At 71.3% G+C, this 394,661-nt stretch carries 359 protein-coding genes, 10 pseudogenes, 3 CRISPR repeat arrays and 1 other annotated feature (1 of these 373 running past the window's edge); of the genes and pseudogenes, 187 read left to right on the forward strand and 182 right to left on the reverse strand.

The features are described from left to right. The 4 genes in view from ulaA to QP089_RS01550 are tightly spaced (at most 25 nt apart) and all read left to right on the forward strand, a layout consistent with a single transcriptional unit that may run on beyond the window. Positions 1-265, forward strand: the end of a protein-coding gene (gene ulaA / locus QP089_RS01535) for a PTS ascorbate transporter subunit IIC (protein WP_285909305.1). Its footprint begins 1,169 nt before the window's first position; only the last 265 of its 1,434 coding nucleotides appear in the window; the start codon falls outside the window, past its left edge; the stop codon is at positions 263-265. 25 nt (positions 266-290) lie between these two features. Continuing rightward, complete coding sequence (locus QP089_RS01540) at positions 291-593, forward strand: PTS sugar transporter subunit IIB (protein WP_285909306.1); 303 nt, start codon at positions 291-293, stop codon at positions 591-593. Further along, a complete protein-coding gene (locus QP089_RS01545; protein WP_285909307.1) occupies positions 590-1,027 on the forward strand; it encodes a PTS sugar transporter subunit IIA in 438 nt (145 codons plus the stop codon). Before QP089_RS01540 ends, QP089_RS01545 begins: the two co-directional genes overlap by 4 nt. After that, positions 1,020-1,763: a sugar isomerase domain-containing protein gene (locus QP089_RS01550; RefSeq protein ID WP_285909308.1), complete on the forward strand. Its 744-nt coding sequence runs from the start codon at positions 1,020-1,022 to the stop codon at positions 1,761-1,763. Before QP089_RS01545 ends, QP089_RS01550 begins: the two co-directional genes overlap by 8 nt. Before the next feature lie 18 nt (positions 1,764-1,781). On the opposite strand, the gene QP089_RS01555 is transcribed toward QP089_RS01550, so the two are convergent. Then, a complete protein-coding gene (locus tag QP089_RS01555) occupies positions 1,782-2,318 on the reverse strand; it encodes a hypothetical protein (protein WP_285909309.1) in 537 nt (178 codons plus the stop codon). Between the two features lie 103 nt (positions 2,319-2,421). Here QP089_RS01555 and QP089_RS01560 point away from each other — a divergent pair, with 103 nt between their 5' ends. Further along, positions 2,422-2,652, forward strand: a complete 231-nt coding sequence (locus QP089_RS01560) for an EF-hand domain-containing protein (RefSeq protein ID WP_285909310.1) — start codon at positions 2,422-2,424, stop codon at positions 2,650-2,652. 60 nt (positions 2,653-2,712) lie between these two features. On the opposite strand, the gene pgi is transcribed toward QP089_RS01560, so the two are convergent. Next, entirely contained in the window at positions 2,713-4,344 is a 1,632-nt protein-coding gene (pgi, locus tag QP089_RS01565; protein WP_285909311.1) for a glucose-6-phosphate isomerase, read from the reverse strand. Between the two features lie 243 nt (positions 4,345-4,587). Here pgi and QP089_RS01570 point away from each other — a divergent pair, with 243 nt between their 5' ends. Together QP089_RS01570 and QP089_RS01575 are read left to right on the forward strand one after the other, a co-directional pair. Beyond that, positions 4,588-5,391, forward strand: a complete 804-nt coding sequence (locus QP089_RS01570) for an acyl-CoA thioesterase (RefSeq protein WP_285909312.1) — start codon at positions 4,588-4,590, stop codon at positions 5,389-5,391. A 57-nt stretch (positions 5,392-5,448) separates the two neighbouring features. Beyond that, complete coding sequence (locus QP089_RS01575) at positions 5,449-6,438, forward strand: hypothetical protein (RefSeq protein ID WP_285909313.1); 990 nt, start codon at positions 5,449-5,451, stop codon at positions 6,436-6,438. 22 nt (positions 6,439-6,460) lie between these two features. Here the strand turns inward: QP089_RS01575 and QP089_RS01580 are convergent, their stop codons facing one another. Next, entirely contained in the window at positions 6,461-7,729 is a 1,269-nt protein-coding gene (locus QP089_RS01580; protein ID WP_285909314.1) for an MFS transporter, read from the reverse strand. A gap of 250 nt (positions 7,730-7,979) precedes the next feature. Here QP089_RS01580 and QP089_RS01585 point away from each other — a divergent pair, with 250 nt between their 5' ends. After that, positions 7,980-9,356 (forward strand): NADP-dependent succinic semialdehyde dehydrogenase, encoded by a 1,377-nt coding sequence (locus tag QP089_RS01585; RefSeq protein ID WP_285909315.1) that lies wholly within the window; start codon positions 7,980-7,982, stop codon positions 9,354-9,356. A 9-nt stretch (positions 9,357-9,365) separates the two neighbouring features. Here QP089_RS01585 and trxA read toward each other — a convergent pair whose 3' ends face one another. From trxA to QP089_RS01635, 10 genes are all read right to left on the reverse strand, one after another. Next, positions 9,366-9,731: a thioredoxin gene (gene trxA, locus QP089_RS01590; protein ID WP_285909316.1), complete on the reverse strand. Its 366-nt coding sequence runs from the start codon at positions 9,729-9,731 to the stop codon at positions 9,366-9,368. Positions 9,732-9,911: 180 nt separating this feature from the next. Next, positions 9,912-11,312 carry an aldehyde dehydrogenase (NADP(+)) gene (locus tag QP089_RS01595; RefSeq protein WP_285909317.1) on the reverse strand — a complete coding sequence of 467 codons (1,401 nt, stop codon included), beginning with the start codon at positions 11,310-11,312 and terminating at the stop codon, positions 9,912-9,914. Next, positions 11,309-12,808, reverse strand: a complete 1,500-nt coding sequence (locus QP089_RS01600; protein WP_285909318.1) for an amino acid permease — start codon at positions 12,806-12,808, stop codon at positions 11,309-11,311. The genes QP089_RS01595 and QP089_RS01600 overlap by 4 nt, the downstream gene beginning before the upstream one ends. Before the next feature lie 132 nt (positions 12,809-12,940). Continuing rightward, on the reverse strand, positions 12,941-13,942 hold the full coding sequence (locus QP089_RS01605) for a proline racemase family protein (RefSeq protein WP_285909319.1): 1,002 nt from the start codon (positions 13,940-13,942) through the stop codon (positions 12,941-12,943). Next, on the reverse strand, positions 13,942-14,871 hold the full coding sequence (locus QP089_RS01610) for a dihydrodipicolinate synthase family protein (protein WP_285909320.1): 930 nt from the start codon (positions 14,869-14,871) through the stop codon (positions 13,942-13,944). The genes QP089_RS01605 and QP089_RS01610 overlap by 1 nt, the downstream gene beginning before the upstream one ends. After that, positions 14,868-16,337, reverse strand: a complete 1,470-nt coding sequence (locus tag QP089_RS01615; RefSeq protein WP_285909321.1) for an FAD/NAD(P)-dependent oxidoreductase — start codon at positions 16,335-16,337, stop codon at positions 14,868-14,870. The genes QP089_RS01610 and QP089_RS01615 overlap by 4 nt, the downstream gene beginning before the upstream one ends. Continuing rightward, positions 16,334-16,648 (reverse strand): (2Fe-2S)-binding protein, encoded by a 315-nt coding sequence (locus QP089_RS01620; protein ID WP_285909322.1) that lies wholly within the window; start codon positions 16,646-16,648, stop codon positions 16,334-16,336. The genes QP089_RS01615 and QP089_RS01620 overlap by 4 nt, the downstream gene beginning before the upstream one ends. After that, positions 16,645-17,805: an NAD(P)/FAD-dependent oxidoreductase gene (locus QP089_RS01625; protein WP_285909323.1), complete on the reverse strand. Its 1,161-nt coding sequence runs from the start codon at positions 17,803-17,805 to the stop codon at positions 16,645-16,647. The genes QP089_RS01620 and QP089_RS01625 overlap by 4 nt, the downstream gene beginning before the upstream one ends. Before the next feature lie 103 nt (positions 17,806-17,908). Then, positions 17,909-18,520, reverse strand: a complete 612-nt coding sequence (locus QP089_RS01630) for a helix-turn-helix domain-containing protein (protein ID WP_285909324.1) — start codon at positions 18,518-18,520, stop codon at positions 17,909-17,911. Between the two features lie 106 nt (positions 18,521-18,626). After that, positions 18,627-19,604 (reverse strand): ornithine cyclodeaminase family protein, encoded by a 978-nt coding sequence (locus QP089_RS01635; RefSeq protein ID WP_285909325.1) that lies wholly within the window; start codon positions 19,602-19,604, stop codon positions 18,627-18,629. Between the two features lie 157 nt (positions 19,605-19,761). Between QP089_RS01635 and QP089_RS01640 the strand changes: the two genes are divergently transcribed. From QP089_RS01640 to QP089_RS01655, 4 genes are read left to right on the forward strand one after another with little or no spacing between them, the layout of a single operon-like run. Beyond that, the gene (locus tag QP089_RS01640) at positions 19,762-20,961 is read left to right on the forward strand and encodes a branched-chain amino acid ABC transporter substrate-binding protein (protein WP_285909326.1); all 1,200 of its coding nucleotides are present in this window, start codon (positions 19,762-19,764) and stop codon (positions 20,959-20,961) included. Positions 20,962-20,971: 10 nt separating this feature from the next. After that, positions 20,972-21,871, forward strand: coding sequence for a branched-chain amino acid ABC transporter permease (locus QP089_RS01645; protein ID WP_285909327.1), 900 nt, complete (start codon positions 20,972-20,974; stop codon positions 21,869-21,871). Then, positions 21,868-23,628 (forward strand): branched-chain amino acid ABC transporter ATP-binding protein/permease, encoded by a 1,761-nt coding sequence (locus QP089_RS01650; protein WP_285909328.1) that lies wholly within the window; start codon positions 21,868-21,870, stop codon positions 23,626-23,628. The genes QP089_RS01645 and QP089_RS01650 overlap by 4 nt, the downstream gene beginning before the upstream one ends. Continuing rightward, positions 23,625-24,359 carry an ABC transporter ATP-binding protein gene (locus QP089_RS01655; protein ID WP_285909329.1) on the forward strand — a complete coding sequence of 245 codons (735 nt, stop codon included), beginning with the start codon at positions 23,625-23,627 and terminating at the stop codon, positions 24,357-24,359. Before QP089_RS01650 ends, QP089_RS01655 begins: the two co-directional genes overlap by 4 nt. Here QP089_RS01655 and QP089_RS01660 read toward each other — a convergent pair. Next, complete coding sequence (locus QP089_RS01660) at positions 24,343-26,472, reverse strand: dehydrogenase E1 component subunit alpha/beta (RefSeq protein ID WP_285909330.1); 2,130 nt, start codon at positions 26,470-26,472, stop codon at positions 24,343-24,345. The genes QP089_RS01655 and QP089_RS01660 overlap by 17 nt on opposite strands. A gap of 227 nt (positions 26,473-26,699) precedes the next feature. Between QP089_RS01660 and QP089_RS01665 the strand changes: the two genes are divergently transcribed. Further along, positions 26,700-28,238: an aldehyde dehydrogenase family protein gene (locus QP089_RS01665; protein ID WP_285909331.1), complete on the forward strand. Its 1,539-nt coding sequence runs from the start codon at positions 26,700-26,702 to the stop codon at positions 28,236-28,238. A 5-nt stretch (positions 28,239-28,243) separates the two neighbouring features. Further along, positions 28,244-29,386, forward strand: coding sequence for an NAD(P)/FAD-dependent oxidoreductase (locus QP089_RS01670; RefSeq protein ID WP_285909332.1), 1,143 nt, complete (start codon positions 28,244-28,246; stop codon positions 29,384-29,386). A 14-nt stretch (positions 29,387-29,400) separates the two neighbouring features. Here QP089_RS01670 and QP089_RS01675 read toward each other — a convergent pair whose 3' ends face one another. Both QP089_RS01675 and paaZ read right to left on the reverse strand, forming a co-directional pair. Then, positions 29,401-30,327 carry a LysR family transcriptional regulator gene (locus QP089_RS01675; RefSeq protein WP_285909333.1) on the reverse strand — a complete coding sequence of 309 codons (927 nt, stop codon included), beginning with the start codon at positions 30,325-30,327 and terminating at the stop codon, positions 29,401-29,403. A 62-nt stretch (positions 30,328-30,389) separates the two neighbouring features. Next, positions 30,390-32,429, reverse strand: coding sequence for a phenylacetic acid degradation bifunctional protein PaaZ (gene paaZ / locus QP089_RS01680; protein ID WP_285909334.1), 2,040 nt, complete (start codon positions 32,427-32,429; stop codon positions 30,390-30,392). A 183-nt stretch (positions 32,430-32,612) separates the two neighbouring features. Between paaZ and QP089_RS01685 the strand changes: the two genes are divergently transcribed. Genes QP089_RS01685 through QP089_RS01700 form a run of 4 tightly spaced genes read left to right on the forward strand, consistent with a single transcriptional unit; the run spans position 32,613 to position 36,008 of the window. Beyond that, positions 32,613-34,172, forward strand: a complete 1,560-nt coding sequence (locus QP089_RS01685) for an AMP-binding protein (RefSeq protein ID WP_285909335.1) — start codon at positions 32,613-32,615, stop codon at positions 34,170-34,172. Positions 34,173-34,197: 25 nt separating this feature from the next. Further along, positions 34,198-35,223, forward strand: coding sequence for an L-glyceraldehyde 3-phosphate reductase (mgrA, locus tag QP089_RS01690; RefSeq protein ID WP_285909336.1), 1,026 nt, complete (start codon positions 34,198-34,200; stop codon positions 35,221-35,223). 45 nt (positions 35,224-35,268) lie between these two features. Then, complete coding sequence (locus tag QP089_RS01695; protein ID WP_285909337.1) at positions 35,269-35,721, forward strand: YbhB/YbcL family Raf kinase inhibitor-like protein; 453 nt, start codon at positions 35,269-35,271, stop codon at positions 35,719-35,721. Then, a complete protein-coding gene (locus QP089_RS01700) occupies positions 35,718-36,008 on the forward strand; it encodes a DUF6343 family protein (RefSeq protein WP_285909338.1) in 291 nt (96 codons plus the stop codon). The genes QP089_RS01695 and QP089_RS01700 overlap by 4 nt, the downstream gene beginning before the upstream one ends. Positions 36,009-36,024: 16 nt before the next feature. On the opposite strand, the gene QP089_RS01705 is transcribed toward QP089_RS01700, so the two are convergent. Further along, positions 36,025-36,900: a helix-turn-helix transcriptional regulator gene (locus QP089_RS01705; protein WP_285909702.1), complete on the reverse strand. Its 876-nt coding sequence runs from the start codon at positions 36,898-36,900 to the stop codon at positions 36,025-36,027. A 108-nt stretch (positions 36,901-37,008) separates the two neighbouring features. On the opposite strand from QP089_RS01705, the gene QP089_RS01710 reads away from it, so the two are divergent. Beyond that, a complete protein-coding gene (locus tag QP089_RS01710; protein ID WP_285909339.1) occupies positions 37,009-38,436 on the forward strand; it encodes an MFS transporter in 1,428 nt (475 codons plus the stop codon). Positions 38,437-38,494: 58 nt separating this feature from the next. On the opposite strand, the gene QP089_RS01715 is transcribed toward QP089_RS01710, so the two are convergent. The 3 genes from QP089_RS01715 to QP089_RS01725 form a co-directional block, all read right to left on the reverse strand. Beyond that, complete coding sequence (locus tag QP089_RS01715) at positions 38,495-39,100, reverse strand: flavodoxin family protein (RefSeq protein ID WP_285909341.1); 606 nt, start codon at positions 39,098-39,100, stop codon at positions 38,495-38,497. A gap of 68 nt (positions 39,101-39,168) precedes the next feature. Next, positions 39,169-39,996 (reverse strand): glycosyltransferase family 2 protein, encoded by an 828-nt coding sequence (locus QP089_RS01720; RefSeq protein ID WP_285909342.1) that lies wholly within the window; start codon positions 39,994-39,996, stop codon positions 39,169-39,171. 16 nt (positions 39,997-40,012) lie between these two features. Then, positions 40,013-40,900, reverse strand: a complete 888-nt coding sequence (locus tag QP089_RS01725; protein WP_285909343.1) for a glycosyltransferase family 2 protein — start codon at positions 40,898-40,900, stop codon at positions 40,013-40,015. Between the two features lie 240 nt (positions 40,901-41,140). On the opposite strand from QP089_RS01725, the gene QP089_RS01730 reads away from it, so the two are divergent. Genes QP089_RS01730 through QP089_RS01775 form a run of 10 tightly spaced genes read left to right on the forward strand, consistent with a single transcriptional unit; the run spans position 41,141 to position 52,106 of the window. Continuing rightward, positions 41,141-42,781 carry a carbamoyltransferase family protein gene (locus QP089_RS01730; RefSeq protein WP_285909344.1) on the forward strand — a complete coding sequence of 547 codons (1,641 nt, stop codon included), beginning with the start codon at positions 41,141-41,143 and terminating at the stop codon, positions 42,779-42,781. After that, complete coding sequence (locus QP089_RS01735; RefSeq protein ID WP_285909345.1) at positions 42,778-44,298, forward strand: HAD-IIIA family hydrolase; 1,521 nt, start codon at positions 42,778-42,780, stop codon at positions 44,296-44,298. Before QP089_RS01730 ends, QP089_RS01735 begins: the two co-directional genes overlap by 4 nt. Further along, the gene (locus tag QP089_RS01740) at positions 44,295-45,323 is read left to right on the forward strand and encodes a glycosyltransferase family 9 protein (RefSeq protein ID WP_285909346.1); all 1,029 of its coding nucleotides are present in this window, start codon (positions 44,295-44,297) and stop codon (positions 45,321-45,323) included. Before QP089_RS01735 ends, QP089_RS01740 begins: the two co-directional genes overlap by 4 nt. Beyond that, on the forward strand, positions 45,320-46,315 hold the full coding sequence (locus tag QP089_RS01745; RefSeq protein ID WP_285909347.1) for a glycosyltransferase family 4 protein: 996 nt from the start codon (positions 45,320-45,322) through the stop codon (positions 46,313-46,315). Before QP089_RS01740 ends, QP089_RS01745 begins: the two co-directional genes overlap by 4 nt. Positions 46,316-46,323: 8 nt before the next feature. Continuing rightward, entirely contained in the window at positions 46,324-47,529 is a 1,206-nt protein-coding gene (locus tag QP089_RS01750) for a glycosyltransferase (RefSeq protein ID WP_285909348.1), read from the forward strand. Beyond that, positions 47,529-48,137 carry a D-sedoheptulose-7-phosphate isomerase gene (locus tag QP089_RS01755; protein WP_285909349.1) on the forward strand — a complete coding sequence of 203 codons (609 nt, stop codon included), beginning with the start codon at positions 47,529-47,531 and terminating at the stop codon, positions 48,135-48,137. Before QP089_RS01750 ends, QP089_RS01755 begins: the two co-directional genes overlap by 1 nt. Beyond that, the gene (locus QP089_RS01760; protein ID WP_285909350.1) at positions 48,134-49,531 is read left to right on the forward strand and encodes a PfkB family carbohydrate kinase; all 1,398 of its coding nucleotides are present in this window, start codon (positions 48,134-48,136) and stop codon (positions 49,529-49,531) included. Before QP089_RS01755 ends, QP089_RS01760 begins: the two co-directional genes overlap by 4 nt. Continuing rightward, the gene (locus tag QP089_RS01765; RefSeq protein WP_285909351.1) at positions 49,528-50,205 is read left to right on the forward strand and encodes an SDR family oxidoreductase; all 678 of its coding nucleotides are present in this window, start codon (positions 49,528-49,530) and stop codon (positions 50,203-50,205) included. The genes QP089_RS01760 and QP089_RS01765 overlap by 4 nt, the downstream gene beginning before the upstream one ends. Beyond that, positions 50,196-51,140, forward strand: a complete 945-nt coding sequence (locus QP089_RS01770) for a glycosyltransferase family 9 protein (protein WP_285909352.1) — start codon at positions 50,196-50,198, stop codon at positions 51,138-51,140. Before QP089_RS01765 ends, QP089_RS01770 begins: the two co-directional genes overlap by 10 nt. A 9-nt stretch (positions 51,141-51,149) precedes the next feature. After that, entirely contained in the window at positions 51,150-52,106 is a 957-nt protein-coding gene (locus tag QP089_RS01775) for an NAD-dependent epimerase/dehydratase family protein (RefSeq protein ID WP_285909353.1), read from the forward strand. On the opposite strand, the gene QP089_RS01780 is transcribed toward QP089_RS01775, so the two are convergent. The 6 genes from QP089_RS01780 to QP089_RS01805 form a co-directional block, all read right to left on the reverse strand. Then, positions 52,103-52,990: a polysaccharide pyruvyl transferase family protein gene (locus QP089_RS01780; RefSeq protein WP_285909354.1), complete on the reverse strand. Its 888-nt coding sequence runs from the start codon at positions 52,988-52,990 to the stop codon at positions 52,103-52,105. The genes QP089_RS01775 and QP089_RS01780 overlap by 4 nt on opposite strands. 296 nt (positions 52,991-53,286) lie before the next feature. After that, on the reverse strand, positions 53,287-53,649 hold the full coding sequence (locus tag QP089_RS01785) for a fluoride efflux transporter FluC (RefSeq protein ID WP_285909356.1): 363 nt from the start codon (positions 53,647-53,649) through the stop codon (positions 53,287-53,289). After that, positions 53,646-53,996, reverse strand: a complete 351-nt coding sequence (locus tag QP089_RS01790) for a DUF190 domain-containing protein (RefSeq protein ID WP_285909357.1) — start codon at positions 53,994-53,996, stop codon at positions 53,646-53,648. Before QP089_RS01790 ends, QP089_RS01785 begins: the two co-directional genes overlap by 4 nt. Further along, positions 53,993-54,478 (reverse strand): fluoride efflux transporter FluC, encoded by a 486-nt coding sequence (locus QP089_RS01795; RefSeq protein WP_285909358.1) that lies wholly within the window; start codon positions 54,476-54,478, stop codon positions 53,993-53,995. The genes QP089_RS01790 and QP089_RS01795 overlap by 4 nt, the downstream gene beginning before the upstream one ends. Positions 54,479-54,663: 185 nt before the next feature. Further along, positions 54,664-55,125, reverse strand: coding sequence for an SRPBCC family protein (locus QP089_RS01800; RefSeq protein WP_285909359.1), 462 nt, complete (start codon positions 55,123-55,125; stop codon positions 54,664-54,666). A 67-nt stretch (positions 55,126-55,192) separates the two neighbouring features. Beyond that, positions 55,193-55,633, reverse strand: a complete 441-nt coding sequence (locus QP089_RS01805; RefSeq protein WP_285909360.1) for a DUF6098 family protein — start codon at positions 55,631-55,633, stop codon at positions 55,193-55,195. A gap of 159 nt (positions 55,634-55,792) precedes the next feature. Here QP089_RS01805 and QP089_RS01810 point away from each other — a divergent pair, with 159 nt between their 5' ends. Then, positions 55,793-56,608 carry a SigB/SigF/SigG family RNA polymerase sigma factor gene (locus QP089_RS01810; RefSeq protein WP_285909361.1) on the forward strand — a complete coding sequence of 272 codons (816 nt, stop codon included), beginning with the start codon at positions 55,793-55,795 and terminating at the stop codon, positions 56,606-56,608. A gap of 43 nt (positions 56,609-56,651) precedes the next feature. Here the strand turns inward: QP089_RS01810 and QP089_RS01815 are convergent, their stop codons facing one another. Further along, positions 56,652-57,497, reverse strand: coding sequence for a S1 family peptidase (locus tag QP089_RS01815; protein ID WP_285909363.1), 846 nt, complete (start codon positions 57,495-57,497; stop codon positions 56,652-56,654). A 118-nt stretch (positions 57,498-57,615) separates the two neighbouring features. Between QP089_RS01815 and QP089_RS01820 the strand changes: the two genes are divergently transcribed. Beyond that, positions 57,616-58,605 carry a Gfo/Idh/MocA family protein gene (locus QP089_RS01820; protein ID WP_285909364.1) on the forward strand — a complete coding sequence of 330 codons (990 nt, stop codon included), beginning with the start codon at positions 57,616-57,618 and terminating at the stop codon, positions 58,603-58,605. On the opposite strand, the gene glpK is transcribed toward QP089_RS01820, so the two are convergent. The 5 genes from glpK to QP089_RS01845 form a co-directional block, all read right to left on the reverse strand. Then, positions 58,581-60,098: a glycerol kinase GlpK gene (glpK, locus tag QP089_RS01825; protein WP_285909365.1), complete on the reverse strand. Its 1,518-nt coding sequence runs from the start codon at positions 60,096-60,098 to the stop codon at positions 58,581-58,583. The two genes, QP089_RS01820 and glpK, sit on opposite strands and share 25 nt — an antisense overlap. Before the next feature lie 39 nt (positions 60,099-60,137). Next, entirely contained in the window at positions 60,138-60,986 is an 849-nt protein-coding gene (locus tag QP089_RS01830) for an MIP/aquaporin family protein (protein ID WP_285909366.1), read from the reverse strand. A gap of 156 nt (positions 60,987-61,142) precedes the next feature. Then, on the reverse strand, positions 61,143-61,646 hold the full coding sequence (locus tag QP089_RS01835; protein WP_285909367.1) for a MarR family winged helix-turn-helix transcriptional regulator: 504 nt from the start codon (positions 61,644-61,646) through the stop codon (positions 61,143-61,145). A gap of 52 nt (positions 61,647-61,698) precedes the next feature. Then, positions 61,699-63,372: an FUSC family protein gene (locus QP089_RS01840; protein ID WP_285909368.1), complete on the reverse strand. Its 1,674-nt coding sequence runs from the start codon at positions 63,370-63,372 to the stop codon at positions 61,699-61,701. Between the two features lie 77 nt (positions 63,373-63,449). Continuing rightward, positions 63,450-63,890, reverse strand: coding sequence for a nuclear transport factor 2 family protein (locus tag QP089_RS01845; protein WP_285909369.1), 441 nt, complete (start codon positions 63,888-63,890; stop codon positions 63,450-63,452). Positions 63,891-64,085: 195 nt separating this feature from the next. On the opposite strand from QP089_RS01845, the gene QP089_RS01850 reads away from it, so the two are divergent. Beyond that, a complete protein-coding gene (locus QP089_RS01850) occupies positions 64,086-64,931 on the forward strand; it encodes a siderophore-interacting protein (RefSeq protein WP_285909370.1) in 846 nt (281 codons plus the stop codon). A 108-nt stretch (positions 64,932-65,039) separates the two neighbouring features. Here the strand turns inward: QP089_RS01850 and QP089_RS01855 are convergent, their stop codons facing one another. Both QP089_RS01855 and QP089_RS01860 read right to left on the reverse strand, forming a co-directional pair. After that, positions 65,040-66,398, reverse strand: coding sequence for an ABC1 kinase family protein (locus tag QP089_RS01855; protein ID WP_285909372.1), 1,359 nt, complete (start codon positions 66,396-66,398; stop codon positions 65,040-65,042). A gap of 100 nt (positions 66,399-66,498) precedes the next feature. Continuing rightward, positions 66,499-67,173: a QsdR family transcriptional regulator gene (locus QP089_RS01860; protein ID WP_285909374.1), complete on the reverse strand. Its 675-nt coding sequence runs from the start codon at positions 67,171-67,173 to the stop codon at positions 66,499-66,501. 123 nt (positions 67,174-67,296) lie between these two features. Here QP089_RS01860 and QP089_RS01865 point away from each other — a divergent pair, with 123 nt between their 5' ends. Both QP089_RS01865 and cphA read left to right on the forward strand, forming a co-directional pair. After that, on the forward strand, positions 67,297-68,130 hold the full coding sequence (locus QP089_RS01865; RefSeq protein WP_285909375.1) for a cyanophycinase: 834 nt from the start codon (positions 67,297-67,299) through the stop codon (positions 68,128-68,130). A gap of 2 nt (positions 68,131-68,132) precedes the next feature. Then, positions 68,133-70,790, forward strand: a complete 2,658-nt coding sequence (gene cphA / locus QP089_RS01870; protein WP_285909376.1) for a cyanophycin synthetase — start codon at positions 68,133-68,135, stop codon at positions 70,788-70,790. On the opposite strand, the gene QP089_RS01875 is transcribed toward cphA, so the two are convergent. The 11 genes from QP089_RS01875 to QP089_RS01920 all read right to left on the reverse strand — a co-directional run bounded on the left by QP089_RS01875 (position 70,791) and on the right by QP089_RS01920 (position 81,632). Continuing rightward, entirely contained in the window at positions 70,791-71,618 is an 828-nt protein-coding gene (locus QP089_RS01875; protein WP_285909377.1) for a phosphatase PAP2 family protein, read from the reverse strand. 106 nt (positions 71,619-71,724) lie between these two features. Beyond that, positions 71,725-73,962: an MMPL family transporter gene (locus QP089_RS01880; protein ID WP_285909378.1), complete on the reverse strand. Its 2,238-nt coding sequence runs from the start codon at positions 73,960-73,962 to the stop codon at positions 71,725-71,727. Positions 73,963-74,118: 156 nt separating this feature from the next. Next, positions 74,119-74,712 (reverse strand): acyl-CoA-like ligand-binding transcription factor, encoded by a 594-nt coding sequence (locus tag QP089_RS01885; protein ID WP_285909380.1) that lies wholly within the window; start codon positions 74,710-74,712, stop codon positions 74,119-74,121. A 141-nt stretch (positions 74,713-74,853) separates the two neighbouring features. Beyond that, on the reverse strand, positions 74,854-76,014 hold the full coding sequence (locus QP089_RS01890) for a 4-hydroxybenzoate 3-monooxygenase (RefSeq protein ID WP_285909381.1): 1,161 nt from the start codon (positions 76,012-76,014) through the stop codon (positions 74,854-74,856). A 63-nt stretch (positions 76,015-76,077) separates the two neighbouring features. Further along, entirely contained in the window at positions 76,078-76,878 is an 801-nt protein-coding gene (locus tag QP089_RS01895) for an IclR family transcriptional regulator (protein WP_285909382.1), read from the reverse strand. 14 nt (positions 76,879-76,892) lie between these two features. Beyond that, positions 76,893-77,282, reverse strand: a complete 390-nt coding sequence (gene pcaC, locus QP089_RS48680; protein WP_353070407.1) for a 4-carboxymuconolactone decarboxylase — start codon at positions 77,280-77,282, stop codon at positions 76,893-76,895. Next, positions 77,279-78,058 carry a 3-oxoadipate enol-lactonase gene (gene pcaD, locus QP089_RS01900; RefSeq protein ID WP_353070409.1) on the reverse strand — a complete coding sequence of 260 codons (780 nt, stop codon included), beginning with the start codon at positions 78,056-78,058 and terminating at the stop codon, positions 77,279-77,281. Before pcaD ends, pcaC begins: the two co-directional genes overlap by 4 nt. Beyond that, positions 78,055-79,251, reverse strand: a complete 1,197-nt coding sequence (gene pcaB / locus QP089_RS01905; protein WP_285909384.1) for a 3-carboxy-cis,cis-muconate cycloisomerase — start codon at positions 79,249-79,251, stop codon at positions 78,055-78,057. Before pcaB ends, pcaD begins: the two co-directional genes overlap by 4 nt. Then, the gene (gene pcaG / locus QP089_RS01910) at positions 79,241-79,822 is read right to left on the reverse strand and encodes a protocatechuate 3,4-dioxygenase subunit alpha (RefSeq protein ID WP_285909385.1); all 582 of its coding nucleotides are present in this window, start codon (positions 79,820-79,822) and stop codon (positions 79,241-79,243) included. Before pcaG ends, pcaB begins: the two co-directional genes overlap by 11 nt. Continuing rightward, on the reverse strand, positions 79,822-80,487 hold the full coding sequence (gene pcaH / locus QP089_RS01915) for a protocatechuate 3,4-dioxygenase subunit beta (RefSeq protein WP_285909386.1): 666 nt from the start codon (positions 80,485-80,487) through the stop codon (positions 79,822-79,824). Before pcaH ends, pcaG begins: the two co-directional genes overlap by 1 nt. Positions 80,488-80,645: 158 nt before the next feature. After that, the gene (locus QP089_RS01920; protein ID WP_285909387.1) at positions 80,646-81,632 is read right to left on the reverse strand and encodes a sigma-70 family RNA polymerase sigma factor; all 987 of its coding nucleotides are present in this window, start codon (positions 81,630-81,632) and stop codon (positions 80,646-80,648) included. A 230-nt stretch (positions 81,633-81,862) separates the two neighbouring features. Between QP089_RS01920 and QP089_RS01925 the strand changes: the two genes are divergently transcribed. The 4 genes from QP089_RS01925 to QP089_RS01940 all read left to right on the forward strand — a co-directional run bounded on the left by QP089_RS01925 (position 81,863) and on the right by QP089_RS01940 (position 85,471). Continuing rightward, positions 81,863-83,296, forward strand: a complete 1,434-nt coding sequence (locus QP089_RS01925) for a B12-binding domain-containing radical SAM protein (protein WP_285909388.1) — start codon at positions 81,863-81,865, stop codon at positions 83,294-83,296. A gap of 77 nt (positions 83,297-83,373) precedes the next feature. Then, entirely contained in the window at positions 83,374-83,928 is a 555-nt protein-coding gene (locus QP089_RS01930; RefSeq protein WP_285909389.1) for a universal stress protein, read from the forward strand. Positions 83,929-83,975: 47 nt separating this feature from the next. After that, a complete protein-coding gene (locus tag QP089_RS01935; protein WP_285909390.1) occupies positions 83,976-84,620 on the forward strand; it encodes an adenylate kinase family protein in 645 nt (214 codons plus the stop codon). Then, on the forward strand, positions 84,617-85,471 hold the full coding sequence (locus tag QP089_RS01940; RefSeq protein WP_285909391.1) for a 1-aminocyclopropane-1-carboxylate deaminase/D-cysteine desulfhydrase: 855 nt from the start codon (positions 84,617-84,619) through the stop codon (positions 85,469-85,471). Before QP089_RS01935 ends, QP089_RS01940 begins: the two co-directional genes overlap by 4 nt. A gap of 48 nt (positions 85,472-85,519) precedes the next feature. On the opposite strand, the gene QP089_RS01945 is transcribed toward QP089_RS01940, so the two are convergent. From QP089_RS01945 to QP089_RS01960, 4 genes are all read right to left on the reverse strand, one after another. Next, positions 85,520-86,593 carry an acyl-CoA dehydrogenase family protein gene (locus QP089_RS01945; protein WP_285909392.1) on the reverse strand — a complete coding sequence of 358 codons (1,074 nt, stop codon included), beginning with the start codon at positions 86,591-86,593 and terminating at the stop codon, positions 85,520-85,522. Next, positions 86,590-87,783 carry an acyl-CoA dehydrogenase family protein gene (locus QP089_RS01950; protein ID WP_285909393.1) on the reverse strand — a complete coding sequence of 398 codons (1,194 nt, stop codon included), beginning with the start codon at positions 87,781-87,783 and terminating at the stop codon, positions 86,590-86,592. Before QP089_RS01950 ends, QP089_RS01945 begins: the two co-directional genes overlap by 4 nt. A 125-nt stretch (positions 87,784-87,908) precedes the next feature. Beyond that, positions 87,909-88,328 (reverse strand): nuclear transport factor 2 family protein, encoded by a 420-nt coding sequence (locus QP089_RS01955; protein WP_285909394.1) that lies wholly within the window; start codon positions 88,326-88,328, stop codon positions 87,909-87,911. Further along, complete coding sequence (locus QP089_RS01960) at positions 88,325-88,723, reverse strand: nuclear transport factor 2 family protein (RefSeq protein WP_285909395.1); 399 nt, start codon at positions 88,721-88,723, stop codon at positions 88,325-88,327. The genes QP089_RS01955 and QP089_RS01960 overlap by 4 nt, the downstream gene beginning before the upstream one ends. Before the next feature lie 83 nt (positions 88,724-88,806). Here QP089_RS01960 and QP089_RS01965 point away from each other — a divergent pair, with 83 nt between their 5' ends. Then, positions 88,807-89,400 (forward strand): TetR/AcrR family transcriptional regulator, encoded by a 594-nt coding sequence (locus tag QP089_RS01965; protein ID WP_285909396.1) that lies wholly within the window; start codon positions 88,807-88,809, stop codon positions 89,398-89,400. On the opposite strand, the gene QP089_RS01970 is transcribed toward QP089_RS01965, so the two are convergent. The 4 genes and pseudogenes from QP089_RS01970 to QP089_RS01985 form a co-directional block, all read right to left on the reverse strand. Next, entirely contained in the window at positions 89,379-90,281 is a 903-nt protein-coding gene (locus tag QP089_RS01970) for a DNA-3-methyladenine glycosylase family protein (protein WP_285909397.1), read from the reverse strand. The genes QP089_RS01965 and QP089_RS01970 overlap by 22 nt on opposite strands. Next, a complete protein-coding gene (locus tag QP089_RS01975) occupies positions 90,278-90,709 on the reverse strand; it encodes a MarR family winged helix-turn-helix transcriptional regulator (RefSeq protein ID WP_285909398.1) in 432 nt (143 codons plus the stop codon). Before QP089_RS01975 ends, QP089_RS01970 begins: the two co-directional genes overlap by 4 nt. Positions 90,710-90,797: 88 nt before the next feature. Then, positions 90,798-92,800 (reverse strand): annotated as a pseudogene (locus QP089_RS01980) (HelD family protein). A gap of 62 nt (positions 92,801-92,862) precedes the next feature. Further along, on the reverse strand, positions 92,863-93,897 hold the full coding sequence (locus QP089_RS01985; protein ID WP_285909399.1) for a LacI family DNA-binding transcriptional regulator: 1,035 nt from the start codon (positions 93,895-93,897) through the stop codon (positions 92,863-92,865). Between the two features lie 154 nt (positions 93,898-94,051). Here QP089_RS01985 and QP089_RS01990 point away from each other — a divergent pair, with 154 nt between their 5' ends. The 3 genes from QP089_RS01990 to QP089_RS02000 all read left to right on the forward strand — a co-directional run bounded on the left by QP089_RS01990 (position 94,052) and on the right by QP089_RS02000 (position 97,026). Further along, positions 94,052-95,332, forward strand: a complete 1,281-nt coding sequence (locus QP089_RS01990) for an MFS transporter (RefSeq protein ID WP_285909400.1) — start codon at positions 94,052-94,054, stop codon at positions 95,330-95,332. A gap of 25 nt (positions 95,333-95,357) precedes the next feature. Beyond that, on the forward strand, positions 95,358-96,053 hold the full coding sequence (locus QP089_RS01995) for an alpha/beta fold hydrolase (protein WP_285909401.1): 696 nt from the start codon (positions 95,358-95,360) through the stop codon (positions 96,051-96,053). Between the two features lie 163 nt (positions 96,054-96,216). After that, entirely contained in the window at positions 96,217-97,026 is an 810-nt protein-coding gene (locus QP089_RS02000; protein WP_285909402.1) for an SDR family NAD(P)-dependent oxidoreductase, read from the forward strand. Positions 97,027-97,032: 6 nt separating this feature from the next. On the opposite strand, the gene QP089_RS02005 is transcribed toward QP089_RS02000, so the two are convergent. Then, positions 97,033-98,391: an NAD(P)/FAD-dependent oxidoreductase gene (locus QP089_RS02005; protein ID WP_285909403.1), complete on the reverse strand. Its 1,359-nt coding sequence runs from the start codon at positions 98,389-98,391 to the stop codon at positions 97,033-97,035. Between the two features lie 123 nt (positions 98,392-98,514). Between QP089_RS02005 and QP089_RS02010 the strand changes: the two genes are divergently transcribed. Then, a complete protein-coding gene (locus QP089_RS02010) occupies positions 98,515-99,363 on the forward strand; it encodes an ABC transporter ATP-binding protein (protein WP_285909404.1) in 849 nt (282 codons plus the stop codon). Here QP089_RS02010 and QP089_RS02015 read toward each other — a convergent pair. From QP089_RS02015 to QP089_RS02035, 5 genes are all read right to left on the reverse strand, one after another. Further along, the gene (locus QP089_RS02015) at positions 99,296-102,508 is read right to left on the reverse strand and encodes an acetyl-CoA carboxylase family protein (RefSeq protein WP_285909405.1); all 3,213 of its coding nucleotides are present in this window, start codon (positions 102,506-102,508) and stop codon (positions 99,296-99,298) included. The two genes, QP089_RS02010 and QP089_RS02015, sit on opposite strands and share 68 nt — an antisense overlap. Positions 102,509-102,626: 118 nt before the next feature. Beyond that, a complete protein-coding gene (locus tag QP089_RS02020) occupies positions 102,627-104,000 on the reverse strand; it encodes a GH1 family beta-glucosidase (RefSeq protein ID WP_353070413.1) in 1,374 nt (457 codons plus the stop codon). A 40-nt stretch (positions 104,001-104,040) separates the two neighbouring features. Then, positions 104,041-104,925, reverse strand: a complete 885-nt coding sequence (locus tag QP089_RS02025) for a carbohydrate ABC transporter permease (RefSeq protein ID WP_285909406.1) — start codon at positions 104,923-104,925, stop codon at positions 104,041-104,043. Next, the gene (locus tag QP089_RS02030) at positions 104,918-105,955 is read right to left on the reverse strand and encodes a carbohydrate ABC transporter permease (protein ID WP_285909407.1); all 1,038 of its coding nucleotides are present in this window, start codon (positions 105,953-105,955) and stop codon (positions 104,918-104,920) included. The genes QP089_RS02025 and QP089_RS02030 overlap by 8 nt, the downstream gene beginning before the upstream one ends. Positions 105,956-105,962: 7 nt before the next feature. Next, positions 105,963-107,375, reverse strand: a complete 1,413-nt coding sequence (locus tag QP089_RS02035) for an ABC transporter substrate-binding protein (protein WP_285909408.1) — start codon at positions 107,373-107,375, stop codon at positions 105,963-105,965. 156 nt (positions 107,376-107,531) lie between these two features. On the opposite strand from QP089_RS02035, the gene QP089_RS02040 reads away from it, so the two are divergent. Further along, positions 107,532-108,845 carry an ROK family transcriptional regulator gene (locus QP089_RS02040; protein WP_285909409.1) on the forward strand — a complete coding sequence of 438 codons (1,314 nt, stop codon included), beginning with the start codon at positions 107,532-107,534 and terminating at the stop codon, positions 108,843-108,845. Here QP089_RS02040 and QP089_RS02045 read toward each other — a convergent pair. Beyond that, positions 108,770-109,579 (reverse strand): class I SAM-dependent methyltransferase, encoded by an 810-nt coding sequence (locus tag QP089_RS02045; protein ID WP_353070416.1) that lies wholly within the window; start codon positions 109,577-109,579, stop codon positions 108,770-108,772. The genes QP089_RS02040 and QP089_RS02045 overlap by 76 nt on opposite strands. A 51-nt stretch (positions 109,580-109,630) precedes the next feature. Between QP089_RS02045 and QP089_RS02050 the strand changes: the two genes are divergently transcribed. Together QP089_RS02050 and QP089_RS02055 are read left to right on the forward strand one after the other, a co-directional pair. Then, the gene (locus QP089_RS02050) at positions 109,631-110,239 is read left to right on the forward strand and encodes a TetR/AcrR family transcriptional regulator (RefSeq protein ID WP_285909410.1); all 609 of its coding nucleotides are present in this window, start codon (positions 109,631-109,633) and stop codon (positions 110,237-110,239) included. Between the two features lie 137 nt (positions 110,240-110,376). After that, the gene (locus QP089_RS02055) at positions 110,377-111,885 is read left to right on the forward strand and encodes an RtcB family protein (protein ID WP_285909411.1); all 1,509 of its coding nucleotides are present in this window, start codon (positions 110,377-110,379) and stop codon (positions 111,883-111,885) included. 4 nt (positions 111,886-111,889) lie between these two features. On the opposite strand, the gene QP089_RS02060 is transcribed toward QP089_RS02055, so the two are convergent. Continuing rightward, positions 111,890-113,323 (reverse strand): aldehyde dehydrogenase family protein, encoded by a 1,434-nt coding sequence (locus QP089_RS02060; protein ID WP_285909412.1) that lies wholly within the window; start codon positions 113,321-113,323, stop codon positions 111,890-111,892. Between the two features lie 143 nt (positions 113,324-113,466). On the opposite strand from QP089_RS02060, the gene QP089_RS02065 reads away from it, so the two are divergent. Further along, positions 113,467-114,648, forward strand: a complete 1,182-nt coding sequence (locus tag QP089_RS02065) for an acyl-CoA dehydrogenase family protein (protein WP_285909413.1) — start codon at positions 113,467-113,469, stop codon at positions 114,646-114,648. A 70-nt stretch (positions 114,649-114,718) separates the two neighbouring features. Here the strand turns inward: QP089_RS02065 and QP089_RS02070 are convergent, their stop codons facing one another. After that, entirely contained in the window at positions 114,719-116,185 is a 1,467-nt protein-coding gene (locus tag QP089_RS02070; protein ID WP_285909414.1) for a class I adenylate-forming enzyme family protein, read from the reverse strand. A gap of 121 nt (positions 116,186-116,306) precedes the next feature. Here QP089_RS02070 and QP089_RS02075 point away from each other — a divergent pair, with 121 nt between their 5' ends. Beyond that, positions 116,307-116,741 (forward strand): SRPBCC family protein, encoded by a 435-nt coding sequence (locus QP089_RS02075; protein WP_285909415.1) that lies wholly within the window; start codon positions 116,307-116,309, stop codon positions 116,739-116,741. Between the two features lie 19 nt (positions 116,742-116,760). Here QP089_RS02075 and QP089_RS02080 read toward each other — a convergent pair whose 3' ends face one another. The 3 genes from QP089_RS02080 to QP089_RS02090 all read right to left on the reverse strand — a co-directional run bounded on the left by QP089_RS02080 (position 116,761) and on the right by QP089_RS02090 (position 119,361). After that, positions 116,761-117,564, reverse strand: a complete 804-nt coding sequence (locus QP089_RS02080; protein ID WP_285909416.1) for an enoyl-CoA hydratase/isomerase family protein — start codon at positions 117,562-117,564, stop codon at positions 116,761-116,763. Next, positions 117,561-118,514 carry an alpha/beta hydrolase gene (locus tag QP089_RS02085; protein ID WP_285909418.1) on the reverse strand — a complete coding sequence of 318 codons (954 nt, stop codon included), beginning with the start codon at positions 118,512-118,514 and terminating at the stop codon, positions 117,561-117,563. Before QP089_RS02085 ends, QP089_RS02080 begins: the two co-directional genes overlap by 4 nt. A gap of 97 nt (positions 118,515-118,611) precedes the next feature. Then, the gene (locus tag QP089_RS02090; RefSeq protein ID WP_285909419.1) at positions 118,612-119,361 is read right to left on the reverse strand and encodes a gamma-glutamyl-gamma-aminobutyrate hydrolase family protein; all 750 of its coding nucleotides are present in this window, start codon (positions 119,359-119,361) and stop codon (positions 118,612-118,614) included. Between the two features lie 663 nt (positions 119,362-120,024). On the opposite strand from QP089_RS02090, the gene QP089_RS02095 reads away from it, so the two are divergent. Next, positions 120,025-121,128 (forward strand): globin domain-containing protein, encoded by a 1,104-nt coding sequence (locus QP089_RS02095; protein ID WP_285909420.1) that lies wholly within the window; start codon positions 120,025-120,027, stop codon positions 121,126-121,128. A gap of 7 nt (positions 121,129-121,135) precedes the next feature. Here the strand turns inward: QP089_RS02095 and QP089_RS02100 are convergent, their stop codons facing one another. The 5 genes from QP089_RS02100 to QP089_RS02120 form a co-directional block, all read right to left on the reverse strand. Continuing rightward, complete coding sequence (locus QP089_RS02100; RefSeq protein ID WP_285909707.1) at positions 121,136-121,939, reverse strand: helix-turn-helix domain-containing protein; 804 nt, start codon at positions 121,937-121,939, stop codon at positions 121,136-121,138. 118 nt (positions 121,940-122,057) lie between these two features. After that, a complete protein-coding gene (locus QP089_RS02105) occupies positions 122,058-123,209 on the reverse strand; it encodes a site-specific integrase (protein WP_285909421.1) in 1,152 nt (383 codons plus the stop codon). Positions 123,210-123,514: 305 nt separating this feature from the next. Beyond that, on the reverse strand, positions 123,515-123,685 hold the full coding sequence (locus QP089_RS02110; protein WP_285909422.1) for a helix-turn-helix domain-containing protein: 171 nt from the start codon (positions 123,683-123,685) through the stop codon (positions 123,515-123,517). 94 nt (positions 123,686-123,779) lie between these two features. Then, on the reverse strand, positions 123,780-124,766 hold the full coding sequence (locus tag QP089_RS02115) for a C40 family peptidase (RefSeq protein WP_285909425.1): 987 nt from the start codon (positions 124,764-124,766) through the stop codon (positions 123,780-123,782). Between the two features lie 27 nt (positions 124,767-124,793). After that, positions 124,794-125,108, reverse strand: coding sequence for a helix-turn-helix domain-containing protein (locus QP089_RS02120; protein WP_285909426.1), 315 nt, complete (start codon positions 125,106-125,108; stop codon positions 124,794-124,796). A 280-nt stretch (positions 125,109-125,388) separates the two neighbouring features. Between QP089_RS02120 and QP089_RS02125 the strand changes: the two genes are divergently transcribed. The 11 genes from QP089_RS02125 to QP089_RS02175 all read left to right on the forward strand — a co-directional run bounded on the left by QP089_RS02125 (position 125,389) and on the right by QP089_RS02175 (position 136,202). Further along, positions 125,389-125,865: a hypothetical protein gene (locus QP089_RS02125; protein WP_285909427.1), complete on the forward strand. Its 477-nt coding sequence runs from the start codon at positions 125,389-125,391 to the stop codon at positions 125,863-125,865. Further along, on the forward strand, positions 125,856-126,200 hold the full coding sequence (locus tag QP089_RS02130) for a hypothetical protein (RefSeq protein ID WP_285909429.1): 345 nt from the start codon (positions 125,856-125,858) through the stop codon (positions 126,198-126,200). Before QP089_RS02125 ends, QP089_RS02130 begins: the two co-directional genes overlap by 10 nt. Continuing rightward, positions 126,197-126,967 carry a DUF8175 domain-containg protein gene (locus QP089_RS02135; protein ID WP_285909430.1) on the forward strand — a complete coding sequence of 257 codons (771 nt, stop codon included), beginning with the start codon at positions 126,197-126,199 and terminating at the stop codon, positions 126,965-126,967. Before QP089_RS02130 ends, QP089_RS02135 begins: the two co-directional genes overlap by 4 nt. Next, positions 126,964-128,391 (forward strand): hypothetical protein, encoded by a 1,428-nt coding sequence (locus QP089_RS02140; protein ID WP_285909431.1) that lies wholly within the window; start codon positions 126,964-126,966, stop codon positions 128,389-128,391. The genes QP089_RS02135 and QP089_RS02140 overlap by 4 nt, the downstream gene beginning before the upstream one ends. Then, positions 128,381-129,856 (forward strand): SCO6880 family protein, encoded by a 1,476-nt coding sequence (locus tag QP089_RS02145; RefSeq protein ID WP_285909432.1) that lies wholly within the window; start codon positions 128,381-128,383, stop codon positions 129,854-129,856. The genes QP089_RS02140 and QP089_RS02145 overlap by 11 nt, the downstream gene beginning before the upstream one ends. Before the next feature lie 40 nt (positions 129,857-129,896). Then, entirely contained in the window at positions 129,897-131,318 is a 1,422-nt protein-coding gene (locus tag QP089_RS02150; protein ID WP_285909433.1) for a putative type IV secretion/conjugal transfer ATPase, read from the forward strand. After that, positions 131,315-133,129: a type IV secretory system conjugative DNA transfer family protein gene (locus QP089_RS02155; protein WP_285909436.1), complete on the forward strand. Its 1,815-nt coding sequence runs from the start codon at positions 131,315-131,317 to the stop codon at positions 133,127-133,129. Before QP089_RS02150 ends, QP089_RS02155 begins: the two co-directional genes overlap by 4 nt. A gap of 78 nt (positions 133,130-133,207) precedes the next feature. After that, positions 133,208-133,612 (forward strand): DUF4913 domain-containing protein, encoded by a 405-nt coding sequence (locus QP089_RS02160; protein WP_285909437.1) that lies wholly within the window; start codon positions 133,208-133,210, stop codon positions 133,610-133,612. Positions 133,613-133,656: 44 nt separating this feature from the next. After that, positions 133,657-134,445: a hypothetical protein gene (locus tag QP089_RS02165; RefSeq protein ID WP_285909439.1), complete on the forward strand. Its 789-nt coding sequence runs from the start codon at positions 133,657-133,659 to the stop codon at positions 134,443-134,445. A gap of 33 nt (positions 134,446-134,478) precedes the next feature. After that, on the forward strand, positions 134,479-135,306 hold the full coding sequence (locus QP089_RS02170) for a hypothetical protein (RefSeq protein ID WP_285909441.1): 828 nt from the start codon (positions 134,479-134,481) through the stop codon (positions 135,304-135,306). Between the two features lie 47 nt (positions 135,307-135,353). Next, the gene (locus tag QP089_RS02175) at positions 135,354-136,202 is read left to right on the forward strand and encodes a hypothetical protein (protein ID WP_285909443.1); all 849 of its coding nucleotides are present in this window, start codon (positions 135,354-135,356) and stop codon (positions 136,200-136,202) included. On the opposite strand, the gene QP089_RS02180 is transcribed toward QP089_RS02175, so the two are convergent. Next, positions 136,192-136,638: a hypothetical protein gene (locus QP089_RS02180; protein WP_285909444.1), complete on the reverse strand. Its 447-nt coding sequence runs from the start codon at positions 136,636-136,638 to the stop codon at positions 136,192-136,194. The two genes, QP089_RS02175 and QP089_RS02180, sit on opposite strands and share 11 nt — an antisense overlap. 21 nt (positions 136,639-136,659) lie before the next feature. On the opposite strand from QP089_RS02180, the gene QP089_RS02185 reads away from it, so the two are divergent. From QP089_RS02185 to QP089_RS02195, 3 genes are all read left to right on the forward strand, one after another. Beyond that, positions 136,660-137,442 (forward strand): hypothetical protein, encoded by a 783-nt coding sequence (locus tag QP089_RS02185; RefSeq protein WP_285909445.1) that lies wholly within the window; start codon positions 136,660-136,662, stop codon positions 137,440-137,442. Positions 137,443-137,565: 123 nt separating this feature from the next. After that, entirely contained in the window at positions 137,566-137,949 is a 384-nt protein-coding gene (locus QP089_RS02190) for a hypothetical protein (RefSeq protein ID WP_285909446.1), read from the forward strand. Between the two features lie 24 nt (positions 137,950-137,973). Then, on the forward strand, positions 137,974-139,455 hold the full coding sequence (locus QP089_RS02195; RefSeq protein ID WP_285909447.1) for a hypothetical protein: 1,482 nt from the start codon (positions 137,974-137,976) through the stop codon (positions 139,453-139,455). Between the two features lie 700 nt (positions 139,456-140,155). Further along, positions 140,156-140,550: direct repeats of the CRISPR family, unit length 29 nt; unit sequence GTGCTCCCCGCGCACGCGGGGATGGTCCC. A 633-nt stretch (positions 140,551-141,183) separates the two neighbouring features. On the opposite strand, the gene QP089_RS02200 is transcribed toward QP089_RS02195, so the two are convergent. From QP089_RS02200 to QP089_RS02235, 8 genes are read right to left on the reverse strand one after another with little or no spacing between them, the layout of a single operon-like run. Continuing rightward, positions 141,184-141,648, reverse strand: coding sequence for an NUDIX hydrolase (locus tag QP089_RS02200; RefSeq protein ID WP_285909448.1), 465 nt, complete (start codon positions 141,646-141,648; stop codon positions 141,184-141,186). Between the two features lie 49 nt (positions 141,649-141,697). Next, entirely contained in the window at positions 141,698-143,323 is a 1,626-nt protein-coding gene (locus QP089_RS02205) for a carbamoyltransferase family protein (RefSeq protein WP_285909449.1), read from the reverse strand. Then, complete coding sequence (locus QP089_RS02210) at positions 143,320-144,222, reverse strand: AAA family ATPase (RefSeq protein WP_285909450.1); 903 nt, start codon at positions 144,220-144,222, stop codon at positions 143,320-143,322. The genes QP089_RS02205 and QP089_RS02210 overlap by 4 nt, the downstream gene beginning before the upstream one ends. Beyond that, positions 144,219-145,247, reverse strand: a complete 1,029-nt coding sequence (locus QP089_RS02215) for a Gfo/Idh/MocA family protein (RefSeq protein ID WP_285909451.1) — start codon at positions 145,245-145,247, stop codon at positions 144,219-144,221. Before QP089_RS02215 ends, QP089_RS02210 begins: the two co-directional genes overlap by 4 nt. Then, positions 145,244-146,359 carry a Gfo/Idh/MocA family protein gene (locus tag QP089_RS02220; RefSeq protein ID WP_285909452.1) on the reverse strand — a complete coding sequence of 372 codons (1,116 nt, stop codon included), beginning with the start codon at positions 146,357-146,359 and terminating at the stop codon, positions 145,244-145,246. The genes QP089_RS02215 and QP089_RS02220 overlap by 4 nt, the downstream gene beginning before the upstream one ends. Further along, a complete protein-coding gene (locus QP089_RS02225) occupies positions 146,356-147,261 on the reverse strand; it encodes a sugar phosphate isomerase/epimerase family protein (protein ID WP_285909453.1) in 906 nt (301 codons plus the stop codon). Before QP089_RS02225 ends, QP089_RS02220 begins: the two co-directional genes overlap by 4 nt. 16 nt (positions 147,262-147,277) lie before the next feature. Beyond that, positions 147,278-148,513 (reverse strand): methionine adenosyltransferase, encoded by a 1,236-nt coding sequence (locus tag QP089_RS02230; RefSeq protein ID WP_285909454.1) that lies wholly within the window; start codon positions 148,511-148,513, stop codon positions 147,278-147,280. Beyond that, positions 148,510-149,520: a glycosyltransferase family 2 protein gene (locus QP089_RS02235; protein ID WP_285909708.1), complete on the reverse strand. Its 1,011-nt coding sequence runs from the start codon at positions 149,518-149,520 to the stop codon at positions 148,510-148,512. The genes QP089_RS02230 and QP089_RS02235 overlap by 4 nt, the downstream gene beginning before the upstream one ends. Positions 149,521-149,649: 129 nt before the next feature. Here QP089_RS02235 and QP089_RS02240 point away from each other — a divergent pair, with 129 nt between their 5' ends. Both QP089_RS02240 and QP089_RS02245 read left to right on the forward strand, forming a co-directional pair. After that, on the forward strand, positions 149,650-150,876 hold the full coding sequence (locus QP089_RS02240) for a helix-turn-helix domain-containing protein (RefSeq protein WP_285909456.1): 1,227 nt from the start codon (positions 149,650-149,652) through the stop codon (positions 150,874-150,876). A gap of 23 nt (positions 150,877-150,899) precedes the next feature. Next, positions 150,900-151,379 carry an NUDIX domain-containing protein gene (locus QP089_RS02245; protein ID WP_285909457.1) on the forward strand — a complete coding sequence of 160 codons (480 nt, stop codon included), beginning with the start codon at positions 150,900-150,902 and terminating at the stop codon, positions 151,377-151,379. 116 nt (positions 151,380-151,495) lie between these two features. Here QP089_RS02245 and QP089_RS02250 read toward each other — a convergent pair whose 3' ends face one another. Together QP089_RS02250 and QP089_RS02255 are read right to left on the reverse strand one after the other, a co-directional pair. Further along, positions 151,496-152,116: an SUKH-4 family immunity protein gene (locus QP089_RS02250; RefSeq protein ID WP_285909458.1), complete on the reverse strand. Its 621-nt coding sequence runs from the start codon at positions 152,114-152,116 to the stop codon at positions 151,496-151,498. A 119-nt stretch (positions 152,117-152,235) separates the two neighbouring features. Further along, positions 152,236-152,958, reverse strand: coding sequence for an ATP-binding protein (locus QP089_RS02255; RefSeq protein WP_285909459.1), 723 nt, complete (start codon positions 152,956-152,958; stop codon positions 152,236-152,238). Positions 152,959-153,675: 717 nt separating this feature from the next. On the opposite strand from QP089_RS02255, the gene QP089_RS02260 reads away from it, so the two are divergent. The 6 genes from QP089_RS02260 to cas7e all read left to right on the forward strand — a co-directional run bounded on the left by QP089_RS02260 (position 153,676) and on the right by cas7e (position 162,805). Next, positions 153,676-154,575, forward strand: coding sequence for a helix-turn-helix domain-containing protein (locus tag QP089_RS02260; RefSeq protein ID WP_285909460.1), 900 nt, complete (start codon positions 153,676-153,678; stop codon positions 154,573-154,575). Then, positions 154,559-154,768: a DUF397 domain-containing protein gene (locus QP089_RS02265; RefSeq protein ID WP_285909461.1), complete on the forward strand. Its 210-nt coding sequence runs from the start codon at positions 154,559-154,561 to the stop codon at positions 154,766-154,768. Before QP089_RS02260 ends, QP089_RS02265 begins: the two co-directional genes overlap by 17 nt. Before the next feature lie 356 nt (positions 154,769-155,124). Continuing rightward, positions 155,125-156,006: a CRISPR direct-repeat array (repeat unit 29 nt; unit sequence GGGACCATCCCCGCATGCGCGGGGAGCAG). A gap of 335 nt (positions 156,007-156,341) precedes the next feature. Continuing rightward, complete coding sequence (gene cas3, locus QP089_RS02270) at positions 156,342-159,230, forward strand: CRISPR-associated helicase Cas3' (protein ID WP_446474000.1); 2,889 nt, start codon at positions 156,342-156,344, stop codon at positions 159,228-159,230. A 10-nt stretch (positions 159,231-159,240) separates the two neighbouring features. After that, positions 159,241-160,935 carry a type I-E CRISPR-associated protein Cse1/CasA gene (casA, locus tag QP089_RS02275; protein WP_285909463.1) on the forward strand — a complete coding sequence of 565 codons (1,695 nt, stop codon included), beginning with the start codon at positions 159,241-159,243 and terminating at the stop codon, positions 160,933-160,935. Then, positions 160,932-161,618, forward strand: a complete 687-nt coding sequence (casB, locus tag QP089_RS02280; RefSeq protein ID WP_285909464.1) for a type I-E CRISPR-associated protein Cse2/CasB — start codon at positions 160,932-160,934, stop codon at positions 161,616-161,618. Before casA ends, casB begins: the two co-directional genes overlap by 4 nt. Further along, positions 161,615-162,805 carry a type I-E CRISPR-associated protein Cas7/Cse4/CasC gene (cas7e, locus tag QP089_RS02285; RefSeq protein WP_285909465.1) on the forward strand — a complete coding sequence of 397 codons (1,191 nt, stop codon included), beginning with the start codon at positions 161,615-161,617 and terminating at the stop codon, positions 162,803-162,805. Before casB ends, cas7e begins: the two co-directional genes overlap by 4 nt. Here the strand turns inward: cas7e and QP089_RS02290 are convergent. Next, positions 162,788-163,147, reverse strand: a complete 360-nt coding sequence (locus QP089_RS02290; protein ID WP_285909467.1) for an ExeA family protein — start codon at positions 163,145-163,147, stop codon at positions 162,788-162,790. The two genes, cas7e and QP089_RS02290, sit on opposite strands and share 18 nt — an antisense overlap. A 473-nt stretch (positions 163,148-163,620) precedes the next feature. Between QP089_RS02290 and QP089_RS02295 the strand changes: the two genes are divergently transcribed. Genes QP089_RS02295 through QP089_RS02305 form a run of 3 tightly spaced genes read left to right on the forward strand, consistent with a single transcriptional unit; the run spans position 163,621 to position 166,495 of the window. Continuing rightward, on the forward strand, positions 163,621-164,583 hold the full coding sequence (locus tag QP089_RS02295) for a tyrosine-type recombinase/integrase (RefSeq protein WP_285909468.1): 963 nt from the start codon (positions 163,621-163,623) through the stop codon (positions 164,581-164,583). Beyond that, positions 164,562-165,509, forward strand: coding sequence for a tyrosine-type recombinase/integrase (locus QP089_RS02300; protein ID WP_285909469.1), 948 nt, complete (start codon positions 164,562-164,564; stop codon positions 165,507-165,509). Before QP089_RS02295 ends, QP089_RS02300 begins: the two co-directional genes overlap by 22 nt. After that, positions 165,506-166,495 (forward strand): tyrosine-type recombinase/integrase, encoded by a 990-nt coding sequence (locus tag QP089_RS02305; protein ID WP_285909471.1) that lies wholly within the window; start codon positions 165,506-165,508, stop codon positions 166,493-166,495. Before QP089_RS02300 ends, QP089_RS02305 begins: the two co-directional genes overlap by 4 nt. A gap of 9 nt (positions 166,496-166,504) precedes the next feature. On the opposite strand, the gene QP089_RS02310 is transcribed toward QP089_RS02305, so the two are convergent. Genes QP089_RS02310 through QP089_RS02320 form a run of 3 tightly spaced genes read right to left on the reverse strand, consistent with a single transcriptional unit; the run spans position 166,505 to position 169,488 of the window. After that, on the reverse strand, positions 166,505-167,299 hold the full coding sequence (locus QP089_RS02310; protein WP_285909472.1) for an AAA family ATPase: 795 nt from the start codon (positions 167,297-167,299) through the stop codon (positions 166,505-166,507). Then, positions 167,296-168,738: a DDE-type integrase/transposase/recombinase gene (locus QP089_RS02315; RefSeq protein ID WP_285909474.1), complete on the reverse strand. Its 1,443-nt coding sequence runs from the start codon at positions 168,736-168,738 to the stop codon at positions 167,296-167,298. The genes QP089_RS02310 and QP089_RS02315 overlap by 4 nt, the downstream gene beginning before the upstream one ends. Positions 168,739-168,792: 54 nt before the next feature. Then, positions 168,793-169,488 (reverse strand): DUF6431 domain-containing protein, encoded by a 696-nt coding sequence (locus QP089_RS02320; protein ID WP_353070430.1) that lies wholly within the window; start codon positions 169,486-169,488, stop codon positions 168,793-168,795. A 136-nt stretch (positions 169,489-169,624) separates the two neighbouring features. Between QP089_RS02320 and QP089_RS02325 the strand changes: the two genes are divergently transcribed. After that, positions 169,625-169,753 carry a hypothetical protein gene (locus QP089_RS02325; RefSeq protein WP_285909476.1) on the forward strand — a complete coding sequence of 43 codons (129 nt, stop codon included), beginning with the start codon at positions 169,625-169,627 and terminating at the stop codon, positions 169,751-169,753. Between the two features lie 13 nt (positions 169,754-169,766). Next, a complete protein-coding gene (locus QP089_RS02330; protein WP_285909477.1) occupies positions 169,767-170,015 on the forward strand; it encodes a hypothetical protein in 249 nt (82 codons plus the stop codon). Between the two features lie 541 nt (positions 170,016-170,556). Here QP089_RS02330 and QP089_RS02335 read toward each other — a convergent pair. The 5 genes from QP089_RS02335 to QP089_RS02355 form a co-directional block, all read right to left on the reverse strand. Then, positions 170,557-171,582 (reverse strand): hypothetical protein, encoded by a 1,026-nt coding sequence (locus QP089_RS02335; RefSeq protein WP_285909478.1) that lies wholly within the window; start codon positions 171,580-171,582, stop codon positions 170,557-170,559. Positions 171,583-171,631: 49 nt separating this feature from the next. Next, positions 171,632-172,108, reverse strand: coding sequence for a hypothetical protein (locus QP089_RS02340; RefSeq protein ID WP_285909481.1), 477 nt, complete (start codon positions 172,106-172,108; stop codon positions 171,632-171,634). Between the two features lie 355 nt (positions 172,109-172,463). Next, complete coding sequence (locus QP089_RS02345) at positions 172,464-172,838, reverse strand: hypothetical protein (RefSeq protein ID WP_285909483.1); 375 nt, start codon at positions 172,836-172,838, stop codon at positions 172,464-172,466. Between the two features lie 140 nt (positions 172,839-172,978). Beyond that, entirely contained in the window at positions 172,979-173,488 is a 510-nt protein-coding gene (locus tag QP089_RS02350) for a hypothetical protein (RefSeq protein ID WP_285909484.1), read from the reverse strand. Positions 173,489-173,539: 51 nt separating this feature from the next. Then, positions 173,540-174,163 carry a recombinase family protein gene (locus tag QP089_RS02355; protein WP_285909485.1) on the reverse strand — a complete coding sequence of 208 codons (624 nt, stop codon included), beginning with the start codon at positions 174,161-174,163 and terminating at the stop codon, positions 173,540-173,542. Between the two features lie 391 nt (positions 174,164-174,554). On the opposite strand from QP089_RS02355, the gene QP089_RS02360 reads away from it, so the two are divergent. Then, on the forward strand, positions 174,555-175,040 hold the full coding sequence (locus tag QP089_RS02360) for a hypothetical protein (protein WP_285909486.1): 486 nt from the start codon (positions 174,555-174,557) through the stop codon (positions 175,038-175,040). Between the two features lie 17 nt (positions 175,041-175,057). On the opposite strand, the gene QP089_RS02365 is transcribed toward QP089_RS02360, so the two are convergent. Further along, on the reverse strand, positions 175,058-175,297 hold the full coding sequence (locus tag QP089_RS02365) for a hypothetical protein (RefSeq protein ID WP_285909487.1): 240 nt from the start codon (positions 175,295-175,297) through the stop codon (positions 175,058-175,060). A 234-nt stretch (positions 175,298-175,531) separates the two neighbouring features. Between QP089_RS02365 and QP089_RS02370 the strand changes: the two genes are divergently transcribed. Continuing rightward, positions 175,532-176,749, forward strand: coding sequence for a sensor histidine kinase (locus QP089_RS02370; RefSeq protein ID WP_285909488.1), 1,218 nt, complete (start codon positions 175,532-175,534; stop codon positions 176,747-176,749). A 647-nt stretch (positions 176,750-177,396) separates the two neighbouring features. Here QP089_RS02370 and QP089_RS02375 read toward each other — a convergent pair. The 3 genes from QP089_RS02375 to QP089_RS02385 form a co-directional block, all read right to left on the reverse strand. Continuing rightward, a complete protein-coding gene (locus tag QP089_RS02375; protein ID WP_285909489.1) occupies positions 177,397-177,756 on the reverse strand; it encodes an STAS domain-containing protein in 360 nt (119 codons plus the stop codon). A gap of 4 nt (positions 177,757-177,760) precedes the next feature. After that, a complete protein-coding gene (locus QP089_RS02380) occupies positions 177,761-178,123 on the reverse strand; it encodes a MerR family transcriptional regulator (RefSeq protein WP_285909490.1) in 363 nt (120 codons plus the stop codon). Between the two features lie 299 nt (positions 178,124-178,422). Next, complete coding sequence (locus tag QP089_RS02385) at positions 178,423-178,857, reverse strand: Hsp20/alpha crystallin family protein (protein WP_285909492.1); 435 nt, start codon at positions 178,855-178,857, stop codon at positions 178,423-178,425. 1,080 nt (positions 178,858-179,937) lie between these two features. Between QP089_RS02385 and QP089_RS02390 the strand changes: the two genes are divergently transcribed. Both QP089_RS02390 and QP089_RS02395 read left to right on the forward strand, forming a co-directional pair. After that, positions 179,938-180,357 (forward strand): hypothetical protein, encoded by a 420-nt coding sequence (locus QP089_RS02390; protein WP_285909494.1) that lies wholly within the window; start codon positions 179,938-179,940, stop codon positions 180,355-180,357. Between the two features lie 806 nt (positions 180,358-181,163). Beyond that, positions 181,164-181,424: a MerR family transcriptional regulator gene (locus QP089_RS02395; RefSeq protein WP_285909711.1), complete on the forward strand. Its 261-nt coding sequence runs from the start codon at positions 181,164-181,166 to the stop codon at positions 181,422-181,424. A gap of 162 nt (positions 181,425-181,586) precedes the next feature. Here QP089_RS02395 and QP089_RS02400 read toward each other — a convergent pair whose 3' ends face one another. The 4 genes from QP089_RS02400 to QP089_RS02415 all read right to left on the reverse strand — a co-directional run bounded on the left by QP089_RS02400 (position 181,587) and on the right by QP089_RS02415 (position 184,337). Further along, on the reverse strand, positions 181,587-182,117 hold the full coding sequence (locus QP089_RS02400; protein ID WP_285909495.1) for a general stress protein: 531 nt from the start codon (positions 182,115-182,117) through the stop codon (positions 181,587-181,589). A 94-nt stretch (positions 182,118-182,211) separates the two neighbouring features. Beyond that, positions 182,212-182,622, reverse strand: coding sequence for a hypothetical protein (locus tag QP089_RS02405; protein ID WP_285909496.1), 411 nt, complete (start codon positions 182,620-182,622; stop codon positions 182,212-182,214). 63 nt (positions 182,623-182,685) lie between these two features. After that, positions 182,686-183,534, reverse strand: a complete 849-nt coding sequence (locus QP089_RS48685; protein WP_353070432.1) for a proteasome activator — start codon at positions 183,532-183,534, stop codon at positions 182,686-182,688. Positions 183,535-183,884: 350 nt separating this feature from the next. After that, the gene (locus QP089_RS02415; protein WP_285909712.1) at positions 183,885-184,337 is read right to left on the reverse strand and encodes an Hsp20/alpha crystallin family protein; all 453 of its coding nucleotides are present in this window, start codon (positions 184,335-184,337) and stop codon (positions 183,885-183,887) included. A 284-nt stretch (positions 184,338-184,621) separates the two neighbouring features. Here QP089_RS02415 and QP089_RS02420 point away from each other — a divergent pair, with 284 nt between their 5' ends. Next, on the forward strand, positions 184,622-184,930 hold the full coding sequence (locus tag QP089_RS02420; RefSeq protein ID WP_285909498.1) for a hypothetical protein: 309 nt from the start codon (positions 184,622-184,624) through the stop codon (positions 184,928-184,930). A gap of 39 nt (positions 184,931-184,969) precedes the next feature. Here QP089_RS02420 and QP089_RS02425 read toward each other — a convergent pair whose 3' ends face one another. The 3 genes from QP089_RS02425 to QP089_RS02435 all read right to left on the reverse strand — a co-directional run bounded on the left by QP089_RS02425 (position 184,970) and on the right by QP089_RS02435 (position 186,271). Next, positions 184,970-185,293, reverse strand: a complete 324-nt coding sequence (locus QP089_RS02425) for an IS110 family transposase (RefSeq protein ID WP_285909499.1) — start codon at positions 185,291-185,293, stop codon at positions 184,970-184,972. 202 nt (positions 185,294-185,495) lie between these two features. Continuing rightward, a complete protein-coding gene (locus QP089_RS02430; protein ID WP_285909500.1) occupies positions 185,496-185,705 on the reverse strand; it encodes a hypothetical protein in 210 nt (69 codons plus the stop codon). Then, positions 185,702-186,271, reverse strand: coding sequence for a hypothetical protein (locus QP089_RS02435; protein WP_285909501.1), 570 nt, complete (start codon positions 186,269-186,271; stop codon positions 185,702-185,704). Before QP089_RS02435 ends, QP089_RS02430 begins: the two co-directional genes overlap by 4 nt. 340 nt (positions 186,272-186,611) lie before the next feature. Between QP089_RS02435 and QP089_RS02440 the strand changes: the two genes are divergently transcribed. The 4 genes from QP089_RS02440 (at position 186,612) to QP089_RS02455 (ending at position 189,743) form a co-directional block, all read left to right on the forward strand. After that, entirely contained in the window at positions 186,612-186,971 is a 360-nt protein-coding gene (locus QP089_RS02440; RefSeq protein WP_285909502.1) for a hypothetical protein, read from the forward strand. A gap of 380 nt (positions 186,972-187,351) precedes the next feature. Continuing rightward, entirely contained in the window at positions 187,352-188,863 is a 1,512-nt protein-coding gene (locus QP089_RS02445; protein ID WP_285909504.1) for a hypothetical protein, read from the forward strand. A gap of 168 nt (positions 188,864-189,031) precedes the next feature. Next, positions 189,032-189,256 carry a hypothetical protein gene (locus tag QP089_RS02450; RefSeq protein ID WP_285909506.1) on the forward strand — a complete coding sequence of 75 codons (225 nt, stop codon included), beginning with the start codon at positions 189,032-189,034 and terminating at the stop codon, positions 189,254-189,256. 160 nt (positions 189,257-189,416) lie between these two features. After that, positions 189,417-189,743, forward strand: a complete 327-nt coding sequence (locus QP089_RS02455) for a hypothetical protein (RefSeq protein WP_285909508.1) — start codon at positions 189,417-189,419, stop codon at positions 189,741-189,743. A gap of 127 nt (positions 189,744-189,870) precedes the next feature. On the opposite strand, the pseudogene QP089_RS48690 reads toward QP089_RS02455, so the two are convergent. Then, positions 189,871-190,014, reverse strand: a pseudogene (locus QP089_RS48690) (DUF397 domain-containing protein); the annotation flags it as partial. A gap of 42 nt (positions 190,015-190,056) precedes the next feature. Beyond that, positions 190,057-190,443, reverse strand: a complete 387-nt coding sequence (locus tag QP089_RS02460) for a hypothetical protein (RefSeq protein WP_285909509.1) — start codon at positions 190,441-190,443, stop codon at positions 190,057-190,059. Here QP089_RS02460 and QP089_RS02465 point away from each other — a divergent pair. The 7 genes from QP089_RS02465 to QP089_RS02500 all read left to right on the forward strand — a co-directional run bounded on the left by QP089_RS02465 (position 190,442) and on the right by QP089_RS02500 (position 194,932). Further along, a complete protein-coding gene (locus tag QP089_RS02465; protein ID WP_285909511.1) occupies positions 190,442-190,792 on the forward strand; it encodes an MFS transporter in 351 nt (116 codons plus the stop codon). The genes QP089_RS02460 and QP089_RS02465 overlap by 2 nt on opposite strands. A 99-nt stretch (positions 190,793-190,891) precedes the next feature. Beyond that, positions 190,892-191,092, forward strand: coding sequence for a hypothetical protein (locus tag QP089_RS02470; protein ID WP_285909512.1), 201 nt, complete (start codon positions 190,892-190,894; stop codon positions 191,090-191,092). Positions 191,093-191,237: 145 nt separating this feature from the next. Beyond that, positions 191,238-191,597: a hypothetical protein gene (locus QP089_RS02475; protein WP_285909514.1), complete on the forward strand. Its 360-nt coding sequence runs from the start codon at positions 191,238-191,240 to the stop codon at positions 191,595-191,597. Next, positions 191,587-192,126 (forward strand): hypothetical protein, encoded by a 540-nt coding sequence (locus tag QP089_RS02480; protein ID WP_285909721.1) that lies wholly within the window; start codon positions 191,587-191,589, stop codon positions 192,124-192,126. Before QP089_RS02475 ends, QP089_RS02480 begins: the two co-directional genes overlap by 11 nt. 955 nt (positions 192,127-193,081) lie before the next feature. Further along, positions 193,082-193,885: an AcrVA2 family anti-CRISPR protein gene (locus QP089_RS02490; RefSeq protein WP_285909515.1), complete on the forward strand. Its 804-nt coding sequence runs from the start codon at positions 193,082-193,084 to the stop codon at positions 193,883-193,885. Positions 193,886-193,945: 60 nt separating this feature from the next. Beyond that, positions 193,946-194,134 carry a hypothetical protein gene (locus QP089_RS02495; RefSeq protein ID WP_285909516.1) on the forward strand — a complete coding sequence of 63 codons (189 nt, stop codon included), beginning with the start codon at positions 193,946-193,948 and terminating at the stop codon, positions 194,132-194,134. 150 nt (positions 194,135-194,284) lie between these two features. Further along, the gene (locus QP089_RS02500; RefSeq protein WP_285909518.1) at positions 194,285-194,932 is read left to right on the forward strand and encodes a hypothetical protein; all 648 of its coding nucleotides are present in this window, start codon (positions 194,285-194,287) and stop codon (positions 194,930-194,932) included. A 697-nt stretch (positions 194,933-195,629) separates the two neighbouring features. On the opposite strand, the gene QP089_RS02505 is transcribed toward QP089_RS02500, so the two are convergent. The 3 genes from QP089_RS02505 to QP089_RS02515 form a co-directional block, all read right to left on the reverse strand. Continuing rightward, the gene (locus QP089_RS02505) at positions 195,630-196,019 is read right to left on the reverse strand and encodes a PIN domain-containing protein (RefSeq protein WP_285909519.1); all 390 of its coding nucleotides are present in this window, start codon (positions 196,017-196,019) and stop codon (positions 195,630-195,632) included. Further along, entirely contained in the window at positions 196,016-196,309 is a 294-nt protein-coding gene (locus tag QP089_RS02510; RefSeq protein WP_285909520.1) for a hypothetical protein, read from the reverse strand. Before QP089_RS02510 ends, QP089_RS02505 begins: the two co-directional genes overlap by 4 nt. Positions 196,310-196,599: 290 nt before the next feature. Beyond that, positions 196,600-197,055, reverse strand: a complete 456-nt coding sequence (locus QP089_RS02515; RefSeq protein WP_285909521.1) for a helix-turn-helix domain-containing protein — start codon at positions 197,053-197,055, stop codon at positions 196,600-196,602. A gap of 736 nt (positions 197,056-197,791) precedes the next feature. On the opposite strand from QP089_RS02515, the gene QP089_RS02520 reads away from it, so the two are divergent. Next, positions 197,792-199,171, forward strand: coding sequence for a pentapeptide repeat-containing protein (locus tag QP089_RS02520; RefSeq protein ID WP_285909523.1), 1,380 nt, complete (start codon positions 197,792-197,794; stop codon positions 199,169-199,171). 182 nt (positions 199,172-199,353) lie between these two features. Further along, positions 199,354-199,755, forward strand: coding sequence for a hypothetical protein (locus tag QP089_RS02525; protein ID WP_285909524.1), 402 nt, complete (start codon positions 199,354-199,356; stop codon positions 199,753-199,755). Positions 199,756-199,844: 89 nt separating this feature from the next. Here the strand turns inward: QP089_RS02525 and QP089_RS02530 are convergent, their stop codons facing one another. Then, positions 199,845-201,248 carry a hypothetical protein gene (locus tag QP089_RS02530; RefSeq protein WP_285909525.1) on the reverse strand — a complete coding sequence of 468 codons (1,404 nt, stop codon included), beginning with the start codon at positions 201,246-201,248 and terminating at the stop codon, positions 199,845-199,847. A gap of 342 nt (positions 201,249-201,590) precedes the next feature. Between QP089_RS02530 and QP089_RS02535 the strand changes: the two genes are divergently transcribed. Next, positions 201,591-201,950, forward strand: a complete 360-nt coding sequence (locus QP089_RS02535; protein WP_285909526.1) for an STAS domain-containing protein — start codon at positions 201,591-201,593, stop codon at positions 201,948-201,950. 558 nt (positions 201,951-202,508) lie between these two features. Here QP089_RS02535 and QP089_RS02540 read toward each other — a convergent pair. Then, on the reverse strand, positions 202,509-203,408 hold the full coding sequence (locus QP089_RS02540; RefSeq protein WP_285909527.1) for a hypothetical protein: 900 nt from the start codon (positions 203,406-203,408) through the stop codon (positions 202,509-202,511). Between the two features lie 178 nt (positions 203,409-203,586). On the opposite strand from QP089_RS02540, the gene QP089_RS02545 reads away from it, so the two are divergent. Then, entirely contained in the window at positions 203,587-204,594 is a 1,008-nt protein-coding gene (locus QP089_RS02545) for a hypothetical protein (protein WP_285909528.1), read from the forward strand. Between the two features lie 561 nt (positions 204,595-205,155). Further along, entirely contained in the window at positions 205,156-205,470 is a 315-nt protein-coding gene (locus QP089_RS02550; protein WP_285909529.1) for a hypothetical protein, read from the forward strand. A 186-nt stretch (positions 205,471-205,656) separates the two neighbouring features. Here the strand turns inward: QP089_RS02550 and QP089_RS02555 are convergent, their stop codons facing one another. The 3 genes from QP089_RS02555 to QP089_RS02565 all read right to left on the reverse strand — a co-directional run bounded on the left by QP089_RS02555 (position 205,657) and on the right by QP089_RS02565 (position 210,050). Next, complete coding sequence (locus QP089_RS02555; RefSeq protein WP_285909530.1) at positions 205,657-207,150, reverse strand: DnaB-like helicase C-terminal domain-containing protein; 1,494 nt, start codon at positions 207,148-207,150, stop codon at positions 205,657-205,659. Positions 207,151-207,516: 366 nt separating this feature from the next. After that, on the reverse strand, positions 207,517-209,544 hold the full coding sequence (locus tag QP089_RS02560; RefSeq protein WP_285909531.1) for a hypothetical protein: 2,028 nt from the start codon (positions 209,542-209,544) through the stop codon (positions 207,517-207,519). Between the two features lie 125 nt (positions 209,545-209,669). Then, the gene (locus tag QP089_RS02565; protein ID WP_285909532.1) at positions 209,670-210,050 is read right to left on the reverse strand and encodes a hypothetical protein; all 381 of its coding nucleotides are present in this window, start codon (positions 210,048-210,050) and stop codon (positions 209,670-209,672) included. Between the two features lie 454 nt (positions 210,051-210,504). Between QP089_RS02565 and QP089_RS49100 the strand changes: the two genes are divergently transcribed. The 5 genes and pseudogenes from QP089_RS49100 (at position 210,505) to QP089_RS02590 (ending at position 214,537) form a co-directional block, all read left to right on the forward strand. Then, entirely contained in the window at positions 210,505-211,611 is a 1,107-nt protein-coding gene (locus tag QP089_RS49100; RefSeq protein WP_512699672.1) for a TniQ family protein, read from the forward strand. Between the two features lie 316 nt (positions 211,612-211,927). Further along, positions 211,928-212,215 (forward strand): transposase, encoded by a 288-nt coding sequence (locus tag QP089_RS02575; RefSeq protein WP_285909534.1) that lies wholly within the window; start codon positions 211,928-211,930, stop codon positions 212,213-212,215. Positions 212,216-212,223: 8 nt separating this feature from the next. Further along, positions 212,224-212,790: pseudogene (locus QP089_RS02580) on the forward strand (IS3 family transposase); the annotation flags it as partial. 79 nt (positions 212,791-212,869) lie between these two features. Further along, positions 212,870-214,242, forward strand: a pseudogene (locus QP089_RS02585) (IS30 family transposase). 64 nt (positions 214,243-214,306) lie between these two features. Beyond that, positions 214,307-214,537, forward strand: coding sequence for an integrase core domain-containing protein (locus QP089_RS02590; RefSeq protein WP_285909535.1), 231 nt, complete (start codon positions 214,307-214,309; stop codon positions 214,535-214,537). Positions 214,538-215,126: 589 nt separating this feature from the next. On the opposite strand, the gene QP089_RS02595 is transcribed toward QP089_RS02590, so the two are convergent. The 4 genes and pseudogenes from QP089_RS02595 to QP089_RS02610 all read right to left on the reverse strand — a co-directional run. Continuing rightward, on the reverse strand, positions 215,127-222,059 hold the full coding sequence (locus QP089_RS02595) for an RHS repeat-associated core domain-containing protein (protein ID WP_285909713.1): 6,933 nt from the start codon (positions 222,057-222,059) through the stop codon (positions 215,127-215,129). A 210-nt stretch (positions 222,060-222,269) separates the two neighbouring features. Next, a complete protein-coding gene (locus QP089_RS02600) occupies positions 222,270-225,299 on the reverse strand; it encodes a LamG domain-containing protein (RefSeq protein ID WP_285909536.1) in 3,030 nt (1,009 codons plus the stop codon). Next, positions 225,218-226,459, reverse strand: a complete 1,242-nt coding sequence (locus QP089_RS02605) for a hypothetical protein (RefSeq protein WP_285909537.1) — start codon at positions 226,457-226,459, stop codon at positions 225,218-225,220. Before QP089_RS02605 ends, QP089_RS02600 begins: the two co-directional genes overlap by 82 nt. A gap of 517 nt (positions 226,460-226,976) precedes the next feature. Beyond that, a pseudogene (locus QP089_RS02610) lies at positions 226,977-227,543 on the reverse strand (transposase family protein); the annotation flags it as partial. Positions 227,544-228,035: 492 nt separating this feature from the next. Between QP089_RS02610 and QP089_RS02615 the strand changes: the two are divergent. From QP089_RS02615 to QP089_RS02665, 11 genes are all read left to right on the forward strand, one after another. Continuing rightward, positions 228,036-229,352 carry a TniQ family protein gene (locus QP089_RS02615; RefSeq protein WP_285909538.1) on the forward strand — a complete coding sequence of 439 codons (1,317 nt, stop codon included), beginning with the start codon at positions 228,036-228,038 and terminating at the stop codon, positions 229,350-229,352. Positions 229,353-229,355: 3 nt separating this feature from the next. Further along, the gene (locus QP089_RS02620; protein ID WP_285909539.1) at positions 229,356-230,213 is read left to right on the forward strand and encodes a TnsA-like heteromeric transposase endonuclease subunit; all 858 of its coding nucleotides are present in this window, start codon (positions 229,356-229,358) and stop codon (positions 230,211-230,213) included. 67 nt (positions 230,214-230,280) lie between these two features. Further along, positions 230,281-232,443, forward strand: coding sequence for a TnsB C-terminal domain-containing protein (locus QP089_RS02625; RefSeq protein WP_285909540.1), 2,163 nt, complete (start codon positions 230,281-230,283; stop codon positions 232,441-232,443). Positions 232,444-232,678: 235 nt separating this feature from the next. Next, complete coding sequence (locus tag QP089_RS02630) at positions 232,679-233,569, forward strand: TniB family NTP-binding protein (RefSeq protein ID WP_285909714.1); 891 nt, start codon at positions 232,679-232,681, stop codon at positions 233,567-233,569. A 387-nt stretch (positions 233,570-233,956) separates the two neighbouring features. Then, complete coding sequence (locus tag QP089_RS02635) at positions 233,957-234,445, forward strand: hypothetical protein (protein WP_285909541.1); 489 nt, start codon at positions 233,957-233,959, stop codon at positions 234,443-234,445. 76 nt (positions 234,446-234,521) lie between these two features. Further along, the gene (locus QP089_RS02640) at positions 234,522-235,310 is read left to right on the forward strand and encodes a hypothetical protein (RefSeq protein ID WP_285909543.1); all 789 of its coding nucleotides are present in this window, start codon (positions 234,522-234,524) and stop codon (positions 235,308-235,310) included. Positions 235,311-235,387: 77 nt separating this feature from the next. After that, positions 235,388-235,888 carry a hypothetical protein gene (locus QP089_RS02645; protein ID WP_285909544.1) on the forward strand — a complete coding sequence of 167 codons (501 nt, stop codon included), beginning with the start codon at positions 235,388-235,390 and terminating at the stop codon, positions 235,886-235,888. 76 nt (positions 235,889-235,964) lie between these two features. Then, positions 235,965-237,233, forward strand: a complete 1,269-nt coding sequence (locus QP089_RS02650) for a tyrosine-type recombinase/integrase (RefSeq protein ID WP_285909545.1) — start codon at positions 235,965-235,967, stop codon at positions 237,231-237,233. 264 nt (positions 237,234-237,497) lie between these two features. Further along, positions 237,498-238,454, forward strand: coding sequence for an L-threonylcarbamoyladenylate synthase (locus QP089_RS02655; RefSeq protein WP_285909715.1), 957 nt, complete (start codon positions 237,498-237,500; stop codon positions 238,452-238,454). A gap of 92 nt (positions 238,455-238,546) precedes the next feature. Further along, positions 238,547-239,059 (forward strand): hypothetical protein, encoded by a 513-nt coding sequence (locus tag QP089_RS02660; RefSeq protein ID WP_285909546.1) that lies wholly within the window; start codon positions 238,547-238,549, stop codon positions 239,057-239,059. A gap of 83 nt (positions 239,060-239,142) precedes the next feature. Beyond that, positions 239,143-239,463, forward strand: a complete 321-nt coding sequence (locus QP089_RS02665) for a hypothetical protein (protein ID WP_285909547.1) — start codon at positions 239,143-239,145, stop codon at positions 239,461-239,463. A gap of 100 nt (positions 239,464-239,563) precedes the next feature. Here QP089_RS02665 and QP089_RS02670 read toward each other — a convergent pair whose 3' ends face one another. The 5 genes from QP089_RS02670 to QP089_RS02690 all read right to left on the reverse strand — a co-directional run bounded on the left by QP089_RS02670 (position 239,564) and on the right by QP089_RS02690 (position 243,567). Then, positions 239,564-239,797 (reverse strand): carbonic anhydrase, encoded by a 234-nt coding sequence (locus QP089_RS02670; protein ID WP_285909548.1) that lies wholly within the window; start codon positions 239,795-239,797, stop codon positions 239,564-239,566. A gap of 211 nt (positions 239,798-240,008) precedes the next feature. Continuing rightward, positions 240,009-240,572 (reverse strand): hypothetical protein, encoded by a 564-nt coding sequence (locus QP089_RS02675; protein ID WP_285909549.1) that lies wholly within the window; start codon positions 240,570-240,572, stop codon positions 240,009-240,011. 150 nt (positions 240,573-240,722) lie between these two features. Further along, the gene (locus tag QP089_RS02680) at positions 240,723-241,703 is read right to left on the reverse strand and encodes an ArsR/SmtB family transcription factor (protein WP_285909550.1); all 981 of its coding nucleotides are present in this window, start codon (positions 241,701-241,703) and stop codon (positions 240,723-240,725) included. Between the two features lie 353 nt (positions 241,704-242,056). Further along, the gene (locus QP089_RS02685) at positions 242,057-242,608 is read right to left on the reverse strand and encodes a hypothetical protein (RefSeq protein ID WP_285909551.1); all 552 of its coding nucleotides are present in this window, start codon (positions 242,606-242,608) and stop codon (positions 242,057-242,059) included. Next, entirely contained in the window at positions 242,605-243,567 is a 963-nt protein-coding gene (locus tag QP089_RS02690) for a hypothetical protein (protein ID WP_285909552.1), read from the reverse strand. The genes QP089_RS02685 and QP089_RS02690 overlap by 4 nt, the downstream gene beginning before the upstream one ends. A 299-nt stretch (positions 243,568-243,866) precedes the next feature. On the opposite strand from QP089_RS02690, the gene QP089_RS02695 reads away from it, so the two are divergent. Next, a complete protein-coding gene (locus QP089_RS02695; RefSeq protein WP_285909553.1) occupies positions 243,867-244,469 on the forward strand; it encodes a hypothetical protein in 603 nt (200 codons plus the stop codon). 268 nt (positions 244,470-244,737) lie between these two features. On the opposite strand, the gene QP089_RS02700 is transcribed toward QP089_RS02695, so the two are convergent. From QP089_RS02700 to QP089_RS02715, 4 genes are all read right to left on the reverse strand, one after another. Beyond that, positions 244,738-245,361 (reverse strand): hypothetical protein, encoded by a 624-nt coding sequence (locus tag QP089_RS02700; RefSeq protein ID WP_285909554.1) that lies wholly within the window; start codon positions 245,359-245,361, stop codon positions 244,738-244,740. A gap of 54 nt (positions 245,362-245,415) precedes the next feature. Next, positions 245,416-245,898, reverse strand: a complete 483-nt coding sequence (locus tag QP089_RS02705) for a hypothetical protein (RefSeq protein ID WP_285909555.1) — start codon at positions 245,896-245,898, stop codon at positions 245,416-245,418. 348 nt (positions 245,899-246,246) lie between these two features. Further along, the gene (locus QP089_RS02710) at positions 246,247-246,393 is read right to left on the reverse strand and encodes a hypothetical protein (protein WP_285909556.1); all 147 of its coding nucleotides are present in this window, start codon (positions 246,391-246,393) and stop codon (positions 246,247-246,249) included. After that, the gene (locus tag QP089_RS02715; RefSeq protein WP_285909557.1) at positions 246,390-246,989 is read right to left on the reverse strand and encodes a patatin-like phospholipase domain-containing protein; all 600 of its coding nucleotides are present in this window, start codon (positions 246,987-246,989) and stop codon (positions 246,390-246,392) included. Before QP089_RS02715 ends, QP089_RS02710 begins: the two co-directional genes overlap by 4 nt. 205 nt (positions 246,990-247,194) lie before the next feature. Between QP089_RS02715 and QP089_RS02720 the strand changes: the two genes are divergently transcribed. Then, on the forward strand, positions 247,195-250,389 hold the full coding sequence (locus QP089_RS02720; RefSeq protein WP_285909558.1) for a Tn3 family transposase: 3,195 nt from the start codon (positions 247,195-247,197) through the stop codon (positions 250,387-250,389). Between the two features lie 282 nt (positions 250,390-250,671). Here QP089_RS02720 and QP089_RS48700 read toward each other — a convergent pair whose 3' ends face one another. The 4 genes from QP089_RS48700 to QP089_RS02735 all read right to left on the reverse strand — a co-directional run bounded on the left by QP089_RS48700 (position 250,672) and on the right by QP089_RS02735 (position 253,768). After that, complete coding sequence (locus QP089_RS48700; RefSeq protein WP_353070433.1) at positions 250,672-250,944, reverse strand: PASTA domain-containing protein; 273 nt, start codon at positions 250,942-250,944, stop codon at positions 250,672-250,674. A gap of 61 nt (positions 250,945-251,005) precedes the next feature. Continuing rightward, a complete protein-coding gene (locus QP089_RS02725) occupies positions 251,006-251,659 on the reverse strand; it encodes a hypothetical protein (RefSeq protein WP_285909559.1) in 654 nt (217 codons plus the stop codon). A gap of 18 nt (positions 251,660-251,677) precedes the next feature. Then, complete coding sequence (locus tag QP089_RS02730; RefSeq protein WP_285909560.1) at positions 251,678-252,118, reverse strand: peptidoglycan-binding domain-containing protein; 441 nt, start codon at positions 252,116-252,118, stop codon at positions 251,678-251,680. Between the two features lie 711 nt (positions 252,119-252,829). Then, positions 252,830-253,768: a tyrosine-type recombinase/integrase gene (locus tag QP089_RS02735; protein WP_285909561.1), complete on the reverse strand. Its 939-nt coding sequence runs from the start codon at positions 253,766-253,768 to the stop codon at positions 252,830-252,832. A 231-nt stretch (positions 253,769-253,999) separates the two neighbouring features. Here QP089_RS02735 and QP089_RS02740 point away from each other — a divergent pair, with 231 nt between their 5' ends. Then, a complete protein-coding gene (locus QP089_RS02740) occupies positions 254,000-254,452 on the forward strand; it encodes a hypothetical protein (protein ID WP_285909562.1) in 453 nt (150 codons plus the stop codon). A 107-nt stretch (positions 254,453-254,559) separates the two neighbouring features. Here the strand turns inward: QP089_RS02740 and QP089_RS02745 are convergent, their stop codons facing one another. Further along, positions 254,560-254,694, reverse strand: coding sequence for a hypothetical protein (locus QP089_RS02745; protein ID WP_285909563.1), 135 nt, complete (start codon positions 254,692-254,694; stop codon positions 254,560-254,562). Positions 254,695-254,804: 110 nt separating this feature from the next. After that, on the reverse strand, positions 254,805-254,963 hold the full coding sequence (locus QP089_RS02750) for a hypothetical protein (protein ID WP_285909564.1): 159 nt from the start codon (positions 254,961-254,963) through the stop codon (positions 254,805-254,807). 254 nt (positions 254,964-255,217) lie between these two features. On the opposite strand from QP089_RS02750, the gene QP089_RS02755 reads away from it, so the two are divergent. From QP089_RS02755 to QP089_RS02775, 5 genes are read left to right on the forward strand one after another with little or no spacing between them, the layout of a single operon-like run. After that, positions 255,218-256,069 carry a hypothetical protein gene (locus QP089_RS02755; RefSeq protein WP_285909565.1) on the forward strand — a complete coding sequence of 284 codons (852 nt, stop codon included), beginning with the start codon at positions 255,218-255,220 and terminating at the stop codon, positions 256,067-256,069. Beyond that, the gene (locus tag QP089_RS02760) at positions 256,066-256,656 is read left to right on the forward strand and encodes a bifunctional DNA primase/polymerase (RefSeq protein ID WP_285909566.1); all 591 of its coding nucleotides are present in this window, start codon (positions 256,066-256,068) and stop codon (positions 256,654-256,656) included. The genes QP089_RS02755 and QP089_RS02760 overlap by 4 nt, the downstream gene beginning before the upstream one ends. Beyond that, on the forward strand, positions 256,653-257,252 hold the full coding sequence (locus QP089_RS02765) for a hypothetical protein (RefSeq protein ID WP_285909567.1): 600 nt from the start codon (positions 256,653-256,655) through the stop codon (positions 257,250-257,252). The genes QP089_RS02760 and QP089_RS02765 overlap by 4 nt, the downstream gene beginning before the upstream one ends. Positions 257,253-257,267: 15 nt before the next feature. Then, positions 257,268-257,771: a hypothetical protein gene (locus QP089_RS02770; protein ID WP_285909568.1), complete on the forward strand. Its 504-nt coding sequence runs from the start codon at positions 257,268-257,270 to the stop codon at positions 257,769-257,771. 44 nt (positions 257,772-257,815) lie between these two features. Then, positions 257,816-258,214, forward strand: a complete 399-nt coding sequence (locus tag QP089_RS02775) for a hypothetical protein (RefSeq protein ID WP_285909569.1) — start codon at positions 257,816-257,818, stop codon at positions 258,212-258,214. Here the strand turns inward: QP089_RS02775 and QP089_RS02780 are convergent. Then, entirely contained in the window at positions 258,199-258,516 is a 318-nt protein-coding gene (locus QP089_RS02780) for a hypothetical protein (protein ID WP_285909570.1), read from the reverse strand. The genes QP089_RS02775 and QP089_RS02780 overlap by 16 nt on opposite strands. Before the next feature lie 140 nt (positions 258,517-258,656). On the opposite strand from QP089_RS02780, the gene QP089_RS02785 reads away from it, so the two are divergent. The 5 genes from QP089_RS02785 (at position 258,657) to QP089_RS02805 (ending at position 265,951) form a co-directional block, all read left to right on the forward strand. Beyond that, complete coding sequence (locus tag QP089_RS02785) at positions 258,657-259,475, forward strand: TnsA-like heteromeric transposase endonuclease subunit (protein ID WP_285909571.1); 819 nt, start codon at positions 258,657-258,659, stop codon at positions 259,473-259,475. Then, the gene (locus QP089_RS02790) at positions 259,472-261,895 is read left to right on the forward strand and encodes a transposase (protein WP_285909572.1); all 2,424 of its coding nucleotides are present in this window, start codon (positions 259,472-259,474) and stop codon (positions 261,893-261,895) included. The genes QP089_RS02785 and QP089_RS02790 overlap by 4 nt, the downstream gene beginning before the upstream one ends. Continuing rightward, positions 261,892-263,181, forward strand: a complete 1,290-nt coding sequence (locus QP089_RS02795) for an AAA family ATPase (RefSeq protein ID WP_285909573.1) — start codon at positions 261,892-261,894, stop codon at positions 263,179-263,181. The genes QP089_RS02790 and QP089_RS02795 overlap by 4 nt, the downstream gene beginning before the upstream one ends. Further along, a complete protein-coding gene (locus QP089_RS02800; RefSeq protein ID WP_285909575.1) occupies positions 263,178-265,202 on the forward strand; it encodes a TniQ family protein in 2,025 nt (674 codons plus the stop codon). Before QP089_RS02795 ends, QP089_RS02800 begins: the two co-directional genes overlap by 4 nt. Before the next feature lie 416 nt (positions 265,203-265,618). Further along, positions 265,619-265,951, forward strand: coding sequence for a hypothetical protein (locus tag QP089_RS02805; RefSeq protein WP_285909576.1), 333 nt, complete (start codon positions 265,619-265,621; stop codon positions 265,949-265,951). A 43-nt stretch (positions 265,952-265,994) separates the two neighbouring features. Here the strand turns inward: QP089_RS02805 and QP089_RS02810 are convergent, their stop codons facing one another. The 3 genes from QP089_RS02810 to QP089_RS02820 all read right to left on the reverse strand — a co-directional run bounded on the left by QP089_RS02810 (position 265,995) and on the right by QP089_RS02820 (position 277,165). Beyond that, positions 265,995-271,883, reverse strand: a complete 5,889-nt coding sequence (locus QP089_RS02810) for an RHS repeat domain-containing protein (protein WP_285909577.1) — start codon at positions 271,881-271,883, stop codon at positions 265,995-265,997. 536 nt (positions 271,884-272,419) lie between these two features. Beyond that, entirely contained in the window at positions 272,420-275,878 is a 3,459-nt protein-coding gene (locus QP089_RS02815; RefSeq protein ID WP_285909578.1) for a LamG domain-containing protein, read from the reverse strand. Positions 275,879-276,523: 645 nt separating this feature from the next. Next, positions 276,524-277,165: a TIGR03085 family metal-binding protein gene (locus tag QP089_RS02820; RefSeq protein ID WP_285909579.1), complete on the reverse strand. Its 642-nt coding sequence runs from the start codon at positions 277,163-277,165 to the stop codon at positions 276,524-276,526. 131 nt (positions 277,166-277,296) lie between these two features. On the opposite strand from QP089_RS02820, the gene QP089_RS02825 reads away from it, so the two are divergent. The 4 genes and pseudogenes from QP089_RS02825 to cas2e all read left to right on the forward strand — a co-directional run bounded on the left by QP089_RS02825 (position 277,297) and on the right by cas2e (position 281,031). Next, positions 277,297-278,571: a cation:proton antiporter gene (locus QP089_RS02825; RefSeq protein ID WP_285909580.1), complete on the forward strand. Its 1,275-nt coding sequence runs from the start codon at positions 277,297-277,299 to the stop codon at positions 278,569-278,571. Between the two features lie 70 nt (positions 278,572-278,641). Then, the gene (locus QP089_RS02830) at positions 278,642-279,922 is read left to right on the forward strand and encodes an ArsB/NhaD family transporter (RefSeq protein ID WP_285909581.1); all 1,281 of its coding nucleotides are present in this window, start codon (positions 278,642-278,644) and stop codon (positions 279,920-279,922) included. A 129-nt stretch (positions 279,923-280,051) separates the two neighbouring features. After that, a pseudogene (locus QP089_RS02835) lies at positions 280,052-280,684 on the forward strand (CRISPR-associated endonuclease Cas1); the annotation flags it as partial. Continuing rightward, positions 280,681-281,031: a type I-E CRISPR-associated endoribonuclease Cas2e gene (cas2e, locus tag QP089_RS02840; protein WP_285909582.1), complete on the forward strand. Its 351-nt coding sequence runs from the start codon at positions 280,681-280,683 to the stop codon at positions 281,029-281,031. The pseudogene QP089_RS02835 and the gene cas2e, both read left to right, overlap by 4 nt. Positions 281,032-281,110: 79 nt before the next feature. Beyond that, positions 281,111-281,627: a CRISPR direct-repeat array (repeat unit 30 nt; unit sequence GTGCTCCCCGCGCACGCGGGGGTGGTCCCG). A 1,632-nt stretch (positions 281,628-283,259) separates the two neighbouring features. Here cas2e and QP089_RS02845 read toward each other — a convergent pair. The 13 genes from QP089_RS02845 to QP089_RS02905 all read right to left on the reverse strand — a co-directional run bounded on the left by QP089_RS02845 (position 283,260) and on the right by QP089_RS02905 (position 296,919). Next, on the reverse strand, positions 283,260-283,559 hold the full coding sequence (locus QP089_RS02845; protein ID WP_285909583.1) for a superinfection immunity protein: 300 nt from the start codon (positions 283,557-283,559) through the stop codon (positions 283,260-283,262). A gap of 19 nt (positions 283,560-283,578) precedes the next feature. After that, positions 283,579-284,445 carry a hypothetical protein gene (locus tag QP089_RS02850; protein ID WP_285909584.1) on the reverse strand — a complete coding sequence of 289 codons (867 nt, stop codon included), beginning with the start codon at positions 284,443-284,445 and terminating at the stop codon, positions 283,579-283,581. Positions 284,446-284,472: 27 nt separating this feature from the next. After that, the gene (locus QP089_RS02855) at positions 284,473-286,500 is read right to left on the reverse strand and encodes a toprim domain-containing protein (RefSeq protein ID WP_285909586.1); all 2,028 of its coding nucleotides are present in this window, start codon (positions 286,498-286,500) and stop codon (positions 284,473-284,475) included. Further along, on the reverse strand, positions 286,497-287,462 hold the full coding sequence (locus QP089_RS02860; RefSeq protein WP_285909587.1) for a DUF2637 domain-containing protein: 966 nt from the start codon (positions 287,460-287,462) through the stop codon (positions 286,497-286,499). Before QP089_RS02860 ends, QP089_RS02855 begins: the two co-directional genes overlap by 4 nt. Then, complete coding sequence (locus QP089_RS02865; protein WP_285909588.1) at positions 287,459-287,584, reverse strand: hypothetical protein; 126 nt, start codon at positions 287,582-287,584, stop codon at positions 287,459-287,461. Before QP089_RS02865 ends, QP089_RS02860 begins: the two co-directional genes overlap by 4 nt. A gap of 398 nt (positions 287,585-287,982) precedes the next feature. Further along, the gene (locus QP089_RS02870) at positions 287,983-289,800 is read right to left on the reverse strand and encodes a relaxase/mobilization nuclease domain-containing protein (protein WP_285909589.1); all 1,818 of its coding nucleotides are present in this window, start codon (positions 289,798-289,800) and stop codon (positions 287,983-287,985) included. Positions 289,801-289,828: 28 nt separating this feature from the next. Continuing rightward, positions 289,829-290,149, reverse strand: a complete 321-nt coding sequence (locus tag QP089_RS02875) for a hypothetical protein (RefSeq protein WP_285909590.1) — start codon at positions 290,147-290,149, stop codon at positions 289,829-289,831. A 589-nt stretch (positions 290,150-290,738) separates the two neighbouring features. Then, positions 290,739-291,317 carry a hypothetical protein gene (locus QP089_RS02880; RefSeq protein WP_285909591.1) on the reverse strand — a complete coding sequence of 193 codons (579 nt, stop codon included), beginning with the start codon at positions 291,315-291,317 and terminating at the stop codon, positions 290,739-290,741. 258 nt (positions 291,318-291,575) lie between these two features. Further along, a complete protein-coding gene (locus tag QP089_RS02885) occupies positions 291,576-292,571 on the reverse strand; it encodes a helix-turn-helix domain-containing protein (protein WP_285909592.1) in 996 nt (331 codons plus the stop codon). A 602-nt stretch (positions 292,572-293,173) separates the two neighbouring features. Then, positions 293,174-294,388 carry a cytochrome P450 family protein gene (locus QP089_RS02890; protein WP_285909593.1) on the reverse strand — a complete coding sequence of 405 codons (1,215 nt, stop codon included), beginning with the start codon at positions 294,386-294,388 and terminating at the stop codon, positions 293,174-293,176. A gap of 36 nt (positions 294,389-294,424) precedes the next feature. After that, the gene (locus tag QP089_RS02895; RefSeq protein ID WP_285909594.1) at positions 294,425-295,699 is read right to left on the reverse strand and encodes an MAB_1171c family putative transporter; all 1,275 of its coding nucleotides are present in this window, start codon (positions 295,697-295,699) and stop codon (positions 294,425-294,427) included. 46 nt (positions 295,700-295,745) lie between these two features. Then, on the reverse strand, positions 295,746-296,306 hold the full coding sequence (locus tag QP089_RS02900; RefSeq protein ID WP_285909595.1) for a hypothetical protein: 561 nt from the start codon (positions 296,304-296,306) through the stop codon (positions 295,746-295,748). A gap of 88 nt (positions 296,307-296,394) precedes the next feature. After that, positions 296,395-296,919, reverse strand: a complete 525-nt coding sequence (locus tag QP089_RS02905) for a helix-turn-helix domain-containing protein (RefSeq protein ID WP_285909596.1) — start codon at positions 296,917-296,919, stop codon at positions 296,395-296,397. Positions 296,920-297,340: 421 nt separating this feature from the next. On the opposite strand from QP089_RS02905, the gene QP089_RS02910 reads away from it, so the two are divergent. From QP089_RS02910 to QP089_RS49105, 3 genes and pseudogenes are all read left to right on the forward strand, one after another. Beyond that, on the forward strand, positions 297,341-298,045 hold the full coding sequence (locus tag QP089_RS02910) for a hypothetical protein (RefSeq protein WP_285909598.1): 705 nt from the start codon (positions 297,341-297,343) through the stop codon (positions 298,043-298,045). A gap of 512 nt (positions 298,046-298,557) precedes the next feature. After that, positions 298,558-299,268 carry a PhzF family protein gene (locus QP089_RS02915; protein ID WP_285909599.1) on the forward strand — a complete coding sequence of 237 codons (711 nt, stop codon included), beginning with the start codon at positions 298,558-298,560 and terminating at the stop codon, positions 299,266-299,268. A 513-nt stretch (positions 299,269-299,781) separates the two neighbouring features. Next, positions 299,782-300,717, forward strand: a pseudogene (locus tag QP089_RS49105) (L-threonylcarbamoyladenylate synthase). Positions 300,718-300,932: 215 nt separating this feature from the next. On the opposite strand, the gene QP089_RS02930 reads toward QP089_RS49105, so the two are convergent. The 3 genes from QP089_RS02930 to QP089_RS02940 form a co-directional block, all read right to left on the reverse strand. Continuing rightward, a complete protein-coding gene (locus QP089_RS02930) occupies positions 300,933-301,583 on the reverse strand; it encodes a carbonic anhydrase (protein WP_285909600.1) in 651 nt (216 codons plus the stop codon). Between the two features lie 194 nt (positions 301,584-301,777). Next, positions 301,778-302,257, reverse strand: a complete 480-nt coding sequence (locus tag QP089_RS02935; protein ID WP_285909601.1) for a hypothetical protein — start codon at positions 302,255-302,257, stop codon at positions 301,778-301,780. A gap of 57 nt (positions 302,258-302,314) precedes the next feature. Continuing rightward, on the reverse strand, positions 302,315-302,698 hold the full coding sequence (locus QP089_RS02940; protein ID WP_285909602.1) for a helix-turn-helix transcriptional regulator: 384 nt from the start codon (positions 302,696-302,698) through the stop codon (positions 302,315-302,317). A gap of 483 nt (positions 302,699-303,181) precedes the next feature. On the opposite strand from QP089_RS02940, the gene QP089_RS02945 reads away from it, so the two are divergent. The 10 genes from QP089_RS02945 (at position 303,182) to QP089_RS02990 (ending at position 312,492) form a co-directional block, all read left to right on the forward strand. Beyond that, positions 303,182-304,444 carry an NAD(P)/FAD-dependent oxidoreductase gene (locus tag QP089_RS02945; protein ID WP_285909603.1) on the forward strand — a complete coding sequence of 421 codons (1,263 nt, stop codon included), beginning with the start codon at positions 303,182-303,184 and terminating at the stop codon, positions 304,442-304,444. Beyond that, positions 304,441-305,250 (forward strand): DUF1365 domain-containing protein, encoded by an 810-nt coding sequence (locus QP089_RS02950; RefSeq protein ID WP_285909604.1) that lies wholly within the window; start codon positions 304,441-304,443, stop codon positions 305,248-305,250. The genes QP089_RS02945 and QP089_RS02950 overlap by 4 nt, the downstream gene beginning before the upstream one ends. Continuing rightward, positions 305,247-306,539: a class I SAM-dependent methyltransferase gene (locus QP089_RS02955; RefSeq protein ID WP_285909605.1), complete on the forward strand. Its 1,293-nt coding sequence runs from the start codon at positions 305,247-305,249 to the stop codon at positions 306,537-306,539. Before QP089_RS02950 ends, QP089_RS02955 begins: the two co-directional genes overlap by 4 nt. Next, complete coding sequence (locus QP089_RS02960) at positions 306,536-307,801, forward strand: class I SAM-dependent methyltransferase (RefSeq protein ID WP_353070434.1); 1,266 nt, start codon at positions 306,536-306,538, stop codon at positions 307,799-307,801. The genes QP089_RS02955 and QP089_RS02960 overlap by 4 nt, the downstream gene beginning before the upstream one ends. Beyond that, entirely contained in the window at positions 307,798-308,589 is a 792-nt protein-coding gene (locus QP089_RS02965) for a DUF1295 domain-containing protein (RefSeq protein WP_285909606.1), read from the forward strand. Before QP089_RS02960 ends, QP089_RS02965 begins: the two co-directional genes overlap by 4 nt. Before the next feature lie 266 nt (positions 308,590-308,855). Further along, a complete protein-coding gene (locus QP089_RS02970; protein WP_285909607.1) occupies positions 308,856-309,029 on the forward strand; it encodes a DUF5670 family protein in 174 nt (57 codons plus the stop codon). A gap of 400 nt (positions 309,030-309,429) precedes the next feature. Continuing rightward, positions 309,430-310,275 carry a DUF1206 domain-containing protein gene (locus tag QP089_RS02975; protein WP_285909608.1) on the forward strand — a complete coding sequence of 282 codons (846 nt, stop codon included), beginning with the start codon at positions 309,430-309,432 and terminating at the stop codon, positions 310,273-310,275. Positions 310,276-310,507: 232 nt separating this feature from the next. Next, positions 310,508-311,302 (forward strand): SRPBCC family protein, encoded by a 795-nt coding sequence (locus QP089_RS02980; RefSeq protein WP_285909609.1) that lies wholly within the window; start codon positions 310,508-310,510, stop codon positions 311,300-311,302. 52 nt (positions 311,303-311,354) lie between these two features. Then, positions 311,355-311,879 carry a hypothetical protein gene (locus QP089_RS02985; protein ID WP_285909610.1) on the forward strand — a complete coding sequence of 175 codons (525 nt, stop codon included), beginning with the start codon at positions 311,355-311,357 and terminating at the stop codon, positions 311,877-311,879. A 37-nt stretch (positions 311,880-311,916) separates the two neighbouring features. Next, a complete protein-coding gene (locus QP089_RS02990) occupies positions 311,917-312,492 on the forward strand; it encodes an SRPBCC family protein (RefSeq protein WP_285909611.1) in 576 nt (191 codons plus the stop codon). A 93-nt stretch (positions 312,493-312,585) separates the two neighbouring features. On the opposite strand, the gene QP089_RS02995 is transcribed toward QP089_RS02990, so the two are convergent. Continuing rightward, positions 312,586-313,221, reverse strand: coding sequence for a fasciclin domain-containing protein (locus tag QP089_RS02995; RefSeq protein WP_285909612.1), 636 nt, complete (start codon positions 313,219-313,221; stop codon positions 312,586-312,588). A gap of 61 nt (positions 313,222-313,282) precedes the next feature. Continuing rightward, complete coding sequence (locus QP089_RS03000; RefSeq protein ID WP_353070435.1) at positions 313,283-314,986, reverse strand: molybdopterin-dependent oxidoreductase; 1,704 nt, start codon at positions 314,984-314,986, stop codon at positions 313,283-313,285. A 99-nt stretch (positions 314,987-315,085) separates the two neighbouring features. Here QP089_RS03000 and sigK point away from each other — a divergent pair, with 99 nt between their 5' ends. Further along, a complete protein-coding gene (sigK, locus tag QP089_RS03005) occupies positions 315,086-315,667 on the forward strand; it encodes an ECF RNA polymerase sigma factor SigK (protein ID WP_285909613.1) in 582 nt (193 codons plus the stop codon). Then, entirely contained in the window at positions 315,664-316,368 is a 705-nt protein-coding gene (locus QP089_RS03010; RefSeq protein WP_285909614.1) for an anti-sigma factor, read from the forward strand. The genes sigK and QP089_RS03010 overlap by 4 nt, the downstream gene beginning before the upstream one ends. Before the next feature lie 135 nt (positions 316,369-316,503). On the opposite strand, the gene QP089_RS03015 is transcribed toward QP089_RS03010, so the two are convergent. Then, a complete protein-coding gene (locus tag QP089_RS03015) occupies positions 316,504-317,118 on the reverse strand; it encodes a TetR family transcriptional regulator (RefSeq protein WP_285909615.1) in 615 nt (204 codons plus the stop codon). A 64-nt stretch (positions 317,119-317,182) separates the two neighbouring features. Between QP089_RS03015 and QP089_RS03020 the strand changes: the two genes are divergently transcribed. Next, a complete protein-coding gene (locus tag QP089_RS03020; RefSeq protein ID WP_285909616.1) occupies positions 317,183-317,518 on the forward strand; it encodes a cupin domain-containing protein in 336 nt (111 codons plus the stop codon). A gap of 441 nt (positions 317,519-317,959) precedes the next feature. On the opposite strand, the gene QP089_RS03025 is transcribed toward QP089_RS03020, so the two are convergent. From QP089_RS03025 to QP089_RS03080, 12 genes are all read right to left on the reverse strand, one after another. Continuing rightward, the gene (locus QP089_RS03025; RefSeq protein ID WP_285909617.1) at positions 317,960-318,775 is read right to left on the reverse strand and encodes an HpcH/HpaI aldolase/citrate lyase family protein; all 816 of its coding nucleotides are present in this window, start codon (positions 318,773-318,775) and stop codon (positions 317,960-317,962) included. Further along, complete coding sequence (locus tag QP089_RS03030; RefSeq protein ID WP_285909618.1) at positions 318,772-319,926, reverse strand: acyl-CoA dehydrogenase family protein; 1,155 nt, start codon at positions 319,924-319,926, stop codon at positions 318,772-318,774. Before QP089_RS03030 ends, QP089_RS03025 begins: the two co-directional genes overlap by 4 nt. Further along, positions 319,926-320,285: a Zn-ribbon domain-containing OB-fold protein gene (locus tag QP089_RS03035; RefSeq protein WP_285909619.1), complete on the reverse strand. Its 360-nt coding sequence runs from the start codon at positions 320,283-320,285 to the stop codon at positions 319,926-319,928. The genes QP089_RS03030 and QP089_RS03035 overlap by 1 nt, the downstream gene beginning before the upstream one ends. Beyond that, positions 320,282-321,424 (reverse strand): acetyl-CoA acetyltransferase, encoded by a 1,143-nt coding sequence (locus QP089_RS03040; RefSeq protein ID WP_285909620.1) that lies wholly within the window; start codon positions 321,422-321,424, stop codon positions 320,282-320,284. Before QP089_RS03040 ends, QP089_RS03035 begins: the two co-directional genes overlap by 4 nt. Further along, positions 321,421-321,816, reverse strand: coding sequence for a MaoC/PaaZ C-terminal domain-containing protein (locus QP089_RS03045; RefSeq protein WP_285909621.1), 396 nt, complete (start codon positions 321,814-321,816; stop codon positions 321,421-321,423). The genes QP089_RS03040 and QP089_RS03045 overlap by 4 nt, the downstream gene beginning before the upstream one ends. Further along, on the reverse strand, positions 321,813-322,304 hold the full coding sequence (locus QP089_RS03050; protein WP_285909622.1) for an FAS1-like dehydratase domain-containing protein: 492 nt from the start codon (positions 322,302-322,304) through the stop codon (positions 321,813-321,815). The genes QP089_RS03045 and QP089_RS03050 overlap by 4 nt, the downstream gene beginning before the upstream one ends. Next, positions 322,301-323,242, reverse strand: coding sequence for a RidA family protein (locus tag QP089_RS03055; protein WP_285909623.1), 942 nt, complete (start codon positions 323,240-323,242; stop codon positions 322,301-322,303). The genes QP089_RS03050 and QP089_RS03055 overlap by 4 nt, the downstream gene beginning before the upstream one ends. Positions 323,243-323,367: 125 nt before the next feature. After that, positions 323,368-324,699 carry an MmgE/PrpD family protein gene (locus QP089_RS03060; protein ID WP_285909624.1) on the reverse strand — a complete coding sequence of 444 codons (1,332 nt, stop codon included), beginning with the start codon at positions 324,697-324,699 and terminating at the stop codon, positions 323,368-323,370. Beyond that, the gene (locus tag QP089_RS03065) at positions 324,696-325,901 is read right to left on the reverse strand and encodes a CaiB/BaiF CoA transferase family protein (protein ID WP_285909625.1); all 1,206 of its coding nucleotides are present in this window, start codon (positions 325,899-325,901) and stop codon (positions 324,696-324,698) included. Before QP089_RS03065 ends, QP089_RS03060 begins: the two co-directional genes overlap by 4 nt. Beyond that, positions 325,898-326,881: an LLM class flavin-dependent oxidoreductase gene (locus QP089_RS03070; protein WP_285909626.1), complete on the reverse strand. Its 984-nt coding sequence runs from the start codon at positions 326,879-326,881 to the stop codon at positions 325,898-325,900. The genes QP089_RS03065 and QP089_RS03070 overlap by 4 nt, the downstream gene beginning before the upstream one ends. Then, entirely contained in the window at positions 326,878-327,396 is a 519-nt protein-coding gene (locus QP089_RS03075) for a MaoC family dehydratase (protein WP_285909628.1), read from the reverse strand. Before QP089_RS03075 ends, QP089_RS03070 begins: the two co-directional genes overlap by 4 nt. Positions 327,397-327,501: 105 nt before the next feature. Next, positions 327,502-328,260, reverse strand: a complete 759-nt coding sequence (locus QP089_RS03080; RefSeq protein ID WP_285909629.1) for a FadR/GntR family transcriptional regulator — start codon at positions 328,258-328,260, stop codon at positions 327,502-327,504. A gap of 132 nt (positions 328,261-328,392) precedes the next feature. Between QP089_RS03080 and QP089_RS03085 the strand changes: the two genes are divergently transcribed. The 3 genes from QP089_RS03085 to QP089_RS03095 all read left to right on the forward strand — a co-directional run bounded on the left by QP089_RS03085 (position 328,393) and on the right by QP089_RS03095 (position 331,869). Beyond that, positions 328,393-329,886, forward strand: a complete 1,494-nt coding sequence (locus QP089_RS03085; RefSeq protein WP_285909630.1) for a class I adenylate-forming enzyme family protein — start codon at positions 328,393-328,395, stop codon at positions 329,884-329,886. Positions 329,887-329,921: 35 nt separating this feature from the next. After that, the gene (locus tag QP089_RS03090) at positions 329,922-331,142 is read left to right on the forward strand and encodes a DUF4437 domain-containing protein (protein WP_285909631.1); all 1,221 of its coding nucleotides are present in this window, start codon (positions 329,922-329,924) and stop codon (positions 331,140-331,142) included. A 244-nt stretch (positions 331,143-331,386) separates the two neighbouring features. Beyond that, on the forward strand, positions 331,387-331,869 hold the full coding sequence (locus QP089_RS03095) for an isochorismatase family protein (protein ID WP_285909632.1): 483 nt from the start codon (positions 331,387-331,389) through the stop codon (positions 331,867-331,869). A 306-nt stretch (positions 331,870-332,175) separates the two neighbouring features. On the opposite strand, the gene QP089_RS03100 is transcribed toward QP089_RS03095, so the two are convergent. The 7 genes from QP089_RS03100 to QP089_RS03130 are packed head-to-tail and all read right to left on the reverse strand — an operon-like array spanning position 332,176 to position 339,702. Then, the gene (locus tag QP089_RS03100) at positions 332,176-333,096 is read right to left on the reverse strand and encodes an alpha/beta hydrolase family protein (protein WP_285909633.1); all 921 of its coding nucleotides are present in this window, start codon (positions 333,094-333,096) and stop codon (positions 332,176-332,178) included. Continuing rightward, a complete protein-coding gene (locus QP089_RS03105; RefSeq protein WP_285909718.1) occupies positions 333,093-333,755 on the reverse strand; it encodes a neocarzinostatin apoprotein domain-containing protein in 663 nt (220 codons plus the stop codon). The genes QP089_RS03100 and QP089_RS03105 overlap by 4 nt, the downstream gene beginning before the upstream one ends. A 26-nt stretch (positions 333,756-333,781) precedes the next feature. After that, the gene (locus tag QP089_RS03110) at positions 333,782-334,372 is read right to left on the reverse strand and encodes a neocarzinostatin apoprotein domain-containing protein (RefSeq protein WP_285909634.1); all 591 of its coding nucleotides are present in this window, start codon (positions 334,370-334,372) and stop codon (positions 333,782-333,784) included. Then, a complete protein-coding gene (locus QP089_RS03115) occupies positions 334,369-336,195 on the reverse strand; it encodes an ATP-binding cassette domain-containing protein (protein ID WP_285909635.1) in 1,827 nt (608 codons plus the stop codon). Before QP089_RS03115 ends, QP089_RS03110 begins: the two co-directional genes overlap by 4 nt. Continuing rightward, the gene (locus tag QP089_RS03120; protein ID WP_285909636.1) at positions 336,192-337,307 is read right to left on the reverse strand and encodes a hypothetical protein; all 1,116 of its coding nucleotides are present in this window, start codon (positions 337,305-337,307) and stop codon (positions 336,192-336,194) included. The genes QP089_RS03115 and QP089_RS03120 overlap by 4 nt, the downstream gene beginning before the upstream one ends. Then, positions 337,304-338,326 (reverse strand): DUF916 domain-containing protein, encoded by a 1,023-nt coding sequence (locus tag QP089_RS03125; protein ID WP_285909637.1) that lies wholly within the window; start codon positions 338,324-338,326, stop codon positions 337,304-337,306. Before QP089_RS03125 ends, QP089_RS03120 begins: the two co-directional genes overlap by 4 nt. A gap of 56 nt (positions 338,327-338,382) precedes the next feature. Then, the gene (locus tag QP089_RS03130; RefSeq protein WP_285909638.1) at positions 338,383-339,702 is read right to left on the reverse strand and encodes a WxL domain-containing protein; all 1,320 of its coding nucleotides are present in this window, start codon (positions 339,700-339,702) and stop codon (positions 338,383-338,385) included. A gap of 187 nt (positions 339,703-339,889) precedes the next feature. On the opposite strand from QP089_RS03130, the gene QP089_RS03135 reads away from it, so the two are divergent. Then, entirely contained in the window at positions 339,890-340,552 is a 663-nt protein-coding gene (locus tag QP089_RS03135; protein WP_285909639.1) for a class E sortase, read from the forward strand. Between the two features lie 48 nt (positions 340,553-340,600). Continuing rightward, positions 340,601-341,323: a hypothetical protein gene (locus tag QP089_RS03140; RefSeq protein ID WP_285909640.1), complete on the forward strand. Its 723-nt coding sequence runs from the start codon at positions 340,601-340,603 to the stop codon at positions 341,321-341,323. A gap of 33 nt (positions 341,324-341,356) precedes the next feature. On the opposite strand, the gene QP089_RS03145 is transcribed toward QP089_RS03140, so the two are convergent. Further along, positions 341,357-342,178, reverse strand: coding sequence for an IclR family transcriptional regulator (locus QP089_RS03145; protein WP_285909641.1), 822 nt, complete (start codon positions 342,176-342,178; stop codon positions 341,357-341,359). Between the two features lie 159 nt (positions 342,179-342,337). On the opposite strand from QP089_RS03145, the gene QP089_RS03150 reads away from it, so the two are divergent. From QP089_RS03150 to QP089_RS49010, 17 genes and pseudogenes are all read left to right on the forward strand, one after another. Then, on the forward strand, positions 342,338-343,585 hold the full coding sequence (locus tag QP089_RS03150; RefSeq protein ID WP_285909642.1) for a flavin reductase: 1,248 nt from the start codon (positions 342,338-342,340) through the stop codon (positions 343,583-343,585). A gap of 23 nt (positions 343,586-343,608) precedes the next feature. Beyond that, entirely contained in the window at positions 343,609-344,892 is a 1,284-nt protein-coding gene (locus tag QP089_RS03155) for an acyl-CoA dehydrogenase family protein (protein ID WP_285909643.1), read from the forward strand. Then, on the forward strand, positions 344,889-346,337 hold the full coding sequence (locus QP089_RS03160; protein WP_285909644.1) for an aldehyde dehydrogenase family protein: 1,449 nt from the start codon (positions 344,889-344,891) through the stop codon (positions 346,335-346,337). The genes QP089_RS03155 and QP089_RS03160 overlap by 4 nt, the downstream gene beginning before the upstream one ends. After that, the gene (locus tag QP089_RS03165) at positions 346,337-347,476 is read left to right on the forward strand and encodes an FAD-dependent oxidoreductase (RefSeq protein ID WP_285909646.1); all 1,140 of its coding nucleotides are present in this window, start codon (positions 346,337-346,339) and stop codon (positions 347,474-347,476) included. The genes QP089_RS03160 and QP089_RS03165 overlap by 1 nt, the downstream gene beginning before the upstream one ends. Further along, the gene (locus tag QP089_RS03170) at positions 347,476-348,903 is read left to right on the forward strand and encodes an aldehyde dehydrogenase family protein (protein WP_285909647.1); all 1,428 of its coding nucleotides are present in this window, start codon (positions 347,476-347,478) and stop codon (positions 348,901-348,903) included. The genes QP089_RS03165 and QP089_RS03170 overlap by 1 nt, the downstream gene beginning before the upstream one ends. A gap of 147 nt (positions 348,904-349,050) precedes the next feature. After that, positions 349,051-350,031, forward strand: a complete 981-nt coding sequence (locus QP089_RS03175) for an alpha/beta fold hydrolase (protein WP_285909648.1) — start codon at positions 349,051-349,053, stop codon at positions 350,029-350,031. 130 nt (positions 350,032-350,161) lie between these two features. Beyond that, positions 350,162-351,796 carry a nitrilase-related carbon-nitrogen hydrolase gene (locus QP089_RS03180; protein WP_285909649.1) on the forward strand — a complete coding sequence of 545 codons (1,635 nt, stop codon included), beginning with the start codon at positions 350,162-350,164 and terminating at the stop codon, positions 351,794-351,796. Next, positions 351,793-352,614, forward strand: a complete 822-nt coding sequence (locus QP089_RS03185; RefSeq protein ID WP_285909650.1) for an oxidoreductase — start codon at positions 351,793-351,795, stop codon at positions 352,612-352,614. Before QP089_RS03180 ends, QP089_RS03185 begins: the two co-directional genes overlap by 4 nt. Beyond that, a complete protein-coding gene (locus tag QP089_RS03190; protein ID WP_285909651.1) occupies positions 352,611-353,558 on the forward strand; it encodes an alpha/beta hydrolase family protein in 948 nt (315 codons plus the stop codon). The genes QP089_RS03185 and QP089_RS03190 overlap by 4 nt, the downstream gene beginning before the upstream one ends. An 8-nt stretch (positions 353,559-353,566) precedes the next feature. After that, positions 353,567-354,730, forward strand: a complete 1,164-nt coding sequence (locus tag QP089_RS03195) for an aromatic ring-hydroxylating dioxygenase subunit alpha (RefSeq protein ID WP_285909652.1) — start codon at positions 353,567-353,569, stop codon at positions 354,728-354,730. Further along, complete coding sequence (locus QP089_RS03200) at positions 354,727-355,473, forward strand: hypothetical protein (protein WP_285909654.1); 747 nt, start codon at positions 354,727-354,729, stop codon at positions 355,471-355,473. Before QP089_RS03195 ends, QP089_RS03200 begins: the two co-directional genes overlap by 4 nt. Continuing rightward, entirely contained in the window at positions 355,466-356,416 is a 951-nt protein-coding gene (locus tag QP089_RS03205; RefSeq protein WP_285909655.1) for a hypothetical protein, read from the forward strand. The genes QP089_RS03200 and QP089_RS03205 overlap by 8 nt, the downstream gene beginning before the upstream one ends. After that, positions 356,413-357,192 carry an SDR family oxidoreductase gene (locus QP089_RS03210; protein ID WP_285909657.1) on the forward strand — a complete coding sequence of 260 codons (780 nt, stop codon included), beginning with the start codon at positions 356,413-356,415 and terminating at the stop codon, positions 357,190-357,192. Before QP089_RS03205 ends, QP089_RS03210 begins: the two co-directional genes overlap by 4 nt. Beyond that, positions 357,189-357,803, forward strand: a complete 615-nt coding sequence (locus tag QP089_RS03215) for a hypothetical protein (protein ID WP_285909659.1) — start codon at positions 357,189-357,191, stop codon at positions 357,801-357,803. The genes QP089_RS03210 and QP089_RS03215 overlap by 4 nt, the downstream gene beginning before the upstream one ends. Then, complete coding sequence (locus tag QP089_RS03220) at positions 357,800-358,543, forward strand: maleate cis-trans isomerase family protein (RefSeq protein WP_285909660.1); 744 nt, start codon at positions 357,800-357,802, stop codon at positions 358,541-358,543. Before QP089_RS03215 ends, QP089_RS03220 begins: the two co-directional genes overlap by 4 nt. Before the next feature lie 7 nt (positions 358,544-358,550). Beyond that, positions 358,551-359,354 carry an alpha/beta fold hydrolase gene (locus QP089_RS03225; protein WP_285909661.1) on the forward strand — a complete coding sequence of 268 codons (804 nt, stop codon included), beginning with the start codon at positions 358,551-358,553 and terminating at the stop codon, positions 359,352-359,354. Positions 359,355-359,538: 184 nt separating this feature from the next. Further along, positions 359,539-359,748 (forward strand): annotated as a pseudogene (locus QP089_RS49010) (hypothetical protein); the annotation flags it as partial. Between the two features lie 79 nt (positions 359,749-359,827). Here QP089_RS49010 and QP089_RS03230 read toward each other — a convergent pair. Beyond that, a pseudogene (locus QP089_RS03230) lies at positions 359,828-361,015 on the reverse strand (IS110 family RNA-guided transposase); the annotation flags it as partial. A gap of 126 nt (positions 361,016-361,141) precedes the next feature. Beyond that, a complete protein-coding gene (ltrA, locus tag QP089_RS03235) occupies positions 361,142-362,572 on the reverse strand; it encodes a group II intron reverse transcriptase/maturase (RefSeq protein ID WP_285909662.1) in 1,431 nt (476 codons plus the stop codon). Positions 362,573-363,465: 893 nt separating this feature from the next. Between ltrA and QP089_RS03240 the strand changes: the two are divergent. The 3 genes and pseudogenes from QP089_RS03240 to QP089_RS03250 all read left to right on the forward strand — a co-directional run bounded on the left by QP089_RS03240 (position 363,466) and on the right by QP089_RS03250 (position 366,002). After that, positions 363,466-364,711, forward strand: a pseudogene (locus tag QP089_RS03240) (IS3 family transposase). Further along, positions 363,747-363,875, forward strand: a sequence feature (AL1L pseudoknot). It overlaps the preceding pseudogene by 129 nt. Positions 364,712-364,876: 165 nt before the next feature. Then, a complete protein-coding gene (locus QP089_RS03245; RefSeq protein ID WP_285909663.1) occupies positions 364,877-365,077 on the forward strand; it encodes a hypothetical protein in 201 nt (66 codons plus the stop codon). A gap of 37 nt (positions 365,078-365,114) precedes the next feature. Continuing rightward, positions 365,115-366,002, forward strand: a complete 888-nt coding sequence (locus QP089_RS03250) for an SDR family NAD(P)-dependent oxidoreductase (protein WP_285909664.1) — start codon at positions 365,115-365,117, stop codon at positions 366,000-366,002. Positions 366,003-366,033: 31 nt separating this feature from the next. Here QP089_RS03250 and QP089_RS03255 read toward each other — a convergent pair whose 3' ends face one another. Together QP089_RS03255 and QP089_RS03260 are read right to left on the reverse strand one after the other, a co-directional pair. Beyond that, the gene (locus tag QP089_RS03255) at positions 366,034-366,462 is read right to left on the reverse strand and encodes a DoxX family protein (protein ID WP_285909665.1); all 429 of its coding nucleotides are present in this window, start codon (positions 366,460-366,462) and stop codon (positions 366,034-366,036) included. Between the two features lie 69 nt (positions 366,463-366,531). Then, positions 366,532-367,491: an amidohydrolase family protein gene (locus tag QP089_RS03260; protein WP_285909666.1), complete on the reverse strand. Its 960-nt coding sequence runs from the start codon at positions 367,489-367,491 to the stop codon at positions 366,532-366,534. Here QP089_RS03260 and QP089_RS03265 point away from each other — a divergent pair. The 3 genes from QP089_RS03265 to mhpA are packed head-to-tail and all read left to right on the forward strand — an operon-like array spanning position 367,465 to position 371,825. After that, positions 367,465-369,240 (forward strand): bifunctional 3-(3-hydroxy-phenyl)propionate/3-hydroxycinnamic acid hydroxylase, encoded by a 1,776-nt coding sequence (locus tag QP089_RS03265; protein WP_285909667.1) that lies wholly within the window; start codon positions 367,465-367,467, stop codon positions 369,238-369,240. The two genes, QP089_RS03260 and QP089_RS03265, sit on opposite strands and share 27 nt — an antisense overlap. 34 nt (positions 369,241-369,274) lie before the next feature. Beyond that, entirely contained in the window at positions 369,275-370,180 is a 906-nt protein-coding gene (locus tag QP089_RS03270) for an amidohydrolase family protein (RefSeq protein ID WP_285909669.1), read from the forward strand. Positions 370,181-370,220: 40 nt separating this feature from the next. Continuing rightward, positions 370,221-371,825 carry a bifunctional 3-(3-hydroxy-phenyl)propionate/3-hydroxycinnamic acid hydroxylase MhpA gene (gene mhpA, locus QP089_RS03275; protein ID WP_285909670.1) on the forward strand — a complete coding sequence of 535 codons (1,605 nt, stop codon included), beginning with the start codon at positions 370,221-370,223 and terminating at the stop codon, positions 371,823-371,825. A gap of 82 nt (positions 371,826-371,907) precedes the next feature. Here the strand turns inward: mhpA and QP089_RS03280 are convergent, their stop codons facing one another. Beyond that, the gene (locus QP089_RS03280; RefSeq protein WP_285909671.1) at positions 371,908-372,903 is read right to left on the reverse strand and encodes an amidohydrolase family protein; all 996 of its coding nucleotides are present in this window, start codon (positions 372,901-372,903) and stop codon (positions 371,908-371,910) included. Positions 372,904-373,250: 347 nt separating this feature from the next. Between QP089_RS03280 and QP089_RS03285 the strand changes: the two genes are divergently transcribed. The 4 genes from QP089_RS03285 to QP089_RS03300 all read left to right on the forward strand — a co-directional run bounded on the left by QP089_RS03285 (position 373,251) and on the right by QP089_RS03300 (position 378,180). Continuing rightward, positions 373,251-374,552, forward strand: a complete 1,302-nt coding sequence (locus QP089_RS03285) for an MFS transporter (RefSeq protein WP_285909672.1) — start codon at positions 373,251-373,253, stop codon at positions 374,550-374,552. A 25-nt stretch (positions 374,553-374,577) separates the two neighbouring features. Then, positions 374,578-375,402, forward strand: a complete 825-nt coding sequence (locus QP089_RS03290; protein WP_285909674.1) for an IclR family transcriptional regulator — start codon at positions 374,578-374,580, stop codon at positions 375,400-375,402. A 217-nt stretch (positions 375,403-375,619) separates the two neighbouring features. After that, positions 375,620-376,558, forward strand: a complete 939-nt coding sequence (locus QP089_RS03295) for an alpha/beta hydrolase (protein WP_285909675.1) — start codon at positions 375,620-375,622, stop codon at positions 376,556-376,558. Beyond that, entirely contained in the window at positions 376,558-378,180 is a 1,623-nt protein-coding gene (locus tag QP089_RS03300) for an FAD-dependent monooxygenase (RefSeq protein ID WP_285909676.1), read from the forward strand. The genes QP089_RS03295 and QP089_RS03300 overlap by 1 nt, the downstream gene beginning before the upstream one ends. Before the next feature lie 280 nt (positions 378,181-378,460). Here the strand turns inward: QP089_RS03300 and QP089_RS03305 are convergent, their stop codons facing one another. Continuing rightward, entirely contained in the window at positions 378,461-379,651 is a 1,191-nt protein-coding gene (locus tag QP089_RS03305) for an amidohydrolase family protein (RefSeq protein WP_285909678.1), read from the reverse strand. Positions 379,652-380,202: 551 nt separating this feature from the next. Between QP089_RS03305 and QP089_RS03310 the strand changes: the two genes are divergently transcribed. After that, positions 380,203-381,465: an MFS transporter gene (locus tag QP089_RS03310; protein WP_285909680.1), complete on the forward strand. Its 1,263-nt coding sequence runs from the start codon at positions 380,203-380,205 to the stop codon at positions 381,463-381,465. Here the strand turns inward: QP089_RS03310 and QP089_RS03315 are convergent, their stop codons facing one another. Together QP089_RS03315 and QP089_RS03320 are read right to left on the reverse strand one after the other, a co-directional pair. Further along, positions 381,466-382,389, reverse strand: coding sequence for an ROK family protein (locus QP089_RS03315; protein ID WP_285909681.1), 924 nt, complete (start codon positions 382,387-382,389; stop codon positions 381,466-381,468). A 69-nt stretch (positions 382,390-382,458) separates the two neighbouring features. After that, the gene (locus QP089_RS03320; protein ID WP_285909683.1) at positions 382,459-383,670 is read right to left on the reverse strand and encodes an ROK family transcriptional regulator; all 1,212 of its coding nucleotides are present in this window, start codon (positions 383,668-383,670) and stop codon (positions 382,459-382,461) included. 378 nt (positions 383,671-384,048) lie between these two features. On the opposite strand from QP089_RS03320, the gene mmsA reads away from it, so the two are divergent. The 4 genes from mmsA (at position 384,049) to manA (ending at position 389,358) form a co-directional block, all read left to right on the forward strand. Then, positions 384,049-385,569, forward strand: coding sequence for a multiple monosaccharide ABC transporter ATP-binding protein (gene mmsA, locus QP089_RS03325; protein ID WP_285909719.1), 1,521 nt, complete (start codon positions 384,049-384,051; stop codon positions 385,567-385,569). Continuing rightward, positions 385,566-386,867 carry a multiple monosaccharide ABC transporter permease gene (gene mmsB, locus QP089_RS03330; protein ID WP_285909686.1) on the forward strand — a complete coding sequence of 434 codons (1,302 nt, stop codon included), beginning with the start codon at positions 385,566-385,568 and terminating at the stop codon, positions 386,865-386,867. The genes mmsA and mmsB overlap by 4 nt, the downstream gene beginning before the upstream one ends. A gap of 113 nt (positions 386,868-386,980) precedes the next feature. Beyond that, positions 386,981-388,084, forward strand: a complete 1,104-nt coding sequence (locus QP089_RS03335; RefSeq protein ID WP_285909687.1) for a substrate-binding domain-containing protein — start codon at positions 386,981-386,983, stop codon at positions 388,082-388,084. A 95-nt stretch (positions 388,085-388,179) separates the two neighbouring features. Continuing rightward, a complete protein-coding gene (gene manA / locus QP089_RS03340; protein WP_285909688.1) occupies positions 388,180-389,358 on the forward strand; it encodes a mannose-6-phosphate isomerase, class I in 1,179 nt (392 codons plus the stop codon). Between the two features lie 173 nt (positions 389,359-389,531). On the opposite strand, the gene QP089_RS03345 is transcribed toward manA, so the two are convergent. Further along, complete coding sequence (locus QP089_RS03345; protein ID WP_285909689.1) at positions 389,532-390,221, reverse strand: GntR family transcriptional regulator; 690 nt, start codon at positions 390,219-390,221, stop codon at positions 389,532-389,534. A 98-nt stretch (positions 390,222-390,319) separates the two neighbouring features. On the opposite strand from QP089_RS03345, the gene QP089_RS03350 reads away from it, so the two are divergent. From QP089_RS03350 to QP089_RS03365, 4 genes are all read left to right on the forward strand, one after another. After that, positions 390,320-392,650: a thiamine pyrophosphate-binding protein gene (locus QP089_RS03350; RefSeq protein ID WP_285909690.1), complete on the forward strand. Its 2,331-nt coding sequence runs from the start codon at positions 390,320-390,322 to the stop codon at positions 392,648-392,650. A gap of 18 nt (positions 392,651-392,668) precedes the next feature. Beyond that, positions 392,669-393,127, forward strand: coding sequence for a hypothetical protein (locus tag QP089_RS03355; protein ID WP_285909692.1), 459 nt, complete (start codon positions 392,669-392,671; stop codon positions 393,125-393,127). A 131-nt stretch (positions 393,128-393,258) separates the two neighbouring features. Beyond that, positions 393,259-393,828: a VOC family protein gene (locus tag QP089_RS03360; protein ID WP_285909693.1), complete on the forward strand. Its 570-nt coding sequence runs from the start codon at positions 393,259-393,261 to the stop codon at positions 393,826-393,828. 190 nt (positions 393,829-394,018) lie between these two features. After that, positions 394,019-394,661: biotin/lipoyl-containing protein (locus QP089_RS03365; RefSeq protein ID WP_285909695.1), on the forward strand; the 643-nt coding region annotated here is incomplete at its 3' end.

The raw sequence follows: 394,661 nt of genomic DNA on the forward strand, positions 1-394,661 counted from the left end.
CGCGGTCGGCCAGGGCTTCACCTGGGGGCTCTACGAGCGGACGGCCCCGGAGCTGTCCACCCTCGCCGACCCCGACTGGTACGCGATCGGCTGGCTGCTGAAGGCCGCCGACCCGGTCATCGGCAGGGAGTCGGTCTGGCTGGTGCCGCTCGTCGCGCTCGCCGCGACCGTGGTCACCCTGGTCCTGCTCGGCCGCGCCGAGAAGCGCCGCGCCGCCGCCGAGGACGAGACCGCGCCCGCCGACGCGGCCACCGCGAAGGCCTGAACGACTCACGACGGAGGGAACCGACATGGCACTGGACAGGCGGCTGGAGGTCCTCGCGGTGTGCGGGGTCGGCATGGGCTCCAGCCTGATGCTGAAGATGACCGCCGAGGACGCGCTGAGCTCGCTCGGCGTGGACGCCCGGGTGGAGAACACCGACGTGTCGTCCGCGCGGGGCATGTCCCCGGACGTGGTGATCGGGCAGGGCATGCACACCGGCGAGGTCGCCGACCTCGCGCCCGTCGTCATCACGATCAGCGACTTCCTCGACAAGGACGGCCTGGCCGCGCAGCTGAAGGAGCGGCTGACCGAGCAGGGGTGGATGCCGTGACCGTCATCGCCGCGAACGACGACGTCGCCGCGCGGGACTGGCGCGAGGCCGTCCGGGAGGCCGCCGCCGGCCTGGTCGCCGCGGGCGCGGCCGGCGCGGGCTACCCGGCGGCGTGCGAGCGGGTCGTCGAGGAGAACGGGCCGTACATCGTGCTGACCAAGGGCCTCGCGCTCGTCCACGCCCGTCCCGAGGACGGCGGGCTGGCCGTCGGCGTCGGTGTGACCCGGCTGGCGGCGCCGGTGGAGTTCGGGCATCCCGACAACGACCCGGTCGACCTGCTGCTGGCGTTCTGCACGCCGGACCCGGACGCGCACGTCGGCACGCTCGCCGCGCTGGCCCGGTCGCTGTCGGGCGGGCTGGCCGACCGGCTGCGGGCCGCGCCCGGTCGGGAGGAGCTGGCCGGCGCCCTCAAGGAGGCCGTGCCCGATGCCTGACGCCGCCCGGCAGCGGCTCCCCGGCCGGGTGCGCTCCCTGCTCGACGACCTCGACGCCGCCTCCGGCGAGGCCATCGGCGCCGCGGCCGCGCTGCTGCTCGACGCGGTCCAGGCGGGCGGGATCGTGCACGTCGCCGGGGCGGGGCACTCGCTGGTCATGGTGTGCGAGACGTTCTACCGGGCCGGGGGCCTCGCCGCGGTGCGCCCGATCTGGGCGCCGGACGTGCTTCCGCTGGACGACGCCGTGCGCAGCACCCGCGCCGAGCGGCGCGCCGGCGTGGGCCGCGCCGTCGTCAAGGAGGCCGCGCCCGTCCCGCCGGACGTCGCGGTGGTGTTCTCCACCAGCGGCAGCAACCCGTACCCGGTGGAGATCGCCGAGGAGTGCGCGGCGCGGGACGTCCCGGTCGTCGCGGTGACCTCGGCGCGCGCCGCGAGCGGCGCCGCCGTCCGGGCCGCGACCACGCTCGCCGACCACGCCGCGATCGTGGTCGACACCCGGGTGCCGCCCGGGGACGTCCTGCATCCGCCGGAGGCGCCGCGGACCGCCGCGGTCTCCACGATCCTGGCCGCCTACGCCTGGTCGCGGATCCTCGCCGACCTGGACGACCTCGCCGCCGCGCGCGGCGTGGAACCGCCCCGGTGGACGAGCGCGAACGTGCCGGGCGGCGACGAGCGGAACACCGAGCTCATCGCCCGCTACCGGCACCGCGTCCCCGAGCTGACCGGCGGCGGCTGACCGCTCTCGGTCCTGCGGCTAACCCGCCGGGAGGCCGACCTGGTCGGGGACGGTCCGGGGCAGCTCCCGCAGCCAGGACGCCAGGTCGTCCGGCCACCAGCGGCCGGGCGACAGCCGGCCGAGCTCCGCGGCGACCCGCGACGGCGAGGAGGGCGCCGGGACGACGCGCGCGGGCGCGGCGCCGGCCAGGACGCCGAGCCACCAGTGCCGCGTCGTCTCGGGAAGCCCCTCGGGGTCGAGGACGACGTAGTAGTCGGGGAGCTGCACCCGGCCGGACCGCAGCGCCGCGACGGCCTCCTCGACGGCGACCTCCAGCGGGCCGGGCGCCGACACCCCGTCGAAGAAGGCGGTCCAGGCGTCCCGGACGGCCGCGAGCGGGTCGTCGTCGTGCACCACGTAGGTGCCGCCGGCGCGACCCACCAGCGCGGCGAACTCGGCGGGCGGGGTGTCGCCGCGGGCGAGGGCGCGGACGTTGCGCAGCCCGCCCAGCCCGGCGAGCACGTCCCCGGCCCGCTCCCCCGCCACGACGATCACCGTGGTGCTCGATCGGCGCATGCCCGAAGTCTATGATGCGAGGCATATCAGACCAGCTCAGTCCCCCGAGGGGGGACGACCCCCACACCCCCGGCCCGACTTCGTCGGGGATCAGAGGAGCGCGATGACCACCAGGCCGACCGAGGACGATCTTCTCGCCGTGTTCACGAAGGCGGACCTCGGCAAGGACGAGCGGCTCGACCTGATGGAGTTCACCCTCGTCCTGGAGCACCTCGGGCTGTCGTGGACGCGCGCGGAGACGCAGGACCGGTTCGAGAGGGCCGACGCCAACCTCGACGGGTTCATCTCCTACGGCGAGTACCGGGCGATCCTGGAGGAGCAGGGCTGGGCCTGACCACGGGCGTAACGGAACGGGCCCGCCGGCGTGACCGGCGGGCCCGTTCCGTCGCAGCGGTCAGACCCGGCGGCCGCGCAGCTCGCGGTACCTGCGGACGAGTGCGGCGGTGGACGCGTCCGGCGCGTCCGACGGCGGCTCTTCCGAGGTGAGCGCGGGCGCGAGGTCCTGCGCCATCACCTTGCCGAGCTCCACGCCCCACTGGTCGAAGGAGTCGATGCCCCAGATCGTCCCCTCGACGAACACGATGTGCTCGTAGAGGGCGACCAGCTCGCCGAGCGTCTTCGGGGTCAGCTTCGGCACCAGGATCGTGCTGGTCGGACGGTTGCCCGGCATCACCTTGTGCGGCACGACCGCGGCCGGGGCCCCCTCGGCGGCGATCTCGTCGGCGGTCTTGCCGAACGCGAGCGCGGACGTCTGCGCGAGCAGGTTCGCCGTCAGCAGGTCGTGCATCCCCGCCCGGTCCTCGAACGGCTCGGCGAACCCGATGAAGTCGGCCGGGACCAGCCGGGTGCCCTGGTGCAGCAGCTGGTAGAAGGCGTGCTGGCCGTTGGTGCCGGGCTCGCCCCAGAAGATCTCGCCGGTCTGCGCCACGACCGGCGCGCCGTCGGCCCGCACCGACTTGCCGTTGGACTCCATCGTCAGCTGCTGCAGGTAGGCGGGGAAGCGCGACAGCCGCTGGCTGTAGGGCAGCACGGCGCGGGTCTGCGCGCCGAAGAAGTCGGTGTACCAGACGCCGAGCAGGCCCATCAGCACCGGCATGTTCGCCTCGAACGGCGCGGTGCGGAAGTGCTCGTCGACCTCCCGGAAGCCGGCCAGCATCTCGCGGAACGCCTCGCCGCCGATCGCGACCATCAGCGAGAGCCCGATCGCGCCGTCGAAGGAGTAGCGGCCGCCGACCCAGTCCCAGAACCCGAACATGTTGTCGGTGTCGATGCCGAAGTCGGCGACCCGCTCGGCGTTGGTCGACACCGCGACGAAGTGCCGCGAGACGGCCTTGTCGTCGCCGAGGCCGTCGATCAGCCACTGCCGGGCGACCTTGGCGTTGGTGAGGGTCTCCAGCGTGCCGAACGTCTTGGAGCTGATGACGAACAGCGTCCGCTCGGGGTCGAGCCCGGCGAGCTTGCCGACGATGTCGGCCGGGTCGATGTTGGAGACGAACCGGCAGGAGATCTCCGGGTCGGCGTAGTCGCGCAGCGCCTCGTACGCCATCGCGGGCCCGAGGTCGGACCCGCCGATGCCGATGTTGACGACGGTGGCGATCCGCTTGCCGGTGAAGCCCGTCCACTCCCCGGACCGGACGCGCTCGGCGAAGCGCGACATCTTGTCCAGGACGGCGTGCACGTCGGCGGCGACGTCCTGGCCGTCCACCGCCAGCGCCTCGCCCGGCGGCAGCCGCAGCGCGGTGTGCAGGACCGCGCGGTCCTCGCTGACGTTGATGTGCTCCCCCGAGAACATCGCGGCGATCCGGTCGCGCAGCCCCGCCCGCTCGGCCAGCGCCACCAGCAGCCGCAGCGTCTCGCCGGTCACGCGGTGCTTGGAGTAGTCCAGGCAGAGGTCCGCGGCGGTCACGGTCATGCGCTCAACGCGTCCCGGGTCCTCGGCGAACAGCTCGCGCAGATGCCGGCCGGCCAGCTCCGCCTGGTGCTCGGCGAGCGCCGTCCATTCGGGCGCCTCGGTGATATCAGCCATTGCCTCTCTCATCTCCTCGGCGGGGCCGGCCGGGCGCCGTCGGCCCCCGGGGCGCCGCGCCGTCCCCCACGGCGATCATAGGTCGGCGGCGCGCGGCACTCGCACCGCTCTCCCCAATGCCGGAGTGTTCACACCCGGATGACCGGTTCATCCCCGTGCGCGGATAGGGTCGGCGCGGACGAGCCGTCCGCGGCCCGGCGCGGTGCCGGGAGCGGCGGCTCCCGGACCGGCTCTGGAGGGTTCATGGGCGAGGCCCCCTGGGACATGACGCGGCTGCTGGAACTGACGGCGCTCGGCGACGACGCCTTCCTCGCGGACTCCCCGTCGGTGGGGCGGCCGCGGCTGTTCGGCGGGCAGGTCGCGGGGCAGGCGCTGCGCGCGGCGTGCCGCACCGCCGGCGGCAGGCCGCCGCACTCGCTGCACGCATACTTCATCCGGCCGGGCACGCCGCAGGAGCCGCTGCGGTTCGATGTCGCGCGCACCCGCGACGGCCGCTCGTTCTCCACCCGGCACGTGACCGCCGCGCAGGGCGGCAAGCCGATCCTGGAGCTGATCGCCTCGTTCCACGAGCCGGAGGACGGCTTCGACTGGCAGCCGCCCGGCCCGCCCGCGGCGCCGGCACCCGAGTCCCTGCCGGAGCCGACGCTGCCGGCGTTCTTCAAGCACCCGACCGGGTTCGAGATCCGGGTGGTGAACCCGCCCGGCGAGGGCGAGTTCCCCATGCCGCACCCGTTCTGGATCCGGGCGGCCGGGCCGATCGGCGACGATCCGGCGCTGCACGCGTGCCTGCTGGCCTACCTGTCGGACATGGGCGTGGTGAGCAGCGCCCGCGCGCCCGGCTCCCCCAGGCGCCTCGTCACCGCCGTCACCCTGGACCACGCGATGTGGTTCCACCGGCCGCCGCGCGTGGACCAGTGGCTGCTCTATTCGGTGGAGCCGGTCACCAACCACGGCGCGCGCGGGCTCGCGCGCGGAACGCTCCACACTGCGGACGGCACGCTCGTCGCCTCCATCGCCCAGGAGGCCCTCCTCCGTCCCGCCCGCTGAGCGGGCACCGCGAAAACCGCTGGGGCGCCGCGCCGTGCGGCGGTAGCGTCGCGGCCCATGGGCGCCCGTGCGAACTTCGTCCTGATCGGCTCCGGTGGCGTGCAGTTGCACTACTCCCACTGGGGCGCGGATCTGGTGTGCTCGGCGCTGGCCGCGGGGCCGGCGCCGGCCGTCCGGTTCGTCACCGCGCAGCACCGCTGCGACGACCCGGAGCGCGACTGGCTGGACGACGCCTGGGCCGAGGGCGGCGCCGTCATCGACTCGACCTCGCGGCGGCTGGTGTTCTACGGCGACCAGCTGATGCTGGAGCTGCCGTGCAAGCGGGCCTTCCTGGCGCTGCTCGCCGAGACGTGGCCCGGCTGGACGGTGCGGTGGGCCTACGACGGCATCGGCGACCTCGCCGCAGCGGCGGGAGTCGACCGGTCGGCCGTCCGCGCTCCCGACGAGGACGAGCGGTTCCTGCCGGAGGAGACGGTCACCGACCTGGACGACGAGGTGCACCTCCTCACCGTCCGGGCCTCCGGCGCGTGCACCGTCTATCCGCTCGACTGGTACGCCCACACCGCCTGGCAGGGACCGGCCCTGCTGGACCGGCTGCCCGCCGGAGGGCTGCCGCGGCTGGACCTCCCCGAGGTCCCGGGCGGCGGCCTTCACGTGGACGTCGACGCGAGGACGGCGGGCGTCTGGATAGGCGGTTCCTGCAGGGGCCTGGTGCCCGCCTTGCACGAGCTGTGGCCGGGGTGGCGCGTGGAGTTCTGGGAGGACCGCTACGAGGAGCAGCTCGCCCGCTGCGGCGGGACGGTCACCGCTCCGGGCATCGACCTGGCCGGCGCCTTGGACGAGGTCATCGCCGAGCTCGGTTCGCGGCGCGGCGATGACCCGGTGCCGCGGATGCTGGACGCCGTCCGCCTGCACGCCGGGGACGGGCACGTCGAGCTGAACCCGTACTTCACCGCGCACCGTCCGGTGGACCCCACTCCCGGCGAATGGGAGTCCGTGCTCCGCGTCGCCGCCGGCCTGCGCGGCCGGCCGGCGGCGGGGACGTGACGGAGCCCGCCGCCGGACGGAGTCAGACCTTGGCCAGGACCAGAGCGGGGACCGCGTCGGCGGCGGCCGGGGTGGCGGGGGCCGTGCCGGTGCGGCGCAGGCGGGCCAGGGCGTAGGCCGCGGCGGACGCGGCGACCAGGCACACGGCGCCGGCGAACACGAGCGCGGCGCGGGGGCCGACGGTGTCGCAGAGCGCGCCGAGCGCGGGCCCGCCGACCGCGCCGGACGCGGCGCCGACCATGCCCTGCGCGGCGATGACGCGGCCGCGCAGGCGGCCGGGGCTGTCCAGCTGGACGCGGGTGGCGACGGTGGTGTCCAGGACGACGGCGCCGGCCGCGATCGGCAGCATCGCGGCGCCGAACAGCGCCAGGTTCGGGGCGCCGCCGCTGAGCAGCTGGCCGGCCGAGCACAGCGCCGCGGTGATCAGCAGCAGCCCGAGCGGGAGCCGGGCGCGGGAGGCGGCGTACACGCCGCCGAGCACGGTGCCGACGGCGAAGACCACCGACAGCGCGCCGTAGCCGCCGGCGCCGGCGTGCAGCGGCCCCTGGCTCATCGCCGCCATCGTCACCTGGTAGTTGCGGCCGAGGCTGCCGAGCGCGAAGGCGAGGCCGAACATGACCAGCAGCCGCGGGTTGCCGAGCACGTAGCGGAACCCGGCGGCGACGCCCCGCTCCCCCGGCTCGGCGGGCGGCAGGACGTGCAGCTCCTTCGCGCGCATCAGCCCGACGGCCAGCAGCACGCCGAGGAAGCTCGCCGCGTTGGCGGCGAACGCGCCGGGCACCCCGGCCAGCGGGATGATCACGCCGGCGAGGCTCATGCCGAGGATGCGGCCGCCGGAGCTGAGCACCGAGCCGAGCGCCAGGCCGTTGGACAGGTCGTCCGGGCCGACGACCTCGGCGCCGAACCGGCCGAGCGCGGGCGAGGTCATGGCGGTGACCATGCCGGACGCCAGCGAGATCGCGTACAGGCCGCCGGTGCCGGACGGGTCGCCGGCGGCGATCAGCGCGAGCACGGTGGACAGCGCCGCCTGCGCGGCCTGCCCCGCGGCCACCACGTACCGGGCGGGGAGCCGGTCGGCGATCACACCGCCCCACGGGCCGAGCAGCATGGTCGGCAGGGCCTGCAGGACCAGGCCCAGCCCCACGCCGGTGGCCGAGTGGGTGATGGACAGGATGAGCCAGTTCATCGCCAGGACCTGCATCCACGTCCCGGTGATCGAGACGAGGTCCGCGGTGGCCCAGAGCCGGTAGTTGTGATGGCGCAGCGAGCGCAGCATCACCGGGGTCGCCAAGGTCCCTCTCCTCTTCAAAGGCAGCGTCAAAGCGGGTTAAACGCCAGGGCCGCGCCGCAGCCTTCCGGTCCGGAGGGGTGTATGAGGCATGTCACGTTTAAGCAGGTCAGCAAGGGTTTTGTGGACAGTGGCCCGGAGGCCCCGCCCCGCCGGGGTTCTCGCGCGCCCCGGCCGCCCGCGGCGGTGTTTCCTGGGGATGCGCTCGGGCAGGTCCCGGATGACCAAGCGGACGGCTAGGGAGCATCCGGACATGACGACGATCGCCACCACCAACCCCGCGACCGGAGAGGTGGAGAAGACCTTCGACGAGCTGCCCGACGAGGAGATCGACCGGCGCATCGGGCGGGCCGCCGAGACGTTCACCGCGTACCGCGCGACCGACCTCGGGCGCCGCGCCGAGTGGATGAACGCGGCCGCGGACATCCTCGACGCCGAGGCCGAGCAGGTCGGGGCCATGCTCACCACCGAGATGGGCAAGACGCTGAAGGCCGCGATCGCGGAGGCCCAGAAGTGCGCGAAGGCGTGCCGGTACTACGCCGCGCACGCCGCGGAGTTCCTCGCCGACCGTCCCGCCGACCCCGAGGCGGTGGGCGCCCGGGACGCCTACGTCCACTACGAGCCGCTCGGGCCCGTGCTGGCGGTGATGCCGTGGAACTTCCCGCTCTGGCAGGTGATCCGCTTCGCCGCGCCGGGACTGATGGCGGGCAACGTCGGGCTGCTGAAGCACTCCTCGAACGTCCCGCAGACCGCGCTGTTCCTGGAGGACCTGTTCCGCCGGGCGGGGTTCCCCGAAGGCGCGTTCCAGACGCTGCTGATCGGCTCGGCGAAGGTGGAGCGGGTGCTGCGCGACCCGCGCGTGAAGGCCGCCACGCTGACCGGCAGCGAGCCCGCCGGGCGGTCCGTCGCCGCCATCGCGGGGGACGAGATCAAGCCGACGGTGCTGGAGCTCGGCGGCAGCGACCCGTTCGTCGTCATGCCGTCGGCCGACATCGGGGCCGCGGCGAAGACGGCGGCGACCTCGCGCTGCCTGAACAACGGGCAGAGCTGCATCTCCGCCAAGCGGTTCATCGTCGACCGCCGCTGCGCGGAGGAGTTCGAGCGGCTGTTCGTGGAGAACATGCGGGCGCTGAAGGTGGGCGACCCGATGGACGAGGACACCGACGTCGGCCCGCTGGTCAGCGAGCAGGGCCGCGCCGATGTCGAGGAGCTGGTGGCCGACGCGGTGGGCAAGGGCGCGACGGTGCTGTGCGGCGGCGAGCGCCCGGACCGCCCCGGCTGGTACTACCCGCCCACGGTGATCGGCGGCGTGACCCGCGACATGCGGATGTTCCACGAGGAGGTCTTCGGCCCGGTCGCCTCGCTGTTCCGGGTCGACGGAGCGGACGAGGCGATCGAGCTGGCCAACGCCACCGGGTTCGGCCTCGGGTCCAACGCCTGGACGCAGGACCCGGGCGAGCGGGAGCTGTTCGTCCGCGGGCTGGACGCCGGGCAGGTGTTCATCAACGGAATGACGACCTCGTATCCCGAACTGCCCTTCGGCGGCGTCAAGCGGTCCGGGTACGGGCGCGAGCTGTCCGCCCAGGGGATGCACGCGTTCTGCAACGCCAAGACGGTCTGGGCCGCCTGACCTGCACGGTCAGGCGTGGTGGGCGGCCTCCGCCTCCCGGCGCACCTCGTCCATGTCGAGGGCGCGGGCCTGCGAGATGAGGTCCTCGAGGGAGTCCTCGGGGAGCGCGCCCGGCTGGGAGTACAGCACCACCCGGTCGCGGACGACCATCAGCGTGGGGATCGAGGTGATCTGGAACGCGGCGGCGAGGTCCTGCTCGGCCTCGGTGTCGACCTTGGCGAACACGACGTCGGGGTGCCGCTCGGAGACCCGCTCGTAGACCGGCGCGAACTGGCGGCAGGGCCCGCACCAGGACGCCCAGAAGTCGACCAGGACCATGCCGTCGCCGCCGACCGTCTCGTCGAACGTCTCGCGTGTCAGGGCCTTCGTAGCCATTACCGTTCCCCTCTCCGATTGCTTACAGCTACGGCAACACCCGGCCCCGCACCGCGATTCCCCCCGCCCGCGACCGGCCGATCACGCCGCCGGGGCGCGGTTCAAGCGAGACGAACCGCCCCGGAGTGACCGGACGTCCGGGAGAGACGCCGGCCCCGCAACCGGGGCCGGCTTCTCCCATCAGTGGAGGGTCTGGGGGACCTTCCAGGGGTTGTCGTCGCGCAGCGGCGGCGGCAGCAGTTCCTGCGGCCAGCCCTGGAACGCGACGGGACGCAGGAACCGCTCGATCGCGGCCGTCCCGACCGACGTGGTGGCCGGCGCGGTCGTGGCGGGGTACGGGCCGCCGTGCTGCATCGCATAGCTGACGGAGACGCCGGTGGGCCACTGGTTCCACAGCACCCGCCCGCTGCGCCCGGCGAGCACGGCGGCGAGCCCGGCGAGGTCGCCGGCCTCCTCCTGCTCGGCGTGCAGCGACGTGGTGAGCTGGCCGGGCAGCGCGGCGACGACGTCCACGACGTCGGACAGGTCGTCGTAGGTGACGACGAGGCCGAGCGGGCCGAAGCACTCCTGCCCGGCGGCGTCGATGTCGGCGCGGAACGCCTCCAGGTCCATGGCCAGCAGCCGCGGGGCGAGGGACGTGCCGTCCTCGGGCCACACGACGCGGCGGACGCCGGGACGGCCGCCGAGCGTGTCGGAGACCGTCAGGAACCCCGACCGGATGCGGTCGTTCAGCATCGGCGCGGCGGCGATGCCGCCCAGCCGCTCCGCGATCTCGTCCACCAGCGCCGCGGGGGCGAACAACAGGCCGGGGTTCGTGCAGAACTGGCCTGCGCCGAGGGTGAGGGACGCGGCGTAGCCCTGCGCGATCTCGTCGGCGCGCGCCTCGGCGGCGCCGGGCGTGACGACGGCCGGGTTGACGCTGCCGAGCTCGCCGAAGAACGGGATCGGGACGGGCCGCTCCGCGGCGATCTTGGCGAGGGCGAGGCCGCCCCGCTCCGAGCCGGTGAACGCGGCGGCCGCGATGCCGGGGTGGCGGAGCGCCGCGACGCCCTCCGCCTCGCCCTCGATCAGGCCGAACACCCCGTCCGGCAGCCCGGCGCCGGCGATGATCTCGGCGGTGCGGCGCGACAGCCGCGGGTGGCCGGGGTGCGCCTTGAGCACGACGGGGCAGCCGGCGGCCAGGGCGGAGGCGGTGTCGCCGCCAGCGACGCTGAACGCGAACGGGAAGTTGCTCGCGGCGAACACCAGCACCGGGCCGAGCGCCGTCCGGTAGCGGCGCAGGTCGGGCCGGGGGCCGCTCGGCCATTCGGGTTCGGGCCGGTCGATGCGGGCGTCGTAGAAGGCGCCGTCCCTGACCTGGTCGGCGAACAGCCTGAGCTGGAAGGTGGTGCGGGTCAGCTCGCCGTTCAGCCGGGTCTCGCCGAGGCGGGTCTCCTCGTCGGCGATCGCGACCAGTTCGGCGCGGGCGGCCTCGAGCGCGTCCGCGATCGCGGTCAGGCCCTCGGCGCGCTCGGCCGGCGGGGCCGCGGCCCAGTCGGCCGCGGCGGACACGGCGGCGGCGACGGCCTGGTCCGGTGTCATGAGCTGCTCCCTTCGTCCCCGGCGTGGGGGGTGGTGCGGACGGTGCCCGTTCCCCGATTCTCCACCGAGTTCCGGTACCCGTAGAACGCGTAGACGATCACGCCGAGCGCCATCCACACCACGAACCGGACCCAGGTGACCCAGTCGAGGTTGGCGATCAGCCAGATCGAGAAGCCGATGCCGACCAGCGGCACCAGCGGAACCCAGGGGGTGCGGAACGAGCGCGGCAGGTCGGGGCGGGTCCGGCGCATCACCACGACCGCGACGGCGACCACGATGAACGCCATCAGGATGCCGATGTTGGTGAGGTCGGCGGCCTCCTTGATCGGCAGGAACCCGGCGATGACCGCCGAGCCGATCCCGACGAGCCGGATCACCCGGTCCGGGACCTGCCGCTTCGGGTGGTTCCTGGCGAAGTAGGCGGGCAGCAGGCCGTCCCGGCTCATCGAGAACCAGACGCGGGTGACGGCGAGCATGTTCGCCAGCGCGGAGGTGGTGATGCCGATGACGGCGCCGACCGCGACGACCGTGCCGAGGCCCGCGAGGCCGACGGAGGCGAGCGCGCTGGAGAACGGGCTCTTGACGTCGATGTGCCGGTAGTCCTGCATGCCCAGCAGGACGATGCAGACCAGCAGGTAGATGACCGCGGCGATGGCCAGCGAGATGACGATCGCCTTCGGCAGCACCTTCTTGGCCTCGGCGCTCTCCTCGGCCGCCGCGCTCATCGCGTCGTAGCCGTAGACGGCGAAGAACGTGGTGGCCGCGCCGGAGATCGCGCCGCCTATGCCGAACGGCAGGAACGGGCTGAAGCTGCCGCCGGAGATGTGGAACGCTCCGGCGACCACGACCAGGGCGACGATGGCGAGCTTGACCACGACCAGGATCGTCTCGAACCGCGCCGACTCCTTCGTCCCGCGCGACAGCACGAACGCCAGCAGCAGGCACAGCAGGGCCGCGAACAGGTCGACCTTGTGGCCGGAGCCGGTGCCGGGAGCGCCGAGCGCCCAGTGCGGGAGGTCCAGGCCGACCTGGTCGAGGATGTAGGACAGGTAGCCGGAGATGGCGATCGCGACGACCGCGACGATCGCGGTGTACTCCAGCAGCAGGTCCCAGCCGATGGCCCAGCCGATCGCCTCGCCGAGCGCGGCGTAGGAGTAGGTGTAGGCGGAGCCGGCCTTCGGGATGAGCCCGGCGAACTCGGCGTAGCAGAGCGCGGCGGCGCTGCTGGCGATGATCGCGATGAGGAACGAGATCATCACGCCGGGTCCGGCGTCGTCGTGCGCGACGACGCCCGCGAGCGAGAAGACGCCGGCGCCGACGAGCCCGCCGAGGCTGAGCGCGACGAGCTGCCACAGGCCCATGGTGCGGCGCAGGCCGCCGGCGGTCTCCTCCTCCGAGGAGTCGACCGGCTTGAGGCGGAAGATTCCGGCGCGGGTGAACAGCCCGCCCCCGGCCGGATCGGCCGACGGGGGCGTTTTTGGCATGGCTTGGGACATGACGGTCCCTCCCGGATGGGTCAGGGGATATCAGGGGTGGGGTGTTCGGCGGCCGGCGCGGACGCGGCCGGCCGCCGTGAGGAGCCCCGTAAGGGGGCGCGGCCCCGTTCTCGGCGGGACCGCCCGATCCCGCTAGAGGACGAAGCCCTCGGGGAAGGGATCGGCGGGGTCGAGCAGGTAGGTGGCGTTGCCGGTGATCCAGGCGCGGCCGGTGAACTCGGGGATCACCGCGGGCAGCCCGCCGGCCTCGGCGGTGCCGACGAGCCGGCCGGTGAAGCGGGTGCCGATGAACGACTCGTTGACGAACTCGGTGTGCAGAAGCAGCTCGCCGCGCGCGTGCAGCTGCGCCATCCGCGCGGACGTGCCGGTGCCGCACGGCGACCGGTCGAACCAGCCGGGGTGGATCGCCATGGCGTTGCGCGAGTGCTTCGCGTCCGAGCCGGGCGCAATGAACTGGACGTGCTTGCAGCCTCCGATCAGCGGGTCGCCGGGGTGCACGGGACGGTCGGTGTCGTTGATCGCCGCCATGATCGCCAGCCCGGCCTTGAGGATGTCGTTCTTGCGGGCCCGGTCGAAGGGCAGTCCGAGCCGTTCCAGCTCGGTGATGGCGTAGAAGTTACCGCCGTAGGCCATGTCGTAGCGGACCTCGCCGAGGCCCGGCACGTCGACCACGGCGTCCTGGCGCAGCGCGAACGCCGGGACGTTGCGGAGCGTGACGTTCTCGGCGACGCCATCGCGGACGGCGACGCGGGCCTCGACGAGCCCGGCCGGGGTGTCCAGGCGGACGATCGTCTCCGGCTCGGTCACCGCGACCATCCCGGTCTCGACCAGCACGGTCGCGACCCCGATGGTGCCGTGCCCGCACATCGGCAGGAACCCGCTGACCTCGATGTACACCACGCCCCAGTCGGCGTCCGGCCGGGTGGGCGGCTGGAGCAGCGCGCCGCTCATCGCGGCGTGGCCGCGCGGCTCGTCCATCAGGAACCGGCGCAGCCCGTCGAGGTGCTCGACGGCGTACCGGCGGCGCTCGGCCATCGTCGCGCCGGGGATCGCGGGGACGCCGCCGGTGACGACCCGGGTCGGCATCCCCTCGGTGTGCGAGTCGACCGCGCTGATCGACCGGACCGAGCGCATCAGGCGGCCTGCCGCTGCGCGAGGGCCTCGATGGCGCGGGCCATGTCGGCGGTGACGCCGGCGCGGTGCTCGTCGGTGAGCGGGCCGCGCGGCGGGCGGCAGGGGCCGCCGTACCGGCCGACCTGCTCCATGCCGAGCTTGATCGCCTGGACGAACTCGGTGCGCGAGTCCCAGCGGAACGCGGCGACGAGCGGCTCGTACAGGGCGCGCGCCTCCTCCAGCTTGCCGGTGGTCGCCAGCTCGTACAGCAGCGCGGACTCGGCGGGGAACACGTTCGGGAAGCCGGCGAACCAGCCGGTGGCGCCCATCAGCAGCGCTTCGAGGGTGACGTCGTCGGCGCCGGCGACGACTTCCAGGCCGGGGGCCTTCTCCTTGATCTCCAGGACGCGGCGGACGTCGCCGGAGAACTCCTTGACCGCCGCGACGCCGTCGATCTGCGCGATCTCGGCGAGCAGGTCGGGGGTGAGGTCGACCTTGGTGTCGATCGGGTTGTTGTAGACCATGACGGGCAGCCCGACGGAGGCGACGGCCTCGTAGTGGGCGATGACCTCGCCGCGGTTGGCGCGGTACATCGTCGGCGGGAGGCACAGCACGCCGTGCGCGCCGTCCTCGGCGGCGAGCTCGGCCCAGTGCTTGGCCTGGTGGGAGCCGGGGCCGTGCACGCCGACCACGACGACGCCGTCCTTGCCGACGGCCTCGACGGCGGTGCGGGCGACGCGGCGGCGCTCGTCGTCGGTCAGCGAGGAGTACTCGCCGAGGGAGCCGTTCGGGCCGACGCCGCGGCAGCCGTTGTCGACGAGCCAGCGGCAGTGCTCGGCGTACTTGTCGTAGTCGACGGCGAGCCCGGCGGGGGCGGTGGCGTCCTCGTAGTAGGGCAGCGCCGTCGCAACGATGACGCCGCCGAGGCTCAGGAGCTTGGTGTCGCTCATCGGGCGCTCTCTTTCTGGTCGGGGTTCCTGGGGTTCCTGGGCTTCTTGGTGTTCTCGGTGTTCTCGGTGGCGGGACTTGCGAGCTCGCCGAGCCGGATGGGCTGGGCGATGGGCCGGTGATGGGGGTTCGCTCCGTTCACCGTGTCGGAAAGCAGTTCGGCGACCGTGGGGCCGCAGATGCGGGCCTGGCACGGTCCAAGCCCGGCGCGGGTGCCGAGCTTGACCGCGCGGGCGGACCCGCTCGCCTGGTCGCCGGCCGCGCGGCGCAGGGAGCCGTAGGTGGTCTCCTCGCAGCGGCAGACGACGGTCTCGTCTCGCAGCCAGCCGGGCCAGGCCGCGCCGATCGGGTGGGCGGCGGCGAGGCGGGCGGCGAACGCGCGGGCCTGGTCACGGCGGCGGCGCAACGCGCCGGCCTCCCGGGCGCCGAGGTCTCCTCCACCGGCGATCCAGCCGGCCAGCAGGCCCTCGGTGCGGGCGGCAGGCGCTCCGCCGATGCCGGTGATCTCCCCGGCCGCATAGACGCCGGGCGCGGTGGTGCGCTGGTCGGCGTCCACCTCGGTGAACGCGCCGCCGGACGTGCGGGTCAGCGCGCAGCCAGCCGCGACGGGCAGTTCGAGCTGCGGGCTGAAGCCGTGGGTGACGCACAGCGCGTCGACCGGGACGGTCCGCTCGGTGCCGGGGACGACCGACCAGTCGGGACGCAGCCGCGCCGTGACCGCCTCTTCGACGCGCCCGTCGCCCCGGGCCTCGATCACGGCGCGGCCCGTCCGGTACGGGACGCGGTGCCGGGCCAGCAGCCCCGCGTACTCGGCCAGCTCACCGGCCTTGCCGCCCTGCGACGCCAGCTCCCAGGGGCGGCGGCCCCAGCCGCGCGCGACGGTCGCGGCGGGGTTGGCCTCCAGCAACTCCAGGACGGCGGCCCCCGCCTTGATCAGCGACGCGGCGACCGGGAGAAGGAACGGTCCAGAACCGGCGATCAAGACGGGGTCGCCGACGACGAGGCGCTCCCCCTTGGCGAGCGCCTGCGCGGCCCCAGCGGTGTAGACGCCGGGCAACTCCCATCCGGGGAACGGCAGGACGCGGTCGTGGGCGCCGGGCGCGAGGACCAGCGCGTCCGGCCGCAGGACGCGGCGTTCGCGATCGGCGGCGTCGGCCTCGCCGCGCAGCACGTGGACGATCGGCGTCCCCGCGTCGTGCCGTTCGATCGACCAGACGGTGCTCTCCGGCCACCAGTCGCAGCGCGCATGGGTGAGGACGTGATCGCGGAGCCGCTCGAAGCCGCGCCACCCGTGGTGCAGGCGTCCGGGGTGCGCGGCGGCGAACGCGTCGGGGAGCATCCGGTGGTACTGGCCGCCGGGCTGCTCGGACGCGTCGATCAGCGTGACGTCCGCACCGGCGCGCAGCGCGCCCGCCGCCGCACCGAGACCGGCGGGTCCGGCGCCGACGACCACGACATGGCGGCTCATCGAGCGGCCTCACCACGGGACTGGGTGGCGACGGCGTCGCCGTCGTGGGCGCGGCGGCGACAGGCCCGCACGTCGCGGACGCCGTTGACGGTGACCAGGCAGTCGAAGCAGGCGCCGATCCCGCAGAACACGCCGCGCGGAGCCCCGGACGGCCCGGACCGCCAGGTCCGTCGCCCGGAGGCGAGCAGCACGCCCGCGATCGTCTGTCCGGCGACGCCGTCGACCGGCTCGCCGTCCACGGTGATCCGCAGCGGGACGTCGGGGCGGCGCCCGGCCGCGTCCCCGCCCGCGGGCACGAGACTCGCGCTCACAGATTCTCTCCTTCGGACTGGACGGCGGGCCGGTCGGCGCGGAACGGCGCGGCGTCGATCGCGGGTGCGTGGCCGAGCATCAGGTCGCGCAGGACAGCGGCGGTCCCGGCGGACAGCCCGATCCCGGCGCCCTCGTGCCCGGTGGCGTGCCAGAGGCCGTCGAGTTCCGGATCCGCGCCGATGACCGGAAGATGGTCGGGGACGAACGGGCGGAACCCGCCGTAGGCGCGGATCACCGGCACGCCGGCCAGCATCGGGAACAGCCGGAGCGCCTTGGCGGCGATGACCGACAGCACCTCGGGGCGGATCCGGTCGTCGAACCCGACGCGGCGGCGCGAGGAGCCGAGCAGGATCGTCCCGCCGCGCGTGGCCTCGACGACGGCGGACGCCTGGAGGTCCTCGGCGGCGCTGCCGACGGCGCCCACATAGTCGGCGTCGTAGACCTTGTGGAAGACGGTCGGCGGCATCGGTGCGGTCACCAGCACCTCGCCGCGCCGGGGTCGCACGTCCAGCCGGACGCCGAGCCTCCTGGCGACCTCTCCCGACCAGGGTCCGGCGGCGTTGACGACGGCGTCGCCCTCGATCGTCCCGGCGGAGGTGCGGACGCCGGTGATGCGTCCGCCATGGCGGACGGCGCCGAGCACCTCGCAGCCGGTGCGCAGCTCGGCGCCGGCGCGGACGGCGGCGGCCAGCAGCGCGGTCGCGGCGCCTGCGGGCTGCACCTGCGCGTCCTCGGGGTAGTAGACCGCCATCGTGACGCCGCGGGTGAGGTGGGGTTCGGCGGCGGCGAGCGCGTCAGGGTCCAGCTCGTCGGTGGTGACCCCGGCCTTGCGCTGGCCCTCGGCGAACTCGGCGAGGGCGTCCGCGCCTTCGGCGGTGGTGGCGACGACGATGCCGCCCTTGGGGTCCCATTCGGCGGCGCTCGCGTTCGGGTCGCCGTCCAGGATCGCGGGCCACAGCTCGCGGGACAGCTTCGCCAGCTCCAGCTCGGGGCCGGGCCCCTTGTCGGAGACCAGGACGTTGCCCTCGCCGTGCGCGGTGGTGCCCGCGGCGGGGCCCGACCGGTCGACGACCGTGACCGCGAATCCGGCGAGGGCCAGCTCGCGGGCGCAGGCCGCACCGATCATCCCGGCGCCCAGCACCACGACCCGCGTCATCGACCCTCCCCGCCACGCCATCATCCAGGGCGTTCGTTAAACCGAACGATCCCGAGAGTATGTCGGCGCGCGGCGCGCTGTCAACGCGCGGATGAGAGCGGCGTCACGGCGTCTCGACCAGGTGCGGCGGCTCCGCGGGCGCCGAGTGAAGCCGCTGGTCAGAGCGGTACTGCAGGAGCAGCACGGACCGGACGGGCCCGTCCAGCGCGGTGTAGGCGTGCGGCAGCCGGGCGTCGAAGCCGACGTAGTCGCCGGGCCCGAGCTCGACCTCCCGGTCGTCCACCCGAACGCCCAGCCGGCCCGCCTGCACGATGGTGTGCTCGGTGCCGACGTGGCCGAGCGAGTCCTGCCGCGAGTCGGCCCTGACCTGCTGGTCGTACACCTCGAAGATCGCCCCGCCGGACTCGATCCCGCGCAGCGGCCGCAGGTCGACGCCCTCGCCGCGCAGCACCTCGACGTCGGCGCCGCGCACCACGGTCAGCCCGGACGGCTCCTGGTGGTCCAGCAGGTCGGAGATCGGCACCTCCAGGGCGCGCGACAGGCTAAACACCGTCTCGATCGTGGGGTTGCCGGCGCCCGCCTCCAGCTGCGACAGCGTCGCCTTGCCGATCTTGGACCGGCGCGACAGCTCCGACAGCGACAGGCCGAGCTCCTGACGCGCGCGGCGCAGGTTGCCCGCCAGCACGTCCCGCACCGAATCGCCCGGACCGCCCACGTGCCGCCCCCTTCGCCCGCGGGACGCCGCCCGCCCGCATCTGTTGCGTTCGCTTTAACGAACACGTAGTTTACCGGCGGCGCCGCCGCGCGGCCGGATCGGCCCGTCAAAGCCTGACGAGCCGGCCCATCCCGGCGGCGCGGGCGCGGTCGACGATCACGGCCGCCGCCGCGGCGTCCTGCACGCCCAGGCCGACGCTGTTGCAGAAGACCACGTCGCCGGGTGCGGCGCGACCCGGGGCGAGCCCGGCGACGATCGGGCCGAGCGGACGGATCCGGTCCTCGCTCAGCCGCCCGTCGCGGACGCCCGCCACGATCGGGCCGGCCTGGCGCAGGGCGGTCGCCACATCGTCGACGACCACGGTGGCCGCGCGGGCGAGCAGCGCGCCGTCGACCTCGCGGCGGTCGGGCGCGAACGACCCGACGCTCAGCACCGTGCAGCCGGGCGGGAGCCACTCGCCGAGGACGACCGGCTCCGCGCTGGTGGTGGCAGTGACGACGATGTCCGCGTCGGCGACGGCCGCACGGACGTCCCCGATGCCCTCCACCGGCACTTCGAGCTCGGCGGCCAGGTCAGCGGCGACGCTGCACGTCTCGGAATTCCGGCAGGCCACGGTCACCCGCCCGATCGGACGCACCAGCAGCATCGCCCGCACGTGCGCGCGGCCCTGCACGCCGCAGCCGACGACGACCAGCCGGGACGCGTCCGGGACCGCGAGATGGTCGGCGGCGACCGCGCTCGCCGCGGCCGTCCGCGGCGTCGTGACCGACTCGCCCTCGATGATCGCGACGGGCCGGCCGTCGACCGGGTCCTGCACGATCACCAGCGCCGCGACGGTCGGCAGGCCGCGCGCGGCGTTGCCCGGCGTGACGCTGCCGACCTTCGCGACCGCGCCGGCCCCGGGCAGCCGCGACAGGTAGCCGAACGCGACGGCGCCGTCCGGGCCGTCCAGCAGGACCCGCGGCGCGAGCCGCGCCTCTCCCCCGCCGAGCGCCGCGAACGCGGCCCGCTGCGACCCGATCGCGGCCGGCAGGTCGAACACGGCGCGCACGTCGGCGGCGGACAGCAGCAGGACGTCGGCCATGCGCCGATCCTCGCGAGCCGCCGCCCGCGCTGTCGAGACCGGAAGGGCAAGCGGTGCTTACCGATCACGACATGAGATCGCATGCTTCGTCGTCTCGACGGCCGTCCGCGGACGGATCACGCTTTTGCCAACCCGCCTGACGAGCGAGGGAGCAGCGATGACGGCCACGACACCACGGCGCCGCGGAGCGCGATCGCACGGGCTCGCGGCGGCCGGCGCCGGGCTGCTGCTGGTCCCGCTCGCCGCCGGCTGCGGGTCGGGCGGCTCCGGCGGCTCGGGCGACATCAAGATCGGCGTGCCGGCCCCGCTCAGCGGCGACTCCGCGTCCGCCGGCCAGGACATCCTCGCCGCCGCGAAGGTGGCCGCGGATGAGGTCAACAAGGCCGGCGGGGTGAAGGGCAAGAAGATCAAAATTGTCCAGGCCGACGACCAGTGCAGCGCGCAGCAGGGCGCGCAGGCCGCGCAGAAGCTGCTCAACAGCGGCGTCGTGGCGGTCGCGGGCGGCTACTGCTCGGGCGCCGCGGTGCCCGCGATCCCCATCTACGGGCGGCGGAGCGTTCCGTTCGTCATGGACGCCTCGACCAACCCCTCGCTGACCGACACCGGCAAGGGCAAGGTGTTCCGGACCTGCGGACGCGACGACAACCAGGGCCTGGTCGCCGCGAAGTTCATGACCGGGCCGCTCGGCGCGAAGCGGATCGCGCTGCTTCACGACAACACCACCTACGCGAAGGGCCTCGCGGACGCGGCGGCGGCCTCGGTGAAGCAGGCCGGCGGGCAGGTCGTCTACGAGGACGCGCTGCAACCCGGCCAGTCCGACTACAGCCCGGTCCTGACGAAGGTCGCGTCCACCAAGCCGGACGTCCTGTACTTCACCGGCTACTACGCCGAGGCGGGGCTGCTGATGAAGCAGCGCAAGCAACTCGGGCTGAAGTTCACGCTGATGGGCGGGGACGCCACCACCGACTCGACCGTCCTGAAGACGGCCGGCTCAGCGGCGGAGGGCTACATCGCCACGACCGCGCCGCTCGCCAAGGACCTGCCGGCCGCGTCGGCGTTCGTGTCGGCCTACAAGGCGAAGAACGGCGCCGACCCCGGACCGTTCTCCGTCTACGAGTACGACGCCGTGAAGATCCTCGCGAAGGTCATCGGGCAGACCGGCACGAAGGGCACCGACATCATCAAGAGCCTGCACGGCGTGAAGGACTTCCCCGGCATCACCGGCCCGATCACCTTCGACGCGAAGGGCGACCGGACCGACCCGCTTTACATCACCGTCCACGTGCAGAACGGCGCGTTCACCGCCTACAAGAAGCTCGACAAGGGCGGCGCCTGGGTGGACGCCAAGAGCTCGTGAGCGCGGCGGCATGAGCGAGTTCGTCCAGTACCTGGTGAACGGCCTGACGATCGGGGCGTTCCTGGCGCTGATCGCGCTCGGCTACTCGATGATCTACGGCGTGGTGCGGCTGATCAACTTCGCGCACGGCGACGTGTTCATGATCGGGGCGTTCGCCGGCTACGGGGTGCTGACCACGCTCGGCGCCACCGGCGGGGCGGCCTGGCCCGCCGTGCTCGCCGCCGTGGTGGCGGGCGCGCTGGCCACCGGGGTCGTCGGCACCGGGATCGCCCGCGCCGCCTACGTGCCGCTGCTGTCCTCGCCGCGCCTGGCGCTGCTGATCGCCGCGATCGGGGTGTCGCTGGCGCTGGAGGAGGGCGTGAAGGACCTGACGCACGCCCGGTTCAGGTCCTATCCGGGGGTGCTGGACGGCGGCCGGATCTTCAGCGGGACCGTCCGCGTCACCTACGGCCAACTCGCGCTGGTGCTGCTGTCGCTGGTGCTGATGGCGGCCCTGTGGCTGTTCGTCACGCGCACCGTCACGGGGACGGCGATGCGGGCGCTGGCGATGGACCGGGACGCGGCGCGGCTGCAGGGCATCAACGTCGAGCGGCTCGTCCTCGTCACGTTCTTCGTCGGGTCCGTGCTCGCGGGCGCGGCCGGGGTGATGTACGGGCTGTACTACGTGCAGATCAGCTTCGGGATGGGCTTCCTGATCGGGCTGCGCGCGTTCACCGCCGCGGTGCTCGGCGGGATCGGCAACCTGCCGGGGACGATGGTCGCGGGCGTGTGCATCGGGCTCGTCCAGTCGTTCGCGGCCGGGTACGTCTCGTCCCGCTGGACCGACGTGATCATCTTCGGGCTGCTGATCGCGGTGCTGGCGCTGCGGCCGACCGGCCTGTTCGGCGAGCGACTCGTGGAGCGCGCATGAAGGCCCGGGCCGCGCTCCTGTGGAACCGGGCGCTCCGACACGGGGGCTGGCCGCTGCTGGTCGTGCTCGCGCTGGCCGGCGGGCAGGTGATGGACGACTACCAGGTCACCGTCGCCGGGACGATCCTCATCTACGCGATCCTCGGGCTCGGCATCAACATCGTCGTGGGCTACGCGGGGCTGCTCGACCTCGGCTTCGCGGCGTTCTTCGCGATCGGCGCGTACACCTCCGGGCTGCTGATGGTGAAGTGGCACTGGAACTTCTGGCTGACGCTGCCGGCGGCGGTGCTCGCCGCGGCCGCCGCCGGGGTCGTGATCGGGTATCCGACGCTGCGGCTGCGCAGCGACTACCTCGCGATCGTCACGCTCGGCTTCGGCGAGATCATCCGCATCACGGTGGTGAACCTCGACGTCACCGGCGGCCCGAACGGGCTGACCGGCATCCCGCCGGTCCCGGTCGGCGGCCGGGAGATCGTCACGCCCACCGGCTTCTTCCATCTGGCGCTGGCGTTCTTCGTCGTGGTGCTGGTCGCGACGGGCCTGCTGGCGCGGACGCGGCTGGCGCACGCGTGGCGGGCGATCCGGTCCGACGACACCGCCGCCGAGGCGGTCGGCGTCCCGTCCCGCCGGGTGAAACTGCTCGCCTACGTGCTCGGCGCCGCCGTCGGCGCGGTCGCGGGCCCGCTGAACGCGGCGCAGCTCGGCACCATCGACCCGTCCAGCTTCACGTTCCTGACCTCGCTGATGATCCTGCTGGTGGTGATCATCGGCGGGATGGGCAGCCGGCCGGGGGTGATGGTCGGCGCGGTCGTGATCGTCGCGCTGCCCGAGGCGCTGCGGACCGTCCAGGAGTACCGGGGGCTGTTCTTCGCGCTGCTGCTGATCGTCATCGTGATCCTGCGCCCGCAGGGCGTGTGGCCCGCGCGGCCGGCCCGGTTCCGGTTGCCCGCGCGGGCCCCGGCCGAGGCGCCGCCGGGCCCGGCGGAGGAGGGCACGCTGCTGGAGGTGGACGGCCTGACCCGTGCGTTCGGCGGCGTCACGGCCGTCGAGGACCTGCGGCTGCGCGCCGGCGCCGGCCAGGTGGTGAGCGTGATCGGTCCGAACGGGGCGGGCAAGACCACCGCGTTCAACTGCATCACCGGGCTGATCCCGCCGTCGCGCGGCACGGTGACGCTCGCCGGGCGGCGGGTGCGCGGGCTGTCCCCGCACCGGGTCGCCGCCGCCGGGCTGGCCCGCACGTTCCAGAGCATCCGGCTGTTCGACGAGATGACCGTCGCCGAGAACGTGCTGGTCGGCCGGTTCGCCCGCGACCGTGCGCTGCTGCGGCCGCCGCGCCGCGCCGACCTGGACGCCGTCCGCCGCTGCCTGGACTTCGTCGGGCTGGCCGGCGCGGCGGACCGTCCCGCCGGGGGCCTCGCCTACGGCGACCGGCGGCGGCTGGAGATCGCGCGGGCGCTGGCCGCCGAGCCGCGGGTGCTGCTGCTGGACGAGCCCGCCGCGGGCGCCAACCCGACCGAGAAGCGCGCGCTGATGGAGCTGATCGCGCGGATCAGCGGGCTCGGCACGGCCGTCGTGCTGATCGAGCACGACGTCGCGCTGGTCATGTCGATCTCCGACCGGGTCACCGTGCTGGAGCACGGCCGGGCGATCGCGGAGGGCCCGCCCGCCGAGGTCCGGGCGGACCCGCGGGTGATCGCGGCCTACCTCGGCGTGCCGGACGATCCGGAGACCGACGTCGTCGCGGAGGTGCTGGGGTGACCCTGCTGCGGGTGACGGACCTGCACAGCCGCTACGGGCAGGTCGAGGCATTGGCCGGGATCTCCTTCGAGGTCGCCGAGGGCGAGATCGTCGCGCTGCTCGGCAGCAACGGCGCGGGCAAGACGACCACCCTGCGCACCGTCACCGGGCTGCACCGCGCCCGGTCGGGACGGGTCGAGTTCGACGGCCGCGACATCACCCGGCTCGACGCGCACCGGGTCGTCGCGGCCGGGCTCGGGCACGTCCCGGAGGGCCGGCGGGTGTTCCCCGCGCTGACGGTCGCGGAGAACCTGCTGCTCGGCGGCTACCTGCGGCGCCGCGACCGGGCGGCGGTCAGCGCCCGCCGCGAGGAGGTGTACGCGATGTTCCCGCGCCTCGGGGAGCGGCGCGGGCAGCTCGCGGGGCTGCTGTCGGGCGGCGAGCAGCAGATGCTGGCCATCGGCCGCGCGCTGATGCTGCGTCCCCGGCTGCTCGCCCTGGACGAGCCGACGATGGGGCTGGCGCCGCGCACGGCGCAGCAGGTGATGCGGGTGGTGCGCGAGATCCGGGACCAGGGCTCGACGATCCTGATCGTCGAGCAGAACGCCCACCAGACGCTCCGCCTCGCCGACCGCGCGTACGTGCTGGAGACGGGCCGCATCGTGCTGGACGGCCCGGCCGCCGAGCTGGCGGGCGACGACCGGGTGAAGGCCGCCTACCTCGGCGGCGATCCGGTCATCGAGACCGGTTGAGCAGCCTCGCGGCGGCACCGACTATGGCGTCCTCCGAGAGCAGCACGTGGGCCGCCGCGTCGCCGAGCGGGATGAAGCTGTCCTCGCTGGTGACGCGGGCGGCTCGGCCGTCGAACCCGGCGTCGACGAGGGCGGTCAGCACGCCCTCGGACACGCCGCCGGTCCGCCTCGTCTCGTCCGCGACAAGGACGGCGCCGGTCGCGCGGGCCTCCCGCAGCAGGTCGTCCACGGGCAGCGGGGCGAGCCAGCGCAGGTCGAGCACGCGGCACTGAACGCCCTCGGCCTCCAGGCGGCGCGCGGCCCGCAGGCTCATGCGCAGCCCGTTGGCGAACGTCACGATGGTCAGGTCACGCCCGTTCCCGTAGGTGCGGCCGCGTCCCAACGGCACCCTGCCACCGGCCGGGGCGAGCCACCCGCCGTCGCCCTCTTCGTGCAGGTCACGGGTGTGGTACAGCGCGATCGGCTCCAGGAACGCGCAGACGCGCCCGTCGTTTTCGGCGGCGTCCGTGCAGGCGCGCAGCATCCCGGCGGCGTCGTCGGGCCGGGCCGGTGACGCGACGACCAGCCCGGGGACGTCCCGCAGGGCCGCCACGGCGTTGTCGTTGTGGAAGTGCCCGCCGAAGCCCTTCTGGTAGGCGTAGCCGGCGATGCGGACGACCATCGGGTTGCGGTACCGGCCCGACGAGAAGAACGGCAGCGTGGCCGCCTCGCCCCGGATCTGGTCGGCGGCGTTGTGCAGATAGGCGAGGTACTGGATCTCCGGCACGGGCAGCATCCCCGCGAGGCCGAGCCCGAGCGCGAGGCCGAGGATCGACTGCTCGTCCAGGATCGTGTCGAACACCCGCGCGGCCCCGGCCCGCTTCAGCAGGCCGCGCGTGACGCCGTAGACGCCGCCCTTGCGCGCGACGTCCTCGCCGAACACGAGCATGCCCGGACGCTCGGCGAGCAGGTCGCCGAGCGTCCGGTTGATCGCCTGCGCGACCGTCACGGGCTCGCCCTGCCCGCGTTGCTCTGTCGTCGGCGCGGGATCGCGGTACGTGATCGGCGCCATCACCTCGGCGGCGGACGCCAGCCGCGGGGCGTCCCGCACCTGCGCCGCGCGCCGCAGGACGTCGTGCCGCTTGGCCTCGTACAGCCGGACGATCTCGTCGGCGGTCGCGATGCCCCGGTCGACGAGGAGCCGCGCGGTCCGCAGCAGCGGGTCGGCGTCGAGATCGGCGGCGATCTCGGCGGGCGTGCGGTAGGCCGACTCGACGTCCGAGCCGGCGTGGCCCATCAGCCGGACGGTCCGCAGGTGCAGGAAGGCGGGGCGGCGATGCTCACGGACCCAGTCCGCGGCGCGCCGGGACGCGGCGTAGGCGTCCTCCAGGTCGCAGCCGTCGGCCTGGAAGTAGGCGAGGCCGGGCCGCGAGCCGTAGGCGGCCTCGATCCAGCCGGGCGGGGTGCGGACGCTGATGCCGATGCCGTTGTCCTCGCAGACCAGCAGCAGCGGCATCGGCAGTCCCTGGAATCCGCAGTTGACCGCGGCGTTGATCGCGCCCGCCGCCGTCGAGTGGTTGGCGGACGCGTCGCCGAAACTGCACACCGCCACGGCGTCTTGTGACCACGGCGACGCGACGCCGAGGCGCGCCGCGCGCTCGATCGCGAACGCGACGCCGAGGGCGCGCGGCAGATGCGAGGCGATCGTGGAGGTCTGCGGGACGATGTGCAGGCGGCGGCTGCCGAACACCTTGTGCCGCCCGCCCGCGATCGGCTCCTCTGCCGCCGCGACCACGCCCAGCAGCACGTCCCGCAACGGGTCGCCCTCGCCCGCCTGCCGGGCCCGCTCCAGGAAGAACGCACCCGACCGGTAGTGCAGGAGCGCCGGGTCGTCGGGGCGCAGCGCGGCAGCCACGGCGGCGTTGCCTTCGTGGCCGGACGACCCGATCGTGTAGTAGCCGCGGTCCTGGGAGCGCAGCCGGCGCGCCGCGAGGTCGAGGTGTCGGCTGCCGAGCTGGGCGTCGAACAGCCGCAGGCACTCGGCGTCGCCGAGTGGGCCGGGCGCCTTCGGCTCGTCCGGCGGCTTCAGCGACGCGGCCTGCTCCAGGAAGTGGGCGTCGGCGGGCTCGGCCATGCGGGCTCCTGCTCCTGCGGTGCGGTGGACGGTCCGGTAACGAGCATCATGCGCGCACGCCGTCCGGGTCGACCCGTGCGAGGCCGCGAACCGGTTGCCGGTCGGCCAAGGGACGCTTAACGCGCGTGCTCGGCGGGCGAAGACCCAGCCGGGCTTGGCCTCGGGATAAGCAAGCCGTGCTCTGACCGATCTTGGCCGGGCGGCCCGGCCCGTTCAGTGTGGGAACCGTGCTCACCTCCGTCATCGGCGGCGCCCGGATCCCGGCGGGGCCGCGCTCGTACCGTTCCACCGACCCGTCCCGGACCGCCGACCTGGTCGCGGAGGTGTCCCTCGCGGACGCCGCCGGCCTCGTGCGGGCCTGCCGCGCGGCGCGCGCGGCGCAGGACGCCTGGCGCGACGTCCCGGCGCCAGTCCGCGGGCAGGTCGTCGCCTCGATCGGCCGGCTGGTCGAGGCGAACAAGCCGGCGCTGGCCCGCGTCGTGGCGCGCGAGGTCGGCAAGCCGTACGCCGAGGCGCTCGGCGAGGTCCGGGAGATCGCCGACACGTGCGCGTTCTTCCTCGGCGAGGGGCGGCGGCTGTACGGGCAGACCGTCCCGTCCGAGATGCCGGACAAGCAGCTGTTCACGTTCCGCGACCCGGTCGGCGTCGTCGCGGTCGTCACGGCGGGGAACTTCCCGGTCGCGGTGCCGTCCTGGTACATCGTCCCGGCGCTGCTGTGCGGGAACGCGGTGGTGTGGAAGCCCGCCGAGTACGCGGCGGCGTGCGCCGAGGCGTTCTACCAGCTGTTCGCGCACGCGGGCCTGCCCGACGGCGTGCTCAACCTCGTCCACGCCGACGGCCCGGAGACCTACGCCGGGCTGGAGCGGGCGCTCGGCGAGAGGCTCGTCGACAAGGTCGGGTTCACCGGGTCCACGGAGGTCGGGTCGCGGATCGGCGAGCTGTGCGGACGCCACCTCCAGACGCCGTGCCTGGAGCTGGGAGGCAAGAACCCGATGGTCGTGACCGAGGACGCCGACCTTCCGCTCGCCGTCGAGGGCGCGCTGTTCTCCGGCTTCGGGACGGCCGGGCAGCGCTGCACGTCCCTCGGGACGGTGATCGTGCACGAGTCGCTGCACGGCGCGTTCGTCCGGCGGCTGGACGAGGCGGTGCGCGCGGCGCCGGTCGGCGACCCGTTCGAGGACGTCCTGTACGGCCCGCTCATCAACGAGCGGTTCGCCGACGGCTTCGAGAAGACGCTCGGCTGGGTCGGCGGCGGCCACACGGTGCACGGCTCGTCCGGCACCGGGCGGATCACGGCGGCGAACCCGCGCGCCGGCTTCGTCGGCGAACCCGAGGCGGGGCTGTTCTACCACCCGGTGATCGTGGACGGCGTCGGCCCGGCCGACGAGCTGTTCATGAACGAGACGTTCGGCCCGATCATCGGCGTGACCCCGTACCGGACCCTGGACGAGGCGATCGCGCTGGCGAACGCGCCCGGCTACGGCCTGTCCGCGTCGATCTACACCAGGGACCCGGCGAAGGTGTTCCGGTTCCGGCGGCGGATCTCGGCAGGGATGGTCAGCGTGAACAACTCGACGTCCGGTGCGGAGGCGCACCTGCCGTTCGGCGGCAACGGGCGGTCGGGCAACGGCAGCCGCCAGTCGGGGGTCTGGGTGCTGGACCAGTTCACCCGCTGGCAGTCGATGAACTGGGACCACTCGGGGCGGTTACAGAAGGCGCAGATGGACGTCCGGGAGATCGTCCCCGACCTCGACTTCCGGCTGTAGTCGCCATGGAGACCGCAGCGGACGTCGTCGTCATCGGCGGCGGGGTGATGGGGACGAGCATCGCGTTCCACCTCGCCGAAGCCGGAGTGCGGGTGATGCTCGCCGAGCGGGACGAGCTGGGCTCCGGGTCGACGTGCAAGGCGGCGGGCGGGGTCCGGGCGCAGTTCTCCGACGAGGTGAACATCCGGCTCGGCGCCCGCAGTCTGGAGGCGTTCACGCGGTTCCGCGAGCGTCCCGGGCAGGAGATCGACCTGCACCAGGTCGGCTACCTGTTCCTGCTGTCGCGGCCCGAGGACGTCACGGCGTTCGAGGAGAGCGTCGCGTTGCAGAACGACCTCGGCGTGCCGAGCCGGATGATCTCTGTGGCGGAGGCGCGGCGGCTGTCCCCGCTCATCGAGACCGGCGGGCTGCTGGCCGCCGCGTTCTCCCCCGACGACGGGCACTGCACGCCGGAGTCGGTCGTCCTCGGCTACGCGACCGCCGCGCGGCGGCACGGCGCGACGATGCTCACGCATTGCGAGGTGCTCGGCATCGATGTGAGCGGCGGCGAGATCCGGGCCGTGGAGACCTCGCGGGGGCGGATCGCCACGTCCACGGTCGTGTGCGCCGCCGGGGCATGGTCGGCGAAGGTGGGCGCGATGGCGGGCGTCGACCTGCCGGTGGAGCCGCTGCGGCGGCAGATCGCGTTCGCCGGGCCGATGCCGGACCTGCCGCGCCCGGTGCCGATGACCATCGACTTCACCACGTCGTTCTACTTCCACGGCGAGGGCGAGGGGCTGATGCTCGGCATGTCCGATCCCGACGAGCGGCCCGGCTTCGCGCTCGACCGATCGGACGCGTGGCTGCCGCGGCTCACCGAGGCCATCGCCGCCCGCGCGCCCCGCCTCCTCGACGCCGGGCTGGCCGGCGGGTGGGCCGGGTTGTACGAGGTCACGCCCGACCACAACGCGCTGATCGGTGAAGACGCCGGGGTATCCCGGTTCCTGTACGCGACCGGGTTCTCCGGCCACGGGTTCCTGCAAGGTCCGGCGGTCGGCGAGGTCGTCCGCGACCTGTACCTGCGCCGCGAGCCGTGCGTGGACGTCGCGCCCCTGCACGCCTCGCGGTTCGCCGGCGAGCGCCTCCGTCCGGAGATCAACTGCGTCTGAAGCGTGCCCGCGCTTCAGGGGCCGGTGGCCCCGCTGATCTCCGCCTCGACGTCGCGCGCGACGTCCATCAGCCCGCGCAGCGCGTCCTTGACCAGCGGGTTGGTGTTGGTGGCGCGGCGCAGGACGGTCACGTGGCGGCGCGGGGTGCGGCGGCTGAGCCGCAGCGTCCGCAGCCCCGGATGCGGGACGCAGCCGAGCGCCGGGACGAGCGCGATCCCGAGACCGCAGCCGACGAGGCCGCAGACCACCGCGTAGTCGTTGCTGCGGAAGGCGATGTTCGGCGTGAACCCGGCGGTGCCGCACAGCCGCAGCAGCGCCTGCGCGCCGCGGCTGTCGGGACGCCCGGCGATCCACGTCTCCGACTCCAGGTCGGGCAGCCGGGCGGTGCGGCGGCCGGACAGCGGATGGCCGGCCGGCACGCACAGCACCAGGCTCTCGTCCATCACCGGCGTCTCGATGACCTGGTCGGGCCAGCAGCGCGGGAACAGGTCGTACCGGTAGACGACCTGCAGGTCGAGGTCGCCGTCGAGCAGCTCGGGCAGCAGCTCGTCCGGCTCGCCCTCCGACAGCGTGATCTCGATCCCGGGCCGGACCCGCGACAGCTCCGCCAGCACCCGCGGCAGGATGCGGGAGCTGGCGGTCGGGAAGCTGCCGAGCTGCAGCGCGCCGCGCTCGCCGCTGGCGACGGTGCGCAGCTCCCGCTCCAGCGTCGCCAGCGCCGACAGGACGTCGTTGCCCTTGCTGACCAGCAGGAACGCCGCGCTGGTCGGCCGCACGCTGCGGGCCCGGCGCTCGAACAGCACCAGCCCGCAGGCGCGCTCCAGCGCGGCGACCTGCTGGGAGACGGCGGACGCGGTGTACCCGAGGTTGCGGGCGGCGTCCGCGAACGATCCGGTGCGCACGACCTCGCGCACCGTCTGGATGTGCAGGGGACTGATCATCGGTGCTCCCCGTCGCCGGCGGCGCTTCGACGTCTCCCCCGCGGACGCCCCCTCCTGCCGTTCTAACCGCGCTCGGACCGTTTGGCCACCAGCGTCAGCACGTCGTACTTGGCGACGGACGCGCCGTCCTGGTTGGTGACGTCGGTGTCCCAGCGGACCTCGCCGTAGCCGGCGCCCTCGCGCGGCGAGACCTGCTTGGCGGTGAGCGTCACCGTCAGCTCGTCGCCGGGCTTCACCGGGGTGAGGAACCGCAGGTTCTCCAGCCCGTAGTTGGCCAGCACCGGCCCCGGGTCGGGGTCGACGAACAGGCCCGCCGCGAACGACACGACGAGGTACCCGTGCGCGACCCGCCCGCCGAACAGCGGGTTGGCCCGCGCCGCCTCCTCGTCGGTGTGGGCGTAGAAGGTGTCGCCGGTGAACTCGGCGAAGTGCTCGACGTCCTCCAGCGTGACGACGCGCGGCCCGCCGACGGCGGTGTCGCCGACCCGCAGGTCCTCCAGGTACTTGCGGAACGGGTGCTCGTCGGTGACGGTGCGGTCGGTGCCGGGCACCCAGCGGCCGGTGAGCGCGGTGAGCATCGCGGGCCCGGACTGGACGGCGGTGCGCCGCATGTGGTGCACGACCCCGCGGATCCCGCCCATCTCCTCGCCGCCGCCGGCGCGTCCGGGGCCGCCGTGGACGAGCGCGGGCAGCGGCGACCCGTGGCCGGTGGACTCCTTGGCGTCCTCGGAGTTCAGCACCAGCAGCCGCCCGTGCCAGGGCGCCAGGCCGAGGACGACCTCGCGCGCGAACTCGGGGTCGGCGGTGACCACGGACCCGGCGAGGCTGCCGCGGCCGCGCGCCGCCAGCGCGATCGCCTCCGCCGCGTCCGCGTACGGCATGAGGGTGCTGACCGGGCCGAACGCCTCGACCTCGTGCGGCTCGGCGCGCCCGGTGTCGTCGGCGCGCAGCAGCACCGGCGACATGAACGCGCCGCGCTCTGCGTCCGCGCCCTTCACCTCGACCCGCTCGGGGTCGCCGAACACGATCCGGCCGGCGTCCGTCAGCGCCTTGAGCGACCGCCGGACCTCCTCGCGCTGGTCGAGGGTGGCGAGCGCGCCCATCCGCACGTCCGGGTCGGCCGGATTCCCGACGGTCACCCTCGCCAGCCGCTCGCGGACGGCCTCGGTGACGTCGTCGACGAGCGCGGCGGGGACGAGCGCGCGGCGGATCGCGGTGCACTTCTGCCCGGCCTTGACCGTCATCTCCGCGACGAGCTGCTTGACGTACAGGTCGAACTCGGGCGTGCCGGGCGCCGCGTCCGGGCCGAGGACCGAGCAGTTCAGCGAGTCGGCCTCGGCGTTGAAGCGGACGGCGTTGCCGACGATCGCGGGATGCGTGCGCAGCAGCCTCGCGGTGGACGCCGAGCCGGTGAACGCCACGATGTCCTGCTCGGTCAGGTGGTCGAGCAGGTCGCGCGGGTCGCCGCAGACCAGCTGCACGCTGCCCTCCGGCAGCAGCCCCGACTCGACGACCAGCTCGACCAGCCGGGCGGTCAGGTACGCGGTCTGGCTCGCCGGCTTGATCAGGCTCGGCACGCCCGCGAGGAAGGCCGGCGCGAGCTTCTCCAGCGGCCCCCACACCGGGAAGTTGAACGCGTTGATCTGCACCGCGACGCCGTGCGACGGCGTGCACAGGTGCTGGCCGACGAACGTGCCGCCCTTCCCGAGCGGCTCGACGGCGCCCTCCACCAGCACCGTGTCGTTCGGCAGCTCGCGCTTGCCCTTGCTCGCGTAGCCGAACAGCACGCCGATGCCGCCGTCGACGTCGAACTTGGAGTCGCCGAGCGTCGCGCCCGTCCGCGCCGACAGCGCGTACAGCTCCTCGCGGTGCTCTCTCAGGTGCGAGGCCAGGGCCTTCAGCAGCGACGCGCGCTGGTGGAAGGTCAGCTCCCGCAGCACCGGGCCGCCGACCGTCCGCCCGTGGTGCAGGGCGGCGCCCATGTCGATCCCGGCCGAGGAGATCCGCGCGATCTCCTCACCCGTGACGGCGTCGTGCAAGGGCGCTCCCTCGTCCTCCGGAGCACGCCAAGAACCGGACACATAGCTGCGCAGCACGACCACCGGGACCTCCTCGTCCGTACACCTCTGGTTCTTCCTGCCACGATCGGCGTCCGTTCACGCCTGGCAGACATGACAGCCGCGGCGGGGTTTCTTTGTCGACATGGCGCCCCGCCGGAGCGAGGCGCCGAGCGGACAAAAGGACGAATCTTGTGATTCTGTTCCTCCGTTCACTACGCTGCGCGCATGGTCACGCTCACCCGGGTCTCCGCCGAGCTGAACGGGCTGCGGGCCGCCGTCCGCGCGGGGATGATCGGCCCGATGCCGCCGGCCGCCCTGCGGGCGACGGCGCGCGCCCTGCGCGCGTACGGGCCGCTCGGCGCCGCCACGGCGCTGCCCGCGCACCGCTTCCCCGACCGGATCGGGCTCGTGGACGAGCGGGGCCCGCTGACGTTCGCCGACCTGGAGCGGCGCTGCGACGCCCTCGCCAATGCCTGGCGGGCACGCGGCGTCGGACCCGGTTCCACGGTCGGCATCCTGTGCCGCAACCACCGCGGCCTGCTGGAGGCCATGTCCGCGGCGGCCAAGACCGGCGCGTCCGTGCTGTTCCTCAACACCGACTTCGCCGCCCCGCAACTGCGCGACGCGGTCTCCCGCGAGGGCGTGACCGTCCTGGTGCACGACGAGGAGTTCGAGGCCGTCGCCGACGGCCTCGAACTGCCCCGCCACACCGACGCCGGCCTCGAGGACCTGATCGCGGAGGGCGACCCCGCTCCCCCGCCCGCGCCGTCCAGGCACGGCTCGATGGTGATCCTGACCAGCGGCACGTCCGGACGCCCCAAGGGCGCGCCGCGCTCGCAGACGCCGTCAATGGCGCTGCCCGGCGGCATCCTGTCCAAGGTCCCCTTCCGCGGGCGCGAGGCGATGTTCGTCGCACCGCCGCTGTTCCACGGGTTCGGGCTGACCTGCGCCGTCCTCGCGCTCGGGCTCGGCTCCACCCTCGTCCTGCGCCGCCGCTTCGACGCCGCGAAGGTGCTGGACGACCTGGCCGAGCACCGCTGCACCTCGCTCATCGCCGTCCCGGTGATGCTGAACCGGCTGCTCGCCTCGCCCGCGCTGGACGCCCGCGACCTGTCCCGGCTCAAGGTGGTCATGACGGGCGGGGCGCGGCTGGACCCGGACCTCGGCCGCCGCACCGCCGAGGCGTTCGGGCCGGTCCTGTACAACTTCTATGGCTCCACCGAGGCGTCCTGCATCACCATCGCCACCCCGGACGACCTGGCCGCCGCCCCCGGCTGCATCGGCCGCCCGCCCGCCGGCACCACCGTCGCGATCCTCGGCGACGACGACCGCCCCGTCCCGCCCGGCGCCACCGGCCGCATCTTCGTCGACTCCCCCGCCCGGTTCGGCGGCTACACCGGCGGGGGCCGCAAGGAGGAGGTCCGCGGCCTGATGGCCGTCGGCGACCTCGGCCACCTGGACTCCGGCGGCCGGCTGCACGTCGACGGCCGCGCCGACGACATGATCGTCTCGGGCGGCGAGAACGTCCACCCGGGCGAGGTCGAGGACCTGCTGGCCGCGCACCCCGCCATCGCCGAGGCTGCCGTCGTCGGCGTGCCCGACGAGGAGTTCGGCCACCGCCTGCGCGCCTTCGTCGTCGCCGGGGACCTCACCGAGGACGACGTCAAGAAGCACGTCGCCGCCAACCTCGCCCGCCACAAGATCCCCCGCGAGGTCGTCTTCCTCGACGCCCTCCCCCGCAACCCGGCGGGCAAGGTCCTCAAGCACGCCCTCCCAGACCCCTAACGGGCGGGCTGAAATACTTGTGAGCATGACTTACACGGCCGACGGCGACCGATACGAACGACTTCCCTACCGGCGGTGCGGGCGCAGCGGGTTGCGGCTCCCCGCGATCTCGCTCGGGCTGTGGCACAACTTCGGCGACGACCGCCCCCTGGACGTCCAGCGGGCGATCCTGCGGCGCGCGTTCGACCTCGGCGTGACGCACTTCGACCTGGCCAACAACTACGGGCCGCCCTACGGCTCGGCGGAGATCAACTTCGGCCGGATCATGCGGGAGGACCTCGCCCCCTACCGCGACGAGCTCATCATCTCGACGAAGGCCGGGTACGACATGTGGCCCGGCCCGTACGGGGAGTGGGGGTCGCGCAAGTACCTGCTGGCCAGCCTCGACCAGTCGCTGAAGCGGATGGGGCTGGACTACGTCGACGTCTTCTACAGCCACCGGTTCGACCCGGACACGCCGCTGGAGGAGACGATGGGCGCGCTGGACCACGCCGTCCGGTCCGGCAAGGCGCTGTACGCGGGGATCTCGTCGTACTCGCCGAAGCGGACGGCGGAGGCCGCGCGGATCCTGCGGGAGATGGGGACGCCGCTGCTGATCCACCAGCCGTCCTACTCGATGCTGAACCGGTGGATCGAGGGCGGGTTGCTCGCCACCCTCGAGGAGGAGGGCGTCGGCTGCATCGCGTTCTCGCCGCTGGCGCAGGGCATGCTCACCGGCAAGTACCTCGGCGGCATCCCGGAGGGGTCGCGGGCCAGCAGGAACACCTCGTTCTCCAGCGACCTGCTCACCGAGGAGAACGTCCGGCACGTCCGCAGGCTCGACGAGATCGCGCGGGCGCGCGGCCAGTCCCTCGCGCAGATGGCCCTGGCCTGGTCGCTGCGGGACCCGCGGGTCACCTCGTCGCTGATCGGCGCGAGCAGCGTCGCGCAGCTGGAGGAGAACCTCGCCGCGCTCGACCGGCTCGACTTCGCCCCGGACGAGCTGGAGGCGATCGACCGGGACGCGGTCGAGGCCGGCATCAACATCTGGGCGGCCTCCAGCGCCGAGTGACGCGGCGGCGTGCATTGTCGCCGGCGCACCGGGCACGACGCCCGCATGGAAGAGATGACGCTGCGCAGTGCCGCATTCAACGACCACACGCTCATCCCGTCGGAGTACTCGCACGACAGCGGCGACGTCTCGCCGCCGCTGGAGTGGTCGCAGGCCCCCGAGCAGGTGGTCGAGCTGGCGCTGGCCTGCGAGGACCCGGACGCGCCGGCGGGCACGTTCGCGCACTGGCTGGTCGCCGGGATCGACCCCGTCACCACCGGGCTGGACGCCGGGGAGCGGCCCACGGGCGCCGTGCTCGGCCGCAACGACTACGGCGCCGAGGGGTACGGCGGGCCGAAGCCGCCGGCCGGGGACGACCCGCACCGGTACTTCTTCCGGCTCTACGGGCTGTCGGAGCCGTCCGGGCTGCGGGACGGCTTCACCGCCGAGGAGCTGAGGGACGCCGTCGAGGACAGGGTCGTGGCGTCCGGGACCCTCGTCGGCACGTTCGCCCGATGACCGCGGACGGCCGCGATCCGGAGGGCGACGGGCGCCCGCCGGAGGACGAGGACGAGGACTGGCCGCCGGGCGGCGAGCCCATGACCGCCCGCAGCGCGCTGGGGCTGCGCGCGGTCCTGTCCGGCATCGCGCTCGTCGCGGCGCTGGCGGCCGCGATCGTCTTCGCGATCGTGGCGAACCGCGACGGCGGCGGCACCACCTGGGGCGCCGCCGCGGTCTGCGCGGTCGTCGCCGCCATCGCGGCGGCCGACCTGGTCGTGGTGGCCCGCCGCGCCCGCCGCCGCTGATCAGTGGCGGCGTTGATCAGTGACGGTGGGCCGGGGCGGCCCGCTCGGGGTGGGCGAGCAGCCAGTCCACCCGCGCGCGGCTCTCGTCGTCGGTGGGCGTGTAGACCACCAGCCGGGCGCCCGCCGACCCGGTGATGTCCATGCTGGTGGCGCGGGTGCGGATCGCTCCCGTCGCGTGATGCCGGAACACCTTGATCCGCGGCCCCGGCATCGCGATGTCGTGGTCGGCCCACAGCCGCGCGAACTCGGGGTTGGCCGCCTGGAGCCGCTGGACGAGCTCCTTCCAGCCCGGCTCGTCCAGATGCCTGCTGTAGCGGTACCGGAACACCGCGACGTGCATCGGCATCTCCTCGGCCATGTTCTCGATCGGGTTGCAGCACGGCGGCAGCGTGAAGGTGATCAACATGGTGTTGCGGTCGCACGGGGGCGCCATCACCACGTGCGGGAAGATCGCCGCGTAGGCGGCGTTCCAGGCCAGCACGTCGGACCGGGCGTTGCACACCGACGCCGGCATCGGCAGCAGGGCGTCCAGGATCGCCTGCGTGTCCTCCGGCAGGTGCTCGGTCTCGTCCGGCGGCTCCGCCTCCGGCACCTCGGCCAGCCGGTACAGGTGCTCGCGCTCGGCGCCGTCGAGCCGGAGCGTGCGGGCCACCGCGTCCAGCACCTGCGTGCTGGCGTTGATCGGACGGCCCTGCTCCAGCCAGGTGTACCAGGTCACCCCGACCCCGGCGAGCTGCGCGACCTCCTCGCGGCGCAGGCCCGGGGTGCGGCGGCGCGGGCCCGGCGGCAGGCCGACCTCGTGCGGGCTGATCCGCTCGCGCCGGTTGCGCAGGAACGCCGCCAGCTCGGTGCGGCGCCGCGCCGCCCTCCGTCCCGCCTCCACGCCGGTCATCGTCACGGTTCCAGCCTGCCCTGCGCCGCGGCTCGCTGCCAGGTGCTGTCAGTACCAGTATCAAGGGGCTCTCGTTACCGGTACCGGAGACGCGCCACGCTCGATCCCATGACACAGACAACCGATCTGCACGAGATCGTCCCGGAACGGGACGTGCGGAGCGGTCCCGGCGGCCTGACGCTCGGCCTCCTGCTGCTGGGGCAGTTCATGGCCATCCTCGACGTGAACATCGTCAACGTGGCGCTGCCGACGATGCGGACGGACCTGCACGCCTCCGGCGCGGCGCTCCAGCTCATCGTCGCCGGCTACACCATCGCCTACGCGGTCCTGCTGATCACCGGGGCGCGGCTCGGCGACATCGCCGGGCACCGCCGGATGTACCTCACCGGCCTCGCCGCGTTCACGGTGACGTCCCTGGCCTGCGGCCTCGCGCCGTCCACCGGGCCGCTGATCGGGTTCCGGTTCCTGCAGGGCGCCGGGGCGGCGCTGATGACGCCGCAGGTCATGTCGATGATCCAGCGGAACTTCACCGGCGCGGCGCGGGGGCGCGCGCTCGGCCTGTACTCGGCGGTCATCGCGGGCGGCGTGGTCGTCGGCCAGGCCGCGGGCGGCCTGCTGGTCAGCGCGGACCTGTTCGGCACCGGCTGGCGGACGGTCTTCCTCGTCAACGTGCCGATCGGCGCGGTGCTGCTGGCGGCCGGGCCCCGGCTGCTGCCCCGCGACACCGGGCCGCGGGGAGGCGACCTCGACATCCGGGGGCTCCTGACGCTGTCGCCCGCCGTGCTGCTGTTCGTCGTCCCGCTGATCCTCGGGCACGAGCTGGGCTGGCCGCTGTGGGGCTGGTTCTCGCTGGCGGCGAGCGCCGCGTTCCTGGCCGCGTTCGTGATGGTGGAGCGGGGCGCGGCGGCGCGCGGCGGGCGCCCGCTGATCTCGCTCCGGGTGCTGCGGGTGCCGCGGCTGCTGCCGGCCTGCGGGGCGATCATGCTCGCGCCGGGCACCTGGGGGTCGTTCCTGTTCACCACGACGCTGCACCTGCAGGGCGACCTGAAGATGTCGCCGCTGGAGTCGGGGCTGGCGTTCGTCCCGTCGGTCGCCGCGTTCGCGATCGTGGGGCTGAACTGGCAGCGGCTGCCCGTCCGCTGGCACCGGCGGGTGATCCCGGCCGGGTTCGCGATCGCCGCGGCGGGCTACCTGTGCATCGGCCCGCTGGCGGGCGGCGGCGTCGGCTACGAGCTGCTCACGGCGGTGATCGGCTTCGGCCTCGGGGTCATGTCGATCATCATGACGGCGGGGCTGGAGCACGTCCCGGCGGAGGACGCGGCGGACGCCAGCGGCCTGCTGCTGACGCTGATGCAGATCAGCCAGGTGATCGGCGTGGCCACCATCGGGACGCTGTTCCTCACGGTGGCCGAGTCGAGCGGCTCCACCCGGCACGCCGAGTACGGCACCGGATGGGCGCTGGCGGGCGTCGCGCTGGTGGGCACCGTGTTCACGGTGCTGCTGGCCCGCGACCGGGCCGGCGCGCATCGCCCCTGACGGGTCAGGACGTCGGCGCGGGTCAGGGCGGGTGCGCGGGTCAGGACGTCGGCGCGGGTCAGGACGGGGGCGCGGGCATCGGGTGCTCGGCGAGCGCGGTCGCCACCGCGACCAGGTTGGACGCCATCGCCCGCCCGGTGCTCGCCGACCACTCCCGGCCCTTCTCGGCCTCCAGGTAGCTGGGCCCGGGGCCGGGGCCCTGGTTCCAGTACGTCCAGGCCTGGCCGGGGATGGTGTAGCCGAAGTCGTTGAGCGCGCCGGTGATCTCGCTGATGACGTGGTGGGCGCCGTCCTCGTTGCCGGTGACCACGACGCCCGCGACCCGGTTGAAGGCGACGGGGCGCCCGGTGTCGTCGGTCTCGGACATCATCGCGTCCATCCGCTCGATGACGCGCTGGGCGACCGACGACGGGTGCGCCGCCCACGTCGGCGAGGCGATCACGAGGATCTCCGACTCCAGCAGCGTCCGGTGGATCCCGGGCCACGGGTCGCCGGGGCCGACGTCGGTCTGCACGCCGGGCGGGATGTCGAGGTCCACGGCGCGGATGCTCTCCACCTTCACGCCCCTGGCCCGCAGCTCCTCCTCGACGACCGCGGCGAGCGCCTCGGTGTTGGACGTCTCGGGCGAGCGCTTGAGCGTGCAGTTGATCACCAGGGCGCGCATCCGCGCCTCCTCCCGTTGCGGGTTCGGGCGTACCACCGCGGCCCTACCCGGTCGCCCGGCGCCAAACGTCAGTACCCGGTGAGGCGGGCGCGGGCGGCCTCGACGGCGGGCGGGACGGGGCGCCGGGCGCGGGCCAGCGCGGGCAGCGCGCGTGCGGCGTCGGCGAGCCCGGCGCGCCCGTCCGGGCTGCCGAGGGAGGCGGCGGCCGCCCGCGCGAGCGCCGGGAGCGGGCGGCGCAGCCAGGCGGTCAGCAGCCGGTTGCGGACCTCGCGGCGCCGCCGCGCCGCCGGATCGCGCCCGGCCGCGGACGGATGGTGGTGCACGACCAGCTCCGGCGCGTAGGCCAGCCCCCATCCGGCGGCGGCCAGGTCGAGTGCGAGGAGCTCCTCCTCGCCGCCGAAGTGCAGGACGTCGGAGAAGCCCCCGGCGTCCAGGAACGCGTCGCGGCGGACGACGACCGAGCACGCGAGGAAGCCGAGGATGGCGGGGCCGGGCAGGCCGTCCGGCCGGCCGAGGGGCGAGCGCGCCATCTCCTCCGACACCGGCTCCGGCCGCTCCCGCTCGCCGACGAGGACGCGGGCGGCCAGCAGCGCCGTCCGCGGGTGGGCGTCGAGGATCCGCACGGCCCGTTCCAGCGAGCCGGGCGCCCACCAGGAGTCGTCGTCGGCGAAGGCGACGTAGCGGGTCACGGCCTCTCGGGCGCCGGCGTTGCGCGCGGCGGCGCCGAGGTTGCGGGGCAGTCGCAGCACCCGCGCGCCGGCCGCCTCGGCGACCTGCGCGGTGCCGTCGGCGGAGGCGTTGTCGGCCACGATCACCGGGGCGGTGTGCCGGGCGAGGCTGCGGCGCAGCTCGTCGGCCCGGTCGCGGGTCGCGACCACGATCGTCACGTCGCTCATGGGCTCCCTTCCGGTCTCAGCTGACGTACCGGCGCGCCTTGGAGGTCCGCTGCGCCTCCTCCAGGCTGCGCAGCCTGGCCTCGACGTCGTGCGGCAGCGTCCGGCGCTCGCGGGCGACCCAGCGCAGCCCGGCGGCGGCCTCGGCGAGCGCACCGGCGGTGACGCGGTCGCGCGGCAGGGTGCGCAGCAGCCCGGCGGTGCGGCGGACCGCGACCGGCAGCGGGCGGCGCAGCCAGGTGAACCACAGCGTGTTGCGGATGCCGTGCCGGCGCCGCAGGTGGGGCTCGCGCAGCGGCGACGGCTCGTGGTGCACGACGACGTCCTCGGCGTAGCACAGGTGCCAGCCGAGGGTCATCAGGTCGGCGCTGAGCAGCTCCTCCTCGCCGCCGAGCCACAGCCGGGAGGAGAACCCGCCGGCCTCCCGGAACGCCTCGGCCCGCAGCATGGAGGCCCCGGCCAGGAACGAGCCGAGCGCGGGGCCCGGCAGCCAGGACGGCCCCGGGACGGGCGAGTCGCGCAGCTCCGGCACGATCGGGTCCTCACGCCCGCCCGGTTCGACGAGGATGCGGCCCGTCACGACGGCGAGCCGCGGGTGCGCGTCCAGCAGGTCCGCGGCGCGCGGCAGGGCGCCCGGCTCCCACCAGGTGTCGTCGTCGCAGAACGCGACGTGGGGGGTGCGGACGTGGTCGACGGCGAGGTTGCGGGCGACGGCGCCGAGGTTGCGCTGGGACCGGATCAGCCGGAAGCCGGGGAACTCCTCGGCGACTGCGTCGGGCGACCCGTCCCGTGAGGCGTTGTCGACCACGATCACGGGGGGAGCCTCGGGCAGCGCCCGCAGCCGGCCGAGCGTCGCCAGCAGGGAGCGCCGGCGGTCACGCGTGATGACGACGACGGTGCAGCGCATGGCACGCCCAGTACCCGCCGCGCGCGCCTCCATGTGCCCTGGATGACGTGCCGTATATGCCCTTATCAGCCGTCACTTCTCCCACCAGGGACTTTTTCTCCCACGGCGTTTAGAGGCCGACTCCCCGGTAATGCACCAAATCACCTATAGGGGATTTGCTCCCACGACATCCCCTGGGCCGATGCCCACGACGGAGGCATCGCCACTCCACCGAACGCTGCGCCGAAACGGGGCCTGCACATGCGCGTGCTCGGAATCAACGCGATCTTCCACGACCCGGCCGCCGCCCTGGTGGTGGACGGGACCGTCGTGGCCGCGGCGGAGGAGGAACGCTTCAGCCGCCGCAAGCACGGGAAACGGCCGGTCGCCTTCTCCGCCTGGGAACTCCCGGAGCAGGCGGCCAGGTGGTGCCTCGCCCGGGCCGGGCTGGAGCCCGGCGACCTCGACGCCGTCGCCTACTCCTACGACCCCGCCCTGGTCGAACCCGGCCTGGGCGGCCACGACGAGCAGTGGGAGCGGCTGCGGACGCTGTACGCGCAACGCGCCCCCAACTTCCTGTCCACCGCGCTTCCGGGGCTCGACCCCGGGATCGTCCGGTACGTCCCGCACCACGTGGCGCACGCCGCGTCCGCCGCACTGGCGGCACCGGGCCCCGGGGACGGCGACGTCCTCGTGCTGGACGGACGCGGCGAATCGCACTCGCACCTCGCCGGGACCTACGACGGCGGCGAGCTGACCACATTGCACGCGCAGCGCCTGCCGCACTCGCTCGGCCTGATGTACGAGGACCTCACCCAGCACCTCGGATTCCTGCGGTCCAGCGACGAGTACAAGGTGATGGCGCTGGCCTCCTACGGCGAGCCGCGGTTCCTGGACGAGCTGCGCGAGCAGGTCCGGGCCACCGGCGACGGCGGGTTCGCGGTCGCACCGATCGACTGGGGCGCGCTCGCCAAGGCCCGCACCGCCGACGGCGAGTGGACCCGCGACCACGCCGACCTCGCCGCGAGCGTCCAGGCGCGGCTCGAAGAGGTGCTGCTGGACCTGACGGCGTGGCTGCACGACCGGACCGGCTCGCACCGGCTGATGCTCGCGGGCGGCGTCGCGCTGAACTGCGTCGCGAACTCGCGGCTCGCCGAGGACGGCCCCTACGACGACATCTGGGTGCAGCCCGCGGCGGGCGACGCGGGCACCGCGCTCGGCGCCGCGCTCCACCTCGCGCGGGGCGGCGGCGACCCGATCACCGCGATGCCCGGCGCCGACCTCGGCCGCGAATGGGACGACGCCGAGCTCGCGCGGCGCCTCGACACCGCCAAGGTGCCCTACGAGCGGCCGGCCGACCTCGCGGCGACCGTCGCCGAGGCGCTGGCGCGCAACGAGATCGTCGCCTGGTTCCAGGGCCGCTCGGAGTTCGGCCCGCGCGCGCTCGGGCACCGGTCGCTGCTCGCGCACCCCGGCCACGCCGGCAACGTCGAGCGGCTCAACGACGTGAAGGGCCGCGAGCAGTTCCGGCCCATCGCGCCGATGGTCGCGCTGGAGCACGCGCCGGAGATCTTCGAGGGCCCGGTCCCGAGCCCGTACATGCTGTTCGTGCACCGCGTCCGGCCGGAGTGGCGCGAGCGGATCCCGGCGGTCGTCCACGTGGACGGCACCGCGCGGATCCAGACCGTCGAGGCCGGGCACGAGCCGCTCGTCGCGCGGCTGCTGGAGGAGTTCCGGAGCCGCACCGGCGTGCCGGTGATCGTCAACACCAGCCTCAACACCGCCGGGCGGCCCATGGTCGACGACCCGCGCGACGCGCTGGAGTGCTTCGGCTCCGCGCCGGTGGACCTGCTGGCCATCGGGCCCTACGTCGTCCGCCGCCGGGAGGTGCACGCCCGATGAGCTGCACCGTCGTCGTCCCGACGATCGGCAGGCCGAGCCTGCGCGTCGTCCTGGACGCGCTGCTGGAGTCGATCGCCGGCGGCCCCGGGCCCGCACCGCACGAGATCATCGTGGTGGACGACCGGCCCGAGCACGGCGCGCCGCTGCCGCTGCCGGGCTCCGGCGGGACGCGCATCCGGGTGATCCGCTCCGGCGGGCGGGGCCCGGCCGCCGCGCGCAACGCCGGCTGGCGCGCCGCCGCCACCGAATGGGTCGCCTTCCTGGACGACGACGTCGTCCCCGACCCCGGCTGGACGCAGGCGCTGAACACCGACCTGTCCGGGCTGCCGCCGAAGGCGGCGGGCTCGCAGGGCCGCGTCACCGTGCCGCTGCCCGAGGACCGCCGCCCCACCGACTGGGAGCGCAACACCGCCGGGCTCGCCGTCGCCGACTGGATCACCGCCGACATGGCCTACCGGCGCGGCGTCCTCGCCGAGTTGGGCGGCTTCGACGAGCGGTTCCGCCGCGCCTACCGGGAGGACGCCGACCTGGCGCTGCGCGCCCTGGGCGCCGGGCACGACCTCGTGCGCGGCGACCGGCACGTGACGCATCCGGTGCGTCCGGCGGGGTTCTGGGCATCGGTGCGGGCGCAGGCCGGCAACGCCGACGACATCCTCATGTGGCGGGTCCACGGCGGCGGTTGGCGGGCCCGCGCGGGCGAGGGCAAGGGACTGCTGCGCCGCCACGTCATGACCACCGCGGCCGGGCTGGCCGCCCTCGCGGCGGCGCCCGCCGCACTGCGCGGGAACCGCGCCGCGACCGCCGTCGCAACGGCGGCCGGCGGCGCCTGGGCCGTCTCGACCGCGCGCTTCGCGGCCGAACGCATCCTTCCCGGGCCGCGAACGCCCGGCGAGATGCTGAAGATGGCGGTGACCAGCGCGCTCATCCCGCCTGTCGCCGTCCGGCACCGGATCAGGGGCCTGCTGGCGCACCGCGACGCCCAGCCGTGGGGCGGGCCGCGGGTGGTGCTGTTCGACCGCGACGACACCCTCATCCGGGACGTCCCCTACAACGGCGACCCGGCGTTGGTCGAGCCCATGCCGGGCGCGCGCCGGGCGCTGGACCGGCTGCGCCGGCACGGGGTGCGGATCGGCGTGGTGTCCAACCAGTCGGGTGTGGCGAAGGGGCGGATCACCGTCCGCGACGTCCGGCGCGTCAACGCGCGGGTCGAGGAGCTGCTCGGCCGCATCGACGTGTGGGAGTTCTGCCCGCACGACGGCGACGACGGCTGCGAATGCCGCAAGCCCCGCCCCGGAATGATCGAGCGCGCCGCGCGGCGGCTCGGCGCGCTGCCGTCGGACTGCGCCGTCATCGGCGACATCGGCCGCGACGTCGAGGCCGCGGCTGCGGCCGGCGCGCGCGGCATCCTCGTGCCGACCGGGCGAACCCTGCCGGCCGAGATCGCGCGGGCGCTGGAGACCGCGCCCACGCTGGAGGCCGCCGTCGACCTGGTCCTCGGCGGAAGGCGGACGCGATGAGGGTGCTGCTGGCGCGCCAGGACAACATCGGCGACGTGCTGCTCGCCGGGCCCGCGATCCGCGCGGTCGCCGCCCGCGCCGACGAGGTCGCGCTGCTGTGCGGGCCGCGTGGCCGGGCCGCCGCCGACCTGCTGCCCGGCGTCGACGAGGTCATCGAGTGGCGCGCGCCCTGGATCGACCCCGAGCCCCACCCGGTGGACCGGGCCGACATCGAAGGGGCCGTCGCCCGGCTGGCGGGCTTCGACCGGGCGCTGATCCTCACCTCCTTCCACCAGTCGCCCCTGCCGCTGGCGCTGCTGCTGCGGCTGGCCGGCACCCCGTGGATCGGCGGCATCAGCGAGGACTACCCCGGCTCGCTGCTGGACCTGCGGCACCGCCCCGAAGGCGACGTGCCCGAGCCGCTGCGGATGCTGGCGCTGGCCGAGGACGCCGGGTTCCCGGCGCCCGCCGACACCCGGCTGCGGGTGCGCGGGCCGCTCCCCGACACCGACCACCTCACCGGCGGCGCCGGCTACGTGGTGGTGCATCCCGGGACGTCCGTCCCGGCGCGGGCGTGGCCGCCGGAGCGCTGCGCCGAGGCCGTCCGGGTGCTGCGCGCCGCGGGCCACCGGGTCGTGGTGACCGGGCACGGCGAGGAGAAGGAGCTGACCGCGCTGGTCGCCGGCGAGGACGGCCTCGACCTCGGCGGCCGCACCTCGCTGCCGGAACTGGCGTCGGTGCTGCGCGGCGCCCGCGCCGCCGTCGCCGGCAACACCGGCCCCGCGCATCTGGCCGCCGCCGTCGGCACGCCGGTGGTGTCGCTGTTCGCGCCGACCGTCCCCGCCGCCCGCTGGGCGCCGTTCGGGGTGCCGATGGCGCTGCTCGGCGACCAGGGCGCGCCCTGCAAGGACAGCCGCGCCCGCCAATGCCCCGTCGACGGCCACCCCTGCCTGGCCTCGGTGACCGCCGACGAGGTCGCCGCCGCCGTGGAGGTCGTGGCGACCGACCCGGCGAGAACACGCCGAGAGGAGGTGCCCGCCCCATGAGAGTCCTGCTCTGGCACGTGCACGGCTCATGGGCGACGTCGTTCGTCCACGGCCCGCACACCACGCTGGTCCCCGCCACCCCCGACCGGGGCCCCGACGGCAGGGGAAGGCCCGACACCTTCACCTGGCCGGACCGCGCGGTCGAGGTGACCCCCGAGCGGTTGCGGGACGAGGACGTGGACGTCGTCGTGCTGCAACGCCCCCACGAGCTGGAGCTGGCCGAGCGATGGCTGGGCCGCCGGCCCGGACGCGACGTCCCGGCCGTCTACGTCGAGCACGACACACCCCGCCGGACCCCCTCGGACGCGAGCCTGCCCGAGGAGGTCGTCCCCGACAGCCGGCACTTCCTGCACGACCGCGACGACATCCCGGTCGTGCACGTCACCCACTTCAACCAGCTGTTCTGGAACTGCGGCCGCGCCCCGACCACGGTCATCGAGCACGGCGTCGTCGACCCCGGGTACCGCTGCACCGGCGACATGCCGCGCGCCGGCGTCGTCATCAACGACCCGCTGCGGCGCGGCCGCGTCGCCGGCACCGACCTGCTCGCCGAGCTGTCGCGCGCCGTCCCCCTGGACCTGTTCGGCATGAACGTCACCGGCGTCCCGGAGGCGCTCGGCATCGCGCCGGAGTCGCTGTGGACGTTCGAGGACCTGCCGCAGGCGAGGATGCACGAGGAGCTCGCCCGCCGCCGCGTCTACGTCCACCCCTACCGGTGGACCTCGCTCGGCCTCGCCCTGATCGAGGCCATGATGCTCGGCCTGCCGGTGGTGGCGCTCGCCACCACAGAGGCGGTCGAGGCGGTGCCGCCGGAGGCCGGGGTGCTGTCCACGCGCGTGGCCGCGCTGGCCGACGCCGTCCGGACCCTGGCGGCCGACCCGCCGCGCGCGCGCCAGATGGGCAAGGAGGCGCGCGCGTACGCCGTCGAACGCTACGGCCTGCCGCGGTTCCTGCGCGACTGGGAGCGAACTCTCACGGAGGTAACGCGATGAGAATAGCCATGATCTCCGAGCACGCCAGCCCGCTGGCCGCCAGGGCCGGGCTGGGCGGAGCGGACGGCGGCGGCCAGAACGTGTTCGTCGCGGAGCTGGCGTCCGAGCTCGGCCGCCAGGGCCACTGCGTGACCGTCTACACGCGGCGGGACTCGCCCGCCCTGCCGCGCCGGGTGCGGCTGGCGCCCGGCGTGACCGTCGAGCACGTCCCGGCGGGGCCCGCCGAGCACGTCGCCAAGGACGACCTGCTGCCCTGGATGCGCGACTTCGGGGACTACCTGGAGCGGCGCTGGGCCGCCGAGCCGCCGGACGTGGCGCACGCGCACTTCTGGATGAGCGGGCTCGCCGCGGCCCAGGCGGCCGCGCCGGCCTCGTCGCGGCGCGTCCCGGTCGTGCAGACCTACCACGCGCTCGGCACCGTGAAGCGGCGCCACCAGGGCGGCAAGGACACCAGCCCGGCGGCGCGGCTGCGGCTGGAGCGCGCGCTCGGCCGCGCCGCCGACGCCGTCATCGCCACCTGCTCCGACGAGGTCGCCGAACTGGCCGCGATGGACGTGCCGCGCGAGCGGATCTCGGTGGTGCCCTGCGGCGTCGACCTCGAGCTCTTCACCCCGGACGGGCACAGCTGCGACGGCCGCGAACGGCACCGCCTCGTGGTGCTGTCGCGGCTCGTCGAGCGCAAGGGCGTCGACACCGCGATCCGGGCGCTGGCGCACCTGCCGGACGCCGAACTGGCCGTCGCCGGCGGGCCGCCGCGGGCAGAGCTGGACGGCGACCCGGAGGTGCGCAGGCTGCGCGGGGTCGCCCGGGACGCGGGCGTCGCCGGGCGGGTGGAGTTCCTCGGCCGGCTCGGCCGCGAGGAGGTCCCGCCGCTGCTGCGGTCGGCGAGCCTGGTCGTGACGTTGCCCTGGTACGAGCCGTTCGGCATGGTGCCGCTGGAGGCGATGGCGTGCGGTGTCCCCGTCGTGGCCAGCGCCGTCGGCGGCCACCTGGACACCGTCGTGGACGGCGCCACCGGGGTGCTGGTCCCGCCGCGCGACCCGGAGGCGGCGGCCGCCGCGATCCGCGCGCTGCTGGACGACCCGTCCGGCCGCGCCGCGATGGGCTTCGCGGCGGGCGACCGGGCCCGCGACCGCTACTCCTGGACGCGCGTCGCCGCCGACACCGCCGGCGTCTACGAGCGCGCCGCCGCGCTGAGCGGGGTGGCCGCCTGATGACCACCACCACGCAACGGATCGCGCGGACGCGGACCGCGACCGCGCAGGACCGGCGGCTGGAGGCGCTCGCCGAGGCGGCGCTGGCGTTCCGCGCGCAGGTCCCCACCATCGAGGCCTGGGGCCGCCGGCTGGCGGGCGTGCTGCGCGCCGGCGGACGGCTGCTGGCCTGCGGGAACGGGGGCAGCGCCGCGGAGGCGCAGCACCTGACCGCCGAGCTGGTCGGCCGGTTCGAGGACGAGCGGCGGCCGCTGTCGGCGATCCCGCTGCACGGCGACACCTCCTCCCTCACGGCGATCGGCAACGACTACGGCGCGGTGAACGCGTTCGCCCGGCAGGTGCAGGCGCACGGCCGGCGCGGCGACGTGCTGGTGTGCCTGTCGACCAGCGGCCGCAGCCCCAACGTGATCGCGGCGGCGGACCGGGCGCGCCAGATCGGCATGACGGCGTGGGCGGTCACCGGGCCCGGCCCGAACCCGCTCACCGACGCCTGCGACGACGCGGTCACCGTGCGGGCGGCCACGACGTCGACCGTCCAGGAGATCCACCTCGCCGCGGTGCACCTGCTGTGCGGGGTGGTCGACGACGCGCTGGGGGTGACCAGATGAGCGCACCACTGGTCGTGGTGGGCGACGTCCTGCTCGACGTCGACATCGTCGGCACGAGCAGCCGGCTGTGCCCGGACGCGCCCGTCCCGGTCGTCGAGCAGGCGGAGGAGCGCCCGCGCCCCGGCGGCGCGGGCCTGGCCGCCCTGCTCGCGGCGGCGGGCGGGCGGGAGGTCGTGCTCGTCACGGCGCTCGCCGACGACGATCCGGGACGCAGGCTGCGCGCGATGCTGGAGCGGCACGTGGAGGTCGCCGCGTTCCACCTGCACGGCGGGACGCCCTGCAAGCTGCGCATCAGGTCGGGAGGCCAGTCGGTGGCGCGCCTGGACGCCGGGGAAGGGCAGGCCCTCGACGGGCCCGTCGGCCCGCGCGTCACCGACGCGATCGCGGGGGCGGGCGCGGTGCTCGTCTCCGACTACGGGCGGGGCGTGACGCGGCATCGCGCCGTCCGGTCGCTGCTGAGCGCGCTGCCGCGCGGCGTCCCGATCGTGTGGGACCCGCATCCGCGCGGCGAGCCGCCGGTGCCGGGCACGCGGCTGCTCACCCCGAACGAGGAGGAGGCGGCCCGGCTCGCCGCCGCGGACGGCGCCGACATCACCGGGTTCGGGCTGTCGGCGGCGGGCCGGCGCGGCCGGTACCTCGGCCGGTCCTGGGGCCTGGAGGGCGTGGCGGTGACGCTCGGGTCCGAGGGCGCGCTGCTGTGCGACGGGTCGGAGGCGCCGTTCCTGGCGCCCGCCCGGCCGGCGCGCGGCGACTCCTGCGGCGCGGGCGACAGCTTCGCGGCCGGGACGGTGGAGGCGCTCGCCGACGGCGGGACGCTCGCCGGCGCCGTCACCGAGGGGGTGCGGCGCGCGTCGGAGTTCGTCCGGTCGGGCGCCGCGGCGGCGGTCTCGACGCAGCTCGCCGAGACCGGCACGGCCCGGCTCGTCCCCGAGCGCGGGGAGGACGCCTGGGACGTGGTCGAGCGGACGCGCCGCGCGGGCGGCACGGTCGTGGCGACCGGCGGCTGCTTCGACCTGCTGCACGCCGGGCACGTCAGCATGCTGCAGCAGGCCCGGCGGCTCGGCGACTGCCTGATCGTCTGCGTCAACTCCGACGCCTCGGTGCGCCGCCGCAAGGGCCCGACCCGCCCGGTGACGCCCGCAGCGGACCGCGTCCGGGTGCTGGAGGCGCTCAGCGACGTGGACGCCGCGGTCGTGTTCGACGACGACACCCCGGCGCCGCTGCTGGAGCGGCTGCGCCCCGACGTCTGGGTGAAGGGCGCCGACTACGCCGGGACGATCCTGCCCGAGGCCGAGACGGTCCGGGCGCACAACGGCGAGGTGGTCCTGCTGCCTCTGCTGGAAGGGCGCTCCACCACGCGCCTGCTGTCCACCACGAAGGGAAACGCCTCATGAACGTCCTCATCACCGGCGGAGCCTCCGGCCTCGGCGCGGCCGTCGCGCGGAAGGTCGCCGAAGACGGAGGGCGCCCCCTGATCCTGGACCGGCACCCCCCGAAGGACGACTTCGAGCACATGCAGGCCGACCTGGCCGACCGGCGCTGCGCCGAGCGCGCCGTGCACGGTCTGGCGCGCTCGGCGGGCGGCCTGAACGCGGTCGTCACCGCCGCCGGGACCGACGCGTGCGGCACGCTGTGCGACGTGCCCGCCGAGGACTGGGAGCGGGTCGTCCAGGTGAACCTGCTCGGCACCGCCGCGGTGATCCGCGCCGCGCTCCCCTACCTGGAGAACGAGCCGAGCGGGCGGATCGTCACGGTCGCCTCGACGCTGGGGCTGCGGGCGGTCAGCGACGCCACCGCGTACTGCGCGTCGAAGTTCGGCGTCGTCGGGTTCACCCGCGCGCTGGCCGCCGAGCTGGCCGGGAAGGTCGGCGTGACGATGATCGTGCCGGGCGGGATGGACACCGCGTTCTTCGACGGCCGCACCGAGCAGTACAAGCCCGGCCCGGACGCCAAGCTGAACAAGCCCGAGGACGTGGCCGCCACGATCGCGTTCGTGCTCGCGCAGCCGGCGGGCTGCGAGGTGCGCGAGATGGTGGTGTGCCAGTCCGAGGAGCCCTCGTGGCCGTGACGGCCGCCCGCCGCGCGCTGGTGCTGCGGGCGCTCGGGCTGGGCGACCTGCTCACCGCCGTGCCCGCACTGCGGGCGCTGCGGCGCGGGATGCCCGGCGCGCGGATCACGCTCGCCGCGCCGCCCGCGCTGGCGCCGCTGGCCCTGGCCACCGGCGCGGTGGACGACGTCCTGCCGGCGGACGCGGGCCTCGGCCCGCTGCCGCCCGCCGGCCCCGTGGACGTCGCGGTCAACCTGCACGGCCGGGGCCCGCAGAGCCACCGGCTGCTGGCGGCGCTGCGGCCCGGCCGGCTGCTGGCGTTCGCGCACACCGGCGCGCTGCACACCGACGGCCCGGACTCGGACCCCGGCGAGCACGAGGTGGCGCGCTGGTGCCGGCTGCTGTGCGCCTACGGGTTCGACGCCGACCCCGGCGACCTGGACCTGGCGCCGCCGCCGGTCGCCTCGCCGGCGCCCGGCGCCGTCGTCGTCCATCCGGGCGCGGCGTTCCCGGCGCGGCGCTGGCCGGCCGAGCGGTTCGCGGCGGTCGCGGCGGCGCTGCGCGCCGGCGGCGAGCGCGTCGTCGTCACCGGCGGCCCCGCCGAGGCGCCGCTCGCGCGCGAGGTCGTGGAGCTCGCCGGGCTGGACCCGCGCGACGACCTGTCGGGCCGCACCCACCTGCCGGAGCTGGCCGCCCTCGTGGCGGGCGCCCGGCTGGTGGTGTGCGGCGACACCGGGGTCGCGCACCTCGCCACCGCCTTCCGCACCCCGTCGGTCCTGCTGTTCGGGCCGACGCCGCCCGCGCGGTGGGGTCCCCCCGACCGCGCCGAGCACCGGGTGCTGTGGGCCGGGCGGTGCGGCGACCCGCATGGCCGCGAGCCCCATCCGGGTCTGCTGGAGATCTCCGCGGACGAGGCCGTCGAGGCCGCCGGCAAGGCGCTCACGCTACACGCTTAGGAGGAACTCATGAGGCATCCCCGCGCCGTCGTGACCGGAGGGTCCGGCTTCCTCGGCTCGCACCTGTGCGAGGCGCTGCTGGCGCAGGACATCTCGGTGGTCTGCCTGGACAACCTGCTGACCGGGACGTCCCGCAACATCGCGCACCTGGCCGACCGGCGGGACTTCCGGTTCCTCAGGCGCGACCTGACCGAGCCCGTGCACGTGCCCGGCGACGTCGGCTACGTGTTCCACCTGGCCTCGTCGGCGTCCCCGGCCGACTACCTGCGCTACCCGATCCAGACGCTGGAGGTGGGCAGCCAGGGCACCCGCAACGCGCTGGAGCTCGCCGAGGAGAAGGGCGCCCGGTTCGTGCTGGCCTCCACCTCCGAGGTGTACGGGGACCCGCTGGTGCACCCGCAGCCCGAGACGTACTGGGGCAACGTGAACCCGGTCGGGCCGCGCAGCGTCTACGACGAGGCCAAGCGGTTCGGCGAGGCGCTGACGTCGGCGTTCCGGCACTCGCGCGGCCTGGACACCGCGATCGTGCGGATCTTCAACAGCTACGGGCCGCGGATGCGCCCCGACGACGGCCGGGCGATCCCGACGTTCCTGCGGCAGGCGCTGACCGGCGAGGACCTCACCGTGACCGGGGACGGCTCGCAGACCCGGTCGATCTGCCACGTGTGCGACACCGTCCGCGGCATCATCGCGCTCGCCATGTCCGAGCACCCGGGGCCGGTCAACATCGGCAGCCCCTACGAGATCTCGATGGCCGAGCTCGCCCGGGTGATCATCGAGCTGACCGGGTCGCCGTCGCGGATCCGGTTCATCGACCGGCCGCAGGACGACCCGAAGGTGCGGCGGCCCGACACCACGCTCGCCGAGGAGCTGCTCGGCTGGCGCCCGCGGTTCGGCATCGAGGAGGGGCTGCGCTCCACGATCGAGTGGTTCTCCCGCGAGCTGCTCGTCGCCCGCCCGGCCTAGCGGCGCAGGGCGGCCAGCAGGTCGGCCAGGAGGCCGTCGGACGGGGGCCCGGCCGGGACCCGTCCGGCGGCCTCCGGCGACAGGCACCACCGCCACCACCGGTCCAGCTCCGCCGGGTCCAGCAGCGGCGGCTCCTCTTCCTCGCCGGTGACGACGAGCGCCGGCCACGACCAGGCGCGGGCCTGCGCGGCGACCTTGGCGCCGCCGGCCACCGGGTCCACGGCCAGCGCGGGGACGCCGTTCTTCAACGCCAGGACCAGGCCGTGCAGCCGGGTCGTGACGGCCACGTCGAGGCGGCGCAGCGCCGACTCCAGCTCGGCGGCGGTCGAGAACAGCCGCCAGTCGCGCGGGTCGAGCCGGGTGTCGAGGGGCAGCCGCGCGCACTCGCGGGCGGCGAGCCAGTCCGTCAGCTCCTCCTGCACGCGGTCGTGGCGGCGGCGCGCGCCGTATTCGCGCTGGCCGGGAGCCAGGATGACGCCGGCGACCGGCACAGAAGCGGTCCCCGGCAGGGCCGCCAGGTCGTGCCGCGGCGCGGCCCGCTGGTCGTCCCTCGGCAGGACGGCGTCGAAGCCGGTGACGGCGGGGTCGTCCGGATCGATGACCGACACCCCCACCGCGACGCGCCGGCAGCGCGCGTACCGGTGGTGCAGTTCCTCGATCTGGGCACCGTGCAGCGGCCCGCAGGCGAACACCAGATGGGTGTACCGGGCCGGGTCCGCCCGGTCGAGGTCGAGCCCGCCCGGCCGGAAGACCGGGCTCCAGGCGAGGTCGCAGCCGATCCCCGCGCCGTCGAGCGCCCGCCGGACGGCCTCCATCGCCAGCACGTCCCCTGCGGTGGCCTCACCGTGCAGGAAGCTCGGCCATCCGGTCACCAGTGTCCGCACGCCGCGCTCAGCCGCCCCGGGCCGCGGCGGCCGCAATCGCGGTGAGCGGCGCCGCGGGCAGGTCGCTGCGGGTCATCCTTTTTCCCTCCCTCGGTCGCACGCTGATGCCTGCTACCCGGAGGGCGTCGTCCCATGTCGGTGACAGTGAGACACCTGACGGTTTACCGAATGGGCCGAGGGGGCACAGTCACTTCGCGGCCCACTCGCCGGCCAGGTTCTGCCAGGTCCTTCGGTCAGCGAGCCTGGGCCGCGCCAGGATCACGGCGCAGTGCCGTGTGAGCGCGCAGGATGGGCGGTCAGCCCGCGAACGCCTGCGCGAGGGCCATCCCGCAGTACGCCGCGCCGAGCCCGCCGGCGATGCTCGCGCCCGCGTTGAGGACCGCGTAGAAGCGGGCGCCGTCCTCGGCCAGCCGGAGCGTCTCGTAACCGAACGTGGAGTAGGTCGTCAGCGCGCCGCAGAAGCCCGTCCCGGCGAACGCCAGCGCTCCCCCGGACGCGGGCAGCGCCGCCAGGAACCCCAGCAGCGCCGACCCCGCCACGTTGACGGTGAACGTCCCCCACGGGAACACCGAGTCGTGGCGCGCCTGGACGGCCCGGTCGGTGAGGTAGCGCAGCGGCGCCCCCAGCGCCGCGCCCAGCGCGATGAGCAGGACGGTCACGCCTTCCCCTCCGCCCCGCGGCCGGTGTAGCGGATCACCTCGACCGGATCGATGATCACCAGCCCCTCCTCGACCAGCTCGTCCAGCTGCGGCAGGAAGTCGCGGATCTTCCGCTCGGCGTCCACGATCACGATCACCATCGGCAGGTCCTCCGACAGCGACAGGATGCGGGAGGTGTGGATGCGGCTGGACGCGCCGTACCCCTCGCATCCGCGCAGCACGCTGGCGCCCGCGAGCCCGGCCCGGTGGGCGCGGTGCACGATCTCGGTGTACAGCGGCCGGTGGTGCCACCGGTCGCTCTCCCCGACGAAGACGGTCAGCCGCAGCGCCGGGCCCTGGATCCTCATGAGCGCTCCTTCCGGCGCGCGCGGACGGCGAGGCGGGTCAGCCGGACGCCCGCGAACATCGCGGCGAGCGCGGCGACGAGCGTCCCCCCGAGATACGACAGTCCCACCCCGGGCGCCCCGGCCGACAGCGCCTTCTGGAAGTCGACGATGTGGGTCGAGAAGGTGGTGTAGCCGCCCAGCACCCCGACGCCGAGGAAGGGCCGGACGAGCCGGTGCACCCGCCAGACCTCGGTGATCAGCACCATCAGCGCACCGATCAGCAGGCAGCCGGACACGTTGATGCAGAACACCGGCCAGGGGAACTCCCCCGGGCGGTACGGCAGCGCCTCGGTGACCCCGTACCGGGCGAGGGCCCCGAGGATCCCGCCCGCCGCGATGGCGGCGAGCGTCGTCCAGGGCGCGCGCCGAAGCTCGAACCGCTGCCGCGGCACGCTGAGATCGATGTCGGGATCGACGGGACGACCGGTCACGGCGTCGGGCACGGCACACTCCTACCAGCGGAAACATCGGTCACCGGTAGGGACCGTTGGCGGCGTGCACCGCGGTTCTCCCCGTCGCGGGGACGGCGGGCCCCACCGCCGCAGCGCTCCTCCCCGGAGAAGCGCGGCATCCAGTCTACCGATCCACCGGAAGCGGACCTGGCCGGGCCCGAGCGCTCCGTGCCCGGTCAGGGCCCGGGACGGTCGACCTGGCCGCGCCACCCGCCCGTCTGCACGCCGCGCGCCTCGATGAACGTCTTGAACCGCTGCAGATCGGTCTTGACCCGGCGGTTGAGCGCGCCGATCCTGTCGCCGGCCTTCTCCACGAGCCCCTCGGGGGCGAACTCCATCTGCGCGGTGACGCGGGTGGTGTCGTCGTCGAGGCGGTGGAAGGTCACCACGCCGGCGTGCCTGGGTCCCTCCAGCGACGTCCACGCGACGCGCTCGTCCGGCAGCTGCTCGGTGATGCGCGCGTCGAACTCGCGGGTGACCCCGGCGATCCGGACGGTCCAGTGCAGCCGGGTGTCGTCCAGCTGGCGGACCTCCTCGACGCCCTCCATGAAGCGGGGGAACTCCTCGAACTGCGTCCACTGGTCGTAGGCGACGCGGATCGGAACGGTGACGTTGACCGACTCGGTGATCGTGCTCACGGGGCTCCCCTTCATCCGTCACCCGCCCGCTACCCGCCCGGCCTGCCTCTACACGGGCGCCGGCCGGTCAGGGGCGCTCGCGGTCCAGCGGTCCCCAGACGCCGCGCCGCTCGCGTTCGAGGACCTCGGTGGCCTCGTCGAGGACCTGCTTGCCGACGAGGGCGACCGGTGTCACGCGGGCGACCAGCGGCTCGTTGTCGGGGCCGCGGCCGACCTCCGCGCCCTCCAGCACCCACGGCCGGACGCCCGCGGCGCGGGCCCGTTCCAGGTGGGAGTAGTCGTGCAGCCGGCGGGCCACCCACAGGACCGTGGACCGGTCCCCCCACCACGGCTCGACGGCGAGCGGGTTCGCCGACAGCCCCGGCAGCTCGGCGCCCGTCAGCCCGTCGGTGCTGTTGGGGGCCGCCTGGTCGGCCTCCGGCCCGGCCGACCAGCGGACGAACAGCCCGGGACGGGCCTCCAGCAGATCGGCGAGCCGGTCCAGCGTGGTGATCTCCTCGAGCGCCATGCGCCCCCTCTTCCCCGGATCGGCGCCCTCGATTCCCCCTCTGCCTGCGCCGACGCCGGCTCCCGGTGTGAGGGGCGGATCGCCGGGTAGAGGGACGAGGCCGAAGCGATCAGCACCCCCGCCTCTCGCCGGCCTCAGCAGCGAAGGAGAACGACCCCCATGACGTCGGCGCGTCCGTCCGCTCCCGGCCGGTCCGAGGACCGGTTCCCCCGGTTCGGGGACGGCCAGGCCGAGCTCCTGCTGGCCGAGATGAACCGGCTGGCGCCCGACGATCCGCGGCGCGAGACGCTGCGGGCGCGGATCGTGGAGATGCACGCGGCGCTCGTCCGGGGCGTCGCCCGCCGGTACGCCAACCGGGGAGAGCCGCTGGACGACCTGCAGCAGGTCGCCTACCTGGGGCTCGTCAAGGCCATCAACCGGTTCGACCCCGAGGTGGGCGACCGGTTCGTCACCTACGCCTATCCGGTGGTGACGGGCGAGGTGAAGCGGCACTTCCGGGACAAGACGTGGGGCGTGCGGGTGTCGCGGCGCATCCAGGAGCTGCGCCCGGTGCTGCAGAGCACCGTCCAGGAGTTCGTCCGCGCGCACGGCCGCTCCCCCACCACGCGGGAGATCGCCGGGCTCATGGGGATCACCGAGGAGGAGACGGTGGAGGTCATCGTCGCCTGCGACGCCTACCGTCCGCTGTCGCTGGAGGCCCCGGCGGACGGCATCACCGACGGTGACGCGGCGACGGTCGGCGAGCGGCTCGGCTCCGACGACCCCGCCCTGCAGAGCCTCATCGACGGCAACGCGCTGCGGCCGCTGATCGACGAGCTGCCGGAGCGCGAGCGCACGATCCTGCTGCTGCGGTTCTTCGGCAACAAGACGCAGACGCAGATCGCCGAGCAGGTCGGCCTGTCGCAGATGCACGTGTCGCGGCTGCTGCGCGCGACCCTGGAGCGGCTGCGCGGCGGCCTGCTCGCTGAGGGCTGACGCGGGTCACGAGGGCTGACGCGGCTCGCGGGGCTGACGCGGGTCAGGGCCTCGGCAGCGCGCAGGACCCGCCCAGCACCACGTCGTTTCCCTTGCCGAGGCAGCGGGCGAGCAGGTAGGTCTGCTGGGCGTAGTGGGTCCCGTGGTGGACGGTGACGTTCCCCCTGCGGTCGACCTCGCACGGGTTGTTCAGCGTGCAGCGCTCGCCGTCGTCGTTGCCGGTGTTGTTGACGGCGACGACATGGTGCGTCCTGGCGTCGATGACCGGGGAGCCGGACGTGCCGTGGATCGTCTGGCACTGCGGCGCGTACCGGATGGAGTCCTTCCAGGTCCAGCCGGCCTCCCGGAGCCGGTACACGGTCGCGTCGATCTTGCAGCCGTAGACGGCCTTCCAGTAGCCCGACACGACCCGGATCTCGGCGCCCTCGCGGGGCCTGGCGGCCGACAGCCGCAGCGCCGGGACGCCGTACCGCTTGCGGACGGCCGCGTAGCTCTCGTCCAGCCGGTACACGGTCACGTCGGTGTCGGTCATGGTGGAGTACTCGACCCTGGTGGCCTTCAGCCTGCCGAGCGTCGCGCGGCCCGTCCGGTCGAGGAGCGTGAACGTCCGGGCGGACGGCCGGTCGACGATGACCTGCCCCGGTTTGGGCATCCCGCCCTCCAGGCAGTGGCCGTTGGTGAGGACCAGCGCCTTGTCGGAGTCCCGCGACCGCGGGCCCCGCACGAGGGAGCCCGAGCAGTTGCTGAGCGCGACGATCCCGGTGAAGTCGACCTCCGCGCGGCCTCTCGGCGCCGCGGGGCCGGAGGCGTGCGCCTCGGCGACCGGGCCGGACGCGACCGCGGCGAGTGCGATCGAGGCGGTCACCGCTCCGGTGAGTCGTCGGTTCATGGGCTTCCTCTCGGACGGATCGAGCACGGACAGTGAGTAATCAGTTACGGACCGTCTCGGCGGATGCTAGATCATCCGCCCGGCCCGGTGAAGGACCGCCACCCCGTACGATCGGCCCATGACCGACTCACCGCTGCGCTGGGGGATCCTCGGGACGGGCGGCATCGCCGCCGTGTTCACCGAGGACGTGCTGCGCCTCCCCGACCACGAGGTCGTCGCCGTGGGCTCGCGCTCGCACGGCACCGCCGCCGCGTTCGCCGAGCGGTACGGCATCCCCCGGGCGCACGGCTCCTACGCCGATCTCGCCGCGGACGGCGGCGTCGACGTCGTGTACGTCGCCACCCCGCACCCCATGCACTACGAGCCGGCGCGGCAGTGCCTGGAGGCGGGCCGGGCCGTGCTGGTGGAGAAGCCGTTCACCACCGGCGCCGCCGACGCCGAGAAGCTGGTGGCCCTCGCCCGCGAGCGCGGCGTGTTCGCCATGGAGGCCATGTGGACGCGGTTCAGCCCGCTCGTCCGCCGGCTGCGCGAGCTGGTCGCCGAAGGGGCGATCGGCGACGTCACGGCCGTGTACGCCGACTTCTCCATCACCAGCGCCTACGACCCGGCGCACCGGCTGTGGTCGCCGGAGCTCGGCGGCGGCGCGCTGCTCGACCTCGGCTGCTACCCGCTGTCGTTCGCCTGGCCGCTGCTCGGCGCGCCCGCGTCCGTGCAGGCCACCACGTCACCCGCGCCGACCGGCGTGGACGCCAACACCGGCATCCTGCTCGGGTACGCCTCGGGCGCGGTGGCGCTGCTGCACTGCGGCCTGCGGGGCGACTCGCCGCACGCCGCGACCGTGGTCGGGACGCGGGGCCGCATCGACGTCGCGTCCCCGTTCTACCGTCCCGCGTCGATGACGGTCGTGCGGACCGGCGGCGACCCGGAGGTCCTCACCGCCGACATCGAGGGGCACGGCTACACCTACCAGGCGCAGGAGGTGGCGCGCTGCCTGCGCGCCGGCCTCACCGAGTCGCCGCTGATGCCGCTGGACGAGACCGTCGCGATCCTGCGGACGATCGACGAGATCACCTCGCGGTTCGGTCAGTCGACGTCCACCCAGCCGTAGGTGCGCTCGACCGCCTTCTTCCAGCCGGCGTAGCCCTTCTCGCGCTGCTCGTCGTCCCAGGTGGGGAGCCAGCGCTTGTCCTCGTTCCAGTTCTGGCGCAGTTCGTCGGTGTTGTTCCAGAATCCGACGGCCAGGCCGGCGGCGTAGGCGGCGCCGAGTGCGGTGGTCTCGGCGACCACCGGCCGCGACACCGGGACGCCGAGGATGTCGGCCTGCATCTGCATGCACAGCTCGTTCGCCGTCACACCGCCGTCGACCTTCAGCACGTCCAGCGTGACGCCGGAGTCCTCGCGCATGGCCTCGACGACGTCCCGCGACTGGTAGCAGATGGATTCGAGGGTGGCGCGGGCCAGGTGGGCGTTGGTGTTGAAGCGGGAGAGGCCGACGATGGCGCCGCGGGCGTCCGAGCGCCAGTAGGGGGCGAACAGGCCGGAGAACGCGGGCACGAAGTAGACGCCGCCGTTGTCCTCGACTTGCCGGGCCAGGTTCTCGCTCTGGGATGCGCCGGAGATGATGCCGAGCTGGTCGCGCAGCCACTGCACCGCCGACCCCGTCACCGCGATCGAGCCCTCCAGCGCGTACACCGCCGGAGCGTCACCGAACTTGTAGCAAACGGTCGTGAGCATCCCCGCCTTGGACCGGACGAGTTCCTCACCGGTGTTGAGCAGCAGGAAGTTGCCGGTTCCGTAGGTGTTCTTGGCCTCGCCCGGCGAGAAGCACACCTGCCCGACCGTCGCGGCCTGCTGGTCGCCGAGGATGCCGGTCAGCGGCACCTCGCCGCCGAGCGGTCCGTTCGCCCGCGTCACGCCGTACGGCTCGGGCGCGGACGACGGCCTGATCTCCGGGAGCATCGAGCGCGGGATGCCGAAGAACGACAGCAGCTCGTCGTCCCAGTCGAGGGTCTCCAGGTCCATCAGCATGGTGCGGCTGGCATTGGTGACGTCGGTGACGTGCACGCCGCCGTCCGTCCCGCCCGTCAGGTTCCACAGCACCCAGGTGTCCATGTTGCCGAAGACGGCCTCGCCGTTCTCCGCGGCCTCGCGCGCCCCGTCGACGTTCTCCAGGATCCACTGGACCTTGCCGGCGGAGAAGTAGGTGGCCGGCGGCAGGCCCGCGCGGTGCCGGATCGTCTTGCCCCGGTCGTCGCGTTCGAGCGCGGAGGCGATCCGGTCGGTGCGGGTGTCCTGCCAGACGATCGCGTTGTAGTACGGCCGCCCGGTGCGGCGGTTCCACACCAGCGTGGTCTCGCGCTGGTTGGTGATGCCGAACGCGGCCAGGTCGTCGTGGTGCAGGTTCGCCTTGTTCAGGGTCGTCTGGACGACCGCGCGGGTGCGTTCCCAGATCTCGGTGGGGTTGTGCTCCACCCAGCCCGCGCGCGGCAGGATCTGCTCGTGCTCGAGCTGGTGGCGGGCGACCTCGTTGCCGCCGTGATCGAAGATCATGAACCGGGTGCTGGTGGTGCCCTGGTCGAGCGCTCCGACGAAGTCGGCCATGCGGGCTCTGCCTTTCTGCGCGGGGACGGGAAGCGCCCGTCACTCAACGTCGTACTCGGGCCTCGGCTCGACGCCGCCCGGGCCCTCCTCGGGGATGTGCCGTCCGATCAACAGGAGGTACAGTCCGGCGCCGAGCACGCCGCCGATCAGCGGCCCGGCGATCGGCACCCAGAAGTACAGGTCCCCGTACTGGTCTCGCCAGGCGCTGTCGTAGCCGGTGATGAACTGGGCGAGCCGGGGCCCGAAGTCGCGCGCCGGGTTGATCGCGTACCCCGCGTCCGACCCGAACGCCATCCCGATCGCCACCACGATCAGCCCGATGATGAACGGCGCCATGTTCGCCAGCGGCGGCGAGTTGCGCGCGTCGGTCAGCGCGAGGATCAGGAACAGCAGGATGGCCGTGCCGATGACCTGGTCGCGGAACGCGCCCCAGGTGTGGATCGGCAGCGAGCCGTTGCCGGGCATCGTGGAGAACACGAACTGCGACTTGGCGGTGTGCCCCGGATCGAACTTGTGCAGGATCTCGTTGTAGTCCCAGCGGACGATCAGCGCCGCGACGAACGCGCCGAGGACCTGGGCGAAGATGAACGGGACCACCTTGCGCCAGGAGAAGCCCTTGAAGACCGCGAGCGCCACGGTCACCGCCGGGTTCAGGTGACCGCCGCTGAGCCGCGCCGACACGTAGACGCCGAGCGTGACCGCGATGCCCCAGGCCCAGGCGATGGCGTCGTGGCCGCCGAGGCTCTGCGGCTCGCCGAGGCCGCTGCCCGCGACGGCCTGCGCGACGACGCCGATCCCGAAGAGGATGAGGATGAGCGTCCCGGCGAACTCCGCGGACATCTCGATGACGAGATCCGGGAGCCTGCGCCCTCTCGCGGGCTGGGTCATCTCTCCTCCTCCAGGGTGTGACGCACGGCACAGTTGATGATCACTGCCCGCGTTCCTTCCCCCGGCGAGCGCCCCCTACACGGCCCGATACCGGACAGCGCCCGCGACGGCCGCGGCGCCGGGCCTCCGGGTCCTCCGGATTCTCCGGCCGCCGCGCTACCCGATCAGCCCGCCGAGCCTGCCCTCCAGGACGACGAGCAGCTCGGCGAGCGCGCCCGCCAGCTCCTCGCGCCGCTCCTGCGGCAGCCCCGACAGCAGCGCGGACTCGTACCCGACCTGGTCCGGCATGATCCGGTCGATGAGCGCCCGGCCGTCCTCGGTGAGCGCCAGGTGCTGGACGCGCCGGTCCCGCTCGTCGGGGCGCCGCTCGACCAGGCCGCGCTCCTGGAGCCGGCGGAGCCGCTTGGTCACCGCGGCGCCGGAGGAGAACGTCTCGCGGGCGAGCCGGGTCGGGGTGACGCCGGGCCCGAGCCGGCGCAGCGCGGTCAGCACGTCGAACTCGGCCCGGACGAGGCCCTCGCGGCTCAGCGGGCCCTCCTCAGCCTGCTGGAGCAGCGCGGCGCAGCGGGTGATCCGCCCGATCACCGCCAGCGGGGCGGTGTCCAGCCCGGGGTGGATCGCCCGCCACTGGCGGATCACCTCGGCGACCACGTCCTCCACGGCACCCCTTGCGCTGTCACATCCGTGTCCCGTCCGGGCGATCGTACGCCCGTCACGCCGCCCGGGACGCGACGGCGCGTGCGGGAGCGAGCGCGGCGAGCGCCCGGTGCGCCTCGCGTTCGGCCCGCTCCACGCGCTCCTCGGGCAGCGCCTCCTGCCACCATTCGCCGGACGCGACGTCCACCGCGTCGCGCAGCTCCACCAGCGCGGACGTGAGGCGTTCGCGCGCCCGCGCGATCTGCGGCGGGTCCACGGTGGCGGCGTCGGTCGAGCGGGCGGCGGCCGTCGCGGCGTCCAGCCGGTCGAGCGCAGCGCCAATCCGGCCAGTGGCGCGGCGGTTGGTGACGAGCGCGCAGCTCAGCAGCCCGGCCACCACGCCCACGCAGGTGTCCAGCCAGCGCTCGGCCGCCAGCCGCCCGGCGGACTGGAGGGCGGCCAGCTCGACCATCAGCAGCGCCATCGGCGTCACGAACACGCTGCCCAGCCAGTAGTTGCGGGCCATGGTCGCCTCGGTGCAGAACTGGAGCGCCATCACGGCGGCGACCAGCGCGAGCCCACCGATGCGGGTCGTGGGGAGCAGGACGGTGAACAGCGCGAGCCCGGCCAGGTTGCCCACGGCGCGCTGCAGCCCGCGGCGCCAGCTGAGGGTGATGTTGGCCTGGAAGACGGCGGCGGCGGTCACGACCGCCCAGTAGGGGCGGCCAACGCCGAGCGCCGCCGACGCCCAGCCGGCCAGTGCGGCGCCGACGGCGACGCGCGCGGCGATGGGGAGCAGTGGCGACCCGGGCCCCAGCGCCTCCAGCACGCCCCGGATCCCGCGCGGCGCGGCGGCGGCCCGCTCGGCGGCGATCCCCGCGAGCTCGTCCTCCTCCCCCGGACGGGCGGGCGGCCGGGGCACGGGCCGGTTGCGGCGCAGGTCCGCGGCCCAGCCGGCGAGCCGGTCCGGGTCGTCCGGAGCCCCGGCGACGACGGTCCCGACGTGCGCGACGAGGCGTTCGAGCGCCCGCCGGTTCGCGGCCCGGGCCGGGGTTCGCGCGCCCACCCAAAGCAGCGTGTGCCAGGCGGCGTTGATCGCGGCGGCCGCGTCGTGGCGGACCCGTGCCGTGGCCCCCGGTTCGACGGCGGCGAGCCGGGCCGCGGCCTCCAGGGCGCGGGCCACCGCCGTCCGCTCCGGACCGTCCGGGCGGACGAGTGCGGGCGCCATGACCACCAGCCAGGCGACCGCGCCGCCGGCGAGGCCGAGGGCCAGGTGGAACGGGACGTCGGCGAGCCGCTGGTGCGGGACGAACAGGCAGCTCGCCGTGATGAAGGTGAGGATGAGGCCGCCGGGCGGACCGGTGCGGGCCGCGTCGCAGAGCGCCTTGTGCGCGGCGGCGAGCAGCGCGGCGACCCCGACGCGGATCGCGGTGGAGTCGGTCGCCGCCGCCGTGACCAGCGCGATCCCCACGCTCGCGAGCATGCCGAGCACCACCCACGCCATGAAGCGGGCGCGGGAGGCGTAGGGCTCGCCGTGCGAGTAGATCGCGCACAGCGACCCGGCGGAGGTGTAGAGCGCGAGGTCGAGCCGGCCGAGCGCCAGCAGGACCAGCGCGGGGACGCCGAACGCGATGGGCGCGCTCAGGGCCGCCTTGTGCCAGATGTCGGCGGCCCTCCCGACGGACAGGACGCCGCGCAGCGGCAGTGGCCGGATCCGGACGGCCGCCGCGCCGGTGCTCTTCTCGCTCACCACTAAAGCTTAACAAGTAATTTACTTGTGAAATATATGGCGGGCGTGTGCTCCCCACCACGTCCGCGCCCGGCGCCCTAGCCCTTCAGCCAGGGATAACGTGCCGTGTCGCCGCTCGCGTAGTCCGGGTCCAGGTAGATGAAGACCCGCTGGATCTTCCAGTCGCGGATCTCGAAGACGTCGCACCACCGGCCCGCGCCCCACTCGGGCACGCCCGCCCGCCAGGGCCCGTCCCGGTGCTCGCCGTGGCTGGTCCCCTCGACCACCAGCGTGTCCCCGCCGGAGAAGACCCAGTTGAACGTGGCGTAGTGGTGCTCGATGGACCTGATCGTCGCGCCGACGTCGCCGAACAGCCGCCCGATCGCGTCCTTGCCGGTCGCCAGCCCCCACTTGGGGAAGTAGACCTGCGCGTCGTCGGCGAACAGGTCCAGCAGCGGGGCGCCGTCCGAGGTCACGCCGCCGTTGTCGAATCCCTTGAGGTACTCCAGCGCGACCGACTTGCGCTGCTCGTCCGTCATCGTCTGCCTGCTGACCGCCAACCGCCTCACCCGTCCCGTGCGCAGAGGAAGCCGCCCAGCCGACCGTACCCCGGCAGGCCTCCCGCCGTTGGTCCTCCGGACGTCTCGGGGAATGCGCCGGGTCCGGCGGAACAATCCTGACGCGTCAGAGGTTAGGGTTACCTAATTACTACTGATCGACTCGCGGAGGTCCGCATGGCCACGGAACCGGTACGCAAGGGGCGGAAGCTCAACCGCGGGACGGTGCTGCGCACCGAGCGCCTCACCCCGCACATGATCCGCGTGGTGCTCGGCGGCGAGAGCCTGCGCGGGTTCGGCGCCGGCGCGTTCACCGACCACTACGTGAAGCTGCTGTTCCCGCGTCCGGACGTGGCGTACCCCGAGCCCTTCGACATGGAGAGGATCCGCGCCGAGATGCCGCGCGACCAGTGGCCGAGCGTGCGGACCTACACCGTCCGGGCGTGGGATCCCGAGGCCGTGGAGCTCACCATCGACTTCGTCCACCACGGCGACAAGGGCATCGCCGGCCCGTGGGCGGCGAACGCCCGTCCGGGCGAGGAGATCTTCTTCAACGGCCCCGGCGGCGCCTACGCGCCCCGCGCCGAGGCCGACTGGCACCTGCTGGTCGGCGACGAGAGCGCGCTTCCCGCGATCGGCGCCTCTCTCGAGCGGATCCCCGACGGCGCCCCCGCCCGGGTGTTCATCGAGGTGGCCGGGCCCGAGGAGGAGCAGGACCTGCGCGTTCCGGCCGGCACCGAGGTCGTCTGGCTGCACCGCAACGGCGGCCAGGTCGGCGACCTGCTGGTCGAGGCCGTCCAGAAGCTGGACTTCCCCGACGGCGAGGTGCACGCGTTCGTGCACGGCGAGGCCGGCTTCGTCAAGACGCTCCGCCGCCACCTGCGCGTCGAGCGCGGCCTGCCGCTGGAGCAGCTGTCGATCTCCGGCTACTGGCGCCGCGGCCGCGACGAGGACGGCTGGCAGTCGAGCAAGCGCGACTGGAACCGCCAGGTCGAGGAGGAAGAGGCCAAAGCCCTCTCCTGACGGCGCCCTCCGCTCGCCGGCGCTCGCTGCGTTCGCCGTGCGGGGCGGCCCGTCCCGTTTGGGCGGGCGGCCTCCGCTCGCCGCGTTCGTGGAGGCGCGGCGGGTGGGTCAGGCGGTGGCCTGGGTCTCGTCGTCCTGGTCGGGGCCGCCGTCGTCGGCGAAGCCGGGGAGCCAGCGTTCGGCCTCGGCGCGGTAGTCGCCCTCCGCCTCCAGCTGGCAGAGCACGCCGCCGCCGCCGGCGAGGGCGCGGCTGACCGCGAGGTACTGCGGCGGCAGCCGGAACTGGCGGGCGAGCGCGCCCGGCCGCATGTCGGAGGCGAGGCCGAGGCCGCGGGCGGTCTGCTCGCGCATCCACTCGCGGGTGTAGCGGAACCGGTCGACGGCGAACGGCGCGGCGTGCGGGGCGACGAGCGCGGCCACCTCGTCGGGGTCGACCTCCGCGTCCGGGGTGAGGAAGCCCTCCTCCCACAGCGCGTCGACGATCTCGTCCGGGTCGCCGAGCGTGCCGATGCGCAGCAGCCGCCCGATCGACCACTGCAGCTCGGCCGGGACGTGCGCGGCGCCGCCGAAGTCCATGACGCCGAGGCGGCCGTCGTCCAGCAGCCGGAAGTTGCCCGGGTGCGGGTCGATGTGGATCATCTCGCAGCGGGACGGGCCGGACAGCAGGAAGCGGAACAGCAGCAGGCCCGCGCGGTCGCGCTCCTCCCGGCTCCCCTCCGCGATCACCTTGGCCAGCGGGGTGCCGTCCAGCCACTCGGTGACCAGGACGTTCCCCGACTGCGCGACGACCGCCGGGACGACGAAGTCGGGGTCGCCGGCGTAGGCGTCGTGGAAGGCGGTCTGGGCGCGGGCCTCGTCGACGTAGTCGAGCTCCTTCTGCAGCCGGCGCTTGAGGTCGGCGACGACCGGCTTGACCTCGACGCCGGGGAACAGCGGCGTGATCACCCGGCTCAGCCGGGAGATCTGGTTGAAGTCGCTCATCAGCGCCTGGGCGGCGCCGGGGTACTGGACCTTCACCGCGACGGTCCGCCCGTCGTGCCAGACGGCCTTGTGGACCTGGCCGATGGAGGCGGCGGCGGCCGGCCGGTCGTCGAACTCGGCGAACAGGTCACGCCAGTCGGCGCCGAGCCCCTGGGCGAGGACCTTGTGCGTGGTCGCGGCGGGCATCGGCGGGGCGGCCTCCTGGAGGCGGGTGAGGCTCGCGCGGAACGGTCCGGCGACCTCCTCCGGCAGCCCGGCCTCGAAGATCGACAGGAGCTGGCCGACCTTCATCGCGCCGCCCTTGAGCTCGCCGAGCACCGAGAACAGCTGCTCGGCGGTCCGGCGCTGCACCTCCAGCGCGACGGCCTCGGCGGGCCGGCCGATGGTGCGCTTGCCGAAGCCGAGGGCGGTGCGCCCGGCGAAGCCGAGCGGCAGCGTGGCCAGCTTCGCGGTCCGCGTCACCGCGCGGCGGGGTATGTCACTCACGGCCCGACCGTCCCTCGTTCGACAGCGCGTCCAATGATCTCCAGCCTCTCATGGCGGACTAATGCCACGAAATAGTCATTCCCGCTAAAAGCATCAGCGCTCAGACGGGCTCGGAGATTCCCTCGCCGTCGCGCGGCCCGCGGCCCGGACCGGCGGGCGCGTCGTGCCGGCAGGGCCGCAGCAGCAGCGCCACGACCTCGAGCGCCTGCTCGATCTCCGGCCGGTTCCCGCCGAGGTAGTGCGCGTACATGAACGAGTCGGCGATGCGGACGACGGCCTGGGCGAGCGTCCGGGTCGGCAGCGGCACCGCCAGCGCGCCGCGGTCGATCTCCCGCTGCAGCTCGCGGGTCAGCAGCTCGGTCGCGCGGTCCTCGATGGTGCCCGGCATCGTGGCGAGCCGGATGAACAGCCGGGGCTCGCGCTCGGTGAACGCCTGGAGCGGCGCGGCGTCCACCACCGCCCGCATGAACCGCTCCAGCACGGCGAGGATCCGCTCGGGCCCGGTGCCGCGCACCCCGCGCGCGGCGACCCGGTAGGTGCGCTCGGTCATCTCCGCCAGCACGGTGCCGAGCAGCTGCTCGCGGCTGCCGACCCAGCGGTAGAGGGTGGCGCGGCCGACGCCCAGCTCGGCGGCGAGCGCGGACATGTCGATGGGCTCGCCTCGCAGGTAGTGCGCGGACGCCGCGGCGCGGGCGGCGGCGGGGCCGGCCGGGCGGCGCGAGGCCGCGGGCGCCGGGGCGGGGCGGCCGTTCGGGGGAACAGAGCTGCCGCTCATCCGCCCAGCATGACACAGCCGCGACGATGCTCCGGCAGGCGCGGAACCGGGCTCCGGAGGCGCGTCCGATCCACTGATCGCGTTCGCGAGACTACCCGGAGTGATCAAGGGTAGTCGGTAGGTGTGAGGGAGAAGAGCGGGGGCGCCGGACGCAAGGGCCGGCTGCTGATCATAGGCGGGGCGGAGAACCGGACCTGCGGGTCCGGCCCCCTGGAGACGTTCGTCGAGCTGGCCGGCGCCGAGGAGGCGCGGATCGTGGTGGTGACGACCGCGACCGAGGTGCCCGAGGAGGTCGCCGAGGAGTACACCGCCGTGTTCGGGCGGCTCGGCGTGGCGTCGGTGCGGGAGCTGCGGCTGCTCGGCCGCGCCGCCGCCGACGGCGCCGCGACGCTGCGCGCCCTGGAGGCCGCGACCGGCGTGCTGTTCAGCGGCGGCGACCAGTCGCGGATCCGGACCCTGGTCGGGTCGCGGACCAACGAGCTGCTCAAGCGCCGGCTGGAGCAGGAGGGCCTGGTGATCGCCGGAACGAGCGCCGGCGCGACCGCGATGGGCCACTGGATGATCCTGGGCGGCCACGGCCACGAGGTCGCCGCGTCCAGCGTGCGGGTCGGGCCGGGCCTGGCGCTGCTGGACAACGTGCTGATCGACATGCACTTCAACGAGCGGGGGCGGCTGCCGCGGCTGCTCAGCGGCATCGCGCTGGACACCCGGCTGCTCGGCGTCGGCATCGACGAGGACACCGCGATCGTGGTGGGCGACGGGCAGTTCGCGGTCGTCGGCACCGGGGTCGTCACCGTCGTGGACGCGGGCCAGTCGACGGTCGCCTACGCGGCCTCCGACGACGAGCCGATGGCGATGCTCGACGTGTCCCTGCACCTGCTGCCCGCCGGGTGCTCCTTCCAGATGTACGACCGGCTGCCGGCGATCGGCACGATGCGCGGGCCCGGGGAGGACTAGCCGTGCGGCTCGACCATGTGCGCCGCCTCGGCGGCCCGAACGTCTACCTGAACCGTCCCGTCGCCGTCGCGCGGCTCGACCTGGGGGGCCTGACCGGCCAGGAGACCACCGACCATCCCGGTTTCGCCGGGCGGCTGCTGGACGCGCTGCCGGGGCTGCGCTCGCACCACTGCTCGGCCGGGCGGCCGGGCGGGCTGCTGGACGCGATGGCCCGCGGCACCTACTTCGGCCACGTCACCGAGCACGTGGCGCTGGAGCTGTCCGGCCTGATCGGCCGGGAGGTCTACTTCGGCCGGACGGTCCGCGCGGGCGGCCCCGGCGAGTACGAGGTGATCCTGGAGTGCCCGCGGGACGAGCCGTCCGGCACGCCCGTGGTGGAGATGCTGATCGAGCTGGCGGTGCGGACGGTGACCGCGGCGCTCGCCGGGCCGGTGCCGGATCCGGCGGCCGACCTGGCCCCGATCGCCGCCGAGTACGAGGCGGGACGGCTCGGGGTGAGCACCGCGGCGCTGGCCCGCGCGGCCCGCGAGCGGGACGTGCCGGTCCGCCGCGTCGGCGGCCTGAACCTGCTGCGGCTCGGGTACGGGCGGCACCGCCGGATGGCGTGGGCCGCGATGACCGACGGCACGTCCGCGATCGGGATGGAGATCGCGGCGGACAAGCGGCTGGCGCACCGGGTGCTGGCGGACGCGGGCGTCCCGGTCCCGGAGGGCCGGGTGGCGACCTCGCCCGCCGAGGCGCTCGCGGCGCTGCGGGAGATCGGCGCGCCGGTGGTGGTCAAGCCGCTGTCGGGGCACCAGGGCGAGGGCGTGCACATCGAGCTGTCGGAGCCGCCGGAGGTGGTGGCGGCGTTCGCGTCGGCGACCGGCGGGACGACCGGGGCCGGCGACGGCGGCGTGCTCGTCGAGTCCTACATCCCGGGCCGCGACTACCGGGTGCTGGTGGTCGGCGGGCGGGTGGTGGCGGCGGCGGAGCTGACCGCGGCGCGGATCACCGGGGACGGGGCGGCCACGGTCGCGGAGCTGGTGGAGCGGGTCAACGCCGACCCGGCGCGCGGCGAGGGCCACGACCGGCCGCTGACCCGGCTGGCGCTCGGCGCGACCGAGCTGGCGCTGCTCGCGCGGCAGGGGCACGGCCCGGACTCGGTGCCCGCGGACGGCGAGACGGTGTGGCTGCGCCGCAACGCGAACCTGTCCACCGGCGGCACCAGCCGGGACGTGACCGGCGACCTGCATCCCGAGGTCGCCGCGATGTGCGTGCGCGCCGCCGGGGCCGTCGGGATGGACGTGTGCGGCATCGACCTGCGGCTGCCCGACGTCGGCTCGCCGCTGCCCGCCGAGCGCGGCGCCGCGGGGATCCTGGAGGTCAACGCCGCGCCGGGGCTGCGCATGCATCTCGCCCCGCACGAGGGCGAGGGCCGGGACGTGGCGGGCGACGTCATCGACCTGATGTACCCGCCGGGGACGCCGTCGCGGGTCCCGGTCGTGTCGGTGACCGGCACCAACGGCAAGACGACCGCCGTCCGGATGATCGCGCACATGCTGGAGCTGAGCGGCGTGCGCACCGGGATGACCAGCACCGAGGGCGTGTACGTGGGCGGCCGGCTCGTCCACCGGTCGGACGCGTCCGGGCCGCGGTCGGCGGAGATCGTGCTTGGCGACCGGACGGTCGAGGCGGCGGTGCTGGAGACCGCGCGCGGCGGGATCGTCCGGCGCGGCCTCGGCTACGACCGCGCCGACGTCGCGGTGGTCACCAACATCACCCGCGACCACCTCGGCATGGACGGCACCGAGTCGCTGGACGACCTGGTCGACATCAAGGCGCTCGTCGCCGAGCAGATCCACCGCGGCGGCCACCTGGTCCTCAACGCCGAGAACGCGCCGGCGGCCGGGCTGGCCGAGCGTCCGGCGGTGCGGCGCCGCGACCCGGTGCTGAGCTACTTCGCCCTGTCCGCGGACGCGCCGGTGCTGGTCCGGCACCTGCGCGAGGGCGGCGCGGGCTACTGCGTCGAGCAGGGCTGGCTGACCGAGGCGCGCGGCCGCCGCCGCACGCGGGTGCTGCCGGTGGAGGAGATCGCGGGCGCCTCCGGGGGCCGCGCCGGGCACGTCGTCGCGAACGCGCTGGCGGCGCTGGCCGCCGCACGGGCCGTCGGCGTGTCCGTGGACATCGCCGCCGAGGCGCTGCGCACCTTCGAGCCGCACACCCGCAACCCCGGACGCGGCTGCGTGTACCAGGTCGGCGACAACCCGGTGCTGGTCGACTACGCGCACAACCCGGCGGCGATCACCGCGATCGGCGCGTTCGTGCGGGCGCGCTGGGGCGAGGGCGGCGTCGCCGCCGCGACGCTACCGGGCGACCGGTCCGACGAACTCGTCACCGAGACCGCCCGGGCGCTGGCCGCATCGTTCGGACGCGTCGTCGTCTACGAGGACGAGGACCTGCGCGGCCGCCGCTCCGGCGAGATGACCAGGCTGATCGTCCAGGGGCTGCGGGAGGGGCGCCCGGACGTCCTGCACCATCCGGCGGGCGACCTGAAGGGCGCGCTGGCCTCGGCGCTGGACATGGCCGGGCCCGGCGAGCCGGTGCTGCTGCTGTACGAGAAGCTGCAGCCGGTCGTCGAGCTGCTCGACACGCTCGGCGCCGAGCCGGCGGCGCTCTGACTAGGGCGCGCCCGGTTCCGCGCGCGTCCCGCCGGCGACCTGCGGCGGAACGCCGGCGGTCCGGGCTGGCATGGGGGGCCGCAGCAGCAGGACGGCGACGGCCAGCAGCGCCAGCACGACGATCCCGTCCATCCAGTAGTGGTTGGCGGTGCTGACGACGACGGCGATCGTGACGATCGGGTGCAGCAGCCACAGCCACCGCCACCGCGTCCGGCACGTCAGGACGAGCCCGATCGCGATGATCGCGGCCCAGCCGATGTGCAGCGACGGCATCGCCGCGTACTGGTTGGCCATCGTGTCGTGCTGCGGCGACCCGTACACCGACGGCCCGAAGTGCGCGGCCGTGTCGACCAGGCCGGTGGTGGGCAGCATCCGCGGCGGCGCCAGCGGGACGAGCAGGTGCAGCGCGAGCGCCCCGGCCGTCAGCGCGACCAGCACCCGGCGGATCCACCGGTAGTGCGCGGGCCTGCGCAGGTAGATCCACAGCAGGAACAGCGCCATCGCCGGGAAGTGCACGTAGGCGTAGTAGCAGTTGGCCACGTGCACGAGGAACTGGCTGTGCAGCAGCTCGTGCTGGACGTGCACCTCGCTCGGCAGGTCGAGGGCCCGCTCGATGTCCCAGATCCGGTGCGCGTTGCCGAACGCCTCGCCGACCCGGTCGTTGGCCAGCAGCCGCCCGAGCTTGTAGATCGTGAACAGCACGGCGATCAGCACCAGCTCGCGGACCGCGCCCGGCCGCCCGCCCGGCCGCCCGCCGTCCGGCCGTCCCGGTCTGCGCAGCCGCGCGAACGAGGAGTCCGGCCGGGACGGCTGTTCGAGGAGGCTCATGTGCTGCGGTCCTTTGGCGGGTGGGTCCACCGCACTCGGGCGAGCCGGCGGCTGCTGGGACGGCCCGGGCCGTCCCCCCGCGCGGAGGGACGGCCCGGGCCCCGGATCAGGTCACGGCGGGGTCGAGCTCGCGCTCGCCCCCGCGCGGCGCACCGCCGGCGCCGTCGCCGCCGGGTCCGCCGTCCCGTCCGTCTCGGAGCAGATGCCGAAGCCTCTCACCTTCGACGTCCACGTTGGGCAGGACGCGCGCGAGCCAGCCCGGCAGCCACCAGGCGGCGCGGCCGAGCAGCGCCATCACGGCCGGGACGATCGTCATCCGGACGACGAAGGCGTCGAAGGCGACCCCGGCCGCGAGCGCGAAGCCCATCATCTTGATCATCGACTCGGAGGAGGACAGGAACCCGGCGAACACCGCGATCATGATCACCGCGGCGGCGGTGACGACGCGGGCGCCGTGCCGGAACCCGGTGACCACGGCCTCGCCGGGGGCGGCGCCGTGCACGTGCTCCTCGCGCATCCGGGTGACCAGGAAGACCTGGTAGTCCATCGCCAGCCCGAACACCACGCCGATCATGAAGATCGGCATCATGCTCATGATCGGGCCGGTCGTGTCGACGCCGAACAGCCCCGACAGCCAGCCCCACTGGAACACCGCGACGACGGCGCCGAAGGTGGCCGCGACGGTGAGCAGGAAGCCGAGCGTGGCCTTCAGCGGCACCAGCACCGACCGGAACACCAGCATCAGCAGGATGAACGCGAGGCCGACGACGAGCCCGAGGTAGGGCGCGAGCGCACCGCCGAGCTTCGCCGACACGTCGATCATCATGGCCGTCCGGCCGGTGACCATGGCGCCGGCGCCGGTCCGCGCCTTCAACCCGTCGCCCTTGTCGCGGATCGCCGAGACGAGGTCCTCGGTGCGCTGGGAGCTCGGGCCGCTCTTCGGCACGACGGTCAGCACCGCGGTGTCGCCCTTGGGGTTGGCCTGCGGGGGCGTCACGGCCACGACGTCCGGCAGCGACTTGATCTCGCCCGCGAAGGTCTGCGCGGCCGCCTTCGCCCGGTCGCCGTCCACGACGACCATCAGCGGGCCGTTGAAGCCGGGCCCGAAGCCCTTGTCGAGCAGGTCGTAGGCCTTGCGCTGGGTGGTGGCGGGCGAGGCGACCTCGTCGCCGGGCATGCCGAGCCGCAGGTCCAGCGCCGGCGCGGCGATCACGCCCATGCCGACGATCGCCAGCAGCAGGACGGGCAGCGGGCGGCGGATGACGAACCGGGCCCACCGCTCCCCGAACGGCGGCCGGCCGCGCCGGGAGACGCCGCCGCGCAGGAACGGGATCCAGCCGCCGAGCACCTTGCGGCCCGCGAACCCGAGCAGCGCCGGCAGCAGGCTGAGCGCGATCAGCACGGCGACGACCACGGCGAACGCGGCGGCGAGGCCCATCTCGGTGAGCATCGGGATGCCCACCACGGAAAGGCCGGCCAGCGCGATGACGACGGTCAGCCCGGCGAACACCACGGCGGACCCGGCGGTGCCGACGGCGCGTCCCGCGGCCTCCTCGCCGGTGCGGCCCTCGCGCAGTTCGTGCCGGTACCGGGAGACGATGAACAGCGCGTAGTCGATCGCGACCGCGAGCCCGAGCATCAGCGCGAGCGTCGAGGTCATCGAGCTCATCTCGAACAGCCCGGTGGCGGCGGTGATCCCGGCCATCGCGATGCCGACGCCGAGGATCGCGTTGAGCAGCGGCAGCCCGGCGGCGATCAGCGACCCGAACGTGATGATCAGCACGACCGCGGCGACGGCGACGCCGATCACCTCGGTGGCGCTCTGCTCGGGCATCGCCTCGGTCGCGTCGCCGCCCATCTCGACCTGGAGCCCGGCGTCCCGGCCGGGCTGGGCGGCGGCGGTCAGCGCGTCGCGCGCGGCGTCGGTGACGTCGATCGCGGGCACCTTGTAGGTGACCTGCGTGTAGGCGATCCGGCCGTCCTGGGAGACGGACTTCGCCTGGTAGGGGTCGACGACGGAGGCGACCTGCGGCGCCGCCTTGAGCTTGGCGACGACCTTCTCGACGCCCGCCTTGCCGGCCGGGTCGGTGACGGTCCTGCCGTCGGGCGCGGCGAACACGACGCGGGCGGTCGCGCCGTCCGCCGACGCCTGCGGCATCTTGTCCTTGAGCAGGTCGATCGCCTGCTGCGACTCGGTTCCGGGCATCGAGAAGTCGTTGGAGGTGGGCCCCTTGAGCGCGGCGGCGCCGACGCCGAACAGCACGAGCAGCCCCACCCAGAGCAGCGCGACGAGCCGGCGCCGCCGGAAGGAGAACCGGCCGAGCCGGTAGAGGAAGGTGGCCAAGAGAGCGTCCCATCGGTAACGGGGCGTGCGGACATGGCCCCACGGCGGCCGGCCGTCAGGCTGTCACTCGGTCAAGGGGGTGGGGGGTGGTGGCCGCCGTGTCGGGGCCCCGGCGCCGCCCGGCGGCGTCTCGGCGCGGGGGTCGGAAGCGCCCGGCTAGGGGCCGGGCAGCCCGGCGCGCAGCTGGGCGAACGCCGAGTCGATCAGTTCGGGGAGTTCGGCCCCCGTCCGGCCGTCGACCCACAGGTCGACGGCGGTGCGCATGGCGACGCCCGCGGCGCCGGCCAGCAGGTGCGGGTACAGGTCGCGGCCGGCGTCGGTGCCGGTGCGCGCGGCGACGACCTCGGCGATCTGCCGCTGCATCTCGCCGAGGCCGCACAGCTGCTTGCCGACCAGCGCCGGGTTCTGCTTGACCACGCGCAGCAGCGCGATGGTCTCGTCCCGGGTGTCGGTGGGCAGCAGGGCCTCCCGGACGACCTCGCGCAGCGCCTCCCAGATCGGCTCGCCCGCCGGCCGGGCGCGCAGCGCGTCGATCACCGCCTGCGCGCCGTCGGTGAGCGGCGCGACGATCGCCTCCTCCTTGCCCGGGAAGTAGTTGTGGAACGTGCGCGGGGAGACGCCGGCCGCGTCGGCGATCGCCTCGATCGTGACGCCCTCGACGCCGCGCTCGACGGCGAGGAGGGCGGCGGCGCGGCTGAGCGCCTGGCGCGTCGCGACCTTCTTGCGCTCGCGCAGGCTCGTCTCGGTCATGCCCTCACGGTAAACCGAGCTTGCGTGTTCTGCAAAATTTCAGGCACTGCCAGCTTGCGTGATGTGCATCTCATCGCCGCCGGGAACACGGACGGGCCGCGCGCCGTTCCCCGGCGCACGGCCCGCGTGGCGGAGCCGGGACTAGCCGAGCGGAAGGCCGGTGTAGTTCTCGGCCAGCGACGTCTTGGCGGCCTCGGACGAGGCGACGTAGTCCAGGTGGGAGCGCTGGAGCCGCAGGGCGAAGTCGTCGGCGGCCGGGTCCACGTGCAGCAGCGTGGTCATCCAGTAGGAGAAGTGCTCGGCGCGCCACACGCGCCGCAGGCACGTCGGAGAATACGCGTCCAGCAGGGTCTCCGAGCCCGACGCGTACCGCTCCGTCAGCGCCCTGGCCAGCACGATCACGTCCGACACCGCCAGGTTGAGGCCCTTGGCGCCCGTCGGCGGGACGATGTGGGCCGCGTCGCCGGCGAGGAACAGCCGGTCGTGCCGCATCGGCTCGGCCACGAAGCTGCGCATCGGCGTGATCGCCTTGTCGGTGATCGGGCCCTCGCGCAGCTTCCAGCCGTCGTCGGTGGCGAACCGGGCCGCGAGCTCCTCCCAGATCCGCGCGTCGGACCAGTCCGCGAGGTCCTCGTCCGGCGACACCTGCAGGTAGAGCCGGCTGACCTGCGGGGACCGCAGGCTGTGCAGCGCGAACCCGCGGTCGTGGTTGGCGTAGATCAGCTCCTCGGTGGACGGCGGGACGTCGGCGAGGATGCCGAGCCAGGCGAACGGGTACTCGCGGGAGAACGTCCGCAGCCCCGGCACCGCCGGGCGGCTGACCCCGTGGAACCCGTCGCAGCCCGCGATGAAGTCGCACTCCAGGGTGCGGGTCTCGCCGGTGGCGTCGCGGAAGGTCACGCTGGGCGCCGAGGCGTCCAGGCCGACCACCTCGGTCTCGAACCGCACGTCCCCGCCGTCCGCCAGGCGCTTGGCGACCAGGTCCTTGACGATCTCGGTCTGCGCGTAGACCGTCACCGTCCGGCCCGTGAGGTCGGTCAGCGGGACCCGGTGCCCCGCGCCGCCGAACCGCAACTCCAGGCCGTGGTGGACGAGGCCCTCGCGGTCGAGCCGCTCCCCCACGCCGCTCTCGCGGAGCACGTCCGTGGTGCCCTGCTCGAGCATCCCGGCCCGCTGCCGCCGCTCCACGTAGCCGCGGTCACGGCTCTCCAGGACCACCGAATCGATCCCCTGCAGGTGCAGCAGATGCGACAGCAGCAGCCCGGCCGGGCCACCGCCGATGATCGCGACCTGGGTACGCATCGAGCCTCCTCGTCATCCGTTCTGGGGTTCCCCCCTGCGATGCTGGCGCGCGTACCCCCAGGTTCAGGCGCCGGCCTTCCGTTCGGCGGAAAACGTGTCGGGGTGTCCGCGCCAGTGCTGGGCGACGTCCCGCGACAGCGCCCGCGCCGCCGTCGTCAGCGGCGGCAGCAGCCGCCGCAGGTCGGCGCTGCGGGTGCGGGCCACCAGCGACAGCGCCGCCACCACCTCGCCCGTCCCGTCCCGGACGGGGGCGCCGACCGACGAGGCGCCGAGCGTCATCTCGTCGCGGGTCAGCGCGTACCCCGAGCGGCGGACCTGCTCCAGGCAGCGCCGCATCTCCTCCGGATCGGTGATCGTGCGGGCGGCGTGCCGCGCCAGCCCGGCGGCCAGGACACGCTCCCGGTACTCCGGCGGGGCGAACGCGAGCAGCACCTTCCCGACGCCGGTGGTGTGCAGCGGCAGCGTCGCGCCGACCTGCGTCACGACCGGCACCGAACGCGTCCCGCGCAGCCGCTCCACGACCAGGACACGGTCCTCGCGCAGCACGGCGAGCTGCACGTTGTCGTGCGTGGCCTCGTACAGGTCCTCCATGTGCGGAAGCGCCAGCTCCCGCAGCCCGGTGACTGCCGGGGCCTGGCTGCCGATCCGCCACAGCCGGGTGCCGATGCGGTACGTCCCGTCCGGGACCCGCTCCAGGAACCCGCCGCCGACCAGCTCCCCGACGAGCCGGTGCCCGGTCGCCAGGGGCAGCCCGGAGCGGCGGCAGATCTCGCTGAGGTTGAGGCGCACGTCGTCCTGGGCGAAGGCGTTCAGGATGGCCATCACCTTGCCCGCCACGCTCACCGGGCGCGCGCGCTCCGCCATGGCCCTCCCGCCGGTCACTCCTGTTCGGCCAGTACCCGCTGGGCGACGGCGAACGCCGAGTTCGCGGCGGGCACTCCACAATAGATCGCGGTCTGCAGCAGGACCTCCTTGATCTCCTCGGGCGCCAGCCCGTTGCGCAGCGCGGCGCGGACGTGCATGGCCAGCTCGTCCAGGTGGCCGCCGGCGACCAGGGCGGTCAGCGTGATGCAGCTGCGGGTCCTGCGGTCCAGGCCGGGACGGGTCCAGATCTCACCCCAGGCGTACCGGGTGATCAGGTCCTGGAAGTCCTCGGTGAAGGCGTCCTTGCGGGCCTCGGCGCGGTCGACGTGCGCGTCCCCGAGCACCTCGCGGCGCGTCCGCATCCCCTCGGCGTGCCGTTCCTCGTCGGTGCTGCGCGGGCTCATGGACGTCCCTTCCAGGTGCGGTCGAAATGGCCGATGATCGCGTCGGTGACCGGCTCCGGCCGCTCGGCGTTGGCCAGGTGCCCGGCGCCGTCGATCACGATCAGCTCGGCGCCCGGGATGCCCTCGGCGAGCCGGTCGGCGTGGCCGTACGGCGGGGTCGGGCCGTCCTCGGCCCCGGCGATCACCAGGGTCGGTGCGGAGACGCCGCCGAGCCGCGCGGTGGCGTCGAACGCGGCAAGCGCGTCGCAGCAGGCCGCGTAGCCCTCCGGATCGGTCTCGCGGAGCATCGCGACGTACGGCTCCGCGCCGGTGAACCCGGGCGTGAACCAGCGGCCGGCGGCGGTGTCGGCGACCGGCCCGACGCCTTCGCGGCGGACGAGCGCCGCGCGGTCCCGCCACGGGCCGGGGTCGCCGAACCGGGGCGAGGTGCAGCACAGGACGAGGCTCGCGACGCGCTCCGGCGCGCGGAGCGCGAGGGCGGTGCCGACGGCGCCGCCGAGCGACACCCCGGCGTACGCGGCCTCGCCGATCTCCAGGCGGTCGAGCAGAGCGATGATCCCGTCGGCGAGGTCCTCGACGGTGAACGGGCCGTCCGGCCGCGGCGCGCCGCCGTGCCCCGGCAGGTCGTAGCGCAGAACCCGCCACGAGCGGGTCAGCGCGGGCAACTGCGGCAGCCACAGGTCCATCGAGGTGCCGAGGGACGGGCCGAGGACGACGACCGGCGCGTCCGGCGGCCCGTCCAGGCGGTACTGCGGGATGTGGGGCTGGGGGGTCACGTGCGGCTCCTCCGGTACGCGTCGAGGGCGCGGTCGGCCAGCACCGCGGCGGCACCGGTGCCGGGGTCGCCGCCGAGGACGTCCAGCAGGCCGGCGAGGTTCTCGCCCATCCGCTCCGCCGACACCTCCAGGCCGCAGACGAGTTCGGCGGCGGTCTCGGCGGCGCCGCCGGTCAGCCGCAGGCACTCGCGCAGCGGCTGCCACTCGGCGTGCCACTCCCCTGCCGGCCGCTCCAGCGGCGCGGCCTGCGCGGCCAGCACGACCTGCGCGTACGCCGGGACCTGCAGCGCCGCCGAGCGGACCAGCGCCGACAGCGCCGGGTTGCGCTTGTGCGGCATCGACGACGAGCCGCCCCGGCCGGGCCCGGCGGCCTCGGCGACCTCGTCCACCTCGCTCTGCGCGAGCAGCCACACGTCGGTGGCGATCTTGCCGAGGGCGCCGGCGGTCACCGCCAGCGCCGAGGCCAGGTCGGCGACGGGAGTGCGGCGGGTGTGCCACGGCAGGACGGGGACGTCCAGGCCGGTCTCCTCGGCGAACGCGGCGACCAGGTCGAGCGCCCGGTCGCCGTAGGCGTCCAGCGTCCCGGCGGCGCCGCCGAGCTGGACGGGCAGCGCGACCGCCGCCAGCCGCTCGCGGGCCTCCAGGCAGCCGAGCAGCCAGTTCGCCGCCTTCGCGCCGAACGTGGTGGGCAGCGCCTGCCGGCCGAGGGTGCGGCCGGCCATCGGGGTGTCGCGGTACCGCGCCGCGATCCCGGCCAGCGCGTCCAGGGTCCGGTCGAGGTGGGACAGCAGGCCCCGCCGCGTCCGGGCCGCGACGAGCATGGCGCCGGTGTCGGCGATGTCCTGGCTGGTGGCGCCCTTGTGGACGTGCTCGCCGGCCGCGCCGGCGAGGCCGCGCAGGTCGGCGACCAGCGGTACGACGGGGTTGCCGGACCCGCGGGCCCGGCGCGCCACGCCGGCCACGTCGATCCCGCTGGCGGCCGCGGCGGCGGTGATCGCCTCCGCGGCCGCGGCCGGGATGATCTCCAGGCGGGCCTGCGCGCGGGCGAGCGCCACCTCGGCGTCGAGCATCGCCGCCAGGTACGCGGCGTCGCCCGTGGCGGCCTCGGCCTCGGTCCCGGCGCGCACCGGCGACAGCAGCCCCGCGTCGGCGGACGGCCCGTCCGCGGGGAACGGCGGCGTCTCAGAAGGCAAGGAAGACCGTCTCCCCCTCGCCCTGCAGCCGCACGTCGAACCGGTAGGTCCGGTCGCCCTCCCGCTCGGCGACGAGCGTCGCGCGGCGCTCGGCCGGGACCTGCGCGAGCAGCGGGTCGGCGGCGTGCGCGGCCTCGTCCTCGGGGAAGTAGATGCGGGTGGCCACGGGCTTCAGCAGGCCGCGCGCGAACACCAGCAGCGCGATGTAGGGCGCGCCCGCCCCGACCGCGCCGGGCTTGACCGTGGTGAACCAAAACCCGCCGGCCGGGTCGGTGCCGCACCGGCCGAACCCGGAGAAGTCATGCCCGTCCCGGACCATGCCGCCGGGCCGTTGCGGGATCTCGCCGTTCCCGTCGGCCTGCCAGATCTCCAGCAGCGCGTCCGGCACCGGCTCGCCCGCGCCGTCGAGCACCCGCCCGCGGACGGTGATCGCGTCCGGCCGCCAGCCCGGCACGACCCGGGGCCCGGCCTCGTAGGGCAGCGCGTACCCGAAGAACGGGCCGACGGTCTGCGACGGCGTGGCCTTGGCGGGCACGGTCTTGGCAGGCACGGTCTTGGCCGAGGTCGTCATCAGGCCTCCATCGGGGTGTCGCCGAGCACGATGTCCCACTGGAACCCCAATGCCCACTCCGGCTTGGTGAGATCCATGTCGAACCGCGAGATCAGCTTGTCGCGGTCCTTCTGCTCGGGGATCGACTGGAAGATCGGGTCGAAGGGGAACAGCGGGTCGTCCGGGAAGTACATCTGCGTGACGAGCCGCTGGGTGAAGGCGGTGCCGAACACCGAGAAGTGGATGTGCGCGGGACGCCACGCGTTGTGGTGGTTGCCCCACGGGTACGCGCCCGGCTTGATCGTGACGAACCGGTAGCGGCCGTCGTCGTCGGTGAGGCAGCGGCCCGCGCCGGTGAAGTTCGGGTCCAGCGGCGCCGGGTGGATGTCGCCGAGGTGGTCGTAGCGGCCGGCCGAGTTCGCCTGCCAGATCTCCACCAGCGCGTTCCGCACCGGGCGGCCCGCCCCGTCCAGCACCCGGCCCGTCACGATGATCCGCTGGCCGAGCGGCTCCCCGGAGTGCTGGACGGTCAGGTCGTGGTCCAGCCGGCCGAGTTCCTGGTGGCCGAAGACCGGCGCGGACAGCTCGACGCTGTCCGGGCCGAGCTTGGGCATGATCAGGTCCTGCGACGGGGCGCGGAGCACGGTGCTCTTGTAGCCCGGGTACAGGTACGGAGGGTGGGTCATCCGCTCGTTCCTTCCTTGACGCGCTCCGCCGGCGGGGTGGGAACGGCGCCGGCGGCGGCACCCCCTCCGCGCTGACCTCGCCACTGGCCTCCACCCTCGCAGCCGCCGCGGGGAGCGGCGCACCGGGGTTTCCGTTGAGCGGAAAACCGGAGCGGCTGTCAGGCGGTGTCGGGCAGCCCGAACACCGGGAACAGCGTCGTGTCGAAGAACGCCGACACCTGCGCCACGCCGTCGCCGGTGATGCTGAGCACCTGGAGCTGGAACGGCCGGTGCACGCCGTCGGCGTCCCGCCGGTACATCCCGAACGCCGGCTGCCCGTTCGCGGCGGCGGGCAGCATCCGCAGCTCGCCGGGCTCGGGGCCGCACTGCGCCCGGATGAGCCGCACGATCGCGTCGGCGCCGACGAACCACTGCGGGTACGGCGGCATCTCCCAGACCGCGTCCTTGCGGAACAGGTCCAGCAGCGCCTCGACGTCGGCGGCGTCGAACGCCCGCGCGTACCGCTCGAGCAGCTCGCGCTGGGCCGGGTCGGTGGGCTCGACCAGCTCGTCGCGCAGCGGCGCGGCCTCCTCCAGCTGGGCGCGGGCGCGCTGGAGCGCGCTGTTGACCGCGGCGGTCGAGGTGCCGAGCAGCTCGGCGGCCTCGGAGGCCTTCCACTTCAGCACGTCCCGCAGGATCAGCACGACCCGCTGCTTGGCGGGCAGGTGCTGCAGGGCGGCGACGAAGGCCAGCCGGGTGCTCTCGCGCGCCGCGACGATGGTGGCGGGGTCGGCGGCGTCCGCGCCCAGCACCGCGTCGGGGGCCGGCTCGAGCCACGGCACCTCCGGCGAGGCGACCACGGGCCGCTCCGGCTCGTCGCTGGGCGCGCCCAGCCCGGACGGCATCGGCCGGTGGCCGCGCTGGTCGATCGCGGTCAGGCAGACGTTCGTGGCGATCCGGTAGAGCCACGTCCGCAGGGACGAGCGCCCCTCGAAGTTCCCGTAGGACCGCCAGGCCCGCAGGTAGGTCTCCTGGACGAGGTCCTCGGCGTCGTGGATCGACCCCAGCATCCGGTAGCAGTGCGCCAGCAGCTCCCGCCGGTACGGGTCGGCCAGCTCCTGGAAGTCCGCGTCTTTCGTGGTGCTGTTCGCCATGGTGGTCGTCACCTTCGCTGGGCGGCATCGCTGCGGCGCTCCCGGTCCGACCGCCGCTCAACCCCGACCGTAGGCGACCCCACCGACAGAACACGCGCGTTTCCACGATCCTACGCTCGACCTGCGCTTTCGCCCGCGCCCGGAGGGCGGTCCCGGCCGCGCCCGGCCGCTCCCGGCCGTCCTGCACGAGATCTCCACACCGGCGGCACAGGGCGCGCCCTTTCGGGCGGGAGCGTGGAGGCATGCGCGTGAAGATGATCCTGCCCGCACTGACCGAGGCGACGTCCCCGTTCTTCCGGCCGATCAAGTACTCGCTGTTCCCGCCCCTCGGGCTGGCCACGCTGGCCGGGTACCTCGATCCGGACGACGAGGTGACGCTGACCGACGAGCACGTCCAGAGGGTGGACCTGTCCGACGAGCCGGACCTGGTGGTCATCCAGGTGTACATCACCTCGGCCAGGCGGGCGTACGAGCTGGCCGACCACTACCGGGCCCGCGGCGCGCACGTGTGCCTCGGCGGGCTGCACGTGACCTCGCTGCCGGACGAGGCCGCGGCGCACGCCGACACGATCTTCTGCGGCCCCGGCGAGGACACCTGGCCGCGCTTCCTCGCCGACCTGCGCGCCGGACGCCCCGCCCCGCGCTACGACTCGTCCGAGCGGACGCTCGCCGCGCTGCCGCCGATCCGCCGGGACCTGATCGCGCGGCGGCTGTACCTCGTGCCGAACTCGATCGTCGTGTCCCGCGGCTGCCCCCATGTCTGCGACTTCTGCTACAAGGAGGCGTTCTTCGAGGGCGGCAAGTCGTTCTACACGCAGACCGTGGACGCGGCCCTCGCCGAGATCGACCGGCTGCCGGGCCGGCACCTGTACTTCCTCGACGACCACCTGTTCGGCAACGCCCGCTTCGCCGGGGCCCTGTTCGACGGGATGCGCGGCATGGGCCGGCTGTGGCAGGCGGCCGGGACGGTCCAGTCGGTGCTGCGTCCGGGGCTGCTGGAGAAGGCGGTCGAGTCGGGGTTGCGCAGCCTGTTCGTCGGGTTCGAGACCGTCAACGCCGGCAACCTCAAAGAGCAGCGCAAGTGGCAGAACATCGACCGCGACTACGGCCAGGTGATCAAGCGCCTCCACGACCACGGCGTCATGGTGAACGGCAGTTTCGTCTTCGGCATGGACCAGGACGACCCGAGCGTGTTCGAGCGGACGGTGGAGTGGGCGGTCGGCCAGGGCATCGAGACCGCGACGTTCCACATCATGACGCCGTATCCCGGCACGCGGCTGTACGACCGGATGGTGAAGGCCGGACGGATCCTGCACCGCGACTGGGACCGCTACGACACCCGTACCGTCGTCTTCAAGCCCGCCCATATGTCGCCGACCCAGCTGGAGGACGGCTACTGGCGCGCGTACCGCGACTTCTACAGCTGGAGCAACATCATGCGGGGCGCCGCGTCGAAGCCCACCCTCCGGGGCAAGGCGCGGCACGCCGCGTACGCGGGCGGCTGGAAGAAGTTCGAGCCCGCCTGGGACCTGGTGATCCGCGCGAAGCGGGCGGGGACGGCCCTTCCGCTGCTGGAGTCGGTCCTCGCCGGGTTCGGATCCCGGCCCGCCGGCGGCCGCACCGAGGGGCACGCCGGTGACCGGCGGGCGGCGATTGCGGAAACTCGATTTTCCTGAAGCGGAAACACTTCCGTCGGAACGGGTATGCCTGCACCCTAGAGTGCACATCAGTCCGTTGCCTTCAGGAGGGACCCGTGATCGCGAGACCGGAGGGCGGCCCGCGCGTCGTCGTGGGGGTCGACGACTCCGCGGGAGCACGGTGCGCGCTCTCCTGGGCGATCGGCGAGGCGCGGCTGCGCCGGCTGCCGCTGCTGGTCGCCCACTCGGCTCCGCTGCCGCCGCACGTCTCGGCGGCGGGACAGCTCGGCTGCGGCATCACCGACGCGCTGCGCGGGTCGGGCGCCGAGCTGATCGCCCGGCTGCTGGACGAGGTCTGCGGCGGGCCGCCCGAGGGCGTGGAGATGACGGCGCTGGCGCTGGTCGGAGAGCCGGGCGCGACGCTGGTCCGGCTGGCGGGTGAGGACGACATCCTCGTCGTCGGCAACGGGACCAGGAGCCCGCTGTCGCGGCTGCTGCGGCCGTCGGTGCGGCTGCACTGCGCCCGCCGGGCGCGGGCGACGCTGGTGTGCGTCCGCCCGCCGTCGTTCGGGGCCCTGCCGGACTGCATGACGGTCCGCCACGAGCCCGAGCACGTGCCCGACCGCTCCCGGTTCCGGTGGCTGGGCCGGGCGCTGCGGCTCGCGCGCTGACCGGCGGGATCGCCGCACGGACCGTCCGTTCTGCATAGGCTGCGGGCATGCGCAAGTACGTGATCCTCGGTCCCCAGGGCAGCGGGAAGGGGACGCAGTCGCTCCTGCTCGCGCGCGACCTCGACCTCGTGCACATCGGCGTCGGCGACATCTTCCGCTGGCACGTGCAGAACCACACCAAGCTCGGTGCGCAGGTCCGGCGGGCCATGGCCGCGGGCGAGCTGGTCGGCGACGACCTGGTGGAGGGCGTCGTCCGCGAGCGGCTCGACCAGCACGACTGGAACTACGGGTTCATCATCGACGGGTTCCCGCGCAGCCGCCGGCAGGCCGAGTTCTTCCTGGAGAGCTACGACATCGACGGCGTGATCCACCTCGACATGCCGGACTCGGAGGTCCGGCGGCGGGTGCTGGCGCGCCGGCTCTGCGCCAAGTGCGGGATGGACTACAACCTGATCGCGGACCGACCCACCGAGGAGGGCCGCTGCGACGTGTGCGGCGGCGAGCTGGTCGCGCGCGAGGACGACACCGAGGAGGCGGTGGCGGAACGGCTGCGGCTCTACCGCGAGAAGACCGCACCGATCCTGGAACTGTTCGGCCGCAAGGAGTACGTGGTGACGGTCGACGCCCGGCCCGGGATCGAGGCCGTCCAGCGGACACTGCGCGAGGAGCTCGGCCTGCCCGCGCCGCAATGACGCCCGAGGTCGCGCCGTCCCCAGTCGCGGAGCTGGACGACGACCGGATCACGCGGCACGATCTGCGGCTGTTCCTGAAACGGGACGATCTCGTGCATCCGGATCTCCCCGGCAACAAGTGGCGCAAGCTGCGGCACAACATCGGTCCCGCCCGCGAGCACGGGGCGCTGCTCACGTTCGGCGGCGCGTACTCCAACCACCTGCGGGCGACGGCCGCGGCCGGGGACCTCTTCGGGTTCGCGACGATCGGCGTGGTGCGCGGCGAAGAGCATCTGCCGCTCAACGAGTCCCTGGCGTACGCCGAGCGCAGGGGCATGCGGCTCACGTACATGGACCGGACGACCTACCGCCGCAAGCACGAACCGGACGTGATCGCCGCCCTGCGGGAGCGGTGGGGCGACTTCTACCTGCTGCCCGAGGGCGGCAGCAACGCCCCCGCCGTCCGGGGGTGCGCCGAACTGGGCGCCGAGGCGGCGGGGTTCGACGTGGTCTGCTGCCCGTGCGGGACGGGCGGAACGCTCGCGGGCCTGGCCGCCGGGCTGCCACCGGACGCGCGGGCGCTGGGTTTCTCCGTGCTCAAGGGCGGGTTCATGGACGCCGAGGTGGAGCGGCTCCAGCGCGAAACGTACGGGGAGCGGCGCGGGTCGTGGAGCGTCGAGCACGGCTTCCACTTCGGCGGCTACGCCCGTACGACCCCGGAGCTGGACGGCTTCATCGGCGATTTCGCCGAGCGGCACGGCCTCGTCCTGGACCGGATCTACACGGCCAAGATGATGTACGGCATTCTCGCGCTGGCCGGGCGCGGAGCGTTCCCGAAGGGCACCCGGATCCTGGCCGTCATCACCGGCTGACCGCCCCGGCGAGAAGATCGCCAGGGCGGCCCTCGGCACTGTGCGGGCTCAGGCCGAGGGGAGGTCGACCAGGGTCGCCAGCGAGGCGCGGTGGCGGTCGGCCGTGCCGAGCGCGATCGCGTCCGCCTTGGCGCGCTTGAGGAACAGGTGCGAGGAGTTCTCCCAGGTGAAGCCGATGCCGCCGTGCATCTGCACGCATTCCTCGGCGGCCTTGAGCGCGACCGTGGAGCAGTGCGCCTGCGCGACCGCGACGGCGACGGGCAGGTCCGCGTCTCCGGAGGCCGCACAGGACGCGGCGTACCGGGCCACCGCGCGGGCCTGCGTGATCGACGTCCACAGGTCGGCGAGCCGGTGCTTGAGGCCCTGATAGGAGCCGACCGGACGGCCGAACTGGTACCTGGTCTTGACGTAGGCGACGGTGTCGTCCAGGCAGCGCTGGGCGAGCCCGAGCTGCTCGGACGCCAGCATCGCCGCGCCGGTCAGCAGCCCCGCCCGGACCGCGTCGCCGCCCTCCGCGACGCGCCGCGCGGGCGCGCCGTCGAAGGCGATGTCGACCAGGCGCCGGGTCATGTCGAGCGAGGTGACGGCGGTGCGGGCGGCGTCGGCGGCGTCCACCGCGTACAGGCCGTCGGCGGTGGGGACGAGCAGGACGTCGGCCGCCAGGCCGTCGGCGACGCCGGCGACCTCGCCGGTCAGCGCGCCGTCCGCGACCTGGACGGTCGCGGCGACGTCGCCGGGCGGCGTCGCGAACGGCACCGCCAGCACGGCGATCCGCTCGCCGGAGGCCAGCGCGCCGAGCAGGTCGCGCTCCCCCGCCGCCAGCAGCGCGGCGGTCGCGACGACGGAGCTGGTCAGGAACGGGACGGGCGCGACGGCGCGGCCCAGCTCCTCCATCACCACGGCGGTCTCGCGCCAGGTGGCGCCGGCTCCGCCGAGGTCCTCGGAGACGGGCAGCCCCGCGCAGCCGAGGTCGGCGGCGACGGCCCGCCACAGCGCCGCGTCGTAGGGCTCGTCCTTCTCGGTGCCTTGGAGGATCGCGGTCCAGGGCGCCTTGTCGTCGAGCAGTTCCCGGACTCCGGCGCGCAGGTCGTTCTCGATCTCGGAGTAGAGCAGGTCACTCACTTGGGCAGGTCCTTCCACGCCACGTCCTTGTCGACGCGGATCTCACCGGGCAGGCCGAGGACGCGCTCGGCGATGATGTTGCGCAGGATCTCCGAGGTGCCGCCCTCGATGGAGTTGCCCTTGGCGCGCAGGTAGCGGTACCCGGGCGAGCGGCGGGTGAAGTCGACCTCGGTGGGGCGGCGCATCGTCCAGTCGTCGTAGCGCAGGCCCTCGTCGCCGAGCAGCTCCAGCTCCAGGCCGGAGACCTCCTGGTTGAGCTTGGCGAAGGCGAGCTTGGCGCCCGAGCCCTCGGGGCCGGGCTGCCCGGCGGTGAGCTGCTGGCGCAGCCGCTCTCCGGTGAGCCGGGCCGCCTCGGTCTCCGCCCAGGCGCGCAGCACCGCGTCGTGCAGGCCGGGGGTGCGCAGCTCGGGGCGGTCGCGCCACAGGTCCGCGACGACGCCGATCATGCCGCTCTCGCGGGGCGCGGCGGCGCCGCCGATGGCGACCCGCTCGTTCATCAGCGTGGTGGTGGAGACCTGCCAGCCCTGGCCGACCTCGCCGAGCCGGTGCTCGTCGGGGATCGCGACGTCGGTGAGGAACACCTCGTTGAACTCGGCCTCGCCGGTGATCTGCCGCAGCGGCCGGACCTCGACGCCCGGCGCGGTCATGTCGCAGACGAAGTAGGTCATGCCGCGGTGCTTGGGCACGTCCGGGTCGGTGCGGGTGACGAGGATCGCCCAGCGCGCCTCGTGCGCCATGGACGTCCAGACCTTCTGGCCGTTGACGATCCAGCGGTCGCCGTCGCGGACGGCGCGGGTGGCGAGCGCGGCGAGGTCGGAGCCGGCCCCAGGCTCGCTGAACAGCTGGCACCACAGCTCCTCGCCGGTCCACAGCGGGCGCAGGAACCGGCGCTTCTGCTCCTCGGTGCCGAACGCCAGGATCGTCGGGGCGGCCATGCCCAGCCCGATGCCGTTGCGCTCGGGGTGGTTGGTGGGCGCGCCGGCCCCGGCGAACTGCCGGTCGACGGCGGGCTGCAGGGAGCGGGGGGCGCCGAGGCCGCCCAGTCCCTCGGGATAGTGGACCCAGGCGAGGCCGGCGTCGAACCGGGCGCGCAGGAACTCCAGCGGCTCGGTGGCGGACGGGTCGTGGGCGGCGAGGAACTCGCCGACCCGCCTGCTCAGCTCGTCGGCGTCGGGCGGTGCAGTGCTCACAGGGCGGACCTCCGCGCGGGGTGCAGGGGTGGCCGGACGGGCCACCGCAACGAACATACCAACCGGTCGGTATGGCCCGTCCACCCTAAGAACCGGCGCGGGGGTCGGTCAACACCGCCCCCGCCCTACGGGGCGGTGCCCGCGGGGTTCATGGCGCGAGCGAGGCCCCGGTGGTCGTGGTAGTCGCGGGACTCGACGATCAGCCCGCCGCGGACCCGCAGCACCTGGACGTTCGCGACGCGGAACTCGTGGCCGGTCGTGGCGACCCGGCCCTCGTAGCCGAACTCGGACACGATGACCTCGGGATCGTCGGTCTCGTGGACCACGACGTCGCGGGCGCGCAACTGGAGCGGCCCGGCGGCGGCCCGGCGGAAGTGCTCGGCGATCACCGCGCGGCCCTCCAGGCGCCGCGGGGCCGGCGGGAGGGTGAACGGCTGCTCGACCACCGCGTCCTCGGCGTACAGGCCGGCCAGCTCGTGCCAGCGGCCGGCGGAGATGCCGGCGCTCAGCCGCTCGAACACCTCGCGCGGTGCGGGGGCGGTCACGCCATCGCCTCCTCGAACGCCCGGTGGTGGGCGTAGTCGCGGGACTCGACGATGTGCCCCGCGCGGATCCGCATGACGAAGACGTTCGGCACGACGAACTCGCGGCCGGTCTCGGTGTTGCGCCCGGTGTACTCGAACTCGGCCACGATCACCTCGGGGTCGGCGGTCTGGTGGACGACCACGTTGCGGGCCGTCATCTCGATCGGGAGGGTCTCCAGCTGCGCGAAGTGCGCGCGGAGCGCCTCGCGGCCCTCCAGCCGGGAGGCGGGGCGGGCGAACGGGTGGACGACCACCGCGTCCTCGGCGTACAGCTCCGGCAGCCCCTCGGGCCGCCGCGCGGTCACGCCGTCGATCAGCCGCTGGAAGACGGCGCGGGGGGTGGCGAACTCGGACATGGCTCTCTCCCGTACAATCGGAGTTCTTGCTCCGGATCTGAAAATATGGAGTCTGCACTCCACTTGTCAACGGGAAGGCCGCTATGACGACCCCGTCCGGTAAGCCGCTGCGCGCCGACGCCCTGCGCAACCGCGCCAAGGTCCTGGCCGCGGCCGAGGACGTGTTCGCCGCGCAGGGCACCTCAGCCCCGACCGAGGAGGTCGCCCGCAGGGCCGGCGTCGGGATCGGCACGGTGTTCCGGCACTTCCCGACCAAGGAGTCGCTGCTGGAGGCGGTGCTCGTCGCGCTGCTGGAGCGGGTGGCCGGCGAGGCCCGGGAGCTGGCGTCCGCCGCCGACCCCGGCGAGGCGTTCTTCGGCTTCTTCGCCCGCGTGGTCGCCCAGGCGGCGACGAAGCAGGCCGTCACCGAGGCGCTGGCCGAGGCGGGCGTCGACGCCCGCGAGGCCACCGGGCGCATGGGACCCGATGTGAAGACCGCGATCGGCACGCTGCTGGAGCGGGCCCAGGCCGCCGGGGCCGTCCGCGCCGACATCGGCCCGGCCGAGGTCACCGCGCTGCTGGCCGGGATCTCCTACGCCGCCGGACGGGCCGGCGGCAGCGACGACGTCCTCAGGATCGCCTTCGACGGCCTACGGCCGCAGAGCGGAAACGCGGATCAGGAGGCGGCGCGCAGGTAGTGCGCCCAGTAGCCCTGCCAGGGGCCGTAGTCGTCGGCGATCCGCTGCAGCTGCGCGTCGGTCAATGGCTTCCCGTAGGCGCGGGAGGCGGCGGCCCGCAGCTGCTTCTCCAGCGGCATCTCGTCCATCCGGCCGAGGCCGCGGATGAGGATGAAGTTCGCCGACCACGCGCCGACCCCGGGCAGGGACAGCAGGAAGTCCTTCACCTCGTCGTACGGACCGGTGCGCAGGAACTCCTCGTCCATCTCGTGCCAGGCGTGCAGCGCGCCGTGCAGGTAGCGGCCCTTGCGCTGGTTGCCGACCAGTTCGGCGATGCGCCCCTCGGGCAGGGTGGCGAGCTGCTCGATGTCGGGGAACGCCGTGTACTCGGCGCCGTCCACGGTGATGCGGTCGCCGAACTCGTCCCGTAGCGCGTGCTTGCCGCGCGCCGCGACGGTCAAGGGTGCGCGCTGCGCCAGGATCGCCCACACGAGGTTCTCCAATGGCGTGGGGAACTTCACCTGGTGGTAGCCGTGCAGGAGCTCGATGACGGGCGCGAAGGCGGGGTCGCGGCGTCCGATGGCGTAGAAGCCGTTGAGGTCGTCGTCCAGGCTGAGCTGGAAGGCGATCCGGTCGGCGGCGGCGCCGACGACCTCCTCGGTCAGCGGTTCGGCGGCGTACAGGGTCGCGCGCACGCCGTCGCCCGCCTGGACGACCCGCGCGGCGACCGTGCGGCCGGCCGCGCGCAGCGCCCTGGTCAACGTCCCGCCGTCGATCGACTGCTCGCCGGCGGTCGGCCGGAAGCCGCACATGAAGCGCAGCGACGCGCCCAGGTCGAACGGCGGCGCCGCGGCCAGGTCGACGGTCTCGGTGAACACGCGGGCCTCCTTCGGGACGGTCATGACCGGTCGTCCTCGACGAGGACGGTGAGCGCGGACATCAGCGCGGCGGTGTCGCGGACGGGCGCGAAGAAGGCGGCGTCGGCGCCCTCCACGGCGTCGACGGCGCGGCGCGCGAGGTCGGCGCCGCGCTCGGTGACGCGCAGCCGCCTGGCGCGGGTGTCGGCCTCGTCGACCTCGCGTTCGAGCAGGCCCTTGGCCTCCAGCTTGCGCAGCACCTGCGAGGTCATCTTCACGTCGGTGCCGGCGTGCCGGGCGAGGGCCAGCTGGTTCGGCCGCTCCCCCTGCCGGTTCAGCCACCAGGCGCTGGCCAGCAGGACGAACTGGACATGGGTGAGGTCCAGCGGCCCCAGCGCGGCGGCCACGTCGCGCTGCCAGCGCAGCGTGGCGTGCCAGAGCAGGAACCCCGGGCTCTCCTCCGGTCCGAGCATCGGCGCCCCCTCCATTCGCGACTGCGCACAGATTATCTCCGCGCAGACTAAATGTCGAACGGAGCGGACGCCGCCGCCGGGGAGCCGGTCAGGACGCCAGCTCGGCGGGCAGATCGTCCCGGTGCAGGACGGTCAGCGAGGTCACCGCGCGGGTCAGCACCACGTACAGCCGGGCCAGGCCGCGCGCCTCCGCGGCGGCGATCGCGGCGGGCTCCGCCACGATCACGTGGTCGTACTCCAGGCCCTTGGCCAGCGTCGCCGGGATGATCAGCAGCCGCGCGGTGCCGTCGGACTCCGGGCCGAGCAGCGCCGCGTCGAGCCCCGCCTCGGCCAGCGCCGCCGCGTGCGCGGCCGCCTGCGCGTCCGGGACGATCAGGCCGACCGAGCCGGGCCGGGCGAGCGCCTCGCGCGCGGCCTCGACCGCCGCTGCCGCGACGTCGGCCACGCGCCGCACGTCCAGCGCGCCGGCGCCGGCGCGCAGCGACCGCGGCCTCTCCAGTTCCGGCGCGACGTGCGGCAGGAGCCGGGCGGCGTAGTCCAGCACGGTCCCGGGGACGCGGAAGCCGAGGGTCAGCTCGGTGACCTCGCCGTCCTGGCCGAGATGGGTCAGGACCTCCTTCCACGAGCGCGCCGACCAGGCCGTGGTGCCCTGGGCGAGATCGCCGAGGACCGTCGCCGAGCCCGTCCCGCACCGGCGGCCGAGCGCGCGCAGCTGCATCGCCGACAGGTCCTGCGCCTCGTCCACGACCAGGTGGCCGAGCGAGGCGGTGCGCTCGATGAGGTCGTTCAGCTCGTCCAGCAGGGCGCGGTCGGCGGCGGTCCACTTCACCGAGCGGTGCGAGCGCGCGGGCTTGGCCCACAGCAGCGCGGCCTGCTCGTCCTCGCCGAGGACGCCCCTGGCGGCGGCGCGCAGGAAGTCCGCGTCCGACAGCAGCCGGTAGAGGACCTGTTCGGGCGTGACCTTGGGCCACACCGCGTCGAGTAGCTGCTTGACCGGCTTGCTGCGCGCCACCTGGTCCTGAACGCGGTCGTCAGGAGCCTCGCCGCGCTGCTCCATCCGGACGAGGATCTGGTGGGCGAGCCGCTGCGCGAACGCGGCGCGGCCGCTGCCGTAGCGGGTGGTGCCGCGCAGCGCGGCGGCGATCTCCCGCACCTCGTGGTCGGCGAGCCGGTAGCGGGCGACGCCGCGCGTGACGACCAGGCCCTCCTCGGGTTTGCGGACGTGCAGCCACAGTGCTTTGCGCAGCACGTCCGCCATCCGCGCCTCGCCCTTGGCGGCCGACACCGCCGCAGGCTCCTCCCCCAGCGGCTCGCCGAGCAGGTCGTCGATGGTGGCCTGCTCGATGCGGACCTCGCCGAGGGCGGGCAGCACCGCCGAGATGTAGGCGAGGAACGCGCGGTTCGGTCCGACGATCAGCACGCCCGACCGAGACAGCCGCTCGCGGTGGGTGAACAGCAGGTAGGCGGCGCGGTGCAGGCCGACCGCGGTCTTCCCGGTGCCGGGGCCCCCTGCACGCAGACGGTGCGCGGCAGGTCGGCGCGGACGATCACGTCCTGGTCCGGCTGGATGGTGGCGACGATGTCGCGCATCGGGCCGGTGCGGGGCCGCTCGATCTCCTCGGTCAGGATCCGGGAGGGGCCGATGTCGGCGCCGCCGTCCAGCGGCTCGTCCTCGAACGCGGTCAGCTCGCCGCCCTGGAAGCCGAAGCGGCGCCGCAGCCGCCAGCCCATCGGGTCGGCCGGGCCCGCCTGGTAGAACGCCCGCGACACCGGGGCGCGCCAGTCCAGCACCAGCGGGCGGCCCTCGTCGCCGTCGTGGACGTGCCGCCGCCCCACGTACATGACGGCGGGCAGGTCGGGGCCGTCCTCGCCGTCGCGGTCCATCCGCCCGAAGAACAGCGGGGTGCCGGGGTGGTCGGCGAGCGCGGCGACCCGCTGGTCGAGCAGCGACTCCAGGAACTGCTTGGACACCCAGTCCGCCGCCACGTCGGCCGACAGTGATTCCGCGTGCTCGCGCATCCGGCGCAGCGCGGCGCGGGACTCGGCCAGATGGGCGCGCTCGGCGGCGAGGATCGACGGTTCGGCGGGCATGCCTGCGGACCTCCTTGCGGAGAGGTGGTGGGTGCGGGGCGAAACCCACAACCTTACCGGCCTCAGGACGACTCGCGCGGCACCATTTCGACGCGGGTGAGCGAGACGGTGACGGCGGGATCGCGGTCCCGCTCGGCCACCATGCGGGCCAGGCGCTCGGCGAGGCCCGCCGGCGTGACGTCGCCCCGGACCCGCACGGTGCTGAGCCGGGGCCGCAGGAAGCGGGCGACGGGCAGGTCGTCGGCGCCGACGACCGCGACGTCGCGGGGGACGTCGAGACCGGCGTCCTGCAAAGCCCGCATCAGCAGCATCGCGTAGTCGTCGTTGTAGGCGAAGACGCCGTCGGGACGTCCGGTTCCGGCCACCCAGTCCGCGGCGAGCCGGGCGGCGGCGTCCTCGTCGAAGGGCAGGTCGACGCGCCGCGCCGCCGCGCCCGCCTCCTCGGCCGCCGCCCTCATGCCCGCGAGGCGGCGCTCTCCGAAGGCGTCCAGCCCCGGTTCGGCGGGCACGACCGCCGCGAGGTCGCGGCGCCCCCGGCCGAGCAGGTGGCGGGCGGCGCACGCGCCGATGGCCGCGTCGTCGATGAGCATGGTGGGGACGAGCGGCGAGGGCGCCGGCCCGTACCCGATGACCGTGGCGCAGCCACCGTCGTGCAGCCGGCGGACGGACGCGGCGGTGAGCCGGTCCCCCTCCACGATGACGGCGGCCGGCCGCCAGCGCATCCAGTCGCGGGCGGCGGCCACGCCGCGCGAGCGCGCGTCCCCGTACAGCACGAACGTCAGCCCGTGCTCGCGCAGCCGCTCCATGAGCTCGTTGAGCAGGCCCAGGAACAGCGTGCCGAGGGGGGTGACCGGCAGCGGCATCAGCACGACGTCGCTGCGGCCGGTGCGCAGCGTGCGCGCCGAGGCGTCCGGCGCGTACCCGAGCTCGTCGGCGGCGGCCCGCACCCGCGCCCGGGTCGCCTCGCTGATCGTGACGCCCGGGGCGTCGTTCAGCACGTACGACACCGTCGCCTGGGAGACGCCGGCCAGGCGGGCGACGTCCACGCTGGTGGCCGGGCGGCCAGTGGGGGCCGGGTCGCCGGCGTCGGTCGCCATGCCCGCAGTCTTCCGCATCCCGGACTTGACCAGCGCCCGGAGCGGGGTGCTATACACAATTTATACGTATAAGTGACTCGCGTCACCGATCCCCGGAGGAGTCCCCCATGAGCCCCACCGACCGCCGCACAGCGGCCGCGAACGGGACCATCCGGTGAGCGCCGGGACCGGCGCGGCCCCCGCGCCGCCGGCCGAGACGCCGGCGGGCGCCGCGCGCCCCCGGCGGGGGCTGATGCCGCTGCTGCTGACCGGCAACCTCGTGCTGTTCGCCCTCTACGCCGGCGCGGCGAGCATCCTGCTGCCCACCCAGGTGGAGCACATCGACAAGGCGCACAAGGTCGCGCTGCTCGGCGCCGTCACCGGCATCGGGGCGGCGTTCGCGACGCTGCTCAACCCGATCGGCGGCGCCCTGTCGGACCGCAGCCGCTCCCGGTTCGGCCGCCGGAACCCGTTCCTGCTCGGCGGCGCGGTGCTCGCGCTGGCGTTCGCCGTCCTGCTCGGGAACATGACCGCCATCGCGCTGCTGGCGGTCGGCTGGTGCCTGGTCCAGGGGATGGGCAACATCTACCAGGCGGCGCTCACCGCGATCGTCCCCGACCGGGTGCCGGCGGAGCGGCGCGGCACCGCATCGGCGATGGCGGGCGCCGGCACCACCCTCGGCCTGCTCGTCGGCATCGTCGTGGCGGGACGGTTCACGCACGCGATCGCGTGGGGGTACACGACGCTGGGCCTCCTGCTGGTCGGCGCGGCGGTCCTGCTGGTGACGCTGACCCACGACCCCCGCCCGCACGAACTGCCCGCGCGCGCCGCGCAGCAGGCGTCCTCGCTGCGGCGGGACCTCGCCTCGTTCCTGTCGGCGCTGCGCGTCCGCGACTTCATGTGGGTTTTCGCGGGACGCGCGCTGATGATCCTGTCCTACTTCTGCGTCACCGGTTACCTGCTGTACATGCTCGAGGACCACATCGGGCTGCCGCACGGGATGAAGGGCGCGGACGGCGTCGCCCTGCTGACCCTCATCGGCGCGGTGACCTCGGTGGTGACCACGGTCATCGGCGGGCCGCTGTCGGACCGGCTGGACCGGCGCAAGGCGTTCGTCTTCGTCGCCAGCGCCGGCATGGCGGCGGCGCTGCTGATGCCCCTGCTCTCCCCGCACTGGACGACCATGGTCGTCTTCATGGCGGTCGACGGGCTGTTCTTCGGCGTCTACATGGCCGTCGACACCGCGATGGTCACGCTCGTGCTGCCGCGCGGCGAGGACGCCGCCCGCGACATGGGCGTGCTCAACATCGCCAACGCGGGACCCCAGATCGTCGCGCCGTTCGTCGCGTCGGCGATCATCAGTACGCCCGGCGGCTACCCCGCCCTCTACATCGTCGCGGCGGTGCTCGCCGTCGCGGCGGCGCTCTCGGTCCTGCCGGTCAAGAGCGTCCGCTGAACACCCCGTCCCGAGAGGAAACCCCGTGAAACTGAAGGTCCACGAGATCGGCGGCGGCGACCGGACGGCCGTGCTGATCCACGGCATCATGGCGTCGGCCGGCACCTGGTGCCGGGTCGCGCCGCTGCTCGCCGCGCGCGGCTACCGCGTCCTCATGCCGGACCTGCGCGGCCACGGCGAGAGCCCGCACGCCGCGGAGTACTCCCCCGACCTGTTCGCCGCCGACCTGGTGGACTCGCTGCCGGCCGGCGCGGACCTCGCCATCGGCCACTCCCTCGGCGCGCTGTCGCTCTCTATCGTCGCGGCCGAGCTGCGTCCGGCCCGGGCCGTCTACAGCGACCCGGCTTGGAAGATCGGCGGTGACGCGCGCCCGGCCCAGCTCCAGGAGTTCGCGGCGTTCACCAAGGCGGCGACCGCGGAGCAGCTGCGGAAGATGTGCCCGAAGTGGGCCGACGAGGACATCGCCGCCGAACTCGACGGCTTCGCACGGTGGGACGTCCAGGCGGCGGGATGGCTCGGCGAGGCCGTGGACATGGTCCCGGAGCGCCCGGTCGTGCCGTCGCTGGTGCAGGGCGCGGGCGACCGGCGCCTGGTGCCGGACGACCTCGCCGCCGACCTGCGCGCCAAGGGGTTCGCGGCGACGCAGGTGGAGGGCACCGGCCACTGCGTCCACCGCGACGACCTCAACGGCTTCATGGCCTCGCTGGACGGCTGGATCTAGGACACCGGCCCGGCACGCCCGCGCCGCGGGCCCCTTTACGCCGCGGCGGCACGCCCCTTTTCGCCGCGGCGGCGCGCCCCTTTTCGCCGCGGCGGCGCGCCCCTTTTCGCCGCGGCGGCGGTGCGCCTTGCCGCGCGGCGCGGGCGTGTGTGACGTTGGCGGCATGGTGACTCTGACGGGAAAGTCGGCGTTGGTCACGGGTGCGTCGTCCGGCATCGGCGCGGTCGTCGCGGAGGCGCTCGCCGCCGCGGGCGCGCGCGTGGGGCTGGTGGCGCGGCGCGAGGAACTGCTGGAGAAGACGCTCGCGCGGTGCCGCGAGCACTCCCCCGAATCGGCGATGTGGGTCGCCGACCTCGCCGACCTCGACTCGATCGCCGGCCTCGCGGCGGCCGTGGAGGCGGAGTTCGGCGGCGTGGACGTCCTGGTCAACAACGCCGCGATGCCGAAGCGGCGCCGCGTCCAGGACATGGCGCCCGCCGAGAACGACGACGTGATGCGGCTGAACTACCTGTCACCGGTGCGGCTGACGCTCGCGGTGCTGCCGGGGATGATCGAGCGCGGGCACGGGCACCTGGTCGCGATCGGGTCGGTGGCGGCGCGGCTCGGCCCGCCGCACGAGGCGGCGTACGGCGCGTCCAAGGCGGCGCTGACCGCGTTCTGGGAGACCATGACCGTCGACCTGGACGGGACGGGCGTGCAGGCGCACATCGTCCAGCCGGCGCTGGTCGACACCGACCTGTTCTCGCTGCCGGGCAACGAGCCGCCGCTCAGCGACCTGTCCGACGTGCTGCCGCCGCAGGAGGTCGCCGACGCCGTGTTGGAGCTCATCGAGAACGGGCGGTTCGAGCGGTACGTACCGGACTGGTTCGCCGAGATGGCGTCCGGCAAGGCCGCCGATGTCGAGGGGTTCATCGCGGGCGTGAAGGAGTGGACGCGCGACCGGCTCCAAGCCGTCGACACCGGGGCCTCCTGAGCGAGGTCACTGCAGGAAGCGCAGGGCGAGCCCGGTCAGCGGCCCGCGATCGCCGTCGTCGGCCCGCTGCAGGACGTGCTGCGCGCCGTTCAGCACGAGCCCGCGCAGCGGACCGGGCGGCAGCGGGACGGGACGCTCGGCGGCCATCGGCAGGTCCAGCACCTCGCTGTCGCGGTCGAGCAGCAGGTCGCGGGCGATCCGCGCGGTGAGGTGGCTCGGGCCGACGCCGTGGCCGGCGTAGCCGAGCGCGTACACGACGCGGCGCCCGCGGCCGAGCCGTCCGGCGTGCGCGAAGCAGTTGACGGTGCCGGCGACCGGCCCGCACCAGCCGCGGTCGATCCGCACATCGGCCAGCTGCGGAAACGTCAGTCTGAAGGTCTCCTCCAGCCGCCGGAACACCTGCGGGGAGCGGTCCCGGCCCGGGTCGGGGCCACCGGGGGCGAACGGCGCGTCGCGCCCGCCCCACAAGATCCGGCCGTCGAGCGTCGGGCGGTGGAAGTGCGGCATGATCCGCTTGTCCTCCACGCCCGCGCCGCTCTGCCACCCGGCGCGCTTCCACTGCTCGCCGGTGAGCGGCTCGGTCACGATGATCGAGGCGACGATCGTGAACAGCCAGCGGCGCAGCGCGGGGACCGCGTGCGCGTAGGCATTGGTCGCCAGCAGCGCGCGGTCCGCGCGGACGGTGCCGCCCGGCGTGCGTGCGAGCACGTGCGTCCCGGGCAGGGCGAGGCTGTGCACGGGCGTCGATTCGAAGACGCGGACGCCGAGGCGGACGGCCGCGTCGCGCAGCCCCCGGGTGAGCGCGGCGGGGTCGAGGAGCAGCGCGTCCTCCTCGAAGTGCCCGCAGCGGACCCGGTCGGCGGCCACCAGGTCCCGGCATTCGCGGGCGCTGAGATAGCGCAGGTCGTCCAAGCCGAGCCGCCGGGACGCCACGAGGTCCTGCCGGATCCGCTCGTCCTGCTCGGGCCCGTTCGAGACCGTCAGCAGACCGGGGCGGGTCAGGTCGGCGTCGATGCCCTCCGCGCGGACGAACCCGGCGATGTCGCTCAGGGTGCCGCGCATCGCCAGGCGGGTCGCGCGCGCCCGCGCCGGGCCCACCTTGCGAACGAGGTCGTGCAGGTTCCGGCCGACCATCGTCATCGCGAACCCGCCGTTGCGGCCGGACGCGCCGTAGCCGGCGACCTGCTGCTCCAGTACGGCGACGTCCACGGACGGGTCGGCGCGCTTGAGGTGGATCGCGGCCCAGAGCCCGGTGAATCCGGCGCCCACGACGACGATGTCGACGTCCAGATCGCCGTCGAGCGGCGGCATGGGCTCGTAGGGACCGCGGGAGAGCCACAGGCTGCGTGTCCGCCAGTCCGCCATGACGCCCCTCCGCCCGATTGCCCGCGCGCGCGGGCCTCAGTAGGGTGATGATCCGCCAGTGATCCACATCACACAAGGGCGCCGGTACGGGCCGCCGGGCCCCGGACCGGCCGGGAGGCGCCGATGTCGACCGCTCAGGGACTGCGGGTCGCGGACGTCACGGTCCGGATCGGCGGCGTGACCGCCGTCCGCGCCGCCGCGCTGACGGTGCCGCCCGGCACGGTCGCCGGGCTGATCGGCCCGGACGGCGCGGGCAAGACGACGCTCTGCGACGTGATCACCGGGCTGCGCCGTCCCGCCGAGGGCACCGTCCATCTCGGCGACGCCGACCTGACGGGCAGCGCCGCGCGGGAACGCGCCCGGCACGGCATCGCCCGCACGTTCCAGGAGCCCGAGCGGTGCCGGTCGCGGACGGTCGCCGAGAGCGTGCGGGACGCGGCGCGCAGGCACGCGGCCGCGCGCGACCACGGCGGGCGCACGGTGCGCGACCGGTGGGCGCGACGGCGGGAGGCGTGCCGGGACGCGGGCGCCCGCGCCGGCGAGCTGCTGGCCCGGGTCGGCATCGCCGAGTTCGCCGACCGCCCCGCGCGCGAGGTGCCGGACGGCATCGCGCGGCTGACCGGGCTGGCGCGGGCGCTGGCGGCCGACCCCGCCGTCCTGCTGCTGGACGAGCCGTGGGAGGGCCTGCCGGACCACCGGGCGCGGGCGCTGGAGGTGCTGCTGCGCGATCTCGCCGCCGAGGGCGTCGCGGTCCTGGTCGCCGGGCACGACCTGGAGCCGGTGCTCGGGGTGTGCGACGTCCTGCACGTGCTGCACGGCGGGCGGGTGATCGCGGCCGGGCCGCCCGCCGAGGTCCGCGCCGACCCGCGCGTCCGGGCCGCCTACCTCGGCGAGCCGGGCCCGGTCACCACGTGTCGACCCAGCGCCGCGGCCGGTCCGCGATGGGCGGTGCGGACGCGAACGCCGTCGTGACGAGGCGGCGGGTGCCGGCCGGGTCGATGACGTCGTCCAACTCGAACACGGTGGCGGCGTTGAGCGCCTTGCCGTGCTCGTAGGCGGCGGCGACCATCGTCTCGAACAGCGCCTTGGGGTCCTCGGCCGCGGCCAGCTCCTTGCGGAAGCCGAGCCGGACGGCGCCTTCCAGGCCCATGCCGCCGATCTCGCCGGTCGGCCACGCGACCGTCGCGAGCGGCGCCTTGAACCCGCCGCCCGCCATCGCCTGCGCGCCGAGCCCGTAGCCCTTGCGCAGCACCACCGTGACGAGCGGGACGCGCAGGTTCGCGCCGATGACGAAGAGCCGGCTGAAGTGCCGGACGGTCGCAGTGCGCTCGGCATCGGGGCCGACCATGAAGCCGGGGGTGTCGCACAGCGAGACCACGGGCAGGTCGTGCGCGTCGCACAGCTGCAGGAACCGGGCGGCTTTGTCGGCGGCGTCGCGGTCGATGGCGCCGCCGAGGTGCGCGGGGTTGTTGGCGATGAGGCCCATCGGGCGGCCCTCGATCCGTACCAGCGCGGTGATGATGCCGACGCCGAAGGCGCGGCGCAACTCCAGCACCGACCCGGTGTCGGCCAGGTGCCCGATGACCCGGCGGACGTCGTAGGCGCGCAGCCGGTTCTCCGGGATCACGTGCCGGAGTATCCGCTGGTCGTCGCAGGTCCAGTCGTCGGCGGGGCCCTGGAAGTAGGACAGGTAGCGGCGCGCGGCGTCGACGGCCTCCGCCTCGTCCTCGACGGCGATGTCGACGACGCCGTTCGGCTCCTGGTCGGTGATCGGGCCGATCTCCTCGGGGGCGAACACGCCGAGCCCGCCGCCCTCGATCATCGCCGGGCCGCCCATCCCGATGTTGGCGTCCCGGGTGGCGATGATGACGTCGCAGCAGCCGAGCAGGGCCGCGTTCCCCGCGAAGCAGCGCCCGGACGCGATCCCGACGGACGGGACGGCGCCGCTCAGCCGCCCCATGGCGTGGAAGGTGGTGACGTCCAGGCCGGACACCATCGAGGTGTCGGTGTCGCCGGGCCGTCCGCCGCCGCCTTCGGCGAACAGGACGACCGGCAGGCGGCGCCGGTGCGCGAGGTCGAGCATCCGGTCGGTCTTGCGGTGGTTCTGGTGGCCCTGCGTCCCGGCCAGCACCATGTAGTCGTAGGACATCACGACGGCCTGGTGGCCGTTGACGTCGCCGAGGCCGCAGACCATGCCGTCGGCGGGCGTCCTCTCGATCAGGTCGTCCAGGGACCGGCGCTGCCGCTGCGCGGCGATGGCGAGCGCGCCGTACTCCACGAAAGTGCCGGCGTCGCACAGGTCGTCGATGTTCTCGCGGGCGGTGCGGTGGCCGCGCGCGTGCCGCTTGGCGACCGCGTCGGGGCGGGCCGCGTCCAGCCCGATCTCGTGGCGCCGGATGGTCTCGGCGAGGTCGGCGCGAATCTCGTCCAGGTCGGCCTCGGCCTCGTCGTCGGCGTGGTCGCCGTCGACCTCGGCGGGTTCGAGGAAGAGCAGCGGCGCGCCCTCGGTCACGGTGTCGCCGGGCGCGGCGGCGACGGCGCGGACGACGCCCGCCTCCCCCGCCCGCACGACGTGCTCCATCTTCATCGCTTCGAGGATCAGCACCGGCGCCCCCGCGCGGACGAGGTTCCCTTCGGCCGCCTCGACGCTCACCACCGTCCCCTGCATGGGCGCGGGCACGGCGACCGTGCCGGGCGGCGCGTCGGGCACGGCCTGCTCGGGCGCGGCGGCCTCCTCGGCCGAGGGGGTGTAGAAGCGGTGGTGCTCGCCGCGCAGCAGTTCGGGCAGATGGTCGGCAATGAAGGACGTCGGGACGCCCCCGGCGGTGAAGTCCGGATGCCGCAGGACGCTCTGCAGCAGCGGAATGCTCGTCGCGACGCCCGCGATCTCGAACTCGCCGAGCGCACCGTGCGCGCGGGCGGCGGCGGACGGAAGGTCCTCGGCGCGGGCGATGACCTTCGCCAGCAGCGGGTCGTAGCGGGGGCTCGTGCGGTAGCCCGCGTGCCCGTAGGTGTCGACGCGGACGCCGGGGCCGGTGGGCGGCGCGAACGCGGTGAGCGTCCCGGCCTGCGGATGCGGGGTGCCGTCCGCGCCGATCGTCTCGGTGTTGACGCGCACCTGGACGGCGCAGCCGGACGCGGGCGGCGGCGCGGCGAGGCCGACGGCCGCCAGGTCCTCCCCCAGCGCGATCCGGATCTGCGCCTTCACCAGGTCGACGCCGGTGATCTCTTCGGTGACGGTGTGCTCGACCTGGAGACGCGGGTTGGCCTCCAGGAACCAGAACTCCTCGCCGGAGACGAGGAACTCGAACGTGCCGAGGCTCGCGTAGCGGACCCGCTCGGCCATGCGGACCGCGGCGTCCAGCAGCGCGTCACGCACGTCCGCTGCCAGTGCGGGCGCCGGGGCGATCTCGATGAGCTTCTGGTGCCGCCGCTGGACGCTGCAGTCGCGTTCCCACAGGTGGGTGACGGCGCCGGAGCCGTCGCCGGCGATCTGCACCTCGATGTGGCGGGCGCGCGGCACGTGCTTCTCGGCGTAGAGGTCGCCGTTCCCGAACGACGCGAGCGCCTCGGAGCGGCACCGCTCGTACGCCTCCGCCATCTCGCCGGGGTCGGTCACGACGCGCATGCCGCGTCCGCCGCCGCCAGCGAGGGCCTTGAGCATCACCGGGCCGTGCTTGCGCGCGAACGCCTCCGCCTCGGCGAGCGTCACCGGCCCCGGCGTCCCGGGCGTCACCGGGACGCCCGTCTCGCGGGCCAGTTCGCGGGAGCGGGTCTTGTCGCCGAACAGTTCCAGCAGTTCGGGGCGCGGGCCGACGAACGTCAGTCCGGCGGCGGCGCACTGCGCGGCGAACGCGGCGTTCTCGCTCAGGAACCCGTAGCCGGGATGGACGGCGGTGGCGCCGGCGTCCTTGGCGGCGGCGATCAGCGCGTCGGCGTCGAGGTAGCCCGCGACGCCCTCGCCGGGCAGCGCCCGGACCTCGTCGGCGCGGCGGGTGTGCGGGGACGCGGCGTCGTCGCGGGTGTGCACGGCGGCCGTCCGCAGCCCCAGTTCGGCCGCCGCCCGGACGATCCGCAGCGCGATCTCGCCCCGGTTGGCCACAAGGATCCCGCCCACCCGGTCCCTCCTCACCCCGGCGCCCGCCCGTCGCGGGCCTGGTGGAGCCTCACTGTAGGCGGGCCGGGCGGCGCGCCCGGACCGGGGCCCCATGCGGCGCGGGGCCCGGCCCGGACGGTCAGCGGCCGGTCGCGACCGTCCCGGCGGACAGGCCGCGGTGCGCGCGGATGATCTCGGCGTAGCGGTGCCCGCTGTCCTTGACGGTCCGCCTCTGGCTTCCGAAGTCGACGTGGACGAGCCCGAACCGCTGCGCGTACCCGTACGCCCATTCGAAGTTGTCCAGCAGCGACCAGGCGAAGTAGCCGTCCAGCGGAACGCCCTTGCGGATCGCGGATGCGCACGCCGCCAGGTGCGCCTCCAGGTAGGCGGTCCGCTCGGGGTCGTGGACCGCGCCGTCGGCGGTCACGGTGTCGGTGTAGGCCGATCCGTTCTCGGTGACCATGACGCTGCGCGGCGCGTACTCCTCGGTGACCCGGACCAGGATCTTCTCCAGCCGGTCCGGGTGGATCTCCCAGTCCATCCCGGTGCGGGGCGTGCCGACCGGGGTGATCTGACGGGCGCGCGGCGGCGCGCCGCCGGGGTCGGCCACGTTGACGGACCGGCGGTAGTAGTTGACCCCTAGCCAGTCCAGCGGCGCGGCGATCGCCTCCAGGTCGCCGGGCTGCACCGGCGGTTCGACGCCGTACTCCTCGATCATGTCGGCGGGCAGGCCGCGCCCGTGGGTCGGGTCGAGCCACCAGCGGTTGTGGTGGCCGTCCTCGCGGCGCGCCGCCGCCACGTCCTCGTCCCGGTCGCTGCCGGGTTCGCAGTCGGTGAGCAGGTTGACGACGCCGACGCGGGCGCCGGGCGCCGCGGCGCGGATCGCCTGGACGCCGAGGCCGTGCGCGAGCATCAGGTGGTACGACGCGGGCACCGCCTGGCGGACGTCGGCGACGCCCGGCGCCATCACTCCCTGCAAATGCCCGAGCCAGGCCGCGCAGACCGGCTCGTTCAGCGTCGCCCACGACATCACCCGGTCGCCGAGCGCGCCCGCGACCACCGAGGCGTACTCGGCGAAACGCTCCGCGGTGTCCCGGGACGGCCAGCCGCCGCGGTCCTGCAACGCCTGCGGGAGGTCCCAGTGGTACAGCGTCGGATGCGGCTCGATCCCCGCCTCCAGCAGCGCGTCCACCAGGCAGTCGTAGAAGGCGAGGCCGGCCGCGTTCACGGCGCCGCCCCCGTCCGGCAGGACGCGCGGCCAGGCGATCGAGAACCGGTACGCACCGAGCCCGAGCGCCGCCATCAGCGCGACGTCCTCGCGCCAGCGGTGGTAGTGGTCGCAGGCGACGTCGCCGGTGTCGCCGCCGGCGACCGCGCCCGGCACGCGGCAGAACACGTCCCAGATGGACGCGGCGCGGCCGTCCTCGCGGGCGGCACCCTCGACCTGGTAGGCGGAGGTCGCCGCGCCCCAGGCGAAGTCGGGGCCGAACGCGGTCAGGTCGTCGATGGGCACGGGTCTCCCTCAGTGGTGAGAAACGGGGCGGGCGTGTCGGTCACTTGACGGCGCCGGCGGTCAGGCCGGTCACCAGGAAGCGCTGCAGCAGCAGGAACCCGGCGACGACGGGGACGCTCACCACGAGGGAGGCGGCCATCACCTGGTTCCAATAGACCTCGTGCTGCGTCGAGTAGCCCTGCAGGCCGATCGACAGCGTCCGGGTCTGGTCGTTGGTCATCACCGAGGCGAACAGCACCTCGCCCCACGCGGTCATGAACGCGTAGACGGTGACCGCGACGATGCCGGGCAGCGACGCCGGGACGATCACGCGCAGCAGCGCGCCGACCGGGCCGCAGCCGTCCACCCGCGCCGCCTCGTCCAGCTCGCGCGGGATCGACTCGAAGTAGCCGACCAGCATCCAGATCGAGAACGGCAGCGAGAACGTCAGGTAGGTGAGGATCAGCGCGCCGCGGCTGCCGTACAGCGCGATCCCGGTCGTGTTCCCGACGTTCACGAAGATCAGGAACAGCGGCAGCAGGAACAGGATCCCGGGGAACATCTGCGTCGACAGGACCGTCACGGTGAACACCCGGCGCCCGGCGAACCGGTACCGGCTCACCGCGTACGCGGCGCCGACCGCGATGACGACCGACGCCGCGGTGGCGCCGCCCGCGACGATGACGCTGTTGGTGAAGTACCGGGCCAGCGGCACCGTCGACCACATGTCGACATAGGGACGGAAGGTCGGCTCGGTGGGGATCCAGTGGAAGGCGCCCCGCACGTCCTTCAGCGGCTTCAGCGACGAGCTGACCATCGCATAGACCGGGACGAGCGTGAACACCGCCAGCAGCGTCAGCACGATCCGGCGCGTCCAGCGGAACGAGGCCGGCGGATCGGTGGGCGCGCGGCGCCGTCGGGCACGGGCGGGCGCGGTGTCATGCATGGGCGGTCCTCCGTCGCGACGTGGCGATCAGGTACACCGCCGTGACCAGCAGCAGGAACAGCAGGAGCAGGACCGACATCGCCGATCCGGTGCCGAAGTTCCAGGTGAGGAACGACGCCCGGTAGATGTGCAGCGAGATCAGGTCGCCGCCGGTGGGCGGCGCCTTCCCGAACAGCACGAACGGCGTGTTGAAGTCGTTGAACGTCCACAGGAACAGCACGAGGACGAGCACCTGGTTGATGGGGCGCAGCGCGGGCAGCGTGATGTGCCGGATCTGCCGCCAGATCCCGGCGCCGTCCAGCGCGGACGCCTCGTACAGGTCGCGCGGGACGTTCTGCAGCCCGGCCATCAGCACCAGGAACGCGAACGGCCATGACCGCCACACGATGACGGTGACCAGCGCCCAGAAGCTGTTGTCGCCGATGAGCCAGAACGGGCGGTCGCCGCCGGTGAGGTGCAGCTGGTCGACCAGCACGTGGTTCACCATGCCGGTGTCGCGCTGGAACAGGAATCCCCATGTCATGACGGCCGCGTAGACGGGCAGCGCGTACGGGACGAGGAAGGCGGCGCGCAGCAGCCCGCGTCCGCGGAACCGGTCCTGCATCAGGATCGCGGCGGCCGTGCCGAGCAGCCACGACAGCCCGACGGCCAGCACCGTGACGCCGACCGTGACCAGGAACGAGGTCAGCAGGTCCTTGCCGATGGCGCCGTCGAAGTCGACGGCGACCCGGTAGTTGCCGAGGCCCTTGCCGGGCGCCTTCGCCCAGTCGCGAATGTAGAAGAGGGTGAGCTCGCGGAAGCTCATCCAGACGCCGACCGCGATCGGCACCACGTGCACGATCAGCTCGGCGACCACGGCGGGGGCCAGCAGCAGGTAGGGCAGCAGGCGGGGCGGGAGCCGGAACCGGCCGCGCGGCCGGCGGATGCGGCCCGCCGGCCGCTCCCCGCCCGGGCCGCCGGGGCGCCCGTGCCGGCCCCCCACGGCACGGCCCTCGCGGGCCGTGCCGGACGAGACGTTGGCGGAGGTCATGCGCCGGTCACTTCGCCATCTGCTGCTGGGCCGCCTCGAGCTTGGCCTTGATCTTGTCGTCGGTGACGGGGCGGCCCGCGGCCGCGTCGGCGAACAGCTCCTTCATCGCGGTCCCGACGGCGGTCTCGAACTGGCTCTCGGCCGGGACCTGCGGCAGCGGCGCGGCGTGCGAGGCGAGGATGTCCTTGAACACCCGGGTGTCGGGGGTGTCGAAGGCGGGGTCGCTCTGCGCGGCGGTGACGGGCGGCAGCGACCCGTAGGCCTTGTTGAGGATCTTCTGCTCGTCGTCGCCGGTCATGAACTTCACGAACTTCAGCGCGCCGTCGCGGTTGTCGGTGTTCTTGAAGACCGCGAGGTTGATGCCGCCGACCATCGAGGTGATCGGCCGCCCGCCGGGCGGGGCCGGGGACGGCGCCGGGATCGGCACGACGCCCCATTCGCCGGGCTTCATGCCGAGGTTGGTGAAGCCGCTGGTGGTCGTCTGCCACATGAGCATCGCCGCCTTGTGGGTGGCGAAGTCGTTGATGGACTGGTTGGCCGAGTACTCGGCGTTGCCCGGCGCGGCGACCTTCTCGGTGCCGAGGAGGCCGACGTAGGACTTGATCGCGGCGACGGCCTGCGGGGTGGCGAACTGCGGCTTGCCGTCCGGGGTGAAGAAGTCGGCGCCGTACATCTGGCCGATGTTGAACGCGGCGTGCACGTTCTCGGGGATGCTGGCGCCCTCGATCGCGATGCCGTGGACGCCGCCCTTGGTGAGCTTGCGGCCGTCGTCGACCATCTCCTGCCAGGTCTTGGGCGGGTCGAGCTTGGCGTCGGCGAACATCTTCTTGTTGTAGTAGAGCCCGTAGGCGGTGGAGTAGAGCGGCACGGCGGCGGGGTCCTTGCCCTTGGCACCGGCGCTGGCGAGTGTGGCGGGCACGAACCGCTGCGCGCCGCCGACCTCGGCCATCGTCTTGGCGTCGAACGGCAGCAGTCCGCCGGTCGCCTGCAGGGACGCCGACCAGGTGTTGCCGATGTTGAGCACGTCCGGGCCCTGCCCCGAGGTGGTGGCGGCGAGGATCCGGTTGAGCAGGTCGGTCCAGGGGACGACCTCCAGCTTGACCTTGATGCCGGTCTGCTTCTCGAACTTGTCCAGCTCGGGCTTGAGGACCCGCTGGTCGGCGGCGATGTCGGCGCCCTGGTTACTGGCCCAGTAGGTCAGCGTCTTCGGCGAGCCGTTGCCGCCGCCCGAGGTGCCGCCGCCGCACGCCGCCGCGGCGGCCAGCAGCAGCCCCGCGGTCAGTCCGGCGGTGAGCCCTGTGGCGGTGCGCCCGGCGCGGCGCCGCGCCGCGCGTCCCGGACGGCGGGCCGGTGCGGCGGCGGGCGGTTCGCCGGAGGATGTCGCGCTGTGTCCGGACGCCGGTGAGGTGGGCTGGCGCATCGGCTCGGCCTTCCGCGTAGCAGGGAGGTGCGGTCGCTCGGGAGAGTTACGTCACACCTTATTTCAGGCCGTGATCTAAGCAGTGACATAATCGCCGGGTCAAGACCTGAGAACCTTCGGGGGACGCGGCCGACCGGCCGCGCGAAAGGGGGCCCGATGCCGGACCGGCGCCGCAGGACCGTGCGCGATCTGCGCCGTGCCAACCGCTCGGTGCTGCTGCGCCGGCTCTACTTCGACGGCCCGCTCAGCCGCCAGGACCTGGCCCGCGAGACCGGGCTCAGCCCCGCCTCGGTCAGCAACGTGGTCGGCGAGCTGATCGAGGCGGGCCTGGTCGCGGAGGCGGGCAGCGTGGAGTCCGACGGCGGCCGGCCGCGGGTGCTGCTGAAGACGGCGGCCGGTTTCGGCCACCTGATCGGCGTGGACGTCGGCGAGACGCGGGTGATGGTGGAGCTGTTCGACCTGGAGCTCACCCAGCTGGCCAAGGCCGACCTGCCGCTCGGCGACGGCGGCCACGACGAGCGCGCCGTGGTCCGGCACATCCTGGACGGGCTGCCCGCCGTGATCGGCGGCGCGTCGGTCGACCCGTCCACCATCATCGGCGTCGGGGTCGGCGTCCCGGGCGTCATCGAGCACCGCGCCGCCGCGGGCGGCACCGAGGCGGTCGTGCACTGCCAGACGATCGGCTGGGACGGGGTGCCGCTGGAGCGGATGCTGCGCGAGGGGACCGGCCTGCCGCTGTTCGTCGACAACGGCGCCACCGCGCTCGGCCAGGCGGAGATGTGGTTCGGCGCCGGGCGCGGGCACCGCAACGCGGTCGTCGCGCTGATCGGCTCGGGCGTCGGCGCCGCGGTGATGATCGACGGCTCGCCCTACCGGGGCGCGGCGGGCAGCGCGGGCGAGTGGGGGCACACGACGTCGCAGGTCGGCGGCGTCCCGTGCCGGTGCGGTTCGCGCGGCTGCCTGGAGGCGTACGTGGGCGCGGCGGCGCTGCTGGAGCGCTACCGGGCGGCCGGCGGCCCGGCCGGCGCCGACGAGGAGGCCGCGCTCGCCGGGCTGCTGGACGACCCGTCACCGGCCGCGGCGGACCTGCGCGCCGACGTCGCCGAGCACCTCGGCGCGGGGATCGCGGACCTGGTCAACCTGTTCAGTCCCGAGAAGATCATCATCGGCGGGTGGGCGGGGCTGCTGGCGGGCGGCCGGATGCTCGGCGCCATCGTGGACGCCACCGCCCGGTACGCCCTGCGGCAGCCGTTCGCGCAGACCTCGATCGAGCTGTGCCACCTCGGCCCGGAGGCCGTCGCGGTCGGCGCGGCGACGCTGCCGCTCGCGCACCTGCTCGACAACGGCGGCGAACCGGCCGCTCCGCCGGCCTCGACGCCCGCCGCGCCGCCGGCTCAGCCGTTGGCGGGACGGGTGGCGCGCAGCGAGTACATCAGCGGCACGCGCGGGCGCCCTTCCGGCACCCGGTAGATCGTCCCGTGCCGTTCCAGTGACCGGTAGCGCCGGAACAGCGTGTGGTCGTGCTCGTGCAGGAAGTCGATGCGCAGCCCGGCGGCGGCGAGGGCGCTGACGACCTCGCCGATTCCGTGCTGGAACTGCACGGAACGGGTGTTGCGGGTGTCCTGGCGGCCGTCAGTGTAGGTGCCGGGCTCGTCCCACACCTGCGGCGCGGCGTCGAAGTAGTCGTAGGCGACGGTGGTGCCGTCCTCGTCGTCCAGGACGTCGCCGAACGGGTGGAACTCGGCGAGGTAGAGGAACCCGCCAGGTTCCAGCAGGCCCGCGACGACCCGCGCCCAGCGGTCCACGTCCGGGAGCCACACCAGGGCGCCGAGGCCGGTGTAGACGATCTCGTAGGTCTCCCCCAGTGCGGCGGCCGCGTCGTACACGTCGGCCTGGACGAACCGGGCCGCCAGACCGCACCCGGCCGCGATCTCCCGCGCGGCCTCGACGGCCGGGCCGGAGAAGTCCAGACCGGTGACGGTCGCACCGAGCCGGTCCCACGACAGGGTGTCCAGCCCGAAGTGGCATTGCAGGTGCACCAGGCGGCGGCCGGCCACCGCGCCCATCTCGGCAATCTCGAAGTCGCGCAGCGCGGTGCCGCCGGCACGGAACCCGGCGACGTCGTAGAACTCGCTGGCGACGTGGATGGCGACGCGCTCGTCCCAGAGCGCCCGGTTGAGGGTTCGGTAGTCGTCTTCCGTCACCGGGCACAGGATAATGGCGGGGTGACCGCCGGCCGGAAGGACGACCGAAGCATGGGCAGCGCAGACCGCCCGGTACGCGAATGCCTGCTGGACGCCGCCGCCGCGCTCCTGGTCGAGCGCGGCTACCGGGCTGTGCGCATGCAGGACGTCGCCGCTGCGGCCGGGGTGAGCCGGCAGACCGTCTACAACGAGTTCGGCGACAAGTGGGGCCTGGCGCAGGCGGTCGTGGTCCGCGACAACGACCGCTACCTCGACGGGATCGACCAGGTCCTGTCCGAGCACGAGGATCTGTACTCGGCGGTGGTCGCGGCGGTGCTGTTCACGCTGGAGATGTCCGCCGACGACCAGCTGAAGAAGGCGGTGCTGACCGGCGCCGACGGCGACGACATGCTGCCGTTGCTGACGACGCGGGCCGAGCCGGTGCTGTTCACCGCCAGCGCGCGGCTCGCCAAGCACGCGCTGCGGCAGTGGCCGGAGGTGGATCGCGACGCGCTCGTGGAGATCGCCGACGCGGCGGTCCGGCTGACGATGAGCCACATCATGCTGCCGTCCGGCCCGCCGGAGCAGGTCGCGCACTTCGTCGCGCGGATGGTGACGAGCTACATCGGGGCCTACGGGAAATCCGGTGGCCCGGCCGGGGACCGCGCGGTACGGTCGTAACCGCCTCGCGGCTGCTGAACCCGAGGAACGAGCGGGCCTTCTCGCCCCGCTCCCCCGCCGTCGCGCGCGTCCGCGCGATCGGCTCCTACTCCTGTGCGCGCCGTCGCGCGCTGTCCAGCAGCCCGAAGGATCCCCCCATGTCCGCACGTCAGGACCGGCGGCTCGTCCGCACCGACGACCACTGGCTACACCTTCCCAACCCGCACGGCGTCCCCGTGGAGATCTGTGCGGGCGACGACGTCCCGCTCGAGCAGGCGGCCGTGGACGAGGCGCTCGGTCTCCTGGAGACCGCCCGCACGCTCCAGCGGCTCGCCGAGGCGACGCCCGGCTACGACGGCCCGGAGCCGCGCGTCACCCGCGTCGCGCTCACCCCCGACTTCCACAAGGGCGCCGGGATCCCGATCGGAACGGTCCTGGAGACCGAGCACACACTGCTGCCGCAGGCCGTCGGCAATGACGTCAACTGCGGGATGCGGCTGGAGGTGACGTCACTGAGCGCCGATCGCGTCCGGCCGAGGCTGGACGCGCTGGAGCGGCGGCTGCGGCACCTGTTCTTCGAGGGCGGGCGGCGGATCGCGCTGACGCCCGTCCAGCGGGAGGCGCTGCTGCGCGACGGGTTGCCCGGCCTGCTGCTGGCCGGCGGCACACCGTGGCAGGGCGTGCGGCCGGGAGACGCCGACGACGCGCTCGACCGCATGCACGCGCCCGGGTTCCCGGCCGAGACGGCCAAGGCGTTCGCCGACTGGATCGGCAGCGCGGGCGGCGCCAGCCACGACAGCGTCATCGGCGGGATCGGCGGCGGCAACCACTTCGCCGAACTGCAGTACGTGGCGCAGGTGCACGACGCGGCGGCGGCGCACGCGTGGGGGCTCGCGCCCGGGACGGTCGTGACGATGGTGCACAGCGGATCGCTGTCACTGGGCCACCAGGCGAACGCCACCGCGCTGGACGCCCTGCGCGCCGGCTGGCCCACCGGACTCCCCCGTCCCCGCAACGGGATCCTGCCGTTCCTTCTGGACGAGCGGTCCGCGCGGGCGCGGCGCCGGTACCTGGACGCGTTCGGCAACGCCGCCAACTTCGCGGCGGGCAACCGGTTCTTCCTGTCGCTGACCATGCGGGCGGGTCTGGCGGCCGAATACGGTGACGCGGATGCGCGGTTGCTGTACGACGCCCCGCACAACCTGTTCTGGCAGGACGGCGCCCGTGTGGTGCACCGCAAGGGCGCCACACCGGCGGGCGGGCACGAGGCGATGGCGGGCGGGCTCTACGCAATGTGGGGCGAGCCGGTGATCGTGCCCGGGTCGATGGGCGCGGCGAGCTTCGTGCTGCGCGGCCAAGGCGACCCGCGCACCCTGGCGAGCGCGTGCCACGGCGCGGGACGGCGGGTGCCGCGCGGGGCGTCGGCGCGCGGGAGCGACGCGGAGCTCGACGCGTTCCTGCGCGAGTTCCGCGTCGTGACGCCGCTGGACCACCGCGACCCGATGGTGGCGCGGCGGTCCGACGTGATGGCCGCGTGGCGCCGCGACCTCAAGCAGGAAGCGCCGTGGGCCTACAAGGACATCGGCCCGGTGGTGGCGAGCCTGCGCGGCGGCGGCGTCGCGACGCCGGTCGCCGAGCTGCGGCCGCTGCTGACCGTCAAGGGCTGATCCTTCAGGGGACGTCGGTCTGGAGGTGTACGACCTTCACCGCGGTCATCTCGTCCAGCAGCTCGGGGCCGTAGCCGAAGCCCTGGCCGCTGGCGCGGCGCGGGGTGGCGGCGCCTCCCGGGGCGCCGCCGAACACCGCGTTGATCTTCACGGTGCCGGCCTTGAGGGTGCGCCAGGCCTGCTGCGCGTGCGCCATGTCGCGGGTGAGGACGGTCGCGGCGAGCCCGTAGCTGGAGCGGTTCGCCGCTTCCAGGGCCTCCTCGAACGAGCCGACGGCGCGGACGGGCGCGACCGGCCCGAACGTCTCCTCCGCCATGATCGCCATGGCGTCGGTGCAGCCGTCCAGGACGGTCGCCGGGTAGAAGCAGCCGGGCCCTTCGGGGATCCGCCCGCCGGCGCGCAGGCGCGCGCCGTCCGCGACGGCCTTCTCGACCTGCTCGTGGACCTGGGTGCGGTGCCGCTCGTCCACCAGCGGGCCGAGTTCGGTGGACGGGTCGCGGCCCGGTCCGGTCCGCAGCGCCTCCGCACGCGCGGTGAGCGCGGCGACGAACTCCCTGGCGATCGCCTCGTGGACGTAGATCCGTTCGACCGAGGTGCAGATCTGGCCGGCGTTGGCGAAGCAGCCGGTGGCGGCCTGCTCGGCCGCCCGGCCGGGGTCGACGCCCGCGTCCACGATCAGCGGGTCGGCGCCGCCGTTCTCCAGCAGCGCCTTGGCGCCGGTCTCGGCGGTCAGCTCGGCGATGCGGCGGCCGGCGCGGGTGGAGCCGACGTGCGCGACCGCGTCGAGGTCAGGGTGGCCGGCGAGCGCCTCGCCGGTGGTGCCGTCGCCGCTGACCATGTTGACGACCCCGCCGGGCAGGCATCCGGCGAGCAGTTCGGTGAGCAGCGCGCCGGTGTGCGGGGTCCGCTCGGACGGCTTGTGCACGACGGTGTTGCCGGTGACGACGGCCGCGCCGATGAGGCCGCAGGCGATGGCGACGGGGTCGTTCCACGGCGTGATGACGGCGACGAGCCCGAGCGGTTCGCGGGCCATGAAGTCGGCGGCGCTCCAGCCGCCCTGGAGGCTGCGGCCCCCGTGCAGGGGACCAAGCTCGGCGCACTGGCGCAGCGTCCCGACGCCGGCCTGGACGCCGCCGAGCGCGTCGTCCGCCGGCTTGCCCATCTCGGCGGTGACCAGCGCGGCCAGCTCGTCCGCGTGCTCCTCGACGGCCCTGGCGGCGGCGTGCAGAGCGGCGCCGCGCTCGGCGGGCGCGGTCGCGGCCCAGCCGGGCGCCGCCCGGGTCGCGGCGGCCACCGCGGCCGCGACGTCCACGGCCGTGCCGACGGGCACCTCGCCCACCGGGTCGCCGGTCGCGGGATCGGCCACCGCGAACGCGCCGTCCCCGCCGCCGCGGCTCCATCGCCCGCCCGCCAGCGTCCACCTGTCGCCTGGTCGCATGCCCGTGAACCCCTGTCCCGTGAGATCTCGACCGCGGTCACCTACCCGGACGGCGGCGCTTCAATGACGGCGGGGACCTGCGTCAGTGCTCACTTACTGGATCGGCTACGGTGGATCCCCACGCGAGTTCGAGGGAGGCGCGGGTGGACTTCGATCTGCCGGAGAACGCGGCGGCGGTGCGCGAGGGCGTGCTGGCCATCGCCGGGAAGTACGACCAGGAGTACTGGAGCCGCTGCGACGCCGACAAGCGGTGGCCGGAGGAGGTCTGGCGGGAGCTGGTCCAGGGCGGCTGGCACAGCCTGGCGATCCCCGAGGAGCACGGCGGCGCGGGCCAGGGCCTGCTGGAGCTGGCGGTCGCGCTGGAGGCGCTCGCCGAGGGCGGCGCGGGCGGCGCCGCGTCGTTCATGTACCTGCTCACCCCGGCGTTCGGCGGGCTGACGATCGCCCGGCACGGCACCGAGGAGCAGAAGCGCGCGTTCCTGCCGCGGATCGCGGCGGGCGAGATCGAGACCTGCTTCGCGATCACCGAGCCGGACGCGGGCAGCAACGCGATGAACATCTCGACGCAGGCCCGCCGCGACGGCGATGCCTTCGTGGTGAACGGCCAGAAGATCTGGATCTCCGGCGTCGAGCGCGCCGACTACCTGGTGCTGGTCACCCGCACGATCCCGGCGGCCGAGGCCAAGCCCCGCACGAACGGCTTCACCGTCCTGCTGGTGGACGTCAAGCAGGCCGTCGCCGACGGCACGCTGACCTACCGGCCGATCCCCAAGCTCGGCACCAACACCGTCGCCTCGAGCATGGTGTTCCTGGACGGGGTGCGCGTCCCGGCCGACCACGTCCTCGGCGAGGTCGACCAGGGGTTCGCCGTGCTGTGGGACATCCTCAACCCCGAGCGGATCCTGGCGGCGGCGGGCGGCGTCGGGTCCGGCGGCCTCGTGCTGAAGATCGCCTGCGACTACGCCACCGACCGGGCGCCGTTCGGCAAGCCGATCGGCTCGAACCAGGGCATCGCGTTCCCGCTCGCCCGGATCAAGGCGCAGCTGGAGCTGGCCCGGCTGATGACCTACAAGGCCGCGTGGCTGTGGGACCAGGGCCGGCCATGCGGCTCCGAGGCCAACATCGCCAAACTCACCGCCGCCGACGCCGCCTGGCAGGCCGCCGACCGCGCCTTCCAGACGCACGGCGGCATGGCGTACTCGCTGGAGTACCCGGTCGCCCGGATGTTCCGCGACGCCCGCATCGCCAAGAACATCCCGGTCGCCGAGGAACTGGTGCTGGCCCACATCGCCCAGCACGAACTGGGCCTCCCCCGCTCCTACTGACCGTCGACTTGCGGCGAGTCGTCGTTATGAGGCGCCTCATAACGACGACTCGCCGCAAGTGAACGCGGTTCTAGCCGCCTTCGGGGAGGCGGACGGAGCGGGCCGGGTCGTGCGCGGCGCGCAGCTCGCGCTTGAGGATCTTGCCGGAGTGGTTGCGCGGCATCGCCTCGACCACCTCGTACCAGCGGGGGCGCTTGAACCCGCCGAGCAGGGCGCGGCAGTGCTCGTCCAGATCGGCGGGCGTCGTCCCGTCGCGGACGACCACGAGCGCCTTCACCGCCTCGCCCCACCGGCCGTCCGGGACGCCGATCACCGCGGCGTCCAGCACGCCCGGATGCCGGACGAGCACCTGCTCGACCTCGGCGGAGTACACGTTCTCGCCGCCGCTCTTGACCATGTCCTTGGCGCGGTCGACGAAGAAGAAGTAGCCGTCGGCGTCGCGGCGCATCAGGTCGCCGGTGTGCAGCCAGCCGTCGGCCATCGGATCGGGCAGCCCGGCGTAGCCGGCCATCACGCTCGCTCCGCGCAGCAGCAGTTCGCCGACCTCGCCGGGTGCGTCCGCGCCGTCCAGCGCGAGATCGAACGGCGGCAGCGGCAGGCCGACGGTGCCCGGACGCTCCAGCTCGTCGTCCAGCGTGGTGATCGTGACGAAGTTGCCCGCCTCGGTCGAGCCGTAGACGCCGCGGTACCCGATGCCGAGGTCGCGGAGCGCGGTGAGGGTCGCCGCGCGCTCGGTGGCGGCCATCCCGAACACCAGCCGCAGCGAGCCGGGCGCGGCGTCGGGGTGCCGCAGCGCCCGCCCGGTGCCCGTGGGGAAGATCGCCACCGTGACGCCGTGCTCGGCGACGAGCGGCCAGAGCGCCTCGGGCGAGGGTCCGGCGGGCAGCACCACCGTCCCGCCCGCCGCGAGATGGCCGAGCGCCGCTCCGTACCCGGCGACGTGGAACAGCGGCAGCGTGCCGAGCAGCCGGTCCGCGCCGGTGATGCCGAACGCGTGCACCGCGTTGGCGGTGGCGGCGACCCACCCGCGATTGGTGAGCAGGCAGCCCTTGGGGCGTCCGGTCGTCCCGGACGTGTAGAGCTGGATGATCGGCGCGTCCGGGGCGGGGCGCGGAAGATCGTACGGCGGCGCCTCGTCCAGGGCCCGGTCGAGGGCGGGGCCGATCGTCCAGTGGGTCAGGTCGAGCAGGCCCGACGCGCGGGCGAGGTCCTCCAGCGCCGGATGGACGATCGCGTGCCGCGCGGCCGCGTCCTCGGCCTGGAACCGGATCTCCGCCGGCGCCAGCCGGACGTTCAGCGGCACCACGACCGCGCCGATCAGCGACGCGCCGAAGGCGGCCTCGATCGCCTCGGGCACGTTCACGGTCAGCAGCGCGATCCGGTCGCCGGCCCGCGCGCCCCCGGCGGCCAGCAGCCCGGCCCACCGCTCCACGCGGGCGTGCAGCTCGCGGTAGGTGCGGGTCCGGCCGTCCCAGGCGAACGCCGTCCGGTCCGGCCAGAGGGCAGCGCCGCGATGGGCGAGGTCACCGAGCAGCATGCCCCGATCCTTCCGAACCGCGTTCGGATCGGTCAACATCCGGATCCATCCGGCCGTTGCCTAGATCACATCCCCGGCGCCAGCATGGGGGCAGCATCCGCCGCAGCGCCGAGGAGAACCGATGCCGAGGTCGTACGCCAGCGCCGTCCTCAACGCCACCGCCGACGAGGTGTGGGCCTACCTGCGCGACTTCGGGAACCTCGCCGACTGGATGCCCGGCCTGCAGACCAGCGTGATCGAGGACGGCGGCTCCGGCGACCGCGTCGGATGCGTCCGCCGGGCCTGGGGCCTCGGCGACTCGGTGTTCCGCGAGCGGCTCGCCGGGCTGGACGACGCCGGGCGCAGCTACTGGTACCAGGTGCTGGAGGCGCCGCTGCCGATCCGCGACGCCAGTGCCCACCTGCGCGTCGCGCCGGTGACCGGCACCGGGCAGGCGTTCGTCGAGTGGTCGGGCGAGTTCTCCGCCGACCCCGGCGACGAGGAGGCCATGGACAAGACGCTGTCCCGCGGCATCTACGCCACCGGTTTGGACGCCCTCGCCCGGCGCTTCGCCTGACGTCTGGGGCGCGCGGCGTTCAGCGGAAACGCGGCGGGCGCTTCTCCCGGATCGCGGCCACGCCCTCCTGAACGTCCGGGCCGGTGAACCCGAAGAACTCCATCGCCAGCGACGCGTCGAACGTCGGCCCGGCCAGCCGCAGCCAGTTGTTCAGCGCGTGCTTGGTGAACGAGATCGCCTCCGCCGGTCCGGCGGCGAGCCGCCCGGCGATCTCTAGCGCCCGCTCGTGCACCTCCTCGTCGTCCACGCACAGCGAGACCAGGCCGATCCGCTCGGCCTCCTCGCCGGTGAGCACGTCGTTCAGCAGCAGGTAGTACTTCGCCTTGGCCATCCCGCACAGCAGCGGCCAGATGATCGCCGAGTGGTCGCCCGCCGCGACGCCGAGCCGGACGTGCCCGTCGATGATCTTCGCGGAGCGTCCCGCGACGGAGATGTCCGACAGCATGGCCACCGCCAGCCCGGCGCCGACGGCCGGGCCCTGGATCGCGCTGACCACCGGCTTGGCGCAGTTCAGCACGTTCATCACGATGTCGCGGGCCTCGCGCATGATCCTGCGCCGCGCCGCGTGGTCGCCCATCATCTCCTCGATCATGGACATGTCGCCGCCCGCGGAGAACGCCGTCCCCTCCCCGCGCACCAGCACCGCGCGGACCGCGTCGTCGTTGTCGGCGTCCCGCCAGATCTCCGCCAGCTCCCGGTGCCCGACGGTGTCGAGCGCGTTGAGCTTGCCGGGCGTGCTCATCGTGACGCGCAGCACCCCGTCCGCCGCCCGGTCGAGCTTCAGCCGCTCGTACCTGCCGTACACGCCGTCCACGTCGCTCATGCCGCGCTGCCCTCCCGCGCTTGATCGCCGAATGCCGCGCGCAATCGTCGCACAGCGAACTCCATCGCCTCGGCGCCGGCATCGAAGATCTCCGGGAGCAGGAAGAACGAGTGCACGACCCCGTCGTAACGGCGCGCCACCACCGGCACGCCCGCCTCGGCGAGCCGCCGCGCGTAGGCCTCGCCCTCGTCGCGCAGGATGTCGCACTCGGCGGTGATCACGGTGGCGGGGGCGACGCCGGCGAGGTCGGGGGCGCGCAGCGGTGCCAGCCGCGGATCCGAGGGGTCGGCGCCGCCCCGGTACAGGTCCATGAACCGGGCGAGCGTCGCGGCGTCCAATCCGTAGCCGGTGCCGTACTCGCGCCAGCTCGGGGTGTCCATCGCCGTGTCCGTCACCGGGTAGACCAGCAGCTGGTGGGCCAGGGGCAGGCCGCGGTCGCGGGCCAGCAGCGCGGCGGCGGCGGCCAGGTTGCCGCCCGCGCTGTCGCCGGCCACGGCGAGCGCGCCCGGCGCGGCGCCGTAGCGGTCCGGTTCGCGGGCCACGGACGAAAGGACCGCCCAGGCGTCGTCCACCGCCGCGGGGAACGGGTTCTCCGGTGCGAGCCGGTAGCCCACGTTCAGCACGGCGCATCCGGCGCCGGCCGCCAGGTCGCGGCACGCGGCGTCCACGTTGTCGACGCCGCCGAGCACCCAGCCGCCGCCGTGCAGGTAGACCAGTGCGGGCAGCGGGCCGCGCTCGAGCGGTTCGGGACGGTAGAGGCGCACCGGCACGGGACCGCCCGGCCCCCGTACGGCCAGGTCAGCGACGTGCGGCAGCTCGCGGCGGTCGACGGGGAAGACCTCGCCGATCCTGCGCCGCATCTCCTCGATCGCGGGCTGGGGGTCCGCCTCGACCGGCGGGGCGTCCGGGGGCAGCGCGGTCCAGGCGGACAGCAGCTCCAAGAAGCTCACGGTCTGCGGATGCAAGGGCATGCGGCGGCCTCCGGGGGGCGGTGTGCGCGGAATCTACCGCTTTCGCCTTCCCCGGTACGCGGGGATCAATCCCCGGTCAGCGGCCGGCGGCCTCGGCCACCAGCGCCTCGAACAGCCGCTTGTCGTCGCCGTCCTCGGGGTGCCACTGCACCGCCAGGCCGAACCGGTGGCCCTGCAGCTCCACGGCCTCGACGACCTGGTCGTCCGCCCAGGCCACGGCCGACAGGCCCTTGCCGAGGCGGCTCACCGCCTGGTGGTGGTAGGTGGGAACGTCGGCGGAGTCGCCGAGGATCTTGCCGATGGCGCTCGTCGCGCTGATCTGCACCCGGTGCGTGCCGATCTTCCCGACCTCGGGCGCGTGCGCCTTGTGCCCGACGGCCTCCGGCAGGTGCTGGACGAGCGCGCCGCCGCGCGCCACGTTGAGCACCTGCATGCCCCGGCAGATCGCCAGGAACGGCAAGTCCGCGTCCACCGCCGCGCGCGCGAGCGCCAACTCGAACCGGTCGCGCTGCGGCTGCGGCGGCCCGGTCTCGGCGTGCCGCTCGGCGCCGTACAGGTCGGGGTCGAGGTCGCCGCCGCCCGCGAGGACGAGCCCGTCCAGCCGGGACACCAGGGCGGCGAGGCCGCGCAGGCTCCCGGTCGGCGGCACCATGACCGGGACGCCGCCGGCGCGCTCGACCGAGCGCACGTACGAGGCCGGCAGCAGCGCGGCCTCGCGCACCCAGACGCTCCAGCGGGCCGGCTCCTCGTACGTGGTGATGCCGATGAGCGGCGGCGCCCCTCCCCCTGCGGCGGGGCCCGGAGCCCCTCGGATCGCCTCTGACATGCGTGGATTCCCCTCTGCTGAGCACTGGCCACGGGTCGGCTACCGATATGTGGTAATTCACCACCGTTGCGTGCACATCATGGCGCATCGCCCGCCCCCACGGACCGTCCCGCCCCCGGTCTTCCACCGGCAAGCTTGCCGCACGGTCCGGATCTCCGCAGGCCGAAGCCCCGACCCCGGTCCGGGCCCCCGACCTGGACGATCATGGTCCGTGGCGCCGGCCGGGCGGCGGGCGCGCGCGGCGTCCGGAGCGCGGGGAACATCCCCTACCGAACGAGCAGATCTTCTACTCGGGCGAAGATATGTGCACTGATCCCGTTCGGTTCCGTTCCGTGTCCCGCCGTCCGGGAGCGAGGCCGCCCGTCCATGAACATCAGCCCCTCCGGAAATTCCGGCAATCATTGACGATCATCCGGGGACGTGGGAGTACCGATCAGTATTCACCCCATTTGTCGCATCGATTTCGATCACAGAGAATTAACATCTGATTACTTGTCGTGACATTGGCGGCCGCCGGACCCCCGGAACCTTGAGGACGTGGGATTTCCGGTGCGAGAATCTCACCGAGCCGGGCATCCGGTGGGCGCGCGAGGCGCCGAGTGGTCACCGGTGCCGGCCGCCATCCGCCGAGGGGGCGTGCCTGCCATGACAACGGAACCCCGAATGCTCAAGGAGAGCTTCACTCTCCTGGAAACCCGCTCCGACAAGGCCGTGAGCTATTTCTACGGCCGCCTTTTCGCCGCGAACCCGCGGCTGCGCGCGCTGTTCCCGGTCGCGCTCGAAGGGCAGCGCGCCCGCTTCTTCCACGCGCTCACCCGCATCGTCTGGAGCCAGGACAACCCCGAGGAGCTCGCCGCCTACCTGGCCGGCCTCGGCCGCGACCACCGCAAGTACGGGGTGGCGGCCGAGCACTACCGGGCCGTCGAGGACGCGCTCATCGCCACCCTGCGGGTCTACGCGTCCGAGGTCTGGAGCCCGCGGGCCGAGGAGGCCTGGACCGAGGCCTACCGGTCCGCCTCCGCCACGATGATCGAGGCGGCGGAACGGGACGCGGGCGCCGCCCCGCCGTGGTGGACGGCGGAGGTCGTCGAGCACGACCGCCGCGCCGACGACCTCGCCGTGCTCACGCTGAGCCCGGAACGCCCGCTGCCGTTCGCGCCCGGCCAGTACGTGACCGTGCAGACGTTCCGCTGGCCGCGCGTCTGGCGGCCCTACTCGATCGCCAACGCGCCCCGCTCGGACGGCAGGCTCCGGCTGCACGTGCGGGCGCGGCCGGGAGGCTGGGTGAGCGGCGCGCTCGTGCGCGGGACCGCGCCCGGCGACACCGTCCTGCTCGGGCCCGCCACGGGCTCGATGACCCTCGACCCGGACTCCGGCCGCGACCTCCTGCTGGTCGCCGGCGGCACCGGCCTCGCCCCGATCAAGGCCCTCGCCGAACAGGCGGTCACGTCCGGCCGCGAGCGGCGGGTGCGCCTGGTGGTCGGCGCCCGCACCGAAGCGGACCTGTACGACCTGTCCGACCTGCGCCTGCTGGAGACGGCGTACCCGTGGGTGCGGGTCCTCCCCGTCCTGTCCGGCGAACCGGAGTCCGACCGGCCGTGCGGCACGCCCGCCGACGTCCTCGGCGACCTGGACGGCGCCTGGGACGATCTCGACGCCTACATCGCCGGCCCCGTCCCCATGGTGCGCACGACGGTCGCCGCGCTCCAGCGGCTCGGGACGCCCCTGGAGCGCATCCACCACGACCTGCTGAAAGCCGAGGAGTAAGAGGGGCTCACCAGCCGGCGCGCTCCCGCAGGAAGGCGGAGGTCGCCTCGTCCGCCGGGTAGAACGACTCGATCGCCAGCTCGGCGACGGTGATGTCCACCGGCGTCCCGAACGTCGCGATCGTGCTGAAGAAGGAGAGCTCACGGCCGTCGACCCGCATCCGCAGCGGGACGAAGACGTCGTGGTCCGCCGGCGGCGCCATCGCCTCCCCCACGTCCCCGGGGAAGCTGCGCAGCTCCTGGTACAGCTGCGTCAGCGCCGAGTCGGCGGTCAGCGCGACATGGCGGCGCACCCGGTCGATCATGTGGGCCCGCCACTCGGCCAGGTTGAGGATGTTCTTGGCCATCCCGTCGGGATGCATGCTGAGCCGCAGCACGTTCAGCGGCGGCTCCAGCAGTTCCGGCGGCGCGCCCTCCATGAACAGCTGCGCGGCGCCGTTGGCGTCGATCAGGTTCCAGAACCGGTCCACCACCACCGCCGGGTACGGCTCGTGGCCGTCCAGCACCTGCCGCAGCGCCGCGCGGACGGAGTCCATCCGCGGCTCCTCGATCGGCGTCTCGTCGAACACCGGCGCGTAACCGGCCGCGACCAGCAGCAGGTTCCGGTCGCGCAGCGGCACGTCCAGGTGCTCGGCGAGCCGCAGCACCATCTCCCGGCTCGGCGCGGACCGCCCCGTCTCCACGAAGCTCAGGTGCCGCGTCGACACGTCCGCCTCCGACGCCAGCTCCAGCTGGCTCAGCCTGCGCCGCTGCCGCCACGCCCGCAGCTGCTCTCCGATAGGTCGCACGTCACTCAACGCCGTCGTCGTCATCGTCGTCACACCCCGACGCTACCGACCCCGCATCATGCCCACGATTACCTGGGAGGTAATCCATCCACCCACGTCAGCCGACTATGACGACGGGAAGGGAGCCAACCGGGGAGCCAACTCAGGCAGACTTGCCACCTGGTGTCTCGAACCCGGTGTTGAAGATCGCGTCCATGATCTCGGCCCCACCCTTGATCACAGGCTTGAGCCGGTGCCGGTAGACGGTCTCGGTCGTCCGCGTGTCGGAGTGGCCGACGAGGTCCGCGATCCTCTCCACAGGGACGTCGTGATCGCTCAGCAGCGACACGAACGTGTGCCGCAGTTCGCGGGGTACCCAATGATCCCCGAGGCCGGCCGCCTTCGTGATCTTCTGGAACTCGCTTCGAACCTGGTTGGCATCCAGTGCCGACCCGTCCCGATGGCAGAACAGGAGATCATTCTCGCGCCAGGCCTGCCCCATGGCGAGTCGCTCGCTCGCCTGCCGCGCCTTGTGGGCCGCGAGAGCCGCTATGGCTACCTGAGCGATGCTCAGGCCTCGGCGCGACTTCCTCGTCTTCGTGCCGCCCCGATGTCGGTCTGCACGAAGGACGTAGACCGTTCCCTTGTCGAGATCGACGTCGGCCCACCGGAGCGTCCGCGCCTCTTCTGTCCTGATACCCGACATGAGACTCAGGATGACGTAGGCGCCGAGCCGCCATTTCGGATCTTGGGCAGTGACGACCAGTTTGGCGGCCTGCTCGAGAGAAAGGCTCTTGCTCTGGCGGCCGACGCACCCTTCGGGAGGATCCACGAGGGCGGCCACATTTCTCCCTACCCTGTCCCGCCGCTCCGCCATTCGGATCGAGCGAGTGAGCAGATTATGCGTTCGCCGGACAGTCTCGGTCGACTTCGTTTCGGCAATCACCCGAAGCATTTCCTCCACATGATCGGCATTGAGCTCCTTGAGCTTGATCCGGCCGATCTTGGGAATGACGTGATTCTTTGCGATCGAGTTATATACTTTGAGCGTATTCTCCGACCTGCCCTTGAGCCCATGAGCAAGGAAGTCGTTGACACACTGGGCTACTGTGTACTTTCCCTCAGTCTTGACCCCCTTGTCTAGATCCGCTACGGCTTCGATGAGCTTTCTTTTTACCTCTCCCTTGTTTCTAGCCTTCCTTTTTACGCGTTTGCGAACCCCGTCCGGACCGAACCCCAGCGAGATCGCACCCGTAAAGCCGTCTCCCTCCCGGTAGATCGTCCCCTCATATCTTCCGATGAGGATCTTCGCCATGCAACCCCTTCCCATGCCGGTCGAGGTAGGCGCCAATCGCCTTTCTGACGACCCATGACACGTCACGCTCCTGCGACTCGGCGTACGCGACGAGGCGCCTCTTGAACGCACCGTCCACGCGCACAGGAGGCAGAGTCGTCCTATCCTCGGACATATGAGCATTTTCCTCTCGTTCGTTTCGGAACTCTGCCACCTTGAGAGTCCGCTCGACTTGACGCAGCCGTCACCAAGCGGTACCTGGGGCCAAGGCTCCTGCACTCGACCCCAAGGTCCGCTCGGATGAATGTAGCACGCCGTTCTACACGTCAGCCTCCTTCTTCGAGAGAGGCGATGAAGTCAGCAAGATGCCGATCCGTGATCCGGCGAAGCTTGCCGATCTTGATGCTTCCGAGTTGCCCTGTCCTTATCAGAAAGTAGACTTTGTCCCGCCCGACATTGAGGATTTCGGCCACTTGTTCGACCGTATATGCCTGCATAATCACCTCCTCCCTTTTTGTGATTACATGCAGCTATAACCGAGTCTTATGCCCCACAGGGTTACTTGTGCTCCAAGCAGGCGTGCGGACCCGGTCAGGTTGAGCCATGGGTGGCACTGGGGCGGGTGGCGCCGATGTACTGGCGCTCGCGGTAGGGGTTGCCGGTGAATTGGGAGATGCGGACGACGTCGCCGGTTTGTGGGGCGTGGATCATCTGGCCGCGGCCGTAGTAGAGGCCGACGTGGTGGATGGTCGCCGGGTTGCGGGTGTTGGTGGCGAAGAAGAGCAGGTCGCCGGGGCGTAGTTGGGTGCGTGGGATGTGCGGGCCGGTGGTGTATTGGGCGGCGGCGATGCGGGGTAGTTGGATGCCGGCCTTGGCCCAGGCGTATTGGGTGAGGCCGGAGCAGTCGAACCCTTTGATCGCGGTGCCTTGGGCGATGCCGTAGCTGGGGCCTGTCGGGCCGCCGCCGCCCCAGGAGTAGGGGGTGCCGAGCCAGTGCAGCGCCGCGCGCACCGCGGTGGCGCCGCGTCCGCTGGCGGCGGCTGCGGGCGTGGGGGTGGCGTAGGCGGCGGCTTGATCAAGGACTTTGTGGACGTACCAGTCGGCGTGGTTGTACTGCCAGATCGCCTTGTAGAGGTGCCGGCCGCCGTGGCCGGCGTGGTTGGCGCACAGGTAGTGGGCGGCGCCGTGGATGGCGTCGGCGGGGTTGTAGCGGTCGGTGTGTCCGTCGTGGTCGCCGTCGACGCCGTAGGTGGCCCAGGTGCCGGCGAGGAACTGCATGGGGCCGGCGGCGCCGGCGCTGTTCTGTCCGGTGTGGACGCCGGGTGCGGTGGAGCGGCCGTGGTCGGACTCGATCTTGCCGATCGCGGCCAGGACGTTCCAGCCCAAGCCGGGGCAGGTGTGCGCGGCGTCGAGGTACCAGCGCAGGTACGCGGGCGGGATGTCGGCGCGGGCGAGCCGGGTCGGCGTCCCTGCCGCTGATCCGGCGCCGATGGCCGGGTCCTGGTGTCCGGCCAGGAGCAGGACGAGGCCGAGCGGGAGTGCCAGGACGGCGGCGCAGATGGTGGCGGCGGCCCTCACCGCGGGGGCCGCCGCGGGGGTGGGACGTTAGTCGGTGTCGGTGGTGGGGTGTTGGGCGCCGGTGCGGGCGCGGCGTTGGGCGCGGTATCCGGCGCCCTTCTTGGGCTGGTCGCTCGGGTTGGGCGGGTTTGGGTCATCGGCGGGGCCCCCGGGTTGGTGGTGGGGCTGCCGCAGCACTTCGCGGACTGCTTCCCAGGAGTAGCGGAAGTCCTTGCCGGTTTTGAGGGCGGGGATCTGCCCGGCGTTGGCCATCCGGCGGACGGTCTGGGGCGACAGGCCGAGTTTGGTCGCGAGTTCGGCGGTGGTGAGTACGTCGGGGTCGCGGCCGGGTGTGTCGGTCATCGCTGGGGCTCCTGGGGTTGCGGTCATGGTGCGGGTGGTCCTCTCGAGTGTGGCGGATTGGGTGCTGCGGTAGCGCGTTGTGGTGCAGTTGGCTTTGTGAAGAAGTTGTTTGGTGATGCTTGCGCTCCACCAGTCTGCCACTTACTGTAATCACTCATCAACCCAGAGCAACGATTCGAGGGTATGGGTGAGTCTTCGCCAAACCAGAACGATCCGCCCGGAACCGCTCCCAGGACCGGGCGCAAGGGCAGGCCTGGCACCAGAGGCGCTGGATGTGGTGGTGGCCGGTGCGCACGGCGGCGCCGGAACGTCCACGCTGGCGGCGCTGCTGCCGACCGCGTGGGACATGGGCTCGATCGAGTCGCTGCTGGAGCTGGACTGCGCACCACTGGACGCCAAAGGACGGCCGATCGTGCTGGCGGTCCGCAACACCGCGACGGCGGCCAAGCGCGCGACCACGGCGATCGGAGTCCTGCGCGAGTGGGACGAGCGGGTGGCGGCGCTGGCGATCGTCAGCGATGGCGGCCCGGAGTCGCGCGACGCCACCGCCCGGTTCGCGCTGCTCCAGGCTCGCGTCGGCGGCATCGTACGCATCCCGCACATCCGCCAGCTGCGCCTGGCCGAGGACCCGACCGAGGTCGTCCTGCCCGGTAAGGCCCGACACGCCATCGACCAGCTCCGACGCCTGGTCGACAGCCCAGGTGACGGCGCTGCGGCGCATCGTGGGCAGCGCCGCGGGGAGGTGGGATGTCGCTGACTTTCCTCGTTCTCCGCGCGGCTCAGGTCGGTCGGCTGCTGGAGGAGCCGTGGCGGCTGCGGCCGCAGGACGGTCTGGGAGTGCCGGTGCCCAATCCGCCGCCGGCGCCGCCGCCGGGGCTGGACGCCAAGATGAACACGCTGCTGTCGTGGGGCAAGTGGGGCGTGCTGATCTGCGGCGTCGCCGGACTGTTCATCTGCGCCGGGCAGATGGCCATCGGCCGCAAGAACCGCTCCACCTTCGCCGCCGACGGCGCCACCGGCATCCCCTGGGTACTGGGCGGCCTCAGCCTGGCCGCCACCGCGGCCCCCATCGTCGAGGTGTTCTTCAAATGACCCGACTCCCTCGCATCACACGGCCGCGCAAGACGGACGCAGCCGGCTCATCGGCGCGGCGCACCGGCGGATTGGTCCTCGCCGCGATCGTTGGCGGCGGCCTCGTGGGCGTCGCCACGCACCTGACGCTCCCCGCACCCGATCCGACCCCGCACATCCCCCAGACATCCACCCCTCCCCCTCCCTCGGACAGGCGGGTGGTGGCCGCTCCGCCCGTGTCGTTCGCCGGGATGACCTGGCGCGACTACCACGGCGTCACCCTCCCCTACTCCGCTGCGGAAGGGCCGCGCGACACCAGTGGTGATCTGGCGGCCAGGTTCGCTCGGACACCGTCGGGGGCGCTGCTGGCCGCGGTGCATGTCGCGGTTCGCGCCAACGCCCAGTGGGGTCCAAAAGTATTCGAGCCGACCATCACCAAGCAGGTCATCGGCCCGGACGCCTCCACTCTGCTGGCCGCAACACAGCAGCTGTACGACAAGCGCCGAGGGAAGCTGCGGGACGGTGTGGCGCTGGGGCGCGCATACGTGGTGCTGGAAGGTTTCCGCTGGCAGGGCTACTCTGCCGACACCGCCAGCCTCGACGTCGTGTCCGCAGGCCCCGGCGACAGCGACATGACCGTGCGGGCCGTCACCCGCATCCAGCTGCAATGGCAGAACAACGACTGGCGCGTCATCGCCCCGCCCGGCGGGACATGGGGTGGCGCAGCAGCCTCCATCACCTCCGCCGACGGCTACGTCCGCTTTCCGAACGGAGGCGCCGGCTCATGATGATGCTCGTTTCAGTCCCCTGGGATCCGTGCTCGTCGGTGCTGGATCCGGGCTGCGTGCAGACGGTCGACAACGACGACCACCCTTGGGGCCCACCGATGCCCGACATCCCCGGCGAGATCGGCAGCAACGCCCTGGACGATGCGGCCAAGGCGTTCCAGTCCGCCGTCGGGTGGCTGATCTCCCACACCGCGTCCTGGTGGGTGAAGACGCCCTCACCGAACCTGGAGACCGAGCCGGCCATCGGATACCTGCAGCAACTGGTGCAGCCGTTGACGATCGCGGTCGCGGTGCTGGCGCTGCTGGTGGTCGCCGGGAAGATGGCACTGACCCGCAAGGCCAACCCTGCCCTGGACGCCGGCCGGGGGCTGGTGGTGCTGGCGGTGGTCACCGCGATCGGGACGGTGCTGCCGAACCTACTGCTGCAGTGGGGCGACCAGTGGTGCGGCTGGGTGCTGGACGCCTCGTCCCACGGCGGCTTCGCCAAGCGGATGGCCGAGATCGTCCTCATCCCGACCGGTACGCCCGCGGCGCTGGTGCTGGTGCTGTGCCTGGTGGCGCTGTTCATCGGGATCATCCAGGCGCTGTTGCTTTTGTTCCGCGGTGCCGCCCTGGTCATCCTGGCCGGGCTGCTGCCGCTGGCCGCCGCCGGAGGCATAACCGCCGCGACAAAGTCGTGGCTGACCCGCGTCGGGGGCTGGACGCTCGCGCTCATCTTCTACAAGCCCGCCGCCGCAGCGGTGTACGCGACCGCGTTCACCCTCATCGGAAGAGGCAAGAGCCTGCACTCGGTGCTGATGGGGTTCGCGATGATGCTGATCAGCCTGATCGCGTTCCCAGTGCTGCTGAAGTTCTTCACCTGGACCACCGGCGGCACCGAGTCAAGCAGCGGCGGCGGCATCCTCGGCGCGCTCATGGGCGGCGCCACCGCGCTCGGCGCCCTGCGCGGATACGGCGCGGCCAGCGGCTCTGCCGGTAGAGGGCGCGGCGCGGCCGGCGAGCACGCCGACTACCTCAGCCAGCAACTCGGCGACCACCACACCACCCCGCCCGGCGACGAGCCGCCCGCGCAGCCATCGCCCGACCAGCAGCAGACACCCTCTGGCGGCGCGGCACACCCCGGCTCTCCCGATTCCTCGGTACCCGATTCGAGCGCGCCGTCGGGTAGCGCTCAGCCAGGCGCGGAGCACTCCGCGATGGCAGGACAGACAACATCAGGCGCGAACCGCGGTAGCTGGGCGGGCCCGGACGGCGGCCACGGCGAACCCGTGGGGCCGACGACGGTGAAGACGGCCGATCGCGAACGGCACCGCGGGGAGGACACGCTGCGCTGGATGGGCAACCCCACCGGCTCCACGGACATAGGAGGCTCCGGCGGCCCGTCGGGCGCGGCCGGTAAAGGGGGTGGTGCAGGTGGGGCATGACATCCGCACCTACGGTGGCTGGCGGCGCCGGCACGGCATCGGGTTGCTCGGGCTGGACACCACCGCGACCTTCCTCGCCCTGGGTGCAGCGATGCTGCTGGTCCTGGTCGCCGCGACCGTCCCTACCGCGCTCATCTACCTGCTTCCGCCCACCGCGTTGGTCGGCGGGCTGGGTCTGATCCGGGTCGGTGGCGTGCCGGTCGGGCGGCTGATGGTGGCGCGATGCCGGTGGCGCTGGGCGGTACTGCGCGGCCATAACCGCTACCGCGCCGGCGTTGTCATCGACCATCCGCGGGCCTTCCAGCTGCCCGGTGTGCTCGCGCCGTTGACGCTGTTGAGTGCCGAGGACGGGTACGGCGGCCGGTACGGGATCGTGTGGGACCGCCGTACCGGCCTGCTCACCGCCACGCTGCGGGTGGTGCCGGCCTCGACCTGGCTGGCCGACCGCACCGACGCCGACACCTGGGTCGCGGCCTGGGGCGGCTGGCTCGCCGCCCTCGGCCACATGCCCGCCATCCGCTGGGTGACGGTCACCATCGACACCGCGCCGGAGCCCGGCTCGACTCTCGCCGACGCCGTCGACCAAGCCGTCATCGCGACGGCACCGAAAGCGGCTCGGAACATCATGAACGAACTCGTCCGGACGGCCCCGGCCGCGGCGGCGGATGTCGACACTCGCGTCTCGGTCACTTTCGATCCCAAGGCCTCGGCTGCGTCCCCCAAGGATCTGTTCGAGGCGGTCGCCGAGCTCGGCCGTGCGCTGGACGGACTGGCGTCCCGGCTCGGCGGCTGCGGCGTCTCCGTCCAAGGACGCGCCACCGCAGCGGAGATCGCCGGCACGGTCCGGACCGCGTTCGACCCGAACGCCCGCGGCGACGTCAACCGACTACTGACCAGCACCCGAGCCGACGAGGCTTTGACCTGGTGTGATGCGGGCCCCATCGCCGCGACCGAGTACACCGGCCACTACGAGCACGACGGCGGGCAGTCGGTGAGCTGGGCCTGGCATGAACCGCCCCGCCAAAACGTCCGCTCCGACGTCCTGGCCCGCCTGGTCGCGCCCGGCCCGTTCCCCAAACGCGTCACCCTGCAATACCGGGCGCTGCCCGCTGCGGCTGCGAGCCGTGTCCTGCAGCAGGAGGTGAACGCGGCGGCGTTCCGCGCCCAGTTCCGGCGCCGCACCGGACGGGACGAGACCGCCCGCGACAGCTGGGACTCGGCGCGCGCCCGCCAAGCCGCCGCCGAGGAGGCAATGGGCGCCGGGGTGTGCCTGGTGTCGATGTACGCCACCGTCACCACCACCGACCCCGCGCAGCTCCGCCGCGCCGTCGCGCACGTCGAGGCCTCCGCCGACGCCGCCAAGATCCGGCTGCGGCGGCTGTGGGGCAGCCAGGCCGCCGGGTTCGCCACCACCCTGCCGTGCGGCATCTGCCCACCCGAACTCTCCCACCGCCTCCTCCACTGAACCGGAGATCACTCTGTTGTCCAACGTCGAAGCACAAGCCATGTCCGAACCGCTCGCCCCGCCATGGGGCTGGCGCGGCGCGGGCACCGGACGCGCCGCCCACATCGAACCCGCACCCGAATACCAGGCCACCACCAGCCAGGTCTGCGGCCTCTACCCCTTCACCGCCGGCTCCGGCACGCCCACCGTCGGGACTCCAGTCGGTCGGCACCAACTCTGGGGCGAGGTGGTCTGCCTCGACCCGCTGGCGTGGCTGCGCGAGGGACTGGTGACCAACCCCGGCATGTTCGTCCTCGGGCAACCCGGCACCGGGAAATCCACGCTGGTGAAGCGGCTGGTCACCGGGGCCGTCGCCACCGGCACCACCCCGATCATCCTGGGCGACACCAAGCCCGACTACAGCCGGCTGGTCGACTACCTCGGCGGACAGGTCATCCGGGTCGGCCGCGGTGTCGACCGCATCAACCCTCTCGACGCCGGCCCGCTGGACGAAGCACGACGACGTCTCACTGGGGCCGACGCCGAGACACTGCGGTGGGAAGTCCGCTCACGCCGGCTGTCGTTACTGCTGGCGCTGGCGACTCTCGTCCGCGAGGCCCGCATCACCAACGCCGAAGAAGTCGTCCTCGGCCGCGCCATCGACCTGCTGGACGACCGCCTGGACCACGAACCCACCATCCCCGACGTCCTGCACATCCTGGAACAAGGCCCCCACGAGCTGCGGGCGGCGACCCGCACCGACACCGGCGACTCCTACCGCGCCCAGACCCGCGACCTGGTCTTCACCCTCGACCTGCTCATCTCCGGCTCCCTTGCCGGCGTCTTCGACGCCGCCACCACCCGGCAGCTCAACCTGGACGCAGCCGCGATCAGCGTCGACATCTCCCGCGTCCGCGCCGCCGGCGACAAGCTGCTCACCGCGGCGATGCTGTGCACCTGGGCCTATGCCTTCGGCATGGTCGACGCCGCCACCGCCCTGGCCGACCTGGGTGCCGCACCGCGGCGCTCCTACCTGGGCGTCATGGACGAACTCTGGCGCGCACTACGCGGCGCACCCGGCCTGGTGGAGCACGCCGACGCCCTCACCCGTCTCAACCGCGCCAAGGGCATGGCCTCCATCATGATCACCCACTCGCTCGCCGACCTGGACGCCCTGGCCACCGAGGAAGACCGCGCCAAAGCCAAGGGCTTCGCCGACCGCTCCGCCATCACCGTCCTGGCCGGCCTGCCACCCCGCGAGCTGGCTCGCGTCCATGAGATCACCCCGCTCACCGGTCCCGAGCAGCAGCTCGTCACCTCCTGGTCGGCGCCCGACTCCTGGCAGCCCGGCGCGCGGCATCCGGGTCGCGGCAAGTACCTGATCAAGACCGGCGAACGCCTCGGCATCCCCGTGGAGCTGTCGCTCGTGGGCCCCGAGGCTTACCTCTACGACACCGACCAGGCCATCCGGGCGACCGCATGACCCGAGCCCTCGGGCCCCGCGCCTCGATCCTCGACACCAACGCCGGCGCGGCCTGGCTCGTCCTGGCCGGTTGCTGGTCGCCGGTCGGCGCGCTGGCGCTGGTGTGGGCGTCGGCGAAGCTGGCCGCGACCGCTGCCGGCGGCGGCGTCGCACCGTTCGGCACTGACTTCGCCCTCGCCCTTGCCCGGCGCCAGTTCCAGCGTGCCTGGCCAGGAACTCCAACGCCGCTCGTCCTGCTCGTCCTCATGCTGTTGCTCGCCGCCCTCGGCAGCGCCATATGGATGGCCTGGCGGCGCATCGCAGAACGTCTCCCGCAGCCCGGCGACGCCGTCGCCGCGCTCGCCGACAACCCTGGCCTCACCGAACTTCAACCGTCCGCGACCGCGAAACAGGCCGTCGCCTTGCGCCGCTCCCTCACCGCCCCACCAGGGCAGCTCGACTACGAGGACATCGGTCTGGTCCTTGGAGATGTTCTGCTGCCCGGGGAGCGAGGCGGGCCGACTCTGTTCGCCTCGTTCGAGGACACAGTGGTCGCCTTCATGGCGCCCCGCTCGGGCAAGACGACCACCCAGTCGATCCCGCATGTGCTGTCGGCGCCGGGGCCGGTCATCGCCACCAGCAACAAAGCCGACCTGTGGGCCGCCATCTCCACCGTCCGCGCCGACCGCGCCAACGGGCGGACCTGGTTGTTCGACCCGCAGCACATCACCTACCAACCGCAGACCTGGTGGTGGAACCCGCTCGCCGGCCTGTCCACCGTCGAGGACGCCCACCGTCTGGCCGGGCATTTCGTCCTGACCGTCGACGACGGCCAGAAGAAGGACCTGTGGGGACCGGCTGCCCAGGACCTGCTGTGCGCGCTGTTCCTGGCCGCCGCCACCTCCGGCCGCTCCCTGCACCACGTCGCCCAATGGCTGGACGAACCCGCCGTGCCCACCCCCATCGAGCTTCTGCAAGAGGCCGGGTTCCAGCTGATGGCTTCGTCGTTGAAGGGCACGCAGAACGGTGCGGTCGAGACGCGTGACGGGATCTACCAGACCGCGCGCACCGCCGCCAAAGCCCTGCGCGACCAGGAGATCCTCGCCTGGGTCACCCCCGCCCGCGACCTGCCCGTCTTCGACCCGCACGCCTTCGCCGGCACCCGCGACACCCTCTACCTGCTGTCCAAATCCCTGTCGGCGGCGGCGCCGCTGATCGCCGCGCTCACCGACACCACCATGCGCGCCGCCGAACGCCGCGCCGAACAAGCAGGCGGACGCCTCGACCCGCCCCTGATCGTCGCGCTCGATGAGGCCGCCAACATCTGCCGCATCGCCGACCTCCCCCAGTTGTACTCCCACCTCGGATCACGCGGCATCATCCCCGTCACCATCCTGCAAAGCTACGAACAGGGCGTCACCGTCTGGGGCGAACCCGGCATGGCCGCACTGTGGGGAGCCGCCACCCGCAAACTCATCGGCGCCGGCATCGACTCACCCCGCCTCGTCCGCGACCTGGCCACCCTCATAGGCCAACACGACGTCCCCGTCCGCTCCATCACCTACAACGACGGACGCGCCAGCGAACAGATCTCCCTGCGCCGCCAGGACATCCTCGACGCCGCCGACATCCGCGCCCTCCCCAAAGGCACCGCACTCCTGCTGGCCACCGGCACCAAACCCGCCCTCATCCGCCTGCGCCCCTGGTACCGCGGCCCCCACGCCGCCGCCATCAACAACGCCATCCGTACCGCCGACACCGCCATCGCCGAAGCCGCACGCCGCCACCACGCCCAGCCCGAACGATCTCGACTGCCAGAAGTTGACGCCTAGCTCCGCGTCTTGCTGCCCGAGGAATCCGCCCAGAGACGTGACGTCGTCATGCCCGACTCCACAGTTCAGGAGGCCCAAGTGCCAGTCGAAGACACCTCAGCCAACCCCGAAGGAGAGAAGCTCAAGCCGCTGTACCCCAGCCTGACCAGCTGGGTGACCACCCACTTCGTCCCCATGTACCGCCGCACCCTCGGCGGCGAGTTCCGCTGGTGCGCCCAATGGTGGCACCACGGCGAAGCGATCTCCCGCCTCACCGCCCTCTGGTACGCCTGGGAAGCCATGCGCCTACAAGGCGCCACCGGCATGGCCCTGTGGTACCGCGACCACCTCGACCACCAACTCCCCGTCCTCCTCGGCCCCCGCGGCCCCTTCTACCAATGCACCGAAAACGAACACCTCACCCCACACGAAGCACGCGTCGCCCCCGTCCCCGACGGCTGGCTCGGCCCCGACCAAGACCTCTCCCTCCCAGCCGAGGCCTGACCGAAGCCCCTCACCACCGTCCCCGCCGCTGACTGGAGACCCACATGCCCGAGCGCATGGAAGCTACCGCGCTCGCACTGGACGCCTATGAACAGCACCTGTTCGGCGATCTGGCCAATGGCCACCGCAACGACCACGCCGAGGCCGAAGGCCTCCTGCACTCCCTCGTCGCCGACCTCATCCGCTACGGCGAAGGTAACCGCCTCGACGTCGTCGACCTGTTAGACGCCCTCGTCCAAGCCCGCATCGACCGTGGCGGCGCCCTTACCAACCCGCGCTTTAGCTTCCGCATCGACTCCGAGGTCCAGTTCCGTGACCGCAACGCCGACCTCCATCGCGGCTTCATCACCGAGCTGAAATCGAGAGGTCCCGGACGCGACACCAACTGTGCGATCCGCATCCCCGGTATGCCCGAGCCTCGTCACCTCGCCTCCTCGGAGCTGGAGCCGGCCACCCGGATGGCGCCGATCTCGACCCGGACCGCCGGCACCGTCTTCTCCGCCCAGGCAGCGGAGCGGACCCTCATCAGCATGCTCATCGGCCTGCGCACCGACCACGACACCCCGGGCCCCGATGAGCGGCTGCTCGCCGACTTGGCCGAGCTGGCCACGGCGCTGGCCGTCTGGTCCGGCACCAGCGCCGATCAGGTCCTCCGCCACCTGCGCCACCACGCCGACCAGCACACCGCACACGACTGGCCCTCCGCGGCGCGCTGCGCTGCGGCCGCGTTCCCCAACGACATCGCCGCTGACCTCGCCCGCGAACCGCTCCCCCGCCCCGCAGCCACCCGTCCGGCTTCAGGCAGGCCCGAGGCTCGACCACGCCTGAAGTGACCCGCACCGCCTGCTTCCCACGGAGGTACCTGGATGCCTGATCCCGGTGATGCCGTCGCCGCCGCGCTCGACGCCTACCAGCGCGAGATCCTGCCCCCCGACGCTCCCAGCCACCGCACCGACGCATCGCTGGCCGAGGCACTCGTCCAATCGTTGATCGAGCAGCTCGCTCGCTACGCCGCCCAGCACGGCCTGGAAGTCCATGACACACTCGAGGAACTGCATCAGCGCAGCATCGACCGCAGCGGAACCGGCGCCGACCCCGTCCGCGATTTCCGGCTCGGTGCCCAAGTGCAGTTCCGCCAACAGCAGACCGCTACCGGAGCCACGCCGCGGTACCCGCGTTGGCGCGGCTTCATCACTTCCCTCACCGAAGCGCCAGGCGGCGATGCCCGGTGCACGGTCCGGGTACCGGCCGTCGCCAACAGGGTGCACGCGACCGCGTCCGAGCTCGAACCGGCCGACTCGCTCCTGCCGGTCGCCACGCGAACAGCTGGGGTCGTTCATCATGCGCGCGATGCCGAGGAGACGATCATCGCCCTCGCCGCCTGGCTCGAGCGCAACGCCGACACTGGCCTGGTCACCTACCAGGAAAAGCTGGACGACGTAGCACGGCTGACGAGGGCCCTGGCGAGCTGGTCCGGCGGCAGTCCCGCAAGGATCACCCGCCACCTTCCCGCACGCCTCCCGAACACAGCCCGGCCAACAGGCTCACCACCCGCCGACAGCACGGGGCTGGCTCCGGCCGCCCGGCTGGCCGCGACGGGGTTCCCGCAAGACCCAACACCAAGCCGACCGGACGACCCGGCTCCCGTGACCAGGCTGCCGGACCGATCCAAGCGGCGCCCGCGCCGTCCCTAGGGCACCGCAGCGCCCGCCGCACAAGCCACCGACCCGATGGAGGTCGTATGACCGAAGCCGGTGCCGAAGAGTTCGCCGAGTTCGGGGCCGCAGCTCTGGATGCTTTCCAAGCCCTCTTCGAGCAGACCGAGCACCTCGACCACCGGACCAACGATGAGGACGCACGCGAGCTGATCAGCGACCTGCTGGTCGACCTGATGCACTACACCGAACGACGCGGAATCGAGTTCAACGACATCGCCGCCCAAGCACAGGCCTACTACGACACCGAACGCGACAACAGCAACGCCTTCGCCATCGGCTCGACCGTCCAACTCGAAGGTCCCGCTGCCGACGAGGCCGTCTTGTTGGGGCAGCCGACCCGGGGCAGCGTCACCGGCGTCTTCGTCTCCCACCAAGGCCAGACCGAGTACTACGTGCACTTCCTCGGACAGACCACGAACCAGCCCGTCCTCGCCGCCGACCTGGAACCCGCACCGCCCTTCCCCGCCACGACCACAACACAAGGAGCCGTCAACGACCCGCTCAAGGCCGAGCAACTCCTGGTTGAGACGGCCACGCGCATCGCCATGGCGGACATCCACGGCAGGCAACCCAGCCCAGACGACCTGCAAGACCACCGAATCCTGCTCGACAGACTCACCACCTGGAACAACATGCCCGAGCGCGACGTCACCGACCTGCTCCTCAGCAGGCTCGCAAAGAGCGTGAACGCGGCAGAGCCGAACAATCTCGAACAGGCTGCACCTCCGCAACCGGCTGAGAACCTCACGCCGGCCCAGCTCGCCGCCCAAGCATTCCCCGTGCCTCTGACCGACGGCATCACCGACGCGCGGAAGCCACCCACGCCCCGCCCAGCCAGCTCTCCGCAAACGCCGCCAGGCCTCACGCGCTGACCGGCCGCACCGACAGGCCTCGATCAATGATGACCTCACGGAGGATCCGCTGAACCACCAGTTCCACTACCTCACCCGACAGATCAAAGCCGCCGACTCCATCCCCACCCTTCTCACGTCCGCCTTCATCGGGCTGGACCTGATCGAACGGGTCACGACCGTCCTGCCCGACATCGGCACCGACCAGGCCGGTCCCGGCAACGAGACCGCGCTCGTCGAGGCCACCGACGCCTGGTGGGCACTGACGGAAGCTCCCACCCTCGGCTGGCCCACCGGCACACCCACGACCACAGACGACGCCCGGCGCCTCGCCGGGGCGATCGCCGCCTTCGTGCTGGTGGTCACCGAGGCGATGCTTAACGTCGCCTCCAAGTCCACCGACCCGAGCGACCGCGTGGCCTGCCTGCAGGCTGCACACCACGCCGGCCGCCTGCACGCGGCGCTGAGGTAGGCCCCGATGGCCGACGACCTCAACGCCACGCAACTGGCCCGCGCCACCCGCATCATGCAGACCTACGAGCAGCGCGCCTTCCCAGGTGGCAGCTCACTGCTCAACCGCGACCCGCTCTATGCCCAGGCCCTGCTCAGCGCCCTGATCAACGACCTGGAGCACTACGCCACTCAGCACAACCTCAATTTCACCGAGATCATCATCAGCGGCCGCACCATCAACCCGCAGAACCCCACTGAGACCGACGCCGCGGCTCCGCACAAGGTCGGCGACGAAGTCCGCCTCCTCCGGCACGGCGACCGGTGCGGCACCATCGTCGGCTGGACCAACAGCAGATCCGAAACCGAGACGACCTTCCTGGTCGAGGTCCCCGGCATCCCTGCCATTCTCGCCGCACCGGCCGCCCACCTGGCGCCGGCGCCGCCCTTCCCGCGGACGGCAACGGCCCTAGGCATGATCACCCACGCCGACGAAGCCGAACGCGCTTACACCACTCTCGCGAGCCGCCACGCCGCCACGGCGTCCGACCGCGCCGCCGCAAGACGCGACTGCGACAACCTGATCGAGGCGCTCAGCTCCTGGTCAGGCGTCCCCGCGCACCAACTACGCCCGGAACTCGACCCCAAACCACCACCACCGGCTCCCAGCGGCCATCCACGCGACACCGCAGCCGCCGCCCGGGACTTCCCGTACGACCTCACCCAAGGCATCCCGCCCGCATCAGAACCGAACCCGAATCCCCCCACCAAGCAGACAAAGCCCCGCCAGGGCCCCAACCGAGCCTCCTGACACCCGCCAGGAGCCCCAGATGCGCAAGCCCGCTCTCCGCCAACACGGCCACGCCCGGATCCGTCCCGGCCCAGCACGCCCGACGCCGCACCAGTCCCAACCGCTCGGACCAAGGACCAGCAGATGACTCACGACCGCGAGCACGCCCAAGTCCGCCAGACCTGGTTCACCGAACTCCTCACCACCGCCTTGGCCGATCTGGCCCACGCCGAACGCGTCATCACCGCCTTCGCCGCCCAGGAACCCGACGGCTTCATCGCCTGGGGCATGGCCGAAGGTGAAGCCATCCAAGCCCACCGCGCCCTACGCCAAGCCCCATCCCTGCATGCCGCCGCGCCCACCGACCACAACACCGCCAACGCGACCGCCGACGCCCTGTTCGAACTCGCAAGCAAGGTCTCCCAGAGCCTGGTGCGCGCCGCCGAACTGGCCAGCGACCCCGACGACAAGATGGCCTGCCTGCAAGCAGCCCTGCACGCCGCCCGGCTCCGCGAAGCCCTCCGGTAGCCGCCCGTGGTCACCTTCGGAGAGATGACCGCACTCGCCAACGAACACCTCACCGACCTCAAAAAGGCCGTCCACGAGCCCGACATCGCCCACCAAGCCACACACCCCGCCGTCCGCGCCGAACTCTCCCAACTGGCCCACGTCCTGGTCCGCTACCACGACCAGATCGCCACCGGATTCGGCGTCCCGCACACCCAAGACCACGGCGTGCGGGACGCCGCCCACCGCGCCGCCGCCCTCATTACCCACGCCGAACAACTCCTCGGCCCCCGCCCCACCACCCAAACACCCGAAACCGTCCTCGCCGAAAAAGTCCGCTGCGTTTCCCTGGCCCTCGGCTGCGGCCTCGACCTGCTCGCCTCCCACAGCCCGACCGCCCTCACCGAGACCATCTCGCCAGACGCACCCACCATCGCCGCCACCGACACCGCCCGCGCTCTACTGCACCAACTCAGCGACCACGTCGCCACCGTCGCCCACCTGGCCAGACACACCGGCGACCCATCAGACGCGGCCAGCCGACCGCTCCTGACCGCCGCCGTCCTGTCCCGAGTGTCCGGCAAGAACCAACGGCCACCGATCAACCCCATCCCGCTGCACCACATCCCTGGACGGATCCCACCCCAGGTCGGCGAAAACCTCACCGAGGCCCTCACCGGGATCAGCGCGAGCATCCAACGCCTCAACAAACCCACCACACCCGATTCGACCACCACCTGGCGCTACCTTGCGCGCGCGGCCGCCATAATCTGCGACCTCAACAGCAAAACCGTTCTCAACCTCACTCGCCGAATGGAAGAACTCAACGAGCAGCACCACATCTCCAGCCTCAAACAAGTCACCCAATCCATCAGAAAAACGAGCGGACGATGGAAAGCGATCACGCGACGCTGGGACACCTACAACGACTTCGGCCACCCCGCCACCGGCCTCGCCACCGACGCCAGCGATCTGATCATCCGCCTCGGCCGACTCATCCACACGGACCCCGTCTGGACACCCAGCCCACGCGCCTCCTACCAGGTCAAAGCACCAGCAGAACTCGCCCCCACCACCACCGACGCCGCACGCATCGCAACAGTGGCCCTCAAAGCCTTCGAGGCCTGCAACATCATTGCCGCACACCACCGAACCGCCATCAACGACCTCGCCGTCATCGGCGTCCTACAACAGCAACAACAACACCCCACCTTTACTCCGCGCGTCCCCGCATCCATCCACCGCCTCCTCGACCTCTACGAATCCACAGAGGCTCAGGGCATCGAAACGGTAACCAGCCTCGGACGCACCATCCAGGCCCTCGCCTCCCATACTCCGAACGCCATCGACGAAGCCCACCTCATCATCCGTCGAGCAATCTCGAAAGTCGAACTCGGTCCAGAGAGTATTGCTGCCACCGATTTCCCAATCCCTATCACCGGATGTCTTACCGAGGTCCGACCTAACCCCAGAAAAGCATCACAAAATCACAAGGCACCCAAACCACAAAGACCGTCAACCCCCTGACGAGCACCGAGGGCCCAGCCAGAGAAGGCCATGGCCTGACACGAACTCAACGCTCTTCAGCAAACCTATTATCCGGCGCTCACTTCTACCTCGGCGCGCACCTGGCCCGGACCAACCTCCGCCATTCTCTGGAAATCCACACCCGCGAGAAGCTCACACTTGAGGTCGCAGCTCCAACCAGTCGGGCTTGGCCAGATGAACCCTGGGCCGACGATCACCCGCCCTGCCTGACACCCCTTGCCATTTCCGCCAGTCAGCTATATCCGCCCAGTGTTTCCCAAGTACGGCTAGCTCCTGAGACCGGCCTCGCCGAGATCTTCGGCGCTGCGAAGTGGAGTGAGCGTCACTGTGTACGACCACCTGCACCATGCTAGAGAACAATCCCCGCGTGCACAGGGAGTACCGTAGTACTCACCTGACCTGCGCCTTAAGATGGGGACGATCCCCGGGTGCGCGGGGAGCACGAAGGAAACCCGACGATCACCGCCAAGCCCCCGCCACGGGCTGGAGCAAGGCCGCTAAAACGGCGCCGCGACGGCCGACGCCGACGAGCGCTGGAGTACACCACCATTTACGTGACCCGACGCGCGTCGCTGCCTGCTTCATTGAAGGACCTCGCACAAGAATGCCCGAAATATCCAACTCTCAAGAAGTGATGTATTTTGAGCCTCTGCCCGCATAGAGCCGCAGGTCGGGCAGGGTGCTCCCCGCGCACGCGGGGATGGTCCCTTCAACGAGATCTCCGGCGAGGCGATCCGGCTGTGCTCCCCGCGCACGCGGGGATGGTCCCCATTGCGCGGGCTGCCTGATGATCTCGCTTGGGTGCTCCCCGCGCACGCGGGGATGGTCCCTTCAACGAGATCTCCGGCGAGGCGATCCGGCTGTGCTCCCCGCGCACGCGGGGATGGTCCCGAGTCATCGGGTGAAGTGTTCGCGGCCGCCCCGTGCTCCCCGCGCACGCGGGGATGGTCCGACGTAGTTGACCATCGTGTAGAGGGTGTGGGTGTGCTCCCCGCGCACGCGGGGATGGTCCCACGTCCTCGCCGGCCTCGTTACTCGCGAACCAGTGCTCCCGGCGCACGCGGGGATGGTCCCTGCTGGTGGACGTCCTGCCCGGGCAGGGTGATGTGCTCCCGCGCACGCGGGGACGGTCCTCGAATGTCTCTCTCCGCCGCCGGACCTGTGCGCCCGGCTGGCCGAGCTGCACCGGCGCTTCAACATGGTGCGCGGTGCGGTCGACCTCACGTGTGACGCCGAGGGCAGGGAAGTGTTCCTGGAGAACCACCGGGGAGTGGGGCTGATCTCGGCCGAGATCGGCGTCCCCATCGCGGCCGCCATCGCCGATGAGTTGCCCGGGACCGGCGATGATCGGGACGCTGCGAGCGGCGGGACGCAGCCCGCATGTCTCCAAAACGCCGGTTTGCCATCAGCGCGGAGGCAAACCTGCCAGCTGTGATGCGGAACATCACCTAACCCATCGTCGCCGCCCCGATCGTCCTGTAGGCCCTACTTCGCGCCGGTAGGGCTCGTTCGCCCCAGGTCGAGCAGCAGTCAGGCAAAGAGGGGCCGGGGTTCTTCGGCCCGTCAAGCCGGGTCCCTCGCGCCGGTAGACCCGCAGATTCCGCAGTCCCTGGAGCGCAGAAGCCGTCGGAGGTGATGACAGAACCCGGCTCCAGTAAGGTCACCGCAGCCACCGAGCAGCAAGATCACCGCCTATAGCTGGAGTACCTACGCCGAAAGCGAGACTGGCTCGGTCGGTGTCCCCTCCTTTAGATAACGAAGGATGAGATCGGCAAGGCCGACCGGATACACGGTTTGGTCTGTGTGGGCGAGCTCGTCCAGGCCCCACCACTGCCAGGCGCGGATGTTGTCGGTCTGGGTGGCGTCGGCGGGACGAACCTGTTGTGAGCGGACGCGGGCGATGAAGTACTTCTCGACCTGTTTGACCTGCTCGCCGAAGATCGGATGGGTTGATGTGCGGGTGGCGAGTTGCGGCCCGATTGAAACTTGCTCAAGGCCGAGTTCCTCATAAATTTCCCGGACGGCCGCGGCCGCGTGGGTCTCCCCCGGCTCCAGAGCCCCTCCGGGGACGGCCCAGAAGATGTGGCCCTCGTCGTAGCGCAGAAGGAGCACGCGGTCGTCCTCGTCGAGGACGATCACGCGGGCCGCGTCGCGTGTCCGGGCTTCCGTCATAGGTTCCATGGTTGCAGAGACTCGGTGACCGGCTCCAGCTTGTGGCTGGTCAGCGCAGCTTTTCGACGAGGTAGCCGCCGATGCACAGGGCGTCCAGGTCGGTGTCTTGGAAGGTGGCCAAGGCGTCGGCCGGGGTTTCAACGATGGGTTCGCGGTCGTTGAAAGAGGTGTTCAGCACGACGGGCACCCCGGTGATCGCCGAGAAGTTGTCGATCAGGGACGCGAAGGGCGGATTGGTGTGCGGGTCGACGGTTTGGACGCGTGCGGTGCCGTCGATGTGAACGACTCCGGGGATGAGCTTGGTGTGCTGCGGTTGGACGGTCGGGGCGAGCAACATGAATGGTGATTGGGTGCCGGCGAGGTCGAACCAGTCAGGGCTGTCGGCTTCGAGGATCGCCGGGGCGAACGGGCGGAAGGGCTCGCGGTGCTTGATGCGGTGGTTGAGCGCGTCGCGGGCCTGGGTGCTGCGGGGGTCGGCGAGGATGGAGCGGTGGCCGAGCGCGCGGGGGCCGAGTTCGCTGCCGCCTTGGAACCAGCCGATGAGTTTGCCATCGGCGAGCAGCTGGGCCGCGGTGGCGGCGATGTCGTTGTCGCGCCGCCAGGTGAAGGGCGCGACGGTTCTCTCGACAAGGCCGGAGCGTGGGTCGCGTTTGAGAGCCAGTTCGATCTCGTAGTCGTCGTAGGCGCGTCCGAAGGAGTCGTCGGTTAGAGCGCGGCGTGGGAGTTCGCCGGTGAGGCGGTACAGGCCGTACAGGGCGCAGCCGAGAGCTTGGCCGCGGTCGGACGCCGGCGGCGGGATGAAGAGCCCGGTGACGGAAGGTAGGTGGCGGAGGCGGTTGTTGGCGACGCAGTTCAGGGCGACGCCGCCGGCCAGGCAGAGGTTGCCGACGCCGGTCGCGGCGATCACCTTCTCGGCCAGTTCGGTGAGGATCTGTTCGGTGTGGTGCTGAAGGTAGGCGGCGGCGTTGATGCCGCGCTGGTCGTGTCCCTTGCTGCCCGGTGGGCCGAAGTCGGAGTTCGTGCGGGCGGCCAGGTCGGCGACGCCGGTGGCGTGGGTGGAGGTGAGCTGGCCACAGACCTGGGTGCCATGGAGGTCGAACAGCGGAACCGTGTACGCGTGCGGGTCTCCGTAGGAGGCCAACGCCATTGTCTTTCCGGCTTCTTGGGGTGACCAGCCCAGGTATTCGGTGAAGGCCTCGTAGGTGGGGCCGATCCCGCCTGCCCTGGGGCGTCCGGTGTCGTTGCCACCGAGCCGGGTGATGCCGTCGGAGTCGGCGACGTAGAACGTTTCGGTGTCGGTGTTGTTGCCGCCGCCGTCGGCGACCAGGATCGTCGCGCGCTGGTAGGGGCTGAGACAGAAGGCGGTATAGGCGTGTGACAGGTGATGATCGACGGTGGTGATCCGTTCCATGGGAATGCCGAGGAGGTCGAATCCGGTGTCGGCCGGTATGGCCGGGGTGCGGCCGTAGGAGCTGGCGACGACGAGGTCGACGTCGGCCAGGGCGAGGCCGGCGGCCCGCAGGCAGTACAAAACGGCGTTCAGCCATCCGGGGCTGTAGCGGCGGCGGTTCAGCCGTTCCTCGCCGATGGCCACCATGCGGTCGGGAGTGAGGAGCGCGGCGCCGCCATCGTGGCCGAAGTTGACGCCGAGCACGCAGGGGCGGCTGCTGGTCATGAGGGCGCTCCCATGAGTCGATGGTCGAGGAGGTCTGCGGTGTCGGATTCGAGGACTTGGTAGGGGTCCCACATGCGGGTGCGGTCGTCGAAGCGGAAGAGGCTGGCGAGCTGGAAGATCTGCATCAGGCCTCCGCGGTAGGCGAAGGCAGCGGTGATCGGCTCGCCGAGGGTGGCGGTGCCGCCCAGCGCGGCGTGGTGCTCCCCGAAACGGTCGTCCACAGCCGAGTTAAGTGGGACGGCGGGCGGGGCGGCTGGAACGACAACTCCGTAAGTGCTGAGTTCGCTGGTGACGAGGGAGAGAACAGTTTCCGGAGTGAATGGATCGGTCTGGATGACTAGTGGTGGCTCCGGGCACAGAGCGGGCGCTTTGTCGGTGTAGAAGTCGGCCAGTCGCCGCAGCAGGCCGCGGTCGTACCATTGCCACCAGCGCGGGTGGCGTGGGCTGCCGCCGCGGCGCTCGAGGCTGGTGTCGACACTGACCTGGAGGATCACCGTTCGCAGGTCGGTTTCGGCATAGAGCGGGACGATGTATCGCTGGTAGTAGGCGACTGCCTCGTCATACGGGAAGCCGTCGCTTCTGCGCGCGGCCCAGGTATAGGCGAGGACCCCCAGATGATTGCGGTCGCACACCACAACCTGGGTGGTCGCGAGAGGATCGGTGCTCTGCACCGTGCCGTCGGCTCGGCGTAGAGCGAAGGCACGACGCTTTTCCTGCCGCAGGTACCAGAGCGTTTCGGATGCGCTGGTTGTGCGCGGGCAAGCGGAACGCGCGGTCTTGATGTTGGGCTCTGGGAAGAACAGGCCCCGGTCCGCCAGGGCGGGGACGAGGGCGCCGAGCAGTGTCGTCTTGCCGGCACCAGGCGGCCCTTCGATCGCGAGAATCAACGGTCTTGTCATCGTCCGCTCCCCCCATAGACAGGGGGGATCTTCTTCCAGGCGCCTTGGTCGTTCGCCGATGCGAGCGCGGCGGATGCCAAGGCGAGTGTCCGCAAGTGATCCGCCAAGTCGTGTCCAGGCGCCGTTGCGTCGTCCAACGCCTCGGTGAACGCGGTGTAGGCACCGAGGACGCCGTCGGGTACCCACTCGCCGCTAGGGGCGTGGGTGATAGAGCCGGTCGTGGTGTGCAGGGTCGCGGTGGCGTACGTGGCGGCGGCGTCGCCCTTGTCCCCGTTGACGTACCAGGAGCTCGACCAGCCATGCGGAGTACGTGTCTGGTTGTGCAGGGTGAGCGAGGCGACCAGCGGGCCGTCGAACGCGAGCATGATGCTGTAGGAGAGCGGACTCTGGGCGGTCTGGCCGGGAAGGCGGCTGGCTCGGGCGGAGACGGCGACCGGCTCGGTGCCGGCGATCTGGCGTGCGAGATCGAGGTAGTGCAGTCCGTGGTCGAGGAACAGGTAGCCGGGGTGGCGGGTGTACCAGGTGTCGATGTCCTCGTTGAAGTGGTGGACGTGCGCCAGGTGAGTCAGGTTTCCGAGTTCGCCGGCGCGGATCCAGTTGAGCAGCTGACGTTGGGCCGGCGCCCAGCGCAGGTTGTGGTTGACCGCGATTTCGACTCCTGCGTCGGCGGCCTCGCGGGCGATAGTGTTCCCTTCGTCCAGGGTGTAGGCGATTGGCTTTTGCACCAGGAGCGGTTTGCCGTAGGGCAGAAGCTCTCGGATCAGGTTCACCCGGCCGTCTGGCCGGGTGGCGATGTCGATCAGATCGACGTCCGGGTCGGCGGCCAGCTCTCGCGCGCTGCCGTGCACGCGGAGGTCGGGAAACTCGGTTCTGAACTGCTGGGCCAGGCGCGTGGCCGTGGTCCCGGTCTGGCTGCAGATCGCCGTGACAGGGACACGGCCTTGGATGTAGGCCGGTAGATGCCCGGTGCGGACGATGCGACCGGCTCCGACGATCCCCACGCGCCATGGTTTGGTGTCGTTCATGGTTGCTCCGAGTCCAGGGGCAGGGCCTCTCCGGTGCTCCAGCCGAGGTCGTTCACAGTGGTGAGGCGAGCCAGGCCGTAGGCGAGCCGTTCGACGGCTTCGGCTACAGGAGTCGTGCCCGCAGGAATCGCTCGTCGTTGGCTATGGGCGGTGAGGCGGTCGGCGATGGCCGACCACATCCGCTGCGCGGGGACGACTTCGCCTCGGGCAGACGGCGATCGTTGCTGCGCACCGTGGGCGGTCAAGGTCCCCATACCTGCTGGCCCGTACGGCGGTGGGAACTCGGCGGTGAGGGTCGTGTCCGTGCCGGTGAGCGTGACGTGATCGAGGTGTATGCCTGCAGGAGCCGAACCGACCGTCCACGCGATGGTTGCCTCGTTCGGGGCGCGGACGATGCCATGAACAGTGGCGAGGTCCTTGCTGAGGACGCAGGGGACAGGCCGGGCGTTCGGGACGGTCAGCGCCATGGTGCTCAGGAGGTGGTACCCCTGCCACAGCAAGATCTTTAAGGCGCGTCCGCCGGCTGGGCCGAGCGCTTTCGAAAACTGTGGTTGGGGGTCGGCCTCGAAGGTGTAGGGCGAGACGCCCGGCGGAAGGAAGGGCCGGCGTGCGGCCGTGTCGTGCCCGTCGGCCTTGGCCATCCAGCCACCTCGAAGTTCGTGCTCGGGTAGCTCGCGCCTCAGCTCAGCAACCGCACTGTCGAATGCCCGAACGACGCTGACTTCCAGCAGCACCCCGGCGGCGTCGGCCTGGCGGCGAAGCCGGCGCGTGCTGTCGAGGTCCAGGCTGACCGGCTTCTCGGTGAACGCATGGACGCCGTTGGCGATAGCCGCCTCGATCCAGGGCTCGTGGACACCGGTGAGCACGGCGAGCAGATCGGCGCCCTCGAGCAGATCGGCGGTGTTCGCGGCTACTCGGCCCCCGAACTGGAAGACGGCCTGTTCGGCGCGTTCGATCTCCCGGTCGTAGACGGCCGCGATCTCCACGGCCGGGTGAGCGGTTAGGACGGGCAGGTGAATGCCGTACGCGGCACCGCCGCATCCCACCACCGCGACCCGCCACGGCCGCCCCTTCACCGCGGCGTCCTGACGCTCGTCTGGCGTGAGCTTCATAGCCTGGTTCCCTGCACTTCGGTGACCGCGCTCAGAGCACGCTGAGCGATCACGTGCTGCGGCAGGCGGCGCAGGTCGGGGTTGAACAGCTCGACCGACAACGGCCCGGTATATCCGGCGCCGGTCAGTGCATGGAGGAATTGCGGCCAGGGCAGGGTGCCGTCGCCGGGGAACAGCCGCATCTCGTCGGTCCAGTATTCGGGCGTCACGGTGGCGGGCGTGTCGGCGATCTGGACGTGCGCGATTCTCGATGGCGCGAGGTCGGTCAACTGTGCGGGATCGGGACCGGCCGCCGCCCAGTGGTAGGAGTCCACGCACACTCCCAGGGCTGCCGCCGCAGTGGCGCCGCCGACGGCGTCGAGGAGCTGCACGAGCCCCTGAAGGCTGGGGATGAACGGATTGTGGCCGTCCAAGGATGCCGGGAGGCCGGCCTTGACCCCGACCGGTTCGACGGCGAGCGTCAGCCCGTGCTCCGCGCAGGCGGCACCGAGCATCTCAAGCCGTTCGGAGGCGAGGTCGTGGGCGAAAGAGCCGTCCAGGTCGGTCCGTGGGTTGAGCACGATCGTGGCGACGCGGCAGCCGATCGCGCCGAACGCTTCCAGCCGGGTCTCCAGACCGTCCACCGCGTGCAGGAAGGTAGGCGGGGCGACGAGCAGCGGATGCGGCAACACGGGCCCATCCGGTAGGAGTCCGCATGCGGCCGCGACGCGGATACCGAGTTCGTCGAGCAGGTCGGCAGCCCTGGTCGGCCCGTACGCCACGACCTGCTGGATCGATGCCTCGATCATTGCGATCCCGGTGGCGGCGGCCAGCCGAGCGACCTGCTCGAACGACAGGCCGCTCACGGTAGCCGGGTTCAGGCACGCCGCGAACGTGAGTGGTTTCACATTGTGGGTGAGCATGGTGGTCGGCCTCCGCTCAGGCCGTCGCGAGGTCGCCGGCCAGCAGCCGTCCACGCAGCGAGTCCAGGCCGGCCAGCACTTCGGCGATCACTTTGCGGACGAGTGGTTCGCTCAGCGGCTCCTCGCCGGAGGTCTGCACGACCGTTTGCCACGGGTCGTCGAGATCGCGGCCGGACTGCGACACCAGGGCCACCGCGACCGTTCGGCCGGTTTCGGCGTGCAGGCGTTCGGCGCCCTGTTGGGCGGCGAGGTTGTAGAGCTTGCCGACGTGATAGACGGGGTTCTTGCCCGACACCCCTTCGGCGGACCAGGGCCGAAGCATCGAGATCACTCCGTTGGTCCGGTTGCCGCGACCGACCACGCCCTCGTCCCCCGACTCCAGCGACGAGCCGATCGCCGTCAAGTACAGCTCCTGCCGCTCGTCGTTGTCGCGGGTGTTGACGGCAGCCTGGATCACGCAGTGCGGGGCGGTCTCCCGCGCGATCTCGGCGATCAGTTCGCGCAGCCGCGCGCGCCGTCCGACGTAGACGGAGAGGCCGGGGGTGTATTCGGCGATCTGCGGCACACACGCGGTCACATGAACCTGGTTGCCGTGCCGTACCACCATGATCTTGATGTCGGTCCCCAGCCACAGCCGGGGACCGGCCTGTTGGGATCCGCTCAGCTCCGACTCGACGGCGACCGCGACCTGCTCGGCGATCCCGGAAGGGGCGTAGCCGACGCCGGCGGAGGTGTCGTTGGCGAACAGCCGCGTCCGCTCGGCGAGGTCGTCCAGGCTCCTGGGCGCGAACCAGAACCGCCGCCCTGCCTGCTGGGCGTCGGTCTCGCCCAGCACCGCGCCCGGGCTGGACGCCTGGGTCACTCGGGGTCGCAGCACCAGATCGCGGGTTATGTCCAGACGCGGGAGCGCGTCCGCCAGGTACTCCTGGACCGCCGCCTCAATGATCGCCTCAACCGGAATGGGGACGTCGCCGAGGGCGGCGGTGAAGCGGCCGTTGACCAGGGCGGTGATCGGGGCGGTCAGTTCGCCGTGTCCGAACCTGACGTCCGCAGCGCCGCCGAGCAGCGCGGTCTTGTCGGCGTTGTGGTGCAGGATCGCACCGTACTCGTCCAGGCAGTAGCGGCTGTAGGCGCGCGAGACGGCCTCGGCCACGCCGTCGGCCAGCGTGTCGGGGTGACCGGCGCCTTTGCGTTCGACCACTTCGAGCGCATGGTCAGCGGGCGGCAGGCCAGTGCCGGTGATCACGTTCATGTGCATCCCTCCGGATCGGTGGAGCTGAGTGGGAGCAGCGTCCGGCCGACGAAGACGAGCCGGACGCGTTCGAGGTGATAGGTGAAGATCCGGGCGGCGTCGCGGAGCGCCACCACAAACTGCACGTCGTCCAGGAAGGCCCAGGCAGCCGCAAGCAGCGCCAAGACGTCGACGATGTCGGAGAACCCCGCACGGACAGCGGGCGCTGGGACGCGCACGGTCGTGCGCATGCGGGCGACACAGATCCCGTGGCAGGCGCCCTGAAGAAGGAACCAGCCGGGACGGGTCTGAGCGCGGCCGACAGGATGGTCCACGACTGCCTTCGGCTCGATCATCACGCGAAGGCCCGCCTGGCTAGCTCGGTCGGCGAACTCCAGGTCCTCGCAATCGAGCGGCAGCCGACCGCGACGCCCCAAGTCGGTACGCAAGAGCCCGAGCCGGACGAACGCGCGCCGGTCGATGAGGATGTTCGCGCCGACGATCCAGTACGGCCAGCCGTAGTCGCTCGCTCTCTCGGGCCACTCCAGCGGCCCGTGGCATTCAGCAAGCGGACGGGCCGCAACCCAGCCCATCGTGAGCGCCGTCCCGTCGGGATAGGACGTCACCGCCCGACCGCCAACGACGGCTGCGTCATGCTGACCGGCCGCCGCCACGAGCGCCTGCAGCCAGCCAGTGCGCGGACGTATGTCGGCGTCGGTCAACACCATGTAGCGGCCCCGCGCCGCCCGGATGCCACGGTTCCGCCCCCGGCTCAAGCCCGGCCGCGGTTCGTGGAACACCCGCACAGGGAACGGCCATGAGCCAGCCACTACTGCGCGGACATCGCAGCGGCGTCGCCGGCTGTTGTTCACGACCACCACTTCCAGGCCGGCAGACACCCTTCCGACGAAGCTTTGAAGCGCCAGTGCGGTCAACAGACCGTGCAGCGCATTCGCGTTCCCCCGCACCGAGACAACAACCGACACCAACGGCTTCTCGCCCCGCGCTGGCGGCCACAGGGTGGTCATCGTCACGGTGCCCACCTCCGAACTCGTTCTCTGCGCCGAACCCGTTGCGGCGCGATCGCCAAGAAGTTAGAACCGCTGGAGGGCCACCACCCGGAAAGAAAATCCGGGGTCACTCGGCGGAGATCCGTGATGAGCGATCACTGGCAAGACCTGTCACCCGGGCAGCGGGTGGCCTGGAATCGCGTCCGGCGCGGCATGCCCCAAGAGGTCCTGGCCGGCCTGATCGGACGAACCGAGGACTGGCTCAGCAAGATCGAGAACGACCGCGCACCACTGGACCGACTCTCGGTCATCCGAGCCCTCGCCGACGCCCTGCGCATCTCGGTCTTCGACATCATCGGGCCGCAGCCCAGCACACCGACCCGCGCAGAACCGTCCGCACTCGACGTCGGTCCGGTCCGCTCCGCCCTCACCGACTACCGGCAGCTATCGCCGCTGCTGGCCGCCCTCGACGCGGAGCCGGAAACGCCTCGCATCGACTTCCTCCGCCGGGACGTCGCCGAGGTAATGACCGCCTACCAGCAATCGCGCTACGCACAGATGCTGGCCCGGTTGCCGGAACTGCTCACCCAGACCAACCTCGCCACCCGAGAGGCACAGGCCCAGCACCAGCCCGAAGCGGACCTGCTCGCCGCACTGGCCAACCAATCCGCAGCGATGATCCTCACCAAACTCGGCGAGACCGACCTCGCCTGGATCGCCGCCCAACGCGGACTCACCATGGCTGAACGCACCGGCGACCCCATCGTCATCGGATCCCTGTTCCGCTCGGTCATCCACGCCCTGCAATCCCAAGGCCGCCTCGACGAAGCCACCGCCATGGCCCAGACCGCATCCGAATACCTTGAACGCCAGAACGCGCACCGCTCACCCACACTGCTGTCAATCCACGGCACCCTGCTTCTCCCCGGCGCCGTCGCCGCCGCCCGAGCCAGCAACCGCACCGTCGCCAACGACTACCTCGCGCGCGCCGAACAGATAGCCGAGGAACTCGGTGCCGACGCCAACCACCTGTGGACCGCCTTCGGCCCCACCAACGTACGCATCCACCGCGTCACCACCGCCATGGCCCTCGGCGACGTCCCCACCGCACTCGACCTCATCCCCGGCATCGACACCGCCCACCTGCCAGCCGAACGAGCCGCCCGCCACAGCCTCGAAGTCGTCAACGCCTACCGCGCCCGCAACAAGATCGACGAAGCCATCGGCGAACTCCTCACCGCCGAACGCCGCGCCGCCGAACAGGTCCACGCCCACGTCATGAGCCGCCAGCTCGTCCACCAACTCCGCGACACCACCACCGGCCGACGCAGCCGCCTCCTGGCCGATCTCGCCCGCCGCATGAACATCATCTAGCCCTATCTCCTACCCTCACTGCTGTGACCGATGACCCGGCAGCGAGCTTCACCCGCGCCCGCGCGGCGGCAGGTGTCCTGTTCTTCGACGACCACGACCGCATCATGCTGGTCGACCCCTCCTACAAGGACTACCGCGACATCCCCGGCGGCTACGTCGAACACGGCGAAACCCCTCGCCAGGCCGCAGCACGCGAGGTCGCCGAAGAACTCGGCATCCGCCCACCGATCGGCCGGCTTCTGGTCGCCGACTGGGCCCCTAACGACACCGAAGGCGACAAGATCCTCTTCCTGTTCGACGGCGGCACCCTCACACCCGACCAACTCAACGCCATCCGCCTCGACCCCGACGAACTAGTCGGCTACCAATTCCACGACATCACCCAGATCCACGACCTGACCATCCCCCGCCTGGCCCGCCGCCTCGTCCACGCCCACGCCGCCCACCACGACGCCACCGCCCGCTACCTCGAACACGGCCAAGTGCTCTCAACTGGGCATTGACATCAAACCGACTCCAGCAACGACCTGTACATCGGCATAGAAGACGAGGTCCGATACAGATCTAAGCTCACTGCACTGAGGGAGAGCTTCGATGACGTCGAATGTCGGCTCGGCAGCTAAGAGAGGTCATCGAAAGTCATGGGTTGCCCGCACTGGTAGCGGCGGTACTGCCGTTCCAGGAGCGGAAGAGCGAGCAGAGGCCAGCGGGTGACAGCACCCGTCGCCTTGTCGATGACAAGCGCGGTCGGGGTCTCGATCGTCGGAATGGTGGCGGGTTCTGGGATCGCCACCTGAATGGGGAGGGCCAGGAAGCCATCCTCGAATTCTTGAATATGGATGAAGACGGGCTCTTCGACACGGGCGGACAGGTGACGACGGGCGCGACGCCAGGCTTCCGCCGCGTCAATGGAGATTGTCTGTGCCGCTCGCGTTTCGCCGAGAACGGCTTCGAGCTGACGGATGGTGCCGCATGGATGGTTCCAGCGTTCCTCGTTCTTTCGGCGAGGGTGCGAGTCGGCAGGGTGCCGATGGACTTCCAGTACCGCGGTGAGAGCCTCGCAGAGCACGAGAACCAGGTCAGGCGCGCGGCAAAGAAATTCGAGGCTGTGGTAATCGAGCTGGTTCGCCACTTTCTTGAGGTTGCGGCCGATGCTCCGGCGGTCGGCCCTTCGGGCGGCGTTGGCCATCGTGTCGACGGCTTGTGACAAGCGAGCGTGGCGGTCGGGGGCGCTGTGCATGGGCGGCGGTCCTCATATAGGTAGGCGCGGGCCGGGGACGTGGCGCACGGGAGAGGACGCCACGTCCCCGGGGCTTGGCAGGCCGGGCATGAATGTCTGATAGCCCGGCGGCTTTCACGTCAGCGATGGCCTTCGAGGTGGCTGACGATGCACTCGGCGGTTTCTTGGAGGTCAATCAGGGGCTGACGGAGGTAGTTCGTGCCAGCCCGCCATGAGAAGGCTTTCGGCTCGACCCAGATATTCAGGTCACCGGTGGCGAGGATCGATATTCCTGCCTCATCGGTGCGACGAACGACCCCGACGCCGCGAGCGCGCAGTACCTCCGAGAGGCCGCGTGCCGCCGTCGCCGGCGGAACGATCTGGTCGGCCTTCGGCCATGGCGTTGGGAGCGCGACCGCGAACCAGACGCGCTTGCCTGTGCAGGATGATCTGAAGCGTGCCCTGGTCCAGTGGGCACCGGTGTGAGAGGCGAGCGCGGCGACGATGGCCAGGCCCTTGCCGTGGTCGTCGAGAAGGTCAGTATCGGTACTGACCGGCCACACCTCGCGGTGCGCGTCGAAGACCGAGACGACCAATTCGGGAGCCGGACGAGTGCGTGCCCATACCCACAACTCCGGAAAGGCCATGCCATTGGACCAGGGCGACGGCGCGTGGTTGAGGGCATTGGTCGCGAGCTCGGAAACCGCGAGTTTGGCATCCTCGATCAGTCCGGGCGGCAGGTGCAGCTCGCGCATCGTCGCGGCCAGCAACGAGCGGGAGCGGGAGGCGCAGGTCGGGTCAGCAGGAAGCTGGAACGCGCAGGCTCCGCCGATGGGGATGTCAGCGGGCCTACCGCTCAGCATCGTCCGCTCCCGTCCCGCGTTGGGGAGGTGGCACGGTGCCGCTTCCGCCACATCGGGCGACGTCGGACGGAGTACTGCGCGCATGCGTCCGCGCGCATCCGTGGAGCGTCCGGGCGGCTGACGGGGCGCATGCAGGCTCGCGACGCACTCCCATAGGGGTGAATCTGCGGCGTGCGGGGGCCGAGGTACTCGAGCCGCCGGCTCAGTTCTCCGGGGGTTTCCGCCTCGAGCAGGCGTTGCCGACCGTCAAGGCCACGGGCGAGAGCCCAGTACCGCCCGGTGTACTCACCGAACCATGCCACCACACCGGGGAAGCGGTGCCCAAGGTCGACAATCGCCTGGTCAGGGTCCACCTCGGAAATAGCCCACGGGTCCTGCGCCGTCGTCATGGCGGCGAGAGGCCCACTGGGACGGTCGGCTACGGCGTGCATTGTGGCGGATGACGTCGCCATGGACGGGGGCGCGTTCGTACGATCATGCATGGGTCGGACCTCCTGCGTCCGATCAAGGTCTCGGGCCGGTGGTGCCACACCGGCCCGGGACCGCCTCAACCTCTCCGGTCAGCTTGACTCCGGGAGCCGGACGGTTCTCTTGGCGCGGCGGCGATCCTCCATCGTGCACGCCGTGTGAAGCGTCCGTCACACATCATCACCCGAACGACGGCTGCTGTCTATGCACTTGTTCAGATTCCTTTGAACTGTTCGAAGGGCAAGGAACTTGATCGCATTGCGTGCAACACTGGGCGATGTGACGAACGCACAGAGTCCAACCGTCAGGCACCGACGGCTCGCTCGCCAGCTCCGCCAGACGCGCGAGAACTCAGGCCTGTCGATGGAACGCGCTGCCGCCGCGCTGAGCTGGAGCCGTCCGAAGCTTGTCCGTTTCGAAACGGCGAAGACACGCCCCAAGCCCGCTGACGTGGAGGCGATGCTCGACCTGTACGGCGGCAGCGAAGCCCAGAAGCTCGCTCTGATGCAGCTTGCGCGGGACATCCGCAGGCGGGGCTGGTGGTCGGCGTTCAACGACGTCCTCGCGGGATCCTTCGCCGAACTGGAGGACGATGCCACCTCGATCCGCAGCTGGCAGGTCCAATTCATCCCCGGCCTGCTCCAGACCAGCGATTACGCCCTTGCCCTCATCCGCATCCTCTCCCCCGACGACCCCGAGGACGTGCTGCTCCGCCGGCTCCAGGCCCGCATGGCGCGCCGCGCGATCCTTGAGCGACAGGACGCTCCGTCCTATGACGTCGTCTTGGACGAAGCAGTCCTCCGACGCCCCGTCGGCGGCGCCCATGTCATGGCACGGCAGCTGGACGCCCTGATCGAAGCTGCGAACAGGCCGAACATCAGCGTGCGCATCATGCCCGTCTCCATCGGAGAACACGCCGGGATGGACGGCCCCTTCGTCGTCCTCAGCTTCGCGGACGGTGAGGACCAGGACGTCGCCTACCTCGAAGGCATGGGTGGCGAGATCTACCTCGAAGATGTCGGCCAGGTGAACCGCTGTAATGTGAGGTTTGACCGCATTTGCGATCAGGCACTCTCCGAGGGCGACTCGGCGACGCTGATCGCCGACATCGCCAAGGAGTATCGGCAATCCGATGAGTCTCCACGCTGACCTTTCGAAGGCCCGCTGGCGCAAGGCAAGCCAGAGCAGCGCAAGCGGCAGCGACTGCATCGAGGTCGCCAGTCTCCCCGGCCTGATCGCCGTCCGCGACTCCAAGAACCCCGACGGCCCGAAGCTCCTCCTCACCCGCAGCGCCTTCCGAACCCTTGCCGCCCAGGCCTCAGCACGACCACTAGGACACTAGGCCAACGGAAAACCTGCTCAGCTTCCGAACCCACGGCCATTCCAGTTCGACGTCGCGAGAACCACGCGCGTCAGAGCTTCCGGGTACGGCCGTCGGCTATTTCGGCAGCGGTGGCTACGCCATCGCTGTGCCCGGCCGATGCCCCAAGGGGTGGGCACCCGACTGACCGCGTCTCCCCCCCACCAAGGGTCGGCGCCGCGCGCGAGCAGGCCTGGACGACAGGTTGCTCGCCGCGCCAAAGAGACCTCCCGCGTGCGAGGAGCAGCTGGCCGCCACCCCGATACTGCCCATTCCGCAAGACCATCCCCGCATGCGCGGGTGCAGCCCGCCGAGGGCATGCCGATCGGGCCTGAGCTGGGACCATCCCCGCATGCGCGGTGAGCAGACTCGCACGGCAGCCGGCCGGTGGGATTCGTGGAACCATCCCCGAGTGCGCGGGGAGCAGATCCTCCGCGCCGACACCACCGGCCCGGTGGAGGGACCATCCCCGCGTGCGCGGGGAGCAGGGAGTGGCAGTCGACCCGGAGCCCGCCGTGCAGGGACCATCCCCGCGTGGGCGAGGAGCAGGTGGCCGTGGCCGTGAACCCCGTGGAGGTGCAGGGACCATCCCCGCATGCGCGGGGAGCAGAGGGGGCGGGGTCCAGCTCCCAGACCGTCCGCAGGACCATCCCCGCATGCGCGGGGAGCAGCCCCGCCAGGTCTGGCCGCGCCATGAGCACCTGGGACCATCCCCGCATGCGCGGGGAGCAGGCCGCCGGAGCGGACGCGCGGCGGGTACAGCGGGGACCATCCCCGCATGCGCGGGGAGCAGCACGAACGCATGGCGTTGGCGGTGGCGACCATGGGACCATCCCCGCATGCGCGGGGAGCAGGAAGTGCCGTTCGCGGTCGCGCAGGGATTCGTGGGACCATCCCCGCATGCGCGGGGAGCAGGTGGGGCAGGGCCAAGCGGGCGCGGCGGCCGGGGGACCATCCCCGCATGCGCGGGGAGCAGAGCTCGACGCGGATCGCGTCCCCGGTGATCTCGGGACCATCCCCGCATGCGCGGGGAGCAGATGCCCGACACCTTCCAGTGCTCCCGCGACCGGGGACCATCCCCGCATGCGCGGGGAGCAGCCCCCGGTCGGGGCCGGGGGCTGGACGGAGCGGGGACCATCCCCGCATGCGCGGGGAGCAGGGGCCGGGCCCGGACGGTCAACGCACCCAGGAGGGACCATCCCCGCATGCGCGGGGAGCAGACTGCCCGACCTGGGGTTTTAGCTCAAGGTACGGCCGTTTCTGAGCACTTGTTGAGAATCGGACATTTGAGACTCGTCGGCATCCTAAGCGTTGGAGTGCTTCCAGGTTGCCGGGCCCGTAAGTGTTGAGCAAGGCATACATGGAGCGCGCGGACGCCCGCACTCGACGTGGCCCTTTGTGGCCGCACTGTTGGCTTGCGCAAGTTCGGGCGGCCAGTCCTGCCTGGTCATTGACGAGCTAGCGCTGATCGTCAATTGCCAGCGACCCGACCGTGGCTCGTTGTTACTTGCCGGTTTTGCCGAGTTTGTCGGCGATCTGGTGTTAGATCCTTGCTGTGCTCTTCGGAAGATCGGACGGTGCATGGCTCCGTGAGCAGGTATCAGAGGCGGCCAGGTCGATTTGGGCTAAGCATGATCGCAGAACAGACGGCTGGCTGCCCTTGTGGTGCCATCTCGCGGATAGTGGTGCCGTCGCCGGTTTGTTGTGGGATTTCTGGGCGCCTTATCAGTGCCGCATGGTAGTGGCCGATCAGCTTCCTGGCAGTGTTAAAGATGCTCGTCGGCTGGCGGTGTGGTTGGCGACGACTCATGACATTGGTAAGGCGACGCCCGCGTTCGCTTGCCAGGTGGAGTCACTGGCTGACCGGATGCGCGGGGCGGGGCTGGACATGCCCACGCTCAAGCGGCTGAACGATCGACGGGTCGCGCCGCATGGGCTGGCTGGGCAGGTGCTCCTGCAGGAGTGGTTGATCGGGCGTGGCTGGTCTCGGTCAGCGACGCTGCCGTTCACGATCGTTGCCGGTGGGCATCATGGGGTGCCGCCAACGTTTAGTGGTATTCGCGACCTGAATGTGCATCCTGATCTGTTGTGGACGCCGGGCTGTGAGTCGGTTTGGCGGAGCGTTCAGAAGGAGATTCTGGACGCTTGCGCGGAGATGTGCGGTGTCGATGACCGGCTGTCTGAGTGGCGGCAGGTGAAGCTCTCGCAGTCGGCGCAGGTGGCGTTGACCGGGTTGGTCATTGTCGCTGATTGGATCGCCAGTAACTCCGACCTGTTTCCGTACTTTTTCGACGGCGGATCTCCGAGCGACGAGGAGCGCGTCAAGGCGGCGTGGCAGGGGCTTGCCCTTCCGGCGCCATGGCGACCGGTAGAGCCGGTTATGGCTGCGGATGAGTTGTTCTCGTCGCGCTTTACTCTGCCGGCAGGGGCCAGCGTTCGTCCTGTCCAGGCGCGGAGTGTGGAACTGGCGCGGCGGATGTCCAAGCCGGGACTGATGGTGATTGAGGCCCCGATGGGTGAGGGGAAGACGGAGGCGGCGCTGGCTGTCGCCGAGGTGTTCGCGGCGCGTTCGGGGGCGGGCGGGGTGTTCGTGGCGTTGCCGACGATGGCCACGGGCAATGCGATGTTCCCTCGGTTGTTGCGGTGGCTGCGGCGGGTCCCGGACGCGGAGGGGGCGGGGCCGCGGTCGGTGACGCTGGCGCACTCGAAGGCGGCGCTGAACGACGACTTCGGTGAGTTGGTGCGGGCGGGACGGCGGGTCGTCGGGGTCGAGCTCGATGGCGAGGACGACGAGTGGCGGGCACGGGACGATCGGCTCGCGCAGTCGGCTGAGCTGGTGGCGCATCAGTGGCTGCATGGCCGCAAGAAGGCGATGCTGTCGTCGTTCGTGGTCGGGACGGTCGACCAGCTGTTGTTCATGGGGTTGAAGAGCAGGCATCTGGCGCTACGGCATCTGGCGCTGGCGGGCAAGGTCGTGATCATCGACGAGGCTCACGCGTACGACACCTACATGAACTCCTATCTGGACCGGGTGCTGTCCTGGCTGGGCGCTTACGCGGTTCCTGTGGTGGTGCTGTCGGCGACGTTGCCGGCGGGGCGGCGTTGTGCGCTGGCCGAGGCGTACGCCGGGCAGGGCGGCCACGGCATGGCGGACGTGCAGACGGCCGGGGGTTATCCGCTGCTGACCGCGATCGAACGCGGGGCCGTGCCGTTGGTCGAGACGGTGGCACCGTCGGGGCGACGTACCGATGTGCATGTGGAGCGTCTGGGCGACGATCTCTCCGAACTGGCCGACCGGTTGGAACACGACCTCGCGGACGGCGGTTGCGCGTTGGTCGTCCGCAACACGGTGGGGCGGGTGCTGGAGACCGCGCAGTTCCTGCGGAGCCGGTTCGGGGTGGACGAGGTCACTGTGGCCCACGCCCGTTTCGTCGACTTGGACCGAGCTCGGAAAGACGCCGACCTATTGAGGCGGTTCGGGCCGCCGGAGGACAGCGCAGGCGAGCGTCCGGTGAAGCACATCGTGGTGGCGAGCCAGGTCGCAGAACAATCGTTGGACATCGATTTCGATCTCCTCGTCACGGATCTGTGCCCGATCGACCTGCTGTTGCAGCGGATCGGGCGGCTGCATCGGCACGTACGCGGTGAGCGACCGGCAGGTGTGCGCGTCCCCCGGTGTCTGGTCACGGGCGCGGATTGGGATGCGGTGCCTGCCGAGCCGGTCAAGGCGTCGCAGCGTGTCTATCGGTTGCATGCGTTGCTGCGGTCTGCCGCAGTGCTGGAGCCGTACTTGGCCGGCACGGCCCCGACGGGAAACGTGGTCCGCTTGCCGGAGGACATCAGTCCGCTGGTGCAGAGCGCGTACGGGACGAGCCCGGCGGGGCCGCCTGCTTGGCAGGACGCGATGGAGCAGGCATACGAGGCGCATCTGCTGCACCAGGAGAAGCAACGTGGCAAGGCCCAGGATTTCCAGATCAACGATGTGGGCAAGCCCGGCCGCGCGTTGATCGGGTGGGTCGATGCGGGTGTGGGCGACGCCGACGACACCAGAGCGGGCCGCGCCCAGGTGCGCGACAGCCGCGAGTCGCTGGAGGTGCTGGTCGTCCAACGGTTGGCCGACGGCATCGTCCGGACGTTGCCCTGGTTGGAGGACGGGCAAGGCGGCCGGGAAGTACCGACCGAGGCGCCTCCGCCGTGGGAGGTGGCGCAGACCGTGGCGGCGTGCGGGCTGAGGCTGCCGTTCCAGTTCTCGATTCCGGAGGTCCTCGACCGCGCCATCGATGAGTTGGAGGCCGAGTGCGTGCCCGCGTGGCAGTCAAAAGAGAGCCACTGGCTGGCCGGGGAGCTGATCTTGATGCTTGACGAGAACTGTCAGACCCGGTTGGCAGGCTTCGATCTGCGCTACACCGAAGCCGACGGCCTTGAGGTGACCCGTGTCCAGTGATGTTCCGGCGATGTCCTTCGACCTGACCCGCGAGCCATGGCTGCTGGTGCTGCGAGATGACGGCACCGAGGGCGAGGTGTCGCTGCTGGATCTGTTCGCTCAGGCCGACACGGTACGGCGGCTGGTCGGTGATGTCCCCACCCAGGAGTTCGCACTGCTGCGCCTCGTGCTGGCGGTGCTGCACGACACGATCGACGGGCCTGCCGATCTCGACGCGTGGCAGCAGTTGTGGGAGGAAGGGCTCCCCGTCGACGGGCCAGGCGGGATCGCCGCCTACCTCGACCGGCATCGGGGGCGGTTCGACCTGCTGCATCCGCAGGCGCCGTTCTTCCAGACGGCCGGGCTTCGCACCGCCAAGGACGAGGTCTTCGCCCTGGATCGGCTGGTAGCCGATGTCCCTAACGGGAGCCAGTTCTTCACCATGCGTGCCCGAGGGGCACAGCGCCTGTCGTTCGCCGAAGCCGCCAGGTGGGTCGTGCACGCGCACGCCTACGACACGTCCGGCATCAAGACCGGAGCGGTGGGCGACACCAGGGCCAAGAAGGGCAAGGTGTATCCGCTCGGTGTCGGCTGGGCCGGGAATCTGGGCGGTGTCTTCGTCGAAGGCGCGAACCTGGGCGAGACGCTGCTGCTCAACCTGGTCGCCTTCGACACCGACAATCTGCGGATCGACGCCGCTGAGGACCGTCCCGCGTGGCGGCGCGAGCCGTCAGGCCCCGCAGAGACCGGCGCGCTGGAGTTGAGCAGGCGCCCGGCGGGCGTGCGGGACCTGTACACCTGGCAGTCCAGGCGGGTCCGGCTGGCGTACGACCGGGACGGCGTCCACGGTGTGGTGCTGGCCTATGGCGACCCGCTGAGCCCTCGGAATCTGCATCAGCGCGAGCCGATGACCGGCTGGCGGCGCAGCCCCGTCCAGGAGAAGAAGCTGGACCTGGCGCAGGTGTACCTGCCGCGCGAGCACGATTCGAGCAGGAGTGCGTGGCGGGGGCTCGGAGCGCTGGTCGCAGGACGTGCCCCCGGCTACGAGCAGCGCAACGAGGCTGCCTCCGTCGTGCGGCCGCGAATACTGGACTGGGTCGCCCGCCTCACGGTCGAGGGCGACTTCGAGCCGAACTACCTCGTCCGGGCGCGGCTGGTGGCGGCCGAGTACGGCACGCAGCAGTCGGTGATCGACGAGATGGTGGACGACTCGATCGCGATGCCGGTGGTCTTGCTGCACGAGCGCGACACCCGGCTCGGCCAAGCAGCCATCGACGCCGTCGCCGATGCCGACACCGGAGTCGGCGTGCTGGGCGATCTGGCCGCCGACCTCGCCCGCGCGATCGGCGCCGATCCCGAGCCGGCCCGTGCCCGCGCCACGCATCAGGGCTACGGCCTGCTGGATGGCCCCTTCCGCGAATGGCTCGCCGCGCTGGACCCGCGAAAGACACCCCAGGAGCAGCGGGCGGCCTGGCAGGACGAGGCGAGGAAGCTCCTGGCCCGTCTCGGTGATCAAGAGGTGGCCGACGCGGGCGAGGGCGCATGGGAAGGCCGCGTCATCCAGACCGGCAAGGGACAGGAGTTGTGGCTGAGCGCACCGCGCGCCGATGCGACCTTCCGCTACCGGCTCCGCAATGCGCTGCCCGGGCCGGCCCCCGCCCCTGAAGGCGAGTCCGACGAGCTGACGGGGCGGGCCCCCGTCGAATCCTTGGAGGCAAGCAGATGACCGCCACCCTTCCGGACGGACGTCTCCAGGTATCCGATCTGGTGCACCAAGTCGTCGGAGAGTTCGTCTCTGAGCTGCAGGAGGGCTACCTACGCGACACCAGCGCGGCCGTGGGCCGTCTCGCGCAACTACGGCGCGGAGCAGGCAAGCTCCCGAAGGAAGTTCCGGAGCTGTGGGGGCTGACGGGAGCCGAGCGGCTCTATCAGGAGCAGTCGCTCAGCGATGTGCAGGCGACCCGAGCCGAGGCCGCGGCCTTTCTGGCCGTGACGTTGTTCGCGCTGCACCAGCAGTCGCGCCCCAACCAGAGAATGCACGCCTCCGGTGTCGAGCTCGGCGCGGCCGTGCGTCGGCTGATGCCGCGGGGTGAGATCGACGAGCCGATCCGGCGGCGGTTCGTCCGCGTGGGAACGGCAGGGAGCCTGGAGGCGCTGGCCTACCGGCTCCGGGAGATCGTCTCGCTGCTGCGCCGGGAGTCGATCCCGCTGGACTATGCGCTGCTGGCTCGACAGCTCTACCAGGCCCATACCCCGGAGGGTCTCGAAAGGATCCGCCAGCAGTGGGGCCGCAGCTTCCACACCTACCGCCCGCCCCGCGGCAACGGCGACCAAGCTCAGCCGGCACAGGCGGACCAGTCCGGGCGGACACCGCAGGACGAGGCCACGACCGACAAGGACGTCACATGACTCGTACCATCATCGACCTGCACGTGCTGCAGAGCGTCCCGCCGAGCAACCTCAACCGGGACGACACCGGCACGCCCAAGACCGCGGTCTACGGCGGAGTTCGGCGTGCACGGGTGTCCAGCCAGGCGTGGAAACGCGCCACCCGCAAGAGCTTCCACGACCTCCTCGACCCCAGCGAGCTGGGCGTGCGCACCAAGCGCGTCGCAGAACTGCTCTCCGACCGCATCCGCGGGCTGGACGCCTCCATCGACGAGCCAACCGCGTGGAACCTCGCCGCCGAGACCGTGCAGAACGCGACCGGCTCCAAGATCGAGGTGCCCAAGCGCCGCGGCGGCGCCAAGGACGACGACGCGCCGGCCGCAGCGCCGGAGGCCAAGTACCTGATGTTCCTCAGCGCACGCCAGCTCGACGGGCTCGCCGAACTCGCCGTCGACGGACGCGACGACATCACGACCTTCTTCAAGGACAAGGACAACAAGGCGCGCGCCAAGCAGATCGCCAACGCCCGCCACTCGGTCGACATCGCCCTGTTCGGGCGGATGGTCGCCGACGGCGCCGACATCAACGTCGACGCCGCCGCTCAGGTCGCGCACGCCCTCAGCGTCCACCAGGTCGAGAACGAGTCGGACTACTACACCGCAGTCGACGACCACAAGGAACGCGAGGACGACGACCTGGGCGCGGGCATGATCGGGACCGTGGAGTTCAACTCCGCCACCCTCTACCGCTACGCCGCCCTCGACGTCGACCAGCTTCGCGGCAACCTCGGCAAGGGCCTGCGCGACGACGAGCCGGTGACCGAGCCGGTCCGCCGGGCCGTGGAGGCGTTCGTGCAGGGCTTCATCACCTCGATGCCCACCGGGAAGGTCAACACCTTCGGCAACCACACCGTCCCGGACGCGGTCGTGGTGAAGATCCGGTCGGCCCGGCCGATCAGCTTCGCGGGCGCGTTCGAGGAGCCCTGCAAGGCGGACGCGGGCAGCGGGTACCTGCAGCAGGCCGCAGCGCGGCTGGCCGACTATGTCCCGGAGATCGAGCAGGCTTACGGGTGTGCGCGGTCACTCAAGATGTTCACGAAGGTGACACGGTCGTTGAGCACGATCGGATGTGGAACGACCCCGCCGGAGCGTCCTGACGGGGTCGTGGTGTGCAGGGTGGCGCGGTGGTGTTCAGTCTGTCGCGGCTGATTCGTTGACGGCGGTGCGGGCGGCGGATTCGTCGACGATGGTCTTGCCGGCGGCGTAGGTGGCCATGAGGGCGAGGCGCCCGAGGTTGTTGACCGAGCGGGGGTAACCGCGCGCGGTCTCGTGGACCAGCGCGACCGCGTCGTCGGAGAACAGGGGATCGGAGCGGCCGGCGAGGGTCATGTGGTGGCGGATGTAGTCGGCGGTCTCTTCGGTGGTCATGCCGGTCATGTGGAAGCGGACGGAGATGCGCTGGTCCAGGGCGGCCAGGACGCCGAGCTTGATCTTGCGTTTGAGGGTCGGCTGGCCGATCAGCAGCGTGGCGAACGGGCTGGTGGAGTCCATGTCGAAGTTGGTGAGTTATCCCGGCGCCGGGATAACTCACCTTATGCCGGGCCCGCGATTATGCCGGTGACCTGCATGGACTGCCCGGTTTTGCAACCGGTTCACGGCGAACTGTATCGGCATAATTTTCGGGCGGTTCCCGTGAGTGACTTAACGAGTGCGGCGAGCGACTCTTGTGACAGCGGCGCCCGAAGGGGGCGCGCGGGAGAGGAGTCGCTGTGGTTGCTCATGGTCCTTCTCGAGTCAGGGTTTCCGGGCCGTTGGCCGCGCATGCGGACGGGTTTCAGGCGGCGCTGGCCGCCCAGGGGTACTCGCCGTGGTCCCAGATGTTCTACCTGCACCTACTCGCGGACGTCAGCAGGTGGCTTGATTCGCACGGGCTGGACGCGTCCGTCCTGACGGATGCGAACGCGTCCGCGTTTGTGAAGGACCGCAGATCCAGGGGCCGGGCACGTTTCCGCAGCATGCGAAGCATGGCTCCGCTGTTGTCCTTCCTCCACGATGCTGGGGCAGCTCCACCGCCGGCGCTGACCAGGCCGGGTGACGAGGCCGGGATCCTGGTGAGCGAGTTCGCCGATTACCTCGCTGGCGAGCGCGGCCTACGGCCGCTGACCGTGGCCCTATACGCCGCGGCCGCGCAACGGTTCCTGGACTCGCTGCCGACCGGCGACGACGGCCTCCTGACCGCCTTGACGGCCGATGCCGTCCGGTCGTTCGTGATCGCCGAGAGCAGGCGGTGCGGGACCGGATCCTTGAAGAACAAGGTGACCGCGATCCGCTCGCTGCTGCGGTTCCTGCATCTGCGCGGCCGGATCCCCGATCCGATGGACGGGGCCGCTCCCGCGGCGGCGGGCTGGCACCGGCCGCCGCTGACCCGCCGGATCCGTCCAGGCGACGTGGCCGCGATCCTGGCGTCCTGCGACCGGAGCGCGCACGCCGGCTGCCGTGACTACGCGATCCTGATGCTGTTGTCCCGGCTCGGGCTGCGGGCCGGGGAAGCCGCTGCGGCCCGGGTCGGTGATATCGACTGGCGGGCCGGGGAGATCCTGGTCCGCGGCAAAGGCGGACACGACGAGCGGTTCCCGCTGCCGCCCGACGTCGGGGCGGCGATCGCGGACTACTGCCGCCATGCCCGCCCGCAGAATGCTGCGAGCAGGATGCTGTTCCTGCACGTCCGTGCCCCATACGGGCCCCTCACGCCATCGGCGGTCGGCCATGTCGTGAGCCGGGCCTGCCTGCGGGCCGGGCTGGAGCCGGCCAGCGCGCACCAGCTGCGGCACGTCGCGGCGACGGCGATGCGGCGGGCCGGGGCGCCGCTATCGGAGATCAGCCAGTTGCTGCGCCACCAGCATGAGGCCACGACATCCCGGTACGGCACCATTGAACCCGAAGAGCTCGGCCCCGTGATGGCCCCGTGGCCGCGGGCGACGCCGTGACCGGGTTCCGCGGCCAGGTCCGCGACTATCTCGCCCTACGCCGGGAGATGGGCTTCAAGATGGAGAAGTACGGGCCGCTGCTGGACAGCCTCGCCGACCATCTGGAGGACGCCGGGCTGGCGAGCGTGACCACGCAGGCAGCCGTCGAATGGGCGATCCTGCCGCAGGCCACGCAGCCGCACCGGTGGAAAGCGCGGCTGGACGCGGCCCGCGGGTTCGCCCGCTACCTCGCCGCATCCGACCCCTTGGCCGAGGTGCCGCCGACCGGGCTGCTGGATGCCCGCCGGAACCGGCACCAGCCCTACATCTTCACCGGCCAGGAGATCAGCACGCTGCTCGACGCGGCCGGGCAGCACCGCTGGCACCTGCCCACCGTCACCTATCCCGCCCTGTTCGGCCTGATCGCCTCCACCGGCATGCGGCTCAGCGAGGCAACCGGCCTGGACGACGCCGACACCGACCTGGACGAGGCGATGATCACGATCCGGGACTCCAAGTTCGGCAAGTCCCGGCGGATCCCGGTCGATGAGACCGTCGTCGCCGCACTACGCGACTACCGGGAACGGCGCCGTGGGCTACGCCCGGCGCGGGCAGCGCCGGCAGCGCCGACGCTGTTCATCTCCGCCTATGGAACCCGGCTCCTGGGGAAACATGCCGACACCGAGTTCCGACGGATCATCGCCCTCACCGGGATCGGCGCAAGTGCCGTGCACCCTCCGAGAATCCACGACCTGAGACACACTTTCGCGGTCCGGACGCTGGCCAGCTGGTATCGCGACGGCGGTGACGTCGCGGCCAGGCTGCCGCTGCTGTCGGCTTATCTCGGGCATGTGAGCCCCGTCTCGACGTATTGGTACCTGCATGCCGTCCCCGAGTTGCTCACGCTGGCCGCGCAGCGGCTGGAGAACACGCAGGCCGCGTCATGACGGCCCTCGCCCCGACGCTGGAGGCGTTCTTCACCCAGCACATGCAGGGCCAGCGCCAAGCCAGCCCCCGCACCATCGGCTCCTACCGCGACACCTGGCGGCTGTTCCTCGGCTACACCCTGCAGAGAACAGGCACCGCTCCGGCCGCCCTCGACATCGCCGCCCTCGACGTCGGCCTGGTCAGCGGATTCCTCACGCACTTGGAACAGGAGCGAGGCAACACCGCCCGGACCCGCAACGCGAGGCTGGCCGCGATCCGGTCGTTCTTCAAATTCGCCGCTCTACGCCACCCCGAACACGCCAGCTCCATCGCCCAAGTCCTCGCGATCCCCGCCAAGAAACACAGCAAGCGCTCCGTCTCCTACCTCACCGCCGCCGAGACCGCAGCTCTGCTCGCCGCCCCCGACACATTGACCTGGCACGGCCGCCGCGACCGCGCGCTCCTCGCTCTTGCCGCCCAAACCGGGCTGCGGGTCACCGAGCTCACTGGCCTGACCCGCGGCGACGTCCACACCGGGACCGGACCGAACGTCCGCTGCCACGGCAAGGGCAGAAAGTCCCGGATCACCCCGCTCACCACCAGCGTCGCCGCCGTGATCCGCGCCTGGCTCCGCGAGCAGCCCGGCGACACCACCGACCCGCTCTTCCCGACCAGGACCGGGAGACGACTGTCCTCCGACGCTGTCCAAGATCTGGTCGAACGGCACGCTACGGCCGCAGCGGCAGCCTGCCCGTCGATCCGGGACAAGCACATCACCCCGCACACGCTCCGTCACACCGCCGCCATGGCCCTGCTGCACGCCGGGGTCGACCCCGTCACCATCGCTCTTTGGCTCGGGCACGAAAGCCCACGATCGACACAGCCGTATATCCACGCCGACCTCAAGCTCAAGGAAAAGGCCATGGCCCGAACGTCGTCGCCGACGATGAAGCCGGGCAGATACCGGCCACCCGACAAGCTCCTCGCCTTCCTCGAAGGGCTGTGATTATGCCGCTCACCGGACACGCGTGAACACGGTCGCCAGGGCACCCTGGCGACCGTCGGCATAATCGCGGGCCCGGCATAAGGTGAGCATGCGTACCGACTCCAGTTGGTCGTGGTCGAGCATGTGCGCCTCGTCGAGCACCAGGACGGGGGTGCGTCCCCGTTCGGCCTGTTCGGTGGCGAGCATGTCGCTGGCTTGGGGGATCAGGGAGGCCTTGTTGTTCTTGGGCACTCCGCCGAGCGCGGTGACGATGGCGGTGTGGATGCCGCGGACCCCGACGTCGGGGTTTCCCATGTAGATGGGGATGTGCCGGGCCGGGTCCAGGGTGGCGACCGCGGCCCTGGCGGCGGCGGTCTTCCCGACCCCCACTTCACCGGTCACGACGCCGAGCGCCCGGTCGGAGACGCACCAGGTGATCCGGGCGATCGCTTCTTGGTGGGCGGCGTGGCGGTGCAGCATGGAAGGGGCCAGGCCCCGCCCGAACGGGGTCTTGGAGAACCCGAAGTAGCCCTGCAGCTTGTCCATCATCTGGGGGATCTCGTCACTTTCTCGCCGCCGGGCAGGCGTTGCCGGCCGGGCCGGGCGGGCGCTGGTGGGCTGGGGGTTGCGAGGCGGTGCGGCGGCGGTCGCGGTCTGGGTGCTGGTGGTCGGGGCCGAGCTGGAGGCCGATGCAGAGGCCTGGGCTTGGTCGCCGACCGGTTCGCTGGCCTGTTCATCGGCCTGTTCATCGGCTTGGCTGTCCGGGGCGAGGTCCTGGCCGTCGTGTTCGCCGGGCTGTGCCGGTTCGGGGCTGGTGGCCGTCATGGAGCACCTGCCGCTGATTCGTCGTCAACACGGTGATCGCCGCCCAGGTCAGGCTGTGTCGCGGCGTTCTGGTCGTCGGAGCGCTGGGCGGCGAGGGCGGCGAAGTTGATGCCGGAGGCGACCTGCTGGTCATGGGCCTGCTCGACCAGCCGCAGGTAGTCGATGCCGGTCGGCGGGGCCGGATCGGCCGGGGTCTCGGGCTTGGCCTTGGGGTGGGCGTTGCGGGTGATCTCCTGCGGGGTCGCCATCCCGTGCGGGCGGCCGTTCCAGCGGACCTCGACCGTCTCCAGGTCGAACGGGTCGAAGACCAGCTCGACCGTCCGGCCGACCAGGTCGGCGTCGACCTCGTAGTAGTTGGAGAACAGCTGAACCGTGCGGGTCTTTCTGACCAGCCGCATCTCGCTCCACTTGAACGCCTCGGTCAGCGCCGCGGGCGAGGGGGTCGGGAACGGCGCGTCGGCCTGCCCGGCCATCCACCGCTGCATGGGAGCCTGCCCGGTCTCGGAATGAACCCGCTGGTGGTAGACCTGCTCGACCCAGGCGGTGAACAGCCGGTTCAGATCGGCCAGGTTGCGGACCTTGGTGCCCGAGGTCTCCCCGTCAGCGGCGATCTCGACCAGGAACTGCTGCCGCACTCCGCGAAAGAAGCGCTCGATCTTCCCCCGGCCCTCCGGTTGACCTGGGGCGGAATGGGCGATCTTGATGCCGAGACGGGCCGCTGCCCGCTTGGTCGCCGCGTCGACGAACGCCGATCCGTTGTCGAAGTAGAGGCAGGAGGGAACACCCCGGGAGGCCAGCGCCGGGCGAAGGGCGGCGGCCAAGCGGACCGTGTCCTCGAAGTAGCCCCACCGGTATCCGACCAGCAGCCGTGAATGGTCGTCGATGAAGGCGAACAGGAACGTCTTGCGACCTGCGACTTTCGGGCCATGCAAGGCATCCCCGGTCCACAGGTCGTTGGGGCGGGCGGCCTCGAACCGGCCGAACGACTTGGGTGCGGTCCCGCCCGGGCGGGTGTTGAGCTCCAGCCGGTCGAAATGGCGGATCAGCGTCCGCGAGGACGGTGACCAGCCCGAGGTCTGCTTCAAGATCCTCACGATCTGCGCGGCGGTCCGGTCGGGCTTCTCCCTCTTCAGCGCCGCCGCCAGGTCCAGGACCTGCTCGGGGATGCGCGGGTGAACGTTGCGCGGGGCCGGGACCAGCGCCTCGAACCCACCCGCCTTCCACTCCCGGATCCACCGGTCGATCGTTCCCCGAGACACCGTGATCGGCTCCCCGAACGGGCCCTCGTGGGTGTTATCGGCCAGCGCGCGGACCAGACGACCGCGCTGCTTGGTGCTCAACTCCTCGTCGGCGGCCTCCCGGATCAGCTGGTAACGCCACAACCCCACCTTCTGGGCGCGCTCCGCCCGCCGGCGCACCTCGTCGTCGGCCTTGGTCACCCTGGTCCCCTCCTTCAAGATCGGCAGCAAAGATCACCGGGAAGGGTCGCGCGGTCACATCACCGCCCCCAAGGGCCAACTGGTGTTGATCATCTCCGCTGCGCTGGGAGGAGCAAGGAGAAGACCATCAGTAACAGCGCAGGCCACCGACCACGCCGACACGGTGTTGACCAACACCTCGACCGCCGGCCGCCCGGCGAACCGGCCCGCCACCGCCCGCGCCGCCCCGAGCACGGCCGCGACCGCATCACCCAACAGCGACCCGGCAGGCGCGGGCAGCACCGGCGAGGAACTGCCCGCGACCGCCACGATCAGCGAGGTGAACCTCTGCCGGATCGGCCCGGCCGAGGAAGCGAACCGGCGCAGCCAGCCCCGCACCGTCGTCTCCGGCCTGCCCAACGCCACGGCGATCTGCCGATGCCCCAGTCCCCGCGCCTTGGCCTCCAGCGCGGCCCCGATCACCACCGCCTGATCGGCCCGCCTGACCAGCAGCCCGACCGGCAACAACACATGCGAACGACCACACCCCGAGCACCGGGCCCGGCGCGGCCTGACCCGCACTCGCTGCGACCCCGGCCCGCGCAGCACCCGCTCCCGCGCCCACCCCCACCGGGCCAGCACACCGCCGCACTCCGGGCAGGCCAACTCACCTGACGCCAGCCTCCGTTCGACGGAGCAGACGTCAGCTTCTACCGTGTGCAATCGGCGCCTCCGAGCGTCGACCCACACGGCCTCCCGCTCCGGCGCCACAACCAGGCGGGGGGCCGTGGCCTTTCACGACGTGCTCACCCTGCCGTCGCACACGAAAACGGACAACCCCCAAACCCCAGTTCGTTACCCATCCACATCTTGGGTGTCCCATACCCCCGCTACATCAACGTCTTGAGTGGCGCGGGACACCTACCAGTGCGCCTACAAGAACGGACGCTGGGGCTGGTTCCTGGTGATCGGCTGCAAGACGGCCGCGACCACCCAGGCGTGCGGCGCCCTGGCGTCGACCACGTGGAAGAAGTAGGAAGGGCCTGATCGTGACCGCCGTTCCCGATGGGACCCCAGACGGCATCCCCGACGATGAGCAGTTCGCGGGGCAGGAGACGGTCTGGATGCCCAAGTCCGAACTCGACGGCCACCTGCGCGGCGCCTTGGCCGGCGCTCTGCCGGACGGGGCCACCTTCGGGTTCAACTTCGAGGGTGACCGGGCCTGGGTGATCGTCAGCAAGCCCGGCGACACCCGACAGGTTCTCCAGGCCGCCCGGACTGCGCTGGGAAGGGCCTGATCCGCCCCTGTCGACAACCGGCAGTCCCGTCGTAGACAGGAGTGCGGCGAGCGCCGCCCGGCCAGTCATCACACGACCGGGCGGCGCCCGTCGCGAGGCGGCAGCGTCACGGCGGGGCCGCTTAGCCGTGAAAATCCGGCCGGATAATCCGGCGCCCGAGGTCGCGGGGCCGGTTCGTGACCGGCAGCAGCAGCTTTTAAACTGGGTATCCGTCCCCAGACCAGAACGGGGCCCCTGGACAACCAGGGGCCCCGTTGCCGTTAACGTTAGCGGTCGAAGGCGGCCCCGACGAGCTCGGCGACCTCGGCCGCGCCCGCCCGGAGGTACCGGCCCGAGGCGGCCACCGAGGCGTGCCCGAGCAGGTATTGCACTTGCGCGGAGTCGGCGCCGCCGCGGCGTAGCCGGGTGCTGGGAGCCCAGAACCCACATTGAGTGGATCTTGGTTGAGGAGCTTTGGAACCGTCAGTGGCGGTACCGGGCCGTAGACCAGCGCCGTTGCCGCCGCCGGCCGTGCCGATGCTGCCCGGTCCGAAGCGCGAGCTTATCCGCGGCTGGTCTGGATCGCCTTCGTCAGTGCCGTGGACTGTTCGGTCACCTGTGCCTTCAAGGGGGCGAGGCCGGCGGTGTGCTTGGCGATCGCTCGCTTCTGATAGCCCTTTTCGATGGCGGTCAGAGTGGAGACGTAGTTCACCTGCTGCTGGCAGGCGACGTCCGCGACGGCCGTTTCGATCTCTGCCTTGGTCGGGGGCTGGTTGAGATCGAAGGCGGCGGCGGCCTTGAGGGGACTGGCGTAGCGGCCGTAGCCCTTGCCCGTCATGCACTTCCGCCATGCCCCGTTGGCCTTGACGGCCTTGGCGTCCTGGATGCTCTTGCCGAAGGCGTCCTGGTTGAGGTTTGCAGCGAGTTGGTTCGCCTTCGCCACCTGGGGCGTCTGGGTGGTGAGCAGCAGCTTGCGATTCGTCTGGCCTGCGCATCCTCCAGCCGGGATCGCCTTGCCGTGGTAGCTGCCGGGTGAGGCCTTCTGAGCCTGCATATCGGGCATGGCCTGCACGGAACTCGATGCCGACGGTTTCCGCGCTCCGGTAAACACCTGGTACTTGTCCGGCGACATCGCCATCGGCGAGGTGTCGGACTCGCCGCCGGTGGCGGAGGACTTGGTGGCCGGCTGCGGGGGCAGGTGGTAGCCGAATCTGCTCGCCGCGACCGGGTCGCTGATCCCGTAGCGGCGGCTGTCGTTGACGGCGAACGACGCGGTGATGACCTTCGTCCGGTCGGTGTAGTTCGGAAGATAGGACAGCCCGAACGACTTCATGCAGGCGCGGTTCATGAGGTTCTGCTGGTTGCTGAGCTCCGCTTCCTGCGCCCCGGTGAGGTGATAGGCGTCCATGGGCATCGCGCTGGCGTGGACGGCGGGCGTGTAGACCGCGGTGACGGAGGGCTCCTCGGCGGGGTGCGCCGAGGCGGGGATCTCCGAGCCGGCCACCAGGAAAGCGGCTGCGACCGCGGCGGCTGCCGCGGTGCCACCTCCGGCGAACAGAACTGCACGTCGCGACATCACGTTCGTCAAAGCTCGTCCTTTGCGGCTGGGGGGAACGGGGCGGGGCATCGGCGGTCTGTCAGCACAGGTTGCCTCGGGAGGTGGATGCCTCGTTGTTGCTGAGGGCGCTGTTGAGGTTCCCCCATGAGCCTCCCCTGACCCAGTTGAAGTTTCCCGTAAAGTTCGGGGAGTACCAGACTGTCATGCCCTTGCAGTCCACGGCGGCCATCGACGCGGCGTTGTTGCGGATGTAGGTGTGGTATCCGCCGCAACTGCCATCGCCCCCTTGGGAGCAGTGGTCGAACTGCCATTGTCCGAGGTCGGGGGCTCGGTAGTTGAAGCTCCACACCGCATTGTTGCTGCCGAACCAGGCGTTGGCATGGTAGAAGAGGCAGTAGGTGCCGCCTCCCTTGCATTCTGCCCCGGATCCGGTTGTGACGTTCCATCCGGAAGCTTGCGCCGGAGTTGACAGCGATGCCAAGGCGGTGAAGCCGGCTGCGGCGGCTACCGCCACAGGCGCCAGCCGGGCCGTCTTCTTGATCCATCGGCGAAGCAAGTTGTCTGCACTCCTTTTGATCGACGGATATGCGGCTGAGCGCGTCCTGACATTTCCCCAAAAGGGGGGATTCGACAGAGAAGACCTCCGAAGCATTTTGTAGGGTGATCGTCAAGTCACCGTGTGAAACCTTTGCATCATGCTCGGATATTATTAGTAGAGCGAGACTTTTGACACAAGATCCAGACTCTCGGTCCTTGCGTGATGTAGGTCACATTTGTTGCAGTGCTACTAGATTCCGTGACTGTTCGGAAATTTCGCTCGGACATACCTGACCTGCAGTAACGCGGTTGTCAGTTACGCCCGTTGAGTTACGCGCAAAGGGGCCGACTCGCTGCCCGGGGCGGGCAGCTCGTTACCCAGGTGGCCAGAGGTCGATGCAGTCGTCGACGGCGTCCAAGATCACCGCTGCTTCGATGTCGGCGTGGGTCTCGGGGATCCGCGGAGCCGGCCACTGGCAGATCAGGGAGACCGGGCCTGCGGGAGGCAGGGGCCACGCCCAGTACCGCCAGTCGGTTCCGTGCCGGCGGCCGCTTACTCCCAGGGGCTGCAGAATCGGCTGGTCCGGGACCGCGTCGGCCACACGGGCTCCACCGCCCTGGTTGGTGGCCTTTTGCCCGTTGGAGTACTGGAAGCCGAACCGCAGGAAGTCGGCCGGCGGCCCTTGCGTCCATGGCGCCGACGGCCGGCTGGCCAGGCCGCAGACGCCGGGTCGCAGGCGCGCGCTCACCGCAAGCTCATAGCCGACGGGGTAAACAGAGATTCGGCAAGGGATCGCGGAGTGATCGTTGTCGCTGGACGGAGCGGGGATGCCACGGCGCCCGAGCGTTCGACTCGGGCGCCGCTGGCGTAGACGCGGTTGGGCGGCGGTCAGTCCTGGTCTGCGGCGTCGGCGGCTTGCGCGAGGTGCTCGGCTTGGCAGTCGGCGCACCGTCCGTGCCAGGTGTGGGTCTGCGAGGCGGCGGCTTCCACCGCCGTCATCGGCTCTCCGCACTCCAGGCAATGCCGCCCTCGCTCTCCTCGGGCCGGCGCGGTGGGGGTCTGCCCGGCCGGGGGCCGGACGGCCAGCAGTTCCTCGTCCTCGTCGTAGGGGTGCGGCTCGATGCTGTAGCCGGCCTCGGTGAGCACCTGGGCGGCGCGGGCGCGCGCGGCCGGTTGCCGGGCGGGGTCGGTGAAGTCGTCGCAGATCCCGACGGTGAGCGGGTCGTGGCTTTCCACCGAGAACCCGGCGTGGGCGGGGTACTCCGCGCAGCCCGCGGCGCGCAGTACGACGCGGACCTGTTCGGCCTGCCAGTCCAGGGCTGACCACAGCGGCCGGGCGTCCACCGCGTAGCCGAACTCCGGTCCTTCTTCCTGCTCACCGGACTGCTGATCGAACACGGCACTCTCCTTCGCTCTTCGGGGGACTCGGGGGCCGGTCGTGCGTCGGCGTCAGCTCTGCCCGGTCGGCGGCCCGTGGATGATGCGGTGGATGGTGGAGCGGCCGACGTTGTACTCGGTGGCCAGGTCGGCCAGCGACACCTCGCCTTCGGCGTAGCGGCGGCGGATGGAGCGTCGCGCGGACTCGGGGAGTTTGGGCTGCTTGCCTTTGAGTTTGCCGTGCTTCTTGGCCAGCGCCATGCCCTCGCGGGTGCGCAGGTGCCCCAGGTTGGCCTCGAATTCGGCGACCATGGCCAGGGTCTGCAGGAACAGCCGGCCGAAGGGGTCGTTCCAGTCGTAGACCGATCCGCCCAGCCCGAACAGCACCTGTCGGTCGGACAGGTCGGTGAGGATCTGGTTGGCCTCGGCCATGTTGCGCGCGAACCGGTCGAACTTGGTCACGGTGAACACGCTGGCCGGCCACACCGCCGCCAGGGCCTGGTCCAAGCCGCCGCGGTTGCGGCGGGTGGTCCCGGAGAAGCCCGGGTCGATGTAGATCCGATCGGCCGGGACGCCGAGGCCGAGGAGCTGCTCGGTCTGGACCACGACGTCCTGCTCGTCGGTGGAGCAGCGGGCGTACCCGACCCGGACGGCACCGGGGGCCGCGTCGGAGGGCGCTGAGTTCGCGGTGTTCACGTCCTCAAGTGTTCCGGACAGCCCCCCGTCACCGGGACAGTTCGCGGAACACTCTTACGGAACACCTCGACCTGGGCCGCAGTCCCGGGCTGTCGATTTCCGAAGTCGGCTGCATGGATGTCCGAAGACTCCTGCACGGCTCGGTGGGGATCATTCGTCGACGGTGAGGGCCGTCGATGGTGCCGTGCTGGGCGAGCGCACGGGTGGGCAGGGTGGCGACGCGGCCGGATCGAGGCTACTGATCGATGCGATGCTGCGGGGCGGTCTGGACGCGCCTCACAAGCAGCGCCGCACCCGCCAAGCGGATATTCGACCTGGCTGGTCGACGACCTCGGACGGCTCGCCTTACAGTCGGCGTAGACGGTGTCCCCTGGCTCTGCGGAGGAGCAGCGTGTCACGTGAGCGCAGCCTGACACTGAAGGTTTTGTCCGCGGCTGCCCCGCAACTGGCTTTGGCGGTCGTGGAACTCAACAGGCAGCAGCGACGCGCGGCACGCGTGGCGGATGCCTTCGTCGTCATCGAGCATCAGCTGCACGGGCCCCCGGAAAAGCTACGGCCCTGGCCAGGCGAGGAGGACATTCTCTACCGGTTCGATCAGCAGCACTTCGTCGGAGACGGCTGGCTCGTTGAGCCTGGCGAGACCACTCTCGGATACAGCATCGAGGTGAAGCGCTGTTCCACCATGCGCAAAGGTCTGGCGAAGCGGATGCTCGGGGGGTGGCGTCGCACCTACGTGTCGCAGCGCACGTTTGGCCGGCTTCTGGTGGTGGACGACGGCGTCCCGGCCCTGTTCTTGAACAGAAAGCGATACAGCGGCAGCAACGCGGGGTTGCGTCAGATGCTCCAGGACACCGGCTGGTCCGAACTGCAACCCTGACTGCCTCAGCTTGTTCTTCAACCTCTTCGATCTTGGTGCTCGGTCATGGTGAGCTCGCGTTTGACGGTTTCCCGACGTCGTAGCGGGGTGGGGGCCCGCGGTTCCTCGAGCCGGGTGGGCGTGCGGGGCCTCAGCCCCCACCCGTGACCGGCGGTCAGCGGCCCGATCATCTGCGCCCGCCGAACCGCCACCGCCCAGCCCTCATCCGAAGCCGTCAGCACGCCCCGCTCGATGACCTGCACCCGCTCGCCGTCCATGCCGCGACTCCACCGCCGTGCACACGAACACCAGGGCGGGCGAGATCAGCGCGCACGCCACCGGCAGCTCGTCGAACACTGCCGCCAAGTCCACCTCCACCACCCTGGCGTACCCCAAACTGAGCAAACCCGCGCGTAGGTGGCGACAAGCGCGCGCAAAGGACGCTGCCTGTGTCGATGTCCGAAGTCGTATGGACGGTTGTGCTGGGCTTTCGGGGATCTATGCAGAGGTCTGTGAAGCAGCGGAGTGTCCCTACTCCGGTGCGCTACGGTCCGCTTGTTTCCGTACTCGTCGCGGTGAACCGGGAGTACGAGCAGCTCGCGCGGCGGCCTCGGGACCAGTTGGTCGGCCGGAACGTCTTCGAGGTGCTGCCCGGTGATGCCGCCGGCGCCAACGCCCGGCATTGGCGGGCCGCGCTGGAATGGGTGGTCGCCGAGCGGCAGCCCTACGTGATGCCCTGGACGCGCTACGAGCTCCCGGCGCCCGACCGCCCGGGACACAGCGACAAACGGTTCTGGAGCACCGTGAACGCGCCGCTGCTCGGCCCGGACGGCGAGGTCTCGCTGATCATGCACCGGGTCGAGGACATCACCGCGTTCATCGAGCAACTCGGTGAGCCGCCCTCGACCACCGAGGGGCCCGCCCGGTTCCTGGAGATCGAGGGAGAGGTGTATGCCCGCTCCAGCGAGCTTCAGGAGGTCAACCGCCAGCTGCGGAACGCCCGGGCGGACAAGCACCACGCGATCCAGGCGCTGCGCGAGACGCTCGCGCGGCAGCAGCAGGAGGTCGCCGACGCCTCCCACGACCTGCGCAACCCCCTCACCGGGCTGCAGACCCGGCTGGAGGAGGCCCTGGCCGACCCCGACGTCGACTCGCACCGGGTCCTGCAGGCCGCCCTGCAAGACGCCGAACGCCTCGGCGACATCGTCTCCGACCTGCTGGAGCTGGCCCGACTGGACGCCGGCGCCCCCATCGGCACCGAACCGCTGGAGATCTGCCGGCTGATCCGCGACCTGCTCGGGCAACGCCCCTGCCGGCACACCCTGGACGTGCACTTGGACCACCCAGCCGTCGTGGACGGCTCCCGTTCTCGCCTGATCCGGCTGCTGGCCAACCTGCTGGACAACGCCGAGCGGCACGCTCGCACCCGCATCGAGGTCTCGGCCACCATCGAACAGGACCGCGACACCGGGCAGGAGCGCGACACCGGACAGGCGATCGTGCGGATCATCGACGACGGCCCCGGCATCCCCGCAGGCGAGCGCGAAACCGTCTTCCAACGCTTCTACCGCCGCCCCGACGCGCGCCGCGCCGACCCCCACGGCACCGGCCTGGGCCTGGCGATCTCACGCCAGATCGCCGAGACCCACCACGGCACCCTGGACATCGCCGACCACCCCACGGGAACCTGCATGGTCCTGCGCCTGCCCCTGAGCGCCTCGATCGACTAAGCGGGATCAACGAGCGCAGGGAAGCCGACGCCAAGGACCGCCTGCAAGCGCGACGATGGCCGCCAAGAGCCGCGCGGCGACCGCCGACCGTCCTCTGCAAAGCGCGAATTGCCTGCATAAACGACTCTTTGGCGGACTCTGCGGCCAACCGGTCAGGTGCTGCCCGCTGCCTGTCCCACCAGGCAGCGGCAGCGCCTTGCACACGGGAGGAACAGCGTGTCCGCGCGGGCCGGACTCCTTGCCCTGACGTTTGACGGCTCTTGCCGCGGGCATGGTAGGAGCCAGTCACGGTCACACCGGCTCCCCGCGCCCGGTTACCCCCCGGGGCCGGAGCGCGAGAGGCCGACCCGACCGGAGAAGGCAGAAGCCCCTCGGGGACCCAACCGGCGAGTGGTCCCCGGGGGCTTTCGCCAGTCACGACGGAGGCCTACCAAGCCCCGCCCATCCCGGTGGCGCGACTCGACGAGTATGCACAGCTCGTCACCATCGCCCGCCGCCCGAGCCCTCACCGGCGTCATTGTCATCGGCTAGGTCGTCGAACCACGCTCGGTGGGCGCTCACCGCCTCGGTCGCCAAGGAGCGCGCGCCTGCCGGTGAGATCGCCGTCAGCGATGTACACGATGTGCGGTGTCAGACGATGTGCGGCGTTAGACGATGTGCGGTGTCAGATCGCCGAGGTCGAGCACGCGCCGGATGTTGGGGCGCGGGTTGCGGATCTGCAGGGTGCCGCCATGGCGGTGCAGCTGGTTGCGGGTCCAGATCAGGATCGACAGGCCGGTGCAGTCCAGGAACTGCAGTCCGGACATCTCCACCACCAGGGTGCGGGGCCGGTCGGTGAGCGCGGTGCCGACGGCGGCGCGAAGCCGGTCGTCGGCGGCCATGTCGAGTTCCCCGGTCAGCAGCATCATGATGGTGTCGCCGCGGTGGCTGGTGGTGATGCCCAGGCAGTGCGGCGCGGCTGGAGACATGGCGTCGTCATCCCTGGGGGCGGTCAGTGACTGGGTCATGGTGTCACTCACCTCCTGGGCTGCGGCCGGGCCGGCGAGCGGGCGGGCCGGTGGGGCGCTGGTCGAGGGCGGTGAGGCGTGCGGCGAGGTCGTCGCGTTCGCGGGTGAGCTGGTCGAGTTCGTGTTGGAGCTGGAAGATCCGCCGGATGGCCGGCAGCGTCATGCCCTGGTCCATCATGGTGACGACCTGCTGGATGCGGCCGATCTCGGCGCGGCTGTAGCGGCGCTGCCCGCCGGCCGAGCGCTGCGGCGAGACGACCTGCTGGGTGTCGATGCGGCGCAGGAACGCCTGCTGCACCTGCAGCATGTCGGCGACCTGCCCGACGCTGAACAGCGCCGCGTACTCATCGTCGATCGGCAGCTTCACCCGCTGTCCTCCTTCCTCGTCCCCACGCTTCCTCCTGCTCGCGCCAGGTCGCACGCGGGTGGGGAACGGCCCCGCCGCCGCGGTGCGGTGGTGCTGGTGTGACCCTGAATACCGCACTCGCCGGGGCGGGGCCGCGTCTGGCGGGCTGTCGCCGGGTCTCCCGATCCGAAACCGGTAGCGGCTCTGCCCGGCAGGCGCCGGGTAGAGCCGCCGGTGCGGAGCCGCTAGTGCGGTGCCGTTGCGATGACAGCCCGTCCCTTGGGGCGGATCTGTGACTGGGCGGCCGTTCCGGTTCGCCGTCAGTTGCCGATCGCCTTCTGGGCCTGGACGGCGATCTTGCGGGGCTTGGCCTGCTCCAGGACCGGGATGCGGACGGCCAGGACGCCGTTGTTGTAGGCGGCCTCGATCGCTTCGGCGTCCAGGTGCTCCGACAGGTACACCCGCCGGGTGAAGGTGCCCATCGTCCGCTCGCGGACGAAGACGCGCTCACCCTCACCGAACTCCTCCTCGCGCCGGGCGCTGACGGTCAGCACGCCGCGGTCCACGGTGACCTCGATCGAGCCGGGGTCGATCCCGGGCAGGTCGAACCGCAGCACGACGTCGTCGGCGCGGCGGATCCCGTCCATCGCCATGCCCGCGCCCTCGCCGCGGCCGCTCAGGCCGGCCTGCCGGACCGCGCGGTCGAACTGCCGCTCGAACTCCTGCACGAACGGGTCGATCGACGTCAGCAGCATCGCTCGCTCACCTCCGATGAACCCCCGGGGCCTCCATGCCCGGGACTGTCTCTACCTGGCAGGAAGGAACCTGCAACTGAAATTATAGATACCATGCCGCCGTGTTCGTCAACCATCGGCTCTGCAGCGGGACGCGCCCGGCCGGTGGGCAGCGCGTCCAGCCAGGTCACCCTGTTCCTGTCGGCAGCGTGGGTGCGTTTGGAGAGCTGAGCCGACGGTGACGAACGGGCGCCCCCGGTGACGTCGCCGCGAATGCTCCCGGCGCGGTCGCGCGTGTTCCCGGTGCATCCTTGACATCTTCCTGCAGCTGTGGGTATAGAGAAGTTGTTTCGGTCGTTGACCTGGTGACGCTGGTAGAGGTTCCGGGGAGTGATCGACGTGCAGGGCATGGCCCCGACGCAGCTGCCGCGGCGGGTCGGCTGCGAGTTCGCGGAGCTGATCTGCGCCGACGATCAGTGGCTGCGCGAGGAGTTCGACGCGCTGATCGCGGCGAGTTATGGCGCGCCGCCCGCACGGTCCGGGCCGCCCGCCCCCGCGAACACTCCGCCCACCGGGCGGCCGTGGAGATATCGGGTGCCGCAGGCCTCTGGCCGCCTCTCGGGCAGGGGCCCGGCCATCGCCCCCGGCGGGCCCGGGCGCCAGCGCGCACCTCCGCTCGCCTCCGCCGCCGTGCTTCCCCCGGCCCCTTGGACCGGTGGCCGCCGCCGCGGCCTGAAGGCCCGGCTTCCCGCGACGCCCGGCCACGACGCACCCGCCGACGGCTCACCCGGCCCCAGGGGTCTGGGGATCAACTCTCACAGCACGACACCGACCCCTCAGACGCGGCGCAGCCGACCCGGAGGGGTCGGACCTCAAGCCCAGCACCAGATCGGCGACGGAGAGGAGGAACGGCAGGCAGGAAGAGTCTCGCTCAGCATCAGCGCATCGAGCCAGGCCGGCGAGTGCCTCCCTCAGTTCCGTTGCCGGCCTGGCCGCTGCCGCACCCGACTGCTGCCGCATCGGACCTTGGCCGCATCTGACCTCGGCGCGATCGCGCCACCGGATCGGCCACGCCGGTTCACATCGGGGGAGGTGACCGCCGTGCTGCCCAGCACCCAGCTCATCATGCGCAAGACCCGCACCGCCGCCGACTACGTCCACACCCACAGCCCCAACCCGCTCACCCGCCGCCGCGCCGCGGTCGTCCTGCGCCATCTGGCCACCGTGCACGCCGCCGTGCACGCCGCCGTGCACGCCGACGCCTCTGCCGGCTCGATCGGGGACATGGGGCCGCACCGCCCCGAGTCGGTCGAACCGGCGGCCCTGCGGGGCCTGCTGGCGGCGGTGGCCGAATGCGCGGGCAGTAGCTGGCTGCGCGCCAATTCCCATGACCCTGACATCGGCCGCCTGGCCGCCCTGCTGGACGCCCCCCACCTGGTGCCCGGTGACCCGGCCGAACTCGACGAGCTGCTGGCCACGGTGCTGTGGGCCAGCCACGGCCCCCAGCCGGAGCCGAGCTGAGAAGCCCGCCGCGCCCCCCCCGCCGGGGCCGCCGCCGGGCTCGCTGGAGCCGGAGCGGTCGCGGTCAGCACAGGGAAGCAGACGATGTGATCTACGAAACTCTGTAGTGATCGAGGTAGATTTTCGGTGTGGCGGCGGGTACTGTTCCTGTCATCGAACAGAGACGAGTCCGTGACAAGCGGCAGAGGACGAACTGCCGGAACAGATGGATGACACCGGCCGGGCGTACCGGGGCCAACGCAGTGCAAGGGGCTCCGGCAGCCGGCTGGCCCGGCGGCCGAGAGTCCGCCGGGAGTGACACACGGCAGCGAATCGCTGCTCGCAGGGAAACACGCAGTACCGAGAAACGCAGTACCGAGAATTCCAGTACCGGACACGCGGTACTGAAACACGCAGTACAGGTAGTGATGTCGAGGAGAGGAGGGTTCGGCGCCATCGGGATCGCCCGCAGCAGGCTCGAAGTCACGCCGCGCGGGTACCGCAGTTCCACGGATTGGACGGTGGTCTACGGTCACGCATCCGCGATCCCCGCGTCCCCGGCCCCATCTGGGCGGCCGCCGCGGAAGACCGGCTCATGGCGTCCTGTAGATGGTGTTGTACCTCTGGGCCCCCGGTGCCGCAGTCTGGCACCGGGGGCCCTGTCGTCGTTACTGCCATCCCACGGCAGTACGGAAGGTCCAGTGAAGGCAACCACTCCGGCCCGTGCCGGTGAACGACACGACCAGCAGCACCAGAGCACGACCGGGCAGGACCCCGACGGCGGGCTGCAGGACAAGCTCGGCGACGAGGACTACCCCGCCTACAGCATGGGCCGCGCCGCCGAGATGCTCGGCGTCACCCCGGCGTTCCTGCGCAGCCTCGACACCGCCCGCCTGATCGTCCCGCAACGCTCGCCCGGCGGGCACCGCCGCTACTCCCGCTACCAGCTCCGCCTGGCGCAACGCGCCCGCGACCTGGTCGACCAGGGCACCCCGCTCGAGGCGGCCTGCCGCATCATCATCCTGGAAGACCAGCTCGCCGAAGCCCAGCGCATCAACGCCCGGCTCCGGCAAGACCGCAACCCCTGACCGCACATCCTGGACAGGTCCCGGCACCGGCCGCCACCTCACCCCCCTGCCAGGCCGGTAACCGGCGAGAGCCGTCTGCCCGGCCCTGGGGGGAGTGGGCCAAGGCAGACGGCGGCCCGTGGCCCGGCCGGCACCGACCGCGCGGGAGCCGCGACACAGCGCTCAGCTCGTGCGCCAGCCGTGCTTGATCAGCAGGTTCCTGGCGTCGTCGGCGACGTCGGGTTCGGTGACGATGTCGTAGCGGGCGGCGACCAGGTCGCGGCGGGAGACGAAGTCGCGGCGGCCGCGGCTGCCGGCGTAGGCGACCAGAGCGAACACCGCGCCGAACAGCGCGCCGTAGACGGCGCCGCCCACCGCCAGCAGCACCGGATTGGCGCCGGAGCCGAACAGTCCCAGCAGCAGACTGACCAGCAGCCCGAACCAGGCGCCGCTACCGGCGCCGCCGGCGGCGGCGCGCGCCCAGGTCAGCCGCGCCACGATCGTCTCCACCGTGCGCAGGTCCGACCCGATGATCGCGGACTTGGCGACCGGGAAGTCCTGATCGGCCAGAAAGTCCATGGCCCGCTGCGCCTTGTCGTAGGTGGGATAGGAGCCCACCACCACCTGCCCATCGACAAGCGGCGGCACGGCGGGCGAGGAGCCGCAGGGCGAGGTCGCGCTGGACGGCCCGGCGACGGTCGAGGTGTGGGACATCGTGGTTCTCCTTCCAGGTTCTGTAGCCCGCAAATCAGGGGCGGGCGGCGCGTCCAGAGGCAGGGCAATCCGAAGATCAGGGCAAGCCAAAAGGTCAGGGGGATCCGGCGATCAGGGCAGGCCAGGGGGCGGGAGGGGCGGCGGCGGTGCCGGTGAGCCAGGCGACGACGCCGCCGTGCCCCGCGCGGGCCGCGGTGCGGGTGGGCCACCCCCACCGCTGCACCGTCACCGGGTGCTCACCAGGTCCGTAGCCGCCCGCCACGGTCCGGTAGATCAGCGGCGGCCGCTGGCGGGGATCGGTGACGACTCCCAGCCAGAACGTGGCCACCACGACCCGGTGCGCGCCCGCCAGCCGGACGCCCGGCACCTGGGCCGGCCAGGAACCATCGGCGGTCAGCTCGTGCAACGCCAGCTGCGCGTACTCGGGCCGGGCCCCCAGCCGCTGCCAGACGCGCCGGGTGATCGGGCGCCCGTGCCGGTCGTAGTAGCGGACCAGCATCATCATCACCTCCTCCCCGTCTTCACCGCGGTCTCGTCTTCACCCCGCGCGCGGTCCTCTGCCGCCGCCTTACAGGTACGGTCCGGCGCCATGACCGGCAGCGGGACCGGCAGCGGGACCGGCAGCGGGACCGGCAGCGGGACCGGCAGCGGGGCGGGCGGCTGCGCCGCCGGGCTGGTCCGCGGTGGGCGGGACCGCCGCCAGCGGGCTCTGCCGTCCGGCGATCAGCCCTTCCATCCAGCCGTGCAGCTGAGCGTGGGCGATCCGCAGCTCCGCCACGGTGGGTGCGCCGGGCCCCAGCGGGGCGTGCAGGACCCGCAGCTCAGCCCGCAGCTCCGCGCCCACCAGGCCGCCCAACTCCTCCACGGCACGCTGGTAGGCCACCGCGAGCTGAACCCGCACCGCCTCCCCGGTCTGCTGCGAGCTCATCTGGCGCAACTCCTGCAGCGCCATCGCCACCAACGCATCGATCCGCGTCAGCTTGGTGGGCCTCCTGGCTCGCCGACCACACCGGCAACGGCACCCTGGCGTCCTCGGCCATGACCGGTTCACCCCCCACCTCCATGCACGCCCCGGCCAGCCGCCGGGCCTGCCGCCGGGTCTGGCGGCGGGCCCGCCGGTCGAGTGCGGCTGCAGGGGCTGTTCGTCGGTCCGTCCCACCGGCGGCCTCGGTCGGCTCGGGCCGGTGCCACGGCTCGCGCCAGGGCTGCAGGGGCCGCTGCCACAGCGGGCGCAGCGGCCGGGTGTCGACCTCGCCGTCGGCGTGGCCGGGGACCGCGTGCGCCAGCCGCGTGACCGCCACCAGATGCCCCTCACGCAAGACCGCCCCCGCCGCCTGCACACCGGGCAGGAACGATCCCGGGGGAGCGCCCGGAGACGGCACCGGCGCCAACACCGCCACCACACCACCGGCCACACCAGCTGTCACGGCACCGGCCCGCTCGCCGACGGGCAGGGCGTGAGACGGCGGCGACGCCGGCTTTGCCTGCCGGGATGGGGCAGTGCTCCTCCGGGAGGCGGGCGTAAGCAAGTTGATCACCTCCGCCAAGACGCATCGATTCCGGTCCATCCCGCCGGTTCCGGCACACCCCCGAACTCCCGCACCGGCTCCCGCCGGCGAGCGGATGGAACGGGAGCGGGCCGGACCGGCACGGTCCGGCAGGTGACCGAAACGATCGGCGTCCACCCGGACCGCGCCGGGGAGCGAAACCCGGCCGACAGCCCGCGGCGCCGCCAAACAGACGGCGCCGCCCGGGCTCCGCCGGCAATCAGCCGGTGATGGCCTTGGCCTCGCCCTGCGCGACCTCGATCTTGCGGGGCTTGGCCTTGGCCAGCACCGGGATCCGGACCGCCAGCACACCGTTGTCGTAGGCGGCCTCGACGTGCTCGGTGTCCAGGTGCTCACTCAGGTACACCCGGCGGGTGAAGGTCCCCATCGGACGCTCCCGCACGAACACCCGCGTGTCCTGGCCGTAGTCCTCGGTGCGGCTGGCCGACACCGACAGCACGCCCCGGTCGACGGTGATCTCGATGGAGTCGGGGTCGATGCCCGGCACGTCGAACCGCAGCAGCACGTCGCCCTCGCGCCGGATGCCGTCCATGGGCACCCCAGCCCCGGCCAGGCCGGTGGCGGTGCGCAGCCGGTCGAACTGCCGCTCGACCTCATCGAACAGGTTGTCCAGCGGGGTCAGCATGGTCACCACCTCCTCGTCAGATCCCACTTCCAACGATCACCATCTTACCTCCCCACAGACAGAGAACTTCAAACTCAAGTTGAGAGTTTGTTGCTGCGGAAGGTACAGCGAGGAGGCGGCAGGCGAAACGTCCTTGGCCCGGCGGCCCTCCGCCGCGGACATGAGGTCTGGACCAGTAGGGGCGATCACCGCACACGAACAGCCACACCACCGGCCCGCTCGCCGGCGACCCGACCTCCGAGACGGTTTGCGCGGGCGACTCCACGATTATCGCTCTTAGTAGTTAATCGACTCTTGGGGGTGATGAAGTGATGCGTCGTGCCACCGTCCTGATCGCCGCCGCGCTCGCCACAACCGCGACCCCAGCCGCCGTCTCTGCCGCCCAGGCCGCCCAGGTCCGCCCCGGGCAGGCCCGCGTCGAGACGGTCACCTGCGAGCACCTGTACCCCGCCGAGCACCACACGCTGCGCGGCACCCACTGCTCGGGCCGGCCGAGCAGACCCGGGAGCGCTCCTTCCGGGCCGCCTCCCCCAAAGACGTGGCGCACCTGGATCTGCGCGAACGGCAAGATTCTCCATCACCGGCTCCTCGCCCACGCCTGCCACCGGGAGGGCCACTGACCTCGCGGGCCAGAGGGCCCGGGAAGACCGGCTGGGCGGTCAAACCCCAGCATCCCCGGCGCTCCGGGGCCGTTCGTCACCGCCCCCGTCGGACACGTGGCCTTGCCGCACGTAGCCGGAGGCGATCAGGGCCTGCACCCACGAGCCGCGGTCGGTCTCGATCCCGACCACGACCTCGGCGGCGTCAAGGTTTCCGCCGCCGTGCCTGGCGACGAGCTCGTGCAGCTTGGCGATCCCCTCCACACCCTCGGACACCCTCGCGGCGGCCAGTTTCCGGCCGGCCTCGTCCTGGACCTCGACATCATGGTGGTCTTCGGCCCAGTCATCGCCGGTCAGCAGCAACTCGTCCTCCTGGTCAGGCACTTCGCTCCTTGCAGCCTGCGAAAGGCACGGCACGCGGCCTTCACACCTCGATCGGCGGGCACGCCCCCCCCATCAACGGTCTGGCCTCCCGGCCGGCAAGCAGGGGCACGGTCTGACCACAGAAGTCGGACGCTTCCGGCGGCGAGAGTGCTCACCTGCTGGCGGCTACGGCTACCCAGTCTCTACGACCCGGCAGCTCCCATTAGGCGGCGTGGTCGCGGGCCCGGTAGCGCGCTTCCAGCTCTGCCCCAGGGGCTGCGTCTGCGGCCGGATCATCAGGGACGTTCAGGTCGACGGCGATCGCCTTGAGGTCGCCATAGCGGGGGTCGTCCGGGGTGATCCGCTCGGCGCCGTGCCCAGCGGCGTGAGGCATCAGCACGTCGACGCCGTTGCGGTCGATGACCGGGATCACTTGGGGCCCACCTCCAGACCGAGCTGGTACCTATAGTACGCCCACACCATCTCCATGGCCTCGCTGTTCCCTCCGAGCAGGCGGGTCAGGCGGCGCAGTTCTCCGGTGGCCAGATGTGCGTAGGCCTCTGCCCAAAGCTCAGCTGGATCTCGGTAGCGGGGATGCAGGACCAGCGGGCTGCATCGCCACATGATCGTCTGCCAATCCGGCCGGGCGGACATCTCGTCCATCGCGTCGAACACGTGTCCCAGCTCATGCTGGTCGACGAGGCTGACGCTCAAGTGGTCGCCGGTGCCTACCACCATGGTGCGGCCGACGACCGCGGCCGGCTCGTGATCCCACAGAATCGACGAGCCTTCCTGCACGAACTGCCCCCGCAAGAACCACAGGCTGTCCAGATCCGGCACCGCTCCTTCGCCCAGCCAGAGGCCGTCCAGCCAGGTCGCCAGGCGTGAGGCGAGGTGTACCGGCAGACCCGCGATCCGGTCGATCGCGTGGATCAGGCTCGCCGGCGGCAGCCCTTGCTCAGGGTCCCACTGGCGGCGGAGGACGGTCTTCTCGACCACGCCGCAGTTTCGGCGTCCGTCACTCGGAACGGGATGCGCGTCGGGGGCGTGGGGCGGAGTCCACTGAGGAGGGGAAGGCATTAGGGCTCATCTTCCCAGACCATGGCCGCGCTCTCAGCCACCAGCGGTCTTCGCCACCAGCTCGTCGGGAAGTTCCTTGTTGCGGTCAAGAGTGCTGGCCTGCCGGCCGTGGAGACGATGCCGGCTGCTGTCGCTCAGAGGTCCTTCTTGCAGGTCCGAGCACGAAACGACGCGAGCTGTGGGAGTGGCACCTGGCCTCCGACCTGCCCGGTGGCGTCCCGCCCTGGAAATTTACCTCGGCGGCGCTGAGGGCCGGCCGGTGACTCCGGCCGACCCCAGCCCCGTCGTGCTGGCCGCACCCGCCCCCGACAGCGCCCGCGTCTGCGACCCGCGGTGCCTGCTGCGCGCCGAGGAGGTGTCGGTGCTGCTCACCGAGACCTGGTGGGTGAGCGATCCCTCCGCGGACCAGCAGGAGGAGGGCGTCCCGCTCTGCCGCGGCCGCCCGCACCAGGTGCACTGCCCGACATGCGACGCCCGCCGCGGCGTCGTCTTGCGGCTGCTGCCGGGCGCGCAGGAGGTCACCGCCCGCTGCCCGGCCGGCCACAGCTACCAGACCGACGTGCCCGTCACCGCGTTCCTGCGGATGGCCCCCTCCCCCGAACCCCTCGACCCCTGCTAGGTAGGCCCGCGCCCAGACCTGGGGAGCATCCGTCCGCGCAGGCAGACGCTGACGACGCCGGAGCCGGCGCCGGGCGCGGGCGGGCGCCCCATCTCACCAAGGAATCCGCCCTCGCCAAGGAGTCACGTCCTCGCGGCCCCGAGCACGCCTCCGCCGGCGCGCAGGTCCGGTCGGCGGCCCGGTGCCGGTGGGCTGCTTGCCCCGCCCGGCCCGGGGCGGCAGGCTGAAGGGGGAGCGCGGATCGAGCGCGGATCGAGCGCGGTGCGGGTGATGCGGTGATGAGCGGTGAGCGCGTGTTTCGGCTGCAGTGCGGCAGATGCGGTATGGAGGTCCTGGGGGCTCCGGCGGCCGTGACCTGCGATGCCCGCGCTCGAGGCTGGATGGTCACGGCCACCGCCTACCGCGACGGGCGCCCCGACGGCCACCAGGGTCTGTGCCCGGCCGACGCCGCCGACGGCTACGCCGCGTGGGCGGCGGAGCTGGGCGGCCCCGCGCAGGCATGGGCCGCGGCACGCCGCCGCGCCGCCGAGTTGCTGGCCCTGGACCGGCAGGAGGCCGTGCGGCGGCGCCGGCGCCCTGGCCGGCAGGCGCCGCCCGAGCATCTGGCGCAGGTCGCGGCCCTGACCGCGCTCGCGGTCCATCACGCCGCATGGCTGACCGGTGTTCCGCCGCGGGCCGTCGGCCCCATCGACCCCCTCGCCGAGATCAGCCCGACCGACGCCAGCCCGACCGACCCGTTCGGGGGGATCAGCAGCCCCGTGTGGCGGCTGGCGGATCTGTCGCTGGGCACCCTCCCCGCCGCCCTGGCCGATGTCCTCGGCACCGAGCACCGGCATCTGCGGCAGGTGCTGCTGGACGAGCAGGATCCCCATCCCGTGGGGGCGTTGTGGGGCTGGTGGCGGGTGGTGGTGCACCGGGTCCTGAACGGCCTGGAGCGGGTGCAGGACCCGGTCGTGGTCACCGAGCCGCCGCCCGGCACGATCGAGCATGAGGCGTGGTCGCGGGCGTTCGCGCTCGCCGACGCCTACCCCCTCGGCGACCAGACGGACCCGAACCGGATCGACACCTTCGCCGGCGCGCAAGTAGTGGCGCTGCTGCTGGCCGTGCAAGCACACGAGCAGCAGCGCCGGCCTGGCGATGTGCCGTTGGACGGCATCGCGTTCCTCCTGGACCTGCCCGCCTCGGCCAGGCTGGAGCACTATCTGGAGATCATGGGCGCCTCCCGGTACCTGCCGGCGCTGCACGCGATACGTTCCCGGCGCCCGGCCCAGTGCCGCGCCGAGCACGACCTCCCCTACGGCCAGGTCGCCGCCCGCCGCAACGCCCGCAGCGACGCTCTGGACATCGTGTCCGCGGGGATCCTCGCCCAGCGCGGCGGTGTCCAGCTCGGCGACCACGTCACGGTCCTGGACCAGCAGTTCCAAGACGTCCACGGGCCCGCGGGGAGCTGGGAGGGCACCGTCACCGGCGCGCAGATCCAGTTCCCCGGCCGGAGCCAGGACACCACCACGGACGCCAGGTTCCTGCTGTACGTCCGCCCCGACCACAGCGGCCCGGAGACGATCGCCTCGGAGATCGACGTGGTCGTCCACCCGACCCAGGATCCGCGGCGCGCGGCGACCAGCCTGCACCGCACCGCCCACGTCCGCCTCGAAACGGTCAAACACAGCTCGCATTACCTCACCGCCGGGATGCCGCGCTACCTGCAGCGGCTGCAAACCCTCCGCCACGAACACGCCGACGCGATCATCGAACTTCTCACCCGCCTGCTGCCCGGCCCCGCAGCCACCCCAGCCCACCACAACGACGCCGGCGACGACGAAGCCGACGCCGTCGCCCCCGAGCAGATCACCGAGATCCAGCTGGCCCTGGACCAGCTCCTCGACCAGTGACCCAAGGGGGCGGCCGCGGGGACGGGCCGCCGCCGGCTCGCGCATCCTGATCGTGACGGGGTGATGTAGCAGGCGAACGGAAAGTCCGCTGGGAAGCGTCGAGCGGGCTGGTCTGGCGGGACTGGTCGTTCCAGAGCTACCGGGCTGTGATTCCGGGACGATGTGGGCATGTCTGCGGAGACTCTGATCTTTGGTGCGCTGAAGTCGGTGGGGGTGGTGCAGCGGGAGGGCTTCACCATGCCGACCTTCGATCCGGAGACCGGTCGGCCGACCGGGTCGGTCGGTGTCGGTGAGGTCGCGGCCGAGCTGATCCAGTGGCTGGATCTATGTCGCGTGCACGCCGCGACCGGCTGCGCCGAGTGCACCCCGAAGGACGCCGCGGACCGATCATGAGCGAGAGTGATCGCCGTGCAGCGCGGCAGCTGGCCGGACGGGCCCACGAGGTGGGTCGGGTGTCGGGGCGTGAGCCGCTGAGGGAGGCCCTTGAACGGCTCACCGGTGGCCGGCTCGGGCGCCGCGGCGGACGGCCGACGGTGCCGCAGTTGGACACCCCGTGGCAGGACACCGTCTCGCCCGAGCGCGCCCGGTGGCGGAGCGGGCCGCGAATCTGGACGGTGAAGAGGTCTTCGCGGTCGACTACCGGGTGTGCCCGCCCTGTGGACTGGGGTGGGTAGAGCAGCCCTACACCGAACCGCGGTTTCAGCGGTGCGGGCTGGCGGCGGCCGGGCTCGCGGCGCTGAGGGCGGAGCATCCCGGGCTGTCGTGGCACACCCTGGGCGGGCACTTGCGCGACTCGATGGCGTTCTGGGCAGCGGTCGGCGCCGATGTCCCCGGCGGATACCAGCAGCGCCCTGTCTGCCCGCACGTCGACGCAGGGTGACCGCTGCTGTCGATGGGCGGGGTGATACCGATGGACGCGGGCCGGCCCCGTCTGGCGTGCGGCGTGGGTTGGTGGCGTGGGGCAGCGGCGTGGATAAGAGGTCGCCTCGCCCGGTCTTGGCCTGGTGGAGCAGGCTGCTCATCTGCTGGGCGGTGAGCACCAGGGCGGCGCCGCCGGGGTTCTTGGAGTCGCGCACAGCCGCTTGGTCGCCGAGGTCGGCGACCGCGACCTGCGGGTGCACTCCCGCGAGCCAGAGCCGCATGAGCTGCATCGCCTGTACGCCGCGGCGGACGTGGCGAAACCAGGGCGATCGTCAGCCGCGGCCGACAGCGAACCGGGCGGGCTGGCTACGGTGATCGCCATGGGCTTCTACACCCCCGCGGGCCAGGAACTGTCCACGGCCGTCTGGGCGGCGCTGGACGTGGCCGGGCTCAAGGGCCTGGAGACCGGGAAGGAGCCGCGGCACCCGGAGGGCTTCGGGGACGGCGGCTTCCGGCTGCGCGGCCACGGCGACAAGGTCGAGGTCTTCTACGCGGTGGACGAGTTCCTCGACGAGGAACCGGGGCGCCACCCGATCGCGGCGGTGATGATCGGCGTGATCGCCGCGGTCCTCACCGCGAACGGCTTCGCTCACCATCCACCGCGCCGGGTGGACCAGATGCCTGGGCGCCGCGGCGCTCGCGCTCGGGCCGGCGGCCATGGGTGCGGGCCTGCCGCTGCCGGGCGTGATCGGTGGGGTGCTGCTGGGCGCGTTCATGGCCGGTCCCGCCGCCAACACCCAGCAGAGCATCATCCAGATCAAGATCCCCCGCCATCTCCTGGGACGCGTCCAAGCCAACGCGTTGCTGGTTGAGAGCGTCCCCGTCCCCCTGGCCTATCTCCTGGTGGGCACCGCCGCCGACCACGTCGGCGCCCAGCACGTCATCGGCGTCTGCGCGCTCGTCATGGCCGTCGCGGCACTCGCGCCGCTGGCGCTGCGGCAGGTACGGGGCCTGGACCTGGATCCAGAGGCGCCAACCGTCCCTGAAGTCGCCGCCATCGCCACATGAACACGGATCGACCGGCCTTCGCGCACCAGTGCAATTCGGCAACGCCCTCCCGGGTGCTGCCGCAGACCAGGAGACTTCACTTGCTACTGGAAGTACCGGATGCGGGTCGGGTTCCGCGACGCCGACGACCGGCTCGTGGGCCCGGTGTACAAGGACGGCGCCATCGAGGGCGTCACGTTCGAGCGGCGGACCAAGTTCATCCGGCCCTTGACCGTCCGGGAGGACCTGCCGCCCAAGCCCGGAACGACGGTGTACCGGGTCCCTCGAAACGTTCAACGGCAGAGAAGCTCCAGCCGGTGAGCAGCGGAAACGACCCCCTCAACTAGACGAGTCCCGCCGGAGAAGAACTATCCATATGGATAGTTCTTCTCCGGCGGGAGATACGGAGGAGAGCGTGACCTACAAGTGCTTGGTGTGCGACCGGCCGCTGGACCCTCTTCACCGCGTGAGGTACACGGTGAAGAGCATCGGGCCCGACCACAGCTTCGAGTTCTGCTCGAGAGCGTGCCTGGATCCGTGGATGGCCCGCGACCAAGACCAGATGCAGGCGCGGCGCGTGTCGGCGTGCGCGCAGGGATACCACCGCCCTCCCGGGTGGCCCGGCCACGCCCGGTGGAGCAGGGATCCCGACGATCACTACGGCGACGCGCGCCTGTGGGAGTGCACCAAGGGCTGCGGCCATCAGCATCGGTCGGCCGGCTACGGCATCGGCAAGGCGATCTACGACCACCTCGGGCCCACCGAGCACGCGCGGTGGCTCGCCGGACAGCGACACGAGTCCAAGGAGAAGACCGATGGCAGTTGAGGTGCACGGCGGCGATGAGAACGACCACGCCGACCGCACAGAGACCTTCACCCGGGCGGCGGCGGTCACCGCGGCGCTCTGGCAGATGGGGATCGCGCTGGGGCAGTCCGCCTCCGCTGCCGTCCTGGTGCAGGGCATCGCTTCCAGCACCGCCGCCGGATCCGACAACCCCGCGCTGCTCGCCGAGGTCGCCGGCCGGTCAGGGCGTACCGGGGCGGTCCCGGGCACGCGCGCGAACCTTCCGTACGCGGGGCTCACCGCCACCGAGATCGCCGACCGGCTCGAACACCTCGGCCCCGGCGCCCACATGGTCGCCGCGGCCGCGATGCTGGAGAACGCAGCCGCGACGTTCGACTCCCCCGAGCTGGCGTTCCCCCTGCAGGAGTTCCTCATAGCGCGGGGCGCGCTGGAGGATGCCGAGCGCAGGGGCCACGACACCACGATGAGCTGGGAGACCCTCCGCATCGCCGCCGCGCGGCTGGCAGCCGTGGTCCGCACGCACGGCGACGCCCCGGTCAGCTACTCCTAACCGGCAATCCCGCAACAGCGCACGAGTTGCCGTCCGCCCGCTGCCCAGCATGGATAACGTCGCCGACCACGCGATGCCCCGCGTCGCGCTCCCCGCGTCCGCCCGGTTACGCCCAGCCCGTCCGGTGCGCGACCCACGCGATGGCTGCGCGCGCGGCCCGCGCCTGGTGGGCTCGCAGGTGCGGCACGCCGGGCGGGTCCGGCAGCCGCGACGTCCGCGCCCAGTAGCCGGCGAAGCCGCGGCGTACCCGGTCACCATCTCCGGCCCCGCGCCCGCCTCCTGCAGCGCCGCGGCGAGCGCGCCGGTGACGGCGTCCTCGGCCGCCGCCGGAGTGTGCCCGGCCAGGATCAGGTGCGGGATGAGGTCAGCGACGTCGATCCACGCCGCGCCCCGCACGGGCTGCCCCCAGTCGACCAGCACCACCCCGCCGGCTTCTCCGGCGCCGGTGATGAGGAGGTTGCTGCGGTTGATGTCGCCGTGCAGGAGGGTGGCGGCTCCCTCCATCCGTCTACGATGCCGGGATCGATGCCGATCGCCGGGCCGTGCCCGCCAAATACGCCACCAGCGCGGCGACACAATCGCCAGCGCCCACTGCCAGCGCCCACTGCCAGCGCCCACTGCTCGCTCCCTCCCGGCTCCCCTTCGGCGCCAAGACACACCGGTTCGCGCGTGATTAGGATGCGCCCCATGCCCCCTACGAAGGGACCCTCGCCGCTCCCCGTGGATGTAACGCCACCCGCCGAGGAAGTCACCGCGCACCTGAAGATCGCGATCATTTCCGTCGGCCAACGCTGCGGCGACTCGGCGTGCGACCCTAACGGCACGAGCCCGCGGGCCGGCGGCGGCGTCCATGGGGTGGACGCCGCCGCAGCCGTCCGCGCCGCTCACGCGGCGCGTCCCGGCCAGGGCGCCCGCACTGACCTATGTCCAGGGATCTTCTTTCAAGGAATCTTCGATGGCACTGACGCCTGAGCACGAACGCATCGCCCGCGAAGCGTTCGCCCACGCCGACGCCCTCACCGGGGAGGTCGAGCGCGCCTTCCCCCGGGCGTGGGAGCTGATGGACCACATGCGCACCAACCCGCCGATGCAGTGGCCCGACTGGTGCCTGCTGCCCATGGGCGCCGCCGATGTCGTCACCGGCCGGAACCCGGCCGGTGCGAAATCGCACACCATCGCCCAAGTGAGCGCCTTGTACAACTGGCGGTTCGCGCGCTCGGTCTGGATCTTCGAGCCCGCCCTGATGTCCAGGTTCCTCACCCAGGTCCCCGACACCATCACGCTCGACGACCTCACCACGCTTCCCGAGTGGTGCGTCTTCATCGCCGGCAGCCACCCCGAGTACCCCGGCAGTGGCCTGTGGGCGCACCTTGAGTACGACACCAACACCGGTCGCCCCGAGCTACGCCTCCTCCTCGACCTCGGGGAGACGCCGCTGCCGATCCCGGTCTATCTCGACCGCGGCTCGGTCACCGAAGCGCTCGCCGACTACCGTGCCACCGTGCAGGCGTCCATCGGCCGCACCGGGGCAAATGTGCACGGTGGCTCCCTCGACGCCAGTGTCGCGCGGCTGGCCAAGGGAATCGACGCCTATCTCGGGATCCTGGCCTACCTCGCGCGTCCAGAAGCCGACATCGTCCACGCCTCCAGGGGCGGCGCACGACCGGTCAAGCCGCGTCGCCCCAAACGCGACCGTGATATCTGGCTGGTCGGCTACACCGGTACGGCCACCAACGCCTACTGTGCAACTAGCGCGTGACCACGGACGTTCACCGCGCTGGCCGAGCCGGCGCCGCCCGACAACGACGCCGCCCAACTCGTGCGGCTGTTCACCGAGACCAGCGAGACCGAGACGGCCGAACTCTTCCAGCTCGCGGGGTACGACTGCTCCTACGCGCCGGCCTTGGCCTTCGGGCGGCGGAGCCTGGCGCCACCCGGAGGCGCTGATCTGGTTCGCCGTCTCCTCGACGATAACGGCATCACCAACGATGATCCCGAGGACGAGTAGCCGCCCACAGGCCCGCTGGTCAGTCCTGCTCCGCGGCGTCGGCGGGGCGCCGACCTCGTCCCGCACCTGATCCTGGCCGGGCGCACACCCGCCGCCGCGGAGCAGGCCTTCGCCGGGGCGCTCGCGGCGACTGGCGTCTCCCCCGAGGCCATGACGAGCTACGCGGTGGCGTTCGCCGGCGCCGACGTTAGACTCCTGGCCGTGGCCGGAACCGAAAGTCCGCTGTGGACAGAGGACGTCCTCGTCGTCACGCGCAACATCGCTATTTATGGGTACGAGAACAAGAGCGGCGAGAAAATCGGCACGCTCCGGCGGGCCGCCGGCAGTTCGCGATACGAGCTCAGCGACAAGGCCGGCACCCTTTGTACAGTCGGCCTCCGCGCCGACGGCAGGACCGTGGAACTGACGGTCGAACACGGTGACCGGCGGATCGGGTCCATTACGGCCGAGAGCCGCCGGTTCGGCCGCAACCGTGGGGCGTTGACCGTCGAGGGGCAGGTCATCGGACGGTTCAGCGCGCAGACGCAGATCTACCCGATCACCGCCGATGACGGAGAAGACATCGGCCTGGTCACTAGGTCTGCAGGTGGCGACTTGATCGGCGACATCCATGAAGCCGCCGAACGGGTGCGCGAAGCACGCCGGACCGGACACCTTTCCGGTCCCAGCACAACGGTCGGGATCAACTCCTCCCGGCCATCTTTGCGCCTGACGCGAATGCCTGTGTCTGAGTCGTTGACGGCGCTGATGGTGCTGGTGCCGATCGCCATCGATCAAGCGTTTCATGAATTGGACTGAGTGATCTGCTGCGCCGTCGAGGCGATCCCCGCCGCCAAGCACCAAGTCACCGTCGTACAGAACCACCTGTCGGCGTACGGCTACACCCCTCTGTCAGACCGCTAACCTGATGACCTGGACCGGGGTCTCCTCGGGGAGCTCGCAGACTCTGGGCCCTCCCCTCGGGTCCACGCGACCAGATGAAAGGTAGCTGTGAGTAGTCAGCGTAGCTGACTGCTGTGAAGTGCAGGGGCTCAGGAGGCGGGGCCGAGTGCGGCGGATACCTCGGCCGTGGTGGCGGCCGATGGTTTGAAGTAGCGGCGGGCGTGCTGTTCCGTTTATTTCTTTCGGGTGATCTCCCGCAGAGGCGGCGGACACCCCCTCATCCTGATCGTGTACGCCGGTGTCAACGGCCCAGTCAGTAGCTTGTCCCCGCTGACGGCCAGATAGTTGGAACTCTCGTGGCCGGTTGGCATTCCATGGCCGCCGTCACGCCGGGATGGGCGCCCCGCGGCGGTGCCAAGGGGGACTCGCCCGAGGCCTCCGGTTGCCTGAAAACGAGCATCGGTGGCCTTCGCCGACCTCGGTCCCGCTTCCAGAGCCTTCGAGTACCCGCACAGATTGGTGCCGTGTCGCCCGGATCGAAACCAGACAGTGCTTCGGCCCTTTGGCGGCGCGCACCCCCGGGCGAACGCGAAGGGCGCGTGCGGGGCGTGGATCACCGGTCGGGTCGGGTTATCGGAAGCAGGGGGACTCCGAAGCCCCGGTAGTCCTCTGGCTGTGCGGTGGCGATCTCCCAGCCGGTCAGCAGCGCCACCGTCACCGCGTGCAGAACGGGCCACCCCTCGGCGGGCCAGAGCCGGGCGGCCATCCGGCCGGTCTCGTCGGCGGCGACCCGGTCCAGTGCCGGGACCTCGACGGCGGCGAGCTGGGCCAGATGAACCGACATCTCGGGGCGCTGCCTCACCGCTGTCGCCAGGCACACCGCCGGCACCGACACCACGAAGTAGGGGTCGGTGTGCGCGGCGTGTACCAATCCCGACAGCGCCCGGTGGCCCCGCCCCAATGCCAGGACGGCATGGTGATCGAAAACGATGCCATCGTTCACGCGGCCGACGCCGCCCGGCGAGCCGCGGCCCGCGCCTTGACCCCGGCGAGCATCTCCTGACCTTCGGCGAGCTCGGCGTCGGTGAGCTCCTGGCCGCCCAGCAGGTGCTCGGCCAGATAGGCGCGAGCATGCTCGGCATCGCGCTCACGCGCGACTCGCGCCGCCAGCGTCTCGGAGATCAGAGCCGACAGCGACGGCGCCTTGCCCGCCGCGACCAGGTCACGCGCGGCCGCCAGAACGTCGGCGGGAACGGTCGCTGAGATTGCCTCGGTCCGCGATGCCTCACCCATGACCGATCATGCTATCGGATGCTATGGCATCGCGCACCGCCGTACGCCGGCCTGCGGCCTTCGTACCGACGCCCCCTTTGACTGCCGACTGTCTTCGGCGAGACCACGGACAGCGGCTCCAGCCCCTGCGGCGTTCTTGTAGTAGAGGCCCCTCATCAGCGCGGCGGGCGGCACCGAGTCGGCACCGAGTCGGCGCTGGACGACTTCATCGCCGGTTTCGATGCGCCGTCCGGCGAAGGAGAACAGGTCGTCAACGGCTGAGCGCGGCCACGCCACCGGCCCGTTTGATATCAGCGGGGCTCTCTGGCCGTTGACACTCTGGTTTTGAAGACGCTGTTCAGAAAGTCCTCGACTGGCGGCGGTTCGGGGCCGGCCCACCGTCGGTGGACGAGCACGAGCAGCCGATGCCGCACCGTCCAAAGATGCCGCAGGAGATGCTGTTCTTCCGCCAGGAGCAGGTCCACCTCGTCAGCGGCACGCCCGGTGACGGGCCGGTCCGCCGGCAGTGTCGGCCAGAGCGGGACCCCGGTGCTGTGTTCGAGAAGCGCCAGCGTCCGAAGATCGGGCCACTTGTCGCCTTTCAGTAAGTTGGCGATCGTCTGCCGGTTGACACCGGACTCCTTACCGAGCCGCTTCAGGCTGCATCCGTTCTCGGTCATCCAGAAGACCAGCCGCCGTGCGACCTCCTGAGCGACCGCGGCCGGGTGGTCCCCGGCCGCTGCACCATCGGGCCAGTCGCCGGTCACCAACTCCCGCGGAGCCAGCGAACGCGAGTTTCCAGGCGCCATGAGTTCAGGGTCTCCGATCTCCGAGGAGTCCACTTGACCGGGCGGACCTCCGAACGGCGCCTTGGACGACTCATGAAGGCGCCATGGTTCGCTGTCGTACGGAGCCGTCGTCCTGGGGCCGCACCGAGAATCGTGGGCCAGCGGTGGCGGAGTCCACCCGACACGCCAGGCAGAGCGATCCCGGTCCGACCATCGCAGCCGCTCCAGGCCAGATCCTTCTGTCAACGGGCGGGCCCGCCGCCTGGGGTCCTTCGTCGTCACCGGAGACGATCCGCAGCGCGTCGACGAGCGCGCGGACGCGCTGGCGCGCGGCATCCACGCCGCCGTCACCGTCGGCGTCGCCGACACCGCAGCGGGCAGGGCAGGGCGGGGCGGGTCAGGTCAGCGCGGACACCACCGCGACCATCTCCTGATAGGAGCGGGTCACCGCGTCGGGGTGGCCGAGCCGGAACCGTTCCAGACGCAGCGCCCCGACATGCCGGGCTTCATAGATCCTGCGAGCGCAGCACCGCGCCCGGGCAGGTGCGGTCCAGTGGCCCGTACCCGTCCCAGAACCCGCGCCGCTCGTCGGCTTTGGGTGGTTCGGAGGTGCGCGCGCCCGGTCCGGGCGGTGCCCCGCGTTCTGGCCGTAGCGTTCAACTAACGATCGCGTGGGTGGACCCGGGCGTTGAGGCGGGTGAATCCGTGGGCGAGCATGGGGCGTCTGAGCGGCATGGGAGAAATAGCGCCGGGTGGCGTGGTAGACCCGGACCGTCCCGATGGGGACAACGACCCGCGGCAGGAACGCGAAGAGGCGGCGGGGTTGTGGCCGATCCGGCGGGCGTTGACGGTCGCGAGCGTTACAGCGATGGCCGGTCTGGTGGTGGCGTTGACGGCCGTGCTGGCGGTGCTGGGGTTTCCGCACCTACAGCAGGTCAGAGCCCTCCCACTCGCTCAGTTGCTGGACGTGCTCAAACTCGTCCTCGGCACTGTTGCTGGTGTCGGCGCGCTGTTCGCCCTGGTGATGGCCTATCGGCGTCAGCGGCTGGCCGAGGTCGCCGACAACCGCGACCACCAACGCGCCCTGCTGGACCACCAACACGCCCTGCTGGAGCAAGAGCGCGCTCTGCTGGACCGGCAGCGCACTCACGACGACCGGACGCGGGTGTTCAACGAACGCTTCAGCGCCGCCGCCGAACAACTCGGTCACCTCGAGCCCGCCATCCGGCTGGCCGGGGTGTACGCCATGGCCGGCCTTGCCGACGACTGGGAAGACGCACGACAGACCTGCATCGAGGTCCTATGCGCCTACCTGCGTCTTCCTCACGACCCCGACCCGGGTGATCAGCCAGCCGAGGGCCAAGACCGCGTTGAGCATGCCCGTATGCGTAAGACGTTCCAGGCGACCCGCGAAGTCCGCCACACCGTGATCCGCATCATCGGCGATCACCTGCGCGACGGTGCCGCCATCTCCTGGCGGGGCCACCACTTGGACTTCACCGGGGTCTGTTTCGACGGAGGTGACTTCAGCGGTGCCACCTTCACCGGCGTCGTCAGCTTCACCGGCGCCGTCTTCACCACAGCGTGCACCGATTTCATGGGCGCGCGGTTCAAGAGCGGTACGGCCGACTTCAGGAACACCCGGTTCGAGAGCGGCACGGTCGACTTCACGCACGCTTGGTTCGAGGGCGGTGTGGTCAGCTTCCGGGCCGCCTGCTTCGAAGGCGGCGCAGTCGACTTCAGGGACGCTCGGTTGGAAAGCGGAAGAGTCGACTTCACGCATGCGCGGTTCGAGGCCGGGATTGTCGACTTTGCGCACACCGAGTACATGGGCGGCAGGATCGCGTTCGAGGGCGCCTGCTTCCAAGGCGGCACCATCAACTTCACGTACGCGCAGTTCATGGGCAGCAACGTCGACTTCACACAAGCGCGGTTCAAGGGCGGCATGGTCGACTTCAATCACGCGCGGTTCGCGCGCGGCGACGTCGACTTCCAGCAGGCTCGGTTTGAAGGTGGGACGCTGGCCTTCGACAGGGCGCTAGGACATCGGCCGTTTGGCCTCCCGGAGGATGTAGTGGCTCCGCGACTGTCTTAAGCCACCGCCCGGCCGTGCGTGTTCGTCGCGGCGGCCCGGCTACCGAGAGCTCTTCAGAAACCCCGGCGGTCGTGTTGAGAAACGACCATCGTTTTCCGACGCGCCTGCCTCGGCCAGCAGCGGCCGGTCTCCGGCAAGGCGGAACCGCAGCGCCCGCCCGGTCCGGTGCCTACCGTGGTGGCATGGCCTATCCACGGTGCTCCGCGCAGATGACCCTCACCGCCGATGAGATCGCCCATCTGGAGGCGCTTCCGGAGGCTGCGCACGAAGTCGAGGCAGAGGTCTTGTGCGAACTGGAGGCCGGGCACCCTGGACCGCATCTGGCACTGGGGCAGGGCTTCCAGCCCGATGGCGAGATCTGGATCCGCTGGACATCCGCCGCCGGCCTTCGTGAACTGACCGCCACCCTGGGCCAGTGCGACGCCGAGCGCCCCGCCGAAGAAGAACTCTGCGAACTTCCCGCCCACCATCCCGGCCGTCACAGCTTCGACCTAGAGGAGGGGCGAGGCCGGACGCCGACCGCACAGTGGCAGGCCCAGATCGAGGCTGCCCTCGCGCGGATCGAGAATGACCAGCCGAGGTGACCAAACGGCGAAGAGGCGGCCTCGGGCCCGGTAGGCCGCGCCCGCTTCCCGGGCCTGCCGGGCCCGAGGCCGCCTTCAGCGGTTCATCGTCAGTCGCGGTTGGCTTCGGGGGCCAGGACGCGGTCGAGGAACTCGCGGCGGGCTTCGGGGTCCAGGGAGCCGTCGGTGAGGGCCATGGTGATGGTGCGTTCGGCGACGCGGCGGGGGATGCCGAGTTCCCGGTCGGCCTCGCCGATGATCCCCTCGATGGTGTGCCCGGCGGCGGCGGGGTCGTGGCGGACCAGCCAGTCGAGCATCCTGGCGACGGGCAGGGCGATACCGAAGTACTGGTAGTTCTCATCGCCGGGAGCGCTGGTGGCGTGGTGCAGGTGCTTGCCGATGGCGAACTCGCGGAGCATCGCCTGCCGGACGGTGGTGGCCAGGTCGGACATCGGGACGATCGCGCGCAGGTCGCCGGCGACGTCCCAGCCGAGGGTCTTGGCCAGCTCGCGGACGGCGGCCGCGGTCCGCCACCGCAGCGCCCACCGCTTGCGGACGACGGGACGCTCCCACAGTTCGGAGAAGAACGTCTCGGTGAACCGCTTCCACAGCTCGGCCGTGCCGGGTGCGAGCGCGACGTCGTCGTAGTCGGCGGCGACCGCTCCGGTCAGGCCCTCGCGGGAGCGGCGTCGCTGTTCGGCCCATTCCTCGGCGACCGGCCGCGCCCAGGCGCTGCGGCCGTTCAGCGTCGCTTGCGGCAGCGGGACGTCGTTCTCCTCCCGGGCGATGTAGGCGCGCAGGGTCGAGGCGGCGATCCCGGCGATCTCGGCCATCTCGGTGATGCCGACCAGTTGGTCGCCGTTGAGCTCGGGGGCGGCGAGGGTGACCACGGCGGCCGCCTGCTCCTGCGGACTGCGCTCGGCCGCCCAGCGGGCGAGCTGGTCGATCCACCGTCCTTGCGCCGGCGGCGGTGTCTCGGCGTCCAGGTCGCCGATCTCCAGCACCCGGGCCTTGTCGGCGTCTCCGCCTTGCTGCAGCAGGTCGGCGGCGGTGACGGTGACGGCCGCGGGGACGGGGCGCCGGTAGTACTCCTCGGCGGCGCCGTCGAAGATCTGGGACGGCCGGTGCCAGGTGGCGCCGTCCCACCAGTAGCCGCCCGCGCGGAACAGCAGCGCGGCGGGTTCCTCGTGCACGTGGATCATGTGCACGCCGGAGGCGTCGGTGTCGCGGTAGAGCACCACCGTGCGGCCGTGCTCGGTGTGCCGGCGCACCACCCAGGCCAGGTCGTGGTTGTGCGGGTCGGTGGTGAAGGCCAGCCAGCCGCCCGGGTCGCACTCGTCCTGGCGGCCCCACATGTCCCCGCCTTCATGGCGGCCGATCGCCTCGATCGCGGCCGGGTCGTCGAGCGGGATGTGCGCGTCGTCGACGAACGGGAGGTCGGGGATGGGGTGGTCGGTGCGCAGTCCGTTCGCGACCGGCCGATAGGTGTACAGCGGCATGAGGGGAACCTCCATCGGAGACGCTGTGACTATCTACAGCGTACCCGCCTTCTTGCTACAGCACACCGAATCCGATCGTGCGGTCTCGGCCAGCACAGACCGCGAGCAGATCGAGGATGACCAGCCGGATCGTGGGTCTCGGTGCGCTGGCCGCTATCCAGCGGCCCGGTGAAGTGGGAGCCTGAGTGGGAACCCCTCGACCCCGGGCCGTCGCCGTGTGCGATGGACCGCATGCCGCGGGTAGGGACTGGCTGGGGAGCCCCAGGAGTCTGTCTTCCAGCGGAGGGTGGCGGGATGACCGTGACGCCGGATGGGGCGTCGGCGGCATCGTCGGCGGCGTCAGAGTCGGAGTCGTCTGTGTCCAAGCTGGGCGCGGGTGTGCAGCGGATCGGGTCGTGGCTGGTGGTCGAGGTGACCGGGGAGTTGGACCTGGCCACCGCCCCGGGGCTGCTCGACCAGGTCGGCCGACTGATCGCGTTGACGACCTCACCGTGCATCGCGCTGGAGATGTCCGGGGTCACCTTCTGCGACTCGTCGGGAATCAACGCGGTGGTCCGGCTGTGGAAGCGCACCAAGGCCGTCGACGGGCAGATCATGGTGCTGTGCCCGCGTCCCCGGCTGGCCGAGCTGCTGACCAGGACCGGCGTGGACACCTGGGTGCCGGTGGCCGACTCGCTTCCTCCGGACGCCGAAGCCGGCCCCGCCGGGCTGAAGTGATCTGACGGGGTCGCTGGGGGCGGTGCTGGCTAGGGCGGGTTGCTCTGGGGCGCGGGATTGGTGAGCAGGTCCAGCAGGCCGCTGACGGGGCCCGGCAGGTCGTCCAGCGGCTGGGTGGGGTGGAGGGTGTAGTGGGTGCGGCGGCCGGTGCGCGTTCGGGTGAGGTAGGCGCCGGTTTCCAGGTCGGTCAGGATACGCTGGACGGCGCGTTCGGTGATGCCGATTCGGTCGGCGATGTCTCGGATGCGGCTGTGACGGCCCCGACGAGCTCGGCGACCTCGCTTTGACCGGCCCGCTCTGGCGGCGTCCCAGATGTCGCCAGCGAGGCGTGCCCGAGCAGGTACTGCACCTGGACGGGGTCGGCGCCGCGCCGTTATCCGACCCTGCAGGGCGCGCCGTGCCGGAGTTATCCCGTCGCGCCCGGACCGAAAGCCGTTCGTCCGCCGGGCGCCGTGTACGTGGCGTGACCTGCGCGAACGCCTCCGCCTTTGGGGCTCAGGACAGCTTCGGGCAGGTGGCTCCGGGGCCTTGGCGGCTGGGTTGATCTCTGGTCGATCTCTATTGGTGTCCTCGCCGTCGTTGCTCAAGCGCCACGAGATCACCGAACAGGCGGTTGTATGCCTCCCCCTCCTCCACCGGGTTCAGCTCGCTGAGCCGGGCTTTGAGGGCGGCGATCCGGTCATCGAGCCGCTCCTGCTCGCCTTCCGGATCATGACCAGGCCGTGCGCCGTCGGTGTGCCCCTCCCGCTGATCGTCGGCGAGGGCGGTGCGCAGGGCGTCTTGACCGATCGCGGCCGTCAGCCACGCACGGAGCACGTCGTCGTCGATACCGGCGCCACGTCCTTGCCCGGCGGCGGCGCGCAGCTCGTCCGCAGCACTGCGATACGCCTGGGCGGCAGCGATCATCCGCCGCCACGCGGCAACCTGATCCAGGCGGACACCGTCGGCGTTCCGCAACGGTGTCAGACCCGCATCGGGCGGGTCGGCGACCGGCGCAAGGCTGGGCGTGCGGCCGTGATTGAGGCGGTCGAGGGCCTGCTCAGCGATCTGGCGGATCTGCTCACGGTGTGGCTGAGCAAGGTTGCGCAAGGCGTCGGCCGCTTCGGTGTCGGCGGGGCCGCTGTCGTGTCGGCCAAGGTCATCCAAACCGGGAAGCTCCCACGCAGGAGCCTGTTCCGCGGGGGGCCTGCAGAGCATCAACCGCGGTCCAGCGCCATCGTCATCGCAGTGCACGGCCAAGACGATGCCGTGCTCGGCGACCAAATCCGCGTTCACCCGCTCGACCAACGCCCGCTCCGATCCGCAACAAGGATCCGACGCCCAGCCCGGTGGCAGCAGACCGTCCAAGATCGTGCACGGATACCACTTGTCCAGCTCCAACAGCAAAAGCCGTTCCTTGAGCCGCAACGCCAGTCCGGCGTCATCGTCGTCGGCGAACGCCAGCGCGGTCCTGACCACAACCGAACCTCCTTGTCCTGCCCCTGCGAGCTGCGTGAACCTTCGCCCACGGTAAACGACGCTCTCCCGGCCGGCCCGCAGCTCGGGCACAGCGCCACCACCCCAACTACGGCCACGTCCAAGACGGCGACGTCTGCGGCGGGCAAGAACTGTCACTCCCGTTACTACGGTCGGCGACATGAGCCTCACTCAGGGTTTGGTGTCGCCGCGCACCCCGCTGCGGCGGTTCCTGGATCGAGAGCTGTCGGCCGGGGTCCGCCGTGTGCGCGCCACCTACCGATCCCGACTGCCCACCCGTCCGCTGATCCTGCCCGGCCCCGGCGTCGGCTACGAGGCCGGTACCATCGGCACGGCTATCGACCAGCGGCTGCGGCTGGCGTTCACCTGCAGCGCGCCCGTCGACGCGGCCACCCTGCTCGGCGTGGACGGATGCGTCCTCGCCGCGGAGCGAAGCGGAGACCCGGCGGTGCGCGCCATCGCCGACACCGGCCGGCACCTGATGGCGGAGCTGGCCGCCGCGGTGCAGTCGATGCGCCTGGACGACCGCCGCGAGCTGATGCTGCGCGCCGACCAGGACGAGGAGCACCTGGCCCGCCTGCTGCTGGCCGCCGCCTGGTACGCGGTCAATCTGCGCAACCCGTTCGCGTTCGGCGACACCCCGCTGTGCAAGGCCGCCCACGCCCGCCCCGAAACCTTCGATCTGGCGGCGCTGCTGGCCGTCCCGCACCGCGACCTGGTCGCAGACCTGCTCGCCCAACTCCACCGCGCCCAGAACGGGCCGCTGGACCAGCTGCGCGCCGCCACCACGCCCGGCCGGTGCCGGCCCGGCCCGACCTTCGACGGCAGAGCCCACGTCTCCGCCGACGCCGACCTGATCGCCGACGGGCTGCTGCTGGACTTCAAGAGCACCCGCCGCGTCCACCACTTCCCGCTGCCGGCGATCCTGCAGCTGCTCGGCTACGTCCTGCTCGACCTCACCGACTCCCACGCCATTGACACCGTCGGCCTCTACATGACCCGTGCTGGCGCCCTGATCACCTGGCCGCTGGAGGACTACCTGGACCTGCTGGGCGCCCGCCGCCGCGAGCTGGCCGAGCTGCGCGCAGCCTTCGCCCGCCTGCTGACCTACCCCGGCTGCCGCGCCGACGACGACCCGCTCCCCGAGCAGCTCGCCGGGGTCGAGTAGCTGCTGGCCGACCTCGCCCCGGTTATCGCCGACGGCTGCTGCCGCGTCTGCGCCCGACCGCTCGTCCGCCCCATGGTCAGCCCCGGACGGCCGCGGCTGTACTGCTCGCCGTTTTGCACCGACCGCGCCAAGACGCTGCGCCACCACGGATGGCTGTAGGCGACCTGCCGAGCGCGCCCGCAGCAGGCGTCGCCAAGCCCGCGCGTTCGGGTTCACCATCGGCACCCGCAGCCGGCATTGAGATGAGCGCTCCGGCGGGGCGCCCCGCTCTGCGCACCAGCACCTCGCCTGCCTTGCCGGGCAGGTCCACCGTCCAGACCCGCCCTAACCAGGCCCCATGGTCTTGGGACTGGTTCGTGGTTCTGGGGCGGGCGGCCGCGGGTGATCGTTCGGGCTACTGGCGGCGGCGCCATTGGATGATTTGATCATGTGAGCCAACTCGCTGATGATGACGTGAACCGGGCGCGAGGTGCCCAGGCCGGTCGGGGCGAGAGGTCGGATGGGGCCGCTGCGTCGCGCCCGGGCGTGTTCGAGGCTCCACCGCACCGGGGGCTCGCCTGCTTGGAGGCGCTGGAGGTTGAAGGCGTCGCCCCGAAGGCGGGCGAGTGCGATCTCACGCCTGATCTCGGCGTCGGTTGTGGGTGCTGGTTCGGCCTGGCGTCGTGGAGTTGGTGGCCGGGCTGGGCCAACGGGCTGGAAGCCGCGGCGTGGATCCGGGGTGTGCTGCAAATTCTTGGTCGGCGGGAGGGTGGCGATGACCGCCTTTCGATGGCGGATCTCGGCGATTACAGGGTCGACGTCGGCAGATGTTCGGCGACACAACGGGCAAGAACGCGCGTAGTGGCCGTGGCGGCAGTCGGGGCGGCCGTGGAGTGAATCGGCAAGTGCGGCGCGGTTCTCCAGGCACTCAGTGGTTGCCGGGAGAAGATCATCATTCTCCATGTACACGCGGTTAATCGTGCAGAGATACCGGTGATCGACGGGAGCGATTTGCGCCGCGATTACCGCCGGAACGGTAGAACTTGGGTTCTCTATCGACCTCCGCCGACCTTCGCGTACCGGTTAGTCTTCTTCTTCGGTTTCTTCCTCCTTTTCATCTGCTGGTACTGCTGGACTCGGCCACGCCATGTCGACGAAGCGGCTGTAGTGCCCTTGGAAGGCCACGGTGATGGTCGCGGTCGGACCCTGGCGATGTTTGGCCAGGAGCAGGTCGGCTTCCCCCGCACGAGGGGAATCACGGAAGTAGGCGTCTTCCCGGTGCAGCAGGATCACCAGGTCGGCCGCGTGCGCGATGGCGTCGGATTCACGTAGATCAGCGAGTATGGGGATCTTGTCTGTGCGCTGCTCGGGGCCGCGGTTGAGCTGGGCGGTGACCACAATCGGCACATTGAGCGTACGGGCCAGCGCCTTGATGCGGCGGATGATCTCGTTGACCTCGCTCTCGCGGGTCTCGCCCGGGAAGTCGGGCTCGATCAACTGGAGATAGTCGACGGCGATCAGCCGCGCGTCGTAGTCGTGCGCCAAACGCGTCGCTTCGTCGCACAACGCCCCGATGCTCAAAGCTCCGGTGTCGTTGATCATCAGCGGTGACTCGGCGACTTGCTGCATCTTTCCCGCAAGGCGAGTCCAGTCGCTGTCGTTCATCGTCCCGCTTCGCATCGCGTGCAGGGCGACTCGAGCCTCGGCGGACAAGATCCGCATCTCCAACTCGACGGTCGGCATCTCCAGACTGAATAGCGCCGCGGGGATCTTGTGCTTGATGGCAGCGAACCGCAGCAGGTCGAGTAGCAGCGTCGACTTCCCGAGAGCGGGACGTGCTCCGATCACGGTGAGGGTCCCAGGGCGAAGACCGCCGGTCAGAGCATCCAAGTCAGCGAACCCGGTCGGGACACCGATGCCGACGCCACCGCACGAGCCGATGGCTTCAATGGTCTCCAGACAATCGAGCATGGAATCGCTCACGAACCAGGTCGGGTCGGCGGGACCTGGCCGCCGTGCTCGGCCGATTGACGAACGACGAGACTGTCGGACGAAGGAGGCGACCACCTCCGGGGTGACCAGAAGACCATGCGGGTGTTCCGCCCAGGCAAGCACACCATCCAGAACCCGTTGCAGGGTGTCCTTGTCGTCGATATCGGAATCAAGGACAAGTCCGGCCTCGTGATTGCGGTCCCAGCCGCCGCGGGTCAGGTTGGCCGACCCGATGTAGGCGGCTGCACGGCCGTTCCGATCACGCGAATAGTAGGTTTTGGCGTTCTGCCAGCCGACGGAAGGTGTGGCCAGATGGATGGTCGCGGTCTCCCCGAAGTCGGCTGTGACAGCGGACAGTAGCCGCAGGGCGCCGGGATCGGTCTGTTCAGGATTACCGCCCAGTACGGCGTGGAACCGGCCGCCGCGTTCCAGCAGGGCGGCTACCGGCCCACTGAGCGATTCCACCCCCGGCAGGGTGAGGAAACTGGTGCGCAGCGCCGCCAGTTCGGCGGTGTCGAGGCGGGGCACCAGCCAGTCGGCGAGGTCCGCCGACGAGCCATCCAGGACGGTGTCGAGATAGCGCATGGCCCGGGAACCTACGCTGTCCTCCCCCAGGCCGGTGGTGACATGAGCGGATACTGGTGCGGGTTTGGCTCGGCCGTTCCAGCCGGGCGCCGTCCCCGTGCCCGGGTGCAGGTTGGCTCATCGCGATATGATTTGACCTTGGTCGGTGACGTCAGCCATATCTACATCACGGCACTAACCGCCGTTCCCGTTCCGCCAGGACCGCACGAAATCGGCCAGAGTGCGTCGTGGACATGGCGGTGCGGTTGACCGGCGGCCCGGTTGATTGCCCATGACCACGTTGGTGCCCGCGGCCAGGGAGCGGAAATGCTTCTGGTCCTCGCAGGGCCGCCGCCGCGGCGGCCCTGCGACTCCCACGCCGGGGAGTCACCGGGCGCTCTGGGGCAAAGTGGTGTCGCCGCCAGCGTTGTCGACGCTCTCGTCGTCCGAGGCCGGGCCGGCGAGTGGAACCAGGTCGACACGGCCATCGTCCAGCGCGGTGAACCGGTGCTGCGGGTTCTGCAGGTCGGCGGTGTGGTCGGTGACCGGCCAGGCCACGCCGAAGGCGTGTGCGTGCGGGCACCACAGCACCAGGCGGCCGAACGGGTCGTAGCCGTGCCGGGTTCCGGCGTCGAGTTCGTGCCGGTAGAACAGCGCGGCCAGCAGGCCGGCGTGCTCGCCGTCGTCGGCCGACGGCCCCCACCAGGACACGGTCGCCAAATAGGCCGCAGCGTCCGGAGCCGCGTCCGGGGCTGCCTCGATACCCGCGTCGGCGGAGGCATCGGGGGCGGGGAGCGGTAGCGGCGCGGGGCCGGGCGCGTCGACCCGGGCCGGGATCCACTGCTGCAGTTGCGCGTGGCCCCCGATCTGCTGCCGGTGGTGCAGGGCGATGCGGTCGGCGGCGTGCGCGAGCGCGGCCGTCAACGCGGGAGACTGGCCGGTCTCGGCGGCATGGTCGTGGGCGGCGCGCACGGCGAGCAGGTCGCGCACCGCCATCGGGTACAGGTACGGCTCCTCGTGCGCCACGAGCCGGGTGACCAGGGCGCGGTCGGCGTCGGTGGGTACGGGCATGACGCGGATCACCGCGTCCCGCTCGCTCGTACCGACTGGGTCCAGGTAGCCGCCGGTCAGGAGGTGGTGGGCGTGGGCGGCGACCCAATCGCGCGCCACCCGCAGAGCCGCCCCAGGAAGAGCCGCCTTCCGCGCAGCGGTCTCCCCCGCAGCCTCCGCTCGCGCGGGCGGCTGCTCGCCGGCGGCCGCGTCCTGGACCGCGGCGTCCTGGACCGCGGCGTGCAGCACCGGCAGGTGCTCCAGGTCGGCGGCCAGCTGCTCGGGGTCCCAGGGCACCTGGACCGGACGCTCGTGCGCGGTGAACCGCGCGACCGTGTCGGCGGTGTAGCTGCTGCGGGGATAGATCTCCAGGCGGCGGCCGATCAGCGCGTCGATGTCCTCCAAGTCGGCGCGTTCGACGCGCGGGTCGCTGAGCGGGCCGCCGGACGGCCGGTCGGCGCGGCGGTCCAGCGCGGCGGTCAGCCGGTGCCGCTGGCGGACCAGGGCAGGCGCGTCGGCGAGCGCGTCGGCGTCGGTGATCGCGAAGCCGAGGTAGTACGCCTTCGGCAGCACGATCAGGCGGTTGTCCTCGTTCAGGGACGGGCGTGTGGTGGACAGGAGCGCGAACCAGAACGCGCGGCGCGCCTGCTCGGTGCTGAGCCGCCCGGTCGCCATCAGGTGCGCGGCGATCTCCTCGGCCCAGACGGTGGGGGGCAGGGTGGCGCCGTCGGGCATCGCCAGCACCACCACGGTGCGATGGGCCTGCACCGCCCCGCCCGGGTCCCTGGGGATGCGCGCAATGCCCGGCGTGTGCGTCTTCCTCGCACCGCCCCTGCCGTCGGGGTGGGTGAACGCGTCCGTCTGGTCCGCGGGCAACGGCCCGTCGAAGATGCGGACGTGCAGGTCGCTCGGGGTGTAGCCGGGCCGGTCTAGGCGCACCAGCTCATCGGTGGCCCGCGGTAGCAGCGCGGGCAGCGGCGGCAGGTCCACCCACATCGGCACCGGCAGCCGGTACTCCTCCGACAGCGCGCCGCCGGCGCGCACCGCGCGGCCGGTGATGGCCGCCCACAGCGCGATGGTCTCGGGCCGCCACAGCGGCCGGACCTTGGGGATCGTCCACCAGTCCCGGACGTGCCGGTCGCCGTGCACGGAGAAGAACCCCGCGGTGCCCTCGCCCTCGGCCAGCAGGAAGGCCGGGACCGGCAGCGCGTCGGCGGCCGCGGCCGCGGCCGGGTCGGCGGCGCGCCGGCGGGTGGCCTGCCACCAGGTCCGCGCCTTCTCCTTGCCGACCCCGGTGTAGGCGCGGACCTGCGCCAGCCCCCACAGCGCGCCCGGCCCGAGCGGCGCGTCCGACTCGTTCTCCATGCGGTTTCCACTGCTGTTCGAGGCACTGTTTGAGGCACTGTTCGGGGTGCTGTTCAGGCTGTTGTCGCCGGTACCGTTGCCGGTGCTGTTCTCGCTGTCGCCGGGGACCGCGGGGCCGCGCAGGGTCATCGGGCGCTCCCGTCGGTGGTGCTGGTCGGCGCGCCGGGCCGGGGCCCGTAGCCCTCCTCGGTGCCGGTGGCCGCGCAGCAGCCCGGGCAGCGCGGCAGGTCGGCGTGGTGGTAGGCGCCGCGCCGGAACCGGCCGTCGTGGCCGCACTCCGCGGCGGCGTCCACGGTCGGCCAGGTGACCGCCTCGAAGCCGCGCGGATGCGCGGAACCGGGGTCGTCGGCCGCCGTCAGCGCGTGGAACTGCGGCCCCGCCCCCAGGTTGATCAGCCACACCCACGGCGCCGGGCGCTCTCCGCCGCCGGGACGCGCGGCCCCGGCTGCGGTACCGACCGGCGTACCGACCGCGGGCCCCGGGTCCCGCACCCGCTCAGCGGTCATCCGACTGCTCCCTCCGTGCCACCGTCCCCGGCTGCGACCTCAGTGGCCGGAGCCGCGTCGATCATCTCATGCCTCGCGGTCATCCGACCGCTAATGCGCGCCATTGCCCTGGAATCTCGGTCAGGTGGCCCGATAGGGCTGGCGGCGGCCCGGCGTATCGGGTCACTTGGCCGCGATCCTGGGCATCGCATTGCGGGCTGCGGTCGGCTCACCGCACGCCGAGAGATGGCAGAGTTGGTTGACCGAGCTCTCGAAGAGAGTGCGGTCAGGTGCCTGGAAATGGGTTCGGGAAGGGAAGCTTCCCGGACCTTACTTCGGGTAACACGGGTTCGGCCGGACCGTCGAGCCGTGTGTGTCAGTTGCCACTGAAGGTTTCAGTCCGCCACCCAAGATTTCAGCGATCCTTCAGCGGGAGGCCGTTCGACCACCGAAGATTTCAGTGGAGGTGGTTTGCATGCGGCGGCTGGGGGCGCGCAGGCTCGCGTACGTGCCGGCGCCGCTGGAGAACGAGTCGCTGTTGAGCTGGCTCGACCAGGTCACGGCGGAGTTCGGCGTCAGCCGCCCTGGAGCGGCCGAGATGGTCGGGTTGTGGAGCAGGGGCCGCAGCCCGTTCCACGTGCTGGGCTCGCAACTTCCGGGAGAGGTCCTTGAGCGGGTCACCGCGACCACGGGGCTGACGGCAATCCGGCTTGAGCAGATGACCTTGTGGAGGTACCGGCGCTCAGCCTTCCTGTTGCGGACGTCCGGTCAACGGCAGATCCTCACTACCCCGGGCGAGTGGGTTCATGCTCAGACCTCGCTGGTGTGCCCGGAATGTTTGGCGGGCACCGGTGGCCGCTGGTTGTTGCCGTGGAAGCTGGGGTTCTCCTTCGCGTGCGTCGCGCATGGTTGCTACTTGTTGGCGGGCTGCAGGTGCGCAAAGGGTCGTGCATCTCGGGCGCCATGGCCCAGGTTTCACAGCACTGGTTCGGTGCGGCGGGGGGCCTCGAGTTGTCCTGATTGTGGTCGATGGCTTGGGGATCTGGAGGCGCCGCGAGTGCGCAGTGACGAGGTTCTTCGAGGTCAGAGGGGCATCGACTGTCTGTTGGATGCCCCTGCTGATGGGGATGAACTCAGGCAGGTCTTCCGTGACCTCAGGTGGCTGGCCACCGTGGCTCTGGCCTACGCCGATGGCGCCGTGGGACTACTCGCCGGAACGGATCAGCAGTTGATTGATCGGTTGGCGCGGCACGCCGACTTGCCGAGTGAGGAACGTGGTCTGGTCGCGGCGGACACCGACGTGCTGTTGAGAGCGGCCGGGTTGGTCGCTGCTGCCCGTGTCGTCTTCGCCGATAGCTTGTTGACCGGTGGCGTCTGGTTCTTCGAGGAAGCTGGCGCATGGAATGAGTTGGTGTTCCCCCTGGATGAGCGAACAGGGGCGGGGAAGTGGGCTCGCGATCTTAGTCTGATCGTGGGCAGGGCGGGGGGCCGCGAAGATCTCATCAACCTCACCGAGCGGCATCAAGTGCCGCCGTCCAGGTGGCTTCGCCCGTCGGCGGGCCGGGGGTCGGAGACGGTGTGAGCGAGGGCGCGGCGTTGGTCAGTCGGACACGTCGTCTGGCCTAAGCTTCGACGCCTCTGAGCCAGTGTCTCCCGCACCTTCTTCTACTCCAACCCGCAAGCCCGAGCAGCTATCGCGGACGCCATCACCGGCACCAATCTGCAGCAGAAGACGCGGATCTGACCGCTCAAGACGCCGAACAAGAAGCCTCCTGGCGGGAACGCGCACTCAACGCCGAGGACGCGCTGAAGGCCGTTCACACCGAGATTGAGCTTCCCCCCGTTCCACGGACACCCGATCTGAGTTGACCTTGATTAACTTGGGAAGGAAGTGTCTCGTGCCACCACCTCATCCGCCCGAGTTCCGGCGCCGCGCCGTGGAGCTGGCCCGGACCGGCGACAAGTCGGTTACCGCGCTGGCCAAGAGTCTGGGTATCAGCCAGTCGTGCCTGAGCAACTGGGTCCGTCAGGCCGACATCGAGGAGGGCGACCTCGACGGTCTGAGCGCCGGCGAGCACAAAGAGCTGGTCGAGCTGCGCCGAAAGGCCCGGCAACTGGAATTGGAGAACGAGATCCTCAAGCGGGCGGCCGCCTACTTCGCTCGCGAGAACGTGTTCCCAAAATAAGGTACTCGCTGGTCCGTGAGCTCGCCGAGAACGACATCCCCGTCGCGGTGGCCTGCCGAGTGCTGGGAGTCTCCCGGTCCGGTTACATCGACTGGCGCGGCAGGCCCGCCTTCATCCGCGAGCAGCGCAATACTGAGCTGGTGAAAATCATTAAAGAGATCCACGAAGAGTCCCGCCGGAGCTACGGCTCGCCGCGTGTGCATGCCGAGTTGACGCTCGGACGGGACGAGCAGGTGAACCGCAAACGAGTGGAACGACTCATGCGGGAAGCCGGGATCCAGGGGATCCACCGGCGCAGGGGGCGCCGCAACCCGGTCAACGAGGCGACCGAGGAGGACCTGGTCAAGCGGGCCTTCGACGTCCGGGCACCCGACGTGCTGTGGGTCACCGACATCACCGAGTACCCGACCGTCGAGGGAAAACTGTACTGCGCCGCCGTGCTGGACTGCTTCTCCCGCCGCATCATCGGCCATTCCATCGACATCCGCCAGACCACAAAGCTCGTGGTCGATGCGATGGCCGCCGCAGTCGCCCGCCGCAAACCCACAAAGGACACCACGATTCTGCACTCAGATCGCGGAACACAGGGCGGATTCAACCGGTCGTCGCAACACCTCGATCTCGGAGGTGTTGATGGGTCGGCCAGCTGGGTGGATGCAGGCTTTGACGGGGCGGTCACCGATGAAGTCGCCGGGTGCGCCGGCGCATCGGCGGGAGATCGAGCGGGTGTTCTGGCGGGAGATCGCGAAGGGGCTTCTTGCGGAGGAGGCGGCGGCTGCGGTCGGGGTGTCGCAGGCTGTGGGTGGCCGGTGGTTCCGGCATGGTGGCGGCATGCCACCGATGGATCTTGCCCCGCTCTCCGGCCGGTACCTGTCCTTCCACGAGCGGGAGGAGATCGCGATCTGGAAGGCGCAGGATGTTGGGGTTCGGGAGATCGCCCGGCGGCTTGGCCGCCATCCGTCGACGATCTCTCGGGAGCTTCGGCGCAACGCCGCGACCCGCGGCGGCCGGCTGACTACCGCGCGTCGGTCGCGCAGTGGAAGGCCGATCTGGTGGCCCAGCGCCCGAAGGCAGCCAAGCTGGCCACTAACGATCGATTGCGCCAGTACGTGCAGGAACGGCTGTCGGGTCAGATCCACGGGCCGCAAGGAGCGGTGCTTGGGCCCGAGGTCGGGCCGTGGAAGGGCGAAACAAGCCACACCGAGGAGACCGCCGGTGGGCGACCGCCTGGAGCCCGGAGCAGATAGCGGGCCGGCTCAGGGTCGACTTCCCCGATGATGAGTCCATGAGGATCAGCCACGAGGCGATCTACCAGGCCCTATACGTCGAGGCCCGTGGCGCGCTCAAGCGCGAACTTGTCGCCTGCCTGCGCACTGGTCGTGCGCTGCGGGCTCCCCGAGCCCGCTCCAAGCGCAAGGCGTGGGCTCACGTCACACCCGAGGTGTTGATCAGCGAGCGCCCTGCCGAGGCCGATGACCGCGCCGTCCCCGGGCACTGGGAGGGCGACCTGGTGATCGGGTTGGAGCGGTCGGCGATCGGCACGTTGGTTGAGCGCACGACCCGTTTCACAATGCTGGTCCACCTGCCTCGCCAGAAGGGATTCGGCGTCATCCCGCGGACCAAGAACGGGCCGCCGCTGGCCGGCTACGGCGCCGAGACGATGAAGAACGCCCTCGCCGCCACCGTCAGTGCCCTACCTGAGCAGCTGCGCCGGTCACTGACCTGGGACCGGGGCAAGGAGCTGTCAGCACATGCCCAGTTCACGATCGAGACGGGCATCCCGGTCTTCTTCGCCGACCCGCACAGCCCGTGGCAGCGCGGCACGAACGAAAAGCATCAACGACCTACTCCGCCAGTACTTCCCGAAGGGCACAGACCTGTCCCGCTGGAGCGCCGACGACATCGCGGCAGTCGCGGCCGCTCTCAACGCCCGCCCCCGTAAGACCCTCGGCTGGAAAACACCTGCCGAAGCCCTCAACGATCACCTACTATCACTCCAACAAGCCGGTGTTGCGACGACCGGTTGAATCCGCCCAGTTCACTTCCTGGACGTTCGGGAAGCGGCTCCGGGACGCCGGGCTCCTCGGCTCGATGGGCACCGTCGGCGATTGCTACGACAATGCCATGATGGGGTCGTTCTGGGGCTCGATGCAACTCGAACTCCTCGACACCAGGACATGGCAAACAAGAGCCGAACTCGCTGCTGCCGTGTTTGAATGGATCGAGTGCTGGTACAACCCATTCAGAAGGCATTCCAGCCTCGGAATGCTGAGCCCGGTGGACTACGAGGAACGGCACCGAACCTCGATCACGACCGCCTGACCCATCTCACCCCGGCTGTCCGTGCTACGGGGGGAACCTCATTATGATATGCAATGAACGTCCTGAAGTAGGCCCCACGCAAATCTGAGAAAAGTCGACTTACTGGAATCTGCTGTCCGGGCCTCGTAGGTTGAATAATGTCCCCAGGAATCAATCCTGTCATATCGACAGAATCTATCCTTTATCTCATTTTCGAGAAAGTTCCATGGCATTACATCACTCATCTCGCAGGAGTTAGTTCGCTCATCAAAACCGGCCTTATACAAAAATCTTCCCCCATCCGCAAACGACGCGCGGAAGATGAAGCCAGGCCACAGTGGCAGTCTGCAAGTGAGCGTGCCATGGTCGGACTTACCTACCGGGCCGGTAGCAACATCGCTTAACATTGAGACAAGAGTTTCTGCATGCCCCGAAACGGGCTGAATTGCATGCGAAACCCTTTCATAGCTAAGGATCATCTCTTCCATCGACCGGCCGAGCGTGCACAAAGCGCGCGTTAGCAGAAATTCGGGTGGATCCATCGTCTTCAGCAAGTACAACTGAAAATCACCCACACCAGGGTCAACTGGTCTCATGGGAGCCACCTAACTCATCGCTCTGGATAACGAAGGTCCCTTAGATTGAGGTCAGCGGATTTATCTAGTCCAATCTCACCCTTCATCCCCACGACTTTTCCTGAAGCAGTGACTTCGAACCACGCTCCAACTTGAATCTGCGATGGCAGGACGACTAGATTGCCGTTCGGCGCTTTCAGAATACCTCCAGTCTCTCCGAACGCTCGCTTGGCAGCAGCCTCAGTCGCCAGAGCAGCATCCTCCTGATTGAGGCCATGACCCGACACCTGCTCTGCAATGTGTCTCAGCTGGCCGCCACCCCGAGGAACCTGCCGCGCACTTTCTCCAATCGTCTCACCCAGTGTTTCGGGATTGCATCCATTATGGACCAAGAAAGACGCAGTTCCTGCACCTACATAGTAGGTGTGGAGGTTGGCGATGGTGAGGTTGTGGGTGCGTTGCTGGTGGGTCCAGTGTTTGGTGGCGGTGATCTGGATGTAGGTGCCGGCGCTGGTGCGGAGCCACATGCCGGGTTTGAGGTCGCCTGCGTTGATCCACTTGTTGAGGCCGCCGGCGATCCAGAAGGGGTGGTGGTCGGTGGCGATGACGATGCCGTGGTTTTGTCCGCTGTGGGCGCGGATCAGCGAGCCGCTGTTCTTGGGCTGGTCTTTGGTGGTCCAGGAGCGGGGTGGGGTAGCAGTGTCGACGGTGATCTGGACGAAGTTCTTGTCGCCGTCGGTGGTGATGGTGGCCAGGACTGGTTCGGCGGCGGTTTCGCCTGTTTCCGGGTCGGTGGCGAGGACCTTGTCTCCGACCTTGATGTTTTCGATCGGCTTGGTCGCCCCGCCTGCCAGCAGGACCCGCGTGCCGGCGACGAAGCTGTTGGGTGCCCTGCAGCCTGCGAGGAGTCGTTTAAGGAGGAATTGCCATCCTCCCTTTTCTGCTTTGGTTCCGAGTTTTGCGGCTGCTCCTTCGCCGCCTCCGAAGAGGCTGATCAACAGCCACGTGTAGCCGCCGGCCTTCCAGGATCCAGAGCCGTCATCGGCGCCGATGAGGTCAGCGAACTTTCCTTCGGCTCCGGGGATCATGAACAAGGGCCCGAGGGGGGTTGTCTCCGAGAAACCTACGAAGAGGCCTCCTGTGAAATTGGATACTCCGTGGGCCAAGTTCTGCCAGTGGTCGTCGTTGTGGAACTTCGGTCGAGTTGGGCGGACCCCGACCCCAGGCGCCATGGTGGAGATCAGGTCCGCTGGGCTCCAGACATGCCTTACCGGTGGATCGTAGTGCGGTATAAGGAGATCTTGCCAGTTGGAGAGATTGCCGTCGTGGTCCATGTAGCAGCCGGCATCGGGGCACCCGGCCGGGCCGGTCGGGGACCCCCACATTGTTCCGTCTGGGTCGCTCCAGGTGACGGGGTTGTTGTTGGCGTAGGTGTAGCCGTTCATCTGTTGGGGGTCGGCCTGGTCCATGAGGGGGTCGACGGAGATGAAGCGGCCGGTTTGTGGGTCGTATTCGCGGGCGCCGAGGGTGGTGAGGCCGGTGGGTTCTTGGGTGCCTCCAACAAAGCCCTTGTCGCTTGGCCAGGTGGCGTCGTCGTCGAGGCCGCGGGTGTTGCCGAAGGGGTCGGTGCGGCGGACGGTGGTCTGCTGGGTAGTGGCGTTGATGGCGACTTGGGCGGTGCCTTGAGTGTCGGCCGTGAGGTAGGTGACGGTGCCGTCGGAGGTCCGCATTGCGACGGTCTGGCCGGCGAAGCTGTAGTAGCGGGTGCCGGTGGCGGTGGCCGCGCCGGTCAGGGCGCGGAGTTCTGTGCCGTCGGGCATGTACAGGGTCGAGCCGGTGGCGTCCTTGCGGAGGAGGCGGTTGCCGTCGGCGTCGTAGACGTAGCTGGTGGTGGCACCGTTCTCGGTGACCTTGGTCAGTTCGCCCTCGGTGTCCCAGTCGAGGGTTTGGCCGGTGTTGGTGGGGCTGCTGCCGATGGCGCGGGTGGTGGTGTTGCCGGTGTCGTCGTAGCCGTAGGTGTCGGTGCGGTCGCCTTGGCCGCCGGTCTGCACCATCTTGTTGAGGCGGTTGCCGTGGCCGGGGTCGGCGTAGGTGTAGGTGCGGGCGGTGTCGGTTTGGCTGCCGATGCCGTGCAGAGTTTGGGTTTTGCGGTTGCCGGCGGTGTCGTAGGTGAAGGTCTGCCAGTACGGTGCCGGGCCGCCGATCACCGATGCGGCCGGTTGACTGGCGCAGGCGTCGCTGCTGCCCTGCGTCCAGGCGTCGGTGAGGCGTTGCAGGTGGTCGTAGGTGAAGCATTGGTTGTCGACGCCGTCGTGGGAGGTGTCGGTGATGGAGGTGATGGTTCCGGCGTCGGCGTAGTGGTAGGTGGCGTAGCGGTCGTTGCCGTCGATGCCTTCCCGGAAGGTCTTGGCTGTTTCCAGCCGCTGGGTACCCCAGGTGTAGGAGAAGGTCTGCCACGCGCGGGTGCTGCCGGTGCCGTGCTCGAGCATGTTGAGCTGGTTGGTCTTGGTGTAGCCGGTGGCGCCAATGTAGGTGGCCAGGTTGCTGGTCAGCTTGGTGGGGCGCTGCAGGTCGTCGTAGCTGAAGACGGTGTTCTCGGCGGGCAGTCCCCCGGCGGCGGGGAAACCCTGTCCCTGGATGGTGCCGTCCAGGTTGTAGGTGGTGCCGAAGAGGTAGGTGCCGGCTAGGGGTCCTTGGGATGCCGGCACGATCAGCGAGGTGGCGTCGGCGCGGCCGAGCTGGTCGTAGTGCCGGACCTTGCTGGTGTAGTCGCCGTCGGGGGTATGGCGGGTGGTCGAGGCGAGCTTGCCCTTGCCGAACGCCGCGGTGTCGTAGGTGTAGGAGGCCAGGAGGGGGCCGTCTGCTGAGCCGTCGTGGGTGGCGGTCTTGCGGCCCTGCCCGTCGTAGTCGGTGAAGATCTTCTTGCCGCGGGCGTCGGTGGTGGAGGTGACCTGGTCCAGGTCGTTGTAGGTGTAGGTGGTGGTGCCCTTGTCGGGGTCGGTCGTCTTGATCTTTCGGCCGCGCAGGTCGTAGGTGGTGGTGAAGGTGTTTCCGGACGGGTCGGTCACCGAGGCGATCTCACCGGTGGGGGTGTAGGTGTACTTGGTGGCATCGTAGTCGCCGGTCGCGGTCGCGGCCTTGTACTGGCGGCGTTCGACGACCTGGCCGCGAGCGTCGGTGATCTGCGCGGTGGGGGTGCCGCCGTCCGGTGGCGTCGCTGAGACGCGGTTGCCGCCGCCGTAGGAGTAGGTGGTCCGCCACAACTCCATCTCGGGTTGGGAGCCGTTGCCGGTCCTGGTGCTCTCGACGGTCTTGCGGCCGAGCCCGTCGTAGGAGGTGCGGACCTGGGTTTCGACGTCACCGGGGGTGCCGATGCCGAACAGTTCGGTGTCGGGGGCGCCATCGGCGGGGTAGGGGGCGTAGGTCTTGATGACCTGGCCGCGTTCGTCGTAGAAGGTGTCGGAGACCAGTCGGCCGGTAGAGCCGGGGACCTGGGTCTGCCGGGGGCGCAACCACCCGTCCAGCAGCTGGATCTGTGACAGTCGCTGTCCGCCGGTCGCGGTCAGGGTCTTGGTGGTGACCGCGGCGATCTTCTGGTCGGTGACCCGGTAGGTGTACTCGTAGTCGGGACTGTCGCCGCTGGCCTTGGACTCGTCGGGCAGCCAGACCTTGATCAGCCGGCCGAGCGGGTCGTAGACCAGATCGGTGCGCAGGTTGTAGTTCGACTTGTCGATCTTTGTGACAGGCGAACCCCACGCCGGGTCGATTTGCTGCACCGTCGTCAAGGCCGTCGAGGCGTTGCCCGCTGTGGCGGGCGGCCCCGTGGTGGTGACTTGCGTGGTCAACCCGTTAGGGTCGGTGTAGCTGCTGGTGGCGACGTGCCCGGCGGCGTCGGTGGCCTGTGTGGCACGGCCATAGGCGTCGTAGCGTGTCTGGACCTGCGTGACGTAGGTCGGATTCGTGCCATCGTGGGAGGCGATCTTTTCGATCTTGGTGGCGTTGCCGGCTGCCGGAGCAGCACCGAGCCCACCGTCGTCGTAGTAGGTGCGGACGTCGGAGACGACCTGCTTGGACCGGTCGGGTGTGGTCGAGCAGCTGACGGCGACCGTTTCGACGCGGGAGGGGTAGTTCACCATCCAGGCGCCGGTGTTGTCGGCGTAACTGGTGCGGGTGCACTTGTCGTCGTCGGCGGTAGTGACATCCCCGAGATCGTCGACCACGGTGACCCGGCCGACACCGGGACCTGAGGTCTTGTAGGTGTTGGCGGTCTTGGTCTGGGTCCAGCCGCCACCGTCCTTGACCGTCCAGGTCTGGGTGGAACCGGTGGCGGTGACGTTGGCGGTGGTGGTTCCCCACGACCGGGTCCGGGACGCGGTCTGCGTCTTCCATGGGGTGTTGACGGTCTTGGAGTAGACCGTGCCGCCGGGCTTGTCGTAGGTGACGGTCTTCAAAGCGAAGCCGGAGAATGCGTCATCGTCGGTGTGGGAGCCGCCCTCACCGTCGGAGACGGTGACCGTCTTTTCTCCGCCGTCTTTGTTCTTACGGTCGCCGTTCATCCCTCGCAGGTAGAACGTGTCGGTCTGTGCGGACGGGTCGTCGAAGGAGCCGGTGAGGGTGCGGACCTGGCCGTACCCGCGCCACTGCGACCAGGTCTTGTTCTTCTCCTTGGTGAGCCCGTCATCGTCGTCGAAATGCCAGGCCGCGTCACCGATGTACTGGTATTTGGTGGCCATGTCGGGGGCCAGGCCGGTGCGGTCGGTCTGGATGACGCTGGTCACCACGTACTTGTGGAACCAGTCGGTCATCGGGTCCTCGCGTCCGGGCGGGGTCCAGATGACCGGCATGCAGCGGGTGGTGTTGGTCTCGGGTGTCGGCAGGTCCGACAGCGAGCAGTCGGGGTCGGAGTAGGCGATGTCGATCTGCCCGCCGGACTCGTCGTAGATGGCTCCGAGTCGGTAGCGGATGTAGGGCAGGATGTCGTCGCCGGTCTTGTCCAGCCGGTTCGGCAGTTGGACGTGGTTGAAGGTGACCTTCGGCAACGTCGCTGTGGAGCCGTCGGCGGCGTGACCGGTGTGCTGGATCTCTTTCAATAGCAGGTCGCGCTCGACATCGGCCAAGCCCCAGGAATGGTCCAGGGCCCAGGAGTCCACTGGCCGGTACCCGGAGGCGTCGGGTTTGAGGATCTGGGTGGTGACCTTGGTCAGCCGCTTGCGGGACCAGAACGTCGGCGCGAGCGTGCCGTGGGTGTCCTTGCATTCCTGGCCGGAGTCGCAGTGCAGGTCCCAGGGGACGTCCCACCAGTAGTCCGGCTTGTCGCCGATCTTGGCGGGGTCGCAGTTGAAGTCCGCGTCGGGGATGCAGCGCTCGGAGGTGTCGAAGCTGACCTGCGCGGGAGCCTTGGCGAACAAACTGCCCTGGCGCAACCCATAGGAGATCGTCTTCAGGTACCCACCGCGGGTGTAGGGGGTCTCGTCGGCGGCTTTGAGGTTGCGGCCGTAGTAGTTGGTCTCCTTGCCGTAGGAGTAGATGATGGCGTTGCCGGACGGGTCGACGACGTAGTCCAGGTTCCACCGGTAGGCCTGCTGGCACCAGGAGTCGCCGAACGACGACTTGTGGCAGGGGTCGTCCGCGTCGTCGCCGTAGACCGGGACGGTCCAGGCGGAGTCGGTCTCGGGCTTGCCGGACGTCCAGTCGGGGACGCGGTTGAGGCCGAAGAAGTACTGGGTGCCGTCGCTGGTGGTGACCTTCCAGTACTCCCCGTCGTTGTCGCCGTTCCCTGTGGACGAACTGGTCAGCTTCTCGAACTTGGTGCCGTCGTCGCCCTTCATCCGCCACGTGCCGTCGGAGGCTTTGATCAGCTCTCCGCCCTTGCCGTTCCAGGTGACGGTCGCGTTGTCATACCCCCAGCACTGGTCGGCGGGAGAGTTGCCCCACTCGTCCTTGGGGGCGCCGTCGTCCTCACACGGCTTGTAATGGCGCTCGATATAACCGGGCCACAGGTCGAACCCTTCACCGACCCAGGACGGCTGCCCGTTGGTGTTGGCGGTCTTGCCGTCCACGCTGCCCGAGGAGTAGCTGATCGCCACGTTCGGGGTGAGGCCGCCGGGGACCGGCGGCACCCTCATCGGATACGACCAGGTGAAGTCACCGGTACTGCCGCCGCCGTGCCAGGTCGCCGACGCCTCCAGCGAGGTGGCCTTGTAGTCGCCTTGAGAACCGGAGGAGTCTGCGGCCGCGACCAGCAGCGTGCCCGCCGATGCCGTCCTCACCGATGCCGTGGGGGTAGCGGCCGTGGCACCGGTGCCGGCTTGAGTCGTGGTGGCGGGGGCGGCGGTCACCTGGGCGGTGAGGGTGCGGGTGTCGGCGTTGTTGACGGTCTCAAGAGGTGCAACCAGGCGGCATTGGGCCTTGTCAGGGCTGCTGAGCGCGCAGGCGGGCATCTGGAACAGCCGCAACCGGGACCCGTACGCGCCGCCGAACGCCCGCGCGAACTGCGAGTAGTCCAGTTGCACACCGACTTGCCCCGCGTCGGTCTTGTCGGTGCGGGCCACGGTGAACGCCACTCCGGTCAGGCCGGTCTTGGCGGCGAGCGCCTGGTCGAGTATCGACACCCGGACCTTGCCCGCCGGCTCCACGGCGCCACGGGCCGCGCTCTGGGTGGCGGCCGGCAGTACCTTGACCGGCAGGGTGCCGGCCCGCGCCGCTGGACCGGCCGTCGCAGCCCGCGCCGATGCGGTAGTGGACGCGGTGGCCTTGGGGACGGTCACTTCCGCGGTGCCGGCCTTGGGCCAGGCCGTCTGGGCCGCTGGCCCCGGTTTGGCGGCCGGGTCGGCCTTGCGCGGCTTGACCTTGAGGTTCTTGCCGTCGACGGTTCGATGCTCGTCAGCGACCGTGGGACGGTGGGAGTGCGGCGGATCGGCCAGTGCAGGTGGCGCCGACACCAGCCCGGCCGGCATCGCCACCGCCATCACGACTACCACCGCTCTGGCCAGGCGGCGACGCGGTTCCAGCACCAGCCTGCGGCGGCCCAACCTCGCCCTGCCTGCCTTCGCCCTACCGGATCTCACGGCATCCTCCACACGCACGCCCCGCACCCAGCGGGCATGCTCAAGCACGAATCACGGTCACGAACGTCGAGGGTCGGCCCGTCCCGTGGCGGGCGGGCTCGGCGGGTCAGGTCACGGGCCGTTTTCGGTGGTGAGTTCGGCGTCGCCGGCGAGCTGGCCGATCTGTTCTTGGGTGAGGGCTCCCTGGTAGGCCCACACATCGTCGATGGCGTCCGGCCAGAATTCGGTGCCGTCGGTGGCGCCGAGTTTGTTGCGGCCCACCTGCAGCCCACCGTTCTTCGCCTCGAAGCCCAGGACCTGGTCTTCTTGGGAGACGTTGTCGGAGGTTTCGTTGAGTTGGCCGTTGACGTACAAGCTGACGCGGTCGTGGAGCGCGTCGTACACCACCGCGAGGTGCACCCAGTCGTATTCAATGAACTTCGGGTGGGTGGCGGTGAGCGGTGCGGCGTCGGCCTTGTCGGCGTTGTGCATGACGATCTGCCAGCTGCCCTGAGCGTCTGCATCCTCGCTCGGGACATACCGCAGATCGAACGCGTCGGTGTTGGCTCCGGCTTGGGAGAACACCGTGGCCGGTTGCTGCGGGCGCCCCATGTTGCGGACCCATCCGGCGACGGTGAAGCTCTGGCTGGTGTCCACCACGGGCGCTGAGGTTTCAGCGAACGCCTTGCCCGCGGCATCCAACTGCAGGCCGGCCGCCGAGCTTCCCCACCTGAACCCGGCGTTCGGGTCGATCGTCGCGGTGTTGTGGAGCCCCAGCGCCAGTCCGCCATCGGGGTCGCCAGAACCGTCCTGGTTCAAGATCCATCGGGCCTTCAGCGTCGGGTGCTGAGTAACCAGTTCCTCCGCCTCGTCGGCGCCGAGAACGCGGTCGTAGACGCGAACATCGTCGATCAGGCCCTTCCAGGAATCGACCTGGTTCCCGGCCCATTTGCCGCGGCCGATCTGCAGCCCGCCCTCGGCTTTCCACGCCGACGGCAGCACCGCGCTGTCGTTGCCGGCCACGCCGTTGACGTAGATCCGCAGCTTGCGGGTGTTCTGGTCGTACACCCCGACCAGATGCGTCCAGGTGTCGGTCTGCGCCGGTGCCTTCGAGGTCGCCGCGTACCAGCCGGGGTCATCAGAATCCTGCGCCGGTCGCGCGAACGCCCACTTGCCGGTGCTCCTGACGTACTTGAGGTAGAAGGCGCTCTTGTTGTCTCCTGCTGCGGACAACGCGGTGAAGTCGTTGCCCGCAGCCGAACCGTCGAACTTGACCCACGCCGACACGGCGAAGCTGCGCTGGGTGTTGATCAACGGATGGTCGGTGGCGGCGTAGCCGTTGGCGGTGCCGTCCAGGCGCAGCGCCTTCCCCGACTGCCCGGCCGACCCCAGGGTGGCGCCTGAGCCCGGGGTTGCTTTGATCGGTTCGGTGGGGCTGTAGGCGCGTGGGGCGCCCTGTGGTTCGTCCATCTTCCAGTGCGCGGTCGCGCCGTCAGGCTCGGTGCCGGCGGCCAGCTGCTGGGCCTGTGTGCCGGTCAGTGCCTGGGAGAAGGTCGTGACGTCGTCGATCGAGCCCGGCCAGTAGTCCAGGAACCCCTGGTTGTAGAAGCTGCGGCCGATCTGGAAGGCGCCCTTCGATTCCAGCGGCGCCGCGTTGCTCACCGTCCCCGCCAGCTGGCCGTTGACGTACAGCTGCATCTGCGCGGCGCTCTGGTCGTACACCCCGATCAGGTGGGCCCACTGCCCGAGGGCCAGTGGCGAGCCGGCGGCCGCGACATGCCAGGTGCCGCCGCCGTCGTTGGTGTCGGTGGACGCGCTTTTGAACACCGGTTTCCCGTCCGCCTGCATCCCCAGGATGAACCCGCTCTGAGACGCCGCCATCTGTGCCAGCACGTCGCCGGCTTTGGTCTGGGTGGGCTTGACCCACGCCGACACGGTGAAACTCTTGGTCGAATCGACCTGTGGCAGGCCCGCCTCGGCGAACCCGTACACCCCGTCCAAGCTCAGCGCGGTGCCGTTCTTGCCTTCGCCGCCCAGCACGGCGTTGCCGCGCAGCCACGCCGCCGTGCCCGGACTGGTCGCGGTGACCGCGGAGGAGCCGGCGTCCTCGTCCATCCCGAACCGTGCCGCCGGGTCCGCGCCCGTGTTCGCACGGAACTCATAGGAGACGGTGGCGCCGTTCTGGCCGGACGGCGCGAACGCCTGCACCGTCAGGATGTTGGGGCCCGAGCGGGTCGGGGCGAGCACCGCGTTGCGCTGCGCGCCGCCGCTGGTGGCGATGGTTTGGGTCGGCCCGCCGTTCAAGCTGACCTCGTACCGGTCTGCGACACCCGCCGAGTCGGAGACGTGGAACTGCCCAGGCTCCCCGACGGCGCCGTGCCAGGCGTCATCATTGGGATAGTCGGTGGAGGTAATCGTGGGTTTGGCCGGCACTGAGGTGTCGTAGTAGAAGTAGCAGCCGGTCTGCGCGCCGTCGTAGGACCAGGGGCCCCACTGTTCACCGTCCCAGGCCCGCACACCCCAGCCGATCTTGGTCTTCTGCGGGATCGTCGACGGCAGCTTGACCGAGAACCGGGTGTTGGAGGTCTTGGCCGGCGTCAGCGCCGACGTCCACTTCGGCCCCCAGTCCGACCCGTCGGCCTTGTTCGCCCAATGCAGGGTGAACTGGCCTTGGACCTTGTTCTTGTCCTCGGTGTCGGGGTCCTTCAAGTAGGCGTACACCGTCGGCAGGTCGTTGACCGTCTTGGCATCGGGGGCGTTGACGCACTTGGTGCCCGGGTCGGCGAACATGGTGTCGGTGTCGGGCTGCAGCGGCGGGTTGTTGTACTGGATCTTCAGGTAGGCGTCGTCGGAGAACCGCTTCCACCAGTCCATCGACGATTCGCTGTAGGCCTTCAACCCGAAGGTGATGTCGCCGTACCCCTTGTCCACCGCCGACTGCACGTGATCGCGCAGCAGCGACCCGCCGAACTCCACCGGTGCGCTGGAGCAGTACGACACCTCACGCGAGGTCAGATGCTCACCCCACGCACCCCCGTCGTTCCACGACCCGACCGTGTTGTTCCAGGTGGCATACGACTTCAACTGCAGAGTCCGCCACAGCTGGATCGAGGTGTCGTTGTTGCAGTCATAAGCGCCGGTCTCGTACGCCGTGAACTCCACCGACTCGACGTAGCGGCCCGGCCCTTGATCGACGGCAACGCCACCTTGTAGAACAGCCGCTTGGTCTGGTTGATGACGCAGTTGCCGTCCTTGGCCACCTCACAACGCCCCACGCCCTCGGTCGACTTGCCGTTGAACTTGTAATAGCTCTGGCTCGGGTAGCCCGAGGACACCATTCCCCATGCTGAGGCCTTCGTGGTCCCCCACACCGGGTCGATGTACACCGGGAACGTGGTGTCCGGTGCGGTCAACAGGTTCTGGTCGGGGGTCAGGGTGAGCTTGCCGCCCACGACCGCGATCTTGACCGGCGCGGTCTTGGCACCCTCCGCCGGGCCTTCGCCGGTGTCCATCGCCCGCGTCTGCGGGGTGGTCGCAGTCGCCGACCCCTGGGTTTGCGACGGGGCCTTGCTGGAGTCCCACATCATCGGCGACGGCGCCTCGAACACCCCCGAACCCGAGGCCGTCTTGGCAGTCAGCACCCCGCCCGCCGGCTCCTGGGCCACCGACAGCCCCGGCGCCGACAGCGCCAACGCCAGCTGCGCCAGCTTGGGGTCCTTGGCGGCCTCGGCGGTCTTCACCACCAGCGTGTGCGCGAACCCGTCCGCCTGCGCCCGCAACTGCAGATCGACACCGTCGCCCAGCACGCCCTTGTAGGTGGCGGTGTCACCGTCGATGGTCGGCTCGGGCAGCGCCTGCGGCCAGGTCAACGCCAGCTTGCGGCCCGCCCGCGTCATCTGCACCATCGGGCCGCTACCGCCACCGGAGAACGACAACCCGACCGTGGTCGCACCCGGCACGATCGCTTCCCCGGAGCGGTGCAGGGTGGTGTCGATGCCGGCCCACCCGCCGCCCTTGCGGGTACGGATCGGCTGGATATGCTGCTCGACCTGCATCCGCCCGTTCGGCAGCGCCCGCACCGTGCGGGTCTCGCCCCGCTCGGCCAGCACCTCCACCGGCTCACCCGATTCCCGGGCCGCCTTGACCGCCTGCTCCTCGGTCGCCGCCGTCTTCGGCGCGGTGTCATCCGCCCGCGCGACCGGTGCCGCCACCATGCCCGGGAGCTGCAACAGCGCGGCGACCAGCAGCACCACCAGCAGCCCGGCCGACCAAGCTGAACGCCGCAACACCAGCGACCTGAAACCGGGCGCACGGCGACGCATGGCACCGACAGCACGAAGGCGCACAAAGACCCCAAGGACATAAAGAGCGGATAAAGCCTCCTCAAGGTAACCGGTTAGTTAACCTTCGCAAAGATGTCGAATGATCTACGTTTTGTGATCTAGATCACTCTGTACTGCTGTGGTCCTGCGTGACCTCATAGGCGTCCTCGCTTGATCGCAATCCACGCCTTTGCGACGATCCGCAAGGTTTCGGCTGCTCAGCGGCGTCTCCTGCCCAGTGAGAGGCAGTACTCCATCACGCACTGTGACGGCAATGATGGTCGCGGTCGTGTTGCCCGAGAACGGTCAGCGCGCTTACCACTGCACCGCACGCTCACTGCGCACCAGAGTTCCTAAGCCGGCTCTGACCCCGCATCGGGTCACGCCGGCTGCCTCCACAACGAGCGCGGCGCTGCCCTGGCCGCCCATCAGAGGGCACGCTGTCGGTGGCGTGATGGCGCTGCAGGGCGCCCACCAGTCGTACTCGGAAAGTGGCGCCGGGTGTCGGCCTTGCGGTCGGCGGCATCTCGACGCGCTGCCGGGTATCGGAGTCGATCACGCACGGTGGCGTAACTGCGGCGTTTGCACAGGGCGAAGTCGTCCACATCGAGCACCCGCGGTACCGGCCGCTCCGACAGTGGAAGCCGCAGCAATACGCGCAGCGTAGTGCGCCGGGACGCCAGCGCCCCCAGCGCGGATAACAGACGTGTGCCAGCGCGGCCGGCCAGCTCTCGTACGACCACGCCGATCTGCAAGGTCAGCTGGGGCGTACGGCGCTGGTAACGCTTCAGGACGCCGGCAGTTGTTCACGGAAGGTCTCGACGCAGCCGCGGATCGGGCGCGCCAGCCGGCGTACCTGCACGCCGACCACGACTCTGCGGGCATCGATCGGAGCGTCGGCGACCGTCCGCTGCTGGTAACCGTGCATCCGCGCTGACCCGGTGTCGCACTCCGGGCACACCGCCGGCCGTCGGGTGTTCTGGCTCGCACCCAGATCAGCTCGCCCTGGTCCATCACATCCTTCGATGACCAGCGGAGACAGTCCGGAGAACACCAGCCCCACAAGATCGCTGATCTCTTGCATGACCGATCGTGATATCAGGAGACCAGGTCGTCACCACCGAATATGTTACAGAGCCGAATATGCGACAGATATGAAAAAACGACAGAGCCGTTAACCGGACAGACCCGGCGGCAGTGTCCAGGCTGAAGCCCACCGGGTTCGATGAAGCCGAGGGGTGCCAAGGAACGTAACAACTCCGATGATCAAGCTGTCGAGACTGTCAGCGGTCTCGTTATTGAGTCGCTCGCTGATCAAGGAATGGAGCAGTGGCCTTGAGTGGAACCGGGAGGGCTTGCCGAGCCGTGCATCCGATTTGAGAGGAAAGTCCTGGTTCAATCGGTGTTAAGTGCGCCTTGAGCGCCCATGACGGCACGAATATAATGCACCGCCGGCCGGGCGGTGGTGGCCTTGATCGGCACATTGGCACCTGATGCATGCTCTGGGGGGCACTCGCCCAGCTTTGCAGGGATATAATCTGCAAACCTAAGTGATCCGGCCGGGGGAGGATGGAAAATGTCCGCGCTGCCTGTCCTTGACCCGGTTTCCGGCCGGGGTGAGGTCGGCGCGGCGGGGTTGCTCGAGTCGGACGCCGCGGCGGGTCAGGCGGCCGGGCGCGAGGGCGGGAGTGGGGCCGTTGCTCGGTTGAGGGGTGTTCTTCCGCGTCGTCTGCCGGTGGTGCTTGCGCCGCGGGCCGGGGAGTCGTTCACCTCGTGGCTCTGTCGCCTGGCCGCCGACCTGGGCCTTCCTGAGGGGCAGGCCGCCGCAAGGCTCGGACTGCGGACGTGCCGTCACCAGACCACGCCGTCGTTGCTTGGGATCGCGCTCCCCCTCCGCAGCCGCGAGAGCCTGCGAGCAGCCACCGGCCTGTCCCCGGAGACTTTCGCCGGCTCGGTGCTGACGCACTATGGCGAGGGGCCTTTGCATTTCTCCCGCTTCGATCTGGCCGCCATGGATGCCGGTGACCACAAGGTCGTCCAGGCGCTGACGGTCCGCGAATGGGCGATCTTCCACGGGAGCCGGGCGTGTCCGGCGTGTCTGGCCGGCGAGCCGGTCTGGCCACTGTGGTGGAAACTGGGCGTGGCCGCCTGCTGCCCCGCTCACCGGCTCCTGCTGGTCGACGATTGCCCGGGCTGCGGCATCCGGCTACGCCGAGGCCGCCGCGCCCAGCCTACCGGGCCGAGCATGACCGGGCTCACCGACCCGCATCGCTGCTGCAACAAGGTGATGGCCGGGGCGGGCGGCGACGCTCGGAACCGGTGCCTTCGGCCCTACGGCGTCCTGCCCGCCACCACCGTCCCCGAGACCATGGTGCAGGCCCAGCGAGCGGTGCTGGAGGCCGCGCGGGGGGCACCCCGCCCGATCGCGGGCGGCCCGGTCGATGCGATGGGCTGGTTCGCGGCGCTGCGTTTCCTGACCGTCCTGGTCCGGTTCGCCCTGGCACCGGACCCGGGTAGGCATCCGGTCATCGGGGCGGTGCCGCAGATCGCCGAGGCGCTCAGCGAGGATCAGCGGCGTCAGGCCAAGCCAGGGCCGCAGGGGGGCGGCGGCAAGAGACGGATGCCCGCGACCGCGCCCCTGGCCGCAGCGCTGCTGATCGCTTCGCACCCCGTGCTGGCCGCCCCGGACCTGGAATCCTGCCGCCACGCACTGGACCCGCTGGTGTCGGCAGCGGCCCGGCGGAGCCGGTCGCGGCACCACAACCTGCTGCGGGCCTTGCCGGTGCCCGGCCCGCTCGCCGATGCCCTGGACACGATGGTCCTTCCCGGTGCCCACCGGGCCGCCTTGCGCTACGCCCGCCTCACCGCCGCGTTCCCGAAAGGATGGAGGTGACCGGTGACCTCAGGACCAACCGCACGGCGGACGACCTCCGCCAAGCCGCCGGGCAGAGGTGGCGTCACGGCCGGAACCGGCCTGGTCCTTCACCACATCGACCCGTCCACGGGCCAGATCCGGGTCGTTCCGGTGAACGCCGACACCGCTCCGCTGATCAACCAGGTCCCCTTCGAGGACGTCCCGGCGATCCGGGGCATCCCCAGCTACCACGGCCAACGACACACCCCGGGCAAGTACTGGGCGGCGACCACCAGCGACCTGATCGCCTACGAGAGCTACCTGGAATCCCAGCATCTGACCATGCTGGACTTCGACGACGGCGTGGTGAACCTCAGCTCCCAAGCGTTGCGGTTCGACGGCGCCGACGCCGGCGGGGACTGGTGGCACGTCCCCGACATCTTCGCCCGGATGGCCGATGGCAGCGCCCTGGTCGTCGACGTCAAGAACCCCCGGCACCTGGACCGGCCCGAGGTGGTTCTGCAGGCCCGCCGCACCGCGGCCGCCTGCGCGGTCCTGGGCTGGCGTTACGACATGCTCGGCGGCGTCGACCCCGGGCGTTGGGCCAATATCTCCTGGCTGGCCGGGTTCCGCCGTCCCCTGTATGCCGGAACTGAGCTGATCGGCCCGATCCTCACCCTGGCCGAGCGGCCGGTGACCCTGGCCGAACTGCTCAGCTTCACGACGAACCCGGTCATCGCCCGCCCGGTCGTGTTCCACCTGTGCTGGCACCAGCACCTACTGGTCGACCTGGACGCCCCGTTCCGCGAGACCACGCTGCTGCACACCAACCCCGACCGCCCCCGCGCAGCCCCACCCCCCGCGCAGCCCCACCGGCGGCCCCGCCGACGGACTAACTGACCGCCCCGCTGACGGCCCCAGGGGACGGGCACCGCCCCCAAGCCGGACACGCCGAGGAGAACCACCGGTGAACCCTGAACGAGCAAAGGTCCAGATCGCCTACGGCGACTGGGTCGAGTTCGAAGATGAGCGCCACAAGGTGATCGGGCTGACCGGCCCCTGCGTCCGGCTGCAGTCCGAGACCGGTCATGGGCAGATCGTCGGGCTGGCCGAGTTGATCGCCGATCCCAGCTATGGGGCCGCGGCCGCTCCCGCCGATGCCGAGGAAGGCATCCGCCTGGAGCCGTCGGCCGTCTTGGAGGGGCTTCCCGACGACGTCAAGAAGCGGGTGCTGGAGCTGGAGGCGCATCTGCTGGAGGCCACCACCGGCTACCGGTCCGGCGACCCCGCGCACCCGGCCGAAGGTGAACCTCGAGCTGACTACCACCCGGGCCGGTCCCAGAACGAACGCGTCGAGGCCAAGGCCGCCGAGCTGGGACTGACCGGCAGGCGGGTCTGGCAGCTGCTGGACTCCTGGCACACCCAGGGCCTGTGGGGTTTGGTCGACAAACGCAAGACCCGTGCCCGCAACCCGCTGGCCGGCATCGATCCGCGGATCATCCAGGCCATCGGGGACCAGTACGGCGCCGAACGTGAGGACTCCTCGGCCACCGTCGGCGGCCGGTTCCGCCGCCGCGTCCAGAACCGTCTGGACTTCGAGCACGGCCAGGGGAAGGTCACGCTGCCGCCCGAGCGCACCTTCTACCGGATCGTGAGGCTGCTGCTGAACCGGTCCCCGTCCGGGCCCGCCACCACTCGCCGCACCCAAACGCAACCGCCTGACCGCGAACCCGGCCGCACCGACGCCGCCCGCCCCGGTGAGATCGTCATGATGGACACCACCCCGCTGGACGTGCTCGCCTACGACCCCGACACCGACGACTTCGTCAAGGTGGAAGTGACCGTCGCCCTCGACGTCGCCACCCGTTCCGTGCTGGCCTGGACCTTCACCGCCGAAGGCACCAAGGGCATCGACATCGGGATGCTGCTGGCCGACGTGCTGGTCCCCACCCCCATGCGGCCCGGCTGGGACGATGCGCTGCGGTTCGCCGCGATGAGCATTCCCGTCCAGCGGATCATCGAGGCCGACCAGCGGCTCGCCGACGCCGCCGCCCTGCCGGTGATCTATCCCGAGACCATCGTCATCGACCACGGCAAGCCCTACCAGTCCGACGTCATGAAGCGCGCCTGCCGCACCCTGGGTATCAGCATCCAGGACGCCCGGATCCTCACCGCGACCGACAAGGCCAAGGTCGAGCGGGTCTTCGGCACGATCCGCACCCATTTCAGCGAGCACGTCGCCGGCTACAAGGGCTACGACGTCGTCCACCGCGGCGTCGGCATCGAGAAGCTCGCCCGCTGGACCATCACCGAACTCGGCGAGTTCTTCACCGAATACGTCGTGTCCATCTATCAGCGCCGCCACCACAAGGGCCTCATCCCACCCGGCTTCCCGGACGAGCGGCTCTCTCCCAACGACGCCTACGCCCTGGCCGTCGCCCGCACCGGCTATGTCACCTGCCCGACCGACCCGGCCCTGTACTTCGAGTTGCTGCCCATCGAGGGCCGGCTCATCCGGCCCGACGGCGTCCAGATCGACTACCTGCACTACTGGGGCGACGTGCTACGCCGCTACCGGGGCGCCAGATCCCCCTATCCCGGCGGCAAATGGCCGATCCGCATCGACCCGCGCAACCTGCTGCACGCCTACTTCCACGACCCCGCCGACGGCACCTGGCACCTGCTGCGCTGGACCCACGCCCTGGATGAGCACCAGCCGTTCACCGACATCACCCTGCGCGAGGTCAAGCGGCTGCTCGGCGTCCGTGACCTGGCCGCCCGCGACCAGGAGCACGTCGCCGCCGCGCTCATCGAGCTGCAGAACCGGATGGACGCCCCCGAGTCCTGGACCCGCACCGACCGCAAACGCATGGCCCGCGACGCCGAACGCGCCCGTGCCGCCGCCCGCGACCGGCAACAGGCCGTCCCGGCCGTCGGCGCCCCGCACGAACCGCACCCGGCAGCCGTGGACGCACTGCACCAGATGACCGCGCACTCGCCCGTGCTGAGGCCCGTTCCCGATCCGCCTTCAGACACCGCCGACACCACTGACCTGTCCGGCTTCGACTTGTCCGACCTCGACGGCTGCGAGGTTTGGGACCCAAACGAGCCGCCCTCCCCGGAGCTGTGAATGGCCGTTGGTCCGCTGCATCCCGGCCTCGCCGAACCCCGCACCAAGGAGGAGTGGCGCCATTACCTGGCCGCAGTCCCACCCATCCGGCCCGAACTCCTCACTTCCGCCGGCTACCAGAAACTCGCCGAGGAGGCCAAAGACGACTTCGACCATGCCCGGCACGCCTGGCACAGCGCCCTGGTGCTCATCCGCACCCCGGAAATGAAACACATCCACAACGATCAAGATCAAGCTGCTCGCCAACGCGCACCAGCCCGCCGGCGCCCGCCGCGGAGTGGTCATCGACGGACCGCCGACCGTCGGCAAATCCACCCTGGTCAAGTTGTTCGCCGCCGACCTCGAGAAGACCCTGCGCCGCCGTGAGCCGCACAAGTTCCAGCCGCACGAGAACGACGGCTACATCGTCGACTACACCCCGGTCGTCTACATCAGCATCCCCTCCCAAGCCACCCCCAAGGACCTGTCCGCCGCATTCGCCGAATGGTTCAACCTTCCCCTCCGCCGCGCCGCGACCAAGAACGAGATGACCGACGCCGTGCTCCGCGCCACCGGCCTTTGCGGCGTCCAGCTGATCATTATCGACGACGTTCACTTCCTGGACTTGTCGGCCAAGGAGGGCAAAGTCGTCAACGACCACCTCAAATACCTGGCCAACCACTGCGCCGCCACGTTCGTGTTCACCGGCCACGACCTGGAGACTTCCGGCCTGTTCCTGGAGGGCGGCGCCAGCGAACGCGCCACCCAGACCTCCGGCCGCAACAGCCTCCACAAACTCGGCCTCTTCACGATCGGAACCGACGACGAGCGACGAGCCTGGGCCAACGTCGTCAAGACCATGGAAGACGCCCTGGTCCTCCTCGACCACAAACCCGGAACCCTCATCCGCGACCACGAATACCTGCACCACCGAACCGGCGGCAGTATCGCCAGCCTCTCCCTGCTCATCCGCGAGGCCGCCATCCGCGCCGTCGTCAGCAGCGAAGAAGCCATCACCCGCAAGGTCCTGGACCAGGTCGTGATCGACCGCCGAGCCACCCGCGGCTACGACAAATTCCGCAAGCAGCACAACATCCACCACAACGGCAACCCCGGCCGCCAGGAACCACCCGCCGAGGCAAGCTGAACCCTGCCACCTCAAAACTGAAACCTTCACTGGCACACCGTCGCCGCCTACACACCTCGCCAAGATTTCAACCCCCAGGTCAGCCACGCCATGCACTGAAATCTTCCGTGGCGCCCGACAGTGTGCCGGGCGCCGTCTTCCACCCGTTGCGATGCCCACCGTCCTGGTGATGCCCGGCGCCCGAGGCTGCGGGTCACCGCCGACCGGATGAGTTCCACCCTGCTGCAGTGTTTCGGCCGACCGTTGTCGACCGTCCACGCTAGGGTTCCTTGATGCACCGGCCGGAAACCGGCCGATGCCCTGAACATCACCGGGTGTGCTCCCGGCCGTCCGCGCGGCCGCGGCTCAGGGCGCCCCGCCGGACCGTGCACGGGAGAGGCGACCTCGATGCAGCCACCGCTGGACCCACCGCTGGAGCCACCGCTGGACCAGGTCCCGGCCTCGGCCGCCGAGATCGGCTACGAGCGGCTGGCGGCCGACCTGACGGTGCGCGACGTGCTCGCGTTGCCCGAGGTCGCCTCCTATCGTGATCCGGCCCACCGCCGCCAGGCGGCCCGGCTGGCGCTGACCGAAGCCCGCCGCAACTCCCTCGACACCCTGGACCCGTCCTGGGCGCTCCCCAAGACCTGGTCCGACCCCGCACGGTCCGGCCCGCCGACCGATGACGTGCGGCAGGTCGTGGACTGCGACGGCACGGTGTGGGAGCGGCACGCCGACGAACACGACCGGTTCGGGGCGCTGCCCGCGGACGGCTGGTCGCCCCGGCGCCGGAAGGGCGAGCCGCCCGACGACCGCAGCTACTCCTGGTCCGAGCTGATCGAGCACTTGGCCCCGATCACCGCCTGCGCCCGCGGCCACCGCACCGGCCACCCCTGACCCGGCCGCGGCCGCCTCGCCCGCGAGTTCCCCGGCCGCCATTTCCCGGCCGCCCGCCAGCTATCTAAAGGACCTCATGCCCCGCCGCAAGAGCTCGCTGACCAACCTGGACACCTTCAGGCCCATCGACGGCGACGACTCATCCGTCCCCAGCCCTGCTCCCGCCGCCGAGCGAGACCAGCCGGGCCAGTCGTGGCCGCCCGGCGGGACCGGGCGGCGGCAGCCGCCGCCGCCCGAACTGCTGGACTTCCTGACCGACATCGGCGTCGACGTCACCGCGCTGCTGCCCGGCGCCGCCGACGGCACCGCCACCAACACCGACCTGGTCACCGCGATGCTGCAGCACGCCGACCGGCTCACCCGCACCGCCGAGCTGCTGCGCGCGCTCGGCGTGGCCTGGGGCCGCGAGTTCATCACCCCGGAACCGGTCCCCTGGCCCGCGCTCGCCGCCGCCGCCGCGCGCTCGGCCTCCACGCTCAAGGACATCGCCCCCACTCCCGAGGAGACCGCGGCCGTGGAGAAACTCACCCACCGCCCCAGCCGCGCCCACCGCGCCGCACTCGACATCCGCCTCCCACCGGCCGGCAAGACCGACCACACCCCCCTCACCCTGGGCATCCTGGGCGACTACGCCGCCCGCCCGCTGATCTTTGACGCCGACCCCGCCTCCGCCTTCGCCGGCTCCCTGGCGGACCCTGCCGCCGGTTCCGGGACCGGCGCCCCCGCCGAACAGCCCGCCGCCGAGCCCGCCGCCGAGCCCGCCGCCGAGCCCGCCGCCGAGCCCGGCGCGGCCCGAGGACTGAACGGGGGCGTCGGCGACTCCGACGGCTCGGACAACACCGATGGCGCAAGGAATGAGCGATGAGCTCTTCCCGAGACCACATCGGCGGCGCCGTTCCTGGAGACCACCCCCGTCCATGGCCGACACCAGCGCCGCCGCACATGACACGCCGGGAATACCTCCAGCAGCCGGGCCTGCGTAGCGACCTGCTGGCATCAGCCGGGTGGTGGGCCGCGGGAGCGGTCACCACGGCGGCGTTGTTCCTGCTGTCCCGCCTGCCGGGTCTTTCGGGCGATCATGCGAGGTGGGCGTGGCTGGTCACCGGTCTCGCATGGATCGCACTGGGCCTTTGCGGCCTCATCGGCTGCATCATCGTCGTGCCGGCGCTGCTGGGGTTGGCCGGCCGGGGGCAGCCCACCCGCCGAACCCGAATGCTGCGTAGCCTCCTGGGACGACACCACGGCGAGGTCGGCGACACGCTCTGGCTGGTGGCCGCCGGATACCGCATCGACTCGTCCCTGGGCGACTGCCTGATCTTCTTCGCCCGGACCGATCCACAGCGGTTCACCGACGCCTGCCGCACCGCCGGGCTGGACGCCGAGGTGGTTCTGCGCGCCGCCAGCGCGAAAGCTGAGCCGAGACTCAATCGGCCCGGCCGCTGACACCCCGCCGGAAAAATCGCAGCACCGACACCGCGGCAGAACCGCCCACCACGACTCCCACTAAGAACAGAGCCCGATGACTGAAGTCGCCGCTCCCTCGACACCGGAACCCGCCGACGAGCCGCTGCAGGGCCAGGTGGTCCCCGCGGCACCGGCCGATGTCGCCCCGGCCGGTGGCCCCGGCGCCGTCCCGGACCTGGCGCAGTTCGTGCGTGCACGCGTCACGGCCGACGCCGACTCTGGCGGCGCCGCCTACCTGGCGGCGCTGGCCGCCGACGTCGCCGGGTACCTGGCCGCCGCGCACGCGCCCGCCACCCGCAGCAAGTACGCGCACGGCTGGGCCGAGTTCCAAGGGTTCTGCGCCCGGTTCGGTCTGCCGGTCGGGGTGCCGGCGCGGCCGACCGAGGTCGAGGTGGTCGCCTTGTACCTGGCCGAGCTGGGCCGCACCGGCATCGCGATGAGCACCGTGGCGCAGCGGATCGCCGCGATCCGGCACAAGCATGCCGAGGCCGGGCAGCCCACCCCCACCGACCACCCGTGGATCCGGCAGATCAGCCGCGGCATGCGCCGCACCCACGGCGTGCACGCCACCGGAAAGGACGCCGTCTCCCTCCCGCTGCTGGCCGCCATGGTCGGCGCCCGGCCCGTCCCGCCGCGCCCGCACCCGGCCGCCCGCGCCGCCGTCCGCCGCGCCTACCTGATCGCGCTCCGCGACCGCTGCCTGCTGCTACTGGGGTTCTTCGCCGGGGTCCGCCGCACCGAGTTCACCGCGATCCGGGTCGACGACCTGGAGCTCCTCGAACAGGGCCTGCGGATCACCCTCGGTCACAGCAAAACGGACCAGGAGGGCGCCGGCCGCGCCATCGACATCCCGTACGCGCCCGCCGAGCTGGCCTGGCTGTGCCCGGTGCGCGCCACTTTGGCCTGGCTGGAGGCCGCCGACCGGCGCCGCCACCTCGCCCGACGCCGCCGGGTCCGCACCGGCCAGGCCGCACCGCCGCTGCTGTCGGGCATCACCGCCGGCGGCAACGTCCGCGCCACCGCGCTGTCCGAGCGGTACGTCGCCACCACCGTCAAGGACGCCGCCGCCGACGCCGGACAACCTGACGAGGTCGTCGACGCCCTGGCCGCGCACTCCCTGCGCGCCGGCATCGGCACCGCCGCCCGCGCCGCCGACGTCGACGAGCCCCGCGTCGGCCGCCTGCTCGGCCACACCGGCACCACCACCAGCATCTACAACCGCCCGCACTGGGACGGCCGCCTGCACGAGATCCTCTACACCTGGATCCTCGCCCACCCCACCCAGATCTCGGCGCCGCCCCAGGGGCAAGGGCAGGTCCTGTAATAAGCGTGGCCGGGAGTCCTGAACTACGGCGAGCCGCAATGTAGCGATCAGCGCCTGATTGCGGGCGCCCACCAGGTTGAGGGGGGCGTCTCAGGACCGGGTCAGCCGCTCGCGCGGTCGGCTTCCCAGCCGGCGTAGGGGGCGGCCCTGGTAGTACGGCAGAACGGGATCGCGGGGCGGCTGCGCGAACGCGTCGTCGCGGGCCTCTTGGGTGCGCCTAGGCTTGCGCGGGTGACGGCAAGGTGACAAGCGAGGACCAGTGATATCGAGGAGGCGGCCGGTGTGCTGCGTGCCGGTGGGCTGGTGGCCTTCCCGACCGAGACCGTCTACGGTTTGGGCGCCAACGCTGAGGATCCGGTCGCTGTGAGGCGCATCTTCCAGGTCAAGGGGCGTCCGCCTTCCCATCCGCTGATCGTTCATCTCGGCGGTGCGGAGCATTTGGACGGCTGGGTCGCTGAGGTGCCGGCGGTGGCGCGGGTGCTGGCCGAGCGGTTCTGGCCGGGGCCGCTCACGCTGGTCTTGCGGCGTGGTGGCCGGGTGCCCTTGGAAGCGACGGGCGGGCTGGAGACGGTGGCCGTGCGCGTGCCCGATCATCGCGTCGCGCTGGCGCTGCTGGAGGCCTTCGGCGGTGGTGTCACAGCCCCGTCGGCCAATCGTTTCGGCCAGGTCAGCCCCACTACGGCCGGCCATGTGCGTGCTGAGCTGGGTGGTGGGGTCGACGTGGTGCTGGACGGTGGCTCCTGCCAGGTCGGCGTCGAGTCGACCATCGTGGACGCCACCGGCGGGGCCCCGGCCATCTTGCGGCCCGGCGGAGTGACGCGCGAGGACCTCCAGGCGGTGCTGGGGTGCCCGCTGGAGGTCCCCACGGCGAGCCGGGTCCGGGTGCCAGGCCAGCATCCCTCGCACTACGCGCCGCGGGCACGGGTCGTCCTGGTCGATCCTGAGCAGGTGGTCCGCCAAGCCGAGCTCGCCCAGGAGCGGGGGCGCCGTGTGGGCGTCCTTGTTCCGCCGTCGTTGGCCGGCGCCTTGGTGAAGGCGCACGCCGTGGTGGCGGTCCCTGGTTCGATGGCCGCCTATGCGCGCGGGCTGTACGGGTTCCTACGCGAACTCGACCAGCGGGGATGCGACCTCATCGTCGCCTCCTTGCCGGTGGAGGAGGGGTTGGGATTGGCGATCGCCAACCGGCTTCGCCGCGCGGCGGGTCCCCGCCACACGGGGTGACCCGCCTTGGGATGGGCGCAAGTGGGGCGGTTGTCACCGGGCTGGAGGTCGTGCCGCCGGCCGGTGCTGGTTGAGAGGATCCTGTTGTGTTGATGGCCGACCTGCGGGAGGGGCCGCAGTTCGGTTACGCGGTCGATGCGCGGCCGCTGTGGACCGAGCGGGACTGGACGGCTGAGCAGATCCGTATCGTGCTGCGGGCCGCGGGCTGCCCGCAGGCACCCGCGCCGGGCGGGTTCACGGTGGACAGCACCGACGACGCCTGCTGCGTGGTGTCGGTCTGCGGTGACGCTGATGATCGGTCCCGGCCGCCGCAGGTGCTGGCGCACGTCGCCGCCGTCCTGGCCAGTGCGGGCTACCGGACCGAACGCCGGCCGCGCGGCACCATGGGCGGGCTGCGGATCTGGCCGCCGGCGCACCTGCTCCCGGTCGTCGCCGTTGCCCGCAGCGCGAGCCGCCATTGCCGCCAATGCGCGGAGATGATGACCGCCGTGGAGTACGCCGCGTGCGCCGGTTACGGGTGGTCCGGGCGGTGCGCTGCCTGCCAGGCCGAACACCTCGCCCGTGCCGCGGCCGGGCAAAGCGGCGCACAGGACGGCGCCGGGTAAGAAAGCGCCGGGTTAGAAGAATCCGGGTGGCCGGTGGCATGGGCCGGCTGGGTGGGGCTGTCTGGGTGGGCCATCATGGGGGGATGGGCACTGTGGATTCGGTCGCGGAGGGGGAGCTGATGGGCCGGCAGGAGTGGTCAGCCGATGCGCTGGAGGAGGCCTTGGACGCCGCCGAGGTGGCGCTGCGGCAGGTCACCGGGTGGTGTGAGGCGGTCGGTCAGGATGCCACGCGACGGCTCGGCGAGCAGGCCACCTTGCAGCCGGAGGCCGCGCATATGCGGGCGTTGGCGGTCCGCGGCCGGCTGGCCGACGCGGTACGCAAGCTGCAGGGCGCGGCCGAGGAGTTCCGCCAGACCTCGCTCCCCGTCCAGTCCCCAGAGCCGACCGGCCGCGCGAACACCTAGCGCTGGACCGCCACCACCACGTGATCCCACGATGTGGGAACCGGCGCTGCGGCCAGGGGCGGCCAGGGCCCCAGCGGTCGGGGCCCTGGCGTCGGGACGGTCAGGGCACGGCGGAGCTCGCAGCGTCCAGGCCGCGGGACGCGACGATCTCGGCGTTGCCGTCGGCCAAGCGGTAGCGAAGGCCCACCACTGCGGCCTGCCCGGCGGTGACCTTGTCGGCGAGCACCCGGGAGCGGTCCAGCAACAGGTCGACGGTGTGCCGTACATGCTCGGCCAGGATCTGCTGGGGCTCGGTTCGTCCGGCGGCCCGGGCGGCCAGCACGCTGGGGGTCACCCGCTCGACGACGTCGCGGATGATTCGGCGAGTGAGAACAGGCCCCAGATGCGAAGCTGAGTTGGCCCCAGTTGAGGATCTTGGGTGGGTGCTCGGCGAAACTCTCTGAACAGCGCAAACGCCGGACATCTGTCTCGTCGATTCCACGCTGCTGGGCGGTGCCGCCGGTGACGGCACCGCCCAGATCGTCGATGTCGTCCGGAACGGACGATCAGATGCGTACGCAGGGATAGTCGTAGTATTCGCCGGGGCCCCATCCGCCGACCGTCGGGCCCTTGGGTGTAAGCGCCCATATTGGCCACTGATGGGGATTTCCGAAGACCGCCCCGCCGGTGAACATCCGCACCTTCACCAGCGTGCCCAACGGGAAGTAGATGCTGCCCGACTGGAGCACCCTGAAGTAGGTGCCGCCGTACGCCTGGGTGCCGTAGTCGAACCCGGTGTGGTTGTCCGGATTTCCGGGGAACACCATCTCGTTGTGGCCGTTGGCATATCCGTTGCTCGGGCAGCCGCGGAACTCGATGCCGACCTTGCCCCACATATGGGTATGAGCCAGCCCGATCAGCCGGGCCCGGGCGTAGGCGTACCCCGTGCCGGACCGGTGATAGCACACCTGTAGCCGTACGGCGCCGGTCGGATTCAGTTTCCAGTTGGGGTACGGCCTGGTGATGTCCTTCGTCCAGCAGGTGTCCGCCGCGGCCCGGGGCGCCTGAGCCGCCGCCGACGCGGGCACGGCACCGGCGATCGTCGTGACGAGGAAGCCGACCGCCAGCAAGATGCCCGCGACCAGTTTCCGCTGTCTTCGTGGAGTTTTACTGATCATTTTTCTCCTTCTGGGATGGCTATTGGGATGTACTCTCCACCAAGAGCGTGTCGGCGAAAAGAACTGTTAAGCAGAGCACGAAAAGCCGCGTCAGGGGGGCGGTCAGCCGTCGACGAGCCGGCGCCCGAGCGGGGTGAGCGCATGCCGCACCGATTGGCCGACCCGGTGGGTGCTCAGCAGCCCGGATTCGCGGAGCGCTGTGGTGTGCTGGCTGACGGCGGCTTGTGAGATGTTCAGCCGGGCGGCCAGTTCGGTGGTGGATCCGGCGATGGCCAGCGCGCCGAGCAGCCGGGCTCTGGTCGTGCCGAGCACCCGGCCGAGCCGTTCGATGCGGTCCCCGGCCAGGTCCGGCGACGGCGGGTGCGGCTCGCCGCCGCCAGGGCAGACGAGTGTCGGTGTCAGCTCACCGTCGATCAGCGTGACCGGCGCGCCCCAGCAGAAATGCGCGGGCACGATCAGCAGGCCCCGCCCGGCGAGCTCGACGGTCCTGTCGGCCGGATAGTCGGCCTCGAGCACCGGGTTGCGCCAGCGGATCGACGGATGCAGGCCAGCGAGCAGCCCCTCGACCCCGCGGTCGAGCAGATGCCGGGCAAAGCGCGCGCGATCGATCTCGACGCGCTGGTGCACCTGCCGCCATACCGGCTCAATCGCCAGGTCGTGATAACGGCGCAGCACGTCGATCAGCCGCCGCGTGTCGCCTTGCCGGTGCAGCCGCAGCGCCCATTCCGGTGGCCGCTGGCGGCGGAAGGTCCGCTGCAGGTCGGCCCGCACGGCCTCTGTCGGCAACGCGAGAATGGTCTCGTAGTGCGCCTCGGGGTCGATCTCGGGAATCGTGGGCGTGAGAAAGTCCGGGAAGTTCCCCGACGCCGGCACCAGCATCGCCGCGGCCCGCAGCCAGCGATCATCCACGGCGCCGCACCGCACGGTGGCGGTCACCGCATCCCGCCAGGGCCGGTACGCCGACGGCAGCTTCGGCGACTGCAGGCTATTGATGCTGAGGATCGCTTCCCACAGCGGGTGCGGCCCGCCGGCCACTCGAACCCGGCACAGGTCGTCGGTGGTGAACCGGATACGCAGCACCATCACATCCCCCTTCGCCCGACGGGACGGCCGTCATCGGGGTATGACCCGGCGCCGCCTCGACCGGTTCTCCATGTGCGGGCACGTAAGGTCTTCGTAACGCGGGCGACCACAGCCAGGCATACGGCAACCACCGGAAAACGAAACAGCCCACGAGCTCAGTGCTCGGGGGCTGTTTCATCACTCTCAGCGGGGGGCCAAAACCCACTGAACCGGCATCGCCCGACGACCTGGCCACCATCTCGCCCTACATTCTGCAAGAGTGCGGCGCGTAGGCAGGATTCTGGGTCACGGTAAGGCTCGTTCAACGTGATCCAGAATCGCGAATAGACTGCATGTTGCGGGGAGGGCTGCGGTCATGGGAAGGGCTGGAAGCCCGGCGGCGGAGCCGCACCGGCGAAACGGACGTCCGGGTTGGCGATCATGAAGCCTTCGGCATTGAGCGGATGGGCGCCGGGAGGAAAGCCGGGGCAGGGCCACACCGCGTCGAGACACCGGACCACGCGCTGCACGTTCTCGACCGGCGCCGGCGTCCAGTCGGTCGGCGGGGTGCCGGGCGTCCAGGCCAGGGCTTCGGCGTAGCAGTGCCGCCATCCGGCAGGGAGTGCCGGGTCGGTGATCTTGGCCAGGGCCTCGCCCATGTGCGAGCGCGGATGCAACTCGTGCCGGAACACGGCCCACACCGCCGCGGCCATGCGCGCGGGGCGGGCGTTGAGCAGCGCGGCGAGCTGGTCGGCGACGTGCTGGGAGCTGGTTTGGTCGGGCACGGGGATGCCCGCGATGACGCCGGTGGGGACGCGGCGCGGGCCCAGGGCGTCGAAGCCCTCGGGGCTGTCGGGGATGTGCGGGATCCAGCGCCGCCGCGTGTGCCCGGTCGACCACGGGTCGTCGTCGGGAAGACGGTTCATGGGTGCCCCGGCGTGTGCTTGGCCGCCCACGCTGCGAGGGCGGCATCGGCTTCGGCCCGGTCCGGCGGGTCGACGTACTCGACCACGAGCACCTGGCGGACGCCTTGGTCGAGCATGGCCTGGGATCGGTGGCTCCCGTTGATGAAGCCGGTCCGGCCCGGGAGGATCGGGTCCACCAGCAGGCTGAGGAGCGCCTCGTGTTCCCACGCGGGCAGCTCGGCGTCGTGGGCGAGCTCGCGGGTGCGGTCGAGCAGCTCGCTGGCGGTGGCGCCCTCGCGCTGGGCCTGGCGGCGGAGATCGATGGCGGCGCGGGTGACGACGTGCCAGGAGCCGCCGTGGTACCAGCAGCAGTCGCGCGCCGCGAAGCGGGGGCGAAGCTGACGGACCACCCGGCGAGTCCATGGGATCCCGGCGGCGGGCATGCAGTCCGGAGCCCGGCAGGTGCGCGGCCGCGGCAGGCGCACGACCGGGGCGACGAGCAGGCGCGGTTCGGGTTCGGGTTCGGGTGGCCGGGGCACGTACCCATCGCCGCGGCCGCGGTCGACCGGGCTACCGACCAGCCGGGCGAGGATCTCGTCGTCGATCGGGCCCCACTGCGGCCCGGCGACGGTGTGCGTGGTGGCATCGGCCTTCTCGAACGTCACCAGGTCGATCCCGTAGTTCGCGCGGTGGTCGTCGGGGAAGATCTGGCGCTGGACCCACAGCGGCGGCCGCGGCTCGTCCGGGCAGAGCCGACGCCAGGCGTCGCCGACGTAGGTCTCGGCGGCGTTGACCAGCGACGGACCTTCGTTGCTGGACTGGATCGCGACCACGACCGGCCGCGCGTCCGGCGCGGTGAACAGCTGCAACCGCATCGTCGCCGGCAACGGCGGGCCGTAGACGACGGCGAACATGTGCTCGTCGAGCACGCGTTCCCGCAGCGCCGCATGCTCGCGCAGCAGCGCCTCGCTCGGGCTCACCGGGACACCTGCTCCAGCTCCGGACGGGGGCATGCCGGTCACAGCATGAGTGTCGCAGAACGAGACGGCCCGCGCAGGCTGTCGGCCGCGGGCGTACTGTGCTGGCGTGAAGTCCCCGGACCGGCTACCACGCGGCCGACAGCCTGCGCGGGAACGCTCGGCTGCCGACGTGGTCACGGGGTCATGCCAGACGCCTGCGGAACGCTGGCGACGACGTGCGTGACTCTGGACAGCACGGGGTAGGACGATCATGCCCCCGGTCGTTCGACCTATGATCGGAGGGGATTGTGCGCGGGCCTGTGGGAATCGAGCGGCCGATCCTGCGCGAGTATGCGTTCCTGACCCCGGCAAAGCTCGGCGGTGGGCGCGCCTACCGGCGCGCGTGCGCGGTCACCGGGCTCAAACCGATCCCCGGCGGATACGGCCTGCTGCACATCGCGTCGGAGGAATCAGGTCATCACGCGACGGTCGCGACCTGGGATGTGGCCTGGGTCGAGGCCATCGCCGAGGTGCAACAGCAGGTCGAGCGCGGACAGATCACCGACGAGGCCGGCCAGGTGGACCTGTCCAGCGAGCTGCTGCGCGAGAAGATGGCGGCGCTCTACAACGGCTGGCCCGACGAATGGGGCGGCCACTCACCCGACGGGGTCATCGTCACCGCCTACCGGGGCGATGGGGCGACACACCGCACTCGCGCGACGTCGGCCGCGAAGCACCATAACCCCTGGCCAGCAGTCCCCCGACCGCGCCGCCGACCGGTCGCGTGGGTTCTGGTGCCGGGGCGGTCGGCGGTGGTCAGCCGTTGGAGCTGCGGACCAGGGAGGCGAGGACCATGGAGGCGTGCGCGGCGCCAGTCCCGAGGTCTCTTGCCGGGGCACTGGCCGGAACGATCGGCAAGCTGAGGGCGTCATGCGGCGCCCGAGCGGGCCGGGCGGGCGGCGATCAGGTAGATGAGGTCGGCGTTGCGGGCGGATGCTCGGCCAGCGCCGAAGGGTTGGTGCCAGGGCGTGGTCGGACGCTGGTTTGGAGATCCCGAGGGATCAGCCTCCAGCTCCAGCTGAGCGCACCCGCCGTCACCTGCGCGGACTCGCGACTTCCCGCCGCCAGCCGCCGCTCCTTGGAGGGATGTTCGCTCCCCTGCCGCATCACGCCCCGAGGCCACAGGGCGCACTACCGCTTGCGCTTCTTCTTCCGCTTCCGCTTGTTGTTGGTGCTCTTGGTCGCCAACGACCCACCACCGGGCCCCTGCCTGCGCCCCTGCCCGCGGATTCGGATGGTGCCCGGCCCGAACGAGGTGCGCCAGGGATTGAGGAACGAGCGCAGGCGCCCTTGGTAGACGTCGATCAGTTCACCGGCCAGGACTTCCGCCTGACGACAGACCCGCCGATCACCTTCGCGCGTGGTGCCCTCGGCCACCCTGGGCAGGTAGGCGTGGATGGCCGCCGCCACGTTCAGGATGCGCCGGTGGACCGCGTGCGCGGCCTGGTCATCGAGCCGGTCGCCCGGTCCGCCGGCGGGGTTGATCTCGGTGCTGAACCTCGCCTTCAGGGAGGGGGCGGTCTCCACCGTGCGCACCGCGGTCGACACGACCGGTTCGGCGTTGGCCCACAGCGGCCCGTAGGTGTCGGGGTCGGCGCAGATCGACAGCAGCTCGCCCGCCGCTCCGGTCACGCAGAACGCGTGCCAGACCGCACGCAACGCCACCAGCGTGTCGGCCGGGTCCAGCTCCTGCAGGTCCTGCTCGACCTCATCCAGCAACTCACCGATCGGTCGCCGCTCCCTGTCACCGCTCACCCGCCCAGCCTCCGCACGCGGCCGCGCGACGTCAACCGGGTCAACCGGGTCGGTTCAGCCCAGGTGCCGCTCGACGGCGTCCATGAAGGCCTCGACCTGGTGCGCGGAGAACGTGTGCTGGTTGGCCTCGGTCACCATGTAGCCGCAGTCGGCGAACGCCAGCAGGTACGCCCGCATCTGCGGGTCGGTCATCCGCTCGGCCTCCTGGCGCACCTCGGCCATCATCCTGTCCGGATCGACCGGCACCGGCTCGTCGGCGTCGGGGTCGAAGAACACCGGATCATCCGGTCCCATCTCCCTGCCGAACTCGGCGCGGAACAGCTCCTCCTGCTGCCGCAGCGCGTCAGCGACCTGCGCCTCCTCGCCCTCGCCCGGCGTCACCGTGACCCGGCCCTGCGCGTCGGTCACCCGCTGCACGAACCGCGAATCGCCGGCGCGCTGGTTCACCAGCGCCGCATGCCGCTCGAACTGGTCCGCCCGCTCGGCCAACCGCTTGGCCCGACGCCGCTGCTTGGCGTCCTTCTTCTTCCCCGCCACGCCCACCAGCCTCCACCGCACCACGCAGGAGATCAAGAGACCGCCGGCCGGTCACCACCGCCGAGTCCAACGACCGGACGTTTCGGGCAGCGGGAACGGCTGCCCGCGCAGGGTCCGCCGAGGGCTCTAGAGTGCCGAGGGTGGGGAAGAAGCAGCGGCGGGCCGCGCTCAGGCAGCGGCGAACTGAGCAGGACGCCCAGTACCGTGCGGCGCTGGGCGTACCCGATGACCAGCCGTTGCCCGCCCAGGCCGGCATCAGCGGATCGGCCGGCGCGGCACGCGGCGGGCCAGGCGCCGCACAGCGCCGATCGGCTCCGCTCCGCCAACAGCCCGACCGGGCAGGCGGGGTCAGGGACGTGGCTCGATCTCGACGACCTCGACCAGGAGTCGTCCGGTGTCGCGGGCTTCCTCGATGCTGGTCTTGAGGGATTCGGCGACGCGGCGGGCCTCGGAGTCCAGGTCCTGGATCTCGGCGACTGCGAGTGGATCGGTCACGGTGGCGGCCAGCAGGTCGAGGTAGGTCTCGTTGCGTTCGGTGAGGCGGTTGATGGTCTCCCAGCGGGCGTGCGCTTGGTCGGCGAGCCGTGTCTGCTCGGCATAGGCCTCCAGGGCCCGGATCCGGGTGGTGATCCCGTCGACCGACAGTTGCAGTGCCCGCCGTTGGGGGGGGCCAGTACGGCGTCCATGTCAGGGCCGTCGTGGCGGGCGGCGTCCTGTTGTTCGGCGCGCAGCCGGGTCTGGGTGTGCAGGGCTTGGGCGATCTGCCACTCCTGGGCGGGGAGCACGACCTCGGTGCGCATCTCATCCAGCAGCCCCAGTTGCTGCACGCGGGAGGACCGGATCGTATCGATAGCGGTCTGGGCCCGGACCAGCAGCGCGCGTGAGGTGGCGTCGAAGTCTGCGTCGGTGAGGTATTGACCGCAAAACTCGCGGTGGGACCCTTCTGCGTCGGTGTGCGGAACGCGTTCAGGCGCCACCAGCAGGTAGATCGCGCGCAGGAGATAGGTGATCACGCCGGCGGCGAGCGCACCGAACCCGGCCTGGAGCAGGGGCTCATAGGGGTCCAGCCCACATAAGTCCAAAACCCACATTGGGATGATCTTGAAGGCTGCTGGGGTGCGCTGACCTGGCCAGTCGTTGGTTGGCTGGTTCCCGTCTGCAGCATTTGGTCTCGTTCGCCTGCGCTGGGTGTAGTTGCGTGGCTACGGTGTGGCGCGTCCGTTGATGTCGCGGGTGGCGGGAGTCGCTGGTGATGGGTGGGTTCGGGCTGGGCTCTGGTCGCTGGCTGGTGCGGCGGTGACGACGGCGGAGCGGACGGCGTATCCGGTGTTCAAGCCGCTGGTGATGGCCAAGGAACTGCATGTGTTCTTCACGCCGACGCCGGATGAGGCGGTGTGGGCGCGGGAGCGGACTGATAGCGATGAGCATCTGCTGGCGTTGACGCTGGCGCTGAAGTGCTTCCAGAAGATGGCGCGGTTCCCCAAGGCGCGGGAGGTTCCGCCGGCGGTGACCGAGCATGTGCGTCGGTGCCTGGAGTTGGGCGAGGACGTCGAGCCGGTGTACGCGGCGCCGCGTACGGCGCAGTCGCATCGGGTGCTGGTGCGGCGCTATGTGGGGGTGACGTACGCGCCGGGCAAGGTCCGCAAGATCGCGGGCAAGGCGATGTATGAAGCGGCGTGGGTGAAGAACGATCCGGCGGACCTGATCAACGCGGCGTTGGAGCGGCTGGTGCAGGCGTCGCTGGAGCTGCCGGCGTTCTCGACGCTGGATGCGATGGAGTCCAAGGTCCGCGGTGAGGTGAACTCCTCGATCTTCAAGAAGATCTGGATCCGGCTGGGCCGGGACGCGCGGGCGCGGCTTCAGGCACTGCTGGTGGTGGGGCCGGGCGGCAAGAGCGATCTGCAGCGGCTCAAGCAGGCGGCGGGGCGGGCGACCTGGTCGAAGTTCAAGGGCCAGGCCGCGCATCTGGAGTGGACGAACGGATTGGGTGACATGGCGGCGGTGCTGGAGGGCATCGCCGCCTCCAAGATCGCCGATTTCGCCGGGGAGGCGCACGCCGCGGACGCCGATGTGCTGGCCCGCAGCTATTCGAGCGAGGTCAAGCGGCTGGCGCTGCTGGCCTGCCTGGTCTACACCGCCCAGGCGCGGGCCCGCGACGATCTGGCGCAGATGATGTGCAAGCGGATGGCCGTCAATGTGAACAAGGCCAAGCGGCGGCTGGCGGAGATCCATGATCGGCAGCGGGCGGTGACCGAGCAGCTGATCGGCACGTATCGGCAGGTGCTGCAGGGGCTGGCGCCGACCGGGGCGGCGGGGGTGGCGCAGGCGGCTGCCGCGCAGATGCTGTTGTCGGTGCTGTCGACGATGGCCGGTCCCGGCGCGGATGGCGGGGACGCTGATGAAACCGCTGATGGGGCTGGCGCCCCGGCGGCCGGGCCGGCCGGTGATCTAGCGGCTGTGGTGGAGGCGCTGCTGAACGCGGTGCGGGTGCAGGCCGCCGGCATGGGGGCGGTGTGCCAGGTGGTGGAGGAGGCGGGCGGCTTCAACGACCAGCTGGAGGCGATCGAGGAGGTGACGGCCTACCGCGGCGACAACCACGAGCTGCTGATCGGCCAGTACTTCAAGTCCGATCGGCCGACCATGCTCGCGCTGGCCGGCCGGCTGGAGTTCGAGGCGACCTCCGAGGACCACAGCGTCCTGGACGCGCTGGACCACGCCTTGGCGTACTGGAGCAAGAAGCGGGACTTCATCCCCGATCACGTCGACGGGGTTCCGCTGGATCTGTCGTTTGTGTCGGTGAACTGGCGGCGGGCGATCCGGGACCGCAAGCACCCCGGCATGCTGGTCAAACGGCACTTCGAGGCGATGGTGTTCACCTATCTGGCCGAGGAGTTGCGCACCGGCGATGTCGCGGTCGCCGGCGGCGCCGAGTACGGCGACTGGAGCCAGCACCTGCTGTCGTTCGAGGAGTGCCGGGCGCTGCTGCCGGTCTTCTGCGAGGAGGCGGGGCTGCCCTCCGACGCGCACGGGTTCGTGGCGGAGTTGAAACAGCGGCACGCGGCCGCGGCGGCGAGCCTGGACGCCGGGTACCACGACAACGAGGACCTGTCGTTCGACGATGACGGCGTCCCGACGCTGAAGAAGCTGGTCGGGGTCGGCACCACGGCGACGGCGGTGAAGCTGGGCGAGGAGATCAAGGCGCGGCTGCCCGAGCGGACGCTGATCCAGATCCTGTCGCGTACCGCGTACTGGCTGGGCTGGTGGCGGCACTTCGGCCCGGCCTCGGGCAAGGAGCCCAAGCTGAAGAAGCCGCAGGACCGGTACGTGCTCACGACGTTCGCGTGCGGGTCGAACATGGGCCCCTACGAGGCGGCCCGGCATATCGCCGGGATCACCGCGCACGAGATCTCCCTGGCCCGCAACCGGCACGTCACCCTGGCCAAGTTGAACAAGGCGATCGCCGAGGTGGTCAACGCGTTCGCGCAGCTGGACGTGGTGCGGGCGTGGGGCGATGGCGGCAGCGTGGGCACCGACGGCACCCAGGTCGACACCTACATCGACAACCTGGTCGCCGAGAGCCACATCCGGTACGGGGGCTTCGGCGGGATCGCCTACCACTACGTGTCGGACAACTACATCGCGATCTTCTCGCGCTTCGTGCCGTGCGGGGCGTGGGAGGCGATCTACATCATCGACGGGCTGCTGGCCAACGCCTCCGAGCTCAAGCCCCGTACCGTCCATGCCGATACCCAGGGGCAGAGCTTCCCGGTCTTCACCCTCGCACATCTGTTCGGGTTCGACCTGATGCCGCGGATCCGGAACTGGAAGGGCCTGACCTACTTCCAGCACTCGGGGGAGGCCCGCTACCAGCACATCGGGGCGTTGTTCGCCGACGGGTCGGGCCGTGCGAACGTGATCGACTGGAAGCTGATCGAGAAGATGTGGCCGGACCTGATGCGGGTGGCGATCTCCATCCGCGAGGGCCGGCTCAACTCGGTCACGCTGCTGCGGCGGCTGGGGTCGGGCTCGCGCCGCAACGAGATCTACCGGGCGTTCCGCGAGGTGGGCCGCAGCGTCCGCACCGTGGCGTTGCTGCGGTACCTGGCAGACCCGGCGCTGCGGCGGCGGGTCACCGCGGTGACCAACAAGGTCGAGGCCTACAACGGGTTCGCCGCATGGCTGCGGTTCGGCAACGGCGGCGTCATCAACCGCAACGACCCGGCAGAGCAGGAGAAGACCATCAAGTTCAACTCGCTGCTGGCCAACTGCGTCATCTTCCACACCGCGCTGGACATGACCGAGATCATCCGCCAGCTCATCGCCGAGGGCTGGGAGATCTCAGCTGAGGACATCGCCCAGCTGTCGCCCTACCTCACCGAGCACATCGCCCGGTTCGGCCTGTACGCCACCGACGTCCTGCAGTTGCGCCCCAAAGCCTTCGACGCCCAACTCGCCGACGTCGACTTCGACACCCTGCAAGAAGCCGCGTAGCCGCAGGCATCCCCGGTCCACGGGGAGGTTCACGCTGCCCACGCGGGGCCGGGACCGGGGTACCCCGCGGCGCCCCTTGCGCCAGTGATGGCTCCTGTCCGTGCCGGGGATCCGGTCGGCGCAGAACCGCCGGGGGTGAGCCCAGGTCGACGTCGCGCCCGGTGGGGGGTGACGGGTGACCAGGACCGGATGCGAGCGAAGGCGATGAAGTCGCGGGTGAGGCGGGCGCAGCCTTCCAGCGGCATGAGTTGCCGGCGCCGTGGCGCCGCTCCAGTTCTGGCCTCAGCCATCAGCTCTATCTGGATCACTGACCGTGAGTTCTATGGCCGACCCGGCCGGTGCGCGGTGTCCAGGGTGGGGTCGTTGGGCAATCACGCGGTCGGAGCCGCTGGTGACGTCAGTCACCTCAAGCGGTGAGGTGAAAGCGGGAGTGAAGCCGGCCCGGCGTACGGTCTCGGCAGCGTCGCTGGCCGTCATCGCGAGTACCGAGGGCACAGTGGCCATGCCTCGCCGCGTCATGTATTCGTGGTCCCCCGATGGGTTCTGACTACGCATGTGCTTGCGGCTGTCCCGGGGAGGGGCGCGGCCGACTCGCCGGCGCCCCTCCGGTACGGCGTCAGTGCACAGCGACGCTGTCGAGCTTGGTCACCAGGCGTTGAAGGTTCGCCGCGGTGGGGAGCGGTTGGCCGTGTGGCCGGGTGGCACCGAAGGTGATCTGGAGTTGTCTGCCGTCAGGACGGACGGTGATCGCTTGGATGAGCACGGGGCTGCGGTCGATGATGACGTACTGGGTGCCGCTGGAGAGGGTGTGCACCTGAGTGGTCTTGTCGCCGCCGATGAACTCGATGGGGAGCGGCTCGGTGAGTTTCTGCGTGCTTGCGGCTAGGAATCCGCCGTTCTTGGCCTTCCAGGTGACGCTGCCGCCGGTTTGAGCTCCCGAGCCGATGTCCTGCGCGGCGTTGATGCGCGCGATGTAGGCGGCCAGCAGCGGGGCGAGTGCCTGCTGGAGCTTGTGTGAGGCGGGTCCGCGGTCGGTGACGTGGGGAGCGGCCTGGGCGCTCTTGCGCTGCGCGGTCGTCGGCGGGTGTTGGCGTTGGTAGTCGTTGGCGTGCAGGAACCAGTGCTTGGCCGGCTTCGCGGCGGCTGATCGGGCCGCGGGCCGGGCGTTGTCACCGTGGGATGCGAGAGCGGAACTGGCGATGCCTACCGTGGCGACGGAGAGGGCGGCGACCGCGGCAGCCGTGACGGGGGCCACGCGAGATCTGTTCATGGCTTGGGCCTCCTCGGGTCAGATGCACGGCGCCTTGGGGTTGGGGTAGTTGATCGTGCCGAACTCGAATCCTACTTCTCCGCAGCGGATCGACCAAGGGCCGAAGTGCCCATCGGTGCCTTTGTAGTTTGCCTTGAAGAAGCGGTTCGCGTCACCGGCGACGTTGTATGCCCAGAAATTGGATCCGGTGTAGCTGTAGTAAAGCACGTCACCGTAGTCGTACCAGGTGTTCGGCCCCACGATGCCGTCGGCGGTGCGGGAATGGTCGCTTTGCCATGCCTTGACGCCGGCCTTGGTGTTGGGGCCGTAGAGGCCGTCTCGGCCACCGTCGTTGTAGCCGAAGTCGTGGTTGATGACCTGGATTCCGGCGACGAACAGCGCGCCGGTGATGTAGTTGTCGCCGACCCAGCAGTTGGGTTTGAAGTCGTTCCGGGCGTTTCCGTTGGCGTCCCCGGGCACGGACGGCCCGTAGGAGTGGTCTCTGCAGCCGGACGGGTACAGTCGGCCGGTGTAGTTCGGGCGGGCATTCCCGCCCGGATCGAGGCGGACACTGGCGGTTGTGATGCGGTGGGGTGTGGAAGCGGTTGTCAGGCCGGACGCAGCCGGAGCCCCCGCTGCGATGGCGCAGGCAGCCGCTGTGATGATGGTCGCGGCACGTAGCGATTGAGGCACAAAATGCTCCTTTCGCTCTTGACTGCCTAGGGAACAACGCTCAATAGAGCATGTCAATAATTGAGCGGACATGCATCCCGGTCGAGTTGTCACTCTGCGTGTCAAAGTGATCACCCAAAGGCCGGTAAGATGTCTTCACCGCCTTGCAGGTTGAAGCGTCCAATCAACTAAAAGGCGCTGGACATGTCCAACCATCCTGGTTATAGGGTCGTGTCGCGAAGGCATGAACCAGCAGTCGCGTCCGTGGTGCACGTGAACCACGAGGCGGAGTCGCCGCCATCTAAAGACACCGGTGGCCAAATACGGCCAAGCTCACCACAGCTGGGCCCGGGAGGCTAATCCCTGGATTTCTGTGGCGCACGACGAGCACGCACATCGTGGTTCGGATGCGGGACAAAAGTCTTCTTCTCATGGGCCCCGCGCGCCATGCCGCCTTGGGTGCTGTTGGGACGTTGAGCTTTGGGATGACGGCGAGGTTCCAGCGCTGATTATCGCTGGTCACCGTGAGCGTTCTCTGCGGCGGCGCGCGGAACGGATTTCGGCGTCGGCGACCTTGTCGTCAAGCAGGGTGTACAGCTGGGTGGTCTGGGTGCTGTAGTGGCCGAGGCGGCGGCGGACGGTCTCGATGGACACCCCGGCGTTGATGAGCTCGGTGGCGTGGGCGTGCCGGAGCTGGTGGATGTCGATGTCGACGCCGGCGGCGGCGCAGTAGGTCTCCCAGCGGTGGTGGGCGGCGTCGTAGGACAGCGCCCCGCCACGGCCGTTGATGGATGCGCGAAACAGCGGTCCGTGGGTGTAGCCCGAGCGGGTCAGGTAGAGCCGCAGCAGCGCGACGTGCCCCCGGTCGTCCAGCAGCACGGTGCGCACGGTGCCGCCCTTGCCGTGGATGCGCAGGTGTTCGTCGTCCAACCGCAGGTCCAGATCGTCGACGTCCAGCCCGCACACCTCGGCGGCGCGGGCCCCGCACACGTAGGCGGTCTCGAACAGCACCCGGTCACGGAGCCGGCCCAGGGGGAGGTCCTTGCGCGGCCGGCGGCTGCAGATCGCGCCGAGGACCTTGGCGATGTCGGCGGCCGGAGCGGGACGAGGTAGTGCCTTGGGGACCTTGATGGTGGCGATCCGGTCCATCGGGTTGGCGGCCAGCAGGTCGTGCCGCACCGCCCACTTGCAGAACGACGCCACCGCGGCCCGCTTGCGTTTGCGGGTGGAGGGTGTCAGCGCGGCGATCTCGGCCAGGTAGGCGCGGACCGGCGCTGCGGACAGCTGATCGACGTCGCCGTCGATGTGCGCGGCGAAGGCGACCAGGTCGCCCCGGTAGGCGCGGATCGTGTGCGGAGAGGCGCCGGCGTTGTCCAGGTCGGTCAGGAAGTCGTCCAGATGCCGGGTGAGCGGATGCTCTCGGCCGAGTTTCTCGATCAGAACCGGGTCGGCTCCCACAGGTCCTCCCACCCATCCGGCGAGTTGCCAGATAACCGTGAAACGAACGGCATACGCCGGACGCCGTCCGCCCAGCTCGCACTATTCAGATCGAAGCCATCTTGCCAGATAACGAGGGTTATCCCGCAACATAACCCGCCTGCCGGGCAGCGGACGGCGAACCTGACCGTCGAACAACCCGGCCGCAGCCGCGTGGATCAGCACCCCTCGACAGCCTTCAAGATCATCCCAGTGTGGGTTTTGGGCTTATGTGGGCTGGACCCCCTCATACTGCTGCATCGACTGATCGGGATCGAGTCGGAGCAGCCCGGTCACCGTCAGGTCGGCGGCGCCGAGGACGCCGAGGGAGACCGTGCCCCGCAGCAACCGGCCGCGGGCCTGCATCTGGGCGATGGGGTCTCCGGGCTGCGGCCGCGAGGAGGACCGGCCGGGTGCGGCCCGATCACCGTGCAGGAGCCGATCCCGGTCGGCCTGGCCGAGTTCAGGGTGACGTGCGGGGACGAACTACTGACTGACTGGCCGTTGACATTCAGGGTCGACTGCGGCCCGAAGCAGCCGTTGCGGCGGCGCGTCGTCCTGGTCGCTCGTGGGCCGGGCCTGGTCGTCGGCATCAGCCTTTCCGGTCATGGCGGTCATCCTCTCGTGCTGTTCTCGGAGCCTGGCATCCGATCGGAGGATCGCTGAGCATCTGCCGGGGCGGCTGCGGGGGATGGCCGGAGCCGTGAGCGGAGCCGCGGCCTGTCCACGGGGCTTGCTCAGCTGCGGGTTCCGGGTGGGATGTGGATCGGGGGTCAGCCGTCTTGTTGGGTTGGTCGCTCGGGGAGTCCGCTGAGGGTGGGGTGGTCGAGGATCCAGGTGTAGAGGATCTCGTGCAGGCGGCCGTCCCAGTGGCGGTCCAGGTGAAGGGCCGTGCATGGGCGTTCCAAGTCTTGATCCAGTTCTGCAGTGTGCTGGTCAGCTCGTCCAGGGAGCAGAACACCCCCGACCAGATCATCGACCGCATCTGCCGCTACTGCTCACGGATCTCCGGACCAGCTCAGTAGTCGGGCTGGCGCAGGGGGACGACGGCGTCGCGGAACCGGTCACGCACGGCCCGACCGTAGCCCGCCATCGTGATCGACAGGGGGAACCCGGCCCGTGGCGCGCGCCGGTCCACCTCCGCCATCCCGCCGCCTGGGTCAGAAACTATCAACATGGAAAGCTCCACCGACATCTCTGGACCGGCTGAACCACCCGATGTAGCATCGGCACCCGGTGGTACCGGTGGAGCGCCTACCGGTCCGAGCCAACGGCCACCCACGGGCCGATGGCGCCACGGAGAAGAAGTCTCAGACTCAGCGCCCCGGTGAAGCTCTCCCCCTTCTTTCCTGCTCGAACGTGCCCGCGGCAACGCACCGACGACGGTGTAGGGGCGGACGTGGGACGCCCGCCCGCCGGAGACGAGGCACCATGCCGACAGATACCCGAGCTCTCACCCGCGCCGCCCGTGACCGCGCCCGCCACACCGGCGAGCCGCACGGGGTCGCCCGCGCCGCCGTCCTCGCCGAGCGCGACCACACCGACGCCCCCGAGTTCGCGGCCGTTGAGGTCACCGCCGACGGGGACCGGCTCACCCTCACCCCGGCCGATGACGCCGGCGACGCGTTCACCGGCTGGCGCCGAGTCCTCCCGCTGCCCTCATCGCCGGGGCCGGTCGATGAGGATGTCGCGGACCGGATCCTGGCCGAGGCGCGCTGGGCGCGCCGCGAGAACTGGCCGGACACCACCCTCACCGTCGGCTCCACGGTCCGGCTCTGGCGCCAGGAATCGGTCCGGGCGGCCCGCGCCGTCCGGGAGGCCACCTTCTCCGGCGCGGAACCCGACCAGCCGTGCCGGTGCTCCACCTACCGGCTCACCGGCAACCCGTGCGACCACGGCGGACCTTGCCCCCGCCGCCAGGAGGAAGGCGAGGAACGGTGCGACGGCCGGGTCGTGCACGCCGACCGGTACCCCGGCAGCATCTTCACCGTCCACACCTGGGAAGACGTGTTCGCCTGCACCACCTGCGACGTCGCCTACGTCTCCGATGTCACCCTCCCCGATCTGCCGTTCGGTGAGCAGACGTCCGTCCCCTGCGGTGACGACCAGACCACCACCTCCACCCGCTTCTACGACGGGACCCGCCACCCGGCCAGCACCGACGCGTTCTGGGAAGAAGTCTGTGCGGAATGCGGCGCCAGCGGCGGATACCGCTGCAGCTGCGGTGACAACCGATGCACCGAGTGCGGCGCCGATGACGCCTACCCCTGCTCATGCGGGTGACCGGCCCGGAGACGGTCACAGGTGAGCCCGCGCCGGACCCGGGCCGCGCGCTGGCGCTGGGCTTGGCGGTGTTCGCGCTCCCACCCGGCGCCAAGCAGCCGCCGCCCGCCGGGTGGCAACGGGCAGCGACCCGCACCCCCGACCTGGCGTCCTGGCCGCCCGGCGCGAACATCGGCGTCGGCTGCTGGGCCTCGCAGATCGTGGTCCTCGACCTCGACGTGCCGGGCGACGGGCACCGTACTCGCGTCGACGGCGCCGAGAGCCTCGCCGCGGCGTGCGCCGCGCGCGGCCAGCCGTGGCCGCACACCCTCACCATCGCGACGCCATCCGGCGGCAGGCACCTGTACTTCCGGACCCCGCCCGGTGGTGTGGTGGTCGGGTCCACCTCCGGCGGCGTGAGCCCGCTCGGCGAGGGCATCGACACCCGCGGGCCCGGCGCCGGCGGCCGCGGCGGCTACGTCGTCGGCCCAGGCTCGATCGTCGCCGAGCGCGTCTACCAGGTCGAGCGAGACGCCCCCATGTCGGTGCTGCCGGACTGGATCACCGCCCTGCTCGCCCAGCACCGCGAGACCAGGAGGCCGCGATGACCATCATGACCGCGACGATCGCGCCGGGACTGACCGTCACCACCGCTCAGTACGAGGCGGCCGCGGCCGCGCTCACCGCGCATGCCCCCGACGTCAGCTTGACGTGGCGGGACTGGACAACCCCTCACCGGTGGGGCCTGGTGCCCGACGAGACCACCGGCCGCTGCTACAAGGCCGAGTTCACCCTGCAAGACCACCCGGCCGGACTGCTGCGACGCATCAACCTCTGGTTCGAGCCGGACGTGCGCGAAAAGGGCCGGCCCCGCCCGCACAGCCACCCGTGGCCGTTCACCGCACACGTACTGACCGGCGGCTACAGCGAGGACCGCTACATCCTTGACGGCGGCGTCCACCAGGAGCACGCCGAGCACCGGCCCGGCGGCACCAACGACCTCCCGCGGAACCTGTTCCACGAGGTCACCGAGCTGCACGAACCGGGTGCCACGCTCACCCTGATGGTGGCCTCCGCGCCCGGCGTCTGGGGCGGGTGGGGCTATCTGTGCCCGGACACCGGCCGCTACGACCCCTCACCGCCGCCGAGCGATGCCTTCACGCGGGCGTGGCGGGACCTCAACCCGCACCGGGCCGAAGGCTGAAGGGCCGAGAGCGCGATGTTCATGTTCTTCGACTTCCCCGACCCCGACGACCGGCTGCTCCATCCGCACCTGGACTACGACGGCCCGGTCCCCTTTGTCGAGGCGCTGGCGTTCTGGGGCCGTGCGGTCGCGACCGGCGCGGTCCCCCGCCCCTACGCCGTCGACGTGGTGGCTGCCCACGGGATGCTGGCCTCCATCCCCGACCCCGGCGACCGCCACGACCAAGCCGACAGCGATGTCGAGTACTGGCTGGAGGAGCTGCAAGATCTGATCGGAGAGGCCGGCTACTTCCTCCAACGCCTCACTGACGAACAGGAACGCGATCAGCATGCCCGCCGCACACAGATCCTGCTGGACCGCCTCGGCGTCCCGCGTGACGCCCCGGACCACCCGTCGGTGACGGCGCTGATGCGCAGGATCGATGAACACCACCTGGTGTGCGCGTTCAGCGAGGCGTTCGGCGACATCATGTTCGGCGCGACCGCCACCGACCCCTTCGACCAGGAAGAGCCGCGGTGACCCGGCAGCCACACCGGCCACCGGTGCGACCGCGGGTGCGCCCGGTGACGGTCCGGCTGTCGGGTGACGACACCGACGTGCGCCTGGTGGCCGAGCTGCTCGCCGGGCACCTGGCCATCGTCACCGCCGACCGCGTCCAGGTCGGCGAGCCGTCGCCCGCCTACCCCAACCGCCGCGGCGGCGGCAGCCCGGGACAGGCGGAGCAGTGTCGTCCGAAAGCCGGCGGCTTCGCGGAACTCGCGAAGCGAAAGAGCGTGAACAGATCACCTAGATCTGGGGCCAGAGCCTGTCACTGCACCTCGTCGCAACGCTTCACATGCTGTGATGACGTCCATGACGAATCAGCCGAGATCGGAGGATTACACCAGGCCGCCGGGCCGTCGCGGGCGTCGTCTTGCCGGTGCATCGATCGCATACGCGAGCGTCGTCAGGCTGCGGCGTAGTGAGCGCCTGGGCTGTACTGCACATCGGCTTCGCCGGGCTGGCCCTTGCGGTGGCCGCGTTCATCCTTCTCGCCGGAACGATAGGAGGCCAGTGCCTCTTCGTGGCGCTCACCCGCGGGCACCACGATGAGCTCTCTCGACTCGACCGGGTCGCCGATGTGGTCGTGGCTTGTCTGACCGCTCCGCCCCTGCTGGCCATGCTGATCCGCTTCCTTGGCTGTGACGCCCAGCGATGGTTGGCGGGTGATCTTTCTACGGACTCGCCTTTCCCGTGGATTTCCGGAGATCGTTGGCGAGTTCACCCAGGGCTCGTTGGCGAGGCCGGCGTGATGAATCTGCGACCTGCGAGACATACCACTGTCTTGACCGCTCAGTTACATATGATCACTGTGCGTTGTATTTCTTGGGTATGTCGTCTGCTGACGGGGTGGGTTGTGCAGGTGTGATCCGTTCGGATGAGTGTCGTTGGACGGATCTGCTTGCTGATCGGTACGTGGTGGCGGATCGCGACCGGCTGGTGCTGGATCAGAGGTCGGGCTGGGCCCGGCGGTGGCTGGTGACGTGGCGGGTGGCCGGTGGGCAGGTCGTGTGCCCGGTACGGGATATGGGCGGGTTCCCGTTGGCGGGGTGCGAACCGGTGCGGGCGTTCTCCTGGCGGACTACCCAGCGGCATCGACCGGGGTTGGCGTTCTTGGTGAGTACCGGTCGACACCACGGTTTCGAGAGCATCGCCGAGCAGCGGTTGCTGCTGGTGATGGACTTTGCCGCCGATGTGGTGGATGCGCTGTCTCAGCCGCTGCGGTTGCGGTTCTTCACTGCGGACGGTCCTGCGGAGCACGTTCCCGATTTCCTGGTCGTCGCCCGCGAGGCCGTGTGGCTGATCGATGTACGTCCTGCCGGCCGGGTCGGTGACGATGATCGGGTTCGGTTCGCCGCGTCGGCGGAGGCGGCGTTGGCCTGCGGGTGGCGGTACGTGGTGGTGTGCGGATGGCGGCCGCAGGTGTGGGCGTCGGTGGAGGCGTTGTCGGCGCAGCGCCGTGAGCTGACCGATCCGTTGGGGATCGCCGAGGAGCTGCTGGCGGCGGTGGCGGACGGTCCGGCGCCGTTGGCGCAGGTGGTGGCGGCGACGAGGTACCCGGCGCTGGGGCGGGCGCATCTGTTGCACCTGTTGTGGCGTCGCCGGTTGGGGACTGACCTGGCCAGGCCGTTGGGGGACCGGGCGCTGGTGTGGGCTGGGCGAGCGGGCGGGTGTTCGTTGTGAGCGGGCTGTTGGAGTTGGCCGAGGGCACAGCGGTGGTGGTGGCCGGGCAGGAGTGGGTGGTGAGTCTGCTGGAACCGCACACGGGCCGTGTCCGGCTGCGCCACCGGGATGGTGGTCTTGGCGGGGTGGGCTCGGCGGAGATGTCCACGACGATTGCGGCGTTGGTCAATCATCCGGACTGCCGTGCCTGTCCGCCGACGTCGGCGGGGTGGGACGCGGGCCGGGGTGTGCAGCCGGCCGGGTTGGAGGATTTGACCGATCATCAGCGTGCGGTGGTGCGGTTGCGGTTCGCGCATCTGATGGAGGTGGAGACCGGGTATCGCAGCGGTTCGGCGTTTGCCGCGCTGCCAGGGGAGCCGCGGCCCGGTTTCGATCCCGGATGCAGCACGCTGCAGGATCGGCGGCTGGCCAAGGTCGCCGAGTTGAGGGCGTTGGGTGAGCAGGAGGCTGCTCATCTGGGGTTGAACCGGGTGTCGCTGCGGACGTTGGAGCGGTGGGCGGCACGGTGCCGGCGGCTGGGGATGTTCGGCTGCGCGAACGGCAGCTGGGTGCGGCGGCGGGGCGGACATCCGAGCGTGGGCGAGGAGGTGCGGGAGGCGATCTTCGCCGTCCGGCAGGAGACGCTGCATCGCTCCCGGGTCAGCATGAAGACCCGGGAGCGGCTGATCCACCAGTACGTCCGGGAGCGGTTCGGGCCACAGGTGACGGTGCCGTGTGCCGAGACGCTCCGGTTGGTATGGCTGGAGTGGTTCGGGCGGGGCGGCGCCCGGCAGCGGTATGAGCGGTCGGCGGCCCAGGTGCGCTATTCCGGCGAGCACGTGGTGGTGCACCGGCCGGGGCAGGTGGTGGCGCTGGACACCACCCAGCTGGCGGTGCTGGTGCGTGAAGAGGTGTTCGGTGAACCGGCCGCGGTGACGTTGACGCTGGCGTTGGACGTGTACACCCATTCGCTGGTGGCGTTCCGGCTGACACTGGTGTCGGACACCGCGACGGACGTGGCGATGGTGCTGCGCGATGTGATGATGCCGTTGCCGCTGCGGGAGGGCTGGGGCGAGGAGATGGAGTGGCCCTATCCGGGCGTCCCGGCAGCAGTGGTGGCCGAGTTCGCCGGCCACCGGGTGGCCGGCTTGCCGTTCTTCACGCCCGAGACGGTGACCACCGACCACGGCGCGGTGTACAAGAACCACCAGCTGGTGGAGGTCCAGCGGGTGTTGGGCGCCAACATCCTTCCAGCGCGGGTGTTGCGGCCGGTCGACAAGGCCGCCTGCGAGCGGGCGTTCGCGGCGATCCAGTCGCTGCTGCTGGAAATGCTGCCGGGATTTCGCGGCGTCGATGTCGCCGACCGGGGCGCCGACCCCGAAGGCGATGCGGTGCTGACCATCACCGAGATGGAGCACCTGATCGCCACATGGATCGTGAAGGTGTGGCAGAACCGTGAGCTCGGCGAGCACGCGCCGGCGTGGGATCCGGGCGGGCGCAACAGCCCGAACACGCTGTTCACCGTCGCGATGGGCCAGGGCGGGTTCAGCATGCAGATCCCCGACCCGCAGCTGTTCTACCAGTTGCTGCCGGCGCACCGGTTGAAGATCCACGGCGGGCGCGGCGTGAAGGTGAAGGGGCTGTGGTACGACGGGCAGGCGCTTGATCCCTACCGGGACGGGCCGTCGCAGCGGGGCGGCAGGTTCGGCGGGAGCTGGGTGGTGCGCCGCGATCCGCGTGATCGCCGCTATGCCTATTTCCAGGATCCGGGTACCGGGCAGTGGCACACCCTGCGGTGGAACGGGCTCGCGCCGGACAGCGAGGTTCCCGCGTTCGGCGACGCCCGCGTCTCAGACCTGCTGCGCGCTGCCAAGGCGCGCGGACTGGCCCCGCGTTCGGACGCCGAGCTGCTGCCGCTGCTGCTGGAGCTGATCGGTGGCCACATTCCGGTCGCTTCGTGGCCGACCCAGATGTCCAAGTCCCAACGCCGAGCGCACGCCCGCGAGGCAGCGCAGAGCCGAGCGGCCGACAGCGACCGGCCCGCCGCATCCACACTGGCCGACGTCTCGGCCGGTGACCGAGTTGATGGTGACGGGGCTGGTGCTAACGGGGCTGTGGAGATACGGCGTGTCCGCCGGGACGTTCAGGCGGTGGAGGCGGTGGACGCCGACCGCAGGCGGCGGCGCGAGCAGGTGATGGCGGGTCGAAGGGTGACACCGCCGCCGCGGCTGGGAGAGACGCTGCGGCGCTCCAGCCCGTTTCGGTTGCCCGCCGGCGAGCACGACACCGGCGAGCACGACACCGGCGAGCACGACACCGGCGAGCACGACACCGGCGAGTGCGACGGCAGTGGTTCGGGTGTCAGCCGCGGCAGCGATCCGAGCGGCGATGGTGCCGTTGATCAGAAGTCTGGCCGAGGTGAAGGGCGGCAAGCCCGGTGAACGGCACCAGCGCCGGGCCCACGGGACCGGCCGGCGGTGATTCAGCCGGGTCGATGGCCTCGTTCCTGCCGCCCGCGGTGCTGCTCGACCGCGAATGCGCCGATGGGTGGAGGCGATGGCGGCTGACCCGCCACGATGCGCCGCCCGCGCCACGGTGGTCGCCCGCGCAGTATCAAGCGGCCAGCCCACGCAGCCGCAGCCTCTACGACCTGCACCGATGCGCCACCCACGCCAACCTGGCCGTCCAGGAAACGCCGATGAGCGCCGCGGTGGCACGGGTGGTGGCCTCCCGCATCCGCACCAACGCCCTCAAGCGCAAGCCCTCCACCCGCGCGGGGGTGATGGTCAACGGCGGCGGCTACCAGGGCAAGACCGAAACGGTCTGCGAGGTCGCGGCCCTGTTCGAGGAATGGTGGCTGGAGTTGCACCACCAGCTCAACCCCGACGCGCTGCCCGGCACCCGTGATCTGCACGCCCCCGTCGCCTACGTCCAGACCCCCGTCACCGCCACCCCCAAGAGCACCTGCGAGGCGGTCTTGGACTTCTACGGCGAGCCGCACAGGAACATGACGTTGCCGCAGCTGGTGCGGACCGTGAAAGCGGCCCTGCACGCGCACGGCACCAAAGCGCTGATCTTGGACGACATCACCCGGCTGAAGATGCACCGCGAGGCCGACCAGGACGTGCTGGACCTGATCCGCAGCCTGATGAGCATGTCGGTCACGCTAGTCCTGGTCGGGGTCGGCATTCCCCAGTCCGGGCTGTTGCGCGAGTCCCGCTACGACGCTCGCAGCGGCCAGTGGGTGTTCCCGCCGGCGCCGGGCCGGTTCGGCAGCCGCAACGACGCCGCCACCACCCAGACCGAGCGACGCTTCGACCTGATCGAGCTGGGCCCGTTCCGCTACGACACCGCCCCGCAGATCGACGCCTGGGTCCAGCATCTGGCCGGCATCGAAGACCAGCTTCGGCTGTTGAAGGCCGAGCCGGGCATGCTCACCGGCGCCGGCATGCCCGAGTACCTGTTTCGCCGCACCGACGGCATCGTCGGGCTGCTGGAACGCCTCATCGAGGACGGCTGCGGCCAGGCCATCGACAGCGGCGCGGAGCGTCTCACCGCAGGACTGCTCGACAGTGTGGCGATCAGCCTGGACTACCTGCCGGCCCGTGACCCCGCCGCCGGCGAGGTGCCCGCGATCCCCGCCCCACCCGCGCATGCGCCGCGCCGCAAACGCGCCCGCAACACCTCCTTCGACGACGGCGGCACATCAGCGGCCACGGGCCGATGACCACCGCAGCGGCCCCTCATACGGTCCGGCCGGGGGTCCCACCGCTGCCGCGCAGCCTGGCTCCGCTGCCAGGTGAGGAGATCAGCGGGTATCTCTTGCGGCTGGCTCACCGGCTGGAACAGACACCGCATCGGTTGGCCGAGCTCACCGGGCTGCAATCCGGCGGCGCGGCCTCGCTTCCGGTTCGGCTGCTGCTGCGCACCAGCACCGAAGAGACCGCCCGCTTCGCGCGGGCATGCTCGCTGACCTCCCGCGAAGCCGAAGCATTGTGCCTGGCGAGTCTGGCCGACCGTTATCCACCCGCCGACGTCGTTCTGCATCCCCTGCCCGGCGGCAGATCCGGACTGTGGATGCAACAGGCCGACAAGATCGCCTCGCTGGACCGCTGGGTGTTCACCCGGCCGGCCCGGTACTGCCCCGCATGCCTGGCCGGAGACACAAGCGAGCTGCAACAGCACCACGGCGGGCCATGGCAGAAGCTGTGGCGGCTGCCGCTGGTGTTCGCCTGCCCTCTGCACCGGTGCCTGCTGGCCACACGCTGTCCGGCCTGCCGGCAGCCGATCGGTGCCGCTGGTGCCGGCCTCATCAGCCAGCCCTGCCAGGTGCTGCATCCCGCCCAATGCCGGGCCCCCGCCGAAGCCGCGGGCGCCGCGCGCGCCGGTCGAGGACGGCTGCCGGCATGCGGGCACCGGCTCGACACCGCTGCCCCGCCGGTCATCGACGCCGCGTCGCTCACCCATGTCCTGGCCGTCCAAGATCGGCTCCTGACGCTGCTGTCGGCCGATGACCCGGCCATGACGTCCAGCATGGGCGTGCCCGTCCCTGTCGCCGAGTACGTCCTGGATCTGCGGCTGGTCGCCGGACTGATCCGCTGTACCTGGCCCGCGGCCGCTGCCCTGGCCGGCCCTGCCCCGGTAGCCGACGCGCTCGCCGACCACGTCGAGCAACGTCGCCGCCGCCAGTACCGGCCAAACGACCACGGCCATCACCGGACGGCGTTCTCCGTCATCTACGACGCCCCGCCCACCGACCCTCTCGCCAGCGCCGGGCTGTTCACCGCCGCCGAACGTATCCTCACCGGAGAGACGGGTGTTTGCGCCGACCGACTGGAACCGCTCCTGGCCGCCACCGCCGACACCGCCGCCTGGCGCGCTTTCGCCCACCGCGCATCGGCGACCTGCTCCCCGGCTCTGCGCGCCACGATCCAAACCCGGCTTGAGGCCCTGCACCGGCCGACACCGCGAGGCCACAACCTCAAAAGCGACAATACTCGCCGGAACGGCACCGACGCCCTGCGCGCCTACCACCGCCGCATGGGTCACCTGGTCGTCGTCCCGACTGGTGACTGCCGGTTCGACCACCGGCACATCCCTCAGCACATGACCGACGCGTGGTTCGATGAGTGCTTCCCGGATCTGACCGGGATCAGCCCGGTTCACCTGCGGCGCACCGCCGCGATCAGGCTGGTGCAGATGTCCACCGGCGGATCGCAGTTCCGCGCCGGCGAGCGATTGGGAATCACCCCCGGTCGCGTCATGTCCTCCACCGTTCCGGTCCGGGCATGGACGCAGGACCTCGACAACGATGCACGGTTCGCCGCGGCGATCGACGCCTTCGCCCGCGAACTCAACACCACCATCGACCCGATCGACTACAGCCACCGCCGCGCCGCCCTCCACAAATGGGAAATCCCCCCAGGAGACTGGCTCGACCTGCTCGCCCAACTCGTCGCGGCCCATCCGCACACCCACATCTCCTGGTGGCAGGACCGCAAGCGGCGCCTGGCCTCCGTGCTGGTCTGGGCCACGGTCACCCAAGGTGACCACCGCCTCGCCCCGCTCGTTCTAGTCGAACACCGCAAGGCCAACCACGGTAAGACCAACATGCTCAGGTTCGATCTCCAGCAGGCGCGCTACCGCGCCCGCAACGAGCCGGACAGCCCGACCGCCGCTCTCATCTCGTTGCTAGGCCCCTATTCCCAGCGCCTCGCCACGAAGATCGATCAGCATGATCGTCCATGAGCATGAGCGCCGGTCCGGCAGCGTCTCGGGCAGCCCGTGCGGCCGCGGCGCCACCGCCCCGTCCTCCTTCCCGTGCCCTTTACTCGTTGCAGCAGGCGCGAGCCCAACTCGCCACGCGCCAGCCCTCCGTCACCATCCCTGGGCCGGCTGACACGTCCGGCGGGCAGCCCCTTGGCGACTGTTCCGGTAACGACTGCCACACCGACGCGTGCTGGTCGACGTCGTAGCCAGAAGAATCATTGCGAACCGAGCGAACTGAGTCCCAAAACTAGCGCTTCCACGAGGAGGAGTACGGTCGTAAATGACCGCCACGGAACATGGATCCGCCTGCAATACTCCCCAGTCGTCAATGCATTCGCCGGCAGGTGCTTTTGGTGCTCCAGTCGAATTGATTCGAGTCGAGCAGCAGGGCGTCGATGGGTTCGATAACCCGCGATGTCGCCGAGCACAGATCCTCCGAAATGTATGGAACGGACGACTCGCCTGCCTTCATGTGGCCGCTTCCGCAGTTCGATCGCCAAGCCTCGATCAATAAAAATCTTCTCGATTTCGCGCCACGGTATGTCATGCATGTAGAAGACGTTCGGCACTCGGAGCAGGTTTTCCTTGGCTTGAAGTCTAGTTCCCCAGCAGAACATCCAGATGAACCAGTTTGGGATGGTGATGACCAATCCAGCGATCAAGCCGTTCTTGAAGCCGGGGGGATCGCTGACGATCAAGGGCAGGGTGAAGAGACTGAAGGCCAGTAGACCGACTGCGCCGCCGGCGGCGAGAAGCGGCCGGCCGATCTTTTCAGTTGTGGATGACGAGGGACGGATAGCTTCTCACCCCGATTCCGATGAGGAGGCCGGGCATGCCGGTGGAGGCGTTCACTGCCATGCCGTATCCCGTGCGTCCGAGATTTACTGGTGTGCGGGAGGCGTGCCGCCAGTGCGCACGTCCCCATGAGCGGTTGATGACGGAGCCGCCGCCCCAGCCGCCTCGCAGCCCCCATTTCCCGCTCGGAATGGCTTTTCCTAGATAGCCGCCGCCCAGGGTGAGTGCGCTGTCGAATGCGAGTTGCCTGAGGGCGTTTTCGTCTCCGAAGTTCCAGCCGGCCTGTTGAACGTTTCTCAAGTACGAGGCACCTGCCAGAGTCAATCCGACTGCGACGCAGGCGCCTGCGGAGACGACCAGGCATGCACCAAAGCCAGCCACGGAGGCGACCTTCGAAATCGTGTTCCAGTGCTTGTCGACGAAGTTGGCGGTTGATCCGTATGCGTGTTTGACTCCGTTCGCGAACATGCTGCTGGACTTTTTGATCTTGCAGGTCCAGTCGCACTTCTTGGCGGGTGCCCTCGGCTCATGCTTCTGGAGGTAAGGGTTGAAGCGGTAGTGGTAGGGAGAGGGATCGTATTGGGCTGGAGTGCCTCTGTAGGGGTGGACGCGGTGGTTGGGGCGTCCGGAGAAGTCCGTGGGCTTGCCGTCATTGCCGGGGGCGTGGCATGAGATCGGCCCTATGACTGGGTTGACGTCAAGGCATAGGCCTGAGGCGTCGTTGAAGGTGATGGGGCTGTTGTTCGCGTAGGCGTAGCCGTTCAGGCTCTGATCGTCGTCTGGGTTGACCAGAGGATCGACGGAGACGAAGCGGCCGGTTTGGGGGTCGTATTCGCGGGCGCCGAGGTTGACCAGGCCGGTGCCGGGGTCGTTGGTTCCGCCGACGAAGCCCTTCTCGTCGGGCCAGGTGGTCTTGTCGTCGACGCCGCGGAGGGTGCCGAAGGGGGTGTAGCGGCGTTGGACGGTGGCTTGGGTGCCTGCGTCGATGGCGAGTTGGCTGGTGCCCTGGTGGTCGGGGGCGAGGAACTGGACGCCGCTTCCGGTGCGCATGGCGAGGGTCTGGTCGCCGAGGGTGTAGTAGCGGGTGCCCTTGGCCGAGCTGGCGCCGTTGTAGAGGCGTAGTTCGGTGCCGGGCAGGTAGAGGGTGGTGCCGGTGGGGTCCTTGCGCAAGAGCCGGTCACCGTCTGCGGTGTAGACGTAGGAGGTCGTGTTCCCGGCTTCGGTGATCTTGGCGAGGTTGCCTTCGGGGTCCCAGTCGAGGGTCTGGGTGGTGTCGCCGACGGTGCGGGTGGTCATGTTGCCGGCGTCGTCGTAGCCGAAGCTGTCGTTGCGGGTGCCGTCGCCGCCGGTCTGGGCCACGCCGGTCAGCTTATTACCGCTGGTGGGGGTGGTGTAGGTGCGGGTGGTGTCGGCTTGGCCGCCGATGCCGTGCAGGGTTTCGGTCTTGCGGTTGCCGGCTGTGTCGTAGGTGTAGCTCTGCCAGTAGGGTGCCGGCCCGCCGATCACGCTGGCGGCGGGTGTACTGGAGCAGGTGGTGTCGCCTTCGGTCCAGGCCTGGGTGAGGCGGCGCAGGTGGTCGTAGGTGAAGCATTGGGCGTCGATGCCGGTCTTGGCGTCGTCGACGATGGACAGGATGTTGCCGGCCTGGTCGTAGGAGTAGGTGGCGTTGCGGTCGTTGCCGGTCAGGCCTTCACGGTCGACGGTGGAGGTCTTCAGCCGTTGGGTGCCCGCTTCCCAGGTGTAGGTGTACCAGGCTTTCTTGCCGCCGGTGTCGAGGGTCTGCTTGGTGGGTTTGCCGCTGTAGGTGTACTGGGTGTCGGTGACGTAGGTGGACAGGTTGCTCTTGAGCCCGACGGGGCGGCCGAGGTCGTCGTAGGTGGTCAGGACCGATTCGGCCGTCAGGTCGCCACCGGACGCGTATCCGGTGCTGGCGACGGTTCCGTCGAGGTTGTAGGTGGTGCCGAAGGTGTAGGTCTTGCCGAGTGCGCCTTGGCTGGTGGGGATGGTGATGGTCTGGCGGGTGGGCCGGTCCAGCATGTCGTACTGGGTGATCTTGGTGGTGTAGGCCTCGCCGTTGACGTAGCGGGTGGAGGAGGCCGGTTGCCCCATGCGGAGGCTGTCGTAGGTCCACGAGGCGCGCAGCGGACCATCGGGGCTGTCCTGGCGCAGTTCGGTCTTGCGGCCGAGGGCGTCGTAGCGGGTGAACAGTTTCTGGCCGCGGGCGTCGGTGCTGGAGGTCTCCTGGTCGAGGTCGTCGAAGGTGGCGGTGCTGGTGCCCTTGTCGGGGTCGACGGTCTTGATCTCGCGGCCGCGCAGGTCGTACTCGTGCCGCCAGGTGTTGCCGGCTGGGTCGGTGACGGTGGCCGGGTCACCGGCGGGTGTGTAGGTGTAGGTGGTGGCGTCGTAGTCGCCGGTGGGGGTGTCGCCCTTGTACTGACGGCGTTCGATGACCTGTCCGCGGGCGTCGGTGATCTCGCGGGTGGGGGTGCCGCCCTTGGGCGGGGTGACGGCGGTGTAGTTGCCGCCGTACTCGGTGGTGGTGCGCCACTTCTCGCCGGTGTCGGTGCCGTTGCCGACCAGGAACCGCTTCACGGTGACGCGGTTGAGGCCGTCGTAGGTGGAGGCGGTCTGGGACTCGACCTGGTTCTGGTCGACGCCGAGCAGGCTGGGCACCGGTGCGCCGGTGTTGTAGTAGGTGCCGTAGGTGCGGGCGGTATTGCCGCGGGAGTCGTAGAAGGTGTCGGTGATCAGCCGTCCGCCGTCCGGGCCGTCGGCCTGGGTCTGCCGGGGACGCAGCCACCCGTCGTACAGCTCGTAGGAGGTCCGCTGGGTGCCACCGGGCTTGAGAGTCTTGGTGGTGACGGCGACGATGCCGCCGTCGGCGATGTGGTACTCGTAGGCCAGGTTGGGGGTTTGGCCTGCGGCTTTGCGCCGGTCGGGCTGCCACACGCCGGTGAGGCGGCCGAGCGCGTCGTAGGTCAGGTCGGTGCGCAGCCCCGCGGCATCGATCTTGGCGGTGGGCTGACCGAACGCCGGGTCGAGCTCGGTGGTGGTGACCTGCGCGGAGGCGGCGTTGTCGGGGTCGGTGCGGGGGCTGGTGACCACGGTCTTGGTGTTCAGGCCGCCGGTGTCGGTGTAGGCGGTGGTAGTGACGTTTCCTGCCGCGTCGGTGGCCTTGGTGGGGCGCCCGTAGGAGTCGTAGACCGTCTGGCTGGTGGTGACGTAGGTCGCTTTGGTGCCGTCGTGGGAGGCGATCTCCTCGACCTTGGTCGGGTCGGTCTTGGACGGCGCGGCGCCCAGCGCGCCGTTGTCGTAATAGGTGCGTGTGTCGGAGACGAGTTGGGGGGAGCGGTCAGGGGTGGCGGTGCAGGCGACCGCGACCGTTTCCACGCGGGAGGGGAGGCTGACGATGTTGGCGCCGGAGTTGTCGGCGTAGCTGGTGCGGGTGCACTTGTCGTCGCCGGCAGTGCCGGTGTCACCGAGGTCGCTGACGGTTTCGACGCGCCCGACACCGGGGCTGGTCTTGTTGTAGGTGGTGTCGGTGCGAGTCTGCCGCCAGGTGCCGCCGCCCATGGCGGTCCAGGTCCGGGTGGTGCCGACATTGACCGCGTTGGCGGTGGTGGTGCCCCACGAGCGGGTTCGCGAGGCGGTCTGGACCCGCCAGGGGGTGTTGACGGTCTTGTCGTGGACGGCACCGCCGGGCCCGTCGAAGTGGACGGTCTTGAGGTCGAAGCCGGCCAGCGCTTCGTGGTCGGTGTAGGTGCCGCCTTCGCCGTCGGAGACGGTGACCGATTTGGTGCCGCCGTCGGGGGCCTTGCGGTCGCCGTCCATGCCGCGCAGGTAGTAGGTGTCGGTCTGGGTCCTGGGGTCGTTCCAGCCGCCGGTGGTCGTTCGGACCTGCCCGTATCCGCGCCACTGTGACCAGGTCTTGTACTTGGCCTTGGTCATGCCGTCGTCATCGTCGTAGTGCCAGGCGGGGTCCCCGAGGTAGCTGTAGTCGGTGATCATGTCGGGGGCACCGCCGGTGCGGTCGGTCTGGACGACCTGGGTGACGACGTACTTGTGGAACCAGTCCCGGATCGGGCTGTCGTGGCCGGGGGCCTGCCAGTAGACGGGGAAGCAGCGTTTGGTGTTGGTCTCGGGGGTGGGAAGGTCCGACAGGGTGCACTGCTCGCCGGAGTAGTTGACGTCGATCTGGCCGCCGGACTCGTCGTAGATGGTGCCGACCCGGTACTTGATGAACGGTGGGATGTCGTCGCCGGTCTTGTCCAGGCGGTTGGTGAGCTGGACCGGGGTGAAGGTGACCTTCGGCAGAGTCACCGGCTTGTCTCCGGCGTTGCCGATGTGCTGGATGGAGTCCAGCCGCAGGTCACGGTCGATGTCGGCCTCGCCCCAGCTGTGCTTCAGATTCCAGGTGTCGACGTCGCGGTAGGTGCCGTCGGCGCCGACGACCTGCGTGGTGACGCTCGACAGCCACTTGCGGGTCCAGAACGTCGGGGCGATCAGGCCCTTCATCGCGCACTGGTCACCGGACTTGCAGTTCTGGTCCCAGGGGACGTCGGGCCACCTCTCGGGGTTCGAGGTGATCTTGGCGGGGTCGCAGAAGGTGCTGTCGCCGTCGCATCGTTCGGAGGTTCCGAAGGTGACGCGTGCGGGGGCCTTGGCGTAGGGGTCGCTGTCGCGCAGTCCGTAGGAGATGGTGTTCAGGTAGCCGCCGCGGACGTAGGTGGTGTCGGCCGACGGGGTGACGTTGCGGCCGTAGGCGTTGGTCTCCTTGGTGTAGGAGTAGCTGATGGCGTTGCCGTTCGGGTCGACGACGTAGTCCAGGTTCCACCGCCAGGCCTGCTGGCACCACGAGTCCTTGAAGTCGCTCTGGTGGCAGGGCTCATCGGCGTTGTTGCCGAACACCGGGGCCGTCCACGTCGAACCGGTTTCCGGCTTGCCGCTGCTCCAGTTCGGCAGGCGGTTCTTGCCGAAGTAGTAGCGGGTGCCGTCGGTGGTGGTGACCTTCCAGTACTCGTTGTCGTTGTCGCCGTTGGCGGTGTCGGCGCCGGTGCCCTTGAGGATCTCGAACCGGGTGCCGTCGTCGTTCTTCAGCTTCCAGGTGCCGTCGGACGCCTTGATCAGCTCGCCGCCCTTGCCGTTCCAGGTGACGGTGGCGTTGTCGTAGGCCCAGCATTGGTCACCAGGATCGATGCCGTTGGACTGGGGGGCGCCATCATCGGCGCACGGCTTGTAGCTGCGTTCGATGAAGCCGGGCCACAGATCGAACCCCTCACCGACCCAGGACGGCTGGTTGTTGGTGCTGGAGGTCCGGCCGTCGACGCTCTGGGAGGAGTAGTTCACCTTGAGGTCGGGTGTCAGCCCGCCGGGGACTGGCGGCACCCGCATCGGGTACGACCAGGTGAAGTCACCGGAGTTCCCGCCCGCATTCCAGGTCGCCGACGCCGACAGCGACGTTGCCTTGTAGTCGCCCTGGCTGCCGTCCGGCGCTGCCACGGCCGCCAAGACCATCGGCTCCGCCGTTTGCGACGCCGGTTCGGCGACCTCGGCGGTGAGGGTCTTCTTCTCCGCGTCATTGCGAGTGGACAGGGGCATCTGCGTGCGGCATGCCGGCTGTTGCGGAGTGGTCAGGGCGCAGGCGGGCAACTGCACCAGTTGCAGTCGCGAGCCGTAGGTGCCGCCGAACGCTTGCGCGAACCCGCTGTAGTCGAGCCCGACCGTTGCGCGGATCGGCTGGGGCGGAGCCGAACGTTCCGCGGCCGCAGCGGTGGAAGTCGTCGCAGGAGCCGAGGCCAGGGAGATCAGCAGCCCGCTGACTGCCGCATTGGACGCGGCCTTCCGGTCCAGGACCCGAACGGTCATCTTGCCGCCCGGGCCGCCCTTGACCGGCGCACCGACCGATACCGGAAGCTTGCCGGCCCGTACCTGAGCCGGAGCGCCAGAGGCGCCGGACGGCTTCTTGGCGGTCGCCGCGGGGGACGCAGGTACCGTGACTTCGGCCGAGCCGGGCTGGGGCCAATTCACCTTCGCGGGCTTGGCCGCCGCCGGTAGGGGCTTGCGCGGCTCGGTCTTCAGCCGCTTCCCGTGGACTTTACGTTCACCGTTGTGGGCCGCGGGCCCGTGACCGGTTGTCGGGAAGGCCTGCGCAGGCACGGCCGGTAGTAGCCCGGTGGTCAACATCACCGCACCGGTCACCGCGATCGTCCGCGTCGTCCGCGCACGCGCACCGGGTTGGAGGAAGCGCCGCAACCAGCCGCGAGCGTTCATTAACGGTCCTCCGCTCAGAGGGCCGGCCGTCGCCCAGGCCAAGCCCGTGTCACACAGGGGAAAGCATGCTTAGAAGGGGAAGCCGACTGCGGTCCCCGCCGCCGGCGGAAACCACTGAGTCGCGCAGAAGATCAGGGAACTGTCTCGGTCGGCAATTCTTCGAATGCGTTGCTGAGGATCTGCAGTTGGTCGGCTGTCGCGACGCCCTTGAACGCCCACACATCGTCGATGGTGCCGTTGAAGAACTGACCCCATGCCCCGTTCTTGCGGGCCCGTCCCAACTGGAGGCCGCCCGCGCTGGCGAAGCCGGAGATTCCCGACTTCCATGACACAGGGTCGGTTTCCTGCAGCTCGCCGTTGACGTACAGGCGCATTTCCTGGTTGGGGGCGTCGTACACGATCGCCAGGTGCTGCCACTGCCCGGGGAAGAAGGTGGCGTGTTCGGCGGTGTTGAAGGCCGCGCCGGTTTTGTCGGCGTCGGGCATCTCGATCTGCCAGCCGCCGGTGTTGTTCGCGGCGGCGGGCGAGTACCGCAAGGTGAAGGCGCTGTTGGTGATCCCGGCCTGGGAGAAGACCGCGGCGTCGCCAGTCGAGCCGGGCGTGGCCACCCACCCGGCGACGGTGAAGCTGTCGCCGGTCGACAGAACCGGCGCGGCGGTCGCGGCGTAGGAGCCCGCCTGGCCGTCCAGCAGCAGCCCAGCCATGGGATCGCCCAGGTAGCCGGCTGCCCCGTCGATGCTCGCCCCGCCTGCCAGGCTGAGGGTGCGACCGTGACCGGAGTCATCGGCGCCGTCGGTGTTGAGCTTCCACCGCGCCATCACCACTGGAGCTCGCTGATAGGCCGACAGCACCTCCGCGCCTGTCACCACCCGGTCATAGAGACCGACCTCGTCCAGGGCGCCCGGCCAGTAGTACCCACTGCCGTACCCGCCGTTCCACTTGAACCGGCCGATCTGCAACGGACCATCACCGCTGAAGGAGTTCGGCTGGTCGGTGCTGGCCTGCAAACTTCCGTTGACGTACAGGTGGATCTTGTGGGCGGCGTGGTCGTAGACGCCCACCAGATGCGTCCACTGCCCTGTCGCCGGCGAGGCCGTGGAGATCGCGCGGATCAACGCCGGATTGTCGGTGCCAGGATCTTGCATGTTGAAGACCCACCGGTCGTAGCCGGGTGAGTAGTACAGCGCGAACGCGCTGCCCCGAGTCCCGTCCTGAGCCGCCACGACACCGGTGTTGTTCTTGTTGTCGAGCCGGACCCACGCCGAGACCGAGAAACTCTTGGTGGTGTCCAGGACCGGGGCGCTGGTCGCGGCGTACCCGGTGGAACCGTTCAGCTGCATCGCCTTGCCGATCTGGCCGTCCGCTCCCAGGGTCACCCCACCGTGAGTGGCAGCGGCGATCCCCGGCTCACCATCGCGCGTGGCCGCCTGCACACTGCTGGCGCCGGCCGGGTCGTCCAGCGTGAACCTGGCCTTGGCCGGAGCGCCCGGCCCCGACTTGAAGGTGTAGCTGGCAGGTTCGCTGTCGTTGCCCGCCTTGTCGTAGGAGATCACCGACAGGGTGTTGGGGCCCTCGGAGGTCGGCATGATGCTCACCGTCACCGGCACACCCGGCGACGGCGCCTGCACGGTCGTCCCCTGCTTGGCCGACCCGTTCACCGCGAACTGGTACTTCACCACATCGGAGCTGGCCGGGGTGAAGGTGAACGTGCCGTACTGGCCGACGCCCCCGTGGTCGGCCTCGTCATCGGGATAGTCGGTCGAGGAGACCTGTGGCGCCGACGGCTTGGTCTTGTCCAAGATGAACTCGCACATCTTGGGGGCGCCGGAGTTGGTCCACGCGCTGTACTGCTTGCCGTCATAGGCGCGCACCGCCCAGCCGATCAGCGTCCCCTCGGGCGCGTCGGCCGGCACCGTGGTCTCGAACGGCGACCCCGACGCCTTCGGGCCGACCGTCACGTCCTTGTGCTTGGCCCACCCGGACCCGTCGTTCCACCAGATCTGGAACTGGCCCGTGACCTTCGCCGCGTCCTCTTTGTCCTGGTCGTACAGGTACGCCTTGATCGTCGGTGCGGCCTTCACTGTCGGGCGCGCGTCGTCCCATTCACACGGGCCACCCGGGTTGCTCGACAGGTTGCTCTTCAACGGCCGGTCGGGCGGGGTGTTGTAGGTGATGCGCAGGTAGGCGTCCGAGGCGAACCGCTTCCACCACGCCATCGACGACTCGTCGTAGGCCCTCAACCCGAACGTGATCGCAGGGTCCCCCCGCGATACCGCGGCCTTCACCACGTTCAGCAGGCTGGAGCCGCCGAACTCCACCCCGGTCCGCGAGCAGTACGCCACGTCCCGGGATGCAAGGTGCTCCTGCCAGTTGTCGGACGTGGAGTTCCAGGTGGAAGACTGTGCGAAGCCGCTGGCGTGCCACAACTGCACCGACGTGGAGTTGTTGCAGTCGTAGGCGTGCGTCTCGAACGCGGTGAACTCCGCGTTGAGCACGTACTTGTGCGCCACCTCGGAGATCGGCATGCGGTAGAACAACCGCTTTTTGTGCGTCGAGGCACCGCATTCGGCGTCCTTGGTGACGTCGCACAATCCGACGCCCTCGGACCCGGAGAACTTGTAGCGCGACCAGCCCCCGCTGGACACCATCAGCCACGCAGCATCCCGCGACCGGGCGGTCCACGACGGGTCCACGTAGACCGGGAACTTGGTGTCCGGTGAGGTCAGCAGTCCCTGGTCCGGGGTCAGCGCCAGCTTCCCCGATCCGACCTCGACCTTCACCGGCGCCACCGCCGAGGCATCGCCCGGCCCCTGCGCCGGCGCCGGTGCTCCCACGCCCGACCCGGCGGCCTTCTCCGCCCTAGCTGCCACTACCGGCTGCCGCGAGTCCCACATCACCGGCGAAGGGGCCTCGAACATTCCGGCACCCGACACGCTGTCGGACGCCTGCAATGTCCCGTCCGCATCCTGTTTCACCGTCAGCTTCGCCGTGCGCAACCCGAGTTGGATCTTGGCGAGCTCAGGATTGTGCGCCGCCTCGGGGGTCTTGATCACCAGCAGGTGAGAGATCCCGTCCGGTTCCACCTGCACCCTCAGGTCCACATCCGGCAGCACGGAGGAGAACACAGCCGTATCACCCTCGATCGAGGGAGCCGGCAACTTCCCCGGCCATGACAGCGACAACTCGCGGCCCAACCGTGACATGCGGACGAACGGGCCCTCACCGCCGGCGATCACCACCCCCAGCGGCGAAGCAGCCGGAGCCAGCGAGCCGTCGGACCGCTTGACCAGGCGGGTGTCCACCTTCGCCCAAGCCCCGTTCTTGCGGGTCCACTTCGGCCGCAGGTAATCGGTCTCGGTCAGCGTGCCGTCCGGATTCGCGGCAACCTCCCGAGCCTCACCACGCAAAGCCGCAATCTCCACCGGCTGGCCCGTCTTCCGTGCCTTGGCCAAGGCCTGCGCCTGCGAGGACACCGCACCCGGGCCGGTGTCGGCTGCCGCACTGCCCGCCGAGGCCACCACAGGCACTGAAAGCCCCGCCATCAGCAGCGATACTGCCGACGCAGCAGAGAGCAAACGACGCGCACGCATGCCGCACCTCCATGAACAAGACGTACGGCACATCTGGCGCAGACGTCACATAAAGCACATATAAGTCAAGCGCCTGTGATCATGCACAACCACACCAACGATCGTCAACGACGCGGACGGTAACAGTAAGGTCTCTTTACAGATCGTGGCGGCACGTACCGTAACGACGCGCCAAGAGGACCGCCTCGGCGCCCTGTGCGGACCAGACGCCCTTGCCGCCGGTGTCGAGTCCGCTGATACCGCACCGTGGGTGACCGGCTGGTTGAGTGGGTGCTGGAGCTGGCGACCACCCCGGCACTGCTGGACCAGCTCGGCAGGCTGATCGCGGTAGACACGGCGCCGCTGATCGCACCGGAGGTCTCGCAGGCGACCTTCTGCGACACTCCGCGATCAACGCGATCGTGCGGCTGTTCAAGCGCGCCGCGGCCCCCCGACGGCGAACTGGTGCTACTGCACCCGGCCCCCGGGCGTGGCGGCGACGCTGGCTCGTACCGGGGTGGACTGTGGAGGTGCGCGTCCGCCGCACACTGCTCGACGCGGCCGATGCGGCGATCGTCGTCTCCGGGAGAGCAAGGTGGAGACCAAGGCGTTCAACAACGGCGTGATGACTGACGTCACGTCCCGGAGGACGCCGCGCCGTCGCTGTCACATACCGAACCGTGCGCGTTGCACGGCCCGGACTGCCGCAGTGGGCCCGCTGACCTGGACGTGTGCCGCGTCCTGTCGGCCGAACAGGTAAAGCAGCAGCTCGCCGGGAGGGCCGGTGATGCGGGCGGCGGGTTCCCTGCGCCGTGCTCGCACAGTCGTGGCGGTCCCGGCCCAGTGCAGCTCCAGGCCCGCGCTGCGCAGCCGCCGCGCCAGGAACCAGGGCGCGCAGGTGACGTTGCGCCACAGGGCCTGCTGCATCGCCGGCTCGTGGGTTCGCGGGCCGTGACCGTTGGCTCTGCGGACGTCCTCATGGTGGACGAAGAACTCGTTCAGACTGGCAAGCCGGCGCACCCATCCGATGCGGAAGAACCCGGGCGGCGGTCCCGATCGGATCGTGGCGACAAGCCCGCCGAAGTCCTTCGCCGCGAGGGCTGTCCGTCGCCGTTCGGCCAGGCGGCCCCACGCGCCGGGCAGGACGAGCCCGGGACCGGCGAGCGCGTCGTGCTCCCGCAGCACCAGATGCGCGGCCAGATCACGGGTCGTCCACGGCCCGATAAGAGTCGGCGCGTCGGGGCCGAGCTCATCCAGCAGATCACACAGGCGGGCTCGCTCGACGGAGTCGAAGAACGCACCGGCCATACCGCCGGAGTGTAGCCCCCCGGGTGGCGAGTGGTTTCGGCGCCAAAATCCCGTTAAGGTCGTGGGCTGGTGTGCCGGGAAGCCTGGTCGGCGTTTCTTTGACGACCCAACGCGAAGGTCCCGACACGCCGATGACGACTCTTCTTGCGGTTTTCGCCGCGCTGCTGCTGCTCGCGGTGCTGCTGTCGAGCCTGGCCCACCGCACCATCCTGTCGACGGCCGCGTTGTTCCTGGTGGGCGGGTTCCTGCTCGGCGATGGCGTCACCCGTGCCATCGAGGTCAAGCCGGGTGACCCGCTGGTGTCGCACCTGGCCGAGCTGGCGCTGTTCGCTGTGCTGTTCACCGACGGGATGCACGCCGGGTGGGCCGATCTGCGGGCCGCGTGGCGGCTGCCGGGCCGCGCGCTCGGCTGGGGCCTGCCGCTGACCCTGCTGGTGACCGCCGCGCTGGCGCACCTGGTGGTCGGGCTGGGCTGGGTGGAGTCGCTGCTGATCGCGGCGATCCTGACACCGACCGACCCGGTGTTCGCCGCGGCGCTGGTGGGCAACGACCGGGTGCCGCCGCGGCTCCGGCACCTGCTGAACGTCGAATCAGGCGTCAACGACGGGCTCATCCTGCCGTTCGTGGTGCTGTTTTTGGCCATCGCCAAAGGCTCGAACGACCTGCATCTGGGGGAGTTGGCCGGCGAGCTGGCGCTGGGGCTGGCGATCGGGATCGCGGTGCCGTGGGCGGCGATCATGCTGGAGCGGACCCGGCTGTTTGCGATCTCGCCGAAGTACGAGCCGCTGAACGCGGTCGCGATCGGCCTGCTGGTGCTGGCGCTGGGCCAGGTCACCCACGGCAACCTGTTCCTGGCCGCGTTCGCCGCCGGGATCACCGTGGCCAGCATCGGCGACCAGCACCGCAAGGCGTTCGAGGAGTTCGGTGAACTGGTCGCCGAACTGCTGAAACTGGCCGCGCTGCTGGTGTTCGGCGCGCTGATCTCACCGGCGTTCCTGACCGACGTCGGGTGGCCGGGGTGGCTGTTCGCGGTGCTGGCGCTGGTGCTCGCCCGGCCGGCGGCGATCTGGGTGTCGTTCCTGCGCTCCGGTCTCAGCACCCGGGAGAAGGGCGCGGTGATGTGGTTCGGGCCCAAGGGGTTCGCCTCGGTGGTCTACGGGCTGCTGGTCCTGCAATCGGCGATCCCGGCCGCGGACAAGATCTTCCATCTGGTCGCCGTGACCATCGTGGCCTCGATCCTCGCGCACTCCTCCACCGACATCGTCGTCGCCCGCGGCTTCGACGACGAACACGAAGTCCCCGCCTGGTTCGGCAAGGCCAAAGCCCTGGTCCACCGCCCAGGTCAGCCCGACCGGCCCGACCGGCCCGGGGCGCCCCCGGCTGGCAACGACCCCGACGCCACCTGATCGCAGGTGAACCAGACGTGAAACAGACAGCGACGGCTGCCGCTGGCTGGCCCGCCCGACAGGAGCCGCCGTGGCAACTGTAGCCGCCGTCACCATCTTCGCCGCTGCCTACGTGCTGATCGCCTCAGAAAAGGTCCACCGCACTGCGGTGGCGCTCGGCGGCGCGGCGCTGATGCTGCTGCTGCATATCACCGACTCAGGCGCCGCGTTCTTCTCCGAGGAGACCGGCATCGACTGGAACGTCATCTTCCTGCTGCTGGGCATGATGGTGATCGTCTCGGTGCTGCGGCAGACCGGGGTGTTTGAGTACGTAGCGATCTGGGCCGCCAAACGCGCCCGCGGCAAACCCTACCGGCTGATGGTGATGCTGGTCCTGATCACCGCGGTCGCCTCGGCGCTGCTGGACAACGTTACCACCGTCCTGCTGGTCGCCCCCGTCACCTACCTGGTGTGCGAACGCCTCGCCCTCAACGTCGTGCCGTACCTGATCGCCGAGGTGATGGCCTCCAACATCGGCGGCACCGCCACCCTGGTCGGCGACCCGCCCAACATCATCATCGCCAGCCGCGGCGGCCTCACCTTCAACGAATTCCTGATCCACCTCGCACCCCTGGTCGTCGTGCTGATCGGGGTATTCTGCGGTCTGTGCCGGTGGCTGTTCAGATCCGCGTTCGTCTACGACCCCGACCGCGCCGCCGAAGTAATGGCACTGCAAGAGAAGGAGGCCATCACCGACCGGCGGCTGCTGTGGCAGGGCCTGGCGGTGCTGGGCGTGGTCATCGCGGCGTTCGTGCTGCACCCCGTCCTGCACTACCAGCCGTCCATCGTCGCGCTGCTCGGCGCCGGACTGCTGGTCGCCGCGACCAAGGTCACCACCGAACAGGCACTGGAAGAAGTCGAATGGCCGACCCTGGTGTTCTTCGCCGGCCTGTTCGTCATGGTCGGCGGCCTGGTCGAAACCGGCGTCATCGCTGATGTGTCCCGGGCCGCCGCCGACGCCACCGGCGGCGACCTGGCCGCCGCGTCAATGCTGCTGCTGGGCGCCTCCGGCGTATTGTCGGCCATCGTCGACAACATCCCCTACGTCGCCACCATGAGCCCCATCGTCTCCGACCTGGTCCACCAGCACCCCGGCACCGACGGGCACGTGCTGTGGTGGGCACTGGCGCTCGGCTCCGACCTCGGCGGCAACGCCACCGCCATCGGCGCCAGCGCCAACGTCGTCGTGCTCGGCATCGCCGCCCGCAACGGCACCCCCATCAGCTTCTGGCACTTCACCCGCTACGGCCTCATCGTCACCCCCACGACCATCGCCCTTTGCGTCCCCTACCTGTGGCTGCGCTACCTGTAGCCCAACCGCTCGGCCGCCGACTTCGCACACACGGTGAGCCCTGTCCGAGGGTGATCTGCGCCCACGCATCAGCATCGGCCATCCGCCAACTTTTACTGGGATCCGCCAACTACCGCTGGGCGTCACACCCAGGCCACCGCCTGGGCCAACCGCCGCACCCGCCTCGATGTCGCCCGCGCCATGTACCGGATGCGCTTCCCCGGCGAAGACCCCTCCGGCCTCACCCGGCACGAACTCCTCGGCCGCGAAGGACGCCGCGTCAAAGAGCGCTACCGCTACGAAGCAGCCCGCGTCGGCCTGGCCTGGAACGGACGCCGCTACGTCCCCGGCGACTACGACTCCGGCGACGCTGCCAACCAGGCCGTCACCGCCGCCGCCCAATGCATGTACGGCATCGCCCAGACCACCGTCGCCGCCCTCGGCTGCTCACCGGGCCTCGGTTTCGTCCACTCCGGACACGAACTCGCCTTCGTCCTAGACATCGCTGACCTCTACAAGACCGAGATCGCCATCCCCGTCGCCTTCGAGGTCGCAGCCGACGGCCCCGACGACATCGGCTCCCGCACCCGCCGCGCGATCCGCGACCGCGTCAACCAGGTCGGCCTGCTCCGCCGCTGCGTCCAGGACATCAAACGCCTCCTACTACCGGACGAGGCCACCGATGACCCCACCGGCGACGATACCGACCACGTCACCCTGCAAAGCGACCACGGCATGAACGTCGAATCCGGACGCAACTACAGCGAAGACGTGTACTGGTGACCGTCATCGTCCTCACCAACTGCCCCGCCGGCCTGCGCGGATTCCTCACCCGCTGGCTCATGGAGATCTCCCCCGGCGTCTTCATCGGCGGCCCCTCAGCCCGCATCAGGCAAGCCCTCTGGGACGAGGTCCACAAATACGCCGACACCGGCCGCGCTCTCCTCGCCTACACCACCAACAACGAGCAGGGCTTCACCTTCGAAACCCACGACCACAAATGGCACCCGGTCGACCACGACGGCATCACCCTCATCCGCCGTCCCAACAGCCAACCGGCCGTCTCCGCCAAACCCCCGCCTGCCGGCTGGAGCAAAGCCTCCAAACGCCGCCGCTACGGCAACCGCTAGCCCTGGGCCCGAAATGCCGGAATTGAAAGAAGTGCTTCCAAACGCCATGATCGGCTGACAAACCCGCAGGTCACGAAGAGTGCTCCCCGCGCACGCGGGGGTGGTCCCGACGACCGCGCCACACTCCAGGCAGACGGTGAGTGCTCCCCGCGCACGCGGGGGTGGTCCCCACCTCGCGGAGGCGTTCCGTGAGGCCTTCGGAGTGCTCCCCGCGCACGCGGGGGTGGTCCCCCGGTGCGCTTGGGGTCGTTGATGAAGACCAGGTGCTCCCCGCGCACGCGGGGGTGGTCCCGCGGAAGTCCACCGTGGAGGCGTCGCGGAGATGTGCTCCCCGCGCACGCGGGGGTGGTCCCGACGCGCCGCGAGACCAGGTCGTAGACCTCGGGTGCTCCCCGCGCACGCGGGGGTGGTCCCGCGACGGCGTAGACGGTGGCGGCCACCGGTTGTGCTCCTCGCGCACGCGGGGGTGGTCCCTTGCCGTTCACCCGGACCTCCGGGCGCGAGCGGTGCTCCCCGCGCACGCGAGGATGGTCCACGATGCCGACCGCGTCCTGGCCCTCATCTCCGTGCTCCCCGCGCACGCGGGGGTGGTCCCCAGTGCAGGCGACACAGATCTAGGCGGACAATGTGCTCCCCGCGCGCGGGGGTGGTCCCTGGCACGCCGGGCTGCTTTGGACCAGGAGGTGGTGCTCCTTGCGCCCGCGGGGGTGCCCCCGGTCGGAGGGTCGCACGTCGGTTCCGGACGGGTGTTCCCTGCGCACGCAGGGTGGTCCGTTGTTCGTCCCGAACTTGTTCGGGAGGCTGCCGTGCTCCCTGCGCACGCGGGGGTGGGCCCGCGCGGCTCACGGGCCCGTAGCCGCCGTACAGGTGCTCCCCGCGCACGCGGGGATGGCCCTGCCCGCCGCCAAGGGTTTGTTTTCGCCCTCGTCGATACAGACCAAAAACCCAGGCTCCATCTTCATGAAAACCGCAGACAGTGCAGGCGTTGACCATTCAATCAGTTCCTATCTTCAAGCGAAGATGGGAGACGCAGCCTCGCAACGCTCGGCAAGGACAGGAGTTGATCGTGAGCTTCGGATCTGGTGAGAAGAGGAAGCCGGCTGGGCAATCGTGCTGCCGTGAGGTGTGAGCTAGGGCATGGTGTGATCGTGCCATCGGCCGAAACATGGGCGGACGGATTGGTCCGGGGCGACACGATCAGGAGAGCAAGGCGGTCGTTCTGCCCCGCGAGGAGGTGTTGCCGGTCGCGCCCCTCACCACCGTATGTGATTACTAGACGGCGGGAGATGCCCTGGCGAAGTGCGTAGGTGTGTTGTCGCTGGTCGTCTTCCAGAAGGGCGAGCCCCGGAACCCGCTCCTCCGCCAGGTCGTCAACGTTCGTGCCGAGGAGCCTCGATGCGTGTCGACGGCTGAGCACGAGTTCGGTGGTTTCGCCATGCCGTCTGGTGAGAACGTCCATGACCAGCCGGCGGACAGCGTCTTCTGCACCAGGTCCGGCAAGTGAGGCTCCGCCCCAGGTGGTGAACAGGTCGGCACAACCGACTCCATTTGGATGGGGGCCGGATGGAGGCGGAATGGTCACCGGGGCTGAGCGCTTGGAGGGCCAGGAACGCGCCAGTGTCGCCGAGGTGGTCCTGCTTGGCCGGACGCTGCCTCGCGCCACAACCGCGAGCAGCGCGCCCAAGGCAGCGACTCCTGCCCAGGCGAACTTCTCGAAGCGGCCGCCTTCCTCGTTGTTCGGCGAGCGATGGACGACTGCACTGCGGCTCGCCGGCGTCGCTGTTGCTTCGGTCGGCCACCTCGCTGGAGGCGGCTTGCTGCTCGTGGTGGGACGGTGTCCACTGCGATCATTGGAGGTCGAGGCTTTCGGTGGTCTGTCGCTGCGCCTTGGTTGCGCAGGAGTGCCGCGCTGTCGTGTTGTGTGGCGGTTCTCGTTGGCGTGCCGGCGCCGGGGAGGACGCTTGGCTGGTCGAGAGCCGTCGAACACAGCAGCCCAGTTGGAATCCTTTCCGGTCCTAATGCTGTGCAGCACTTCCCGACGAGCGCGTCGACAGATCTCCTTGCGGTCGATGTATCGGTCGGCGGTCGGACCGATACGCGGGCAACCCGGGGAGCGTCTAGGAGGCTCGGTGGCCTGCGCGGGCATGGCCATCGTTCCCAGGAGCAGCGGGCCCGCGACTGCGAGTACGAACCGATAAGCCGATGCCTGGTTGGGGCGTCTAATGCCGTCACCCATACGGGCCTCTCATCGCCCTCCGAGTGTGGTGGCGTTCGTACGGCGGTGACGGGCGGCGGGCGTGAGGTGCGCGGTTGGGGCGGGGGTGCTTGCGGGGCCATTTGATGGCCATGATCAGCGCGATGGGCCAGCCGATGACGGTGGCGCAGCACAGGGCGTTGACCAGCATGATGAGCAGGATCTCGTCAGCGCCGCGGATGATGGCGATGACGGTCGGAAGGACGGCGAGGACTACGAAGACGGTGAGGATGGTCAGACCCCAGATCCAACCCGCCAGGATTTGATCGGACATGTAATGCCTCTTCTCGTCGTCAAAGGTTGCGGCGCCTGTTCCGGTCGGGCGTTTGGACGGTGGTCTTGCGTGCCACCGGTGTCTCGAAGGGCTGGTGGGCGCTGCTCTCCAGGGCCTGGTCGATGGTGAAGGGAAAACCTTCGGCGGCCAGCCGGGCCTGCGTGGCTTTGGCGCCTGGGGCGGATGCGGTGACCTTGGTGATCACCTCGTCCGGCAGGTTGGTGGTGGCTTCCAGGGCTGTTCGCAATTCGTCGGTGGCGGGCCGATGGAGGCGTTCGCGGAGTTGGCCGACGATGTGGTGGGCGCGTTGCTCCTGACGGGCGTTCTCCCAGTCGCTGCGGTGCGGGCCGTGGATGGTCGCGGCCCATTCAGCGCCGCTGCCTTCGGCGAGTGCGGGACGTGCGGCCGCGGGCTCGCCGGTGCGGACGTTGGGGTCGCGGGCGAAGAACGGGGCGGCCTTGCGCATCGCGTCGAGGGGCTCCATGCCGTCGGCACGGGCTCGGTCGTGGTGGCTCATCGCGTGCGGGTGCAGGTCGCGTAGCCGGTTCTCGCACTTGCGCACGGCCGCGGCCGCCGAGGTGCTGTTAGCGGCGTGAGGGACGGCGGCTCCCCATGCCTCGGCCACGTGCACTAGCCCGGCGTGCTGGAGCCATTTGCGGTCGTGGGCGCAAACCCACCGCGAGCGCGCCTCGGCGAACGCCGCTTGCTGGGCTGCGGATTCGACACGCTCAGCCGCTGCATCTTGTGCCAGTTCGGCGGCTTGTAACCGGGCCGCGCGGCGGGCGTAGGTCTGTTTGAGGGCGGTCGCCATTGCGATGATCTGGATCATGCGCTCGCCGCCGTGCGAGAAGCCTTCGGCGATCGGGTCCGGATGCTGGTTGGTCATGTTGCTTCTCCTTGGGAAGTGGTGGGGCTACTTGGTGCGGCGTGGCCGTGTCGGTCGCGCGGCCGCTCGTGTCTCGCGTCGAGGCGGGTGAGGCTCCAGATCGGGCAGTGATGGGAAGTCGGTCGCTGCCGGGGCCAGGTCCGTGGCCGGGTCTGAGGTGATTGCCGACGCCACGGCGGCCGTGACTTCGGCCGGGTCCCACTGGGTGCGGGACGCGACGCGGGCGACTTGCCTCGCGGCCTGGTCAGGGGGCAGGCCGGCGATGACGGCGGCGGCGGCGCGGACGGCGGCCAGTCGGTTCTCGGCGAACTCCAGCGTTCCTCCGAACCGCTCCAGTCTCTCATCAATCACCAGGTCAGCCAGCGGAATTACAGACCGTAATGCTGCTTGCACGTCTACATGTCCCGGCTTGTCGAGCAGGTTTGCGGGGTCTCGATCTGTGGGGAGCCGGGCGGTTTCGACCGGCCCGCCGATCGTGCTCAGGTGACGCCATGCGCGGATGGCTCCGACGCGTCCGGCGGGATCTCCGTCGAGCGCGAGGACCAGGCCAGAGGCACTGAGGTCGGTGTGGTGGCCAAGCGCGTCCAGGTGGGCTCTGCTGATGGCCGTTCCGCAGGTAGCGAGGGCAGCATAGGTCCCGGGCATGACGGTGTTGACCGCGATCGCATCCAGCGGTCCTTCGACCAGCAGCGGGCGAACGCCTTGGCCGAGGCGATCGCTGGTTTCCCATAGGCCGAACAGCACCTCACGTTTGTGGAAGAGGACCGTATCCGGAGTGTTGAGGTACTTAGGCCCGGCGAAGCCGTCCTGCTGCCGGCCAACGAATCCGACGATCGCGCCATCGCTGTTGCGGAAGGGCAGCAGGACGCGGTCACGGAAGACGTCGGTCAGTTCGCCGTCCCGTCCTGGCTTGGCCAGACCAGCGGCCACGATCACTTCATCGCTGTGGCCGCGCTTGCGGAGATGCTGGACGAGGGCTTGGCGCGACCGGACCGCATGCCCAACCTGCCATCGCGCCTGAATTTCCGGGCTGAAGCCGCGTCCGGCCAGATATGAGGCACCCCAGCTTCCGGCGAGGTTGGCGATGAAGAAGCGATGTGCCTCTTCCAATGCCGCGAGCAACTCTTCGCGGGCGCTGCTCGGCGCCTCCGTCTCCGCGTCTGGGGTCTCCCGTGATGCGGGTGATCTCGTCGATCGCTTCTGCTCGACCTGCGCCAGGACGTTCTGCTTCAGTGCAGGAGCGGAGTCGGGAGGCGGCAGCTTGCTGAGCCGGTACCGCAGCCGCGAGGCCGTGCGAACCACCTGCTCCCCCACCAGACGGACGGTCCGCGTCGCGTTGGCGCGTTCGTCGGTCCCCGCCCAGCTGCGTGGCGCAGAGAATGACAGATGCTCCGTCGGCAAGCCGGCCTCTGCCAGCACCAGGAAGGCGACCGAGTCGGCGAAGGCACGCCTGGCCCCGTGGCACTCGTCCTGGTCCAGGTTCGACGCATCCAGTCGCCCCCGGGCGTCAAGGACATGCGCGAGCTGGTGCGCGAGTCGCGTGGCGGCCGCCAGGTCGTCCATTTCGGGTGCGACCGGCAGCCGCCGGGCGGGATCTCCCAGATACGTCCAGCCCTGCCCGCGGTCCAGATAGAGACCGAGGTCAGCGGTCATCCGAGCCAGCCTCGCCAGCCCGTCTGACGTTGAGACGGGCTCGGGTTCCTCGAGTGCCACGCCGTCGGTCTGCTCGATGTCGAAGACCGGCCGCGGCTTGCCCGACCTGGAAAGGATGCGGATACCGGTCTCGCCGCGTAGAACCTGCCGTCCCTCCTTCTTCCAGTCGTCGTAGGAACGGATATCCGTCGCCGTGCGCCTCTGTGCCGGGATAAGCAGTGTGTTGGTGAACCCATAACGTCCGTGCCGGCTTGCATGCTTGAGCCACTCCGTCCAGCTGAGGCGTCCCTCAAGCAGGCCGGCCACGCCGTACTCGGCCACCCCTTGCAAGAAGTCCGCCTGAAGGTGCCGCTCCTCTTCGGCGCCGGGTCGCTCTCGCCCGGCCGACAATGGCCCGCTCACGGTCGGCCACTTCGGGTCGAGCCGTCGCGGAGCGCAGCCACCAGCTGCTGGAGCCGGGCGGTGGCGATCGGATAGCCCAGCTCCCGCAGGCGCTCACCCAGGTAGTCCCGAGTGAACCGGATGCCCTGCCGTCGCGCCTGCCGCTGGATCCGCCGCGCGGCCAGCAGCACCTCGTCCTCGTCGCCGAGCAGCCGATCGGCAGTGGTGGACGAGCCGACCGCAAAGCGGCCGTCCGCATCAGACGCCGTTGGCAGCCTGCGCAGCAAGAGCCGGTCGGCCAGCGGCGCATCCCAGCGCCACGCCCACCGCCCGTACTCTTCCTGCAGGCGCGACACTGCCAGCAGGTGGCGGTATTCCAGCTCGAGGCCGTCCCGATAAGCGGTGATGTGCCACAGGACCATGCGCCGCCACAGCAGCAGGCTGGAGACCGGCGCGAGCAGCCACCGCGCGGCGGGCACCCGTTCAACCCGGCGCCCAGAAGTGAGCCCGACTCGCCGGCGGATGAGATGCCGGACGCCCTCCACCACCGTGATGAACAGGATCGGCATCGCCGCATTCATCACGCTGCCGGCCACCTCACCATGCGCGGCCGATACGTTCACCAGCACGGTGCCGCCGATGTAGGTCCAGGCGACCCAGCGCAGCACCGGCCACGGCAGATCCAGGTACTCCATCAGCAGATCCCAGGCCAGCAGGATCAAGATGCCCAGATCCATGCCGACCGGAACGATCCACGCCAGGCCCTTGAAGTGCGGCTCGGCCATCTCCCGCACGGTCGTGAACGATCCCAGTCCGCCGAGCACCGCGAGCGCCATGATCAGCGGAGCGATCACCGCCACCGCGACCCGGACCGCGCGATCCAGCGTCCATGCCTCCGTTAGTTCTTCCGCGGAGTCCGACAGCGGGTTCTGCACCGCGGGTTCTTGGCGCTCAGGAAGGTGACGCTGTTCGAAGATGCTCATCGCTTTCGCCGCTCCACCATCCAGATCAGCAGCCGGGCGACGTACCGGACCTCGCTGGCCGTGCCGAGCAGCCGCCCGTGCGCCGTGACATATGCGTACGCGCCGTCCGCGCCCGCACACATGACCGTCTCCGACCACCCATCACAGCGGACTCTCAACCGCCATCGTCCGTTGCGCGGCCGACGCACCCTCGTGGACGCGCCCAACCGCTTCAGCTCGAAGTGCAGCCGAAGCAGACGCTCCCGCCGCACTGCCAGCTCGTGCTGCTCGACCGCTACCAGCGTTTCCATCGCTCCCCCGTCGGCCAGTGGTTGACGGATCGGACCGCCGCCAACCAGAGTCGGTGAGCAAAACAATGCATCACTTAGAGTAGTTAGACAACTACGATAGGCGTTCGGCGTGTCGGCGGGCCGCTCATAATCAACAGCCCGGCCTGGCGGATCACCGGGCCGACTGCCTCGTGCGGCCAAGCTCGTGCAAGGCCTCCTCCCCGAACTCCAAACGCGGCCGGGCCACTTGATCACGGGCGTCTCCTGCCTCGGACGGGTTGAGCCGGGCCCGTCGACGCCGGTCTGCCGGTGGCGTCGGGCCTTATCGGAGCCCAGGGCGTCGGGAAGCCGGCCATGGCTAGGTTGACCTGCGAAGGGGACGCCATCGGCTCCCTCGGCCACGGCACGGGACTCCTCGCGGCGAGTCTTACTTCACGGGCATGCGCGGCGGCTGTTCGGGCTGCGTCTGCTTGCGCGCGGCGCTGCTGAAGCCGGCGAACCTCGGCGATGGTGTCGAGCAGAGTCACGAGGTTGGCGACGAGCAGCACGGTGGACACCGTCGTTCGGTTCCTGATGGAGCCTGCGATTCCGAGGAGCCTCGCCGTTGTGCGCAGGGCGTTGCCGGCGGAAGTCGGACGAGGGATACGGCCGTAGGGCGCGCGGGCGGCGCGGTCGTAGACGTCGGCGGCGCGATTCAGGTGGCGGTTGCCGGTGGCGCGAGCAGCTACACGCAGAGCGTCAGAAGCGGCCCAGCAGGCGTCCTGAGCTGCGTGCGGGTTCGTGGCCAGATGGCGGCGGATCTCGGCGGTCGCGTAGGCGGCGGCGCTGGCCGCGTCGTCGTAGAACGCTTGCCTGTCTTCCGGCGTCAACTCGTCGCGTTCGGCCGTCGGCCGAGGACGCGGGCCGTCCGCTGACCAGCTCCGCCGAAGGTGGGACAGGGAGAGTTCATCGGCGAGGCGGCTGCCGGGGAACCAGGTCGGTTCCTCTCCGTCGCGCTCGGTGGGGAGCGCGACGGCGTAGCCGGTGATCTGGCCGGGATCGAGCCGGCTGTAACGCAGCTTCACCCGCAGGCCCTCGTCCTGAAGTCGGTGCAGGAACTGAGTGATCGTCCGAGACTCGTCCGCAGCGCGGCGAACGGATGTCCGCAGCACGACTCGTTTTGTCCGCGCGGACAGGTGTCGGCCGTCCAGCGGACCAACGGCGGACGGCGTGCGGACAGAGTTGTCCGCGCTCGTCCAGCGGCGGCGGAGCTGGGGCAGGGTGAGGTCGGCGGCGAGCTTGCCGCCGCCGTACCAGATCGGCCGGCCCTCAGCATTCACGTCACCGGGCAGGGCCACCGCGTATCCGGTGACCTGGCCGGCCGTCCGCTGGCTGAAGCGCCGCCGCACCAGAACGTCCTCGGCTTGGAGGCGGTCGAAGAACTCTTCTTCAGTGCGGGCACCGGCTGCGGCCGTTTGGACTGTGCGGTGCAGGAGCGTACGGGACGGCACCGCCCGGCCACGGCGGACAGCCTTCTCGGTCTCGCCGCGTTTCGGACGGCGGGCGGCCGTCCGGTCCGCCGGCGCCGTGGACCGCAGGCCGAACCGGTCCTCCATCGCCCGGCAGGCGTCCCTGACCCGATACCCGTCGTTCCACACCTCTGGACGGACACCGTCCGAGCGGGCAAGCGTCGCAACGATGTGGACATGGTCGTCGGCGTGGCGGACGGCGATCCAGCGGACGGCCTCGACGTCCTCATCCGAGGCCAGTCCCGTCCGGTGCATGATCTCTCTCGCGACCTGCGCCCACTGGGCATCGGTCAGGATCGGGTCTTCGGGAGCGGCCCGGACGGCGCAGTGCCAGACGGGCTTGCGGTAGTTGCGCTCACCGAGCAGCGCGAGTGGCTGGGTCAGCAGACCGTCCAAACGGCGAAAGTCGCGGCCACCAGGTCCCACCGGCGGTTCCAGGTCGATCGGGTCGTCGAAGCCGGCGACGATGTGCGGGTCGCGATGCTCGCCGTTGGCGCCCGGGCCGTACAGGTAGCGGAGCAACCCTTGGACCCGGACGCCGCGCAGAACCTTCCCGATCACGCCGTAGCGCTCGTCGGCATCGGCGTAGTCACGGGAGTCGTGTTCTCAACTCCTCGGCCAGGTCATCGAGCTTGCGTACCGTCCGCGCCACCGCATCGGCGTACCACTGCAACGTCGTAGCCAGCTCCCCCGAGTTCACCGCGGCGACCGCCTGGTTGAGGTTGACGCCGATCCGCTTCGCCTGGGCGCGTGCCTCCAAGACCGCCTCCAGCAGTTCCCGGAGCTGGACGGAGTCCGCTCGCGCCGTGCCGCGCACCTCGGCCATCAGTGCCTGCGCCGCCCACGCGCCGGTCGCCAAGTGCTCTCGCTCGGCCGCCGCCGACAGCGTCGCGTACTCCTCCTCGGACAAGGTGATCGAGATGCCTCGTTCGCGCCGTGGGTCGCGATGCGCCCGACGGTTGCGTCGCGTGGTCGAAGCGGGCTTGGTCTTGCCACCTTCTGCCATCGGTCTCCTGTCTTCGGATCGCGCTCGATCCGATGTCGCCGCTGCGGACCGCGCTCGGTCCGCAAGCGAAATCGATTGGATTTCCATTTCTTGCCCCGCGCCGGCTCAGGCCCTCCCGAGCGGTGCGGTCTCTGGATCCCGCCCACGTCGTACGCGCCCCGGGTGCTGGCTGGACCGTCAGGTCGGCACCGCAAGGAACGACGGTTTCATCGCTCATCTGGCCGCAGTGGAATCCTCAGATCCGACTGCCTCAGTCGATGAGCGACACCGGCCAAGACGCGTTGCTCAAGCCCGGCGCCCTGCCGGGCGAGCGCTCACGGGCGCCGAACCACGGTCACGCTGAGAACTCGCCCGGCAGGCAACGCAGCGTCCCTTCACGGGACTCGCCTGGCGACGAACACGCTACGGCGCGCCCTGCAGGACCCCGGTCCGTCGGGTCCCTGATCGCAAGCAGTCCCCTGGCTCCGTGATACGGACGCTCTGCGGCATCGGGTCACATCTCGCGGCGTGGAGGCGGCGGCTTGGGATGTGGGCGATGTTCCGGTGCTGCCGGTTCCGTTCGGGAGCCGGGCAGGACGTCGCCGATGCGGTGCGGGAAGCCCTCAGCGGCCGACTGAATCTCTGTCGAAGCCGTCTCGGCGCACTCGTCCGTCGGCGTCTGCTCCTTGGAGGCTGCTCGCTGCTGCGACTCGGTGTCGTCTTTGGTTCCGTGGATGTCGGCGAGGGCTCGCCGTGCGCGCACGAAGGATTCGCCGAGGTCCATGGACTGCTCGGTGGCCTTGACCAGCGCATCATGCGCTTTCAGGACGGACGGGAGAGGATCATCGCCGCGGTCATGTCGCAGCCGGCCCGCGTCGAGTGCCTTGTCGAGGAAGACGTCCAGCTCCTCGGCGACCTTGACCAAGCGGAACATCGTCTGAGCCAGATTGCCCACGATCGTGCGGACGGCTTCAGGCCGTGTCAGGCCGGGCGGACCCTGAACGAGGTGGTTGAGCGTGCGAGCGTGTTCGTGTAGCTCGCCCGCGAGGAGTTCGGTGCGCTCATCGGTGGTGGTGGTCTCGTGATCGACCATGCAGGAAGTTCCTCCAGGTTGTTGTGGATCGAGCCATGCAAACTCCCTCCGTAGATGCCAGCTGGCAGCCTTTGGAACCCACTAGAGGCGCCTAAGACTGTTTGCGCTCCATACTGTCCCTGGTTTGCACGCTGCCGCCAGTGCCGCCACCGGCGTGGCGGAAGATCGAGCGGCTGTTCTGTCCGGCGGCGACTCAGAACCCATGCGTCCAGGGCTGAAGGCGCTGCAGAGTCGGCTCGCGGACACAGGGCCCCGAGTTCATTTGATCCAGCCGCGCCGAACCGCAGCGGCCCCGGCGGCGAAGTAGTGATCGTGGCCGAGCATGTTCCGGATGGCCGTCGAGTGCCGCCGGATCGTGGAGACGCTCACCCCGGCTCGCCTGGCCATCTGCACGTCCGTCAGGCCTTCCACCAGCATGTTCAGGACCTGCCTCTGCGGCGCGGTCAGAGGGCTGTCAGCGGCGGCGGCGCCGAACGGCGCCGCCCGCTCCCACAGGAACTCGAAGTACTCGCGCAACGCACCGATGATGACGGGCGAACGGATCAGCAGCGCCCCCGTCATGCCGGTCGGGGTCAGCGGAAGCAGCGCGACCGCGTCGTCGGCGAGCTTCATCTTCATGCCGATCCTGGGTAGCAGTCGGGCTTCCTCTCCGGCTTCCACCGCGACCTGGATGGTCTTGAGACCGACAGGGTGATCAGCGGTGGCGGACTCGTAGATGGCCCGGCACCTGACGTGGCCTTCGAATGCCGGCGGAGGCGGGATCGCGGTCAACTCGTCCATCGGACGTTCGACCGACTGGTTGTCCAGCGTCAACCATTCATGCCTCGCAGAGCTGATCAGACCGCGTGCGATCCGGCCGATCTGTTCGCGGTCGACGATGACCTGTACCAGCTGGTCGCTCGAGCCACCCGCCGAGGTCGACCACGGATGCGTCTCGGCCATTCGGCGCTGCCCGGCCAGCAGGCGTTCTTGCTCGGCCACCATTCGCCGGGATAGATCGGCCAGCCTGCCCTGCAATGCCAGATCTGGCGGGGTCGGCACCAGGTGCGGTGGCAGCCCCGGCCCGGAAGACCGGACGAGCGCCATTCCCGCGCTTAGCAAGGCCTCCACCTGATCGGCGCCATCGAGCAGATCCGCTGCCTCAGCGTGCGGGCATCCGTCCATCCGCAGCAGCCGGGTGTAGAGGTCCAGCAACTCGTCAGGAACGATTCCCGCCAAGAGCCGCTTCGCCGCCTGCTCGGCCTCGGTACGCACTCGTCACCTCTTTCGGTTCCATCCCGCCCCGTTGATCAACCGGACCAGGGGTTATCACATGAACGTTCTCGCTCGTATTCGTCCGTCTAAGCAGCGGTCGGCGGCGAACGGCCGAACTCAGTGGGATCGGCCTCCAGCACCGCTCCCTCGCGCCCGCGCGTCGCGCCGACACGCGCGGCCGGTTCCGTCGGCACATCACACCTGGCCGCCGAGGGCCATCCCTGCCAGCGGTGAAGCTCGACTGTGAGGACGGGCGCCACTTGGTGGCCCAGTGCCCGCAGTTGCCGGACGATGTTGCGAGGGCTGCGGGTGGGATCGGTGCGCCGTTGGTGCCAGTCATGGCTGGGATGGCCAACGGCGGCTCCCTCGTTCGGCCCGTCTAGTGAGTGAGCAGCTTGAGCCATGGCGCCCTCCGTAGGGTCGTCACCTGAACGATCAGTCATCACCTTTAGGTGAAGACTGGATACGGAGAGTAGGCAGTTACGGACTCTGCGTCAACGATGGCGCGGCGCTCTACCGTGGCGCGGGTTTGAAATAAAGGTGATGGGCGTCCGTGGACTGCCAGCACGTACCGGTGCAAAGCGGTCGATCAGACCGAGGGTTCAGGAGGGGCCGAGGCACCAACGGACGGGAAGCGTCCGCAGACCGCGCATCATCCGACTGGGGCGCCATGCAAGCCGTTCAGGGGCGACGTCCAAGCGCAGACCAGGGAGGCGGCGCAGCAGACCCGCCAGGGCTATCTGGGTTTCAGCGCGAGCCAGCGCAGACCCCAGGCAGTAGTGGGGACCGTGACCGAAGGCCAGGTGGCCGGGTCGGGACCCGGCACGGTCGACGTCCAGGGTCGCAGGGTCGGGGTAGTGGTCGGGGTCGCGGTTGGCGGCACCAATACCGACCATGACGATCTGCTCGGCGGGGATCGTGGCCGAGCCGTAGCTGACCGGTTCGGTGGTGAACCGGACGGTGGCGATGCCGAGAGGCGAGTCGTAGCGCAGGAGCTCCTCGATGGCCGGGGCGAGCCGGTCAGAATCGGCGGCAACGGCGGCATGTTGCGCGGGGTGGAGCAGGAGGGCCAGCACGGCGTTGCCGATGAGGTTGGTGGTGGTCTCGTGCCCGGCGACAAGCAGCAGCACCGCAAGCGACACCAGTTCCTGCCGGCTGAGGTGGTCACCGTGTTGGCGGGCCGCGATCAGGGTGTCGAGCAGGTCTCCGTCCTCGTGCCGAGGGGCCAGCTCGCGGGTGGCGTTGGATTGTTTACGGGCGACCAGGGCCGTCATGTAGTCGGCGATGCGATGGGAGGCCTGGTCCCGGACGGCGGGCTCGCCGGTGGCGAACTGGGCGTTGGACCAGTGGCAGAGTTGCGGGCGATCGTTTTCGGGGACGCCGAGCAGTTCGCAGATGATGGTGACCGGCAGCGGTACGGCGAATTCGGTGATCAGGTCGGCGGAGCCCTTCGGCACGATCGCGTCAAGAAGTTGATCGGTGATCTGCTGGATGCGTGGGCGGAGCCGGGCGACAGCAGCAGCGGTGAACGCCGGGGCGACCAAGCGGCGCAGTCGCGTGTGGTCCGGAGGGTCGGTGCTCAGCATGGTGGTCCGCAACTCCGGGGCGATGTCGCGGCGGTCGCCGAACACGTATCCGAAGCGGCGTGTGTCCTTGCTGAACCGTGGATCGGCCAAGGCGGCGCGGGCCTGCGCATAGCCGGTGATCAACCAGGTGTGATGACCACTGGGAAAGGCCCGCACCCGATGCACCGGGCCTTGGACGCGCAGTTTGTCATAGAACTGGTAAGGGTCGCGGTGGAAATCGGCGCCGAGCACAACGAACTCCTCGATCTGGATCAGATGGCACAGGGATCATGGACGTCCAGGAGACGGAACCTCGGCGGGGAGCTCAACCGAACCGGCGCCAGCGGAGAACGCCATCGACACTTGCACCAGCCAGTCGGCCTCGCTGTCCAGATCGTCTCCGGGGCCAATGCTCGTCGTGGCTTTGTCCTGACGTCTGGTCTGCGAGCCGGTTTCAGTGACAGTGGGGTTGTGGGCGTGCCCCTCGGCAGGACGTCCGGACCGGTAGGCGGCCAAGGCCATGCGGATAGAGAGCGCCTCCCGCCGTGCCGCTGCCTGTCGCGCATCGAGCCCGGTACCACACGCGGTGCTCTCGCCTTCACGTCCCTCGGACTTGCGATAGGGCCCAAGGAGCAGCAGCCCGTCACGGATCTCAATCACCCGGCGGTGCACCCCAAAGCGGTAACTGAATCGATCCCTACCGTTCCTGGGCAGCACGATTTCGGGCATGGCCGCCGCAAATTCCGTCCACAGCGGCTCCAGTCGCCGATAGGTCCGCCGATACCGAAACTCTCGCACCGGAGCCACCGCGGCCGGTCCCCACGCGGGCAGGGTCATGCCGATCGTGAGCGCCAGCACCGCCAGCACGGGCAGGCCGACCGCGAACACGCAGCCCGGGGGATACAGCGGGCTGGAACATGGCGTTGCATATCCCGAAGCCTGCGGATCCAGGCCGAGCCACAGCTTGACCACTCCCACCATCTTCTCGACCAGGTAGACGATCCCCAGGACGCATCCCACCGTCACGATCCGCAAGCCGATGCGCAGCGCCGGCCGTGCGGCCGGACTCGCGTACCGCACGGTGATCACCGCCAGGTAGGCAAGAGCCACGCCCAGGAACACCACATAGATCAGGATGTAGCCCGCCAGCGTTGGGCTGTTGCGGTAGAAGGGAGCGAAGCTCCCGATGACCGCCGGCAGCGAGCTGGCCACGAACAGCCCGGTCATCGCACTGACTGCGACCAGCAGCGCCACCAGCCACCCTCGGATGCGCACCCGGGCCTCCCCCGGCGGGCGCGTCACGCTCAGCGAATGCGCCAAGAAGGCGAAGGCGGCCACCATCGTGCACAGATTGGACAACAGACGCCCCAGATTGGGGTACAGCTCGTTCTCCAAGTGCTGCGCACCGTTGGAGATCAGCACCAATGCGATCCCGACCATTGCCAGCAGCAAGCACATCGCGCCCAGGCCCGGCGGCGGCTCAGGCTTGCGAAGGCCGCGCGCCTTGTATCCCGCCCCGGTCAACGCCGTCGCGGCCACCGACCAGAACACCAAGTTGATCAACAACAGTCCCCCCGGGATGATGCGTGTCGTACGCTCGCCAGTGCTGCTAGCGACTCGACTCCCCCGCCGCGTTGCCGACCGGCGCCCTGATGGTCGCGGCCGTCTCGATCGGCACGGAAGGCCTGAGCACCGAATGGCGCCCCCAGATGCTCTCCAACCGGCCGAGGACCACGGCGACGGCCGGATCCGCGGCATCGGCACGATGACCAGCCCGATGAGGTCGCGACCGTTTCGCGACCAGGGTGGCGAAGTACTCGGCTTCGCGCTCTTGCTCGTCGGTGTAGGAGGTGCGCCCCAGCACCGTGCGCACCAGCGCGGGGTGCAGATCGGGCAGCAGCACCTCGGCCAGATCCGCCACCGCCAACCCGCCCTGGTGGCCGGCGAGCAGATGGCCGATCTCATGCAACGCGATGTGTTCGCGATGGAAGGGCGTAGTACTCGCCGTGGCGTACACGTAGTCGGTGTCGGCGGTGGACACGTACATCCCGCACAGGCCCTTCGGCATGGCCGTGACCGGCAGTACCCGGAGCCTCCGGCCCGTATGAGCGGCAACGCGAACACAGAACTGCTCGAAGTCCCATGGCTCTGGGATATCCAGTGCCTCCACACGAGCACGACACCGCCGCCGCAGCGTCCCTCCCCACACCCGGCCATCCCCCCGTGTCCGCACCGGGCACCCCGCCCGCCGACCGAACTTAACGCGACTCTTCCGTCACGGAACGTGATTGTGTCATAGGTGACTCGCCTCTCGAAGCCGAATCGGCATCGTCGAGTCGGGCTCGCTGTTCCAAGCGCGCTGTCGACTCGATCAGTTCACCGACCATCTGCTGCGCCTCGGGCGACAACTGTAAGAAGCTGCGCAGGTGCGCGCCGCGCACTCCGGTATCGCGGAGCATGGTCAACAACTCGATCTGCTCCTCCACGGTCCTGAAGATCTCGTCGTCGAAGAAGTAGGAAGGGGGGACGCCGAAGAAGGCCGCCAAGGCTTCGAGCACCCTTTTGGTGGGATTGTCGTGCTTGCCGGTGCGCAACTTCCACAAGGTGTTGTGCGAGACCTTCTCCCCGGTCATCTCTTCTATCGCGACCGCGGCTTCCTGAGCGGAGTACGGGCCACGCCCCACCGGATGAACCCGACGAAACAGCCAGTCGACCTTACGAGCCAGAGGCGGCACCGCGACGTCACCGCCCCTCTCCCCCGACACGGTGTCATCGCCAGCCACAGAGCATCTCCCCCTCTCCCGCCTCTGAAGACCGCGGTCGCCATTATGGCACCGTCACCCGCTGCAAAGGCCGAACTGACCATCTCCCCGGCTGGCAAGGCGAACCCTTCGCTCCGTTTCGTCACCCTTGACCACATACACCCTCATCAAGCTTTAGGACACGATTTTCACAGGTTGACGTACGCAACGTCCAGTGGTCGCCCCCGACTGAACACTTGCGCTCAGTGACTAGAACTCGCCAGCCGTCCCGGTGGTGCCCGTGCCGCCCTACTCGACGGGGAACCTGCCTTTCCAGCGGCCTTAGAAGGACCGCCGCGACTGACCAGATGTCGTCAGTACGAGTTTCGACCACGCATTGAGTCGGCCGTCTCCAGTTTCATCGTGACCCGTCAGCCCGAAACCGACCTTGGAGGTCACGACAATGGACGTCCTCAGCAGCACCCGCTCCTACGAGAAGCGGTCGACGACGAACCACCGGACTCCGCAAGTCCCATCCCTCACCACATCCCGCCCACACCCGCGCGCCCGCCTCAGCGCCCTCCTCAGCCGCTACGCCGGCGGACGCCTTCGGACGTCGTTTCCACCCAACCAGGCCGCCGAACTCCTGGCCCGCACCTTCGGACACGCGGAGGGCGCCGGCTTCATCGGCCCCGGCGCCCACGATCTCCTGCGCGCCATCCTGACCGAGGCCCTCACCACCAAGACCGGCGTGTCCTGGGTGATCGCAACAAAGCACGACCTGCAGAGCCTCGGCACCGACGCCTTCGACGACGCGACGCTGGACCGATTCTCCTCGCGCCTGCTCGTGACGGAGACCCTCGAGGACACCATCGAGCGCCTGGAGTTCGAGGCCGACGTCACCCGGGCACTCGACATCAACAAGCCCCTCACCACCGAAGCGTCGCTGCTGTGGTTCTCCTCCCCCGGCCCGGACGCCGACGTCGTCCACCAGACCCTCGATCACTGGCCCGGCACCAGCCTCACCGCACTCATCGCGGGTCCCTGGCCCTACGGCCCCACCCACCTCATCGAGACCGACGGCCCCCGACCGCTCCCCCAGCACCCCGTGAGGATGCTGTCGGTACAGCAGGCCGTCGCCGAGCTCCACCAAACGCCGACGAGCTAAAACACGGAACACCGACCTGGTGCGGGCCTCGGATGAACTCCTAGGCCGCACCAGGTTTGCCTCCGCTACCTATAACCGCAGCCGGAACGCGGGTGCCCCCGCCGAACGCGGTCAGCACGAGCAGGCCGCGCCCATGGGCAACTCGGCTCGAATACTGAAGCGCTCCTCGATGGTGCACACTGCGGCTTGACGCAAACGTACAAAGGCGACGGCGACGGATGCGTCCCCTGGTAAAGGCACGTCAGGGCATCGGAACGTCCCCGGCTTCAACGCCCGTTCCGACCATCGATCCTCCAGATGCTGAGGACCCGGTCGATGACGGCCAGCGCAGCCGTGCGGGTAGCTATTCAGCCTGAGTGAGCTTCTGTAGGGAACCGAGATCGCTGTCCAGATGGTGTCTGGTTTGTCCACGCGGTGTCTTACTGGCGGTCCTGGTCTTACTGGCGGTCCTGCTGTCCGGGCGGCCGGTCGCCATGGAGTGCCTGCTACGTTGCCGCATCATGACAACATGCATGCTGGTGCAGGCGTTCGTGAACGCTGAGGGCGGCCACGGTAACCCCGCTTTGGTGATCGTCGAGCCAGAGGGCGCGACGGCGACGTCTCAGCAGCGTCAGGACCTGGCGGACGCTCTCGCGATCCCCGCCACCGTGTTCGTCCAGGACGCTGTCGAGGGCCGGGTGAGCATCCACAGTAACTATGGGTTGCCCATCCGATTCGGCGGCCATCCCTTGCTCGCCACGGTCGAGGTCCTGCACCACCTCGGCTTCCCCGTTACCGCCATCGCGCCTGAAGCAGGCCGCGTCTCATGTCGCCGCGATTCCGACGGCACCGTTTGGCTGACCGCTCCGGCGGCCTGGTCCAAACCCTGGCGGCACTACCAGATGGACAACTCCGAGCAGATCGACGCGCTGACCGGGCTACCCTCCGGAGAGGACTTCACCCAGGTCTGGGCCTGGATGGACGAACCTGCGGGCCGGATGCGTGCCCGGCTGTGGGCGCCACGCATCGGCAAGGGCGAAGACGAGGCGTGTGGTAGCGCCTCCATGCTGCTGACCCTCAAGCTGGCTCGCCCGCTCGAAGTCCTGCACGGCCGCCACCACTCGCTCATCCTCACACGTCCGGTGGACGAAGAACTCGTGGACCTCGGAGGCCAATGCGTCCTCGACCCGCCGCCCGCTGAGGTCCAGGCCAAGGTCGACGCCTTCTACGGCCAGGCGTCCTGACCGCCACAGCGCCCTGGGCATGCTCACCCCGATACAGTTCGAAAACACACCCACCGTGGCATGAGATCCAACAATCCGACTCCACTCAACCCGGGGCACACCAGAGCCTCCATCCGACCCGGGGCGCTTCATCCACCTCGACCATCCCCAGCCCCCTGGGCTCCCTGGTCAACAGATGTCTTGAGTATGCCCGTTCGACAGACGTCGGCGACGCAGTGCGGCAGCGATGCGCCAACGGCCCCCAGCCCGGTGATGCGCGACACTCAGCTACCCCTCCGCCGGGAGCCAACAACAACACCACCTCGCTGCCTGCCTGGGAGCCGGTCCAGGTGGGAGATCGGCATACGCAAGACGAAGTGGACGGCGGTGTGTGGGGCGCTGTGGCGGCTTGGGCGGACTTGTGTGCTCTGCTCTCCACGCCGTCCCGAGATCGATCATGATGCCGGTCTTGGGCGGCCGCCTAGGATTGCCAGAGTGACGGCAGGAACCAGAGATATCGACAGGGCGGCCGACGTGCTGCGCGCCGGAGGGCTGGTGGCCTTCCCGACCGAAACCGTCTACGGTCTGGGTGCCAACGCAGAGGATCCCGCCGCTGTCGCGCGCATCTTCCAGGTCAAGGGGCGTCCCTCCTCCCACCCTCTGATCGTCCACCTTGGCGGCGCGAACCACCTGGACGACTGAGTTCAGGAGGTGCCGCCAACCGCGCGGCTGCTGGCCGAACGTTTCTGGCCGGGGCCGCTCACGCTGGTCCTGCGACGCGGTCGCCGGGTCCCCCCTGCAAGCCACGGGCGGGCTGGAGACCGTGGCCGTGCGCGTACCCGACCACCCGTCGCGCTCGCGCTGCTGGCGGCCTTCGGCGGCGGTGTCACCGGCCCGTCTGCCAACCGCTTCGGCCAGGTCAGCCCCACCACGGCGAACCACGTGCGTGCCGAGCTCGGCGGCGCCGTCGACCTGGTGCTGGACGGCGGCCCCTGCCAGGTCGGCGTCGAGTCGACCATCGTCGACGCCACAGGTGAGATCCCGAGCATTCTGCGACCCGGCGGAGTGACACGCGAAGACCTCCAAACGGTGCTGGAGCACCCGCTTGAGGTCCCCTCGACCAGCCGTGTCCGGGTGCCGGGCCAGCATCCGTCGCACTACGCGCCGCGTGCGCGGGTCGTCCTGGTCGAACCCGAACAGCTCCTCTCCGAAGCCGAACGCGCACAGGAACTGGGGCACCAGGTCGGCGTCTTTGTCCCCCCGTCCTTCACCGACGTCCCGGTGAAGGCGCACGCCGTGGTGGCGGTCCCTACGTCGATGGCCGCCTACGCGCGCGAGCTGTACGGATTTCTACGCGAACTCGACCAGCAGGGATGCGACCTCATCATCGCCTCCTTGCCGGCGCAGGAGGGACTGGGACTGGCAATCGCCAACCGGCTCCGCCGCGCCGCCGGCCCCCGCCGCTGCTGACTGGCCAGGCCAAGCGCCCAGCGCCGACGCCCGTTCAACGGCCCTGCCAAAGAATCGCCAGAGATCGGCCGGCCGGTCCTTACCGCTTCCAGACGCGGGTGCCGAGTGGATTGTGTGACGGGTCGGCCGGACGCTCACCGGTAGAGGCGGACGGGAAGCCGCATCAATCCGTGCGTGGTGTGACGTGGCGGCGCTACCGGTGACAGAGCCCCGGATCAGAAGGCGGCGTCAGCGGCGGTATCAGCGGCGGTGTCGAGTCCGCGGACCGCCACTACCTTGGCGCTACCGTCGGTCAAGTGGTAACACAGGCCCACAACGGCGGCCTGACCCGCATCGACCCGTTCGGCGAGCACCCGAGAGCGGTCCACCAGCAGGTCGACCGTCTGCCTGATGTGCTCGGCCAAGATCTCGTCGGCATCCACGCGCCCCGTGGCCCGCGCCGCAAGCACGCTGGGTGTCACCCGCTCGACCACGTCGCGGACATAGCCGGCCGGTGCCATCCCCTCCTCGAGCGCGGTGCACGCGGCGCCCACCGCGCCGCACGAGTCATGCCCGAGGACCACCACCAGCGGGCAGTCCAGCACCTGCACCCCGTACTCGATGCTGCCCAGCACCTCCGCGCCCATCACATGCCCCGCGGTGCGTACCACGAACAGATCACCCAGACCACGGTCGAAGACGATCTCAGCGGCCAACCGGGAGTCCGAACACCCGAACAGCACGGCGAACGGACGCTGACCCGGAGCGATCTCGGCACGGCGCGCCGCGTCCTGATTCGGATGCTCCGGAGCGCCCGCGACAAAGCGCCGGTTACCGGCCAGCAGCAACTCGAAGGCTTCCTGAGGAGTTGACGTGATCTCGGCCATGGCCGCAGCCTAGGACAACCCCGAAAACCGCCAAGGCCCCGGGGTGCCGCAGGCGCCCGGTCTACCGGCGTCGGCGCAGGACCGCCGCGTCACGTCCACGGCGACCGCAGGCCGAGAATGTTCTCCTCGACCTCCCGGTTGATCGGCCGCTCCTTGGCCCCGGCGTCCCTGGAGGAAGGGGACCTGGTCATCAGCTAGGCGTGCTCGTCGGTGGTCGTGAGCTGGGCCAGGTGCTCGGCTTGGCAGTCGGCGCATCGTCCGGACCAGCCGTAGGCCACGCTGGCGGCGGCCTCGACGGCCGTCATGGCCTCGCCGCACCAGCGGCAGTGACGGAGCATGCCGCGGGCGACGGCGACGACAGGGATCTGGTCGACAGGCGGCCACACCCGAAGCGTCCTGTCGTGGTACCCAACGTGTTCGACCAGGTATCCCGCGCCGATCAGAGCTGCGGCGGCGTCGGCCAGGGCGTGCGGTAGCCGATCAGCGGGGTCGCGGACCGCCACCAGGTAAGGATCCTGGCCGTCCACCGCGCACCCGGCCCTCGCGGATGAGCAGCCCGCGCGGCGCAGCACGATGCGGATCTGCTCTGCTGCCCAGTCCCGCTCGTTCCACAACGGCCGCGCGTCGACCGCGTACCCGTAGTCCGGGCCCAGCTCCTGGATCGTCACCACCACAGGTCGATACCTCCTCGCCAGGCCACCCGGCCGGACCACCGAAAGGGCGTGGGCCGGTCACGAACGCCGCGGACCACCATCGTGTTGGCCGTCGGCTCGACCGCTGCCATCGCTCTGGGTGAACAGGGCGATCAGGGCCAGGACCTGGTGGCCGGAGTCGGCGGGGTGGCGGAAAGGACGATCGGCGATAAGGGCGTAATGGTTGCGGCGGCCCTGGCGAGTGCGGGTCAGGTAACCGGCCTCTTCCAGATCCCCGACGATCATCTGGGCGCTGCGTTCGGTGATCTGGACCTGCTCGGCGATGTCCCGGACCCGGACGGTGGGGTCACGGGCGATACAGATCAGCACCCGCGCGTGGTTGGTCAGGAACGTCCACGGCTTCGACGGCGACGTCACGCCTGGCAACGTCTTGCCCGCCGAGGACACCAGCCCGGAGGGCATCAGCACACCTCCTCGCCACCTCGTCGAACTGACCCCAGAAAACCTGAGCCAGCATTACCGAAATCTGATTCAGGAGAAACTCTACTGGCAGTGGAGGTGTTCCAGGCCAGCAACTCCACGACCTCTCCATGACTCCTCACCACAGCGTTTCCTGCCGAAGCGGGGCTGCGGTCAGGACGGCATGGTGCGGGACGGAGAGCCGCCAGTGCAGTCGGCGGACCTGCTCTTCGGCCCCTTCCTAGCCGCGCCGCGCCGATCGCGTTCAGCAATGGGGCGGCTGAGGCCTCGCCCCAGGACGTCGCCTCATCAAGATCGTCACTAGTCGGGCCGCCGAGTCGCCCCCCGGCGCGGGAGTGCGGGCAGCCAACTCCCTCCCGGCTGCCTGTGACCCAGGACACATGGTTGCGGAGCCGTCCGGTCCAGGTCTGGCTCCGAACCAGGGGTGAGGGCGGCGGGAGCGTCCCGGGCTCTGGAAGGGATGGCATGCCGGTGGGGAACGCGCGGCGAGCGATCGCGGTGATCGGGGCGGGGGTTTCGGGGCTGACGGCCGCGCACGTCCTGCAGAGGACGGCTGACGTCACGCTGTATGAGGCCGATGGGCGGCTCGGCGGGCACGCCCACACCCACGACGTGGCCTCCGGTGGGGCGGTGCTCGCCGTCGACAGCGGTTTCCTCGTGCACAACGACCACACTTATCCGACCCTGCGGCGGCTGTTCACCGAGCTGGAGGTGACGACGCGGGACACCGAGATGAGCCTGTCGGTGAGCTGCGCCGGATGCGGACTGCAGTACGCCGGAGCACGCGGCCCGGCCGGGTTGTTCGCGCGTCCGCGGTCCGCGTCCAGTGCCCGCTACCTGCGGATGCTCGCCGAGGTGCCGCGGTTCCACCGTGCCGCGCGCGCCGTCCTCGATGACGACGGCGACGACCAGACGCTGGGCGCGTTCCTGGACGCGGGTGGATTCTCCTCCTACTTTCGCGCGCACTTCATGACGCCGGTCGTCGCGTCCGTCTGGTCGTGCGCGCCGCACCTCGCCGACCAGTACCCCGCCCGTTACCTGTTCACGTTCCTGGCACACCACGGGATGCTGTCGGTGAACGGTTCCCACCAATGGAAGACGGTGGTCGGCGGGTCACGGACCTACGTGGAGCAGGTCGCCAAGGCGCTCACCGCTGTCCACACGGCGACTCCGGTCCGCGCGGTGCGGCGCGTCACCGGCGGCGTGGAGATCCGTGATGACTCCGACCGCGTGGCGGTGTTCGACGGCGCGGTCATCGCCACGCACCCGGCACAGGCGCTGGCCATGCGCGCCGACGCCAGCCGCGACGAACGCGAGGTTCTGGGTGGGATCGGCTACTCGCGGAACTGCACGGTGCTGCACACCGACGCCTCGGTCCTGCCGCGTGCCCGAAGCGCCCGCGCCTCATGGAACTACTGCATGGACTCGTGCGCCGCGCGGCCACGCCACGTGCGGGTCCACTACGACCTGAACCTGCTCCAAGGGCTGCCCGGCGTTCAGCGCCACGTCGTCACGCTGAACGGAGACATCGCCGAGGAGCATGTACTGGCCCGGATGGAGTACGAGCATCCGATTTACACGCCGGAGTCGGTGGCGGCCCAGCGCAGGCTTCCCGCGTTGAACGACGGTGTGCTGGCCTATGCGGGCGCCTATCACGGGTGGGGTTTCCACGAGGACGGCTGCCGCTCCGGAGTCGAGGCGGCCCGCGCGCTGGGCGGTGTGTGGTGACCTCAGTACCGGCGCTAGTACCGGCGCTGTACGAATGCACCCTCACGCACGTGCGCCCGGGCCCGGTGCGCAACGCGTTCCGGTACGGGACCTATCTGTGGCTGGTCGATCTGGACGCGCTGCCGTTCCCGCGTGGGCCGGTGCGCTTCCTCGCAGGATTTCGGCACGAGGACCACAGGGGGGAGCCGGGATGGTCCGTGCGCGCCAATCTCGACGCGTTCCTGATCGAGAACGGGGTCGAGCCGGCCGCAACGGTCCTGATGCTCGCGCACGCGCGCGTCCTTGGATACGTGTTCAATCCGCTGACCGTGTACTGGTGCTTCGACCAGGCGGGCGGTCTGCGCTGCGTGGTCGCCGAGGTCCACAACACCTACGGCGAGCGGCACCGCTACCTGCTGCACACCGACGCGGTCGGGCGGGCGGAGACAGACAAGGCCTTCTACGTGTCACCGTTCTACCCGGTCGAGGGCATCTACCGGATGAGCCTCCCGGTCCCGGACCGCAAGCTCGCGCTGGCGATCGCGCTTCACCGCGGCGACGACGCCCCGTTCGTCGCCGCGCTGCGCGGCGCACGCCTCCCCGCGACCACGTCCAACCTGGTCAGGGCGGTGCTGCGCCACCCCATGGCGCCCCTGGTGGGCGCCGTGCGTATCCGCGTCCAAGGCGTCCGGCTGTACCTGCGGGGGCTTCGGCCGTACCCGAGGACGCACCGACAGAAGCCACCGGGCGCGCCGCCGGTCCCCGAACCCGGCGCGCCCGGTGCCACATCACCCGAGAAGACCCGGGAGGGGCAGGTCCGATCATGACCACCAGCGCACTCACCGGTTCCGAAGCCCAAGCGTCCCGACCGGTCGCGCCCGCGCCCCATTACGGGGTCCGCGCCGCCGTGGCGCGCCGCCTGTTCGCGCGCGCGGCCTCACGGCTACCCGTCACGATCGCCCACGGTCCCGGGACGGAACTCCCGGTGGCGGCACCGCGCGGACCGGCGGCACCGTCCGGACGGCCGGTGATGCGGATCGTCCGGCCCGCCGCGTTCTTCGCCCGGCTCGGCGACGGCGGCCTGATCGGCTTCGGCGAGTCCTATATGGCGGGCGACTGGGACGCCGACGACCTGCCCGGCGTGCTCACCGCGTTCGCCGCGCACCTGCCCGCGCTCGTCCCGGCGCCGCTGCAGCGACTGCGGCGGCTGGCGGTGCGACCCCGACCGGACGCCGACGACGGCGGCGCCGAGGGCGCCCGCCGCAACGTCGCCCACCACTACGACCTGTTCAACCAGCTGTTCGCGCTGTTCCTGGACGAAACGATGACCTACTCGGCCGCGCTGTTCGAGCAGCAGCCCGACGGGACGCTCACCGGCGACCTCGCCGCGGCCCAGCACCGCAAGATCGACCGGCTGCTCGACCTCGCCGGCGTCGGGCCCGGCACCCGGCTGCTGGAGATCGGCACCGGCTGGGGCGAGCTGGCGCTGCGCGCCGGACGCCGCGGCGCCTACGTACGGTCCCTGACCCTGTCCGCTGAGCAGCGCGACCTCGCCTGGGTCCCCATCGCCCGGGCCGGGCTCGCCGACCGCGTCCGGGTGCAGCTGCGCGACTACCGCGACGCCGACGGCGTGCACGACGCGGTGATCAGCGTCGAGATGATCGAAGCGGTCGGGATGCGGCACTGGCCCGAGTACTTCGCGGTACTGCACCGGCTGCTCGCGCCCGGCGGCCGCGCTGCCCTGCAGGCCATCACCATGCCCAACGACCGAATGCTGGCCTCCCGCGACACCCACACCTGGATCGAGAAGTACATCTTCCCTGGCGGCATGCTTCCCTCCACCGAGGCGATCGAAGGATGCGCCGCCGCTGCCGGGCTGCGGTCCGCCGCGCCCAGCCCGGACGGGCGGCTGCGATTCGGCCCGCACTACGCCGAGACGCTGCGCCGCTGGCGCGAGCGGTTCCTGGCTGCCGGACCCGAGGTGGCCGGGCTCGGCTTCGACCCCGTCTTTTGCCGCATGTGGGTCTTCTACCTCGCCTACTCCCAGGCCGGCTTCGCTGCCGGCTACCTCGACGTCCAGCAGTTCCTGCTCACCCGCTCGGAGGACCTCCGATGACGACCCGGACCCGCGCACGCCCCCGCTCCACCGCCTCGGCGGGCGGTGTCGCGAGGCTGCTGGGGGCCCGTCGTGGATGGCCTGTTCGGCGGCGCTACGCCGATACGGCTGCGTGCCTGGGACGGCAGCCAGACCGGCCCGGCAGACGCGCCCGCGGTCGTGCTGCGCTCGCCGGACGCGCTGCGGCGGCTGGTGCGCAGCCCCGGCGAGCTCGGCTTGGCCCGCGCTTACGTCAGCGGCGACCTGGACGTCGACGGCGACCTCGCCGACGGTCGACGCTGCTGGCGGCGGCCCGCGCGCTGCTGGTACTCGGCGCCGCCGGCCCACCACCGCCCACGCCGGCCACCGAGGCCCGCCTCACCGGACGGCTGCACACGCGTACCCGCGACCACGCCGCCATCGCTCACCACTACGACCTGTCCAACGACTTCTACGCGCTCGTCCTGGACCCGCGGATGGTCTACTCGTGCGCCTACTGGCAGCACCCGGACATGGACCTGGAGCAGGCGCAGCGCGCCAAACTCGACCTGGTGTGCCGCAAGCTCGGGCTCCGGCCCGGGATGCGGCTGCTGGACGTCGGCTGCGGCTGGGGCGCGCTGGCCGTCCACGCCGCCCGCGAGTACGGCGCGCACGTCACCGGTGTCACCCTGTCGCGCGAGCAGGCTGAGCTGGCCCGCGAACGCGCCGCCGGACTCCCCGTCGATATCCGGCTCCAGCACCACCGCGACATCACCGGCGGCCCGTTCGACGCGGTCTCCTCGATCGAGATGGGCGAGCACGTCGGCCGGCGCGGCTACCCCGCCTTCGCCGCCGCGCTGCGCAGGCTCGTCCGGCCCCGCGGCCGGGTGCTGATCCAGCAGATGTCGCGCGGGGCTCGCGCTCCCGGCGGCGGCGCGTTCATCGAACGCTACATCGCGCCCGACATGCACATGCGCCCGGTGGGTGAGACGGTCGGGCTGCTGGAGGCTGCCGGGCTGGAGGTCGTCGACGTGCACGGGATGCGCGAACACTACGTTCGCACCGTCGGTGAATGGCAGGAGACCTTTGAGGCCCGGCTAGATGAGATCGTTGCGCTGGTCGGCGAAGAGACGGCTCGGGTGTGGCGGTTGTACCTGGCCGGCGGCGGACTGGCGTTCGAGCAGGGCCGGATGGGCGTCGACCAGATCCTCGCGGTCCGCCCGGACGCCGGCGGGCGCAGCGGCCTCCCGCCGGCCCGCACCGACCTCGGCTCCCCCACCGACGCCCGCGCCGACCACCCGTGACCACATTCTGGTGGAACCTGGCCTGCACGGCGGCGGCCGTCACCGCAGTCCTGGCGGTGACGTTCGCGCTGGCGGCCCAGCTCGGCCGGCACAGCGTCATCGACGTCGCCTGGGGCCTCGGCTTCTGCGCCATCGCCGCGGTCAGCGCCGCGGTGTCGGTTGGGCAGGGAGACGCGGTGCGCCGCTGGGTCGTCCTGGCGATGACCGTCCTGTGGGGGCTGCGGCTGGCGGTGCACATCGGATGGCGCGCCAGGGGCGCGGGAGAGGACCCGCGCTATGAGGACCTGCTGGCCAAAGCCCCGGGCAACAGGACCCTGTATGCGCTGCGGAAGGTGTACCTGCCGCAGGGCCTGGTCCTGTGGCTGGTGTCCCTGCCGATCCAGGTGGCCATGTACCAGGACGGCCCGCCGGGCGCCGCGTTCTATGCCGGCGTGCTCATATGGACAGTGGGGCTGGCGTTCGAAGCCGTCGGCGACTTCCAGCTGACCCGTTTCACCGCCGACCCGGCCAACCACGGAAAGGTCATGGACACCGGCCTGTGGCGCTACACCCGCCACCCCAACTACTTCGGCGACGCGCTGGTGTGGTGGGGCCTGTTCCTTGCCACCTGCGATCACTGGACCGGCCTGCTCACCCTCTTCTCGCCGGCGCTGATGACAGCCCTGCTGGCCAAGGGAACCGGCAAACCGCTGCTGGAAAAGCGCATGGCCCACACCCGCGCCGGCTACGCCGACTACGTCTCCAGCACCAGCGGATTCGTACCGATGCCGCCCCGCCGCAGCCGGTAAACGGCGCCCTTTCCCTGCATGGCCTCCCAGTAGACGCGACTTCAGGCCCGAACTTCGGACCATTCACTCAGTGTCGAATCGAGTCGCCTGTGCAGGTCCTGACCACGCGGGAAGGCTGTGGTCTGCGCGACCATCAGCCACATCCCACGACCTTTACACAAGGTGCTACATTGGTCGCACATGGTAGCGATATTGTTTCGTGATCTCCACGGTGCATCGGTCGATCGGACGCGGGCAAGATCGCGGCCGAAACGAAGGAGGCATTGATGCCCTGGTTGATGATTCTGGTGCTGCTACTGGCGCTGCTTCTGTTCGGCGCCGGTTTCGCACTGAAGTTCCTGTGGATCGTGGCCGCCATCGTGCTGGTCCTGTGGCTGGTGGGGTTCCTCGCGCGCAGCTCCGGTTCCTCCGGCCGCCGCGGCCGCTGGTACCGCTGGTAGCGGACACGCCTGCAGGTCCCGGGTCTCCCGGCCGCGGCGCGGTGCGCTGCCATGCCCGACCGCGGCCGGTCTTCATATATCCCGGATGCCTCCCGCTTCGAGTAGCGGGAGGCACCCGCTTTTGCCACGCCGTGGCAGCAAAAAACAAGATTTGATGATCGGCTCCGCTAACCCATAACGGGTGCTCCGACCTAGGGATCGAAGCTGGCCCTAAAGGACAGAGAGCTCGCCGGAGCGAACCCGAGATGCGCGCTGCTTGCGCGTGCCGCAACGGCGGTGATGATCTCACCAACAACTTCGGACAGCGCCGTGAAGGGCGCTATCACCGTCCGTTTCACGCTCGGCGGGTTTGGTGGGTCATAGATAAAGGACGCCTGGCCCCCTCAAGGAAGGTTGCGAAATGTCGGCCAACGCAGCGAAGGAACAGGTGCAGCAGACGGGACGCAAAGCCGCAGGACACTCGTGGTTCCATCACCTGGCCCGGATCGGGCTGGCGGGCCGCGGAGTCATCTACCTGCTGATCGGTGTGCTCGCCGCACAGGTCGCCTTCGGTTCGGGAGGCGGCCAGGCCGACCAGAAAGGCGCCTTGGCGACCGTGGTGGGAACGCCCGGCGGCAAGGTGGCGCTCTGGGTGATCGTGGTGGGGTTCGCCGGCCTGACCCTGTGGCAGTACGCCGAGGCGCTGTACGGGCAGCCGGTTCCCGACGGCGACAAGCCGCACAAGCGGCTGACCTCTCTCGGCCGTGCCATTGCGTACACCGCCAGTTTCGCCGGCACCTTGGGCTTCGCGCTGGGCAGCAAGGGCAAGTCGTCCGATCAGCAGTCCCAGTCCTTCACCGCCAAGGCGATGGGCGAGCCGGGCGGGCGCTTGCTGGTGCTGGCGATCGGCGTCGGGGTCGCGGCCGTCGGCGTGGTGATGATTTTCAAGGCGGTCATGCGCAAGTTCCTGGAGGAACTCAAGACCGAGCAGATGCACCGGCACGTGCGCCGGGCCGCCGCCGTGGTGGGCGTGATCGGCCATCTCGTGCGCGGCCTGGTGTTCGGTGGGATCAGCGTTTTCCTGGTCTTTGCCGCGGTCGCCTTTGACGCCGGCAAGGCTAAGGGGCTGGACGGCACCCTGCGCGAGTTCGCCCGCACTCCCGCCGGTCCCTGGTTGCTGGTCGCGATGGCGGCCGGACTGGTGATCTTCGGCGTGTACTCCTTCTTCGAGGCCCGATGGCGCAAGGTCGAAGCCGTCGACACGTGACGGGCACCGGCACCCGGCGGCACGGCCTCCATGCCTCCAAGCCACCGGCTTGCGCTCGCCGTTCCCGTCGCCGCCTCACAGCGGCTTCCCTCCCCCCTCCCGAAAGGAGAACCGTGACACCGGTGCAGGAACCTCATCCCGACGCCCACTCCCATCCAGTCCGGTTCGACCCGCTCAGCCGATGGCCAAACCGAACGGCCGTCAACCAGGACGGCGTGGAGGTGATGGGGGCATGAAGTTCCGGACGGGGCTCGCCGCCGGGGCGGGCGGCGTCCTAGCCGCGACCGCAGCCGGCCGCACCGTCCGCCAGATCACCGGCCGGGTCGTCGCCCGGTACCAAAGAAGGCTGGAGCGGTCAGTGCGGCGGCTGGCGGCCAAGGCCGAGCACGGCGGTCCCATGGTCAAGGCACTGCTTGCGGGCGCGCGCGCCTTATATGAGGGCAAGTCTCCGGCGCGTGCGCTGCTGAGCTTCGGCTGGACCGCACTCAAGGAGACGCTCAAGCGCATCTTCAGCCTCGGTGGGCGCGGCAAGCTGACCAACATCGTCGAGCAGATCGACATCGGCGCGCCCTGCCAGCTGGTCTACGACCAGTGGACGCGGTTCGAGGACTTCCCATCCTTCATGAAAAAAGTGCAGAGCGTAGCCCAGGAGTCCGACGAGAAGCTGAACTGGAAGGCGAAGATTGTCTGGTCGAGCCGGACGTGGCAGTCGACGATCGTCGAGCAGGTCCCCGACCGCCACATCGTGTGGCGCTCCAACGCCGCCAAGGGAAAGGTCGACGGGACCGTCAGCTTCCATGAGCTGGCGCCCGACCTGACCCGCGTCCTGCTCGTCCTGGAGTACCACCCGGGCGGCCTGTTCGAGCGGACCGGCAACCTGTGGCGCGCGCAGGGCCGCCGGGTCCGGCTGGAGCTCAAGCACTTCCGCCGCCACGTCATGACCAGGTCGCTGACCGCCGCCCCCGGCGAGATCGAGGGGTGGCGCGGCGAAATCCACGACGGCGAGGTCGTCCAGAAAGCCTCGTAAACAGACTCCCGAAACCGACAACCACTCAAACCAATACGTGGGAGGACGCACCATGAGAAGCGGAACCAAGGTGGGACCCGTTCCCATCGGCAATATTGCCAAGCAGCTGCCGATCGGCGGACGCAAGCGCAGTGGGCTGGGCGGCCTGGTCCGGAACCTGCCGAGCGGCATCCCCGGCGGCAAGGCGCTCGGTACGACCGGCGGCGTGCTGCTCGGCGCCGGCGCCGCCGTCGCCGCGGGCCGCGCGCTCAGCCGCCGGGGCGGCCAGGGCGACGAGTCCGCGCCGGCGAATGGCGGCGCCTCCGAGGAGTCCGGTGCCAAGGGCGGCGGCTCGTCCGCGAAGGGCGCCGCCGGCAAGGCCGCGGACAAGGCCAAGGACACCGCCGCGAAGGCCAAGGACACCGCCGGCAAGCCCGCCGAGAAGGCCGGTGAGAAGACGAAGGGCCTGTTCGGCCGCCTCAAGGACACCGTCGGCGGGGCCCTCAAGAAGGGCGGCGGCAAGGGCGGCGGCAAGAAGGTGAAGGTCACCAACATCGTCGAGCACACCGACATCGGTGCGCCGCGCCGCCTCGTCTAACGACCAGTTCACGCAGTTCCAGGAGTTCTCGTCCTTCATGAAGAAGGTCACGAACGTCGACCAGGCGGACGAGGAGAAGCTGCACTGGCAGGCGAAGATCTTCTGGTCCAAGCGGACGTGGGAGGCGACGATCGTCGAGCAGGTGCCGGACGAGCACATCGTCTGGCGCTCCAAGGCCCCCAAGGGCCACGTGGACGGTGCCGTCAGCTTCCATGAGCTGGCACCGAACCTCACCCGCGTCCTGGTCGTCCTCGAATACCACCCGCAGGGGCTGTTCGAGCGGACCGGCAACCTGTGGCGCGCGCAGGGCCGCCGCGTCCGGCTGGAGCTCAAGCACTTCCGCCGGCACGTGATGACGCAGTCGCTGACCCGCGCGGACGAGATCGAGGGCTGGCGCGGCGAGATCCGCGACAGCGAGGTCGTCAAGACCCACGAGGAGGCGCTGAAGGAGGAGGAGAAGTCCGGCGAGGGCTCGAAGACCAAGAGCAGCGGCTCCTCCAGCACCTCCGGCTCGTCCGGCTCCTCCAGTTCGGGCGCGAAGAACGGCCGCAAGGACGGCTCGAACGACGACTCCAAGGACAGCACGAAGGAGCAGGAGGAGGCATCCCGGTAGCCGCGGTAGCTGGCAGGCGAGGACCAGTGGGTCATCGACACGCCGGGTCCCCCCCGCTCTAGTGAGCGGCGGCGGTGTGAACGCGCCAGCCGCTTACTTGGGGGGCGTCAGGACGCTGTCGATGATGTAGACGGTGGCGTTGGCGGTGTGGACGTTGCCGCAGGCCACCTTGGCGTCGCTGCCGATGGTGAACGACTCGCCGGAGCCGCTGGTGTTCAGCATCGCGCCGTTGAGGGTCTTGAAGTCGCCGTTGGCCAGCCCGCTCGGGGTGATCGGCTGCCCGACGACGTGGTAGGTCAGGATGCCGGTGAGCGTCTTCTTGTCGCTCAGGACCTTGTCGAGCGTCGCCTTGGGGATCTTGTTGAACGCGTCGTTGGTCGGTGCGAACACGGTGATGTTCTTGGCCGAGTTCAGCGTGTCGACCAGCCCGGCCTTCTTCACGGCGGTGACCAGCGTCGACAGCACCGGGTTGTTGGACGCGGCGGTCGCGACGGGGTCGGCGGACATGCCGCTGAAGCTGCCCTTGCCGGACGCCGGGACGGCCGAGCAGGCGGGCCCGAACGGCTGGTCGGAGGCCGGTGAACTGCTCGCGGGCGTCGCCGGTGCCGAACCGGCGGGCGCGGCGGCGGTGCCGCCGTCCTTGCCGTCGTCGTTGCTGGAGCAGGCCGCCGCTCCGGTGGCGACGGCGGCCGCGGCGAGGACGCCTGCGGCGATGCGGGTGCGGTACATGGTGATCTCCTTGCTTCGGATACCGATGGGTTCTGGTTCGTGTGGATTGCGGCGGGGCCGGTCAGGTGACGGTGACCACCACCGAATGCCAGCCGGTCGCGCCGTCCGGGAACGGCGGCGTGCGGTGTTCGGGCTGGGTGCGGCCGGTGCCGTCGGTGGCGCGGCAGCGCAGCGTGTGGGACCCGGGCGCGGCGTCCCACTCGGCGATCCACTGCCGCCAGGTGTCCAGGCCGGGGACGGGCGCGAGCCGCGCCTGCCGCCACGGGCCGTCGTCGACCTGCCATTCGACGGCGTCGACGCCGCGGTGCTGCGCCCACGCGGTGCCGGCGACGGCGATCCGCCCGGCGTTGACGGTGGCCAGCGGCTTGGGCACGTCGATGCGGGAGAACGTCTTGATCGGCGCCCGCTCGGCGTAGCCGCGCCTGGTCCAGTACGCGTGGTCGGTCGCGAACCGGGTGACCTTGAGGTCGACGACCCACTTGGTGGCCGAGACGTAGCCGTACAGGCCGGGGACGACCATCCGGGCGGGGAAGCCGTGCGCGACCGGCAGCGGCTCGCCGTTCATCCCGACGGCCAGCAGCGCGTCCCGGCCGTCCAGGATCGTCTCGATCGGGGTGGACAGCGTCATGCCGTCGGACGAGCGGGACAGGATCTGGTCGGCGCCGGAAGCGATCCCCGCCCGGCGCAGCAGCGGCGCCAGCGGCGCGCCCAGCCAGCGGGCGTTGCCCGCGAGGTCGCCGCCGACCTGGTTGGACACGCACGACAGGGTGATGTCGCGTTCGATCAGCGCCTCGCGCAGCAGGTCGTCGAACGACATCTCGACGGGCCGGGCGACCATGCCGTGGATGCGCAGCGTCCAGTCGCGCGGGTCGACCTGCGGCAGGGTGAGCGCGGTGTCGACCCGGTAGAAGTCCCTGTTGGGGGTGCGGAACGGCGTCATCCCCGGCATCCGTATCTGGGCGTCCGGCGGCACCGGCCGCGCCGGGCTCGCCGCGCGCGGCAGCCGCAGCTTCGCGCGGACGGAGGAGACGTCGCCGCGGCGCAGCAGCACCCGCCCCGACACCCCGCCGGCCGCGGCGACGCCGATCACGCCGGCACCGGTCAAAAGCACACGCCGCCGATCGATCCCGGCACCTTCCCCGGGGGCCGGGTCGGGGGTGTCCTTGGAGCGGCGTTCTGGCCCGTTCTCCCACTCTGTGCGGGGGCCGGTTGCCTGGTCGCCGACCGGGGTAGCGGTGCCGTGGGCGGCTTCGCCCGCAGCGGTCGTTTCGGGAGGTCGGATGGGTGACGCGCGGTGCCTCGAGTGGAGCTTCGGGCGGACGCTGCGTGCCAGCACGACCAGGGCGGCCATGCCGGCGAGCGCACCGACCGCCGATGGCAGTGCGTCGACCGGCTCGGCGACCGGCCGGGTCAGCGCCGCGAGGACCCCGACTGTTCCGAAGGCGGCGAGCCCGATCAGGCCAAAGACCAGCCGGGGCTTGCTCACCAGTCCTATGACCAGCGCCGCGACCGTGATCCCGGCGCCGAGCCCGAGCAGCAGCACCGTCTTGTCGTTGCTCCCGAAGTGGCGGATCGCGAAGTCCTTCAACCACACCGGGGTGAGGTCGATGAACCCCGCGCCGACCGCCAGCAGCGGCGAGGACGACGCCCGGCCGAGCATCCCGGCCGCCAGTTCGGCGACGCCCATCGCGGCCGCGGCGGCCAGCAGTCCGCGGAGCGCGGCGGTCGCCCACCGCAGTGGTCCGGATGCTCGTTTGCCTGTCACAACCGGTGTTCGGGGCCGGACGGCTTGTGGATGGGTCGAATCACCGACAAGTTCTAGACCCATCCTCGGGACCGCCAGCACCGAACTACCGGTGTGGAGATGAACGAACCGGCCAAAGGGCCGCGCCTGGTAGCGGAAGGCCCGCCCGACCTGGCCGAGCTGCTCGGCCGCGTCGCGCGCGGCGACCAGGACGCGTTCGCCCAGGTGTACGAGCGGCTGTCCGGACCCGTCTACGGGCTGGCGCTGCGGGTCGTCCGCGACCCGGCGCAGGCCGAGGAGATCGCCCAAGACGTGCTGGTCGAGCTGTGGCGCAAAGCGGCGCACTACCGCCCCGAACGCGGCAGCGCGACGTCGTGGGCGCTGACCGTGGCGCACCGCCGCGCCGTCGACCGGGTGCGCTCCAGCCAGGCCGACCGCGCCCGCCAGGAGCGCACCGCCGCGCCCGCGCCCGACTACGACCAGGTCGCCGAGGAGGTCGGCACCCGCCTGGAACACCAGCAGGTGCGCCGCTGCCTGGGGCACCTGACCGAGACCCAGCGCGAGTCGATCACGCTCGCCTACTTCGGCGGCTACACCTACCGCGAGGTCTCCGAGCTGCTCGGCGTCGGCCTCGCCGCCGTCAAGACCCGGATGCGCGACGGACTCATCCGGTTGCGTGACTGCCTGGGAGTGCAGCCATGACCCACGACCCGCACGACCTCGCCGGCCCCTACGCCCTGGACGCGCTCGCCGACACCGAGCGGCGCCGCTTCGAGCGCCACCTGTCCGGCTGCACCGCCTGCGCCGAGGAGGCCGCCGGACTCCGCGAGACCGCGGCCCGGCTCGCGCTCGCCGCCTCGCACCGTCCGCCGGACGAGCTGCGCGGACGCGTCATGGCCGAAATCGCCAGAACCCGCCAGTCGCCGCCGCCGCTGGGCCGCCGCCTCCCGTCCCCCCGCACCCACGGACTGAACTGGCTCGCCGCCGCGGCCTGCCTGGTCCTCGCCCTAGCCGGCGGCGGCGCGGCATGGCACTTCCACCGCTCCGCCGAGCACGCCCAAGCCCTGAACCACCAGGTCACCGCCGTGATGACCGCACCGGACGCACACACCTCCACCACCCGCGCACCGACCGGCGCCACCGTCACCGTCGTCGCGTCGCGCTCGCTCGGCAAGGCCGTCGTCACCACCTCCGGGCTGCGGCACCTGCCGTCGGCCAAGACCTACCAGATGTGGTGGCTCGGCCCCACCGCCCCCCGCTCCGCCGGGACCCTGAACTACACGACCCACCCGGTCGTCACCACGGGCCTCGGCGACGCGCAACGCTTCGGCGTCACAGTCGAACCGGCCAGCGGCTCCCCCCAGCCGACCAGCGACCCGATCCTCACCCTCGAACTCGGCTGACCGTCACTGGTCCCAGCAGCACCGGACAAGCCGGCCAGCGACAGAGCCGTTAACTGGACACTCCCTGCTGACCTGCGATTTCACCTTAGATTCGACGCCTCCGCAGACTCTGCGCACAGGTCTGGACCGGGGTGCTCAGTGGTGGGGGCGGTGCTGGTTCGGGGCTTGGGTGAGGGCTTGGGTGAGCAGGGCCTGGGCGGTCCAGCGCATGGTGTCGGTGGCCTGTTGGCGGGTGAGGCCGGCGATGTCGGTGAGCCAGATCAGCGACTCGATGCCGGTGGCGGAGCGGATCGTCACGGCGAGGTGGTGGATGTCGAGGTCGGGGTGGGTGTCGGCCAGCGGGGCCAGGGCGTCTTCGATCCAGCCGATGGCGCGCCCGCCGCGCAGCGGGGGCTGATCGGTGCCGGGTTGCAGGGACAGCCGCAGCGAGGCGCGGAGTTGGGGTTCCCAGTCGAGGGTGAGCTGGGTGAAGGCGGTCATGACCAGGTCCAGCCGGGCTGCCGGGTCGGCGGGGGGATCCGGGGGAAGCAGAGAGGCTCGCTCGTTCTGAGGGTGGGCGGCGCTCAGCAGGGCGTGCTGGTTGGGGAAATAGCGGTAGGCGGTGGTGCGGGAGATGCCCGCCGCCGCGGCGGCGTCTTCGACGGCGGGGTCGGCGCCGTCTGCCAGCAGGCGGCGGGCGGCCTCGATGAGGGCCTGGCGGGTGCGGGACTTCTGCTGACGGCGCCCGGTCTGCTCGTATGGTACCGGCATGCCTACTGTCGTCCCATATTTGGAATCCGACCTGGGCGAGGCGCTCATGAGCCAAGATCCCGCAGTGAGCAATCCGGGCCTGTACTCGGTGGTCTTCGAGAACGAACGGGGCCGCGTCCTGCGGTACCGCGACCGGCCCGGAGAGGCGACCACGCCGCACCGGCACCCGGACAGCGTGATGATCACGCTGTCGTCCTTCACCCGGCGACTGACCTCCGGTGAGCGCCAGGTCGAGCTCGCCCTGCAGACGGGGCAGGTGCGATGGCTCGGGGCGCAGGAACACGCCGGGCGGAACATCGGCGACACCGACACGCATGCGATCTTCGTCGAGCTCAAGGAGACCGCGTCAGCAGAGCGCGCACAGCCCACCGGGCCGGCGCTTGGCCCTGACCGGCCGTAATCTCGAGACATTCGAGAGCCGGTCTCGGGACTGGTCGCGAACCCTGCGGTGAGCGCTCCGGACGGCCGCGCGCCGCAGGGTGGCGACCTCGCTGCTGTCCCAGCCCTGGGACATGAGACCGACAGCGACTGCATCACCAACGGGTCCTGCCCTCCCCGCCACATCCAGGCAGTTCAAGAACCCACCTTTCGCGACCACGGGAATTGACGGAGACGATAGGGGGCGTGGGTGTCGGTTACGGTGAGCCGATCGGTGCGACGTAGCCGGGCGGGCCGAGCGGCGCAATGTGGCTACACCTTCTGGAGCTCGGCCACCGCAGATATCGAACCGGTGATCGCCGCCGGCACTGTACGAGGTCTGCTCGTGCGCACTCGGCCGGACATGGCGTCGGGTTCCGCGGGTGGCCGAGCATCGTCACTCCGGCCTGGCGTCCCTCGGCGGTCAGGCGAGCAGGGCGCGGGCGGCGCGGACGACGGCCTCGTCGACTAGGCGGCCGTCCTCGCCGACGCATACGGCGGAGCCGGAGGCGAGGGCGGCTTCGTGGCGGGCGAGTAGAGCACGGGCCCGATCCAGCTCAAACGGTGTCGGAGTGAAGACCTCCGCGACGACCGGGAGCTGGGCCGGGTGGACGCAGGCGCGGCCGCGGAAGCCGAGCCGCTTGAGGCGCAGCGTGGTCGAGCGGAACGCGTCGAGGTCGCGGAACTCGGTGGAGACCGGGCCGATCGGCGGGCGCAGCCCGGCGGCGGCGGACGCCGCGACCACCTGGGATCTGGCCCAGAGCAGCTCGGACTCGTCCGGGCCGGGCGTGACGCCTAGGTCGGCGGCCAGGTCGGCCTCGCCGATCTGGAGGTCGGCGACCCGCGGCGCGAACGCGATCTCGGGTGCCGCCAGGACGGCCGCGGCGGACTCTAGCAGCGGGACGACGGGGAGGCCGGGCGCGTCGGCGAGGGCGGCGTCGAGGGCGTGCAGGTTGTCCGTGCTCTCGACCTTGGCGGCGCACAGGCCGTCGAGGCCGGGGCCGACGAGAGCGCGGGCGTCGGCGTGGCCGAGTTCGCCGGGGTTGATGCGGACGGTGACGTGCGGCCGGTCGGCGGGCAGCGCGCGGAGCCAGGCGGCGACGGCGGCGCGGGTCGTCTCCTTCGCGGAGAGGGGGACGGCGTCCTCCAGGTCGACGATCAGTTCGTCGGCGCCGAGCGTCAGGGCCTTGGCGAGGCGGTCCGGGCGGTCGCCCGGGACGTAGAGCGCGGTCGTCCTCACCCCACGGTCTCCTTGCCGGAGGTCAGCGCCTTGGCGATGACGGTGCGCATGATGTCGTTGGTGCCCTCGCCGATGCTCATCAGCGGCGCGTCCCGGTAGAGCCGCTCGACGGTGAACTCCTTGGAGTAGCCGTAGCCGCCGTGGACCTGCATCGAGGTGAGGGCGCACTCAATGGCGGCCTCGCTGGCGAAGGTCTTGGCCATGCCCGCCTGCATGTCGACGCGGTCGCCGGCATCGGCGCGGGACGCGGCCCAGTAGACGAGCAGCCGGGCGGCCTGCACCTTGATCGCCATGTCGGCGATCTTGAGCTGGATCGCCTGGAAGTCCTGGATCGGGCGGCCGAACGCCTCGCGCCGCGCCGCGTACCGCAAAGCCTCGTCGTAGGCGGCCTGCGCGATGCCGAGGGACCGGGCGGCGACGTTGATGCGGCCGGTCTCCAGGCCCGACAGCACCTGCTGCATGCCGCGTCCCTCGACGCCGCCGAGCAGGTTCGCGGCGGGGACGCAGGCGCCGTCGAACACGATCTCGCAGGACTCGGTGCCCTTGTAGCCGAGTTTGGGCAGGTCGCGCAGCACCTCGAAGCCGTCCTCGACGAGCAGGACGGACATGCCGCGGTGCGCGGGCGAGGCGGACGGGTCGGTCTTGACCAGGACCGGCAGCGGGCTGGCGTGCCGGGCGTTGGTGATCCAGGTCTTGCGCCCGTCGATGACGTAGTGGTCGCCGTCGCGGCGGGCGGTGGCGGCGATGCCCTGCAGGTCGGTGCCGGCGCCGGGTTCGGTGAGGCCGATGCCGGTGCGGCGGCGGCCGGCGGCGAGGTCGGGCAGGAAGCAGGCCTTCTGCTCGGCGGTGCCGTGCCGGGCGATCATCCAGCAGGACAGCGAGTGGCTGCCGAGGATGCCGGCGATGCCCATCCAGCCCTTGGAGATCTCCTCGAAGACCAGGGCGAAGGAGACCATGTCGGCGCCGAGGCCGCCGTACTCCTCGGGGACGGTCAGCCCGAACAGGCCGAGGCCCTTCATCGTCTCGACGATCTCGGTCGGGTACCGGTCGGCGGCCTCCCATTCCTGGACGACGGGCCGAATCTCGCGGTCCACGAAGGCGCGGAGGGTGTCGCGGAAGAGGCGCTGCTCGTCGGTGAGTTCGAAGTCCATCAGGCGTCCTTGGTGAAGACGGGGAGGTGCCGGCCGTCCGGGAGGGGCCGCCAGCCGAGCCGGACGGGCTCGTCGCAGGCCCACGGGCCGGGGCCGGCCAGGTGGGTGAGGATGATCGGTCCATCGGCGAGCCGGACACGCGCGACGACGTAGGGTGCCTCGACGTCGGAGGACGGGGCGCGGTGCACGACGGTGAACGAGTCGACGGTGCCGTGCCCGGAGGCGTCGTCGAACATCAGGTCGGTGCCGCCGCAGCGGGTGCACAGTTCGCGCGGATAGTGCTGCGCGTGCCCGCAGGCGCAGCGCTGGACGGCCAGGCGCCGGTCCCGCGTGGCGTCCCACCACCGGTCCTCGATCACCGGTCGGCTCCCAGCAGGACGGTGGCGTGGCTGGACAGGATGCCGCCGGTGCCGTGCGCGAGCGCCACCTCGGCGCCGTCGACCTGCCGGTCGCCGCATTCGCCGCGCAGCTGCCGGACGGCCTCGACCAGCAGCAGCAGCCCGTACTGTCCGGGATGGCAGTAGGACAGGCCGCCGCCGTTGGTGTTGAGGGGGAAGTCGCCGCCGGGACGGGTCCGCCCGCCGGCGATGAATCCGGCGGCGTCGCCAGGGGCGCAGAAGCCGAGGCCCTCCAGCGTCAGCAGGACGGTGACGGTGAAGGAGTCGTAGACCTCGGCGACGTCCACGTCGGACGGTGCCAGCCCGGCCATCGCGAACGCGCGGCGTCCCGAGTCGAACGAGCCGGGGCGCAGCAGGTCGTCCGCCGAGGTCATGCTGGTGTTGGTGGTGGACTCCCCGTAGCCGAGGACGACGACGGGCGGCCGTCGCAGGTCGCGGGCGCGTTCCAGCGAGGTGAGGACGACGGCGCCGCCGCCGTCGGTGACGAGGCAGCAGTCCGCGGACGTCAGCGGCGTCGAGATCATCGGCGCGTCGAGAACGCCGGCGGCGGTGAGCGGGCCCGCGCCGTACCGGAACGCCTTGGGGTTGCGCAGCGCCCATTCCCGGGCCGCGACGGCGACCTCGGCGATCTGCTCACGGTCGGCCTTGTAGACGTGCACGTAGCGCTGCGCGGCCATCGCGTAGTACGAGATCGGGTACAGCGGCGCGTACGGCGACTCGAAAATCGCCTCGGGAGTGTGCGGCTCGACGGCGCCGCCAAGCGACCGCGACCGCGCGGACCGCTGGTTCGATGCGAACGCGATGAGGACGGTACCGCACTGCCCGGCCTCGATGGCCTGCGCGGCGCGGGCGACGAACATCTCGAACGCGGACCCGCCGGCGAACGTCGAGTCCGTCCAGGAAGGCTGGACGCCCAGATAGTCGGCCAGCTGGGTGGCGGAGAACCGGGAGACGCCGGTGGTGGCGATGCCGTCGACCTCGGAGAGCGCGAGCCCGGCGTCGTGCAGCGCGCGGGTGACGGCCTGCGCGTGCAGGCCGAGGACGGACGCGCCGGTGTCGCCGAGGTCGGACTCGGCGGCGCCCGCGATCGCGACCGTCACAGCCGCACCTCGCAGCCGGCGGGCGCGACGGCGACGCGGCCGTCCTCCACCACCTCGACCTTCTGCTCGATGGTCACCAGGCTGCCGTCCACCGCCGTGACGGTGCCGGTGCAGCGGACGGTCTCGTTCGCGAACACCAGGTTCTTGAACCGGAACCGCAGCGTCGCCAGCCGCGCAGACGGGCCGAGCCAGTCCTGCACCTGCTCGGCGAGCAGCGCGCCGAAAACCTGGCCGTCCACGACTGGCCCGGGCAGCTTGCGCGGTTCGAGGAACGCGGGATCGTAATGCATGCGCTGCCAGTCCCATGTCGCGCCCGCGTAGGCGATCATGTCGGCGAGTTCGATGCGGCGCACCAGCTCGGGGACCGCGTCCCCCACCGCGACGGCCGTCATGAGATCTCCACGTAGATCAGCGTCTCCTCGTTGGTGGCGAGCGGTTCGCCTTGCTGGTCGGTGTAGGCGGCGGTGGAGGTGACGATGAGCATCGCCTGTCCCCTGCCGTTGACCCGCTCGGTGATGTCGCTGATCCGCCAGGTGGCGGTGATGACGTCGTCCGGGCGGACCGGGCGATGGAACGTGTAGGAGTTGCCGCCGCGCACCAGCCGCGTGCCGAGGACGTCGAGGTCCCACATGTGCCCGGCGAACCCGTCGTCGCCGCGCGGCAGCCCGGTGTACTGGTTCGTCTCCATGATGAGCGTCGGCGGGGCGATGACGCTGTCGTATCCGTGTTCGCGCGCGTAGGCGTCATCGGTGTAGAGCGGGTTGTCGTCGCCGACGGCCTGCGCGAAGTACCGGATCGACGCGCGTCCGAGTTCCTCCGGCGCCGTGTAGGCGACCTCGCTCCCGATGAGCGCCCTCATCTCCTCGGTCAGCAGTTTCATGCGCTCTCCCCCGCCGGGGCCAGGACCGCCGTCGGAACGACCTCGATCATGAAGTCGGGGCGCAGCAGCGCCGAGCACACCACCGCGGACAGTGCCGGGGAGTCGCCGAAGTACCTGCGGCGGATCTCGGCGACCTCGTCGTAGCCGGCGACGGCGTCCGGGGTGAGGTACTCGACGAGCCGGACGACGCCGCCGTAGGGCGGCCGGTCACCGAGGCCCGCCTCGCGGAGCGTCGCGGCAATGGAGGCGTAGACGTATTCGGCCTGGGCGTGCAGGTCGCCGTCGAAGATGCTCTTCTGGGTGGCGGGTTCGAGCGCCCCGAATCCCGACATGAACAGGGTGTCGCCCGCTGCGACGCCCGGCTTGTAGGTGAGCGTGTCGTACCGTTTCCAGCCGGGATTGACGGTCTTCAGCGTCGCGGTGGACGCGATCGCGTCCAGCGAGACCATCGCGCCCGGCACGACCGGCCGGTCGACGATGATGCCGGCGGCGCCGGGGAACACGCCGTCGGCGTTGCCCAGGAGCTCCTTGCGGACGCGGCCGCAGCGCGGGTACTCCGACCGGGTCGCGTTCGCCGTGTAGTCGGTCGTCTGGACGAGCGACCCGAGCCTGAGCCCAGCGGCTTTCAGCAGGTCGGCGGCCTGTTCGAGGCACTGCCGGTACTGGGAGCGGAAGTCGCCGCCGCGCGGGTGGATGCTCGGGAGGTAGACGATGCCGCCGGCGACGCGAGCCGTGCCGCGGTGCATGTCGTCGGGCGCGGCCTCGATCAGCTCGCCGCCGCCGGGATACGCGGTCAGCTCGACGGCGAGGTCCTCCCCGCCGGGCAGTGCCTCCACCGCCACTGTCGCGACCGGCGCCCGGTGGCCGCCAAGCGCGTCCCGTCGCGCCGCCTCGACCTCGGCGTACGTCTCGAGCACGGCATCGGTCGCGTACTCCACGACTTGGACGACATCGCCCGGCCCCGCACCGGCACTCGCCAGCTCCGCGAAGGCCCGCTCGTAGGCGCCCCGAATCGTGCCGGCACAGGCGGACAGCCGTAGGGTCGCATTTCCTCCATTGCTGGTCACCGCGCCTCCAAGACCGCGAGCAGCGGACGGGTCGACGTGCGGTCGGGCAGGGCGAGGATCTCGGTCACGTGCCCGGGGTCGCCCAGGTTGGCGAGCGCCTTCTCCCGGACGGTCCGGTCGACGTCAGGATCGTCGGGACCGCCGCCGCTGCGCGGGACCTCGGCGCGGATCGCGCGGCCGTCGCGGGTGACGGCGCGGAGCCGTCCCGGCTGGTCGGCCGCCGCGCCGCCGAAGTCGACGACCTCGGCGCCGACGCGCCCGGCGAGGTCGAGCACCTCGGGACGGTCGATCGCGTCGTAGGTCGCGGTGGTCACCGAGCCGTCGATCACCATGACAGCGACGCTCCACGGCAGGCTGAACTTGGCGTCGTAGGGCGTGCGGGGCCGTTCCTTGCCCGGCGCGCAGACGATGGGCGCGGCGTCCGGGTGCACCTCGGCGGTGATGCTCTCGATCCCGGCGCCGTGCAGCCGGCGGGCGGCGTCGAGCTGGGCGTGCATGAGCTGGCAGGCGGGATACGGCTTGACGGTGATCCGGGTCAGCTCCCAGCGCTCGCCGAGCCCTTCCAGGACCGCCGCCGGTTCGACGCGGCGGCCGAGCAGCGCGCCGTACAGGCCGTGCTCCCCCTCGATCACGGTCTCGGGGCCGGTCGCGCCGTGGGCAGCGAGCGTCGCGGCGAGCATTCCCGCGCGGGCCGCGAAGCCGGGGTGCAGCTGCTTGGTGGACGCGCCGGTGTTGAGGAACTCCAGCAGCCCGCCGGCCTGGCTCCCGGCGATGCCGAGCGCGTGGACGGTCTCGTCCACGGTCAGCCTGCGCATCCGGGACGCGGTGAGCGCGGCGGCGAGCACCCCGCAGGCGGCGGTGGCGTGCAGGCCGCGGGCGTGGAAGCCGTGCGGAGCCGCGGCCCCGAGCCGGCAGATGGTCTCCAGCCCTGCCATGGCGCCGAGCAGGAGGTCGGGGCCGCCGAGCCCGAGCGCCTCCGCCTCGGCGAGCGCGACCGGGAGGACGGGCGCGGACGCGTGCACGAGCCCGCCCGCATGGGTGTCGTCGAAGTCGAGCGCGTGCGTCAGGACGCCGTTGGCGAACGCCGCCTCGGCCCTCGTCACGCGGCCTGCGCCGGTGGGCTGCCCGATGATGGTCGCCTCGGGACGTCCGCCGCCCATCTCGAGCGCGGTCAGGACGGCGGCGCCGGCGGCGCCCCGCCGGGCCGCGGCGACCGCGCAGCCGAGCCCGTCCAGGACGTGCCGGAGCGCAGTCCGCCCCACGGCGTCCGGAACGACCCCGAAGGTGAGCCCGAGCGCCCATTCCGCCAATGAGCGAGCCGCCGTCATGCGGGCACCGGCCCGAAGGCGCCGGCGGCGGCGAGTTCGGTGACGCGTTCCCCGGTATAGCCGAGGACTTCGGCGGTGACGTGGGCGAGGTCCTCGCCGATCCGCGGGGCGCGCCGGTAGGCGGGCGGCCGGTCGCCGGCCCGGACCGGCGAAGCGAGGTTCTTCACCGTCCCGTAGCGAGGGTGATCGGTCTCCACGACGAGGCCGCGGGCGGCGGTGTGCGGCTCGGTGAGCGCGGCGGCCACGTCGTTGATCGGCCCGCACGGGATCGACGCGGCGTACAGCGGCTCAAGCCATTCGGCGACCGTCCGCGTCAGGAACAGCGGTTCGAGCAGGTCGAGCAGGTCGCGGGCGTTGCGCTGCCGGTCGGCGAACGTCGCGAAGCGCGGGTCGCCGGCCAGGTCCGGACGGCCCAGGACGGTGGTGAGCCGACGCCAGAACTTCTCCTTCGCGCAGCCGACGACGAGCCAGCCGTCCTTGGCGCGGAAGTTCTGGAACGGCACCAGCGACGGGTGCGCGGAGTACCGGGTGCGGGACGGAGCGAACCCGGCGTTGAGGTGCCAGACGCCCGGATAGGTGAGCATCGAGATCGCCGTGTCGTACAGCGAGACGTCGCAGTCCATCCCGGCGCCGTCGCGGCGGGCGGCGTGCAGGGCGGCCAGCAGCGACAGCACGGCCACGTATCCGCCGCAGTAGTCGACGAGCGACAACCCGGACTTGGCGGGCGGCCCGTCCGGCTCACCGGTCAGGTCCATCCAGCCTGCGAGACCCTGCAGGATGTAGTCGTAGCCGGGCTCCTTCGAGCGCGGCCCGGTCATGCCGAAGCCGGTGAGCGAGCAGCACACGATTCGCGGGTTGAGGTGCTTGAGGTCGTCGTAGGTGATGTGCAGCTTGGCGGGCACGTCGCCGCGCAGGTTGGAGTAGACCGCGTCGGAGACCGCGACCAGTTCCTCGAACACCGTCCGGCCCGCCTCGGTGGACAGGTCGAGTGACACCGACCGCTTGTTGCGATTGAACGCCTCGTGGAACAGCGAGTCCTCACCCTCGGCGTACGGGGGGACGTAGCGGCCGACGTCGCCGCCGGTCCGGGGGTCCTCGATCTTGATGATCTCGGCGCCGAGGTCGGCCAGGTGCAGGGAGCCGAACGGGCCCGCGCCGTACTGCTCCAGCGAGACGATCCGCACGTCCTCCAGCGGCCTCATGCCAGCTCCTTGATCAGGTCGATGATCCGGGCCTGCGCGGACCGGATCCGCGGGGGCGCGAGCCCGTGGGTGGGAGGCGTCAGCTTGATCGTGGTGGCGTGCCCGGCGTAGGCGGCGATGCGGTCGGCGACCTGCCCGGCGGTGCCGGTGAGGGTGAGCGCGTCGACCATCCGGTCGGGCACGGCGGCGGCGAGGTCGTCGGCACGGGCTCCGGCGCGGAACGCCGCGAGCACCCGCTCCTGCTCGCCGGCGAGGTCGTGGAAGGCGAAGAAGCCGGCGTAGGTGCGGACCGACGCGTAGAATCCGGCGACCCCCGCGGCGCGGCGGCGCGCCTCCGCCGGGTCGTCGTCGATCGAGCAGGCGGCCGACACGACGGCGTCCATGCCGGGGCGCAGCAGCGGCAGGGCGCGCTCGCGCAACCACGCGGGTGAGCACAGCTCGTGCGAGATCCAGCCGTCGGCGATCTCCCCGGCCAGCCTCCTCATCACCGGGCCCGTCCCGGCGAGGTAGATGGGGAACGGGGTGGCGGGGAAGGGCCGCCGGTAGCCGCGCACCCGCAGGCTCGCCAGTTCCCCTTCGACGGTCATCGGCTCGCTGGACGCGGCGTGCGCGGCGAAGTGCCGGATGATCGCGACGGTCTCGCGGAGCCGCGCGGCGGGGCGCTCCCAGCGCACGCCGTGCCAGTCCTCGTTGAGCCGTTTCACGCCGCTGCCGAGGCCGAGGACGAACCGTCCGCCGGACAGTTCGGCGAGGTCGAGGGCCTCCAGTGCGGTGGTCATCGGGCTGCGGGTGAAGGCCAGCGCGATCGCCGTACCGACCTGGGCGCGGCGGGTGCCGGCGGCGACCGCGGCGGCCGGGACGGTGGCGCTGCGGTGCAGTTCGGGAAGGCACACGGCCTCCGCGCCGGCGTCCTCGGCCGCCCGCGCGGCCTCGACCAGTTCGGCGAGGGTCTCACCCCACGGCCCGTAGGTGATCCTCATGCCGTCATCGGCCCGGTCTTGGCATCGGGGAAGTACTTCTTGTCGTTGGACGCGTCCCGCTTGTAGACCATGACGGTGCGCGTCCAGGAGACGACCTCGTCGCCGTCCTGGTTCAGGCCGCGGGTGTCGGCGGTGATGATGCCCGCGTAGGGCCGCGACCCCGACTCCCGCATGCCGGTGATCATCGACTCGGCGTAGAGGGTATCGCCGACGAACACCGGATGGGTGAGCCTGATGTCGGTCCAGCCGAGGTTCAGCAGCGCCGTCTGGCTGATGTCGATCACCGACAGGCCGAGGACGAGCGCAACCGTCAGGGCCGAGTTCACGATGACCCTGCCCGCCGGGGAGCGGGCGGCGAAGTCGGCGTTGTAGTGGTTCTGGTTGGTGTTCAGCGTCAGCAGCGTGAACCAGGTGTTGTCGCTCTCGCCGATGGTGCGGCCGAACGGGTGCTGGAACACGTCGCCGACCGCGAAGTCCTCGTAGTACCGGCCGATGCGGGCTTCGTGGACAGTCATCCGGCGCCTCCTCCGGTCGCCCCGTGCGGGGCTGCCCCGAAGTTAAAGGTCGGACTTTTAGCCGTCAAGCCTTCGGCGGGGAACCGTTCGGCTCCGGCACCCGGATCAGCTCCCTCCGGCCGGCCTCTCCCCAGCCGGACGGGTGCGGTCGATGGCGGTGTAGGTCTCGCGCAGGTTCTCCAGATGCGCCCGGCACGCCTCGCGCGCGCCCGCCTCGTCCCGCGCCTCGATCCGGGAGAGAATCTCCCGGTGGTCGCGGTCGACGCCGTGCCAAAACCGCGACGGCGCGTCCTCGCGCAGGAAACGCTCGTTGAGCACGCGGAACACCGGCTGGGTGACGACCTCCAGAAACGGGTTGCCAGCCATCCCCAGCAGCACGGTGTGGAAGTGCCGGTTCGGCGCGAAGATCTCCGCCGGGTCGAGCCCGCCCGGGTCGAACAGCGAGCCGCGCAGCTCGGCCCGGCCCCGCTCGTCCCCCCGCGCGGCGGCCAGCCCGGCGGCCGGCACCTCCAGCATCTCCCTGATCTCCAGCAGCTGGTCGACCGTGACCCGGTCGTCCAGGGTGAGCAGGTTGAGGCTGGTCGCCAGGTACTCGGCGATCTGGTCGGGGCGCGGGTGCGCCACGAAGCTGCCGCCGGCGACACCGCGCGTGGTGGTGACGAGGTTCTGGCTGGCCAGCAACCGGAGCGCCTCCCGGACGGTGCCGCGGCTGACGCCGTGCTCGGCCGACAGGTCGGGCTCGACGGGCAGCCGGTCGCCGGGCCGGAACTCGCCGGCGAGGATGCGCTCGCGCAGACCGGCCGCGATCTCGGCGTACGCCGGCATGGGAGCGGCCGGGCGCGCGGAGGGTTGCTCGGCGGACACGCACGGCATCGTACCGGCAAAGGTCGGACTTTCCCGGAGCCGGGCATTGACGCGCCGCGCGGGCACCGGGCAAGCTCTCGGGTATCCCACAACGAAACCTGGTTTCTGAATGCGGAACGCGGAGGTGGATCCGTGGCACTGCTCCCCGGCGGCGCCCCGCTCACGATGGCGGGCGGCGTGCGCGAGTTCGCCGCCTCCGCGCCGGACGCCATCGCCGTCGTCGACGGCGACCGCGCACTGACCTACCGGGCGCTGGACGAGCGCGCCAGCCGGCTCGCCCAGGCCCTGCTCGCGGGCGGGCTGCGCCCCGGCGACCACGTCGCCGTCCGGCTCGGCAACCGGCTGGAGTACCCCGAGGTCATCGCCGCCGCGGCCAAGGCGGGGCTGGTCCTCGTGCCCGTCGGGACCAGGCTCACCGACGCCGAGGAGTGCTTCGTCCTGGAGCACTCCGGCGCCCGCGCCCACATCTCCGACACCGAGCCGCCGGTCCCGGTCGAGGTCGTCCTCCGCATCGGCGGGACGGGCGCCGCCTCCTACGAGCAGGCGCTCGAATCGGCGCGGTCCGCCGATCCGATGGCGCCCGTCGACGAGAACGCCCCCTGCTGCCTCTACTACACCTCCGGCACGACCGGCACGCCCAAGGGCGTCCTCAGCAGCCACCGCGCGCGGACCCTCCTGTGCTACCTGTCCGCCATGGAGTGGGGCCTCGGCGCCCGCCGCGTCAGCCTCGCCGTCGCGCCGATGTACCACGGCGCCGGAATGGTCTTCGGCTACGCGCCAGTCGTCACCGGCGGCACCGTGGTCATGCTCCCCGAATGGGACCCCGAGCGGATGCTCGCGCTCGCCGAACGGCACCGCGCCCAGTCGGTGTTCCTCGTGCCGACCCACGCGCAGACGCTCCGCGCGTCCAGAGCGCTCAGCCGTTACGGCGGGTCCAGCCTCGACACCCTGTACTTCAACGCCGCGCCCCTGCCGGCGGTCCTGAAGGACTGGGTCATGGACGCCTTCCCGCATGCCGGCGTGCACGAGCTGTACGGGTCCACCGAGGCCGGCATCGTCAGCAACTGCCGGCCGTCCGACGCCGGCCGGGCCGGTTCCGTCGGCCTGCCCTGGTACATGACCGAGGTCCGGGTCGTGGACCCCGCCGGCGACCCGGTCGGGCCGGGCGAGCGCGGCGAGCTGTTCAGCCGCTCCCCCTTCCTGATGAACGGCTACCTGCGCGACGACGGCGCCACCGGCGGCTGCACGACCGAGGACGGCTTCCTCACCAGCGGCGACATCGTCGTCTGCGACGAGGACGGGTTCCTCTACGTGGTGGACCGCAAGAACGACATGATCATCTCTGGTGGCGTGAACATCGCGCCGCGCGAGGTCGAGGACGTCCTCGGCGCCTTTCCCGGCGTCGCCGACTGCGCGGTCGTCGGGCGGCCCGACGAACGGTGGGGCGAGCGCGTCACCGCGTTCGTCGTCGCCCGTCCTGGCGCGTCCGTCGACGCGGCGGCGCTGCAGGCGCACTGCCGCGAACGGCTGTCCGGCCCGAAGGTGCCCCGCAGCGTCGAATTCCTCCCCGATCTCCCCCGCAATGCCGCCGGCAAGGTGCTCAAGCGCGAGCTCCGCGACCGCTGACCGCTCCCGCAACACTCCCCGGAAGAGGTGTCCTTTTGCGACCCCACGTCGAACTCATCCAGGAAGGCGACTACATCTGGCACGCCGCCGAACTCGCCGGTGGCGAGGGCCGGGCCAGCGAGCGCCGCCTGTCGGTGGACGAGGAGGACGGCTCCTGCTCGCTGCGCGTCGACTTCCATACCGACTGGGGCCGCGGTCCCGGCATCCACCACGCCAACACCGAGTACCACGTGCTCGAAGGGTCGATGACCTACAACGGCAGGCGGATAGGCAAGGGCGGCTACGTCTACGCGCCCAAGGGCGTCCCGACCGAGGCCATCACCTTCAGCGAGGGCACCCGGATCCTGCACTACCGCGAGTACGGCGACGCCGGCTTCGACCCGGTCGAGAGCACCAGGGCGCCGCGCTGGAAGGACGCCCGCGAGGACGTCATCGTCCTCGACAGCGAGGCTATGACGTGGGACGCCGTCCCCAACCCGGGCCCGATGCCCGGCATGTTCATCAAGTACCTGCACGTCGATCCGGTGACCGGCTTCTACACCCGGCTCGTCCACGCGCAGGAGGGCTGGACCGACCACCGCCTCGCGCACCACCCGTGCTACGAGGAGGCCTACACCGTCCAGGGCCACATGGAGTACAACTTCGGCACGCTGGACCTCGGCACGTACTTCTTCCGCCCGGCCCGCGTGAAGCACGGCCACTTCACCAGCCTGGAGGGCGGCGCGACCTGGCTGCTGCGCTCCGACGGCGAGCTGTTCAACTGGTACACCCAGAGCGAGTGGGTCCGCTGGGGCGGCGAGGCCATCAACTGGGGCCCCGGAGAGAGCCGCATGCGCTGGTCGGCGTCCTCCCACGACCTGGGCGCCGGGTCGCCCGGCCGCAGCGACCGCGACCTCGCCGACCTGCGCGCCTCGGTCGCGTACCAGCGCGAACGCGGAGAGATCGACGAGGACTACGTGCAGCACGGCACCGGCACCGACAGGAGCCTCATCGCGATCGCCAAGGCCCTGGACGCCGCCCGCCTCCAGGGCGGCCACGACCACGGCGGCCACGACCACGAGCGCGGCCCGGTGCACGCCGACTGGGGCGCCGACCCGCGCTCCCTCGAACACCCCGACGAGCGCACCGACGATTTCGCCCACGTCCCGGGCGCCGGACGCGCCTGGAAGAAGGGCGACCCGATCCCGGCCCCGATCCTGTCCAGCCGTCCCGTCCGCAGCCGCACCGCCGGTCGCTGGAACGGCGACGGCATGTGACCGCGCAGTGGCCGCTTCTGAGTGGCGGCCGACGATCGAGCCCGGAGGTACGTCGCCATGATTCCTGAGGACCCCGCGATGGACCTCGCCGACGACTACCGCGAGGCCGGCTTCGGCGGACGACTCGGCCCCGGCGACAGGCCGGCCCTCCTCGTCGTCGACCTGGTGCGCGCCTACCTCTCCCCCCGAGAGCCCTCTGTACGCCGCGCCCGCACCGGCGATCGTCGGCCGTGTCACCCGGCTGGTGCGCTCCGCCCGCGAGCACCGCCACCCGGTGGTGTTCACCTACGTCTCGTTCAAGCCCGGCGGCGTGGACGGCGGCCTGTTCTACCTCAAGGTGCCCGCTCTGCGGCTCTTCGACGAGGGGTCACCCTGGGGGCTGCCGCCGGACGAACTCGTCCCGGAGCCGGGCGACCTTACCGTGCGCAAGCAGTACCCCAGCGCCTTCTTCGGCACGCCGCTCGCCAGCACTCTCACCGCGCTGCGCATCGACTCCGTCGTGATCACCGGAGTCAGCACCAGCGGCTGCGTCCGGGCCACCGCCGTGGACGCGCTGTGCCACGGGTTGCGGCCGACCGTCGTTGCCGACGCGGTCGCCGACCGGGACCCGCGCCCGCACGAGGCCGCGCTGTTCGACCTCGGCGCCAAGTACGCCGACGTCCACGACACCGACGAGGTGCTGGACCGGTGGGCCACGGGGATCCGTCGCCCTGGAGCGGCACGATGAAAGAGCACTGTTTCCAGTGGGAGGACCGCCGTGCGGCGCGCGGGGCTGACCGGGGTCTGCAACGCCTTCCCGGACGCGGATGTGCCGCCGACGAACGCGGCGGTGTTCGGTGAGATCGGCAAGGCCGAGGGTCTGCCGGAGCTGACCTGTCGCGCCGAGATCAAAACCGCCGGTGGCGCCGGTCACGTCCGCACGCCTGGGCGCGGCCAGCTTCACGTTCGCGCACTGAGGCGTCGAGTTGCGGCGTGTCGCCCTTATGAGGACACGGTCATAAGGGTGACACGCCGCACGTCGATGAGCCTGCGGTCAGCGGACGTGCTGGACCGTCACGGCCGGGTCGACGGCGTCGCCGACGCCCCACAGCCAGACACCCGACCACACGTCCCCGAGGACGGTGCGCAGGAACATCGCGCTCCAGCGCGCGGACGCCTTGACGCTGGTCTCCTGGGTCACCGTCTGAGCGGACGGGTCGGGAGCGGCCCCCGCCGGGTTCTGCGCGTCGGTGATCCCGTAGTGGTTGGCACCGGTCACGGCCACCAGCATCTTCGGCGGCGCTTGGATCGCGTCGTAGGTGCCCTGCGCCGCCGCGGGCGCCGCCAGGCCGTCCGCGGTCCCCTGCACGAGGGCGACCGGGACGGTGTTGGCGACGGGCGGGTTGCCGGAACCGCCGGGCGGGCTGTTGTTGGTGCCGAAAAAGGCCGCGCCCTTCAGTTCGGCGGGCTTGGCGGCGGGCGTGGCGCAGAACGGCGGAGCGCAGGCGCCCGTGGTGAGGGCGAGCCCGGCCGCGCCGCCGAAGGAGTGGCCGAGCAGGACGAGTGAGCCGGTGTCGAGCCTGCCCTTGAGCGGTGAGGCGGCACGCGCGTCCTCGTCGCGGGCCCACGCGACGGTCCATGACGCTTGGGCCTCTTCGGGGAACAGGCCGCTCTGCCCGTAGATGACGCGCCGGTGGTCGGGCACGACGACCACGAATCCGTACCCGGTGACCGCGCGGGCGTACGCGGAGTACGCGGACCTGCTCACGTTGGCGCCCTGCAGCAGCAGCGCCACCGGGAGGTCGGCCCTGATGCCGGAGGCGGCGGGGGCGTAGACGTCCGCCGGGTCGCCGTTCACGGTGGTCACGAAGGCGATGGGCGCGTCCTCGTCGGCTGCGGCCGAGGCGGCCGGGAGGACGGCCGTGACCAGCGCGAACGCGGCGGCCACGGCCGTCGTCGCGCAGACCGTCCTCACGAGCGGCCCTTGCGGCGGCGCGGGAGGATCAGCAGGGCCGCGCCACCGACCATCACCAGTGCCGAGGCGACCAGCGCGTAGGTCGGCAGGCCGTCGGGGCTGCCGGTGTACGGCAGGCCCCCGTTGCCGCCGGATCCCCCGCCGCCCGAACCACCGCCCGAGCCGCCGCCGGACCCACCGCCGGACCCACCGCCGGACCCACCGCCGGAGCCGCCGCCCGGGCTCCCGCCGCCGGCGAAGGTGAGCGGGACCTCGGCGCTGTTCGGGCCCTGGTTGCCCGGCGCGGTGACGGCGATGACGCAGGCGCCCGCCTTCGCCGTGCAGGTGGCGCCGCCGGCCTTGGCCACGAGCTTGAGCTTGGCGTCCTTGGACTTGGCCTGGGTCACGAAGTTGCCCTGGGCGTCGGAGGCCCCGACGATCGCGCCCCCGGTGCTCTGCGCGGCGCAGTCGGTGGGCAGCTTCGGCCCGGGCTTGCACTCGCCGAGGGTCACGAAAGTCTCGTTGGGGGTCAGGCCGGTCACCTGGACGGTGATCGTGTCGCCGGCCTTGACCCCGCTGGTCTTGCTGGCGGTGATCTTCGGTGCGGCCAGCGCGGGCGGTGCGAGCGCGAGCACGCAGGCGCCGGCGAGTGCGGCGACGGCGCCGGCGCGCCTTCTCATTCGGGACACGGGCGTTGCTCCTTCGGTCATCTGCTGCGGCGTTGGACGACGGTGACGGCGGCTCCGGCGAGCACGAGCAGGCCGGCGGTGGCGGCCCAGAGCGGCGTCGACGGGCCGCCCGTGCCGGGTTCCGCGCCGGCGGCGGGCGCCGCGGACGTCCGGACGGCGGCGCCGCCCTTGAACGGCGAGCCCTTGAAGCCGACACGGACGATCGCGCTGTTGGCGGCGACGACGGCGGGCGGGACGGTGCCCGGCAGCGGACCGGCGCCGATGACGCACTGGCGGGTCATGCAGTCGAGGCCGTTGAACCTCGGGCGGGCCTTCAGCCTGACCTCGGGGAGGTCGCCCTTGGCGTCGATGTTGACGAAGGTGGCGCCGCCGCCGAGGTCGCAGTCCTTGAGCCCGTTGGTGTAGCCCTCCCGGCACATCCCGACCGCCACCGACTTCAGCCCGGGGCTGAACCCGCTCCCGGTGACGGTGATCGGCTCGCCCTCGGTGAGGTCGGTGGAGCGGCTGACGCGGAGCTGTGCCGGTGCCGCCGTCGCCGTTCCGGGCGGCGCGAGCGGAAACGGCGCGAGCGGGGACAGCGCCAGCGCGGCGAGCGCGATCGCGATCACTGGGCGGGACCTCCGGTGCTTCGGGCCACCGGTGGCCGCCGGGAGCCGCCGGGCGCCGGGACGGGGACTTCGGTGACGCAGCCGGGCTCGACGGTGTAGGCGCGGCGGGCCAGCGCGAGCGTCTCCGGTGCGGCCGGACCGGCGACCACCACGGCGGTGCCGGTGGCGGAGAGCCGGCGCAGCACCGCGGGGACGGCCGCCGCGCACGGGCCTCCCGCGAGACCGTCCACCAGCAGGAGCCGGGGCCGGATGAGCAGCGCCTCGGCCAGCGAGAACAGGCCGCGTTGCGCGCCGGTCAGCGTTCCGGCGGGTGCGGCGGCGAGCTCGCGCAGCGGGGGGAAGACGTCCAGGACGGAGCGCGCGGCGGCGTCGGGATCGGCGTGTCCGAGCGCGCGGGCGCGTGCCGCCAGCCCGGCCGCGACCGGCAGCCCGGCGGGGACGCGCAATTCGGGGCCGGCGAGGTGGCACAGTCCGAGGCTCGTCCGCTGCCCGGCGTCGAGCGCGGTCAGGTCGGCGCCGCCGAGCGAGACCGTGCCCTTGCACGGCGTGCGACCGGCCAGTGCGGCCAGCAGCACGCTCGCGCCGGTGCCGGACAGCACGATGGTCTCCCCCGCGTCCATCCGGAGACCGACCCGGTACAGCCGGACCGGGCCGCGCGGCACCGACAGCGCCCGGACGTGCAGGAACGGTGGCGGCTTCGCGGTCTGCGGGCCGCGCAGGCGCAGCGCCAGCAGTGCGCCCAGGATCGGCGGCAGCGCCGTCAGCGTCAGCGCGGTGCCCTCGGCGAAGGTCCCGCGCAGCGCGGCGGCGCAGCCGTATCCGGCCAGCCCGCCGGCCGCGGCGGCGGCGCATGTGAGACCGGCCGCCGCCAGATGGCGCGGTTCTGGCAGCGGCCGGAGAACGGTGGTGTCGAGGGCGGCGAACGTCAGGCAGGCCGCGGTCAGGGCGACGGTGAACCCGGCCGCGAGCGTGACCGGTCCGGGAGCGCTCGCCATCAGCATCGGCGCGGCCGCCGCGGCGAGCAGCAGCCAGGGGACGGTCTGCGCGGCGCGGGCCGTCGGGCGCCCGACGACGACCAGCGCGACCGCCGGAAGCAGTGCCCAGGCCAGGTACCGGACGGGTGCGGCGCCGATCAGGTTCCACCGGAAGGTGAGCAGGCGCAGCCCGCCCATGAGCGGTGCGCTGGCGGCCCATCCCGTGAGCAGGTAGACGGGCAGGGCCGCCCGGACGTCGCGCTCGGCGAGCACGTCCCGCACCCGGGCGACGCGACGGCCGGACGCGGCGGCCGGCGCGTGCGGGACAAAGGCAACGGCCGCGGCGAAAACGGCGGCCGCAACCCCGGCGATGACGAGCGCCATCCCCGGATCGGCGGCCCAGAGCGTCGCGATCCACGCGGCCGCAGCCAGGCCGACGAGCGCGGCGGCCTGTCCCCCGGCGGGGCCGCCGGACGTCCGGAGCGCGCCCGCTCTCGGCGCGGCGAGCAGCGGAGCCGCGAAGATGCCGGCGGCCATCAGGGCGGTGGCGAAGACGGGGACGGCCGGGACCAGCCCCGCCAGCGCGACGGCGGCGCCGGCGAGAGCACCGCCGGCGGCCACCACCCGGTACGGACGCAACCGTCCGGACAGCCACAACGCCGGAACCAGTGCCGCGCAGGCAAGGATGAGCGCGGTGAGCGCCATATAGGTCACGGCCTCGCCGGGGACCTGCACGACGCCGCCGAGGGCATCTGCAAGGAGCAGCACGGTGCCGCCTGCTAGCGGTCCGGCCGCGGCCACCGCGAGTTGGCCAGCGGCGGCGCCGCGCGGCGCTCGCCGGGTCGTCATCGCACCTCTCCCCCGGGCAGGGCGAGGAAGCGATCCAGCGCTTCGACGTCGACGGCTTGCAGGGTCTCGCCGCTCCGGCGTTCGAGATAGCCGATCAGCTCGTCGCGGTCGACCATGTACGCCCCGGACGGCGACGGCGCCACCGAGTCGAGGTAGCCGATGACGTCGGCGAGCTCCACCGCGGGCGCGGTGCGCGGGGCCACCTGCGGGTGAGCCGCGGCCACGGTGGCGTGTGCCGGGCGCCCGGACGCACCGCGCCGGCGGCGCCGCGCCCCGGCCCAGCGGCCGAGCGTCAGCCGGATCCCGACGAGCAGCAGCAGCGCGGCCAGCGCGTTCACCCCGAGCAGTCCCCACGGGTAGGCGTTGAAGCCGGTCGTGAACGGGACCGAACCCGCGTACCGGCCGCCGACCACGAAGTGGCCGAAGGCGGCCGGGGGCAGCACCACCGGGATCCGGTACGTGGCGGTCTGGCCGGGCCGCAGCGTGCCGGTCTTCGGAGCGTCCAGCGGGCTGTCCGGGGTGTCGTCGGGTCCCCAGCCGACCACCAGCGGGGCGTTCTCGATGGGGTCGGCGCCGGAGTTGCGGATCCGCAGCACCAGCGTCCGCCGCGGCCGGCCGCCGAAGAGCTCGCCGCGGTCCGGGCTCCCCGTGATCTCCAGGCCGACCACGTCCGCGCGGACCGGTGCGGCGCCGCGGTCGATCCGCGCGGTCGGGTGCCCATCGACGGCGAACGGCGCGGTGGCGGTGACCGGCGCCCCGAGCGTGCCCGGAAGGGTGCCGGCGCGGACGACGCACGGGCACGCGGAGGGCGGCTCCCCCACGGTGAGGCCCGCCTCGAACGTCCCGGCGGGGGCGACCATCGCGATGACGGCGTGCTCGGTGTCGCAGTCCGCCGAGCCGTGCACCGCGTCGGCGCCGCAGATCTGGACCTGGACGGTCGTGCCGGGCGTCCACGCGCTGCCGCGCACCCATGCGGTCGTGCCCGCGGCGGCCTTGCCGGGCTGGACGCTCACGCCGGGCCGCGCCGTCCGGGCGGCGGCGACGGCGGGGGCGGGCTGGCCGCACAGGGCAGCGGCGGCGGCGAGGAGCACGGCGACCGACCGGAGCCTCACAGGAAGACCCCCGTCTCGCGCGAGGCCAGGCCCGCGCGTTCCCGCCAGCGGCGGATCAGCCGGGGCAGCACGGACCACAGGGCGAACACGATCCCCGCGAGGGTGAGCAGCGCCGGCCAGGGCACCGCGGTGAAGCGGGTCTGCGCGCGGACGTCGATGCCGCCGGCGGTGACGAGCTCCACCCGCACGGTGACGGCGTCCAGCGCCGGCGGGTCGTCCCAGGGCAGCGTGATCTCGGTGCGCTCGCCCGGCAGGATCTCCGGGAGGCGCCGGTCGGGCCACTGCTTGATCTCGTGGCCGAACACGCCCGTCGCGCGGACCCGGGCGGTCGGCGAGATCCGCTGGTTGCCGGTGTTGACGACGGTGTAGCGGATCGTCCCTCGCTCGTGCCGCGCGAACGGGACGAGCGGCTCGGTGCGGGCGACGCCGAGGCCGTCGGCGCGCAGGCCGGGCGTCAGCGGCCCGGCGACGCGCAGGTAGACGCGTGCGCCCACGGCGCGTCTGATCCCGACGCGGGCGCCGCCGCTGCGCTGGATGTTCTCGATGGCAATGTTCAGCGCGACGATGCCGCCGATGTGTTCGCCGGGGGTGGCGTTGCCGGGGACCTTCAGCGTGAACGGGATCTCCTTCGCGCCATGCGCGGGGATCTTCGGGGAGGAGGACTTCAGGGAGATCCAGGCGCCGACGTCCTGGGGCTTCTCCTCGGGCGGGCGCAGGGCGAACCCGGCGTCGCGGGGGGTGTTGTAGGCGTCGGCCCCGTACACCCGGAAGGTGATCGGCACACCGGTCAGGTTGCTGATCCGCACGGAGTCCCGGACGGTCGCGCCGGGCGGCGCGTCGAAGGCGAACGCGGGGCGCGCGGCCGGGGCGCCACTGCGATTCGCGGGTTCCACCGACCAGGCCCCGTTCCCGGTCGCGCGGCCCGGCGCGGCGGCGGCCGGGCCGGGCGCGGTCACCGCGGCGGCCAGGCCGGCCGCCGCGGCCGCGGCGGCGGCGGCGATCCGGTGTCGGGGGCTCATCGGTCACCTCGGGGTCGGGCCGGGCGGTGGGCGCCCGGCCGCGGGGGTCGGGACGGTCAGGACAGCGTGAGGGTGAGGACGGCGGTGTAGCGGCCGGCGCCCGTCGCGGCGGGGACCTTGAGGTTGACGCCGGCCCCGGCGCCGAACGTGCCGCCGACGATCCGCCCGGCCCCGTCGGGCGCGCTGCACAGCGTCGCCGCGGTGGTGGTGTCGAGCGGCCCGGCGCTGCCGGGCGTCACGGTGCTGGAGCCGGACGCAGCGGTGCAGGCCGGTGTCCAGGTGAGGTTCCCCGCCGGGATCTTCGTGCCGGCCGCGGAGGCGAAGTCGGTGAGCGTTCCGGTGAGGGACCAGCCCGTGGTGCCGCCGCGCGCGTCGATGACCTGCACCTTCTTCAATGATCCGGTGGCGGTCTGGTCGGAGCCGTTAAGGGTGACCGGGGTGAGGTCGACCTCGCCCGGCTCCTGGGACATGGTCAGCGGCCCGCCGTCGACGGTCAGGTTGATCTTCTGCTCGCCGCACCCGTCCGCGGACTTGCCGGAGCACTGGCCGGTGGGCGGCTGCGTCTTCGCGGTGACGGTCAGCGGCACCGCCCTGCGCACGGTGCCCTGCGTGACCACGATGGTGCGGGCGCCGGCCGCGGCGGATCCGGCGACGGTCGCCGACGCGGTGAGCTTTCCGGCGGCGTCCACCGAGGCGGTCACGCCGGTGAGGTCGTCGGCCTTGCAGGCGGCGCCGTTGGCGTCGCACAGGGCGATGCCTACGGCGCCGGGCCGCCAGCCGGAGCCGGTGACGCCGACGGTTCCGCCCTGGACGACGGTGGACGGGCTGACCGAGGCACCCGGCCCGCCCTCGCCGACGCTGATCGTCGCGAGCGTCGCGGGGGTCTGCTTGGGCGTGCAGGTGATGGTGGCCTGCGCGCCCGCGTCGGCGACGATCGTCAGGCCGCCCGGGGCGAGGTCCACCTCGCCGGTGCCGCTCAGGGCGAGGGCTCCGGTGGCCTCGCCGATCGGGATCGCGCCGTGCGCGGGCACCGGCCCGGTCCGCTTCGGCGCCTTGATCGGCACCGTCCCGGACTGCGCCCCGGAGACGGTGAGCGTCCCGGACGTGGTCCACGAGTCGATCGGCAGCGGCGCGACTCCGGGCAGGTCGGAGAAGTCGGCCTTGACGGTGACCGTGTCACCGGCCTTCGCCGAGGCCGGTGCGGTGACGGTCACGGTCGCGTCGTAGTCGAACACCGTGCTGAAGATCGTGCACCGGTAGGGGACCCGTCCCGCGGCGGCGTGCGCGGCGCCCGCCGCGGCCACCGGCACCGAGACGGCGCCCGCCGCGGTGACGACCGCGGCCGCTCCGCGCAGGGCCGTGCGTGTGCGTCTCATCGTGCGTCGCCGCTCCTTCCGCGGACCGCTGCGCGGTCTCGTTTCCCATAGGGAAACTGAGTTTCGCAACATGGAGACAGCGAAACCGCTTCGGAGCGGCCCTGTCAAGGGGCGGGCGCGGGTGGCGGCGGAATCGTTTCACACAGGGGATCGCCGTTTCCCTGTGGAAGGGTTACCGTTCCCGACCATGCGCACGGTGCTGCGAAGCCTGGCCGAGCTGGCGATGACGGCCGGCCTCGTCCTCGGCCTGTTCGTCGCCTACCTGTACTGGGGAACCGGCGAGTACACCCATCGGCAGCAGGGCGACCTGCACGACGAGCTGGAACGGCGCTGGAACGCGGCGCGGGCGCACAGGCTCGCGGCGGACGAGCCGCGCCGGGAGAGGAGCGGCGCCGTTTCCGCGCCCGCCGACGGGCAGGCGTACGCGCTGCTGCGCATCCCGAAGTTCGGATCGTCCTACGAGTACACGGTGGTGCAGGGCACCGGCGCGGCCGACCTGCGCAAGGGGCCCGGGCACTACCCGGGCACGGCGGACCCCGGCGAGATCGGCAACATGGCGATCGCCGGTCACCGCACCACCTACGGCGCCCCGTTCCGGCGCAACGACGAACTGGCGCGCGGGGACGAGATCCTCATCGACACCGCGACCACGACGTTCGTCTACAGGGTGACGAGCCGCACCGTGGTACGCCCGAGCCGCACGGACGTCGCCGCGCCCGTCCCGGAGCACGCGGGGGTGCGGCCTCGCAAGGCGATGCTCACGCTCACCACCTGCCATCCGGAGTTCTCCGCCGCCTACCGGCTGGTCGTTTTCGCCGAGCTGGCGGGACGGCGGCCGCGCGCCGCCTGAACCCGATCCCCGTGTTACCGTCTCCCACGCCGGAACGATGTTTCCAAAATGGAGGAGGCGGTCGTGGGGCCGCACGCGCACGGCTGGTGGATCCTGCTGCACCTGGTGCTCTTCGTCTTCTGGCTGGGCGGCGACCTCGGGGTGTTCTACTCCAGCCGGTACGTCCTCAAGCCGGACCTGACCCCGGCCGCGCGCGCCACCGCGCTCAGCGTGATGAGCGGGCTAGACCTCGGCCCGAAGGTCTGCCTGGTGCTGTTCCTGCCGAGCGGGGTGACGCTCATGGCGCTGGACCCGCACGGCGCCGAACTGTTCGGCGCGCCCGCCTTCACCTGGTGGCGGGTCGCGCTCGTGTGGGTGTTCGCGCTGGCCTGGCTCGCCGCGACCGTCGCCGACCACCGCACGCACGGGCGCTTCCCTTGGGTGCGGCGCGCCGACTGGGCGGTCCGGATCGTGCTCATCGCCGCGCTGGCCGCCGTGGCCGCCTACACGCTGCTCGCCGCCCGGCCGTTCGGCGTCGCCACCGAGCCGCGCTGGCTGGGCGGCAAGGTGGCGCTCTACACCGCCGCCATCGCCTGCGGGCTCGGCATCCGCCTCACGCTGCGCCCTTTCGGGCCCGCGTTCGGCGCGCTGATGAGCGGCGGCTCCACACCGGAGATCGAACGCGCGCTCAGGCGCTCGGTGAACGGCTGCCTGCCCTACGTCTTCGGCATCTGGGCGGCCGTCCTGGGCGCCGCGGCACTCGGGGTGTTCAAGCCCGGCGCCGACCTGTGACCCGTGAACCCGGCGCCACCCGCTCCCGCCGCGTCACCCGCTGTGGCCGAGCGCGCCGGACAGGCGCGCCGCCGCCTCCACCAGCGGCGGCGCCAGCTCGGCCATCCGCGGCTTGAACCGCGACAGCGGACCGGCCACGCTCAGCGCGGCGATCACCCGGCCGTCGTGGTCGAAGACCGGCGCGGCGATCGAGGCGGTCCCCTCCTGCCGCTCGCCCTGCGAGGTGGCGTAGCCGCGCTTGCGGACCGCCGCCAGCTCCTTGCGCAGCCGCGCCTCGTCCACGATCGTCCGGTCGGTCAGCGCCTCCAGCCCGTGCCGGCCGATCAGCCCGTCGACCTCGGCCTCGTCGAGGAAGGCCAGGATCGCCTTGGACGAACTGCCCGCGTGCAGCGGGTACGGGATGCCGAGGCTGACCTCCACCCGCAGCTCGTGCGGCGGGACGACCTGGTCCACGTACAGCCGGGTGTCGCCGCGGCGGATCGACAGCGTGGCGGTCTCGCCGAGCTGCTGGGCGAGGCGGCGCAGTTCGGGGGCGGCGAGCGCGCGCAGGTCCATCCGGGCCAGGTAGGCGCGGCCGAGCGCGATCGCGGCGTGCCCGAGGGCGTACCGGCGGGTCACCGCGTCCACGCTGATCAGGTCGCGGCTGCGCAGCGCGGTCAGGATCCGGTGCACGGCGGCCTTGGTCAGCCCCAGCTCGGTGGCGATCTCGGTCACCCCGAGGTCGGGCCGGCCGCTGCGGCCGAACAGCAGCAGGACGTCCATCGCGCGCTCCACGGCGGCGATCGACCGGCTCTGCCCCTCGCCGTCCTCGGCGGGCGAGGCGGGGGCGCTCTGGGAGGTCGCACTACGCGACACGGCGGTTCCTTCCGACGGACCGGGCTCAGCCGCAGTCTAGGCCATCGCGTTTCCCTTGCGGAAACGCTCGTCACCGATCGGGGCGTTGACACCCGCTCCACGCCATCGTTACCGTCAGCGGTACAGTGTTTCTTTAAGTGAAACGAAGGGCGCGGTGCCGTGGCGGTCGACGCACAGACCTTCCGGGCGGTGCTCGGCCAGTGGCCGACGGGCGTCGCGGTGGTCACCACGACCGCCGAGGACGGGTGGCACGGCATGACCGCGGGCTCGTTCTGCAGCGTCAGCCTCGACCCGCCGCTCGTCCTGGTCTGCCTGGCCCGCGGCATCCGCACGCACGGGCTCATCGAGCGCAGCGGCGTGTTCGCCGTGAGCTTCCTCGGCAAGGACCACGCGGCCATCGGGCACCGGTTCGCCGGCCGCGAGCCGGGCGACCGCTTCGCGCGCGGCACCTGGACCGCCGCGCCCACCGGCGCGCCGGTGCTGGCGGAGGCGCTCGGCTGGCTCGACTGCCGGGTCGCGCACGCCTACCCCGGCGGCGACCACACCATCTTCGTGGGCGAGGTGCGCGCCGCGGAGACGCCCCGCCGCACCGCGCCGCTGCTGTTCCACTCCCGCGCCTGGGGCCAGCTCGCCGACCCGCTGCCCGACGAGGTGACGATCGCCGACACCGGGCTCGCCGCCGCGCTGCACCGCAGGCTCACCGTCTCCGGCACCGCGCCCGCCCGCGTCACCAGGGCCGGCGCCGCGCGGCTGCTGGACGCGGTCCGCGCGGCGGGCGTCCGGGTCCGGCTGCCGCTCCCGCCCGTCCCCGGCTGCGGCGGCCCGGCGGGGCCGCCGTGGTCGGCGCTGGTCGAGGACGCCGCCTGCCTGGCGCGGGTACCGCACGGCTCCCCGGTGACGGCCGAGATCGCCGACGGGCCCGACGCGCCCCGGCTGATCGCCGCCGCCCGGGCGCGCGGGCTGCCCGTCACGGGCCGGGTGGGCGACGTCTTCGATCCCGCCCGGCAGGCCGCGGTGCTCGCCGCCGTCGACCGGCTGCTCGCCGCCGGCTGCACCGAGATCGCGCTCGACGAGGGCGCCGCGGCCGCCTCCCCGCTGGTCGTCCGCAACGTGCTGCAGGAGGCCGTGGCGCTGGCCCGGCCGGTGCCCGTGCGGGTGCGGCTGCGCGAGGCGCGCGGCCTCGGCCTGGCGAACGCGCTGACCGCGATGAAGAGCGGCGTGCGCGGCTTCGACGTGACGCTCGGCGGGATCGACGGCGGCCTGTGCGCGGAGGGCGTGCTGTTCCTGGCCGCCCGGCTCGGCGTCGCCACCCCGACCGACCGGGCCGCCCTGGTGGCCGCCGCCACGGACCTGGAGGCGCTCTGGGGTTCGGCCCTGCCCGGCCGCACCTACCGGACCGCGTCCTGACCAGCCTGAAGGGAACCAGCCCGATGACCCAGCCGACGACGCTGACCGGTGAACGGCTCGTCGAGACGATGACCGATGCCGAGCGGGACCGCGCCGGGCGCGTGGAGGCGGTGCTGCCGCGGCTGCGCGAGGCGGCCGCGGCGGCCGACGCCGACGCCGCGTTCCCCGCCGGGCACGTCGCGCTGCTGCGCGAGGCCGGGCTGCTCGGCCTGGTGGTGCCCGCCGAGTACGGCGGGCTCGGCGGCGGCCTGCGCGACCTGGCCGCCGCCACCTACGCGATGGGCACCGCCTGCCCGTCCACGGCGCTGTCGTACTTCTTCCACAACACCAGCGCCTCGCGCGGCCTGCTGCCGCTGGAGGCGGTCGAGGCCGGCCTGTTCAGCGGCGACGTCGAGGTCAAGCCCGTGCGGGCGTTCGCCGAGAAGGTGCTGAGCCGGATGGCCGCCGGGACGTGGATGGCCAACTTCGCCAGCGAGGAGGTGAAGTCGTCGAGCGCGAACATCGCGATCGCCACCACCGCCACCCCGGCCGACGGCGGCTGGCGGCTCAACGGCGTGAAGTCGTTCGGCTGCGCGACCGGCGTCGCCGACACCTACCTGGTGACCGCGCGGCTCGACGGCACCTCCGGCGCCGACGGCCTCGCGCTGTTCCTGGTGCCGCGCGAGGCTCCGGGTGTCGCCTCCCGGCAGCCGTGGAACGGGCTCGGGATGCGGGCGTCCAACAACCACGGCGTGACGCTCACCGACGTGTTCGTCCCGGCGGACGAGGCGCTGACGGTGCCCGGCGCGTTCGCGCGGATGCTGCGGATGAGCCGGGGCAGCTTCGTCGGCAACCAGCTGGCCATCTCGGCCTGCTACCTGGGCGCGGCGCAGAACGTCTACGACTTCGCCGTCGAGCGGCTCACCCGCCGGACGTTCGCCGACTCCGGGCGGCCGATCGCGTCCTCGCCGATGCACCAGGTGATCATCGGCGACATGACCGAGCGGCTGGAGACGGCCTACCTGTGGATCCGCCGCCAGCTGGAGCTGGAGACCTCCGAGCCGCCCCTGCGCCCCAAGCCCGAGGTCTACGCGCAGTGGCGGATCGCCAAGGGCGACGTCGCCGAGGCGTGCTTCCAGGTCGTGCTGGGCGCGTTCAAGGCGTGCGGCACCTCGGCGGCCACGATGGACGGCGTCATCGGCCGGGCGCTGCGCGATCTCGCGATGGGCCTGGTGATGACGTTCCCGGCGGAGCGGGGCAGGCTCGAGGCCGCGCAGATCGTGACCGAGAGCAAGGAGAACGAGTTGTTCGCGAGCGTCCCGCAATGAGCCCGCCGCACCGCGACCTCGTCGCAGGGACCTGGGCCGCGTCGCCCGAGGACGGCCCCGCCTTGGAGGATCCGGCCACCGGCGAGCAGGTCGGTCCCGCCGGGGTCACCGGCGGCGAGCGGGTCGAGCTGGCGCTGGCCGCGGCCGAAGAGGCGGCGGCCGGCTGGGCCGCGCGGCCCGCCGCCGAGCGCGCCGCCCTGCTGGACGCGGTCGCCGATGCCCTCGAACCGGTGACGGGCGAGATCGCGGCCCTGGAGGCATCGGCGACCGGCGTCCCGATCCGCCAGACGACCCCGCTCGCAATGATCGTGTCGGGGTCGTTCCGGCTGGCCGCCGAGCAGCTGCGCGGCGGGCTCGACGCGACCTTCACCCGCGAGGACGGCCGCACCGCCGAGGTGCGTCGGCTGCCCTGGGGCCCGGCCCTGTGCCTGGTCCCGTGGAACGCGCCCGCGCCGATGGCCGCGCACAAGGTGGCCAACGCGCTCGCCGCGGGCTGCCCCGCGATCCTCAAGCCGAGCGAGTACGCACCGTACGGGAGCCAGCGGTTCGCCGAGGTCGTCGCGGACGTGCTGGCCGGCGGCGGCGTGCCGGGCGGGGTCTTCCAGCTCGTCCACGGCGACGGCCGCACCGGTGCGCGGCTGGCCGCCGACCCGCGGATCCGCGCGGTCTCCTTCACCGGCGGGGTGGTCGGCGGCGCGTCCGTCGCCGCCGCCTGCGCCGCCGGGATCAAGCCGGTGCAACTGGAGCTGGGCGGCAACAACCCCCTGGTCGTCATGCCGGACGCCGACACCGGGCGGGCCGCCCGCGCCGCCGTCGACCTGCTCACCACGCTCAACGGCCAGTGGTGCCGGGCGCTCGGCCGGCTCATCGTGCCCGAAGGCCGCCAGGGCGCGCTCCTCGACGCGATCGGCGAGCGGCTCGCGGCGCTGCGCGCGGGTCCGCCGCTGGACGAGGCCACCGACCTCGGTCCGCTGGTCCACTCGCGGCACCGCGACCTCGTCGCCGCGCGGCGCGACGCGCTCGGGGGCCGGATCCTCTCCACGACAAAAGTGCCGGACGAGGGCAACTACCTGGCCCCCGCGCTCGTCACGGGCGTGGACCCGGGGGACGCCACCGAGGAGATCTTCGGGCCGGTCGCCACCGTCCACCCCTACCGGACGCTCGACGAGGCCCTGGCGCTGGCCAACGGCACCGCGTACGGGCTGGAAGGGTACGTGGCCGGCACCGACGAGGACGCGGCGCTCGCCGTGGCACGGCGCATCCGCGCCGGGGAGGTGAAGGTCAACGGGTCCAGCGTGCTGAGCCTGCACCTGCTCGCGCCCCGCCCGGCCTGGGGCGCGTCGGGGCTGGGCGAGGAGGGCACGGCCGAGACGCTGCGCTTCTTCACCAACCCGCAGGTCGTCGGCGTGGAGGACGGCTTCGCGCTGCACTCCCGGGAACCGTGATGGCACCGGTGCTGGTGGCCGGGGCGGGGCCGGTCGGGCTCACCGCCGCGCTCGTCCTGGCGCGCCGCGGCGTTCCCGTCACCGTGCTGGAGGCGGAGCCGGAGCTGGCCGCCGAGTCGCGCGCGTCCACGTTCCATCCGCCGTCGCTGGAGATGCTGGACGGGCTCGGCGTGCTGGACCGGCTGCTGGAGCGCGGCCTCGTCTCCCGCACCTTCCAGTACCGGGACCGGCGCGGCGGTGTCATCGCCGAACTGGACCTGTCGGTGCTGTCGGGCGACACGCCGTACCCGTTCCGCGTGCAGTGCGAGCAGAGCAAGCTCACCCCGATCCTGCGCGACGAGGTTCTGGACGCGGGCGGCGAGGTGCGGTTCGGCGCGGCCGTGCGGACGGTGCTGGCGCACGGGAGCGGCGTGGAGGTGACGACCGCGCGCGGCGAGCGGTTCCGAGGCACCTGGCTGATCGGCGCGGACGGCGCCGGATCGGCGGTGCGGCGCTCCCTCGGCGTGGAGTTCGCGGGCATGACCTACCCCGAGCGGTTCCTGGTCGCCTCGACCGCGACCGCCGTCGAGGACCTGCTGCCCGGCATCGCCGCGGTGAACTACGTCTTCGACCCCGGCGAGTGGCTGGTGCTGCTGCGCACCCCCGACCACTGGCGCGTCCTGTTCCCGACCCCGGAGGGCACGCCCGACGCACGTGAACTGATTCGGCTGCCGGAACGGATGCGCGGGATCGCCGACGCTCCATGGGAGGTCGCGCACGCCAGCCTGTACCGCGTCCACCAGCGCGTCGCCGGGACGTTCCGCGCCGGGCGGGTGCTGCTCGCCGGGGACGCGGCGCACGTCAACAACCCGCTCGGCGGGATGGGGATGAACAGCGGCATCCACGATGCCGTCCTGCTCGGCGGCGCGCTCGCGGAGGTCCTGGGCGGCAGACCGGAGGCGGCACTCGACGCCGTCGCGGCGGCGCGCCGCGATACGGCGCGGTCGTTCGTGCGGCGGATGACCCACGGCAACTGGGAGCGGATGCGCGATCCGGCCGGCTACCACGACGAGCTGCGGAGGCTGGCCGCCGATCCCGCCGAGGCGCGGCGGCACCTGCTGCGCACGTCGATGATCGCCTCGCTGCGGGACGTCGCCTGATGCCCGCCGGCGAGATCGTCCGGGAGAACCCGGCCCGGCCGGAGGAGGTCGTCGGCAGGGTCCCGGTGGCGGACGCGGCGGAGGTCGACCGGGCCGTCCGGGACGCCGAGGCGCGGCAGCGCGACTGGTGCCGCGTGCCGGTCGAGGAGCGGGCCGCCGCGCTGCTGCGGGCCGCCGAGGCCGTCGACGCGATGCCCGGCGTCGCCGAGCTGTTGGCCCGCGAGTCCGGCAAACCGGTCGCCGACTGCGCCGGGGAGATCCGGTTCGCCGCCTCCTACCTGCGCTGGGCCGCCGAGCACGCCCCGGCGGCGTACGCCGACCGGGAGACCGACGACGCCGCCGGACGGCTCGTCCTGCGGCACCGCCCGTACGGCGTGGTCGCGGCCATCACCCCGTGGAACGCGCCCATCATCCTCACCCTGCTCAAGGCGGGGCCCGCGCTGGCGGCGGGCAACACGGTCGTGGTCAAGCCGTCGCCGCTCGCGCCGCTCGTGGTCGGCCGCGTGCTGGAGGCGTTCCCGCCAGGGCTCGTCCGGGTCGTGCACGGGGGCGCCGCGACGGCGCGGGCGCTGGCCGGGCATCCCCGCGTGCACCGGGTCGCGTTCACCGGCGGCGCCGAGGCGGGCCGCGCCATCGGGACGGCCGCAGCCAAGGCGATCACCCCGGTGCTGCTGGAACTCGGCGGCAACGACCCGGTCGTGCTGCTGGACGACGCGGACCTCACCGACGCGGCGATGGACCGCCTCGTCATGGCGTCCTTCGCCACCGCCGGCCAGGTCTGCATGGCCGCCAAGCGTCTGTTCGCCCCGAGGTCGCGGCTGGCCGAGGTCCGTGACGCCTATGTCGCGGCGGCGCAACGGACGCTGGTGCTAGGCGACCCCCTGCACCACGGCACGACGGTCGGCCCGGTCATCTCGGCCGACGCCGCCGACCGGGTTCGGGGGCTCGTCGCCGATTCGGGGCGGCGGGGCGGCACCGTCGCGGAGCTGGGCGCCGTGCGGATCGAGATGGAGCGCGGGTATTTCGTCCGGCCCTCCCTGGTCACGGACGTGGACGACGACGCGCCGGTGGTCGCCGGGGAGCAGTTCGGCCCAGTCGTACCGCTGCTGGCCTACGACGACGAGGACGAGGTGGTGGAGCGCGCCAATGCCGGCGACCTCGGTCTCGGCGCCTCGGTATGGTCGGCCGACGAGGACCGCGCGTTCGCGTTCGCCCGCCGGTTCGAGGCCGGCTTCACGTTCGTCAACACCCACAACCGCACCGGGATGGCGCTGCGCGCGCCGTTCGGCGGGGTGAAGCGCAGCGGGCACGGCCGCGAGTACGGCGCCGAGGGCCTGCTGGAGTACGTGCAGACCTGCGCGATCCACGCACCCGCCGCGTTCCGCGCGGGCGGCACCGGGATGAGCGCGGGCGCGTATCCCTCGTGACCGCCCGTCGCCGCACCGTCCGGCGCATCGTTACCCGATCGCGGCGCCGCCCCATTGCCTTCCCGGCCCCCGAGGTGCTTAATAAGGGGGCCATATTGGAAACTCTGTTTCCATAGAAGAAACAGAGTGGTTGCCTTCGGAGGCAGCATGCGCGCCGTCCACGCCGTCCGGACCCTCGCCGCGACCAGCGCCGCCACCCTCGCCCTGACCGCCCTCGGCCCCCTCTCCCCCGCCCACGCCGCCGCCACCCGCGTCCAGACCACCGTCGAGATCCGCTGCGCGTTCACGATCCTCAACCAGAGCGCGGACTGGTACTTCCCCGCCGGCGCGCCGCAGGGCCTGGTGTGGCTCCAGCACGGCTTCGCCCGCTCCAACGACAACGTCGCGGACCTGGCGTCCAAGTACGCCGCAGCCGGTTACCTCGTCTTCGCCCCCACCCTCCCCACGGCGAACCTGTACGGCTGCACCCTGCAGAACCTCGGCAACAACACCGACTTCCTGGGCAACGTCGCCGACCTGTTCGCCAAGATGTCCGACCCGTCCGACAAGCTCGGCCGCAGCTTCGCCAAGGCGAAGGCCCAGGCCGGACGGTCCGACCTCGCGCTGCCGGGCTCGCTGGTCTTCTCCGGGCACTCGGCCGGCGGCGAGGCCGTCAGCTACGTGGCCGGGCGGCTGCGCAGCGACAGTCCGGCGGCGTGGGCGCGGCTGCGCGGCCTGGTCCTGCTCGATCCGGTGAAGTCGTTCATCGGGAACAACCTCGACACCGGGCTGAAGGCGGTCGACGGCACCGGCCGCATAGTCCGCACGATCTCCGGGCCCGACGGCACCTGCAACAACAGCGGCAGCGGGACGGACGCCGTCCAGGCCGACGTGCACGCCCCGTTCGTCGGCGTCCGGCTGACCGACGGCGAGCACACCGACGCCGAGGGCGCCAGTACCGACGCCGTCGGGACCCTCGCCTGCGGCACGCCGCAGGCGAAGAACGTCGAGGCCCTGCAGACGTTCGCGGTCGCCTGGGCGAAGGACGCCTTCAACGGCACGCAGACCGCCGCGTACCTGCCCGGCGGGTCGTATTACCAGAGCAGGCTCGGCTCCGGCCTGATCCAGACCCTGGCCGGAGCCTCCTGACGCGTCCGCGTCCGGCGGACCGCCCGCCGGGTCCCGCGGCCGGAAGTTTCCGCCCGCGGGATCTGGCGGAGGGCGCGCCCCGATTGTAAAGTTTGGAAACAGCGTTTCGCTAGAGGAACCGGGAGGCCCGATGGGTCCGGTCCGGGTGGCCGCCGTCCAGTTCGCGGTGGGCCCCGACGTCCCCGCCAACCTCGCCACCTGCCTGCGCATGGTGGACCGGGCGGTGGCCGAGGGCGCGCGCCTGATCGTCCTGCCGGAGTTCTGCAACCGCCTGTCCTGGTACGCCGACCGCGACGACGCCCGACGGCACGCCTGCGCCATCGGCGGCCCGTTCCTCACCGCCATCGCGGCCCGCGCCGCCGCGCACGGCGTCCACGTCAAGGCCAACGTGACGCTGGCCGGCGGCGACGGCCGGGTGACCGTGAGCAGCCTGCTGTACGGCCCGGACGGCGCGCTGCTCGGCCGCTCCGACAAGCTCACGCTGATGGGCGCCGAAGGCGACCACCTCGATCCGGGCACCGCCGCCGGCCCCGTCATCGCCACCCCGCACGGCCGGCTCGGCATGTACGCCTGCATGGAGGGCGTCACCAGCGACGTCCCCCGCGACCTGGCGGTGCGCGGCGCGCAGGTGCTGCTGAACAGCCTCAACTCGTTCGCCACCGACGAGGCGAGCCTGCACGTGCCGGTCCGCGCCGCCGAGAACCACGTGTGGGTGGTGGCGGCCAACAAGGTCGGCCCGCTGCTGCCCCCCGCCCTCCTGCCCGCGATCGCCGAGCGTCTCGGCGTCCCGCCGGACCTGCTGGACGGCGCGGGCGAGAGCCAGATCGTCGCCCCCGACGGGACAGTCGTCGCGAAGGGGCCGCGCACCGGCGAGGCCGTCGTCGTCGCCGACATCGACCCGTCGCTCGCCGACCGCAAGACCCGTCCCGACGGCACCGACACGTTCGCGGCGCGCAGGCCGCGGTTGTACGCCCCGATCGCCGAGACGCCCCGCCCCCGCGCCGCCCCGCCGGGCGACGAGAAGGTGGACGCGGCGGTCGTCCGCTCCCCAAAACTGGTGCGGCGGGCGGCGAAGGCGGGAGCCGAGCTGATCGTCCTGCCGGAGCTGGCGTTCGGTCCCGACGCCGATGCCGGCGCCGTCGTCGAGGAGCTTGCCGCCGCGCTCCACGGCACCACCGCCCATGCGGTGACCAGCGTGCGGGCAGGCGCCGCGCACGCCGCCTATCTGGTGAACGCGGACGGCCTGGCCGGACGCCAACCGCAACTGCACGCCAGTGCCCGGCACTCGGGCTGGGCGACGGAGTACGGCGAGCGGCTGGACGTCTTCACGCTCCCCTGGGGACGGCTCGCGCTCGTCACCGGCGACGACGCCCTCTACCCCGAGGTCTTCCGACTCGCCGCCATCGCCGACGCGGACGCCGTCGCGGTCCCGTTCACGCCCGCGCAGGACTGGGAGACCGCCCTCGGACTGCCCGAGCGCGCCGCCGAGAACCGGCTGAACGTCGTCGCCTCCGGACCGCGGGACGGCCTGATCCTGGCGCTCCCCACCGACTTCAGCCTCTGGACGTCGTGGCAGGGCCCGTTCGAGGGCCGCATCAGCCACCCCCTCGTCACCCGCGCCACCGAACCGCTCACCGTCGCGGCGATCCATCCCGCCCAGGCCGTCAACCGGCTCGTATCCAAGAACACCGACCTGGTCGGCGGGCGTCCCGCGCACGCGGTCGCCGCGCTGGCCGACGACGCACCGAGCGGAGCGCTCCGTTGAAGGAAACCCCGGAGTCGAAAGAGACCCTTCGGCACGTCGAGCAGATGGTGGACGGCTCCCCCGTCGTCGACGTGACCGAGACCTTCCACCGCTACAAGACGATCCTCGCCGGGCTCAAGGCGCGGATCGACGCGCGGTTCGAGCTGGCACGCGACCCGTCCACCGAGGCCTTGGAGTCGTACGGGAACCCGCCCGAGAGCCCCGGCGGGAGCCTGGCCGCCTACAGCGGGCCCGAGGTCGACTGGATGGTCCACTCGTGGCTCGGCAACCCGGCGGCCGGGTTCGCCAACCTGCACCTGACGGTCTGGCTCGGCCCGCACGTCCGGGTGCCGCACCTGGGCATAGCGCTGCTGGTGTGGCCAGAGGGCTGGTTCTACGTCGACTCCGTGCCGCGCACCAACCTCCTGGCCGACGGCGCCTACTACGACGCGTACTACGAGCCGCTCAACAGCGGCTGGCTGGCGGTGCGGGAGGACAACCCGGAACTGGAGTGGTTCACCAGCCGGGCGGGGTTCATCCGGGCGAGCCTGTCCCCCACCGCGCACTGCTACTCGTTCCCCCGGTCGGACAAGAACATCGACCTGGTCGAGCGGCTGCTGACTGAGCACGTGGACCGCTGGCTCGGCTGGGTCGAGGCGGCCGAGCCCGTCCCCGACGCGGACTGCGCCGCGCTCGCCGCCGCCGACCTCGCCACCCGCCGCAACATTGCCGAACGCGACCCCGCGAACGTGATGGGCGTCCGCTACTTCGGGCAGGAGACCACCGACCGCCTCGTCCGCGCCCTGTGGGGCGGCGACCGAGAGCTGCCCCGCCCGTGAACGCGTCCGGCGGCACCGGCGTCCGGTCGATGTGGTGGTCGGCGGACACCGGCGGCACCGCGCCGTTCGGCACCGCGCACCTGAAGGTGTACTACCCGGCCCGCGCGGAGGGCACCGACGCCGAGCGGCTCTCCGGGGAGTTCCCGCCCGATCCGGCGGGCGCCCCGTACCCGGTCGTCGTGTTCTGCTCCGGCGTGAACGTCGAGCAGGCGGTCTACCGGCCGCTGGCGTCCGCCATCGCCGCCGCGGGCTTCGCCGTGGTGACGTTCGACCGGGTCGCGGAGCTTTTCGGCGGCCGGTACGGCCTCACCCCCGGCGTCGATCTGGACGCCGCACGGCCCGATGCCTACGGCACCCGGCCGACCTGCCCCGCCATTCCCGCCGTCCTCGACGCGCTCGGCGGGATCGACCTGCTCAAGGGGGCGCTCGACCTGGACCGCGTCGCGCTCGGCGGGCATTCGGCGGGCGGCACCGTGGTGCTCCAGTCGGCCCGGTTCATCCCCGGGGTCCGTGCCTGCTTCGCCTACGGGACGCACACCATGGTCGCCACCATGCTGGGTTGGCCCGCCGGCACCGTCCTGCCCGCGCAGGTCGACTGTCCGGTGCTGCTGGGCGTCGGCACGCGGGACGGCGTCATCATGGGCAGCTCCGACCGGTACGGCCAGGACGCCCCGTCCGACCCCGTCAGCCGCACCTTTACCGAGGCCCTGCACGACCCACGCGACCTGCTCGCCGTCGTGCGCGGCGCCAACCACTTCGCGGTCGCGGAGCCGGTCGACCCGACCGCCGCCCGCGCGTTCCTCGACCTGGAGCCCGAGACCGATCCCGCCGCGGCCCGCCGCGCCTTCACGGACCTGACCGTCGGCTTCCTGCGCGCCCACGTGCGCGGGGACGACGTGGCCCCGTCCGCCGACCCGACGCTCATCGACCTGCGGCGCCGATAGGAGCCACCATGCTCAAGAACTTCTGGTACGCGGTCGAGTTCGCGGACCGCGTTTGCCGGGCCCCGAGGCGCGTGACATGCCTGGGCCAGGACTTCGTCCTGTACCGCAAGCGCGACGGCGAGGTGGTGTGCCTGTCCGACCTGTGCGTGCACCGGGGAGCCGCGCTGTCGGCGGGCAAGCTGATCGGCGACAAGATCGCCTGCCCGTACCACGGGTGGCAGTACGAGCCGGACGGCGCGTGCAGCAGGATCCCCGCGAACCCGCCGGGACGCGGCATCCCGAAGAAGGCCCGCGTCGACTCCTATCCCATCCGCGAGGAGTACGGGCTGATCTGGGCGTTCCTCGGCGACCTGCCGGAGCACGAGCGTCCGCCCATCCCGCACTTCCCCGAGCACGACGACCCGTCCTTCGCCACCGTGTACGTCGAGATGGTCATCGAGGCCAACTATGAGCGGACGTTCGAGAACGTCGTGGACGCCTCGCATACCCCGTTCGTGCACGGCACCCGGTTCGGCAACCCGGACAAGCCGGAGATCCCCGACTACGAGATCGTCCAGGACGACTGGTCGGCGGTCGCCGACATCGGCCTCAGCCCGCCGCCCGCGAAGGGCCTGTGGTCGCGGCTCTACAAGGAGAAGCCGGAGGAGGTGCTGGTCACCAACGGCTGGTACCTGCCCAACATCGTGAAGCTACACGTCCGGCTGCCGTTCGGCGACATGATCCTCTACGACCACAACGTCCCTCTGGATCGGAACCGCACCCTCGTCAAGATCGTCGGGTACCGGAACTTCTTCACCGGCCGGTGGGCCGACCGCGACGCCCGCAAGCGGATCCGCAGCATCCTGCTGCAGGACAAGCCGGTCGTCCAGAGCCAGCGGCCGGAGCTGCTGCCCTACGACCTGGCCGACGAGCTGCACTTGCGCAGCGACTCCCTGCAGGTCGCCTACCGGCGGCGGCGCCGGCAGCTGATGGCCGCAGGCTGGTGGATCGGCGACGAAGCGCACCTGCCGGTCAACGGCGCGCGCGGCAGCGCGACCGTGATCCCCTCCCCCGCCCGGCGGGAGGACCCGGAGCTGGCCCGCGCCTGGCAGCACCGCGCCCGCGGCGGCGACCCGGTCCCCGCGGATGCTCCCGCAGGCGAGAACACCGCCACCGAAGGAGAGAACGAGTGAGCGTGTCGCCGCCCAAGGCACTGAGCGACCGGACGCTGGCGGTGCTGGCCGGCGTCGAGAAGCTGGCGACGGTCCGCGAGAAGGACCTCATCAGCCCGATGTTCCCCGAGCCGGTCGGCGCGCTGACGGTGCTGCGCGGCGAGCGGATCGCCAAGGTCGTCCGCATCGGCCTGACCGTGGAGCAGATCGGCATGGACAGCCACATGATCTTCGCGTTCACCGGCGCGGACTCGGCCGTCCCGCACTTCACGCTCGACTCGGTGCGGGCCGACGGCTACCTCGCCTACCACATCGACCTCGTGCCGCGCGCCGACCTGGGCGCGCACCTGGAGTACGTCAACGCGGTGTTCCAGCCGCTCACGCCGGTGTACGAGGAGGTCCGGGAGCGGTTCGGCCCGTCCACGGCCGCGATCGGCCCGCGCCAGCACGCCATGATGTCGCCCTGGATGCTCGTCGACCGGGCCGACGAGGAGCACTTCGCGGCGATGGGCGCCTACCTCGACCGCTACGTCGAGCACTGGCGCGACCTGCTGGTGAAGGACGTCCCCGACGACGTCCGCACCACGCTCGCCGACACCGACCTCGCCGCGCGCGACGCCCGCAACCGCGCCGCCCTGTTCAGCCCGGAGGTCGACCCGGTGTGGGGGAACGTCGCCCGGCTGCTCGGCGACGAACAGGCTGAGGAGTTGCGCGCCGAGCTGCTGACCAACGACCTGCCGGGAGGGGAGCGCGCCGATGCCTGAGCCCAGCGAGTGGCAGAGCCGGATCGAGGGCGAATGGCACGGCCGCCCGTCGCTGTTCGACGCCACCGGCACCTGGCGCGGATACGAGGACATCCGCCGGTCGTCGGTCTTCGAAGACGGCGTCACCACGTACTACATGGACGGCGGGCTGGAAGGCGGCGGTCCGCTCGCCGGACGGTTCCGCCTCGGCGCACCGTTCGCGTTCGGCGTCACCGACTCCGACAGCGACCGGGTCTACACCGGTCCCGACTTCCACGGCACCGGCCAGCCCTACGGCGGGTTCGTCGACGCGCATTACTACGGCCCGGGCTGGCAGGCCGACCTCAACACCTGGAACCACGTCCTGCCGGACGGTGAAACGCAGGTGTATTCGTCCACGCTGTACCAGGGCTGGACGGTCGTGGGCTGCTTCAACGGCGTCTACAAGCGCAGTACCGACTACGACTCCAACGCCGAGACCAGGGACGCCATCGGCCGGTTCCTCACGGCCGAGACCCGCAACGGCCCGGTCCCCTACATCCTCCCGACCAAGCAGCGCGGGGCGTACAGCGGAACGTGCGAGTTGTGGGGGGCTGACCAGAAACCGGCCGGCGAGGTCACGGTCTCGATCGAGCTGCAACCCCTCGACCTGCTGCGCACCCGCCAGCACGTCACCTGGACCGGCGCCGTCGACCGGACCTACACCGTGGAGGCCCGGCGCGACGGGTTCCGCTCCTTCTACGAGGGCCCGGACGCCTGGGGCAACGCGCAGGCGTTCGGCCGGGCCAACTACCCCGTCCTGCACTTCACCGACGTGTGGAAGGTCAAGGGACGCGAGTTCATGATCGACACGGCGCCGGGGATGAGCGCGGGCCGGACCCTCACCGTGGTGTACGAGCTGTTCAAGGGCAACGTCCTGGACGCCGTCCTGCACGGCGTCTTGACCTGGGAGGCCGCCGCGTGACCGGACCGGCGGTGGTCGTCACCGGCGGCACCCGCGGGATCGGTCTCGGCCTCGCGCGGGAGTTCCTGGCGCGGGGCGCCCGCGTCGCCGTCTGCGGCCGGACGCGCGAGTCGGTCGACAAGGCCCTCGCCGAACTCGGCGACGGCGCGGTCGGGGCGGTCTGCGACGTGGCCGACCGGGACCAGGTGCAGGCGCTCTGGGACGCGGCGGCCGAGGCGTTCGGGCGAATCGACCACTGGATCAACAACGCCGGGGTCTCCACGCCGCGCCGTCCGCTCACCGAACTGCCCGCCGGGCAACTCGAGACCCTGGTGGCGGCGAACCTGCTCGGCGTGATGCACGGCAGCGCCGTCGCGGTGCGCGGGATGACCGCTCAGGGCGGCGGCACCGTCTGGAACATGGCCGGGCTCGGCAGCGACGGCCGCACCGTCCCCGGCCTGATCGCCTACGGGGCGACCAAGCGCGGCACCGGCTACCTCACCTCCGGCCTTGCCGAGGAGGTCCGGGACGGCCCGGTCAAGGTCGCGCACCTGTCGCCCGGCATGGTCGTCACCGACCTGCTGACCAGCGGCTACTCCCCCGACGAACTGGAGAAGGCCAAGAAGGTCTTCAACATCCTCGCCGACCGGGTGGAGACGGTGACGCCCTGGCTGGCCGACCGGGTGCTGGCCGGGACGAAGAACGGCGGGACGGTCGCCTGGCTCACCACACCCAAGATCGTGGGCCGGTTCCTGCTCGCCCCGCTGCGCAAGCGCGACCTGTTCGGTGCCTCATGAGCGACTACCCGCCCGCGCTCGCCGCCGAGGACTTCGTGCCGGTGGCGCTCACCGCGCTCGGCGTGGCGCTGCTGCGGCGCCGGCACCCGCTGGTGCCCACCGCCGCCGCACTGATCGTGGCGGGCGGGTTCGCCAAGGCCGCCTGGAAACTGATCGTCGCCCTGGACGGCCCGGACCTGCCCTGGCTGCACGGCGCACTGTTCCCGCTGCTCGCGACCGGCTTCACCGCGCTGGCGGTCGCGCTGTCGCGGGAAGCGGCCCGTCCGCCGCATCCCGCTGCGTTCGCGGTGCCGCTGGCGGCGGCGCTCGCGGCCTCGGCGGCGCAGCGCGACACCTGGCCCGCGATGGTCTGGACGATCATCGCGGTGACCGTCGCCGCCGTCCTGCTGCTGCGGTCCGCCGCACGAGCGGGCGACCGGCTCGCGGCGACGCTCTTCGGCCTCTGGCTGGCCGGACAGTACGTGCTCGGCCCGATGGCGGCGCGGGCCGAGCAGTCCACCGCCTTGCAATGGACGGAGCAGTCCTGCAACACGCTAGCCCAGGCGGCCTTCGCGTTCGCCGCCTGGCGGCTCACCACGACGGCCCGGAGCGAGGAGGGAGTCGCCGCATGACGGACGCACTCGGCTGGCGGCGCAAGTTCGGCGTGATCGCACCGTCCACCAACACCATCGTCGAACCGGACTTCCACCGGATGGGCGTCCCCGGTGTGACGTCCCACTTCTCCCGCATCCACATCCGCGATCAGAACATGGCCGGGGATGCGGGGATGGAACGGCTGCTGGAACAGATCCGCGACGAGATCGGTGCGGCCTGCGAGCGGGTCCTGACCTGCGAGCCCGACTACATGGTGATGGGCATGTCCGCCGAGACGTTCTGGGGCGGCGTCGAGGGCAACAAGCAGTTCGTCAGGCAGATCCACGACATCACCGGGCTGCGGGTCGCGACCGGCGCCGAAGCGTGCGAGCGCGCCCTGAAGCTTTACGGGGCGCGGCGCATCGGCGTCGTCACCCCCTACCAGCCGGTCGGCGACGCCAACGTCCGCCGGTTCTTCACCGACATCGGCTTCGAGGTCGACCGGATCATCGGGCTGAAGTGCCCGACCGCCGTGTCGATCGCGCACGTCACCGAGGCCGAGCTGCGCACCGCGCTGCGCGCGCTGGCCGAGGGCGAGGTCGACGCCCTGGTCCAGTGCGGCACCAACCTGTCGATGGTCGCGACGGCGGACGAGGCCGAACGGTGGCTGGGCCTGCCCGTCATCGCCATCAACGCCGCCACCTGGTGGATGGCGCTCCGCGACAACGGCATCGACGACAAGGTGTTCGGCGCCGGCTCCCTGCTCCGCGACCACTGACCCGGCCATGACCAACGGCGGCTACGTCGACACCGAGTGGGGCCAGGTCCACTACCGGATCAGCGGCGCCTCCGGCCCCTGGATCGCCCTGTTCCACGAATCTCCACTGTCCTCCCGCGTCTACGAGCAGGTACTGCCCCAGCTGGGCCGGCAGGCCCGCGCCGTCGCGTTCGACACCCCCGGCTACGGCGCGTCCGACCCGCCGCCCGGTCCCGACTTCGAGCTCCCCGACTACGGCCGCGTGCTGGCGGAGGCGGCGGCCCGGATCGGAATGGAGAAACCGGTCCTCGGCGGCGTGCACAGCGGGGCCTCCCTCGCGCTCGCGGCCGCCGCCCACCTCCCCCCGGCGGGCCTGATGCTGAGCGGCGTCCCGCTGTTCGACGCCGAGGAGCGGGCACGCCTCATCGCCGGCTGGACGCCCGAGGCGCCGTTGGACGACCGCGGCTCCCAGTTCGCCTGGGCCGTCGAACGCTACCTGCGCACATGTGGACCCGACCTCCCCGGCGAGCTGCTCCACCTGGCCGTGGTCGAGTTGATGCGGGTCGCGGACCGCTATGCATGGGGCTACCAGGCCGCGTTCCGGTACGACCCGTCCGAGGTGCTCGCCGCGGCGGACGTGCCGGTCCTCCTGCTGAACGCCGAATCAGACAGGCTCGCGGCCAAGGACGCCGCCGCCCTCGAGTTGGCGCGCGACGCCCGCCTCGTCGTCCTGCCGGGCCTGCCCGGCCAGCCGCATCTCCGGGCCCCCGCCGACTTCGCCGCAGCCCTGCTGGCCTTCGCCCAAGAGGTGAACAGGCTCGGCAGGAACTGACGAACGCGGCCCCTGGACACGCCGGCGGCGTTACCAGACGGTTTTCGCGCGGGATCGGCCCGGCTACCCTCCACCGCGGCCGCGCCGACGGGCGCGAGGACGCCTCAGGCGGTCAAGCGGTATGCGGGGCCTTCCGCGCCGTTACTTTCGGCCCTTGGCGCACGGTGAACGCGACCGTGCTGGGGTTACCCGCCGCGGGCACTCCCCCACCGAACAGGCCGCCCTCAAAGTGCTCTACCTCGTCATCTGCCAACCATTGAAAGGCCGACCGAACATGACCGGCAGAACCTCCGAGCGGAAGGCAGCGCTGAACGCGCTGTCGCTGCACTACGGTGACCGCATCACCCTGAGCTGGAAGTCGATCACCACCTCACCCGCAGGCGCCCTCCATTAAACGCTCTGACTGCTGATTGAAGCGCCCCGGGTCGGGTGGAGGCTCGTTTCCCTGAGAGACATCCCAGGGTGTTTGGCTGTCAAGTAGCGAGCTCTGTCCGGTGTGGCCAGGCGGTTGCTTCGTCGTAGGATGTGCCGGTCTTGAGACAGCCGTGCAGGATGCCGACGAGGCGGTTGGCGAGTTGGCGCAGGGCGGTGTTGTAGTCGGCGTCCCGGGCTCGTTGTTTGTCGTAGTAGGCGCGGGCGCCGGGTGAGACGTTGATCGCTGTGGACGCCTGGGTCATGAGCGCGTCGATGAGCCGGTCGTTGTGCACGAACCGTGCAGCGACGACCTTCTTCTTGCCCGAGGCCCGGGTGATCGGGCTGGTGCCGGCGTAGTTCTTGCGGGCTTTGGCGGAGGCGTAACGGTCGGGATCGTCGCCGAACTCTGCGAGCACCCGGGCGCCGAGGATTGCTCCCAGCCCTGGCTGGGAGGTGATGATTTCAGCGGCCGGGTGCTGCCCGAAATGAGCCTCGACTTCCTTGCGCAGAGTCGTGACCTGCTCGTCCAAAGACCTGAGGACGGCGACCAGGGCGCTGGTCGAGGCCGCGTAGGCGGCGGTGACAACCGCTGGCTGGCCCAGGTGCTTGGTTCGTAGCGCGGCCTGTATCCGCGCGGCCTTCTCGGCCACCTTGTGGCGGCGCGCCCGCTTGAGCACCGCGCTGATCTGGGTGATGGTCAGCTTCGCTGCGGAGACCGGGTCAGGCGCCTTGGCCAGAAGTTCCAGCGCGTCCGGGGCGTCCAGATCCTCGAACGCCTTGAGGGCTGCGGGGAAGTAGTCCCTCAAGGCGTGCCGGAGCCGCTGAGTGTGGCGGGTGCGTTCCCAGATCAGCGTCTTGTGCATTCGCGCCACGACCTTGACCGCCTCGGCCTGCGCGGTATCCCCGGCGACGGGCCGCAACTGATGTGAGTCGGTGCGCACCATGTCGGCCAGCATGTGCGCGTCAGCGGCGTCGCTCTTGGCCCCGGACACGCCCAGCCGTTCGCGATAGCGGGCCGCCTGCAGCGGGTTGACTGCGAGCACCGTGTATCCGGCGGCGACCAGCGCCAGCACCCACGGGCCCCGGTCGGTCTCGATCCCGACAACCACCTCCGCATTCTCCTCGGCGGCGTCTCCGGCCTGCTCGGCGATCAGGGCATGCAGGCGCGTCATTCCCGCAGCGCCCTCCGGCAGCCGAGCCTTGGCCAGCCGCCGGCCCGAGGCGTCCATCACCTCGACATCGTGGTGGGGTCGGCACGGAGCGCGGTGACGGGATCTCTCCCGTTCCGTTTCTCCGTGCCGCCCTCCCGAACCGGACGTGCGAGTTGGCCCCGCATCCGGCTCTCCACAAGTCCCGTTGAGCTGTTGCCGTCTTCAGCGTGTGCTGGGCCAAGGAGATGGGATCTTCGTCCCTCGGGGGAGGTAGCGCGTGGTGACTACCGAGCCGGGGTTGAACAGGACGACTTGCCCATCGTGCGGCCACCAGCGGCCGTCGCAGAAGCGGCGACGCAGTTCCTTCCAGCCCGCGTTGGGGTATTTGCGCCTCAGCCACCCGAATACCTGACGCCAGACGATCATGCGCAGGTATTGGAAGGCGCGGGCGGAGACCCCGGGCCGGAAGTAGGCGGTCCAGCCCCGCAGCACCTGGTTGAGCTTGTGCAGCAGGACTGCCAGCGGCAGGCTCACGTTCATCCGGCAGATCGCCTTGGTCTTGGCCTTGATGGACCGGAGTGCCTTCTTGGCCGGGTAGTTGTAGACGTACTGCCGGTCGGTCCCTCGCTTCCGGTGGCGCTGGATGCGCCAGCCGAGGAAGTCCAGGCCCTCGTCGATGTGGGTGATCAAGGTCTTCTCCTCCGAAAGCCGCAGGCCGACGGTGGAGAGGACGTCCGCCACTTCGGGGAGCAGCGCCTCGGTGTGTTCCCGAGTCCCCGAAACCAGGATGACGAAGTCGTCCGCATACCGGATCAACCGGTAGTTGGGCAGCCCCTTCTGGCGTCGGGTCCAGCGCTGTTTCGTGGTCGAACGCGGCCCGCCCGGCGCCTGAGCGAAGTGCTCATCCAGGACCGACAGAGCCACGTTGGCCAGCAACGGAGACAAGATCCCCCCTTGCGGGGTGCCGGTGACGGTCTCCTTGGACGTGCCGACCTCAGTGAGGATTCCCGCCTTCAGGAATGCCTTCACCAGCGCGAGCACCCGCTTGTCCCCGATCCGTCTGCGCACCCGGTCCATCAGGGCCGAGTGGGAGATCTCATCGAAGCAGGCCGTGATGTCGTCCTCCAGCACCCATTCGTAGGTCTTGGACGCCAGAAAACGGGTCTCGGCCATTGCGTCATGTGCCCGCCTGTTAGGCCGAAAGCCATACGAGCACGGAGCAAAGTCCGCCTCGAAGATCGGCTCCAGCACCAACTTCAAGGACGCCTGCACCACCCGGTCAGCAATCGTCGGAATCCCGAGCCGACGACGCTTCCGCGTCCCCGGCTTGGGAATCAACCGCTCCCGGACCGGCACGGGCCGAAAGCTCCGTTCCCGGAGTTGCTCACGCAACCCGGCCAGGAACTCCTCGGTCCCGATCCGCTCACGGACGAAGACGGCGGTCATCCCGTCGACCCCGGCCGAGCGTGCGCCCTTGTTGCCCGCTACCCGCTCCCAGGCCATCAGCAGAAACCCGGGATCGGTGACGAGGTTGAACAGATCGTCGAATCGACGATGAGGATCGTCGTTCGCCCAACGGTGCAGCTTGGTCTGGATCTCCAGTACCCGACGCTCGGCCTGCAACAGGCCAGACGGCAGATCACTCGTATTCACCAGCGAACCTCCTGGTCTTCCAGTCCTTCCACCACAGACTTGCTGGCTCCCTTCGCCATGCAGCCGGCTTTCCCGGCCTCGGACTACTACGAAGCCTCCGCCCCGCCCGATGCCATCAGCAGACGTCGCGCCTGCCCTTCCACCGCGCTGGCTGCGCGGGGCGAGGGCGACACCGGACGGTTCCCACGTTCGTCACGAAGTCGATCGACGGGTGAGGCGTCCAGCTCTACCCCTGCGGCATCGCCACGACTACGCCGCAGACCTTCGTCGTGGCCTCCCCGAGGTGGTTCACATGGTCTCGGAGAGTTCCCCGCCCTCCCACAGCAGCGGGGACGCACCGCGCCCAGCCCATATCCGTCAGGTTTGAGCTGGTGGGCCGTTAAGGGGCGTCAGGCACTGGTTTCTCGCGTACACCTTCCCGTCTCGCTAACCGGACCCGCGCCGTCTGACAGTTCCAGCACGTCCCAGCGTTGTCGGGGCTGCTCCCACCCTCCCCGGCGACTCCCGGCTCAGGCTGCCCCCAGCTTCACCCAGCCGCTGCGACGGCCAGGAGGCGAAGGTCTCTCACCTCCACTCAACTTCGCGCGCATCGTGGCGCACGTGCGTCTCAGCCCAGTCATCGCCAACGAACAGTCGCAACCGTTTCTCCCGTCTCCACCCAGCACCGGTGAACAGCCCGCGGGAGAACCATCTGCGACCTAATGAAGCAGTGCTCGCGTCACGAACGGACGGGCACGACATCCCAGCAGCGATCAACTCTCCCGGCCAACCGGCAGGGGCGCGATCTCTCATCAGGACTCGAAGTCCAGGATCGAGGAGTGCTCACCCACCAGCGGCTACCGAGCACCGAGTCTCTCCGATTACGACCCGGTGGCGCTCATTAGGATCGAGTCATGGCAGCTCAGTCCCCCTATCCGCCTGAGCTGCGCAGGCGGGTGGTCCGTATGGTCGCCGAGGTCCGTCCGGACTATCCCAGCGAGTGGTCGGCGATGAAGGCGGTCGCGACCAAGCTGGGCGTCAAGCACGCTGAGACGGTGCGCAGCTGGGTGCGCCGGGCCGAGGTCGACACCGGTGTCCGGCAGGGAACCACGACCGAGGAGTCTGTGGAGCTCAAGCGGCTCAAGAGGGAGAACGCCGAGCTGCGCCGGGCGAACGAGATCCTGAAGGCGGCGGCGGGTTTCTTCGCGGCCGGGCTCGACCGGCCACACAAGTACTGATCGCGTTTATCGACGCTTTCCGCAAGGTGTTCGGAGTCGAGCCGATCTGCCGGGTGCTGTCCGAGCACGGCACCAAGATCGCACCGTCCACCTACTACGCCGCCAAGTCACGTCCAGCCTCGACCCGGGCCGTGCGTGACGAGTGGCTCAAGACCGAGATCACCCGCATCTTCGAGGCCAACTACCGGGTCTATGGCGCTCGCAAGGTCTGGCGGCAGCTTCAGCGCCAGGGCCACGTCGTGGCGCGTTGCACGGTCGAGCGGTTGATGCGTGAGCTGGGCCTGCACGGTGCCCGCCGCGGCCGCAAGGTCCGCACCACCGTCCGCGACGACGGGCACCAGCGGGCCACCGATCTGCTGCGCCGCGACTTCACCGCCCCCAGCCCCAACCGCCGCTGGGTGGCCGACTTCACCCACGTGAGCACCTGGGCCGGCGTCGTCTACGTCGCGTTCGTGGTCGACATCTTCTCCCGCGCCATCGTCGGCTGGGCAGCGGCGACCAGCAAGCGCACACGCCTGGTGCTGGACGCCCTCGACATGGCGCTGTGGCGACGCGACCGAGCCGGACGACCGGTCGGGCCCGGCCTGGTGCATCACTCCGATGCCGGGTCGCCCAATACACGTCTTTCCGGTTCACCACGCACCTGGTCGACGCCGGGATCGACGCCTCCATCGGCACCGTCGGCGACGCACTCGACAACGCGTTGATGGAGTCGGCGATCGGGCTCTACAAGACCGAGCTGATCAAACCGCGCGGACCATGGAAGAACCTGACCGGCGTCGAACTGGCCACCGCCCAGTACGTGGACTGGTACAACACCACCCGGCTCCACGGTGAGATCGGCCACGTCCCACCCGACGAATACGAGGCCGCCTACTACCGCCAGAACCACACAGAACTGCAGGTCACAGCCACAACCTAGAGCCTCCACCGAAACCGGGGCGCTTCACCTGGCAGAAGAACCGAATTCCATTACCTGCGACCGACCTGAGTCCCGACCGCCACCGCCCGGGCCCTGGGGTGGGTCACACCAGCATCTACCGGTACTTCTCCACCAAGGCCGTACTGCGGAAGCGGTCACGCGGTGATGGCTCGGCTGGTCATCATCGACGGCCTCGGCAGCAGCGATTTCAGCAGCGCCGTCCCGGACTCCACGGCGCGGGCCGTTGTCGACGCCACGGCGGTCTCCCATCATCCCGCCCATGCCGCCAAATGGCGGCGGCCCGAGGCTGCTGCCGCACTGAACGATATCTGCACCCTGCTCATCAACGGCCTGGAACCCTGGTGAGGAGTGCGTCCAGTTGTAGTACGGCAGGAGGACCATCTTGAGCTTCATCGTCATGACAGGTGCGACCGCCGGGCTCGGCGCGCACGCCGTGCAGCGGCTCGCACGACCGGGCACCCAGGTGATTGCCGGTGCGCGCGGCGGAGGCGCTCCGCCGGCGGGCTGCCAGGTGCTGCCGCTCGACCTTGCCTCGCTTGAGAGCGTGCGCGGTTTCGCCTGCGCTGTGCGGTCGCAGGTGGACGGTGCCGGGATCGACGTGCTGGTCCTCAACGCCGGAGCCCAGTTCTCGCGCGATGACCGGCGCAGCGCCGACGGATTCGAGACGACCTTCGCCGTCAATCACCTCGCCCACTACCTGCTCGCGCGGTTGCTCCTGTCCGCCATGGCTGACACGGGACGGATCGTCCTCACCACGAGCGACACTCACGACCCCTCTGTCATCCCGTTCGGGCCCAAGAGGCTGGATGTGGGAGCGCTCGCGCATCCGCCGAGGCGGGGCAGCGGGTTGCGCGCCTATGCCGCCTCCAAGCTCTGCAACCTGCTGACGGCCCGGTCCCTGAGCGCGCTCGACGAGGTGAAGGACCGCGGCATCAGCGTGATCGCGTTCAACCCCGGCCTCACCGGGGGCACGGGGCTGCTCCGCGGCCAGACACGGGTGAGGCGCGCTCTTGCTCCGGCGGTCCTGCCGCTCGTCGGCGCGTTGCTCGGCAGATCCCATCCCCAGTTCCATGTCGGAACGCCGGAGCGCGCCGGCGAGATCTTGGCCGAGCTGGCCCTGGGGACGGCCGTGCTGCCGCCCGGCCGTGTCTACGCCTCGCTGGTCAACGCGGAACTCACCTTTCCCGATCCGTCCGAACTGGCACGCGACGACGCCGTCCGCGATCTTTTGTGGCGGGAGAGCGCGGCCATGGTCGGCCTACCGGCCTGATCTCCGACCGTCCGCGTTGCCGTCCGCGTTGTCAGGCATCCGGAGCCGACCGGTCCACGCGCCGGGTCTCGGCCAGCACGGCGTACAGCAGGCCGCCGATCAGCGCCGCGTTCTTGTGGAACTGGATGCGCTGGAGCTTGCGGGCCGTCGGGTCCTCGATCTCCCAGAAGGCGTGCCCCGCCAGGGTCGTGGGAACGAGGGAGGCGGCGATCGCCATCGCCGAGAGCCGCGGTAGCACGCCGACGGCGAGCATGCCGCCCGCGACCGCCTGCACCGCCGCGTTGCCGCGGACGAGGAGCTCGTCATCGGCGGGCATCGGAGCGACCTTGCGGATCCTCGCGAGCAGGGGCGCCGCCTGCTGCACCCGGCCTCCGGGCTCGCGGACGGCGTCGGCTCCGAGGACGGCATAGGTCGAGCCGGTCAGGATGCGTGCGCTGGTGCGCATGAGTGCCGTGACCATGACGTTGAGTCCTTTCTGGTCGTGCGATCGATCAGCGTCCCGAAAGGGAGGGCAACAGCCTCTCATCGATCACAGCCGCAGGAGGCGCTCGGCGTTCTGGTGGGCGATTTTGGCTCGGTCGGGTTCGCTGATGGGTGCGGTGCGCAGGAATTCGGTGGCGGTGGGCATGTCCTCGAAGGGGTAGTCGGTGCCGAAGAGGATGTGCTCGGGGCCGAGGGCGAGCAGGGCGCACAGCAGCGGCGGCGCGGAGCAGACCCCGCTGGTGGTGATGTAGAGGTTGTGGCGCAGGTAGTCGGAGGGGTTCTCGCGGGCCAGCTCGACGCCGTGGTGGTTGTGGAATCCCCAGCGTGAGTCGAGCCGCCACAGCACGTAGGGCAGCCCTTCGCCCATGTGCCCGAGCAGGAGCTTGGCCTCGGGGAAATCGTCGAACACGCCGCCGAAGATCAGCCGCAGAACGTGCGAGGCGGTGTCGGTGCCCCAGCTCCACATCGGCCCGATGAGCTCCGGATGCCCGGACATCACGTGCGCGACGTCGACACCGTTGGCCGGGTGCAGGTACAGCGGGACGTCCAGGGCCACGGCGGACTCCCACACCACGCGCAGAGTGGGGTCGTCGAGGTAGCGGCCCTGGGTGTGGGCGTTGACGAGGGCGCCGTGCATGCCGAGCTGCGTCACCGCGCGTTCGAGTTCCTTCGCGGCGGCCTTCGGGTCCTGCAGCGGGAGCGCGGCGAAGCCGGCGAACCGGGTGGGGTTCTCCGCGATCACCGTGGCGAGCAGGTCGTTCACGGCGGCGGCGCGGGCGACGGCGGTCGCCGGGTCCGGTTCGGCCTGGATGCCCGGCGAGTTCAGCGACAGGACCTGCATGTCCAGGCCGGCGTCGTCCATCGCCGTGAGGCGGTCTCCGGTGAGGTCGAGCAGGCGCTTGGACGCCTCCCGCCAGCGCTCCGGCTGCGCGATGGACGCCGATCCGGCGCCGTAGGCCGCCAGGTCGGCGGTGACGAAGTGCTCCTCGAGACCGATCGTCCGCATCCCGTCTCCAATTCACCATTGTGCATTGACTTTATTGATGGTGAAGCATACGGTCCGGCGGTGTCAAACCTTCGGGGAGATGAGGAGGGCCGGATGACGGAGCCGGACACCGCGAACGGCGGCTCGGACGCGCAGGGGGAGGCGATGGTGGACGTCGCCGTGGTCGGCTACGGACCCGTGGGCATGGCGGTGACGGCGTTGCTCGGGCAGGCAGGGCGTCGCGTGGTCGCTCTGGAGCGGTACGCCGGGCTGTACAACCTGCCGCGAGCCGCGACGTTCGACGACGAGACGATGCGCACACTCGCCCGGCTCGGTGTGGCCGAGCGCCTGCTGCCGAACCTTCGCGTGCAACGCACGTACGAATGGCGCAACGGCGGCGGCGACCTGCTCATCGAGCAGCAGTTCACCGAGACCGGGCGCAGCGGGTGGGCCGAGTGGTACATGATGTACCAGCCCGATCTCGAGGAGGCCCTGGACGACGTCTGCCGATCGCTGCCGACGGTGCAGGTCCGGCATTCCAGCCCGGTCGTGGATCTGGAGCAGGACGGCGAAGGCGTCCTGCTCACCATCGAGGGCCCGCAGGGTACGGAGCGGATCGCCGCTCGATACGTCGTGGCCTGCGACGGTGGGAACAGCTTCGTCCGGCGACGTCTGGGCATAGGCCAGCAGGACTACGGCTTCTCCGAACCGTGGATGGTGTGCGACTTCCGCTTCCGCCGCCCGGTGGACGTCCCACCGGCGCTGCAACTGGGGGATCCGCACGGCCCGACGTCGATCATCTCGATCGGACTCGCGCACCACCGCTTCAGCTTCATGCTCGATTCCGAGGCCGACTTCGAGGTCGAGCGAGAGCCCGACCGCGTGTGGCGGCGAGTCGCCCGCCACCTCGGCCCCGACGACGCCGAGCTCATCCGGGTCGCCACCTACACCTTCCGCTCACTGATCTCCGACGACTGGCGGCGAGGCAGGATCGTCCTGGCCGGGGACGCCGCGCACCAGATGCCGCCGTTCCTCGGCCAGGGGATGTGCTCGGGCATCCGCGATGCCCAGAACCTGGCGTTCAAGCTGGACCTGATCCTGCGCGGCGTCTCGCCGGACGACCTGCTCGACACCTACCAGCGCGAACGCGAGCCGCACGTGCGGGCGGTGACCGAGAAGGGCATCGAGCTCGGGCACATGCAGACCATCCGCGACCCCGAGCGCGCGGCCGCCCGCGATCGGGAACTGCTGGCCCGGCGCGCCGCGGCTCGGGAATCCGAGACCTTCCGCTTCCCGGGACTGGCCGACGGTCTGCTCGCCAGAGACTCGGGCCCTGGCCGGGGCCTGCTGTCCGTGCAGGGCGTAGTGGACGACGGGAGCCGCCGCGACCGGCTCGACCAACTGGTCGGTGCCGGTTTCCACCTGATCGTCGACCAGGCCCTGCTCGCGCGCCTCGACCGGCCCGAGATCCTGGCCGCACTGCGGCGGGCCGGCGTGCAGGTCGTCGCCCCGGGCGAGCAAGCCGCCGAACACCCGGACGTGGCCGTGGTGCGCGACGTCCACGGCACCTACCGGCGCTGGTTCGCCGACCTCGGCTGCTCGGCCGCCGCCGTCCGGCCGGACTTCTATGTCTTCGGCACCGCCGGAGACGCCGATGCGACGACGGCGCTCGCACGAGAGCTGCTGGCGGTGGTGGGCGGACTGGCCACCGAACGAACCGACTCGACAACAGGAAGCTCGGAGGATCGGCATGCGGACCATCGGTCTTGAGGAGCACTTCCTTACGCACGAGTTGGCTAGTCATGTGGCGCCTTCGGCTGCGATCGCCAAGCCCGCGGTCTGGGAGGACGCCTTCCGCCGGTTGCTCGATTTCACCGGTGAGCGTCTGGACGGTATGGACCTGGCCGGCCTGGACGTGCAGGTCCTGTCCCTCATGTCTCCCGGGATCCACGCGGAGACCGATCCTGCGGCAGCCGTCACGAAAGCCGCGGCGGTCAACGACCTGCTCGCCACGGTCATAGCGGAGAACCCCACCCGCTTCGCCGGCTTCGCCGCCCTGCCGCTGCAGAACCCGAAGGCCGCGGCGAGAGAGCTGGAACGCGCCGTCACCCAGCTCGGGTTCTGCGGCGCCATGGTGAACGCGCACACCCAGGGCCGCTACCTCGACGACCCCACACTGCGCGTGGTGTGGGAGTCCGCCGTGGCCCTGGACGTCCCGCTGTATCTCCACCCCGCCAACGGTGTCGACGTCGCGCACGTGATGTCCGGGCATCCGGAGCTCATCGGGCCGATGTGGAGCTGGGGCACCGACACCGCCTCGCACGTTCTGCGGCTGATCTTCGGCGGCGTGTTCGACGATTTCCCCGAGGCCAAACTCCTGCTCGGGCACATGGGCGAAGGGCTGCCCTACGTGCTGTGGCGGCTCGACTCACGCTGGGGATTCCACAACCACCACGGCGTCGAGCTGGCCCGCGAGAACCCCTCCGACTACCTGCGCCACAACCTCTACATCACCACCAGCGGGGTCTGCTCCGCGCCGCCGCTGCTGTGCGCCCTGCTCGCCCTCGGCCCCGAGCACATCCTCTTCGGCACCGACTACCCCTTCGAGGACATGCCCACCGCCACCGAATTCCTGCGCACCGCACCCATCAGCGAACCCGACCGAGCCAAAATCGCCCACCAGAACGCCGAGCGCCTCCTGCGGCTCTGAGCGGGACCTGAACCTGTTCCATCGAGTGAGAGAGGGAATCGTGACCGACGACTTCGACATCGTGCAGATCGGCTGCGGCCCGGTCGGGCAGACTTTCGCCGCGCTGCTCGGACAGGCAGGGCACCGGATCGGAGTGTTCGAACGGTGGCCCGACCGCTATCCCCTGCCACGGGCCGGCCACTTCGACCACGAGGTCATGCGGGTCTTCCAGTCGATCGGTATCGCCGACGAAGTGGAGAAGCGTGCGATCGCCCTTCCCGACTACGACTGGATCAACGGTGACGGCCGGCTGCTGATGCGTCTGGACTGGAACGTGCCGACACCTTCCGGCTGGAAGTCGGACTACATGTTCTACCAGCCTCATGTGGAAGACGAGTTGTCGCGCGCCGTTCAGCGCCATGAGAACGTCTCGGTCCACATGGGCTGGGAGGCCGTGGAACTCGTCCAGCACACCGATCACGTGGAGATCACTCTTCGTGAGGGCCGCAGGGCGTCCGACGGCTGGCGGCCCACCGGCCGTACCCGCACCGTGAGGGGCGGACATGTCGTCGGAGCGGACGGTGCCGGCTCCTTCGTCCGGCGAGCATCGAACATCGACTGGGTCGATTTCGGGTTCTCCGAGGACTGGATGGTGCTCGACGTCCGACCGCACGATCCCGACATGGACATCGACATGCCCGAGGCGGCGCAGATCTGCGACCCGGCTCGCCCGGTGACGCTGTTCCGCTGGCTGGGTCGCGAACATTCCCGCTGGGAGTTCATGCTGCTGCCGGGCGAGTCCGCGGAGCAGATGGTCGCTCCCGACGTCACCTGGGACCTCCTCTCACGGTGGGGGCTGCACCCCGGTAACGCCGACATCGTCCGCAACACCGTCTACACGTTCCGATCACTGCTCGCGGAATCGTTTCAGCGGGATCGCGTCTTCCTCATCGGCGATGCGGCCCATCTGATGCCTCCCTTCATGGGGCAGGGCATGTGCTCGGGGATCCGAGACGCCGCCAATCTCGCCTGGAAACTCGACACGGTCCTCGAACGCATCACCGGCCCGTCTCTCCTGGAGACCTACAACTCTGAGCGCCGCCCCCACGCCCGCGAGCTGATCCTCGCGTCCATGGACCTCGGCAGGATCGTCTGCGTCGCCGACACCGAGGCGGCAGCACAGCGAGACCAGGCATTCCTGAGCGGGCAGGCACCGCCCCCGCCGACTTTTCCGATACTCACCGGCGGCCTCCTCCACCGCTCGGCCGCCGACGCGGTGGAGGCGCCGGCCGGGCAGCTCAGCGTCCAAGGCCGGGTGCTCTATGACGGTCGAGTCGGGCGCATGGACGACCTGCTCGGCAACGCGTGGACCTTGCTCAGCCGCAAGGCCGAACCTGAGAGCGCGCTCAACGGGGAGCAGCGACGCCTTCTCGAGGTCCTCGGCACCAGGTCGGTGCACGTGACCCGCGCGACCATGCCCGCCGACTCCGCTGCCGTCGACCTGGATGCCACCTATACGCGATGGTTTGCCACCCTGGACGCGGACGTCGTTCTTGTTCGTCCCGATCACCACGTCTTCGGGGCGGCCAAGGCCGATCGCCTCGGCGACCTCGTCGACGACCTGCGACGCCAACTGCCCATCCTGCTGGACACGGACGCCGCCTAACAGCCGGCGCACGGACGACGTCGAGTGGTCCGTGCATGAATCACGGCGTCCGGGGCGGCCCTGCAGAATGGGGCCGCCCCCATCACAGGCGTAGCAGGCGCTCGGCGTTCTCGTGTGCGATCTTGTGCTTGGCCTCCTGCGGAAGGTCGGCCTGCTCGAAGAAGGGCAGGACGCCCTCATTGCCGATGAACGGGTAGTCGACCGCGAAGACGATGCGCTCCAAGCCGACCACCTCCAGGCAGAATCGCAACTGCGCCTGGCTGAACATGCCGCTGGGAGCGATGTGGACGTTCTGCCGGAAGTACTCCTCGAAGGAGCGCTCCAGTTTGGTCGCGCGCTGGGGCAGCGCCTCGTTGATGCGGTCCAGGTAGAAGGGGATCATCTCGCCCCAGTGGCCCAGGATGATCTGAAGCTCGGGGTACCGGTCGAAGGTCCCGGAGTGGACCAGGTGAAGGAAGTGGACCGCGGTCTCCTGGTGCCAGCCCCAGGCGCTGGTCTGCAGGCGGGTGGCGACCACGGGTGACAGGCCGCCCAAGTAGTCGCTCTCGGTGATCGTGCGCGGCGGCACGCCGGGGTGCAGGAAGATCGGCACGTCGAGGGCGGCCGCCTTGGCGAGGATCGGGTCGAAACGCGGAGCGTCGAGGAACTCCCCGTCGGTGCGTCCCAGGATCATGGTGCCGACGAAGCCGAGTTCGCCGACGCAGCGGTCCAGCTCGTCGGCGGCGGCCCCGGGGACGGCGGTCGGCAGGGCGGCGAAGGCGGCGAAGCGGTCGGGGTAGGCCCGCACCGCGGCGGCGGACCTGTCGTTGGCTGCGCGGACGACTTCGGGGGCGACGTCCGGCGGCACCTGCTGGGGGCCGAGGCAGGACAGCACCTGCATGGTGATGCCGCCTGCGTCCATGTCGGCGATCCGCCCCTCGGCCAGGTCCATCAGCACCTCACCGGGAGGCGAGTAGGGCAAACCGGACGCCGGCGCGTACGCGGTTCCGAAATCGGGGCTCAACGCGGTCGCGGCAGGCGCGGCCGCCCTGCTGACGGCCGGATCGACGAAGTGCTCCTCGAGAGCGATGATCTTCACTGGCCGGTTCCTTTCGATGCCGCAGGCGGGCGGCAGGTCGTCGGGTGCTGTTGCCGGCTCTCCACGGCGATGCTGAACAGCCGGTCGGATGCGACGGTACGGGCTCGGGTGCCTGGCATCGCCGTCCCCCGGGACGTCCCACCGAAACGATGCGTGCACAGGCGCAACAGGCGTTCGGCGTTCAGGTGGGCGTTCTGAGAGTCGGCCGTGGCGCGATGACCGGTCGACCATCGGGGGCTTTCACTATTGTGCATTGACTTTATGGATAGTGAAGCATACGGTCCGTCAGTGTCAAACCCGGCGCCGACCCCGGCGCCACCGCACGGCAGAAGGCGGGAGTCTTTCCGATGCACCTCACCACTTCCGGTCCGCTGTCGCGCGGCGTCGCCGCCCGGCGCGCCCTGCTGCCCCTGACCGCGTGCTTCGCCGCGCTCGAGGGCTACGACCTCGCCTGCTACGGGGTCACCGTCCCGTCCCTGCTCGGCCGTGCGGGCATCGGGGCCGACAAGTCCTCCGCCGGAACCGTCGGGTCGATGGTGGCCGTGGGGATGCTCGCCGGTGCGACGCTCGCCGCCGTGCTGGTCCGCAGGCTCGGCAGCCGCCGCCTCATCCTGGGCGGTGCCGCGCTGTTCTCCGCCGGCATGCTGATCTGCGCCCTCGCGCCGACGTTCACCATCTTCGGCATCGCCCGCCTGATCGTCGGAGCCGGGCTCGGAGTCGTCCTGCCGACCGTCACCGCCTACGTGGCCGATGTGTCGGCGCCGGGGCACGGCAGCCGCAATGTCGGGATCATGATGGCCGGCTATCCGGCGGGCGCGCTGCTCGCGCCGCTGCTGGGAACCGCGCTGCTGCCAGACGCGTCCTGGAGGTGGATCTATCTGGGCGGCGCGGTGCCGGTGCTGGCCCTGCTGCCACTGTCGGCCCGGCTGCTGCCGGAGAGTCCGGTGGCGCCCGCCCGCGACAGCGGCGAACCCGGCAAGGCGGGGGACCTGTTCGGACTGGGGCCGCTGCTCGCCCGCGGCGTGCGCATGGCGACGCTGCTGTTCTGGGTGATCTCGTTCTGCGGTCTCCTGCTGGTGTTCGGGATCAGCACCTGGCTTCCGTCGATCATGGTGGCGGGCGGCTATTCGCTCGGTTCCTCGCTGCTGCAGACCGCGGCGATGTGGGCGGGGGCGGGCGTCGGCATGGTCGCCGGCGGGCGGGCCGCCGACAGGATCGGCACCAAGCCCGTCGTGGTGATCGCCTTCCTCACCGGGGCCGCGGGCCTGGCCGGGCTGAGCGCGCGGCCACCGCTGTGGGCGCTGTTCGCCCTCATGTTCGTCAGCGGCCTGGGGTTCATCGGGTCCCAGGCGCTGGTCAACGCGCTCATCGTCACCCGCTACCCCCTCGCCCTCCGCGGGACCGGCATCGGCTGGGCCCTGTCGGCCGGACGGTTCGGCGCGATTCTCGGCCCGACGGCGGGCGGCTGGATCCTGTCCTCCGGCCTGTCCATCGAATGGAACTTCTACCTGTTCGCGGTGCCGGGTCTGCTCGGCGCGGCGCTCGCCGCGGTGGTCCCCGCCCTGCGGACGGGGGGCGCCGTCGCCGGCGGCCCCGGCTGTCCCGCCGACCGGGACCCAGGCCTCGACGGGCGCACGGCAACGCCGTAGTCCGGCCGCCAGTAGGATTCCTGCCGTGCCAGACCAGCAGCACGTCCCCGAGGCGGCCGACGGAGCCGCAGCGGCTCCGGCGCGTCAGGGCATCCAGTCGGTCGAGCTCGCGATGACGGTCCTGCAGGCGCTCGAGGAGGGTCTCGGCCCGATGAGCCTGACACAGATCGCGGCCGCGAGCGCGATGGGGCCGAGCAAGGCCCACCGGTACCTGGTGAGCCTCGCCAGGGTCGGGCTCGTCGCCCAGTCGCCCAGCACCGGCCTCTACGACCTGGGACCGGCGATGCGCCGGCTCGGGATCGAGTCGTTGCGCCGCATGGACGAGGTCGGTCTGGTGACCGAGCACCTTCCCGGCCTGCGGGACCGCACGGCCCACGCGGTCAACCTCGCCGTGTGGGGCGAGAACGGCCCGGTGATCGTGCGGTGGGAGTACGGTGCCTACGCGCTGCCCATCACCGTCCGTGTCGGGGCCACGATGCCCCTGCTGACCTCCGCGGTGGGCCGGGCCTTCTTCGCCTACCTGCCAGACACGCTCACCGGACCGGTGCTGCAAGCCCAGTTGGAGGCCGACGAGCAAGGCGTACCCGCGCAAGAGGAGATAGCGCGGATCAAATCCGATGTGCTCCGTGACGGTGTCGCCGTCACCTCCGGCGGAGTGATCCCCGGGATCGCATCGCTCGCCGCCCCGGTGTTCACCGCGGGCGATTCGCTGCCTCTGGTCGTCGCGCTGGCCATGCCCGCCCGGGTGGTCACCGAGAAGGCCCTGGCCGACCTGGCCGCGGAACTACGGCGGTCGGCGCGGACCATGTCCGAGGAACTCGGGGCGTCCTGGCCGCCCGAAAGGCACTGATCCGCGCCCTGGACCAGGGCTTCGGGCCGATCGTCGCGAGCCGTCGGGAATCGGTTTCGCGTGCTCGCCCGTGCCGCCCTAGTGCTTGCTGTTATCACATATAGCGAATATCCTCCCAGCATCCGGGCTCCCGGCGTCGGGGCGTTGCGCGGCCGGGCCCGGCCAGGCCTTTTCCAAGACCTCGCTTCTCCCTCGTCCGCAGCCGCGCGGAGCGAGCATGACCACCACACCCACCCCTGGCAGGAGGCCGATGATGGCCCAGCATCGCGAGACCCTGACCTTCGAGGCCGACGGGCACAAGATCACGGCGCTCACCGCCGGTTCCGCCGCCGACAACGGCAGGCCACTGATCGTCGCGCTGCACGGTGGCACCTACACCGCGCGCTACTTCGACGTGGCGGGAGCCGACCAGGGCTCGTTCCTGGACGTGGCCGGCCGCACCGGCTACCCGGTCGTCGCCTTCGATCGCCCCGGTTACGGCGGCAGTTCACCGCTCGATCCGGAGGACAACACCTTCGCCCGCCACGTGGAGCTGCTCGGGCCGGCCATCGAGCAGGCGGTCGAGCGCTTCGGCGCCGGCGGCGTGTTCCTCGTCGGCCATTCGATCGGAGGCATGATCGCTCTGATGATCGCCGCGGGCGACCCCGGCTTCCCGCTGATCGGAGTGTCCGCCACCGGGATGGGTGCGGTCATCCCGCCGGGCGGTGCGGCCGAGGCGCTCGGCTCACTGCCCGCCGACCAGACGGTGGACCTGCCCTACGATCAGCGGGACCAGGTGATGTTCGGGCCGGAGTCCACCTACAGCCCCGAAGGGCTGCGGCAGGCGCACGGCTCCTACGCCCCGGTACCCGTACGCGAGCTCGTCCAGGCACCGATGTGGCCGAAGGAACACCTGCCCAGCGTGGCACCGCGCGTCCGCGTCCCGGTGCACAACGCTCTCGCCGAGTTCGACGCCCTCTGGGCCAGCACCCCGGAGAACGTCGAGCGGTTCGCCGCGATGTTCACCGCGGCGCCGTTCGTGGACGCGAGCGTCGCCCGTGGAACCGGGCACTGCATCGACCACCACACGCTCGGGTTCGCGCTGCATCTGCGCCAGCTGGCTTTCGCCGAGGAGTGCACCGCCTGGGCCGGGCGGAACGCCGAGAGCGCGCGCTGATGTCCTCCGGCGAGAGCGGCCCTCCCCCGCGCAAGGAACAGGTCCTGATCGCCGGGGGCGGGCCGGTCGGCCTGGCGGCGGCCGTCGAACTCGGCAGGCGGGGCATCGGCTGCCTGATCGTCGAACCGCGTGCCGCCGTCTCCACCGCCCGGCCGCGCTGCAAGACCGTCAACGTCCGCACCATGGAGCACCTGCGCCGCTGGGGCCTGGCGGACCGGCTGCGCGAGCGCGCTCCACTGCCCGCCTCCTGGTCGCAGGACGTCGTGTTCTGTACCTCGTTGACCGGCCACGAGCTGTCACGTTTCACCGGAGTGCTCGGCCTCAGCCCCGAAGGCGACCGGTTCCCCGAGATCGGCCAGCAGGTCCCCCAGTACGTCTTGGAAGAGCTCCTCCGCGAGGCCGTCGACGGCCTCGACGCGTGCGACCTCCTGCTCGGCAGCCGGGTCGTCGCGGTACGGCAGAGCGACGATCTGGTCGACGTCACCGTCGAAGACGCCGCGGGGAACCGGAGCACGGTGGCCGCCGACTACGTGATCGGATGCGACGGCCCCCGCAGCGTCGTCCGCGAGCAGATCGGTGCCTCCTACAGCGGGGGCGAGGCGCTCCGGCCCAACTTCGGGATGGTCTTCGCATGTCCCGAGCTCTGGGGCCACGTGAAGCACGGGCCGGCGGTCCAGTACTGGGTCGTCAACCCGTCGGCGCCGGCACTGGTCGGCCCGATCGACCGCGAGGGGACGTGGTGGGCGATCGCCTTCGGCGTCGACCGCGAGACCGGTGAACGCCGGGCGCAGAGCATCATCGACGGCCTGGCCGGTCGGCCGGTGCGGGCCGACGTGCTGTCCACCGACCCCTGGACGGCGCGGATGCAGATCGCCGACCGCATGCGCGACCGCCGGGTGTTCCTCGCCGGCGACGCCGCGCACCTCAACCCCCCGTTCGGCGGCCACGGACTCAACACCGGCATCGGGGACGCGGTGGACCTCGGCTGGAAACTCGCGGCCGTCCTGAACGGGTGGGGCGGGCCGGACCTGCTCGACAGCTACGAGAGCGAACGGCGTCCCATCCAGGAACGCGTCATCGGCGAGGCGACGGCGAACATGCGGGTGCTCTCGACCGAACTGCTCGCCGACAACCTCGATGACGGCGACGAAGCGGGCGCGGATGCACGCGAAGCGGCGGGCGCGCGCATCCAGGACACCAAGAAGGCGGAGTTCCACTCCCTCGACCTGGTCCTCGACATCCGCATCACCGCGTCACCCGTCATCTCCTACGGGCGGTCCACAGCCGACGGCGTTGGCTCACCCGGGGCCCGCTTGCCGCACCGCTTCCTCGAAGACGGCGGATCGCTCTATGACCTGCTCGGCAACGACCTGACCCTCCTGGTGCTCGGCGGCGCGGCGGGAGAAAGGGCGATCGAAGACGCGGCCGCAGCGCTCGGTGTCCCGCTGAAGACCGTCCGGCTGCCCGAGGTCTCCGGTGAGGGCCGAGCCCGGCCGAGGCTCCTTCTCGCGCGTCCGGACCAGATCGTGGCCTGGGCGGGAGACGAGGTTCCGGACGACGCCGCGGCTCTGATCGACATGGTCCGAGGAGGCGCGTGGGCCCGGAGCCCCGCACCCCACTGAGCGAGCCTGGTGCGGCGGGCGCGGCCGCGCGCCCTCGGACCTGCCCGACCACGACGACCGCGACCAGTTCGTCATCGGCCTCGACCTGCTGCTGGACGTCTTGACCACGACCACGGACCGACGACCGCCTGCGTGTCACCGCGGCCGAAGAGCTTATCGGCCGCCGGCTCGGACGGGCGCTCCAGGCTCTCGTCCGATCGACGGACTCGGCCCGGAGCGCCCGCTCGCCGGACGCCCGGAGCACTTACCGACCGGCCCGGGTCAGGCCGGGGAGGTCCGGCTAGGCGGCCGGGGCGTACTCGATGCCACCGGCCCAGATGCGCTGGATGTTGCGGGTGGCGCGGATGTCGGCGATGGGATCACCATCGATGAGGATCAGGTCCGCTCGGCATCCGGGGGTGACGACTCCCCGGTCGTACAGGCCGAACGACCGGGCCGGCAGGACCGTCGCCGCCTGCAGCGCCTCGACGGTGCCGAGCCCGGCCTGGACGAGGAGCTCCAGCTCGTGGTGCAGGCTGGTGCCGAAGGCGGGCTGCACCGGAATCCCCTGCTTGTGATTGGAGTCGGTCCCGGCGAGGATCCGCACCCCCGCCTGGTGCAGGGCGATGACGCTGTCGCGCGCCGCGGCGTAACTCAGGCCGGGGATGCCCAGGGCGGCGAAGCCCTCCATCATGGTCAGGGTCGGGACCGACACGCGCCTGCCGGCGGCGTACCGTGCCGCCGTGGTGCCGGTCAGGGCGATGTCGAGCGGCACGTGGTGGATCATGTCGGCGCCGGCCAGCAGGGCCTCGTCGACCGCGGCGGACGAGGTCGCGTGCGCCATGACGAGCTTGCCGTAGGCGTGCGCCGCATTGGCCAACGCGTCGAGAGTGTCCTGGGAGAGGCCGGGAGTGTCCACGATGAGCTTGATGTAGTCCGATCCTTCGGCGACCCGGGCGGCGACGAACCGTCCGGCCTGGTCGGAGCCGGTCACCAGCTCGGACTGGGGGAACCCGGGAAGCTGGCTCTCGAGACTGCCCGGCGCGACGGCGGGGATCCCGGCACTGCGGACATCGGTCAGTCCCGTGCGGTGCCGCAGCGAGTTCATCAGCGAGGGCGGCCAGCAGGCCATGTCCAGTGCGGTCGTCACGCCGTAGCCGGTCAGCTGCTCGAGGGTGCTGACGTCCTCCAGATGGACGTGGGCGTCGATCAGCCCGGGGAGCAGCGTCGCGCCCTTCGCGTCGATCGTCCGCGCGCCCAGCGCGCTGACGCCGATCCGCCCGTTGTCGATCACCACGGTCCGGGGCTCGGTGAGGGTTCGGCCGTCGAAGACGCGCGCGTTGGCGAGCGCGATCTTCTCGAGCGCGAGGGTGCCGGCGGCGTCCGCGGCCGCGGGGCGCGTCCGCAGCAGCGCGGGCGCGGCGGCTGCCGCGACGCCCGCAGCCGCCGCGTTCTTGACGAACGTGCGCCGCGTCCAATCGGTGGTGCTCATCGCCATCGTGTCCTTTCGGGGGGTGGGCGACAACTCGCGTGACGATTCGGCGGGCCGGATGACCTCACCTGACGGACCCGGCCTGCCTGCTTCGAGGTATCGATGGAGGGTCGGACCGGGGACGTCCGCACGCCGCCCTGAAGGTAGTCGTGATATTTGATAACAGCAAGACCCGACTCGGAATCGGTTCTCGGCGCGCCGGTCGCCGTGCGGCGCTGGCTGTCGCGGCGCCCCTCAATAAGCATGTGGATTAGCCAACAGGACCCTCTTGACTCGCATCTGGGCTGCATGCATCATCTCCATAATCATCATGCTTATTTATGGGTTCCGGTGATGTTCCGCCGCCGACCCGTACCAGAAGAGCGTGCTCGCATGGCGAGTCGCGCCGCTCATTGCCCCGACCCTGGCCGCATCTCCGCGTGCCGGTCAGGAATTTTCGTCGAGCTCCCGCTACGCGACTCCTGCTTCATCCACCCCTGGCCGAGCCCGAGGTCTCCGGTGCCGCGCGCACTGAGAAGACGAGAGCCGGCCCCGCCGCGCAAGGAGATCTCATGACCACGACGCCCGTGCCCGCGCCCGCCACCGGGAGAGGGCAGACAGGTGTTCTGATCCTCGGCTGTCTCGTCTTCCTCGTGGACGGCTACGACCTGTACTCGCTCGGAACCGTCGGTCCGAGCCTGCTCCACTACCAGGCATGGGGTGCCGGCTCCGGAACGCTCGGGATGCTCGGGAGCGTGACCGCGCTGAGCATGCCGTTCGGCTCGGTGCTGGCCGGCTGGGGAGCGGACCGCATGGGGCGCCGTACGCCGCTGGCCATCGCGATGGGCTGGATCTCGTTGTCGATGCTCGGCACCGCCATCGCGCCGACGCTCGCTCTCTTCGCCGCAGGACGCTTCTGCACCGGCCTCGGTATCGGTGCGCTCGCCCCCCTGGTCAGCGCCTACGCCACCGACGGGGCGCCGCCACGGCGCCGCACCCTGCACCTGGCCATCGTCCTCGGCTTCGTTCCCGTCGGAGGGTCCATCTCCGGGCTGCTCGGCCGACTGCTGCTGCCCGGCCTGCACTTCCAGTGGCTGTTCCTTTTCGGCGCGGTGCCCGCTCTGCTCGTCCCGGTGATCTGGCGGATGGTGCCCGCCGGCCGGACGGCCGACGCGGACACCGGCGAGGCCGGGCGCGAGCGGACGCGTCTCGCCGAACTGTTCGTCCCCGGCAGCCGGCGCGGCACCGTCCTGTTCGCCGTCACCTCGTTCATGAGCATGGTGCTGGTCTTCAGCACCACCTCATGGCTGCCCACGGTGATGATGAAGTCCGGTTACGACCTCAGTTCGTCGCTGGAGTTCTCGATCGCCTTCACCATCGGGGCGTCGGTCGGCGGCCTCGGCGTCTCGCTGCTGGCCGACCGCGGCCACCTCAAGTTCGTCACCCTGGGCAGCTTCCTGCTCGCCGCCGCGGCGCTGTACACGCTCAGCACACCGCAGCCGCGCCCGGTGCTGCTGGTGGTGTCCGCGCTTGCCGGTCTCGGGTCGCTGAACGGCCTGAACCTGCTGATCTCCTGCATGAGCGCGTTCTACCGGCCCCGGTTGCGCGGCACGGGCCTGGGCTTCGGGCTCGGTGTCGGGCGCATCGGCGCCATCGCCGGTCCCAGTTATGTCTCGGCTGTCACCGCCCTGGTCGCTTCCCCCAAGGCCGGTTTCGTTGCCTTCATGGTGCCCGCCGTGCTCGGCGCGGCGACACTGGCGCTCCTGCCGCGCAGGCTCTCCCCGCCCGCCGGGGATCCGGTCTCCGCCCCCGAGGCCGCCCCTGTCGTCCCCTAGCTAGGCAGGGGTGGGAAATCCGAACTGAGCGGTCGGGAGGGCGCTGCGGGCTGCGCCCAGCAGTCCGGCGGAACGTCCGAGCCCGAACGGCACGACGGTCAGCCGCCGTACATAGCCGAGGGTGAGGAAGCCTTCCAGGTGCCTGCGCAGCGGCGCGAAAAGCACCTCACCGGCGGCCGAGAGGCCACCGCCGATCACGACGCGGTCCAGATCGCACAGCGTGGCCGTGGCGGCGATGCCGCGGGCCAGCGCGTGGGCGCCGCGGTCGAACGCGGCGAGCGCGATCGTGTGGCCACGAGCGGCAGCGGCGGAGAGAGCGCGGGCGTCGGGCCCCGTCCATCCTTGACCGCGAGCCCACCTGACCATCGACGGCCCGCTCGCGTAGGCCTCAACGCATCCCGTTCCGCCGCACGAGCACGGTGGACCGGCGGGGTCGGCGACGACGTGCCCGATGTGGGCGGCGTTGCCGCTCGGACCGAGATACACCTCGCCGTTGAGGACGAGACCACCGCCGATGCCCGTGGACACCACGATCCCGAGCATCGCCTCGACCCCCCGCCCCGCGCCGAGCCAGTGCTCGCCCAGCGCGGCCGCGATGCCGTCCCCGACCAGGACGGACGGGACGCCGGGCATGATGGCGCCGACCAAGTCGAGCAGCGGGAACTCCCGCCACGCCGGGATGTTCACCGGGCTGACGCGGCCGCGCGCGGGGTCGACCGGGCCCGCCGAGGCCAGCCCGATCGCGCGTGGTGAGGCGCCCTCGGCCACCGAGCCGAGCAGCTCGCGCATCGCCTCCTCGAGCAGGGGCTCGGTGGCGGGGGTGGCGACTTCGGACTGGCGGTGCACCTGTCCGTCGGCGCCCACGAGAGCGGCGCTGATCTTGGTGCCGCCGATGTCCGCCGCGAGTACGACGTCATGGTCCATGAAGAGATCCTTGGTGTGCGAGCGGTGGGTGAGCGGCGCGCGGGCAGCGGAGGCGACGAACCGCTCCGGTCAGTCCTCCAGGAGCGCCGACAGCTGCGGCGAGTAGGTGGCGTGCAGGACGAGTGAGGCGGCGCCGACGACGGCGGCGTCGGGGCCGAGCGGCGAAACCGCGACGTCCGCGACCCGGATGTGCCGTGACAGCGGTCTGGTCGCGAGGGCCTGGGCGACGGCGTCACGGTAGAGGGCCTCGACGCGCCTGATGCCGTGACCGCCCAGCACGATCAGGTCGACATCGGTGATGTTCGCGACGTTGACCGCGACGGACGCGACGCGTTCGGCGGCCTCGCGGATGACCGCGGTGGCCAGCGGGTCGCCCTCGGCGGCGGCGTGCCGCACCGCCGCGTGGTCGACGGTGCCGGGGTCGCGCTGGAAGGGCCTCTCCAGCGCACTGCCCGTTCCCCCCTCGGCGAGCCTGCGGTGCGTCTCGGTGGTGATGGCGGCGGGGCTGATCAGGCTTTCCAAGCAGCCGTGGTTGCCGCAGTAGCAACGCGGACCGTCCGGTTCCACGGAGGTGTGCCCGAACTCGGCTGCGTTGAGCGAGCCGCCCCGGTGGACCTGGTGGTTGAGGATCAGGCCGCCGCCGATGCCGGTGCCGAAGAAGAAGTAGGCGAAGTTGGCGACCCCGCGCCCGGCGCCCGACCAGCGTTCGCCGATCGCGGCGGCGGTAGCGTCGTTGTCCAGCGTCACCGGCAGGCCCGTGGCCTCGCTCAGCAGCTGCTTCATCGGCACGTGCGACCAGTTCGCGAGCTTGGGCGGCGCGACGACCATGCCTTGGTCCTGGTCGATCGGGCCGGGACTGGCCAGGCCGAGGCCGAGCACGCGTTCGCGCGGCACGGCCGCCTCGGCGAGCACGTGGCCGGCCAGGTCCGCCATGGCCGCGACGACCTCGGCGGGCTGCGCGCCGACCGGGGTCGGACTGCGCTTCAGCACGAGCGGCTGCCCGACCAGGTCGACGACCACGCAGGCGAGCCCGACCGGGTCGAAGTGCAGGCCGACCGCGCAGCCCGCGTCGCCGTTGATCCGCAGCCTCGTGCGGGGCTTGCCGAGCCCGGCGACGCGGCTGGAGCCGTCCTCCCGGACGATCCCTTCGGCGAGCAGCTTCTTCACGATCCCGGAGACCGTCTGCGGGGTGAGGCCCGTGCGCTCGGCGATCTCGGCACGGCTGATGCCGTCGGCGAGCTGGATCTGGTCCAGCACCACCGCACTGTTGTAGCGCCCCACCTTGGGAAGGTTCGTGCCTGCCTGCCGCAACGAAGGTCCTCTCTTCCGACACCGGGCCCCTGCCAGCGCCAACAGTATTCTGGCCCCTGCCGTTGACTTTGTAAAACAATTGGATTTAAAGTGCCCCCGATGTAACCCGCGTCATACACGTGCGCCAACAGCGGGTCACGCTCGGCCCTCCTCAGGACCCGCACCCAGAGGCAAATCAAGATCATCGGAGATGTCGATGTCAGAGGCACGCCGCGTCCCCAAGAGACCGGACACGCGCAGTCCTGGCGGGCTGCGGGGCGGGGGGCATCGGGCATGAACCCCGCGAAGGACTCAGTCCCCGCCAAAGGCTCCGCCACCGACGCGGAGACCGGCACGGTCCTGCTGGAGATGCGGTCGATCACCAAGAGGTTCCCGGGCGTCACCGCCCTGGCCGACGTCAACCTGTCGGTCCGCACCGGTGAAATCCACGCGATCGTCGGCGAGAACGGCGCCGGGAAGTCGACCCTCATGAAGGTGCTGAGCGGCGTGCACCCGCACGGCACCTACAGCGGCGAGATCATCTATCGCGGCGAGGAGGTCAGGTTCGGCGACATCCGCGCGAGCGAGAGCGCCGGCATCGTGATCATCCATCAGGAGCTCGCGCTGGTGCCGGGAATGTCGATCACCGAGAACGTCTTCCTGGGCAACGAGATGCGCCGGAGCGGTGCGATCGACTGGAGGGGCGCCCACCACCGTGCCCTGGCGCTACTGAAACAGGTCGGCCTCAAGGAGGACCCCGACACGCTCGTCAAGGACATCGGCGTCGGCAAGCAGCAGCTGGTCGAGATCGCCAAGGCGTTCGCCAAGGACGTGAAGCTGCTGATCCTGGACGAGCCGACCGCCGCCCTGAACGAGGGCGACTCGCAGCACCTGCTCGACCTGCTGCGCGAGTTCAAGCGGCAGGGCGTCACCTCGATCATGATCTCGCACAAGCTGAACGAGATCGCGGCGGTCGCCGATCGGATCACGATCCTGCGCGACGGGCGGACCATCGAGTCGCTGGACGTCGAGGGCGACGGCGTCGACGAGGACCGCATCGTGCGCGGCATGGTGGGCCGCGAGCTGAGCAGCCGCTACCCCGACCGCACCCCTGCCATCGGCGAGGTGTTCTTCGAGGTCCGTGACTGGACCGTGCGCCACCCCGTCTCCGCCGAGCGGCTGGTGGCCAAGCGCTCCAGCTTCAACGTCCGCCGCGGCGAGATCGTCGGCTTCGCCGGCCTCGTGGGCGCCGGCCGCACCGAGCTCGCGATGAGCCTGTTCGGTCGCTCCTACGGGATCTGGGAGGGCGGGCACGCCTACAAGGACGGCGATGAGATCCATCTGAAGACGGTCTCCGACGCCATCAAGCACGGTCTGGCGTACGTGAGCGAGGACCGCAAAGAGATCGGGCTCAACCTGCTCGACGACGTCAAGTCCTCGATCGTCGCCGCCAAGCTGTCGAAGATCACTCAGCACGGAGTGATCAACAAGTTCCGGGAACACGAGGTCGCCGACCAGTACCGCCGGAGCCTGCGGATCAAGACGCCCGCGGTCGACGTCGGCGTCACCACGCTGTCGGGCGGCAACCAGCAGAAGGTCGTCCTGGCGAAGTGGATGTTCACCGACCCGGACCTGCTGATCCTCGACGAGCCCACGCGCGGCATCGACGTGGGCGCCAAGTACGAGATCTACGGGATCATCCAGCGGCTCGCCGACCAGGGCAAGGGGGTCATCGTCATCTCCTCCGAGCTGCCCGAGCTGATCGGCCTGTGCGACCGGATCTACACCGTGTTCGAGGGGACCATCACCGGCGAGGTGCCGCGCGGCGAGGCCGACCCCGAACTCCTCATGAAGCAGATGACCTCCAACAAGAAGCTGGCGACGCCGTGAGCCGATACCAAGACCTGAAGAAGAGCCTTTTCGGGGGCACCCAGTCCAACGCCCGGCAGTTCGGCATGATCTTCACGCTGGTGGCGATCGTGCTGCTGTTCCAGGTCCTCACCGACGGCCTCACCCTGTCCTCGGGCAACCTCATCGGGGTCGTCAGCCAGTACTCCTACATCCTGATCCTGTCCATCGGCATGCTGATGGTGATCGTCGCCGGGCACATCGACCTGTCGGTCGGCTCGGTCGCCGCGTTCACCGGCATCGTGGTCGCCAAGTCGATGTCGGAATGGAACCTGCCATGGCCGGCGGCGATCGCCTTCGGCCTGCTCGCCGGTGCCGCGATCGGCGCCTGGCAGGGCTTCTGGGTCGCCTACGTCGGAGTGCCGGCGTTCATCGTCACGCTGGCCGGGATGCTGCTGTTCCGCGGCGCCAACCAGTACATCGGCAATGCCGACACCGTGCCGGTGCCGGAAGGCTTCCGCAAGATCGGCGCCGGCTTCCTGCCCGAGGTCGGGCCCGACACCGGCTACAACAACCCGACCCTGCTGCTCGGCCTGCTGGCGTGCGTCGCGGTCGTGGTGCGCGAGTGGCGCGCTCGGCAGGTCCGGCAGCAGATGGGCGCGGACCTCACCCCGGTGTGGGTCTCGGCGATCCGCCTGGCCGTCATGCTCGGCGTCATCATCTTCGCCACGCTGCGCTTCGCCGGCGGGCGGGTCGGCACGAGCCTGCCGATCTCCGGCATCATCCTGGCCGTCCTGGTGATCGCCTACTCGTTCTACACCCGCAACACCGCCGGCGGGCGACACATCTACGCGGTCGGCGGCAACTCCCGCGCCGCCGAGCTCTCGGGCGTGAAACTCCGCCGGGTCAACTTCTTCGTGATGACCAACATGGGGATCCTCGCCGCACTGGCAGGAATGATCTTCGTGGCGCGATCGGCGGCGTCCGGCCCGCAGGACGGCCTGAACTGGGAGCTCGACGCGATCGCGGCGGTGTTCATCGGCGGCGCCGCGGTCTCGGGCGGCCTCGGCACCGTAGGCGGCTCCATCGTCGGCGGCCTGGTCATGGCCCTGCTGAACAACGGCCTCCAGCTCGAGGGCGTCGGCTCGGACCGGGTTCAGATGATCAAGGGTCTCGTGCTGCTGCTCGCCGCCGCGCTGGACATTCTCAACAAGAAGCAGGGCCGCTTCTCGGTCATCGGGTCGATCATGCGCCCGTTCCAACGCGGCGACGCGCCACCCGCGGACGTGACGTCGTCACCCGAGGACTCCACGGCCGGCAAGACCGCCATCACCGGCTGACCGGGCACGGCCGACCGAGCTCCGGCTGACCTGCCCCTTCCGGACAGGCTTCCGACCGCCACTGCCGCGGCAGGCAAACCCACCCCGCAGTAACCGAGAAAGGTCACCCGACAATGCGCTCCATCTTCACCAAGACCCTTGCGGTCGGCGCCGCAGCCATGCTCGCGCTCACTGCCGCGTCCTGCTCCAACGACCGGGAGGGCTCCGGTAGCAAGGGCGGCGACGACAAGGGCTTCGCCAAGGACTCCCTCATCGGCGTGGCGCTGCCCGCCAAGACCTCCGAGAACTGGGTCCTCGCCGGCGACCTGTTCACCAACGGCCTGAAGCAGGCCGGGTTCAAGACCGACGTGCAGTACGCGGGCGCCTCGACCACGGTGGCCGACCAGCAGGCGCAGATCTCCTCAATGGTCACCAAGGGCGCGAAGGTGATCGTGATCGGCGCGACCGACGCCGCGCAGCTGTCCACCCAGGTGGCGCAGGCCAAGCAGTCCGGCGCGATCGTCATCGCCTACGACCGGCTCATCACCAACACCAAGGACGTCGACTACTACGTCGCGTTCGACAACCTCAAGGTCGGCCAGTTGCAGGGCCAGGCCCTGCTGGACGGCATGAGGAAGAAGAAGCCGAAGGGTCCCTACAACATCGAACTGTTCTCCGGCTCGCCGGACGACAACAACTCCGCGGTCTTCTTCAACGGCGCGATGAGCGTCCTCAAGCCGGCCATCGACAAGGGCGAGGTCAAGGTCGGCTCCGGCCAGACCGACATCAAGCAGACCGCGATCCAGGGCTGGAAGGCCGAGGGTGCCCAGCAGCGCATGGACTCGCTGCTGACCTCCTCCTACAGCAAGAAGACCCTCGACGGCGTCCTGTCGCCGAACGATACCCTGGCCCGCGCGATCCTGACCTCGGTCAAGGGCGCCGGCAAACCGCTCCCGATCGTCACCGGCCAGGACTCCGAGGCCGAGTCGGTCAAGTCGATCATGGCCGGCGAGCAGTACTCCACCATCAACAAGGACACCCGCAAGCTCGTCGCCCAGACCGTGAACATGGTGAAGGCGCTGCAGGCGGGCACCAAGCCGCAGATCAACGACACCAACAGCTACAACAACGGTGTGAAGGTCGTCCCGGCGTACCTGCTCCCGCCGGTCATCGTGACCAAGGAGAACGCCGCCCAGGCGTATGCCACCGACCCCAAGCTCGCCCCGCTCACCAAGTAGGCGGCTGAACGGTCCGGCGAGTCATCATCGGCCCGCCGGACCGTGCGACCTACCGCACCTCGAGCCACGCCCCCAGGAACCTCAAGCCGAACGACATGCACACTGGCACGCAGCTTCAGCTCCACCGGCTGGACAACCCCATTCGCGACTACGCCTGGGGCTCACGGACGGTCATCGCGGACCTGCAGGGCAGGCCTTCGCCCACGGCCGGCCCTGAGGCGGAGGTCTGGGTCGGGGCGCATCCGGCCGCGCCGTCCAGGCTCGCCGACGGGACCGACCTGCTGACGGCGATCGAGGCGAACCGCGCCGGCCTGCTGGGCCCCGGACACGACCGCCTGCCCTTCCTGCTCAAGATCCTCGCGGTCGCCAAGCCACTGTCGATCCAGGTGCACCCCGACTCCGAGCAGGCCCGCCGCGGGTTCGCGCGCGAGGAAGCGCTCGGGATCCCACTCGACTCCGCCACCCGCAACTACCGCGACGACTGGCCGAAGCCGGAACTGATCTACGCCGTCACCGCGTTCGAAGCGCTGTCCGGTTTCCGCGCGCCCGAGATCGCCGCGCGCCTGCTGCGGGCCCTGAACGGCACCCGGCTACGGCGCCTCGCGGACATCCTGGAGGAGGGCGGCCCCGAGGCGGCGCTGGGAGCGCTGAACGCCTGGCCTGCCGCCGATCGTTCCGCCCTGGTCGCGGAGGTACGCGACGCGGACGCGACCGACCCCGACCCCGCGCACCGAGCGGCGGCGATGATCGCGGCGGACCGCCCTGACGATCCGGGGGTGGTGGCCTCCCTGCTCCTCAACCTGAGTGCGCTGCAGCCCGGGCAGGCCCTCTACACCGCGCCGCGAACCATCCACGCCTACCTGCGCGGAACGGCGGTGGAGATCATGGCCTCCTCCGACAACGTGCTGCGAGGCGGCCTGACCGGCAAGCACATCGACAAGGCCGAACTCGCCGCGGTCACCGACTTCACCCCGACGCAGCCCGACGTGCTGGAGCCGTCCGTCCTGCCCACGGGCGAGGAGCTGTATCCGGCCCCTGCCGCGCAGTTCCAACTGACCAGGCTGCGCCCGCGCCCGCCCATCAGCATCCCGGTCCCCGGCCCCAGCGCGGTGCTCTGCCTCGAGGGCACCCTCAGCGTGGCGCGCGGCGGCGCCACCGAACTGCTCACTCCGGGCGAGGCCCTGTTCGTGCCCTACGAGGGCGCCGGCCCGCTGGTGATCGAAGGCGACGGTCTCGGTTTCCGGGCATCCGTCCCCGAAGCCGACCACCGGTGACGGAGACCGTCCCCTGTATGGATGGCCGGGGTGCCGGTGGGGCCGCTTGATCCCTTCGCGCCCCAGCGGGAACATGCGAATCTCGCTGCCGTCGTGGAGGCGATCGGACCCACCCGCCGGCCGCGCCCCCACAACCTCACGGGGACAGAACACCTGCCGAGCCGAGACGGAGATCAAGAGTGAGGCGTGTCCCCGAGGGCGCCGAGGGCGATCTGCTCGTTGCGGGACAGATGCTCTTCGATGCCGGCGGCGGCGGTGTCGGGATCGCGGCTGCGGAAGGCAGCGACGAGGTCGACGTGCGCCTTCCCGCGGCGTTCGTGCTCGGCGGGGTCTGGATCGAGCTTGCCGAAACCGATCCGGATGTAGCGTTCGCCGGCGCGCCAGAGCGTGGTCAGGGTCCGGATGTCCCAGGTCGTCGCGGCGGGTGCCAGGAGCGCGAGGTGGAACGCGTGGTGCCCTTCGTAGATGTCGGCCATGCCGTGTTCCCTGATCCCGAATCCGGCGGCCTGCGCGTGCAGAGCGTCCAGTTCCTCGTCGGTCAGCAGGACGCACGAGCGCCTGGCGATCTCCGGTTCGAGGGTCCGCCGCAGCCGGTAGATCCCGTGCAGGTCGTCCAGGTCGAGCGGCGCGATGACGGTGCTGCGGCCGGGCCGCGAGATGACCAGGCCCTCGCTCTCCAGGATCCGCAGCGCCTCGCGGATCGGGATGAAGCTGATGTTCAGCATGCCGGCCAGCTCGCGCAGCGAGTACTCCTCGCCCGGGGCGAGCGTGCCGGCCAGGATCGCGCGGCGCAGTTCGTCGGTGGCCTGATCGACCACCGATCGGGACGTGATGGGGCGGACGGCCCCCCGTGGTGTCGCCACGTCGGATCCCTTGTTTGCGGTGGGTAGGTCGATATCAACTATAGCGATCAGCTACCCCGGCCTGGCATGCTATATGTGATAACACCCTGGAGGTGACCATGACGAACGCGACGGCGCTGTCCCCGCCGCGCCCGGGAGCGGAACGCATCGATGCTCTGCGTCAGGTGGAAGAACGGGTGCTGTGGCTGTCCACCGCCATCATCGATCACGCCAACCGGAAACGGGCCAATCCCTCCGGTCTGAAGGTCGGCGGGCACCAGGCGTCCAGCGCCTCGATGGTGACGATCATGACCGCGCTGTGGTTCGGCTGCCTGAAGTCGGCGGATCGCGTGTCGGTCAAGCCGCACGCCTCGCCCGTGCTGCACGCGATCAACTATCTGCTGGGCGGCCTGGAGGAGGAGCACCTCACGACGCTGCGTGCCTTCGGCGGACTGCAGAGCTACCCGAGCCGTTCCAAGGACCCCGACGTGGTGGACTATTCCACGGGCTCGGTCGGCATCGGCGCGACGGCCCCGATCTGGGGTGCGCTGGCCCGCCGCTACGTCGAGTCCAAGGGCGGCGGCCCCGGCACGGGACGGCAGTTCTCCCTGGTCGGTGACGCCGAACTGGACGAGGGCGCCTGCTGGGAGGCGATCCTCGACCCCATGGTCGGCGAGCTCGGCGAGGTGTGCTGGATCGTCGACCTGAACCGGCAGTCGCTGGACCGCGTCGTGCCCGAGATCGGCGCGACCCGCCTGCAGGGCATGTTCGACGCGGCGGGCTGGCAGGTCATCACGGTCAAGTACGGCCGCCTTCTGGAGGAGTTGTTCGCCCGGCCCGGAGGCGAGGCGCTCAGGCGACGCCTGGACACGATGACCAATCCGGAGTACCAGCGGCTGCTGAGGTGCGCTCCGGAACAGCTGCGTGAGCGGCTGCCCGGGTCCGGGCCGGACTCCGCGGCGGTGCGGGGCCTGCTGGGCACCCTTCGGGACGACACCATCCACGCGGCGGTCCGCGACCTCGGCGGTCATGATCTGGACGCGCTCGGCGACGCGCTCGACGCCATCGGCGACGACCGGCCGACCGTGATCTTCGCCTACACGGTGAAGGGGCATGGGCTGGCCAGCGAAGGGCACCCCCAGAACCACTCGTCGCTGCTGTCGGCCGAGCAGTTCGCCGCCCTGGCGGCCCGGGTCGGGATGTCGCCGGACGAGCCGTGGGCCCGTTTCGCCCCGGACTCGGCGGCCGGGCGGCTGTGCGCCGAGACCGCGCTGCGCCTGCGCAGGGAACCGGTCCCCGCGGGAGCGGTCGCGGCGATCCCGTCCGACATCGGCCGGACGCCGAGCGGCCGCACCACCACCCAGGCCGCGCTCGGCCGGACCCTGCTCGACCTCACCCGCGCAGCCCCTGAGGCGGCGCGGCAGGTTGTCACGCTGTGCCCGGACGTCAGCTCGTCCACCAACCTGGGCGGTTGGGTCAACAAGGTCGGTGTCTGGTCGGCGCGCGAGCGGCGGGACTGGTTCGACGACGACCCCGAGACGATCCTGCACTGGCGGGAGCGCCCATCCGGTCAGCATCTGGAGCTGGGCATCGCCGAGACGAACCTGGTCGGGTTGCTCGGCGAGCTCGGCGCGACCTGGAGCCGCTGGGGACGCCCGTTGCTGCCGATCGGGGTGCTCTACGACCCGTTCGTCGAGCGGGCGCTGGAGCCTTGGTCGTTCGGCATTTACGCCGGCGGCCAGTCCATTCTCGTCGGCACGCCGTCCGGCGTCTCGCTCGCCCCCGAGGGCGGCGCTCACCAGTCGATCACCACCCCGTCGGTCGGGTTGGAGCAGCCGGGTTGCGTCACCTATGAGCCCGCCTTCGCCATCGACGTCGAATGGACGCTGCTGGCCTCGCTGGCCCGGCTCGGCCGCCCGGACGGCACGTCGGCCTATCTGCGGCTGTCTACCCGGCCAGTGGACCAGTCCCTGGCGGGCGTCCCGGACGACCCGGCGGCCCGGGAGCTGCGGCGCCGCCAGGTCGTCGCAGGGGCGTACCCGATACGCCGCGCCGAGGGCGCACCCGCGGTGACCATCGCGGCCATGGGCGCCCTCCTGCCCGAGGCGCTGGCCGCGGCCGACCGGCTGACGGCGTCGGGCGTGCCCGCCGACGTGGTGTGCGTGACCAGTCCAGGACTGCTGTTCGAGGCGCTGCAGAACCGGTCGGGCCAGGGCGAGGGGCCGAGCTGGATCCTGGACGCCGCCTTCCCCGCGCACCGGAGCTCCCCGCTGGTCACCGTGCTGGACGGGCATCCTCACACGTTGGCCTTCCTGGCCGCTGTCAACAATGTTCGCGCGCGCCACCTGGGGGTAACCCGGTTCGGCCAGTCCGGCGACCTCGACGAGGTGTACCGCCACCACCGCATCGACACCGACAGCATCGTGGCGGCGGCCCTCGATCTGCGCTGACGTCGCGGAAGGGAAACCGTGAACGACACAGAGAATCCATGCCTGATGTGCGAGATGGAGCAGGCCCGCGATACCGCACGGGTGTTCAGCGATCCCTTGTGGGCCGCGGAGATCGTCCCGGGATACGAGGTGCCCGGCTGGTTCATCCTGCGGGCCAGGCGCCACGCCGATCTCATCACCGGTCTCGACGACGCGGAACTGGTCACCTTCGCCCGGCGCGCGAGGGATCTGGTCGCGGCCGTCACCGAGGCCACCGGCGCGCCGGCCACGTACCTGCTGGTCTTCGGGGAGAACCACCGGCACTTCCATACGCTGATAGCGGCCCGCGGTGACCACGTCCCGGCCGATCGGCGCAACGGCGACATCCTCAAACTCCGTACCGAGCAAGCCGATCCCGAGGCGGCCGCCCGGCTGCTGCCGGCCGTCCGGCAGGCCTACGGGCGCCTCGTCCGTACCGACGGCACCGAGGTCGCCTGATGCGCCCGCGGGATCGGGAGAATGACCAGTTCACCCTTGCTGTTATCAAATATAGTAACTATTGTGTGCCTTGCGTCACAGCCCGAGCCGGCCGGTGATCGATCCGCCGGCGCACCGAGGAGGACCCTGCGATGCCGACCCCGAAATTCGCGCACGTCGTGTTCCAGACCGGCCAGCCAGCTGCGATGCGCGACTGGTACTGCACCGTCCTGGACGGGCACGTGGTCTACGAGGACGACGCCCTGACCTTCATCACCTTTGACGAGGAGCATCACCGGATCGCGCTGCTCAATCCCCCCACGCCGCTGGAGCGCAAGAGCCCCACCACCGCTTGTATGCACCACGTCGCCTACACCTTCGACGACCTCGACGGCCTCCTGGACCGGTACGTGCTCCTGCGCGACCAGGGGATCACGCCCGCCGTGTCGATCGCGCACGGCGTGACGACGTCGATGTACTACCGGGACCCGGACGGCAACTTCGTCGAGATGCAGATCGACAACTTCACCGAGCCCGACGACGCCACGCACTACATGCACGGCCCGGAGTACGCCGCCGACTCGGTGGGACCGGCGTTCGACCCCGAGGAACTGCTCAAGGCGCGGAAGTCCGGCGCCACCGTCGAAGAGCTCACGAACCGCTCCTGGTCCTTGCATGCAGAGCTGCCGGATCCGATGGGCGTGCTCATGGGGGCGCACTAGGCTTCAAGGCACGAAAAAGACCTCGGTTCTATCCGAATCGTGAAAGGGGTCGGCGACGCGGATTCGGCCGCGTCGCCGACCCGAATGCTGTCCAGGCTGAATGAGATAGGTCGCCTCGCCGGCAAGCCGTTGCACGTGCACGGCTGAACAGCCGCGCACAGTAATTTTCTCGAAGGAGTCGCTGAGAGCCATGCCGGTCTCCGTCACTATGCCCCAGCTCGGCGAGAGCGTCACCGAGGGCACCGTCACCCGCTGGCTGAAGAAGGAGGGTGAGCGCGTCGAGACCGACGAGCCGCTTCTCGAAGTGTCGACCGACAAGGTCGACACCGAGATCCCTTCACCCGCCTCGGGCATCCTGACCAGCATCACCGTCGCCGAGGACGAGACCGTCGAGGTCGGTGCCGAGCTGGCCGTCATCGGGGACGAGGGCGACGCCCCGTCCGGCGGCGGCGCGCAGGAGGCCCCGGCCCAGGAGTCCCAGGAGCAGGAGGCCCCCGCGCAGGAGGCCTCCGCGCAGGAGGCGCCGGCGCAGGAGGAGTCCGCCCCGGCGCAGCCCGAGCCCCAGCAGCAGGCCCAGCAGCAGCAGCAGGCGCCGCCGCCGGCCGCGTGGCCGCCGCCCGCGCAGCAGCAGCCCGCCGCCCCGCCGGCGCCCGCGCCGGCCCAGCAACAGCAGCAGCAGCCGCCCGCGCCGGCCCCGGCGTCCCAGCAGCCCGCCCAGCAGCAGGCCCAGCAGCCGGCCGCCGAGACCGCGCCCGCGGGCGAGGGCCCGTACGTCACGCCGCTGGTGCGCAAGCTGGCCGCCGAGCACGAGGTGGACCTGTCCGCGGTGAAGG

The sequence above is a fragment of the Actinomadura opuntiae genome (assembly GCF_030283205.1).
Lineage (GTDB): Bacteria > Actinomycetota > Actinomycetes > Streptosporangiales > Streptosporangiaceae > Spirillospora.

Excerpts from the sequence above, each read along its gene's own strand:
- QP089_RS01710 (WP_285909339.1), top strand. The coding sequence starts at position 37,009 with ATGACACAGACAACCGATCTGCACGAGATCGTCCCGGAACGGGACGTG.
- QP089_RS02985 (WP_285909610.1), top strand. The coding sequence starts at position 311,355 with ATGAGAAGCGGAACCAAGGTGGGACCCGTTCCCATCGGCAATATTGCC.
- QP089_RS02470 (WP_285909512.1), top strand. The coding sequence starts at position 190,892 with ATGCGGGTCGGGTTCCGCGACGCCGACGACCGGCTCGTGGGCCCGGTG.
- QP089_RS01720 (WP_285909342.1), bottom strand. The coding sequence starts at position 39,996 with ATGAGCGACGTGACGATCGTGGTCGCGACCCGCGACCGGGCCGACGAG.
- QP089_RS02865 (WP_285909588.1), bottom strand. The coding sequence starts at position 287,584 with ATGTGTGCGGGCGCGGACGGCGCGTACGCATATGTCACGGCGCACGGG.
- QP089_RS02820 (WP_285909579.1), bottom strand. The coding sequence starts at position 277,165 with ATGGCCGGTGCGTTCTTCGACTCCGTCGAGCGAGCCCGCCTGTGTGAT.
- QP089_RS01645 (WP_285909327.1), top strand. The coding sequence starts at position 20,972 with ATGAGCGAGTTCGTCCAGTACCTGGTGAACGGCCTGACGATCGGGGCG.
- QP089_RS02120 (WP_285909426.1), bottom strand. The coding sequence starts at position 125,108 with ATGACCGACACACCCGGCCGCGACCCCGACGTACTCACCACCGCCGAA.
- QP089_RS02525 (WP_285909524.1), top strand. The coding sequence starts at position 199,354 with ATGGCCTATCCACGGTGCTCCGCGCAGATGACCCTCACCGCCGATGAG.
- QP089_RS02210 (WP_285909450.1), bottom strand. The coding sequence starts at position 144,222 with ATGACAAGACCGTTGATTCTCGCGATCGAAGGGCCGCCTGGTGCCGGC.
- QP089_RS01740 (WP_285909346.1), top strand. The coding sequence starts at position 44,295 with ATGAGGGTGCTGCTGGCGCGCCAGGACAACATCGGCGACGTGCTGCTC.
- QP089_RS01705 (WP_285909702.1), bottom strand. The coding sequence starts at position 36,900 with ATGACCGGCGTGGAGGCGGGACGGAGGGCGGCGCGGCGCCGCACCGAG.
- QP089_RS03335 (WP_285909687.1), top strand. The coding sequence starts at position 386,981 with ATGCGCTCCATCTTCACCAAGACCCTTGCGGTCGGCGCCGCAGCCATG.
- QP089_RS02080 (WP_285909416.1), bottom strand. The coding sequence starts at position 117,564 with ATGAGCGACGTGGACGGCGTGTACGGCAGGTACGAGCGGCTGAAGCTC.
- QP089_RS01890 (WP_285909381.1), bottom strand. The coding sequence starts at position 76,014 with ATGCGTACCCAGGTCGCGATCATCGGCGGTGGCCCGGCCGGGCTGCTG.
- QP089_RS02230 (WP_285909454.1), bottom strand. The coding sequence starts at position 148,513 with ATGAACGTGATCACCGGCACTGGCCTGCCGCCCGCTGACCATGCGCTC.
- QP089_RS03115 (WP_285909635.1), bottom strand. The coding sequence starts at position 336,195 with ATGACGACCCGGCGAGCGCCGCGCGGCGCCGCCGCTGGCCAACTCGCG.
- QP089_RS01750 (WP_285909348.1), top strand. The coding sequence starts at position 46,324 with ATGATCTCCGAGCACGCCAGCCCGCTGGCCGCCAGGGCCGGGCTGGGC.
- QP089_RS02725 (WP_285909559.1), bottom strand. The coding sequence starts at position 251,659 with ATGAACAGATCTCGCGTGGCCCCCGTCACGGCTGCCGCGGTCGCCGCC.
- QP089_RS02530 (WP_285909525.1), bottom strand. The coding sequence starts at position 201,248 with ATGGAGGTTCCCCTCATGCCGCTGTACACCTATCGGCCGGTCGCGAAC.
- QP089_RS02640 (WP_285909543.1), top strand. The coding sequence starts at position 234,522 with ATGCCCCGCCGCAAGAGCTCGCTGACCAACCTGGACACCTTCAGGCCC.
- QP089_RS02975 (WP_285909608.1), top strand. The coding sequence starts at position 309,430 with ATGTCGGCCAACGCAGCGAAGGAACAGGTGCAGCAGACGGGACGCAAA.
- QP089_RS02615 (WP_285909538.1), top strand. The coding sequence starts at position 228,036 with ATGTCCGCGCTGCCTGTCCTTGACCCGGTTTCCGGCCGGGGTGAGGTC.
- QP089_RS01970 (WP_285909397.1), bottom strand. The coding sequence starts at position 90,281 with ATGACCGTCCCGAAGGAGGCCCGCGTGTTCACCGAGACCGTCGACCTG.
- QP089_RS03060 (WP_285909624.1), bottom strand. The coding sequence starts at position 324,699 with ATGACGGCGGCTCGCTCATTGGCGGAATGGGCGCTCGGGCTCACCTTC.
- QP089_RS02500 (WP_285909518.1), top strand. The coding sequence starts at position 194,285 with ATGACGAGCTACGCGGTGGCGTTCGCCGGCGCCGACGTTAGACTCCTG.
- QP089_RS01960 (WP_285909395.1), bottom strand. The coding sequence starts at position 88,723 with ATGTCCGAGTTCGCCACCCCCCGCGCCGTCTTCCAGCGGCTGATCGAC.
- QP089_RS02755 (WP_285909565.1), top strand. The coding sequence starts at position 255,218 with ATGCCGACAGATACCCGAGCTCTCACCCGCGCCGCCCGTGACCGCGCC.
- casB (WP_285909464.1), top strand. The coding sequence starts at position 160,932 with ATGACCGCCACCCTTCCGGACGGACGTCTCCAGGTATCCGATCTGGTG.
- QP089_RS03165 (WP_285909646.1), top strand. The coding sequence starts at position 346,337 with ATGGCACCGGTGCTGGTGGCCGGGGCGGGGCCGGTCGGGCTCACCGCC.
- QP089_RS02685 (WP_285909551.1), bottom strand. The coding sequence starts at position 242,608 with ATGAACCGTCTTCCCGACGACGACCCGTGGTCGACCGGGCACACGCGG.
- QP089_RS02480 (WP_285909721.1), top strand. The coding sequence starts at position 191,587 with ATGGCAGTTGAGGTGCACGGCGGCGATGAGAACGACCACGCCGACCGC.
- QP089_RS02310 (WP_285909472.1), bottom strand. The coding sequence starts at position 167,299 with ATGACGGCCACCAGCCCCGAACCGGCACAGCCCGGCGAACACGACGGC.
- QP089_RS02225 (WP_285909453.1), bottom strand. The coding sequence starts at position 147,261 with ATGCTCACCCACAATGTGAAACCACTCACGTTCGCGGCGTGCCTGAAC.
- QP089_RS01775 (WP_285909353.1), top strand. The coding sequence starts at position 51,150 with ATGAGGCATCCCCGCGCCGTCGTGACCGGAGGGTCCGGCTTCCTCGGC.
- QP089_RS02190 (WP_285909446.1), top strand. The coding sequence starts at position 137,566 with ATGACTCACGACCGCGAGCACGCCCAAGTCCGCCAGACCTGGTTCACC.
- QP089_RS02880 (WP_285909591.1), bottom strand. The coding sequence starts at position 291,317 with ATGGTCGATCACGAGACCACCACCACCGATGAGCGCACCGAACTCCTC.
- QP089_RS02980 (WP_285909609.1), top strand. The coding sequence starts at position 310,508 with ATGAAGTTCCGGACGGGGCTCGCCGCCGGGGCGGGCGGCGTCCTAGCC.
- QP089_RS02215 (WP_285909451.1), bottom strand. The coding sequence starts at position 145,247 with ATGAACGACACCAAACCATGGCGCGTGGGGATCGTCGGAGCCGGTCGC.
- QP089_RS03130 (WP_285909638.1), bottom strand. The coding sequence starts at position 339,702 with ATGAGACGCACACGCACGGCCCTGCGCGGAGCGGCCGCGGTCGTCACC.
- QP089_RS02205 (WP_285909449.1), bottom strand. The coding sequence starts at position 143,323 with ATGACCAGCAGCCGCCCCTGCGTGCTCGGCGTCAACTTCGGCCACGAT.
- QP089_RS01700 (WP_285909338.1), top strand. The coding sequence starts at position 35,718 with ATGACCGCGGACGGCCGCGATCCGGAGGGCGACGGGCGCCCGCCGGAG.
- QP089_RS02055 (WP_285909411.1), top strand. The coding sequence starts at position 110,377 with ATGTCCGCACGTCAGGACCGGCGGCTCGTCCGCACCGACGACCACTGG.
- QP089_RS02110 (WP_285909422.1), bottom strand. The coding sequence starts at position 123,685 with ATGCAGGCATATACGGTCGAACAAGTGGCCGAAATCCTCAATGTCGGG.
- QP089_RS01765 (WP_285909351.1), top strand. The coding sequence starts at position 49,528 with ATGAACGTCCTCATCACCGGCGGAGCCTCCGGCCTCGGCGCGGCCGTC.
- QP089_RS02490 (WP_285909515.1), top strand. The coding sequence starts at position 193,082 with ATGGCACTGACGCCTGAGCACGAACGCATCGCCCGCGAAGCGTTCGCC.
- QP089_RS01925 (WP_285909388.1), top strand. The coding sequence starts at position 81,863 with ATGCGCGTGAAGATGATCCTGCCCGCACTGACCGAGGCGACGTCCCCG.
- QP089_RS02395 (WP_285909711.1), top strand. The coding sequence starts at position 181,164 with ATGGGCCGCGCCGCCGAGATGCTCGGCGTCACCCCGGCGTTCCTGCGC.
- QP089_RS02060 (WP_285909412.1), bottom strand. The coding sequence starts at position 113,323 with ATGCGACCAGGCGACAGGTGGACGCTGGCGGGCGGGCGATGGAGCCGC.
- QP089_RS01575 (WP_285909313.1), top strand. The coding sequence starts at position 5,449 with ATGGGCGCCCGTGCGAACTTCGTCCTGATCGGCTCCGGTGGCGTGCAG.
- glpK (WP_285909365.1), bottom strand. The coding sequence starts at position 60,098 with ATGGCCGACTTCGTCGGAGCGCTCGACCAGGGCACCACCAGCACCCGG.
- QP089_RS02450 (WP_285909506.1), top strand. The coding sequence starts at position 189,032 with ATGTCTGCGGAGACTCTGATCTTTGGTGCGCTGAAGTCGGTGGGGGTG.
- QP089_RS03170 (WP_285909647.1), top strand. The coding sequence starts at position 347,476 with ATGCCCGCCGGCGAGATCGTCCGGGAGAACCCGGCCCGGCCGGAGGAG.
- mmsA (WP_285909719.1), top strand. The coding sequence starts at position 384,049 with ATGCGGTCGATCACCAAGAGGTTCCCGGGCGTCACCGCCCTGGCCGAC.
- QP089_RS02940 (WP_285909602.1), bottom strand. The coding sequence starts at position 302,698 with ATGCCCTCCGGGCTGGTGTCCTCGGCGGGCAAGACGTTGCCAGGCGTG.
- QP089_RS02445 (WP_285909504.1), top strand. The coding sequence starts at position 187,352 with ATGGTCACGGCCACCGCCTACCGCGACGGGCGCCCCGACGGCCACCAG.
- QP089_RS03010 (WP_285909614.1), top strand. The coding sequence starts at position 315,664 with ATGACCCACGACCCGCACGACCTCGCCGGCCCCTACGCCCTGGACGCG.
- QP089_RS01660 (WP_285909330.1), bottom strand. The coding sequence starts at position 26,472 with ATGGCCGAGCCCGCCGACGCCCACTTCCTGGAGCAGGCCGCGTCGCTG.
- QP089_RS02405 (WP_285909496.1), bottom strand. The coding sequence starts at position 182,622 with ATGATGATGCTGGTCCGCTACTACGACCGGCACGGGCGCCCGATCACC.
- QP089_RS02810 (WP_285909577.1), bottom strand. The coding sequence starts at position 271,883 with ATGACCGTTCGGGTCCTGGACCGGAAGGCCGCGTCCAATGCGGCAGTC.
- manA (WP_285909688.1), top strand. The coding sequence starts at position 388,180 with ATGCACACTGGCACGCAGCTTCAGCTCCACCGGCTGGACAACCCCATT.
- QP089_RS02645 (WP_285909544.1), top strand. The coding sequence starts at position 235,388 with ATGACACGCCGGGAATACCTCCAGCAGCCGGGCCTGCGTAGCGACCTG.
- QP089_RS01790 (WP_285909357.1), bottom strand. The coding sequence starts at position 53,996 with ATGAGGATCCAGGGCCCGGCGCTGCGGCTGACCGTCTTCGTCGGGGAG.
- QP089_RS01885 (WP_285909380.1), bottom strand. The coding sequence starts at position 74,712 with ATGACCGAGACGAGCCTGCGCGAGCGCAAGAAGGTCGCGACGCGCCAG.
- sigK (WP_285909613.1), top strand. The coding sequence starts at position 315,086 with ATGAACGAACCGGCCAAAGGGCCGCGCCTGGTAGCGGAAGGCCCGCCC.
- QP089_RS01935 (WP_285909390.1), top strand. The coding sequence starts at position 83,976 with ATGCGCAAGTACGTGATCCTCGGTCCCCAGGGCAGCGGGAAGGGGACG.
- QP089_RS02290 (WP_285909467.1), bottom strand. The coding sequence starts at position 163,147 with ATGGACTCCACCAGCCCGTTCGCCACGCTGCTGATCGGCCAGCCGACC.
- QP089_RS02185 (WP_285909445.1), top strand. The coding sequence starts at position 136,660 with ATGGCCGACGACCTCAACGCCACGCAACTGGCCCGCGCCACCCGCATC.
- QP089_RS02960 (WP_353070434.1), top strand. The coding sequence starts at position 306,536 with ATGACGACCCGGACCCGCGCACGCCCCCGCTCCACCGCCTCGGCGGGC.
- QP089_RS02465 (WP_285909511.1), top strand. The coding sequence starts at position 190,442 with ATGGGTGCGGGCCTGCCGCTGCCGGGCGTGATCGGTGGGGTGCTGCTG.
- QP089_RS02650 (WP_285909545.1), top strand. The coding sequence starts at position 235,965 with ATGACTGAAGTCGCCGCTCCCTCGACACCGGAACCCGCCGACGAGCCG.
- QP089_RS03360 (WP_285909693.1), top strand. The coding sequence starts at position 393,259 with ATGCCGACCCCGAAATTCGCGCACGTCGTGTTCCAGACCGGCCAGCCA.
- QP089_RS01850 (WP_285909370.1), top strand. The coding sequence starts at position 64,086 with ATGGCCACGGAACCGGTACGCAAGGGGCGGAAGCTCAACCGCGGGACG.
- QP089_RS01760 (WP_285909350.1), top strand. The coding sequence starts at position 48,134 with ATGAGCGCACCACTGGTCGTGGTGGGCGACGTCCTGCTCGACGTCGAC.
- QP089_RS03140 (WP_285909640.1), top strand. The coding sequence starts at position 340,601 with ATGGAGGAGGCGGTCGTGGGGCCGCACGCGCACGGCTGGTGGATCCTG.
- QP089_RS03225 (WP_285909661.1), top strand. The coding sequence starts at position 358,551 with ATGACCAACGGCGGCTACGTCGACACCGAGTGGGGCCAGGTCCACTAC.
- QP089_RS02805 (WP_285909576.1), top strand. The coding sequence starts at position 265,619 with ATGGGTTCGATAACCCGCGATGTCGCCGAGCACAGATCCTCCGAAATG.
- QP089_RS01745 (WP_285909347.1), top strand. The coding sequence starts at position 45,320 with ATGAGAGTCCTGCTCTGGCACGTGCACGGCTCATGGGCGACGTCGTTC.
- QP089_RS01695 (WP_285909337.1), top strand. The coding sequence starts at position 35,269 with ATGGAAGAGATGACGCTGCGCAGTGCCGCATTCAACGACCACACGCTC.
- QP089_RS02970 (WP_285909607.1), top strand. The coding sequence starts at position 308,856 with ATGCCCTGGTTGATGATTCTGGTGCTGCTACTGGCGCTGCTTCTGTTC.
- QP089_RS02365 (WP_285909487.1), bottom strand. The coding sequence starts at position 175,297 with ATGGACGGCGAGCGGGTGCAGGTCATCGAGCGGGGCGTGCTGACGGCT.
- QP089_RS03295 (WP_285909675.1), top strand. The coding sequence starts at position 375,620 with ATGACCACCACACCCACCCCTGGCAGGAGGCCGATGATGGCCCAGCAT.
- QP089_RS02990 (WP_285909611.1), top strand. The coding sequence starts at position 311,917 with ATGAAGAAGGTCACGAACGTCGACCAGGCGGACGAGGAGAAGCTGCAC.
- QP089_RS02070 (WP_285909414.1), bottom strand. The coding sequence starts at position 116,185 with ATGCTGCTCGGTGACCTCGCCCATCGCGGCGCTGCCCTCTGGCCGGAC.
- QP089_RS02915 (WP_285909599.1), top strand. The coding sequence starts at position 298,558 with ATGCTGGTGCAGGCGTTCGTGAACGCTGAGGGCGGCCACGGTAACCCC.
- QP089_RS02660 (WP_285909546.1), top strand. The coding sequence starts at position 238,547 with ATGGCCGACCTGCGGGAGGGGCCGCAGTTCGGTTACGCGGTCGATGCG.
- QP089_RS01670 (WP_285909332.1), top strand. The coding sequence starts at position 28,244 with ATGGAGACCGCAGCGGACGTCGTCGTCATCGGCGGCGGGGTGATGGGG.
- QP089_RS01715 (WP_285909341.1), bottom strand. The coding sequence starts at position 39,100 with ATGCGCGCCCTGGTGATCAACTGCACGCTCAAGCGCTCGCCCGAGACG.
- QP089_RS01730 (WP_285909344.1), top strand. The coding sequence starts at position 41,141 with ATGCGCGTGCTCGGAATCAACGCGATCTTCCACGACCCGGCCGCCGCC.
- QP089_RS02035 (WP_285909408.1), bottom strand. The coding sequence starts at position 107,375 with ATGCGCCAGCCCACCTCACCGGCGTCCGGACACAGCGCGACATCCTCC.
- QP089_RS02460 (WP_285909509.1), bottom strand. The coding sequence starts at position 190,443 with ATGGCCGCCGGCCCGAGCGCGAGCGCCGCGGCGCCCAGGCATCTGGTC.
- QP089_RS03065 (WP_285909625.1), bottom strand. The coding sequence starts at position 325,901 with ATGAGGCCGCTGGAGGACGTGCGGATCGTCTCGCTGGAGCAGTACGGC.
- QP089_RS02520 (WP_285909523.1), top strand. The coding sequence starts at position 197,792 with ATGGGGCGTCTGAGCGGCATGGGAGAAATAGCGCCGGGTGGCGTGGTA.
- QP089_RS02850 (WP_285909584.1), bottom strand. The coding sequence starts at position 284,445 with ATGACCAACCAGCATCCGGACCCGATCGCCGAAGGCTTCTCGCACGGC.
- pcaG (WP_285909385.1), bottom strand. The coding sequence starts at position 79,822 with ATGACGACCTCGGCCAAGACCGTGCCTGCCAAGACCGTGCCCGCCAAG.
- pgi (WP_285909311.1), bottom strand. The coding sequence starts at position 4,344 with ATGGCTGATATCACCGAGGCGCCCGAATGGACGGCGCTCGCCGAGCAC.
- QP089_RS02255 (WP_285909459.1), bottom strand. The coding sequence starts at position 152,958 with ATGCTGAGCGGTAGGCCCGCTGACATCCCCATCGGCGGAGCCTGCGCG.
- QP089_RS02815 (WP_285909578.1), bottom strand. The coding sequence starts at position 275,878 with ATGCGTGCGCGTCGTTTGCTCTCTGCTGCGTCGGCAGTATCGCTGCTG.
- QP089_RS03205 (WP_285909655.1), top strand. The coding sequence starts at position 355,466 with ATGCCTGAGCCCAGCGAGTGGCAGAGCCGGATCGAGGGCGAATGGCAC.
- pcaC (WP_353070407.1), bottom strand. The coding sequence starts at position 77,282 with ATGAGCCCGCGCAGCACCGACGAGGAACGGCACGCCGAGGGGATGCGG.
- QP089_RS02050 (WP_285909410.1), top strand. The coding sequence starts at position 109,631 with ATGGGCAGCGCAGACCGCCCGGTACGCGAATGCCTGCTGGACGCCGCC.
- QP089_RS02680 (WP_285909550.1), bottom strand. The coding sequence starts at position 241,703 with ATGGTGCTGCGTATCCGGTTCACCACCGACGACCTGTGCCGGGTTCGA.
- QP089_RS03105 (WP_285909718.1), bottom strand. The coding sequence starts at position 333,755 with ATGAGAAGGCGCGCCGGCGCCGTCGCCGCACTCGCCGGCGCCTGCGTG.
- QP089_RS02595 (WP_285909713.1), bottom strand. The coding sequence starts at position 222,059 with ATGGCGGTGGCGATGCCGGCCGGGCTGGTGTCGGCGCCACCTGCACTG.
- QP089_RS02135 (WP_285909430.1), top strand. The coding sequence starts at position 126,197 with ATGACCCGACTCCCTCGCATCACACGGCCGCGCAAGACGGACGCAGCC.
- QP089_RS01830 (WP_285909366.1), bottom strand. The coding sequence starts at position 60,986 with ATGACCCAGCCCGCGAGAGGGCGCAGGCTCCCGGATCTCGTCATCGAG.
- QP089_RS02375 (WP_285909489.1), bottom strand. The coding sequence starts at position 177,756 with ATGACCCAGTCACTGACCGCCCCCAGGGATGACGACGCCATGTCTCCA.
- QP089_RS01965 (WP_285909396.1), top strand. The coding sequence starts at position 88,807 with ATGACGACCCCGTCCGGTAAGCCGCTGCGCGCCGACGCCCTGCGCAAC.
- QP089_RS01560 (WP_285909310.1), top strand. The coding sequence starts at position 2,422 with ATGACCACCAGGCCGACCGAGGACGATCTTCTCGCCGTGTTCACGAAG.
- QP089_RS02130 (WP_285909429.1), top strand. The coding sequence starts at position 125,856 with ATGTCGCTGACTTTCCTCGTTCTCCGCGCGGCTCAGGTCGGTCGGCTG.
- QP089_RS03160 (WP_285909644.1), top strand. The coding sequence starts at position 344,889 with ATGAGCCCGCCGCACCGCGACCTCGTCGCAGGGACCTGGGCCGCGTCG.
- QP089_RS02860 (WP_285909587.1), bottom strand. The coding sequence starts at position 287,462 with ATGAGCATCTTCGAACAGCGTCACCTTCCTGAGCGCCAAGAACCCGCG.
- QP089_RS02605 (WP_285909537.1), bottom strand. The coding sequence starts at position 226,459 with ATGCGTCGCCGTGCGCCCGGTTTCAGGTCGCTGGTGTTGCGGCGTTCA.
- casA (WP_285909463.1), top strand. The coding sequence starts at position 159,241 with ATGTCCTTCGACCTGACCCGCGAGCCATGGCTGCTGGTGCTGCGAGAT.
- QP089_RS02220 (WP_285909452.1), bottom strand. The coding sequence starts at position 146,359 with ATGAAGCTCACGCCAGACGAGCGTCAGGACGCCGCGGTGAAGGGGCGG.
- QP089_RS03015 (WP_285909615.1), bottom strand. The coding sequence starts at position 317,118 with ATGCCGGTACCATACGAGCAGACCGGGCGCCGTCAGCAGAAGTCCCGC.
- QP089_RS03220 (WP_285909660.1), top strand. The coding sequence starts at position 357,800 with ATGACGGACGCACTCGGCTGGCGGCGCAAGTTCGGCGTGATCGCACCG.
- QP089_RS01815 (WP_285909363.1), bottom strand. The coding sequence starts at position 57,497 with ATGAACCGACGACTCACCGGAGCGGTGACCGCCTCGATCGCACTCGCC.
- QP089_RS02665 (WP_285909547.1), top strand. The coding sequence starts at position 239,143 with ATGGGCACTGTGGATTCGGTCGCGGAGGGGGAGCTGATGGGCCGGCAG.
- QP089_RS02095 (WP_285909420.1), top strand. The coding sequence starts at position 120,025 with ATGCTCAAGGAGAGCTTCACTCTCCTGGAAACCCGCTCCGACAAGGCC.
- QP089_RS02845 (WP_285909583.1), bottom strand. The coding sequence starts at position 283,559 with ATGTCCGATCAAATCCTGGCGGGTTGGATCTGGGGTCTGACCATCCTC.
- QP089_RS02005 (WP_285909403.1), bottom strand. The coding sequence starts at position 98,391 with ATGGCGGACTGGCGGACACGCAGCCTGTGGCTCTCCCGCGGTCCCTAC.
- QP089_RS02555 (WP_285909530.1), bottom strand. The coding sequence starts at position 207,150 with ATGCGCTATCTCGACACCGTCCTGGATGGCTCGTCGGCGGACCTCGCC.
- QP089_RS03155 (WP_285909643.1), top strand. The coding sequence starts at position 343,609 with ATGACCCAGCCGACGACGCTGACCGGTGAACGGCTCGTCGAGACGATG.
- QP089_RS02100 (WP_285909707.1), bottom strand. The coding sequence starts at position 121,939 with ATGACGACGACGGCGTTGAGTGACGTGCGACCTATCGGAGAGCAGCTG.
- QP089_RS02400 (WP_285909495.1), bottom strand. The coding sequence starts at position 182,117 with ATGTCCCACACCTCGACCGTCGCCGGGCCGTCCAGCGCGACCTCGCCC.
- QP089_RS01985 (WP_285909399.1), bottom strand. The coding sequence starts at position 93,897 with ATGGCGACCGACGCCGGCGACCCGGCCCCCACTGGCCGCCCGGCCACC.
- QP089_RS01610 (WP_285909320.1), bottom strand. The coding sequence starts at position 14,871 with ATGAGCGACACCAAGCTCCTGAGCCTCGGCGGCGTCATCGTTGCGACG.
- QP089_RS02250 (WP_285909458.1), bottom strand. The coding sequence starts at position 152,116 with ATGCACAGCGCCCCCGACCGCCACGCTCGCTTGTCACAAGCCGTCGAC.
- QP089_RS03195 (WP_285909652.1), top strand. The coding sequence starts at position 353,567 with ATGCTCAAGAACTTCTGGTACGCGGTCGAGTTCGCGGACCGCGTTTGC.
- QP089_RS03180 (WP_285909649.1), top strand. The coding sequence starts at position 350,162 with ATGGGTCCGGTCCGGGTGGCCGCCGTCCAGTTCGCGGTGGGCCCCGAC.
- QP089_RS02155 (WP_285909436.1), top strand. The coding sequence starts at position 131,315 with ATGACCCGAGCCCTCGGGCCCCGCGCCTCGATCCTCGACACCAACGCC.
- QP089_RS02800 (WP_285909575.1), top strand. The coding sequence starts at position 263,178 with ATGACCACCGCAGCGGCCCCTCATACGGTCCGGCCGGGGGTCCCACCG.
- QP089_RS03305 (WP_285909678.1), bottom strand. The coding sequence starts at position 379,651 with ATGAGCACCACCGATTGGACGCGGCGCACGTTCGTCAAGAACGCGGCG.
- QP089_RS03300 (WP_285909676.1), top strand. The coding sequence starts at position 376,558 with ATGTCCTCCGGCGAGAGCGGCCCTCCCCCGCGCAAGGAACAGGTCCTG.
- QP089_RS02930 (WP_285909600.1), bottom strand. The coding sequence starts at position 301,583 with ATGGCCGAGATCACGTCAACTCCTCAGGAAGCCTTCGAGTTGCTGCTG.
- QP089_RS03350 (WP_285909690.1), top strand. The coding sequence starts at position 390,320 with ATGACGAACGCGACGGCGCTGTCCCCGCCGCGCCCGGGAGCGGAACGC.
- QP089_RS03050 (WP_285909622.1), bottom strand. The coding sequence starts at position 322,304 with ATGAAACTGCTGACCGAGGAGATGAGGGCGCTCATCGGGAGCGAGGTC.
- QP089_RS01555 (WP_285909309.1), bottom strand. The coding sequence starts at position 2,318 with ATGCGCCGATCGAGCACCACGGTGATCGTCGTGGCGGGGGAGCGGGCC.
- QP089_RS01595 (WP_285909317.1), bottom strand. The coding sequence starts at position 11,312 with ATGACACCGGACCAGGCCGTCGCCGCCGCCGTGTCCGCCGCGGCCGAC.
- QP089_RS01895 (WP_285909382.1), bottom strand. The coding sequence starts at position 76,878 with ATGGCGGAGCGCGCGCGCCCGGTGAGCGTGGCGGGCAAGGTGATGGCC.
- QP089_RS01675 (WP_285909333.1), bottom strand. The coding sequence starts at position 30,327 with ATGATCAGTCCCCTGCACATCCAGACGGTGCGCGAGGTCGTGCGCACC.
- QP089_RS03245 (WP_285909663.1), top strand. The coding sequence starts at position 364,877 with ATGGCTCGGCTGGTCATCATCGACGGCCTCGGCAGCAGCGATTTCAGC.
- QP089_RS03070 (WP_285909626.1), bottom strand. The coding sequence starts at position 326,881 with ATGAGGATCACCTACGGGCCGTGGGGTGAGACCCTCGCCGAACTGGTC.
- QP089_RS02420 (WP_285909498.1), top strand. The coding sequence starts at position 184,622 with ATGCGTCGTGCCACCGTCCTGATCGCCGCCGCGCTCGCCACAACCGCG.
- QP089_RS02765 (WP_285909567.1), top strand. The coding sequence starts at position 256,653 with ATGACCATCATGACCGCGACGATCGCGCCGGGACTGACCGTCACCACC.
- QP089_RS03125 (WP_285909637.1), bottom strand. The coding sequence starts at position 338,326 with ATGAGCCCCCGACACCGGATCGCCGCCGCCGCCGCGGCCGCGGCGGCC.
- QP089_RS49100 (WP_512699672.1), top strand. The coding sequence starts at position 210,505 with ATGCGGCGGCTGGGGGCGCGCAGGCTCGCGTACGTGCCGGCGCCGCTG.
- QP089_RS02025 (WP_285909406.1), bottom strand. The coding sequence starts at position 104,925 with ATGCATGACACCGCGCCCGCCCGTGCCCGACGGCGCCGCGCGCCCACC.
- QP089_RS01600 (WP_285909318.1), bottom strand. The coding sequence starts at position 12,808 with ATGTCCCAAGCCATGCCAAAAACGCCCCCGTCGGCCGATCCGGCCGGG.
- QP089_RS01635 (WP_285909325.1), bottom strand. The coding sequence starts at position 19,604 with ATGGCCGACGTCCTGCTGCTGTCCGCCGCCGACGTGCGCGCCGTGTTC.
- QP089_RS01615 (WP_285909321.1), bottom strand. The coding sequence starts at position 16,337 with ATGAGCCGCCATGTCGTGGTCGTCGGCGCCGGACCCGCCGGTCTCGGT.
- QP089_RS03310 (WP_285909680.1), top strand. The coding sequence starts at position 380,203 with ATGACCACGACGCCCGTGCCCGCGCCCGCCACCGGGAGAGGGCAGACA.
- QP089_RS03045 (WP_285909621.1), bottom strand. The coding sequence starts at position 321,816 with ATGACGGCCGTCGCGGTGGGGGACGCGGTCCCCGAGCTGGTGCGCCGC.
- QP089_RS02635 (WP_285909541.1), top strand. The coding sequence starts at position 233,957 with ATGCAGCCACCGCTGGACCCACCGCTGGAGCCACCGCTGGACCAGGTC.
- QP089_RS02075 (WP_285909415.1), top strand. The coding sequence starts at position 116,307 with ATGCCGAGGTCGTACGCCAGCGCCGTCCTCAACGCCACCGCCGACGAG.
- QP089_RS03255 (WP_285909665.1), bottom strand. The coding sequence starts at position 366,462 with ATGGTCACGGCACTCATGCGCACCAGCGCACGCATCCTGACCGGCTCG.
- QP089_RS02235 (WP_285909708.1), bottom strand. The coding sequence starts at position 149,520 with ATGACCACCCTGTGGCCGCCAGCGCGGGGCGAGAAGCCGTTGGTGTCG.
- QP089_RS02010 (WP_285909404.1), top strand. The coding sequence starts at position 98,515 with ATGTCGACCGCTCAGGGACTGCGGGTCGCGGACGTCACGGTCCGGATC.
- QP089_RS02195 (WP_285909447.1), top strand. The coding sequence starts at position 137,974 with ATGACCGCACTCGCCAACGAACACCTCACCGACCTCAAAAAGGCCGTC.
- QP089_RS02200 (WP_285909448.1), bottom strand. The coding sequence starts at position 141,648 with ATGACGGAAGCCCGGACACGCGACGCGGCCCGCGTGATCGTCCTCGAC.
- QP089_RS01640 (WP_285909326.1), top strand. The coding sequence starts at position 19,762 with ATGACGGCCACGACACCACGGCGCCGCGGAGCGCGATCGCACGGGCTC.
- QP089_RS02385 (WP_285909492.1), bottom strand. The coding sequence starts at position 178,857 with ATGCTGCTGACGTCGATCGACCCGTTCGTGCAGGAGTTCGAGCGGCAG.
- QP089_RS02305 (WP_285909471.1), top strand. The coding sequence starts at position 165,506 with ATGACGGCCCTCGCCCCGACGCTGGAGGCGTTCTTCACCCAGCACATG.
- QP089_RS02910 (WP_285909598.1), top strand. The coding sequence starts at position 297,341 with ATGGACGTCCTCAGCAGCACCCGCTCCTACGAGAAGCGGTCGACGACG.
- QP089_RS02510 (WP_285909520.1), bottom strand. The coding sequence starts at position 196,309 with ATGGGTGAGGCATCGCGGACCGAGGCAATCTCAGCGACCGTTCCCGCC.
- QP089_RS02140 (WP_285909431.1), top strand. The coding sequence starts at position 126,964 with ATGATGATGCTCGTTTCAGTCCCCTGGGATCCGTGCTCGTCGGTGCTG.
- QP089_RS03315 (WP_285909681.1), bottom strand. The coding sequence starts at position 382,389 with ATGGACCATGACGTCGTACTCGCGGCGGACATCGGCGGCACCAAGATC.
- QP089_RS02715 (WP_285909557.1), bottom strand. The coding sequence starts at position 246,989 with ATGTGGGTTTTGGACTTATGTGGGCTGGACCCCTATGAGCCCCTGCTC.
- QP089_RS03075 (WP_285909628.1), bottom strand. The coding sequence starts at position 327,396 with ATGACTGTCCACGAAGCCCGCATCGGCCGGTACTACGAGGACTTCGCG.
- cas7e (WP_285909465.1), top strand. The coding sequence starts at position 161,615 with ATGACTCGTACCATCATCGACCTGCACGTGCTGCAGAGCGTCCCGCCG.
- QP089_RS02030 (WP_285909407.1), bottom strand. The coding sequence starts at position 105,955 with ATGACCTCCGCCAACGTCTCGTCCGGCACGGCCCGCGAGGGCCGTGCC.
- trxA (WP_285909316.1), bottom strand. The coding sequence starts at position 9,731 with ATGGCTACGAAGGCCCTGACACGCGAGACGTTCGACGAGACGGTCGGC.
- QP089_RS03175 (WP_285909648.1), top strand. The coding sequence starts at position 349,051 with ATGCGCGCCGTCCACGCCGTCCGGACCCTCGCCGCGACCAGCGCCGCC.
- QP089_RS01625 (WP_285909323.1), bottom strand. The coding sequence starts at position 17,805 with ATGACGCGGGTCGTGGTGCTGGGCGCCGGGATGATCGGTGCGGCCTGC.
- QP089_RS01805 (WP_285909360.1), bottom strand. The coding sequence starts at position 55,633 with ATGGCGCTCGAGGAGATCACCACGCTGGACCGGCTCGCCGATCTGCTG.
- QP089_RS02560 (WP_285909531.1), bottom strand. The coding sequence starts at position 209,544 with ATGGAGAACGAGTCGGACGCGCCGCTCGGGCCGGGCGCGCTGTGGGGG.
- QP089_RS02105 (WP_285909421.1), bottom strand. The coding sequence starts at position 123,209 with ATGGCGAAGATCCTCATCGGAAGATATGAGGGGACGATCTACCGGGAG.
- QP089_RS01940 (WP_285909391.1), top strand. The coding sequence starts at position 84,617 with ATGACGCCCGAGGTCGCGCCGTCCCCAGTCGCGGAGCTGGACGACGAC.
- mgrA (WP_285909336.1), top strand. The coding sequence starts at position 34,198 with ATGACTTACACGGCCGACGGCGACCGATACGAACGACTTCCCTACCGG.
- QP089_RS02545 (WP_285909528.1), top strand. The coding sequence starts at position 203,587 with ATGAGCCTCACTCAGGGTTTGGTGTCGCCGCGCACCCCGCTGCGGCGG.
- QP089_RS01570 (WP_285909312.1), top strand. The coding sequence starts at position 4,588 with ATGGGCGAGGCCCCCTGGGACATGACGCGGCTGCTGGAACTGACGGCG.
- QP089_RS02090 (WP_285909419.1), bottom strand. The coding sequence starts at position 119,361 with ATGTCAGAGGCGATCCGAGGGGCTCCGGGCCCCGCCGCAGGGGGAGGG.
- QP089_RS01685 (WP_285909335.1), top strand. The coding sequence starts at position 32,613 with ATGGTCACGCTCACCCGGGTCTCCGCCGAGCTGAACGGGCTGCGGGCC.
- QP089_RS02770 (WP_285909568.1), top strand. The coding sequence starts at position 257,268 with ATGTTCATGTTCTTCGACTTCCCCGACCCCGACGACCGGCTGCTCCAT.
- QP089_RS01755 (WP_285909349.1), top strand. The coding sequence starts at position 47,529 with ATGACCACCACCACGCAACGGATCGCGCGGACGCGGACCGCGACCGCG.
- QP089_RS02165 (WP_285909439.1), top strand. The coding sequence starts at position 133,657 with ATGCCCGAGCGCATGGAAGCTACCGCGCTCGCACTGGACGCCTATGAA.
- QP089_RS02565 (WP_285909532.1), bottom strand. The coding sequence starts at position 210,050 with ATGACCGCTGAGCGGGTGCGGGACCCGGGGCCCGCGGTCGGTACGCCG.
- QP089_RS01975 (WP_285909398.1), bottom strand. The coding sequence starts at position 90,709 with ATGCTCGGACCGGAGGAGAGCCCGGGGTTCCTGCTCTGGCACGCCACG.
- QP089_RS01860 (WP_285909374.1), bottom strand. The coding sequence starts at position 67,173 with ATGAGCGGCAGCTCTGTTCCCCCGAACGGCCGCCCCGCCCCGGCGCCC.
- QP089_RS02945 (WP_285909603.1), top strand. The coding sequence starts at position 303,182 with ATGCCGGTGGGGAACGCGCGGCGAGCGATCGCGGTGATCGGGGCGGGG.
- QP089_RS02750 (WP_285909564.1), bottom strand. The coding sequence starts at position 254,963 with ATGTTGATAGTTTCTGACCCAGGCGGCGGGATGGCGGAGGTGGACCGG.
- QP089_RS01725 (WP_285909343.1), bottom strand. The coding sequence starts at position 40,900 with ATGCGCTGCACCGTCGTCGTCATCACGCGTGACCGCCGGCGCTCCCTG.
- QP089_RS48700 (WP_353070433.1), bottom strand. The coding sequence starts at position 250,944 with ATGCGTAGTCAGAACCCATCGGGGGACCACGAATACATGACGCGGCGA.
- QP089_RS02150 (WP_285909433.1), top strand. The coding sequence starts at position 129,897 with ATGTCCGAACCGCTCGCCCCGCCATGGGGCTGGCGCGGCGCGGGCACC.
- QP089_RS03135 (WP_285909639.1), top strand. The coding sequence starts at position 339,890 with ATGCGCACGGTGCTGCGAAGCCTGGCCGAGCTGGCGATGACGGCCGGC.
- QP089_RS02590 (WP_285909535.1), top strand. The coding sequence starts at position 214,307 with ATGGGCACCGTCGGCGATTGCTACGACAATGCCATGATGGGGTCGTTC.
- QP089_RS02955 (WP_285909605.1), top strand. The coding sequence starts at position 305,247 with ATGACCACCAGCGCACTCACCGGTTCCGAAGCCCAAGCGTCCCGACCG.
- QP089_RS01650 (WP_285909328.1), top strand. The coding sequence starts at position 21,868 with ATGAAGGCCCGGGCCGCGCTCCTGTGGAACCGGGCGCTCCGACACGGG.
- QP089_RS03285 (WP_285909672.1), top strand. The coding sequence starts at position 373,251 with ATGCACCTCACCACTTCCGGTCCGCTGTCGCGCGGCGTCGCCGCCCGG.
- QP089_RS02265 (WP_285909461.1), top strand. The coding sequence starts at position 154,559 with ATGAGTCTCCACGCTGACCTTTCGAAGGCCCGCTGGCGCAAGGCAAGC.
- QP089_RS02175 (WP_285909443.1), top strand. The coding sequence starts at position 135,354 with ATGACCGAAGCCGGTGCCGAAGAGTTCGCCGAGTTCGGGGCCGCAGCT.
- QP089_RS03215 (WP_285909659.1), top strand. The coding sequence starts at position 357,189 with ATGAGCGACTACCCGCCCGCGCTCGCCGCCGAGGACTTCGTGCCGGTG.
- QP089_RS01810 (WP_285909361.1), top strand. The coding sequence starts at position 55,793 with ATGACGTCGGCGCGTCCGTCCGCTCCCGGCCGGTCCGAGGACCGGTTC.
- QP089_RS01845 (WP_285909369.1), bottom strand. The coding sequence starts at position 63,890 with ATGACGGACGAGCAGCGCAAGTCGGTCGCGCTGGAGTACCTCAAGGGA.
- QP089_RS02170 (WP_285909441.1), top strand. The coding sequence starts at position 134,479 with ATGCCTGATCCCGGTGATGCCGTCGCCGCCGCGCTCGACGCCTACCAG.
- QP089_RS01605 (WP_285909319.1), bottom strand. The coding sequence starts at position 13,942 with ATGCGCTCGGTCCGGTCGATCAGCGCGGTCGACTCGCACACCGAGGGG.
- QP089_RS01820 (WP_285909364.1), top strand. The coding sequence starts at position 57,616 with ATGACCGACTCACCGCTGCGCTGGGGGATCCTCGGGACGGGCGGCATC.
- QP089_RS01875 (WP_285909377.1), bottom strand. The coding sequence starts at position 71,618 with ATGAGCCTCCTCGAACAGCCGTCCCGGCCGGACTCCTCGTTCGCGCGG.
- pcaH (WP_285909386.1), bottom strand. The coding sequence starts at position 80,487 with ATGACCCACCCTCCGTACCTGTACCCGGGCTACAAGAGCACCGTGCTC.
- QP089_RS02240 (WP_285909456.1), top strand. The coding sequence starts at position 149,650 with ATGAGCGATCACTGGCAAGACCTGTCACCCGGGCAGCGGGTGGCCTGG.
- QP089_RS01550 (WP_285909308.1), top strand. The coding sequence starts at position 1,020 with ATGCCTGACGCCGCCCGGCAGCGGCTCCCCGGCCGGGTGCGCTCCCTG.
- QP089_RS02040 (WP_285909409.1), top strand. The coding sequence starts at position 107,532 with ATGCCGGACCGGCGCCGCAGGACCGTGCGCGATCTGCGCCGTGCCAAC.
- QP089_RS01585 (WP_285909315.1), top strand. The coding sequence starts at position 7,980 with ATGACGACGATCGCCACCACCAACCCCGCGACCGGAGAGGTGGAGAAG.
- QP089_RS02295 (WP_285909468.1), top strand. The coding sequence starts at position 163,621 with ATGGCTCCGCTGTTGTCCTTCCTCCACGATGCTGGGGCAGCTCCACCG.
- QP089_RS01735 (WP_285909345.1), top strand. The coding sequence starts at position 42,778 with ATGAGCTGCACCGTCGTCGTCCCGACGATCGGCAGGCCGAGCCTGCGC.
- QP089_RS03030 (WP_285909618.1), bottom strand. The coding sequence starts at position 319,926 with ATGGACTTCGAACTCACCGACGAGCAGCGCCTCTTCCGCGACACCCTC.
- QP089_RS02995 (WP_285909612.1), bottom strand. The coding sequence starts at position 313,221 with ATGTACCGCACCCGCATCGCCGCAGGCGTCCTCGCCGCGGCCGCCGTC.
- QP089_RS01540 (WP_285909306.1), top strand. The coding sequence starts at position 291 with ATGGCACTGGACAGGCGGCTGGAGGTCCTCGCGGTGTGCGGGGTCGGC.
- QP089_RS03260 (WP_285909666.1), bottom strand. The coding sequence starts at position 367,491 with ATGCGGACGATCGGTCTCGAGGAGCACTTCGTCACCGCCGACCTGGCG.
- QP089_RS02825 (WP_285909580.1), top strand. The coding sequence starts at position 277,297 with ATGACGACTCTTCTTGCGGTTTTCGCCGCGCTGCTGCTGCTCGCGGTG.
- QP089_RS02000 (WP_285909402.1), top strand. The coding sequence starts at position 96,217 with ATGGTGACTCTGACGGGAAAGTCGGCGTTGGTCACGGGTGCGTCGTCC.